The 426650-nt window shown below is 66.1% G+C and carries 387 protein-coding genes, 1 tRNA gene and 2 pseudogenes; 194 read left to right on the plus strand and 196 right to left on the minus strand.

Annotated elements, in window-relative coordinates; genetic code table 11:
• Positions 1-89: 89 nt before the first annotated feature.
• The 4 genes from FQU96_RS17695 to FQU96_RS17710 form a co-directional block, all read right to left on the minus strand.
• On the minus strand, positions 90-1343 hold the full coding sequence (locus tag FQU96_RS17695) for an ABC transporter substrate-binding protein (RefSeq protein WP_146542646.1): 1254 nt from the start codon (positions 1341-1343) through the stop codon (positions 90-92).
• Between the two features lie 88 nt (positions 1344-1431).
• Positions 1432-2229 (minus strand): ABC transporter permease, encoded by a 798-nt coding sequence (locus FQU96_RS17700; protein WP_255468397.1) that lies wholly within the window; start codon positions 2227-2229, stop codon positions 1432-1434.
• On the minus strand, positions 2222-2995 hold the full coding sequence (locus FQU96_RS17705) for an ABC transporter ATP-binding protein (protein ID WP_146542648.1): 774 nt from the start codon (positions 2993-2995) through the stop codon (positions 2222-2224). Before FQU96_RS17705 ends, FQU96_RS17700 begins: the two co-directional genes overlap by 8 nt.
• 16 nt (positions 2996-3011) lie before the next feature.
• The gene (locus tag FQU96_RS17710; RefSeq protein ID WP_146542649.1) at positions 3012-4037 is read right to left on the minus strand and encodes an ABC transporter substrate-binding protein; all 1026 of its coding nucleotides are present in this window, start codon (positions 4035-4037) and stop codon (positions 3012-3014) included.
• A gap of 123 nt (positions 4038-4160) precedes the next feature.
• Between FQU96_RS17710 and FQU96_RS17715 the strand changes: the two genes are divergently transcribed.
• Positions 4161-4823: a glutathione S-transferase family protein gene (locus FQU96_RS17715; protein WP_146542650.1), complete on the plus strand. Its 663-nt coding sequence runs from the start codon at positions 4161-4163 to the stop codon at positions 4821-4823.
• 17 nt (positions 4824-4840) lie between these two features.
• Here the strand turns inward: FQU96_RS17715 and FQU96_RS17720 are convergent, their stop codons facing one another.
• From FQU96_RS17720 to FQU96_RS17755, 8 genes are all read right to left on the minus strand, one after another.
• Positions 4841-6205, minus strand: a complete 1365-nt coding sequence (locus FQU96_RS17720; protein WP_146542651.1) for a hypothetical protein — start codon at positions 6203-6205, stop codon at positions 4841-4843.
• A 69-nt stretch (positions 6206-6274) separates the two neighbouring features.
• Complete coding sequence (locus tag FQU96_RS17725) at positions 6275-8239, minus strand: acetyl-CoA carboxylase biotin carboxylase subunit (RefSeq protein ID WP_146542652.1); 1965 nt, start codon at positions 8237-8239, stop codon at positions 6275-6277.
• 16 nt (positions 8240-8255) lie between these two features.
• Positions 8256-8723 (minus strand): cupin domain-containing protein, encoded by a 468-nt coding sequence (locus FQU96_RS17730; RefSeq protein WP_146542653.1) that lies wholly within the window; start codon positions 8721-8723, stop codon positions 8256-8258.
• Positions 8724-8739: 16 nt separating this feature from the next.
• Complete coding sequence (locus FQU96_RS17735; protein WP_146542654.1) at positions 8740-9558, minus strand: enoyl-CoA hydratase/isomerase family protein; 819 nt, start codon at positions 9556-9558, stop codon at positions 8740-8742.
• Positions 9558-10718, minus strand: a complete 1161-nt coding sequence (locus FQU96_RS17740; RefSeq protein ID WP_146542655.1) for an acyl-CoA dehydrogenase family protein — start codon at positions 10716-10718, stop codon at positions 9558-9560. Before FQU96_RS17740 ends, FQU96_RS17735 begins: the two co-directional genes overlap by 1 nt.
• Before the next feature lie 117 nt (positions 10719-10835).
• Positions 10836-11996 carry an acyl-CoA dehydrogenase family protein gene (locus tag FQU96_RS17745; protein ID WP_146542656.1) on the minus strand — a complete coding sequence of 387 codons (1161 nt, stop codon included), beginning with the start codon at positions 11994-11996 and terminating at the stop codon, positions 10836-10838.
• A 44-nt stretch (positions 11997-12040) separates the two neighbouring features.
• On the minus strand, positions 12041-13657 hold the full coding sequence (locus FQU96_RS17750; RefSeq protein ID WP_146542657.1) for an acyl-CoA carboxylase subunit beta: 1617 nt from the start codon (positions 13655-13657) through the stop codon (positions 12041-12043).
• A 3-nt stretch (positions 13658-13660) separates the two neighbouring features.
• Positions 13661-14530, minus strand: a complete 870-nt coding sequence (locus FQU96_RS17755) for an SDR family oxidoreductase (protein ID WP_146542658.1) — start codon at positions 14528-14530, stop codon at positions 13661-13663.
• A 301-nt stretch (positions 14531-14831) separates the two neighbouring features.
• On the opposite strand from FQU96_RS17755, the gene FQU96_RS17760 reads away from it, so the two are divergent.
• The 3 genes from FQU96_RS17760 (at position 14832) to FQU96_RS17770 (ending at position 16366) form a co-directional block, all read left to right on the plus strand.
• The gene (locus FQU96_RS17760; RefSeq protein ID WP_146542659.1) at positions 14832-15326 is read left to right on the plus strand and encodes a hypothetical protein; all 495 of its coding nucleotides are present in this window, start codon (positions 14832-14834) and stop codon (positions 15324-15326) included.
• Between the two features lie 90 nt (positions 15327-15416).
• Positions 15417-15851 (plus strand): hypothetical protein, encoded by a 435-nt coding sequence (locus tag FQU96_RS17765; protein ID WP_146542660.1) that lies wholly within the window; start codon positions 15417-15419, stop codon positions 15849-15851.
• 218 nt (positions 15852-16069) lie between these two features.
• On the plus strand, positions 16070-16366 hold the full coding sequence (locus FQU96_RS17770) for an SCP2 sterol-binding domain-containing protein (RefSeq protein WP_146542661.1): 297 nt from the start codon (positions 16070-16072) through the stop codon (positions 16364-16366).
• Positions 16367-16421: 55 nt separating this feature from the next.
• Here FQU96_RS17770 and corA read toward each other — a convergent pair whose 3' ends face one another.
• Positions 16422-17402, minus strand: coding sequence for a magnesium/cobalt transporter CorA (corA, locus tag FQU96_RS17775; RefSeq protein WP_146542662.1), 981 nt, complete (start codon positions 17400-17402; stop codon positions 16422-16424).
• Positions 17403-17882: 480 nt separating this feature from the next.
• Here corA and FQU96_RS17780 point away from each other — a divergent pair, with 480 nt between their 5' ends.
• From FQU96_RS17780 to FQU96_RS17795, 4 genes are all read left to right on the plus strand, one after another.
• Positions 17883-19607, plus strand: a complete 1725-nt coding sequence (locus FQU96_RS17780; protein WP_146542663.1) for a hypothetical protein — start codon at positions 17883-17885, stop codon at positions 19605-19607.
• Between the two features lie 10 nt (positions 19608-19617).
• Positions 19618-21036, plus strand: coding sequence for a hypothetical protein (locus tag FQU96_RS17785; RefSeq protein ID WP_146542664.1), 1419 nt, complete (start codon positions 19618-19620; stop codon positions 21034-21036).
• 65 nt (positions 21037-21101) lie between these two features.
• Positions 21102-21524, plus strand: a complete 423-nt coding sequence (locus FQU96_RS17790; protein WP_146542665.1) for a hypothetical protein — start codon at positions 21102-21104, stop codon at positions 21522-21524.
• 27 nt (positions 21525-21551) lie between these two features.
• On the plus strand, positions 21552-22172 hold the full coding sequence (locus FQU96_RS17795) for an AAA family ATPase (protein WP_146542666.1): 621 nt from the start codon (positions 21552-21554) through the stop codon (positions 22170-22172).
• A 5-nt stretch (positions 22173-22177) separates the two neighbouring features.
• Here the strand turns inward: FQU96_RS17795 and FQU96_RS17800 are convergent, their stop codons facing one another.
• Positions 22178-22804 carry an ABATE domain-containing protein gene (locus FQU96_RS17800; RefSeq protein WP_146542667.1) on the minus strand — a complete coding sequence of 209 codons (627 nt, stop codon included), beginning with the start codon at positions 22802-22804 and terminating at the stop codon, positions 22178-22180.
• 92 nt (positions 22805-22896) lie between these two features.
• Between FQU96_RS17800 and FQU96_RS17805 the strand changes: the two genes are divergently transcribed.
• The gene (locus FQU96_RS17805; RefSeq protein WP_146542668.1) at positions 22897-23274 is read left to right on the plus strand and encodes a VOC family protein; all 378 of its coding nucleotides are present in this window, start codon (positions 22897-22899) and stop codon (positions 23272-23274) included.
• A 5-nt stretch (positions 23275-23279) separates the two neighbouring features.
• On the opposite strand, the gene FQU96_RS17810 is transcribed toward FQU96_RS17805, so the two are convergent.
• Positions 23280-23984, minus strand: coding sequence for a phosphatase PAP2 family protein (locus FQU96_RS17810; RefSeq protein ID WP_146542669.1), 705 nt, complete (start codon positions 23982-23984; stop codon positions 23280-23282).
• A gap of 180 nt (positions 23985-24164) precedes the next feature.
• Between FQU96_RS17810 and FQU96_RS17815 the strand changes: the two genes are divergently transcribed.
• Entirely contained in the window at positions 24165-25148 is a 984-nt protein-coding gene (locus FQU96_RS17815) for an aldo/keto reductase (RefSeq protein WP_178130593.1), read from the plus strand.
• A gap of 6 nt (positions 25149-25154) precedes the next feature.
• Here FQU96_RS17815 and lpdA read toward each other — a convergent pair whose 3' ends face one another.
• The 4 genes from lpdA to FQU96_RS17835 form a co-directional block, all read right to left on the minus strand.
• Positions 25155-26549: a dihydrolipoyl dehydrogenase gene (gene lpdA / locus FQU96_RS17820; RefSeq protein WP_146542671.1), complete on the minus strand. Its 1395-nt coding sequence runs from the start codon at positions 26547-26549 to the stop codon at positions 25155-25157.
• 4 nt (positions 26550-26553) lie between these two features.
• Positions 26554-27879 carry a dihydrolipoamide acetyltransferase family protein gene (locus FQU96_RS17825; protein WP_146542672.1) on the minus strand — a complete coding sequence of 442 codons (1326 nt, stop codon included), beginning with the start codon at positions 27877-27879 and terminating at the stop codon, positions 26554-26556.
• A 150-nt stretch (positions 27880-28029) separates the two neighbouring features.
• On the minus strand, positions 28030-29043 hold the full coding sequence (locus FQU96_RS17830) for an alpha-ketoacid dehydrogenase subunit beta (RefSeq protein ID WP_146542673.1): 1014 nt from the start codon (positions 29041-29043) through the stop codon (positions 28030-28032).
• Between the two features lie 197 nt (positions 29044-29240).
• A complete protein-coding gene (locus FQU96_RS17835; protein ID WP_146542674.1) occupies positions 29241-30473 on the minus strand; it encodes a 3-methyl-2-oxobutanoate dehydrogenase (2-methylpropanoyl-transferring) subunit alpha in 1233 nt (410 codons plus the stop codon).
• Positions 30474-30917: 444 nt separating this feature from the next.
• On the opposite strand from FQU96_RS17835, the gene FQU96_RS17840 reads away from it, so the two are divergent.
• Together FQU96_RS17840 and FQU96_RS17845 are read left to right on the plus strand one after the other, a co-directional pair.
• On the plus strand, positions 30918-31316 hold the full coding sequence (locus FQU96_RS17840) for a DUF4168 domain-containing protein (RefSeq protein WP_146542675.1): 399 nt from the start codon (positions 30918-30920) through the stop codon (positions 31314-31316).
• Between the two features lie 127 nt (positions 31317-31443).
• On the plus strand, positions 31444-31728 hold the full coding sequence (locus FQU96_RS17845) for a hypothetical protein (protein ID WP_146542676.1): 285 nt from the start codon (positions 31444-31446) through the stop codon (positions 31726-31728).
• 78 nt (positions 31729-31806) lie between these two features.
• On the opposite strand, the gene FQU96_RS17850 is transcribed toward FQU96_RS17845, so the two are convergent.
• The 5 genes from FQU96_RS17850 to FQU96_RS17870 all read right to left on the minus strand — a co-directional run bounded on the left by FQU96_RS17850 (position 31807) and on the right by FQU96_RS17870 (position 36704).
• On the minus strand, positions 31807-32709 hold the full coding sequence (locus FQU96_RS17850) for a hypothetical protein (RefSeq protein ID WP_146542677.1): 903 nt from the start codon (positions 32707-32709) through the stop codon (positions 31807-31809).
• 398 nt (positions 32710-33107) lie between these two features.
• The gene (locus FQU96_RS17855) at positions 33108-33662 is read right to left on the minus strand and encodes an ester cyclase (protein WP_146542678.1); all 555 of its coding nucleotides are present in this window, start codon (positions 33660-33662) and stop codon (positions 33108-33110) included.
• An 88-nt stretch (positions 33663-33750) separates the two neighbouring features.
• Positions 33751-34872 carry a CaiB/BaiF CoA-transferase family protein gene (locus tag FQU96_RS17860; RefSeq protein ID WP_146542679.1) on the minus strand — a complete coding sequence of 374 codons (1122 nt, stop codon included), beginning with the start codon at positions 34870-34872 and terminating at the stop codon, positions 33751-33753.
• Entirely contained in the window at positions 34873-35667 is a 795-nt protein-coding gene (locus tag FQU96_RS17865) for an enoyl-CoA hydratase (protein WP_146542680.1), read from the minus strand.
• A 92-nt stretch (positions 35668-35759) separates the two neighbouring features.
• Positions 35760-36704, minus strand: coding sequence for a LysR family transcriptional regulator (locus FQU96_RS17870; protein WP_146542681.1), 945 nt, complete (start codon positions 36702-36704; stop codon positions 35760-35762).
• A gap of 94 nt (positions 36705-36798) precedes the next feature.
• Here FQU96_RS17870 and FQU96_RS17875 point away from each other — a divergent pair, with 94 nt between their 5' ends.
• Entirely contained in the window at positions 36799-37776 is a 978-nt protein-coding gene (locus FQU96_RS17875) for a tripartite tricarboxylate transporter substrate binding protein (RefSeq protein WP_146542682.1), read from the plus strand.
• A gap of 239 nt (positions 37777-38015) precedes the next feature.
• Here FQU96_RS17875 and FQU96_RS17880 read toward each other — a convergent pair whose 3' ends face one another.
• Positions 38016-38864: an SDR family NAD(P)-dependent oxidoreductase gene (locus tag FQU96_RS17880; RefSeq protein ID WP_146542683.1), complete on the minus strand. Its 849-nt coding sequence runs from the start codon at positions 38862-38864 to the stop codon at positions 38016-38018.
• 192 nt (positions 38865-39056) lie between these two features.
• Here FQU96_RS17880 and FQU96_RS42710 point away from each other — a divergent pair.
• Positions 39057-39164: pseudogene (locus tag FQU96_RS42710) on the plus strand (IS5/IS1182 family transposase); the annotation flags it as partial.
• A 125-nt stretch (positions 39165-39289) separates the two neighbouring features.
• Here FQU96_RS42710 and FQU96_RS17885 read toward each other — a convergent pair.
• The 5 genes from FQU96_RS17885 to FQU96_RS17905 all read right to left on the minus strand — a co-directional run bounded on the left by FQU96_RS17885 (position 39290) and on the right by FQU96_RS17905 (position 44833).
• Positions 39290-40120, minus strand: a complete 831-nt coding sequence (locus FQU96_RS17885; RefSeq protein ID WP_146542684.1) for a phytanoyl-CoA dioxygenase family protein — start codon at positions 40118-40120, stop codon at positions 39290-39292.
• A 175-nt stretch (positions 40121-40295) separates the two neighbouring features.
• The gene (locus FQU96_RS17890) at positions 40296-40931 is read right to left on the minus strand and encodes a phosphoribosylanthranilate isomerase (protein ID WP_146542685.1); all 636 of its coding nucleotides are present in this window, start codon (positions 40929-40931) and stop codon (positions 40296-40298) included.
• 299 nt (positions 40932-41230) lie between these two features.
• Entirely contained in the window at positions 41231-42217 is a 987-nt protein-coding gene (locus FQU96_RS17895; RefSeq protein ID WP_146542686.1) for an ABC transporter permease, read from the minus strand.
• A complete protein-coding gene (locus tag FQU96_RS17900; protein ID WP_146542687.1) occupies positions 42214-43770 on the minus strand; it encodes a sugar ABC transporter ATP-binding protein in 1557 nt (518 codons plus the stop codon). Before FQU96_RS17900 ends, FQU96_RS17895 begins: the two co-directional genes overlap by 4 nt.
• Positions 43771-43873: 103 nt before the next feature.
• Entirely contained in the window at positions 43874-44833 is a 960-nt protein-coding gene (locus FQU96_RS17905; RefSeq protein ID WP_146542688.1) for a sugar-binding protein, read from the minus strand.
• Between the two features lie 382 nt (positions 44834-45215).
• Between FQU96_RS17905 and FQU96_RS17910 the strand changes: the two genes are divergently transcribed.
• The 3 genes from FQU96_RS17910 (at position 45216) to FQU96_RS17920 (ending at position 49478) form a co-directional block, all read left to right on the plus strand.
• Positions 45216-45716, plus strand: a complete 501-nt coding sequence (locus FQU96_RS17910; protein WP_146542689.1) for an RNA polymerase sigma factor — start codon at positions 45216-45218, stop codon at positions 45714-45716.
• A 247-nt stretch (positions 45717-45963) separates the two neighbouring features.
• Complete coding sequence (locus FQU96_RS17915; protein WP_146542690.1) at positions 45964-46920, plus strand: FecR domain-containing protein; 957 nt, start codon at positions 45964-45966, stop codon at positions 46918-46920.
• 200 nt (positions 46921-47120) lie between these two features.
• On the plus strand, positions 47121-49478 hold the full coding sequence (locus FQU96_RS17920) for a TonB-dependent siderophore receptor (RefSeq protein WP_178130565.1): 2358 nt from the start codon (positions 47121-47123) through the stop codon (positions 49476-49478).
• 183 nt (positions 49479-49661) lie between these two features.
• On the opposite strand, the gene FQU96_RS17925 is transcribed toward FQU96_RS17920, so the two are convergent.
• Positions 49662-50231: a DUF4157 domain-containing protein gene (locus FQU96_RS17925; RefSeq protein WP_146542692.1), complete on the minus strand. Its 570-nt coding sequence runs from the start codon at positions 50229-50231 to the stop codon at positions 49662-49664.
• Positions 50232-50579: 348 nt separating this feature from the next.
• On the opposite strand from FQU96_RS17925, the gene FQU96_RS17930 reads away from it, so the two are divergent.
• Positions 50580-51371, plus strand: coding sequence for an SDR family NAD(P)-dependent oxidoreductase (locus FQU96_RS17930; RefSeq protein WP_146542693.1), 792 nt, complete (start codon positions 50580-50582; stop codon positions 51369-51371).
• 19 nt (positions 51372-51390) lie between these two features.
• Here FQU96_RS17930 and FQU96_RS17935 read toward each other — a convergent pair whose 3' ends face one another.
• The 4 genes from FQU96_RS17935 to FQU96_RS17950 form a co-directional block, all read right to left on the minus strand.
• Positions 51391-51645: a hypothetical protein gene (locus tag FQU96_RS17935; protein ID WP_146542694.1), complete on the minus strand. Its 255-nt coding sequence runs from the start codon at positions 51643-51645 to the stop codon at positions 51391-51393.
• Positions 51646-51653: 8 nt separating this feature from the next.
• Complete coding sequence (locus FQU96_RS17940) at positions 51654-52943, minus strand: hypothetical protein (protein WP_218574763.1); 1290 nt, start codon at positions 52941-52943, stop codon at positions 51654-51656.
• Positions 52944-53036: 93 nt separating this feature from the next.
• Entirely contained in the window at positions 53037-53465 is a 429-nt protein-coding gene (gene cueR / locus FQU96_RS17945) for a Cu(I)-responsive transcriptional regulator (protein WP_146542696.1), read from the minus strand.
• On the minus strand, positions 53462-55933 hold the full coding sequence (locus FQU96_RS17950; RefSeq protein ID WP_146542697.1) for a heavy metal translocating P-type ATPase: 2472 nt from the start codon (positions 55931-55933) through the stop codon (positions 53462-53464). Before FQU96_RS17950 ends, cueR begins: the two co-directional genes overlap by 4 nt.
• 334 nt (positions 55934-56267) lie before the next feature.
• Here FQU96_RS17950 and FQU96_RS17955 point away from each other — a divergent pair, with 334 nt between their 5' ends.
• Positions 56268-58415 carry a TonB-dependent siderophore receptor gene (locus FQU96_RS17955; RefSeq protein ID WP_178130566.1) on the plus strand — a complete coding sequence of 716 codons (2148 nt, stop codon included), beginning with the start codon at positions 56268-56270 and terminating at the stop codon, positions 58413-58415.
• An 84-nt stretch (positions 58416-58499) separates the two neighbouring features.
• Here the strand turns inward: FQU96_RS17955 and FQU96_RS17960 are convergent, their stop codons facing one another.
• Complete coding sequence (locus FQU96_RS17960; RefSeq protein ID WP_255468398.1) at positions 58500-60104, minus strand: gamma-glutamyltransferase family protein; 1605 nt, start codon at positions 60102-60104, stop codon at positions 58500-58502.
• 421 nt (positions 60105-60525) lie between these two features.
• Between FQU96_RS17960 and FQU96_RS43155 the strand changes: the two are divergent.
• A pseudogene (locus FQU96_RS43155) lies at positions 60526-60612 on the plus strand (ribosomal protein L7/L12); the annotation flags it as partial.
• A 33-nt stretch (positions 60613-60645) separates the two neighbouring features.
• Positions 60646-60984, plus strand: a complete 339-nt coding sequence (locus tag FQU96_RS43160) for a ribosomal protein L7/L12 (RefSeq protein WP_370461379.1) — start codon at positions 60646-60648, stop codon at positions 60982-60984.
• A gap of 115 nt (positions 60985-61099) precedes the next feature.
• Here FQU96_RS43160 and FQU96_RS17970 read toward each other — a convergent pair whose 3' ends face one another.
• Positions 61100-62827 carry a long-chain fatty acid--CoA ligase gene (locus tag FQU96_RS17970; protein WP_146542700.1) on the minus strand — a complete coding sequence of 576 codons (1728 nt, stop codon included), beginning with the start codon at positions 62825-62827 and terminating at the stop codon, positions 61100-61102.
• 193 nt (positions 62828-63020) lie between these two features.
• Here FQU96_RS17970 and FQU96_RS17975 point away from each other — a divergent pair, with 193 nt between their 5' ends.
• Positions 63021-63743, plus strand: a complete 723-nt coding sequence (locus FQU96_RS17975) for a DUF2272 domain-containing protein (RefSeq protein ID WP_146542701.1) — start codon at positions 63021-63023, stop codon at positions 63741-63743.
• Between the two features lie 2 nt (positions 63744-63745).
• Here FQU96_RS17975 and FQU96_RS17980 read toward each other — a convergent pair whose 3' ends face one another.
• The 3 genes from FQU96_RS17980 to FQU96_RS17990 all read right to left on the minus strand — a co-directional run bounded on the left by FQU96_RS17980 (position 63746) and on the right by FQU96_RS17990 (position 66648).
• The gene (locus FQU96_RS17980) at positions 63746-64012 is read right to left on the minus strand and encodes a hypothetical protein (RefSeq protein ID WP_146542702.1); all 267 of its coding nucleotides are present in this window, start codon (positions 64010-64012) and stop codon (positions 63746-63748) included.
• Complete coding sequence (locus FQU96_RS17985; RefSeq protein WP_146542703.1) at positions 64012-65622, minus strand: GMC family oxidoreductase; 1611 nt, start codon at positions 65620-65622, stop codon at positions 64012-64014. Before FQU96_RS17985 ends, FQU96_RS17980 begins: the two co-directional genes overlap by 1 nt.
• A gap of 69 nt (positions 65623-65691) precedes the next feature.
• On the minus strand, positions 65692-66648 hold the full coding sequence (locus tag FQU96_RS17990) for a threonine/serine dehydratase (protein WP_146542704.1): 957 nt from the start codon (positions 66646-66648) through the stop codon (positions 65692-65694).
• Positions 66649-66701: 53 nt separating this feature from the next.
• Between FQU96_RS17990 and FQU96_RS17995 the strand changes: the two genes are divergently transcribed.
• From FQU96_RS17995 to FQU96_RS18005, 3 genes are all read left to right on the plus strand, one after another.
• A complete protein-coding gene (locus FQU96_RS17995; protein WP_146542705.1) occupies positions 66702-67004 on the plus strand; it encodes a helix-turn-helix transcriptional regulator in 303 nt (100 codons plus the stop codon).
• 344 nt (positions 67005-67348) lie between these two features.
• Positions 67349-68149, plus strand: coding sequence for a response regulator (locus tag FQU96_RS18000; protein WP_178130568.1), 801 nt, complete (start codon positions 67349-67351; stop codon positions 68147-68149).
• An 18-nt stretch (positions 68150-68167) separates the two neighbouring features.
• The gene (locus tag FQU96_RS18005; RefSeq protein WP_146542707.1) at positions 68168-69040 is read left to right on the plus strand and encodes a sensor histidine kinase; all 873 of its coding nucleotides are present in this window, start codon (positions 68168-68170) and stop codon (positions 69038-69040) included.
• A gap of 14 nt (positions 69041-69054) precedes the next feature.
• Here the strand turns inward: FQU96_RS18005 and FQU96_RS18010 are convergent, their stop codons facing one another.
• Positions 69055-69402 (minus strand): hypothetical protein, encoded by a 348-nt coding sequence (locus tag FQU96_RS18010; protein ID WP_146542708.1) that lies wholly within the window; start codon positions 69400-69402, stop codon positions 69055-69057.
• A 230-nt stretch (positions 69403-69632) separates the two neighbouring features.
• Here FQU96_RS18010 and FQU96_RS18015 point away from each other — a divergent pair, with 230 nt between their 5' ends.
• Positions 69633-70073 (plus strand): MerR family DNA-binding transcriptional regulator, encoded by a 441-nt coding sequence (locus FQU96_RS18015; RefSeq protein ID WP_146542709.1) that lies wholly within the window; start codon positions 69633-69635, stop codon positions 70071-70073.
• Between the two features lie 85 nt (positions 70074-70158).
• On the plus strand, positions 70159-71946 hold the full coding sequence (locus FQU96_RS18020; RefSeq protein ID WP_146542710.1) for an acyl-CoA dehydrogenase C-terminal domain-containing protein: 1788 nt from the start codon (positions 70159-70161) through the stop codon (positions 71944-71946).
• A 91-nt stretch (positions 71947-72037) separates the two neighbouring features.
• Here the strand turns inward: FQU96_RS18020 and FQU96_RS18025 are convergent, their stop codons facing one another.
• The gene (locus tag FQU96_RS18025) at positions 72038-72640 is read right to left on the minus strand and encodes a 2-hydroxychromene-2-carboxylate isomerase (protein ID WP_146542711.1); all 603 of its coding nucleotides are present in this window, start codon (positions 72638-72640) and stop codon (positions 72038-72040) included.
• Between the two features lie 73 nt (positions 72641-72713).
• Here FQU96_RS18025 and FQU96_RS18030 point away from each other — a divergent pair, with 73 nt between their 5' ends.
• Together FQU96_RS18030 and FQU96_RS18035 are read left to right on the plus strand one after the other, a co-directional pair.
• Positions 72714-73721, plus strand: a complete 1008-nt coding sequence (locus FQU96_RS18030) for a hypothetical protein (RefSeq protein WP_146542712.1) — start codon at positions 72714-72716, stop codon at positions 73719-73721.
• Positions 73722-74687, plus strand: coding sequence for an isopenicillin N synthase family oxygenase (locus FQU96_RS18035; RefSeq protein WP_146542713.1), 966 nt, complete (start codon positions 73722-73724; stop codon positions 74685-74687).
• 166 nt (positions 74688-74853) lie between these two features.
• On the opposite strand, the gene FQU96_RS18040 is transcribed toward FQU96_RS18035, so the two are convergent.
• Complete coding sequence (locus FQU96_RS18040; protein ID WP_146542714.1) at positions 74854-75993, minus strand: cupin domain-containing protein; 1140 nt, start codon at positions 75991-75993, stop codon at positions 74854-74856.
• Between the two features lie 213 nt (positions 75994-76206).
• Here FQU96_RS18040 and FQU96_RS18045 point away from each other — a divergent pair, with 213 nt between their 5' ends.
• From FQU96_RS18045 to FQU96_RS18060, 4 genes are all read left to right on the plus strand, one after another.
• Entirely contained in the window at positions 76207-76842 is a 636-nt protein-coding gene (locus FQU96_RS18045; protein WP_146542715.1) for an NIPSNAP family protein, read from the plus strand.
• 35 nt (positions 76843-76877) lie between these two features.
• Positions 76878-77225, plus strand: coding sequence for a GFA family protein (locus FQU96_RS18050; protein WP_146542716.1), 348 nt, complete (start codon positions 76878-76880; stop codon positions 77223-77225).
• A 191-nt stretch (positions 77226-77416) separates the two neighbouring features.
• Complete coding sequence (locus FQU96_RS18055; protein ID WP_146542717.1) at positions 77417-78739, plus strand: DUF2325 domain-containing protein; 1323 nt, start codon at positions 77417-77419, stop codon at positions 78737-78739.
• 91 nt (positions 78740-78830) lie between these two features.
• Positions 78831-80330 (plus strand): aldehyde dehydrogenase family protein, encoded by a 1500-nt coding sequence (locus tag FQU96_RS18060; RefSeq protein WP_146542718.1) that lies wholly within the window; start codon positions 78831-78833, stop codon positions 80328-80330.
• A gap of 49 nt (positions 80331-80379) precedes the next feature.
• Here FQU96_RS18060 and FQU96_RS18065 read toward each other — a convergent pair whose 3' ends face one another.
• The 7 genes from FQU96_RS18065 to FQU96_RS18095 form a co-directional block, all read right to left on the minus strand.
• Positions 80380-81228, minus strand: a complete 849-nt coding sequence (locus FQU96_RS18065) for an SDR family NAD(P)-dependent oxidoreductase (RefSeq protein ID WP_146542719.1) — start codon at positions 81226-81228, stop codon at positions 80380-80382.
• 102 nt (positions 81229-81330) lie between these two features.
• Positions 81331-82821, minus strand: a complete 1491-nt coding sequence (locus FQU96_RS18070; protein WP_146542720.1) for an aldehyde dehydrogenase family protein — start codon at positions 82819-82821, stop codon at positions 81331-81333.
• A gap of 140 nt (positions 82822-82961) precedes the next feature.
• Positions 82962-83459 carry an SAM-dependent methyltransferase gene (locus FQU96_RS18075; protein ID WP_146542721.1) on the minus strand — a complete coding sequence of 166 codons (498 nt, stop codon included), beginning with the start codon at positions 83457-83459 and terminating at the stop codon, positions 82962-82964.
• Between the two features lie 5 nt (positions 83460-83464).
• Entirely contained in the window at positions 83465-83671 is a 207-nt protein-coding gene (locus tag FQU96_RS18080; protein ID WP_146542722.1) for a molybdopterin-binding protein, read from the minus strand.
• Positions 83668-84465: an ABC transporter ATP-binding protein gene (locus tag FQU96_RS18085; RefSeq protein ID WP_146542723.1), complete on the minus strand. Its 798-nt coding sequence runs from the start codon at positions 84463-84465 to the stop codon at positions 83668-83670. Before FQU96_RS18085 ends, FQU96_RS18080 begins: the two co-directional genes overlap by 4 nt.
• Positions 84462-85511 (minus strand): iron ABC transporter permease, encoded by a 1050-nt coding sequence (locus FQU96_RS18090; RefSeq protein WP_146542724.1) that lies wholly within the window; start codon positions 85509-85511, stop codon positions 84462-84464. The genes FQU96_RS18085 and FQU96_RS18090 overlap by 4 nt, the downstream gene beginning before the upstream one ends.
• On the minus strand, positions 85508-86587 hold the full coding sequence (locus FQU96_RS18095) for an iron ABC transporter substrate-binding protein (protein ID WP_370461376.1): 1080 nt from the start codon (positions 86585-86587) through the stop codon (positions 85508-85510). Before FQU96_RS18095 ends, FQU96_RS18090 begins: the two co-directional genes overlap by 4 nt.
• A gap of 275 nt (positions 86588-86862) precedes the next feature.
• On the opposite strand from FQU96_RS18095, the gene FQU96_RS18100 reads away from it, so the two are divergent.
• The 3 genes from FQU96_RS18100 (at position 86863) to FQU96_RS18110 (ending at position 89486) form a co-directional block, all read left to right on the plus strand.
• On the plus strand, positions 86863-87069 hold the full coding sequence (locus FQU96_RS18100) for a hypothetical protein (protein ID WP_146542725.1): 207 nt from the start codon (positions 86863-86865) through the stop codon (positions 87067-87069).
• Positions 87070-87215: 146 nt separating this feature from the next.
• The gene (locus tag FQU96_RS18105) at positions 87216-88160 is read left to right on the plus strand and encodes an LLM class F420-dependent oxidoreductase (protein ID WP_146542726.1); all 945 of its coding nucleotides are present in this window, start codon (positions 87216-87218) and stop codon (positions 88158-88160) included.
• A 21-nt stretch (positions 88161-88181) separates the two neighbouring features.
• Positions 88182-89486 (plus strand): sorbosone dehydrogenase family protein, encoded by a 1305-nt coding sequence (locus FQU96_RS18110; protein WP_146542727.1) that lies wholly within the window; start codon positions 88182-88184, stop codon positions 89484-89486.
• Positions 89487-89496: 10 nt separating this feature from the next.
• On the opposite strand, the gene FQU96_RS18115 is transcribed toward FQU96_RS18110, so the two are convergent.
• Together FQU96_RS18115 and FQU96_RS18120 are read right to left on the minus strand one after the other, a co-directional pair.
• On the minus strand, positions 89497-90156 hold the full coding sequence (locus tag FQU96_RS18115; RefSeq protein WP_178130569.1) for a GntR family transcriptional regulator: 660 nt from the start codon (positions 90154-90156) through the stop codon (positions 89497-89499).
• 52 nt (positions 90157-90208) lie between these two features.
• On the minus strand, positions 90209-90637 hold the full coding sequence (locus tag FQU96_RS18120; protein ID WP_146542729.1) for a hypothetical protein: 429 nt from the start codon (positions 90635-90637) through the stop codon (positions 90209-90211).
• Between the two features lie 207 nt (positions 90638-90844).
• Between FQU96_RS18120 and modA the strand changes: the two genes are divergently transcribed.
• Genes modA through modC form a run of 3 tightly spaced genes read left to right on the plus strand, consistent with a single transcriptional unit; the run spans position 90845 to position 93471 of the window.
• Entirely contained in the window at positions 90845-91645 is an 801-nt protein-coding gene (modA, locus tag FQU96_RS18125) for a molybdate ABC transporter substrate-binding protein (protein ID WP_146542730.1), read from the plus strand.
• Positions 91646-91666: 21 nt separating this feature from the next.
• Positions 91667-92380, plus strand: a complete 714-nt coding sequence (gene modB, locus FQU96_RS18130; protein WP_370461377.1) for a molybdate ABC transporter permease subunit — start codon at positions 91667-91669, stop codon at positions 92378-92380.
• Positions 92377-93471: a molybdenum ABC transporter ATP-binding protein gene (gene modC, locus FQU96_RS18135; RefSeq protein ID WP_146542731.1), complete on the plus strand. Its 1095-nt coding sequence runs from the start codon at positions 92377-92379 to the stop codon at positions 93469-93471. Before modB ends, modC begins: the two co-directional genes overlap by 4 nt.
• A 4-nt stretch (positions 93472-93475) precedes the next feature.
• Here the strand turns inward: modC and FQU96_RS18140 are convergent, their stop codons facing one another.
• The 4 genes from FQU96_RS18140 to FQU96_RS18155 form a co-directional block, all read right to left on the minus strand.
• Complete coding sequence (locus FQU96_RS18140) at positions 93476-93862, minus strand: winged helix-turn-helix domain-containing protein (protein ID WP_146542732.1); 387 nt, start codon at positions 93860-93862, stop codon at positions 93476-93478.
• An 83-nt stretch (positions 93863-93945) separates the two neighbouring features.
• Positions 93946-94272: a DUF1476 domain-containing protein gene (locus FQU96_RS18145; RefSeq protein WP_146542733.1), complete on the minus strand. Its 327-nt coding sequence runs from the start codon at positions 94270-94272 to the stop codon at positions 93946-93948.
• A gap of 25 nt (positions 94273-94297) precedes the next feature.
• Positions 94298-94990 carry a CBS domain-containing protein gene (locus FQU96_RS18150; RefSeq protein ID WP_146542734.1) on the minus strand — a complete coding sequence of 231 codons (693 nt, stop codon included), beginning with the start codon at positions 94988-94990 and terminating at the stop codon, positions 94298-94300.
• A gap of 88 nt (positions 94991-95078) precedes the next feature.
• A complete protein-coding gene (locus FQU96_RS18155) occupies positions 95079-96149 on the minus strand; it encodes a transglutaminase-like domain-containing protein (protein ID WP_146542735.1) in 1071 nt (356 codons plus the stop codon).
• 437 nt (positions 96150-96586) lie between these two features.
• Between FQU96_RS18155 and FQU96_RS18160 the strand changes: the two genes are divergently transcribed.
• Complete coding sequence (locus FQU96_RS18160) at positions 96587-97387, plus strand: enoyl-CoA hydratase/isomerase family protein (protein ID WP_146542736.1); 801 nt, start codon at positions 96587-96589, stop codon at positions 97385-97387.
• A gap of 115 nt (positions 97388-97502) precedes the next feature.
• Here the strand turns inward: FQU96_RS18160 and FQU96_RS18165 are convergent, their stop codons facing one another.
• From FQU96_RS18165 to FQU96_RS18185, 5 genes are all read right to left on the minus strand, one after another.
• A complete protein-coding gene (locus FQU96_RS18165; protein WP_178130570.1) occupies positions 97503-98249 on the minus strand; it encodes an alpha/beta fold hydrolase in 747 nt (248 codons plus the stop codon).
• 13 nt (positions 98250-98262) lie between these two features.
• Positions 98263-99117 carry an NAD(P)-dependent oxidoreductase gene (locus FQU96_RS18170; RefSeq protein WP_146542738.1) on the minus strand — a complete coding sequence of 285 codons (855 nt, stop codon included), beginning with the start codon at positions 99115-99117 and terminating at the stop codon, positions 98263-98265.
• A 138-nt stretch (positions 99118-99255) separates the two neighbouring features.
• On the minus strand, positions 99256-100191 hold the full coding sequence (locus FQU96_RS18175) for a glutathione S-transferase family protein (protein ID WP_146542739.1): 936 nt from the start codon (positions 100189-100191) through the stop codon (positions 99256-99258).
• Positions 100192-100313: 122 nt separating this feature from the next.
• Entirely contained in the window at positions 100314-101285 is a 972-nt protein-coding gene (locus tag FQU96_RS18180) for a tripartite tricarboxylate transporter substrate-binding protein (RefSeq protein WP_146542740.1), read from the minus strand.
• 39 nt (positions 101286-101324) lie between these two features.
• Positions 101325-101798, minus strand: a complete 474-nt coding sequence (locus FQU96_RS18185) for a GNAT family N-acetyltransferase (protein ID WP_146542741.1) — start codon at positions 101796-101798, stop codon at positions 101325-101327.
• Positions 101799-101966: 168 nt separating this feature from the next.
• On the opposite strand from FQU96_RS18185, the gene FQU96_RS18190 reads away from it, so the two are divergent.
• The 4 genes from FQU96_RS18190 (at position 101967) to FQU96_RS18205 (ending at position 109385) form a co-directional block, all read left to right on the plus strand.
• Entirely contained in the window at positions 101967-102752 is a 786-nt protein-coding gene (locus FQU96_RS18190) for a class II aldolase/adducin family protein (RefSeq protein ID WP_146542742.1), read from the plus strand.
• Between the two features lie 230 nt (positions 102753-102982).
• Positions 102983-106066, plus strand: coding sequence for a calcium-binding protein (locus FQU96_RS18195; RefSeq protein WP_146542743.1), 3084 nt, complete (start codon positions 102983-102985; stop codon positions 106064-106066).
• 251 nt (positions 106067-106317) lie between these two features.
• Positions 106318-108060 carry a type I secretion system permease/ATPase gene (locus FQU96_RS18200; protein WP_178130571.1) on the plus strand — a complete coding sequence of 581 codons (1743 nt, stop codon included), beginning with the start codon at positions 106318-106320 and terminating at the stop codon, positions 108058-108060.
• Positions 108060-109385 (plus strand): HlyD family type I secretion periplasmic adaptor subunit, encoded by a 1326-nt coding sequence (locus FQU96_RS18205; RefSeq protein ID WP_146542745.1) that lies wholly within the window; start codon positions 108060-108062, stop codon positions 109383-109385. The genes FQU96_RS18200 and FQU96_RS18205 overlap by 1 nt, the downstream gene beginning before the upstream one ends.
• Positions 109386-109444: 59 nt before the next feature.
• Here the strand turns inward: FQU96_RS18205 and FQU96_RS18210 are convergent, their stop codons facing one another.
• The 4 genes from FQU96_RS18210 to FQU96_RS18225 all read right to left on the minus strand — a co-directional run bounded on the left by FQU96_RS18210 (position 109445) and on the right by FQU96_RS18225 (position 114454).
• Positions 109445-110626 carry an acetyl-CoA C-acyltransferase gene (locus FQU96_RS18210; protein WP_146542746.1) on the minus strand — a complete coding sequence of 394 codons (1182 nt, stop codon included), beginning with the start codon at positions 110624-110626 and terminating at the stop codon, positions 109445-109447.
• Between the two features lie 51 nt (positions 110627-110677).
• A complete protein-coding gene (locus tag FQU96_RS18215; RefSeq protein ID WP_146542747.1) occupies positions 110678-112774 on the minus strand; it encodes a 3-hydroxyacyl-CoA dehydrogenase NAD-binding domain-containing protein in 2097 nt (698 codons plus the stop codon).
• A gap of 248 nt (positions 112775-113022) precedes the next feature.
• Entirely contained in the window at positions 113023-113826 is an 804-nt protein-coding gene (locus FQU96_RS18220) for a phytanoyl-CoA dioxygenase family protein (RefSeq protein ID WP_146542748.1), read from the minus strand.
• Positions 113756-114454 (minus strand): TetR/AcrR family transcriptional regulator, encoded by a 699-nt coding sequence (locus FQU96_RS18225; RefSeq protein ID WP_146542749.1) that lies wholly within the window; start codon positions 114452-114454, stop codon positions 113756-113758. The genes FQU96_RS18220 and FQU96_RS18225 overlap by 71 nt, the downstream gene beginning before the upstream one ends.
• A gap of 168 nt (positions 114455-114622) precedes the next feature.
• Here FQU96_RS18225 and metA point away from each other — a divergent pair, with 168 nt between their 5' ends.
• On the plus strand, positions 114623-115543 hold the full coding sequence (gene metA, locus FQU96_RS18230; RefSeq protein ID WP_146542750.1) for a homoserine O-succinyltransferase: 921 nt from the start codon (positions 114623-114625) through the stop codon (positions 115541-115543).
• Positions 115544-115550: 7 nt separating this feature from the next.
• On the opposite strand, the gene FQU96_RS18235 is transcribed toward metA, so the two are convergent.
• The gene (locus FQU96_RS18235; RefSeq protein WP_146542751.1) at positions 115551-116240 is read right to left on the minus strand and encodes a DJ-1/PfpI family protein; all 690 of its coding nucleotides are present in this window, start codon (positions 116238-116240) and stop codon (positions 115551-115553) included.
• Between the two features lie 72 nt (positions 116241-116312).
• Between FQU96_RS18235 and FQU96_RS18240 the strand changes: the two genes are divergently transcribed.
• Positions 116313-117305, plus strand: coding sequence for a GlxA family transcriptional regulator (locus tag FQU96_RS18240; RefSeq protein WP_178130572.1), 993 nt, complete (start codon positions 116313-116315; stop codon positions 117303-117305).
• On the opposite strand, the gene FQU96_RS18245 is transcribed toward FQU96_RS18240, so the two are convergent.
• From FQU96_RS18245 to FQU96_RS18260, 4 genes are all read right to left on the minus strand, one after another.
• Positions 117295-118194, minus strand: coding sequence for a hypothetical protein (locus FQU96_RS18245; RefSeq protein ID WP_146542753.1), 900 nt, complete (start codon positions 118192-118194; stop codon positions 117295-117297). The genes FQU96_RS18240 and FQU96_RS18245 overlap by 11 nt on opposite strands.
• Positions 118195-118200: 6 nt before the next feature.
• On the minus strand, positions 118201-119832 hold the full coding sequence (locus FQU96_RS18250; RefSeq protein ID WP_146542754.1) for a 3-(methylthio)propionyl-CoA ligase: 1632 nt from the start codon (positions 119830-119832) through the stop codon (positions 118201-118203).
• Positions 119833-119881: 49 nt separating this feature from the next.
• Entirely contained in the window at positions 119882-121513 is a 1632-nt protein-coding gene (locus FQU96_RS18255) for a 3-(methylthio)propionyl-CoA ligase (protein ID WP_146542755.1), read from the minus strand.
• 105 nt (positions 121514-121618) lie between these two features.
• Entirely contained in the window at positions 121619-123313 is a 1695-nt protein-coding gene (locus FQU96_RS18260; RefSeq protein ID WP_255468400.1) for an ABC transporter ATP-binding protein, read from the minus strand.
• Positions 123314-123709: 396 nt separating this feature from the next.
• On the opposite strand from FQU96_RS18260, the gene FQU96_RS18265 reads away from it, so the two are divergent.
• The gene (locus FQU96_RS18265; RefSeq protein ID WP_146542757.1) at positions 123710-124477 is read left to right on the plus strand and encodes an SDR family NAD(P)-dependent oxidoreductase; all 768 of its coding nucleotides are present in this window, start codon (positions 123710-123712) and stop codon (positions 124475-124477) included.
• Between the two features lie 882 nt (positions 124478-125359).
• Here the strand turns inward: FQU96_RS18265 and FQU96_RS18270 are convergent.
• From FQU96_RS18270 to FQU96_RS18330, 13 genes are all read right to left on the minus strand, one after another.
• Positions 125360-126124 (minus strand): glucose 1-dehydrogenase, encoded by a 765-nt coding sequence (locus FQU96_RS18270; protein WP_146542758.1) that lies wholly within the window; start codon positions 126122-126124, stop codon positions 125360-125362.
• On the minus strand, positions 126111-126926 hold the full coding sequence (locus FQU96_RS18275) for a glucose 1-dehydrogenase (protein WP_146542759.1): 816 nt from the start codon (positions 126924-126926) through the stop codon (positions 126111-126113). The genes FQU96_RS18270 and FQU96_RS18275 overlap by 14 nt, the downstream gene beginning before the upstream one ends.
• Before the next feature lie 5 nt (positions 126927-126931).
• Positions 126932-127702 carry a glucose 1-dehydrogenase gene (locus FQU96_RS18280; RefSeq protein WP_146542760.1) on the minus strand — a complete coding sequence of 257 codons (771 nt, stop codon included), beginning with the start codon at positions 127700-127702 and terminating at the stop codon, positions 126932-126934.
• Positions 127703-127811: 109 nt separating this feature from the next.
• Entirely contained in the window at positions 127812-128975 is a 1164-nt protein-coding gene (locus FQU96_RS18285) for an ABC transporter substrate-binding protein (protein ID WP_178130573.1), read from the minus strand.
• Positions 128976-129069: 94 nt separating this feature from the next.
• Positions 129070-130233, minus strand: a complete 1164-nt coding sequence (locus FQU96_RS18290) for an ABC transporter substrate-binding protein (RefSeq protein WP_146542762.1) — start codon at positions 130231-130233, stop codon at positions 129070-129072.
• A 154-nt stretch (positions 130234-130387) separates the two neighbouring features.
• Complete coding sequence (locus FQU96_RS18295; protein ID WP_146542763.1) at positions 130388-131551, minus strand: ABC transporter substrate-binding protein; 1164 nt, start codon at positions 131549-131551, stop codon at positions 130388-130390.
• Positions 131552-131710: 159 nt separating this feature from the next.
• Entirely contained in the window at positions 131711-132874 is a 1164-nt protein-coding gene (locus tag FQU96_RS18300; protein ID WP_178130574.1) for an ABC transporter substrate-binding protein, read from the minus strand.
• 62 nt (positions 132875-132936) lie between these two features.
• Entirely contained in the window at positions 132937-134787 is a 1851-nt protein-coding gene (locus tag FQU96_RS18305) for a long-chain fatty acid--CoA ligase (RefSeq protein ID WP_146542765.1), read from the minus strand.
• A 63-nt stretch (positions 134788-134850) separates the two neighbouring features.
• On the minus strand, positions 134851-135624 hold the full coding sequence (locus FQU96_RS18310; protein ID WP_146542766.1) for an ABC transporter ATP-binding protein: 774 nt from the start codon (positions 135622-135624) through the stop codon (positions 134851-134853).
• A 7-nt stretch (positions 135625-135631) separates the two neighbouring features.
• Positions 135632-136390, minus strand: coding sequence for an ABC transporter ATP-binding protein (locus tag FQU96_RS18315; RefSeq protein ID WP_146542767.1), 759 nt, complete (start codon positions 136388-136390; stop codon positions 135632-135634).
• Positions 136387-137529: a branched-chain amino acid ABC transporter permease gene (locus FQU96_RS18320; RefSeq protein WP_146542768.1), complete on the minus strand. Its 1143-nt coding sequence runs from the start codon at positions 137527-137529 to the stop codon at positions 136387-136389. The genes FQU96_RS18315 and FQU96_RS18320 overlap by 4 nt, the downstream gene beginning before the upstream one ends.
• 11 nt (positions 137530-137540) lie before the next feature.
• Positions 137541-138413 (minus strand): branched-chain amino acid ABC transporter permease, encoded by an 873-nt coding sequence (locus FQU96_RS18325; protein ID WP_146542769.1) that lies wholly within the window; start codon positions 138411-138413, stop codon positions 137541-137543.
• A gap of 52 nt (positions 138414-138465) precedes the next feature.
• Positions 138466-138720: a hypothetical protein gene (locus FQU96_RS18330; protein WP_146542770.1), complete on the minus strand. Its 255-nt coding sequence runs from the start codon at positions 138718-138720 to the stop codon at positions 138466-138468.
• Positions 138721-138813: 93 nt separating this feature from the next.
• On the opposite strand from FQU96_RS18330, the gene FQU96_RS18335 reads away from it, so the two are divergent.
• From FQU96_RS18335 to FQU96_RS18365, 7 genes are all read left to right on the plus strand, one after another.
• Positions 138814-139341, plus strand: coding sequence for a PaaI family thioesterase (locus tag FQU96_RS18335; protein ID WP_146542771.1), 528 nt, complete (start codon positions 138814-138816; stop codon positions 139339-139341).
• On the plus strand, positions 139338-139778 hold the full coding sequence (locus FQU96_RS18340) for a PaaI family thioesterase (protein WP_146542772.1): 441 nt from the start codon (positions 139338-139340) through the stop codon (positions 139776-139778). Before FQU96_RS18335 ends, FQU96_RS18340 begins: the two co-directional genes overlap by 4 nt.
• Positions 139779-139863: 85 nt before the next feature.
• Entirely contained in the window at positions 139864-140598 is a 735-nt protein-coding gene (locus FQU96_RS18345) for a transglutaminase family protein (protein WP_146542773.1), read from the plus strand.
• Positions 140599-140811: 213 nt separating this feature from the next.
• Positions 140812-142071: a multidrug effflux MFS transporter gene (locus FQU96_RS18350; protein WP_146542774.1), complete on the plus strand. Its 1260-nt coding sequence runs from the start codon at positions 140812-140814 to the stop codon at positions 142069-142071.
• Positions 142072-142215: 144 nt separating this feature from the next.
• Positions 142216-142785: a hypothetical protein gene (locus FQU96_RS18355; RefSeq protein ID WP_146542775.1), complete on the plus strand. Its 570-nt coding sequence runs from the start codon at positions 142216-142218 to the stop codon at positions 142783-142785.
• 164 nt (positions 142786-142949) lie between these two features.
• A complete protein-coding gene (locus FQU96_RS18360) occupies positions 142950-143867 on the plus strand; it encodes an SDR family NAD(P)-dependent oxidoreductase (RefSeq protein ID WP_146542776.1) in 918 nt (305 codons plus the stop codon).
• Between the two features lie 37 nt (positions 143868-143904).
• The gene (locus tag FQU96_RS18365; protein ID WP_146542777.1) at positions 143905-144822 is read left to right on the plus strand and encodes an SDR family NAD(P)-dependent oxidoreductase; all 918 of its coding nucleotides are present in this window, start codon (positions 143905-143907) and stop codon (positions 144820-144822) included.
• A 71-nt stretch (positions 144823-144893) separates the two neighbouring features.
• On the opposite strand, the gene FQU96_RS18370 is transcribed toward FQU96_RS18365, so the two are convergent.
• A complete protein-coding gene (locus tag FQU96_RS18370) occupies positions 144894-146708 on the minus strand; it encodes an AMP-binding protein (RefSeq protein WP_146542778.1) in 1815 nt (604 codons plus the stop codon).
• A 4-nt stretch (positions 146709-146712) separates the two neighbouring features.
• A complete protein-coding gene (locus FQU96_RS18375; protein WP_146542779.1) occupies positions 146713-147720 on the minus strand; it encodes a zinc-binding dehydrogenase in 1008 nt (335 codons plus the stop codon).
• A 93-nt stretch (positions 147721-147813) separates the two neighbouring features.
• Here FQU96_RS18375 and FQU96_RS18380 point away from each other — a divergent pair, with 93 nt between their 5' ends.
• From FQU96_RS18380 to FQU96_RS18410, 7 genes are all read left to right on the plus strand, one after another.
• Positions 147814-148767, plus strand: a complete 954-nt coding sequence (locus FQU96_RS18380) for an ABC transporter substrate-binding protein (protein ID WP_178130575.1) — start codon at positions 147814-147816, stop codon at positions 148765-148767.
• A 7-nt stretch (positions 148768-148774) separates the two neighbouring features.
• Complete coding sequence (locus tag FQU96_RS18385; RefSeq protein ID WP_146542781.1) at positions 148775-149566, plus strand: ABC transporter ATP-binding protein; 792 nt, start codon at positions 148775-148777, stop codon at positions 149564-149566.
• Positions 149563-150453, plus strand: a complete 891-nt coding sequence (locus FQU96_RS18390; protein ID WP_146542782.1) for an ABC transporter permease — start codon at positions 149563-149565, stop codon at positions 150451-150453. Before FQU96_RS18385 ends, FQU96_RS18390 begins: the two co-directional genes overlap by 4 nt.
• Positions 150450-151175: an aspartate/glutamate racemase family protein gene (locus tag FQU96_RS18395; RefSeq protein WP_146542783.1), complete on the plus strand. Its 726-nt coding sequence runs from the start codon at positions 150450-150452 to the stop codon at positions 151173-151175. The genes FQU96_RS18390 and FQU96_RS18395 overlap by 4 nt, the downstream gene beginning before the upstream one ends.
• Before the next feature lie 2 nt (positions 151176-151177).
• Positions 151178-152041 (plus strand): VOC family protein, encoded by an 864-nt coding sequence (locus FQU96_RS18400; RefSeq protein WP_146542784.1) that lies wholly within the window; start codon positions 151178-151180, stop codon positions 152039-152041.
• Positions 152038-152907, plus strand: a complete 870-nt coding sequence (locus tag FQU96_RS18405) for an IclR family transcriptional regulator (protein ID WP_146542785.1) — start codon at positions 152038-152040, stop codon at positions 152905-152907. Before FQU96_RS18400 ends, FQU96_RS18405 begins: the two co-directional genes overlap by 4 nt.
• 65 nt (positions 152908-152972) lie before the next feature.
• On the plus strand, positions 152973-154124 hold the full coding sequence (locus FQU96_RS18410) for a M20 family metallopeptidase (protein WP_146542786.1): 1152 nt from the start codon (positions 152973-152975) through the stop codon (positions 154122-154124).
• 159 nt (positions 154125-154283) lie between these two features.
• Here FQU96_RS18410 and FQU96_RS18415 read toward each other — a convergent pair whose 3' ends face one another.
• On the minus strand, positions 154284-155177 hold the full coding sequence (locus FQU96_RS18415; RefSeq protein ID WP_146542787.1) for an alpha/beta fold hydrolase: 894 nt from the start codon (positions 155175-155177) through the stop codon (positions 154284-154286).
• Between the two features lie 67 nt (positions 155178-155244).
• On the opposite strand from FQU96_RS18415, the gene FQU96_RS18420 reads away from it, so the two are divergent.
• The 4 genes from FQU96_RS18420 to FQU96_RS18435 all read left to right on the plus strand — a co-directional run bounded on the left by FQU96_RS18420 (position 155245) and on the right by FQU96_RS18435 (position 158030).
• Positions 155245-156216: a fatty acid desaturase family protein gene (locus FQU96_RS18420; RefSeq protein WP_146542788.1), complete on the plus strand. Its 972-nt coding sequence runs from the start codon at positions 155245-155247 to the stop codon at positions 156214-156216.
• Positions 156217-156219: 3 nt separating this feature from the next.
• Positions 156220-156645 (plus strand): GNAT family N-acetyltransferase, encoded by a 426-nt coding sequence (locus FQU96_RS18425; protein ID WP_146542789.1) that lies wholly within the window; start codon positions 156220-156222, stop codon positions 156643-156645.
• Positions 156642-157091: a VOC family protein gene (locus tag FQU96_RS18430; RefSeq protein WP_146542790.1), complete on the plus strand. Its 450-nt coding sequence runs from the start codon at positions 156642-156644 to the stop codon at positions 157089-157091. The genes FQU96_RS18425 and FQU96_RS18430 overlap by 4 nt, the downstream gene beginning before the upstream one ends.
• Before the next feature lie 81 nt (positions 157092-157172).
• Complete coding sequence (locus tag FQU96_RS18435; RefSeq protein ID WP_255468401.1) at positions 157173-158030, plus strand: CoA ester lyase; 858 nt, start codon at positions 157173-157175, stop codon at positions 158028-158030.
• 48 nt (positions 158031-158078) lie between these two features.
• On the opposite strand, the gene FQU96_RS18440 is transcribed toward FQU96_RS18435, so the two are convergent.
• The 3 genes from FQU96_RS18440 to FQU96_RS18450 all read right to left on the minus strand — a co-directional run bounded on the left by FQU96_RS18440 (position 158079) and on the right by FQU96_RS18450 (position 161349).
• The gene (locus FQU96_RS18440) at positions 158079-158852 is read right to left on the minus strand and encodes an SDR family NAD(P)-dependent oxidoreductase (RefSeq protein ID WP_146542791.1); all 774 of its coding nucleotides are present in this window, start codon (positions 158850-158852) and stop codon (positions 158079-158081) included.
• 137 nt (positions 158853-158989) lie between these two features.
• Entirely contained in the window at positions 158990-160228 is a 1239-nt protein-coding gene (locus FQU96_RS18445; RefSeq protein ID WP_146542792.1) for a thiolase family protein, read from the minus strand.
• An 11-nt stretch (positions 160229-160239) separates the two neighbouring features.
• The gene (locus FQU96_RS18450) at positions 160240-161349 is read right to left on the minus strand and encodes a CaiB/BaiF CoA-transferase family protein (RefSeq protein ID WP_146542793.1); all 1110 of its coding nucleotides are present in this window, start codon (positions 161347-161349) and stop codon (positions 160240-160242) included.
• 103 nt (positions 161350-161452) lie between these two features.
• Here FQU96_RS18450 and FQU96_RS18455 point away from each other — a divergent pair, with 103 nt between their 5' ends.
• On the plus strand, positions 161453-162235 hold the full coding sequence (locus FQU96_RS18455) for an enoyl-CoA hydratase/isomerase family protein (RefSeq protein ID WP_146542794.1): 783 nt from the start codon (positions 161453-161455) through the stop codon (positions 162233-162235).
• A gap of 163 nt (positions 162236-162398) precedes the next feature.
• Here the strand turns inward: FQU96_RS18455 and FQU96_RS18460 are convergent, their stop codons facing one another.
• From FQU96_RS18460 to FQU96_RS18500, 9 genes are all read right to left on the minus strand, one after another.
• Positions 162399-163619: an ABC transporter substrate-binding protein gene (locus tag FQU96_RS18460; RefSeq protein WP_146542795.1), complete on the minus strand. Its 1221-nt coding sequence runs from the start codon at positions 163617-163619 to the stop codon at positions 162399-162401.
• A 156-nt stretch (positions 163620-163775) separates the two neighbouring features.
• Positions 163776-164567, minus strand: a complete 792-nt coding sequence (locus FQU96_RS18465; protein WP_146542796.1) for an ABC transporter ATP-binding protein — start codon at positions 164565-164567, stop codon at positions 163776-163778.
• 125 nt (positions 164568-164692) lie between these two features.
• Positions 164693-165916 carry an ABC transporter substrate-binding protein gene (locus FQU96_RS18470; RefSeq protein ID WP_146542797.1) on the minus strand — a complete coding sequence of 408 codons (1224 nt, stop codon included), beginning with the start codon at positions 165914-165916 and terminating at the stop codon, positions 164693-164695.
• Positions 165917-165936: 20 nt separating this feature from the next.
• Positions 165937-166989: a branched-chain amino acid ABC transporter permease gene (locus tag FQU96_RS18475; RefSeq protein WP_146542798.1), complete on the minus strand. Its 1053-nt coding sequence runs from the start codon at positions 166987-166989 to the stop codon at positions 165937-165939.
• 3 nt (positions 166990-166992) lie between these two features.
• On the minus strand, positions 166993-167877 hold the full coding sequence (locus FQU96_RS18480; RefSeq protein WP_146542799.1) for a branched-chain amino acid ABC transporter permease: 885 nt from the start codon (positions 167875-167877) through the stop codon (positions 166993-166995).
• On the minus strand, positions 167874-169841 hold the full coding sequence (locus FQU96_RS18485; RefSeq protein WP_146542800.1) for a long-chain fatty acid--CoA ligase: 1968 nt from the start codon (positions 169839-169841) through the stop codon (positions 167874-167876). Before FQU96_RS18485 ends, FQU96_RS18480 begins: the two co-directional genes overlap by 4 nt.
• On the minus strand, positions 169841-170665 hold the full coding sequence (locus FQU96_RS18490; protein WP_218574764.1) for an ABC transporter ATP-binding protein: 825 nt from the start codon (positions 170663-170665) through the stop codon (positions 169841-169843). The genes FQU96_RS18485 and FQU96_RS18490 overlap by 1 nt, the downstream gene beginning before the upstream one ends.
• A gap of 231 nt (positions 170666-170896) precedes the next feature.
• Positions 170897-171562, minus strand: a complete 666-nt coding sequence (locus FQU96_RS18495; protein WP_178130576.1) for a TetR/AcrR family transcriptional regulator — start codon at positions 171560-171562, stop codon at positions 170897-170899.
• Positions 171563-171661: 99 nt separating this feature from the next.
• The gene (locus FQU96_RS18500) at positions 171662-172798 is read right to left on the minus strand and encodes an acyl-CoA dehydrogenase family protein (protein ID WP_146542802.1); all 1137 of its coding nucleotides are present in this window, start codon (positions 172796-172798) and stop codon (positions 171662-171664) included.
• 159 nt (positions 172799-172957) lie between these two features.
• Between FQU96_RS18500 and FQU96_RS18505 the strand changes: the two genes are divergently transcribed.
• Both FQU96_RS18505 and FQU96_RS18510 read left to right on the plus strand, forming a co-directional pair.
• The gene (locus FQU96_RS18505; RefSeq protein WP_218574765.1) at positions 172958-173941 is read left to right on the plus strand and encodes a tripartite tricarboxylate transporter substrate binding protein; all 984 of its coding nucleotides are present in this window, start codon (positions 172958-172960) and stop codon (positions 173939-173941) included.
• A 245-nt stretch (positions 173942-174186) separates the two neighbouring features.
• The gene (locus tag FQU96_RS18510) at positions 174187-175173 is read left to right on the plus strand and encodes a tripartite tricarboxylate transporter substrate binding protein (protein WP_146542803.1); all 987 of its coding nucleotides are present in this window, start codon (positions 174187-174189) and stop codon (positions 175171-175173) included.
• A gap of 125 nt (positions 175174-175298) precedes the next feature.
• Here the strand turns inward: FQU96_RS18510 and FQU96_RS18515 are convergent, their stop codons facing one another.
• The 7 genes from FQU96_RS18515 to FQU96_RS18545 all read right to left on the minus strand — a co-directional run bounded on the left by FQU96_RS18515 (position 175299) and on the right by FQU96_RS18545 (position 184321).
• Positions 175299-177305, minus strand: a complete 2007-nt coding sequence (locus tag FQU96_RS18515) for a pyrroloquinoline quinone-dependent dehydrogenase (RefSeq protein ID WP_178130577.1) — start codon at positions 177303-177305, stop codon at positions 175299-175301.
• A 23-nt stretch (positions 177306-177328) separates the two neighbouring features.
• Positions 177329-178516, minus strand: a complete 1188-nt coding sequence (locus FQU96_RS18520; protein WP_146542805.1) for an acyltransferase family protein — start codon at positions 178514-178516, stop codon at positions 177329-177331.
• 154 nt (positions 178517-178670) lie between these two features.
• Positions 178671-179567 carry a carbohydrate ABC transporter permease gene (locus FQU96_RS18525; RefSeq protein ID WP_146542806.1) on the minus strand — a complete coding sequence of 299 codons (897 nt, stop codon included), beginning with the start codon at positions 179565-179567 and terminating at the stop codon, positions 178671-178673.
• Entirely contained in the window at positions 179560-180516 is a 957-nt protein-coding gene (locus tag FQU96_RS18530; protein ID WP_146542807.1) for a carbohydrate ABC transporter permease, read from the minus strand. The genes FQU96_RS18525 and FQU96_RS18530 overlap by 8 nt, the downstream gene beginning before the upstream one ends.
• Before the next feature lie 155 nt (positions 180517-180671).
• Positions 180672-182003 (minus strand): ABC transporter substrate-binding protein, encoded by a 1332-nt coding sequence (locus FQU96_RS18535; RefSeq protein ID WP_146542808.1) that lies wholly within the window; start codon positions 182001-182003, stop codon positions 180672-180674.
• 156 nt (positions 182004-182159) lie between these two features.
• On the minus strand, positions 182160-183218 hold the full coding sequence (locus FQU96_RS18540; protein WP_146542809.1) for an ABC transporter ATP-binding protein: 1059 nt from the start codon (positions 183216-183218) through the stop codon (positions 182160-182162).
• Between the two features lie 173 nt (positions 183219-183391).
• Positions 183392-184321 (minus strand): LytTR family DNA-binding domain-containing protein, encoded by a 930-nt coding sequence (locus tag FQU96_RS18545; RefSeq protein ID WP_178130578.1) that lies wholly within the window; start codon positions 184319-184321, stop codon positions 183392-183394.
• 126 nt (positions 184322-184447) lie between these two features.
• Between FQU96_RS18545 and FQU96_RS18550 the strand changes: the two genes are divergently transcribed.
• The 4 genes from FQU96_RS18550 to FQU96_RS18565 all read left to right on the plus strand — a co-directional run bounded on the left by FQU96_RS18550 (position 184448) and on the right by FQU96_RS18565 (position 187786).
• Positions 184448-185074 (plus strand): glutathione S-transferase family protein, encoded by a 627-nt coding sequence (locus tag FQU96_RS18550; protein WP_146542811.1) that lies wholly within the window; start codon positions 184448-184450, stop codon positions 185072-185074.
• A gap of 151 nt (positions 185075-185225) precedes the next feature.
• Complete coding sequence (locus FQU96_RS18555; protein ID WP_146542812.1) at positions 185226-186371, plus strand: serine hydrolase; 1146 nt, start codon at positions 185226-185228, stop codon at positions 186369-186371.
• 39 nt (positions 186372-186410) lie between these two features.
• A complete protein-coding gene (locus tag FQU96_RS18560) occupies positions 186411-187040 on the plus strand; it encodes a cysteine dioxygenase (RefSeq protein WP_146542813.1) in 630 nt (209 codons plus the stop codon).
• Entirely contained in the window at positions 187037-187786 is a 750-nt protein-coding gene (locus FQU96_RS18565) for an enoyl-CoA hydratase/isomerase family protein (protein ID WP_146542814.1), read from the plus strand. The genes FQU96_RS18560 and FQU96_RS18565 overlap by 4 nt, the downstream gene beginning before the upstream one ends.
• Positions 187787-187837: 51 nt before the next feature.
• Here FQU96_RS18565 and FQU96_RS18570 read toward each other — a convergent pair whose 3' ends face one another.
• Entirely contained in the window at positions 187838-188812 is a 975-nt protein-coding gene (locus FQU96_RS18570; protein ID WP_146542815.1) for a YeiH family protein, read from the minus strand.
• Positions 188813-188953: 141 nt separating this feature from the next.
• The gene (locus FQU96_RS18575; protein WP_146542816.1) at positions 188954-189175 is read right to left on the minus strand and encodes an acetyl-CoA carboxylase biotin carboxyl carrier protein subunit; all 222 of its coding nucleotides are present in this window, start codon (positions 189173-189175) and stop codon (positions 188954-188956) included.
• Between the two features lie 167 nt (positions 189176-189342).
• Here FQU96_RS18575 and FQU96_RS18580 point away from each other — a divergent pair, with 167 nt between their 5' ends.
• Positions 189343-190026, plus strand: a complete 684-nt coding sequence (locus FQU96_RS18580) for a tRNA-uridine aminocarboxypropyltransferase (protein ID WP_178130579.1) — start codon at positions 189343-189345, stop codon at positions 190024-190026.
• Positions 190027-190065: 39 nt separating this feature from the next.
• Here the strand turns inward: FQU96_RS18580 and FQU96_RS18585 are convergent, their stop codons facing one another.
• Positions 190066-190539 (minus strand): MarR family winged helix-turn-helix transcriptional regulator, encoded by a 474-nt coding sequence (locus tag FQU96_RS18585; protein ID WP_146543017.1) that lies wholly within the window; start codon positions 190537-190539, stop codon positions 190066-190068.
• 156 nt (positions 190540-190695) lie between these two features.
• On the opposite strand from FQU96_RS18585, the gene badH reads away from it, so the two are divergent.
• The 3 genes from badH (at position 190696) to aliB (ending at position 193539) form a co-directional block, all read left to right on the plus strand.
• Entirely contained in the window at positions 190696-191475 is a 780-nt protein-coding gene (badH, locus tag FQU96_RS18590; RefSeq protein WP_146542818.1) for a 2-hydroxycyclohexanecarboxyl-CoA dehydrogenase, read from the plus strand.
• 26 nt (positions 191476-191501) lie between these two features.
• A complete protein-coding gene (badI, locus tag FQU96_RS18595) occupies positions 191502-192284 on the plus strand; it encodes a 2-ketocyclohexanecarboxyl-CoA hydrolase (RefSeq protein ID WP_146542819.1) in 783 nt (260 codons plus the stop codon).
• Between the two features lie 103 nt (positions 192285-192387).
• On the plus strand, positions 192388-193539 hold the full coding sequence (aliB, locus tag FQU96_RS18600) for a cyclohexanecarboxyl-CoA dehydrogenase (RefSeq protein WP_146542820.1): 1152 nt from the start codon (positions 192388-192390) through the stop codon (positions 193537-193539).
• On the opposite strand, the gene FQU96_RS18605 is transcribed toward aliB, so the two are convergent.
• Positions 193496-193693, minus strand: a complete 198-nt coding sequence (locus tag FQU96_RS18605) for a hypothetical protein (RefSeq protein ID WP_146542821.1) — start codon at positions 193691-193693, stop codon at positions 193496-193498. The two genes, aliB and FQU96_RS18605, sit on opposite strands and share 44 nt — an antisense overlap.
• Before the next feature lie 65 nt (positions 193694-193758).
• Between FQU96_RS18605 and FQU96_RS18610 the strand changes: the two genes are divergently transcribed.
• The 7 genes from FQU96_RS18610 (at position 193759) to FQU96_RS18640 (ending at position 200939) form a co-directional block, all read left to right on the plus strand.
• Positions 193759-194502: an alpha/beta fold hydrolase gene (locus FQU96_RS18610; protein WP_146542822.1), complete on the plus strand. Its 744-nt coding sequence runs from the start codon at positions 193759-193761 to the stop codon at positions 194500-194502.
• A gap of 178 nt (positions 194503-194680) precedes the next feature.
• Positions 194681-196861, plus strand: a complete 2181-nt coding sequence (locus FQU96_RS18615; protein WP_146542823.1) for an indolepyruvate ferredoxin oxidoreductase subunit alpha — start codon at positions 194681-194683, stop codon at positions 196859-196861.
• Positions 196862-197008: 147 nt separating this feature from the next.
• Entirely contained in the window at positions 197009-198550 is a 1542-nt protein-coding gene (locus FQU96_RS18620) for an indolepyruvate oxidoreductase subunit beta family protein (protein ID WP_146542824.1), read from the plus strand.
• Positions 198537-199031, plus strand: coding sequence for a thioesterase family protein (locus FQU96_RS18625; RefSeq protein ID WP_178130580.1), 495 nt, complete (start codon positions 198537-198539; stop codon positions 199029-199031). Before FQU96_RS18620 ends, FQU96_RS18625 begins: the two co-directional genes overlap by 14 nt.
• 83 nt (positions 199032-199114) lie before the next feature.
• Positions 199115-199825 (plus strand): RNA polymerase sigma factor, encoded by a 711-nt coding sequence (locus FQU96_RS18630; protein ID WP_146542826.1) that lies wholly within the window; start codon positions 199115-199117, stop codon positions 199823-199825.
• Between the two features lie 127 nt (positions 199826-199952).
• The gene (locus FQU96_RS18635; protein ID WP_218574766.1) at positions 199953-200540 is read left to right on the plus strand and encodes a DUF4439 domain-containing protein; all 588 of its coding nucleotides are present in this window, start codon (positions 199953-199955) and stop codon (positions 200538-200540) included.
• Between the two features lie 3 nt (positions 200541-200543).
• Positions 200544-200939, plus strand: coding sequence for a cytochrome c family protein (locus FQU96_RS18640; RefSeq protein WP_255468402.1), 396 nt, complete (start codon positions 200544-200546; stop codon positions 200937-200939).
• A 16-nt stretch (positions 200940-200955) separates the two neighbouring features.
• Here the strand turns inward: FQU96_RS18640 and FQU96_RS18645 are convergent, their stop codons facing one another.
• The gene (locus FQU96_RS18645; protein ID WP_146542827.1) at positions 200956-201321 is read right to left on the minus strand and encodes a transglycosylase family protein; all 366 of its coding nucleotides are present in this window, start codon (positions 201319-201321) and stop codon (positions 200956-200958) included.
• Positions 201322-201450: 129 nt separating this feature from the next.
• Between FQU96_RS18645 and FQU96_RS18650 the strand changes: the two genes are divergently transcribed.
• Entirely contained in the window at positions 201451-202284 is an 834-nt protein-coding gene (locus FQU96_RS18650; RefSeq protein WP_146542828.1) for a metallophosphoesterase, read from the plus strand.
• Positions 202285-202375: 91 nt separating this feature from the next.
• On the opposite strand, the gene FQU96_RS18655 is transcribed toward FQU96_RS18650, so the two are convergent.
• The 3 genes from FQU96_RS18655 to FQU96_RS18665 form a co-directional block, all read right to left on the minus strand.
• The gene (locus FQU96_RS18655) at positions 202376-203230 is read right to left on the minus strand and encodes an SDR family oxidoreductase (protein ID WP_146542829.1); all 855 of its coding nucleotides are present in this window, start codon (positions 203228-203230) and stop codon (positions 202376-202378) included.
• Positions 203231-203355: 125 nt separating this feature from the next.
• Positions 203356-204108, minus strand: a complete 753-nt coding sequence (locus tag FQU96_RS18660; protein ID WP_146542830.1) for a 2-keto-4-pentenoate hydratase — start codon at positions 204106-204108, stop codon at positions 203356-203358.
• Positions 204109-204126: 18 nt separating this feature from the next.
• Entirely contained in the window at positions 204127-205338 is a 1212-nt protein-coding gene (locus tag FQU96_RS18665) for a CaiB/BaiF CoA-transferase family protein (RefSeq protein WP_146542831.1), read from the minus strand.
• 173 nt (positions 205339-205511) lie between these two features.
• Here FQU96_RS18665 and FQU96_RS18670 point away from each other — a divergent pair, with 173 nt between their 5' ends.
• On the plus strand, positions 205512-206006 hold the full coding sequence (locus FQU96_RS18670; protein ID WP_146542832.1) for a hypothetical protein: 495 nt from the start codon (positions 205512-205514) through the stop codon (positions 206004-206006).
• 14 nt (positions 206007-206020) lie between these two features.
• Here FQU96_RS18670 and FQU96_RS18675 read toward each other — a convergent pair whose 3' ends face one another.
• On the minus strand, positions 206021-206812 hold the full coding sequence (locus tag FQU96_RS18675; RefSeq protein ID WP_146542833.1) for an enoyl-CoA hydratase-related protein: 792 nt from the start codon (positions 206810-206812) through the stop codon (positions 206021-206023).
• Positions 206813-206856: 44 nt separating this feature from the next.
• On the opposite strand from FQU96_RS18675, the gene FQU96_RS18680 reads away from it, so the two are divergent.
• From FQU96_RS18680 to FQU96_RS18690, 3 genes are all read left to right on the plus strand, one after another.
• The gene (locus tag FQU96_RS18680) at positions 206857-207357 is read left to right on the plus strand and encodes a hypothetical protein (RefSeq protein ID WP_146542834.1); all 501 of its coding nucleotides are present in this window, start codon (positions 206857-206859) and stop codon (positions 207355-207357) included.
• A 252-nt stretch (positions 207358-207609) separates the two neighbouring features.
• Positions 207610-208518, plus strand: a complete 909-nt coding sequence (locus FQU96_RS18685) for an OmpA family protein (protein WP_146542835.1) — start codon at positions 207610-207612, stop codon at positions 208516-208518.
• Between the two features lie 266 nt (positions 208519-208784).
• On the plus strand, positions 208785-209696 hold the full coding sequence (locus tag FQU96_RS18690) for an OmpA family protein (protein ID WP_146542836.1): 912 nt from the start codon (positions 208785-208787) through the stop codon (positions 209694-209696).
• 119 nt (positions 209697-209815) lie between these two features.
• Here FQU96_RS18690 and FQU96_RS18695 read toward each other — a convergent pair whose 3' ends face one another.
• Together FQU96_RS18695 and FQU96_RS18700 are read right to left on the minus strand one after the other, a co-directional pair.
• The gene (locus FQU96_RS18695; RefSeq protein WP_146542837.1) at positions 209816-210358 is read right to left on the minus strand and encodes a hypothetical protein; all 543 of its coding nucleotides are present in this window, start codon (positions 210356-210358) and stop codon (positions 209816-209818) included.
• Positions 210359-210518: 160 nt separating this feature from the next.
• On the minus strand, positions 210519-211130 hold the full coding sequence (locus FQU96_RS18700) for a 2-hydroxychromene-2-carboxylate isomerase (protein WP_146542838.1): 612 nt from the start codon (positions 211128-211130) through the stop codon (positions 210519-210521).
• 95 nt (positions 211131-211225) lie between these two features.
• On the opposite strand from FQU96_RS18700, the gene FQU96_RS18705 reads away from it, so the two are divergent.
• Positions 211226-211999 carry a gamma-glutamyl-gamma-aminobutyrate hydrolase family protein gene (locus FQU96_RS18705; protein WP_146542839.1) on the plus strand — a complete coding sequence of 258 codons (774 nt, stop codon included), beginning with the start codon at positions 211226-211228 and terminating at the stop codon, positions 211997-211999.
• A 96-nt stretch (positions 212000-212095) separates the two neighbouring features.
• Positions 212096-212530, plus strand: coding sequence for an OmpA family protein (locus FQU96_RS18710; protein WP_146542840.1), 435 nt, complete (start codon positions 212096-212098; stop codon positions 212528-212530).
• A 238-nt stretch (positions 212531-212768) separates the two neighbouring features.
• Here the strand turns inward: FQU96_RS18710 and FQU96_RS18715 are convergent, their stop codons facing one another.
• The 3 genes from FQU96_RS18715 to FQU96_RS18725 all read right to left on the minus strand — a co-directional run bounded on the left by FQU96_RS18715 (position 212769) and on the right by FQU96_RS18725 (position 215814).
• Positions 212769-213065, minus strand: a complete 297-nt coding sequence (locus FQU96_RS18715; RefSeq protein WP_146542841.1) for a hypothetical protein — start codon at positions 213063-213065, stop codon at positions 212769-212771.
• Between the two features lie 181 nt (positions 213066-213246).
• Positions 213247-213750, minus strand: a complete 504-nt coding sequence (locus tag FQU96_RS18720; RefSeq protein WP_218574767.1) for a GNAT family N-acetyltransferase — start codon at positions 213748-213750, stop codon at positions 213247-213249.
• A gap of 6 nt (positions 213751-213756) precedes the next feature.
• On the minus strand, positions 213757-215814 hold the full coding sequence (locus FQU96_RS18725) for a serine/threonine-protein kinase (RefSeq protein WP_146542842.1): 2058 nt from the start codon (positions 215812-215814) through the stop codon (positions 213757-213759).
• 254 nt (positions 215815-216068) lie between these two features.
• On the opposite strand from FQU96_RS18725, the gene FQU96_RS18730 reads away from it, so the two are divergent.
• From FQU96_RS18730 to FQU96_RS18740, 3 genes are all read left to right on the plus strand, one after another.
• Positions 216069-216791 carry a hypothetical protein gene (locus tag FQU96_RS18730; protein WP_146542843.1) on the plus strand — a complete coding sequence of 241 codons (723 nt, stop codon included), beginning with the start codon at positions 216069-216071 and terminating at the stop codon, positions 216789-216791.
• Between the two features lie 116 nt (positions 216792-216907).
• Positions 216908-217558 carry a protocatechuate 3,4-dioxygenase gene (locus tag FQU96_RS18735; protein WP_146542844.1) on the plus strand — a complete coding sequence of 217 codons (651 nt, stop codon included), beginning with the start codon at positions 216908-216910 and terminating at the stop codon, positions 217556-217558.
• A gap of 92 nt (positions 217559-217650) precedes the next feature.
• Positions 217651-218688: a C-terminal binding protein gene (locus tag FQU96_RS18740; protein WP_146542845.1), complete on the plus strand. Its 1038-nt coding sequence runs from the start codon at positions 217651-217653 to the stop codon at positions 218686-218688.
• A 97-nt stretch (positions 218689-218785) separates the two neighbouring features.
• Here the strand turns inward: FQU96_RS18740 and upp are convergent, their stop codons facing one another.
• The 3 genes from upp to FQU96_RS18755 are packed head-to-tail and all read right to left on the minus strand — an operon-like array spanning position 218786 to position 221979.
• Positions 218786-219412 carry a uracil phosphoribosyltransferase gene (gene upp, locus FQU96_RS18745; protein WP_146542846.1) on the minus strand — a complete coding sequence of 209 codons (627 nt, stop codon included), beginning with the start codon at positions 219410-219412 and terminating at the stop codon, positions 218786-218788.
• A 15-nt stretch (positions 219413-219427) separates the two neighbouring features.
• Positions 219428-220684 carry a URC4/urg3 family protein gene (locus FQU96_RS18750; RefSeq protein ID WP_146542847.1) on the minus strand — a complete coding sequence of 419 codons (1257 nt, stop codon included), beginning with the start codon at positions 220682-220684 and terminating at the stop codon, positions 219428-219430.
• Entirely contained in the window at positions 220681-221979 is a 1299-nt protein-coding gene (locus FQU96_RS18755; protein WP_146542848.1) for a GTP cyclohydrolase II, read from the minus strand. The genes FQU96_RS18750 and FQU96_RS18755 overlap by 4 nt, the downstream gene beginning before the upstream one ends.
• Positions 221980-222158: 179 nt before the next feature.
• Between FQU96_RS18755 and putA the strand changes: the two genes are divergently transcribed.
• On the plus strand, positions 222159-225254 hold the full coding sequence (gene putA, locus FQU96_RS18760; protein ID WP_146542849.1) for a bifunctional proline dehydrogenase/L-glutamate gamma-semialdehyde dehydrogenase PutA: 3096 nt from the start codon (positions 222159-222161) through the stop codon (positions 225252-225254).
• A 154-nt stretch (positions 225255-225408) separates the two neighbouring features.
• Here the strand turns inward: putA and FQU96_RS18765 are convergent, their stop codons facing one another.
• Positions 225409-226542: an FAD-binding oxidoreductase gene (locus tag FQU96_RS18765; protein ID WP_146542850.1), complete on the minus strand. Its 1134-nt coding sequence runs from the start codon at positions 226540-226542 to the stop codon at positions 225409-225411.
• A gap of 134 nt (positions 226543-226676) precedes the next feature.
• Between FQU96_RS18765 and FQU96_RS18770 the strand changes: the two genes are divergently transcribed.
• The 6 genes from FQU96_RS18770 (at position 226677) to FQU96_RS18795 (ending at position 233246) form a co-directional block, all read left to right on the plus strand.
• Complete coding sequence (locus FQU96_RS18770; protein WP_146542851.1) at positions 226677-228197, plus strand: AMP-binding protein; 1521 nt, start codon at positions 226677-226679, stop codon at positions 228195-228197.
• Between the two features lie 38 nt (positions 228198-228235).
• On the plus strand, positions 228236-228985 hold the full coding sequence (locus tag FQU96_RS18775; RefSeq protein WP_255468403.1) for an SDR family oxidoreductase: 750 nt from the start codon (positions 228236-228238) through the stop codon (positions 228983-228985).
• Between the two features lie 24 nt (positions 228986-229009).
• Complete coding sequence (locus tag FQU96_RS18780; protein ID WP_146542853.1) at positions 229010-230392, plus strand: MFS transporter; 1383 nt, start codon at positions 229010-229012, stop codon at positions 230390-230392.
• 71 nt (positions 230393-230463) lie between these two features.
• The gene (locus tag FQU96_RS18785; protein WP_146542854.1) at positions 230464-231279 is read left to right on the plus strand and encodes an SDR family NAD(P)-dependent oxidoreductase; all 816 of its coding nucleotides are present in this window, start codon (positions 230464-230466) and stop codon (positions 231277-231279) included.
• A gap of 26 nt (positions 231280-231305) precedes the next feature.
• Positions 231306-231959 (plus strand): polysaccharide deacetylase family protein, encoded by a 654-nt coding sequence (locus tag FQU96_RS18790; RefSeq protein ID WP_146542855.1) that lies wholly within the window; start codon positions 231306-231308, stop codon positions 231957-231959.
• Between the two features lie 6 nt (positions 231960-231965).
• Positions 231966-233246, plus strand: a complete 1281-nt coding sequence (locus FQU96_RS18795) for an adenylate/guanylate cyclase domain-containing protein (protein WP_146542856.1) — start codon at positions 231966-231968, stop codon at positions 233244-233246.
• Between the two features lie 13 nt (positions 233247-233259).
• On the opposite strand, the gene FQU96_RS18800 is transcribed toward FQU96_RS18795, so the two are convergent.
• From FQU96_RS18800 to FQU96_RS18820, 5 genes are all read right to left on the minus strand, one after another.
• The gene (locus tag FQU96_RS18800; protein ID WP_146542857.1) at positions 233260-234423 is read right to left on the minus strand and encodes an AbrB family transcriptional regulator; all 1164 of its coding nucleotides are present in this window, start codon (positions 234421-234423) and stop codon (positions 233260-233262) included.
• A complete protein-coding gene (locus tag FQU96_RS18805) occupies positions 234420-235187 on the minus strand; it encodes an NAD kinase (protein WP_146542858.1) in 768 nt (255 codons plus the stop codon). Before FQU96_RS18805 ends, FQU96_RS18800 begins: the two co-directional genes overlap by 4 nt.
• 126 nt (positions 235188-235313) lie before the next feature.
• The gene (locus FQU96_RS18810; protein WP_146542859.1) at positions 235314-237047 is read right to left on the minus strand and encodes a thiamine pyrophosphate-requiring protein; all 1734 of its coding nucleotides are present in this window, start codon (positions 237045-237047) and stop codon (positions 235314-235316) included.
• A gap of 20 nt (positions 237048-237067) precedes the next feature.
• Positions 237068-238456: an amidase gene (locus tag FQU96_RS18815; protein ID WP_146542860.1), complete on the minus strand. Its 1389-nt coding sequence runs from the start codon at positions 238454-238456 to the stop codon at positions 237068-237070.
• A gap of 66 nt (positions 238457-238522) precedes the next feature.
• Positions 238523-239461 (minus strand): hypothetical protein, encoded by a 939-nt coding sequence (locus FQU96_RS18820; RefSeq protein WP_146542861.1) that lies wholly within the window; start codon positions 239459-239461, stop codon positions 238523-238525.
• Between the two features lie 112 nt (positions 239462-239573).
• Here FQU96_RS18820 and FQU96_RS18825 point away from each other — a divergent pair, with 112 nt between their 5' ends.
• Both FQU96_RS18825 and FQU96_RS18830 read left to right on the plus strand, forming a co-directional pair.
• Positions 239574-241040, plus strand: coding sequence for a hypothetical protein (locus FQU96_RS18825; protein ID WP_146542862.1), 1467 nt, complete (start codon positions 239574-239576; stop codon positions 241038-241040).
• Between the two features lie 47 nt (positions 241041-241087).
• Positions 241088-241879: a creatininase family protein gene (locus tag FQU96_RS18830; protein WP_146542863.1), complete on the plus strand. Its 792-nt coding sequence runs from the start codon at positions 241088-241090 to the stop codon at positions 241877-241879.
• Positions 241880-241967: 88 nt separating this feature from the next.
• Here FQU96_RS18830 and FQU96_RS18835 read toward each other — a convergent pair whose 3' ends face one another.
• Positions 241968-242354 (minus strand): response regulator, encoded by a 387-nt coding sequence (locus FQU96_RS18835; protein ID WP_146542864.1) that lies wholly within the window; start codon positions 242352-242354, stop codon positions 241968-241970.
• A gap of 9 nt (positions 242355-242363) precedes the next feature.
• Positions 242364-242825, minus strand: a complete 462-nt coding sequence (locus tag FQU96_RS18840; RefSeq protein WP_146542865.1) for a response regulator — start codon at positions 242823-242825, stop codon at positions 242364-242366.
• A gap of 293 nt (positions 242826-243118) precedes the next feature.
• Here FQU96_RS18840 and FQU96_RS18845 point away from each other — a divergent pair, with 293 nt between their 5' ends.
• Positions 243119-245311, plus strand: a complete 2193-nt coding sequence (locus tag FQU96_RS18845; protein WP_146542866.1) for a PAS domain S-box protein — start codon at positions 243119-243121, stop codon at positions 245309-245311.
• An 8-nt stretch (positions 245312-245319) separates the two neighbouring features.
• Here the strand turns inward: FQU96_RS18845 and FQU96_RS18850 are convergent, their stop codons facing one another.
• From FQU96_RS18850 to FQU96_RS18860, 3 genes are all read right to left on the minus strand, one after another.
• A complete protein-coding gene (locus FQU96_RS18850; protein ID WP_178130581.1) occupies positions 245320-246531 on the minus strand; it encodes an adenylate/guanylate cyclase domain-containing protein in 1212 nt (403 codons plus the stop codon).
• 151 nt (positions 246532-246682) lie between these two features.
• A complete protein-coding gene (locus FQU96_RS18855) occupies positions 246683-247150 on the minus strand; it encodes a CBS domain-containing protein (protein ID WP_146542868.1) in 468 nt (155 codons plus the stop codon).
• Positions 247151-247212: 62 nt separating this feature from the next.
• Positions 247213-247422 (minus strand): hypothetical protein, encoded by a 210-nt coding sequence (locus tag FQU96_RS18860; RefSeq protein WP_146542869.1) that lies wholly within the window; start codon positions 247420-247422, stop codon positions 247213-247215.
• Positions 247423-247550: 128 nt separating this feature from the next.
• Between FQU96_RS18860 and FQU96_RS18865 the strand changes: the two genes are divergently transcribed.
• Both FQU96_RS18865 and FQU96_RS18870 read left to right on the plus strand, forming a co-directional pair.
• A complete protein-coding gene (locus FQU96_RS18865; protein WP_146542870.1) occupies positions 247551-248240 on the plus strand; it encodes a hypothetical protein in 690 nt (229 codons plus the stop codon).
• 133 nt (positions 248241-248373) lie between these two features.
• Complete coding sequence (locus FQU96_RS18870; protein ID WP_178130582.1) at positions 248374-249273, plus strand: OmpA family protein; 900 nt, start codon at positions 248374-248376, stop codon at positions 249271-249273.
• 57 nt (positions 249274-249330) lie between these two features.
• Here the strand turns inward: FQU96_RS18870 and FQU96_RS18875 are convergent, their stop codons facing one another.
• The 4 genes from FQU96_RS18875 to FQU96_RS18890 form a co-directional block, all read right to left on the minus strand.
• Positions 249331-250233 (minus strand): DNA-binding domain-containing protein, encoded by a 903-nt coding sequence (locus FQU96_RS18875; protein WP_146542872.1) that lies wholly within the window; start codon positions 250231-250233, stop codon positions 249331-249333.
• Positions 250230-251108, minus strand: coding sequence for a DUF692 domain-containing protein (locus FQU96_RS18880; RefSeq protein ID WP_255468404.1), 879 nt, complete (start codon positions 251106-251108; stop codon positions 250230-250232). The genes FQU96_RS18875 and FQU96_RS18880 overlap by 4 nt, the downstream gene beginning before the upstream one ends.
• A gap of 103 nt (positions 251109-251211) precedes the next feature.
• Positions 251212-251454, minus strand: coding sequence for a hypothetical protein (locus FQU96_RS18885; RefSeq protein ID WP_146542873.1), 243 nt, complete (start codon positions 251452-251454; stop codon positions 251212-251214).
• A gap of 149 nt (positions 251455-251603) precedes the next feature.
• Entirely contained in the window at positions 251604-252197 is a 594-nt protein-coding gene (locus tag FQU96_RS18890) for a histidine phosphatase family protein (RefSeq protein WP_146542874.1), read from the minus strand.
• Positions 252198-252986: 789 nt separating this feature from the next.
• Here FQU96_RS18890 and katG point away from each other — a divergent pair.
• From katG to FQU96_RS18920, 6 genes are all read left to right on the plus strand, one after another.
• Positions 252987-255155 (plus strand): catalase/peroxidase HPI, encoded by a 2169-nt coding sequence (katG, locus tag FQU96_RS18895; protein ID WP_146542875.1) that lies wholly within the window; start codon positions 252987-252989, stop codon positions 255153-255155.
• A gap of 231 nt (positions 255156-255386) precedes the next feature.
• Positions 255387-256529, plus strand: coding sequence for an acyl-CoA dehydrogenase family protein (locus FQU96_RS18900; protein WP_218574768.1), 1143 nt, complete (start codon positions 255387-255389; stop codon positions 256527-256529).
• An 82-nt stretch (positions 256530-256611) separates the two neighbouring features.
• On the plus strand, positions 256612-257589 hold the full coding sequence (locus tag FQU96_RS18905) for a tripartite tricarboxylate transporter substrate binding protein (RefSeq protein ID WP_146542877.1): 978 nt from the start codon (positions 256612-256614) through the stop codon (positions 257587-257589).
• Positions 257589-258377, plus strand: coding sequence for an IclR family transcriptional regulator (locus FQU96_RS18910; protein WP_146542878.1), 789 nt, complete (start codon positions 257589-257591; stop codon positions 258375-258377). The genes FQU96_RS18905 and FQU96_RS18910 overlap by 1 nt, the downstream gene beginning before the upstream one ends.
• Positions 258378-258436: 59 nt before the next feature.
• Positions 258437-259408, plus strand: a complete 972-nt coding sequence (locus FQU96_RS18915; protein ID WP_146542879.1) for a helix-turn-helix domain-containing protein — start codon at positions 258437-258439, stop codon at positions 259406-259408.
• Between the two features lie 223 nt (positions 259409-259631).
• Positions 259632-260813, plus strand: a complete 1182-nt coding sequence (locus FQU96_RS18920) for an MFS transporter (RefSeq protein WP_146542880.1) — start codon at positions 259632-259634, stop codon at positions 260811-260813.
• On the opposite strand, the gene FQU96_RS18925 is transcribed toward FQU96_RS18920, so the two are convergent.
• The gene (locus FQU96_RS18925) at positions 260810-262495 is read right to left on the minus strand and encodes an acyl-CoA dehydrogenase family protein (protein ID WP_146542881.1); all 1686 of its coding nucleotides are present in this window, start codon (positions 262493-262495) and stop codon (positions 260810-260812) included. The two genes, FQU96_RS18920 and FQU96_RS18925, sit on opposite strands and share 4 nt — an antisense overlap.
• Before the next feature lie 142 nt (positions 262496-262637).
• Between FQU96_RS18925 and FQU96_RS18930 the strand changes: the two genes are divergently transcribed.
• Both FQU96_RS18930 and FQU96_RS18935 read left to right on the plus strand, forming a co-directional pair.
• Positions 262638-263672: an SPFH domain-containing protein gene (locus tag FQU96_RS18930; RefSeq protein ID WP_146542882.1), complete on the plus strand. Its 1035-nt coding sequence runs from the start codon at positions 262638-262640 to the stop codon at positions 263670-263672.
• Between the two features lie 34 nt (positions 263673-263706).
• On the plus strand, positions 263707-264138 hold the full coding sequence (locus tag FQU96_RS18935) for an NfeD family protein (RefSeq protein WP_146542883.1): 432 nt from the start codon (positions 263707-263709) through the stop codon (positions 264136-264138).
• 45 nt (positions 264139-264183) lie between these two features.
• Here the strand turns inward: FQU96_RS18935 and FQU96_RS18940 are convergent, their stop codons facing one another.
• Positions 264184-265119, minus strand: a complete 936-nt coding sequence (locus FQU96_RS18940; RefSeq protein WP_146542884.1) for an acetamidase/formamidase family protein — start codon at positions 265117-265119, stop codon at positions 264184-264186.
• 70 nt (positions 265120-265189) lie between these two features.
• Here FQU96_RS18940 and FQU96_RS18945 point away from each other — a divergent pair, with 70 nt between their 5' ends.
• From FQU96_RS18945 to FQU96_RS18955, 3 genes are all read left to right on the plus strand, one after another.
• Positions 265190-266044, plus strand: a complete 855-nt coding sequence (locus tag FQU96_RS18945) for a 23S rRNA (adenine(2030)-N(6))-methyltransferase RlmJ (protein WP_146542885.1) — start codon at positions 265190-265192, stop codon at positions 266042-266044.
• Between the two features lie 344 nt (positions 266045-266388).
• Complete coding sequence (locus tag FQU96_RS18950; protein ID WP_146542886.1) at positions 266389-266976, plus strand: ferritin-like domain-containing protein; 588 nt, start codon at positions 266389-266391, stop codon at positions 266974-266976.
• 54 nt (positions 266977-267030) lie between these two features.
• A complete protein-coding gene (locus FQU96_RS18955) occupies positions 267031-267393 on the plus strand; it encodes a cytochrome c family protein (protein WP_146542887.1) in 363 nt (120 codons plus the stop codon).
• Between the two features lie 116 nt (positions 267394-267509).
• Here FQU96_RS18955 and FQU96_RS18960 read toward each other — a convergent pair whose 3' ends face one another.
• Together FQU96_RS18960 and FQU96_RS18965 are read right to left on the minus strand one after the other, a co-directional pair.
• Positions 267510-267857, minus strand: a complete 348-nt coding sequence (locus FQU96_RS18960) for a MauE/DoxX family redox-associated membrane protein (RefSeq protein ID WP_146542888.1) — start codon at positions 267855-267857, stop codon at positions 267510-267512.
• On the minus strand, positions 267850-269253 hold the full coding sequence (locus FQU96_RS18965; RefSeq protein WP_146542889.1) for an aspartate aminotransferase family protein: 1404 nt from the start codon (positions 269251-269253) through the stop codon (positions 267850-267852). The genes FQU96_RS18960 and FQU96_RS18965 overlap by 8 nt, the downstream gene beginning before the upstream one ends.
• A 336-nt stretch (positions 269254-269589) precedes the next feature.
• Between FQU96_RS18965 and FQU96_RS18970 the strand changes: the two genes are divergently transcribed.
• From FQU96_RS18970 to FQU96_RS18990, 5 genes are all read left to right on the plus strand, one after another.
• A complete protein-coding gene (locus FQU96_RS18970) occupies positions 269590-271203 on the plus strand; it encodes an ABC transporter substrate-binding protein (protein WP_146542890.1) in 1614 nt (537 codons plus the stop codon).
• 264 nt (positions 271204-271467) lie between these two features.
• A complete protein-coding gene (locus tag FQU96_RS18975) occupies positions 271468-272460 on the plus strand; it encodes an ABC transporter permease (RefSeq protein ID WP_146542891.1) in 993 nt (330 codons plus the stop codon).
• Positions 272460-273386, plus strand: coding sequence for an ABC transporter permease (locus FQU96_RS18980; protein WP_146542892.1), 927 nt, complete (start codon positions 272460-272462; stop codon positions 273384-273386). Before FQU96_RS18975 ends, FQU96_RS18980 begins: the two co-directional genes overlap by 1 nt.
• Before the next feature lie 138 nt (positions 273387-273524).
• Entirely contained in the window at positions 273525-274538 is a 1014-nt protein-coding gene (locus FQU96_RS18985) for an ABC transporter ATP-binding protein (protein WP_146542893.1), read from the plus strand.
• Positions 274531-275598: an ABC transporter ATP-binding protein gene (locus FQU96_RS18990; RefSeq protein WP_146542894.1), complete on the plus strand. Its 1068-nt coding sequence runs from the start codon at positions 274531-274533 to the stop codon at positions 275596-275598. The genes FQU96_RS18985 and FQU96_RS18990 overlap by 8 nt, the downstream gene beginning before the upstream one ends.
• A 78-nt stretch (positions 275599-275676) precedes the next feature.
• Here the strand turns inward: FQU96_RS18990 and FQU96_RS18995 are convergent, their stop codons facing one another.
• Positions 275677-275922: a type II toxin-antitoxin system Phd/YefM family antitoxin gene (locus FQU96_RS18995; RefSeq protein ID WP_146542895.1), complete on the minus strand. Its 246-nt coding sequence runs from the start codon at positions 275920-275922 to the stop codon at positions 275677-275679.
• Positions 275923-276082: 160 nt separating this feature from the next.
• Here FQU96_RS18995 and FQU96_RS19000 point away from each other — a divergent pair, with 160 nt between their 5' ends.
• Entirely contained in the window at positions 276083-277066 is a 984-nt protein-coding gene (locus tag FQU96_RS19000; RefSeq protein ID WP_218574769.1) for a D-2-hydroxyacid dehydrogenase, read from the plus strand.
• Entirely contained in the window at positions 277003-278067 is a 1065-nt protein-coding gene (locus tag FQU96_RS19005) for an ABC transporter substrate-binding protein (RefSeq protein WP_146542896.1), read from the plus strand. Before FQU96_RS19000 ends, FQU96_RS19005 begins: the two co-directional genes overlap by 64 nt.
• A 509-nt stretch (positions 278068-278576) precedes the next feature.
• Here FQU96_RS19005 and FQU96_RS19010 read toward each other — a convergent pair.
• From FQU96_RS19010 to FQU96_RS19035, 6 genes are all read right to left on the minus strand, one after another.
• On the minus strand, positions 278577-278915 hold the full coding sequence (locus FQU96_RS19010; protein ID WP_146542897.1) for an immunity 53 family protein: 339 nt from the start codon (positions 278913-278915) through the stop codon (positions 278577-278579).
• 179 nt (positions 278916-279094) lie between these two features.
• A complete protein-coding gene (locus FQU96_RS19015) occupies positions 279095-279724 on the minus strand; it encodes a hypothetical protein (protein ID WP_146542898.1) in 630 nt (209 codons plus the stop codon).
• A gap of 270 nt (positions 279725-279994) precedes the next feature.
• A complete protein-coding gene (locus tag FQU96_RS19020) occupies positions 279995-280540 on the minus strand; it encodes a DUF4410 domain-containing protein (RefSeq protein ID WP_146542899.1) in 546 nt (181 codons plus the stop codon).
• A 406-nt stretch (positions 280541-280946) separates the two neighbouring features.
• Positions 280947-283415 (minus strand): FAD-dependent oxidoreductase, encoded by a 2469-nt coding sequence (locus tag FQU96_RS19025; RefSeq protein ID WP_146542900.1) that lies wholly within the window; start codon positions 283413-283415, stop codon positions 280947-280949.
• Complete coding sequence (locus FQU96_RS19030; protein ID WP_146542901.1) at positions 283412-284302, minus strand: phosphotransferase family protein; 891 nt, start codon at positions 284300-284302, stop codon at positions 283412-283414. Before FQU96_RS19030 ends, FQU96_RS19025 begins: the two co-directional genes overlap by 4 nt.
• A 617-nt stretch (positions 284303-284919) precedes the next feature.
• Positions 284920-285603, minus strand: coding sequence for a hypothetical protein (locus FQU96_RS19035; RefSeq protein ID WP_146542902.1), 684 nt, complete (start codon positions 285601-285603; stop codon positions 284920-284922).
• Between the two features lie 511 nt (positions 285604-286114).
• Between FQU96_RS19035 and FQU96_RS19040 the strand changes: the two genes are divergently transcribed.
• Both FQU96_RS19040 and FQU96_RS43165 read left to right on the plus strand, forming a co-directional pair.
• Entirely contained in the window at positions 286115-288085 is a 1971-nt protein-coding gene (locus FQU96_RS19040; protein WP_146542903.1) for a DEAD/DEAH box helicase, read from the plus strand.
• A gap of 283 nt (positions 288086-288368) precedes the next feature.
• The gene (locus tag FQU96_RS43165; RefSeq protein WP_178130583.1) at positions 288369-292352 is read left to right on the plus strand and encodes an amidohydrolase; all 3984 of its coding nucleotides are present in this window, start codon (positions 288369-288371) and stop codon (positions 292350-292352) included.
• A gap of 213 nt (positions 292353-292565) precedes the next feature.
• Here the strand turns inward: FQU96_RS43165 and FQU96_RS19050 are convergent, their stop codons facing one another.
• The 13 genes from FQU96_RS19050 to FQU96_RS19110 form a co-directional block, all read right to left on the minus strand.
• Positions 292566-294209: a S41 family peptidase gene (locus FQU96_RS19050; RefSeq protein WP_178130584.1), complete on the minus strand. Its 1644-nt coding sequence runs from the start codon at positions 294207-294209 to the stop codon at positions 292566-292568.
• Between the two features lie 123 nt (positions 294210-294332).
• Positions 294333-294713, minus strand: a complete 381-nt coding sequence (locus FQU96_RS19055) for a DUF983 domain-containing protein (RefSeq protein ID WP_218574770.1) — start codon at positions 294711-294713, stop codon at positions 294333-294335.
• A gap of 5 nt (positions 294714-294718) precedes the next feature.
• Entirely contained in the window at positions 294719-296965 is a 2247-nt protein-coding gene (gene rnr / locus FQU96_RS19060) for a ribonuclease R (protein WP_146542906.1), read from the minus strand.
• 39 nt (positions 296966-297004) lie between these two features.
• Positions 297005-299674: a type I DNA topoisomerase gene (topA, locus tag FQU96_RS19065; RefSeq protein ID WP_146542907.1), complete on the minus strand. Its 2670-nt coding sequence runs from the start codon at positions 299672-299674 to the stop codon at positions 297005-297007.
• Between the two features lie 66 nt (positions 299675-299740).
• On the minus strand, positions 299741-300961 hold the full coding sequence (dprA, locus tag FQU96_RS19070) for a DNA-processing protein DprA (protein WP_370461378.1): 1221 nt from the start codon (positions 300959-300961) through the stop codon (positions 299741-299743).
• A gap of 59 nt (positions 300962-301020) precedes the next feature.
• Positions 301021-301938: an ABC transporter permease gene (locus FQU96_RS19075; RefSeq protein ID WP_146542908.1), complete on the minus strand. Its 918-nt coding sequence runs from the start codon at positions 301936-301938 to the stop codon at positions 301021-301023.
• Between the two features lie 43 nt (positions 301939-301981).
• Positions 301982-303178: an MFS transporter gene (locus FQU96_RS19080; protein ID WP_146542909.1), complete on the minus strand. Its 1197-nt coding sequence runs from the start codon at positions 303176-303178 to the stop codon at positions 301982-301984.
• Between the two features lie 110 nt (positions 303179-303288).
• Positions 303289-304275 carry a tripartite tricarboxylate transporter substrate binding protein gene (locus FQU96_RS19085; RefSeq protein WP_146542910.1) on the minus strand — a complete coding sequence of 329 codons (987 nt, stop codon included), beginning with the start codon at positions 304273-304275 and terminating at the stop codon, positions 303289-303291.
• Between the two features lie 11 nt (positions 304276-304286).
• Positions 304287-305264 carry a TauD/TfdA family dioxygenase gene (locus tag FQU96_RS19090; RefSeq protein ID WP_146542911.1) on the minus strand — a complete coding sequence of 326 codons (978 nt, stop codon included), beginning with the start codon at positions 305262-305264 and terminating at the stop codon, positions 304287-304289.
• 70 nt (positions 305265-305334) lie between these two features.
• The gene (locus FQU96_RS19095; RefSeq protein WP_146542912.1) at positions 305335-306363 is read right to left on the minus strand and encodes an ABC transporter permease; all 1029 of its coding nucleotides are present in this window, start codon (positions 306361-306363) and stop codon (positions 305335-305337) included.
• Positions 306364-306424: 61 nt separating this feature from the next.
• A complete protein-coding gene (locus tag FQU96_RS19100) occupies positions 306425-308002 on the minus strand; it encodes an ABC transporter substrate-binding protein (protein WP_146542913.1) in 1578 nt (525 codons plus the stop codon).
• A 90-nt stretch (positions 308003-308092) separates the two neighbouring features.
• Positions 308093-308749, minus strand: coding sequence for a glycerol-3-phosphate 1-O-acyltransferase PlsY (plsY, locus tag FQU96_RS19105; RefSeq protein WP_146542914.1), 657 nt, complete (start codon positions 308747-308749; stop codon positions 308093-308095).
• Positions 308750-308781: 32 nt separating this feature from the next.
• A complete protein-coding gene (locus FQU96_RS19110) occupies positions 308782-309444 on the minus strand; it encodes a dienelactone hydrolase family protein (protein ID WP_146542915.1) in 663 nt (220 codons plus the stop codon).
• Positions 309445-309613: 169 nt separating this feature from the next.
• Between FQU96_RS19110 and FQU96_RS19115 the strand changes: the two genes are divergently transcribed.
• The 7 genes from FQU96_RS19115 to FQU96_RS19145 all read left to right on the plus strand — a co-directional run bounded on the left by FQU96_RS19115 (position 309614) and on the right by FQU96_RS19145 (position 318257).
• The gene (locus tag FQU96_RS19115; protein ID WP_146542916.1) at positions 309614-310489 is read left to right on the plus strand and encodes a PhzF family phenazine biosynthesis protein; all 876 of its coding nucleotides are present in this window, start codon (positions 309614-309616) and stop codon (positions 310487-310489) included.
• A 350-nt stretch (positions 310490-310839) separates the two neighbouring features.
• On the plus strand, positions 310840-312225 hold the full coding sequence (locus tag FQU96_RS19120; protein ID WP_146542917.1) for a protein kinase: 1386 nt from the start codon (positions 310840-310842) through the stop codon (positions 312223-312225).
• 26 nt (positions 312226-312251) lie between these two features.
• Positions 312252-313106, plus strand: coding sequence for a PP2C family serine/threonine-protein phosphatase (locus tag FQU96_RS19125; RefSeq protein WP_178130585.1), 855 nt, complete (start codon positions 312252-312254; stop codon positions 313104-313106).
• A 93-nt stretch (positions 313107-313199) separates the two neighbouring features.
• Positions 313200-314834, plus strand: coding sequence for a PrsW family intramembrane metalloprotease (locus FQU96_RS43050; RefSeq protein WP_146542919.1), 1635 nt, complete (start codon positions 313200-313202; stop codon positions 314832-314834).
• Between the two features lie 20 nt (positions 314835-314854).
• Entirely contained in the window at positions 314855-315547 is a 693-nt protein-coding gene (locus FQU96_RS19135) for a VWA domain-containing protein (RefSeq protein WP_146542920.1), read from the plus strand.
• A 43-nt stretch (positions 315548-315590) separates the two neighbouring features.
• Positions 315591-316721, plus strand: a complete 1131-nt coding sequence (locus FQU96_RS19140) for a hypothetical protein (protein WP_146542921.1) — start codon at positions 315591-315593, stop codon at positions 316719-316721.
• Between the two features lie 75 nt (positions 316722-316796).
• Positions 316797-318257 (plus strand): rhodanese-like domain-containing protein, encoded by a 1461-nt coding sequence (locus FQU96_RS19145; protein WP_146542922.1) that lies wholly within the window; start codon positions 316797-316799, stop codon positions 318255-318257.
• Positions 318258-318331: 74 nt separating this feature from the next.
• Here the strand turns inward: FQU96_RS19145 and rplI are convergent, their stop codons facing one another.
• From rplI to rpsF, 3 genes are read right to left on the minus strand one after another with little or no spacing between them, the layout of a single operon-like run.
• Positions 318332-318979, minus strand: coding sequence for a 50S ribosomal protein L9 (gene rplI, locus FQU96_RS19150; protein ID WP_146543025.1), 648 nt, complete (start codon positions 318977-318979; stop codon positions 318332-318334).
• A gap of 23 nt (positions 318980-319002) precedes the next feature.
• Positions 319003-319248: a 30S ribosomal protein S18 gene (gene rpsR, locus FQU96_RS19155; RefSeq protein ID WP_146542923.1), complete on the minus strand. Its 246-nt coding sequence runs from the start codon at positions 319246-319248 to the stop codon at positions 319003-319005.
• The gene (rpsF, locus tag FQU96_RS19160) at positions 319245-319718 is read right to left on the minus strand and encodes a 30S ribosomal protein S6 (RefSeq protein ID WP_146543026.1); all 474 of its coding nucleotides are present in this window, start codon (positions 319716-319718) and stop codon (positions 319245-319247) included. The genes rpsR and rpsF overlap by 4 nt, the downstream gene beginning before the upstream one ends.
• 380 nt (positions 319719-320098) lie before the next feature.
• Between rpsF and fabD the strand changes: the two genes are divergently transcribed.
• Both fabD and fabG read left to right on the plus strand, forming a co-directional pair.
• Entirely contained in the window at positions 320099-321040 is a 942-nt protein-coding gene (gene fabD / locus FQU96_RS19165; protein WP_146542924.1) for an ACP S-malonyltransferase, read from the plus strand.
• 35 nt (positions 321041-321075) lie between these two features.
• A complete protein-coding gene (gene fabG, locus FQU96_RS19170; RefSeq protein WP_146542925.1) occupies positions 321076-321813 on the plus strand; it encodes a 3-oxoacyl-[acyl-carrier-protein] reductase in 738 nt (245 codons plus the stop codon).
• Between the two features lie 15 nt (positions 321814-321828).
• Here the strand turns inward: fabG and FQU96_RS19175 are convergent, their stop codons facing one another.
• Positions 321829-322494 carry an isoprenylcysteine carboxylmethyltransferase family protein gene (locus tag FQU96_RS19175; protein ID WP_146542926.1) on the minus strand — a complete coding sequence of 222 codons (666 nt, stop codon included), beginning with the start codon at positions 322492-322494 and terminating at the stop codon, positions 321829-321831.
• 526 nt (positions 322495-323020) lie between these two features.
• On the opposite strand from FQU96_RS19175, the gene FQU96_RS19180 reads away from it, so the two are divergent.
• From FQU96_RS19180 to FQU96_RS19250, 15 genes are all read left to right on the plus strand, one after another.
• On the plus strand, positions 323021-323254 hold the full coding sequence (locus FQU96_RS19180) for an acyl carrier protein (RefSeq protein WP_146542927.1): 234 nt from the start codon (positions 323021-323023) through the stop codon (positions 323252-323254).
• Positions 323255-323334: 80 nt separating this feature from the next.
• Positions 323335-324600, plus strand: a complete 1266-nt coding sequence (gene fabF / locus FQU96_RS19185; protein WP_146542928.1) for a beta-ketoacyl-ACP synthase II — start codon at positions 323335-323337, stop codon at positions 324598-324600.
• A 417-nt stretch (positions 324601-325017) separates the two neighbouring features.
• Positions 325018-325200: a Flp family type IVb pilin gene (locus tag FQU96_RS19190; RefSeq protein WP_218574771.1), complete on the plus strand. Its 183-nt coding sequence runs from the start codon at positions 325018-325020 to the stop codon at positions 325198-325200.
• Between the two features lie 83 nt (positions 325201-325283).
• On the plus strand, positions 325284-325835 hold the full coding sequence (locus tag FQU96_RS19195; protein ID WP_146542929.1) for a prepilin peptidase: 552 nt from the start codon (positions 325284-325286) through the stop codon (positions 325833-325835).
• Positions 325832-326764: a Flp pilus assembly protein CpaB gene (cpaB, locus tag FQU96_RS19200; RefSeq protein WP_146542930.1), complete on the plus strand. Its 933-nt coding sequence runs from the start codon at positions 325832-325834 to the stop codon at positions 326762-326764. Before FQU96_RS19195 ends, cpaB begins: the two co-directional genes overlap by 4 nt.
• Before the next feature lie 290 nt (positions 326765-327054).
• Complete coding sequence (locus FQU96_RS19205; protein WP_178130586.1) at positions 327055-328335, plus strand: type II and III secretion system protein family protein; 1281 nt, start codon at positions 327055-327057, stop codon at positions 328333-328335.
• Positions 328336-328358: 23 nt separating this feature from the next.
• Positions 328359-329030 (plus strand): CpaD family pilus assembly lipoprotein, encoded by a 672-nt coding sequence (locus tag FQU96_RS19210; protein WP_146542932.1) that lies wholly within the window; start codon positions 328359-328361, stop codon positions 329028-329030.
• A 34-nt stretch (positions 329031-329064) separates the two neighbouring features.
• Positions 329065-330429 carry a cellulose synthase operon protein YhjQ/BcsQ gene (locus tag FQU96_RS19215; RefSeq protein WP_146542933.1) on the plus strand — a complete coding sequence of 455 codons (1365 nt, stop codon included), beginning with the start codon at positions 329065-329067 and terminating at the stop codon, positions 330427-330429.
• Positions 330430-330436: 7 nt separating this feature from the next.
• Positions 330437-332248, plus strand: coding sequence for a CpaF family protein (locus FQU96_RS19220; protein WP_146542934.1), 1812 nt, complete (start codon positions 330437-330439; stop codon positions 332246-332248).
• Complete coding sequence (locus FQU96_RS19225; RefSeq protein ID WP_146542935.1) at positions 332245-333261, plus strand: type II secretion system F family protein; 1017 nt, start codon at positions 332245-332247, stop codon at positions 333259-333261. The genes FQU96_RS19220 and FQU96_RS19225 overlap by 4 nt, the downstream gene beginning before the upstream one ends.
• Positions 333262-333277: 16 nt before the next feature.
• Positions 333278-334243 (plus strand): type II secretion system F family protein, encoded by a 966-nt coding sequence (locus FQU96_RS19230; protein ID WP_146542936.1) that lies wholly within the window; start codon positions 333278-333280, stop codon positions 334241-334243.
• Between the two features lie 344 nt (positions 334244-334587).
• Positions 334588-335949 (plus strand): pilus assembly protein, encoded by a 1362-nt coding sequence (locus FQU96_RS19235; RefSeq protein WP_146542937.1) that lies wholly within the window; start codon positions 334588-334590, stop codon positions 335947-335949.
• A gap of 36 nt (positions 335950-335985) precedes the next feature.
• Positions 335986-336450 (plus strand): TadE/TadG family type IV pilus assembly protein, encoded by a 465-nt coding sequence (locus tag FQU96_RS19240; protein WP_146542938.1) that lies wholly within the window; start codon positions 335986-335988, stop codon positions 336448-336450.
• 10 nt (positions 336451-336460) lie between these two features.
• Positions 336461-336892, plus strand: a complete 432-nt coding sequence (locus tag FQU96_RS19245; RefSeq protein WP_146542939.1) for a TadE/TadG family type IV pilus assembly protein — start codon at positions 336461-336463, stop codon at positions 336890-336892.
• A gap of 180 nt (positions 336893-337072) precedes the next feature.
• On the plus strand, positions 337073-337846 hold the full coding sequence (locus FQU96_RS19250) for a lipopolysaccharide assembly protein LapB (RefSeq protein ID WP_255468413.1): 774 nt from the start codon (positions 337073-337075) through the stop codon (positions 337844-337846).
• A gap of 18 nt (positions 337847-337864) precedes the next feature.
• Here FQU96_RS19250 and FQU96_RS19255 read toward each other — a convergent pair whose 3' ends face one another.
• The 7 genes from FQU96_RS19255 to FQU96_RS19285 form a co-directional block, all read right to left on the minus strand.
• A complete protein-coding gene (locus FQU96_RS19255; protein WP_146542941.1) occupies positions 337865-338632 on the minus strand; it encodes an SDR family NAD(P)-dependent oxidoreductase in 768 nt (255 codons plus the stop codon).
• Positions 338633-338935: 303 nt separating this feature from the next.
• Positions 338936-340465 (minus strand): sensor histidine kinase KdpD, encoded by a 1530-nt coding sequence (locus tag FQU96_RS19260; RefSeq protein WP_178130587.1) that lies wholly within the window; start codon positions 340463-340465, stop codon positions 338936-338938.
• Positions 340449-341222, minus strand: a complete 774-nt coding sequence (locus tag FQU96_RS19265; RefSeq protein WP_146542943.1) for a response regulator transcription factor — start codon at positions 341220-341222, stop codon at positions 340449-340451. The genes FQU96_RS19260 and FQU96_RS19265 overlap by 17 nt, the downstream gene beginning before the upstream one ends.
• Entirely contained in the window at positions 341206-341760 is a 555-nt protein-coding gene (locus tag FQU96_RS19270; protein ID WP_146542944.1) for a hypothetical protein, read from the minus strand. The genes FQU96_RS19265 and FQU96_RS19270 overlap by 17 nt, the downstream gene beginning before the upstream one ends.
• 214 nt (positions 341761-341974) lie before the next feature.
• Positions 341975-343576 carry a GMC family oxidoreductase gene (locus FQU96_RS19275; RefSeq protein ID WP_146542945.1) on the minus strand — a complete coding sequence of 534 codons (1602 nt, stop codon included), beginning with the start codon at positions 343574-343576 and terminating at the stop codon, positions 341975-341977.
• A 72-nt stretch (positions 343577-343648) separates the two neighbouring features.
• Positions 343649-344860: an ABC transporter substrate-binding protein gene (locus tag FQU96_RS19280; RefSeq protein ID WP_146542946.1), complete on the minus strand. Its 1212-nt coding sequence runs from the start codon at positions 344858-344860 to the stop codon at positions 343649-343651.
• Positions 344861-344968: 108 nt separating this feature from the next.
• The gene (locus tag FQU96_RS19285) at positions 344969-346183 is read right to left on the minus strand and encodes an ABC transporter substrate-binding protein (RefSeq protein WP_146542947.1); all 1215 of its coding nucleotides are present in this window, start codon (positions 346181-346183) and stop codon (positions 344969-344971) included.
• 189 nt (positions 346184-346372) lie between these two features.
• On the opposite strand from FQU96_RS19285, the gene FQU96_RS19290 reads away from it, so the two are divergent.
• Positions 346373-347590 carry a Xaa-Pro peptidase family protein gene (locus FQU96_RS19290; protein ID WP_146542948.1) on the plus strand — a complete coding sequence of 406 codons (1218 nt, stop codon included), beginning with the start codon at positions 346373-346375 and terminating at the stop codon, positions 347588-347590.
• Positions 347591-347608: 18 nt separating this feature from the next.
• Here FQU96_RS19290 and FQU96_RS19295 read toward each other — a convergent pair whose 3' ends face one another.
• The gene (locus FQU96_RS19295; protein WP_146542949.1) at positions 347609-348451 is read right to left on the minus strand and encodes a transglutaminase domain-containing protein; all 843 of its coding nucleotides are present in this window, start codon (positions 348449-348451) and stop codon (positions 347609-347611) included.
• Between the two features lie 179 nt (positions 348452-348630).
• Here FQU96_RS19295 and FQU96_RS19300 point away from each other — a divergent pair, with 179 nt between their 5' ends.
• The 3 genes from FQU96_RS19300 to FQU96_RS19310 all read left to right on the plus strand — a co-directional run bounded on the left by FQU96_RS19300 (position 348631) and on the right by FQU96_RS19310 (position 351603).
• A complete protein-coding gene (locus tag FQU96_RS19300; RefSeq protein ID WP_146542950.1) occupies positions 348631-349353 on the plus strand; it encodes a ribonuclease activity regulator RraA in 723 nt (240 codons plus the stop codon).
• Positions 349354-349627: 274 nt separating this feature from the next.
• Positions 349628-350428 carry an alpha/beta fold hydrolase gene (locus tag FQU96_RS19305; RefSeq protein ID WP_146542951.1) on the plus strand — a complete coding sequence of 267 codons (801 nt, stop codon included), beginning with the start codon at positions 349628-349630 and terminating at the stop codon, positions 350426-350428.
• Positions 350428-351603, plus strand: a complete 1176-nt coding sequence (locus tag FQU96_RS19310) for an LLM class flavin-dependent oxidoreductase (RefSeq protein ID WP_146542952.1) — start codon at positions 350428-350430, stop codon at positions 351601-351603. The genes FQU96_RS19305 and FQU96_RS19310 overlap by 1 nt, the downstream gene beginning before the upstream one ends.
• Before the next feature lie 97 nt (positions 351604-351700).
• On the opposite strand, the gene FQU96_RS19315 is transcribed toward FQU96_RS19310, so the two are convergent.
• Positions 351701-352153 carry a MarR family winged helix-turn-helix transcriptional regulator gene (locus FQU96_RS19315; protein ID WP_146542953.1) on the minus strand — a complete coding sequence of 151 codons (453 nt, stop codon included), beginning with the start codon at positions 352151-352153 and terminating at the stop codon, positions 351701-351703.
• A 110-nt stretch (positions 352154-352263) separates the two neighbouring features.
• On the opposite strand from FQU96_RS19315, the gene FQU96_RS19320 reads away from it, so the two are divergent.
• From FQU96_RS19320 to FQU96_RS19375, 12 genes are all read left to right on the plus strand, one after another.
• Positions 352264-352752 (plus strand): MarR family winged helix-turn-helix transcriptional regulator, encoded by a 489-nt coding sequence (locus tag FQU96_RS19320; RefSeq protein WP_178130588.1) that lies wholly within the window; start codon positions 352264-352266, stop codon positions 352750-352752.
• Positions 352753-352929: 177 nt separating this feature from the next.
• Complete coding sequence (locus tag FQU96_RS19325; RefSeq protein WP_146542955.1) at positions 352930-354471, plus strand: ABC transporter substrate-binding protein; 1542 nt, start codon at positions 352930-352932, stop codon at positions 354469-354471.
• A gap of 193 nt (positions 354472-354664) precedes the next feature.
• Complete coding sequence (locus tag FQU96_RS19330; RefSeq protein ID WP_146542956.1) at positions 354665-355600, plus strand: ABC transporter permease; 936 nt, start codon at positions 354665-354667, stop codon at positions 355598-355600.
• A gap of 2 nt (positions 355601-355602) precedes the next feature.
• Entirely contained in the window at positions 355603-356433 is an 831-nt protein-coding gene (locus tag FQU96_RS19335; RefSeq protein ID WP_146542957.1) for an ABC transporter permease, read from the plus strand.
• 138 nt (positions 356434-356571) lie between these two features.
• Positions 356572-357546: an ABC transporter ATP-binding protein gene (locus tag FQU96_RS19340; protein WP_146542958.1), complete on the plus strand. Its 975-nt coding sequence runs from the start codon at positions 356572-356574 to the stop codon at positions 357544-357546.
• Positions 357543-358517: an ABC transporter ATP-binding protein gene (locus tag FQU96_RS19345; RefSeq protein ID WP_146542959.1), complete on the plus strand. Its 975-nt coding sequence runs from the start codon at positions 357543-357545 to the stop codon at positions 358515-358517. Before FQU96_RS19340 ends, FQU96_RS19345 begins: the two co-directional genes overlap by 4 nt.
• A gap of 152 nt (positions 358518-358669) precedes the next feature.
• Positions 358670-360037, plus strand: coding sequence for an FAD-binding oxidoreductase (locus FQU96_RS19350; RefSeq protein WP_146542960.1), 1368 nt, complete (start codon positions 358670-358672; stop codon positions 360035-360037).
• A gap of 118 nt (positions 360038-360155) precedes the next feature.
• Positions 360156-361340: a 3-hydroxybenzoate 6-monooxygenase gene (locus FQU96_RS19355; protein ID WP_146542961.1), complete on the plus strand. Its 1185-nt coding sequence runs from the start codon at positions 360156-360158 to the stop codon at positions 361338-361340.
• A gap of 244 nt (positions 361341-361584) precedes the next feature.
• Entirely contained in the window at positions 361585-362799 is a 1215-nt protein-coding gene (locus FQU96_RS19360; protein ID WP_146542962.1) for an extracellular solute-binding protein, read from the plus strand.
• Positions 362800-362818: 19 nt separating this feature from the next.
• Positions 362819-363784, plus strand: coding sequence for a carbohydrate ABC transporter permease (locus FQU96_RS19365; protein WP_146542963.1), 966 nt, complete (start codon positions 362819-362821; stop codon positions 363782-363784).
• Positions 363768-364655 carry a carbohydrate ABC transporter permease gene (locus tag FQU96_RS19370; RefSeq protein WP_255468406.1) on the plus strand — a complete coding sequence of 296 codons (888 nt, stop codon included), beginning with the start codon at positions 363768-363770 and terminating at the stop codon, positions 364653-364655. Before FQU96_RS19365 ends, FQU96_RS19370 begins: the two co-directional genes overlap by 17 nt.
• A gap of 113 nt (positions 364656-364768) precedes the next feature.
• Complete coding sequence (locus FQU96_RS19375) at positions 364769-365593, plus strand: alpha/beta fold hydrolase (RefSeq protein ID WP_146542964.1); 825 nt, start codon at positions 364769-364771, stop codon at positions 365591-365593.
• Between the two features lie 202 nt (positions 365594-365795).
• On the opposite strand, the gene FQU96_RS19380 is transcribed toward FQU96_RS19375, so the two are convergent.
• The 6 genes from FQU96_RS19380 to FQU96_RS19405 form a co-directional block, all read right to left on the minus strand.
• Positions 365796-367172 (minus strand): alginate export family protein, encoded by a 1377-nt coding sequence (locus tag FQU96_RS19380; protein ID WP_146542965.1) that lies wholly within the window; start codon positions 367170-367172, stop codon positions 365796-365798.
• A 4-nt stretch (positions 367173-367176) separates the two neighbouring features.
• A complete protein-coding gene (locus FQU96_RS19385; RefSeq protein WP_146542966.1) occupies positions 367177-367890 on the minus strand; it encodes a YoaK family protein in 714 nt (237 codons plus the stop codon).
• On the minus strand, positions 367887-368315 hold the full coding sequence (locus tag FQU96_RS19390; RefSeq protein ID WP_146542967.1) for a DoxX family protein: 429 nt from the start codon (positions 368313-368315) through the stop codon (positions 367887-367889). The genes FQU96_RS19385 and FQU96_RS19390 overlap by 4 nt, the downstream gene beginning before the upstream one ends.
• Before the next feature lie 2 nt (positions 368316-368317).
• Complete coding sequence (locus FQU96_RS19395; protein ID WP_255468414.1) at positions 368318-370258, minus strand: amidohydrolase; 1941 nt, start codon at positions 370256-370258, stop codon at positions 368318-368320.
• A gap of 76 nt (positions 370259-370334) precedes the next feature.
• Positions 370335-371021, minus strand: coding sequence for a hydrolase (locus FQU96_RS19400; protein ID WP_146542969.1), 687 nt, complete (start codon positions 371019-371021; stop codon positions 370335-370337).
• A 65-nt stretch (positions 371022-371086) separates the two neighbouring features.
• Positions 371087-371788, minus strand: a complete 702-nt coding sequence (locus tag FQU96_RS19405; protein WP_146542970.1) for a pirin family protein — start codon at positions 371786-371788, stop codon at positions 371087-371089.
• A 112-nt stretch (positions 371789-371900) separates the two neighbouring features.
• Here FQU96_RS19405 and FQU96_RS19410 point away from each other — a divergent pair, with 112 nt between their 5' ends.
• On the plus strand, positions 371901-372809 hold the full coding sequence (locus FQU96_RS19410) for a LysR family transcriptional regulator (RefSeq protein WP_146542971.1): 909 nt from the start codon (positions 371901-371903) through the stop codon (positions 372807-372809).
• A 2-nt stretch (positions 372810-372811) separates the two neighbouring features.
• On the opposite strand, the gene FQU96_RS19415 is transcribed toward FQU96_RS19410, so the two are convergent.
• From FQU96_RS19415 to FQU96_RS19425, 3 genes are all read right to left on the minus strand, one after another.
• On the minus strand, positions 372812-373315 hold the full coding sequence (locus tag FQU96_RS19415) for a DUF3455 domain-containing protein (protein WP_146542972.1): 504 nt from the start codon (positions 373313-373315) through the stop codon (positions 372812-372814).
• Positions 373316-373382: 67 nt separating this feature from the next.
• Positions 373383-374600: an MFS transporter gene (locus FQU96_RS19420; protein WP_146542973.1), complete on the minus strand. Its 1218-nt coding sequence runs from the start codon at positions 374598-374600 to the stop codon at positions 373383-373385.
• Positions 374601-374720: 120 nt separating this feature from the next.
• Positions 374721-375578 (minus strand): TauD/TfdA family dioxygenase, encoded by an 858-nt coding sequence (locus tag FQU96_RS19425; protein WP_146542974.1) that lies wholly within the window; start codon positions 375576-375578, stop codon positions 374721-374723.
• A 122-nt stretch (positions 375579-375700) separates the two neighbouring features.
• Between FQU96_RS19425 and FQU96_RS19430 the strand changes: the two genes are divergently transcribed.
• Positions 375701-377023, plus strand: coding sequence for a type VI secretion system contractile sheath domain-containing protein (locus FQU96_RS19430; RefSeq protein ID WP_146542975.1), 1323 nt, complete (start codon positions 375701-375703; stop codon positions 377021-377023).
• Positions 377024-377036: 13 nt separating this feature from the next.
• Here the strand turns inward: FQU96_RS19430 and FQU96_RS19435 are convergent, their stop codons facing one another.
• The 10 genes from FQU96_RS19435 to FQU96_RS19480 form a co-directional block, all read right to left on the minus strand.
• Positions 377037-378011: an aldo/keto reductase gene (locus tag FQU96_RS19435; RefSeq protein ID WP_146542976.1), complete on the minus strand. Its 975-nt coding sequence runs from the start codon at positions 378009-378011 to the stop codon at positions 377037-377039.
• A gap of 168 nt (positions 378012-378179) precedes the next feature.
• On the minus strand, positions 378180-378857 hold the full coding sequence (locus FQU96_RS19440) for an RraA family protein (protein WP_146542977.1): 678 nt from the start codon (positions 378855-378857) through the stop codon (positions 378180-378182).
• A 4-nt stretch (positions 378858-378861) separates the two neighbouring features.
• Positions 378862-379833 carry a sugar ABC transporter substrate-binding protein gene (locus tag FQU96_RS19445; RefSeq protein ID WP_146542978.1) on the minus strand — a complete coding sequence of 324 codons (972 nt, stop codon included), beginning with the start codon at positions 379831-379833 and terminating at the stop codon, positions 378862-378864.
• 24 nt (positions 379834-379857) lie between these two features.
• On the minus strand, positions 379858-380718 hold the full coding sequence (locus tag FQU96_RS19450) for an ABC transporter permease (RefSeq protein WP_255468407.1): 861 nt from the start codon (positions 380716-380718) through the stop codon (positions 379858-379860).
• A gap of 101 nt (positions 380719-380819) precedes the next feature.
• A complete protein-coding gene (locus tag FQU96_RS19455) occupies positions 380820-381710 on the minus strand; it encodes an ABC transporter permease (protein WP_255468408.1) in 891 nt (296 codons plus the stop codon).
• A gap of 49 nt (positions 381711-381759) precedes the next feature.
• Positions 381760-383298 carry a sugar ABC transporter ATP-binding protein gene (locus tag FQU96_RS19460; protein ID WP_255468409.1) on the minus strand — a complete coding sequence of 513 codons (1539 nt, stop codon included), beginning with the start codon at positions 383296-383298 and terminating at the stop codon, positions 381760-381762.
• Positions 383299-383511: 213 nt separating this feature from the next.
• Positions 383512-384411, minus strand: coding sequence for a polysaccharide deacetylase family protein (locus FQU96_RS19465; protein WP_146542981.1), 900 nt, complete (start codon positions 384409-384411; stop codon positions 383512-383514).
• 302 nt (positions 384412-384713) lie between these two features.
• Positions 384714-386105, minus strand: coding sequence for an amidase (locus FQU96_RS19470; protein ID WP_178130589.1), 1392 nt, complete (start codon positions 386103-386105; stop codon positions 384714-384716).
• Complete coding sequence (locus tag FQU96_RS19475; protein ID WP_146542983.1) at positions 386105-386296, minus strand: hypothetical protein; 192 nt, start codon at positions 386294-386296, stop codon at positions 386105-386107. Before FQU96_RS19475 ends, FQU96_RS19470 begins: the two co-directional genes overlap by 1 nt.
• A gap of 80 nt (positions 386297-386376) precedes the next feature.
• Positions 386377-387114, minus strand: coding sequence for an SDR family NAD(P)-dependent oxidoreductase (locus tag FQU96_RS19480; protein ID WP_146542984.1), 738 nt, complete (start codon positions 387112-387114; stop codon positions 386377-386379).
• Positions 387115-387227: 113 nt separating this feature from the next.
• Between FQU96_RS19480 and FQU96_RS19485 the strand changes: the two genes are divergently transcribed.
• On the plus strand, positions 387228-388133 hold the full coding sequence (locus FQU96_RS19485) for a LysR family transcriptional regulator (protein WP_146542985.1): 906 nt from the start codon (positions 387228-387230) through the stop codon (positions 388131-388133).
• A 74-nt stretch (positions 388134-388207) separates the two neighbouring features.
• Here the strand turns inward: FQU96_RS19485 and FQU96_RS19490 are convergent, their stop codons facing one another.
• Positions 388208-389926, minus strand: coding sequence for a dihydroxy-acid dehydratase (locus FQU96_RS19490; protein ID WP_146542986.1), 1719 nt, complete (start codon positions 389924-389926; stop codon positions 388208-388210).
• A gap of 392 nt (positions 389927-390318) precedes the next feature.
• On the opposite strand from FQU96_RS19490, the gene FQU96_RS19495 reads away from it, so the two are divergent.
• Positions 390319-390993 (plus strand): hypothetical protein, encoded by a 675-nt coding sequence (locus FQU96_RS19495; RefSeq protein ID WP_146542987.1) that lies wholly within the window; start codon positions 390319-390321, stop codon positions 390991-390993.
• A gap of 123 nt (positions 390994-391116) precedes the next feature.
• Here FQU96_RS19495 and FQU96_RS19500 read toward each other — a convergent pair.
• A tRNA-Gln gene (locus FQU96_RS19500) sits at positions 391117-391190 on the minus strand.
• Between the two features lie 142 nt (positions 391191-391332).
• Between FQU96_RS19500 and FQU96_RS19505 the strand changes: the two genes are divergently transcribed.
• From FQU96_RS19505 to guaA, 16 genes are all read left to right on the plus strand, one after another.
• The gene (locus FQU96_RS19505) at positions 391333-392421 is read left to right on the plus strand and encodes a Ppx/GppA phosphatase family protein (RefSeq protein WP_146542988.1); all 1089 of its coding nucleotides are present in this window, start codon (positions 391333-391335) and stop codon (positions 392419-392421) included.
• A gap of 12 nt (positions 392422-392433) precedes the next feature.
• On the plus strand, positions 392434-393150 hold the full coding sequence (locus FQU96_RS19510) for an RlmE family RNA methyltransferase (RefSeq protein ID WP_146542989.1): 717 nt from the start codon (positions 392434-392436) through the stop codon (positions 393148-393150).
• A gap of 78 nt (positions 393151-393228) precedes the next feature.
• The gene (locus tag FQU96_RS19515; protein ID WP_146542990.1) at positions 393229-393735 is read left to right on the plus strand and encodes a DUF1993 family protein; all 507 of its coding nucleotides are present in this window, start codon (positions 393229-393231) and stop codon (positions 393733-393735) included.
• A gap of 20 nt (positions 393736-393755) precedes the next feature.
• Entirely contained in the window at positions 393756-394583 is an 828-nt protein-coding gene (locus tag FQU96_RS19520) for a class I SAM-dependent methyltransferase (RefSeq protein ID WP_146542991.1), read from the plus strand.
• Between the two features lie 203 nt (positions 394584-394786).
• Positions 394787-396109: a Rieske 2Fe-2S domain-containing protein gene (locus FQU96_RS19525; protein ID WP_146542992.1), complete on the plus strand. Its 1323-nt coding sequence runs from the start codon at positions 394787-394789 to the stop codon at positions 396107-396109.
• Positions 396110-396191: 82 nt separating this feature from the next.
• Positions 396192-397958 carry an iron ABC transporter permease gene (locus FQU96_RS19530; RefSeq protein WP_255468410.1) on the plus strand — a complete coding sequence of 589 codons (1767 nt, stop codon included), beginning with the start codon at positions 396192-396194 and terminating at the stop codon, positions 397956-397958.
• 130 nt (positions 397959-398088) lie between these two features.
• Complete coding sequence (locus tag FQU96_RS19535; protein WP_178130590.1) at positions 398089-399099, plus strand: ABC transporter substrate-binding protein; 1011 nt, start codon at positions 398089-398091, stop codon at positions 399097-399099.
• A gap of 16 nt (positions 399100-399115) precedes the next feature.
• Positions 399116-400129, plus strand: a complete 1014-nt coding sequence (locus FQU96_RS19540; protein WP_146542994.1) for an ABC transporter substrate-binding protein — start codon at positions 399116-399118, stop codon at positions 400127-400129.
• Positions 400130-400140: 11 nt separating this feature from the next.
• A complete protein-coding gene (locus FQU96_RS19545; RefSeq protein WP_146542995.1) occupies positions 400141-401241 on the plus strand; it encodes an ABC transporter ATP-binding protein in 1101 nt (366 codons plus the stop codon).
• 135 nt (positions 401242-401376) lie between these two features.
• On the plus strand, positions 401377-401700 hold the full coding sequence (locus tag FQU96_RS19550) for a 2Fe-2S iron-sulfur cluster-binding protein (RefSeq protein WP_146542996.1): 324 nt from the start codon (positions 401377-401379) through the stop codon (positions 401698-401700).
• Entirely contained in the window at positions 401700-402947 is a 1248-nt protein-coding gene (locus tag FQU96_RS19555) for an NAD(P)/FAD-dependent oxidoreductase (RefSeq protein WP_146542997.1), read from the plus strand. The genes FQU96_RS19550 and FQU96_RS19555 overlap by 1 nt, the downstream gene beginning before the upstream one ends.
• A 59-nt stretch (positions 402948-403006) precedes the next feature.
• Positions 403007-403807: an IclR family transcriptional regulator C-terminal domain-containing protein gene (locus FQU96_RS19560; protein ID WP_146542998.1), complete on the plus strand. Its 801-nt coding sequence runs from the start codon at positions 403007-403009 to the stop codon at positions 403805-403807.
• A 974-nt stretch (positions 403808-404781) separates the two neighbouring features.
• On the plus strand, positions 404782-406239 hold the full coding sequence (guaB, locus tag FQU96_RS19565) for an IMP dehydrogenase (protein WP_146542999.1): 1458 nt from the start codon (positions 404782-404784) through the stop codon (positions 406237-406239).
• A 53-nt stretch (positions 406240-406292) separates the two neighbouring features.
• A complete protein-coding gene (locus FQU96_RS19570; RefSeq protein ID WP_146543000.1) occupies positions 406293-407615 on the plus strand; it encodes an RsmB/NOP family class I SAM-dependent RNA methyltransferase in 1323 nt (440 codons plus the stop codon).
• Positions 407616-407617: 2 nt separating this feature from the next.
• Positions 407618-408157: a GNAT family N-acetyltransferase gene (locus FQU96_RS19575; protein ID WP_146543001.1), complete on the plus strand. Its 540-nt coding sequence runs from the start codon at positions 407618-407620 to the stop codon at positions 408155-408157.
• 160 nt (positions 408158-408317) lie between these two features.
• Positions 408318-409868, plus strand: a complete 1551-nt coding sequence (guaA, locus tag FQU96_RS19580) for a glutamine-hydrolyzing GMP synthase (RefSeq protein ID WP_146543002.1) — start codon at positions 408318-408320, stop codon at positions 409866-409868.
• Between the two features lie 84 nt (positions 409869-409952).
• Here the strand turns inward: guaA and FQU96_RS19585 are convergent, their stop codons facing one another.
• Complete coding sequence (locus FQU96_RS19585) at positions 409953-410702, minus strand: helix-turn-helix transcriptional regulator (RefSeq protein WP_146543003.1); 750 nt, start codon at positions 410700-410702, stop codon at positions 409953-409955.
• Positions 410703-410808: 106 nt separating this feature from the next.
• On the opposite strand from FQU96_RS19585, the gene FQU96_RS19590 reads away from it, so the two are divergent.
• From FQU96_RS19590 to FQU96_RS19630, 9 genes are all read left to right on the plus strand, one after another.
• A complete protein-coding gene (locus FQU96_RS19590) occupies positions 410809-412239 on the plus strand; it encodes an MFS transporter (RefSeq protein ID WP_146543004.1) in 1431 nt (476 codons plus the stop codon).
• Positions 412240-412806: 567 nt separating this feature from the next.
• Entirely contained in the window at positions 412807-413334 is a 528-nt protein-coding gene (locus tag FQU96_RS19595) for a sigma-70 family RNA polymerase sigma factor (protein WP_146543005.1), read from the plus strand.
• A gap of 100 nt (positions 413335-413434) precedes the next feature.
• Positions 413435-414433 carry a FecR domain-containing protein gene (locus FQU96_RS19600; RefSeq protein ID WP_178130591.1) on the plus strand — a complete coding sequence of 333 codons (999 nt, stop codon included), beginning with the start codon at positions 413435-413437 and terminating at the stop codon, positions 414431-414433.
• A gap of 256 nt (positions 414434-414689) precedes the next feature.
• A complete protein-coding gene (locus FQU96_RS19605) occupies positions 414690-414920 on the plus strand; it encodes an MbtH family NRPS accessory protein (protein WP_146543007.1) in 231 nt (76 codons plus the stop codon).
• A gap of 18 nt (positions 414921-414938) precedes the next feature.
• Positions 414939-415670 carry a thioesterase II family protein gene (locus FQU96_RS19610; RefSeq protein WP_146543008.1) on the plus strand — a complete coding sequence of 244 codons (732 nt, stop codon included), beginning with the start codon at positions 414939-414941 and terminating at the stop codon, positions 415668-415670.
• Positions 415671-415926: 256 nt separating this feature from the next.
• On the plus strand, positions 415927-416532 hold the full coding sequence (locus tag FQU96_RS19615) for a 4'-phosphopantetheinyl transferase superfamily protein (protein WP_178130592.1): 606 nt from the start codon (positions 415927-415929) through the stop codon (positions 416530-416532).
• Positions 416520-417524 (plus strand): TauD/TfdA family dioxygenase, encoded by a 1005-nt coding sequence (locus FQU96_RS19620; RefSeq protein WP_146543010.1) that lies wholly within the window; start codon positions 416520-416522, stop codon positions 417522-417524. The genes FQU96_RS19615 and FQU96_RS19620 overlap by 13 nt, the downstream gene beginning before the upstream one ends.
• A 64-nt stretch (positions 417525-417588) precedes the next feature.
• Positions 417589-419028, plus strand: a complete 1440-nt coding sequence (locus tag FQU96_RS19625) for a hypothetical protein (protein WP_218574773.1) — start codon at positions 417589-417591, stop codon at positions 419026-419028.
• A gap of 82 nt (positions 419029-419110) precedes the next feature.
• Positions 419111-426650: non-ribosomal peptide synthetase (locus tag FQU96_RS19630; RefSeq protein WP_146543011.1), on the plus strand; the 7540-nt coding region annotated here is incomplete at its 3' end.

The raw sequence follows: 426650 nt of genomic DNA on the forward strand, positions 1-426650 counted from the left end.
CCCCTACCTCTTTGAATCTCAACTCGTTCCCGCTGTCCAATGCTAAGTTAGCGCCTATGGGTGGGACGCCCGCGCTCCCGGGTCAAGCCCTAGCCGCGTTCCTTTGCGCGCCAGCCCGGCATCGGGAACACGGGCTTGGTGACGGCGAACTCGGCCGGCAGCACGACCGTGGGCTTGTTCTTCAGGTTCTGTACGGCGGCAGCCTTGATGTTGACGTTCTGGCCTTTGGCGTCGAACTGGATGGCGCCGCCGGTCATCACGTGGTCCTTGATGTCGGTCTTGCGCAGTGCCTCCATCAAGGCGCTGCCGGCGTGCGACTGGGCCCGCTTCCAGGCATCGGCGGCGATCAGCAGCGCCTCGAACGTGTAGCCGACATTGAGGTCGACCTGGCCGTCCTTGTACTTGGCGGCAAAGCGCTTCTCCAGCGCCTGGGTCATCACCGACTTCGGGTTCATCCAGGGGACGTTCGATACGTGGAAGTTCGCGAACTTGCCCATGGTCTTGAGGAAGTCGACCTCGTAGAGGCCTGGCGCACCGGGATTGACGATGCCCATCGGCTCGTACTGCTGCTTGACCATCTCCTGGATCAGCAGCTTGGCGTCGTTGAGGCGGCTGACCGGCATCACCAGCTCGGCCTTGGTGGCCTTCGCCTTGGCGATCTCGGCCGAAAGATCCTTGGCGCGCGGGTCGTAGGAGATGACGTCGACAATCTCGTAGGGCATCTCCAGCTTCTTGGCCAAGCCCGGGATCGCCTTCATCATCGATTCGCCGAACGTATCGTTGACCGACATCAGCACGGCGGTCTTGGGCGTCTTGCCTGCGGCGGCGAACAGGTCCTTCTGCAAGGTCAGCGCGCCCGTGACCAACATCGGCGCCGTCGGGAAATTGCGGACCACGTACTTGAAGCCGGACTCGGTGAGCGCCGGCGCGGCCGCGATGTTGACGATGAACGGCACCTGCTTCTGTTCGGCAACCTGTGCGATCGCCATCGAGTGGCCGGAGTCGAATGCCCCGATGAGGACGTGGGCGCCTGAAGCGATCGCCTTCTCGGCCTGGGTGCGCGCAACGTCGGCGTTCGTCTCGGTGTCATAGCGCAACAGATCGATCTTCACGCCGATCTTCATGTCCGCCAGCACGTCGTTGGCGAGGTCGGCGCCGCGCATGCAGATCTGCCCGATCTGGGCCTGAACGCCGGACATCGGCAGCAGGATGCCGACGCGCAGGTCGGACTTCTCCTGGGCCAGCGCATGGCGCAACGGCAACGGCGCGGCGATGAGCGCAGAACCGGCAGCGGCGGCGCGCGCAAGGGCACGGCGGGTCAAGCCGGTACGGGTGTCGGACATGGTACCTCCCTGGACAGCGAGACAAAACGCACTGAATTGCAGATTTGATGGCGTATCAAACAATGCCGGCGCCCGCCACAGGGATCTGTCAGCGCCAGCGCAGGACCGTCCGTTCGACAATACCCAGCACGACGCTGACCACCAGACCGAGCAGGGACAGCAGGGTGACGCCAGCCAGAAGCTGATCGGTCTGCATCAGATTGCCGGCGCTCAGGATGAAGGCGCCGATGCCGTACTGGGCGCCGATCATTTCGGCCGCCACCACCAGGATCAGGGCGATCGAGGCGGTGATGCGGAAGCCGGACAGGATGCCGGGCATGGCGCCCGGCACGAGGATCTTCCAGACGATGTGGGATGCCGGCAGGCCAAAACTCTGGGCCATCCGGATCAGATTGCGTGGCACCGAATCGCAGGCGGTGTAGGCCGCGATCACGGTGGGGAAGAACACGCCGAAGCCGATCGTGGCGACCTTCGAGGGCTCGCCGATGCCGAACCACAGGATGAACAGCGGCAGCAGCGCGATCTTGGGGATCGGGAAGAGGGCCGACACGACCGGCAGCCCAGCGGCGCGCGCCACCGAAAAGATGCCCATGGCCAGGCCGATGGCCAGCCCGGCGATCGTGCCCAGCAGCCAGCCCAGCGCGATGCGCGACAGCGAGGCGCCGATATGCTGCCCCAAGGTGCCGTTGTCGATCATGTCGCCGAAGGCGCCGACGATCTGCCACGGGCTGGGCATGAACAGCGCCGGCAGCCAGCCGCGCGAGGACGCGATCTGCCACAGCCCGATGACGGCGATGAACACGGCGATCGGCACCAGTCGTCGCGGTTGCGGCTGGAAGCCGCCGCCGCGAAACGGCACCGTCCTGGCGGTTGCACTGTCAGGCATGCTGAACCTCGCGTTCGGCATCGCGGGCCTCATCCCGGATCAGCATCCACAGGCGATCGCGCACGCCGGCGATCACCGCCTGTGCCGACGGCCCGGTGCGCTCGGCGACGGGCACGTCGATCGTCACGATCTCGCGCAGGCGGCCGGGGCGCCGCGATAGCACCACCACGCGATCAGCCAGCCGCGCCGCTTCGTCGAGATTGTGCGTCACGTAAAGCCGCGTCGAGCGTTCGCGTGCCCAGATCGCCAGCAGGTCCTCCATGAGCAGCTCACGTGTCTGCGCATCGAGCGCCGACAGCGGCTCGTCGAGCAGCAGGACTGCTGGCCGCACGACCAGGGCGCGCGCGATGCCCACCCGCTGGCGCATGCCGCCGGAAAGCTGTTTGGGCAAAGCCGTCGCGAAATCGCTCAGGCCGGTGAGGTCGAGGGCCGCCTGCACGCGATCATGCCGTTCGGCGCGCGGCAATTTGTGATGTTCCAGTGCCAGTGCCACGTTGGCTGCCACTGAACGCCACGGCAGCAGGGCGAAGTCCTGGAAGATGTAGGTGAACGGATTGAGGGAATCCGCGCGCGGTGCGCCGATGGTCTCGACCCGGCCCGACGTCGGTTTCAACAAGCCTCCCACGATTCCCAGCAACGTCGACTTGCCGCAGCCCGACGGGCCGATGATCGCCACGGTCTCGCCGTCGCGCACGGCAAGGTCAATGCTGTCAAGGGCGAGCAGGCCGTCGTAGTGGTGAGTGATACCGTCGAGGCGCAGATCCATGGAGGCGGGCTTCGCACTACCGCTTCGGCGGGTCGAGGTGGTCCTTCACGAAGCTGAGGTCGAGGAACTTGCCGGCGTCAACATCGCGGGCGACCATGCCCTGCGCCTGGTACCAGGTGACCTGGTCGTAGATGTTCTTCACCAGCAACCGGCCTTGTGGATCGATATAGGAAGCGCTGGCCTTGACCTGGTCGGGCGACGGCTTGGGCTCGACATATTTCTGGATCATGGGAATGAGGGCGTCGGCCTTCTCGCCAAACACCCGCTTGCCGGCGGCGTCGCGCTGGAGGAAGGCCTCGGCGTAGTCGGCGCAGGCCATCACATAGGCGGCCATGAATTTCTCGACCGTCGCGCGCCGCTGATCGACGACACGGCTGCCGGCGAACAGCGCTCCCAGCTGCCACGGCGTTTCCTGGTGCACCCAGCCGATGATCTTGCCAAACCCTTCCTTCTCCGCGGCGTAGGCGTTGTTGGCGGGCAGCAGGGCGCCGTCGACCTGTTCGCCCTTGAGGGCTGCCGTCACGTTGGCGATCGACTGCAGCGGCTTGAGGGTCACGTCGGTCAGCTTGAAGCCACGCTTCTCGGACAACATGCCCAGCATGTAGTGGAAGGTCGAGCCGGTCTGGGTGATGGCGATGGTTTTGCCGGGGAATTTGCCGGGATCATTGAACCCGGCGTCGAACGCCTTCTTGCTCGCCACGTAGGCGACGAAATCGTAGCCCGGTTCCTCGCGCGATTGAGCCGCGATGATCTTGATGGCGCCCTTGCCGGCAAGATTGAAGAAGCCGCCGGTAAGGCCGGTGATACCGAGATCGGCGTCACCGGCGGCGACAGCCACGGCGATCGGCTGCGCGGCGTCGAAAAACTTGAACTCGATGTCCAGGCCCTTGTCCTTGAAGTAGCCCTTCTCCATGGCGATGAAGATCGGCGCCGAGGACACGAAACGCAGAGCGGCGATCGATACTTTTTCCTGTGCTGAAGCCGCCAGACCGCAGCAGAGGGCCACCAGCACGACAAGCGATCCGATGAGCCGATTGAGCATGAAACCCCCCGTTCCATAGCGGCATTGATTTATCGTGAAACTAACGGCCGTGATGGGACGGGTCAACGCACGGCGGAATGGCGTATCATCGCATATCAGGGACAACGCCCATGCGAGAGCGATATGGCGAATACTGCTGGTTCACCTGTTCTTTTCGGTGCCCGTTACAGCGTCTACACCCGCATCCCACGGTTGGCGCTGGAAGAGAAAGGCGTTGCCTACCACCTGGAGGAGGTTGACGTGTTTGCCCCAGGCGGCCCGCCGGCGGCCTACGTCGAACGTCAGCCATTCGGTCGCATCCCGGCGTTCGAGCACGACGGGTTGCGCCTGTACGAAAGCGGTGCCATCAGCCGCTACATCGACGAAGCCTTCCCGGGCCCGGCCTTGCAGCCGTCGGATCCCAGGGGCCGGGCCCACGTCAACCAGATCATCAGCATCTGCGACAGCTACGCCTATCGCACGCTGGTGTGGGACATCTTCGTTGAGCGCGTCAGTGTGCCGACCGAGGGCCGGCCGTCTGACGAAGCGCGCATTGCCGCAGCATTACCGCGCGCTGAAACATGCCTGCGGGTGCTCGATGCCGGCCTGGCAGACCATCCGTACCTTGCTGGTCAAACGTTGAGCCTGGCCGACCTGCATGCCCAGCCCATGTTTGCGCTGTTCCGTCTGGCTCCCGAGGGGGAGCAGATGTTGTCGAGGTATTCGGCCCTCAGCCGATGGTGGCAGGCCATGGCCAGTCGGCCCAGTGTCCAGGTGACCCGTTCGCCGCGCGAACTATCCCGCTGAGCACGATGGGGGCGTGTCTAATTGCAGGACGCCACGCCGGTCGGTACCGAGGGCCGCGCCATGAAATCGCGCAGGCAGGTGGAGAAGCGTTGCGCCATCGGCAATTCGGTTCCGGCGATATGGCCGCTCAGCTCCGACGGATGGTTGATCAGCAGGAGAGGAATGCCGGGCGCCTGCGCTCGATCGCGGGAGATCCGCACGCGTTCAGCCGGGTCAGGGTCATAGTCGTCGTTGTCGAACAGGGCGATCACGACGCGTGTTTCCGGTGATCGACGGCGGTTCAACAACTCTTCGAATTCGCGCAGGGCGTTGGCCTTCTGTGTGGTGCGCACGGTGCGATTGCCGTGTGTCGCCGGCGATAGCGCGACAACGGCATAGAGACCATCGACACGGTCCATGGCCATCAGCGAGATCCACGCGCCCGCCGACTGCCCCGCGACAATGATCTTGCTGTAACCCAGCGCCCGCAATTTCTCGATGCCCAGGGTCAATGCCGCGGTACCCCAGGTATTGGTGTCGTTCGCGGGTGCCCGATCGGCGCGGTAGACGTCCCACCCGGCATTGCCCAGGGTTCGCATGATGGTTGCCGCCGGCGCCGAGCGCCGGTCGGCGCGACGACCGTCCGATGTCGCGCCGCGGCCGTGGCTCCAGATGATGGCGCCGGTCGCACGAGTCGGGCCATGCAGGCGGAAGAGCGGATCCAGCGTCAGGGGCTGTACGGCGGTGAGCAGGCCGTCCGGCGCGGCCGCCGGCTCGGCTGCCGCGGTGATCTCGCAGGTCGTGCGGGCAAGCTTGCCGCACTGGTCGATGGCCGCCTTGCGCGCCTCGCCGATGGTCCGGTGGCCGGTGGCATATCCACAGCGCCCGTCGCTGCTGCGCGCAAAGGCCCGATTGGGCGCGCCCAGCAGATAGGTGTCGTAGAGTTCGCGGCAGACGCCCGTCAATCCGGCTGCATTGGCATCAGGCGGCTCGTCGCTGGGGACGTCGGGCGGCCAGGCAATGCGACCGGGCGCCTCGCTGCCCGAGCGGTTGATCTCGGCGGTCCCGGCGAATGTGGCAACCACTGTACAGCCCCCAACATTACCGCGCTGGCAGAAGCCGATGGCGGCGATCTGGGCGGCTTCGGGTGTACGGTAGTTGGCCGCATAGCCGCATTGGCCGCGGCGGTTGGTGGCGAAAGCGCGGATTTCGCCGCCTTTCAGGTACTTTTCATAGGTCCGGCGGCAGGTTGCGCCGAGATTGAACTGCTTTACTGCGTCCGCGACGCTGGGGTCGACCGATTGCGCCTCGGCCGGCTGTCCGCCCGCGGCAACCAGCAGCAGCGCGAGCGACAATGCCGCCTGGGTGCGGCCGAAAATGACGTACGTGAACGCTGAGACCATGGGTCCAAAGTCCGCACGAAGGCCCCGATTGTCAATGGTGATGACCCGGCTGCAATGTGGCAATTGTCCCTAGGGTGCAATTGTCACAGTCGCCAGAATGGCCCGGGCGGGAACCTGCTCCCCTTCCTTGACCGGCACCGATGCGATGGTGCCGTCGGCAGTCGCGCGGATCTGGTGCTGCATTTTCATGGCTTCCAGGACGACCAGTGTCTGGCCGCGCACCACCGCGTCGCCGGCAGCGACCTTCACGGCCACGATCCGGCCGTCCATTGGTGCCCGCAATGTGCCGTCGCCGGCAGCATCGGCGCTTTGCGGCGCCTCGTGCGTGACGTCGGCGAACGCCAACGACAGGCCATCGAGCTCGATCAGCCAGCCATCGCCGATCGCGTGGACATGGGCTTGCCGCCAGACGCCGTCGATGGCGAAACGCACCTGTGCATCCCGAGGCGTGCCGATCTGCAGGATGAACGTCGTGTCACCAGCGACCGCTGCCAGGGTGCCGTCGGCGCGGCGGTCCAATTGAATCTCCTGGCGCGTGCTGCCGACTCTCAAGCGCAGCAGGGTCGCAACCGGGTTGGAGTTGCGCCAGCCGCCCAGCAATGCGCCGGTCTGCACCCGGGCGGTTTCGTAAACGAGGCCGCCCGCCAGCGCCCAGTGCGCTGCGGTTGGTGTCGGAGCGGTCAGGGCCGCGGGTGGAAAGTGATCGCCGATGAAGGCGGTCGTGGCATCACCGGCGACGAAGACAGGGTGGCGCAGCATCGTGACCAGCAGGTGCTTGTTGGTCGTCGGGCCCAGCACGACCGTGTCCTCCAGGGCACGCGCCAGCTTGCGGGCGGCGTCGGCACGAGTGGCGCCGTGCGCGATCACCTTGGCGATCATGGGATCGTAGTAGGGCGAGATCACCTGGCCATTGCGCACGCCATGGTCCACGCGCAAGCCGGTGCCCTCGGCAGGGCGCCAGACCGATACCGTACCGGTCTGCGGCAGGAAGCCGTTGTACGGATCCTCGGCATACAGCCGAACCTCGATGGCATGTCCGGTGAAGCGGATCTCGTCCTGCTGCAGGGGCAGTGCGTCGCCGGCAGCCACAGCCAGCTGCCAGGCGACGAGGTCTTGTCCGGTGATCATTTCAGTCACCGGATGCTCGACCTGCAGGCGCGTATTCATTTCCAGGAAGTAGAAGCTGCCGTCCTTGCCCAGCAGGAACTCCACGGTACCGGCGCCGCGATAGCCGATCGCGCGTGCCGCGGCGACGGCGGCCGTTCCCATGCGATGCCGCAGCGCGGCGTCGACGACCGGCGAGGGTGCCTCCTCGATGACCTTCTGATGGCGGCGTTGGACCGAACAGTCACGCTCGCCGAGATGGACGACATTGCCATGCGCATCGGCGAAGACCTGGATCTCGACATGGCGCGCATCGACGATCGCTTTTTCCAGGATCAGCTCGCCCGAACCGAACGCGTTGGTGGCTTCGTCGCGCGCGGTGCGGATCGCTTCGGCCAGATCGGACTCGGTGTTCACCAGTCGCATTCCACGGCCGCCACCGCCGGCAGCGGCCTTCACCATGATCGGCAGGCCGATCTTCTTTGCCTCGGCGATCAGGAGAGCATCGCTCTGGTCGTTTCCTTGATAGCCCGGCACACAAGGAACATCGGCGTCGATCATACGCCGCTTGGCTGCGGCCTTGTTGCCCATCGCGTCGATGGCGGCAGGGGGCGGGCCGATGAACACAAGCCCGGCGTCGGAACAAGCCTGTGCGAAAGCTGCGTTCTCCGACAGAAAGCCGTAGCCGGGGTGAACGGCGTCGGCACCGGCTGCTTGCGCGGCCGCCAGTACCTTGGCGATATCCAGGTAGGTTTCCCCCGCCAGATTACCGCCCAGCCCGACCGCTTCGTCGCAGGCGGCAACGTGTAGCGCGTCTTGATCGGCGTCAGAGAAGACGGCAACGGTGCGATAGCCCAGCATGCGCGCCGTACGGGCGATGCGACAGGCGATCTCACCGCGGTTGGCAATCAGGATCTTTGAGAAAGTCATCGTGCGTGTCTGCCGATCACGTGAGGGGACGACCGTCACTGGTGAAATAGGTACCGCCGGTATCGTCGTCGCGGACCTGCATGCCGATGTCGGGATAGTGTGCGACATCGGTATTGGTACGCGTGCCGACCTCCAGGACGCGTGCCACCTGGCCGGAGCGGTTCACGAGATGATGGCCGTTGGGCTCACCGGCACGGAAGCCGGCGACGGTTCCGACAGTAAGGGTGGTGGCGCCGGTGTCGGTCACCAGTTCCACCTCGCCCTCAAGGACATAGACGAACTCGTCCTCGCGCTCGTGCCAATGACGTTGCGATGACCAGCTGCCCGGCGGCAGTTCCAGCAGGTTGACGCCGAACTGGCCGAGGCCGAACGCGTCGGCCAGTCGCCGCCGGCTGCGCTGTCGGCAGGGCACATCGTGCGGTGCCGGATAGTCCGTGCCGATCCTTTCAGGCAGATCGGCAGCCTTCACGCTGACTGGCCACATCGGGTTGCCTCCAACGTCAATCGACGGCCCACCGCGGTGGGCGTTTCTCGGCGAAAGCACGCAGACCTTCCGCCGCCTCGGGGCTGCGCCGCGCCTGGGCGAAGCAATCGGCCGCGAAATCCAGAACCTGCGACAAGGGCTGCGTGCCGACCCGCATGATCACTTGCTTGGTGAGTGCGTTGGCCAGTGGCGCACAGCGGTCGATTTGTTTCAGAACTTCCTCCAGCTTGGTTTCGAGCGCGGCGGAGTCCTTGACCAGGTGGTGACCGATACCCAGGCGCACGGCGTCGGCGCCCTTGAAGCGGGCCGCCGTCAGCGCCAGATGCCTTGTCTGCGGTACGCCGATGCGCGCCGCCACGAAAGGTGCGATCTGCGCCGGGACGATACCGATGGCGGTCTCGGACATGGAGAACCCGCAATCTTCCGTCACGATGGCGATGTCCGAGACGCAGACCAGCCCGAAGCCGCCGGCGATGGCGTAACCCTCGACGGCCGCGACCACAACCTGTGGCAGGTTGCCCAGCGCCTCGAGGAAAGTGCCGTACTCGCGATTGTTGGCGGCAATCGGGTCCTTCTCACCCGGCTTGGGTGCGCCGCCGAAGCTCTTCTCCATGTTGCGCAGGTCGGCGCCGGCGCAGAACGTGCCGCCGGCGCCACGCAGCACCACGGCCTTGATATCGCTGCGATCGCGCAGCAGGGCGATGACCTCCCGCAGCTCACCGAGCAGGGTCGGGTTCAGCGCGTTCTTCACCTCGGGCCGGTTGAGCGTCACGTAAAGCCGCGCCCGGTCGCGGCGCAGGATCAGTGTTTCGTACGTGGGGCGGAAGTCGGCCATCAACGATTCTCCAGGCGGGGCAGGGTGCCCATGTGCTTGCAGATGATCTGGAGCATGACCTCGTCGGCGCCGCCGCCGATCGAGGCCAGGCGCGTGTCGCGGAAGGCGCGCGCGGTGGGGCTTTCCCAGAGATAGCCGGCGCCGCCCCAGTATTGCAGGCAACCGTCGGCGACCTGACGCACGACGCGTCCCGCTTTCAGCTTGGCCATCGAGGCCAGCATGGTGACGTCGTTGCCGGCCAGGTACTCCTCGCAGGCGCGGTAGCAGAGCGAGCGCAAGATTTCGACCTCCGTCTTCAGCTCCGCCAGCTTGAAGTGGATGATCTGGTTGTCGAGCAGCGACCGTCCGAACGCTTTGCGGTCGCGCGTATACTCAATGGTCTGGTCGATCAGGCGGTCCATGCCGACCACGGCGCTGATCGCGCCCCACAGCCGCTCCTCCTGGAACTGCTGCATCTGGTAGGTGAACCCCATGCCCTCCTGGCCGATGAGGTTGCGCACCGGCACCTTCACCTCGTCGAAAAAGATCTGCGCCGTGTCGGACGAACGCATGCCGAGCTTGTCGAGCTTCTTCACGACCTGCACGCCCTTGGTCTTCATCGGCAGGCAGATCAGCGACTTGTTGCGGTGGACCGACCCATCGCCGGTGTTGGCCAGCAGGCACATCCAGTCAGCCTGGGTGCCGTTGGTGGTCCACATCTTGCCGCCGTTGATGACGTAGTCGCCGCCAACACGACGCGCCGTCGTCTTGATGCTGGCGACATCCGAGCCGGCGCCGACCTCGGAGACGCCCAGGCAGGCAACGTAGTCACCGCTAATGGAGGGCACCAGGAACTCCTGGCGCAGCGCATCGCTGCCGAAGCGCGCCAAGGCCGGTGTCGCCATGTCGGTCTGCACGCCGATCGCCATCGGCACCGAGCCGCAGTTGATGTGGCCCAGCTCCTCGGCCATCACCATGGCATAGGAGTAGTCCAGTCCGGCGCCGCCGTACTCGACCGGCTTGTTGATGCCCAGCAGTCCGGCGTCACCGAGTTTCTTGAAGACCTCGTGCGCCGGGAAGATGCCGGCCTGCTCCCAGTCGTCGACGTGCGGATTGATGTCGCGATCAATGATGGTGCGCAGCGTGCGGCGGATCTGCTCGTGCTCGGGCGTAAGCTGCATGGTGTTTCCTCGCGCTCCGTTGTCATCCCGAGCGCAGCGAGGGATCTTCGGAAGGTGGCGCACGGTGCGCTTGCATCAGAAGATCCCTCGCTACGCTCGGGATGACAGTGTTTGATCTCATTTCCCGGCCGGCTTGGGCAGGGTGCCCATCAGCTTGGCGATGATCTGCAGCATGATCTCGTCGGCGCCGCCGCCGATCGAGCCCAGGCGGCCGTCGCGGAACGAGCGGCCGACCGGGTTGTCCCAGAGATAGCCGGCGCCGCCCCAGTACTGCAGGCAGGCATCGGAGACCTCGCGCCGCAGGCGCCCGGCCTTCAGCTTGGCCATCGAGGCCAGCATGGTGACGTCCTCGCCGGCCAGATATTCCTCGCAGGCGCGATAGACCAGGGCGCGCAGCCCTTCGACTTCACTCTTCAGCTCGGCCAGCCGGAAATGGATCACCTGGTTGTCGAGCAGCGGCCTGCCGAACACCTTGCGCTCGCGCGTGTAGTCGATGGTGGCGTTGATGATGCGATCGCACCCTTGCAGGGTGCCGGCACCGGCCCACAGCCTTTCCTCCTGGAACTGCTTCATCTGGTAGACGAAGCCCATGCCCTCCTGGCCGATGAGGTTGCGCACCGGCACCTTCACCTCGTCAAAGAAGATCTGGGCTGTATCCGAGGCGCGCATGCCAAGCTTGTCGAGTTTCTTGACGACCTGAACGCCCTTGGTCTTCATCGGCACGCAGATCAGCGACTTGTTGCGATGCGTGTCGCCCTCGCCGGTGTTGGCCAGCAGGCACATCCAGTCAGCCTGGGTGCCGTTCGTGGTCCACATCTTGCCGCCGTTGATGACGTAGTCGCCGCCGACACGCCGGGCTGTCGTCTTGATGCTGGCAACGTCGGAGCCGGCGCCGACCTCGGAGACTCCGAGGCAGGCGACATAGTCGCCGCGGATCGAGGGGGCGAGGAACTCCTGGCGCAGATCGTCGCTGCCGAAGCGCGCCAGGGCCGGCGTCGCCATGGAGATCTGGACGCCCACGGCCATCGGGACCGAGCCGCCGTTCACGTGACCCAACGACTCGGAGCAGATCATGGCGTAGGAGAAATCCAGGCCGGCGCCACCGAACGCGACCGGTTTGTCGACACCCAGCAGGCCGGCATCGCCCAGCTTCTTGAACACCGCATGCGCCGGGAAGATGCCTTCCTGTTCCCACGCGTCGACGTAGGGGTTGATCTCGCGGTCGATGACCGTGCGCCAGGTGCGGCGCAGCTCTTCATGCTCGGCGGTGAATTGCATGGGGATTCTCTTTCATCAGTCCATCATGTCGAGCCATGAGACCATCACATCCGGGCGACGCCGAATGTGCTGGAACGCAGCTTACGCGCCATCGACTCGCGCACGACCGATAGTGTGAAGGCCAGCACTCGGCGGGTGTCGCGCGGATCGATCAGGCCGTCATCCCACAAGTGGCCCGTGCTGTAGAGTGCCGTCGACTCGCGATCGAACTGCTCGACGATACCCTTGTACATCTTCTCGACCATGCCGGCCGGCGGCTCACCGCCCTCGCGGGCATATTTCTGCTCGGTGACAATCTTCATCACCGTGGCGGCCTGCTCGCCGCCCATGACGGCGGTGCGGCTGTTGGGCCACGCGAAGATGAAGCGCGGATCGTAGGCGCGGCCGCACATGCCGTAGTTGCCGGCGCCGAAGCTGCCGCCGATCACGATGGTGATCTGCGGTACCGTAGCGTTGGCCACGGCCTGGATCATCTTCGAGCCGTGCTTGACGATGCCGCCTTTCTCCGCCTCGGTGCCGACCATGTAGCCGGTCGTGTTCTGCAGGTAGACAATGGGCGTGCCGGACTGGCAGCAGAGCTGGATGAATTGCGCCGCTTTCACGGCACCCTTGGTGGTGATCGGCCCGTTGTTGCCGATGAAGGCCACGGGCTGTGCCTCGATCTCGGCCCAGCCGCAGATCGTCTGCTGGTCGTACAGCGCCTTGAACTCGAGGAAGTCAGAACCATCGACAACCCGGGCAATCACCTCGCGCACATCATAGGGCTGGCGATAGTCGGGCGGCACCACGCCGCACAGTTCCTCGATGTCGTAGAGCGGCTCGGCATAAGCCCGCTGCGGCGGCGTCGGCGCATGGTCGTTCCAGCGCCACTTGCGCACCACCTCGCGCGCCAACCGGATGCCGTCGGCGTCGTTCTCCGCCAGCCATTCCGACACGCCCGAGATCGTGCTGTGCATCTCGGCTCCACCGAGGTCCTCGTCCGTCGCGACTTCGCCGGTGGCCGCCTTCAACAGCGGCGGGCCGGCCAGGAACACCTTGGCCTGGTTGCGCACCATGATGACGTAGTCGGAAAGCCCCGGCAGATAGGCGCCGCCCGCAGTGGACGAGCCGTGCACCACCGTGACCTGTGGGATGCCCATCGCCGACATGCGCGCCTGGTTGGCAAAGCCGCGGCCGCCGGGCACGAAGATCTCGGATTGGTACAGCAGATTGGCGCCGCCCGACTCGACCAGGTAGATCAGCGGCAGCTTGTTCTCCATCACCACCTGCTGCATGCGCTGGCCCTTGCGCTGGCCGGCCGGCGCCACGGTGCCGCCCTTCACGGCGCTGTTGGACGCCGAGATCACGCAGCGCACGCCCTCGACATAGCCGATGCCGACGATGCCGCCGCCGCCGGCGCCGCTGCCGTCGCGATCGTCGTGCATGCGGTAGCCGGCCAGTCCCATCAGCTCGAGGAACGGCGCACCGGGGTCGACCAGCAGCGCGATGCGTTCGCGTGGCATCAGCTGCTTGCGCTTGCGAAAACGCGGTCGCGCCTTGTCCGCGATCGCCTGCACGACCTGCTCGGCGGCGCGAAATTCCTCGATCGCGGCCAGCATGCCCTCGCGATTGCGCTTGTAGTCGTCCGACCGCGTATCGATCTGGCTTTCAAAAACGGGCATGACTCAGCCGCCCTCCTGCAGGACCTTGGGCGTCACGGCCAAATGAAACCCGTTATAGGGTTGCGAGCGGTTGCCCTTGGGCAGGACGATGTTGCGGGTCCCCAGGGGCACGCCGCCATCAATGCAGACATTGATGCCGGTCATGAACGCAGCGCCTTCGCTCAACAGGAAACAGACCGCTGACGACACCTCGCTCTCGGTGCCGATGCGGCCCAGCGGCACATGGTTCTTGAGGAAGGGGATGTCGCGTTTGAAATCACCCTCGTAGGTGTCCATGCCGCTGGAGGCGATCCAGCCCGGCGACACCGTATTCACGCGCACGCCGGCGTGCCCCCACTCGAAGGCCATGGTCATCGCCAGGTTGACGGTGCCGGCGCGTGCGGCGCCGGAGTGGCCCATGTTGGGCATGCCGTTGCGCATGTCGGCGGCCATGAACACGATCGAACCGCCATGATCCTTCATCGACTGGTTGTAAACCTCACGCGCTACCAGAAAACCGCCGGTCAGATTGTTGCGCACCACGGCATCGAAGCCGCGCTGGCTGATCGCGGCGATGTCGGCGGGGAACTGGCCGCCGGCGTTGTTGAACAGTCCGTGGATGCGGCCGTTCCTGGCCACGATCGTGGCGATGGCATCCTTGACCGGTTGTTCCTCGCGGATATCGAAAGTGTGGCACTCGCAGCTGCCGCCTGATGCCTCGATTTCCGCCTTCACCGCCTCGAGTTTCTCGAGCTTGCGGCCGGTGATCACGACGTGCGCCCCCAGCGCCGCCAGTTCATGGGCCGTGCAACGACCGATGCCGCTGCCGCCACCGGTTACAACAATGATCTGGCCGGCGAACAGCCCGGGGCGCAGCACGGAGCGATAAGGCATCGGCACCTCTCGACGTTTCCCGAAGAGGGCGCGTGAGTCGCGCCTCTGTCTTGCATTGGACGGTAACCGCCGATCGGTGGCGCGTAAACGCCCGTTCATAAGCGGTGGCCGTTGGTAGGTGACGTTTACGTCAACGTCAAGCGTACGACCCTGAGGGCATTCCGCCGGGCGATTGTCATCCTTCGCTTCGTTGCAGTTTTATGCTGTGAATATTCACTCATCTTTTCGTGGAAAGGCGCCGGTGCCGTTACCAACTCTCGTCCTGGTGTGAAGTGTCCCAAGAGGACCGAGGGAGAGTGGAATGGCTGTTGATTACCTGGTCGCGCAAAGCCACGTCGATCGTGCGCTCAGCCGACACCTGAACGAACCGAACTTTCTGGTACGGCTGTCAAAGGCTTTCCGCATGCTGCAGGAGGAGCGCCGGAGGCCGGGCGCGTCGGCGGACGAGGATCTGGCCGCAGCGGAACACTACCTGTTCGCGCGCCAGTCGGTGGCCAACAACTTTTGTAACCAGGGCCAGATGCGAGCGCTGGTCATCGGCTACGGCAGCCTCAAGTTCACGCTGCAGCGCGTCGGGTTGGGCAAGTTGATGCAGACGACCGACAACCCCACGTCGCGGGCATCCAAAGACAGTATCGAATGGGGCCTCATGGGTGTCAGGGACGGCGAGCTCGATCGCTTGAAACATTTGCCCGGCTCTCTGCCGGCACCTTTCAATCCGGATTTCGTGAAGACCGGTTCATCGCTCGACGACAAGATCAAATGGCTGGCCGAGAAGGGAAGCGGTTACATGTGAAAAAGAAGTGTGTAATCACTTTTTAGATAGTACCTGGCGATCCCATGCGGTATTCTGCTCTGCGACAGGCCGAATGCAGGGTGGGATGCGATGGCCGACGACACGATCGTGAGAGCGCACATTAGGCGGGCGCTGGCCGCACAGGCGACGGAACAGGATGTTTTGCGCCGACTGACCAAGGCGTTCCGCCTGCTGCAGGCGGAACGCTGCGCGCCCGGCGGTGCTCGGGACGAGGATCTGACAGCGGCAGAGTATTATTTCTTTGCGCGCCAGGCCGTGGCCAGCAACGCCGTCAGTCTCAAGCAGATGCTGCTCATGGTTGCCGAGAACGACACGCTGCAGCACGCGTCGCAACGTATCGGCCCCGGTGGCACGCCATTGGCGTCCTGCGACGATGCACCGTCGCAGGACAGCATCGGCTGGGGTGTCGCAGGTGCCATGCTCGGGGAGACCGACCGCCAGATCTATCTGCCGGGCTCGACCCCGCCGCCGTTCAAGCCGGCGTTCATGGGGGCCAGATTATAGCCAATCCTAAATGACCGTTCACAGGTAGTGCCTGGTGTCGGTTGACGTTGACGTAAACGTCAAGCAAGGTGCCGCCGACGTTGCCGAGCGGGGCGTTGCCGGGCAGTCTGCGTTTTGTACGCGGCTTGCCGGTGGGCGGAACCGGGAGGAAGCGGCAGCGCTTGCGCCGATTTTGCGGCGCCGACGCTAGATAGACCATCGCCCACAGGGAGCATGCGATGACACTCGCGGAATTGACCGAGAAGATGCAGGCGGGCGCCGGCGACAAGCAGGGTTTCGGCAACACGGTGAAGTTCACCACGCCCGACGGCGCGATCTTCATCGATGGCAACCAGAGCCCGCCGGTGATCTCCAACAACGACAATGCAGCTGATTGCACCATCAAGATGTCGCTGTCCGACCTCGTGGACCTGGTGGGCGGCAAGCTTGACGGCATGACCGCGTTCATGACCGGCAAGCTGAAGATCGAGGGCGACATGGGCGTCGCCATGAAGCTGCAGAGCATTCTGCGCTAGAAAGCGGTTCAAACGGGCGGGGCGCGGGTCGGCCAGACTCGCGCCCCGCTGCTTTTCACAGCCACTTGCGGCGGCGGAAATAGAGGAACGGCACGACGGCCGACAGCACCATCAGGGCCAGCGCCAGCGGATATCCCAGCGACCATTTCAGTTCGGGCATGAATTCGAAGTTCATGCCGTAGATGCTGGCGACCAGGGTCGGCGGCAGGAACGCGACGGCGGCCACCGAGAAGATCTTGATGATCTGGTTCTGCTCGATGTTGATCATGCCCAGCGTCGCATCGAGCAAGAAGTTGATGTTGGTGACGATGAACGCGGCGTGGTCGGTGAGCGATCGCGCGTCGCGCGACAGCGTCTTGAGGTGCTCGCGACCGGCCTTGTCGAGCGGCGGTTGGCGCGAGATCGTCAGGAACCCGACCACCCGCCCCAGCCCGACCAGGCTTTCGCGCGCCTTGTTGACGATGTCCTGTTGCCGGCCGATGCGTTGGAGGGTGTCGGTATAGGCATGCGTCGGCGTGTGGATGCGGCCGTTGGGCGTGGCGCGGCCGAAGACATCCTTGGAGATGCGGTCGACCTCGATGCCGCAGCGCTCCAGGATGTCGGCCAGCCGGTCGATCACGGCATCGAGCAGGCCCAGCAGCACGGTGGCGCTCGACTGGCAGACGACACCCTGTTTTTCGGCCAGGACCTGGAACATGGAAAACGATTTCGGCTCGCCGTAGCGGATGGTCACCAGCACGCGTTCGCCTAGCACGAATGTGACCGGCGACATCTCGGGCGTTTCAGAATCGCTGTGCCACAGCAGGCTCGCGGTGGCGAAGGTGGCGCCGCCGTCCTGGTAGAGCCGGCTCGACGGCTCGATCTCCAGCATCTCTTCGTGGGTGGGCAGTTCGAGCCCCAGCGCCTTCTCGACCGACTGCACTTCCGATCGCGTCGGCGACAGCAGGTCGATCCACACGGCATCGGCCGGTAGCGTCGCGGCGCCGGCGGCGACATCGACCATTTTGCGTTCGCCGCTGGTGAGGATCCTGATCATGCTGGCCTCCGGTCCGACGCCTCAAGCCGGCGCGCCGGAGGCGGCGACGTCACTCGCGAGCCATCCGATCGGGCGCGCCGGCAGCAAGGCGCCGGGTACTACTGTGACTGTCCATCGTTTCCCTGTGATAACGATCGTCCGCCGCGGGCGGGCGTCCGGCCTTAGCGCCGCCGCCGGTCGAATGTCAACCCGAGCTCGGCACGATCTCTGCGACATTGTGCCGGCGATCGGTTGAGCGCAGGCATACTTGGGAGTACTCTTAGGAGATAGTGGGGTCCGAACCTGCGGTAGCGCGTCGCGAAAGAAGCCAATCGTTTCTGGCCCGTCCAGTCGACGCACAACCGCAAGCGCGTTGTTTGGGGATATTTCAAAGACAGTTATTTGGCCGTCGGCGCGAAGGCGTCGGCGTGGAGCGAACTCGCAACCAGAGAGCAGTCCATGTCACAGCGCAGCGCACGCAGTCGCGGTCGCCGGGGCATCATGCAACTCTTGCTCGGCCTCTGCGCGTTCAAACTGAGCCGTTCGAGCTGGGCGCAGGCCATCGGTGTGGCGCAAGCAGGTCGCGTCTACGTGCAGCCGGATTCGCTCAACAGCGGCCTGGTGAGCACACCGATGCTGGACGGCGAACTGCCGGCGCTGCGCGTAAGCTGGATACGCTGGTACAGCGCCTTTCGCGATACCAGCCTGCAGGTCGGCGACGAAGTGATCGCAATCAATGGCGAGCCGCTGGCCAAGCTGACGGCCAACGAGGCCGACCGCAAGCGCATGCTCCAAGGTCAGGGTGTGGGGCTCTACGGCGAGAGCCAGGTCTGGAAGGCGAAAGGACTGACCGAAGGCGCGCCCCTGAGGCTGACGGTGCGCCGGCGTGCGTCAAAGCAGGGCTGGCAGACGCTCGATCTGACGGCGCCGCTGCGCCTGCAGCGTGTCTACGAGAATGCCAATCGTCGTCGCACACTGGGGGCTGATGGGCCTGAGGAGATGAGCTCCGACGGTCTCGGCGAGTCGTGGTCCGGCTGGCTCGAGAAGTGGGAGCGTTTCGGCAGCCAGTTGCGTGATGGCGGCTGGCGACGCGGCTCTTTCGGCACCGAAGGGTCGCGCAGTGAACTGGTCCAGGTCGAGCCTCGCCTGCAATGGCTGTTGAAGCAGCATCCCAACAGCGCCTTCACCAAGGCGATCCAGCAGGATTTCGACGCCCTGCGCGCGCTCATCGATGGCGGCGTCTACCAGTTGACCGCTGATGACCTCGCCTACCGCAAGGCCGACGAGATCCGTGCGGCCGAGGTCGCCGAGGTCGGCAAGCGGGCCCGTGAGACGTTTCTCGGCGCGCTGGCCGCTGCGCGCCTCGACTCCTTGCCCAAGGTCGACCTGATGGGTCCCGAACTGGAGCAACTCGCCGGCAAGGTGTTGGCCCTGCCGTCGATCCCGCCCCGCAACTGGGTGAGCGAGGCGGCGCACAACTGGTTCGCGGCGCAGGTTGGCGGTACCTACTGCTTCGTCGATACCGAGAGTCCGGAAGCGCAGCGCATGCAGCGGGCAGCACGCCGCTACAGTCAGCGTGTGACGCCCAATCTGCGTGAAGACTACGCCATCATCGGCCGCATCAAGGCGCAGCCGCGGCTGGTGGTGGTCAATGGGCGGGCGCTGGTCGGGCTGGAGCTGGAAGCGCTCGCCGCCACGGTCGGTGACGCACTGTTCGTCGATCTGACCATCCATGAGAAAGGGCAGTCGCTGTTCGCCGGCGAAGCTGAGCTGGCGCGGGCCCAGACTCCGCCACCCCCCGACGACGCGCCGCCGCAGGTCGTGCTCGAGGCCAGTTTCAAGGCGCTGAAGGCCGCCGACCAGACCACCTGGCAGAGCCTGTTCGTCGGCTGGCGCGCGGTCGGCGGTGCGCCGCCGATCTATTACGCCTATCGGCCGCGCGCCTTCGACAACGCCTGGGTACGGGCACGGTACGAACTGCAGGAACGCATCTGCGACATCCGCGTGCTGTGGGCTGACGATCCCCAGATCCTGATCCGCGGCGATGAATACCCCGGCCTGCCCAGGGTGCGCGAGGTACAGATCGAGGTCGAACATGTACGTGAGATGAAGACGCCTGCCGGCGTTACGTATCGTGGCTACATCGCGCCGGCCTGGACCCGGACTTGGCGGCTACAGCAGGTCGACAATGGGCCATGGCGCATTGCCGGCGAGAGCGGCATCTAGGGAGGGCGCCATGGTCGACTATCTGCGCCGTCCGGCTGAGCTGAACGCACGCCTCGACGAGCTGGGGCCACAGATCCCCGAGGCCGAGCGCGACACCATGCGCAAAGCGCTGGTCGAGTATGTGGCAGCGCGCAAGTCGGCGCTCGACGACCTCGGCCGCATCCTCGACGACATGAGTCCGGGTGACAAGGAGAGTGCCTGGCGTGATCGCGTGCGGCGCGCCCGTGATGATACCGGCCGCTTCTTCGACAACAGCCTGAGCGGCGCCAGCACACCCAGCATCGCGGCGCTGGGGTTCCGCACGCTGATGACCAACGTCGAGTTGGCATTCTGGGGTGGCCTGGAGGAGATCAGCGTTGCCAAGAAGCGCGACGAGATCGCTGCGACGCGGGCCAAGATCGAAAAGATGGCGGGCGAGCTCGACGAAAAATGGAAGACCATCGATGGGATCGGCGATGGGTTGTGGACCGAACAGAAAAATGTGCTGGGTGACGTCAAGCGCCTGATGCAGGAGGCGGCCGAAGAAGCGTCCAAGGGGCGCCGCACGGCGCAGGAGAAGATCGCCAAGAGCCTGGTGATGGCCACCGACTGGGCCAAGTCGCTGCCGGCCCCGACTCCGGTCAAGATCGGCGCGGAGATCATCCGCAAATTGCTGCAGCAGTTCGGCCCGGAGTGGCTCAGGATGACGCTCTATGCCCTGGGCGAACTGAAGGACGCGATCAAGCCCTGGGAGAAGCTGCAGATCGACCAGCGCGCGGCCCTGTACCAGAGCCAGCTCGGCCGTGAGGCCTCGGTGCACGTGCTGTTCACCCAGAGCTGGCAGGATACGCAGGAGTTCGTGAAGACCAATGGCTTCGAGGCGGCCAAGGCGCTCTACGGCCTGGCGCGCGAGTCGCTGGATCGCTGGGCCGGCAACATGCAGGCAGGCGGCACCCGCGACGACGCCGAGGCGTTCGGCAAATACTGCCTGGAGCAGTTGTCGGCGAACCTGGCGCGCACCGAGGCCAGCTTCAACGACTTCGTCAATCGCCATAAAGGCAAGTTCTTCGGGGCCATGAGCGATGAGATCAAGGAGGATCTCGGCGAGTTCAAGTCCTGGGAGACCGAATTCGAAGGGATTCGCGGCATCGACCTGGAAACAAAGCTGCGGCTGTTCCGCGACGATGCCAACGTGTTTTTTCTGGTCGACCTCGAAGGCCCCCTGTCGTGGCCGGAGCAGGTTCTGCGTGGCCGCGAGGACCTGAGCAGCGCCGACAAGGACGAACTGGTCGGCATGTACCGCGCCTATGCCGACGAGGTCCGCCGCCAGATCAAGGCCGAGTGCAATCGCATCGCTGACGGCATCCAGCGGGCGCAGCGTGGCATGAGCCGCGCCGAGCTCGAAGAGGCTTTCAACCGCGCCATCCTGATCCGCAACCTGCCCAGATAGGCCCCTTGATCGGGTTGGGCTGACACCGCATATTAAGAGGTAGCATTTTACTACCGGAGCAGATCATGGGCCTGCCGGTGAAGCTGTCGAATACGCTGGTGACGGCGGCGCGCGAAGAGGCCGAGGCCGGGTCGCGGTCGCTGACGGCGCAGATCGAGCATTGGGCCATCCTCGGCCGCGCCGTCGAGAAGCTGCTGCCGCACGGCCAGGTCGCGGCGCTGAAGCGGCTGGGCGGCGGCGCCGCGGCAACGCCGGCGCTGGCCAACCGTGAGGCCGTCGGCCGCCTGTTGCGGCGGCTGGTGGCGAGCGATGCGCGCGCGGCCGAGCAGGCGCATCTGGGTGCCCTGGGTGGCCCGCGCTACGGCGTCGATCCCAAGCATCCCGGGCTGCTGCTGCGCATCGAAGCCGACGGCACGCGCACCCTTGGCCGCCTCGAGGGCCGCACCTTCGTGCCGGCCAAGCCGGTGCGCAACCACAAGTCGGCGTGATCGTTCGCGCCGCATCGCGGCCGCCCCATGATCGATGACATCCTGCAGGCGCTGGCGGGACAGATCGCCGGCGACGGGCGTTTCATCCTGGTGCTGGCTGGGCCCAACGGTGCCGGCAAGTCGACGTTCTACGATCTGCACGTGCGGCCGCTGGGCCTGCCGTTCGTCAACGCCGACCTGATCGCGGGCGAACTCGATACGCCGGACGGCGAGGCGCGGGCACGCGCCGCCGCCACGTTGGCCGACGAAGAACGCCGGCAGCTGGTGGCGCGCGGCGAGGCGTTCTGCATGGAGACGGTGTTCTCCGATCCGGTCGGCGCCAAGCTCGACTTCCTGCGCGAGGCCCAGCGTCAGGGCTACGAAATCATCCTCGTCTTCATCGGCCTGGAGAGCCCGGCGCTGTCATTGGCGCGTGTCGTCCAGCGGGTCGGGCAGGGTGGCCACGACGTGCCCGAGGCGCGGCTGGCGGCGCGCTATCCCCGTACGCTCGCCAATCTGGCGGCGGCAGTGGCCGTCGTCGATATCGCCTTGCTGCTCGACAACAGCGACGTCGACGTGCCGTTCCGCTTCGTGGCGCTTTACGAGCGTGGACGGCGTCGCAAGAAGGCGCGGCGCGTGCCGCCCTGGGCCCGCAAGATCGTGGGCTGACGCCGCTAGCCCTGCTTGCTCTTGGCGTAGTGGCGGTGTGCCTTGGCCCGGTTGCCGCACATGCTCATCGAGCACCAGCGTCGCGTGCCGTTGCGGCTGTCGTCGACGAACAGGTAGAGACATTTGTCGTTGGCGCAGCGCCGCACGCGGGCCAGCCGGGCGTTGGTCAGCAGGTCGGCGGCCGACCACAGCACCGGTGCCAGCAGGTCGTTCACTGCCGGCCGCAGCTTGGCGACCTGCCAGGCGTAACCGGTGTCGGTGTGGCGCAACTGGGTACGCGGCGGGGTATGGGCGAGCGCCTGGTTCAAGGCCTCGATGTCGGCCACTGCCGGTGTCGCGCCGACCGCCGTGGCGCTGAAGATCCGGTAGAGCGCCTCGCGCAACGACCGGGCTTCGGCGAAGGCGCCGTCGGCCTGGCGCGGCCGTTCGTCCCACCACGCCTTCATGGCGGCGACGATATCGGCCGGCATCACCTGCTTCGTCTCCTGCCAGGCCAGCACGTCGTCCAACCCGTGCAGTTCCTCGGTCGTCTGCTCGGTGCCGCGCCAATAGAGGGTGTTGGCGTAGTCGATGCAGAGATCGGCACGGGCAGGGAGCAGGGTCGGCCGGGCCAGGGCTGAGGCGGAGGACATACTGTCCAGATACTAACCGGTCAGAGGGTTGACAAGGGTTTGCCGTTTTTATAACTCTATAACCGGTTTGATAGTTAGAAAAGGAGGCTCCCATGATCGACCACATCTCCATTGGCGTGCGCGACATCGCCAAGACCCGAACGTTCTACGACGCGGCATTGGCGCCGCTGGGTTACAAGTGCCTGAGCGCCAGCGACAGCTCGCTGGGCTATGGCGGCGACGGTGTCGTGCTGTGGATCAGCGCCACCGACCATCCCGTAGCGGCCGATGACCGCTCCGGCCTGCACATCTGCTTCACCGCCGGCGATCGCAAAGGTGTCGATGCCTTCCACACCGCGGCCCTGAAGAAGGGCGGTCGCGACAACGGCAAGCCCGGTCTGCGCAAGGACTACGGCGACTCCTACTATGCCGCCTTCGTCGTCGATCCCGACGGTTATCGGATCGAGGCCTACTGCGGCAAACCGGCCTGAGCGCTTCAGCTGGCCACGCGATGGACGAGCTTGATCATTTGCGAGCCCAGTTGCCGCACGTCGCCCATCAGGATGCTGATCTCGTACGTCAGGACGAAACCGGCGGCATAGAATGGGCCGGGTGATTGCTTGGCGAGGCGAACCATCGCGTGGCTGAACCGCTGCAAGGACAGCTTGAGATAGATGAACGCGACCGCGGTGCCGACCAGCGCGCCGCCGATCAGGTCGCCGGCATAGTGGAAGCCCAGATAGAGCCGGGGCAGGCAGATGACGACCGCGGCCCAGGCCGCCGCGGCCCAGGCGAGGCGCCGGGAGATCGGCGCCAAGGCAGCGGCCATGGCGAAGAAGAGCGTCGCGTGATCGCTCGGGAACGAACTCCAGCCGCGCAGCACGGCGGGTGTCACGTGGGCCGGCAGTGTCAGCCCCAGTGACGGATCGTCCAGCGGCCGCAGCCGGGGAGGCAGGCCACTCTGGAGCAGGCGGCCCACCACGACAGCCAGCAAAGCAATCACCACCATGTTCACGACATGGGCGCGCACGCCGCTGTCGCCGCGGAACCAGAAGTACCAGGCTACGGCCATGAACAGCACGCCCTTCAGCAGGTCCATGTCGGCCAGGTAGAAGACGAGCAGATCGACGATCGGCGAGAGGCCGACCAGCTGGTTGATGTCCTGGGTGAGGGCGCGGTCGATGTCGCTGATGATGGTCATGTAACCATCATAAGAATGTAACAGTGCCTGTTGACGGCTGCGTTCAAGCAGCCACGGATTGGTCACAAAAGAGCTTCGGCGTGCGATCGCTGCCTTGTCGTGCGGGCGCGACGGCCCGATGATCGCATCGATGCGAAATGATCGGAGGCCGTGCGCATGACGGGCACGACGACAGGCAAGATCGAACAGCGCGCCCTGGGTCGGGGCGGATTGACGGCGGCGGCGGTCGGACTGGGCTGCATGCCGCTGTCCGGTGTCTACGGCGAGGCCGATGATGCGGCATCGGAAGATCTGATCCGCCATGCCCTCGACCTCGGTGTCAGCCACCTTGACAGCGCCGACATGTATGGCTGGGGCCACAACGAGACGCTGGTCGGTCGCGCCATCAAGGGCCGGCGCGATCAGGTCGTGCTTGCCACCAAGTTCGGCCAGACCAGGCCGCAGCGCCAGGGCGGGCCCAACGGCGTCAACGGCCGCCCCGACTATGTGGTCGAGGCCTGCGAGGCCAGCCTCCAGCGGCTGGGGGTCGACGTCATCGATCTCTACTACCAGCATCGGGTCGATCCTTCGGTGCCGATCGAGGACACGGTCGGCGCCATGGCGCGCCTGGTGACACAGGGCAAGGTGCGCTATCTCGGCCTGTCGGAGGCGCGGCCGCAGACGATCCGACGCGCGCACGCAACCCATCCGATCGCCGCCGTGCAGACCGAATACTCGCTGCTCTACCGCACCGAGGCCGAGGAGACGCGCGCCACCACGCGTGAACTGGGCATCGGTTTCGTGGCCTACTCACCCCTGGGTCGCGGCTTTCTCACCGGTACCATCACCGACCTCGCCCAGGTCGACGGTCGCCGCGCCGCGCATCCGCGGTTCCAGGCCGAGAACTTCGCGCAGAACCGCGCCCTGGTGGCGCGCTTCGAGGCGCTGGCGGCCGACAAGCGCTGCACGCCGGCGCAACTGGCGCTGGCCTGGGTGCTGGCCCAGGGCGACGATGTCGTCGCCATCCCCGGTACGCGCGCGCGTCAGCGGCTGGAAGAGAATCTCGGTGCGCTGCGCGTATCGCTCTCGACCGACGACGTGGCGTGCATTGCCGAGGCCATCCCCAACGGCGCCATCGCCGGCGCCCGCTATCCCGCCGCCGCGATGCAGGCGGTGTACCTCTAGTTTTTGTTACACGTGCAGCGCCTCGCCCAGCCCGCGCAGGCTGGCCTCGTGGAAGGCTTCGCCGAGAGTGGGATGGGCGTGGATGGTGCCGGCGATGTCCTCCAGCCGTGCGCCCATCTCCAGCGCCAGGCCGAATGCCGCGGACAGCTCCGACACGCCGGCGCCGACTGCGGCGATGCCCAGCACGAGATGATTGTCGCTGCGTGCCGTCACGCGCACGAAGCCGTCGTCGGCGCCGAGCGTCAGCGCGCGGCCGTTGGCCTGGAACGGAAACAGCGACGTCTGTACGGTATGGCCCGCCGCGCGCGCCTCGTCGGGTGACAGGCCGACGGTCACCACTTCCGGATCGGTGAAGCACACCGCCGGGATCGCCACCTTGTCGAACACGCGGCGCTGGCCGGCGATGATCTCGGCCACCATCGCACCCTGCGCCATGGCGCGGTGCGCCAGCATGGGCTCGCCGGTGACATCGCCGATCGCCCACACGTTGCGCATCGAGGTGGCGCAGCGTTCGTCGATGCGCACGGCGGCGCCGTTCATGGTGAGGTCGAGCTGATCGAGGCCGACGCCCGCGATGCGCGGCCGCCGCCCGACAGCGATCAGGAAATAGTCGGCCGCGATGTTGCGTGCCGCGGCGCCCGATTGCTCGACACGCAACGCATCGCCGTCGGCCGACAGGCCACCGGCGCGGGCGCCGGTGATGACGTCGATGCCCAATGCCTTCAATCGCCGCGCCACCGGGCGGGCGAGCTCGGCGTCATAGGCCGGCAGGATGCGGTCCTCGGCTTCGATCACCGTTACCTGGGTGCCGAGCTTGGCGTAGGCGGTGCCAAGCTCGAGTCCGATATAGCCGGCGCCGACGACGGCAAGGCGCTGCGGCACCGACGGCAGCGACAGCGCCTCGGTCGAGGAAATCACGCGGCCGCCGAACGGCAGCGACGGCAGCGCCACCGGCTGCGAGCCGGTGGCCAGCACGACGTGTTCGGCCCGGATCACCTGCGGGCCGGTGTCGGACTCGACGCGGCAGGTCTTGCCGTCGAGCATGGCGGCGCGGCCGCGCACGGTCTTGACGTTATGGCGTTTCAGCAGCGCCGTGACGCCGCCCTTGAGCTTGCCGACGATGCCGTCCTTCCACTCGATGGTGCGGGTGAAGTCGAGAGTCGGCCGCTCGACGCGCAGGCCGAAGGGCGCCGAGGTCGCCTGCGCCATGGCATGGCCGTAGGCATCGGCGGCGTGGATCAGTGCCTTGGAGGGAATGCAGCCGACATTGAGGCACGTGCCGCCCAGCACGTTTTCCTCGACCAGCATCACGTCGAGCCCGAGCTGGCCGGCGCGGATGGCGGTGACATAGCCGCCCGGCCCGCCGCCGATGACCAGCACCTTGACGCTTATCTCGCGCATATGATCACCCGTCGATGAAGATGGTGGCGGGGGCTTCGAGCAGGGCCTTGATGCGCTGGATGAAGCGTGCGGCGTCGTAGCCGTCGACGATGCGGTGATCGAACGACGACGACAGGTTCATCATCTTGCGCGGCACGAACTGGCCGCCCTGCCACATCGGCCGCACAGCGAGCTTGTTGATGCCGATGATCGCCACCTCCGGCCGGTTCAGCACCGGCGTCGAGACGATGCCGCCCAGCGCGCCCAGGCTGGTGATGGTGATGGTCGAGCCGGTCAGCTCCTCGCGCGTGGCACGGCCCTCGCGCGCCGCCTGCGCCAGCCGTTGTGCTTCGGCGGCGCCATCGAAGAGACCGCGCGCTTCGCAGTGGCGCGCCACCGGCACCATCAGTCCGTTGGGGGTTTGCGTGGCGATGCCGATATGCACGCCGCCGAAGCGTTCGACGACATCGGCTTCATCGTCATAGAGCGCGTTCATCTGCGGGAACTCGACCACCGCCTTGACGACAGCCTGCATCAGGAACGGCAGCAGGGTGAGCCGCGGCCGGTCCGGCTGTGCCTCGGCATTGAGTGCCGCGCGCAGATCCTCCAGGGCCGTGGCGTCAACTTCCTCGACATAGGCAAAGTGCGCGGCGCGGCGCTTGGCCTCGGCCATCCGCTGCGCAATGCGCCGGCGCAGGCCGACGACCTTGATGGTCTCGACGGCCGTGTTGGCTGTACGCGCGGCCGGGCCCGCGGCGGCGGGGCCGCCGCGCATGAAGATGTCGAGGTCGTCGTGGCTGATGCGCCCGGCCGGCCCGCTGCCGCGCACCTGGCGCAGGTCGATACCGGCATCGCGGGCGCGCTTGCGCACGGCCGGCGACGCCAGCGGCTTCTCGCCAGCCGCACGTGGCGGTCCCAGCGATATGCCCGGTACCGCCCGCGGCAGCGCGGGGCGGGTAGGTGCGGATGAGTCCGCTGCCGGTGCTGCCGCTGCGGTGCGCATCGCCACGACGTTGTCGGCGGCCGGTGCGGGCGCTGCGGCGGGTGGGCTGGCAGCGGCCTGGCGTGGCGTGGCGGCGACTTCCGCTGCGGCCGGTTCGTCGGCGGCGCCGGCAACTTCCAGCCGTACCAGTTCGGCGCCGACGGCGAGCGTGGCGCCCACCTCGGCGCCCAGCGCGATCACCGTGCCGGCGACGGGTGAGGGGACTTCCACCGTCGCCTTGTCGGTCATGACCGCGGCCAGCACCTGGTCTTCCAGCACCGCATCGCCGACCTTGACGTGCCACTCGACCACCTCGGCCTCGGCCACGCCTTCGCCGACATCCGGCAACTTGATGATGCGGATCGCCATCAGATCCTCCCCACGTCGTGGGGAGGTGCCCCGAAGGGGCGGAGGGGATCGGACGTGGTTTTGGTAACAGAGATCACGTGGGCTCCCCCTCCGGTCTTCGGCCATCTCCCCCACGCTGTGCGTGGGGGAGGGAAGGATGTGCAAATCATCTCAAGCCTCCATCACGGCTTTGAGCGTGCGGCCGATGCGGTCGGGGCCGGGGAAGTAGTCCCATTCCTGGGCGTGCGGGTAGGGCGTGTCCCAGCCGGTCACGCGCATGACCGGCGCCTCGAGATGATAGAAGCAATGCTCCTGCACCAGCGATGCCAGCTCGGCGCCGAAACCGGACGTCAAGGTCGCCTCGTGCACGACCACGCAGCGGCCGGTCTTGCGCACCGAAGTGGTGATGGCCTCGAGATCGAGCGGCAGCAGGGTGCGCAGGTCGATGATCTCGGCATCGACGCCGGCCTCTTCCGCCGCCGCCTGCGCCACGAACACCATGGTGCCGTAAGCCAGCACGGTCACGGCACTGCCCTCGCGGCGGATCACGGCCTTGCCCAGCGGCACGGTGTAGTGGCCGTCCGGTACCTCGCCCTGCGGGTGCTTCGACCACGGCGTGACCGGCCGGTCGTGATGGCCGTCGAACGGCCCGTTATAGAGCCGCTTGGGCTCGAGGAAGATCACGGGATCATCATCCTCGATGGCGGTGATCAGCAGGCCCTTGGCGTCGTAGGGGTTGGACGGCACCACGGTCTTCAGGCCGCAGACATGCGTGAACAGCGCCTCCGGACTCTGGCTGTGCGTCTGGCCGCCGAAAATGCCGCCGCCGGTGGGCATGCGCACCACCATCGGCGCCGTGAACTGGCCGTTGGAGCGATAGCGCAGGCGCGCCGCCTCCGAGACGATCTGGTCGTAGGCCGGATAGACGTAGTCGGCGAACTGGATCTCCACGCACGGCCGCAGGCCGTAGGCGGCCATGCCGACGGCGGCGCCGACGATTCCCGACTCGTTGATCGGCGCGTCGAAACAGCGGCTGCTGCCGTATTTCTGCTGCAGGCCCGCGGTGGCGCGGAACACGCCGCCGAAGTAGCCGACATCCTCACCGAACACGACGACGTTGTCGTCGCGCGCCATCGCGACGTCCATCGCATCGCGGATCGCCTCGACCATGGTACGGCGCGGCATGAATCTAGATCCTCCGGTCTGACCTTCTCCCCGCGCAGGCGGGGAGAAGGTGGCGCGAAGCGCCGGATGAGGGGCTTTTCGGTGCTTGGGCGGAGGTGCGGCATTTGTTGGCGAAGTATCGTGCGTTTCGAAACATCGTGAAGCCCCTCATCCGCCCTTCGGGCACCTTCTCCCCGCCTGCGCGGGGAGAAGGACGTTCAATACCCCGCCTGCTGGCGTTGGCGGCGCAGGTGCGGGGGCATCTCGGCGTAGACGCCTTCGAACATGTCGCGGGCCGAGGGGTGCGGGCCCGAGTGCAGGGTGCCGTGGCTCTCGGCTTCCTTCTGCGCGGCGATCACCTCGGCCATGACCTCGGCCTCGCGCTGCTTGTGGCGGTCCTCCGACCAGGCGCCGCGCGCGATCAGGTGATCCTTCAGGCGGATCACCGGATCGCCCAACGGCCACACGTCGGATTCCGTCTTCGGCCGGTACGCCGACGGATCGTCCGACGTCGAGTGCGCACCGACGCGGTAGGTGACGTACTCGATCAATGTCGGGCCCAGGCCGCGATGGGCGCGCTCGACCGCCCACTTCGCCACGGCATGGACGGCGAGATAGTCGTTGCCGTCGACGCGCAGCGCTGGAATGCCGAAGCCCAGGCCGCGGGCGGCGAAAGTGCCGGAGCCGCCGCGGGCGATACCCTGGAAGGTCGAGATCGCCCACTGGTTGTTGACGATGTTCAGCACCACCGGTGCCTTGTAGGTCGAGGCGAACACCAGCCCGGCATGGAAATCGGACTCGGCCGTCGAGCCGTCGCCGATCCAGGCCGCGGCGATCTTGGTGTCGCGCTTGATCGCCGACGCCATGGCCCAGCCCACCGCCTGGATGAACTGGGTCGCGAGATTGCCCGACACGGTGAAGAAGCCGTGGTCGCGCACCGAGTAGAGCACCGGCAGCTGGCGGCCCTTCAGCGGGTCGTTCTCGTTGGAGTAGATCTGGTTCATCATCTCGACCATCGGATAGCCGCCGGCGATCAGCAGGCCGGCCTGGCGGTAGGTCGGGAAATTCATGTCGCCGGGCTCGAGCGCCTTGCGGAAAGCGCAGCTCACGGCCTCCTCGCCCATGTGCTGCATGTAGAACGACGTCTTTCCCTGGCGCTGGCCCATCACCATGCGCGCATCGAAGGCGCGCAAGCTCATCATGTGGCGCAGGCCCTCCAGCAGTTCGCTGTCGGTCAGCAGGCCAGCCCATTCACCCACGGCTTCGCTCTCGCGGTTGAGCACGCGGATGATCGAATAGGCGAGGTCGCGGATATCCTCGGCCTTCACATCGACCGGTGGTCGGCGCACCGAGCCGGCGCGGGGAATGCTCACATGGCTGAAGTCTGGCGTGCCGCCGGGCCGCACCGCCGGCTCCGGAACATGGAAGGAGAGGGGCTGGCGGTCGGACATGACGCACTCCGTTGCGGCACGATACGGCCGCCACCAAGCCTAGGGCGGCGGCGGGGCGGAATGAAGGGGTGAAATCGGGCTGCGGTCGTCTTGGGGCTGGCAGAAAGGGCAGATACGGCCAGAAAGTCAGGTTGGTATTTGATCCCAAGGTCTTGCACGACGTTGTTTATCGTGGCCAACGGGCGGCAGAAAGCGGCCAGATACGGCCAGAAAGTCGGTCGCTCATCAGCGGGACCTCCGATAGGCGCATGTTCGGCGCCTCCTTGAAGGAACGGGTGCCCGGGCCAAACGCGCGAGCCGCTTCCCATATGGGTATTCTCGATTGGAGAACAAGACCTTTTGGGTCACAGCCGTCGGGGAACCCAACGCCACGCCCGCGGTTGTCATCCGAACGCGGTTTTATCGGGTGGCCATCGTGCTGCCGACCTTCGCAAGGAGTGTCCCATGGCGTTGAATCGAAACTTGCTTTTCGTTGTCGCAACCAGCGTCGGCCTGGGCAGCCTCGTCGTGGTGCCGTCCGTGGTGGCGCAGTCCACCGCGCCGCCGCCGGGGCAGACGCAACCGCAGCCCACCAACGTCAGCGACAAGGAAATCGACACCTTCGCCGCTGCGGCCACGGAGGTGCGGCAGCTGAACAAGCAATGGTCGCCCAAGGTCCAGGAAGCGGCCAAGCAGAGTCCCGAGGCCGCCGAAAAGACGCGGCAGCAGGCGCTGACCGAAATGGCACAGGCGGTCGAGCGCAAGGGCATGTCGGTCGATCGCTACCAGCAGATCTTCGAGATCGCCCAGGCCGACCGCGAGGTGCAGCGCAAGATCGTCGACCGCATGCCGAAGGACCAGTAGGTCAGGCCGTCGTCGATACACACGACACGCGAACTTCCGCTTGCGACATCGGGCCGATACGCCGGCCCGATAGGGTGCTCCTACAGACGGAGGGCAAGGCGCTCTCCTGAAATCCAGGGAGACACCCATGTTTCGCACGATCATGATCACCGTAACCCTTGTGGTCGCCGCCTTCGGGGCCACCCAGCCGGCCCGCGCCGATGCCGAACTCAACGGCACGCTGTGGAACGGCGTCGAGGTGAACGGAATCTTTTTCAACGGCGCCGCGTGGAACGGTGGCGGCGGCAACGGCATTGCCTACAATGGCTATGCCTGGAACGGATACGTGTGGAACGGCGGCTGGTACAACGGCGTGGCCAGCGACGCGCAGCCCGCGACGGTGATCGCGATCGAACTGCCGCCGGCACGCTAGGCCGCGGCGACACCTGCGGTCGTGCGGTCATCCCCCAGCACAGCGAGGGATCTGGAGAGTTCAGTCTTTGGCTGAGCCTCAGGGCACCGCGTAAACTCGAGCGGTTAGGTTCGACGGACCTTGGGACTCGGCTGAAATTGATCGCACGACTGCCAATGTGCGGCCATCCAAGGACCAAGCTAAACGATGGTAGACCAAGCCATCCATGGCGAATGTGGCGACGACGCCGGCATCGTGACCCACGCTACGCTCGCTTGGCGAGCGCTGGGAGGTATTCCGGATCTCGATCAATGTTCCGTTCCGGCCATCTGCACCGACGGCATCGTAGACCAACGCCAGGCGATCATCATTCGGAGCAAAGACGGCCACCGGGATTTTTGACACCGAAGCCCCAGGCGGCGGCGACAGTGTCAGCAGACCTTTGCTGCACAGGATCTGTTGGGTGATGGATTGCACGGGCTCGATGCGTCCATTGCGAAGGTTCAGCGAATCCCGCGTTGTGACGATTGCTGTAAGCAAGTTGTCTCGACTCGTCACCACACCGATATTGCTGCGTCCCACTGGACCGATGCACTTCGTGTTGTCGAAACCGGGCACGATACTCTCGGTTCCGTCTGCTAGCCGATACATATGTCGGAAATGTCGATCGCCCAGGACGATGGCGGCCCCATCATCGACAAAGGACACGTCATCGCCTGGCAGCCCGCTACGCACCTCTGCGACCGGCCTTCCATCCGGAATTGCGAAGACGCGCACCGATGACGTGCCCGGATTCCAGATGGCTGCCAGGTCGTTGCCCATCGAAATGGCGACCGACGGTTTCGGGGTTACGACCGGAAGCCGCCACAACTCCCGTCCATCCCCTAGGCTGTAGGCGACCAACGCCTGCTTGCCAGGGTCGTCAGGAAAGGGGCCAGCCGCCATAAGAGCCGTGCGCGACAGGGCGATCTTTGTCGACGGCCAAACGTCGATACCCGTCACAGGAAAGCTCGCGATACAGCCAGCGGCGACATCTGGGAGCAGCGGGCCACAGGACGGTTCCGCCGGCTGGGTCCTCCCGCCCCAGCGCTGCCAGCTTAGGTAGCCGGCTGTTGCAACAAGGAGAACCGCAGCGGCGGCAACGCCTACCAGCCTTAATCTCATAGCACCCCGCGTCGAAACACCTGGCGCAGGTCTTTGCGCGTCGGCGCCAAAATCTTCGCCAGCGGCGTATTGTAGCTCAGCATGTACACAACGAAGGAGGAATTGGCCAAGCTGCCGAAATTCTCGCTCACCCCTAGCGCAGCGAGGGATCCAGGCATCGACCCTCGATCCTCGCTGCGCCCGGGATGACAGCGGAGATCGAGCGATCGCGTGCGTCTATTCGAACAAGTCAGACGCTAGCCGCTCAGCGGCTTGCCGGCGCTGGTGGCCCAGGCCTTGGCCATCAGCGTGTTGCTGGGCGCGGCCTTGTCCTGCAGCTTGCGCGCGGTCTCGGCGCCGGCGACGGGCAGGCCGGTGGGATCGAGCCTGCCGATCTGCACCAGCACCGAGGCCTGGTCCCAATAGATGTGTTCGTGCGCCACCTTGTCACCCACGAAGTGCACGATGGCGATCAGCGGGATCTCGACGGTGCAGCCGGTCGGCGCGACGCCGGGCAGCATCCAGTCGATCTCGCGCGTGTGGGTGAAGCAGAACAGCATCTCGTCGACCAAGGTGTCGTTGCCGATGGTGCGGCTGATCGGGACGAGGCGCGTGTCCTCGGGATTGGCGCCGACGAAATGATATTTGTAGAAGCGCTTCAACTCGTCATGGCCGACGCCGCCGGTCATCGTCGGGATGTGATTGACGTAGGGCTGCGGCACCATCGTGGCCATGGTCGCATCGACATCGCGGGTCTCGAACTCGTGACGGCAATGCGCCTCCCACAGGGCGGCGAGGTCGTGCTGGGACATGGCTTCCTCCGTATCGCGGAGGCCATGGTAGCCGGCACCACGGGGCTCGCGTCAATCAGCGCGTGAGCGAAGACGGCGCCGTGCACGTTCAATCCGTTGCAAATCCAACGGCACCACCCAGAGCCGGAGACGGCAACCGTGCCTGCGGCCGCTCCCCATCGAAGGAGAGCGGCATCGCGATCAGTTGTACGCCTGATGTTCCCGTTACCGCCTGCACCATGCCCAGAGCGCCGGTCTGTTCATGGGACAGCACCTCGGGAATGGTCTGGATGGAGGCGCACGGAACGCCGGCCGCCTGCAGCATTTCGGCCCATGCCGCGCGCGGGCGGGTTCGCAGCCGCTCCGTGACGAGGGCCTCCAGCGCGCCACGGTTGAGCACGCGGTCGCTGTTGTTGAGAAAGCGCGGGTCGGTGGCCCATTCCGGATGGCCCAGTACGTCGCTGAGCGTGCGGAACAGCCGGTCGCTGCCGGCGCCGATGATCAGCGGGCCGTCTGCCGTCTCAAACGCACCATAGGGCACGACGGACGGATGCTTCGAGCCCTCGCGGCGGGGCGGCGTGCCGGAGGCCAGGAAGTTCGATGCCGCGATGCTGGTCCAGCACACCGCGGTCTCGAACAGCGAGGTCTGTACCAGGCAGCCTTCGCCGGTGCGCGCACGTCGCAGCAGCGCGCCGAGCACGCCGATGGCGGTCCACATGCCAGAGCCGAGATCGTTGATCGACGGCCCGCAGCGGACCGGCGTGCCGCCGGACTCGCCGGTGATGCTCATCGGGCCGCCGAACGCCTGTACCAGCAGTTCGTAGCCCGGCTGCCGGTTCATCGGGCCGAGATGCCCGAAGGCACCGATATCGGCATAGATCAGCCGCGGGAAGCGCGCGCGCATGGCTTGTGCGCCGATGCCGAGCTTCTCGGGCACGCCGGGGCGGAGGTTGTGGATGAAGACATCGGCCTCCGCCATCAGCGCCAGCATGCACGCCAGCCCATCGGGCGATTTCATATCCAGCGCCACGCTGCGCTTGTTTCGGTTCATCTGATGGAACAGCGCGGCATCGCCATTCCAGAACGGAGGACCCCAGCCGCGCGCGTCGTCGCCGCCATCAGGCCGCTCGACCTTGAGGACGTCGGCGCCCATGTCAGCCAGGATCTCCGCCGCGTAGGGCGCGGCGAGGATCTGCCCGAGCTCCAGGACCTTGATGCCGGCCAACAACATCTACTTCTTCCTTGCCGCCTGGTGATCGAGGAAGCGCTGCAGCAGCTCGCGCGGCTCGGCGATCTCGTGAGTCTCGGCGAAGATGTCGATGCCGCGCTGGACGGCCTGCTCCATCGGCAGGGTCTCCCAGGCGCGAATGAGCTTCTTCTGCAGCCGCACGCCGCGCACGCTGTTGGCCGCCAGCGACGTCAGCCAGGCGTCCACGGCGGCGTCCAGTTCGGCGGCGGGGACGACGCGCTCGACGAGACCCCATTGCAGGGCTTCCTCGGCCGGGATCATGTCGCCCAGCAACAGCATCTGCCGCGTCCGGCCCCAGCCGATCAGTCCCGGGAAGAGGGCAGCCTCGACGACCGAGGGCATGCCGAAGCGCACCTCGGGCATGCCGAGCTTGGCCCCTTCGACCGCGACACGCATGTCGCAGGCCGCCATCAGCTCAAGCCCGGCGCCCAAGGTGAAGCCGTTGACCCGGCCGATGACCGGGGCGGGACAGTCGCGCAGGCAGCGGCAGGCCTCGTGGACGCCGGTGATGAAGGCGCGGGCGGCGCCCGGCTGGTGCAGGGTCGACAGCTCCTGAATGTCGGCGCCACCGACGAAGGCCTTGTCGCCCCAGCCGGTGACGACGATGGCGCGCAACGCGGCGTCTGTCCCGAGCTGCTCGACGGCGGCGACGAACGCGCGGATGACGCTGGAGTTCAGTGCGTTCAGTTTGGCGCGGTTGTCGATGGTGACATACGCGACACCCGCAAACGCGGGGCGCTCGTCATGACGCACATGGACAAAAGGACCGGAAGACATCGGGTGGTTCACTCCTGCGGGTTCGGGCGGAGAGAACCGGGTTCGCCATCGATAATCCAAGACTAAGATAGGCTGACAGCCATAGGTTCAGCTTATGCCAGTGCCAATCGTGCCTTCCAGCGTCCGCGTTCAACCAACCGCGTCGCCACGGTCAGGATGGCTTGTTCGACGGCGCGCACCGCGCGCGTCTGCGGCACGTCGGCCTGGCCGCAGAGGAAGACCGAGCGCTGGAGCGCCGGCGAAACGATGCGTGCGGCCGAGAGCCGGCCCGCCGCCACATCCTCGCGCACCGTGTTGCTTGACAGGACCGAATGGCCGGTGCCGGCGGCGACCAGCTCCTTGATCTGTGGGATGGCGTCCACCTCGACCCTCACGCGCAACTCGACGCGCGCCCGCCGGGCGTAGTCGTTCAGCAGTTCGCGCAGGCTGTGCGGGCGGCCGGGGATGACGAGCGTCAGCTGCGCCAGCCGGGAGAAGCGCAACGGCTTGGGGGCGATGCCGTCGGGGCCGCGGTCGAAAGCACCGGGCGGGCCGATGGCGAGCAGATCCTCGTCCAGCAGGCGTCGCGCCTTCAGTCCCACCGTGTCCGCCTTGCGGAAGACGAAGCCGACGTCCGTCCGTCCGGTGCGCAGCAGGTCGGGGATGTAGCCCGTGTTGCTCTCGCGCACGCTCAGCGCGACGCGCGGGAGGCTGTGCAGCACCTCTTCCACCAGCGGCCGCGTCAGGACCATCGCCACCGATTGCGGGAAGCTGACGGTGACGGTGCCGATGGTCGTCGCCGCGTCACCCAGCAGATCGTCGCGCGCCAACGCCAGCGCTTGCCCGATGTGCCGCGCATGGCCCAGCAGCTTGGTCCCCGCCTCGGTCAGCGCCACGCCGCGCGGCATGCGGTGCAGCAACTGCGAGCCCAGCTCGCCCTCCAGGTTGCGGATCTGTGCGCTGAGCGCCGGCTGGGATACGTGCAGCCGCTCGGCCGCGCGGGAGATCGAGCCTTCTTCGGCGATGGCGACGAAATAGCGAAGAATGCGGGCATCCATCACTCATAATGCCAGGCTATGGCAGCGATCATCAATATGACTTTGTATTCTGGATCGGGGACGGGCAGCTTCCGTGGCAATACGGAGGAATGACATGAACGCCACGAGGCGCAGCCTGCTCGCCGCTGCGCTCGCCCTGTCCGCCATCGGCCCCGCCCGCGCCCAGGACTGGCCGGCGGGCCAGACCATCCGCATCGTCGTCGGCTACCCGGCGGGAGGGCCTACCGATCTCGTGGCGCGCCTCGTCGCCGCCGGACTGCGCGATGCAATCGGCGCGCCCGTGATCGTCGAGAATCGCGGCGGCGCCAGCGGCAGCATCGGCGCCGTGGTTGCGGCGCGCGCCAAGCCTGATGGCACCACCCTCTGGCTCGGCCCGGTCCAGACGCAGGTGCTCAACCCGCTGCTCATGCGCAACGTCCGCTACGATCCGTTGAAAGACTTCGTGGGCATCGGAACCGTCGCGGCACTGCCCAACGCGCTGGTGGTGAACCCGCGTACGCTCGACGTGCGTTCGGTGCAGGAGCTTGTCGCGCGCGGCAAGCGCGAGCCCGGCGGGCTGAGCTACGGGACTTACGGGGCGGGCAGCTCGCCCCACATGTTTTCCGTGCTGCTGCAGAAGATCGCCGGCTTCGAGGCACTGCAGGTGCCTTACCAGGGCAGCGCGCCAGCCGCGACGGCGCTGCTGTCCGGCGAGATCAGCTTCCTGTTCGACAACATCACGTCGACCATCGCGCGGGTGCAGGGGGGACAGGCGCGCGCCTTGGCGGTGACGTCGCGGGCACGGTCCCCGGCCTTGCCGGATGTGCCGACGATGGCGGAAGCCGGCGTGACCGACTTCAATCTCAATTTCTGGTTCGCGCTTTACGCCCCCGTCGACACGCCCGAACCGATCGTGATGCGTCTGCGCCAGGCGCTGGGTCACGCTGTCGCGGCGCCTGAATTCGCGCAGCAACTTGCCGCACGCGGGGCCGAGCCGTTCGTCATGCCGGCGGCCGATCTCCAGGGCTTCTTCGAGGCCGAGGCACGGCACTGGGCCGCGCTGGTGCGTGACGCAGGTCTTCAGCCGGAATGACCTGGGAGCGCTGGCGTCTCGCCCGCTCATGGCGGGTGCAGTCCTTGATGCGGGCCAGAGGCCCGCGCTCCCAGGAGCATTCCCTCGCTAGTACCGACTATCGCTCGAGTGTGACTCAGGATCGTCATCCCGAGCGCAGCGAGGGATCTTCTGAAAGTGACGCACGGGTGCGCCTGCATTGAAAGATCCCTCGCTGTGCTCGGGATGACAACTGTATCAGGGACGCGTGATTCCGGGTACTAGCGCCGCGGCGTCCTTCCGCGTATGCGGTCAAAGCCCTGCTTGATCGCGGCGAAGCGCGCGTCGATCATGGGCTCGCGTTCGGTGTCGGTGAAGATGTAGGGCCAGTCATTTTCGATTGCCTCGCGAACCAGTTCGCCGACATAGAGCGGATCGATGCCATTGTTGGTCCGCTCCTGGAATGCCTTGATGAAATCGGCGACCGGTCCTTCCATCGGCGGACTGTCGATCTTCCCAACGAACCGCTGCGGCACGTTGCGACGAAAATTCATGATCTGAGTGCGGACAACGCCCGGACACAGGACGGATACCCCGATTTTCCGCGGCGCGAGCGCCTGACGCAGTCCTTCGGACAGAGCCACCACGCCATATTTGCTCACATCATACTCCGGACTTCCTCCAGCAATCAGCCCGAAGACGGACGCCGTGGAAACAACTTGCCCTCCTTCGCCGTGCGCCTCGATCAGCGGACCGAAAATCTCGATGCCCCAAATCACCGACATCAGATTGACGTCGAGAACCCAATGCCAACCCGCATCTGTCCAATGACCATAACCCCGGCCGCCGGGGACCCCCGCATTGTTGACCAGAATATGGACTTTTCCGTAGCGCGACATGGTGGCATCCGCTGCGGCTTGGAGTTCTGCTTTAAGCGATACATCCGCTCTCACGCCGTCAACGTTGGCGTTGGTAAGTTTCAATTTCGCTACCGCCGTTGCCAACGCCTCTCCCTCGATGTCGCATAACATGACATTCACCCCCGCGTGCGACAGCGCCGTGGCGATCCCTAATCCGATGCCTGATGCTGCTCCAGTGACGAAGGCTGTCCGTCCGGTAAGGTCTTGCATGTGCGTGTTTCCGTTGCTTTTGCAATTGGCCTTGGCAGGATACTATCTGGATCGCTGAGGTTTCTTACTTAAGCTCAGAGGCGCGCCGCGCGCCATGTCCGGTTTGGGTCGTTCGCGACCGAGTCGAGCCAGTAGTAAGTCCGGCCATGTCCGCCGAAAGCGGAAGTAACTTCAGACCAGCGAGACAGCGACGGCGTCTGGGATCGGATCATGAATGGCTTGGCGACGGCTCACGATGCGACCATCCAAATGATCGATACGTCCGTTATACGCGTGCACCAGCCTGGAACGCGGGTCACTGATACAGCTGTCATCCCGAGCGCAGCGAAGATCTTCTGAAGTGACGCACGGGTGCGCCTGCATCGAAAGATCCCTCGCTGCGCTCGGGATGACGATCCTGAGTCACATGCCAACGAGAGCCGGTCCTAGGCTTGAGACGACTGTCGCAACGTCCCGTCTTCAGGGACCAACGTCAGCCCACACGCCCGACGGATGGCGATCTGAACCGGCGAGGGTGGCAATGCCGGATCGAATGCGCCCGCTGGCAGCAGCGGCGGCTGCGCCATGAAGCGCGGCTGCTGGCCTCGGTGCGATTGCGCGGCGTGAACGAGGAACGGGTGGCACAGGTAGACGGTGCCTGCCGAACCCGTTGCCAGTTCAACCGCACAATCTTCCGTCGACGCATAGCCATCGGCGGAGATCTGCCTGAGCGTCGCGCCGGCATCGCCGTAGGGCATCAACTGACGCGCAATGGCGCCGTGCGAGCCTTTGCGGATCCGCGTGGGCGCATCATCAGGGCCGACATCCGAGAACAGGAAGAGCATCAGCAAGGCGCGTCCGCGGCTCGTCACATTGGCGCGCCATTCCATGAAGTCCGGATTGTCGGAGCCGAAGCTCACGTCGATGTGCCAGCCGTCGTCACCAGGGGCCTGTGGTGAAGGAAAGCGGATCGGAAAGGTCCCAAGGCCTTTGGGCGCAAGCCAGCGACCACTGCCGACGAGTTGATCATAGGCTTGGTGCAGGCGCGGCGTGTTGGCGGCTTCGATGAAGGGGCGCGACGCCTTGGATGCCACCCGAACGACGGGATGAATCCAGTTTTCGGGTTCGTCCGGCGACAGGCCAATGTCGGCCCACAACGCGTCCCGGCATTGCTCCGCAAGCTGCGTGCTGAAAGCCGTCTCGACTTTGACGAATCCGTCGTCGATGAAGCTCTGGACCTGACGCGAAGTCAGGCCGGTGTGCTCGATTTCGGGCATTGCACAGTCTCCGCTCGGCCGCCGTGTCAGCGCAGCCGTTGTGATCAGGGGGCGCGGATGCGCCGGAACGACCTGGGTCGTTCAGATCAGCGCGAAGACTGTGGACATGAACATCATGGCGGGAGCGTATACGGAAGCAGAAAGGCGGAATCAAGATGGGCACGACAGCGCGTGGTCAGAGCCCGCGCAACAGTTCCTCGATCATGGCTGGATCCTTCTCCCCCGGCGCGCGTTCGACGGCCGAAGAGAGGTCCACGCGCACGGCGCCGGACAGCGTGATGGCTTGCCTCACGTTCGTCGCGTTCAGACCACCCGCCAGAAACCAGGGCGTGGCAACGCTTTGTCCCGGCAAGAGCGTCCAGTCGAAGGTGGCCGCATTGCCGCCGGGAAGCGCGGCGCCTGTGGGCGGGGCGGCATCGAACAAGAAATAGTCCGCGACACCCTCGTGCGCTCTCACAGTGTCGAAATCCTCCGCCGTGGCAATGGGAACGGCGCGGATGATGGGCGTTTTCCATCTGGCTTTCAGATCCGCCGCCCGTCGGGGTGGTTCCTTGCCGTGCAACTGGATGAGGTCGGGCACAAAGAGCCGGAAGATTTCTTCGAACAAGGCGTCATCGGCGTCGACCGTCACCACGGCGCTCTTCATGCCGAGTGGTACGTGCTGGGAGAGTGCGGCCGCCTGCTCGGGTGACACATAGCGCGGGGAGGGCCGGTAAACGTTGAAGCCCACATAGGCGGCACCGCCCCTGGCGGCGGCTTCCAGTGCCTCCGTCGTCTTCACCCCGCAGATTTTGACTTCGACTTTCGCCATGTTCCCATCCTAGTCCCTGCTATCGCTTGAGCGTGACTCGGAACTGTCTTCCCGAGCGCCCCTTCGACAGGCTCAGGAGAGGGATCTTTCGATGCAGACGCACCCGTGCGTCACTTGCAGAAGATCCCTCGCTGCGCTCGGGATGACGGCTGTATCCGTGACCCAAACGGCGGGCCCACAGCGGATTCCGTCGATTGGCCCCATGCCCCCGGGAGCGCGGGCGTCCCGCCCGCTCACGTCAAGCGAAAGCAGAGCTTTCGCCTTGATGCGGGCCAGAGGCCCGCGCTCCCAGGGTGGCTCTAGGTTGCGGCGTCGGGTGTCGTGCGGGCGGCTTCGCGGATGCGCCGCCGCTCGCGGAACGAGTCCCATTGCTGATCGACCAGGACGCCGACCAGGATGACCGTGCCCATCACGGCGAAGTTGAGCGAGGACGGGATGCCCAGCAGGTTGACGAGGTTCTGGAGCACCTGGAGCAGGATCGTGCCGAGAATGACGCCGACGATCGAGCCCTCGCCGCCGCGCAGCGAGAAGCCGCCGAGAACCGCGGCGGCGATCGCATAGAGCTCGTAGAAGTTCGCATGCGAGGAGGGCGATACCGATCGCGTGTACATCGCGAAGAAGATGGCCGCGATGGTCGTCAGTGCGGCGCAGATCACGTAGGCCGCGATGGTCACCGCACCCGTGCGGATGCCCGAGAACTTGGCGGCTTCCTCGTTCTTGCCGACGGCGAAGAGGTAACGGCCGAACACCGAACGATGCAGCACGATCCAGGCGATCACGGCCACCACCGCCAGGACGAACACCGACGTCGGGATGCCCCAGGGCCGCGCGACGAAGAAATCGAGACCGGGATAGGTGGTGCCGAACGGAAAGCCCGCGGTGGCGTCGGCCGTATAACCCCGCGACGCACCGCGGTAGATGAGCAGGCCGCAGAGCGTCACCACGAAGGGCTGGATATGCAGCTTGGCGATCAGCAGCCCGTGGGCGAGACCCAGCAGCAGGCCGATGCCCATGACGATCGCCGCGGCCAGCGGCCAGGGCACGCCCAGCCGGCCGACCATGTCGACGAAGAGCACACCCAGCAGCGCGATCATCGAACCGACGGAGAGTTCGATGCCGCCGGTGATGATGACGAAGCCCTGGGCGATCGAAAACAGGCCGAACAGGGCAATGAGATTGGCCGTGTTGGCGAGGTTGTTGGGCGACAGGAACAGCGGGTTGAGGAGATAGACGCCAAGACCGACGACGAGGATCAGGATCAGCAGGCCCAGGTCTTTCTTGGTCACGCCTTTGCTCCCTCATCGTCGATGCCGCGGCCCACCGCGAGCATGAGCACGTTTTCCTCGCTGAACTGATCGCGCCTCAGCATCCCGGAAATGCATCCCTCGTGCATGACCGCAATGCGGTCGGAAACGCCGATCACCTCCTCCATATCGGAAGAGATCATCAGCACCGCCACGCCGGCGTCCGCCAGTCCGCGCATGAGCCGGTAGATTTCGAACTTCGCCCCGATGTCGATGCCGCGGGTCGGCTCGTCGAGAATGATCACCCGCGGATTCATCGCCAGCCACTTGGCCAGCGCCACCTTCTGCTGGTTGCCGCCCGACAGGGCGCCGGTGCGCACCGTCACGTCGGGCGTGCGGATATCGAGGTCGATCTTGCTCTGCTCGGCGCGCCGCACCTCGGCGGCCGGCGAGACGAGGCCGCCGCGCGCGTAGGCCTCGAGATTGGGCAAAGTGATGTTCTGGGCGATCGACATGTCGAGCAGGATGCCCGCCTCCTTGCGGTTCTCCGGCACGAGGAAGATGCCGTGTCCGGTGGCGCTGCGGGTGCTCGTGATGGCAAGCGGGGTGCCGTCGAGGGCGACTGACCCGCCATAGATCGGATCGATGCCGAAGATTGCCCGGGCCAGTTCGCTGCGGCCGGAGCCGACGAGCCCGGCGAGGCCCAGGATCTCGCCGCGGTGCAGATCCAGGTCGACCGGATGGTGCGGATAGGCGGCTGTGCGCAGCGCGCGCACCGACAGCGCGACCTCGCCGCGTGGCGCGCCGGGCGCGGTGTAGACCACCTTGAGGTCGCGGCCGATCATCAGCCGGACAAGCTTCTGGTAGGTGGTTTCCGCGCGCTCCAGTTCACCCGCGAGCTGACCATCGCGCAGCACGATCACGCGATCGCAGGCACGTTCTATTTCGTGAAGCCGGTGCGAGATGAAGATGGTGGCGATACCGTCGGCCTTGAGGCCGTTGATGACCTCGAGCAGCTTCTCGGTCTCGCGCAACGGCAGGCTGGATGTCGGCTCGTCGAGGATGATCAGGCGCGCATCGTAGCTCAGGGCCTTGGCGATTTCGACGATCTGCTGTTGCGCCAGCGACAGCCGGCGCACGGGGACCTCGGGGCCGAAATTCGCGCCCAGCCGCTTGAGCAGCGGCGCCACCGCCGCCCGCTGCCGTTCCGTGTCGACGAGATTGAGGATGCCGTACCGGCGCGGTTCGCGGCCGATGAAGACGTTGGCGGCTACATCGAGGTTGTCGAAGAGATTGAGTTCCTGGTGGACGAAGGCGATGCCGGCGCCGATCGACTGGCCGACCGTCAAGGCTGCGCGCGGTTCACCGTCCACGTCGATCGTGCCGCGATCGGGCGCAATGACACCGCCCAGGATCTTCATCAAGGTCGACTTGCCGGCGCCGTTTTCGCCGACCAGGCCGATGACTTCGCCGCGACGGACCTCGAGGTCCAGCCCAGCCAGCGCGACGACGCCGGGATAGGATTTCCGCACGCCGCGAAGCCGCAGGAACGGCTGCTCGGCCAGCGGTGACGGCGAGGGCGTGGTGGCGGACATGGCTTTACCTGGGAGCGCGGGCCTGTGGCCCGCATCAGGCGAAAGCGATCCTTTCGCCTGACATGAGCGGGCGGGACGCCCGCGCTCCCAGGAGTGCCTTAGCTTAGCGGGCGCTGGCGATCTTTGCCTTCAGGTCGGCCTCGAACGCCTCGACATTGGCTTTGTTGATCACTTTGGTCGGCACGATGATCAGCTTGTCCTGCGGCACGCCGGATTTGTCGCCCTCGAGATACTTCGCCATCAGCTTCATGCCCTGATAGCCCCACTCGAAAGGCTGCTGCACGACGGTCGAAGCGAACGAGCCTTGCTTTACGGCGCCCAGGGTGACCGGATCCTCGTCGAACGCCACCACGGTGATCTTGCCGAGCTTGCCGGCGGCCTGCAGGGCCTCGTAGATCTTGGGCGGGTTGTAGGAATAGAACCCGACCATGCAGTTGATTTCGGGCTTGGCCACCAGGACGTCATCGACATTGGTGCGCGCCTTGGTGAAATCCACGTCATCGCCGCGCACGTCGACCAGCTCGATGCCTTTGCCGGCGATGGCCTTCCTGAAGCCGGCGATGCGCTCCTTGGCGTTGTCGGCGCCGAGGAAGCCCACGAAGCCCATGCACTTGCCGGGCTTGCCGGCCATCGCCTTGACCATCTCTTCGCCGGCCTGCACGCCGGCATCCGTGTTGGACGAGCCGAGATAGGCGATGCGCTTGGAGTCAGGCGCGTCCGAATCCGTCGTGAAGAGCGGGATCTGGGCGGCGATGCGGTTGAAGGCGTCGATGGAGTTCTTCGGGTCGGCGGACGAGATCATGATGGCGGCGACACCTGATGTGACGAGGTCATCCATCAGCGAATTCTGCGCCGCAGCGGTGCCCTGGGCGGGGTAGCGGAACTGCAACTGGTACTTCGGCAGTTCGCCCTGCGCCTTCTTCACGCCGGCCTCGGCCAGTTTCCAGAAGTCGGAAGACGCATTCACGACAAAGGCCAGCTTCTTCTTGTCCTGGGCCAGCGCCGGTCCGCCGAGGGCCAGGCTGGCTGCAGCCGCAGCGGCCAGCAGAAATTTATAGTGCATGTTTCCTCCAGTTGTTTTCTGACAAAGCCCATCAGGTTTGATCGCGTCGCGTGATGCACTTTCAGGATGAAACGATAGCCGAGCGGGCAATGCCGGTGAAGGGATGTTGTGCCCCCGTGCGTGATCCCTGGCAGCGTCCGATGCACTGCGCATCGCCAAGATCCGTCGCGCACGATGCGAGACGCTTCAGGGTTCGACCCGGTGAATGCAGAGCATTCGCCTGTGCTCATCATGAAGTATTCAGCAGCACGCATTTTCCCGACAGGTCGCTGCTTGCGGGCGGCATCCGGCGGCGCTAATTGCTATTGCGAATGAGTTGCAAATTCTCTAAGAGCGCGGTATCGACGATCACCGGACGGTGACTGCGCGCCGGGGGTCATCGGTGTGGGATCTCCAGAAGCTTTTCATCAGACACGCACGGGAGATCGACCGCTTCCTGCGCCGCCGTGGTCATACGCCGCAGACCGCGGCTGACCTGACGCAAGACACCTTCGTCCGTGTGCTGAGCGCGGTGCCGCAGGGCACCGACGACAACCCCAGAGCTTACCTGCATCGCGTGGCGCGCAATCTGTCGGTAGACTGGCAACGGCGCGAGCGGGTGGTGGCGTATGTCGACCCCGACGCGAACGACCTCCAGCAGTTCGTCGATCCGGCGCCGTCGGCGTTCGCCGTCGTCTATGACCGCCAGCGCCTCGCGATTGTCGAGAAGGCGATGCGGGAACTGCCGGACAAGACCCGGCAGGCGTTCGAACTGCATCGGCTGGGCGACAAGACCCTGAAAGAGGTGGGGGCCGAACTGGGGCTGTCGACGTCGCGCACCTGGGCTCTGATCCGGCAGGCCTATCTGCATCTGCGCGCCCGGCTGAACGAGGACGGGGTGTAGGGATGTCTTCCTCACCACGCAGTGGGGAGGTGCCCGAAGGGCGGAGGGGAGCCGACGTGGTCCACATTACCGAGACCACGTGAGGTCCCCCTCCGGCTCAGGTACTTCGACGCAAAGCGTCGAAGTACCGAATCGGGCACCTCCCCCAGCGAAGCTGGGGGAGGAAAAACGGGGGGCTTGTTCGTTGCAGAGGGTGTAGGGCGCGTACTGTCGGGCGGCAGGCAGTGGCGTCGCCGGGCGGGAGCGGATGACCCAGGAAGAAACGCCAGACGGCGAGCGTCTGTTCGAGGAAGCGCTCGACCTTGTCATTCGGCTGCAGGACGATCCTGCCAGCCCCGTCGCGCGCGAACTGGTGCAGCGCTGGCGCGCCCGCAGTCTCGCGCATGAGGCCGCGTGGGCCGAGGTCGCCGAGATCCACGGCATGGCCGGCAAGGTCCTGGGCGACCGCACACGAGCGGCGCGGAGCCGGCGCGGCGTCTCGCGGCGGCGCGCGATCCTGGGCGGCACGTTGGCGCTGGCGGCCGTCGGTGCCGGCGCGCTCTACGGGCCGGCGCTGTTGCTACGCGCCCGGGCCGATCGCGTGACGGCAACGGCGGAACTGCAGCGCATGACACTGCCCGACGGTAGCGTGGTGACCCTGGGGCCCGAGAGCGCCCTGCGGCTGGGCTTTTCGGCGACGGTGCGGCGGGTCGAACTGCTGGCCGGCATGGCGTTCTTCGAGGTGGTGAACGATCCTGCGCGTCCGTTTCAAACGGTGCTCGACGATCTCGTCGGCAGTGCACAGGCCGCAGCCTTCGATGTCTCCCGCGACGCCGGTTACGTGACCGTCGCGGTCGACCGTGGTGTCGTCGAGGTCGCCGCATCGGCGCCGGCCCGCCGCGAGCGGCTGGCCGCCGGCGAGTGGCTGACGCTTGACGAAAGTGGGCGGACCATCGTTCGCGGCAAGCGCGATGCAGGCCAGATCGGCGCCTGGCGCGAGGGCATGATCGTGGCGGAACGCGAGACCATCGATGCCGTCGTCGCCCGCATCAGCCGCTGGCAGTCCGGGCGTGTCGTGATGGCCGATCCGCGGTTCGGTCACCGTCGCATCAGCGGCGTGTTCGACGTGAAGGACCCGGTCGCGGCGCTGGCCGCCGTCGTCGATCCGCACGGCGGCAAGGTGCGCCAGCTTTCGCCGTGGCTCACGGTGATCTCGCCAATCTGAAAAAACATCAACACGGCGGAGAAAATCCGGCAGCGCCGTTCGTTTCACGGAACAAGGGGTGGCCGTCGCGACGGGTGCGCCCACCACAAGACGAACGGGAATGGTCGGCAATGGGGCAAGCAAACGGGGCTCGCGCGCTGCGACGGGTCCGCAACGGGGTGTTCATCGCTTTGGGGGTCGTGTCAGCGAGCGTCGCATCGATGGCGGTCACGACGCGCGCGGCCCACGCCCAGTCGCAGCAGCACGTCGCCTTTGATATCCCGGCCGGGCCGCTATCGGGAGCGCTGGCCGCCTTCGGCCGCCAAGCCGGTCTTCAGGTCACCTATCTGCCCGAGATCGTCAGCGACAAGCGCACCGGCGGTGTGTCCGGCAATGCCGCGCCCAGGGATGCGCTCGATCGCCTGCTGCAGGGATCAGGATTGTCCTATCGCTTCTCCGGCGCGCGTACCATCACGATCGAACGGCTGCCGTCAGCGGCGGGTGGCCCGCAGGGAGCCATTCCGCTCGACCGCATCGATGTGCGCGGGCTCGGCGAGAGCGCCTGGGGGCCGGTCAGCGGCGTGGTGGCCAAGCGCAGTGCCTCGGCGACCAAGACCGACACGCCGCTGCTGGAGGTGCCGCAGTCGGTGACGGTGATCACCGCCGACCAGGTCGCGCGGCAAGCCGCCGAGAGCGTCGGTGAGACATTGCACTATGCCGCCGGCACGCGTGGCGACATCTACGGGTATTCGACACAGCGCGACTACGTCCGCGTCCGCGGCTTCTCGCCCAACTACTACCTGGACGGCCTGATCCTGCCGTACGGCATCACGGCCCAGGGTGGAAAGTCGGAGCCGTACGGCCTGGAGCGCATCGAGGTGTTGCGCGGGCCCTCGTCGGTGATGTTCGGGCAGAACCCGCCGGGTGGCATCATCAACATGGTCAGCAAGCGGCCCATCGACGAGGCCCGCCGGGAGGTTTTCATCCGCGGCGGCAGCCACGGCCGCGTCCAGGGCGGCTTCGACCTCACGGGTCCGATCACGGCCGACAAGACCTTGCAGTACCGCGTGGTGGGCATGGCGCGAAACGGCGGCACCGATACCCGCCACGCCGACGACGACCGCTATTACTTCGCGCCGAGCCTGTCGTGGCGGCCCAGCGAGTCGACGTCGCTCACCGTGCTGGCGCAGGTGCAGCGCGATCGGGCCGGGATCAACGAGAACTACTTTCCGGCCCTGGGCACGCTGTACCGCAACCCGCTGGGCAAAGTGTCGACCCGCCTCCATCTGGGCGAGCCGGGGTCCGACAAGCTGAAGCGGGATCAGTTTTTCATCGGCTACGAGTTCTCGCATCGCTTCGACAACGGCGTGACGTTCAAGCAGAACGCCCGTTACGCCTATGTCGATGTCTATACCGCGACGACCTTCACGCTGGGGATACAGCCGGATAATCGCACGCTCAACCGCTCCTTCAGCGTCATCAATCGCAAGCTGAAGTATCTCACGGTCGACAGCCAGGTGCTGGCCGATGTCGAGATGGGGCCCTTGACCCATCGCGTGATCGCCGGCCTGGACTGGCGTCGCGGCAGCGAGCGGGCGCTGAACGGCGGCGCCACGGCGCCCGACCTGGATATCTTCAACCCGGTCTACGGGCGGCCGTTCGGGCCGTTCGTCTATGACCAGAAGTATGTGGAGCGGGCCTGGCAGGTCGGCTTCTACGCCCAGGACCAGATTCGCTTCGACCGGTGGCTGCTGACCTTGGGCGGCCGCTTCGACTGGGCCGATACCACCAGGAAGGACTACCTGGCGTCGAGCGCCAGCACGGTGAAGGACCACGCCTTCACCGGCCGCGTCGGGCTGACCTATCTGTTCGACAACGGGCTTGCGCCGTATGTGAGCTATTCGACGTCGTTCGAGCCGGTGCTGGCCTCGGCGTCACCCGCGCGCGGCGGCACGCTGTTCAAGCCGACCACGGGCCGGCAGTTCGAGGTCGGCCTGAAATATCAGCCGACCTGGTTCAACGGCCTGTTCACGGCCGCCTATTTCGACCTGGCGCAGCGCAACGTCTCGACGACGGATCCGCAGGATGTGCGCTACAGCGTGCAGACCGGCGCCGTGCGGGTGCGCGGCATCGAGCTGGAAGCGCATGCCAACATCACGGCCGGCCTGAGCCTCATCGGCGCCTATACCTATATCGATACCGAGATCACCAAGACCAACAACCCGGCCGAGCGCGGCCGCCGGCTGCCGTCCATTCCCAAGCACCAGGCCAGTCTGTGGGCACAGTACGCCTTCCAGGAAGGCCCGCTGAGCAGCCTGACATTGGGTGGCGGGGTTCGCTATGTCGGCGCCAGCTACGGCGATGCCGCCAATCTCTGGCGTGCGCCGTCCTATACGCTCTTCGATGCCTCGCTGGGCATCGACCTCGGCAGGATCTGGCCCGAAGTGACCGGCGCCTCGTTCCAGTTGAACGCCAACAACCTGTTCGACAAGAAGACGGTCAACATCTGCTTCTATGACGCAGCCTGCGTGCTGGGCCAGCGCCGCACCGTGTCGGCGACGCTGAAGTACCGCTGGTAGGGCGCCGGAAGCGGACGTCGTCCTGACAGGCTGTGATTTTGTGAGCCCGCGCTGTCATCCCGAGCGCAGCGAGGGACCTTGCCGACCTTGGACGGCCGAGAAACCGCCGAAAGATTCCTCGCTACGCTCGGAATGACAGCTGAGCGCAGCGAAGGACGTCGGCGTTGGCGTCACTCTAGACCTTTACCGGGCCGAGGCGACCAGTTGGGGGCGGAAGGTGGTGCGCGGCGGCGGGGCGTCCTGCACGACGGCATCGGCGCTCGACACGCGCCGCGTGCCGCGGATGGCGCCGCTATGGTCCGCCGTGACCGGCGACCGCAGGCCGCCGTCGATTACTTCCGCCGCCAGGCGGTCGGCTTCCGCCTCGCAATCGTCGTCGTCATCGCCCAGCGCCACGACCTCGGCCGAGGACAGGTCCCACGAGGCGCGCCAGGAGAGCGCGGCGCCGCCGGCAGCGCGCTGCTGCAGGACGTGCACCAGTTCGTGTGCCAGCAGCCAGCGGCCCTCGGGCGCGTAGGGCTCGTACTCGCCATCGGCGAACAGGATGTCGTTGCCCAGGGTCAGTGCGCGCGCTTTCAGCGTGTTGCACAGGTGGGCGGCCACCGCTCCGGTGTGGATGCGGACGTCCTGCAGGCTGGTGCCGAACCGCGCTTCCATGTAGCGGCGCAGGGACGGCGGCATCGGCGTTTCCTCACCGAAAGCCAGCCAGAGTTTCAGCAGATCACGGGGTATCAGAACTTCGGCGTCGCTCATCGTATGCTCCCCACCACCCTCAAGGGGGTGTGCAAGGTCCGCGCCGCCCGTGCTTCGTCCTGTGACCCGCTTTGGCTTCCGCTGCAGGGCTGCTATCCTGAGGCGGTGGCCTTTGAGGGCCGGTCCGGTTGTGCCGGCGTCGCGCTCACTTCTCGAAGTGAGTGTTCGCTCATATAGATGAGTGTCCGCTCACCGTCAATCCTCCACCTGGAGGAAAGGCCTGTGGATAACTCTTCCCGGACACCGCCACCGCACACCGAAAAGGCGGGCTTTTCTCATCCCTGGGCGCGGGTACAACCGATGCGGCGCCGGCAGATGATGGCCTGCGGCCGGTAAGGGGAGCGTGCGATGGCAGGACGTCTGGAGGGCAAGGTGGCGGTGGTGACCGGTGCGGCGCCGCGCGGCGAGGGCGTGGGCAACGGCATGGCGACCGCCATCCTGTTCGCGCGCGAGGGCGCCCGGGTGGTGCTGGTCAACCGCAATGCCGAGCGCGCCGAGACACTGGCGCGGCAGATCAGGGACGAAGGCGGCGCGGCCGCGGTGTTTGCGGGCGATGTCGCCAAGCCCGAGGTCGCCGAGGCGATGGCGGCGTTCGCCGTCGACACCTACGGCCGCCTGGACATCCTGCACAACAACGTGGGCATCGGCGGCGGGGTGGGCACGCCGGAGGGCGTGGCCCTGGAGACCTGGAACAAGGTGCTGGAGGTCAACCTCACCACCACCATGCTGTGCACCAAGTATTGCCTGCCGCGGATGAAGGCCAGTGGCGGCGGCTCGGTCATCATGGTGTCGTCGATCGCCGGCGCGCTGGGCTTGATGGGCAGCGCCGGGGCTGTCGCGTACAGCACGGCGAAGGCCGGCCTGCACGGTTTCACGCTGTCGGTGGCGGCCGACTACGCCACCCAGAACATCCGCGCCAATTGCATCATCGTGGGCTCGGTGCACACGCCGATGGTGGCGGGCATGGGCGACGAAGCCCGCGAGCGGCGCAAGAACATGGTGCCGATGAAGACCGAGGGTACGGCCTGGGACGTCGCGCACGGCGCGGTGTACCTGGCATCGGACGAATCGCGCTGGGTGACGGGGATCCTGCTGCCCATCGACGGCGGCCTCGTGGCGCTGCGGCAGTGGCCGCGGTAGACGCTGCGCCGTTCAAGGACTACAGGCGCCAGACGTCGCCGACGGCCAGGCCCAGGCGGTCGATGGTTCGCCGGCTCAGGCTGCCCACAAGCCTGACATCGTGGATCGTCGGCGCGCGATGCTGCAGCGCGGCGCGCGGTTGGACGACGTCCGGTGCCTGCCGTGCCGCCGCCATGGCCTCGCGATGGTCTTCGACCGCGACGGCAAAGAGCAGCGGCTCCAGTTCACCCCGTCCGGCCTCGAGCTCGATCAGGATGACCCAGCCTGCCGCCATGCGTCGCTCTAACGAAGGCTCGTCGCGGTCACGAACTGGTGGCCAATCCACCATACCGGTTCGCGCGGAGTCCGCCCCTCACGCAGCATGGCGTAGCCGCAGGCCTTGATCACCACCTCGCTGAGCGTCGCCGTCAGAAGATCGCGGCGGTCCTTGTGCATGTCGACAAGTCTCTTGGACGTCGCCTGCATCAATTCCATCTGCTCGGAGCCGCTGTGCTGGGGCCATTGGTCGAATTGCGTCCAGCGCTGAATGATGTCCGAGCGGAAATAGCTGTCGGTGAGCTCGATCAGTGCGTCAACGGTATGTTCGGGTTTCAGCAGATGGGCGCACTGCTCGATCAGTTTCCGGGTGACCGGATGATCGGGCGCTTCTTTCCTGAAAGCGCCCAGCAGCGGGTAGAGGGCGATCTCAACGCCTTGGAATATCGAACTCGAGTTGGTCAAAATCTCCGGCGCATTGAAGACACACACCTTCACGCCATCGCTGGTCGCGCGGCGGGCGACATTCTCCAGTTCAATCTTGGCGAAGCCTTGCAGGTAGGGTGAATAGCTCTGCCAGTGATAGGCGCCCGCGACGTAGATCTCGGCACCATGATAGCCGTAGGCTACGTAGGAAACCTGGCCGCCCTTGTTGGCGACGCGATCGCGCAGGCCGGCGCTCAATTCGATCAGGTCACCGAGACTGTTCGCGGTGACGTCCATGAAGCTCATCTCGCAAAAGCGGCCGACGTCACCGCTCCAGAACTCTTGCGAAGGGACGTCGCTGCCTTTGAAGACCCGACCCATGATGGGCGCGATGATTTTCGCGCGCGGAACACCGCCGGCCATGGTGTGGGCGATCAGGACGTTGGCGCCATCGGGAATCTGTTTTTCCAGCTCGGCCAGATACTGCGTCACGCGCGCCCGAAAACTCTGACGGCCGGCGGCGCGCGCCTCTGCGACCTGCGCGAAATCGAGCGTGGCCTTGTTCCACTCGCTCAGCTTCAGGCCCTTGAGCTGGTCGCTTGGGCTCAAGCCCTGGTTCGACTTTGCCAGATCAAATCCGCACTCGAGTGGAACATTCACCACGGGCTGGTCTTTCGCAGCCAGCTCGTCGGCCGTCAGGGGGCGCAGCTGATCGTTCTCATCGCGGCGTCCCACCGTGCCGTAGATGACTTTCATCCCGGCTTTCCTGGCTTCGTCGATCAGCCCGTTGACGTAGCCGCGCGCAAACACTTCACCGAAAACGACCAGGACATCCTTCTGGCCATAGCCTGACACGGCATTGACGTCACGAAGCGGCTTGACCTGATGCACGCGCATATCCTCGATTGGAGGCGACTGGGTTGCTTCCGATTGAAGGGGAGATGCGATGAAAAGACAAGCCTGCGGGTATTCTCTCGGACTCGATCAGGTTCGGCGTTTTCGCGCGGTGATCGGCATGTCCCTGCGGCCATCGGCCAGGTCATCCAGGATCGGACACTCGGGCCGTCGATCGCCGTGACAGTGCTCGGCGAGATGCCGCAGCGTGCGGCTCATGGCCATCAGCTGGGCCGCGCGCTCTTCCAGTTCGGCGATGTGCGTGCGCGCCAGCGTCTTGACGTCGGCGCTGGCGCGGCCGTGGTCGCGCCACAGGGTCAGCAGTTCGGTGATCTGTTCCATGGAGAAGCCCAGATCGCGGGCGCGGCGGATGAAGCGCAGGGTGTGCACGTCGGCGTCGCGGTAGACGCGGTAGCCCGCTCCGGTGCGCTCGGCGCGCGGCAGCAGGCCGACGCTTTCGTAATAGCGGATCATCTTGGCCGACACGCCGGAGTCGCGGGCGGCTTCACCGATGTTCATGGCTGCTTCTTTCCTTCCGGGCGCCAGCGGCGCAGGAGCAGGGCGTTGGAGACGACGCTGACGCTGCTGGCGGCCATGGCGGCGCCGGCGATCATCGGGCTCAGCAGGCCGAAGGCGGCCAGCGGGATGCCCAGCAGGTTGTAGACGAAGGCCCAGAACAGGTTCTGGCGGATCTTGGATCGGGTGCGCCGCGCCACGGCGATGGCGTCGGCCACCAGGGCCGGGTCGCCGCGCATCAGCGTGATGCCGGCGGCGTGCATGGCAACGTCGGTGCCGGATGACATCGCGATGCCGACATCGGCGGCAGCCAGCGCCGGGGCGTCGTTCACGCCGTCGCCGACCATCGCGACGGCAACGCCATCTTCCTTCAGGTTCGTGACCAGCGACGCCTTGTCCTGCGGCAGGACCTCGGCCACGTACACGTCGATGTCGGCCCGCGCGGCGGCGATCCGGGCGCTGCCTTCGTTGTCGCCGGTCAGCATCACGGTGCGGATGCCCATGGCGCGCAGGCGCTGGACGGCGGCGCGCGTCGACGGCTTCAGCGTGTCGCCGAAGGCGATCAGGGCGAGGAGGCGGGAGCGCGGGCCTTCGGTCTGCCCAGGAGCGGGCGGGACGCCCGCGGTCCCGGGGACCTCGGCCAGGTACGAGACCGTGCGGCCTTCATCGCGCAGTTGCGCGGCGCGGGCGGCAAGCGGTGCGAGGTCGATGCCCAACTCCTGCATCAGGCGCTCGCTGCCGAGCTGCAGGGCACGGCCGTCGACGGTGGCGGCGATGCCGCGGCCGGGCAGGGCGGTGATGTCGCTCGCCGGCGATGGTGTCAGCTGTTCGGCCGCGGCCGCGGTAACCACGGCACGCGCCAGCGGGTGTTCGCTGCCGGCCTGGATGGCGGCGGCCAGCCGAAGCGCGTCGGCGCGGTCGACACCGGGCGCGGGTTCGAAAGCGACAACCGCGGGCTTGCCCTCGGTCAGGGTGCCGGTCTTGTCGAAGGCTACGACGCCGACGCCATGCGCGTGCTCCAGCGCCTCGGCGTCCTTGATCAGGATGCCGTGCCGGGCGGCGACGCCGGTGCCGGCCATGATCGCGGTCGGGGTCGCCAGACCCAGCGCGCACGGGCAGGCGATCACCAGCACCGCGACGGCGGAGATCACCGCGCGTTCGATATCGCCGGTCACGAACCACCAGCCCGCGAACGTCAGCAGCGCGATGCCGATCACGACCGGCACGAACACGGCGCTGACGCGATCGACCAGGCGCTGGATCGGCGCCTTCGCCGCCTGCGCGCTTTCAACCAGGCGCACGATGCGGGCCAGGGTCGACTCGGCACCGACCGCCGTGGTGCGCACCACGATCAGGCCGTCGCCGTTGATGGCGCCGCCGGTGACCGGGTCGCCGGCCTGCTTGGCCACCGGCACGCTCTCGCCCGTGATCAGCGATTCGTCGGCATGGGTGGCGCCCTCGGCGATGATGCCGTCGACGGCGATGCGTTCGCCCGGCCGCACGACCACGAGGTCGCCGACCGTTACGTTGCCCACCGGCACCTCGACCTCGCCGCCGTCGCGGCGCACGCGCGCCGTTTCCGGCCGCAGCGCCATCAGGGCGCGGATCGCCGCCGAGGTCTGGCGCTTGGCGCGGGCCTCGAAATACTTGCCCAGCAGCACCAGCGCGATCACCACGGCCGATGCTTCGTAGTAGAGATGCGGCATCGCCTCTGCCGGCGTGGTCAGCAGCATCCAGGTGCTGAGGCCCCAGCCGGCCGACGTGCCCAGCGCCACCAGCAGGTCCATGTTGCCGACGCCGGCGCGCAGCGCCTTGAAGGCGCCGACATAGAAGCGCCAGCCGAGGATGAACTGCACCGGCGTTGCCAGCGCGAGCTGCCACCAGCCCGGCAGCATGGCGTGGATACCCAGCGGTTCCAGCACCATGGGCACCACCAGCGGCAGCGACAGCAGGATCGCGGCGGCGGCCTGCAGCCGCGCGTGGCGGTCGGCGCGCGCCTTGGCGTCGTCGCCGGTATCGGCCGCCGGTGTCAGCGGCTTGGCGTGGTAGCCGGCGGCGTCGACGGCCTTGATCAGCGCCGGCAACGTCCGGTCGGCCGGCCCGGCGATCTCCACGCGCGCCTGCTCGGAGGCCAGGTTCACGCTGGCGCGGGTCACGCCGGGAACCGCCTGCAAGGCGCGCTCGACGCGGCCGACGCAGGAGGCGCAGGTCATGCCCTCGATCGCGAGATCGACGCTGGATGTGCCGACCTTGTAGCCCGCCGTCTCGACGGCGTGGGTCAGTTGCGCCGGCGGCAGCGTGGCGGGCGCCGTGACGGTCGCGGTTTCCGACGCGAGGTTGACGCTGACGCGCGCGACGCCGGGCACGGCTTCCAGCGCCCGCTCGACCCGCCGTACGCAGCCGGCGCAGGTCATCCCGACGATCGGCAGCTGGAGGTCGCGCAGGTCCTGGGGGGTAAGGCTCTTGTTCATGTCCCCCTAGATGGGCCTTCCCATGATGGGAAGGTCAAGGGGCATAAAGTCCGGCGTAGATGAGGGGTTTTGCGGCTGCGCTCAGACGCGCGGCGGGGCAGCACGACGCGATCCGGAGCGAGACCGAAAACCCCTCATCCGGCCGCCACGATGCGGCGCCCATCGTCTCCCGGCCCCGGGAGAGAGGAAGAAATTGTATTGAGAATGAGTATCAGTATCAATACTGTCGCGACCTCTTTCAACAAGGACCGGGGACTTTGGGGTGATGCGTTGTGGTGATGGGCGTGGTCGTCAGGTAGTTGCCAACAAAGGTCGAATTTACACAGCAGGGGCATTGAGTACGGCGCTGGCGCTGGCCGCCGCGGTCGGGGCGGGCCCTGCGGCGCGGGCCCAGCAGCAGGGCGATGGGCCGGCACCCGGCAGCACCACGCTTGATCCGGTCACGGTGCACGGCACCCGGACCGACCCGGCGCGTGGGCCGGTGCGGGGCTTCGTGGCGCCGCAGAGCGCCGCCGGCACCAAGACCAATACGAAAGTGCTGGAGACGCCGCAGTCGATCTCGGTCATCACGCGCGACCAGCTCGACGCCCAGGGCGCGCAGACCATCACCCAGGCGATGCGCTACAGCGCCGGCGTCGGCGCCGATCTCTACGGTACCGACGGGCGCTCGGACTGGTTCGTGATCCGCGGCTTCGGCGCCGACGTCTATGTCGATGGCCTGCGCCTGCCCAAGGTCAACAACACGTCGGCCAGCGGCGGCTTCGCCAATTTCCGCGTCGAGCCCTATGCGCTGGAGCGCATCGAGGTGCTGCGCGGGCCCAGCTCGGTGCTCTACGGCCGCGCCAATCCCGGCGGCGTCGTGAACCTGGTCAGCAAGGATCCGCCGTCGGAGCCGTTCTACGAGGCCAACGCCCAGGTCGGCACGCGCAGCCGGTTCCAGGGATCGTTCGATGTCGGCGGGCCGGTGACGGCCGACAAGACGCTGCTCTACCGCCTGACGGCGCTGGTGCGCGATGCCGATCTGCAGGTCAAGGGCGGTACCGACGATCGCATCGCGATCAATCCGGCGTTCACCTGGCGGCCCGACGCGCAGACCAGCCTGACGGTTCACGCGATGTACCTGCACGACAGCAACCGGCACACGGTGTCGTTCCTGCCGGCGTCGGGCACTTTGTTGTCCAACCCGTTTCGCAAGCTGCCGACCAACTTCAACGACGGCCAGCCGGGCTTCGACCGCTACAAGAAGAACGAGGCGATGCTGGGCTATCGCTTCTCGCATCAGCTCGACGATGTGTGGACGTTCCGCCAGAACCTGCGCTACGCCCACCTCGATCTCGACTATCGCACGATGTACGGCACCGGATTGCGCGCTGACCAGCGCACGCTCACGCGCTTCGGCTATCAGGCGCGGCCGTCGCTCGACAGCATCGCGGTCGACAACCAGGCGCAGGCCGCGTTCAGCACCGGCCCGGTGCGCCACACCGTGCTGATGGGGGTCGACTACCAGTGGCAGCATCTGAAGACGCGGACCTGGGGCACGGCCAGCGTGCCGACGCTGGATATCGTCAACCCGGACTACAATCAGGTGATTCCCAACCTGCCGGTGACGGGCCGCGGCACCGAAACCCAGCGGCAGCTCGGCATCTATGCCCAGGACCAGATCCGCTGGGATCGCTGGGCGCTCACCATCGGCGGGCGGCAGGACTGGACGCAGCAGGTCAACCGCAACCGGCTCAACGGCTCGGTGGTGCGCCAGGATCCCGATCACTTCAGCTGGCGCGCCGGCCTGGTCTATCTGTCGGCGATCGGGCTTGCGCCCTACATCAGCTATTCGACATCGTTCCAGCCGACATCGGGTACGACGTTCTCGGGCACGCCGTTCAAGCCCACGACCGGTCGGCAGTATGAAGCCGGCGTCAAGTTCCAGCCCACCGGCTTCAACAGCGCCGTCACGGTGTCGTTCTTTCACACCACGCAGCAGAACGTGCTGACCGCCGATCCCGATCCGACGCATCGCGGCTTCAGCGTGCAGACCGGCGCGATCCGTTCCAAGGGCATCGAGGTCGAGGGCACGCTGAGTCTCACCAACAACCTGCGCATGATCGGCTCGCTGACGCTGCAGGACGTCAAGGTGACCAAGAGCAACGGCGCCGATCTCGGCAAGCGGCCCTACGCCATCCCCCACACCATGGCATCACTGTGGGCCGACTACGCGCATCCGGTCAGCGACCGGGTGACGGTGGGCGTGGGCGGCGGCGTGCGCTATCTCGGCCGCACCGCCGGCAGCGTCGACAACAGCCTGATGGTGCCGGGGGTGACGCTGTTCGACGCCATGGCCTATGTGGATGTCGAGCGCTGGCGGCTCTCGATCAACGCCGCCAACCTGTTCGACAAGGCCTATGTCGCCTACTGCTCGGGCGGCACCGGCTGCAACTACGGCGCGCGGCGCACCGTGATCGCCAACCTGCGTTACCGGTGGTGACGTTTTCCTGGGAGCGCGGGCGTCTCGCCCGCATCGGCGTGCAGCGCCGGCATGAGCGGGCGAGACGCCCGCGCTCCCAGGAAACTAGAATCCAACCGCGGCGCCGTCACGGCGGCTCTCCGAGGCGCCGAGATAGGGGCCGCCGTCGGGGTAGCGCCAGATGATCTGGCTGGAGCCGAAATCGAAGCTGGGCCACGACGTCTTCACCACGGTGTGGCCCAGCGCCTGCAGCGCCTCGGCGGTGGTGCTGGGCATGGTGGGCTCCAGCCACAAATCGCCCGACTCGTGGATGCGCCAGCGCGGCGCGTCGATGGCAGCCTGCGGGTTCTGGCCGAAGTCGACGATGCGGGAGAGCACCTGCATGTGGCCTTGCGGCTGCATGCCGCCGCCCATCAGGCCGAAGGTCGCCAGCGGCTTGCCGTCCTTGGTGACGAAGCCGGGGATGATGGTGTGGAACGGCCGCTTGCCCGGCGCCACCACGTTGGGATGGCCGGGCTGTAGCGTGAAGCCGGCGGCGCGATTCTGCAACGCAATGCCGGTGCCGGGCACCACGACGCCGGAACCGAAACCGGCGTAGTTGGACTGGATCAGCGAGACCATCATGCCGTGCTCGTCGGCGGTGCCGAGATAGACCGTGCCGCTGAGCTTGGGGATGGTGCCGGGACCGAACTGGCCGGCCTTGCGGGTGTTGATCAGCTTGGCGCGCGACTTCAGGTACGCCTTGTCGAGCAGCTGCGCCGACGTCACGTCCATGTGCTTGGGGTCGGCGACGTAGCGGTGCACGTCGGCGAACGCCAGCTTCATCGCTTCGATGCGCAGATGCGCCACCTCCGGCCCGTCGGGCGCGAAGCCGGTGATGTCGAAGTTCTCCAGGATGCCCAGTGCCATGCAGGCGGCGATGCCCTGACCGTTGGGCGGGATCTCGTGCAGGGTCGTGCCGTGATATGAAAGACCGATGGGATCGACCCAGTCGGCCTGGTGCGCGGCCAGGTCCGATGCGCGCAGGGCGCCGCCGCCTTCGACGGCGAAGGCTTCCATCTTGGCGGCGAGCGCACCGCGGTAAAACGCTTCGCCCCCGCTTTCGGCGATCTGGCGCAAGGTCTCGGCCTGGGCCGGGAATTTCCACAGCTCACCCGGCTGCGGTGCGCGGCCGTTGGGGATGAAGGCGGCCGCCCAGCCCGGCTGGTCCTTCAGGCGCGCGACGGCGCGGTCCCATTGCTGGGCCACCATGAACGACACGCGGAAGCCGTCGGCGGCATGGCGGATCGCCGGCTCGAACAGGTCGGCGAACGGCAGCTTGCCGTACTGGCGGTGCAGCTCGACCCACAGCGAGACGCAACCCGGCACGCTCACCGAGCCCCAGCCTTCGCCGGGCATCTCGTCGAGGCCCTGGTAGCGATCGGCTGTCATCAGGGCCGGGGCACGGCCCGAGGCGTTGAGGCCGACCAGCTTGCTGCCGTCCCACAGGATGCAGAAGGCATCGCCGCCGATGCCGTTCATGGTCGGCTCGACCACGGTGAGCGTGATGGCGGTGGCAATGGCGGCGTCGGCGGCGCTGCCGCCCTTGGCCAGCATGCGCAGGCCGGCGGTGGCCGCCAGGTGCTGCGACGTGGCCACGACATTGCGGGCGAAAATCGGCAGGCGCGGCGAGGCGTAGGGGAATTGGAAACTGAACGGGGGTGTATCCACAGGACGGGATCCTTGCGCTCCAGAGGCGGCGAGACTACCGGCGGCTGTGGCCCAGGGGAAGGGATGGCCGATGCAGGGCCGGACCAGCAGATGTGAGCCCGCGGCACACCCCAGGAGGCGCGGGCCTGGGGACGACGGCGGGGCGCTGGTCCCTTGCATGTGCTATGACGATCCCGGGGCGCAGCGGGTGGGAGCGTAGCTGATGAGTAACACGGTCTTGATGGCAATCGCCGGCGTCGTCGTGCTGGTGGCGATCGTGTTGCTGGTCGTCCTGCTGCTGCGCGGCCGTTCGCGCGCCAAGGTGATCGACAGCCCGGTCCAGGCGGTACCGGCCGGACCGGCGCCTGCGCCGTCGCCCGGCGCCAGCATGACCATGGCCGCCGCCGACTCCGTCGTGCGGGCGATGGTGGCGCGCGGCGAGAAGATCGAAGCCATCAAGATGGTGCGCGAGATGACGGGCCTGGGGCTGAAGGAGGCCAAGGACTATGTCGAGGCGCTGCCCAACGCGCCCTCGATGATGACGGTGGCGCGCCAGATGGTGATGGCGTCCAGCGCCGCCGCCGGCGGCAGCGCCAGCGTGCGCACCGAGGCCGCCACCCTGGTGGCGCGCGGCCAGGCGCTGGAGGCGATCAAGCTGGTGCGCGAGCGCACCGGCATGGGCCTGAAGGAGGCCAAGGATTATGTCGATGCGCTGGCCGAGGGCCAGCGCGCCGGCGCCGCCGACCCGCGCCGGCCGCTGGAGGACCCGCGCCTGCGCCCGGCCGTGGCCGCGATGCTGGCCCAGGGCCAGCACGACGAGGCGATGCGGCTGATCCAACGCGTCAGCGGCTGCAGCATCGAAGCCGCCCGCCACTACATCGACCAGGTCCGGCGGGGGTAGACTCCCTTCATTTTTTGGACCGCGGGCGTTCACGCCCGCCCGGCGCGTAAGCGCCGACTTCGCTCTGCGCTTCGCTTCGAGCGAGTGCGCGCATGGACGCGCGCGGTCCAAAAGGCTACTGCGCCGCCACCTGCTTGGCGGCTTCGCGCTTGGCGGCTTCTTCGGCCTTGAGTTCCTTCTTCGACAGCTTGCCCACGGGAGTCTTGGGCAGTTCGCTGCGGATTTCGAAGGCGACCGGGAACTCGTGCTTGCCGATCTTGCCGTCCAGGTGCTTCTTCAGCTCCTCGAACGTGAGCGTCATGCCGGGCTTCAGCTTCACGAACACCTTGGGCGCCTCGCCGCGGTATTCGTCGTGGATGCCGATCACGATGCACTCGTCGACCGCGGGGTGCTCGTAGGTCGCTTCCTCGATCACGCGCGGATAGACGTTGTAGCCCGACGAGATGATCAGGTCCTTGGAGCGGTCGACCAGGTAGACCCAGCCGTCGGCATCCATGTAGCCCATGTCGCCGGTGCGCAGCCCCTTCCAGTTGCTGGTCGGGTGGGTGAACAGGACCTTGTCGGTCTCGTCCGGCTTCTTCCAGTAACCCTTCATCACCTGCGGGCCGATGATGCAGACCTCGCCGACATTCTCCTTGCCTGATGGCAGGACTTTGGTGACGTCCTCCAGGTCGCGGATCTCGACGATGGTGCCGGGCATCGGCACGCCGCACGAGCCGACGCGGCGTACCGTCTTGTCGACCGGGCAGATGCAGCCGGTGGGCGACGTCTCGGTGAGCCCGTAGCCTTCGATCAGGGTGGCGCCGGTCAGCTTCTCGAACTCGTTCTGTACCTCGACCGGCAGCGGCGCGCCGCCCGACATGCAGATCTTCAGCGACTTCAGATCGAGCGTCTTGGCCAGCGGATGCTTGTTGATCGCGGTGTAGAGCGTCGGCACGCCGGGCAGGAAGGTCGGCTTCTTGGTGCCGAGGTCCTTGACGATCATGTCGATGTCGGGCCGCGGATAGAGGATCAGCTGGTTGCCGTTGCGCAGGGCGCCCAGCATGATTCCCGACAGCGCGTAGATGTGGAACAGCGGCAGCACGCACACGACTTTCTCGGTGCCGGCCGTCGTGTAGGGCGTGGTCCACGCCTGGCCCTGGCTCATCGCCGCCATGATGCAGCCGTGCGTCAGCATCGCCGCCTTGGGCAGGCCGGTGGTGCCGCCGGTGTATTGCAGCAGTGCGACCTCGTCCCAGATGTCGTCGCTGATCTTGTGCTTCTGGTAGTTGCCGTCGTTGTTCAGCAGGTCCTTGAACGACATGTGCCAGTCATCGCGCGGCCACTTGTCGATGTCGGCCTTCTTGGCGAAGGGATAGAGCCAGTTCTTGGGCCACGGCAGGAAGTCGGCGATGCTGCCGACGATCAGCTTCTTCAGCCGCGTCTTGCCGCGCATGCCGGCCATTTTGGGATAGAGCGCCTTGACGTCGAGCGTGACCAGGATGTCGGTCTCGCTGTCGCTGATCTTGTGCTCCAGCTCGCGCGCGGCATCGAGCGGGCTGTAGTTCACCACCCGGCCACCGGCCTTGAGAATGCCGAAGAAGGCGATGAGGTAGTGCGGCGTGTTGGGGAGATACAGGCCGACATGCACACCGGGCTTCACGCCCAGCTTCTGGAAGCCGGCGGCAGCGCGGTCGGTGGCCTCCTTGTAGTCGCGGAAGGTCATCACCTTGTCGAGGAAGTCGGTGAACGGCTTGTCGCCGAACTTGGCGCAGCTTTCCTCAAACGCCTCGTGGATGCCCTTGCGCGGCACCTCGAGCTCCCAGCTCACACCCGGCGGGTAGCTCTTCTCCCAGACGTGCATTGATTTCCTCCCATCACCCCTTATGCGCGCCACTATGTGACGCGCCGTTGGCATATACAACTGCGGCGCGCCCTTGCGCGTTTGCTGCAATCGCTCATGCAGAACATCGTCTTTTTGCCATAAACCCATGGCAAATAACATAAAATCGTAGTACTTAGATATCTGATCGGTCCCCTCCCGATCGAAGAGGACGATGAACGACCAACGACGACCGGCCATGGTCGCGATGCTGCGCTGGGCCTGCCTGGCGCTCGCAGCAACGCTCACGCTTTCCGCCTGCGGCACCACCTCCAGTGTGCAGGAGCCACGCCCCAGCGATCCGGTGGCCGCCGTGGCCTGGAACGAATGGCGGCGCGCCGGCGGCGAGGTGCTGGTCTATGGCGGACCGGGCAGCCACAACGGCGGCGTGAACGAAACGCGCAATCCGCTGGCGTCACGCATCGGCGACTATTGGCGGTTGATCGGCCGGTCGGAGTGGAACGGCCGCAGCGACAAGCCGTGGTCCGGCATCTTCGTCTCTTGGGTCGTGCACGAGGCCGGTTTTTCCGGGCGCGACTTCCCGGTCAGCGGCCGGCATGCCGGCTACCTGATGCCGCTGCTGGATGCGCAGCTGGGCGGCCGGCCACGAGGCTACGTGGTGCACGACTGGCGCAGCTACCGGCCCAAGCCGGGCGACCTGGTGTGCGCCGGCACGCGCTGGTCCGGCCCGCGCGATGCCGCCGCGCTGCGCACCGCCGTCGATCGCGAGGTGGCGCATTGCGACGTGGTCATCGCCGTACGCGGCAACCAGGTGCGCGCCATCGGTGGCAATGTGCGCGACACCATCACGCTGAGCGTCTATCCGCTGAACGGCGGCGGCACCCTGGGCGAGGTGCGCGGCCGGCCATGGTTCGCCGTCGCCGAGAAGCGCGGGTAACCTCAGTCGCGGCGCACGACGTCGCTGCCGCTGGTGTCCGTGGTGCGCCGGCGATCCAGCGCGACGGTGTACACCAGCAGGCCGACGCCGCTCAGCGCCAGCGCCGCACCCACGACCCACCACAGCCGGATGCCGGGGACGATGTCGCCCAGCGGCGCGACGGCTTCACCGGCCAGCGCCATGCCGATGCCCAGGGCCATGTCGATGACGGCGGCGAGGCGCAGCACCATGCGCTTGGCGCCGTCCGACAGCGGCAGCTCGCGGGCCATCACGCGGCCTCTCGCGCCGGTGCCGCGGCGCCCAGCATCAGGTCGGCGGCCCGCTCGGCGATCATGATGGTGGGCGCGTTGGTGTTGCCGCCCACCAGCGTGGGCATGATCGAGGCGTCGACCACGCGCAGCCGCTCGACACCGCGCACCCGCAATTCGCTGTCGACGACGGCCGTCGCATCCGATGAAGGGCCCATCTTGCAGCTGCCCACCGGGTGATAGATCGTCTCGCAGCGCGCCCGTACCCAGGTGGCGAGGTCGGCATCGGAGACCTTGCCGGCACCGGGTTCGAGCTCGGCGCCGCGATAGGGCGTCATCGCCGCCTGGGCGAAGATCTCGCGCGCCAGGCGGGTGCCCTTCACCAGCACGTCGAGGTCCTTCGGTTCGGCGAGGTAGTTGGCGTCGATGGCGGCGTCGGCCAGCGGATCGGCGCTCTTCAGCCGAATGGTGCCGCGACTCTCCGGGCGCAGCTGGCAGACATGCAGGGTCATGCCGTTGGTCGTCATCTTGGTGCGGCCATGGTCGATGACGAAGGCGGGGATGAAGTGCAGCTGGACGTCGGGCGCCGCAAGGCCCTCGCCGGTGCGCAGGAAACCGCCGCTTTCGGCGATGCAGGAGGTGCCGGGGCCCGACTTCGAGAACACATACTTGGCCAGCGTCATCAGCTTGTTGGATGTGTCGTAGGTGTCGCGCGTGGTGCAGTGGTAGAGCGTCGCGGCATCGAGATGGTCCTGCAGGTTGCCGCCGACGCCCGGCACATCGGCGGCCACCGCAATGCCGTGCTGGCGCAGATGATCGGCGGGACCGACGCCCGACAGCATCAGGAGCTGCGGCGAGTTGACGGCGCCGCCCGACAGCACCACCTCGCGCGTGGCGTGGGCGATGTGGTCCTGGCCGTCCTTGCGGTAGGCGACGCCGGTGGCGCGCCCGTTCTCGATCACGACCCGCGCGGTGCGGGCTTCGGTGAGCACGGTGACGTTGCCGCGCGCCATCGCCGGCCGCAGATAGGCCTGTGCCGCGCTCCAGCGTTTGCCGCCTTTCTGCGTCACCTGATAGAAGCCGATGCCGTCCTGCATCAGCCCGTTGAAGTCGGTGGCGCGCTTGTGGCCGGCCTGCAGGCTGGCCTCGACGAAGGCGGTGTTGATGCGCGCCGGCGACACCTGGTCGGCGACGTTCAGCGGTCCGTCGACGCCGTGGAATTCGGAGGCGCCGCGCTCGTTGTGCTGGGCCTTGATGAAGTAGGGCAGCACGTCGGCGTAGCTCCAGCCGGCGTTACCGAGCTGGCGCCAGTGGTCGTAGTCCCAGGCGTGGCCGCGGATGTAGAGCATGGCGTTGATCGAGGACGAGCCGCCCAGTGTCTTGCCGCGCGGCCAGTACATCTTGCGGCCATTGCAATGGGCCTGCGGCTCGGTCCAATAGCCCCAGTTGAACAGTCCCTTGCCCGCCATGTTGACCACGCCGGCGGGCATGTGGATGAAGAAGTGCGTGTCGGGCTTGCCGGCTTCCAGCACCAGCACCGTCACCGACGGATCGGCGCCCAGTCGGTAGGCGAGCGTACAGCCGGCCGAGCCGGCGCCGATGATGATGTAGTCGTAGTCGGTCCCGGCCATGATTTCCCGCCCGTTTGTCTTGGCCGGATGGTGACGCTTCGTTCATATTTTCGCAAGGGGGCCTCGCGCTCACGCCGCGCGCGGCAGGGCGAAGGTGACCGCATCCGAATTGGCGCCGCACAGCAGGACACCGACGCGCTCGTCGGGCGCAGGCACATAGGCACCTGACTCGAGTGCGGCGAAGGCCGCCGCGCCGCCGGGCTCGGTGACGATGCGCAGGGCACGCCACAGCGTGTCCTGGGCGCGCACGATTGCATCGTCCGCGACCAGGACAGTTTGCGCGACGTAGTGGGCGGCCAGCGGATAGACCAGTTGGCCGACGCGCCGCGGCGCCAGCGAATCGGCGGCGACACCGCCGGCCTCGGCATCGACCGGACCGCCATGCGCCAGCGCGCGGGTGAGGGTCGGGGCGGCGCTGGGCTCGACGCCGACCAGCTTGACCCGGCCGCGATACCAGGCCGCGATGCCGCCGATCAGCCCACCGCCACCCACCGCCACCAGCAGGGTGTCGATGTCGGCCGCCTGGCGATCGAGTTCCAGGCCGACGGTTCCCTGGCCTTTCAGGGTGGCGACATGATCGAAAGCGTGGATGGCCAGTGCGCCGGTCTGCTCGATCCAGCGCTCGCTGGCGGCCAGCGCATCGGCATAGCGCTCCCCGCTGATGGTCAGTTGGGCGCCGTAGCTGCGGATCTGCTCGACCTTGGCCGCGGCGGCGACGGTCGGCACGAAGATCCGGGCCGGAATGCCGAGTTTCATCGCGGCGTAGGCGACCGCGGCGCCGTGGTTGCCGCCCGAGGCAGCAACCACGCCCGCCGCCGGAACACTGCGGCCGAGCAGATGCGTGAAGGCGCCGCGTGACTTGAACGAGCCGGCGTGCTGCAGGAACTCGAGCTTCAGCAGCAGCCTGGCGGCGGCCACGCCGACATCAGCCCCGGCGACGCCGATCAATGGCGTCTGGCGGATATAGGGTCGGATCAGCCGTTCGGTTTCCTCGATATCGGACGCGGTGGGCGCATCGGCAATCATCGCCAACTCCTGTCGCCATTGCATTGGCGATAGGAATATAGGAAAATTCCAATATGTCTATGGTAACCCTGATGCGAGCACTGGCCAGCGAGAAGCGGCTTCAGATCCTGGAATGGCTGAAGGCGCCGCAGGCGCATTTCCCGCCGCAGGTCGATGGCGACCTGGTGCGGGACGGCGTTTGTGTGGTGTTGATCGCGCGCAAGCTGGAAGTGGCGCAGCCGACGGCCACCGGCCACCTGCAGGTCCTGGCCCAGGCCGACCTGGTGGTCTCCAAGCGGATCAAGCAGTGGACCTTCTATCGGCGTAACGAAGCCGCCATACGCCGCGTGCGCGGCCAGATCGCGCGTTCGCTTTGAAGGCATGAAGATTTTTACCCGGAGAGCGGGAACCAGCGACTTTGACCGGCGTTATAACGCCTCAAGTGACTCCGCGTGTCGGACAACAGACGGCAAGATGTTCCGGGTAATCCATCAAGTACGCCATTTGGCATTGAAGCTGCGGGCACACAGACGCTGCGTTGCGCAGGCGACGACGCGGGACTGCACCGGACCACCGGCAGCGATGTTGACAGGAAGACTCCGGCGCCGGTACGAAATCGTGTGGATGTAACGCCGCAAGGGGCATCCGGTTTGACGCCGACCGGGTCAAGCAACCTGGCAGCCTCGCTGTCGAATCGTCTGTTCCATCCTGGGGGATACAGGTGTCCAACACCACCAAGGGTCTATCCGAGCAGCTGCTGGCCACGCTGCCGTTCCTGCGGCGCTATGCCCGCGCGCTGACGGGCAGCCAGAACCAGGGCGACCAGTGGGTCCGCCTTTGCGTCGAGGTGCTGCTGCAGCAACCCGAACTGATGCAGGACAGCGCCAGTTCGAAGGTCGATATCTTCGCGCTCTTCCACCGACTGCAGCGGCCTTTCGGCGCCCTCGTCCGCACGGGCGACGACACCGATACCGGCACGGCACCTCAGCGCCTGCAGGTGCAGATCGGTGAAATACCGGACCGGCAGCGCAAGGTGCTGCTGCTGACGGTGCTGGAGGGCTTCGCGGTCGAGGAGTCGGCCCACATCCTGGGCATCACCGACGACGAGGCCGAGCAGGCGCTGCGGGCGGCGCGTGACGAATTGCGCCGCGTCGCTTCGGTCAAGGTGCTGGTGATCGAGGACGAAGCGGTGATCGCGCTCGACGTCGCCAAGATCGTGCGTGACGCCGGGCATCAGGTCGTGGGCATCGCGGCGACCGAGAGCACCGCCGTCGCCCTGGCCGAGAAGCATGCGCCCGACCTGGTGATCGCCGACATCCAGCTCAAGGGCCACGACAACGGCATGGCGGCGGTACGCCAGATCCTGAAGTCCATGTCGGTGCCGATCATCTTCGTCACCGGATTCCCCGAGCGCCTGCTGACGGGCGAGGGGATTGAGCCAGCCTTCGTCCTCACCAAGCCGTTCGATCCGGACCTGCTGAAAACGGCGATGGCCCAGGCGCTCAACATCGCGGCGATCTAGGGCGCGGGCGGGGGTGCGATGAAGCTGCTGCCCCTGCACGTCAGGCTGTTCCTGTTGGCTGCCGGCGCGCTCACGCCGGCTTCGGTGCTGGCGCTGCTGGGTGTGCCTGCGATCATCGTCATCGCCGTCCACCTCGCCGCGCTGGCAGTCGTCTGGCTGGTCACCCGCCGCTGGTGCCGGGGGCAAGACACCGACGATGCCGTAACGCAGCAGGCCCGCGAACAGGCACTGCAAGCCGATGTCGAACAGCGCAACCACCTGCTGCGCGAGCTGCACCACCGGGTGAAGAACAATCTGCAGATGATTTCGAGCCTGCTCAGCCTGCAGGCCGACCGGATCCGCAGCCCGCGCATCCGGCGCGTCTTCGCCGGCGCACAGAATCGCGTGCTGACCATGTCGATCCTGCACCGCCATCTGTACGAGCGGACCGACTGGGCCCAGGTCGACTTCCAGGCCTTCCTGAACGACCTGGTGCGGCACCTGACGGTCGGCAATGCGCCCCGAGCCGGAACCAACGTACGCTTCAGCGTCAGTGCGCCTGTCATGGCCGTGGGGCCCGATATCGCCATTCCGATCGGCCTGATCGTGACGGAAGCGGTCTCCAACGCTTTGGTGCACGCATTCGCCGCGACCGCCGAACCGCGGATCACGATCGCGGCGACCGAGTCCGATGGGCACATCGTGTTGTCCATCGACGATAATGGCAGCGGCATCGAGCAGGACGCCGACGGACTGGCCGAACGCGGCGGGTTGGGCCTGACGCTCTTGCAGGGTTTGTCGGCGCAGCTCGGTGGGGAACTTGCGATGTCCCGCCGCCCCGAGGGCGGCACGCGGGTGCTGGTCCGTTTTCCCAGCCCGACAGTAGCAGATACAGCGTCGAACGCTGCGTAACGGCAGGCCGCAGGCTATCGTCGTTGCGGATTCGTCAGGTCGTCGAATTCCTGCAGGTGTCGCGGGGCCCAGCGGTGATTGCGCGCCCGCGTGATCCAGTCCGACATCCAGGGCCAGCGTCGGCGTGCCGCCGTGACCCAGCGCCGCCCGGTCTTGAACTCCGTGGCCAGCAGATAGAGGCCCAGCACGAAGAAGATCCAGCCTGGCAGGATCGGCAGCAGCCCGCCCAGCAGCGACAGCGCCATGCAGCCCACGACCGCCAGCGCCATGCCGACCTTGCGCCAGGGCCGTCGGGGCGGGGGGGTGGACTGCATCCAGTATGGGACGGGCAGCGTGCTGTTGCGGCCGGGCTCGTCAGTCATCCGCCGTCAGATGGGAAGGCCACACGGCAAAACCAAGGCAAATCGCCATTTTGGGCGGCGCGCAAAAAAAGCCCCGCCAGTCGGCGGGGCCCAGTGTGTCGTCATGGGGAACAATCGGCGGAAAAATACCGCCATCCTCACAACGCGGCGTACGGTCCAAGGGTTGCAGGCAGCAGCGAAGATTTTTCGCATTCATTGACGTTTACGTAAACGTCAACTATACAGTGGATATGACGCAGGCTTCCTTCGACGCCGACCGCGGCGCAGCGAAGACGGCGGTACGCACCTGGACCATCGCGGAACTCGCGAAGGAATTCGGTGTCACGCCGCGTGCCATTCGCTTTTACGAGGACGAAGACTTGATTGCGCCGGCGCGCCAGGGCACCAGCCGCATCTACAGCGCCGGCGATCGGGCCCGGCTGGGCTGGATCCTGCGCGGCAAGCGGCTGGGCTTCAGCCTGGGCGAAATCAAGGAGCTGCTCAACCTCTACCACTCGGACCGCTCCGGTGTGCAGCAGATCAGGGGCGTGCTGCGCAAGAGCCGGGAGCATATCGCCGAACTGGAGAAGCGGCTGCGGGACCTGCGCACGCAACTCGCCGAATTCCGCGAGGTCGAGGCCCACGCCATGGAATTCCTGCATGATAAAGGGGTAGATTCAGAAGACGGATGACAAAAGCCAGGAGACAGGCTGGATTCGTTGCTCTTTTCGTCTCCTGACTTCTGCTTTTCGTCGTCTGGAAAATGGGGGACCCGCCATGGCCACCTATAAAGCGCCGCTGAAAGACATGCAGTTCGTGCTGCGCGAAGTGATCGACTTCAAGGAGATCTCGACCCTGCCGCCGTTCGGCGAGGTCACGCCTGATCTGGTCGACGCCATCCTCGAGGAGGCGGCCAAGCTGTGCGAGAACGTGCTGTTCCCGCTCAACCGGTCCGGCGACGAGGAAGGCTGCACTTACGAGAACGGCGTGGTGCGCACGCCCAAAGGCTTCCAGGAGGCCTATAAGCAGTTCATCGACGGCGGTTGGACCAACATCACGACCGACCCCAAGTTCGGCGGCCAGGGACTGCCGGCAACCGTGGGCTTCGTGGTGCAGGAGATGATCACCTCGGCCAACCTGTCGTTCGGCATGTATCCCGGCCTCTCGCACGGCGCCTACGAGGCGTTGCGCGCGCACGGCAAGCCGGAGTTGCAGCAGCTCTACCTGCCCAAGCTGGGCGACGGCACGTGGTCGGGCACGATGTGTCTCACCGAGCCTCACTGCGGCACCGACCTCGGCATGCTGCGCACGCGCGCCGAGCCGCAGGCCGACGGCAGCTACGCCATCACCGGCACCAAGATCTTCATCTCGGCGGGCGAGCATGACCTGACCGAGAACATCATCCATCTCTGCCTGGCCCGTCTGCCGGACGCGCCCGGCGGCACCAAGGGCATCTCGCTGTTCATTGTTCCGAAGTTCCTGCCCACGGCCGACGGCAAACCCGGCACGGCCAATGGCGTGCGTTGCGGTGCCATCGAGCACAAGATGGGCATCAAGGCCTCGGCGACCTGCGTCATGAACTTCGACGGTGCCAAGGGCTGGCTGGTGGGCGAGCCCAACAAGGGCCTGAACGCCATGTTCGTGATGATGAATGCCGCGCGCCTGGGCGTGGGCATGCAGGGCCTGGGCATCGCCGAGACCGCCTACCAGAGCGCCGCGGCCTACGCCAAGGACCGCCTGCAGGGCCGCTCGCTGACCGGCCCGAAGAACGACAAGGGGCCGGCCGATCCGATCATCGTGCATCCCGACGTACGGCGCATGCTGCTGATTCAGAAGTCGTTTGCCGAAGGGGCGCGGGCGCTCGCCTACTGGGTGGGCTCGCTGATCGACAAGGCGCATCACAGCGACAATGCCGAGGCGCGCGAGGCGGCCGACGACCTGCTGCAGCTGCTGACGCCGATCGTGAAGGCGTACTTCACCGACATGGGTTCCGAGAGCGCCAACCTCGCGGTGCAGACTTTTGGCGGCCACGGCTTCATCCGCGAGCATGGCGTTGAGCAGCTGGTGCGCGACGCGCGCATCACCCAGCTCTACGAAGGCGCCAACGGCATCCAGGCGCTCGACCTGGTGGGCCGCAAGCTGATGATGAAGGGCGGCAGGCCAGCGCAGCGCCTGCTGGGCGAGATCAACGGCTTCATCGCCGCCAACAAGGCCGACCCCAAGCTGGCCGAGTTCGTCGAGCCGCTGGAGAAGGCGATCGGCCGGGTGCAGGAAAGCGTGATGTACCTGATGCAGAACGCGATGAAGAACCCGGACGAGGCGGGTGCCGCCGCCACCGACCTGCTGCGGCTGATGGCGCTGACGGCGATGGCCTACATGTGGGGTCGTATCGCCAAGGCGGCGCACGCCGGCCTGGCGGCCGGCAACGACAACGACTTCTACGAGGCCAAGCTCGCCACCGGCCGGTTCTTCGCCAAGCGCGTACTGCCGCAGACCACGGCGCTGGCGCACCAGATCAAGGCCGGCAGCGAAACGCTGATGGCGCTGAAGGCCGAGGCGTTCTGATAGCCTGGGAGCGCGGGCCTCGGGCCCGCATCAAGGTGAAGGCTTTGCTTTCGTCTGATATGAGCGGGCGGGACGCCCGCGCTCCCAGCAACTAAGAAACGACCTTGCCGTGGCGGTGCCAGCTGATGGCGTCGTCGAGGCGGTCGTCGCCCCAGAAGCGCTCGCCCTGCACGACGAATGTCGGTGCGCCGAACACGTTCAATTGTCGCGCTTCGGCCGTGGCGGCGTCGTAGGCCTGCCCGATCGCGTCACCCTGGGCCGCGGCGATCACGCGTGCCGGGTCCTGGCCGATCTCGCGCAGGGTTGCCGACAGGTTCGGTTCGCTGCCGGCTTCCTGTCCTTCCTGGAACCAGCGCCGATAGGTGCCCCGCACATAATCGGCACACCAGCCCTCGCGCTCGCCCAGCACCGCGACACGATTGGCAAGGTCGAAGTCTTTCAGCGGATAGGGCGCCGGCACCCGCACCGGCAAACCATGCAGCGCCGCGCGGCGCTCCACGTCCCGCCACATGTAGGCCATCTTGATGGGCTTGGTGGCGAAGGGAACATTGTCCATCTCGCGCATGATGGTGCGCACCGAGAACGGCCGCCAGCGGAAGCGGACGTCCGTCCTCCGCGCGACATCAGGCAGTCGCATCACCGTCAGGTACGTGTAGGTGCTGCCGACGGAGAACCAGAAATCGATATCGGCCATGACGCTCCCCGAAATGTGCGCCGCAGTATTGGGATGCACGCGGGGCGGTACAAGCCTGCCGATGCGGGGATACTTGCTTTCGATTGGTGATCGCGCCGACTATCACCGGATGCCGGACGCCTCGACCACCGTGCAGATCGCCACTGCATTGACCCGTCGGTTGATGGACAGCCCGACCGACGGCACTGGCCCGATGCCGGAGATGGCGTTCGTGCAGCACATTGCGACGCGTGCCGCCTGGCGCGCCGGCGGTGGCGATCGCCGGTTCGAACCGCTCGCGGCGCGGGTAGGCGCCTGGCCGAATGACGGTTGCCGCTACGACGCGGCCGTCCGGCTGGCGCGGGATTATGTGATGCTGGTCGATGCGGCTCATGTGCCGGGACCCTATGCAGCGCGCGTCGCGGCGGAGTTCGACGATGCCCTGGCGTTGGCGCCTGTTGTGATCATGCTGCCAAGTTTCGAGACACTGGATATGGTCGACCTGTTGCGCGTGCGTGCGACGGCAGTGCGCGTGATCGGGCTGCGCGAGCGCGCCACTGACGCCGACGGCGCATTGTGCACGCCGGCCGAGTTCTTATGGCACGATCTTGACCATGTGCGCTTCATGGTGCGCGAGGATCTTGCCGCGTTGGGTGTTACTATTGCCGATGCCTACGGCGCGCCGGATGCGACCGGCGGGCGCAGCACGCTTGACGATGCGACCGGTACGCACCGCTGCATCTTGGCGGCAGCCATCACCGCGCTGGCAGTGCGGCGCGCGGCTCATGCGCGGTTGATGCTCCGGGCCACGCACACCGTCGATCGTCTGCTCGCCGGCTTGATCCGGTTTGAACGCGATCGAGGCCAGGTCGCCGCCGCCGCGCGCCTGACGTTGTTCGAAGTCTGCCACGAGAAGTCGTTCACGCCTGTGCCCGAGATCCTGCGCAGGGAACTGGTGAACGATGCACACGCAGCCAAGATCCGCCATAAGCTGGCACGGCGATTCTGGGGCGATGCCGTCGATCCGTCGCTGGCCGCCCATCTCGATGCGGCGCGTACGATGCTGATGGACCTGCTGGACGATCGGGTAAGGGGGACGTGAATGGTGGACCTGCCGCTCGTCGATTTCGGGGCGTTGGCGGCTGGCGACCCGCAAGCGCGGCGGGCGCTGCTGGACGCCAGTCGCGATGTCGGCACGTTCCTGCTCACGGGTGCGGCTGACCTGCATCGCAAGGCGCTGGCGTCGGCGCATCGCTTCTTCGCGCTCGATCCCGCGATCCAGCATGATCTGGATATCGCACGCTCGCCGCATTTCCGCGGCTTCAGCGTCATGCACAACAAACGTGACTGGCGCGAGCAGATTCATTTCGGTCACGAACGGCCGGCGCGCACCATCAGGCACCCGTGGGACCGCTTGGACGGCCCCAACCAGTGGCCTCCCGAGGCGGCGCTGCGCGCCGGCATTCAGGCGGTGATCATGGATGCCGAGAGCATCGGTCAGGTGCTGTTGGGCGCTCTGGTCGAGGAGATCGGGGCGGTGCCCGGCGCGTTCGGCGCTGTGCCGGACGATGCGTATACGTTGATGAAGTTCATCCGCTACCACGTGCAGCCTGGCGATGGCGTTGCCCGCCGCGGCGTGGCGCAGCACTGCGATTTCTCATGGCTGACCCTGCTGGTGCAGGATTCTGTCGGCGGGTTGCAGGTGATGGACCGCCGGGGACGCTGGATCGATGTGCCGCCAACGCCGGAGACTGTTGTGGTCAATATCGGTGAGCTGCTGCAGTTCGCGACATGGGGTGATCTGTTCGCCGCGCCGCATCGTGTGGTCAACCCCTCGCGCTCACGGGACCGGCTGTCGGTGCCGATGTTCATCAACCCGTCACTGGCGCAGACGGTCCACCGGCATGGGCCGCGGCCCGCGGCGCTGTCGTGGCCGGACTCAGCGCATGTTCACCGTGTGCTGCCGCTATCGATGATTGTCGATGCCGGCGTCGAGCACGTGCATTTCGGCGCCGCGGAATGGCGCCGCAAGGGCGAGAACATCTGGTGCGCCGAGTGTTGTGCGTAGATCGATCGCCGCGGTCATCCCGAGCGCCGCGAGGGACTTTGAGTGGGTTCGATCAATCGAAAAGCTGGGAGCGCGGGCGTCTCGCCCGCTCATGTCAGATGACTGCTTCGCCTTGATGCGGGCGGGACGCCCGCGCTCCCAGGATAATCGCTGTGCGCGATCGATCCTACGCGCGACTGACCACGGTCTGGTGGCCGCCATTGTCGGGGTAGGCCTGCTCGGCATAGAGGCCCAGCGCCTGCATCACGGGCAGGTCGTTGAAAGTGAACAGGCAGGCATCGTCGCGGTCGGCGAGGTTGGCGTGCTCGTGCACCGACCACGACGGCACCACGAAGATGTCGCGCTCCCGCCAGTCCAGGCGCTGGCCGTCGATGACGCTGTAACCCTGGCCCTTGGCGACGCGATAGACGAAGGAGCCGGTATGGCGGTGGGCCTTGGTGTGTTCGCCGGGTCGCAGCAGCTGCATGGATGCGCCGATGGTCTGCATCACCGGCCCGCCGGTGATCGGGTTGACGTATTCCATGATGATGCCGTCATAGGGTGAGCCGTCCGATACCCGGGCGGCCTGGACCAGGGCATCGTAGGTCGGCGCCCATTCGAATTTGAGCAGCGGCGAATAAGGCTTCGTCCAGGCGTGGCGCAGATAGGCCGGCTGCACAAAGCCGGCGCCGTAGAGGCGAACCGACGAGTCCGTCGGCTGGTTGGTCTTCTGCTGCAGGTCCGGATGGACCGTGTAGAAGTTCGCATCCAGCGCATTCATCAGCGGGATGTCCAACCCATCCTGCCAGATGCAGGTCGAACCCGACGCATCGACGCCGTGCTCGTGCCAGGTACCGTTGGGCGTGAGGACGAAGTCGTTGATGCCCAGCGTCATGCGCTCGCCATCGACGATGGTGTAGGCGCCGGTACCCTCCATGATGAAGCGCAGGGCGCTTGCCATGTGCTTGTGGCTGGTCGCGACTTCACCCGGTGCCATGATCTGGATGCCGCTGTACAACAATCCGACGGCGGCCGAGACCTCGCGGCGGCCGGGATTGACCAGCATGATGACGCGGCGGCCGGCCTCTTCGGGGCTGACCAGCTCCGGCGCCCGCAGGATCGCCGGCCGTACATCCGACCAGCGCCAGATCATGGGCACCGATTGCGGCACCGGGTGCCAGGGCTCGATCTTGTTGGCGACGGTCCACAGCGCGCCCATCTCCTTGCGCTCCAGCGCATCGTAGTAGGCGTCGCGTTCCGGTGTGTCGGCGACATTGGCGCGGCCGGGCACCGCCTCGCGGTAGTTCTTTCTGGGCGACGCAGTCATGACCGATCTCCGGACCGAGGATGGACCAGTTCACCGGGGACAACCCGTGAAGTCAATCACGGCGCGCTCAGGATGACACCCCGGTCGCATTCCAGCGCCACGTGCACGCTGCGCATCGCCGGCATGCACCACGCGGCGGCGGTGCGGGATTGTCTGGTGCGTTCGCCAGGGCACGGCGTAACGTTCCCCGACCCAGAATGAGGACTGACAGACATGATCTATGAGCTTCGCACCTACACGCTGCAGCCCGGCCTGATGCCCAAGTACCTGGAGTTGGCGGAGAAGGTGGGGTGGCCGGCCCGCGGCAACAACTACGGCCAATGCTATGGCTACTGGACGTCGGAATTCGGCACGCTCAACCAGGTCTGGCACCTGTGGAGCTTCGACAGCTACGAGGAGCGCACCCGGCTGCGCGGCGAACTGGCGAAGAACGAGACCTGGACCAAGGAATACGTCGCCAAGATCCGACCGCTGGTTCAACGCCAGGATCTGCGGCTGCTCAACGCCGTGGTCGACGTCAAGCCGCCGGGTGCGGGATCGCACATCTACGAAGTCCGCATTTATCGCACCCTGGTCGGTCAGGCCAAGCCGTGGGCCGAGCTGATCAAATCCTATCTGCCGGTGCGCGAGAAGTATTCGCCGCTGGTCGGCCTGTGGACCGGAGAGTTTCCGCAGCCCAACGAGGCTGTCCATCTGTGGGCCTACAGCGACGTCAACGCCCGCATGGCGGCGCGGGCGGCGGCCAGCAAGGATCCGGGCTGGCAGGAATTCCTCGGCAAGTCGGGCGCGCACCTGGCCGAGCTGCAATCGGTGCTGCTGATCCCGACCGCGTATTCGACGATGAAGTGACGTCGTTCGCGGGTCCCGGCTGAAGGAGGCCATTCATGGTCGAGTCGTCATGCCATTGCGGTGCCGTGCGTTTGCAGATTGACGAGGCTCCCACCGAGGTGACGGATTGCAACTGCTCCATTTGCCGGCGTTATGGCACGCTGTGGGCTTACTACGCGCCCAGGCAGGTTCGGCGAGCAGGGGCAACCGACATTTATCTGTGTCACGACAAGATGCTGGAGTTTCACCGCTGCACCGTTTGTGGTTGCGTGACGCACTGGTCCGCAATCGATCCCTCCCTGGAGCGGATGGGCGTGAACGCACGGCTCATGGAACCGCAAGTCCTGGCCGGCGCCAAGGTGCGCCGTCTCGACGGTGCGGACACCTGGAAATATCTCGATTGAACGGCAATGTTCAGTCGGCGGTTCCAGCCGGTGGACCGCGTGGATTTCTGACGATTCACGAGGCGCTCTAGACGCATATTGTCCGGGCGGGACGGGGCTGCAGCGGCAGCGTCGACCAGCCCCTTGCCCGGCCTGGTCGATTCTGGCACCATCGATATATACGAGTGGATATTACGCTGGAAAGCGATCGCATGAAGACGGCCGCTGCTTTCGATCCGATTTTGCCCGGTCCCCGACGCCGCGCGGGTGATCATGGGCACGTACTGCACATCGCGCCGTTTCCGCCGGTTCTCGTCACCAAACAGCCGGAGGCGGTGCATACACCGCAGCGACGGACGAAGATCTGGGACCTGTCCCGGAACCTGCATTGCTCGATCGTGGGTACATGCCTGTCAAGCGGCGACCTGCGGCAGGTCCTGACCAAGGCGAGCATCGTTTGCTACGGCCTTTCCGAACATGATTTGCATGGCCAAGGGGTCTTGCTGGCGGCTCGCCATGACAATGCCGCCAAACTCCTGCACAAGGCCCTCGATAAGCGGCATCGGCTGGTCATCAGCCAGTTCGATGCGGCGAAGACCGTCGAGCAGGTGCGCAGCCTGTGGCATGACGCCGTCAAGCGCGGCGAGATCCCCGGTGCGTACTGGGCTGCGCTCACCCATCCGGCGACGAACGATGCCCTGATCCGCGACGTCTTCGGCGAAGTTCATATGCTGTCCCACCTGGTGGGTGCCGCCAATCGCGCCGATATCCGCCGCCTGAGCGTGCTGGAAGCGGAGAATGCCGAGCTGCGGGAGAAATTGCAGCGCCAGCAGGACCTGTTGCGTGAGGGTCTCACGTCGCGCGACGCCAAGATCCGCGACCTGAGCGACCTGCTGACCCGTCAGATTGCGGATCATGCCGGGCGCCAGAGTGTGAACACGGACAGCACCGGACAATCGACACTGACCAGGCTGGTGAGTGATCTCGAGCGGCGCCTGACGTCGGAGGTGAACAGGCGGACGCTTCTCGAAAAACGCCTGGCGAGCGCCCTGGAGGAACTGCGTCGAGAGCGTGCGTTGCGTGAAGCTGCGACGAACAGCGAGGCGGTGCTGCGTGAGGAACTCACTACCGTCGAGAGGAGCTTGTTGCCCGTCGCAGCGGATGGCGAGGATCTGCCGACGACGCCGGTCTCGTGCCAAGGGCTGTCGCTGCTCTATGTCGGCGGCCGCCCCAATCAGGTCGGCCATCTGCGCGCATTGAGCGAGAGATTGGGCGCGACCTTTTTGCAGCACGATGGTGGTGTCGAGGATCGCACCGGCCTTCTGGCCGGTCTGGTCAGTCGTGCCGATATCGTCATGTTTCCGGTGGATTGCGTCAGCCACGAAGCGGTCACCATGGTGAAGCGCCTCTGCCGCCAGGCGGCGAAGCCCTATATGCCGCTGCGCAGTGCAGGTATGGGTTCGTTCGTTGCGGCATTGGGTCGAACCGACATGATGGGCGCGCGTTCCGACCACAGCATCCGCGCATCCGTCTAAGACTTGCGCCGCCGGTATCGTGGCCGGCCGCAGATTGCCTATCGATATATTTATTAGAATATATCGATAGCTCATGACGAGGAGGGAACGCATGGACACGATTGCACTCGATCCACGGCTCAGCACGCCCGTGCGGACATTCGTGGAAAATCGCCTGAAGCTGTTGATTGACGGCAAGCTGGTTGCCGCTGCGTCAGGCAAGACGTTTCCGGTCTACAACCCGGCCACCGGGACGGTGATCGCGAGCGTGCCTGAGGCCGATCGTCAGGATGTCGACCTGGCGGTCAAGGCCGCGCGCCGGGCCTTCGATGATGGATCATGGGCGAAGGTGAAGCCGTCGGAGCGTGGCCGCCTGCTGTGGAAGCTGGCGGACCTGCTCGAACGGCATCTCGATGAGTTCGCCGAACTGGAGTCGCTGGACAACGGCAAGCCGGCGGCGGTGGCCCGGGTTGCGGACGTTCCGCTGGCGGTCGACATGTTCCGCTACATGGGCGGCTGGGCGACGAAGATCACGGGCTCGACCATCCCGATCAACATGCCCGGCGAATACCTGTCCTATACGCTGCGCGAGCCGGTCGGCGTCGTCGGGCAGATCATTCCGTGGAACTTCCCTTTACTGATGGCGGCGTGGAAGCTGGGGCCGGCGCTGGCAGCGGGGTGCACGATCGTTCTCAAGGCGGCGGAACAGACGCCGTTGTCGGCGCTGCGCCTGGGCGAACTGATACTCGAGGCGGGCTTCCCGGCCGGCGTCGTCAACGTCCTGGCCGGCTATGGCGAGACCGCGGGTGCCGCCCTCGCCGAGCATGAGCTGGTCGACAAGGTGGCGTTCACGGGATCAACCGAGGTGGGCAAGCTGATCGTCAAGGCGGCGGCCGGCAATCTCAAGAAGGTGACGCTTGAACTTGGCGGCAAGTCGCCGGCAATCGTCTTCCCCGACGCCGACCTGGATCTCGCCATCCCGGGCACGGCAAACGCCATCTTCTTCAATCATGGTCAATGCTGCTGCGCCGGCTCGCGCCTCTACGCGCACAAGAAGGTGTTCGACAAGGTCGTCGAGGGCGTTGCCGCCATCGCCGAGAGGATCAAGGTCGGACCGGGCCTTGACCCCACGACCGAGATGGGGCCCCTGGTGTCAGACGAGCAATTCTCGCGGGTCAGCGGCTACATCGATGCCGGTCGCGCGGAGGGTGCGAAGGTTGTCGTCGGCGGCAACCGGGTCGGCAACAGCGGCTACTTCGTGGCACCGACCGTGCTGACCGACACCACGCCGCAGATGAAGATCGTGCGCGAGGAAATCTTCGGGCCGGTGGTCTGCGCCCAGCCCTTCGATGACGCCGACATCGACCGTATCGCCAAGCAGGCGAACGACACGATCTACGGCCTCGCCGCCAGCGTGTGGACCCGCGACGGCGGCCTGGCGCACAAGATGGCGCATCGTATCCGTTCGGGCACGGTGTGGATCAATTGCCACAACGTGTTCGACGCGGCGCTGCCGTTCGGCGGCTACAAGCAGTCAGGCTGGGGCCGCGAGATGGGCGAAGAGGTCCTGCACAACTACACGGAAGTGAAGGCCATCACCGCGGCGCTGTAGCGGCACGTGCTGGCAGCTAACCCCTCTCCCCCCGGGCGGAGAGGGGTTTCTAGCGCGCCGGTGCCTTCATGAAGGCGTCGAAGGCGTCCTTGTGGTCGGCGTGCCAGCGCGACAGCGCCGGCCGGTTGTGGATGATGTCCTCCATCGCCCACTGCATGCGCCGGTGATCCATGTCGGTGGTGACGTCGTTGTCCGGGCAGATGATGTAGAAGTCGCCGGCACTCATCCGCTCGACCATCATGTCGATGACCTGTTCCGGCAGCCACGCCGCCGGCGGTTTCTCGCTGCGCCGCGGCCGGGTGATACCGGTGAACGTGAAGCCCGGCACCAGCAGGTGCGCCGTGATGCGGCAGCCGGGAACGTTGCGCAGCTCGTGCGCCAGCCCCTCGGTCAGCACTTTGATGCCGGCCTTGCTCACATTGTACGCGGTGTCGCCCGGCGGGCAGGTGATGCCTTGCTTCGATCCGGTGGTGACGATGGCGCACGGCGTGCCCTGGTCGATCATCGCCTGGGTGAACGTCTGCACGCCGTTGATGACGCCCCACAGGTTGACGTCCAGCACGCGGCGCCAGCGGTCGTAATGGTCCCATGGCCCGCCGCCGGGCGCCGTCCCGGCATTGTTCATCAGGACAGCGACCTCGCCAAAGGCGCGGTAGGCCTCTGCCTTCAGGTGCTCGACATCGGCCAGCCGTGACACATCCGTCGGCACCGTCAGAACGGTTTCCTTCGGCGCGCCAATGTCGGCAACCGCCGACGCGAGAGCCTCCGCACTGAGATCGGCAAGGCAAAGTTTCATACCCTGGGCGGCGAAGCGTTTCGCGGCGGCCAGACCGATGCCGCTCGCCGCGCCGGTGATGACGGCAACGCGCCCGCTGGAGAGGGCAGGATGGATGGTCATGATCAATCGCTCCGGGCTTGTTGCTGGCGATATCGTCCCGAGTGCGGCGAAGGTCTTCCGCGCGGCGCTCAGGACGATACAGGCATCAGAACCCTAGCGTTTTCAGGCCGTGCGAATCCAGACGGCCTTTACGTTCAGATATTCCTCCAGGTGCTGCAGGCCGCTCTCGCGGCCGTAACCGCTCATCTTGTAGCCGCCGAAGGGCACGGCCGGGTCCATGGCCTGGTAGCAGTTGACCCAGACGGAGCCGGCGCGGATCGCCTTGGCAAGCTTGTGCGCCTTGCTGACATCCTTGGTCCAGACGCCGCTGCCCAGGCCGAAGGTGGTGGCGTTGCCGCGCTCGATGACCTCCTCGATATCCGTGAACGGAATGGCGGAGATCACGGGGCCGAAGATCTCCTCCTGTGCGATCCGCATGTCATCACGCACGCCGGCGAAGACGGTCGGCGGCACGAAGTAGCCCTGCGCCAGCTTACCGTCGATGAGTCGGGTGCCGCCAGCCAGCGGCCGGGCGCCCTCCTGTTTGCCGATCGCGAGATAGCCCGTCACGCGTTCGAGCTGTTCGGCCGAGACCAGCGGGCCGACCTGCACGTCCGGATCGCGGCCGTCGCCGACGCGCAGGTTGCTGCCGTACTTGGCGACGCGATCGGTGAACTCGTCGTAGATTTTCTGTTCGACGAACAGGCGGGTGCCGGCGCTGCAGATCTGGCCGGAGTTGGCGAATACCGCCATGCCGGCACCGGGAACGGCGGCTTCCAGGTCGGCGTCGGCGAAGACGATATCCGGCGACTTGCCGCCCAGCTCCAGCGACACGCGCTTGAGGTTGCCGGCGGAGGCCTGGACGATCTTCTGGCCCGTGACGTGCGAGCCGGTGAAGGCGACCTTGTCGACGTCGGGATGGGCTGCCAGCGCCGCGCCGGCGGTCTCGCCGAAGCCGGGCACGATGTTGACGACGCCCGGCGGCACGCCGGCCTCCAGGCACAGCTCGCCCAGGCGCAGTGGTGTCAACGGCGCCTCTTCGGCAGGCTTCAAGATCACCGTGCAGCCGGTGGCCAGCGCCGGGCCGATCTTCCAGACCGACGCGCTCAGGGGGCCGTTCCAGGGAATGATGGCGCCGACGACGCCGACCGGTTCCTTGAGGGTGTACGAGAAGATGTCGCCCGGCAGCGAGTTCTCGATGGTCTCGCCGTGCAGGGCTGTCGCCATGCCGGCGTAGTAGCGCAGCATGCCCAGCACGCGTTGGCGGCCGGCGCGCGTGCGGCTGAGCGGGGCACCCATGTCGAGCGTATCGAGCAGCGCCAGATCGTCGAAGTGCCGCTCGACCAGATCGGCCAACCGCAGCAGGATCATTTGCCGTTCGTTGGGCTTGACCCGGCTCCAGGATCCCTTGAACGCCCGGCGTGCGGCGGCGACCGCGCGGTTGACGTCCTCGGCATCACCCTCGGCCACGTCGGCCAGGATTTCGCCGGTGGCGGGATTGCGGGTCTCGAATGTCTTGCCCGAGGCGGCGTTGACCCATTGGCCGTCGATCAGCAGGCGCGTCGGGCCGGACACGAGGCCGGATCCCCCGCTGACGGTCGTCACAGTATCCATGGCATCCTCCGTGAGGAAACGGCCGCGGCTCGTGCGGGTTGCCGCGGCAGGGTTGGCATCACGGTGATCTTAGATACGATATATATGTGTGTATATAACGCGCGGCACGCATCGACGCACAGCGGATATGTCGTCCGTTATCAGGAGTCGCCGACCTCGAAGTCGCCCGGCTGTGGCGGTGCTATGGGCGTGAACAACGTGCGGTCCGGCTTGATGTCCAGCAGCGGCGTATCGTCGAGGCAATCTAGGCCGCGCACCAGCAGGGTGGCGCCTTCCTGCGCGACAAGGGTCGCGATCGACGTTCCGATGGGATTGGGCCGCACCGGCGTGCGCAGCGAGAAGGTGCCGCGGGCGTTACCGTCGTTGGCTGGGCTTTGGCGGACCAGGTCGCGCCGCGACAGGTGCAGCCAGTACAGAACCTCGAGCCGTTCGTAGGCGGTGATGCCGTCGAGTGCGCGCACCCAGGGCTCGAACAGCTCGATGCGGCAGATCGGCCCGTCGGCGCGGCCCTGGCGCGGGCAGACCAGCCGCGACTGCCAGGGCGTCCGGATACGGCCGATAAAGACGAGACCGGCGTCGGTCGTCGCCGGCATCTCGACGGCGAGTTCCGACGCACGGATTTCGTTCTCCCGGACCATGGCGTTCAGTCGACCGCGACCATGACGTCGGACGCCTTGATGACCGCGTAGGCCTGCTGCCCGACGGCCAGTTTCAGGTCTTCGACCGCCTGGTTGGTGATCGAGGCTGTCACGATTGTGCCACCGACATCCAGGCGGACATGCGCCGTGGTGGCGCCCTTGGTGACCTCGACCACTTTGCCCTTCAGCAGGTTGCGGGCGCTGATCTTCATGTCGTCTCTCCTCGTGGTGAACGGTTGAAGGAAGGGGTGCAAACATAGCGGCCGACGTCGGTCAGATAGGTGACAGCGACGTCGACACCATAGAGACGCCGCAACATGTCTGATGTGAGCGTCTCTTGCGGTGAGCCCAGGGCGATCAAGTCGCCGCCCCGGAGCAACGCGACCTGGTCGGCACAGGCAAAGGCATGATCAGGGTCGTGTGTCGATAGAAGGATTCCCAGGCCTTGAGCCGCGAGTTTGGCGATCTGCTCGATCACCCGGGTCTGGTTGCCGAAATCGAGATTCGCCGTGGGCTCGTCCATGACGAGAATGGCGGGCTCCTGGGCGAGCGCCCGGGCGATCAGGGTCATCTGCCGCTCGCCACCGCTGATCGTCGTATAGGTGCGATCGGCGAGGTGATCGATGCCTAGCGCGTGCAGCGCCTGGCGTGCCGCGTCGCGGTCCTGTGCCGACGGCGCCGAGAACAGGCCGACCCGCGCCGCGCGTCCCATCAGCACCACCTCGCGCACGGTGAAGGGGAAGAGCGCGTTGTGTGCCTGCGGCACATAGCCGAGGCGGCGGGCCAGTTCCGGCCGCGCGAAGTCCGCCAGCGCGCGACCGTCGATCGTGATCGCACCGCCCTGTGCCGGGATCAGGCCCAGCAAGGTCTTCAGCAGTGTGGTCTTGCCGCCGCCGTTGGGGCCGAGGAGGCACAGCACCTCGCCGGCATCCACGGCACAACTGACGCCGCGGCCGACCGGTGCGCCGCGATAACCGAAAGCGACGTTGACGGCCGCCAGCGTCATTCCCATCCCTTTCGCGTGGTGGCGAGCAGGTAGAGGAAGAACGGCGCGCCCAGCGCCGCCGTCAGGATGCCCAGTGGCGTTTCCATGGCGGCGATGCTGCGCGCCAGCGCATCGATGCCCACAAGGTAGCCAGCGCCCAGCATCACGGAGGCCAGCAGCAGCCGGCCGAAATCGGGGCCGACCAGCATGCGGGCGATGTGCGGGATCAGCAGGCCGATCCAGCCGATCACGCCGGTAATCGACACCGATGCCGCCGTGATCAACGTCGCGCCGGCAATGAGGAGGGCGCGCAGCCGGGTCGTATCGATGCCCAGCGCGCGTGCCTCCTCGTCGCCCAGCGTCATCAGGTTCATGCGCCAGCGCAGGAGGACCAGCGGCACGAAGCCGATCGCCAACGCCGGCAGGATGGATACCAGATCGCCGCGCGTCACGGCGGCCAGGCTGCCGAGCAGCCAGTAGGTGATGGCGGGCAGCTGGTTGTAGGGATCGGCCAGCACCTTCAAGAGCGAGAGGCAGGCGCCGAGCAGGGCACCGACGGCGACGCCGGCCAGCACCAGCACCAGGATGGGATCGCGCGTGCGGATGGCGGCGCCGACGGCATAGACCAGGGCCACGGCGGCAAGCCCGCCGATGAAGGCCAGCAGCTGGATCATCAGGACCGGCAGCGACAGGAAAATGCCCAGCACGGCACCCAGGCTGGCGCCGGCGGAAACGCCCAGGATGTCAGGCGAGACCAGCGGATTGCGAAACAGGCCCTGGTAGGTGGCGCCGGCGGCCGCCAGCGCCGCACCCACGGCGAGGCCGGCCAGCACGCGCGGCAGGCGCACCTGCCACAGCACCGTCTCGATCGTCGGATCAACAGTCGAGGGCTGGCCGGTCAGTCGGCCGATCACGGCGGCGATGACGTCACCGGCCGCGATCGGATATTTGCCGACTCCGAAGGAGAGCACCACGACGGCGATCAATGCCAATGGCGCCACCCAGACACCGGTACGGCCCCACCATCCGGTGTCCTGTCCCGCGGCAAGCCTGTCGCGGACGCTCATGGCGGCGGTGAGACCGCATCGCGCAGGAGCGCGTCGAGCAACGGATCGGACAGTTGGACGTGATAGAACTGGCTGTAGTAGTCGCGCGTCGCCTGGCGAAGATCGGCCGTGAAGATGTCGGGATGGAGCAGCGTGGCCAGCCAGCGCATGCCGATGAGGCGATTGGCGCCCGGTGGCGAGTCGAACCAGCCGTATGGCAGCGCCGGCGTGCGATAGATGCGCCGCTCGCGGACGGCCTTGATCCCCGACCACAGCGGATTGTGGGCGACGTCGCGGTAGAACGCGGGCTCGAGCGCCAGAATGACATCCGGATTCCACCCCAGGACCTGTTCGACCGACACGGTGGTCAGGCTGCCACGGCCGGCCGCGGCGGCGACGTTGCGGGCGCCGATGGCCTCCAGCACTTCAAGATTGATCGAGCCTGCCAGCCCGGTCTCCAGGCCGCGCGGGCCGCGGCCGTAGTAGACGCCGGGGCGGCGTTCGACGGGGATCGCCTCAATGCGCCGACGGATGTCCTGCACGGTCGACTCGGCATAGCGGGCCAGTGTTTCGGCGCGCTCCTCGCGGCCCACGATCTTGCCGAACACACGATAGGTGTCAGCCGTCTTGCCGATCGTACCGTCCAGCAGCAGGTAGGGAATGCCGGTCTGCTGCTGGATACGGTCGGCCAGCGACACATAGGTGGCATCGGTGCTGCCGACATCGATGATCAGATCGGGCTTGAGCGCGAGGATGGACTCGATGTTCGCCGTGTTGCCACGCCCGGTGAGGCGCCCATGCGCCGGCAGGTCGCGGTAGGGGGCAGCGAGGTAGGCTTTCTCTTCAGGCGACGGCTCGCGCACCCAGCCGACCATCAGCTCCGGCGCCAGCGTGTAGAGCAACACGGATGCCGGTGGTCCCGCCGCGATCACGCGCGTGATTCGCTGGGGCACCTGCACGGTCCGGCCGGCCCCATCGACGATCGCGCGCGTCTGGGCAGTGGCAGCCACGTTGGCGCCGTCGAATGCGCACAGGCCTGCCAGCATCGAAACCAGGCAGAACCACCAGATCCTGCGCCGACTGGAACGCATCAACATCACCGATCCGATCGCGATAGGCGGAAACATAGCGAAAGCAATGAACGCTCGTAAACCGATGCGGTGGGCGAACACCTATTTGTGCAGAGCGACCTCCATTTGACACGAACCAGCCTCGTTATATACTGTTGGATACAGCGATGGAATTCTGTTCATCGGCATGTGCCGTTTTTTGCTGGTTGGGTTCACAAGGCGGCAAGGAACGGTGCGGCGTACGGCGGGTGTGCGTGAACGCACGGGCAATCCGCGATCGGTGAAGACGCAGCGAGAGCAGCATGATGGCGACCGACGCAGATGTCTGGCGCGTGGCGGGCATCCTGATCGATGCCTACGGGGACGATGCGCCGCGCTATGCGCTGGCCTCCGTCGACCTCCTTCTCGAGCGCGGCGACCTGCGCCTGGCCTCGCAATGGCGTTCGGTTTCAACCGCAGCCACCGTGCTTCTGCGCGAGAGGGACACGTCGCGCGACGTGGTCCACTGACGCCACAGGGCCGTCGGATTCCGATATCTGGACCGTCATTCTCGATACAGGATCCTCTTCGACATGAGGCCGTGCCGCGCGGTAGGCTCGGGGCTGAAGCCGCGATTGCGGTGCCGTGACATCGGCCATTTCCCACGGTGACGCTCATGAAGTTCGGTATCCACAATCCGTCATGGCTGTTCGGATCCGACCCCGCCGATATCTTCGAGGCCGTCAAGACCAAGGCGCTGTGGGCCGAGGACAACGGCTTCGCGTGGTTCTCGGTGATGGACCACCTGATCCAGATCGCCAATGTTGGTGCGCCTGACGAGCCGTTCATGGAGGGCTGGACGGTCCTGTCGGCGCTCGCGGCGGTGACCCGGCGCATCCGTCTGGCCACGCTGGTCTCGTCGGTCCACTACCGTAATCCGGCGCACCTTGCCAAGATCGCCGCCGGCGTCGACCAGATCAGCCGTGGCCGGCTTACCTTCGGCATCGGCGCCGGCTGGTTCGAGACGGAATACCGGCAGTACGGATGGGAGTTCCCGCCGCGGCCGGCGGTGCGCATCCGACAAATGGAAGAAGCCGTCCGGCTTATCCTCGCCATGTGGACGCAGAAGCGCACGACCTTCCACGGCAAGTACTTCCACGCTGAGGACGCGATCCTGGAACCGAAGCCGCTGCAGAAGCCGCACCCGCCTGTCATGATCGGCGGCGGTGGCGAACAACTGACATTGCGTGCGGTTGCCCGCCTGGCCGACGCCTGCAACGTCGGCGGCACGCCCGATGTGGTCCGGCACAAGTTCGAGGTCCTGCGTCGGCACTGCGACGCCGTGCAGCGCGACTATGAAACGATCGAACGCACCAACGTCACCAGCCTGGTTATCGCACGCGATGCCGCCGCGTTTGCCGCCAAGCGCCAGCGATTGGCGGTGCCGGAATCGTTCTACGGCTTTGCCGGCACCGTGTCCGACGTCATCGACCTGGTTGGCCGATATCGCGATGCCGGCGCGCAGCTTTTCATCTGCAGCGCCTATAAGAACGACGTCGAAACGTTGGAATTGCTCGCCGCCGACGTCATGCCGCACTTTACGGCTGGTACGACGGCCTGAGCGACACGGGAGAACACAACAGTGCGTTTCTCGGATCTTTTCGCCCGCGGGGTCGCCCTGATCGGCGGAACGGCGTTACAGGTGCGGCGGCTGACCGGCGGCTCACCTGAGCCGGCGTGGGGTGGTGCCCCGGCCATACCGCCGGCGAAACCGCAAGGTCTTGTGCCGACGCTGCAGATGCCGACGGCGCGCGGATGGAATCCCGGGCAGACGCCGACCGCGGCGCCGGGTCTCAAGGTCAATGCGTTTGCGGCCAACCTCGATCATCCGCGCTGGATCGAAGTGCTGCCCAACGGCGACGTGCTGGTGGCCGAGTCGACCAGCCAGGACCGCGCGCCGCGGTCGGTCTTCGATTACGCCATGGTCAGCACGATGCGACGTGCCGCCGCCATGGGCGTCAGCGCCAACCGCATCACGCTGCTGCGCGATACGGATGGCGATGGCGTCGCTGAAACGCGCGAGGTGTTTCTCAAGGATCAACGCCAGCCCTTCGGCATGGCGCTGGCGGGCGACACGTTCTATGTCGGCAATACCGACGGCGTCGTGGCCTTCACCTACAGTCCGGGCGCCAGCAGCATCACCGGGCCGGGGCGAAAGATCGTCACGTTCAAGCCGGACGGGCATTGGACGCGAAGCCTGCTGCTGAGTCCGGACCGGCAGAAGCTCTATGCCGGTGTCGGTTCGCTCAGCAACATCGCCGAGTACGGCATGGCGGTCGAGGAAGGCCGCGCGGCCATCTACGAGATCGACGTGGCCACCGGTTCGAGCCGCATCTTCGCCGCCGGCTTGCGCAATGCGGTCGGTATGGCGTGGGAGCCGCACACCGGCGCGCTGTGGACCGTGGTCAACGAGCGCGATGGCCTGGGCGATGAGACGCCACCCGACTATCTGACCTCGGTGCGGGCCGGCGGCTTCTACGGCTGGCCCTACTGCTATTGGGGCCAGACCGTGGACGACCGCGTGCCACAGGATCATGCGATGGTCGCCAAGGCGATCACGCCGGATTACGCGCTGGGTGGACACACCGCATCGCTGGGGCTGTGCTGGGTGCCGGCAGGCACGCTGCCGGGTTTTCCCGACGGCATGGCCATCGGCCAGCACGGCTCGTGGAACCGCAGCACGCTCAGCGGCTACAAGCTGGTGTTCGTGCCGTTCGAGAACGGGCGGCCCGCCGGACCGCCGCGCGATATTCTGTCTGGCTTTCTCGCCGCGGACGAACGGGAGTCCTACGGCAGGCCGGTGGGGGTGACGCTGGGTGCCGATCGTCGTTCCCTGCTGATGGCCGACGATGTCGGCGATGTCATCTGGCGGGTGACGGGCGCGTGATGCGGGACATTCATGCTCCCGCCTCGTCCGCGGGGGACGGATCACACTGAGCGAGCCGCTCCATGGCCGAGGCGATGTCCCGGTCCAGCACGGCATGCGTGACGGCCTGGTACCGGTCGCCAATCTCGGCGCGCTGCACCGCCGTGCGTATGCCGGCGCGTCGGTGGGCCGCGAGGGCGTCGTACAGGGAGCGCCATAGTTCCAGCAGGCAGGGACTGTCGCAGGCGCCCAGCAAGGCGGTGTGGTAGGCCGCCTGCATGTCGGCAAACGCCTGTTCAGGGTCAGCCGGCGCCTGCGCCGATGTCCGGACGAGGGTGTGGCCGGCGGCCAGGACCCGAGCCTCCCAGGCGACATCACCGCAGGCAAAGGCACGCCGCACAGCCATCCGTTCGATACGCCGGTATATGGCGATCATGTCGCGCAGCCCGGCCGGCGAGGGGGCGTGAACGCGGAAGCCGAGCTGTGGCGTTGCCTGGACCAGCCGTTCGCCCGCCAGCCGCGAGAGCGCTTCACGAACGACGCCGAAGCTGGCCGCGTGCCGTTCGCGCAACGCCGACAGCGCGAGGCGCTGACCGGGCGCCAGCAGCCCCGACAGGATATCGCGCCGGATCTGTCGGTAGACCGCTTCCGACAAGGTCTCGGGTTTCCCGGCCCCCGTCGAGGAGCGCACGACAAGCTTCAGGCGGGCAGGTTTCAGAGGGGGCGTCGACCCGCCGCTTGGTTCAGGCATCCGCTGCGGGCGGCATACCGGCCAGCATCAACGAACGGCCCAAGGTCGTCGCGGCCGTGGCGGGAAGCGAGAAACCCAGCATCGATGGTCCGACCTCGACGGCCAGCAATGTCTCCCCGTTGGGGAGCTCGCCGACGCTGAGCGACGTCGTGGGCACGACGGAGAGGTCAGCGACGTGACGGCCCTCGGCGCCGCTCTCATTGTCGCCAAGGGACTGGGCCAGCAGCAACAGCAGGGCGACAAGCCGCTGTACGTCCGCCACGGGAACGATAAGGCGACCGGCACCGGTGGGCATCGACACTTCCAGGGTCACTGTCTCGCGATCGATAGGCCAGATGCCGCGCACATCGGTCGCGCTGCGCAGATCGATGGCAACGGGTGCCTGGCTCGAGCCGCCGGTTTCGCCGCCGGGGATATCCATGGCGAGCCCTCTCCATCACTCTTTCGATATATTCAATAAAATATAACGACAGGAAACGACCAGTGGCCAGCGCTTTTGTTGGTTGCGTCACAACCCTTCCTTCGATCGCATCCGCAGATCCGGCGGGCTATGTCCTGCCAAACATAACGGTTGGTTCTCTGGTGTGAAACGATATAGTCGAACCAACATATCGTGTGGAGGGGTGTGATGATCTGGGGCAAACGGGGCGTGTTGCGCGGGCTGGCCGTCGTTCTGGCCGTCGCGGTGGGATGGGCGCCGCTCGCGAGCACGCCGGCGTCGGCGCAGTCCGCGCCGGTGCTGGTCTTCGCCGCCGCCAGCCTGAAGAATGCGCTGGACGAGATCGCAGCCCAGTGGAGCAAGGAGACCGGCAAGCAGACCAAGATCTCCTATGCCGCGAGCTCGGCGCTGGCCAAGCAGATCGAGGGCGCGGCGCCGGCCGACATCTTCATCTCGGCCGATCTCGACTGGATGGACTATGTCGCGCAGCGCAAGCTGATCAAGCCGGAGAGCCGGGTGAACCTGCTGGGCAATCGCATCGTGCTGGTCGCCGGCAAGGACTCCAAGGCAGCGACCAAGATCGAGTCGGGTTTCGCCCTGCGCACCCTGCTGGGCGACGGCCGCCTGGCGATGGCCAACATCGATTCCGTGCCGGCCGGCAAGTACGGCAAGGCCGCACTCGAGAAGCTGGGCGTCTGGTCTTCGGTGCAGGACCGCCTCGCGCAGGCCGAGAACGTGCGCGCCGCGCTGCTGCTGGTCTCGCGCGGCGAGGCGCCGCTGGGGATCGTCTACCAGACCGATGCGGCCGCCGATCCCAACGTCAAGATCGTCGGCGTGTTTCCAGAGGACACGCATCCCGCTATCGTCTATCCCGTTGCGGTGACCGCCAATTCGGCCAATCCCGATGCGGCCGCGTTCGCGGCCTACCTCGGGGCGCCGGCGGCGCGGCCATTGTTCGAGAAGCAGGGCTTCACGGTCCTGTCGAAATAGGGGCCTGTCGAAGTAGGGGCCTTGTCGAAGCAGGGGATCGTGCTGGGACTGACCGAGGAAGAACTCACTGCCGTCCGTCTCAGCCTCCGGGTCGCGCTGTGGGCCACGGCCGCCAGCCTGCCGCTGGGCGTGCTGGTGGCGCTGGTGCTGGCGCGCGGCCGGTTCTGGGGCAAGTCGGTGCTGAACGGCATCGTGCACCTGCCGCTGATCCTGCCGCCCGTGGTGACCGGCTATGTCCTGCTGCTGCTGTTCGGCCGCAAGGGTCCGGTCGGTGCCTTCCTGGCCGAGCAGTTCGACATCGTCTTTGCCTTCCGCTGGACCGGGGCGGCGCTGGCCTGTGCCGTGATGGGCTTCCCGCTGATGGTGCGTGCCATGCGGCTGTCGATCGAGGCGGTCGACCAGCGGCTGGAGCAGGCCGCCGGCACCCTGGGCGCCAACCCGGTCTGGGTCTTCCTCACCGTGACGCTGCCGTTGTCGATCCCCGGCATCATTGCCGGCATGGTGCTGAGCTTCGCCAAGGCGATGGGCGAGTTCGGGGCCACCATCACCTTCGTCTCCAACATCCCGGGCGAGACGCAGACCCTGCCGTCAGCGATCTATACGTTCACGCAGGTGCCCGGCGGCGATGCCGGGGCCATGCGGCTGACCTTGATTTCCGTCGTGGTGTCGATGGGCGCGCTGCTGCTCTCCGAACTGATGGCGCGCCAGGCCGAGCGCAAGCTGGCGGCGGCATGACGCTGGTGGTCGATGTCCGTCACCGGCTGGGCACGTTCTCTCTCGATGTGTCGTTCGAGAGCGAGGGGCGGCTGACGGCGCTGTTCGGCCGCTCCGGTTCGGGCAAGACCTCGATCGTCAACCTGGTGGCCGGGCTGATGCGGCCGGACGCTGGGCGCATCGCCGTCGACGGTACCGTGCTGGTCGATACCGGCCGCGGCATCGCCGTGCCGCGCCATCGCCGCCGCGTCGGCTACGTGTTCCAGGAGGGGCGGCTGTTTCCGCACCTCTCGGTGCGGCGCAACCTGCTGTACGGCCGCTGGTTCTCGACCAGTCGCGACAAGCGCATCGCCGTCGATCAGGTGGTCGAGCTGCTAGGGTTAGGTCATCTGCTGGCGCGGGGCCCGGCGGCGCTCTCCGGCGGCGAAAAGCAACGGGTGGCGATCGGACGCGCCTTGCTGAGCGAGCCCCGCCTGCTGCTGATGGACGAGCCGCTGGCATCGCTCGACGAGCAGCGCAAGGCCGAGATCCTGCCGTACATCGAGCGCCTGCGGGACGAGATGGGGATCCCGGTACTGTATGTCAGCCACGCCCTGGCCGAGGTGGCGCGGCTTGCCAGCACGGTGGTGCTGCTGGCCGAGGGCCGCGTGCTGGCCGTCGGCGCGCCGGCCGACGTGCTGGGCAGCAGCGAGATCGTGCCGATCGTCGGGCCGGGCGAGGTGGGGACGGTGCTCGAGGCGCGGGTGGCGGCGCTGGATGTGAGCTTCGGCCTGTCGTCGCTGGAGACGCGGGCCGGACCGCTCATCGTGCCGCGCGTCGCCGCCGGCATCGGCAGCCCGGTGCGCGTCTTCATCCGCGCCTCCGACGTCATGCTGGCCAACCAGCGCCCGCAGGGTATCAGCGCGCTCAACGTGCTGGCCGGCCGCGTCGTGGCGCTGACCGACGAGAGCCGCACCGTTGTCGACGTGGTGCTGGATTGCAACGGGCAGCGCGTGCTGGCCCGCATCACGCGCCGGTCGGCGGCAGCCATGAAGCTGGCGCCCGACGTGCCGGTCTTCGCCATCATCAAGAGCGTGGCGCTGGAGGATGGCGGCCGGCCGCAGCGGGGTTGAAAGGCTACCGCCCCGGGGCGCGCATGCGCTGCAGGCTCTGCAGGTGGCCCAGCGTCGCCTGGGTCGCATCGGCGCCAATGGCGCGGTAGAGCCGGATGACCTCGTTGCCGAACGGCGTGAGCTGGGCGCCGCCGCCGCCGCCACCACCCTTCTGGGTTTCGACCAGCGGCTTGCGGAAGGTGCGGTTGAGCTCGTCGACCAGCAGCCAGGCGCGGCGGTACGACATGTCCATGGCGCGCCCTGCCGACGAGATCGAGCCGTGCTCGCGCACCAGTTCCAGCAACCTGACCTTGCCCGGGCCCAACGCGTCCTCTTCGTCGAGGTCGATGCGGATGCTGAGTTCAGGTTCCGCCGAGCGGGGCGGTTTGGATCGGGACGGGACGCGCGCCATGGCCACACTATGAACGTGGTCACGCGGGGACGCCAGACTGTCGTTGGCTTCATGGTTCGACAAGCTCACCATGAAGGCTGTGACTATCGCAGTTCGGTCATGATCTGTTTCTTGGCGGTGTCGAGGAACTCGAGCATGCGGGCGCGCACGGTGTGGTCGGCGATGGGCTTGCCGGCGGCGCGCAGGTCGGTGCCGACCTTTTCCAGCACCTCGCCGTCGCCCGGCTTGTCGACATCGATGGCGACCAGGTCCCGGGCATAGGCTTCGGCGTCGGCGCCGCTCTTGCCCAACTGCTGGGCCGCCCACAGGCCCAACAGGCGGTCGCGGCGCGCGGCGACCTTGAAGCGCAGCTCCTCGTCGTTCTTGAACTTGTTTTCGAAGTTCCGTTCGCGTTCGTCGAAGGTTGTCATGTCTGCCCCCTGTGCGGCAGCGCGCCTACATGCTGAGCGTTATCAGGCGCGGCACGTGGATGTGGTTCTCGACCGCCTTCACATCCGGTACGCCTTCGGCCGCCACGCGGCAGGCATCGCGCACAGCCTCGCTGGATGCCCAGCCCCACAGGTGCACGATGCCGTCGTGCACGATCACGTTGCTGGACCACAGTCCCGCCCAGGGCTGCGAGCGGAACTCATCGACCACGCGCTGGCGGATCGCCGCGTCATCGCGATGCTGCGGCTTGACGCTCGATGCCCGGCCGATGAAGAGCTGCAGCAGGGTGGCACGGTTGATCAGCCCGACCGGCCGGTCGTCGCGCACCACCGGGATGGTCCAGGCACTGCGCTCGTCCATCCTGTCGACGACGGTGGCGAGGTCGGCATCTTCGCCGACATGCACGACGTCGAGCGACATCACGTCCTTGACCTGGTGCGCGTGGGTTTTCACGTATTCGCGGGCCAGGACCTCGCCCGGCGTGATGGCGCGCAGCCACCACGAGCGCTCGTGCGCCGTCCCGGTTTCGGCCCGGTGCAACAGGTCAGCCTCGCTGACAAGTCCTGCCAGCTTGCCATCCGCGTCTACGACGGGAACAGCGCCGATGCGGTGCGACAAGAGCAATTTGGCCGCGTCTATGACCGACGTCTCGGGCCCGACAGTCGGCACATCGCGGGACATCACATCCCTGGCCTTCATGGCCGTCCTCCATGCCAACGCTCAAGACTGACATGGGGGTTTACGGAAGCGGTTCAAGATGCCGCAAGCGGCGTGAGTGGTCAGTCGTTCAGGTCGCCGACACCGGACGCACGACGATCTTGTAGCCGGCCGCCTCCGGATCCATGCCGTCGAGCGGCCCCTGGGCGGTACTGCCTTCGGGATACATGAAATAGTTCACCACGGTGTCGCTGGGGGCGAGGCGTACGTCACGGCTGTGGTTGAACGCAATCCAGTTGCCCTCCCAGGCACCGAACAGGAAACGCCGCAGTTCGGGCATCTTGGGATCATTGAGCGCCAGCTTGTCGTCGAGCACGACCTTGCGGATGTCGGCCGGATCGGCCGGGATCCAGCCGATACCGGCAACCCAGAACTCGGCGCGGCAATGCTGGGCCTTGCTGATGTCGGCGTTGCGCGTGCCCATGGCGCCGTAGAAGGCCGACGGCGCCACGCGCACGCCGTAGACACCACGGGCAGGAACGCCGGCGGCGCGCGCCAGGCCGACGAAGAGGGCGTTGAGGTCGGCGCACTTGCCGCCGAGATTGCCGCTCACCAGCATGGCGCGGATATCGCCGATGCCGCAGCCTTTCACCTTGGGATCGCGAAACGTGTTCTCCACGATCCAGTCGTAGATCGCCTGCGCTTTCTGAAGCGGGTCGCGCTTGCCGGCCACGATCTTGTCGGCCGTCTCCTTGACGATGCCGTCGGTCGTGATCATGGCATTGGGCTTGAGGAACTTCGCGATGTCATCCGGGATCGGGCCGGTCGACGCCGCCCGCAGGTCGCTGCGACGATCGAGCGTGGCGACACGCGTCGTGAGGGTGACCGTGCGCGGCTCGCCATCGCTCCAGGCGGCATGGAAGGCGCGCACGCCGGACGCGATGTCGGTGTAGATCCCCAGTTGGGCCGCATTGCCGTTCCAGGTGACGTGCTCCACGCGCTGGTAGGCGCTGTCATGCGGCAACGGCAGCCACACGCGCGTGGCGCCGGCGTTGGCCGGGATATTCACCGCGGTGGCCAACTCGAACGTGCGCCAACTGCCCGTGGTTCCGCTGTCGGGTGCGGCGCCGGCGGTGGCCAGTGGCACGGTCGACAGCAGCGGCGAGGCCGCGGCAGCTGCCATGAACGAACGACGCTTCATGTCTCCTCCAACGCGCAAAAGCGCGGGCCGGCAAGATCTGTCGGATGGGGAGCGGAGGTCGTCCTGGCCCGGGTTGTCCCGGATTGCTTGTGACCCTGAAGGCCCGTCGGCGCCCGGACCGGGCAGCGCTCGAAGCCGACCTCGACTGCGCGGGCGGTATCTAAGGATGGCGCCGAGACAGTGTCAATCAAGGTTACTTCTCCCGCCGGCGGGAGAGGTCGACGAGCGCATTTAGCGCTCGGCGGGTGAGGGCCTAAGGACTCGGTATCTCGTGCTTAATCCCTCACCCTCCCACGCTGCGCGTGGGCCCCTCCCTCTCCCGCATGCGGGAGAGGGGGTATCGTTCCGAAGCGCGAACAGGAAATGTGTCGCCGCTGGCCTCGGGTGGCGGCCCATGCTGGATTGAGCCGAGATCGCCGGACCGACAGGAGAGCATGATGGCCGAGGCGCATGTATTGACCGACGTGAAGGACGGTATCGGCTGGATCACGCTGAACCGGCCCGAGGTGTTGAACGCGCTGTCGGCACAGATGACGGACGGCCTGATCGCGGCGACGCGCGATTTCGAGCGCGATCCGGCGGTGCGCTGCGTGGTGGTTCGCGGCGCCGGCACGCATTTCATGGCCGGCGGCGACATCAAGGGTTTTCACAAGTCGCTGACCGAGGACCGCGCCGCGCACCTCGCCAACTTCGAGATGCGGGTGGTGCGGGCGCACCAGCTGATCTACCACCTGCGGCGCATGCCCAAGCCGGTGGTGGCATCGGTGCAGGGCGCCGCGGCCGGCTTCGGTCTCAGCCTGATCCTGGCCTGCGACATGGCGATGGCGACCGACGATTCCTTCTTCACCCTGGCCTATCGCCATATCGGCCTGTCGGCCGACGGCGGTGCAACGTACTTCCTGCCGCGCATCGTGGGCGAGCGCCGGGCGCTGGAGATCGCCCTGCTGGGCGAGCGCTTCACCGCGCAGAAGGCACATGAGATCGGCATCCTGAACTGGCTGGTGCCCAAGGATCAGCTTGCCGACGAAACCCTGAAGCTGGCGCGCAAGCTCGCCGACGGTCCGACCTTCGCGCTGAGCAAGGCCAAGCAGCTGATCCGCACGTCGCTCGACAATTCCTGGGACGAGCATTCGCACCGCGAGGCCGAGTTCCTCGCCGCCTGCGCCGCAACCGAGGATCACCCCGAGGGCCTCAAGGCCTTCCTCGAAAAGCGCAAGCCGGCCTTCAAGGGACGGTAGACCGATTGGATTGTCATCCCGAGCGTAGCGAGGGATCTTCTGAAGATGGCGTGCGGTGCATCAAAAGATCCCTCGCTACGCTCGGGATGACACGTGTGAGGAGCGACTGCGGATCCTAGGCGATCGTCTCGCGCTCGACGGAGTCGCGGGCCACCGTTTCCAGCCGTTCGACCAACGTGTCAGGCATCGACAGGAAGGGCGAGTGGCCGCTGTCCAGGGTCAGCACCTTGCACGGCGTCTGTTGCAGCATCCAGCGCTGCATGGAAAGCGTGATGGCGTTGTCGCGCAGGCATTCGATGTACCAGCGCGGCACCGAGCCGAAACGCTCCTCGGTGTAGACCATCGGCGTGGCGGAGATGGCGGCGGCCTGCGGTCGCAGGCGGGCCATGGCCTTGTAGACGTCGTCGGGATCGCAGTCGTTGTAGAACAGCGCCGGCACGTTGCTGCGCTTGAAGCTGTACGTGCGCCCGTCGCCGCCATACTCGCGCGAGCGGCGCATCAGCGCATCGGCTTCGCGCGCCGTGACGTCGCGGCCCGACATGCCGGGCGGCGGCAGCAGCGCCGAGAGATAGACCAGCGCCCGCACCTTGCGGCGCCGCGCCTCGGCGGCGTGGGTGATGGTGAGCCCGCCCAGGCTGTGGCCGACCAGGATCGCGGGCTCGGCTTCCTTGTCGAGGATCTTGGAGACGAAATCGACATAGCCCGCCAGGCTGACGGCCGACAGTGGCGTGTCGTGATCCTCGCCGCTGCCGGGCAGGTCGGGCGCCAGAGCGCGATGGCCGCGCGCTTCCAGCAGCGGCACGACTTTTTCCCAGCACCATCCGCCGTGGCTGGCACCATGAATCAACAGGAACGTCGCCATGCGCCGCTCCTCGCTACGACCGGCCGACCAACGTCTTCGATCCCGGTGCGGGCACGAAGAAGTCGGGCGCCAGCTCGGCACCGGGGGTGACGGCATACACCGACAGATCCTTGACGCCGGCGGCGGTCAGCACGTCGTCGTCGATGAAGAAGTTGCCGGAGCAGCTGCGGCTGAGCTGCGTCAGGATCCAGTGCGCCGCGTCGGCCATGATCTCGGGCTTGCGGCTGCGCTTCATCAGCTCGTTGCCGCCCAGCAGGTTGTTGACGGCCGCGGTGGCGATGGTGGTGCGCGGCCACAGGCTGTTGAACGCGATACCGTCATCCTTGAATTCCGCCGCCATCGCCCAGCCGTAGATGCTCATGCTGAACTTGGCCAGCGTGTAGGCCGGATGACCTTTGAACCACTTCACGTCGAAGTCGAGCGGTGGCGACAGGGTCAGCACATGCGGGTTGGCTGCCTTCTTGAGGTGCGGAATGCACTTCTGCGATACCAGGAAGGTGCCGCGACCGTTGATCTGGTGCATCAGATCGTAGCGCTTCATCGGCGTATCGAGCGTGCCGGCCAGGTGGATGGCGCTGGCGTTGTTGACCAGGATATCCAGCCCACCGAAGGTCTCGACCGTCTTGGCCACGGCGGCCTCGACACCTTGTTCGTCGCGGATGTCGACGGCGATGGGCAGCGCCTTGCCGCCGGCCTTCTCGATTTCCTCGGCGGCGGAAAAGATGGTGCCGGGCAGGCGCGGATCGGGCGCCGCCGTCTTGGCCGCCACAGTGACATTGGCGCCGTCACGCGCGGCGCGCAGCGCAATCGCCAGGCCGATACCACGGCTGGCACCGGTGATGAACAGCGTCTTGCCTTTGAGGCTCATGCGCACTCCCGTCACTGACCGGGCTGGGCGCCCATTGCGCTCCTTAGCCTCGCGTTGATCAACCGGCAAGACTGCTGCCATGCGACAAGGACGCAGGTGCCGTGCGCCAGGGGCGCCTGTCGTGGTCCCACGATCGAATCACCCGGGACGGGCGACGGTCGGTCGCAGGTCGTACCCCAGCCTGGGAAAGTGCACGACAACGGTTCCGACCTGCGGGTCGTCGCGACGCAGAGCGATCTCCGTGGTATCAATGAACACCAGCGTGCCCTCGACCGGATCGCGACCGTAGTCGTCGGCACGGATGCGGACGGTTGTGCCCAGCGGCGGGTCCTCGGCGAACGGCTGTGAGGCCCTGGGCGCGTCCGGCGTTGCGTTGGCAGCGATCCGGAGCGCAGCGGCGGCCGTGGTGGGTGTCGACGTGCCATGACCGAAGGCGCGCACCCGCGTCATCCAGGCGTTGATGCGCGGGAAGGGAGCCAGTTCGTGTGCCAGCAGCGCTGTGCGCGCGGTGATGAACCACAAGGCGTGGTAGACCGCGAGGTCGGCGACGGTGGGCGCCGCACCCGCAATCCAGGGCCGGCCGTCGGCCAGCATGGCCTCGATGGCGGGGATCTGAACGCGCACCAGCGGCGCGTTGCGGGCGGCGGCGCGACGCACCGTGTCGGCATCGGGCGGCGGCAGATCGCGCATCCGTGAACGATCCGCCTGCAGGCCGGCCGGCAGGTGCTCCAGGTTCGAGCCCGAAACGTAGAGCGACATCGGCCGGAACAACCGGTTCTCGGCCCAATAGAGGATGGCGTCGGCCACGGCGGCCAGTGCGGCGGGAAACAGCGTGGGCTGCGGATAGCGCCGTTCGAGCTCGCGCACGATCAGATTGGTATCGCAATAGATGTCGGCACCGATCTGCAGCACCGGCGTGCGCCGATAGCCACCGGTCAGCGGCGTGAGGTCCGGCTTGGGCGCGATCGGCGGGATGATCACCGACTGCCACGCCAGGCCCTTGTAGCCCAGGGCCAGGCGTACTTTTTCCGAGTAGTTCGAGAAATCGTAGTGATGCAGGATCAGGTCGGTCACGCTGGCATCCCGTCATTCCGAGCGAAGCGAGGAATCTTTCAGGCATGGGCGCGGTCTTGCAGAGAAAAGATCCCTCGCTGTGCTCGGGATGACGGCATCGCTGCAGCGCACGCTCACGACTCTCATTCCACCTTGATGCCGGCTGCCTTGATCAGCGGCCACCACAGGTCGATCTCGGCTTTGTGATAGGCGAACAGCGCTTCGGGCGTCTGCTGCGCCGGTGGCGGGATTTCCTGGCCCAGGGTGGCGAACTTCTCGCGCACGGTGGAATCGGCCAACGCCTCGACCACGGCGGCGTTGAGCTTGGCAACGATGTCGTTGGGCGTCCCCTTGGGCAGCCAGAGCCCATGCCAGACCGAGATATAGAGGCCAGGTAGACCGGCTTCGTCCACCGTCGGGATCTCCGGCGCCGCTGCGAGCCGCGTCTTGGCCGTGACGGCATAGGCCTTGATCTTGTCGGCGCGGACCTGGGGCAGGGAGTTGGCGGCCTGGTCGAACATGATGTCGATCTGGCCGGCCACGAGATCCTGCATGGCCGGCGCCGCGCCGCGATAAGGAATGAACTGCACCTTGCCGCTGATCTTCTGCGCGAAGTAGACGCCGCTGACATGCGAGGCGGCACCGACCCCGGCGGTGCCCACGGTCACCTTGTCGGGATTGTCCTTGATCCAGCTCACCAGTTCCTTGAGGTCCTTGGCGGCGACGGCCTTCTTGGCGACCAGCAGCTGCGGGTTGCTGGCGAACAGGGCGACCGGCGCGAAATCGTTGAGCAGGTCGTAGTTCAGCTTGTACACCGCGCCGTTGACGACATGTGTGCTCCAGTGGCCGATGCCGATGGTGTAGCCGTCGGCCGGGGCACGCGCGACGCGGCCGACGCCCACGGTGCCGGCAGCACCGGTGGTGTTGTCGACGAGCACAGTCTGGCCCAGCGTGCGGCTCATGCGGTCGGCCATGATGCGCGCCAGGGTGTCTGTCGGCCCGCCGGCCGAGAACGGCACGACGATGGTGATGGGCTTCGACGGGTAGGGCTGGGCATGGGCGCCGGCGGCGGCCAGGACGACCATCGCGGCCACGAAACACAACAGACGACGCATGCTCTTGCCTCCCTTCGTTGGACGCGCACGAAGCGCTCGTCAGGTCTTTCCGGCCAGAACCCGCATGTCTTCACCGCCCAGGCGGTAGAACACCTTGTTGGCGCGCGGGATGCCGAGTTTGTCATAGAGCGCCTGGGCGCCGTGATTGGTGCTGTCCGTGGTCCAGTCGACGCGCTCATAGCCGCCCGCGATGGCCTCGCGGGCGATGCCGCGCATCAGCACGCGTCCCACCCCCAGGAAGCGCGCATCGTCGGCGACGTAGATGTCCTTGAGGAACAGCATCCACTGGTAGGCCCCGCCGTAGAAAATCGGATTGAGGTTGGCGAAGCCCAGCAGCTTGTCGTCGCGCTCGGCAACCAGCGCGAAGGCCGCGCGGCCTTGCGATGCCACGATCTCGCGCGCCGCGCGCTCGGCGCCGCCAGGCGGATCCGCCGAACCGTAGTGCTGCTGCATCTTCGAGTACAGGGCCGCAAGCTGGCCTTCATCGCCGATTCCGGCGCGACGAACGATCATGCCAATGCACTCTTTTCCGGTAGCGGTTCAGGCGACATCGCCCGTCGATCGTAAGGCGGCGAACGGTTCGGCGGCAAGCGACGATGCCTGGCGATCCGGAAACCGCTGGTGCGCAGCGGCGAGCAGGATCAGATTTCCTGCCCCTGGGCAACGCACAGGAGGCAGTCCATGCGCCCGGTCACGTGCTCCGTCGTTCTCCTCGTCGCCATGTTGGCGGGACCGTCCAGCGGCATCGCGCAGAGCGGCGCGCCCGATGCCAAGCTGATCGAGGATCTGGTCGCCGCCAACCGTATCCTGTTCGACCAGGGTGTGGTCGACGGCTTCGGCCACATCAGCGTGCGCCACGACAAGGATCCCAACCGCTACCTGCTGGCGCGCAACGTGGCTCCGGCCCTGGTCAAGGCCGAGGACATCATGGAGTTCGATCTCGACAGCAACGCGATCGATCTGCGCGACCGACGCATCTATCTCGAGCGCTTCATTCACGGCGAAATCTATAAGCTGCGACCCGATGTGAAGGCCGTGATCCACAGCCACTCGCCATCGGTGATCCCCTTCGGTGCTGCACGCGCCAAGCTGCAGCCGATCTATCACATGAGTGCGTTTCTCGGCACCGACGTGCCGGTGTTCGAGATCCGCGACGTGGCCGGCAGTGCCACCGATCTGCTGGTGCGTGACAAGGCGTTGGGCCAGGCGTTGGCCAAGACACTGGGCCATCACCCGGTGGCCCTGATGCGCGGCCACGGCTCGGTAACCGTGGGCAATTCGATTCCTCAGGTCGTCTTTCGTGCCGTCTATGCCGAGATGAACGCCAAGCTGCAGGCCGACGCCATGCGGCTGGGCAGCGTGACCTTCCTGACGCCGGAGGAAGCAGCCAAGGCAGCCGAAACCATCGACGGCCAGGTCATGCGGCCGTGGGAGTTATGGAAGCGCAAGGCGATGAAGGCGGAGTAGGCCGGCCTTCCATCAGCACCGACAGATGCGCGCCCTGCGGTTCGAAGCCGTGGGTGAAATCGCGACGCGCCATGGAATGCGACGGCACGTGCAGGCGTTTGTGAAGACATCGCGTCATGGACCATCGGCAGGAGCGATGACCATCGCTCTCCTTTTTCCACCTGGTCGCGATCACAAACTCCAGAGGGCACGTCGCTATGAACTTGTTCGTCGATAACGACACGGACGATATGACAGCTGTCGGTGCGCAAGTGCGGCGCCCGATCGATTCCGGTTCGGGTCGCACCGAGCCGCGCCATGATTCGCCGGTTGCCGCGCGCAGTGTCGATCATCTCGCGGAGAGCGACGCATTTTCGATCCAGGCGATCAACGCCACGTTCACCCAGGGCGTGCTCTCGGTGTTCGGCGATGCCGGCGCCAACGCGGTGACGATCAGCCGTAACGCCGCGGGCACGATTCTCATCAACGGCGGTTCGGTCCCCATCCTGGGTGGCACCGCCACGGTGGCCAACACGAACCTGATCCAGGTCTTCGGGCAGGGCGGCAATGACACGATCGTGCTCGACGAGAGCAATGGTGCGCTGCCGCGCGCGAACCTGTTCGGAGGCACCGGCAATGATGTGCTGACCGGCGGTTCGGGTGCCGATCAACTGTTCGGGCAGGCTGACAACGACGTCCTCAACGGCAGGGGCGGCAGCGACCTGCTGTTCGGCGGCGCCGGCAACGACACGCTGACCGGCGGCGACGGCGACGACCGGGTGTTCGGCGAAGCTGGTGACGACCGGATGATCTGGAATCCGGGCGATGATACCGACCTGTTCGAGGGTGGCGCCGGCAATGACACGGCCGAGGTCAATGGTGGCAACGGTGCCGAGACGTTCACCATCACCGCCAACGGCACGCGGGTCCGCTTTGATCGCCTCAATCCGGCACCGTTCGCGCTCGATCTCGGCACCACGGAAAATCTCGTCATCAATGCCAATGGCGGCGATGACTTCGTGTCGGCGACCGGCAACCTGGCATCCCTGATCAGCATCACGATCGATGGTGGAGCGGGCAACGATACGATCCTGGGCAGCAATGGCGCCGACATGCTGGTGGGCGGCGCGGACAACGATTTCATCGACGGCCAGCAGGGCAACGACACCGCATTCCTGGGCATCGGTGACGACGTGTTCCAGTGGGATCCGGGCGACGGTAACGACCTCATCGAGGGCCAGGCCGGCACCGATACGATGCTGTTCAATGGCAGCGCCGCCAACGAGATCATGACGGCCTCGGCCAACGGCGGGCGCGTCCTGTTCACCCGCAACGTCGCCAACATCGTGATGGACCTCAACGACGTGGAGGTCATCGACGTCAACGCGTTGGGCGGCACCGACAGCATCGCCGTCAACGACCTCAGTGGTACCGACGTCACGAAGATGAACATCAACCTGTCCGGCGTCCTGGGGGGTACCACGGGCGACGCATCGGCCGACACCGTGACGGTCAACGCAACCAACGGCAACGACAGCATCACCGTCACGGGCAGCGGAACGTCGGTGGCCGTCGCCGGTCTCAGCGCGTTGGTGAGCGTGACCAATGCCGAGGGTGCGAACGACACGCTGGTGATCAATGCGCTCGGTGGTAACGACAGCATCGTCGCTACGACGCTGCCGGCCGGCGTCATCAAGCTGACGATCGACGCCGGCGCCGGCAATGACACCGTGTTCGGCAGCCAGGGCGCCGACGTGATTTTCGGCGGTGACGGCAACGACTTCGTTTTCGGTGACAATGGCAACGACGTTGCGTTCCTCGGCGCCGGCGACGACGTGTTCCAGTGGGACCCGGGCGACGGCAACGATACGATCGAAGGCCAGGATGGCATCGACGCGATGCTTTTCAACGGCGCGAACGTCAGCGAGAACGTCGACGTCGTGGCCAATGGCGGGCGCGTCCTCTTCGTCCGCAACGTCGCCAACGTGACGATGGATCTCAATGACGTCGAGCGTATCGAATTCAATGCGCTGGGCGGTGTGGACAACATCGTTGTCGGCGATCTCAGCGGCACGGACACGACGAGCATCGCCATCGACCTCGCCGGTGCGTCTGGCGGCGGTGACGGCCAGGCCGACACGGTGAGCGTCAGTGGCACACAAGGCAACGACCTGATCGCCATCGCGGCAAGCGGCAGCACGGTGACCGTGACGGGCTTGCCCGCCCAGGTGACGATCGAGAACGCCGAGGCGGCCAATGACAGGCTCGTCGTCAACGGTCTCGGCGGAAACGATATTTTCGATGCCACCAAGCTCGGTGCAGGCGTGATCGGCCTCACCATGAACGGCGGCCTGGGAGCCGACGTCTTCTTCGGCAGCGAGGGCAACGACCTGGTGAACGGCGGTGACGGCAACGATGTGGCTTTCCTCGGTGCCGGCGACGATCGCTTCTTCTGGGCGCCGGGCGACGACAACGACCTCGTCGAGGGGCAGGCGGGCACGGATACGCTCGACTTCCGCGGAGCCAATGTCGCCGAGGCCATCGACATTTCCGCCAACGGCGGACGGGCGCTGTTCTTCCGCAACGTCGCCAATGTCACGATGGATCTCAACGACGTCGAACACATCGAGTTCGATGCCTTGGGCGGCACGGACAGCGTCACCGTCAACGACCTCAGCGGCACCGATGTCACGCAGGTCGATGTCGACCTGGCGGGCGGCCTCGGCGGTAGCGATCTCGAGGCGGACACGGTCACCGCCAACGCCACCGGCGGCGATGACGCGATCTCGGTGGTTAGCGATGCCAACGGGGTGCATGTCGGCGGACTCTCCGCACAGATCAATATCGCCAACGTCGACGCAACGCTCGACAGGCTGGTGATCAACGGCTTCGCCGGCAACGACATCATCGATGCCTCGGCGATGCCGGCGGCGATGCTGCTGACCTTGAGCGGCGGTGACGGCGATGACGTCCTCATCGGGGGCGCCGGCAACAATGTCCTGGTCGGCGGTGCCGGTGACGACATCCTGATCGGCGGCGCCGGCGACGATATGCTTGACGGCGGTGCCGGCGATGACGTCCTGATCGGCGGCGGCGGCAACGACACCTTCACGGGCGGCGAGATCGTCATCGAGGGCTTCCAAGCCGGTGCCGGCGCGGGTGACAGGGTTGATTTGACCCGGGTTGCGGGTGTCACCGACTTCAACTCGGTCTTGGCGCATGCCCAGGACGTCAACGGCGATGTCGTGATCGACTTTGGTCATGGCGACACGATCACCCTGGCCAGCCTCAGGGTCGCGCAGCTGGCGGCTGACGACTTCGTCCTGGCGGCCTAGTACCGGGAATCACTCGTCACTGATACAGCCGTCATCCCGAGCGGAGCGAGGGATCTTCTGCAAGCGACGCACGGGTGCGTCTGCATCGAAAGATCCCTCGCTGCGCTCGGGATGACAGTCCCCAGTCATACTCGAGCGCTAGCGGGTACTAGGCAGCCGCGGCGTGCGATGCCGGGCGGCTCCAATCGCCGCTCGGCATCAGACCTGGTTTAGCGCCCGCGCTGTGGCGCATTCCCATTGGAGCCTTTGCAGTGCCGCAGTCATCCGAGCAGGTTACGGGACGGGTCCGGCGGGCAACACGGGTCGTCCTGTTTTGGGTCTTCGTGGTCAGCGCCGGCATCAACCTGCTGATGCTGACCAGTCCGCTCTATATGTTGCAGGTTTACGACCGGGTCATCGCCGCGCGTCATGTCGATACGCTGGTCTACCTGACAGTGATGGCCGCCGGCGCCCTGGCGGTGCTGGCGCTGCTGGAGCATGTGCGCACGGTGGTCGGATTGCGGCTCGGTGCCTGGTACGAGCGCCAACTCGCCGGCACCCTGATCGAGGCCACCGTCGATGCGTCGGCGGCGGCGGGCGGTGGTCGTGGTGTGCCGGCGCTGCGCGATCTCGCCGCGGTGCGGGCGCTGTTCACCGGCGGCGGCATCTGGCCGCTGTTGGACGCGCCGTGGAGCATCCTGTTCTACGCGGTTGTCTTCCTGATCCACCCCTGGTTGGGCTGGTGCGGTATCGCCGGCGGCGCGCTGCTGATCATGATCGCCGCCATCAACGAATGGGCGACCCGGGTCCCGATGAGGGACGCCGGCCAGCAGACGATTCGGGCCGTGGCCGAGGCTGACGCCGTCGTGCGCAACACCGATGCGCTGTTGGCGATGGGTATGCTGCCGGGCTTCCTGCGCCGCTGGCAGCGCCTGAGCGACGCTGCGCTGGTCCCGCATGCCCTGGCCGGCAGTCGCACGGCCGTGCTGTCGGCACTGGCGAAGTTCGTGCGCTTCAGCCTGCAGGTCGCGACACTGGCACTGGGCGCCTATCTCACCATTCACGCGGAAATGACCGGCGGCGCCATGGTGGCGGCATCGATCATCATCGCACGCGCTGTGGCGCCGCCGGAGCAAGCCATCGGTGCGTGGCGCTCGATTGTCGCGGCCCAGACGGCGTGGCAGCGCCTGACAACGCTCCTGCACAACGCCCGTGGCAAGTCCGACCTCATGCGCCTGCCGCGGCCGTCCGGCGTGCTGGCCGTGAAACGCGCCGTCTACACCGCCGGCAACGCCCCGGAGCCGATCATCCGCCAGGTTTCGTTCGCGCTGGCTGGCGGAGAGAGCCTGGCCATCATCGGTCCGTCCGGAGCCGGCAAGACCACCTTGTTGCGGCTGCTGGTCGGCAGCCTGGCGCCGCAGACCGGCGCCGTGCGCCTGGATGCAGCCGCGATCGACAGCTGGGTCCCGGCCGACAAAGCCGATTATGTCGGCTACCTCCCACAGGATGTCGAGCTGTTCAACGCCACGGCGCGTGACAACATCGCCCGCTTCAGCGAAGCGTCCGACGAGGACGTGATCGCGGCGGCGACGCTGGCCGGCGCGCACGAGATCATCCTGAAGCTGCCCCAGGGCTACGCTACGATGCTGGGTCCGGGTGGCGTGACACTGTCCGGCGGGCAGCGGCAACGCATCGGCCTGGCGCGCGCCCTGTTCGGTGATCCGCGTCTGGTCGTGCTCGACGAACCCAATGCCAACCTTGACCCCGACGGCGAGCGGGCGCTGCTCGACGCGCTGCGCGCGCTCAAACAGCGCAAGGTGACGGTCGTGCTGGTGACGCATCGGCTGGCGATCACAGCCGATATCGACAAGGTGTTGAAGCTGCGTGATGGCCAGGTGGAAGCCTTCGGTCCCCGCGCCGAGCTGCTGGCGCCCGTGGCCACCACCACGGTGGCGGCCATCGCCGCAGTGCGCAGCCGACCCGCCAATGTACCGGCGGCGGCAGGGAGTGACTGATGTCAGGTGCCGAAACCCATATCGAGGTCCAGGGTGTCGCGCCGGCGATCGGCGTGCGCCGACCGCTGCTTTTCGCCATGGCCTTGTTCATCGCGTTCGCCGGCGGGTTCGGCGCGTGGTCGTCGCTGGCGCCGTTGGAAAGTGCCGCGATCGCACCGGGCGTCGTGGTCGTCGACACCAATCGCAAGGCTGTCCAGCACCTTGAAGGTGGTGTCGTCTCACAACTGCTGGCGCGCGAAGGTGAGACAGTCAGCACCGGCCAGCTGCTGGTACTGCTCGATCAGACCCAGGCGCGATCCACGGTCGACCGGCTGCGCGCACAGCTGCTGGCATCCCTGGCGCTGCAGGCGCGGCTCAGGACAGAGCGGGATCAGGTGGCGGACATCGTTTTTCCGCCCGAGCTGATAGCGACGAGCGGCGACTCCACGGTCGCTGATCTGATCAGGGCCGAGCGTCACGTCTTTGAGACCCGCCGCGGGCAGATCGAAGGCCAGATCCGCATCCTGCGCCAGCGCAACGCGCAGGTGGACGAGGAGATCCGCGGTCTTGTCGACGAGATCAGGGCCGAGGATGTGCAGCTCAAGCTGATCCGTGAAGAGATGGCCGATGTCGAGGCATTGGTCACGAGGGGACTGGAGCGCAAGCCGCGGCTGCTGGCGTTGCAGCGCCAGGCGGCCAGCATCGAGGGCCTGCGGGCCCAGAACGTGGCGCGCATCGCGCGTAACCGACAGGCCATCGGCGAAAACGACATGCGGGTGCTCGATCTGCAAGCCCAGTATCTGTCGGAGTCCGTCCAAAAGCTGCGTGACGAGGAGGCGCGGATCGTCGAGACGCGCGAAAAGCTTCGCGCCGCCGAAGATGTCCTGCAGCGCACCGAGATCCGGGCACCGGTTGCCGGTCGCGTTCAAAGCCTCAAGGTGTTCACCGTCGGCGGCGTCGTGCCGCCACGTGAGACGATCATGGAGATCGTGCCGGCCGACGAAAGACTGATCGTCGAGGCGCGGATGTCGACGGCGGACATCGACAAGATGCAGGCCGGGTTGCCGGTGCAGCTGCGCTTCACGGCCTTCAACCAGCGCAGCACGCCGTCGCTCGACGGAAAGGTGCTCAGCGTCTCGGCCGACCGCATGAACGAGCCGCAGTCCGGCGTGGCCTTCTACCTGCTGCGCATCACCGTCGAGCAGGGTGCATCATCGCCGGGCGGTCTGAACCTCTATCCCGGCATGCCGGTGGAAGTCACCGTGAAGACGGGATCGCAGACCGTGCTGGCCTACCTGACGAAGCCGTTGCGCGACTCCATGCACCGTGCGCTGCGCGAACACTGAAGCAGAAGGGGCGGGATCTTGCGATCCCGCCCCTTCGCATTTAGCACCGATGCCGTGTCTTACTGCACGATCTCGAACAGGCCGGCGGCACCCATGCCGCCACCGATGCACATGGTGACGACGACGTTCTTGGCCTTCCGCCGGCGGCCCTCGATCAGGGCGTGGCCGACGCAACGGGCGCCCGTCATGCCAAAGGGATGGCCGATCGAGATCGAGCCGCCGTTGACGTTGAGCTTGTCATTGGGGATCCCGAGCTTGTCACGGCAGTAGAGGACCTGCACCGCGAACGCCTCGTTGAGCTCCCACAGATCGATGTCGTCCATCTTGAGCCCGAACCGCTTCAGCAGCGGCGGTACGGCGTAGACCGGGCCGATGCCCATCTCGTCCGGCTCGCAGCCGGCGACGACCAGGCCCTTGTAGATGCCCAGCGGCTTCAGGCCACGCTTGGCGGCTTCGGCGTCGCTCATGACCACGGCAGCCGAGGCGCCGTCGGACAACTGGCTGGCATTGCCGGCGGTGATCCACTTGTCCGGTCCCATCACCGGCTGCAGCTTGCTGAGGCCTTCCAGGTTGGTGTCGGGCCGGTTGCCCTCGTCCTTGGCCAGCTTCACCGTCTTCTTCGAGGTTTCACCGGTGTTCTTGTCGGTGACGACCATGACCGATTCCATCGGTACGATCTCGTCATCGAACTTGCCGGCCTGCTGGGCGGCGGCGGTGCGCATCTGGCTCTGCAGCCCGTACTCGTCCTGCGCTTCGCGGCTGATCTTGTAGCGGCCGGCCACGGTGTCGGCGGTCTGGATCATCGAGTGATAGATGCCCGGCCGCTTCTCCATCACCCAGTCGTTGACCAGGCGGTGGCGGTTGCTCTGGCCCTGCGTCAACGAAATCGACTCCAGCCCGCCGGCGAGCATCACCGGTACCTTGTCGACCAGCACGCGCTGGGCGGCCATCGAGATGGTCTGCAAGCCCGATGAGCAGAACCGGTTGACGGTGACGCCCGAGACGCTGACCGGTGCGCCGGCCCGCATCGCCGCAACGCGGGCCACGTTCATGCCCGTGGTGCCTTCCGGTGCGCCACAGCCCAGGATCACGTCCTCAATCTCACCCAGCTCGACCTTGGCGCGCTCAGCGGCATGCTTGATGACGTGGGCGCCAAGATCGGCACCGTGGGTGTCATTGAAAGCGCCGCGAAAGGCCCTGCCGATCGGCGTGCGTGCGGTCGATACGATAACGGCGTCCATATGATTCCTCCTGATGGCGATGGCGGACTGTAGCCTATTTGGCGGGAAGGGCTAGAGACTCGAAAACTTGCGGTTTTCCTGCACCAGCTTCTTCAGCAGCGGCGCCGGCTCCCAGAACGGGTCGCCCGACATGTCGCGATACTTCAGCAGCGCATCGTGCACCGCCTTCAGGCCGACGACGTTGTCGGCCCACCACATCGGGCCACCGCGATAGACCGGCCAGCCGTAGCCGTTGACCCAGATCACGTCGATGTCGAGCGCGCGCTGGGCCATGCCTTCCTCGAGGATCTTGGCGCCCTCGTTGACCATCGGATAGAGGCAGCGCTCCAGGATCTCCTGGTCGGAAATCGTACGCCGCGTGACGCCAAGCTTCTTCGAGGTCTCCTCGATGATCTTCTCGACCTCGGGATCGGGAATCGGCGTGCGGTCGGGCAGGTTGTAGCGGTAGTAGCCGGCGCCGGTCTTTTGGCCGAAACGGCCCAGCTCGCAGATCGCATCGGCAACATAGCCGGTATAGCGGATGTTGCGCTGCTCCTTCTCCTTCTTGCCCTGGCGGATGCGCCAGCCGACATCGTTGCCCGCCAGGTCGCTCATCTGGAACGGCCCCATCGGAAAGCCGAGGTCGAAGATCACCTTGTCGATCTGCTGGGGCAGCGCGCCTTCCTCCAGCATGAAGGCCGCCTGAATGCCGCGCTGGCGCAGCATGCGGTTGCCGACGAAGCCCTCGCAGACGCCGACCAGGGTCGGGATCTTGCCGATCTTCTTGCTGAGCGACATCACCGTGGCGATGACGTCCTTGGACGTCGCCTTGCCACGTACGTTCTCCAGCAGCTTCATCACGTTGGCCGGCGAGAAGAAATGCATGCCGATCACATCGCCGGGCCGCTGGGTGTAGTTGGCGATCTGATTGACGTCGAGGCCCGAGGTGTTCGTCGCGAGGATGGCGCCGGGCTTGGCGACCGCGTCGAGCTTCTTGAACACCGCCTCCTTGACTTCCATCGTCTCGAACACCGCCTCGATGATGACGTCGGCGGCCTTGAGGTCCTCATAGGCGAGCGTCGGCGTGATCAGCGCCATGCGCTGCTCGACCTGATCCGCGGTCAGCCCGCCGCGCTTGGCGGTGTTCTCGTAGTTGGTGCGGATCACCTTCATGCCGCGATCCAGCGCCTCCTGGCTGGTCTCCAGCACGGTGACGGGAATGCCGGCGTTGGCGAAGTTCATGGCGATGCCACCGCCCATGGTGCCGCAGCCGATGATGCCGCCGCTCTTGATCTCGCGCTGCGGCGTGTCGGCCGGCACGTCGAGCACCTTGGCCGCCTCGCGCTCGGCGAAGAAATAGTAGCGTTGCGCCGCCGACTCGCTCGACGTCAGCAGTTCGCTGAACAGCTCGCGCTCACGCTTCATGCCCTCGTCGAACGGCAGGTCGACGGCGGCCTGCACGGTCTTGATGATGTTCCACGGCGCCTTGAAGCCGCGCGCCTTGCGGGCGATCGACTTGGCGAAATCCTCGATGGCGGTCGGCGTGCCGAGTTTCACCGGCAGGTCGCGGATGCGGCGCAGCGGGGCGCCTTGGGCCACCAGCTCGCGCGCATAGGCGACGGCGCCGGCCAGCAGGTCGCCGTCGGCGATCTTGTCGACGATGTTCTTGCTGAGCGCTTCCTTGGCCGGAATATGCCGGCCCGATATCATCGCCTCGAGCGCGAACTCGGCACCGGCCAGACGCGGCAGGCGCTGCGTGCCGCCGGCACCCGGCAGCAGGCCCAGATGCACCTCCGGCAGGCCGACGCGTGCCTGCGGCACGGCGATGCGGTAGTGGGCGCCGAACGCCGTTTCCAGGCCGCCGCCCAAGGCGGTGCCGTGCAAGGCCGCGACAACCGGCTTGGGGCAATCTTCCATTGCCTTGATGACGTCCAGCAGCGATGCGCCGGATGGCGGCTTGCCGAACTCGCGGATGTCGGCGCCGGCGATGAAGGTGCGGCCGCCGCCGATCACCACGATGGCCTTGATGGCCGGATCGGCCGCGAACGCCGCGATGCCTTCACCCAGGCCGGTGCGCACGGCGGCGCTGAGCGCGTTCACCGGCGGGTTGTTGACCGTCAGGATACCGATCTCGCCGTCAGTCGACCGCAGAATGGCCGCGTCGCTCATCGCATTCCCTCGCATGGTTTCGCGCCGCGAAAGCGCTTATGTGCATATGCTCGCGGCTTAGCACGAGTCTGCAGGGGGCGCGATAGGGAGAGTATCAAAACCCTCTCCCGCGCGCGGGAGAGGGAGGGGCCCGTCGCGCGCACCGCGATGGGGGGGTGAGGGCAAGCGATGTCGAGTCTTCGGCCCCTCACCCGCCGCGCGCTTACGCGCGCGTCGACCTCTCCCGCTGGCGGGAGAGGTGAAGAGACTCAGGCGTCGAGTACGCGCTTGGGATGCATGGAGTCGACCATGCCCATGAAGGGCGGATAGATCGAATAGCCGATCAGGCTTTGCAGGGTGGGCCGCAGGATCCGTACCGTCTCGCGTGGCACTTCGAGGAAAAAGTTCTCCTGCTGTCGCAGCCATGGCGCGCAGTATTGCGCCGTGAAGGCGAGGCGGTTGCTGTTCGTGTGGTTGCCGCCGCCGCCATGCCAGAGCGTGCCGACGAAGAACACGGCGGATCCTGCCGGCATGACGCAGGGAATTGTCTGCGCCGGTGTTGGCACCGGGCTCTGCCCCCAGTCGTGGCTGCGCGGCACGATCGCCGTGGCGCCGTTGTCTTCGGTGAAGGCATCGATGGCCCAGATCGTGGCGGCGCCCAGGGCCGGACGCGGGCGCGGCACCTTGTAGAAGCCGTCGTCATAATGCAGCGCCTGCGCGGCTTCTCCAGGGCGGATGTTGATCAGCTGGGCCTGGCTCAACAGGTAGTTGGGTTCGAACAGCTGATCGAGCAGGGCCAGCACGCGTGGGTGGTCGATCAGATCGTCCAACAGCCGCGTCTTGGTCAGCACGTTATAGACACGTTGCGTGTTGAAGCCCTCGAAGGCATTGCGTCCGGCACCTTTCAGCAGACGCGCGGTCTCCTCTCGGATGGCGTCACAGTGCGCCGGCGTGATCAGGCGCTCCAGGACAACGAAGCCGTCGCGGCGCACGGCCTCGATGTCAGCCGCGGTTTCCGGTAGTGGCGGTCTTTGCGCGATCTCGAATCCGTAGCGTTGCGGATGGGGTTGCATGGCGTTCCTCCTCGGTCCGCGGTCGGGCCTCAAGGTGCGTGGCCGACTCCACGAAGTTCCAGATCTCGCGCGTGAGCATGGCGGCGTCCGGACGGGGCTTGCGGGCCAGCGCCGTCATCACGCCGGCACGCACGCCGCCCAGCACCATCGCCACCAGAAGGCTCGGATCGTGGCGGCTGGGGATGGCACCCCTTTCCTGGCCCTGCGCGATGTTGCGCGCACCGCGCCGGACCTGCCGTTCGAAGTGCGCCTTCTCGACCGCCGCAACCTCCGGCTCGGCGGACAAGCGGCCCAGCATCAGCGGCGCCAGTGGCTCGCGATAATGGAACGACACCGCCAGGCGCACGCGCTCGTGCTCGCGGATCGCCCAATCGGCGACATCGCCGATCGCGGCATTGCCGGCCGCCTCATCAAGGCGCGCGTAGAAGTCCTCGGCCACCGCAGCCAGCAGGCCGCCCTTGGAGCCGAAATGGTGATAGGCCAAGCCCACCGACACGTCAGCCCGGCGCGCCACCGCCAGCATTTCCAGCGATCCGTTGCCGGCGACCAATTCGGCCGCCGCGGCATCCAGGATGCGCTGAGCCGCATCGCCGGCGGTGCGGGGTTGGGTGTTTCTGGTTCTGGGCATGATATTGAATTGAATTCAATTCAAACCTTAGTGCGCAATCCGGGCGGGGTCAAGAGTGCCCGAGGGCTGATGCGCAATGCCGCGCATGCTTTGACGTCGGTTCTGGGATAAAAACGGCCGCGCCGACCGGCCGAGTGCCCGGTAACCCGGTAGAGTGAGATTGAGTCGATGCCGATCAAGATACCCGATGACCTGCCCGCCCGCGCCACGCTCGATGCGGAAGGGGTCATGGTCATGCGCGAGGCGGACGCAGTGCGCCAGGATATCCGGCCCATGCGCATCGGCCTACTCAATCTGATGCCCAACAAGATCAAGACCGAAACGCAGATCGCGCGGCTGCTGGGCGCGACGCCGCTGCAGGTGGAGCTGACGTTGGTCAAGATGACCAATCATGTCGCGCGCAACACGCCCAGCGAGCACATCATATCGTTCTATCGCGACTGGGAAGACGTGCGGTCCGAGAAGTTCGACGGCTTCATCGTCACTGGTGCTCCGGTGGAGACGATGCCGTTCGAGCAGGTGACCTACTGGGACGAACTGCGCCGCGTCTTCGACTGGACGCAGACCCATGTCCATGGCTGCTTCAACATCTGCTGGGGCGCGCAGGCGGCGATCAACCACTTCCACGGCATTCCCAAGCATCAGCTGGCAGAGAAGGCGTTCGGCGTCTTCCGCCACCGCAACCTGGCGCCGACGTCGCCTTACCTGCGCGGCTTCTCCGACGACTTCTCTATCCCGGTGTCGCGCTGGACCGAGGTTCGCCGCGAGGACATCCCGGCCGGCACCGGGATGACCGTGCTGATGGAGTCGGACGAGGCGGGCCTCTGCCTGCTGGACGACCCTGCGCACGGGTCGCTGCACATGTTCAATCACATCGAGTACGACTCCAACTCGCTCAGCGAGGAGTACTTCCGCGACGTCGGTGCGAACAAGGCGATCGCCACGCCGCGCAACTACTTTCCCAAGGACGATCCCGGCCGCCAACCCGAGAACCGCTGGCGCAGCCAGGCCCATCTGCTGTTCGGCAACTGGATCAATCAACTCTATCAGACGACACCGTTCGACGTAGCGGCGATCGGCAAACGATAGGGACGGCCTACGCGCTCAGGCGCGCCGCGGCTCGCGTGAGCGCGGTGGCCAGCATCTGGTCGCGGCCGTTGGACTGAAAGCGCTCCCTGACCTGAGTGACGGTCTGCGGCTGCGCCTCGGCCGGCGTGCCGGACTGGAACGGCGGCTGCGGTGAATACTGCATGCCCAACTGTACCGCGCGCGCGTGAGGCTCGCCGAGAATCTCCGCCGCCAGCGCCAGGCCGAAGTCGATCCCGGCCGTGACACCGCCGCCGGTCGCGCGATTGCGGTCGATCACATAGCGCTCCGCCGATGGCGTGGCACCGAACAGCGCCAGTTCGTCGAGCAGATACCAGTGCGTTGCCGCCCGGTATCCCTTGAGCAGGCCGGCGGCGCCCAGCAGATGAGCACCGGTGCAGACGCTCGTCACCCAGGCCGCACGCTCGCCACGTGACGCCAGGAAGTCGATGGTCTCGTTATCCGTGATCAATGCAAACGTGCCGTCCAGGCCGCCGGGCGCAAACAGGATATCGGGGTCGGGCCACGCGTCGGCAAAGGTGGTGGTGGCCACGACCGACAGTCCGGCATCGGTAGGAACGGGCCCCGGCGTCTTCCAGACGAACTGCAGTTCACCATCGGGCCAGCGCGCCCATGTCTGCAGCGGCCCGACAAGGTCGAGCAGTGTCATGCCGGGATAGACGAGCATCTGGATTTTCATCGTAGTCCCTCCGCGGTGGTCATCGACACTGGCAGCATGGACGGTGGCGGTGTTGGCGGGTATGACAAAGATATGGGTAAAACTGCCAACCCCAGACGTGTTGCCATCCTGCTCTACGGCAACATGCAGCTGCTGGATGCCGCGGGACCTGCCGACGTGTTCGGGCAAGCCAACCGTCGTGCCGGCGGCGGCGCCTACGACGTGATGTTCGTGGGACCGCGGCGGACAGTGCCCACGATCGCCGGTTTGACGCTGGCCGCCATGCCGCTGCCCGGCGCACGGCGTCCCGTGCACACGCTGATCGTGCCCGGCGGTCGGCGCCGCGGCCTGCGCGCGGTGCTCGACGACAAGCGGCTGATGCGCTGGATGGAACGATCGGTCGATACCGCGCAACGCGTCGTATCGATCTGCACCGGCGCTTTCATCCTCGCCGCGATGGGCGCGCTGAACGGCAGGCGGGCCACCACGCATTGGGGCTGGCTCGACGTCCTCGCGACACGCTTTCCCGACATCCGGGTCGAACGCGAAGCGCTCTTCGTCGAGGACGGTCGCATCTGGACCTCAGCCGGTGTCGCCTCCGGCGTGGATCTGGCGTTGGCGCTGGTAGCACGCGACCTCGGTCACGACGTGGCGCTGCAGGTAGCGCGGGATCTCGTGCTGCATCTCGTACGGCCCGGGGGGCAGTCGCAGTTCGCCGAACCGCTGGCCCTGCAGTCACGCGGACCGGACCTGGGGCGGCTCATCGCCTGGCTCACCCCGCGGCTGGATCACGCCGTCTCGGTCGCCCACATGGCATCCGCGATGGGCATGAGCGAGCGCAGCTTCCACCGGCGGTGCATGACCGCGTTCGGTCTGGCGCCCGGCAGGCTGCTGGCCGCGCTTCGGCTGGATCATGCCCGGGCACTGCTGTGCGATCGCACCGTCTCCGTCCAGGCCGTGGCGGCCCGATGCGGTTTCAACGATCCGGCGGCGTTCTCGACGGCCTTCGCGCGCCGTTTCGGAGCGTCTCCGACGTCGTTCCGGCGTGCCTTCGCCGGCGGCAACCCGGCGATCCCTATCGGATGATCTTGTGGACGACCCCGGCGTCGACCAGGTCGGTTGCCGGCGGAATCCAGAGGGACTCGGCTGGCGTACTCACGGCGCGTCGGGCGAAGGCAACGTCGACGCCGGCGGCGACGAGAAAACGCAGCATCGCCCGATTGGTCTTGTCCAACTCCGATTGCGCCAGGCCGGGAAAAGCGGAGCCGTGAAACCCGAGTTTGGCATCCTCGCGGAGCTGGCGTTCTTTGCCGCCGAGATAGGCGATGGTGCAGGCGGAAAAACAGAAATCATCGACCACCGTGTCAAGCCGACGGGCACGGATGGTGTCGTGGATCTCGACGGCTTCGCCGAGCCGGCCCCCCGGGCTTTGCAAATGGATCGTCGTGACGTTGGGGGCGGACTGCAGCAGGCGTTTGAATTCCTCGGCTGTTCCCAGCGAAAAGGTGCGGGCGAAAAACAGCTGCGTGCCGTCGTCGGACACGGCCATGGAACCGTCACGCAACGCGGCGTCGCCGTGCGCGATGTTCCAAAGTTCCGTGATCGACGGCACGGTCTTGGCGTAGGTCACGAAGCCGCTTGCGACCAGCATGACGACGCCGAGCCCGGCGCTGAGCCATCGGTTTGACGGGGTGTCCCAGTGCCTGTTGCGGGCGATGGCCAGCCAGACGAGGCCGGCCTGCATGACGCTGAACGCAAGCGCGGCAGCGACCAGCAGCGCGATGATGACGACTTCGATCGCCGACGTGTCGCGATGGTACGTGACACTGAGCCAGATGGCGCCCAATGCCACCAGCTGGGCCACCAGCACCCAGGTCGCCCGCGCGTAGGCCTGGTCCAGCAGGGGCGCGGTGCCGATCCGCCACAACCCCACATCCGCCCAGGCCGGGACATGGATGTGGGGCCGGTCGTCCATCTTGGCTTACGCGGTCGGCAGCGTGTAGTCCTTGAACGTGCGGCGCAGTTCGGTCTTGAGGACCTTGCCGGTGGCGCCGTGCGGGATGGCGTCGACGAAGGCCACGTCGTCGGGCAACCACCACTTGGCGACCCTGTCCTTCACGAAATCCAGGATGTCCTGCTTGCCGGCATTGGCGCCGGCCTTCAGCTGCACGATCAGCAGCGGCCGTTCGTCCCACTTGGGATGCTGGATGCCGATCACGGCAGCCTCGGCCACCGCCGGATGACCCATGGCGGCATTCTCCAGGTCGATCGTGCTGATCCACTCGCCGCCCGACTTGATCACGTCCTTGGAGCGGTCGGTGATCACCATCGAGCCGTCCGGCTCCAGCTTCGAGACGTCGCCGGTGTGGAACCAGCCGTCCTTGGTGAACCCGGCGGTGCCTTCGCCTTTCATATAGCCGTTCACGATCCACGGACCGCGCACCAGCAGGTTGCCGCTGGCCTTGCCATCCTTGGGCAGATCGTTGCCCGCGTCGTCGACGATCTTCATCTCGACGCCGAACACGGGACGGCCCTGCTTGGCCTGGATCTCGAAGCGCTGCTCGTCAGGCAGCGCGCGCTCGCCGCGGTTGAAGCGGGTGATCGTGCCGACCGGGCTCATCTCGGTCATGCCCCAGCCGTGCACCACGTCGGTGCCATGCTCCTTCCAGAAGCGGGAGATCATCGCATGCGGTACGGCCGAGCCGCCGATCAGCGTGCGCTTCATCTTCGACAGTTTCTTGCCGTTCTGCTCGCAGTAGTTCAGCAGGGCGAGCCACACGGTCGGCACGCCGGCACTGACGTCGACATCCTCCGAGTCGAGCAGCTCATACACGCTGGCACCGTCAAGGCGAAAGCCGGGGAACACCAGTTTGCAGCCGCTCATCGGCGCGCCGTACACCAGGCCCCAGGCGTTGGCGTGGAACATGGGCACGACCGGCAGGATCGTGTTGTCGGGGTTGAGCGCCAGCACCGGCCCGCTGGTCATCATGATGGAATGCAGCACGGTCGAGCGATGGCTGTAGAGCACGCCCTTCGGGTTGCCCGTCGTGCCCGACGTGTAGCAGAGCGACGACGCGGTGCGTTCATCGAAGGTCGGCCACGCCAGCGTGCCGGGCTTGTCCGCGATCAGCTCCTCGTAGCACAGCAGGTTGGCGATCTTGCTGTCCTTGGGCATATGGGCGCGATCGGTCATCACGATGACATGGCGCACGGTCTTGAGCTGGCCGATCACGGCCTCGACCACCGGTACCAGGTTCAGGTCGACGAAGATCACCTGGTCTTCGGCGTGGTTGGCGATGTAGGCCACATGCTCGGGCGACAACCGCGGATTGAGCGTATGCAGAACGGCGCCGATGCCCGACACGGCGTAGTAAAGCTCGAAGTGACGGTAGCCGTTCCAGGCCACGGTACCGACCCGGTCGCCCAGCTTGATGCCGAGGCTCTGCAGCGCCTCGGCCAGCTTCTTGGCGCGGTGATGGGCGTCGCGATACGTGTAGCGATGGACCGGCCCTTCAACGGCGCGCGATACGATCTCGACGTCGCCATAGTACTCGGCTGCGAAGTCGATGATCTGAGAAATCAGGAGTGGACGATCCTGCATCAGCCCCAGCATGGGTGGCTCCCTGTGGTTATTCCGTTGAACGTCATGGTTCGCTTGGCCATCACGCCGTCGGCAGCTTGTGGCCCTTGAAATCCTCGCGCAGCTTGGTCTTGAGAATCTTGCCGGTGGCGGTGTGCGGGATCGATGCGACGAAGGCGACATCGTCGGGCAGCCACCACTTGGCGACCTTGTCCTTGAGGAAGTCGATCAGCGTGTCCTTGTCGACATCAGCACCGGGCTTTTTCTGGATGATCAGCAGCGGCCGCTCGTCCCACTTGGGGTGGTGTATGCCGATCACCGCGGCTTCGGCGACCGCGGGGTGTGCCATGGCGGCGTTTTCGAGATCGATCGAACTGATCCACTCGCCACCTGACTTGATGACATCCTTGGAGCGGTCGGTGATCTGCATGTAGCCGTCGGCGTCGAGCGTGGCGACGTCGCCGGTGGGGAACCAGCCGCCGTCGCGCAACGGGCTGCCGCCCTCGCCGCGGAAATAGCCCGACGTAATCCACGGCCCGCGCACCAGCAGATCGCCGAACGCCTTGCCGTCGCGCGGCAATGCCGTGCCGTTGTCGTCGATAATCTTCATCTCGACACCGAACAGTATGCGCCCTTGCTTGGCGCGCACTGCGTCCTGTTCTTCCTTGGGCAGCGACGGGTGCTTGGTCTTGGGTGTGTTGACCGTGCCCAGGGGGCTCATCTCGGTCATGCCCCAGGCGTGCAGCACGTCCACGCCGTAGTCGCGCTTGAAGGTCTCGATCATCGCCGGCGGGCAGGCCGAGCCGCCGATCACCGATTTGCGCAAGGTCGACAGCTTGAGGTTCTTGGCCTGCAGATGCTGCAGCAGGAGCAGCCACACCGTCGGCACGCCGGCGGTGATGGTGATGCCCTCGCTCTCGAACAGCTCATACAGGCTGGCGCCGTCCAGCGCCGCACCGGGGAACACCAGCTTGGCGCCGGACAGGCAGCCGGAATAGGGCAGGCCCCAGGCATTGACGTGGAACATCGGCACCACCGGCAGGACCGTATCGCGGGCCGAGATGCCGATGCCGTCCGGCAGCGCACTGGCGTAGGCGTGCAGGAGGGTCGAGCGGTGATGGTAAAGCACGCCCTTGGGATTGCCCGTGGTGCCTGAGGTGTAGCAGAGCGAGGAGGCCGTGCGTTCGTCGAACTGGGGCCACTCGAACGTCCCGGGCTTGTCGGCGATCAGTTCCTCGTAGACCAGCAGGTTGGGAATGTTCAGGTCGGCCGGCAGATGGGCACGATCGGTCATCGCCACGATGTGGCGCACTGACTTCATCTGTGGTGCGAGAGTCTCGACCAGCGGCAGGATGTTGATGTCGGCGAAGAGGATCTGATCTTCGGCGTGATTGACGATATAGGCGATCTGCTCCGGAAACAGGCGCGGGTTGATGGTGTGGCACACGGCGCCCATGCCCGAGATGCCGTAATAGAGCTCGAAATGCCGGTAGCCGTTCCAGGCCAGGGTCCCGATCCGATCGCCCGGCTTGATGCCGAGCCCCGTCAGCGCCTCGGCCATCTGCTTGGCCCGCTTGTGCGCGTCCTTGTAGGTGTAGCGGTGGATCGGCCCTTCGACCGTCCGCGAGACGATTTCGGTGTCGCCGTGATAGTCGGCCGCGAAGTCGATGAGCTGCGAGATCAGAAGCGGGCGATCCTGCATCAAGCCCAGCATGCGGCGTTCTCCTCAGGTGACGTGTGGGTCATGTCAGTCGGCCGCAATTAAGCTGTGGCCGGCGGGCCGTCAATGGCCGGACCGGCCACAACCCGTTCACGCGTGCTAAAGACTGGCCTGTACCCTGTAGAGGCCGGCATAGGTGCCGCCGGCGGCAAGCAGGGTCTCGTGGCTGCCCTGCTCGACGATCCCCTGGTCGGTCAGGACCAGAATCCGGTCGGCATTACGGACCGTCGACAGTCGGTGGGCGATGACCAGGGTGGTGCGGCCCTGCGCCAGTTTCAGCAAGGCCAGCTGGACCGCCCGCTCGCTCTCGTTGTCCAGCGCACTGGTGGCCTCGTCGAAGATCAGGATCGCGGGGTCTTTCAGGAAAGCCCGGGCGATGGTCAGCCGCTGCTTCTGGCCGCCGGACAGCTTCACCCCACGTTGCCCAATATCGGTGTCATATCCTTTCGGCAGGGCCATGATGAAATCGTGGGCATGGGCAGCCTTGGCCGCCTCGATCAACGCTGTATCGCCGGCCTCCGGCCGCCCATAGCGCAGGTTCTCGGCAACGGTGCCCGAGAACAGGTAGACGTCCTGCTGGACGACGCCGATGTTCCGCCGCAACGACGACAGGGTGACATCGCGGATGTCGACGCCATCGACCAGAATGGCGCCCCGCGTTACCTCGTAGAAGCGGGGGATCAGGGAGCACAGCGTGCTTTTGCCGACCCCCGACGCGCCGACCAGGGCGACGAACTCCCCGGGCCGGATATCCAGCGACAGGTTGTTCAAGACGTGCGGGCCGTCCTCGTCGTAGCGGAAGGCGACGTCGCGGAAGGTGAGCGCCCCGCGGGGCTCCGACAGGACCTGGGCGCCGAGCCGGTCCGTGACGTCCGGCGCCACCTCGAGGATTTCCATCACCCGGACGAAGCCGGTGAAGCCCTGCTGCCAGAGGCGCACGAAGTTGGCCAGGCGCTGGACCGGGTCGACGAGCACCGCGACGCACAGCAGGAAGGTCAGCATGTCCGCCACGCTGAGTTCGGCGTGCAACACCCGCACGGCGCCGATCACGATGACGCCGACCGTGATGATCTGGGCGAAGGTGATGGTGCCCACCGAGAAGAAGGCCTCGCTTCTGTAACCCTCCTTGCGGCTTTCCAGGAACCTGACGTTCTCGGCGTCGAAACGCCGGTTCTCGAGATCCTCGTTGGCGAACGACTTCACGACGCGAATGCCGGCCAGCGAGTCTTCGACGCGCTCGTTGATGGTCCCGATCTGCTGTCGGCTGCGCGTCAGCGCCCGGTTCATCCGGCCGTTGAAGTGCAGGGCGTAAAGAACGGCAAACGGCATGACGCCAAGGATCAGCAGGGTGAGCGGCACGTCGAGGTGGGCCAGGATGATCATCACGCCGACGAACTTCAGGACGGCGATCGCGATATCCTCTGGCCCGTGATGATAGAGCTCGCCCAGGGCCAGCAGGTCGTTGGTGATGCGGCTCATGAGCTGACCGACCCGCTGGCGGTCATAGAAGCTGAACGACAGCTTCTGGCAGTGCTCGAACACCTCCTTGCGCAGGGCGCTTTCCATTTTCGCGCCCATGACGTGGCCCTGGTAGTCCACGAACAGGGTGCTCAGCACCTGGATCGCCAGCAGGGCGAGCATGATGGCGCCCATGCCGTAGATCTGGTTCAGCGCATCGGGCACGTCGTTGAGCGCGACGAGGCGCTTGGTGATGTGATTGGCGCACAGGGGCAGGAAAAGCGCCGTCAGCGACACGACGAGCGCGCAGGCCACGTCCGCCAGCAACAGCGGCATGTGAGGCCTGTAGTAGGAGAGGAACTTCTTCAGCCGATGGCGGAAGCGAACGGCTTCGGACGCCGGCGTGGCGTCTGCAGGGCTGTATGCTGAAGAGGTCCGGTCGCTAAGAGCGGCGTCTGGGCGCGCCTGATCCTTCTGGATTCGCGTAAGCATGGAACATCATGTCCTGTCGGTGGGTGGCAGCTCCTTTCTGGTTGGACATGAAGGCTCTCATCGTACTCTCGCTTGGCTCTGTCGCGGACGGGCGCGGACCATATGTGAAGCGCCGCCGATGCGCAATGCCGTTGGCTGCCCGCGCGCGAGCCGCCAGTCGAACGATGGCCACCGCCAAGCTTGCGCCGGATAGCCGTGCGGGCCACGGTGCGCACAACAACGCAGGACGGAGCACCATCCATGGCATCGCCGCTTTTCGACCTGACCGGCAAGGTCGCCATCGTCACGGGCTCGAGCAAGGGCATCGGCAAGTCGATCGCCGAGCAACTGGCGCTGCAGGGCGCCAAGGTGGTGATCTCCAGCCGCAAGGTGCCCAATTGCGAAGAGGTGGCGGAAGGCATCCGCAAGCAGGGTGGTCAGGCGATCGCGGTGGGCTGCAACATTTCCGAGAAAGCACAGCTCGAAAAGCTGGTGGCCGAGACCCGCAAGGCGTTCGGGGCGATCGATATCGTCGTCTGCAACGCCGCGTCGAACCCGTACTACGGACCGACCGAGAAGATGCCGGACGAGGCCTTCACCAAGATCATGCAGAACAACATCCTGTCCAACATCTGGCTGATCAACCTGTGCCTGCCGGACATGCGCGCCAAGAAGGACGGTGCCGTGATCATCGTATCCTCGATCGGCGGCCTGCGCGGCACGGCGGTGCTGGGTGCCTACGGCATCTCCAAGGCGGCGGACATGGCGCTCACGCGCAACCTCGCCATCGAGTTGGGCCCCGACAACATCCGGGTCAACGCGATCGCCCCGGGGCTGGTGAAGACAGATTTTGCACGAGCGCTGTGGGAAAATCCGGAGTACCTCGGCAAGCGCCTGCGGTCGGCGCCGCTGCGCCGGATCGGCGAGCCGGATGACATCGGTGGCATCGCCGTGATGCTGGCGTCGAAGGCCGGCGCCTTCATCACCGGGCAAACGATTGTCGCCGACGCGGGCGTCACCATCGCCTGATGTCGCCACGAGCGCAAATTGCACCCGGCCGTCAATGGTCGAGTTTTTGTTATATATATTAATGTGTTAATAGAGAAATCTGAGGTGACTTATAAGATTAAGATTTATGGCGCTAAAAATTGTCCGTGAAGGGGTATTGATGAGTCCGTCAAAGAGGCGTTAATTTATGGCTGATGCAAGGCTTAGTTGTTAGGGCGTTGCTAAAAATAGCGCCCTGAAAGGAGCCGGAACGCGATTCCATTTGAGAGATCAGGTGAGGGCGATTAGCCTTCATCCTGTCGAGGGAGCGGTCAGACCGGTTTGGTCATTTGACCGGAGGATCGATAGACGGGCGCCCACCCATATTCCCTTTCCCCCATACTCGGGCGTTTGTTGATCGGTTTTCAGCCGCGAAGTCTTCTCCCTCTACGTCATTTTGAGAAGTCATAGTCACGAGGATGGTTGATGGCGGACTGGGTGGTCCGCGGCGATAGCGCCGAATATCCTGCCACTCTCTGGGTGCCGTTTCCCGCCGATTTGCGGTTGTTGGTACCTATCTGACTTCTCCTGATATGCGTAGCGTTGTGTAAAAACCAGTGAGCGTACCCTCTCTAGGCAAACCAGCGCGCCGTACGCACGCGGCGCGCCGGCGAGGCAGTCTGGATCCGGTCCCCCGGCTGGATCTGGCGCCGGTTGGTCCCCCTGGGACCCCAGTAAGGTATTCTGCGGTGCACCGAACGCACGCGGTGCGCGCAATGGGTGGTTGGTCCGGTTCCCCGGCTGGGTCGGCCGCCTGCAGCCTCTTCCCGGAGGCTCGCAGCGAGTAGCGCCACCGCGCTGGCGGCGCTCCTGTAGAGGCGGCGCACCCGTTCCCCGGCGGGTGGCCGCCTCATCTTTTTGAGGTCAGGCTGTCAGGCCACCATCGGCAACGAACTCGGCGCCGGTCGAGAACGACGACTCATCCGACAGCAGGAACAGGACCAGCCGCGCGATCTCCTCCGGGCGGCCGAGCCGACCCATCGGGTGCAGGCTCTCCAGGTACTGGCGCCCCGACAGATTGTCGACCGACCGCTCCAGCCGCGGCGCGATCATCGGTGTATCGATGTAGCCGGGGTGTACCGAATTGCAGCGGATGTTGTAGCCGTTCTGAGCACAATGAACCGCGACGTTCTTGGTCAGCAGGCGAACGCCGCCCTTGCTGGCCGCATAGGCTGGTGCGCCGCCGGTGCCGCGCAGGCCCAGAACCGATGAGATGTTCACGATCGATCCACCGCGGCCGGTGCGCATGGCCGTCACGGCATGCTGGCAGCCGAGGAAAACACCCAATCCATTGACGCGGTAGACGCGCCGGAAATCGTCGAGCGAGCAGGCCTCGATATCCTGGGCGACGCCGATGCCGGCACCGTTGACCAGGCCGTCGAGGCGGCCGAAGCGCGCCAGGGTGTCGGCCATCAGGCGGCGCCAGTCGTCCTCGCGGGTGACGTCGATCGGCATGAACACCGCCCGGGCACCAAGCTCGGCGATCAGCGCAGGGGCGTGATCGGCTTGCGATGGCAGGTCGGCGACCACCACGCTGGCACCCTCGGCCACCGCCAGCCGGCAGGTGGCGGCGCCGATGCCGGACGCGCCGCCGGTGACGATCACCGTCCTGGCTTCAAAGCGCGCCACCGAACGTCCTCCTCTGGATGCCTGAGGTGATGCCGCCGTCGGCGATCAACTCGGCGCCGGTGACAAACCGGGCGCGATCGGTGGCGAGGTAAAGCACCGCCTGGGCGATATCGTCAGGTTCGCCCATGTGGCCGATCGGATGGATGGCATCGATCAGGGCTTTGCCCGGCGCGCGTCCGACACGCTGCCAGAGCGGATTGAAGATCGGCGTGTCGATGCCGCCCGGGTGGATCGAGTTGCAGCGGATGCCGTAGCGCTTGTCGGCGCAATGCTGGGCGACGCTCTTGGTCAGCAGACGCACCGCACCCTTGCTGGCCGTATACGCGCAGGGACCGGCGGCGCCGACGATGCCGGCGATCGAGGAGATGTTGACGATGGCGCCCTTGGGCGCCGGTTTGCCGGGGCCGGTGCGTTTCATCGCCGCGATGGCGAATTTGCAGCCCAGGAACACGCCGTCGAGATTGATCGCGTGGGTGCGTTCCCACATCTGGATCGTGGTGTCCTCGATCGTTCCCGACCCGGCGATGCCGGCGTTGTTCACCAGGATGTCGAGCCGGCCGAAGCGGGCGAGCGTGTCGTCCATCACGGTGGTCCACGACGGCTCGCGGGCGACGTCGAGCGTGCGGAAGGAACACGGCGCGCCGATCTCGGCGGCGACCGCGGTGCCGAGGTCGTCTTGGACGTCTCCGATCACCACGGTCGCGCCGTGTGCCGCGAGCAGGCGGGCGCAGGCGGCGCCGATACCCGACGCGCCGCCGGTGACAAGGGCGACCTGGCCGGTCAGTTCGTTCGATGCCGACATGGCGATCACATCGCGGTGCAGCCGCCGTCGACGATCATCTCGGCGCCGGTGGTGAACTTCGATTCGTCGGAGGCAAGATAGAGGATCATGTAGCCGATATCGTTGGGCTCGCCGATGCGGCCCATCGGCACCATGCGGGTCAGCCGTTTGCGCGCCTTGTCGGGATCGGGATCGCCCTCGATGCCGCCCTGGACCATCGGCGTATCGATGAAGGCGGGATGCACCGAGTTGCAGCGGATGTCGTAGCCGGCGCGGGCGCAATGCAGGGCCACGCTCTTGGTCAGCAGCCGCACGGCTGCCTTCGACGGGCTGTAGCACACCATCTGCCAGCCGCTGACCACGCCGGCCACCGACGAGATGTTGACGATGGAATTCTTCTCGCCGTTGCCCTTCATGACGCGCACGGCATTCTGGCAGCCCAGGAACGTGCCCTCGGCGTTGACCGCCATCATGCGCTGAAACTGCCGCAGCGACGCCGTCTCGATCGAGCCGTCGGGGCCGGCGATGCCGGCCGAGTTCACCAGCACGTTGATCTTGCCGAAACGCTCCAGCGTGCGGTCGATGGCGACCGTCCAGCTCGATTCGCTGGCCACGTCATGCTCGAGAAACAGCGTGTCGCCGCCGATGTCGCGCGCCGCCGCCGGGCCCTTGTCCTTCTGGATGTCGGTGATCACCACCGTGGCGCCCTCGGCCGCCATCAGCCTGGCCGCAGCGAAACCGAGACCCGATGCTCCGCCCGTGATCAACGCTACCTTGCCCGCGACCCGTCCGGCCATCGCGCCCCTCCGTCAACTGTCGGGGCAGCTTAGTCATGGGGACAGTGCCGTCGCCACCCTGCATTTCCGTCTCTCCCGCCAGGCGGGAGAGGCGAGTGCTCGGACCAAATCAGAACCCCAGCGGCTTGGTCACCGCGACCCAGCGGCCGCCCTTGACCTGGGCCAGGAACGACGAACTGGCACCCTGGTGGACCTGGGCGCTGAAATTCACTTCCGGGCCGTTGAAGATGTCCTTGTGGCCCTTGATCGCCTCCAGGCCCTTGATGAGGCTGTCGAGCGTCAGGTCGGCGCCGGCGTTCTTCAGGCCGGCGATGGTGAGGTCGGCGGCGATGTAGCCGTAGACGGCGCCGATGTTGGGATCGATAGTGAACCTCTTCTTGTACGTCTCGACGAAGGCGCGGATCGTCGGCGTGGCGCTGTCGGCGTAGGGGATATCGGTCAGGCCCATGGCGTAGAAGCCTTCCATGCCCTGCGCGGCGCCGACGACGATGTCGAAGGATGCGCTCGATCCGACGAAGTCGACGTCGTTCCACCCCATCTTGCGCGCCGTCGTGTAGGGAACGATCGCGTCGCGCACGATGGTGCCCATCACGATCAGGTCGCAGCCGGCCTGGCGCAGTTTGGTGATCGGCGCCGTGAAGTCCTGGTCGGTCGGCTTGTGTGCCGTCATCTCGACGATCTTGATCCCCAGCTTCTTGGCCTGCGTCTCGACTCCCTCGATGATCTCCTTGCCGTAGTCGGTGTCCTGATACATCACGCACAGGGCTTTCTTGCCCTTTTCCTTGACGAGGTAGTTCACCGCCGAACGCACCTGGTCGACGTACGACGCGCCGGCCTGGAACTTCAGCCGATGCAGCGGCTCGTACATCGAGCGCGCGGCCGTCAGCGGAAAGAGGTTGGGCACTTCGGCGGCGAGCTGCTCCTTGAAGCAGGCATTGTTCATCGGCGTGCCGCCGGCCTGCACGAACGCGAATACCTTGTCGCGATTGATGAGCTTGTTGCACGCCTGTACCGCCTTGGGCACCTGGTAGGCGCTGTCCTCGACGACGAGGCGGATCTTGCGGCCGTGGATGCCGCCGGCATCGTTGGCGTCGTCGAACCGCATCTTCATGCCGTTCGACGAGGAGATGCCGTAGGTCGCGCCGACACCCGACAGATCGGTATGCGTGCCCAGCAGGATTTCGGTCTTGGTGACGCCCCGCGTTTGAGCCGCCGCGTTGGTGGCCAGGGCCGCTAAAGCCGTGGCCGCAAGCATCGCTACCCGTCGCATCATCGTCTCCTCCATGTGTGTGCGGCTCTCTCGACGCTGAGAGACTGACGGATCTCCTCTCCCGCGGAGCGGGAGAGGAGGGAGAGGCGAAAAGTGCTCAGAATCCGAGCGGCTGGGTGACGCGGGTCCAGCGTCCGCCCTTGACCTCGGCCAGGAACGAGGAGTTGGCGCCCTGGCGGGTCTGCGGTCCGAAGCTCACCGGCGGGCCATCGAAGATGTCCTTGTGGTTCTTGATCGCTTCCATGCCCTTGATGAAGCTGTCGAGCGTCAGATCGGCGCCGGCATTCTTGATTCCGGTCACCGTGAGGTCGGCACCGACATAGCCGTAGACCGCGCCGATGTTGGGATCGATGTTGAACTTCTTCTTGTAGCGATCGACGAAGTCGCGGACGGTCGGCACGGGGCTGTCGGGGTACGGCATCTCGGTGAGGCCCATGGCGTAGAAGCCGTCCATGCCCTGGGCGGCACCCACGACCGAGTCGTAGGCCGCGGCCGAGCCGACGAACACCACGTCGTTCCATCCCATCTTGCGTGCCGTGACGTAGGGCACGATCGTGTCGCGCACGATCGTGCCCATCGCAATGAGATCACAACCGGCCTGGCGCAGCTTGGTGATCGGCGCCGTGAAGTCCTGGTCGGTGGGCTTGTGGGCTGCGGTTTCGAGCAGCTTGATGTTGAGCTTCTTGGCCTGCAGCTCGGCGCCTTCCAGGACCTCCTTGCCGAAGTCGGTATCCTGATACATCACGCAGATGGCTTTCTTGCCTTTCTCCTTCACGAAATGGTTGATGCCCGCCCGGATCTGATCGACGTAGGTCGCGGCGTTATAGAATTTCAGGCGGTTGAAGGGCTCGAACATCGAGCGTGCCGCCGTCAGCGGAAACAGGTTGGGCACCTCGGCCGCAAACTGATCCTTGAAGCAGGCGTTGTTCATCGGCGTGCCCAGCGCCGAGACGAACGCAAAGACCTTGTCGCGGTTGATCAGCTTGTTGCAGGCCTGCACCGCCTTGGGCACCTGGTAGCCGTTGTCCTCGACGATGAAACGAATCTTGCGGCCGAACAGGCCGCCGGTGTCGTTGATCTCGTCGAAGCGCATCTTGGCGGCGTTGGTCGATGACACGCCGTAGGTGGCGGCCACGCCCGACAGGTCGCTGTGCGAGCCCAGCAGGATCTCGGTCTTGGTCACACCACGCGTCTCGGCCGACGCGCCGGTCGCGACGGCCATCAAGCCGGCAGCCGCGACCATTACCAGTCTCGGTTTCATATCGCTTATCCTCCCGTTCAACGCAGCCCTTGGCGGGTCTTGCCAACCCTTTCGTGGGCTGATGCGGGCATCATAGCGCGCCTTTGCGTCCAGCGCCTCGCCATTCCGCCGGGCGGTCCGTGGTCCGCACAGCGGAAGAGGCGATGGGCTGGCGTCAGAAACCCAGGGGAGGGGTGACGCGAGTCCAGCGTCCGCCCTTGACCTCGGCCAGGAACGAGGAGTTGGCGCCCTGGCGGACCTGCGGACCGAAGCTCACCGGCGGGCCGTCGAAGATGTCCTTGTGGTTCTTGATCGCTTCCATGCCCTTGATGAAGCTGTCGAGCGTGAGGTCGACACCGGCGTTCTTCAGGCCGGCAACGGTCAGATCGGCACCGACGTAGCCGTAAACGGCGCCGATGTTGGGATCGATGTTGAACTTCTTCCTATAGCGATCGACGAAGTCGCGGACGCTCGCGACCGTGCTGTCGGCGTAGGGCATCTCGGTGAGACCCATGGCGTGGAAGCCGTCCATGCCCTGGGCCGCGCCGACCACCAGATCGTAGGCCGCGGCCGAGCCGACGAACACCACGTCGTTCCAGCCCATCTTGCGCGCCGTGACATAGGGGACGATCGAATCGCGCACGATGGTGCCCATCGCGATGAGATCGCACCCGGCCTGGCGCAGCTTGGTGATCGGCGCGGTGAAGTCCTGGTCGGTCGGCTTGTGTGTCGTGCGTTCGACCAGTTCGATGCCCAGCTTCTTGGCCTGCAGTTCGACGCCTTCCAGGAACTCCTTACCGGCATCGGTGTCCTGGTACATGATGCAAACCGCCTTCTTGCCCTTCTCCTTCACGAAGTAGTTCACGGCCGAGCGCAGCTGATCGACGTAGGTCGCGGCGTTGTAGAACTTCAGGCGGTGGAACGGCTCGAACATCGAGCGCGCGGCGCTGAGCGGGAAGAGGTTGGGGACTTCGGCAGCGAGCTGGTCCTTGAAGCAGGCGTTGTTCATCGGCGTGCCCAGCGCGCCCACGAAGGCGAAGACCTTGTCGCGGTTGATCAGCTTGTTGCAGGCCTGCACCGCCTTGGGCACCTGGTAGCCCTGGTCCTCGACCACCACGCGGATCTTGCGGCCGTGGATGCCGCCGGCATCGTTGATCTCGTCGAAGCGCATCTTGATCGCATTGGACGACGAGACGCCGTGCGTTGCGGCCACGCCCGACAAATCGGTCGGCAGGCCCAGGGTGACGTCGGTCTTGGTCACGCCGCGCGTCTGGGCTGCGGCGCCGGTCGCGGCCACCGCCATCACGGCGATGGCCAGCATCGCCAGTCTATGGTGCATGTTCTTTCCTCCCGCCCCATCCTGAAGGGCCGACACAGCGTAGACGGAGCCGCGGCGCACCGTCTCGGCAGCGCAACGGCGGATCGTTCGCACACCGGAAAAAGAAGACGGCCCGGGCGGTCGCCCGCCCGGGCCGTGATCGTTGCGATGACGCAGGGCTCAGAAGCCGAGCGGTTCGGTGACGCGGGTCCAGCGGCCACCCTTCACGACGGCGAGGAACGAGGAGTTCGCGCCCTGGCGAATCTGCGGACCGAAGCTCACCTGCGGGCCGTTGAAGATGTCCTTATAGCCCTTGATCGCTTCCATGCCCTTGACGAAGCTGTCGAGCGTCAAATCGGCGCCGGCGTTCTTCAGGCCCGTCACCGTCAGGTCGGCGGCGACGTAGCCGTAGACCGCGCCGATGTTCGGGTCGGCGTTGAACTTCTTCTTGTACCGTTCGACGAAGTCGCGGACGGTCGCCACGCTGCTGTCGGCATAGGGCATTTCGGTCAGGCCCATGCCGTAGAAGCCGTCCATGCCCTGCGCCGCGCCGACGACCGAATCGTAAGCCGCCGCCGAGCCCACGAACGTCACGTCGGCCCAGCCCATCTTGCGCGCCGTCACGTACGGGATGATCGAGTCGCGCACGATGGTGCCCATCAGGATCAGATCACAGCCGGCCTGGCGCAGCTTGGTGATCGGCGCTGTGAAGTCCTGGTCGGTCGGCTTGTGGGCGACCGTCTCGACCAGCTTGATGCCAAGCTTCTTGGCCTGCAGCTCGGCGCCTTCCAGGATCTCCTTGCCGAAATCGGTGTCCTGGTACATCACGCACACGGCCTTGCGGCCGTTGTTCTTCACGAAGTAGTTCATGCCGGAACGGATCTGATCGACGTAGGACGCCGCGCCGTAGAACTTCAGCCGCTGGAACGGCTCGTACATCGAGCGTGCCGCCGTGAGCGGGAACAGGTTCGGCACCTCGGCCGCGAACTGGTCCTTGAAGCAGGCGTTGTTCATCGGCGTGCCCAGCGGCGCCACGAACGCGAACACCTTGTCGCGGTTGATCAGCTTGTTGCAGGCCTGCACGGCCTTGGGCACCTGGTAGCCGTTGTCCTCGACGATGAAGCGGATCTTGCGGCCGTTGAGGCCGCCGGCCTCGTTGAGTTCGTCGAACCGCATCTTGACGGCGTTCGACGAGGAGACGCCGTAGGTCGCGGCGACGCCGGACAAGTCGGTGTGCATCCCCAACGTGATCTCGGTCTTGGTCACGCCCCGTGTCTGCGCGTACGCTCCCGTCGCGACAGCCGCCAGGGCGGCAGCCACGACCGCTACTACTTTTCGACCCATCACCCGTTCCTCCTTTGGGCCCACCAGGGCCATTGCCACGCAAAAATTCCGGCCGGTGCGCTCTACGCGGCCTCGGCGTACATGCCGTCGATCATGATCTTGTACTTCTCGTTCACGAACTTGCGCTTGAGCTTCATGGTCGGGGTGACTTCGTCGTCCTCGGCCGTCAGCTGCTGCTCGATCAGGCGGAACTTCTTGATGGTCTCGACCCGCGCGAAGTTCCGGTTGACCTTCTCGATCTCGGCCCAGATCAGGTCCTGCACCTCGCGCGAGCGGCAGAGCGAGGCGAAGTCCGTGAACGGCACGTTGTTGTCCTGCGCATGCTTGGCGACGTTGTCGTAGTCGATCATCACCAGGCAGGTCAGGAACTTGCGGCGGTCGCCCACCACGACGGCATCGGATATGTAGGGTGAGAACTTGAGCTGGTTCTCGATCTCCGACGGCGTGATGTTCTTGCCGCCAGCCGTGATGATGATGTCCTTCATCCGGTCGGTGATCTTCAGGTAGCCCGAGTTGTCGAGGAAGCCGACATCGCCGGTATGCAGCCAGCCGTCGCGCAATGTCTCGGCCGTCTTGTCCGGCTGGTTGAGGTAGCCCATGAAGACGTGCGGCCCGCGCAGGAGGATCTCGCCCTCCGGCGAGATCTTGACCTCCGTATTGGGTGCCGCGGTGCCGACGGTACCCAGCTTGATCTGGTCGGGCATGCCGGTGGCCAGGCCGCAATTCTCGGTCTGGCCGTAGCCCTCGCGCATGTCGATGCCCAGCGCCCGGTACCACTTGATCAGATCAGGTGCGATCGGTGCCGCGCCGGTGACGGCGAAGGCCACGCGATGCATGCCCATGCTGCGCTTGATGTTGTCGAGTACCAGGAAATCGGCGAGACGGAGCAGCAGCTTCTGGCCGGCCGATGGCTTGCGACCATCGAGTTCCTGTTCGGCCACCTTCAGGCCGACACCGATCGCCCATCGATAGGCCTGGCGCCCGATCCACGTCGCTTCGCGCATGCGGATCGTGATGCCGGAATAGAACCGCTCCCACAGGCGCGGCACGGCGAAGAACGTGGTCGGCGCCACCTCACGCAGGTTTTCCGGCACCGTGTCCGGGCTCTCGGCGAAGTTCGCGATCGCCCCCGTCCGCAGCGGCAGGAACGCCGTGAAGGTGCGTTCCGCGACATGGCACAGCGGCAGGAAGGCCAGCGTTTCCTCGTTGTCGCCCACCGGGAAGAACGCGTCGGCATTGCCGAGCTGGAAGATCACGTTGCGATGCGACAGCATCGCGCCCTTGGACGGCCCGGTCGTGCCGGACGTGTAGACCAGCAGGGCGAGCGACTCGGCCTGCGAGGCGGCGATGCGCTCTTCCCACAGGCTGGGATTTGCCGCGTCATGCTCGCGGCCCAGCGCCAGCAGGTCGTCGAACGACATCACGTCCGGGTCGCTGAACGTCGACAGGCCTTCCATGTCGAAGATGATCGCCTTGCGCACCAGCGGACAGCGCTCGCGCACCTCAAGCCACTTGTCGAGCTGTTCCTCGTTCTCGACGAACATGAAGCGGGAGCGGCTGTCGTTGCAGATGTATTCGACCTGCTTGGCGGCGTCGGTAGGGTAGATCCCGTTGGAGATGCCGCCGGCGCCCATGGTGCCCATGTCGGCGTAGAGCCATTCCGGAATCGTGTCGGCCAGGATCGACACGACCTCGCCGGCCTCCAGGCCGAGCTTGACGAGGCCCATGCCGGTCAAGCGGGCGCGTTGCCCATACTCCCGCCATGTCGTGGAGCGCCAGATGCCGAGCTCCTTCTCGCGGAAGGCGATGCGTCCGTCCCGCGCCTTCACCTGGTGCCAGAACAGCTTCGGGATGGTATCGCAGCCCTCGACCTCAAAGCGCTCGCTCGAACCCGCTTTGACCTCCGCATCCATGTTCTGCGGCCTCCCTGCCCGGTTCGTTTGTTATCCTACCCATGGGCGCCTGATCCGTCGCGGTCAGCGCCACGTCTTGCGTTTCTTCCAGCGCCGCTGGCCACGGGCGCCCTGGTCCTTGATGCCGAGATAGAATTCCTTGATGTCTTCCTTTTCCAGCAACCGGGCGCAGGTGTCGGCCATCACGATGCGGCCAACCTCCAGGACGTAACCGTAGTCGGCGACCTTCAGCGCCATATTGGCGTTCTGTTCGACCAACAGGATGGTCACGCCGCGCTCGCGGTTGATGCGGGTGACGATGTCGAAAATCTCCAGCACCAGCTTGGGCGACAGGCCCAGCGACGGTTCGTCCAGCAGGATCACCTTGGGGCGCGCCATCAGCGCCCGGCTGATGGCCAGCATCTGTTGCTCGCCGCCCGACAGCGATCCGGCGCGCTGGTCGGCGCGTTCCTTGAGAACCGGGAAATAGCCGAAGACCGTCTCGAGGTCCTGCGCCACGCCGTCGGCATCGCGGCGCGTGTAGGCGCCCATGCGCAGGTTCTCGCGCACGGTCAGGAACGGGAAGACCTCGCGTCCTTCGGGCACGTGGCTGACGCCCAGCCGCATCACCTTGTCGGGGTCCATGCGCTGGATGTCGCGACCCTCGAAAGCGATGCTGCCCTTCTGCGGGTCCATGACCCCGCAGATGGTCTTCAGCACGGTCGTCTTGCCGGCGCCGTTGGCGCCCAGGATGGTCACGATGCCACCCTGCGGCACGTCGAAGGAGACGCCGCGAATGGCCATGATCGGCCCGTAGAAGGTCTCGACGTTGCTGACTTTCAGGATCGGTTCGGCCATGGCGCTGTCAGCCTCCGAGATAGGCGCGAACGACCTCGGGATGCGACTGGACCTCCTGCGGCGAGCCCTGGGCCAACGGCCGGCCGTAGTTCAGTGCCAGCACCCGGTCGGACACCGCCGAGACCAATTTCATGTCATGCTCGACCATCAGCACGGTGATGCCCAACAGGTTCCTGATATCCTGGATCCAGAACGCCATGTCCTCGGTTTCCTCGACATTGAGGCCCGAGGACGGCTCGTCCAGCAGCAGCAGCTTGGGGTCGGTGCAGAGCGCGCGGGCGAGTTCCGTCACCTTGCGCACGCCGTAGGGCAGGTTGACGATCAGGCTGTCGCGATACTGCTGCAGGTCGAGAAAATCGATGACCTTTTCGACGGCCTCGCGGTGCTCGACTTCCATGCGGCGCACCGACGGCAGGAACAGCAGCTCGGAGAAGATGTTCGACTGCTTGTGCGCGTGCCGCGCCAGCAGCAGGTTCTGCAGCAGGGTCGCATGCTCGAACAGCTCGATGTTCTGGAACGTGCGCGCGATGCCCAGCGCGGCGATGCGGTGCGGCGCCACGTTGGTGATGTCGTTGCCTTCGAACACCAGGCGCCCGCCGCTCGGCTCGTAGATGCGGCTGACCAGGTTGAAGATCGTGGTCTTGCCGGCGCCGTTGGGGCCGATGATGGTGAAGACGGTGCCCTTGTCGACGGCGAAGGTCACGCCGTCGACGGCCTTGATGCCGCCGAAGTTGATCGAGAGCTGGTCGGCCTGGAAGAAGCTCACCGCAGCCGCTCCGATCGCATGTAGGTCTTCTGCCGCTTGAAGGTGGCGCGCTTGTACATGGGGAAGGTCGAGAAGAAGACCTTGATCTTCATCCAGCGCCCGTACATGCCCAGCGGCTCCAGCAGGATCACCAGCACCAGGATCAGGCCGAAGATGCCCGCCTCGACGCCGGGTTTGCGCAGGAAGGCACCGATCGCCTCGCCGATGGCGCCGAACAGTGTCACGCCGGTGCCGGCCGCGAGGTCGGCGAAGCTGGCCGGGATCGAGTCGCGCAGGATGGCGATCAGGGGCGGCAGCAGGGCGACGAAGATGGCCCCGAAGATGGCGCCGTGCAGCGAGCCGAGGCCGCCCACGATCACCAGCAGCAACAACTGGATCGACAGCAGGATGGTGAAGATGTCGGGCGCCAGATAGGCGATCTTGTGGGCGAACAGGGCGCCGGCTAGGCCCATCAGGCCGGCCGAGTAGGCGAACGCCATCGACTTGTAGATCGCGAGGTTCACGCCCATCGACTGGGCGGCGATCTCGCTGTCGCGGATGGCCACCCAGGCGCGCCCGGTCGGCGCCCGCAACAGGTTGCGGGTCAGCCACAGGCTGAGCGCCAGGAAGAACAGACAGAGATAGTAGAATGCGGTGTCGTCGGCAAAGGGGACGCCGAAGATCACCGGCTTCTCCACCGGCATGCCGGCAAAGCCGTGGGTGACCGACTCCCAGCGGCTGAACACTTCCTGGATGATGGTGGCGAAGGCCAGGGTCGCGATCGCCAGGTAGATGCCCGACATCCGCAGCGCCGGTAGCCCGACGATGACGCCGCACACCGTCGTGATGATGACCGCCATGGCAAGCGCGCCAACCCAGGGCACGCCGTGTTTGATGAAGAAAGCATGGGCGTAGGCGCCGATGCCGAGGAATGCCGCGTGCCCCAGCGAGACCTGGCCGGTGTAGCCGACCAGCACCATCAGCGACACGCCGCAGATGGCGTAGATGAAGACCCAGGTGGTCTCGCCGATGTAGTAGTCCGACATGACCGCGGGCAGCAGCACCACGGCAGCGGCCAGCAAGACGTACCAGAAGGCGTCCGTGCGATCGCGGAAGATCTGGATGTCTTGGGCGTAGGACGTCTTGAATACGAACCGCATCGCCCGCGCCTCTACACTTTCTTACGGCCGAGCGTGCCGAACAGGCCCTGCGGCCGCACCGCCAGCATCAGCAGCAGCACGATGTAGGGGGCCGTGTCCTTGAAGCCCTCCGGCAGGGTGGCACCGGCATAGAGTTCGATCAGGCCGATGATGATACCGCCGACCAGAGCGCCGGGGATCGAGCCGAAGCCGCCCAGCACCGCGGCGGCAAAGGCCTTGAGCGCAACGGCCAGCCCCATGTTGATGTCGATCAGCGTCACCGGCGCCAGCAGGATGCCGGCGACCGTCGCCACGCCCGCCGAGATTGCCCAGATCAGCGAGAAGATCAGCTTGACCGGGATGCCCATGTAATAGGCAGCCAGCTGATTCTGGGACGTCGCCTGCATGGCGACGCCGATCCGGGTATGCGTGAAGAACCCGTACAGAACCCCGCACAGCAACAGGGTGCCGGCAACGATCGACAGATACTGGTGGCTCAGCGTCACACCGCCCACCGTCCACACACCGGAGAACGGTGTCGGCAGGGTGTAGATTTCCGAGCCCCAGGTGACGCTGGCGAAGGTGCGGAACATGGCGCCCAGGCCGATCGTCAGCATGACCACGGCGAACTGCGGCTGGCCCATCACGCGGCGCAGCACCGTGGCATCGAGGAAGGCACCGAAAGCGGCGACCACCACGACAGCGATCAGGAAGCCGACCCAGTAGTCGAGGCCCCACCACACGACGGCCATGTAGGCGACAAAGGCGCCCAGCATCAGCAGGTCGCCCTGGGCGAAGTTCACCAGCTCGGTGGCTTTGTAGATCAGGACGAACCCGAGTGCGACCAGGCCATAAATACAGCCGACCGCGAGGCCGTTCAGCGTTAATTGCAGGAAGGTAGCCAGTGTACGCCCCCCGTTTCCATCCCTGGTTCACGGGTCTGACGCCCGCTGCGCTCTACATGAACGTAGATTCATAAACCAAGAAGGCCGCCACGCTGTCAATACGAATCACGACGCTATGTTCATCATTTCTCCGCTTCCTGCGGTTGTTATCGCAATGCGCGATCAGCCCGCGCATATGCACGGGATTCTCGTGTCGGTTCTCGCGATGGCGCTCATGATCGACGGCAGTGTGCGGCGGATCATCGAAGGCTTGCAGCTCCGCCGGTAGGCCTATAAAGGCCGTGCGTTGATGACGGGCCGGCTGCACGCCGGCCCGTCGTGTTTTGTCAGGACCGGCAGGAGGACTCCACGCTGGTCTTGTCGTACAGTGGCCGCGGCGCGGCGGGTCGGGATCAGGATCATGGGTGACGAGGCCAGACCGAAAACCGTGTTCGAGGCGGTACCGGGCGACAAGCTCGAGCTGTTCCAGAAATGGTTCTCGGACACCATCCCGCACAACAAGGCGCTGGGCCTTGTGGTCACCGCGGTGCGCAAGGGCGGCGCGTCGATGCGGCTCAACTGGCAGCCGCACCTCGTCGGCAATCCTGAGACCGGTGTGCTGCACGGCGGTGCCATCACCGCGATGCTGGATGCCTGCAGCGGCATGGCGGTGGCGACGATGCTCACCAAGGCACAGCCGTTCGCTACGTTGGACCTGCGCATCGACTATGTGCATCCGGCGACACCCGAGCAGCCGGTCCTGGCCGATGCCGAATGCTTTCGCCTGACCAGCAATGTCGCCTTTACCCGCGCCGTGGCGCACCACGGCGATCCGCGCGACCCCATCGCCTCGTCAGCCGGCACGTTCATGCTGGGCACCAAGGGCAAGGCCGCTGTCGGCCAGCACGCCGCCCGGATCGCCGCGACCGAGACCGGGAAAGCGACATGACCCTGCTGGAACGTCTGCACGCGGCGCGCAAGGCCAATGACCTGTCGCGCCTGAGCGAGGCCATTCCCTACGCGCGCTGGATGAACATGGCGCCCGAGAACAGCACCGGCGAGCTGCTGACGCGCATGCGTTATAACCCGCAGCTAATCGGCAACTCGCATCTGCCGGCGCTGCACGGCGGTACCATCGGCGCGCTGCTGGAAACGGCGGCGATCTTTCACCTGCTGTGGGAGACGGAAAACGCCGCCTTGCCGCGCATCATCAACATCACGGTCGACTATTTGCGGTCCGGCCGGCCCGTCGATACGCTGGCGCGCGCCACCTTCACCAAACTGGGGCGCCGGGTCGCCAGCGTCGCGGTCGAGGCCTGGCAGGACGATCGATCCAAGCTGGTCAGCGCCGCCCAGCTTCATTTCCTGGTAACACCTGTGAAGTAATCGCCGGGAGAGCGCCGCGAAAACGCAACGCGGCCGTGAGTGGGGCTTGCTTGACGGCCGCGGTGCGGCTTGCCATGTGCAGGCGATGACCGCTCCTGATCTGCGCACCTTTGAGACCGACGACACCGTCATGGACGGTGCTACCTTCACGGACTATCAGCGCCCGGGCGCGCTGATAGACAGCGACCATCCCGCCATCGTCACGTTTGCCCGGCAGGCGGTCGGGGCGGCGACCGATCCCGTCGACGTCGCGGTGCGGCTCTATTTCGCGGTGCGCGACGGGTTGCGCTACGACCCCTACGGCACGCCGTTGCGGCGCGACGCCTATGTGGCCAGCACCTGCCTGCAGGCGCGCCATGGTTATTGCATCAACAAGGCCGGCGTGATGGCCGCCGGCTGCCGTGCGCTGGGCATTCCCGCGCGGGTGGGTTACGCCGACGTGCGCAACCACATGACCACTAAGCGCCTGTCGGAGTGGATGGGCAGCGACATCTTCTATTTCCACGGCTACACCGACGTGTGGCTGGAGGGGCGCTGGCTGAAGGCGACGCCGGCCTTCAACAAGGAGCTGACCGACAAGTTTCGGCTCAAGCCGCTCGACTGGGATGGGCGCACCGATTCGATCTACCATCCCTTCGATCTCGAAGGTCGTCGTCACATGGAGTACTTGGCGTATCGCGGTGTCTATGCCGACATCCCGTTCGATACGCTGGCGGCGGCATTCCGGCAGTACTACCCCAAGATGTATCGCGCCGACGGCGGCGCAGCGCTGCGGGGCGACTTCGCCGCAGAAGGTGCGGCCGAATCAGCGAGCCATTAGACGCGGTCGAGTCTATAACCCTTCTCCCCGCGCCGGCGGGGGAAGGTGGCGCGAAGGCGTCCAACGACAATCGACCGCGAACCATCGTGCCAGCCTTGACATCGAAACGCTCGTCATCCGCCTCAGGTACGTCGACGCAAAGCGTCGAAGTACCGAAACGGGCGCTGTCTTCCCGCCCGCGCGGGAAGGCGATGATCTGACGGGGCCAATCGCGTGCAGATCACGCAACGCTCGGCCGGCTACGTCGCGCTGCTGGTGGCGCTGAGTTCGTTCGGCCCGCTCACCATGAGCATCTACACGCCGGTGATGCCGATGATCAGCGGCGCGCTGGGGGCAGGGCCGGACGAGGTCAAGGTCACCCTGACCACGTACATGCTCGGTTTCGCGCTCGGCCAGCTGTTCTACGGGCCGCTCAGCGATCGCTTCGGCCGTCGGCCCGTGCTGCTCGGCGGGCTGCTGTTCTTCACCGCCACCACGATCGGCTGCATCTACGCCCACAGCATCACCAGCCTGATCACGCAGCGCTTCTTCCAGGGCGTTGGCGCCTGTGCCGGCGTTGTCATCGGTCGCGCGCTGGCCCGCGATGCCTACGAGGCCCGCGACATGCCCCGTGTGATGGGCTGGATCTCGCTGGCGCTTAACATCTCGCCGGCCATTGCGCCCACCATCGGTGGTTATCTCGGTGAGCGTTTCGGCTGGAGCGCCACGTTCTGGGTGCTGGCAGCGTTCTCCACGATCCTGTTCGTCGTCACGGCGCTGGCCTTGCCGGAGACCAATCGGCACCGCAGCGCCAATATCGATGCTGCGTCCCTGCTTCGCGGCAGCGGCCAGATGCTGCGCGACCCGGTGTTCCTGGGCTACGTGCTGACCATGGGCTTCTCGTTCGCGCTCAACTTCGGGATGATCGCCGGCACGCCCTTCATCCTGCAGGACAGCCTGGGCTTCACGCCGCGCGAATTCGGCCTGCTGGTGCTGGTGTCGGTCAGCGGCTTCACGTCAGGCGGCATCTGCAACCAGATGATGATCGGGCGCGTGCCGCCGCCGCGCATCCTGCAGGGCGCAACCTGCTTCCAGCTGCTGGCGCTGGCCATCATGGCCGTGCCGGCCTATTTCAACACATTGGCATGGTGGTCGATCGTCGTGCCCCATGCGCTGCTGTCGTTCGGCTCGGGCATGATCGTGCCGACTGCCAGCGCCGGAGCGGTTGGCCTGCATCCACGCCTGGCAGGCACAGCCTCGTCGCTGTTCGGCCTGGCGCAAATGGGCATCGGTGCGCTGGGGACCGTGATGGTCGCGGTGTTGACCGGATGGGGCGGGCAGATCGCGGGCGTTCCGCAGGTCGGGGAGTGGGTCGGTTGCCGAACGGTGGCGTGTGGCGTGCCGATGCCGCTGGTGATCGGTCTGGTGCCGTTTGCCGCCGCCGGCGCGCTGAGCGCCTGGATGCTGCGCCGGGTATCGCGTCGCCTGACATAGACCGGTTCGCCGATCCTCAGCGTCTGTTCACTGAGGGCATGGCTGATGTCCCGGGAGTCCTAGACGGTTCATCCCGGGCGATATCACTGTCGCGCGAGTAGCGCATGCTCGCCTCGCGTGCGCGCTGATCGACGGATATCGCGCATGAAAGAAAAACTCTTCATCTATGACACGGTCGCCGCCGACAACAGGAAGCAGGCGGAGGTGCGGTTCAGCGCCATCGAGCATGCCTTCAGCGTGCATGCGCTGCCCGTCGCCAGCAAGGCGGAACTCCAGAGTGGATTGGACAAGCTGGTAGCGGACGGCCGGACCTTCGAAAGGGTTCTCTTTCAGACTCACGGCAATACCGGGCGCATTTGGATTGGAGAGGATGTCGTCCGCCATACGGACTGGCAAACCACTTTCGCCGGCCGGAACTATCATCGCCTGTTTCCGGCATTCACCCGCGTTTACTTTGACGGTTGCCTGGTCGCTGATGGTGACATGGGGACCGCGTTCCTGACGGCGGCGGGCGCGACCCTCTTGCGTCAGGCCGGCGGAGTCGTCTTTGCCTCGACGGAGCTCGGAGAAGGCATCGCCGTCGGCGTGCCGTTCGTCGGCGGTCACACCCTCTACTCGCGCGACAGCTTCGAATACATCTACTTCAAGCCAGGGGGCATCGTGGATGCGAAGCCGTCGGCGGCGCGAGTCGCCATGACAAAGCTCGGCTGGTAAGGCCGACCGCGCGCAGGCGCATCTGCAGGACCGGCTTTGCGGTATCTGCACCCGTTGTCCGCTGTTCGCGGAGCGGAGCCCTATGCCGAAAAGGCAATGCGCCCGGTCCGGGCCTTGGGCTAGAACGCCATGGACATCCACCGCTTGCCGCAGGGAGGACTGATATGGCGGGTATGCTGAAGGACAAGGTGGTGCTGGTGACCGGCGCCGGCGGCGGTATCGGCCGTGAGATGGCACTCCTGTGCGCCGAGGAAGGCGCCAAGGTCGTGGTCAACGACCTCGGTGGTGCGGTCGACGGCGAGGGCACGGGGAGCCAGACTCCGGCGGCAAAGGTCTGCGATGAGATCAAGGCCGCAGGCGGCGTGGCCGTCCCCAACTACGGCAGCGTCTCCGATCCGGCGGCGGCCGAGGCGATGATCAAGCAGGCGGTCGAGAATTTCGGCAAGATCGACGGCGTCATCAACAACGCCGGCATCCTGCGCGACCGCATTTTCCATCGCATGAGCCACCTCGACTGGAAGCAGGTGATCGACGTGCATCTGCACGGCGCTTTCAACACCTCGCGTGCCGCGGCGAACTACTTCAAGGAACAGAAGTCGGGTGCCTTCGTGCACTTCACGTCGACGTCGGGACTGGTCGGCAACTTCGGGCAGGCCAACTACGCGGCGGCCAAGATGGGCATCATCGGCCTGTCGCGGTCGATCGCGCTCGACATGAAGGCGTTCAACGTGCGCTCCAACTGCATCTCGCCGTTCGCCTGGACGCGCATGATCGGGACGATCCCCTCGGATACGCCCGAGCAGGTCGCGCGCCTCGACAAGATCAAGCGGATGACGCCGGCCAAGATCGCGCCGCTGGCGGCCTACCTGCTGTCGGACGCGGCCGATGGCGTGACCTCGCAGATCTTCGGCGTGCGCATGAACGAGATCATGCTGTTCAGCGCCAACCGGCCGGTGCGCTCGGTGCATATGTCCGAGGGCTGGACGCCACAGAGCATCGCCGAGACGGCAATGCCGGCGATGAAGCCGCACTTCATCGACCTCAATCGCTCGGGTGAGTATTTCAGCTGGGATCCGGTCTGATACCATTCCCGGCTATTACGGCAGACAGGAGGATCGCATGGCAGGCATCCTGAAGGACAAAGTGGTGCTGGTGACGGGCGCCGGCGGCGGCATCGGCCGCGAGATGGCGATCCTGTGCGCCAAGGAGGGCGCCAAGGTCGTTGTCAATGACCTCGGCGGTGCCGTCGACGGTGAAGGCGAGGGCAGCCAGACGCCGGCAGCGAAGGTCTGTGAGGAGATCAAGGCCGCGGGCGGCATCGGCATCCCGAACTACGGCAGTGTCTCCGATCCGGCGGCGGCCGAAGCGATGATCAAGCAGGCGGTCGAGAATTTCGGCCGGATCGACGGCGTTATCAACAACGCCGGCATCCTGCGCGACCGCATCTTCCACCGCATGAGCCATCTCGACTGGAAGCAGGTGATCGACGTGCACCTCAACGGTGCCTTCAACACCTCGCGCGCCGCGGCGAATTACTTCAAGGAGCAGAAGTCGGGCGCCTTCGTGCACTTCACGTCGACGTCGGGCCTGGTCGGCAATTTCGGCCAAGCCAACTACTCGGCGGCCAAGATGGGGATCATCGGGCTGTCGCGATCGATCGCGCTCGACATGAAGGCGTTCAACGTGCGCTCCAACTGCATCTCGCCGTTCGCCTGGACCCGCATGATCGGCACCATTCCCGCCGACACGCCGCAGCAGAAGGCCCGCGTGGAGCGCTCCAAGCGGATGACGCCGGCCAAGATTGCGCCGATGGCAGCGTTCCTGCTGTCGGACGCAGCCGAAGGCGTGACGTCGCAGATCTTCGGCGTGCGCATGAACGAGATCATGCTGTTCAACGCCAACCGGCCGGTGCGCTCCGTGCACATGTCCGAGGGTTGGACACCGCAGAGCATCGCCGAGACGGCGATTCCGGCGATGAAGCCGCACTTCATCAGCCTCGATCGCTCGCCGGAGTACTTCACCTGGGATCCGATCTGAGGTCTGTCATGTCGAGCGCAGCGAGGCATCCAGGATTTGCCCCAGATCCCCCGCTTCGCTCGGGATGACGGTCAGTCGATCGCTTCCACTTCGGCGTGGAAGGTGAAGGCGGCGAGTGCTTGGCGCACCGCCGCTTTTTTCTTGCCCGGCACCCGCAGGCGGACGTGCAGGCCATGCAGCGGATGCGGCGTGACGTCGACCTGCAATGCGGCGTCGGGGCCGACGACGTCACGGGCGTGGGCCTCGGCGACGCGGTGCGTCAGGTCGAGCTTGAGCGCCTGCTTGTGCACCTTGCCGACCGGCGTGACCGGCAGTCTCGCCAGCACCATGATGTCCTTGGGCACGGCGGCGCGTTCGGGAATGCGGGCCTGGGCGAAGGCCAGCAGGTCAGCCGCGGTGACAGCGGCGCCGGGATGGCACTGCACGTAGGCGACCGGGATCTCGCCGGCGTAGGCGTCGGGCCGGCCGATGGCTGCCGCCAGCGCCACCGCGTCGTGCGCCATCAACGCGTCCTCGATCATGCCGGGATCGATGCCATGGCCGCCGCGCTTGATCAGCTCCTTGGCCCGGCCGGTGACCCAGACGAAGCCGTCGGCATCAACGCGACCGAGATCGCCGGTGTCGAGCCAGCCGTCGGGGAAGAACGGCTGCTGCGCCGACGGCCGGTCGAGATAGCCCTCGAACACCATCGGACCGCGGATGGCCAGCACACCGATCTCGTCGGTGTCGCAGTCGCCCGATGCGCCGCCGCTTGCATCCGTGCGCACGGCCTTCACGGCGCAGTAAGGCAGCGGCAGGCCGACCGATCCACGCTTGCCGGCGCCGTCGCGCGGCCCGCTGGTCACCGCCAGCGTTGCTTCCGTCAGTCCCCAGGGCTCGACCACGGGCACACCAGCCGCATCGCTCAGGCGCGTGCCCAGGGCGCGGGGCAGGGCGGCGGCGCCGTTGACGATCAACCGCAGCGTGCCGCGGCCAGGTGGATCGGTGGCCAGTTGCGCCATCACGGTCGGTGGTCCGACCAGCACGGTCGCTGCGCACGCCGCGATCGTCTGCTTCAACGTGCCGACGATGCCCTCGCCCCGATAACCCAGTGGCCCCAGCATGACGACGGTGGCGCCCGATGCCAGCGGATAGAGCGTGCAGGCGAGCAGTCCGCCGACATGAAACATCGGCATGCCGCAGATGACGCGATCGCCATCGCTATAGCCATAGGCAAACCGCGAGATCAGGGCACCGGCGGCAAGATTGAAGGCCGTCAACGGTACGAACTTCGGCAGGCCGGTCGTTCCGCCGGTGTGGAAGAGGGCGACGCGATCGCTGCGCGCCCGTCCGGCCAGCGGCACTGCGGCGGGATCGGGCACGGGCAGCGATGCGGTGTCGATGTCGAGACAGATCGTCTCCGCCGGCAGGCGGCTGCGCACGGCATCGAGCGTCGCGGCGATGGCGGCCGGCGGGTCGCGCGGCAGCAGCACCAGTCGCGCGCGGCTTTCGATGAGCAGCACGCCGATCTGTGAGACGTCGAGGTAGATATTGACCGGCGCCAGGATGGCCGTCGACAGGGTGGCGATCATCGCTGCCACGGTGCCGGGCCCGTTCGGCAGCAGCGATGCGACGACGTCACCAGGGCCGATGCCGTGCTGCCGCAGTTGCGCGGCAATGGCGGTCGCACCGTCGCTGAGTGCCTGGCGCGAAAAGCGCACGGCGTCGTCGCCCGCCATGCCTCGCGGCAGATAGTCTACGGCCGGCGCTGTCGGTTCGACGGCTGCGGTCTGCGCGAACAGGGCAACGAGATCACGCCCGGCGAGCCGCGCGTCCAAGGACGTGGCGGCGAAGGCTGCGATGTCCGCGGCATTCCGGAAGGGCGGCATGGCGCTCATCTCGGCCATCAAGTCACGGTTTCACGATAACCTTGCCGAAGACTTGGCGCTCCTCAAGGGCGCGGACCGCGGCGATGCCGTCCGACAGCGGAACGATGCGATCGATCGGCGGATCGAAGTCGCCGCCTGCAACCAGATCGAGGCAGGCCTGCTGATCCTCGCGCGTCCAGCCGGTTGATCCGATGATGCTCATCTCCGACGTGAAGAGGTAGGGAATATCGGTCGGCGCCGCATAGCCGCCGGTGCCGCCGCAGCAGAGCAGGCGCCCGAAGCGCTTGACGCAACGGATCGAGGGCGTCCAGGTGTCGCCCGCCGTGAAATTGATCACGACGTCGACGCCACCGCCGCGCAGCAGCGAGCCGGTCTTGTCGCGGATGTAGCTGTCGATCGCGGTCGTCGCGTAGTTGATCGTGGCATCGGCGCCCAGTGCGGTAAGTTTGGCGCACTTCTCGTCGCTGCCGGCAGCGGCGATGACGGTGCAGCCGGCGCGCTTGGCCAGCAGCACGCATGCCGTGCCGACGCCGCCTGAGGCACCCAGCACCAGCACCGACTCGCCGGCCCGGATCTGGCCACGCGTATGGAGCATGCGATGCGCGGTGCCGTAAGCGCAGGGCAATGCCGCCGCCTTCTCGTCGCTGACGTTGTCGGGAATGCGCATCAGCTGGCTGGCGCGCACCGTGCAGTATTGCGCCAGGGCGCCGCGTCGCGTCTCGCCCAGCAGCTCGAACCGGCCACCCGTCCAGTCGACATGGTGCGGTATCGGCAAAACCCGATCGCCGACCTGCCAGTCCTCGACGCCCTGGCCCAGCTTGTCGATCACGCCGGCGCAGTCGCCGCCGGTGATGCCGGGCAGTTCGACCTTGATGCCCGGCATGCCACGCCGCGAAAAGATGTCGAGATAGTTCAGACCGCAGGCTGCAACCTTGATGCGCACCCAGCCGGCGGCAGGTTCGGGCGTCGGCACGTCACCGTAACGCAGCACCGACAGATCACCGTGCGTGTCGAAGTAGACAGCCTTCATCCGCATTCTCCGTCCAGGGGTCTTGCATATAATGGAGTTTGCTTGCAGATTATGCAAGACACTCGATTGACGGGGGAACGGATGATCAGGGCCATGGCCGCCGTACTTGTCGTTTCGCTTGCGTTGGCGCCAGCGGCGCTGGCGCAAGCCAAGCGCGTCGCGATCGCGGGATGGGGACCGCATCCGACGCTCAACGAATCGATCGAAGGCTTCAAGAAAGGCCTGTCGGAGGAGGGCTTCAGCGGCGCCGCTGTCGTCTTCGACGAGACCAACGTGAACTTCGACGCGGCGCTCATCCCGCAGATGCTGACGCGGCTGTCCGGCGCGCAGCCCGACCTGATGGCGACGGTGGCGACGCCGGTATCGGCGGCCGCGCGCCAGCAGCTGCGCGCCCGCACGTTTCCCGTTGTCGCCTTTCCGATTGCCGATCCGGTGCACGCCAAGCTGGTGCCGTCATGGTCGGCCGGCGACAAGCTGATGACAGCATCGTCGGTGGCGCTCGACTATCCGGCGGTGCTGGACTTCTTCAAGACACTGCTGCCAGGCGTGCGCCGCCTGGGTGTGCTGTTTGATACCGGCGATGACAGTTCGAAGGCGGCACTCGACGGTCTTCAAGCGGCAGCGGCCAAGGCCGGCATCACGATCACCGCCATTGGCGTCGACAATCCCAACGAATTGCCGCAGCGGGTGCAATCGGCCGTCGGTCGCGTCGATGCGCTGTTCACCGTGGCGTCCGGGCGCATCCAGCAGGGCATGGCGGCGATCGCCGCGACCGCCGATCGCGCCCGCCTGCCGGTGATCACGTCCATCCCGCAGGCCGTGCAGCAGCACTACGCGCTGGCAGCCTTCGCCGTATCGTTCGGCCAGTCCGGCCTGGCGGCAGGCAGGATTGCCGGCCGCATTCTGAGAGGCGCCGACGCCGCCAGCATTGCGCCCTATCGCGCCAATGCCGCCGAACACAAGCCGATCATCAGCAGCCGCAAGCTCGACGCGCTGGGCCTGACGCTGCCGCCGGCGCTGGCCGCCTGCAACTGCGTGGTCAACTGACGTCGTCATGATCACCGCTTCTCGGCTGCGCAAGATCTTCAACCGCGGCGCCGCGACGGAGCTGACCGCCATTGCCGGCATCGATCTGGCTGTGGCGGCGGGCGAGTTCGTGGCTGTGATCGGTGGCAATGGTGCCGGCAAGAGCACGCTGCTGAACCTGCTGGCCGGTGCTTACGCCTGTGACGAGGGGACGATCGCCATCGACGGCGCCGACGTCACGCGCACGCCCGAGCACGCGCGCGCGGCCTGGGTGGCACGCATCTTCCAGGATCCGATGCTGGGCACCGCCGCCGCGCTGACGGTGGAGGAGAACCTGACTCTGGCCCTGATGCGGGCGCAGGGTCGCGGGCTGAAACCGGCACTGACGACGGCGCGGCGAACGCGGTTTCGCGAGGCGCTGAGCGGTCTGCGCCTGGGACTGGAGGAACGGCTGGGGGTTGTCGTCAGCACGTTGTCGGGTGGCCAGCGCCAGGCTCTGGCCCTGGCCATGGCGACGTTGACGCCACCCAAGCTGCTGCTGCTCGACGAGCACACCGCGGCGCTCGATCCGCGGACGTCTGAGCTGGTGATGGAAGCAACCGTCGGGATCGTGGCGAAGGCGAAACTGACGACGCTGATGGTCACGCACAACATGGAGCATGCGCTGCGCTACGCGTCGCGCATCGTCATGATGGACGCCGGCCGTATCGTGGCCGATCTCGGCAGCACCGAGAAAGCCGGACTGGGCGTGAGCGATCTCATCGAGCGGTTCCGCATCCGGGACGACCGCATCGTTCTGCGGCAGGCGGGGGGCGCATGATCGACACCTTCATCAATCTGATACCCGTGACGCTGGTGCAGAGCCTGATCTACGCCTTCGTTGCCCTGGCGATCATGATTCCCTTCCGGACCCTGGCGCTGCCGGATCTGACGGTCGAGGGCAGCCTGCCGCTGGGCGGGTGCATCGCGGCGGCGCTGCTGACGGCAGGCGTCGATCCATGGAGCGGCACCGGCATCGCCGTCCTGGCTGGCGCCGCGGCCGGCATGGTGACGGCGCTGATCCATCTGTACTTCCAGGTGCCGTCGCTGTTGGCGGGCATCCTCGTGGCCACCATGGCGTGGAGCGTCGACCTGCGAGTCATGGCAATGCCCAACAAGGCCGTGCCGGCCGAGCTGTCGTTGTTCGACTGGCTGTCGCCGGCGATCCTGCTCGACATCCGCCTGCAGATGGCGCTGTTGGGCGTGCTTGTCTGTGCGACGCTCCTTGGACTGATCGCGTTCTACCGCACGGAAGTCGGCCTCACGTTGCGTTGCGTCGGGGCGAATGCGCGGTTGGCGCCGGCCCTGGGCATCAGCCGGCGACGATATGTGGTGGCGGGCTTCGGCCTGGCCAATGCGCTCGCCGCACTCGGCGGTGCGCTGGTGGTGCAGACCCAGGGCTACGCCGACGTCACGATGGGGTTCGGCGTCCTGGTCAACGGGCTGGCCGCCCTCATCATCGGCGAAGCGATCATCGGCCGCGCCACCATCGGGCGGCAGCTCGTGGCCCCCGTCGTCGGCTCGGTGATCTACTACCAGCTCGTGTCGCTGGGCCTGGCGACCGGGCTCAATCCGTCTGACCTGAAGTTCCTGACGGGTGCCTTCGTCCTGGTGACTCTCGCCGTGCCATTGATCACCGGCCGGTCCCGGTCGATTGTCGGGACATGACGAACACAGCAACATCGGCGCCGCGACAGCAGCGTCGCCCCGGCCTGATCGGCGGCATGAGCTGGCGATCGACCGAACTCTACTACCGGCGCCTCAACCAGGCCGTGGAAGAGCGGCTGGGGCCGCATCGCAGTTTTCGCGGCATGGTCTGGAACATGGACTATGCCGACCTGATCGGGCCGGCGTCCGCCGGACGGTGGGACGAGGTCGAGGCGCAGCTCGTGCAGGCGGCGCGCGGACTGGTCGCGGGCGGCTGCGATCTGGTCGTGCTCACCGCGGTGACGGCGCACCGTTTTCACGAGCCGGTCTTGACGGCCGCCGGGTGTCCCGTGCCGCATGTGCTTGCCGGTGCGGCGCGTGAGCTCGATAGCCTCGGCGTGACCTGCGCCGGCATCCTTGGGACAGCGACGACCTGCGCCACCGGCTTCGCCGATCACCATCTCGCCCGCAACGGCCGGACCCTCTTGCGGCTCGACGGGGATGCGCAGGCAGCGCTCGACACGCTGATCCAGGGCGCGCTGACGGTCGGTGACGTCACGGCCGACGGACGCGCCCAACTCGATGGCGCTGTCCGTGCGCTGGTGGACCGGGGCGCCGAGGCGGTCGTGCTGGCGTGTACGGAACTGCCCTTGCTGTTGCCGCTGGCCACCGCACCCGTGCCGCTGCTCGATTGCGTGGCGCTCCATGTTGATGAGATCTGTCGTCTGATCGTGAGTTCCTGAACATGCAGACCCAACCGGTTATCGAAATTGATCACCTGCTGACCTATGTGCGCGACCTGGATCACGCCGCCACGTTGTTCCGGCGCATGGGTTTCACCCTGTCGCCGATCAGTCGCATCGAGGGCATGGGGATCTCGAACCACCTCGTGCTGATGCATCCGGGCGTGCCGGGCGCCGGCAACTACATCGAACTGATGGCGGCGCATGACCGGGCCCGGCTGCCGTCGGTGATGGCGCAGACACTGTCGGGCGGCGAGGGCATCAAGTCGATGGTGCTGTCGGCTGCCGACGCACATGCGGCGCAGGCCGCCTTCGTGGCCCAGGGTTTCAACGCCGATCCGCCGGTCCATGTGAAGCGCGAATGGCCGATCGGGCCGGACGAGTCAGTCTTTCCCGAGTTCGATGTGCTGCTGCCGGTCGACGCCCCATTGGTCTTCAACTGCTGCCGCTACTTCAACGTCGAGCTCTACCTGCGCCCCGACTGGATGGAGCATGCCAACAGCGCACGGTGCTTGCGCTCGGTCCTGGCGGTTGCCGCCGAGCCGCAGCGCATCGTCGCAACTTTCGCCAGCGTTTTCGGGCGTCCGCCGATCGGTGGACCGGACGTCGTGCGCGTCTCGCCGGGTGCGGTCGATCTGGTCCTGATGACCCCGGCGGCGCTGCGCGAGCGCTATGGCCTCGACGTGTCGGCGCCGGACCAGGGGGCACGCTACATCGGCTATGTGATCGAGGTGGCGTCGCTGGAGCGGCTGACGGCTTGTCTTGCCCAGGGACACGTGGAACAACGCTCCCTCGGTGCGGCGGTGTGTGTCGGACCCGATGTCGGGTTGGGCAATCTCATCGTCTTTGAAGCAGGAACGTCGTGACGGCAGGGGCAGACGGGGGGAGCGGCAAGGATACGGCAGCATCGCGTGACAAGCGTCGACGGGGCGCCGTCGTTGCGCTGGAACCGGCCAAGGACATTCAGGGAATCCAGTCCGTCGAAACCGGCTTCTCCGTGCTCGACGTACTGGTCGACGCCGAGGGACCGCTGACGCTGGGCGATGTCGCCCGCGGCACCGGCCTGTCGCTCAGCCAGGCGCGGCGCTACCTCGTCAGCCTCACGCGCTATGGCATCGCGGTTCAGGATGCCGAGTCCGGCCGCTACGACCTGGGGCCGCGCGCCTTGCGCGTCGGGCTGGCGGCGTTGGGCCGCGTCGATGCCGTCGACCTCGCCGCCGTGGCGCTCAAGGAGCTGGCCGCCAATATCCACGAAGGTGGCACCTTGGCGGTGTGGGGCGATCAGGGACCGACCATCGTGCGCTGGTTCCGCGGCGGCGGCATCGGCGTGACGTCCCTGGGTTTGGGCACCATCTTTCCGCTGTTCACATCGGCGACCGGGCGCGTGTTCCTCACCTATCTGCCGCCCGAGAACACCCGGGCACAGCTTGGCCGCGAGCTGGGGGTCGAGGCGCTGGCCTCGCCGCAGACCCGCAAGGCCATCGAAGAGGTGCGGGCCGACGTGCGCGCCAAGGGATTTGCCTGGCTGAAAGGCCACTTCGTCAAGGACGTGCGCGGTGCCGGCGCGCCGATCTTCGATTCCCAGGGTGAGCTGGTGGCTGTCGTGGGCATCGCGGGGCCGGACCGCGATGCCTCGGTGCAGGCCCTGGTCGAAGCCGCCGCCAGTGTCTCGCGGCAACTCGGTTACGAGAGTGAACCGCGCAAACCGCAACCGGCAGCCAAGCGCCGCTAGCATTTGACGCCTCAGCAGGCGGGTCGTACTGCTTCACCTCCCGGGAACGCCCGCTTGAGGATCACATGTCGACCGCGCCCTTGAAGAACGAACCCAAGATCGATGCCGATGAAGTGCTCGACGGCATCCTGGAGTGGGTGACGATCGAAAGCCCGACGCATGATGCGACGGCGGTGAATGGTGTGGTCAGCAAGGTCGAAGGTCAGTTCCGCGATCTCGGTCTGAAGGTCGACCGCACGCCCGGTCGCGACGGCTTCGGCGATATCCTGGAATGCCGCACGCCGTGGGGCGGCGAGGGACCGGGCATCCTGGTGCTGGCGCATCTCGACACGGTGCATCCGATCGGCACTATCGGCCGCGAGCTGAAGATCCGTCGCGAGGGCGACAGCGTCTTCGGCCCCGGCATCTACGACATGAAGGCCGGCGGCTACATCGCCTATTACGCGCTGCGCCACCTGATCCGGCAGGGCAAGAAGAGCAAGCTGCCGGTGACGTTCCTGTTCATTCCGGAAGAGGAGGTCGGCAGCCCGACGTCGCGCGATCGCATCGAGCAGGCCGCCAAGGGCCACAAATACTGCCTGGTGATGGAGCCGGGCCGTGACGGCGATCGCGTCGTGACATCGCGCAAGGGCGTCGGCCGCTTCGTGCTGACGGTCAAGGGCAAGGCGGCACATGCCGGCGCCAAGCACGAGGATGGCCGTAGCGCCGTTCTCGAGATGGCGCGCCAGATCGTGCGTATCGAGGCGATGACGGACTATGGTCGCGGCATCACCGTCAATGTCGGGTTGGTGCAGGGCGGCACCGGTGTGAACGTCGTGCCGGCCGAAGCCACTGCCGAGATCGATCTGCGCGTGCCCGACGCCGCCCTGGCCGACGAGATGACGGCGACCATCCTGGGCCTGAAGCCGATCGGCGAGGACGTCGAGGTTGCGGTCGAGGGCGGCATGAACCGGCCACCGTATCGCAAGGATGCCGGCATCAGCGCTCTGTTCGAGAAGGCGCAGGCGATCTATCGCGAGATCGGCAAGGACCTGAAGGATGTGCCGCTGACCGGCGGCGGCAGCGACGGCAATTTCACCGCCGCGCTCGGCATTCCCACGCTCGACGGCCTGGGTGCCGACGGCAAGGGCGCCCATGCGGCCTACGAGCAGATCTACTACTCCTCGCTGATGCCCCGCACCTACCTCTGCGCCCGCCTGCTGGAAACGCTGGAGTGAGGATCTCCTCTCCCGCCAAGCGGGAGAGGAAGGGGCCCATCGTGCGCAGCACGATGGGAAGGTGAGGGGCCAAGCAGGCGGTGCCTCGTGTGGAAGCCCTCACCCGTCGGGCGCTTTCGCGCCCGCCGACCTCTCCCGCTTGCGGGAGAGGTGAAGACATCACTCCCCGCCCAGCAACTCGCGCAGCGACACCACGAACGCCGCCGGTGCTTCCTGCGGCACGTTGTGGCCGATGCGCGGCAGGACGCGGCGCTGATACGGGCCGGTGAAGTGCTTGTTGTGGTGCTCCGACTGCTCGGCCGGTCCGACGCCGTCGTGGCCGCCGTGCAGCACGATGGTCGGCACGCCGATCTTCGGCTGTCGCGCCAATTGGGCCTCGATGTCCTCCAGCGCCGGATCACCCGGCGCGTAGCCGTAGCGGTGGCGGTAGGACTGGATCACCACATCGACGAAATCGGGATTGTCGAACGACGCGGCGCTCTTCTCGAACGTCGCCTCGTCGAAGCGCCATTCCGGTGACCACAGGCGCCACAACAGCCGGCACACGTCGCGCCGGTTCTTTGTCAGGCCGGCGCGGCCACGCTCGGTGTGGAAATAGTACTGGTACCAGTACCGGTGCTCCTGCTCGGCTGGTGCCGGCGCGGCCGAGGCCGCGATATTCTGGATGTTGTAGCCGGTGCAGCTCAGCAGGCCCTGCGCGCGCTCGGGCCATAGCGCCGCCACGATGCAGGCGGCGCGGCCGCCCCAGTCGTAGCCCGCCAGCACCGCGCTCTTGATGTCGAGTGCATCCATGAAGCGCAACAGGTCGTGGCCCAGCGCCGCCTGCTGGCCCGACCGTGGCGTATCGGCGGACAGGAACCGCGTGGCGCCATAGCCGCGCAACGAGGGTATCAGCACGCGCCGTCCGTCGGCGGCCAGCGGCGGTGCGATGTCGTCGTAGGCATGCACGTCATAGGGAAAGCCGTGCAGCAGAATCACCGGGGCGCCGTCGGGCGGGCCGTGTTCTTCGTAGGCGATGTCCAGGACATCGGTACGGATGGTGCGTTGGATCATGCGTGCAGCATAGCGCTGCGCCGGGCGCGTTGACAGGCTTCAGCCGTGCGCCCACGCTAGGAGGGCCATGCTCGCCAAACCGACCGACTACCTGACTGCTGACGAGATCCGCGTCCTGCGCCGCAAATCGGATCTCGTGGGCGCTTTGCTTGTTCTGCACGCCTGGGGACTGATCTTCGGCGCCATGGCGCTGTTCGTCTGGTGGCCCAACCCGCTGACGTTCGTGCTGGCGGTGATGGTGATCGGCACGCGCCAGCTGGGCATTGCGATCCTGATGCATGATGCGGCCCACGGACTGCTGTTCGACAGTCGTCGACTCAACGATTGGGCCGGTGTCTGGCTGTGCGGCGCGCCGGTCGGCGCCAGCATGGCGCTCTACCGGCCCTATCATTTGACGCATCACCGCCGCACCCAGCAGGACGACGATCCCGACCTTGGCCTGTCGGCGCCGTTTCCCATCACGCGCGCCAGCCTGCGCCGCAAGGTCGTGCGCGACCTGCTCGGGCAGACCGCCTACCAGCGTCGCGGCGAGCAGATCCGCCGGGCGTTGGGACCGCGGACCCAGCCGCTCGTGGTCCGGCTTGCCGGCCTCCTGCGCGGCGAGCGCGATTTCTTCATCACCAATGCCGTGCTGTTCGCCGGCCTGGCGCTCGTCGGCTACTGGTGGCTCTATCCGGCGCTGTGGCTGCTGCCGCTGGCGACCTGGTACCAGCTGGTGAGTCGCATCCGTAACATCGCCGAGCACGCCGTCGTGCCCGACAACGACGATCCGCTGCGCAACACGCGCACGACCTACGCCAACCCGATCGAGCGGCTGTTCGTGGCGCCCTACTGGGTGAACTACCACCTCGAGCACCACATGTTTCTGTTCGTGCCGTGCTGGCGCCTGCCCGCTGCCCATCGCCTGCTGCTGGCCAAGGGTTACGGTCCGCAGATGGAGTTGCGCCGCGGCTATCACGACGTGCTGCGTCGCGCCACGTCCAAGCTGATCGACGGTCCGCGTGATGCCGCGCGCCCGCGCGGCACCCAGCACATCTGAGTCATGCATCACGCGATCCGCAAGGCGCGGACGAGCGACATCCCGGCGTTGGCCCGTATCCGGGCGGCTGTCCGGGAGAACGTCCTGTCCGACCCGTCCAAGGTGCCGACGACGGCCTATCAGACATTCATTGACCGCTCTGCCATCTGGGTTTGGGAAGAAGATGGCCGCGTTTTGGGCTTCTGCGCGGCCGACCCTGGCGATGGCACCATCTGGGCGTTGTTCGTCGACCCGGCCGAGGAGGGGCGTGGCATCGCACGTCACCTTCTTCCCTGCGCGCTGGAAGATCTCAAACGCGCGGGCTGGACCGAGGCGCACCTGATGACGGATGTGGGTTCGCGGGCGGAACGCTTTTACGCGACGGGCGGCTGGACCGCGGTGGGACTGTCGCAACCCGGCGTGTGCCTCTTTCGCAAGGCATTGCGATGAACGGATCCGGCGCGCCGCCCCGATCGGGGTGGGCGAACATGGTTTCCGAACTGCATGTCGCTGACCTCGACGCGAGCCTGTCGTTCTGGTGCGGCATACTCGGTTTCGCGATCGCCTATCAGCGCTCGGCGGAGCGCTTCGCGTATCTCGAGCATCCCGAAGGCCACCAGATCATGCTGTGTCAGCGCCACGGCCGGTTCGAGACGGGTCCGATGACCTATCCCCTCGGTCAGGGCGTGATGTTCCAGATCTACCTGGCCAGTATCGAGGCACCGCTTGCTGCGATCGCCGACCGCGCGTGGCCGCTCTACCAGCAGCCAGGAGAGGTCTGGCGCCGCACCGGCGATTGCGAGAGCGGGCAGCGCGAGTTCTTCGTGCAGGATCCCGACGGCTACCTGATCATGGTCGCGGAGAAGATCGGCGAACGTCCCCTGGCCGCAGGCTGAGGCGGCGCCGCGGTACAGGCTTGGGTCGACGATATCGCCGCGCTACAGTCGCACTCTTCTCATCATCAGGACTCTCGACCCATGATCCGTTCGTATCTCTTCGTACCCGGCGACGATCACCGCAAGCTTGACCGGTCGACGCAGTCGCCGGCCGACGCGCTGATCTACGACCTGGAGGATGCGGTCGGGCCGGACAAGAAGGAGGCGGCGCGCGGCATCGTGCGCGATCACCTCAAAGCGCACGGCGCGGCCGCACATTTCAAGGTCGTACGGGTCAACAGCTTCGCGACCGGACTCACGGCGGGCGACCTCGCGGTGGTGATGCAGGCGGCGCCGGACGCGATCCTGCTGCCCAAATGCGAAGGGCAGGGCGAGCTCGATCGGCTGGGAACGATGCTGGAGGTGATGGAGGCGCGCGAGGGCATTGCGGCCGGCGGCACGAAGATCCTGGCGCTGGTCACCGAGACGGCGTCGGCCGTGCTCGCGGCATCGTCGGCGCGCGTGTCGCATCTGCGCCTGATGGCGCTGACCTGGGGCGGCGAGGACCTGTCGGCCGATGTCGGCGCCACGGCCAAGTATGGGCCCGATGGCTCACTGGACGATACATTCCGCTACGCGCGCGCCGTCTGCCTGCTGGCCGCCAGCGCCGCCGGCGTCACGCCGCTGGACACCGTCTATCCCGATTTCCGCGATGCCCAGGGGTTCGAGGCCGAGTGTGTCACGGCCAAGCGCATGGGCTTTCTCGCCAAGGCCGCCATCCATCCCAGCCAGGTCGACATCATCAACCGCGTCTTCAGCCCCTCGGACGCCGAACTCGACTGGGCGCGCAAGGTCGTGGCTGCGTTCGCGGCGTCGGGCAACAGCGGCGTCACGCAGATGAATGGCAAGATGCTCGACAAGCCGCACCTTCGTCTGGCGCAACGCCTGCTGGGGAGCTGAGTCTCTTGCCGGGAGCGCGCCACTGGAGTGGCGCGCTCCCGGCTAAAGCTACCGCGCCTGCATGCGGGCGCCGGCGTCGACGCTGATGGTCGTCGCGTTGAGGTAGGTGTTCTCGGCGATGTGCCGTACCAGCGCCGCGAACTCGTCGGGCCGGCCCATGCGGTTGGGATAGAGGATCATGCGGTCGACGATGGACTGCGAGACCTTGGGCGGCAGGCCGGCCACCATTGCCGTGTCGAACAGCCCGGGTGCGATCGACACCACGCGGATGCCGTGCTCGGCCAGATCGCGCGCTACCGGCAGGGTCAATCCCATTACGCCGGCCTTGCTGGCGGCATAGGCGGCCTGGCCGACCTGACCCTGCCAGGCGGCGCCCGACGAGGTGTTGATGATCACGCCGCGCTCGCCGGTCTCGTCGTCGGGCGCATTGGCCAGCATCGCCAGCGCCGCGAAGCGGATGACGTTGAAGGTGCCGGTCAGATTGACGCCGATGACCTTGTTCCAGATCGCCATTGGGAAGGGCTCGCCCTTGGACACGGTCTTTGCCGAATCGGGGACGCCGGCGCAGTTGACCGCGACATGCACGGCGCCGAAGGCGGCGAGTGCCTGCTCGATACCGGCCTTCACGCTCGCCTCGTCGGCAACGTCGACAACGCAGGTCACCGCGCGCTCGCCCAGCGCCTTGCGCAGGTCCGCCAGGCGCGCCGCATCGCGGTCGAAGCCGACAATCCGGGCCCCGGCGTCGGCCAATGCCCGGCACGATCCGAAACCCAGTCCCGAAGCGGCGCCCGTGACGACCGCGACCTTGTCTTTCAGCTGCATTGAAGCCCTCTCAATCAGACAACGTCATCCCGAGCGGCAGCGAGGGATCTCCTGCGCGTGAGCTATGGTGCGCCACTCACAGGAGATCCCTCGCTACGCTCGGGATGACAGGGATACGCTCGGAACGACAGAGAAGGTCACCGGCCCAGAATGGTGACGCACGCCACGGCTTCCTCGATGCCGTGCAGGCCGCCGCCGTTCTCGGCCAGCGCGATGCGCGCACCCTCGACCTGGCGCGCGCCGGCTTCGCCGCGCAGCTGCGTCACCAGCTCGTGGATCTGGCCGATGCCCGTGGCGCCGACGGGATGGCCCTTCGATTCGAGGCCGCCGGAGGGGTTCACCGGGATGCGACCGCCGATCGTCGTCTCGCCACGCTCGGAAATCGCGCCGCCGTCGCCGAAGGCGCAGAAACCGAGATTCTCGATCTGGATGACCTCGCCCATGGCGGTGGCGTCGTGCACCTCGGCGACCGAGATGTCGGTGGGTCCCACGCCGGCCTTGTCGTAGGCGCGCCGGGCGGCGCGCGCCGTGCAGTGCTTCTCGACCTCCGACGGATCGCGGTCGCTGCCGGTCTGCACGACGCAGGCCATGACGCGAATGGCGCGGCGCTCGTCGATGCCGAGCTTCTTCAGCCCGCTCCGGGTGGCGACGACGGCGGCCGCGGCGCCATCGGAGATCGGCGAGCACATCGGCAGGGTCAGCGGGTAGGTGATCGGCGGCGCCTTGAGAACATCCTCGACGCTGTAGGCGTCGCGGAACTGCGACAGCGGATTCTCGACCGAGTGCCGGTGGTTCTTGGCCGCGACGGCGGCGAGCTGGCGCTGGGTGGTGCCGAAACGCTTCATGTGCTGGCGCGAAAAGGCGGCGTAGACGTCCATGAACACGCTGTAGGGCTTGTCCGACGTGGTGCCGGCCGGCACGTCGACACCTTCGCCGAGCTTCAGCAGGCGTTCGCGGATCTCGCCCTCGCGGCTCACGTCCCAGGCGCTGTCGAAGGATGCGAACATCAGCTTGCGGTCGGTGGAGAACATCTTCTCGGCGCCGAGCGCCAGGGCCACGTCGCCTTCACCGGCCTTGAGGAAGGTGACGGCGAGGCTGAAGGCCGTGGAACCGCTGGCGCAGGCGTTCTCGACGTTCACCACCGGGATGCCGCCGATGCCCATCGAGCGCAGCGCGATTTCGCCGCGGATCATGTGCTGGCGCTCCATGTGGCCCTGCGAGGCATTGCCGAAGAAGGCGGCCTCGACCGCCGACCTGTCGACGCCGGCATCGGTCAGTGCCGCATCGACGGCGTTCTTCGACAGGGTCTTCATGTCGCTGTCGAGCATGCGACCGAACGGCGTCATGCCGACGCCGACCACGTAGATGTCTTCCATCATATCCTCCCTCAGCCCTTCGTCCCGGCGCGGGATGTCAGGATTTCCTCGGTGTGCTCGCCCAACCCCGGCACGTCGCGGCGCGGGCCGGGACGCTCGCCGGAGAACACCAGCGGCTGGGCGACATGCCAGCGCGGCGCGGCGCCGCTACCCGCAACGTTGTGGAACATGCCGCGCTCGCGGAAATGCGGATCGGCCGCGGTCTCGGCCAGCGTGTTCACCGGCCCCCATGGAATGCCGGCTGCGTCGAGCCCGGCGCCCCAGGCGTCGCGATCGCGCGTCGCCATGATGCCGGCGATGCGCCGGGATAGCGTTGCCGTCTGCGCGACCCGCTCGTGTCGCGTCAACGCTGCGACGTCGTCCATGCCGACCAGCGCGCAGAACGGCCGCCAGAACCAGTCCTCATGCGCGATCGAGAGCGATAGCAGCTTGCCGTCGGCGCAGCGGAACAGACCGTAGGCCGGCTCGGCACCGATGTCGGCGATCGGCGCGCCGTTCAGCACCGGTCCGATCATCACCGACATCCAGGAGACCAGCCCGTCGGTCATCGAGACGTCGACATGCTTGCCGCGACCGGTGCGGGTGCGCTCGAACAGGGCGGCCAGGGTCCCCAGCGCCGCGAACATGCCGGACGACAGATCGCCGACGGCGACATCGCCCGGATGCGTCGTCGTGCTGGTCTCGGCTTGGCGGAACAGGAAGCCGGCAACGGCCTGGTAGGAGATGTCGTGCGCCGGCCGGTCACGATAGGGGCCGGTCTGCCCGAAGCCCGAGATCGAGACATAGACCAGCCGCGGGTTCAGCGCCGCCGTCGCCTCGTAGCCGAAGCCGAGGCGATCCATGGTGCCGGGACGAAAGCCCTCCATCAGCACGTCGGCGCTATTCACAAGGTCGCGCAGGGCCTGCCGGCCGGCATCGGTCTTCAGGTCCAGGGCCACCGAGCGCTTGTTGCGGTTCAGTGCTGCGTGAAAGGCGGGAAACTGCCGCGCCGGATCGCCGCCGCCCGGCCGCTCGACCAGGATCACGTCGGCACCGAGGTCGGCCAGCAGCAACGTGGCGTAGGGGCCAGGATACTGCTCCGCGAGACTGACGATCCTGATGCCGTCGAGGGACAGGCTCATCCCCGATACTCCTTGCACGACTTTCCAGACAGTCTAGGATATGACTCATAGAACAATCAGTTTACTCAAAAGTCAAATCTTGTGGAACCAAGGAGAACGCACGATGGCGGGAGCCGTTCTGTCTGAAGTCCGCGGCGGGGCGATGTGGATCACACTCAACCGCCCCGATGCCCTGAACGCCATCACCCCCGAGGTGGTGACCGGCATCAACGCGGCCCTGGAGCGCGCCGCCGCCGACAACACGGTGAAGGCCGTGGTGCTGACCGGCACCGGCCGTGCCTTCTGCGCCGGCGCCGACCTGAAATTCGTGCGCGGCCAGGTCGGCGGCGAGGGGGCAGTGGGCGGTTTCCTCAACAGCGTCCTTGCCATGATGGAGCGGCTGGAGACCTGCCCGCGGCCGGTGGTGGCGGCGCTGAACGGCATGGCGCTGGCCGGCGGGCTGGAACTGGTGCTGTGCTGCGACCTGGTGATCGCCGCCCGCTCGGCCAAGATCGGCGACGCGCACGCCAACTACGGCCTGCTGCCCGGCGGCGGCAGTTCGGTGCGCCTGCCGCGCAAGATCGGCCCGACCCGCGCCAAGTACCTGCTCTATACCGGCGAGTTCGTACCGGCCGCCGATCTGGTGGCGGCCGGCCTGGTCAACGAGGTGGTCGACGATGCCGATCTGGTGCCGGCGGTCGAACGCCTGGTCGCCAAGCTGGCGCCCAAGAGCCCGCTGGTGCTGCAGCGCATGAAGGCGCTGGTCGACGACGGCCTGCAGCAGCCCAGTGTCACGGCGCTGCGGCTGGAGATCCTGGCCAGCGAAGTCCACGCCCACAGCCACGACATGAAGGAAGGGCTGGCGGCGTTCGAGGAAAAGCGCAAGCCGAAGTTCATCGGACGTTAGCGCCCTACCTTCCCCCGCTTGCGGGGGAAGGTGCCCGAAGGGCGGATTGGGGGGGTGCTTTGGACACATCGGATGTTCAAATGTCACACCGACCATGGTGCAACAGCCCCCATCCGGCGCTGCGCGCCACCTTCCCCCGCAAGCGGGGGAAGGTATTCAGCCATCACCACTTGTTCAGCACCGGCACCGGTGCGTTCCGGGCGGCGGCGACGTACTTGCCGTCCTTGATCGTGCCGATGCCCGCCGACAGGCCGGCAATCGGGAACGGCGCCTCCTTGGTGAAGGTCAGGTCCGAGAAGGTGCCGAAGATCTGCTCGGACGGGATCGGCATGGTGAGCATCGTCTCGCGGATGGCCTCGCCGGTGACCTTGCCGGCGCCGACCCGCTTGGCCGTCGCCTCGACGGCGCGCAGCGCCACCAGCACCTGGCCCATGCCCTGAATGGTCGTCACCGACCACTGCACCTTCATATTGTGCTTGCTGCTGAGCATCTCGAAGAAGGTGCGGGCGGGCGTCTTCTCGTCGGTTGGCACCGACATGGCGTAGACCTCGAAGTCGCCTTCCATCTGCTTGATGTCGCCCACGGCGCGGCCCGAATCGAACATGCCGTTGTGCGAGCTCATCAGGATGGGCACTTTCTTGCCCAGCGCCTGCATGGCCCGCTTGGCGGCGACCACGGCGGCGGTGTTGGTCTGGATCGAGATCACCTCGGCGCCCTTGCGCAGGACGCGGCTGACCTGGGTCGTGAGGTCGGTGGGTTGCACCTCGGTGAACACCGACTCGACCACCTCGAGCTTATCGGGGTGGTCCTTGGCGTACTTCTCGATGCCCTTCTGCTGGTCGATGTAGGCGGGCGAGGCTTCCGAGGAGATGATGGCAACCTTCAGCGGTCCGCTGCCGCCGCGTTTGTCACGGAACCAGTTGAAGAAGGCGACGGCCTCGTGGGAGTAGGACGGGCGTGGGTTGAAGATCCAGGGATCGGGCTTCCAGGCAAAGCCGTAGCCTGCCGTCGACATGATCATCGGCGTCTTGTCGCCGGGCAGGCGGCCTTGCAGCGCCGCGACGTCCGGCCCACCCAGCCCCAGCACCAGCACGGGATTGAGCTCGGCCTTGATGCCGGGCCACAGGCTCGCGACCTGGGCGGCGTCGTAACGATGGTCGTAATCCTTGAAGGCCAGCTTGACGCCGAGCTTCTGGCCGACCTCGGCATTCCACCATTCCACGATGGGACGGCGCGAGCCGATGATGTCCTTCATCACGTCGGCGTAGGGGCCGGTGAAATCGGCCATCGAGGCCATGTTGTAGGTGGTCTGGGCGCTGGCCGGGGACAACGCAGTCGCGGCCACGACCGCCGCGGCGATTGCGGCGCGTCTCACGATACGCATGATTTCCTCCCATTCGCTTTGTTTGTGCGGGAACGCTACGCCGTTCGTTCACAAGACAAACACAGAGATGCAGAGGCAATCCATAGTCGGTTATGAGATCTGCCATCCCGAGCGCAGGATGACGGAGAGCCCATGCGCGACGCTTCCGTCCTTGTTCTAGCCCAGCCAGCGCTTGCGGCGGCGGTAGTGCTTGATGTCGCGGTAGCTCTTGCGCTCGCCCTCGAGGTTGAGGCCGAGATAGAATTCGCGCACGTCCTCGTTGGAGCGCAGGTCGCCGGCGGCGCCCTCCAGCACGATGCGGCCGTTCTCCATGACATAGCCGTAGTCGGCGATGTCGAGCGCCACGCGCGTGTTCTGCTCGACGATCAGCAGGGTCACGCCCGACGCCTTGAGGCTGCTCAGCAGGGCGAAGACCTCGTCGACCATCAGCGGCGCCAGGCCCAGCGACGGTTCGTCGATCATGATCAGCTTGGGCTTGGCCATCATGGCGCGGCCGATCACCAGCAGCTGCTGCTCGCCGCCGGAGAGGTAGCCCGACGTGCGGTCCTTCAGCGCCGCCAGCCGGCCGATGCGGCTGTAGACGTTGTCCAACCGCTCGCGCACGTCGCGCAGCGATGACGCCATGTGGCCGCCGACCACCAGATTCTGCTCGACCGTGAGGTGGCGCAGCACACGGCGGCCTTCCATGACGTGGATGATGCCGCACTTGACCACGGCAGCGGGATCCTCGTTGTCGATCCGCCTGCCGCCGAAGGTGATCGTGCCCGATGTGACACGGCCGTCCTCGGTCTTCACGACGTTGGAGATCGCCTTCAACGTGGTCGACTTGCCGGCGCCGTTGCCGCCCAGCAGGGTGACGCACTTGCCGTCGGGCACGTTGAGCGAGATGCCCTTCACGGCCAGGATCACATCGCTGTAGATCACTTCGACGTTGGTCAGTTCGAGCACGATGGTCTCCGGGATGGCTTCATGATCTTGCCTGGGAGCGCGGGCCTCTGGCCCGCATCACGGCGAATGCTACGCTTCGCCTGACATGAGCGGGCGGGACGCCCGCGCTCCCAGGCAGTTTCAGCTCACCACTTGTTGACGGTCGGAACCGGCACGTCCTTGGCCGCGGCGGCATATTTGCCGTCCTTGATCGTGCCGATGCTGACCGTGAGGCCCGACACCGGGAACGGTGCATCCTTGGTGAAGGTCAGGCCGGGCAGGATGGTGAACATCTGGTCGGCCGGGATCGGCGTGGCCAGCACCGTCTCGCGGATGGCCTCGCCGGTGATCTTGTCGGCACCGACGCGCTTGGCCGTCGCCTCGATCGCGCGCAGCGCCACCACGGTCTGGCCCAGGCCCTGCACGGCCGTCACGGTCCACTGCGCCTTCATGCCGTGCTTGGCGGCCAGCATGTCGAAGAAGGCGCGCGCCGGGGTCTTCTCGTCGGTCGGCACCGACATGGCGTAGACCTCGAAATCGCCTTCCATCTGCTTGATGTCGCCCAGCGCGCGGCCCGAATCGAGCACGCCGTTGTGCGAGCTCATCAGCACCGGCACGTTCTTGCCCAGTGCCTGCAGCGCCCGCTTGACGGCGACCACGGCTGCGGTGTTGGTCTGGATCGAGATCACCTCGGCGCCCTTGCGCACGAGGCGGTTGACCTGGGTGGTGAGATCGGTGGGTTGCACCTCGGTGAACACCGACTCGACCACCTCGAGCTTGTCGGGATTCTCCTTGGCGTACTTCTCGATGCCCTTCTGCTGGTCGATGTAGGCCGGCGAGGCTTCCGAGGAGATGATGGCGATCTTCAGCGGTCCGCTGCCGCCGCGCTTGGCGCGGAACCAGTTGAAGAAGGCGACGGCCTCGTGCGAGTAGGTCGGCCGCTGGTTGAAGATCCAGGGATCGGGTTTCCAGGCGAAGCCGTAGCCGGCGGTCGCCATGAACATCGGGACCTTGTCGCCGGGCAGGCGGCCCTGCAGCGCCGCGACGTCGGGGCCGCCCAGGCCCAGCACGGCGACGGGATTGAGCTCGGCCTTGATGCCGGGCCACAGGCTTGCGACCTGGGCGGCGTCGTAGCGGTGATCGTAGTCCTTGAAGGCAACCTTGACGCCGAGCTTCTGGCCGACCTCGGCATTCCACCACTCGATGGTGGGGCGGCGCGAGCCCAGCAGGTCCTTCATCACGTCGGCGTAGGGGCCGGTGAAATCGGCCATCGAGGCGATGTTGTAGGTGGTCTGGGCGCCGGCCGGGGCCGACAGGAGACCCAGCGCCACCGCCGCCGCGGCAATCGGGGCACACTTGAAGACGGACATGCGTACACTCTCTCCGATTTTCAGTAAGGGAAAGGCCAGAGGCGATAGGATCGCTTCATGATGGTCCAGCGGTGCATCAGGCCGCGCGGCTCGAAGATCAGGAAGGCCGCGATGATGCCGCCCAGGAACACATTCATCGTCGCGAACACGACGTCGCCGCCGAGGGTCGGGAACTGGTGCACCAGGCTGGGCCCCAGGGTCACGAAGCCCTCGCGGATCGCCGTGATGATGAACACGCCGATCAGGGCGCCGGTCACCGAGCCCATGCCGCCGACGATGATCATGGCGATGAACCAGATCGAGTGGAACAGCGTGAACTGGTCGACGGCGACGAAGCGCACGTAATAGGCCCACAGGCCGCCGCCGATGCCGGCGTAGAAGGCGCCGATCAGGAACGCCGTCGCCTTGGTGCGCACCACGTTGATGCCCATCATGCCCGAGGCGACGTCGTCATCGCGCACGGCAATGAAGGCGCGGCCGTGGTTGCTGCGCACGATGCCGTAGGCACCGAAGGCCATGATGATGGCGACGACCAGGCACAGATAGTAGATCGACCGGTCGGTGGCGAAGGCGAAGCCGAACAGCGATGCCGGTTCCAGCGTCAAGCCGTTGGAGGCGCCGAACCACGACGACGGCAGGTTCAGGATCAGGAAATGGAAGAGGGCCTGTGCCGCGATCGTGGTCAGCGCCAGATAGAAGCCCTTGATGCGCACCGCCGACAGGCCGAAGACGAACCCGAACACGGCCGCCGCCGCCCCGCCCAGCGGGATGCTGAGCCAGAACGGCAGGCCAGCCTTGGTGGCCAGCACGCCGGTGGCATAGGCGCCGACGCCCATGAACGCCGCCTGGCCCAGGTTGACCTGCCCGGCATAGCCGGTGTTGATCTGCAGGCCGATCACGACCACGGCCGAGATCAGCATGGCGGTGGAGATCGCGACCAGCCGCGGTCCGACGACATAGGGCAGCAGGAACAGCAGGGCGATGAAGATCGCGAACGCGATCCACTGCTTCTGCGTGCGGATCAGCGCCTGGTCGCGGGCGAAGCTGGTGGCGAAGACGCCGGCGGGATCCATGCCTCAGACCCTCTCGATGGTCTTCCAGCCGAACATGCCCGTCGGTCGCACGAACAGGATGAACAGCATGATGACGAAGGGAAAAACGGTGCCGACGGCGCCGCCCACGGCCGGATCGACGTAGGCGGTGACCAGGCCCTGGATGATGCCCACGATCAGGCCGGCCAGCAGCACGCCCGCGATCGACTCGAAGCCGGCCAGCAGTGCCACCGGCAGGGCGGCCAGCCCGATGTCGGAGGCGAGGAAGCTGAGCGACTTGCCGCTGAGATAGATAATGGCACCCAGGGTCGACAGCAGCGAACCCAGGATCCAGGCAAACGCGATCGAGCGCTTCACCGAGATGCCCAGCGACATTGCCACCTGGTGGTCTTCGGCCACCGCCGTCATGCGCAGGCCGGGGCGGGTGCGGTTGAAGAACCACGACAGGCCCAGTCCGACGATGATGGTGAGGATGGCGCCGAACAGCAGTGAGCGCGGGATCAGGATGTCGCCGAAGATCACCGGCTTCAGCGGGAAGATGATGGGGAACGGCCGCACCTGGGCGCCGAACAGCACCAGGATCAGGCCGCGGATCAGGATCAGCAGGCCGATGGTCACCATCACCATGGCGAACACCGACTCGCCCACCAGGCGCGAGAAGAAGATGCGCTCGATCAGCAGGCCGAACAGGGCGGCGGCCGCGAAGGCGAGCGGCAGGCCGATCACCAGCGGCAGGCCCATCGCCAGCACCATCCACCAGACGATGAAGCCGCCGAACACGACCAGTTCGCCCTGCGCGAAGTTGAACACCTTCGAGGCGCGGTAGATGACGACGAAGCCCATCGCCACCAGGGCATAGAGCAGCCCGACCAGGGCGCCGTTGATCAGGTAGTTCAGGAAATCGATCATCCGACTGCTCGCAGTTTCTCGGCCGCGGGTTGCGATCGTGCCGCGCCCGGGTCGACATCGTGGATGTCGACCCGGGCCACCAGCGCGCCGCGCCTGCCGTCCTGGTAGGTGACAGGGATCTCGACGGTGACCTTGTCGCCACCGCCGTACAGTCCATCGATCAGCGCCGCGTAGCGCTCGATCAGGAATTCGCGCCGCAGCTTGCGCGTGCGCGTGAGCTCCCCTTCGTCGGGGTCGAGCTCCTTGGGGAAATTGGCGAAGCGGCGCACGCGCGCCGGTTCGGGCAGGAATCGGTTGACCCGCGCGATCTCCTCGCGGATCAGCGCCGCCACCTCGGGCTTCTGCGACAGGTCGGTGAAGGTCGAGAAGGCGATGTTGCGGTCCTCGGCCCAGCGCGAGACGACGCTCATGTCGATGTTGATCAGGGCGCCGATATAGTCCCGCGACTCATCGCCCAGGGTCATGATGTCCTTGATGAACGGGCTGAAGCGCAGGCGCGTCTCGATGAACTGCGGCGGGAAGCGCTCGCCCGAACGCAGGGTGCGCAGATCGTCGATGCGCTCGAGGAAGACAAGTTCGCCGCTTTGCGTGATCGAGACGGCATCGCCGGTATGGTACCAGCCGTCGCTGATGCGCTCGGCGCTCTTGTCCGGCTTCTTGTAGTAGCCCTGGAAGAAGCTGCCGCCGCGCACCAGCAGTTCGCCGGCGTCGGAGAGCTTCCATTCCAGCTTGGCGCCCGCCTCGGGATGTACATCGAGCCAGTGGCCCACGGTCTCCAGGTCGTAGCGCTCGCCCTGGTGGATGGTGACGATGCCGATCTCGGTGGCGCCGTAGAGGTTGCGCAGCGGCACGCCGATGGCGTGGAACAGCCGGAACACGTCAGGCGCCATGGTCGAGCCGCCCGACAGCGCCACCTTGGCGCGCGTCAGCCCCAGCTTGTCGCGCAGCGGCTTCAGCACCAGCGCCTCGGCAAGCGGATAGGCGAGCTGCGCCGACAATGGCACCGGCTTGCCGTCCAGCCGGGCGACGTTGACCTTGCGGCCGATCTCGACGCCCCAGTTGTAGATGCGCTGGCGCAGTTTGCCGGCGTCGAGCATGCGCGCCTGGATCGTCGCCGCCAGGCTCTCCCACTGGCGCGGCGCGAACAGCAGCATCTCGACGGCGAGTTCCCGCAGGTTGCTCAGCACCTCTTCCGGGCCCTCGGGGAAGTTCACCACCAATGGCATGGTCATGCCGATGGTGATGCCGAACAGCTGTTCGGTGCCCCAGGCCGGCGCGATGTAGGTGAGGTACTCCATGCCGGGTTTGGCGCCCGTGGCGGTGATCAGGCGATGGGCGTTGTCGATGAGATAGCGGTGCGTGATCACCACGCCCTTGGGCCGCCCGGTGGTGCCCGAGGTGTAGGAGAGCACCGCGATGTCGTCGGGCTTGCCGGCCGCGACCAGGGTGGCGAACAGCCCGGGCTCGGCCGCGTGCCGCTGGCGCCCGTCGGCCTGGATCGCCTCGAACGTCGCCAGCATGTCCTGCCGGTACGACCACATGCCGGTGTCGTCCCAGTAGATGAGCCGACGCAGGGCCGGCACGCGCGGCAGCACGGCCAATCCCTTGTCGACCTGCTCCTGGTCCTGCGCCAGCAGGTACACGGCCTCGCTGTCGGTCAGCAGGTATTCGATCTCGTCCGCCGTGAGGTCGGGGTAGAGCGACACGGCCTTGCCGCCCAGGGCCAGGGCCGCGAACTCGGCCCAGAAATGCTCGGGCTCGTTCTCGCCGATGATGGCGACGGTCTCGCCCGGCTTCAGTCCGAGCGCGTGCAGGCCGAGCGCAAAGGCCCGCACGTTGTCCAGCACATCGGCGTAGGTGTATTCGCGCCAGATGCCGCGGTACTTGTGGCGTTGGACCAGACGGTCGGGGCTCTCGCCGGCACGCTCCAGCAGGAGCTGCGGCAGGGTGCGCATCGGCAGCATCAGCGGTCGCCCTCGCCGAGATAGGCTTTCAGTACGGCCGGATCGACCTGGATCTCCTTGGGTGTGCCTTCGGCGATCTTGCGCCCGAAGTCGAGCACCACGATACGGTCGGCCAGGTCCATCACCACGCCCATGTCGTGTTCGACCAGCACGACGGGGATGCCGCGCGCCTCGCGCACGTCGAGCACGAAGCGGGCGAGGTCTTCCTTCTCCTCGGTGTTCATGCCCGCCATCGGCTCGTCCATCAGCAGGATCTTGGGTTCCTGCGCCAGCGCCCGGCCGAGATCGACACGCTTGCGCAGGCCGTAGCCCAGGCTGCCCACCGGCTGGTGACGGATCGACTCGATCTCCAGCAGCTCGATGATTTCCTCGACAACCTCGCGGTGGCGAAACTCCTCGCGCCGGGCCGGGCCGAAGTGCAGGAAGGCGGCGGGAATCGAGCTCTTCATGTGGATGTGGCGGCCAACCATGATGTTCTCGATCACGGTCATGCCCGAGAAGATGTGCGTGCCCTGGAAGGTGCGTGTGAGGCCCAGGCGGGCGATGTCGTGCACGCTCTTGCCGGAGATCGTGGTGCCGTTGAAGCGCACCTCGCCCTTCTGCGGTCGGTAGAAGCCGCTGAGGCAGTTCATCAATGATGTCTTGCCAGCGCCGTTGGGACCGATGACCGCGACCAGCTCGTCGGCCCCGACGGTGACGGAGACGTCGTCGAGCGCGACCACGCCGCCGAAGGCCAGGCGGATCCCTTGCGCGGTGAGGACAGGTGCCGTCGCCCGCGCCGTGCCGGGCGTGGCGGCGGGACTCGTTGGCGCCACGGCGCTCACGATCCTTCCATCCTGCGGGAAGCAGTGTGCTTCATCGAACCCTCCCTTCCGCCGGCCGTCATGGCAGCTCGACGGCCTGTCACCCGGCGCGCCGTTGTCGACGTCGATTTTTTTACTAGTTGGCAGTATCCATTACTGATCGGTCAAATCCGGTCAAGTCGATTCCACGACGTTTTACCGTCGTTGCGCCGGCCGGAATTTCGATGTTCGAACGCGGACGCCGCGGCGTGCCTAGGCTCGTGCGCGCGCGCGTGCCGCCGGTCTGGCCGCCTGGGCCGACGAGATCGCCTTGTCGAGCAGATCGGCGAAGTGCTGCGCGATCTCCGCGCCCGGCTGCGGACCATCGGGTCTGAACCAGCGCGTCATCCAGTTGATGGCGCCCATGAAGAAGAACACCGTGAGCTTGGGATCGACGGACCTGATGCTGCCGTCGGCGATACCGTCGCTGACCAGGCGCCGGAAATGCCGGTCGAACTTGTCGCGGCGACGGGCGATGATCGTGCGGTTCTCCGCATCCAGCGCATCGAACTCGCCCAGCACCGCGAAGGAACCCATCTCGCCGGTGATCAACTCGATGTACTTCTGGGCCAGCAGCAGGATTTTCTCGCGACCGTTGCGGCCGTTCTGCTCGCTGTATTGCAGCGCCGTCTCGCCGAGATCCTGCGCCTGCATGTGGCACTCGAACAGGATTTCCTGCTTGTTCTTGACGTAGTAGTAGAGGGCGGCCTTGGTGACGCCGAGTGTCTTGGCGACGTCGTCGAGCGAGGTGTCGTGGTAGCCCTGGGCGCTGAAGGCGCGCCCCGCTTCGCGCAGCAACGCAGCCCGTTTCAGGGCAAACTGCTGATCGCGGCTGAGGACGACGTTTTTCCAGGCTGCTGAATGACGGCCACGCTGCACGGAAGACCTCTCGAATGCCGGCAACTAGGTATCGTCTTTTGACGATACGGTCAAATTTACCCATGTCTTCGTCGCTTTTCTAACCGTGAGTCAATTACGTCACAGGTTACGGGAGATGATCAGCTTCTGGATGTCGCTGGTGCCTTCGTAGATCTTGCAGACGCGCACATCACGGCAGTAGCGCTCGGCCGGGAAGTCACGCAGGTAGCCGTAGCCGCCATGCACCTGCAGCGCCTCCGAACACACGCGCTCGGCCATTTCGCTGGCATAGAGCTTGGCGATGGCGGCCTCCTTGAAGCAGGGGACGCCGGCCTCCTGCAACCGGGCGGCGTGCAGGGTATATTGCCGCGCGACATCGACCTGCATGGCCATCTCGGCCAGTCGGAAGGCCACGGCCTGCAATTCAATGATCGGACGGCCATAGGCCTCGCGTTCGCGGGCGTAACGCGTGGCGGCTTCCAGTGCGGCGCGTGCGATGCCCACGGCCTGGGCCGCGATCGCGATGCGGCCCTCGGACAGGGCGGACATCACGGTGCCGTAGCCGCCGCCGACGCCGCCCAGCACGTTCTCTTCCGGTACCCGCAGATCCTCGAGCGCGATCTGCGCCACGTGCGCGGTGCGCTGGCCCATCTTGTCCTCGACCCGCGCCACCCGGTAGCCGGGAGCCTTGGGGTCGAGGATGAAGATCGTGAAACCACGCTTGTCGGCACCCTTGTCGGTCTGGGCGAGGACCAGGGCGGTGCCGGCCTCGCTGCCGTTGGAGATGAACTGCTTGGTGCCGCTGAGGACGAAGTCGCTGCCCTCGCGTCGGGCGCTGGCGCGGAAGGCGGCGGTGTCGGAACCGGCCTGCGGTTCGGTGAGCAGGAAGGCGCCGATGTTCTCGCCGCGCGCCATGGCCGGCAGGCAGCGCTGTCGCTGCGCCGTATTGCCGTGGCGTGCGATGCACAGCGCGCTGGTGTTGTGCACATGGGCGATGGTGCCGACGCCGCCGTCGGCCGCCGAGATCTCCTCCAGCACCAGGCAGTAGCCGACAAAGCCGATGTCGGCGCCGCCGTAGGTTTCGGGCAACAGCATGCCCATGAAGCCCAGGTCGGCCAGCGCCTTGAGCTCGGCTGTCGGCCAGGCCGCGTCGCGGTCGCGGTCGGCGGCCGTGGGCGCGATCACCTCGGTCGCCACCTGGCGGGCAAGGTCGCGTACCGCCACCTGCTGGTCGGTCAGCCCGAGTACCGTCGACATGCGCCCCTCCGATGTTAACCAGTGAATTTATTAATTGACGCTGAAGTTAAATACAGCAACCGGTCATGCTGTCAACCGCCGGCAATCGGAAATCCTTGGGATTTGCGGCCGGCCGTGCCACACCCCAGGGCGAGATCGAGACGTCGAAGGAGAGGGGGCATGATGCGATCTTCCGTAAGCCGGCGCCGGGCCATTGCAACAGCCGCGGCGGTGGCCCTGTCCCTGCCGGCGCGGGCGCAAGGCGCCTATCCCGATCGTCCTGTGAAATTCATCGTGCCGTTTCCGCCGGGTCAGGCTGCCGACACGTTCGGGCGGCTGATGGCCGAACGGCTGTCGGTGTTGTGGAAGCAGCAGGTGGTGGTTGAGAACAAGGGCGGCGGTGCCGGCATCCCGGCGTTGGAAGGCGCCAAGAATGCACCACCCGACGGCTACACGCTGCTGGTCGGCACCAGCGGTACGCTCGGCATCAATCCCGGCCTCTATGCCGGCAAGCTGCCTTACGATGCGGTCAACGATTTCGCGCCGTGTTCCAACATCTTCCTGGTGCCGCTGATGATCACGGCGCACCCGTCGCTGCCGGTCAGCACCCTGGCCGAGTTGATCGCGCTGGCCAAGAAGGAACCGGGCCAGCTTGGCTATGGCTCGCCCGGTGTCGGCAGCTCGCAGCACCTGTCGATGGAGCTGTTCAAGTACAAGGCCGCCGTCGATATCCGGAACATTCCGTACAAGGGCAGCGGCCCGGCCGTGTCGGACCTGCTGGGGGGTCACATCAAGCTGATGATGGACAGCGTCACCTCGGCGTTGCCGCATGTGCGGGACGGTCGCATCAAGGCGATCGCCGTGACGACGGCCAAGCGTGTGCCGCAGCTGCCCGACGTGCCGGCGATCGGCGAAGTCGTCCCGGGCTTCGATGCCGCCGGCTGGTCCGGGATCGTGGCGCCCGCCAAGACGCCCCGCGCCATTGTCGAGAAGATCAGCGCCGACATGCGGGCGCAGATCGCCCTGCCTGAGGTGTCACAGCGCATCATCGAGCTGGGCGGCATCCCGGATTCCAATACGCCCGAGCAGTATCACGCCTTCATCAAGGCCGAGGTCGCCAAGTGGACCGAGGTCGTGCGCATCTCGGGCGCCAAGGTGGACTAGCGGCCGCAATCAATGCTCCTGGGAGCGCGGGCGTCCCGCCCGCTCATGTCATATCGGGGCGAAAGCTTTTGCTTTCACCTTGATGCGGGCCGGAGGCCTGCGCTCCCAGGTTCCGATTAAGCGGAATCCGCCGTAGATATCACTCTTGTGATGCCTGTCCGTTCAACGTCTCTCACGGTTTCACTGCCGCCATCCGCTATGCGATAGCCTGCGATTCCGTTGGAGCCATAAGGGAGAAACCGTCGATGATGTGGAGGCAAGGTGTTGGTCGGCGTGGCGTGCTGGCCGGCGGGGCGTCGCTGCTGCTGCCGGGGGCGTTGCGTGCGCAGGGTGCATACCCGGAGCGACCAGTGAAGTTCATCGTGCCCTATCCGCCGGGCCAGGCCACGGACACCTTCGCGCGCCTGGCGGCCGAGTTGCTGTCGCCGCTGTGGAAGCAGCCCGTCGTGGTCGAGAACAAGGGCGGCGGCGCCGGTATCCCGGTGATGGAGAGCGCCAAGAACGCGCCGGCCGACGGCTACACGATCGTGGTGGCGGCCAGCGGCCAGCTCGGCATCAATCCGGGTCTCTATGCCGGCAAGCTGCCATATGATCCGCTGATCGATTTTGCGCCGTGCACGAACCTCGTGCAGGCGCCGCTGGTGATCACGGCGCACCCGTCGCTGCCGGTCAACACGCTGGCCGAGCTGATCGCGCTGGCGAAAAAGGAACCGGGCCAGCTGGGCTACGGCTCGCCCGGCGTGGGCTCCTCGCAGCACCTGTCGATGGAGCTGTTCAAGCACAAGGCCGCGGTCGACATCCGCAACATTCCCTACAAGGGCAGCGGACCGGCGCTGAGCGATCTACTGGGTGGTCACATCAGGCTGATGATGGACAGCGTCACCTCGGCGCTCTCGAATGTGCGCGAGGGCCGCATCAAGGCGATTGCCGTCACGACCGCCAAGCGCGCGCCGCAGATGCCGGACGTGCCTGCCATCGGCGAGACCATCGCCGGGTTCGACGCCGCCGGCTGGGCCGGCATCGTGGCGCCGGCCAAGACGCCGGCCGCCATCGTCGAGAAGATCAGTGCGGACGTACGCGCGCAGCTCGCCCGGCCCGAGGTGACGAAACGCATCATCGAGCTTGGCGCGGTGGCCGATGCCGGTACGCCCGACGAATACCGCGCCTTCATCAAGGCCGAGGTCGCCAAGTGGACCGAGGTCGTGCGCCTCTCAGGCGCGAAGGTGGAATAGTCTTTCCTCCCCACGCAGTGGGGAGGTGCCCGGAGGACGGAGGGACCCGACGCGGTCTCTACTATCAAGACCACGTCGGGTCCCTCCGCCCTTCGGCCACCTCCCCCAACTGCGTTGAGGGAGGGTTAGCGCGGCAGCGCGAACGCCATGACGGTGTCGCCGATCCTGGTGCCCAGCGCCGAGTGGCCGCCGGCGGCGATGACCACGTATTGCCGGCCGCCGGCGGCGTAGGTCATCGGTGTGGCCTGTCCGCCGGCCGGCAGTTCTCCCGTCCACAGTTCGGTACCGGTCTGCAGGTCGAACGCACGCAGCATGTTGTCGGTGGTGGCACCGATGAATACCAGACCGCCAGCTGTGATGATCGGGCCGCCGAAATTGGGCGTGCCCCAGCGGAACGACAGTCCCAGCGGCACCAGCCCTTTCGTGGTACCCAGCGTCTGCTCCCAGGCCAGCTTGCCGCTCTGCAGGTCGATCGCCGTCAGTGCACCCCACGGCGGTGGATTGCATGGCATGCCCAGCGGCGAGAGCAGGACCTCGCGGCGGATGCCGTAAGGCGCGCCGCGCTGGCGGGTGATCTCCACGCCGGGGTTGGCGCGCCGTGCCGCTTCGACCTGGTCGGCTGGTACCAGGGTCAGCAGCTGTACGACCCGGTTGGTGTTCACCACCATGCGGTTGGAGCGCGGGTCGACCGCGACGCCGCCCCAGTTGGCGCCGCCGCCGCTCATCGGAAACTGGACCGAACCCCGCAGGCTGGGCGGCGTGAACGGGCCTTCGTTGCGCGATCGCTCCAGAACGCGCCGGCAGGCGCGGCGGTCGAAGAAGAGGATGCCGAAGGCGTCATCGCTCGCCAGCGTGTGCGGCACGATCGTGGGCAATCCAGTCGAGTAAGGTTGCGTCGGATGCGTGCGTTCGCCCGGTACATCGGAGGCTGGCACCGGCAGCTCTTCGACCGCGAACAGCGGCGCGCCGGTCTCGCGGTTCAGCACGAAGACGAAGCCCTTCTTGGTGGCAAACACCAGCGCCGGCACTGACTGCCCCTCACGCGTGAGCGTGATGAGGGTGGGGGCCGCTGCCACGTCGGCGTCCCACAGATCGTGATGTACGGTCTGGAAACGCCAGACGACCTCGCCGGTGCGGCCGCGCACGGCGACCACGCTGTTGGCATCGCGGTTCGCGCCCAGCCGCAGGCCACCGTAAAAATCCGGGCTGGGGCTGGAGGTGGGCAGGAACACCAGGTCGCGCTCGACATCGACCGAGATCGGACCCCAGACATTGGCCTGGCCAGTGCGGGCTGCCGACTCGCCTTCCCAGGTCGGGCTGGCGATGAGATCGAACCGGCGCGGTACTGGATCGAACGTCCAGAGCAAGGCGCCGCTGCGCGCGTCGAAGGCGCGCACCATGCCGGACGGCGCATCGATCCGCCGGTTGTCGGCACTGGCCGAGCCCACCACCACGACGTCGCCGATCACGGCGGGCGCCGACGTGATGTGCAACTCCTCGGCGTCCATCAGCGGCTTGTCCGGCACGATGGTGACGATGCCGCCGTTGCCGAATCCGGGGCACAGGCGCCCCGTGCGCGCGTCGAGCGCGATCAGCCGCAGATCGTTGGTCGCCGTCACGATACGCACGGCGCAAGGGGCATCGGCGGCGAGCTGCCGGTCGGTCCATTGCGCCACGCCGCGGCAGGCGATCGCCTTGCCGATCTGCGCGATCGTGGTGTCGGACAGTTGCGGGTCGTACACCCAGCGTTCGGCACCGGTGATCGGATCCAGCGCGATGACGCGATTGAACGGCGTGCAGAACACCAGATGGCCGGCGGCCAGGATCGGCGTCGCCTGGAACTTGCCGCGCCGCGCCGCTGGACCGCGCCGTTCCAGCTCACCGGTGCGATATGTCCAGGCCGGCGCCAGGTGCGCCACGTTGGCTGATGTGATCTGGGCCAGCGCCGAATAGCGCCCATGGCCAGGATCGCTGCCGGTATTGGTCCACGACAAGTCGTCGTCGACCGGCGCCCAAGGCGTGGGCTTGCCGCTGACGGTGCCTTGCGGCGGGCGATACTGGAAGGCGTACACGAAGGCGCCGCCGCCCAGCAGCACAAGGCCCACGATGGCGGCGACAACCCATAGCCACATCCGCCACCTCCCCATGCGACGGGTCATGATCCGGCCTGCGTTGCAAGTGGGCGGCGTGACCGCGCCGCGCCACGTATCTTCAAACCGAACAGCGGGCGCAGGAAGTCGATGCGACGGACTATGCCCTCGTAGATCAGCCACGTGCCGAGGAACGTGGCGCCGGCGGTGAGGACGAATTTCAGGCTGACGGGCAGATCGGCGGAGGCCAGATGGTAGGCGACGATGACCGTCACTGTCTGGTGCAGGATGTAGAACGGGTAGACGGCTTCAGTGGCGTAAGCGAGTCCCGCCGGCCGTGTCCGGAGGTGGCGGGTCACAAAGCCGGTGATGGCGAACAGCCAGGCCAAGCCGTTGATGTTCTCCAGCAGGATGTGGTCCAGCCTGCTGGCCAGCGCCGGGCTGGGCCAGGCCGGGTTCGAGAAGAAGGCAATGTAGAGGGCGGCGTACGAGACGATGCCGACGGCCAATGCCAGCCAGCGCTGGCGCGCCATGAGGTCGAGCAGGAGCGGACCGCGCAGCAGCAGGGCACCGTAGAGCAGCAGCAGTGCCGCGCTGGCCAGCCCGACCCAGTCACCGACCAGCCCGTTGCGGTTGGATGACAGCGGCGCCAGCCAGACCTGGATCGCGGTCGGCGGCAGCACCAGCAGCCAGAGCAAGCCGCCCTGGGCTGCGACGCGCTGGGACAGGCGGTCGAGCGTGGCGGCCCCGGCCGGCGACCGCATCCACAGGAACACCGGCAGCAGCACCAGAGTCAGGATCAGGACATAGGCCAGGAACCAGAGGTGATGCCAACTCATGTTGCCGGCGGGGTAGACGCCGGTGAGGGCCTGCGGCAGGAATTCCAGGAACGAACCGGAAAACTGGCCGCGCTGCAGACGCTCCAGGTAGACCTGCGGCGGCACGATCACCAGCATGCCGAACGCCAAGGGCAGCAGCAGGCGCTGCAGGCGGTCGCGCACGAAGGCACCCGGCGTGCGCCGGCCCAGGGCCAGCAGGATGGCGGCGCCGGACACCAGGAACACCAGCGGCATGCGCCAGCGGTTCATGAACCGCATGACCGCCTCCAGCCACAGCGCGTGCTGGGGATCCTTCACGTGCCAACCCCATGACGTGTAGGCCATGCCGGCGTGGTAGAGGATCAGCAGGCTGAAGGCGCCGACCCTCAGCCAGTCGATGTCGGCGCGACGGTCGGCGGAAGAAGTGGCGATCATGTGAAGGCTCTGGCGGCAGTGGGAACTGCCGCTGTTTGTCGATCACAAGCCCCTGATTCCAGGGCAAAATGTGACGACCGGCACCGGGGCTGTGACGACCGGCGATGAGTTTGGGACGAACGGTTTTCTGCCTCCCCAACCCCGCTCGGGAGGGTTACTCCTTTACGGCGCCGGTCAGGGACGAGACGTAATAGTCGACAAAGAACGAATAGAAGATCGCTACCGGCAGCGAGCCCAGCAGGGAGCCCGCCATCAGGGCACCCCATTGGTAGACGTCGCCCGAGATCAGTTCGGTGATGATGGCCACCGGCACGGTCTTCTTCTCGCTGCTCTGGATGAAGGCCAGCGAGTAGATGAATTCGTTCCATGACAGCGTGAATGAAAAAATCCCGGCGCTGATCAAACCGGGAACGGCCAGCGGCAGGGTGATGCGGCGCAAGATCTGCAGGCGGGTGGCGCCGTCGATCAGGGCGCATTCCTCGAGTTCGTAAGGGATCGACTTGAAGTAGCCGATCAGCAGCCAGGTGCAGAACGGCACCAGGAACGTCGGGAAGGTCAGGATCAGCGCCAGCGGCGAATCGAACAGGCCGAGCTGGAACACCACCGTCGCCAGCGGAATGAACAGGATCGAGGGCGGCACCAGGTAGGCCAGATAGATCGCCAGCCCGACATACTGGCTGCCCCGGAAGCGCAGGCGTTGGATCGCGTAGGCGGCCAGCACGCTGCTGAACAGGGACAGGAAAGTCGAGCAGACCGCGATCAGCATCGTGGTCAGCAGCCACTTGGGATAGGCGGTCTGGAACAGCAGCTTGTAGATGTGGTCCAGCGTCGGGCTGCCGATCAGGAACGGATTGTAGGTCTTGTAGTCGTAGAGCTCGGCATTGGGTTTGAACGACGTCACCGCCATCCAGTAAAACGGAAACAGCAGGATCAGCACGAAGCAGGCGAGCGGCACGTAGAGCAGCACGACCCGGCGCGCGCGGTTGTCCCACGCCATCGCCTCGGGGACGGCAGTGGCGCTGCCCTTGGTTTCGGCAGGAACGTCAGTCATTGCCTTCTCCCTGCTGCCACTTGCGCCGCGCCAGCGCGAAGTAGCTGAAGAGGGTGGCGAATACGAGGAACGGGATCATGGCCACCGCGATCGCGGCGCCTTCTCCCAGCTCGCCGCCGGAGATGCCGCGCTGGAACGCCAGCGTCGCCATCAGATGGGTCGAGTTCACCGGCCCGCCGCGGGTGATGGCGTAGACCAACTGGAAGTCGGTGAAGGTGAAGATGATCGAGAACGTCATCACGATCGCCAGGATCGGCAGCAGCAGCGGGAAGGTGATGTAGCGGAACCGCTGCCATCCGGTGGAGCCGTCGAGCAGGGCCGCCTCATAGAGCGACGGCGAGATCGTCTGCAGGCCGGCCAGCAGCGAGATCGCCACGAACGGAATGCCGCGCCAGATGTTGGCCGCGATCAGCGACCAGCGCGCCGGCCATGTCGTGCCCAGGAAGTCGAAGTAGGTGGTGCGCACGCCCAGCACGTCGACGAACACGTAGGAGATGATCGAGAACTGCGGATCGTAGATCCACCAGAAGGCGATCGCCGACAGGACGGTCGGTACGATCCACGGCAGCAGGATGATGGCGCGCAGCAGGCTCTTGAACGGCAGGTGGTTGTTCAGCAGCAGCGCCAGCCACAGGCCCAGGGCGAACTTCCCGAACGTCGCCACCGCCGTGTAGAAGATGCTGTAGAACACCGCGCTCCAGAACTGCGGGTCTTCCATCAGGTATTCGAAGTTCTCCAGGCCGATCCACTGGCCGCTGCGGCCGATCTTGGTGTCGGTGAAGGCGAGCCAAATGCCCAACCCGAGCGGGTAGGTGAGGAACACCGTCAGCAGACCGACCGCCGGCAGCAGGCAGGCGATGACCAGGAACGGCTTCCAGTCGAACAGGCGCACCAGCCAGTTCGGCTGCGTCCGCTTGGGCGTCCAATCCGATACGGCAGCGACGGCCATGGAACCTCCTGTAAGAGAAGATTCACCACTGAGACACGGAGGACACGGAGATCACAGAGGATGACGTTTAGCGCCGCAGGCGCCCGGATCTCTTCTCTCTGTGTCCTCTGTGCACTCTGTGCCTCTGTGGTGAAGGTTTTCTCTTATCTGCCTCTCTACCCGCGATAATACCGGCGCGTGCGGCGCTCGGCTTCCTTGGCGGCGTCCTCGGGCGTGGCCTGGCCTGACGCGACCGAGGCACACATCTGCACCTGGATGTACTCGGCCGCAACCGTGCCGGAGGCCTGAGTGATCGGCCCTTTATAGCCGGTCCAGAACTGGTTGTTCATGCCCTCGCGGTAGATCGCCAGTTTGGGATCGCTCTCCCACACCTTGCTGGCATTGTACGCCTTCAGCGGATGCGCCCAGTAGCCCAGGCAGCCGGTCAGCCAGGCATCGTACTGTTCGGCCTCCATCATGTAGGTCAGGTACGCCTTGGCCGCGTTCTGGAACTTGGAGTGCTTGAACACCATGGCGTTCAGGACCAGTGCCGACTGCGGTTGCCTGCCGATCACGCCGCTGGGCAGCGGTGCGTGGTTGGTGTCGTCGGCGATCGCCTTGGTGGCGGGGTCGTTCTTGAGCGCGAAGTAGAGCGACACGCCGTTGGCCGTCAGCCAGACTTCGCTGGCGGCAAAGGCGCGGTTGTTGCTGGGATCGCCCCAGCTCATCGTGCCGGCGACGAAATTGGGATAGAGCTCCTTGAGATACTTCAGCGCCGCCACTGTCTCCTTGCTGTTGATGGATACCTTGCCGTCCTCGTCGACCAAATAGGCGCCGTGCGACCACAGCAGCCAGTTGGCGAAGCCGTTGCCGTCGCCGACGGCGTTGCCCAACGCGAAGCCCGCCGGCTTGTTGGCCTTCTTCAACGCCTGGGCGAGCTTCAGGAAGTCTTCATGGGAGCTGGGCACCTTGTCGAAGCCGGCTTCCTTCAGCGCCGACATGCGATAGACGATCGGTCCGGTCGAGCCGCCGAACGGCAGGCCGATCCAGTTGTTGGTCTTGGCGCGCTTGCCGTACTTCTCGCCCAGGAACATCCAGCCGCCATACTTCTTGCCCAGGTACTCGGCGACGTCGGAAAGCTCGATCAGCTTGTCAGTATAGACGTGCGGATCCTCGGCCCATCCCAGCACGATGTCAGGGCCGGCGCCGGTGTTGGCCGACACCGCGGTCTGCTGGCGGATGTCTTCCCAGCCGACGAAGTCGACGCGCACGTTGACACCGGTTTCCTTGGCGAATTTCTCGGTGTTGGCGCGGAAGATCACTTCGTCCGGCTCGACGAAGCGCGCCGGCCGCAGCACGCGCAGGGTGGCGCCGCTCTCGATCGAGAACTTGGGCGCCGTCGCCTCCGCCTTGGGAATCTGTGCCGAGGCGCGCCCGGCGAATGCGAGCGCGGCCGCTGCACCTGCACCCAGCCGGATGCTGTCACGACGCCTGATGATGTAGACCACGGTTTCCTCCTTTGTGAATTTTCTCCCCCACGCAGTGGGGGAGGTGGCCGAAGGCCGGAGGGGGAACACTCGTGGTGCTGATAACAAAGACCACGTCGGCTCCCCTCCGCCCCTTCGGGGCACCTCCCCACTGGCGTGGGGAGGATACGTTCTCCCTCACAGCCGCCGTCCCGTCCCGGGATCGAACAGATGCACCAGCGCGGTGTCCGGACGTACCGGCAGTATTTCGCCCGGCCGCGCCGTGACGCGCTCACGGAAAGCGCCGACGACCGGCGTGTCGCCGACGCGCATGATGACCTGTGTTTCCGATCCCGTCGGCTCGACCACCTGCACGGTGGCGGGAACGCCCGTGGCGCTGTCGATGACGAGATGCTCGGGGCGTACGCCGTAAACCGCCGGGAGGCCGTCGTGCGGTGCCGCGCCGTTGCTGGGCAGAGGCCACTGCGAGCCGTCCTCGGCCCGCAGTGCGCCGTCGGCGATGGTGCCCTTGATGAAGTTCATCGCCGGCGAGCCGATGAAGCCGGCAACGAATAGATTGGCCGGTCGATCGTAGAGTTCCAGGGGCGGGCCGGTCTGCTCGATGTTGCCGTTGTTCATCACCACGATCTTGTCGGCCATGGTCATGGCCTCGATCTGGTCGTGGGTGACATAGACCGTCGTGACCTTCAGCCGCTGGTGCAGTTCCTTGATCTCAGAGCGCATCTGCACGCGCAGCTTGGCGTCGAGGTTGCTGAGCGGCTCGTCGAACAGGAAGACCTGCGGGTTGCGCACGATGGCACGACCCATCGCCACGCGCTGGCGCTGGCCGCCCGAGAGCTGGCGCGGATAGCGGTGCAGCAGCTGCTCCAGGCCCAGGATCTTGGCGGCGCGCCCGACATGCTCCTCCATGACGCCACGCGGCGCGTTCGCCAGCTTCAGCGAGAAGCCCATGTTGTCGAACACGGTCATGTGCGGATAGAGCGCGTAGTTCTGGAACACCATGGCGATGTCCCGGTCCTTGGGCGGCACTGTGTTGACCACCCGGCCGCCGATGGCGATCTCGCCGCCGGTGATGTTCTCCAGACCGGCCAGCATGCGCAGCAGGGTGGACTTGCCGCAGCCGGATGGTCCCACGAGGACCACGAACTCGCCGTCGGCAATATCGACGCTGACGCCATGCAGGACTTCGACCGACCCGAAGGTCTTGGTTGCGTTACGGATGTCGACCGTCGCCATCAATCCTCCCAACGGAACGCCTGCCGGTCATGCTTCTTGGGGCATGATCTGAATTCAGCAGGCTAACACGATGACCCGGGGCACAATCCAGCACCGATGCGACCCATCCCCGCCGATTTAGGCCATTGAACTCCGCCGCCAGATGTTGCAGCCGCCCGTCGCAGGAAGTGTCATCACGTCCGGACCGGCACAACTTTCTCGAAGCGCGGGCGATAGCGGCGGCTGAGGCTGACGACGGCGCCGTCGTCAAGCTTCAGGCGCGAGTCGCCGCTGATCCACGGCTCGACCTCGCGCACGCGCTCGACATTGACGATGTAGGATTTGTGCACCCGCACGAACCGGCTGGGATCGAGCTCGGCCTCCAGCCGCGACAGTGACGAGCGGATGTCGTAGGTCTCGCCGCCGACATGGAGGATGGCGTAGTTGCCGGCAGCCTCGATCCAGGCGATGTCCTGCGCCGACACCAGGATCTCCTTGTCCTTGCGGCGCACCGCGAAGCGCTCCAGCCGACCGGCTGGGCTCCCGGGCGGCGGATCATCAGCCGGCGGTTCGGCGGCTGGCACGTCGGCTATCGTCGCGTCGGTTGCCGCGGCCGCGGGCTTCTCGGCAAAGACATAACGCAGCGCCACCAGCACCGTGCTCAGGATCAGGTAGGTGATGGCGTCCTTGCGGTATTCATAAAACAGCGTGTCGAGGTCGAGCTGGATCGAATAGGTGCGGCCCAGCAGCGGCGCGATCGCCCAGCGCAAGGCGAACATGCCCAGCACATGCACCAGGCTGAACGGCACGGTGATCGCGGCATGAGCCAGCAGGTTGCGGCCCAGCGGCACCGGCGGAAAGCGCCGGTGGAACCAGTAGAGAGCCGGCACCATGGCGCCGATCATCAGGTGACTGGATCCTTCGAGCAGGATGGCCCAGGCCAAGGTCATGGACCGTCCGTGGCGCAGGGCATCGGCGTGCACCGTGGCGACGGCGATCACGGTGATGGCGACCAGGACGATGACCCAGGCCGCCGCGATGCGCTGCCGGTACAGCCACGCGCCGAACCGCTGCCGCCAGGTTGGCGGCACTGCGGGTGGCGGGGTGGGCGCGTCGTCGGGCATGCGTGTCTGAAAGCCTGGGGCCTTCCATAGCGTCTCACCCGGCATTCGTCACGATCCGCCGTAGGAGGGCGATCGCATTCAAACGCAATCCGCTCTACGGTGCGCGCCACACCATCGGAGACCGCCATGAAACTCTACCTGTTGAAGAACGGCGTGAACCCGCGCCGCGTGCGCATCTTTCTCGCCGAGAAGCGGGTACGGCTGGGGACGGACCTGCCGTTCGAGGAATTCGACATGGAGGAGAACAAGGGCCACAAGCAGCTGGCGTATCTCGCCAAGAACCCGATGGGGACGTTGCCGGCGCTGGAGCTGGATGATGGCACGGTGATTGCCGAGTCGGTGGCGATCTGCCGCTACGTCGAGGAGATGATCACCGAGCCGGTGCTGATGGGCCGCGGCGCGCTGGGCGCCGCCACCGTCGAGATGTGGAACCGGCGCATGGAGCTGGAGCTGTTGCTGCCCACCATCGATGTCTTCGTCCACACCCATCCGTTCTGGGTCGGCCGGCGGCCGCAGATCGCGGACTGGGGCGCCGCGCGCCGGACCCACCTGGTCGACCGCATGAAGTGGCTCGATGGCGAGCTCCAGGCGCATCCTTTCATTGCCGGCGACACCTACAGCATCGCCGACATTACGGCGCAGGTCGCGCTGCTGACGGCACGTGGCGCATTGAAGCTCGCGATCCCCGACGACCACGTCCATCTCGCACGCTGGTACGCTGCCGTATCGAGCCGCCCCTCGGCGCGGGCGTAGTGTGACGAGCGCTCACCACGGCGTTCCTTACCGATCGACCATAAGAACGTCTTAGCCGGGAGCGCGCCACTCTCGGGTTTGACAATTGTCAAAGCCGGTCAATAGTCTCCACCAGCACCAGCGTGATGCATCAAACGATCGGGAGGAAAACATGAGCGCCAAGGACCAGGTGATCGCCACCGCGGTCGCCAACCAGGACGTGCCCTTCGCTGTCGCCATGGCGGGCAATGCCAAGGGTGTCACCTACGCGGGCGCGGCGGGCGACGCTGCGCCCGGCCGCAAGGCGGCGCTCGACACCGTGTTTCGCATCTTCTCGATGACCAAGGCGGTCGGCACGACGGCGGCGATGATCCTGGTCGACCGCGGCAAGCTCGATGTCGACACGCCGGTCGAAGACATCCTGCCGGAATTCGCCAAGATCCAGGTGATCGACCGGTTCGACGGCGACAAGCCGGTGATGCGCGCGCCCAGGCGCAAGGCGACGGTGCGCCACCTCGCTACCCACACCTCGGGACTCGCCTACGAATTCTGGAACGCCGACGTCGGCAAGTACATGGCTGCCACCGGCCATCCCTCGATCCTCGCCGGCACCAAGGCGGCGATGTTCTATCCCATGGCGTGCGATCCCGGCACGCGGTGGGAGTACGGCATCGGCATCGACTGGCTGGGGCAGGTCGTCGAGAAAATCGATGGCCGGCGCATCGACCGCTTCCTGCAGGACGAGATCTTCGGGCCGCTCGGCATGAAGGACACCGCCTGCGAGGTGCTCGATCACATGAGGGACAGGCTGGCTGCCGTGTCGATCCGCGGCGAGGACGGCACGTTCGGGCCGTTCGAGATCGCCCCGCCGGCGCAGCCGGAATTCTACGGCATGGGCCATACGCTCTATTCGACGGCACCCGACTATCTGACGTTCCTGCGCCTGTTCCTGAACAAGGGCGCGCTGAACGACCACCGCGTGCTGTCCGAGAAGGGTGTCGAGCGCATGCTGACCGATCACATGAACGGGCTGGCGTTCGACAAGATGATCACCGTGGCGCCGGCGATCACGGCCGACGTCGATCTCTTTCCCGGCACGCGCAAGACGCACAGCTTCGGTTTCCTGCGCAACGAAGCTGACATTCCCGGCATGCGGTCGGCCGGTTCGCAGAGCTGGGCCGGCGTCTGCAACACGCACTACTGGTTCGATCCCCAGAAGGATGTCGCGGCTGTCATCATGACGCAGTCGCTGCCCTTCGTTGAACCGCCGTTGGTGAAGACGTATGAAGCGTACGAGCGGGCGGTGTACGCCGGTTGATCCGGCAATCCCCGCAATGCGCGGGAGACGAACGACGGCATGACAGCACCGAACTACGCCCGGCTGCGGCGGTTCCTGTCCGACATGACATCGCTGGTCGGTGGCGCGAAGCAGGACCAGGACGAGGCGGTGCTGATCGAGGTCGGCGGCAAGCTGGTCGCTGACCTCGTGGCGCACGATGATTGGCTGCCGGAGGAGATGGCCGCGGGCGTTGCCGACGGCTACCGGCAGCATCTGCTCTACTGCGATCCGCAGGAGCGCTTTTCGTTGGTGAGCTTCGTGTGGGGGCCGGGGGCGCTCACGCCCGTGCACGACCATACGGTGTGGGGCCTGATCGGCATGCTGCGCGGATCCGAGGTCGACCAGCGCTACCAGCGCGATCCGGCAACCGGCCAGCTGTGTCCAGGCCCGACGATGACGATGGTGGCCGGCGACGTCGCGGCGTTGTCGCCCACGCTGGGCGACATCCACCAGGTGCGCAACGCCTTCACCGACCGCACGTCGATCAGCGTGCACGTCTATGGCGGCAACATCGGCTCGCTGGCGCGTCACCGGTTCGATCTCGCCAACAACCGGGAACACGCCTTCGTCTCCGGGTACAGCAACGCGGCACTGCCCAACATCTGGGACCGCTCGCGGGAGTCCGCTGCCGGGCGTTCCGGCCGATGAGTGCGCCGCTGCGCGTGGTGCGCGATGGCGACGTCGTCCGCCTGATGCTCGATCGCCCCGACAAGGGCAACGCGCTGGCGCCGGATCTGGTCGAAGCCCTGATCGCGGCCATCAGTGCCGCCGCGCACGATGGCACGCGCCTGCTGGTGATTGCGGGCGCCGGCAAGCATCTGTGTACCGGCTTCGATCTTGGCGGCCTGGAGTCGCTGAGTGACGGCGATCTGCTGCTGCGCATGGTGCGCATCGAGACCTTGCTGCAGGCGCTCTATGACGCGCCGTGCGTGACCGTGGCGATCGGCACCGGTCGGGTCACCGGTGCCGGCGCCGATATCTTCACCGCCTGCGACCGGCGCCTGGCCGTCGACGGCAGCGCCTACACGTTTCCCGGTGCCGGCTTCGGCATCCTGCTGGGCACGGGACGACTGGCGGCGCGGGTCGGCGCCGACGCGGCGCGCGACATCCTGCGCAGCGGGCAGGTTCTGTCGGCGGATGCCGCCGTGCGTGCGGGACTCGCGACCGAGGCCGTATCCTCCGCCGACGTCGAGACCCGGATCGCGATCCACGCCGAGTCGGCACGGCGGCTCGATGGCGAGACGGTAGGCGCGATCCATGCGGTGACCCGGCGCGCCGCCGCCGACACGGATCTTGCGGCCCTGGTCCGCTCGGCGAGCCGGCCCGGCCTGAAGGATCGCATCCTCGCCTACCGCGCCCGCACGCTGGGTGAGCGGCAGAAGGGCACAGCGTAAATCTCCAGGAAATCCCTTCTCCCGCGCAGGTAGGGAGAAGGGATGAACCGGTCAGAACGCGCGCGCGGCGTAGATCGTGGCGATCACCACCAGCGCGACGAAGAGGGTCTGCACGAACAGCAGTGCCACCGGCCGTGGCCCGATGGCGGCCAGCGATGCCAGCGACGTCTTGATGCCCAGCGCCGCAATCGCGATGGTGATCAGGATGCCGGACGCCATCGACACCGCCTGCTGTACGGCGGGCGGGAACAGGCCGAACGAGTTCAGCGCCGCCAGCGTCAGAAAGCCGAACAGGAACAGCGGCGGCTTGGGCCGGGCATCGCCCGCCGCTTCGCCGCTGCGCGTCACCCACCAGACGATGAACAGCACGGCCGGCAGCAGCATCGCCACGCGCATCAGCTTGGTCATGATGGCGTCGGCCAGGATCTTGGCGTCGCCCATCATCTGGCCGGCGCCGGCGACCTGCGCCACGTCGTGGATGGCGCCGCCGAGGAAGACGCTCATCTCGAACGCGGAATAGTGCAGCGTGCTCTGCAGGTAGGGGTAGGCGACCATCGCCAGGGTGCTGATGGCGTTGACGCCCATGACCGTGAAGGCGATGTCTCGATCGCTCGAGGGATGGCGCGGCAGCGCGGCACCGGCGGCCATGGCCGCCGCCGCGCCGCAGACACCCACCGAGCAGCCAGTGAGCAGCCCCAGGTCGCGCGGCAGGCCGAACCAGCGCGCCGCCAGTGCGCCGAAGGCGATGGTGCCGAACACCGCCAGGGCCGCGACGACGACAGGAGTCAGGCCGCCGGCGATCATGTCACCGAAGGTAAGTCGCACACCGAGCAGTGCGACACCCAGGCGCAACAGCGTGCGCCCGGCAATATCGACCCCCGGCATGAAGATAGGCGCCGTGGCGACCGGCCGCAGCGCCATGCCCACGAACAGCGCGACGATCAGCGGCGGCACCCACCAGCTGCCGATCCGGGTCCAGCCCTCGCGATCCATGATGAACGCCGCCACGCCGATGACGGCGGTCAAGGCCAGGCCGGGCAGGGCACGGACGATGGTGGCCGCGTCGAACAGTCGGCCGGCCGCGCCGGTCTTCGTTGCGTTCGTTTTTTGCGGGGAGAGGGTAATGACAGCTACCTTGAAACGGGCATCGTGAATGCCAGGGCGGCCTCAGGCTTCCAGCGTGGCGACCGCCTGTCCCTCGGCGACGGAATCGCCCTCGGCAACCAGGATTTCCTTGAGCGTGCCACCGCGCGGCGCCAGCACCGGGATCTCCATCTTCATCGACTCCAGGATCATGATCTGACCTTCTTCATCGATCTGGTCGCCGACTTTCGAGTCGATCTTCCACACCTTGCCGGCAATTTCCGACTTCACCACGACTTTCGCCATATCTCCTCCGCACGCGTCAGCGCAGCGCTTTGTCCAACAGGTGAGGCGTCAGTTCAAGCCACCTTGGCCGGCCCTCGCACATGGCAGCCGTGCGATCGACAGACGAAATGGAATCTCGCGACCGCCGGGCTCGCGGCGGCGCGCGAAAGCTTGTATCGGGAGCATCCATGAGCGTTGAGACACCCCCCGAAACCGCCGACTGTCCGGGCTGCGGCAAACCCCGCACGCTGTGCGTCTGCGATGCGCTGGGGCGTATCGACAATGCCGTCGAGGTTCTGGTGCTGCGCCACCCGCAGGAGCAGGACAAGGAGCTGGGAACCGCGGGATTGCTCTGCCGCCAGCTCGCGCACGCGACGCTGCGCACCGGTCTGTCGTGGCCCAACCTGGCCAAGGCGGCGGGTCGCGATGCCGACACAAGGCGCTGGGCCGTGCTTTATCTCGGCACGGCCAAGCAGGCGCCGGCGCCCGAGCTCGGGCCGCTGGTCGCAGTCGATCGTGACGGCACGCCGCTCACCGATCAGGCGGCTGGCTTGCAAGCCATCGGCGGCCTGATCCTGCTCGACGGCAACTGGTCGCAGGTCAAGGCGCTGTGGTGGCGCAATCCCTGGCTGCTGAAATGCCGACGGCTGGTGCTCAACCCGCGGGCGCCATCGCTCTACGGCAATCTGCGCCGCGAGCCGCGCCGCGAAAGCGTTTCGACCCTGGAAGCCGCCGGGCTGGCGCTGGCGCATCTCGAAGGCCGGCCCGAACTCGCCGACACCCTGGCCGCGCCGATGCGCCTGCTGCTGAAGAAGGTTCGCGCCCTGGCACCGCAACGACCGCGCCTCGATCGCCGCCGCTTTCGCCGGTAACGTGGTTGGGCCGGATGGTGGGGCCGCGCTCTGCCGCGCTTACGCCGTCTCGTCCTGGCCGTTGAGCTGTTCGGCATCCAGGCGCTTCATGTTCTCCAGGATCTTGATCATGTAGTGCAGCGCGTGCGCGGTGTCGGTGATCGAGAAATCCGTCAGGATGGCCTGGTAATAGGCGCGGATCTTGGGCAAAGCCTGGATCTGCCAGACATGACGGCCGGACCGGGTCATGGTCACGATCCGCGCGCGCCGGTCGCGGGCATCCGATGAGACACTGAGGTGTCCATCGCGCTCCATGCGGCTGATCAGCCCAGCCAGATTCTGCCGGCTCACCATGAGATACCGGGCGAGTTCGCCGATACTCATGCCAGCCTGCGCCGTGTCCCGCGACAGTGCCCCCAGCACCGCCCATTGCTGCGTGGTGAGACCCTCGGCCTCGACCGCCCGGCTGCCAGTTTTATGCAACATATTGGCACATTGATAGAGCCGGAAAAACAGCCGGTTGGCCATTTCCATCTTGGTGACGTGCTTGTCTGACGGATCCTGTTTGATGTCCCGCACGGTGGGCCCTTGTGCCAGCAACCTTGATATGACAATATATTGCTATATTCGAAGCTGCAACTGGTTTCACGCTGCGAACCTGCGATCGCGGCAACCGTACGGGAGGTGAACATGTCAGGCGTTACGAAGCGTTTCGACGGCAAGACGGTCATCGTCACCGGCGGTGGCGGCGGCATCGGCGGCGCGACCAGCATCAGGTTCGCCCAGGAGGGCGCGCGCGTCGCCGTGCTCGACCTCAACCTCGAGGCGGCCGAGAAAGTCGCCGCGGCCATCCGCGGCAACGGCGGCGTGGCGGAAGCGATTCGCTGCGACATCGCGGACAGATCGAGTGTCGATGCCGCGATCGCCGCGACCGAGGCTAAGCTCGGGCCGATCGACGTCCTGGTGAACAACGCGGGCTGGGACATCTTCCGGCCCTTCGTCAAAACCGAACCGGCACAGTGGGACAAGCTGATCGCCATCAACCTCACCGGCGCGTTGCACATGCATCACGCGGTGCTGCCCGGCATGGTGGAGCGCCGGGCCGGCCGCATCGTCAACGTCGCCTCCGATGCCGGCCGGGTCGGGTCGTCCGGCGAGGCGGTGTATGCCGCCTGCAAGGGCGGGCTGGTGGCTTTCTCCAAGACCATCGCGCGCGAGCACGCCCGCCAGGGCATCACCGTCAATGTCGTGTGCCCGGGGCCGACCGACACCGCGCTGTTCGCCGTCTTCAAGGAAGGCGCCGGCAATCCGGAGAAGCTGGAGGAAGCGTTCCGGCGCTCGATTCCGCTGGGCCGCATCGGCCAGCCCGACGACCTGCCGGGCGCCATCCTGTTCTTCGCCAGCGACGATGCCCGCTATGTGACAGGCCAGGTGCTGAGCGTGTCCGGCGGACTGACCATGAGTGGCTGACAACCCGCACCGTGAGGACATCATCCATGCAATTCGAAGACCTGATCTACGAGATCCGCAACGGCGTGGCCTGGATCACCATCAACCGGCCGGAGAAGCTGAACGCGTTTCGCGCCCGGACCTGCGACGAGCTGATCAAGGCGCTGTACCAGGCGGGCTATGACAAGGACGTCGGCGCCATCGTGCTGGCGGGTGCCGGGGACCGTGCCTTCTGCACCGGCGGCGACCAGTCGGCGCATGACGGCAACTATGATGGCCGCGGCACGGTCGGCCTGCCGGTGGAGGAACTGCACACGGCGATCCGCGACGTGCCCAAGCCGGTGATCGCGCGCGTGCAGGGCTACGCGATCGGCGGCGGCAACGTGCTGTGCACGATCTGCGACCTGACGATCTGTTCGGACAAGGCCATCTTCGGCCAGGTCGGACCCAAGATGGGGTCGGTCGATCCCGGTTACGGCACCGCGTTCCTGGCCCGCGTCGTGGGCGAGAAGAAGGCGCGCGAGATGTGGTACATGTGCCGTCGCTACAGCGGCCAGGAGGCGGTGGCGATGGGGCTCGCCAATGCCTGCGTGCCGCACGATCAGCTCGACGCCGAGGTCCAGAAATGGGGCGAGGAACTGTGCGAGCGCAGTCCGACGGCGATCGCCATCGCCAAGCGCAGCTTCAACATGGACACCGCCCATCAGGCCGGCATCGCCGGCATGGGCATGTACGCGCTGAAGCTCTACTACGACACCGAGGAATCGCGCGAAGGCGTCAAGGCGCTGCAGGAGAAACGCAAGCCCGACTTCCGCAAGTTCGCGCGGTAGTTCCTGGGAGCGCGGGCCTCCGGCCCGCTCATGTCTTGGCGCTTTGCGCCAAAGCGGGCGAGACGCCCGCGCTCCCAGCGAGGAGAACGCGAGAGGCGCCCCGATGAATCCGTATCTCGATGAAGACCTCGTTGCGCTCGCCGATCAGGCCAGACGGTTTGCCACCGATCGCATCGCGCCCGGCTTCCAGGATCGCGACAGGACCCGCGTCCTTGATCGCGGGCTGATGAAGGCGATGGGCGAGATGGGCTTCATCGCGCCGGAGTTGCCGGAGCAGTATGGCGGCCTGGGCATGGGTTGCCTCGCCGCCGGCGTCATCCACGAAGAGATCGCACGCGCCGACCTCAGCATGTCCTACATCAACCTGCTGGGATCGCTGAATGGCCAGATCCTCTCGCAGCATGGCCAGCCCGATGTCGTGGGCCCCTGGCTGGCGCGCCTGACACGGGGCGAAGCGCTTCTGTCGATCGCGCTGACCGAGCCGCGCGGCGGTTCGGACGCCGCCAATCTGGGCCTGCGGGTCGAGCGGGTGGGCGACACCTATGTCGTCAACGGCGAGAAGACCTCGATCTCGGCCGCCGATCAGGCCGATGCGTCGGTGGTGTTCGGTCGCACCGGATCACCGGAAGCGGGCGCCCGCGGCATCACCGCGCTGCTGGTGCCGATGGACCTGCCCGGCGTGACGCGCAGTCGTTTCGATTGCCACGGCCAGCGCGCCATCGGGCGCGGCTCCATCTTCTTCGAGAACGTTCGGGTTCCCGTCTCGCATCGCCTGGGCGACGAGAACAAGGGCTTCGTGCAGGTGATGCAGGGCTTCGATTTCTCGCGCGCCCTGATCGGCCTGCAGGTGCTGGGCGTGGCGCGCGTCGCGCTGGCGGAGACCTGGGCCTACGTCGTGGAGCGCCAGGCCTTCGGTCAACCGCTGTCGGCGTTTCAGGGCGTGTCGCATCCGCTGGCGGCGCTCGAGACCCAGGTCGAGGCGGCACGCCTGCTGTGCCTGCAGGCGCTGTGGCTGAAGGACAGGGGCGCGCCGCACAGCGCCGAGGCGGCGATGTGCAAGTGGTGGGCGCCGCAGCTCGCCTACGACGCCGTTCACCAGTGCCTGCTGATGTTCGGCCACGGCGGCTATGACCGCGGGCTGATGGAGCAGCGCCTGCGTGACGTCCTGGGCTTCCAGATCGGTGACGGCACCGCCCAGATCATGAAGACCATCATCGCCCGCACCCGCGCCGGCCGCGCCGCGGTGCCGGCCTGACATCGTACTGGCGCAGTGCCATGTAGGTCTGGCCGCGGCCGACCAGGGCATTGAGCGAGTCGGGCTGCAGGCGCAGGGCAGCATCGAGGTCCAGCAGAGCCTGATGGACGCACAGTTTCCGGCTGTGGGCGCCGGCACGCCAGTCGTTATACATTGGTCGCGACAGGGCTGAGCGCTTTGATGGCCGGTCGCGTGGCGGCGCGGCCGGGGGAGCGGGTGATGAAAGATGTTGTGGTCGGGCCGGATGAGGCCCGGATGCGATACGTCGATCTTCCCGGGCACGAGCCGGCGCGCGTCTTCCTGCATGGGCTCGGATCGTCATCGCCGGCGTATTTTGCGCGCATCGCCGCCGATCCTGGGCTGGGCGCGCATCGCTCGCTGCTGCTGGACTTCCTGGGTTTCGGCATGAGCGACCGGCCGGCCTGCTTTGGCTACGGGCTGCGCGATCACGCGTTGTCGGTTGCGCGCGCGCTCGATGCGCTCGGCGTGCGCCATGCCGACATCGTGGCGCACAGCATGGGCGGATCGATCGCGATCATTCTGGCGAGCGAGCGACCGGATCTCGTGCGGCGGCTGGTGGTTGCCGAGCCGAATCTCGTCCCGACACGGCGGCCGCGTCTCGAAGGCCATACCGAGCAGACTTTTGTCGCCGAGGGTTTTGCACGGGCCCTGGCCGCCGTCGGTCCTCACTGGGCCGCCACCATGCGCCTCGCCGATCCGTTGGCGCTCTATCGCAGCGAACGGAGCCTGGGCGAGGTCAATGATCCGATGATGAAGGATCTGCTGCGCGCGCTGAACGTTCCTTGTACCTATATCAAAGGCAGCCTCACCGGGGTGACGGCGCATGAGCGCGCGGTGCAGTCAGCCGGCATTCCCGTCATCGAGGTCGCCGATGCGGGTCACAACATGATGCTGGATAGTCCAGCGGGATTCTTGCGCGCATTGCGGTCAGCGTTGGCCTGAGCTGGGATCTGGCGGGACGTGGGCGTGTGGCCCAAAATAGGATTCCACTTCGCTTGTTTGAGAAACAAGAACAATATGGCATCCGCCATCGCCGCCCAGGGAAACTGTTTGACATCCAACGGTTCGGCGTCCTTAGCTCACAGGCGTTGCGGACAGGCAGGACACACGGGAAGCCATCATGTTTGACCAGCCACCAGCGGCAGCACGCACCAATCCCGAACGCTCGTTCACCGACGAGGTTCGCTCGTTGCGTCTGGGCGACGGCGAGATCTTCCGCGGCGAGGGCGTGCTAGCGGTCACCAAGGCGCTGCTGCAGTCGGGCGTCGCTTATGTCGGCGGCTACCAAGGCGCACCGATGTCGCATCTCGTCGACGTGCTGGTCGAGTCGCAGGACCTGCTCGACGAGCTGGGCGTGCACCTGGAGACCTGCACCAGCGAGGCGTCGGCGGCGGCGCTGCTGGGCGCGTCGATCAACTATCCGCTGCGCGGCTGCGTCACCTGGAAATCGATCGTCGGCACCAACGTGGCGGCCGATGCGCTTTCCAACCTGGCGTCGCCCGGCGTCGTGGGCGGGGCGCTGATCGTGGTCGGCGAGGACTACGGCGAAGGCGCCTCGATCATTCAGGAGCGCTCGCATGCGTTCGCGCTGAAATCGTCGGTCTGGCTGATGGACCCCAGGCCCAACCTGCCCACCATCGTACACTGCGTCGAGAAAGGCTTCGAACTCTCCGAGGCGTCCAACACGCCGGTCATGATCGAACTGCGCATCCGCGCCTGCCATGTCAGCGGCGAGTTCGTCGCCAAGAACAACGTGGCGCCGGCGATCTCGCGCAACGCGCGGCTGGCCGAGCCGATCCCGCAGGACTACGCGCGCATCTCGCATCCGCCGTCGACCTACCTGCAGGAGAAGCTGAAGGTCGACGTGCGTCTGCCGGCGGCGCAGCGCTTCATCGTCGAGCAGGGCCTGAACGAACTGCTGCCGGGCGAGCGCGAGGATCTCGGCATCATCGTGCAGGGCGGCATCGCCAACGTAACCCTGCGCGGGCTCGATCGCCTGGGGCTGGGCGATGCCTTCGGCGCCGTGAAGGTGCCGACCCTGGTGCTGAACGTCACCTATCCGCTGGTGCCCGACCAGATCGCCGACTTCTGCAAGGGCAAGCGCGCGGTGCTGGTGGTCGAGGAGGGCGCGCCCGATTATCTCGAGCAGGAGATCGGCGCCCTGTTGCGCAAGCGCGACATCGGTGCGCGCCTGCACGGCAAGGACGTGCTGCCGATGGCCGGCGAATACACGGCCGAGGTGGTGACCGAAGGGCTGCTGAAGTTCTTCGCCCAGACCGCCAACGACATCGACCTGTCCAAGCCGATGCAGGCGCTGGAGACGGCGCGCGCCGGCCGCGCCGAGGCGCAGCGCCTGATCGGCGCGCCGCTGCCATTGCGGCCGCCGGGCTTCTGCACCGGCTGCCCCGAGCGGCCGGTGTTCTCGGCCATCAAGCTGCTGGAGCGCGAGGTCGGCAAGGTCCACATCTCCGCCGACATCGGCTGCCATGCCTTCGCGACCCTGGCGCCGTTCAATCTCGGCAACACGATCCTGGGCTACGGCATGTCGCTGGCCGCCGCGGCGGGCGTGGCGCCGGTGCTGCAGAAGCGCACCATCTCCGTGATGGGCGATGGCGGATTCTGGCACAACGGCCTGCTCTCGGGCGTGTCGTCGGCGATGTTCAATCGCGGCGATCGCGTGCTGGTGGTGATGCAGAACGGCTACACCTCGGCCACCGGCGCGCAGTTCCTGCCCTCGAGCGCCGGCAACCGGCGCGACGGCGAGAACACGTCCGATATCGCCACTACCTTGCGCGCGATGGGCGTGCGCTGGCTGCGCACCATCCGCACCTACAACGTCAGCACCATGCTGGCCACCCTGCGCGAGGCGGTGACGACCAAGGAGCAGGGCCTGAAGGTGATCATCGCCGACGGCGAATGCCAGCTGGCGCGCCAGCGTCGCATCCGCCCGCAGCTGGCGGCGGCACTGAAGCGCGGCGAACGCGTGATACGCACACGCTATGGCATCGACGATGCAGTGTGCACCGGCGATCATTCCTGCATCCGCCTGTCGGGCTGCCCGTCGCTCACCATCAAGCCCAGCCCCGATCCGCTGCGCGACGATCCGATCGCGTCGGTCGTCAACAGCTGCGTCGGTTGCGGCCTGTGCGGCGAGGTCGCCGACGCCGCCGTGCTGTGCCCGTCGTTCTACAAGGCCGAGATCGTGCAGAACCCGAGCCGGTGGGACCGCGCCCTGACGCGGGTGCGCACGGCCGTGATCGGCTGGCTGCAGGGCAAGGAGTCAGTGGCCCATGCGCGTTGATCGCTGCCTTACCTTCCCCCGCTTGCGGGGGAAGGTGCCCGAAGGGCGGATGGGGGTGGCTTCCACGCACCACGTCTGCTGTGGCGCACCCCCATCCGGCGCTGCGCGCCACCTTCCCCCGCGAGCGGGGGAAGGTAGAGGTGCGTCATGACCAGCCCCGACAAACCCATCACCATCCTAATCGCGGCGCTGGGCGGCGACGGCGGTGGCGTGCTGTGCGACTGGATTGTCGAGGCAGCGCATCATGCGGGCCTGCCGGCGCAGGCGACACAGATTCCCGGCGTGGCGCAGCGTACCGGCGCCACGACCTATTATGTCGAGGTGCTGCCCGTGCCGCATACGCGGCTGGGCGAACGGGCACCGGTGCTGGCGCTGAATCCGGCGATGGGCGAGGTCGACGTATTGCTGGCCAGCGAGCTGGTCGAAGCCGGCCGCATGATCTTCAACGGCTGGGTGACACCCGATCGCACGACCTTGATTTCGTCCAGCCATCGTGTCTTCGCCATCGGCGAGCGCATGGCGATGGGTGACGGCCGCTTCGATGTCGGCCGCCTGCTGCGCGCCGTGAAGGAGCGCTCCAAGGCCCAGATCCTGTTCGACATGGACCAGGCGGCCGAGGAGGCCGGCAGCGTGCTCAACGCCGTGCTGCTGGGCGCGTTCGCCGGCTGCGGCCGTGCGCCGATCCCCGACCAGGCGTTCGAGGCCGCGATCCGCGGCGCCGGCAAGTCTGTCGATGCCAACCTGGCCGGTTTCGCCTTCGGCCGCGCTCATGCGCGCGGCGAACTGGAACAGACCGTCCGTGCGCATCAGAAGCGGCTGACCGAAGCGCGCGGCGTCGAGGATCTGATCGAGCAGGCCCGTCAGCTCTTCCCGGTCGCCACGCACGACATTGTCGAGGAGGGCGTGCGCCGGCTCACCGGCTATCAGGACCGCACCTACGCCGCGCTCTACCTCGATCGCCTCGACAAGGTTTGGTCGGCCGAAAAGGACGCCGGCGGCGATGGCGCACTGCTGCGCGAGACGGCGCGGCATCTGGCCGTGCGCATGTCGTTCGAGGATGTGATCCGCGTGGCGCAGGTCAAGACCGGTGCCGATCGCTTCGCGCGCGTGCGCGCCGAGGTGCGCGCCAAGGACGGCGAGCCCCTGGTGATCACCGAGCATTTCAAGCCCGGCATCGAAGAGATGTGCGCCCTGCTGCCACCGGGCTTGGCGCGTCGTGTCCTTGCCTGGGCCGAGCGCACCGGGCGGTTGGGCAAATGGTACTGGTCCATGCACGTGCGCACGACCACGGTGTCGGGCTTCTTCCGCCTGTGGCTGCTGTCGAAGCTGCGCTGGTGGCGCCCGCGCACCTGGCGCTACGTCGAAGAACAGGCGCAGATCGAGCGCTGGCTGGACGCGATCCGCCGCGCCGCGCCGCTGGGCCGTGAGCTGGCGCGCGAGATCGCCGAGTGCGCCCGCCTGGTGAAGGGCTATGGCGATACGCACAAGCGTGGCTCCGACAACTTCGCGCGCATCGAGACCGCCGTGATCGCGCCGGCGCTGGCGGGTGCGATGGCGCCGTCTGTCGCCGCCGATGCCATCGCCAGCGCCCGAGTCGCGGCGCTGGCCGACCCCGAGGGCGACTCGCTCGCCAAGACCCTGGTCGAGATCGCCCACCGCACACAGGAGGTGCCGCGTGCCGCGGAATGAGACAGGCAACGTGACGCTGCCGGCCGATACGCAAGCGGTGTCGACGAACGAGGGCGTGGTGGTGCGCCATGCTGTCACCCTGGAGTGGGGTGACTGCGATCCGGCGGGCATCATCTACTACCCGACCTACTTCAAATGGTGGGATCAGGGCACGTGGCGCCTGTTCTGGGCCGCCGGCATCGATCGGCGCCTCATGCTCGAAGAGATGGACGGTGTCGACACGCCGATCCTCAATGCCACCGGTACATTCGAGAGCACCGTGACGCCGGGCGAGATACTGGTGGTCGAGAGCCGGGTCGAGCGCTGGGGCAACAGCTCGTTCAAGGTCGTGCATCGCGCCCTGACGCCGGATGGCAAGACGGTGGCGCACGGACACGAGACTCGATGCTGGACCAAGAATTCGCCGTCGTCGCCGGGCAAGCTCAAGGCCGAACGGATCCCCGACGACATCATCGCCCGGATGGGCGGCAAGCGGGCGTGACGACGTTTATGGTGACTGCCGGCTGAAACCTTTCTCCTCGTCATTCCGTCTCATGGGTACGATACTGCCCACGGGGACGGCCGATGGCATCAGGCAGACAAGCGGTCCATGACGTCGCGACGCTGAGCGACAGCGATCTGCACGGCCTTGCGCTGCAGCGCGACGAAGGCGCCATCCGCGCCCTGACGCGGCGCTACAACCAGCGGCTCTACCGCGTCGCCTGGGGCATCCTGAAGAATTCGGCCGACTGCGAGGAGGCGGTCCAGGACGCCTACGTCAAGGCGTTCACGACAAGCGCCGCGTTCGATGGCCATGCGTCCTACGCGACGTGGCTGACGCGCATCGTCATCAACGAAGCGCTCGAGCGCCGGCGCGCGGCCGAGCGACGGGTGCGTCTGCTCGAACGCCAGGGGATCACCGAGATGGCCGAATATCGCGCGCGCCTCGCCGATGCGCCCATCAGCCACGGCTCGCCCGAGGAAATCGCCGCGCGGGCCGAGTTCGCCCATCGCCTGCAAGGCGCCGTTGCGCGGCTGCCCGAGGCGTATCGCACCGTGTTCGTGCTGCGCGACGTCGAAGGCGTGAGCGTCGAGGAGACGGCGAGCGCCCTGGGCGTGCCGGTGCAGATCGTCAAGACCCGTCTGTTCCGCGCCCGGCGGCGGTTACGCGAGATCTTGGAGCCGGAATTGCGCGCCGCATTGCAGGAGGCCTTCCCGTTCGGCGGCCAGCGCTGCGCGGCGTTGACCGAGCGGGTTCTCGCACGCCTGACGCAGCACAGCGCTCTGCCGCCCTAAGCGCGGCCAGGGCCGCCCGGCTCGCAACATCACAGCGCGATTCCACCGCTGCGCGCGGTGCGCCACGAGCATGGCGCGCGCCCGATACCGCTCGCTTGGTTTTAGGGCAGCACGAGGGAGAAAGTCGATGAACGATGCACACCATGGTCTGCGTATGCGGCGCCACCTGCTGCGCGGCGGTGCCGCGACGCTCACCGTGGCCGGAATCACGGCCCTGCTGGGGTCGCGCGGCGCGGCGCTGGCGCAGAAGCGCAACGCCAACGCGGCGCAGGATGTCGGCCTGCTCAACGCCGCCATCGCGCTCGAGCACGAAGGCATCGCGGCCTACACCATCGCCGCGGGCAGCGGCCTGCTGCAGCCCGCCGTGGTGAAGATCGGCGTCACGTTTCGTGGTCATCACCAGCGCCATCGCGATGAACTGGTGCGCGCCGTGACCGCGCTCGGCGGCCGTCCGGCCGCGGCGCGCAGCGACGCCGAGTACGCAACGGCACTCAACGCCGGCGCGCTGAAGAACCAGACCGACGTGCTGCGCCTGGCGCTGCGGCTGGAGCGCGGCGCGGCCAACGCCTATCTCGGCCTCATCCCATCGCTCAGCACGGCGGAACAGCATCAGCTCGCCGCCCGCATGGCCGGCGACGAGGCGTTCCATGCCGCGATCCTCGGCAACGCGGTGGGCGATCCGATCCCGGCCGACGGCTTGATGTTCGGAGCGTAGTCGGTGCACCTGCTTGCATACGGCACTGCCGCGGTCGGGTTGGCCGCGGCGGTGCTGGCATCCAGTGCCGGCGCCCAGTCACCGGTCGTTGGTGACGCCAGGCGCGGCGAGCAGCTCTACCAGAGCCGGTGCGGCGCCTGCCATTCGCTGGACGCCAATCGGGTCGGACCGCGCCACCGTGGCGTTGTCGGCCGGCGCGTTGCATCGGTGTCCGGCTATCGCTACAGCGCGGCGCTGCAAGCGCGTGCGTTTGTGTGGGACGAGCCGAGGCTCGATCAGTGGCTCGAGAATCCCACGGCGCTGGTACCAGGAACGGCCATGGGCATGCGTGTCCCCAAGGCACAGGATCGCGCCGACATCATCGCCTATCTTCGCGACCAGCGTCTGGCTTCGCCCTGACGTTGGTATTCGGTCGTCACATGGATTTGATCACCTCGACCTGCTGACGCAGACCGAGCTTGCGATTGCACAGCGGCCAGTGGCTGATGGCGTCGCGCTCGAAGATCGCGAACTTCGCGAGTGCCGCAGCCTGCTCATAGTCATGCGCCAGCGCGATGGCCTCCGGCACGCTGAGATTGCGGCCATCCATGTCGCGCACGAAACCGATGACCGTGCGGGGCATGAACTGGAAGCGGCCGACGAACGCACCGCGACCACCATAGATCGGCCGATCGGAATCGCCGGTGCCACCGCTCTCGCATTGGGCAAGTTGACGCAGGACGTCATCCTTGCGCGCCTCGATCTCGAGCGTACGCGGATCGGCGGCGAATGAAGAAACCACAGGGGCCTGAGGTTGTGTGGTGCAGCCGGTGGCGAGAAGGAGCACCAACGGCAACGCACGCAAAATGTTTTCCTTTCGGATAAGGTGGCACAGATCCATTTCTTTTGGTCCCTCTTACCGAGCCAGATCATGTCGGACGCGCGCATTGCTTTGCTGTCGGATTTGCATCTCGACATCAAAAAACGCCTGTTACTACGCGAAGGGGCAGACGACGCAGCCTGTAACTTAGCCATGGCACGACTCGGCGAGGAAGTGCAAGAGGCGGCGTCGAAGGCCGATCTCGTCGTCGTGGCCGGCGACGTTGATGTCGGCACGGCTGGCGTGACGTGGGCCGCGGCGGCGTTCCGCTCTATGCCGGTTGTGTATGTCGCGGGCAACCACGAGTTCTATCGCTACGAACTCAACAGCTTGATCGATCAGATGCGTGCAACCGCGGCGGCGACGGACAACGTTCACTTCCTCGATGCGGACGAACTCGTCCTCACGTTGAAGGGGCGCACGATGCGCGTGCTGGGGTGCACGGCGTGGACCGATTATCAGCTCTATGGACCCGGGGTCGCTGACGAAGCCATGCAGCGCGCCGAGGCGCTGATGTATGACCACAAGCGCATCACGTTCGGTGATGCGCTTTTCCGTCCGCAGGATGCGCTGCAGCTGCACACCGCAGCGACGGCGTGGCTCGACGAACGCCTGTCGACGCAGACCGACGCCACGACGATCGTCGTCACGCATCATGCACCGACAGCACAGTCGATCGAGCCACGCTTTCGCGGTGACAGCCTGTCACCGGCGTTCGGTTCCGATCTGACAGCGCTGATGCACCGTCACGCGCCGCCGCTATGGCTGCACGGCCATACGCACTACAACGTCGACTACACGGTCGGGTCGACGCGCGTGGTCAGCCACCAGTGGGGCTACCCCAACGAAGACGTCGCAAGGGGCGCGAAGGTCATCGAAGTGTAGGAGGACGTGTCATCCCGAGCGCAGCGAGGGATGTCGTGGAAATGAAGTCCCTGGTCGCGGAAGATCCCTCGCTGCGCTCGGGTTGACCGACTCACTTCTTCTGCCGGATCGCGTCCCACTGCTCATCGGTCCAGTCGAGCATGGCCGCGGTGCTGGCGCCGCCACCGCCGGACTGCAGCATCTTGCCACCGTCGATCACGATCGCATCGCCGTTGATGTAGGCGGCACCGTCGGAGACGAGGAACGCCGCGAGATTGGCAAGCTCGCTGTGCTCGCCGACGCGGCGCAGCGGGATGGTCTTCGCCAGCTGGTCATTGCCGCCACGCTCCTTGGGCATCAAGCGTTCCCAGGCACCTGGCGTCGGGAAGGGACCCGGCACGATGGCGCAGGTGCGAATGCCCTTGGGCCCCCACTCGACGGCGAGACTCTTGGTCATCGCCAGCACACCGGCCTTGGCCATCGCCGAGGGCACCGTGAAGGGCGCACCCATCAGCGACGACACGGTGAGGATCGACAACACCACCTTGTCGCGCTGGCCAGCGTCGATCCAGCGACGTCCGGCGGCGACGGTGCAGTAGGCCGAGCCGTGCAGGACGATGTTCAGCACCGAGTCGATGGCGCGCGTCGAGAGGCGATGCGTCTGGGCCAGGATCTGGCCGGCAGCGTTGTTCACCAGGACGTCGAGCGGCCGCGTCTGCCAGATGCGGTCCATCATCTCCTCGACCGCCGAGGCGACGCGAATATCGAGGCTGTGCGTCTCCACGGAAGCGCCCGGAACCTGCTCGCGGAATTCGGCGGCTGTCTTCTCGAGCACATCGCCACGGCGGCCGCAGATCACCAAGTCGGCGCCCAACTCGAGGAAACGCCGCCCCATGCTCTGCCCCAGCCCGGTGCCGCCGCCGGTGACCAGGATGCGTTTGCCCTTCAGCAGATCGGCTTGGAACATGAGGTCTCCTCTTCAGTTTTGGACCGCGGGCGTCCACGCCCGCATCGGTGCGTAAGCACCGACTGCGTTCGCTCTTCGCGTCGCTGCGAGCGAATGCGGGCGTGGACGCCCGCGGTCCTAAACGCCTACGCAAACACCACGCGTGTTTCGCCGAGACCGGGGAACGTCGTCACCACCTCGGCACCGGGTTCGACGAAATGCAGGCCGCCCCAGGAGCCGGTGGTGATGACCTGTCCGGCGCGCAGGCCGCCCCGCGCCGTCACGACGTGGCCTGCCAGCCAGGTCAGCAGGCGCAGTGGCGAGCCACCGGTGTTGCCGCCGATGCGGTCGACCAGCGCCTTGCCGTTGGCGAGCATGGTCACCGGCTGGCGATCGTAGTCGAGGTCGCGCCAGCCCTCGAATGCAGGCCCGACGACCAGTGCCTTGTTCATGCCGTTGTCGGTCAGGGTCCACAGTGGATCGAGGCTCTTCCAATCCGCCAGTCGCGTGTCGACCACTTCCATCACGACGTGGGCACTCGCGATCGCGTCCAGTACCGCCGCGGCGTCAGGCACCGTCGCCGCGGCCGGCAGGTCGCGGCCGAAGCGAAAGGCTACCTCGGCCTCGACACCCAGCATGTGCATGCTGCCGGCGGTGAAGCGGGCTGGCCCGCTGATGACGTGATCCTTCAGCAGCGGCGCGCAGGTCGGCGTATCGGTGGGTGTCTTGGCACCGACTTTCCATCCGTCCGGCGCGCCAAGCTCGGCCGCGACCGCGTCCTGGATGGCATAGACCTCGGCCGTGCTGGCCGGTGCGGGGCCTGGCGCTGCAATCTGCGCCCCGCGGCGACGGGCATCGAGCAGGGCGGCCGCCGCACGTTCGATCTCGGTCGGAGTCATGGCGTGGTCCTTTCGCCGTCAGGCCTTCTTGATCTCGACCAGCGCGATGCCGTCCTTGATCAGGCCCTCGATGTCGCTGTCGCTGAAGCCGTGCTCTTTCAGAACGTCGCGCGTGTCGTGGCCGAAGGTCTTGGGCTTGGTGCGCACCGCGGGCGGCGTGCGCGACAGCTTCACCGGGTTGCCGACGTTGCGATAGCCGTCCTTGGACCACACCATGTCGCGATGCTTGGTGTGCGGATGCTCCATCACGTCGGGCACTTCGAACACCGCACCCGATGGCACGCCATTCTCCATCAGCTCCGTGGCGAAAGCCTCGCCATCGCGCTCGGCCGTGAGCGCGCGCAACTCGGCTTCCAGCGCCGGCTTGTTGGCGATGCGCTCCTTGTTGGTCTTGAAACGCGGATCGTCGGCCAGCTCAGGCTTGCCCAGCAGTTGGGTGAGCTTGCGGAACTGCGCATCGTTGCCGGCGCCGATCACGATGTTGCGGCCCTTGGTCGGGAAGTTGGCGTAGGGCGCCAGGTTGCCGTGGCTGTTGCCGAACAGCTTGGGCTTCAGCCCGCCCATGAAGTAGTTGGGCGCGTGCGGCTGATGCAGCGCCACGGCGCTGTCGTAGAGCGTGGCGTCGACGAACTGGCCCTTGCCGGAGCGTTGCCGGTCATAGAGCGCCATCAGGATGCCCATGCAGGCGTTCATGCCCGTGGCGAGATCGACCAGGGGGACGCCGATGCGCACCGGGCCGCTGTCGGGGGCGCCGTTGACCGACACCAGGCCGGCCCAGGCCTGCACCATGGCATCGTAGCCCGGATAGCCGCCCATCGGCCCATCGGCGCCAAAGCCGGTGACGCGGGCATGGATCAGCGCGGGAAATTTTTGCGACAAGGTCTCGGCATAGCCCAGGCCCCACTTTTCCATGGTGCCCGTCTTGAAGTTCTCGATCAGCACGTCGGCGCCCTCGAGCAGCTTCAAGAGCACGGCGCGGCCCTGCGGCTTGGCGAGGTCGAGCGCGATCTTGCGCTTGTTGCGGTTGATGCCGGCGAAGTAGGCCGAGATGCCGTCGGCGTCGAACGGAGGACCCCAGCCGCGCGTCTCGTCACCCTGCGGCGGCTCGACCTTGATCACGTGGGCGCCATGGTCGGCCAGCATCTGGGCACAGTAGGGGCCGCCCAGCACGCGCGACAGATCGATCACCTTGAGACCGGCAAGCGCGCCGGCCGACTCTGTGGAAGACATCTCTTTCGTTACTCCATCGCCAGGCCGGTGCGACCTTGTTCCGTGATTCCGCCCCATTGGCTGGGTAGCATCCATACCTCGTCGGAGGCCGGTGGGCGGTCATACACAGACCGTCCACCACGGGATACGTCGAGGCGCGCAAGGGCGCCATGAACAAAGACGGGAGGGGAGCCATGAGACAGCAGCGCGTCGCAGCCTGGCTATGGGCCGCATTGATCGTCCTGCCGGCCGATGCGGTCAGCCAGCAGCGCGACCCGCGCGCTGAACGATTGGCCAGCGTGGAGCGATGGATCGGCGTCAGCGCCGCCGACACGGTCGAGGATGGCCCCGGGCGCCTGTGGGACCTGCCCGCCTTGCGGCAGGCGGCCAGCGAGGCCATGGGGCCCGCACTGGCCCGCGAGGCCTTGAAGCCGGCAGGCCCCGAGACGCCCGTCGTCCGCGAGGGGCGCATGCTGCGCTGGAGCTGGTGCCGCCGCGGCGATTGCGGCGGGCTGGGCTACGTGTTCGTCGTCGATCCCCGCCGCGGCGATCTGTACGCCTGCCGCAGCGCCGAGCAAGGCCGGCAGGGATGGATGGGCAACGATCCGCGCATGCACATCCCCATCCGAGGCAGGACCTGTGACGCTGCCAACGTCAGCGAGTTCATCCGCCTCAATACCCGGCCCTGACCGGCGGGGGCCGCTCAGCGGCCCTTCCAGTTGGGCTTGCGCTTCTCGGCGAAAGCCTTGGGCCCCTCGACGGTGTCCTCGCTGTGCGCCATGGCAACAAAGGCCGGGAAATGCGAATTGTGCATGGCGGTCTCGATGGCCGGCGTATCGAGCGAGCGCATGACGACCTGCTTGGTGGCGCGCACGCTCATGGGTGAGCAGTCCAGGATCTGGCCGGCCCAGCGACGGGCCTCGCTCATCAGCTGGGCATGCGGCACCACCGCCGTCACGAAGCCCAGCTCATAGCCCTCCTGCGCCGGCACGTGACGGCCGGTCAGCATCATGCCCATCGCCTTCTTGAGCGGGATCATGCGGCTCAGCCGCTGCATGCCGCCGGCGCCGGCGGCCAGCCCAACCTTCGGCTCGGGCAGGGCAAAGGTCGCCTTGTCTGATGCGATAATGATATCGCATGCTAGTGCAATTTCAAATCCGCCACCCATCGCCACACCGTTCACGGCCGCGATCACCGGCTTGTCGAGGTCGAAGCGGGCGGTGAGGCCACCGAAGCCTTTGGCCGGATGGACCGGTCGCTTGCCCGTCTTGGCCTGCGTTTCAGCGTGGTACTTCAGGTCGTTGCCAGCACAGAATGCCTTGTCGCCGGCGCCGGTGATGATGGCGACCCACAGTTCCGGATCGGCGGTGAAGGTGTCGAAAGCGTCCACCAGCTCCTGGTTCGCCATGGGATGGCAGGCATTGTAGACCTCGGGACGGTTGATCGTGACGATCATCAGACGGCCTTCGGTCTGGACGGTGCTGTACTGGCCCATGGGTGGTTTCCTCTGTGCTGGTGGCGGTGCGCCGGACGATACGCTTGAGCGGCATGGTCTGGAACTGTATTGGTAGCCCAATGCGTCCATGGCTTCTATCGGCCGTCGTGCCGTTGTACATGCTCAGCGTCGGCAACCCTGCCGTCGCGCAGGAGCGTGGCGGCGTCCGGTTTGACGGCGTTGGCTCGGGCATCACCCACGCGCCGGGGGACAAACCATCGACTTTCCTGGCTGAGGCCGGCAACCGGGACCGATCGGTTCGTCCTGGTGCAACAACGGACCAGCCCCGGCAGCAACAAGCGCCAGGGCATCGCGGATCAGGCAGCTTTGACTATCGTGGGTTGCGCATGACGCCGCCCGGCCTCGAGCCCATAGGGCGCGATAGCGTGCCGACCGGCGGCGCCAATATTCTGCCGCGCGATCTCAGTTCAATGCCTCAATATACTGAAAAATCAAATCTTTCTGGCCGTCCTTCGCCGAAAATCTCAATTCGAGACGGTGGGGGCGTCCTGGGGCTGTCCTATAAGATCCAGCCCGCTCCGTAGGCAGACGAAACAGCCTAAAACTCAGGCAGTTCATCAACATAAATTATGCACGCTAATTAATTGAAAAGACTGCATATTGACGATGAATGGTGTGGTGTTGCTTAGAAGTCACAGGGTTTGAATATCGACGCCCGAATCGGGCCGGATCCATTGCCACCCGGACACCCTCTTATATAGTCGATGGCGAAGTCGGTGCCGTCCAGCCCGCTGCTTCGTTGCTCAGGGTAATTTCAACCTAGAGAGGGGATCCAGATGAAAGCGAAACTTGGAGCCATTGCGGCTGCAACGCTCGTAGCGGCCCCCCTGGCTGCGAACGCGCAAACGGTCAATATGCCCGGCTTCTACGTCGGCCTGGCAGGCGGCGCCAACTTTATGAACTTCTCGACTCTCGGTAAGACGAAAGAGAAAGTCGGTTTCGCCGCCGGTGGCGTGGTCGGGTACGATCTCGTCGGCCCGCGCGTCGAGCTCGAATTCCTCTACCGGCAGAACAAGAACAAGGGCGTCGGCAAGAACATGTACCAGTACACGCCGATGGTGAATGTACTGTACGACTTCATCCCCGATTCCATGATCACGCCGTACCTCGGTGTCGGCGCCGGCGTCAACTTCTGGGAATACTCTCACGTCAGCACCCAGGACTTGGCCGTGCAAGGCATTGCCGGTATTGGCTTGCGATTGGCCGACGGCTTCTTCGCGAACCTCGATTATCGGTTCATGAATACCTTCGCCAAGGGCAAGGACTTCCGGAACCACACGGCGCTGGTGACCCTGGGCTACAAGTTCGGCGCGCCGGCGCCCGCCGCGGCGCCACCACCGGTTCCGTCAACGCCAACAACACAGTACATCGTGTTCTTCGACTTCGACCGCGCGACGCTGACGGCGCAGGCCCAGGCGACCATCAAGCAGGCCGCTGACGCCGCGAAGTCCGGCAACAGGACGCGCGTCGGTGTCACCGGCCATGCCGATCGCGCCGGCGGTGATGCCTACAACATGGCGCTGTCGCTGCGCCGTGCCAACGCTGTGAAGGACGCGCTGGTGCGTGAAGGCATCCCGGCCACCGGCATCACCGTGGTGGGCCGTGGCGAGAGCCAGCCGCTGGTCCCGACGGCCGACGGCGTGCGCGAGCCGCAGAACCGCCGCGTCGAGATCGTGCTGCAATAGACACGGCAAAGAGCAAATATCGAAGCGGCCGGGCAATCCCGGCCGCTTCTTTTTTTTGAAGCAATTTCAAATAATTAGAGGAGTGATCTGTATTTCGCTGAGAAGCGTGTTGCGCGAAAGCCACAGCCGCGGAATATCGACACCGTTGCCCCGTCCGCCCATTGCCGCCAGAACTTGTTTGTATATAGTCCAGAGCGAAGTTGGTGCCGATTCCAACCCCGCCACTTCGTCGCGTAAGTATTTGACCTAGAGAGGGGATACCCCAAATGAAGACCAAACTTGGAGCCGTTGTCGCGGCGGCTCTCATCGCGGCGCCCCTGGCTGCGAACGCACAGTCGGCCACCAACTTGCCGGGCTTCTACGTTGGAGCGGAAGGCGGCTTGAACTGGCTGAACCTGCGTACCTTTGGCAATGCCAAGGAGAAGCTCGGCTTCGCCGCCGGTGCCGTTGTCGGTTACGACTTCGTCGGCCCGCGCGTGGAGTTGGAGCCGGTCTACCGCTACAACAAGGTCAGCGGCTTCAAGATGCATCAGTACAGTGCGTTCGTGAACGTGCTGTATGATTTCATGACCGACTCCGTGATCTCGCCGCACCTTGGTATCGGTGCCGGTATCAACTACTGGAAGATCAAGGGCACGGGAATCAGCACCACCGACTTCGCGATGCAGGGCATTGCCGGTGTGGCGCTGAAGATCAGCGACGGCTTCTACGGCAGCCTCGACTATAAGTTCATGAACACCTTTGCCAAGGGCAAGGACTTCCAGAACCACACCGCGATGCTGACGCTGGGCTACAAGTTCGGCGCCCCGGCTCCGGCCGCCCCGCCGCCGCCGGTGGTGGGTCCGACGCCGGCCCAGTACATCGTGTTCTTTGACTTCGACCGCGCGACGCTGACGGCGCAGGCCCAGGCGACCATCAAGCAGGCCGCTGACGCCGCGAAGTCCGGCAACAGGACGCGCGTCGGTGTCACCGGCCATGCCGATCGCGCCGGCGGTGATGCCTACAACATGGCGCTGTCGCTGCGCCGTGCCAACGCTGTGAAGGACGCGCTGGTGCGTGAAGGCATCCCGGCCACCGGCATCACCGTGGTGGGCCGTGGCGAGAGCCAGCCGCTGGTCCCGACGGCCGACGGCGTGCGCGAGCCGCAGAACCGCCGCGTCGAGATCGTGCTGCAGTAAGCGCGACCGACAGCGAGACCATCGCGAGACGGCCGGGGCAACCCGGCCGTTTCTTTTTGAGCCGGACATGAAAAAGGCGCGGCTGGCAGCCGCGCCTTTTTCATTGAGCCGGTCTTGTTTTACTTGCGGGCAGGTTTGGCTGCGGGCTTGGCTGCCGGGGTGCCTGCGGTGCAGACGCGCAATCCCATGTCGCCGGAAAAGTCCAGCATCGGAGGTACTTGCGACAGGCTGTTGACCTGCTGAGACAAGGCCCAGCGGAAGCCGTCATAGGCGTTGGCGCAGTACTTCGGGTTGCCGCCGGCGCTGGCGCCATCGCGGTTGGCAACTTCGGTCTTGAAGGCGTTGACGTTCATCCGGTGCTTTGTGATGGCACGCTGCAGCGGTGCCGAGTTTACTTCGTTGTCTGTCCGGAACTTGTTGCGGAAGGCGCCGTAGTCGGGCCTGAACGATGGTGTGTTTTTCTCGCACTGGATGGCGGCATTGTAGAATTGCTGCCAGGCGATCTCGTTGCGCACGGCCTGGATCTCGTCGTCCGTCAGGCAGGTGCCTTTGGCTGGCGCCGGATTTGTCGACGTCTTGGCATAGGCATTCGACGGCGGCGGCAGTGTCGTCCGTGCTTGCTGATCACAGGCTGCTGCAATAACCAAAGTCGCCGCCGCCACGGCTGTGGCACGGAAGAGAGAAGCGGGCATTTTATTGGACCTCGTTGGATACAGGGGGCTTGGAAAACGAGCAGTTATAACAGTTTGTGCGGATGACGGAAGAGTCCATGTTCCGCGGCGTCAGGCGTGTCATCAGCTTTCGCGTGCCACAGCAAGTCACTCAGGCCGCACGCTTGAGTGCCTCCCGCAGCAGCGGCAGACGATCATTGCCGAAGTACATGTCGCTTCCATTAACAAACATCGTGGGGGAACCGAAGCCACCGCGCGCGATGACGTCGTCGGTATTGGCCCTCAGCCGGTCCTTGTATGACGGGTCGGCGATCTTGGCGAAGAACGCGCTGCGGTCGAGCCCGACCTTGTCGACGACCTCGGCCATGACATCGTCCTTGGAGATGTCCTTGTCGTCACCCCAGTAGGCATCGAAGGCGGCATAGGCATAGGGCACCAGTTTGCCCTTCTCCAAAGCGACGAAGGCGCCGCGCATGCATTTGACGCTGTTCACCGGAAACACTGTCGGCCGCATCTTGATGCGAAGTCCGTAGAGACGAGCCCAATCCGCCATGTCCTTGGCCGTGTAGGCAAGCTTGCGCGGGTTCGGTGTCTCGCGGCTCTTGTAGACGGTATCGTTGACCGTATTGAAGATGCCGCCGACCAGGATCGGCTTCCAGTCGATCTCGGCGCCGGTCTCCGCCGCGATGGGCTGGACGGCGTGGAACGCCAGATACGTCCAGGGACTGGAGCAGTCGAAAAAGAACTCGATTCTAGCGACCATGACAGGCTCCGGGACAAGCTATGCGCCCAATGCGCCGCGACCTTGACACTGTGTCGCCTTGCTGTCGACTCACCGCATCTGTACTTTGCAAGCCCATGACCGCATCGGTTGTTCCCCTCGGGGCCGTGTCATCGGGGCCCCGCAAGATTGCCATCATCGTCCATCAGGAACACTCAAGGCCTGGTCGCGTAGGCACCCTGCTGGAAGCCAAAGGCTATACGCTCCAGAGGCTCTGCCCCAATCTTGGATGCCAGCTTCCGGAAGATCCGTCGCAGTTCGCCGGCGTCGTGATTTTCGGCGGACCGATGAGCGCCAACGACTGCTCGACCTTGGCCGGCATACGGTGCGAGTTGGAATGGATTCCCAAGGTCGTCGAGGCCGGGGTGCCTTACCTCGGGATCTGCTTGGGCGGACAATTGCTGACCCGGGCCCTGGGCGGTTCGGTGGGACCACACCCCGATGGCCTGATCGAAGCCGGCTACTACGGCATTACGCCCACGGCCGCCGGCACCGAATGGTTCCCCGACGGGCCCATGCAGGTCTATCAGTTTCATCGCGAAGGCATGCGGGTACCGGCATGCTGCGAACTGCTGGCAACCGGTGAGCAGTATCCCGTGCAGGCGTTTCGCTACGGTACGAACGCCTTCGGTATCCAGTTCCATCCTGAAGTCACGCTCGACATGAAGGATGTGTGGACGACGGAAGCGGCCGAGCGCTTGAAGTCACCGGGCGCCCAGCCGCGCGGTGTCCACCTGGGCGAGCATGATCGGCATGATCCGATGATCGGCCGCTGGATCGACGGCTTCCTCGACCGGTGGCTCGCCACCGCCCGCGTCGCGGCAACGGCGCCGCTGACGGCGGCCGGATAGTCTCTTCAAGGCCAAGGCCAAGCCAGCGACCAACACGACAGGGTGATTCCGTCCGCGTCGTGATATGCCTTAGCGTCACGAGCCTGGGAGATCCGCATGCGCTGTCGATCCCTCATGGCGGTGCTGCCGCTATTGCTGTTGTTGGCGGGTCCGACACTGGCGCAACGGCCGGAGCCGCCGCTGCAACCGCGCGCCGATGAGCCGCCGAGCTATGTCGTGTTCTTCGACATGGGCAAGGCGACAGTCGCGGCGCGGGGCGTGGCAACCATCCGCGAAGCCGCCGCGGCAGCCCGCCGGCCAGGCGTCAAATCTGTCGAGGTGAACGGCTACACCGACCGCGCGGGCACCGACCGATCGAATGAAGCGTTGGCGTTGCGGCGAGCCCGCGCCGTGCGTGACCTGCTGGTCAAGCAGGGCGTATCGCAGGCGATCATTTCGATACAGGGGCTGGGTGAAACCAAACCCTTCATGGCGACGGAAGACGGTGCGAATGCCCCCGAGAACAGACGGGCGGAGATCATCGTGAAGTAGCGGGGCGGGGCTGTCGCAGATGGCCACGCACAACCTCATTCTGAGGCGGCCGCGCAGCGGCCGTCTCGAAGGATGGGCTGCAACCTCGTCCAATGCTTCCAGTCGTTGCCGCGGCAGATGTGCGGTAGCCTACCCTTCGAGAACCCTTCGGCAGGCCCAGGGCAGGTTGCTCGCTGCGCTCGCTCCTCGGGGCGAAGGTGATGCCACAAGCAGGAATGATCAGTCCTGAGGCCCTGGTCTAGGGGCCGGGAGCAATGGCCGCGAAGCGCACGCGTGCCGCCACGGTCTCACCCGTCATCGTGCCGCAGTAGTGGCATTCGCACAGCAGGTGGTGGGCTTCCTGTTCCGTCAATTCAAAGAACACCGTGCCGTCGCCGAGGCGGTCGCTCGCCAACCCTTCGGCCCGCAGGATTGGATCTTTGTACGCGACGGACAACGGAGAGTCGTCGCCGCGCAACGCCTTGCGAGCCTGTTCGGACAGGTACTCCACCCGCATGAGCGGCAGCAGCCGGCCACGGTGGCGGTCGAGCAGCATCGCCCACCGCTCCAACTTCTCCCGCCGCGACATGATCGGGGCCGACGTCGCCAGAGGGATGGTCAGAGCCGTACGTCTGACCGCGTTCAAGGTCCTGTGCTCCATGGCATCCTCCGATGCATCTGCAGCCAGCCGATGTCCATATTATACCGATTGCCTGCCCATCGCCATGGCAACCGAGTCAGTCCAGGCCAAAGGCGCTGGGATAGTGAACCGCACCGCTGGCGCCGCTGAGAGATCCGGGCGTCAGCTCCAGAGCCATGAATGCGTCACCACTGAACGGCGCCGCGAGCTTGCGCGCCAACAGGCTTGAGAAGCCGAAGCGCGGATAGTAGTCCGGGTGTCCGACGACAATAACGGCTTCGTACCGTCGGTCCCGCGCGAGCGATAAGCCTGCGTGCACTAGGCGCGAACCGATTCCCCGGCGCTGGTGATCGGGATGTACGGCCAGCGGTGCCAGCGCTGCGGCCTTCACGGCTCGCTCGTCGACGCTGATGGCGAGATCGCTGAACAGGATGTGCCCAATGACATCGGCATCGTCGCATGCGACGAGGGAAACGGCGATCAGGCCATCGCGGCGCAGCTTGTCGACAATCTCGGACTCTGAATCGCCGCCAAAGGCGACACGATGGATGGCAGCGATCTGCTCCCGCTGCGACGCATTCTCTTCAACGATCACCATCATCGGTCATTATCGTGTGGCGGAGAATTGCACCAGCACGTCGTTGTTGGCGTACCCCTGGCCCTGCAGGGTGCTGCCGTCGAAGCGAATCGGCAGCGTGACCTTGCCACCCAGCGATGCGCCGCGGCCGGCGGGCGGCATGTCGAGCGTGAACCTGCCGGCGCCCCCCTGGATCGTGCCGGCGATTCCATAGGTGACCGTATTGATCACCCAACTGCCGTTGGCGCTGCCGCCGGCAATCGACAGCGAGAGGGGGCCGCACGTCTCATTGCCTGCGGTCAACCCGATGCGGCGGAAGCAGACCCGACCACGCCACGCGCCGTCGGTGCCGACGATCGCCGGCGGTGGTGCCGGTGCCGGACGAGCCGCCTGCTGCGGTGGCCGGTTCGGCTGCGGTGCGGGCGGCACAACTGGCGCCGGCTGCGCCGACTCGCGCCGGCGCTCGTCATCGGCCTTGCGCTGGGCTTCCGCAGCACGCTTGTCGTCGTCGGCCTTGCGCTGGGCTTCCGCAGCACGCTTGTCGTCGTCGGCCTTGCGCTGGGCTTCCGCAGCACGCTTGTCGTCGTCGGCCTTGCGCTGAGCCTCCGCAGCGGCGCGTCGTTCTTCATCAGCCTTGCGCTGCGCCTCGAGTTGTCGCTCGTCGTCAGCCTTGCGCTGGGCTTCTTCCGCGCGCCGTCGCTCGTCGTCGGCGCGTTGCTGCTCTGCGGCCTGACGCTTGGCGTCTTCGTCGGCGCGGCGCTGGGCCTCCTCGGCGGCTTGTCGTTGCTCGGCAGCCGCGCGCTCGGCTTCCTGGCGCCTGGCTTGCTCTTCGGCCAGGCGCCTGGCTTCGCCGTCGCGTTGAGCGTCATCAGCCTTGGTTGGCGCATCGGCCACCGGACGTTGCTCCGGTGGAGGCTGCTCCGTGCGATCGACGGACTTGTCCGCGGTGGGCGGTGGCCCGCTGGTCAGGGCGATCAACCGCGGCCCGACAAACGCACCGATCCCCAGAAGGACCAGGATGACCCCGACACCGCCCGCCAGCCAGCCCAGGCGCTTCAACAGGCCGGCATTTTGGGCAGGCGGGGCAGGGGGCGGCGCGTCGTGGCTCAGCAGGGTCGCCACCTCGTGCATGCTTTGCGCGCGGCGCAGCGGATCGGGTTCCAGCAGGCGGCCGAGATCGCGGCGCAAATCCTCCGGGACGTTGGACAGATCGGGTGTGCTCTCGCGTGCCTTCACGGCCCGGGCCAGGGACGAGCCCATCGGCAATGGCCGACCGACCGCGGCCGCGGCCAGCACCAGGCCGAGACTGTAGATGTCCGAGCGATGGTCGACCGCCGCGTCGTACAGGCCGCACTGTTCCGGTGAGCAATAGTCGAGCTTGCCGGCGAAACCGCTGCCGATCAGGGTGCTGGCGCCGTCCAGCCGCTTGGCGACGCCGAAATCGATCAGCACGGCGTGATCCAGGCTGCCGCCGCGCAGGACGACGTTGTCCGGCGACAGGTCGCGGTGCACCACGCCGCGCGAGTGGGCTGCCGCGAGGCCCTGGGCGACCTGGGCGCCCACCCTGCGCACGTCGGCCGGCGCCAGCGGGCCGCGCGCGATGAGCGAGGCCAGCGACGGTCCGTCGACGAAATCCATGACCAGGAACAGCCGGCCGGAGTCGTCTCCGAAGACACCCTCGTAGGAAACGACCGACGGGTGCCGGACCTTGCGCAGCGCGCCCGCTTCGCGACGGAACAGTTCTCGCACCTGGGGGTCACTGGCGAGATCGGGGCGGATCACCTTGATCGCGTCGTGATCCCCGGTGTGAATATTGGTTGCGCGGTAGACCTCGCCCATGCCGCCGCGACCGATCAGCGCCTCGATACGCTGGGTGTTGTTGAGCAGCGTGCCTGGCCGCAGCAGGCTGTCGCCGCTCGGCAAGGGACCGATGACCGTCGCCCCGGCAGCCGTCATTCCGGGGGCCGCGATCGACGCGGTGGTCGGCACTTGGCCAGCCAGCGGTCGGTTGCCCATCACGCGCGTCTGGTCGCCGTCTGCCGCCGCGGCGTTACGCAATGGTCCGAAGGGATCGGCCTGGTTGGTCACCCTGTCCTCATGTCGCGTGACGTCTGCGGGCAGTCACGACGCAGGCGGATCGCCCGGTCATCCTATACCAATCGCGGTCGATATCGACGGTGAGAACACCCCGAAGCCGGAGGCTATTCCCCATCCACCTGCGTTGAGCACCGGTCCTGCCGGAGACTTGACGCGCGAAAACCATTTTTCTGACACCGAGCAACGGCAGTCTGCAGTGCCGGTGCGGGGTGGCGAACGATGGTGGGTGGGCTACGGAGGAACGCATGCAATGGCGAGGGTGTGTGGCTGTGGCGCTGGTCGCGGTACCGCTGACCGGGTGTTTCGACTTTACCGCCGACAGCACCTTTCAGTCCGATGGTACGGCCCAGGTCACGGCCGAGGTTGGCGTGTCCATGCAGCTTACGACCCTGATGACCAGTCAGATGCCGGGGCAGAGAGATTTCCTTGCCGACTGCGAGAAGGAACGGCCGCGCGAGACCCTGCCCGCCGGCGTGACATCCATCAAAGGCAAGCGCAGCCAGCGCGGCGACATGGCTCTTTGCACCTATGTGATCGACGTGGCCGATCCGGTTGCGGCCGCGGCTGCGCAACACGATACGCGGGTTCAGGGCGCCCCCGGCATGGGCGGCCTCGACAAGCCTGAATTCAAGATCGAGCGGTTGCGCGAGGGTGTCTATCGGCTGTCGGGGCAGTTCAAGCCCATTGAGTTGTCTCTCCCCAAGCCGGAGCAGCGCGGGGATGCCTTGGCAACCAGCGCCATGCTGCTGGCCATGACGACCAACCGCTATGTGACGTTGACGGTATCGGCGCGGCGCATCGAGAATGCGACCGGCGAAGTGCAGGCCGATGGCCGCAAAGTCGTGTGGAAGCTGCCGCTGATGGCGTTGGTCAAGGCCATGCCCGGTACGACCTATGACATCAAGGCCGATATCGTCTACGCCGAGAGCTGGACGACCCGGACGAAGCGCTGGCTGGGGCTTGATTGACGCACGCAGACGCCAGGCACGGGAAGTTGACCAGCAGACCGTGCTGCCGCGTTGGTCCAAGGCCGACCGAGGGCTAGACTGGCGAACGTGCGATTCGTGATGCACCGAGGTCCGGCATGATCATTCCCCCGCGTGGCATGGTTCGTCGGCGGTTGTTGCAGACGGGCGTCGGGACTTCGGCGTTTCTTGCGGCGCCGGCGCTGGTGCGCGCCCAGGCTCTCGTGCCGACGCCGGCGCAGACCGAAGGCCCGTTCTATCCGGTGATGCTGCCGCAGGACGTGGACAACGATCTGGTTCAGGTCCACGGTGCGGCAACCCCGGCCAAGGGCGCCGTGACTCATATCTCGGGCCGTGTGCGCGATGCGGCCGGCCAGCCGATCGTCGGTGCCCAGGTGGAAATCTGGCAGTGTGATGCGCAGGGGCTCTACGACCATCCGGGGCAGAGCGATCTTGCGCGCCGCGACAAGGGGTTTCAGGGCTTCGGTCGGGCGACGACTCTGGTCGATGGCGCCTACCGCTTCCGCACCATCCGGCCGGTGGCCTATAGCGGGCGCACGCCGCACATTCATTTCCGCGTCATTACCGCCGACGGTCGACGACTGACCACGCAGATGTATGTCGCGGGTGATCCGGGTAATGATCGCGATGGCGTCCTGCGGGCCATCCGGGATCCCCGACAGCGTCAGCAGGTGTTGGTCAGCCTGGCACCTGCCGATGGCCTGGAGGGCGGCGCCTTGGCTGGTGTGTTCGATATCGTCCTGGCCTAGCTGTACTGCGCATTTGCCGGCGGCTTGTGCATTGACAGCGCGGTCACGCGCCGATTTGCTCCCGGTCTCAGCTTGAATCGGGAGGAAAGCGCGTGGCCAAGTTCAAGATCGTGACACTGCCCGGCGGGATCAGCGGCACCGGCTACGCTTACGAGATGGAGGCGCTGTCGCATCTGGACGCCCAGATCGTCGAGATCGACGCGCCGTCGGACAACGAATTCATCGCCGCCGCGCACGACGCCGACGCGCTCTATGCCAAGGGCCGGCGTATCTCGGCGCGGATGATCGACGGGCTGCAGCGCTGCAAGGTGATTTCGCTGGGCAGCGTCGGCGTCGACTCGGTTGACGTCGCGGCGGCAACGGCGCGTGGCATCCCCGTCACCAACGTGCCGGACACGTTCATCGAGGAAGTGGCCGACCACGCGATGATGCTGATGCTGGCGACATTCCGCCGGCTGGTGGTGCAGGATCGCATGGTCCGCGACGGACGCTGGCGCGAAGGGCGCCCCATGCTCTACGAGTTCCCGCGCCTGATGGGACAGACGCTCGGCTTCATCGCCTTCGGCCACGTGGCGCGCGCGGTGGCCAAGCGTGCCGCCCCGTTCGGGGTGCGCATGATGGCGTACGATCCCTTCGTCGAAGAGCTGGTGATGAGCGAATACGGCGTCGAGCCTGTGAGTCTCGACGAACTGCTGGCGCAGTCCGACATCATTTCGATGCATGCGCCGGCCACGGTCGAGGCACAGCACATGCTGCGCGAAGCGCATTTCCGCGCCATGAAGCGCACGGCGCTCTTCATCAACACCGGCCGCGGGCCGACGGTCGACGAAAGCGCCCTGATCAAGGCACTGCAGGAAGGCTGGATCGCCGCCGCCGGTCTCGACGTTCTGGAAGTCGAGCCGGTGAAACCCGACAACCCGCTGCTCAAGATGGACAACGTGATCCTGACCGCGCACGTCGCCTCGGCATCGGCGCGCTTCGATCCGGCGCGGCGCCGGCGGGTCGGTCAGGAGATCGCCTCCGTGCTGACCGGCCGCTGGCCGCGCAGCTGCGTCAATCCATCGGTGCTGGAGAAATCGCCGCTGGCCCGCTGGCAGCCCTATTCGATGGAACGCGGCCCGGGGAATTGAGACTTGTCATCCCGAGCGTAGCGAGGGATCTCGCGCGAGTGGAGACTCCGTTTCAAGGAGATGTCTCGCTGCGCTCGACATGACGGTCGATTCCAAACTACTTCGTGCCGAACAGGCGGTCGCCGGCGTCACCCAGTCCGGGCACGATGTAGGCGTGGTCGTCGAGGTGGCTGTCGATGGCGGCGGTCCACACCGGCACGTCGGGATGGGCATCGGTGAAGGCCTTGACGCCTTCCGGCGCCGCCAGCAGGCACATGAACTTGATGCGCGGCGCGCCGGTGCGCTTGAGCAGGTCGACGGCGGCGATGGCCGAGTTCGCGGTGGCCAGCATGGGGTCGCACACGATCACGAGCCGGTCGGCGATGTCCTCGGGCAGCTTGCAGTAGTACTCGACGGCAGCCTTGGTCTCGGGGTCGCGATAGAGCCCGACATGGCCGACGCGCGCCTGCGGCATCAGCTCGAGCAACCCGTCGGCCAGTCCCAGCCCGGCGCGCAGGATGGGCACGACCACCAGCTTCTTGCCTTCGATGAACGGTGCTTCCATGCCGGTCAGCGGCGTGTCGATGCGCTGCGGGGCCAGCGGCAGGTCCCGCGTCACCTCGTAGCCCACGAGCATCGCGATCTCGCGCAGCAGCCGGCGAAAGTTGGCGCTCGACGTGCCCTTGTCGCGCATCAGCGACAGCTTGTGCTGGACCAGTGGATGGTCGACGACGGTAACGTTCATGATTGTTCTTGCCCCTCAAAAGACGGTGCCATCGCTCTCGATCGCAATTGGCGGTGCACCGCCGGGTCGCCGTTCGGCGGCCAGCCTGCGGCCCGCAAGCCACGTGCCCCCTTCGAGGACCTTGGCCAGTGGTAGCGTATCCGCATCGAGACCGAGATGGACACGTACGTGCTGCGCGATCTGATCCAGCAGCAGCACCGTCATCGCCCGCCACTCGACGATGACCTCGTCGCCCGGCGTCCAGGCACGATCGATGATGTCGCGGCGCTTGACGCGCAGCGCGCCGCTGTCGACGAGCAGACCGCCGTTGCGATACTCCGGCAGTCCGGTAAGCGCATCGAGGTTCGTCACGGCGATGCCGGCTTCCTCGAGCGGCTCGACCAGCGAGTAGGCGAGCCACTGCGAGAGCTTGTGGAACGGCACCAGACCGTCCGTCAGGTCGCGCGTGCGAACGGCGGGATGACGCCAGACGTCGCCCAGGGGCTGGCCGGCGATGTCCAGCCGCGACGGCCAGATCGGCGTGAAAGCCTCCAGCAAGGCCGCCAGGATCGCCGCGGCCGGAAGCGCGCCGGCGGTCGCCTGTCCGGCGAGGTGATCGAACAGATGTCCCGGCCGCGGGTCCCGCGTGCCGAAAAGGTCGGGCCGCGCCAGGACCGCATCGCCCAGGCGGCGCAGCAGGGAGACACGACCATCGAGCCCGATCAGCGGATTATGGGCGGCGACCTGAAAGCCGGCGACCAATGCCATCGTCTCGATCCTGCCGAGCGCGTCGGCGTCAACGCGCAGCGGATCCCGCGGATCGTGGCTGAAGGCGCCGGCGGCGAACATGTCGATCGAAGCGACCGCCAGACCTTCGGAGCGCGCGTAGATGTCGCCGGTTGCCGGTTCGCGGTAGCGCCAGTCGGGGCCGGCGCCGGCGTCCAGCAGCACCGAAACGATCGTGAGGTCGAACCGCCGCCGCGCCCGCTCCTCGCGGGACACGCCCGCCGGCAGGCATTGTGCGAGCGCACCCCAGCGATCACGCCCGTTGACTTCGAGGTGCCGCCAGCGGGCATGGAATGGCACGCCACGCACGTCGGGGAAGCGCTCGCGGGTGACGTCGAGCGTGGCGCGAACCGCCGCTTCCAGCCCATCGTAGTCGAGCGCGAAGTGCGGCGATGCGCCGTTCTCGACGTGGCGCCATATCGCCTCGGCCCGTTCGCGGATGGCCGTGGGCGTGCGCAGATAAGCAATCGCGGCGGAAGGGGTTGTGCAAAGCGGCGCCGGCGTCACTCGCTCAGCCCTCGGCCCTTGGCCTTGGTCAGTTCGGCAGTGTCAGGTTTGCTGGGCGTGAAATAGCCGGCCGCCTTCTTGGCGTCCATCTCGACCTGCGCATCCGGCGGGATCAGGTCGTCCGGGATCGGCACCTGCTCGACAATCTCGATGCCCTGCGCGCGCAACGCATCCGATTTCATGTTGCTCATCGATGCGAAGCGATCGATGCGCGCGATTCCCAGCCAGTGGAACACGTCGGGCATCAACTGCTGGAAGCGCATGTCCTGCACGCCCGCCACGCACTCGGTCCGGGCGAAGTACTGCGCCGCGTTGTCGCCGCCCTGCTGGCGCTTGCGCGCATTGTAGACCAGGAACTTGGTCACTTCGCCCAGCGCCCGGCCTTCCTTGCGGTTATAGACGACGAGCCCGACGCCGCCCTGTTGCGCCGTCTCGATGCACATCTCCATGCCGTGCGCCAGGTACGGGCGGCAGGTGCAGATATCGGAGCCGAAGACGTCGGAGCCATTGCACTCGTCATGGACGCGGCAGGCAATCTTGGTTTCGCTCCGGCCCAGCTGCGCGACGTCGCCGAAGAAATAGAGCGACATGCCGCCGATCGGCGGCAGGAACGCCTTGAGATCGGATCGGGTCACCAGCTCCGGGTACATGCCGGCGGTCTGCTCGAAGAGCGTGCGGCGCAGCACCGTTTCGGCAACGCCGAAACGCTCGGCCACGCCGGGCAGCCACCAGACGGGTTCGATGGCGGCCTTGGTGACCCGCACGTCGCCGTTGGGCAGCAGGATCTGGTTGTCCGGTTTCAGGCGGCCCGCTTCCACCGCATCCTTCACCTCCGGCATCGAGACGCGGGCCTTGGTCACGGCGATGGTTGGACGGATGTCCAGCCCGGCGGCCAGCCGGTCCGCGAAGGCCTCGGTGATGAGGTGGCCCCAGGGATCGAACGACACGATCTTCTGGGGATCGCTCCACTGGGGAAACGGTCCGATCGACGCGGCAGGCGATGTGTCGGTCAGATCCGGCCGGTGATCCGCCGCCAGGGTTCGCGCCGCGATGGCGAGCGCGCGATAGACCCCGTAGCCGCCGGCATGCACACCGATCGCATTGCGATGCTCGGGATGCGTCACCGTGGCCACGATGGGGCCACGCTCGCTCGGGGTGGCAGCACCCCAGTGGATCTCGGATGGTTGGATCGAGCCGCGCGACGGGTGCGATGTCAGCCTGATGTGGCGATGGGCACGCGGGGCGTTGGAAACCGGAGCGGGAGGCTTGGCGGACGGCGGCAGGGCCGTGGTCATGGGCTTTCCAGTACGACTACCTCGGAAAGCGACGCATACTAGCACCCTGTGGACAAATTATGAAGGCGCTTTACCGGTGGCCTGGGGGGCTGGCCATGATGGGCTCGGCAACGATGAAAACACGACCTGTTGCGGTTCGGCTCGCCATGAACCCCAAGGGAATGGTCTGAGGAGGGACAATGGCTGACGGACCAGCGCCCGCCACCGAGGCGGCCGCGATCGAGGGGCTGCTCGGCGCCTATCCGCTCGACCCGACGGCCAAGGCCAGGGTCCGCGACCGGGCCGTGGCCCTGACGCGGGGCATGCGCGTGGCGCGGCGGCGCTTCGGCGGCATCGATGAATTCCTGCAGGAATTCGGCCTGACCACCAAGGAGGGCGTGGCGCTGATGTGCCTGGCCGAGGCCCTGCTGCGCATCCCGGACGCCGCCACGGCCGACGCCCTGATCGAGGACAAGATCGGCAGCGCCGATTGGGATCGGCATCTGGGACACGCCGAGTCCGTCTTCGTCAATGCCGCGACGTGGGGGCTGATGCTGACCGGCCGGGTCGTGGCGCTCGACGATCCCGGCAAGCCCTCGACGTTGCTGCGCCGGCTGGTGGCGCGGGCCGGGGAACCGGCGATCCGCCTCGCCATGCGCCAGGCCGTGCGCATCCTGGGCCGCCAGTTCGTCATGGGCGAGACCATCGAGGATGCGCTCGACCGTGCGCGCGATCCCGAAAGTGTCGGCTACCGGCATTCGTTCGACATGCTGGGCGAGGGCGCCCGCACCTTGCGCGATGCCGACGGCTACATGGCGGCTTATGAACAGGCCATCGATGCGATCGGTGCCGCCATGCGCGGGCGCGATCCGATCGACGGGCCCGGCATCTCGGTGAAGCTGTCGGCGCTGCATCCGCGCTACGAGGAGGCGCAGCGTCACCGCGTGATGCGCGAACTGGTGCCACGCATCGCCGCGCTGGCCCGTCGTGCTGCGGCCGTCAACATGTCGCTGACCATCGATGCCGAAGAAGCCGAGCGGCTCGATCTGTCGCTGGATGTGATCGAGGCCGTGCTGGACGATCGGGCGTTCGGCGGCTGGCAGGGTTTTGGCCTTGCCGTGCAGGCCTACCAGATGCGGGCGCCTGCCGTGATCGACCGTGTCATCGCCATCGCGCGCACGCGCCGGCGCCGGCTGATGGTACGGCTGGTCAAGGGCGCCTACTGGGACAGCGAAATCAAGAAAGCCCAGGAACGCGGCTTTGCCGCCTATCCGGTGTTCACGCGCAAGGCCGGTACGGACCTGTCCTATATCGTCTGCGCCGCCAAGCTGCTCGCGGCCCGCGACGTGCTGTATCCATGCTTCGCGACCCACAACGCGCACACCGTGGCCGCTGTCATCGAACTCGCCGCCGGCAAGGGCAACTACGAATTCCAGCGCCTGCACGGCATGGGCGAGCCGCTCTATCACCAGCTGGTCGGCCGCGGCAGCCCCGACAACGTGCCGTGCCGCGTCTATGCGCCGGTCGGCACGCACCGCGATCTGCTGGCCTATCTGGTGCGGCGTCTGCTGGAGAACGGCGCCAACACATCGTTCGTCAACCGGATCGTCGACGAGCATGTCGCCGCCGAGGACCTGGTGCGCGATCCGGCGGAAGTCATGGCGCGCCACGCCGCCAAGCCGCATCCGCGTATCCCGCTGCCGATCGACATGTTCCGCCCCGCGCGCGCCAACTCTGCCGGCCTCGATCTCTCGGACCGCGGCGTGACGGACACCATGCTGGCCGCGATGCAGACAGCGGCGCGTGCATCCTGGCGCGCGGCACCCCTCGTTCAGGGCGCGGCCGCCGGCGGCCGTGCACGTGAGGTCCATGATCCGGCCAATCTCGATCGGGTGATCGGCACGGTGATCGATGCCGATGCCAGTACCGTCGATGCGGCGCATCGGGCCGCGGCGGCCGGTTTCCGCGATTGGGTGCGCGTGCCGGTGGCAGAGCGCGCGGCGGCCCTGGATCGTGCCGCCGACCTGATCGAGGCCGAGCGTACCGACCTGATGACGCTGATCGCGCGCGAGGCCGGCAGGACGGTTCCCGATGCGCTGTCCGAGGTGCGCGAGGCCGCCGATTTCTGCCGCTACTATGCCGCCGAAGCGCGCCGCCTGTTCGCGGCGCCGGCCGAATTGCCGGGGCCGACCGGCGAACGCAACACGCTGGCGCTGCACGGACGCGGCGCGTTCGCCTGCATCAGCCCGTGGAATTTTCCGCTCGCCATCTTCACCGGACAGATCGCCGCGGCGCTGGTCGCCGGCAATGCCGTTCTCGCCAAGCCGGCCGAGCAGACACCGCTGATCGCGGCGCGTGCCGTGGCGCTGCTGCATCGCGCCGGCGTGCCGACCGCGGCCCTGCACCTGCTGCCGGGCGACGGTACCGTGGGCGCCGCGATCTGCGATGACGCGCGAACGGCCGGCGTTGCTTTCACCGGTTCGGTCGAGACCGCGTGGGCCATCAACCGCGGGCTGGCGGCCCGGCGCGCGGCGATCGTGCCGCTGATCGCCGAGACCGGCGGCCAGAACGCGATGCTGGTCGATTCGTCGGCGCTGCCGGAGCAGGTGGTAGACGATGCGATCACCAGCGCCTTCCGCTCGGCCGGGCAACGCTGCTCGGCCTTGCGCGTGCTGTTCGTGCAGGAAGACGTGGCCGACCGCGTCATCGAAATGATCGCCGGCGCCGCGCGCGAACTCGTCGTCGGCGATCCGATGGACCTCGCCACCGATGTCGGGCCCGTGATCGACGCCGAGAGCAGGACGGCATTGGAGGCGCATGTGGCGCGCATGGCGCGCGAGGCCAGGCTTGTTGCCGAAACGCCGTTGCCGTCAAACCTGCCGCGCGGGCATTGGTTCGCGCCGCGCGCCTACGAGATCGATTCGCTGTCGCGCCTGACCGGCGAGGTGTTCGGACCGGTGCTGCACATCGTGCGCTATGCCGCCGGGCGGCTCGATGCCGTGCTGGAGACCATCGAGGCGACAGGCTTCGGCCTGACCCTGGGGGTGCACAGCCGCATCGATCGCACGGTCGAGACCATCGTCAACCGCCTGCCGGTCGGCAACGCCTACGTCAACCGCAACATGATCGGCGCCGTCGTCGGCGTGCAGCCGTTCGGCGGCCAGGGACTGAGCGGCACCGGCCCCAAGGCCGGCGGCCCGCACTACCTGCCGCGCTTCGCGACCGAGCGCACGCTCTCGATCAACACCGCCGCGGCCGGCGGCAACGCCACGCTGGTGTCCTTGGGCGAGGGGTAGTACCGACTATCGCTAGAGTGTGACTCAGGATCGTCATCCCGAGCGCAGCGAGGGATCTTCTGAAAGTGACGCACGGATGCGCCTGCGTCGAAAGATCCCTCGCTGCGCTCGGGATGACAGCTGTATCAGGGACGCGTGATTCCGGGTACTAGGCCTACCGCAATCGTGCCGGGCTCAACGTCGCCTCGGTGACATCCAAGGCCTTGATGTCGTCGGGCATGCCTTTGCCGGCGGCCAGCGCCGCCGAGATGCGGCCCATCGCGGGGGCGCTCTGGATACCGTAGCCGCCCTGGCCGGCGAGCCAGAAGAAGCCCTCGGCGTCGCTGTCGTAGCCGACGACGAAGGTCTTGTCGGCGACGAAGCTGCGCAGGCCCGCCCACTTGTTTTTGATGCGGGTGATGCGCAGCGTCGATGCGGCTTCGATGCGCTCGACCGCGATGGCGATATCGATTTCTTCCGGTTGCGCATCGCAGGGCGGGCTCGGGGTTTCGTCCGCCGGCGAGCCGAGGAACTGGCCCACTTCAGGCTTGAAGTAGAACGTCTCGCCGATGTCGACCACGGCCGGCAATCCATGAATGTCGACGCCCTGCGGCGCGTCGAACGTGAACGCCGTGCGCCGCTTGGGCACCAGGCCGACCGGCCTGACGCCGGCCAATGCCGCCAACTCGTCGCACCAGGCGCCGGCAGCGTTGATCACGCTGGTCGCGATGACCTGGTCGCCGCCGCGCAGGTCCAGCTGCCACTTGCCGCCCTTGCGGGCGACGCCGACGATCTCGGCCTTCAGTCGCAGGACGGCCCCCTTGGCGCGCGCCCCCTTCAGGAACCCGCCGTGGATGGCGGCGACGTCCATGTCCTCGGCGTCGGGTTCATAGACGCCGCTGTCGACCATGTCAGGATTGAGCAGGGGCAGCAGACCCAGGGCCTCGGTCTTGTCGGCGCGGCGCACGGTCGAGACCAGGCTGTGGAATTCCCGATAGGCCTGGTCCAGGGCGTCGTTCTCGGCTGCCGTGCCGATGAACAGGACGCCGCGCGGGCTGAGCAGCGGGACGTCGGCGAAGCCGGCCGGCGGCTGGCGGTAGAAGCTGCCGCTGGCCACCGTGATGGCACGGATGGCATCGTTGCCGTAGGTCTCGCTGTAGAGCGCTGCAGATCGGCCGGTCGTGTGGTAGGCCGCGACGTGCTCGCGCTCGAGAATCGCCACGGTTCCGGCGCCGGCCAGGAAATAGGCACACGACACGCCGGCGATGCCGGCGCCGACGATGGCGAACTCGACTTCCGTAATGCTCATTCTGGCTCCCACAGCGCGCCGCGTGGTGCGCACTATGGCAAGTGCCATGCCAGCGGCGCAACGGCGGATGGAAGCCGACGAGGGTTTTCTCCGGACGTTGCCCGTGCCATCGTCGGACCCGACGGAGTCATGGCATGAATATCGCGAATCTGTTGATCAAGTCGGCGCAGGCGTTTCCGGACTACGTGGCGTTGGCCAAAGGGGAAACGCCGCACCTGACCTATCGCAACCTGCTGCGCAAGGTGTCGGTGATGGCCACGCACCTGCGGCACAGGCTGACACTACAGCCCGGCGACCGCGTCGCTTTTGCCATGACCAACGGCGTCGAGGCGATCGAGATCATGTACGCGATCTGGCACGCGGGCCTGGTGGCCGTGCCGATGAACGCCAAGCTGCACCCGCGCGAGTTCGCGTTCATCCTGCAGAACGCGGGCGCGCGCGTCTGTGTCGTCACGCCCGATCTTGCCGAGAGCATCGCCGCCATCAAGGCCGATTGTCCGGCGCTGGAACGCATCATCGACGTCACGACGCGCGACTATTCGTTCATGGCCGTGGGTGATCCGCTGCCGGCCGCCATGACGGCGCCGACCGATCCGGCCTGGCTGTTCTACACTTCTGGCACGACGGGCCGGCCCAAGGGGGCGACGCTGTCGCACCGCAATCTGTTGGCCATGACGCTGAACTACTACGCCGACATCGATCGGCCGGAACCCGGCGGATCGATCCTGCATGTGGCGCCGATCAGCCACGGTTCCGGCTTGTGGAATTTTCCCGTGCTGGCGCGCGGCGGCGTGCAGGTGTTTCCCGACAGCGGCCGCTACGACGTGCCGGAAACGGTCGGCCTCCTGCGGCGCTGGCCCGATGCCACGATCTTCCTGGCACCCACCATGGTGAAGCGGCTGATCGATCATCCCGCGGCCGCCGACATCACGCCGGGACAGATCCGCACGATCACGTACGGCGGCGCGCCGATGTATGTCAGCGATCTCAAGACGTCGCTGGACATGCTGGGCAACGTGATGGTGCAGCTCTACGGCCAGGGCGAGAGCCCGATGACCATCACCCATCTCAGCCGGGCCGAGCATGCCAACCGCGACCATCCACGGTGGGAGCCGCGGCTGGCATCGGCCGGGCTGCCCGACTCCTGTGTCGAGGTGCGCGTGGTCGACGAGGCCGGCACGCCCATGCCCACGGGCGAGGTTGGCGAGATCATCGTGCGCGGCGAGACGGTGATGTCGGGCTACTGGCAGAACGACGCGGCCACGGCCAAATCCCTGCGCGACGGCTGGTTGTGGACCGGCGATGTCGGCTGCTTCGACGAGGACGGGTTCCTCACATTGAAGGACCGTTCCAAGGACATGATCATCTCGGGCGGATCCAACATCTATCCGCGCGAGATCGAGGATGTCCTGAACACGCATCCCGCCGTGCAGGAATGTTCGGTCATCGGCCGTCCGCATGCCGAGTGGGGCGAGGAGGCGGTGGCCTTCGTGGTGGTGCGCGAGGGCCAACGGATCACCGGAGCCGAGCTGGACACGCTCTGCCTGGAGAACATCGCCCGCTACAAGCGGCCCAAGGACTACAAGTTCGTCGCGGCGCTGCCCAAGAACAACTACGGGAAAATATTGAAGACCGAGTTGCGGAAGCTGGTATAGCTGGCCCAACCCCAATTCAACGATGTGAGGAGATGCCCATGCCCAGGATTGCGCTCATCACCGGTGCCGGCACCGGTGTCGGCAAGGCGGCTGCGCTGGCGCTGGCCAAGGAAGACTATTCCCTCGTGCTGACCGGTCGTCGCAAGGAGCCGCTGGAGGAGGTCGCGGCGGCAGCCCAGGCATCCGGCGCCAAGACCCTGGTGATCCCGGCCGACGTCGGTGATCCGGCGCAGGTCAAGGCGCTGTTCGCCAAGACCAAGGAAGCCTTCGGTCGGCTGGACCTGCTGTTCAACAATGCCGGCATGGGCGCGCCGGCCGTGCCGATGGATCAGCTCCCCGTCGAGCAGTGGAAGGCCGTGGTCGACGTCAACCTCACCGGCTCGTTCCTGTGCGCGCAGGAGGCGATGCGCCTGATGAAGGAGCAGACGCCGCAGGGCGGGCGCATCATCAACAACGGCTCGATCTCGGCCCATGCGCCGCGGCCCAACTCGGTCGCCTACACCGCCACCAAGCACGCCATCACCGGGCTGACCAAGTGCATCGCGCTCGATGGCCGTCCGTTCGACATCGCCTGCGGTCAGATCGATATCGGCAACGCCTTGACGCCGCTGGCGGCGCGCATGACGCAGGGCGTGCCGCAGGCTGACGGCTCGGTGCGGGCGGAGCCGGTCATGGACGTCGAGTCCGTCGGCCGCACCATCGTCTACATGGCGACGTTGCCGCCCGATGCCAACGCGTTGTTCGTGACCGTGATGGCGACCAAGATGCCGTTCGTCGGCCGGGGCTGAGCGCCGCGAACCCCGCGGCGCGCCATGCAGACGCTGCGTCAGGCACCGTTCGGTCTGTTCATCGTCGGTGTCGGTGTCGCCGGAGTGCCGCTGGACACGGCGGTCAATATCGCGTTCCCCGCCATCACGGCTGCCTTCGGCCTGGAGGTCCGCACGATCCAGTGGATCGTGATCTGCTACGTGCTCACCTACACCAGCCTCATGCTGGTGTTCGGCAAGCTGGGCGACCTGCTGGGCTACCGGCGCATCTTTCAGCTCGGCCTGCTGGTCAGCGTCGTTGCGTTCGTCCTGTGCGCCCTGGCGCCGAGCTTCGGCTGGCTGCTGATCTTCCGCGCCGTGCAGGGTATCGGTGCGGCACTGACGCTCAGCTGTGCGCCGGCGCTGGCGACCTTGCTCTATGACGAGAAAGACCGTGCCCGCGCGCTGGGCCTCTATGCCGGCCTGTTTGCTGTCGCCTGGGCGCTGGGGCCGCTGCTGGGCGGCGCGCTGATCGACCGCTGGGGCTGGGGCGCCGTGTTCTGGTTCCGCGCGCCGGTGGCGGTGGTGGCGCTGGCTCTGTCGTGGATGCTGCCGGCATCGACGCCGGATGCGCAGCGCCGGTTCGACTGGTTGGGCTCGGGCCTGCTCGCCTTCTGGATCAGTGCGCTGCTGTTGGCCCTGGCGCTGGCGCAGATGCCGGGCGGCGGCACATGGCTGCCGCTGGGGCTGGCGCTGGCCGGCGCCAATGCCCTCGTCGTTTTCGTGCTGCACCAGGCCAGGTTCGACGAGCCGATCCTGCGGCCATCGCTGTTCCGCGATCTCGACTTCAGTGTGCTCAACCTGATGAGCCTGGCCGTGAACCTGGTCGGCTTCGCCATTCTGCTGCTGGTGCCGTATCACCTGTCCGGCATCGCGAAATTGTCGGCAACCGCGGGCGGCGCGGTGCTGGCGGTCAGCGCCGTCGGCATGATGCTGGGTTCGGCCTTGGCCGGCCGCCTGGCGGGCGGCACGCGGCAGCGGCGCAACGCGCTGGCGGGGGTCGTACTGGTGATCGCCGGCACGGGTGCCATCGGCGCCAGCGCCGATCCATCGGCGCTGGGCGCGATGACGGCGGCACTTCTGTGTCAGGGCATCGGCCTGGGCCTGTTCCAGGTCGCCTACACCGATATCGTGACGGCGGTCCTGCCGCTGCGCGATCGCGGCGTGGCCGGGAGTCTGGCGATGGTCACCCGCACGTTGGGCACCGTCGCCAGCGCCACGATTCTGAGTGCCCTCTTTCAGTCCACGCGACAGGCGGGCATTGCCGACGGCCTGACGGCGGATGCGGCGTTCCTGGCTGCCTTCAAGATCACGTTCTGGGCGACGGCGGCTTTCCTGCTGGCCGCCCTGGTCATGACGTTCATGCGCCGGCGGGTGTGGTTGGACTGAACCTCGTAGCAGCGAACCACCGGTTCGCGTGCTAGCGTCGGCATATACCAACGACCAGGAGATGAGGGACGATGGCGGGCAGGTTGCAGGATCGTGTAGCGATCGTGGTGGGCGCCGGATCGAGCGGCCCGGGCTGGGGCAACGGCAAGTGCACGGCCGTCACGTTCGCACGCGAGGGCGCCAAGGTGTTCTGCGTCGACCGCAGCCTCGCCGCGGCCCGCGAGACGGTCGACATCATCACCAAGGAAGGCGGCGAGGCGGCGGCTCACGAAGCCGACGTGACGTCCGATCGCCAGGTCCAGGCGATGGCGGCGGCCTGCCTGGAGCGCTGGCAGCGGATCGATGTGCTCGACAACAACGTCGGCATCGGCTCCAGCGGCGGACCGGTGGAACTGGCGGAGAAGGATTGGGACCTGACCTTCGACGTCAACGTGAAGAGCTTCTTCCTGACCCTCAAGCATGTGCTGCCCGTCATGGAACGACAGGGCAATGGCTCGATCATCAACGTCTCGTCGATCGCCTCGATCCGCGTGCCCAAGGGCATCAGCTACGTGGCCTACAACGCCAGCAAGGGGGCGGTGAACGCGCTCACCCAGGCGGTGGCGTCGCAGTACGCCGACAAGGGCATCCGCTGCAATGCCATCCTGCCCGGCCTGATGCACACGCCGATGATCGATTTCCTGGCCGAGCAGTACGCCCGGAACGAAAAGGATCACAATTCGGCGTACGACAAGATGATCGCCATTCGCAACAAGGCGTCGCCGACGGGGAAGATGGGCACCGGCTGGGATACCGCCAACGCCGCGTTGTTCCTGGCCAGCGACGAGTCGGCCTACGTCAACGGCCACCTGCTGGTCGTCGATGGCGGCATTACACTGCGGGCGTGATACGCGAAGATACGGAGGTCGTTGCCATGGCCACCATCACGTTGACGTTCGACAATGGCCCCGAGCCCGACGTCACGCCTGGCGTCCTCGATACGCTGGCGCGTCACGACCTGAAGGCGACGTTCTTCGTCATCGGCGAAAAGCTCGCCATGCCGGGTCGCCGCGCACTCAGCGAGCGGGCCGCGGCCGAAGGCCACTGGATCGGCAACCACACCTGGACACATTCGGTGCCGCTGGGTCAGCGCGAGGACGGTGACGGCGCCGAGGCGGAGGTCGGCCGCACACAGGCCGAACTCGGTGCACTCGCGCATCCGGACCGCTTCTTCCGGCCCTTCGGTGGCGGCGGCCATATCGGGCCGCTGCTGCTCAACCAGCCTGTCGTCGCGCATCTGACGCAGGGCGCCTACAGCTGCGTCCTGTGGAATGCGATCCCGCGCGATTTCGCCGATCCCGACGGCTGGGTCGAGACGGCGCTCGGCCAGTGCGCGGCGCAGGACTGGACGCTGATCGTCCTGCACGATCTGCCCAAGGGCGCCGGCCGTCATCTCGATACGTTCCTGCACCGGGCCAAGGATGCCGGTCACGGTTTCCGCCAGGAATTTCCCGACGCCTGCGTGCCGATCCGGCGTGGCGATATCCAGGTACCGCTCGACGGCATCGTCTCACACCGCGAGGCCTGAGCGGCGATGACCGAGGCGGCGCGGCTCTTCGCCGAAGCGGAGGTGAAGGCCGAGCGCACAGTGGCGGCGCTGCGAATCGGCATCGCGCTGCTCCTGGGCGGCAGTTTTCTGGCGACGGTGGTCGGCACGGCGCCGACAGGCGCCACCGCCATCGCACGTCAGTTCGACATCGCGATCGGGACGATGGTGGCGTACCTGACGCTCGGCGTCCTGTCGCGCTGGCTGGCGGGTACCGATCATTTCCGCCCCTGGATGTCGTGGGCATTCGTGACCCTGGATGTCGCCTTCATCGTCAGCAGCCTTGCCCTGGGCCTCGCCAACACGACGCTGTCCGGAAACTACCTCGCCGCCTTGCCGTCGGCGTGGCTGGCGCCGCTGGTGCTGGCCTTCGGCGCACTGCGCTACAACCCGGCACTGCAGATCTATGTCACCGCGATCCTGGGCATCGGCCTGGCGGCGACAGCCGTGGGCACATGGACGCCGCTGGCGGATCGTGCGGGACCACCGGTGCTGGATTTCTTCTTCGGCGGGCCGCCCAACGCCATGCGGCTGGTCATGCTCGTGGCCGCCGGCCTGGTTCTCGTCGTCGCCGCGTTTCGCGCCCGGGCCTTGCTGGCGCGCGCCATCGACGAGGCGCGGCGACGGGCAAACCTGACGCGCTACCTGCCACCGCAGATCGCCGCGTCCCTGTCGGACTCCGGTGTCGAGGCGGCGCGCGCCGGTCGGCGACAGATGGTGGCGGTGCTGTTCGCCGATATCCGCGGCTTCACGACGATGGCCGAAACCATGGATCCGACCGAACTCGGTCGCTTCGTCGGTGAATTCCGCCAGCGTGTGGCGCGGGCCGTCGACGCCCATGGCGGTGTCATCGACAAGTTCATCGGCGATGCGGCCCTGGTTGTCTTCGGCGTGCCGGCAGCCCAACCCGACGATGCCCGCCGGGCCGTCGACTGTGCGCGCGCCCTTCTGACCGATCTCGCCGCGTGGAATGCCGTGCGGGAGCAGGCCCGGCGGAAACCGATCGCCATCGGCATCGGCGCGCATTGGGGCGAAGCCTTCTGCGGCGCAGTCGGCGATGATTCGCGACTGGAATTCACCGTGCTGGGCGACACGGTGAACGTGGCGGCGCGGGTGGAGGAGGCGGCAAAAACGGCTGATTGCCCGCTGCTGGTTTCAGAGGATCTGCTGGTGGCATCGGGTGATGACGCCGGCGCATGGCGGCGTCTTCCGCCCCAGCCTCTGCGCGGCCGCAGTCAGCCGGTCACGCTCTTTGCCCTGAACGCTTGATCGCGCGGCGGCCTCAGGATGTCGGCCGACTGCCGCGATCCTTCAGCCGTGGCGCGATCACCCGGCGGAACAGCAGTCCGCCGCCCATGACCACGACGAAAATGCGGAACAGGTGGTGCGTCGCCACCATGGCGATGTCCGCGTGCAGGGCGAGGCCGACCAGGCTCATCTCGGCGAAGCCGCCGGGCGCATAGCTCAGGATGATGTCATCGGTCGGCAGGCCGGTCAGCGCATGGCCCAGCCAGGCGAATGCGACGGCAAGCAGGATCAGGAGCAGTGCCGCCAGCAGGCCGTAGCCGATGTCGCGTAGCACCTCGCGCAGGATCGCGCCGACGAAACGGCAGCCGATGGCCGAGCCGATCACGACCTGGGCCAGGGCCACCAGCTCACCCGGCGGCCGCGACGAGGTGATGCCGCTGAGATGAATGGCGCCGCTCAGCAGCATGGGCCCGAACATCATCGCTGCCGGCATCCGCGCGCGCCGCGCCGTGAAGGCGCCGATCACGCCGCAAGCCACCAGGATCGCCACGTCGCGCAGGGTGAGGTCCGAGACGCGACCGGCAGCCTGGAACACCGAGGTCATGGTGCCGTACATCAGGCGGTACCAGACCGGGATCGTCAGCACGACGGTGAGGATGCGCACCGCGTGCATCAGCGCGATCACCCGTTCATTGCCGCCGAAGGCGGTGCCCAGGGTGATCATCTCGTTGAGGCCGCCGGGCATGGCACAGAAGTAGGCGGTGTTGGCTTCGTAGCGGCCGACGCGGCGCAGGATGAAAAAGATCAGCCCGCAGCTGACCAGCGTGGCCACGATCAGAATGCCCATGGTGATCAGCCAGCGCGGCATCTGGCTCAGCATGTCGGGCGAGAAGCCGCTGCCCAGCAGCACGCCCAGCACCACCAGCATCACCTGGCGCAGCTTGTTGGGCACGCCGATATGGGCGCCCGACATCGCCGCGACCGTGCAGGCGACGCCGGCACCCATCATCCAGGCCAGCGGCATGTGCAGGAAATTGAAGGTCAGGCCGCCCGCGGCGCCCAGCGCCAGGGCCAGCAGAAGCGGCCGCCAGCCGGCATAGCCGATGAAGCCGCGCGTGCCGCCCGTGGCTGCCGGCCGGTCCGGCGGCGGATCCGATGCTGCCGTCGCGGACGGGGAACCGCGGTCGGCCCCGCTCACGGCTGGAACTGCTCCTTGAGGATGCGCTCCTCGAGGTGGTGTTCGGGGTCGAACAGCAGCGTCAGCGCCTGATGGCTGTCCTCGGTCACGATCACCTGGGCAACGTCCTGAACCTCGGTGAAGTCGGCGACGGCGCTGACCGGCCGCCGGGTCGGCTCCATCACGTCGAACGTCACCTGCACGCTGCGCGGCAGGATGGCGCCGCGCCAGCGCCGGGGGCGGAACGGACTGATCGGCGTCAACGCCAGCAGGCCGGCGCCCAGCGGCAGGATCGGGCCGTGGGCCGACAGGTTGTAGGCCGTCGAGCCGGCAGGTGTGGCGACCAGAACGCCATCGCAGGCGAGCTCGTCGAGCCGCCGTTGTCCGTCGATCGAGATCGCGATCTTGGCGGTCTGGCGGGTCTGGCGCAGCAGCGACACCTCGTTGATGGCGCGGGCCTGCGTGGTTCGGCCGCGCACCGTGGTCACCTGCATGATCAGCGGATTGAGCGTGACCTGCTTGGCATTGCGCAGGCGCTGCAGCAGGCCGGTCTCACGATAGGTGTTGAGCAGGAACCCGACGGTGCCACGGTTCATGCCGAAGATCGGCGTGCTGGATGACATCAGCCGATGCAGTGTGTGCAGCATCAACCCGTCGCCGCCCAGCGCCACGACGATGTCGGCACGCGGCACTGTGACGGATGCGTAGCGCTGCTTCAGGCGCGCCAGCGCCGCGCGTGCATCCGGCGTCGGTCCGGCCACGAAGGCGATCCGTGGCGCACTCATGGTACGGTGGCGGGGAATGGAAGAGCGTGGGGCCTGATCATGACGCGGCGAGTATAGTCACCGACTACCGCGACGCTAGCCTGCCGTATCCTCTCTCCCCCCACTGCGTGGACGGAGAGGGGGATTTCACAGGCGGGTAACACGTGCGTGCAGGATAGCCATGCGGCCGCCGCGCACCTGCTCGATGCATCGTTGTACGGCGCCCTCGACGGCGGCGGGGTCCTCGACGCGCTCGCCATACGCTCCGGCAGCTTCGGCGATCTTGGCGAAGTCCATCACCGGTGCCAGTTCGGCCTCAAAGGCGTCCGCGGCGCGGGCTTCACCGTCGGGGTAGACCCGCAGGGTCGCGCCCTTGACGGCGCCCCAGCCGCCGTTGTCGAGCACGACCGTGAAGATCGGCAGATCGTAGCGGCGCGACACGGCCAGCATCGACTGCGGGTTACTGAAGTAGAATGTGCCGTCGCCGACGAACTGGACGATCATACGGTCCGGCAATCCCAGCTTCAGGCCCAACGCGATTCCGCCGGAATAGCCCAGGCCGCCGCCGGGCAGGCCGAGCAAGGTTCCGCCGCGTGTGCGGGGCACCTGGTTGAAGACCGCTTGCGAATTGGTGATCGCCTCGTTCAGCACGATGTCGTCGGGACCGACGGCGCGTCCGATCGCGGCACAGAGGTAGTGGGGATTGATCCGCCCGACGTCGCCGGGATTGCTCGCCAGAGCGGCGGCCTGGGCGAGGCGGGCATCGCGCTCGCCCGCCAGGCGTTTGACGCGCGCATCGGCGGCGGCACGGAACGCATGCGTCGCCCGCGATTTCAGCACATCCAGCAGCTGGGTCAGAATGCGGTGGCTGTCACCCTGGACGCGCAGATGACCGGGAAAACTCCACATCGGGAAGCCGCGCTTCTCGGCATCAACGTCGATATGCGCCCACCATGTGGCCGGGTTTTCCGGCGTATCACGCGGGATCCAGGGGACATCCACGTCCACCAGCAGGCCGACATCCGCCTCGGCCACGTGTTTTCCGGGCATGACGCCGGCGAAGCAGGGCGAGTCGTACGGAATGTTGAGGTGGACCGGATTGAACGTCACGACCCGGATGCCGGCGAAACGCGCCAGGGCATCGATGACATCCACGGTCGCCGGGTTGCGGCCGGCATAGGCGGTCATCAGCAGCGGGTTTCGTGCGCCGAGCAGGCGATCGGCAATCGCTTCAACCGTCTGCGGGTCGACACCGCGCGCGGCGACCGGTCCGCCGCGGTTCGTCGTATCGGTCGCCGCGGCGCTGTCGGGCCAGGTGTCCGTCAGCGTCTCGCGCGCGAACATCAGGTACACCGGCCCCTTGGGGTCGGAGTGCATGACGTTGTAGGCGCGGCGCAAGGCTTCCTTGGCGACGACGCCGGACTGCAGGTTGTACTCCCACTTGACGTAGGGACGAACGATGCTGGCCTGGTCGAACGGCTCCTGGACGAAATGGACGTAGGTATCGCGCGAGCCCGGCAGTTCGCCGCGCGTCGTGAACGGCGCGCGGCCGGCCATCAGCATCACCGGCAGCCGGGCGCGGAACAGGTTGTGCAGGCCCATCGCGGCGTTGGCCGTGCCGGCATCGACATGCACCAGAACGCCCTGGCCGCGGCCAGTGGCGATGGCGTAGCCGGCGGCCATGTGCACGGCCGTGTTCTCGTGCGGGCAGAGCACCGTCTTGGGCATCGGCCAGTTGAGCTTGCGGCGGCGCGCCATCTCCTCGATCAGGGGCGCATGGTCGGTACCGAGATTGCAGAACAGGTACTCGAGCCCGAGCTCGTTCAGGCCCTCCAGGAAGTAGTGGGCCGTCGACTGTCGCGTCTCGTTGGTGGCGGTCATGGCTGCAATCGCTCTGCGTCTCAATGAGGGGCCGGCCACGGCCGCTGCGCCGGCCGTCGGCTTTCGTACCAGTAGGACAGCTGCAGCACGCCAAGATCATCGAAACGCTGGCCCACGATCTGCAGGCCGATCGGCAGGCCAGCCGTGGTGTAGCCGCAGTTGATCGAGGCGGCCGGCTGCTCGGACATGTTCCACAGCACCGTGAAGCCGACATGCTCCAGCGGCCGTGACGAATCGTTGGTCGGGCAGGGCAGTTCGGCCGGAAAGGCCGCGATCGGAGCGGTCGGCGACAGCACATAGTCGAACGGCGCACAGGCCGCCGCTGCCAGCTTGCGCATTTCCATGATGCGGTTGAAGCCGCGGATCACGTCGACCGACGACAGACCCAGTGCCTTGCGCGCCCAGTTCGTGATGAAGGGCAGGATCTTCGCGCGCGTCTCAGGCGACAGCCGCACGATGTCGTCCCACGCCCGCGTGCGCCAGAAATCGTCGAGTCCGTCGAAGATGTCGCGCGTCAGGATCGGCTTCATCGGCGCTATCTTGGCGCCGGCCTTCGCGAACAGCTTGGCGGCAGCTTCGACGGCGGCCTGGACCTCGGGATCGACCGGCAGGCCGTAGCCGGCATCGAGCTGCAGGCCGATCTTCAAGCCTTTCACGTCGCCGTCGAGCTTGGTCCATTTGATCTTCGCCGGCGGCAGGCTCATGTGATCGCGACCGTCGGGCTGCGCCAGCACGCTCATCAGCAGGGCCGAGTCCTGCACCGTGCGCGTCATCGGTCCGGCGACGCGGCCGACATAGGGCGGATCGATCGGGATGCGGCCCAGCGACGGCTTCAGGCCAAAGAGCCCGCACCAGCTCGCCGGCAGGCGGATCGAGCCGCCGATGTCGGTACCGATATGCAGCGGTCCATAGCCCGCCGCCGCGGCGGCGCCGGCACCGGCGCTCGAGCCTCCGGGATTCTTTGTCAGGTCCCAGGGGTTGCGCGTCAGCGGATGGAAACTCGACAGGCCCGACGACAGCATGCCGAAGTCCGGCATCGTGGTCTTGGCCAGGATGATGGCGCCGGCGTCGCGTACCCGTGCCGTCGGCGGCGCGTCGGCAGCGGCCGGCACCAGGGCCGTGGCCGCCGTGCCCAGCGGCACCGGCACGCCCTTGCTGGCGATATTCTCCTTGATGGTGATCGGCACGCCATCAAGCGGCCCCACCGGCTTGCCTTTCTTCCACCGGGTGGCTGCAGCCTTGGCAGCGGTGCGCGCGGCGTCGAAGTCCGGCGCGTACAGCGCCTTCAACTTCGGTTCCCACGCGGCGATGTGGGCGACGACGTCGTCCACGACGTCGACGGGCGACAGCTTTTTCGACTTGTAGGCCTTGAGCAATTCGAGGGCGGTAAGATCGTGCGGTGCGGGCATTTCAGGTTTTGTTGGTATGTGTGGGCGCGCAACTGTGGACCGCGTATCGCATGCGGTCCAGCGCAATTACCCGCGTGCCTGCAGGTGCCGATAGACCGGCTGCAACAGTGTCGGCATCACGTAGATCGGGAACTGGATGGCGGCGATGAACAGGAAATAGTCGGGATCGACGGTCGCCGGCAGCACCGCCAGCATGAGCGCCGCGTTGCGGCTGCCGGCGCCGTATCCGGCGGTGCAGGCGCGTTGCGCACCCAGAGGCCAGAACAGCAGGGTGGCGATCGCGATATAGACGACGGTCGCGATGAAACCCCAGAGCACGAAGCTGCCCGTGCGCCACGGCTCGTTCAGCAGGCGGGGAAGGACGCCATCCATGATCGGGATGGCGAAGAGCATCAGGACCACGACGGCGATGCCGTCGACACGCTGTGCGGCGTGTGGCGTCCGCTCGAGGACCGCCTTGCGCACGACGACGGCGAAGATTGCGCCGCCCAGCACCAGCCCGGCCAGCCGCAGCACGAACGCCAGCACGCCGATCTTGAGGTCGAGTCCGAACAGCAGCAGCGCCAGCGGCGGCGCCGTGAGCGGCATCAGGGCCGTGCCGGCGAGCATCAGGAACAGGGCAAGCGCACGATCGAGCCCGAGCAGCCCGGCGACGGCCGGCATGGACGTCAGGGGCGGCAGGCACGCCATCAGCGACAAGGAGAGCGCCAGGCCGGGTGCGATCGGCAGATGCCAAAGCACCGGCGTGATGAGGATCGGCACCAGCACCATGCCGACGGCCAGCATGGCGAGCGGCAACCACGGGCGACGCAGCACGGCGACGAACGCAGGCCAGTCGGTGCGCGTCATGGCGAGGCCGAGCAGCGCGATGACCAAGGGCGTCACCAGCGGTTTCATCGCGGCGGCGAGATCGGGAAAGACCAGCCCCAACGCCAGGGACCACGGCAGGAACAGCGTGGCCCGGCGCGACAGCATCAACAGGCAGCGGTCAAGGAGGGCCAGCAACGCGATCACCGGCGCAGGCTAGCATGCCCGAGCACTTTCGCGTGAGAAGGATGGAACGGTCGCGGGCACCACACCCGGCGCGCTACAGTGCGGCATGCTTGGCCGCCGCGGAATGCCCCTTGCTGCCATCGTCGTGCTCATCCTGGACGCGGCTGCTGCGGTCCGCGCGCAGGATGCCGCGCCCGACTGCACCGCCCAGGTCGATGTCGAGATGATCGCGGCGCGCGACGACGTGCCGGCCGGGCCGGTGTTGGCCGTCGCCATGGCCTGTCGGTCATCGGTGCCCGTGCAGTTCTTCGGTGACGGATCGGGCGCCGCAGCAGCCCTGAAATCGGTACGCGATGGCGCCGATCGTCCGATCGAGCGCGATGGCGGCACATGGCGCGTGCCGCCCGAGGCTGGCGTGGCGACACTGCGCTATCGCCTGGATCTCGGTGCCTTGGCGCGCGCGATCAGCAGCGTCAGCGTCGCGGTGTCGCGCGGCGAGGCCGTGCTGTCGGTTGCCTCCACGTGGCTTGTCGAGCCGCGGTGGCAGGGCACGGCGGAACCGTCGATCGACATTACGGTGAAGACGCCGCCGGACACGGTCTTCCTGGCCGGCCTCCCGGAAAGCAACGGTGTCTGGCGCCTGCGGGGCACCACCGTTCGGTTCATGGGATATACGGTGTTTGGCCGCGCGCAGGCCGAGCGCCTCGCGGTGCCACCACCGGCCGGCATGTCCGACGGCGATCAGGCCTATATCGATCTTGCGATCCTCAATGGCGATTTCGATGTCGCGCGCGGCGATCTCGTCGAATGGGTTCGCCGCACCGCGTTGATGACGGCGGGCTACTGGGACGGTTTCACCAACCGGCGGATGCTGGTGGCGCTGTTGCCCTCGCCGGGGCGGCGCGGCGTCGGCTACGGGCGCACGGTGCCGGGCGGTGGCTCGACGGTGATGGTGCAGGTCGGCGAGCGGTCGAGCCGGGCCGATCTGCAGAACGACTGGGTGCTGCCGCACGAGTTCGTGCATACCGGCATGCCGTTCCTGCGCGGCAATGGCACGTGGTTCATGGAAGGTGCCGCGACCTACGTCGAGCCCATCGTGCGGGCACGGGCCGGCTGGAAGACAGAGGCCGAGGTCTGGCGTGAGTGGATCGAGAACATGCCGCGCGGGCTTTCGGCACTCGACTCCGGCCTGGAGGGCGGTAGCGCCTACTGGGGCGGTGCGTTGTTCTTCCTGATGGCCGATATCGAGATCCGCCGCGCCACGGCAGGCGCCAAGGGCGTCGAGGACTGCTTCCGCGGCGCCCGGCACGAGGGCGGCGTCATGACGCCGACCCAGCGCTGGACGGTGGGCGAGTATGTCGGGCGCTGCGACAAGGCGCTGGGCGCGCCGTTGATGGCCGGCATGGTGGCGCGCTATGTCGGAACATCGCACCGTATCGATCTGGATGCGCTGTGGCGCGACCTTGGCGTGCGCCTGGACGGCACGACGATCACGACGGACGACGCAGCACCCCTGGCCGCGATCCGCAAGATCATTGTCGCCGGTCCACCCGGGCGGATGCAGCAGAAGGTGCCGCCGCTGGCGAACTGACATACGTTCCCGTTGCGTGTCGGTGCGCTGCCGCCTAGCGTGAGGCCATGCTGGGTCGGATGCTTGAAGAGTTGACCTGGGTCGAGGCGCGCACCGCGATCGATTCGGGCATGCCCGTGGTGATTCCTATCGGCGCTGCGGCCAAGGAGCACGGCCCGCATCTGCCGTTGCGGACCGATGCGACTGTCGCGATGGCGTTGGCGCGCCGCGTTGCCGAGCGTTTGCCGGTCCTCGTCGCGCCGGTCGTGCCGTTTGGCTACTACCCGGCGTTCGTGCGCTTCGCCGGCAGCCAAAGCCTGTCGGCCGCCACCTTCACCGCCGTCCTGCGCGACCTGTGCGAGGGCTTCGTCGCCCAGGGTGCAGGGCGCATCGCGCTGATCAACACGGGCCATTCGACGGAAGCGCCCATCAATGCGCTGCTGAGCGACCTCCACAGCCGCGGTGTCGCGCGTGTCGTCGCGGCGCATCTGCGGTTCCTGGGCCGCGCGGCGGACACGGTCCTCGACGACCCGCGCGGCGGCCATGCCGATGAACGCGAAACCTCGGTGATGCTGGCCCTGGATGCGCGTGCCGTGCGCATGGACCGGCTACCCGATCGCGCGACCAACCATGATACTGCCTCGGACGCTCTGCCTGCCGGCATCGCGCGGCCGCTCGTCCTGTCGTGGACGCATGACGTCGGTGCTGCCGACGAGTTCAGCCCGACCGGTGCCTTCGGTGATGCAACGCGCGCCACCGCGTACAAGGGTCAAAAAATCGTCGACGCTGTGGTTGGCGACCTCGTCCACGGCCTGCGCGCCGCCTTCGCCGATGCGCCGGGGTTCGCGCCGGCGAGGTAGTACACCTGTCATCCCGAGCACAGCGAGGGATCTAGGCGTCGCCCCTGGATCCCTCGCTGTGCTCGGGATGACAACGGTGATTCAGGCCCTAGCAGGCGGCGCGGTAGCGCTCGACCACATCAAGTGCTTCGAGGATCCGGCGCAGCGACAGCGGCTTCCAGAGGACCGACAGCACGCCTTCGGCCGTGGCGCGCTCGACATCGCCGTCGTCGGACTGACCGGTCATCAACAGCGTCGTCGGCCGTGGCGGGCGCGCCCGGTTGCAGGCACGCAGGACGTCCAGGCCGCTGCCCTGCGGCATCTTCATATCGGTCAGCACGACGTCGAAGGGCGGCGCGTTTTCCAGCGTGCGTGACGCTTCCTCGACGCTGCCCGCCGCCACCGCTTCATGACCACGACGGCGCAGGAAGTCACAGACTTCGTCAACGATGCAGAACTCGTCGTCAACGATCAGGATCCGCATGGCGCTGCTCATGGTCGGCAATCAGGCGGTATTCGACCGCTCCGGGTCGGACACGACACGCTCAACGAAGCTTGCCAGCATCTTGAGCGGCACCGGTTTGTGGATGACTGCGAAGGCCCCCGAGTGCTGGACGTTGGCAGCCCGCACCATGTCGCTGTCACCGGACATCAGGATGATCTTCATCGCCGCACCCTGGGCGAGCGCCTTCTGGGTCATCCAGATGCCGTTGATCTCCGGCATCGAGATGTCGGAGATGACAACCCTTGGCATGCGGGTCTCGATGATCCGAAGGGCGGTGGCGGCGTCGTTCGCTTCCACGACGTCAAAGCCCCGCCGATGCAAGTACTCGGCGATTTCCAAGCACTGGGTGGGATCGTCATCGACCACCAAGACATCGGGCCTTGAACTCATGGTAATATAGCTCCCGGCCACCTGAAATAACTGCATGGCGGCGAAAAAATCAATGAATTCTACCCTGTACATCTATAATATGAAGTCGTTTGTCAGAGCAATTCGCTCCGTATCGGATTGGTCAACACAGGCTGGGGATATTTGCATTGTGGATGACTATTATTTTGGGTTAGATTTTTCAGATGTGGTTGGCTCGTGGTGAAGGTCCTACCGCAGGTCCTCGGTTTTTCCAGCGCGGCTGGTTGGTCCGCGAACTGCCCGATTGGCGTTGGGGTGGGTAGCGTCGTCGCCGGCAATGAGCGCCGGCAGGTCGCGCGGATCGCTCCGGTCTGGGTGCCGGCACAGTCGGCGGGAGAGTGACGCATATGTCGACGGACACCGGCATGGATGCATTGCGCCGTCGGCTGCCTTCGCCGCGCGCCATGCGCCGTTTCGGTCGGAGCCTCTGCATCGGGTTCGCTGTGGCCTGCGGTGTCGCCGGGCTGCTCGCGGCGGCCGGCCACCTGCCTCTGGTTCCGGTCGAGGCGACCACCTCCTACGTGACGGTTCTGCTGTCGCTCACGATTGCGTGTCTGCTGGTGATGCTGTGGTGGAGCGACCGCCAGGGCCACCGCATGACGGAGCGGGTGATCGAGATTGAAAAGGCGCGCCGGTGGTCCGACCGTCGCCTGTCGGAGATCATCGAGGCGTCGTCGGAAGGCATTGTCGTCTATGACGCCAACGATCGCCTGGTGCTGTGCAACGCCAAGTTTCGTGACACGCTGACCACCAACGGCGGCGCCTTGCGCTACGGGGCGGTCTATGAGGACAACCTGCGTCAGAGCGTTCGGCTGGGGGTGTATACCGGCATCGACGACCCCGACGCCTGGATCGCCGCGCGCAAGGCCGCGCTGAGGACGACCAGTCCGCCCGAAACCGTGCGGATGGCGACCGGGACCTGGATGCGCATCTCCAACCGGGTCCTGTCGGACGGCAGCGTCGTTGGCATGCGCACCGACGTCACCGATCTCAAACGCCGCGAGCTCGAGCTCACCAACCGCGAGACCCGGTTGAGCCGCCTGTTCAGCACGCTGGCCGACGTCGTTCTCGAACTGGGCGCCAACGGCATCATCACCCACGCCAGCCCGGCGGCACGCCAGGTGCTGGGCTTCGAGCCGGCGGACCTCGAGGGCATGCGGCTGGACGATCTGTTTCCGTCGGAAAACCGCGAGCGGGTCTATGAGTTGCGTCGCCGCCTGCATGAAGGCGCCGTGCAGTCCGAAGCGGTCGCTCTCTATTCGAAGCCGTCGGGCGAAACGATCCATGTCGAGGTGCGGCTCTGGCTTTCCGATCGGTCGACCGGCGAGCAGATCGTGACCGGAACCATCCGCGACGTTGATGATCGTGAGAAGGCGGCCGCTCTGGCTGCCCGCGAGGCGGCGCTGGTCGGCTCCCTCGCCAATGCCTCTGGTGCGTACATGATCGTGCTGGACAGCGCCGGGCACTTCATCCGGGGCAACACGGCATTCGGCGAGCTTGTCGGAATCGACAATGACGACATGAGCGGTCGGCTGCTGTCGGCCAACCAGAAGACCCGCGCGCTGGCGAGCATCGTCGAGCCGGCGGTTCGCGACGGCGGTGTCGACGATTTTCCGTTCGAGTTCGACGTCATCCTGCTCGACCGGCGGGACACCAAGCATACCATCCGGTTTGCCGCCAGTGCCGTGCCGGATCCCGACGGCGGGTTGCGCTATGCCGTGCTGGTCGGCATCGACGACACGGCGCGCCGCAATGCCGAGACCGCGTTGTTCGAGGCATCCAAGCTGTCGAAGCTTGGCGAAATGGCGGCGGCGATGGCGCACGAGCTGAACCAGCCGCTGGCCGTGATCCGCATGGCGGCCGAAAATGCCATCGACGAGCTGGATCTGGAACCGTTGCCCGATGCCGGCATGGCTGATTTTCTGCGCGGCAAGCTCAAGCGCATCGCCGATCAAACGGATCGTGCCTCGAAAGTCATCAGCCAGCTGCGCGCGCATGCGCGCAAGGGCGATGATCATCCGGCGCCGTTCGATGTGCCGGAAGCCGTGCAGAGCGCACTGGATCTGGTGAGCGAGCAGCTCAAGCTCGATGGCGTGCAGATCGTCGTCGCCAGCGAACCGTGTCCGTCGGCGATCGGGCATCGCTCGCGTTTCGAGCAGGTGGTCATCAACCTGATGACCAATGCCCGCGATGCCATCAAGATGGTGCCGGCGGCGCATCGCGAGCAGCGGCCCGGCCGGATCGAACTGCGTATCCGGCCCAGCGAGGATCGCAAGCGGGTACAAATGTCGGTGCACGACAATGGGCCGGGCATTCCGGACTACGCGCTGGACCGGCTGTTCGAGCCCTTCTTCACCACGAAACCAAAAGGCCAGGGAACCGGCCTGGGGCTGTCGATCTGCCACGGCATCGTGTCGGAAATGTCGGGCACCTTGTCGGCGCACAATCACGCCGAGGGCGGCGCCGTATTCGATATCGACCTGCCGGCGTCTTCGGCGCGCCAGCCAACCGTCGGGCGGGAGATCGCGCCGGCAGCGTGAGGGGCGGCCTATGTGGCTGTCGATCCGTTTCCTGTTCGCGGCAGGCGCCAGCACTGAATAAGGCCGATGTTGCGGCCGTCGACCGGAGCGATCGGTTCGAAGGACTTCCTGCTGTCCGCCGAAAGTGCCTGATGGAAGCCGTTGCTGACCAGCACCTCACTGGGGCCGGCCGCCGCCATCAGGCGCGCCGTCATGTTCAGGGCATCGCCGATGAAGCCATGATGTGCTGCCGAGAAGGCGCGCAACGGCATCAGGCTGACATCGCCGATGGCGATTCCAATGTGGACGCCGCGCGATTTCTGTACCCGGTCGATCCGGCTCTGCCAGTGTTCCGATACCGAGTTGCCGATGTCGATCAGCCGCCGGGCGCAGCGCAGTGCGTCGTCGGCGTAGCCGGGCCGCCGGTCGGGGAAGCCGAACAGGCCGATGGCTTCGTCCCCGACGAACTTGTCGAGCATGCCGCCGGTTTCGACGATGGCCTGGCGCGCCTGCGAATAGAACGCGGTCAACGACTGGCGCACCAGCGCCTCGTCACGCGTGTCGCGGACGTAGCTTGAGAACGCGCAGATATCGGCCATGACGACGGCGACGTCCCGATAGATGCCGGCACGCAGTACGTTTTCAGGTGCCAGGCCGCCATCGCGTCCCAGTCGGCGCAGCGTCCACGAGCTGAAATGCCAGAGCAGTGTCGGTGCGAGGAAATCGTCGGCGCCGGCGAAGGCGGTGCGCCATTCGGCCCGGATGATCGAATCGCGGATGGCGCGGATATTGCCGCGGCTCAGCGTTTCGATGCGCAGGCCGAACGATTGCTCGATGCGGCGTCGAATCTCGCCGTCGCCCCAGATCTCGATCGCCAAGGTCGGGCACAAACGCTGCCGCAGGGTCGCTTCGAGAGCCGGCCGCGCCGTGCCATCGGCGTGGTCGGTCACGACCACCAGACGCTGGCACGTGCGATCGGGATTCGTGGCGTATTTGCGCGCCAGGCGCTCGATGGTCTCGTCGACGCCATAGCCCCATTTCACCTCGACGAAGTAGGGCGCCCCGGCTGGCGGCGCGACGCGGATATCCGCGAACGAGCCCGGGGCGCCCAACCGCACTTCGCGGATCGTCTCGATACTCTCCGGCGCCGATCCATCGTTCTCGACGTGGTGCGCGCGCACCAACTCGCAACAGATCTCTTCGAGGAACAGCCGCAACTCGCCGTCCGCAGCGTTGGCCAACGCTGCGGACGGTCGTTGGTCTGCGGACCCGGTGTCAGCATCATCAACATGCGCTGTATCGCGCCTGGCGGACATCCGGCTCCCCCATCAATCGTCCTGCGCACGACGACGATGGCACGGATGGCATGCCGTGAGTATCGCTAACCTGCAGTCAGACGCTTTTCTTGCGGGCGCGCGTCTTGCGCGCCGGTCGATCGGGCTTGGCTGGTGTCGAGATCTCCTCGAGCGCGGTGGCCGAATCGGCCTTGTTCGGTGCCTTGGTCGCGAGGTCACCCAGCGACACCACGCCGACCAGCTGTTTGTCGCCGTCGATGATCATCAGGCGCCGGACCTGAGCGGCCCGCATGCGATCGAGCGCATGTTCCACGGAGTCGTCTTCACGGGCGTAGAGCGGCTCGGCGCTCATGCAGTCGGCGACCACATCGTCGCCCGGCGAGGCGCCCACGGAGACGCCGCGAACGGTGATGTCGCGGTCGGTGACGACGCCGATCAGTCGCGCGCCGTCGCACACAGGCAGGGCACCCACATTCAATTCTTCCATGCGTTGTGCAGCGGCCTGCAGCGAGGTATCGGGCGCGATGGTTTCGACGTCACGCGTCATGACTTCGGCAAGCTTCATGGGGTTCTCCATCCGTTTGGGGTGAGTGCTGAACGACAAGTCCAGTCGCCAGGCTATGCAGGCTATGACTGGTTCTTGTCGGGCGGTTCGGCATGGGGCTTGTCGTGTCCATGCGGATCGCGCTGTGGTTTGAGACTCGGATGCGGTTTCGAATCATCGACAATCGGAGGAACGTCCTTCAAAGGCTCTGATCGGACGCCACCGTAAGGATGATGATCGTCGACCTTCTTGATCTGGGCATCACGTGCGTGGCGGTGCTTCGGATCGGCCATGAATTCTCCCTCGCGATTTCCTGAATCCAACGCCGCGCACAGCGCTTCGCTCCCGGTCGTTGGAAGATTTTGGCGCATCGTCGTATTGACCATGGCGCGGGCAGCACGATCACCGAAAGGCCACGGGCATGATGATGGGACTGCAAGTTCGAGTGCCCGATCCTATATGCGAGGAAGCAACCACGTCTGATATCGCGACGCTGACGGTCGCGACTGGTGGGGAGCAGGTTATGGTCAGGTGTCGCAGTGAGAATGGCACTGGCAGCAGGCGTGTGGTGTGCGGCGGCGCCATGGTGGCCGTCCTATGCGCCATGCTGCCGTCCACGGTGGCGCAAGCTCAGGTGTGGGCTGATGTCGCTTGCAGTGAATCGCCGCTGGCCGCGACCGAAGGCCTTCACTGTCGCGCGAGTGAACCCTACCATCCGGGCGGCGGTTCACGCGCCACGTATCGGTTCTATACGGCTGCAACGACAACAGCGGCAGGGGCCTCTTTTCTGTATCTGATGGAGGGCCTCGACGAACAGTCGTGGATTCGCTTCAGCGTGGCTCTGCCCGAACAACTGAGTCAGTCCATTCCACTGGCGCGCGGCGGACGCAACTGGTCGGCGGTACGCCTCAACGCCGGCAGCGGCTATGCGCTGTTCACGGCGGAAGATGGCGCCAGTTGCGTGGGTTTTCGAAAGCCAGGTCCTGACCGCGGCGCAGGCCATGCCTGGGCGATTCTCGGCATTCGTTGTGCGCAAAAAGGCGAGACGTTGAGTGACACCGATATTGTCGATGCCATCGACGCAGCGCGGATGAAAGAACGCGCACGGTAACACTCTGTCGCATTTTGGGACCGCGCGTCACTGTGACGTCTTCGAGATGCCCGGAACACGCCGCAATTGCCGCCCATTGAATCACTGTCGGGACAAGCCACTGGCTGTCCGGCGGCAACAACGGAGTAGGTATATGAAAAGAGTTCTCGCGATCCCCCTGATCGTGGCTGCGGCAGCTGTCGCGCCGGCGTTCGCCCACGCGCAGAGCCCGAACAACACACCTGGTTTCTATGTCGGCCTCGAAGGCGGCGTGAACTGGCTCGATCTTCCCAGGACGTCGGACGAGAAGATTGGCTTCGGTCTAGGCGGCGTGGTGGGTTACGACTTCGTCGGTCCCCGCGTCGAACTCGAAGGTGTCTGGCGCAGCAACAAGTACCGTGGCTCGCGGATCGATCAGTTCGGCGGGTTCGTGAACGCGTTGTATGACTTTACGTTCGACGATTTCCCGCTGTCGCCGCACGTCGGTATCGGTATCGGCGGCAATCACATCGAGAGCCGTGGCTTGAAGTTCGCGATGCAGGGCATCGTGGGCGTGCGCTACCAGTTCGACGGCGGCCTGTTCACCAGCGTCGACTATAAGGTGGTCGACACCTTCGTGAAGGGCCGTGACATCTACGACCACAGCGCCATGCTGACCATCGGCTACAAGTTCGGTCAGCCGGCGCGTGCGGCCGAACCGCCGCCGCCGCCGATCGCCACCACGCGTCAGAGCTACGTCGTGTTCTTTGACTTCGATCGCGCGACGTTGACGCAGCAGGCTCTGCAGACCGTCCAGCAGGCGGCAGCGGCAGCCAAGAGCGGCAACAAGACGAGCGTGAGCGTCACGGGTCACGCCGATCGTTCGGGCAGCGACGCCTACAACATGGCGCTGTCGATGCGGCGCGCCAACGCAGTGAAGGATGCACTGGTTCGCGAAGGCATCCCGGCTTCCAGCATGCAGGTGGTGGCCCGCGGCGAGGGTGAGCCCCTGGTGCCGACGGCCGATGGCGTGCGCGAGCCGCAGAACCGTCGCGTCGAGATCGTGATCAACTAGTCTGACGCACAGACTTCCTGACATGCGAATGCGGCCGCTGCGAAGCGGCCGCATTTTTTATGCGACGGCGGCTTCAGTGACGCAGCCGGTGTCGATCCAGGCACGCAGCAGGCCGGCAGCACGCTGCGCTGCCCACTGGGCGGCATTGTCCTCGGCGGCGGCCACGCCGTCGGCGGCTGGCGCAAAGGCGGCCAGTTCGTCGCATAAGTCGGGGAAGATCACGCCCTCGCGCGCTTGATCGAGCATCCAGGCCTCATCCGGATCCATCGACCGGAACTGGGTCTCAGCGTCCGGCGCCGTGCGCCAGATCAGCCAGTCGACCCCGGGCCAGTCCACGGTTGACTCCGGGCTTACGGCCGGCGGCACCTCCAACGCACCGGCGGCGGCACGACGCAGCCAGGCCTGCGGGACCTGATAGCGCAGCGTGACGCATCGCAGCGAGGGGACGAAGGTGAAGCGCAGGCTGTTCCATGCATCTGCCGGCAAGGCGACCATGTCGTCGAAGGTGGCGGGGACGGCATCGGCGGCATCGAAAGCCTCGCCCAGCAGCCATTCGAAGCGCGCCATCTCGGCGGCGGCCGGCGTGGCGTTGAAGGGCGGTGTCGCGCCGAGGAAGTCGGCAAGGCTGCGGCCGAACCAGCGCACCGACGGGTGTCGCGATGGATGTGCCTTGATATAGGCCCGCGCCATGGCGTCGAAATCTGCCGTGCCTGCCATGGCATGCAGGCCAGGGTAGTCGGTCTGCAACGCCTCGATCAGGCGCAGCGCATAGGCATCGCGATAGACATCGAGCAGGACGTCTCGCGTCGTTTTCCGGGTGTCCGATACGCGGGCGCGAATGGCGTCGGGTGCGGCGACGGCGTCAGGCGCGTTGTCGTGAGTCCGCAGACCGTGCGGTGTCACCGGTGTCTGCTGCATCCAGGCGCGGAATTCGGCCTGCAGCCTCGCCAGTGCCGTCATGGTGATGACCCGCGGCTCGCCAGCGCCTGTGCGGCGACAGCGCGTGCCTGATCAAGCTCGGCAACCAGATCGGCGTAGGGGGGAATATCGTCGTCGCGCTCGATCATGGTGGGGATCATGCCGAAGCGGCGGATCGCATCGGCATACAGCGCCCATACGTCGTCGATGATGGGATGATCGTGCGTGTCGATGATGTGCGTGCCGCAGTGCAGATGGCCGGCGAGATGGATCTGCCTGACGCGCGCGGCGGGGATGGCGGCGAGGTAGGCGCGCGGATCGAACTCGTGGTTGAAGGCAGAGACGTGGATGTTGTTGACGTCGAGCAGGATGTCGCAGTCGGCCCGCTCGGCGACGGCGGCCAGGAAGTCCCATTCGCTCAATTGCGACTCGGCGTATTGCACGTAGCTTGAGACGTTCTCCAGCAGGATGCGGCGGCCCAGCACGTCCTGCACGCGCTCAACGCGCTGCACGACATGTGCCAGTGCCTCCTCCGTGTAGGGCAGCGGCAACAGGTCGTGCAGGTTGACGCCGGCGTGGCCCGTGAAACACAGATGGTCGGAGATCCAGCACGGTTCGACCCGCTGCGCCAGCGTCGTCAGAGCATGGAGGTAGTCGATGTCCAGGGGATCGACGGCGCCGATGCTCAATGACACGCCGTGCAGGACCATCGGGTGGTCGCGGCGCAACCGGTCGAGCCAATGTAACGGGCGGCCACCGGCCACCATGTAGTTCTCGCTGAGGGCCTCGAACCAGTCCACCTTGCCGGGCGTGTCGGCGATCTCCTGGTAGTGCTGATGGCGCAGGCCCAGCCCAAAACCCAACGTCCCGGCAATCGCCGTCACGGGCTCGCTGGATTGGATGCGGGTGTCGGGCACGGCTGCGTCGGTGATCGGGCGGCCACTGTAGCGGATGTGAAAGAGTCAGGCGATCAGGGCGCCACGGGTCTCCCGTGGCGCCCGACCATCCGTCGCGACAAGCCTACATCACCTTGCCGCCCTTGCTGGTGCACTCGGCGGCGTCCTTGACCTCCGTCCAGCCCTGGCCTTTGCAGGCATTCATGCCCTTGCAGGCGGAGGTGGCTGTCTTGCAGGCCGACGTGCCTTTGCACGAATTGATGCCCGAGCATCTCACGCCGCTCTGCGCGTGCGCCACGGAAGCGATCGCGCCGGCGGCAAACATGGCGGCAGCGGCGGCGGCGACCAGCGCGGTCTTTTTCGACATGCGTATACTCCCTCGATTGTTGTGACGCCGGTCGACGGAACCGTCCGACGCGTCCAAAGCATGGCGCGTTGATCCGTTCACCGGGAAGTAACAGCTTGGCGACTGTCGGCTCGCGCAGGATCACGTCCACGCGAGCCACGCGCCGACGATCAACCGTCGTCTCGGCTGCGCACGCCCTTCGCGTCGAGGAAGCCCGCGATGTCGAAATCCTTGGTCTGGCGCGGCAGGATGATGGCGGCCTGGCCCTCGGCCAGTTCGATTCCGGTGAGAGCCTTGAACGGCGGCGCATGTCCCACCAGCAGCGTGCAGCGGCCGCCCGGTTCGTGGTTTGACAGCAGCACGCGTAGTCGCTCGATGCCAGCGGCTTGCTCATTGGGGCTTTGGGTAACGTGGTACAGCAGTTCGGGCAGGACCTGGGCCGGGCGAACGGCCACCAGTTGTGCGGTGTCGCGACAACGACAGAACGGGCTGCTCGCGACCTGGCCGTAGCGAACGCCGAGTTCCTTCAGGATCTGCCCGATGGTCGTCGCCTGGGTCTTGCCGGCGGGGGTCAGGTTGCGCTGCCACAGGCAGTCCTTGATATCGCCCAGCGTTGGTTCGGGCTTGGTGTCGGTCTCGGCGTGCCTCAGGTAGATCACATAACCGCCGCGCCGCAGGTCGGCCGACAATTCGCGCGCCCAGGCGCGGTTGGCCACGAAGGGAACGGGCAGAAGCGTCAGGAGCGTGCGGCGGTGCAGGGTCATGGCAAGTGTGTGAAGAGCCGCGATGCGGCGAGGGAACGATCAATACGCCAAGCGGCACGCCAGCGACAGCGGCTTGATGAACGCCCGGGTGCACCACTGTGGGGATGGACTGCAAACGGGCATCTTTCAGCTGTGGCGACCCTCTACCTTCGATCGATTTCCCTATAAGAACAAGGATTTGGAGGAAGGGTGCCAGCCAGGAGCCATCGGGTTTCAGCAGCCTATGTCGTCTTCGCGCTTGCATGACGGTCTTCGCTACGGCACCAGAGGAGAACCAAGGCGAACGCGGACGTGGCGAAATCGGTAGACGCAGCAGACTTTAATTGGAGTGCCCACGGGGAAACCTGTGGCGTAGAACCGCTCAAAGTCGGGGAAAGCTAAGGGATCAACCTAAGCCAATCCCGAGCCAAGCTCCTTCGGGGGAAGGTGTAGAGACTAGACGGGCGGCGCCTACGGCCGGAAGGCTATGGCGAAGGGATAGTCCAGACCACGAACGCCGGTGAGGCGGCGGCGAAAGCCGAGGTGGTACGAAAATCTGCTTCTCGCAAGGGAATGCGGGTTCGAGCCCCGCCGTCCGCACCATCCTTCGGACTCGCCATGCGTGGGGATTGTTCACCGCCAGCGGCGAGCCTGTTACGATCCGGGCTATGATGGTCAAGATCGCTGTGATGTTGTCGCAGCGCGCCAATGCACCATGTTTGCGCGTTAGTCTCTCGGATGCGCCGTTGTCTTGAAGTGCCGCATCGCTGAACGATGCGGGGACGAACCGGATCACGACTGGAGGACAGCATGACAACCGACAGCAAATGCCCGTTCAACGGCGGCCAGCCCCGTGGCCATGCCAACCGTGACTGGTGGCCCAACCAGTTGAACCTCTCGCTGCTCAACCAGTATTCGAACTTCTCCAATCCGATGGGCGAGGCGTTCGACTACGCCAAGGCGTTCAAGAGCCTCGACCTCGATGCCGTGATCAAGGACCTGCACGCCCTGATGACGAATTCACAGGACTGGTGGCCGGCCGACTTCGGCCACTATGGCGGCCTGTTCATCCGCATGGCATGGCACAGCGCCGGCACCTATCGCATCGCCGACGGCCGTGGCGGCGCCGGCGGCGGCCAACAGCGCTTCGCGCCGCTCAACAGCTGGCCGGATAACGCCAACCTCGACAAGGCACGCCGTCTCCTGTGGCCGATCAAGCAGAAGTACGGCCGCAAGCTTTCCTGGGCGGACCTGTACATCCTCGCCGGCAACGTCGCGCTCGAATCGATGGGCTTCAAGACCTTCGGTTTCGCCGGCGGCCGCGCCGACACCTGGGAGCCGGAAGAGCTTTACTGGGGTCCGGAAGGAACGTGGCTGGGCGACGAGCGCTACAGCGGTGAACGTGAGCTGCGGAACCCGCTCGGCGCGGTGCAGATGGGCCTGATCTACGTCAATCCGGAGGGACCGAACGGCAAACCCGATCCGGTCGCGGCGGCCAAGGATATCCGCGAGACGTTCGCCCGCATGGCGATGAATGACGAGGAGACCGTTGCGCTGATCGCCGGCGGCCACAGCTTCGGCAAGACCCACGGCGCCGGCGATCCGTCGCTGATCGGGCCGGAGCCGGAAGGCGGGGCGATCGAGGACCAGGGCCTCGGCTGGAAGAGCACGTATGGCACCGGTGTCGGCGCCGATGCCATCACCGGCGGTCCCGAGGTCACCTGGACCCGGACTCCAACCCGGTGGAGCGGCGACTTCTTCGAGCACCTGTTCAAGTACGAATGGGAGTTGACCAAGAGTCCGGCCGGGGCCCAGCAGTGGAAAGCGAAGAACGCCGAGGCGACGATTCCCGATGCCTTCGACAAGTCGAAGAAGCATGTGCCGACCATGCTGACCACCGACCTGTCGCTGCGCTTCGATCCGGCCTACGAGAAGATCTCGCGGCGCTTCCACGATCATCCCGAGCAGTTCGCCGACGCCTTCGCGCGGGCGTGGTACAAGCTCACCCACCGCGACATGGGACCGATCCAGCGCTACCTCGGCCCGCTCGTGCCAAAGGAGACGCTGATCTGGCAGGACCCGATCCCGGAAGTCGATCATCCGCTGATCGGTGATGCCGAGGTCCAATCGCTCAAGCAGAAGATCCTGGCGTCGGGCCTTTCGGTTCCCGACCTGGTGTCGGCCGCCTGGGCATCGGCCTCGACCTTCCGCGGTTCCGACAAGCGCGGCGGCGCCAACGGCGCGCGCGTCCGGCTCGCGCCGCAGAAGGACTGGGAGGTCAATCGGCCGGCTGCGCTCAAGACCGTCCTCGAGAAGCTCGCGGCGATCCAGAAGGAGTTCAATGCCGCGGCTGGCGGCAAGAAGGTGTCGCTGGCCGACCTGATCGTGCTGGGCGGCAGCGCCGCGGTCGAGAAGGCCGCCAAGGACGCCGGGATCGATGTGAAGGTCCCCTTCATGGCCGGCCGGATGGACGCCTCGCAGGAGCAGACCGACTCCCACTCCTTCGAGCCACTCGAGCCGCGCGCCGATGGCTTCCGCAACTATCTCAGCGGCAGGCAGTTCATGGCGCCGGAGGAGGCGCTGGTCGATCGCGCGCAGCTTCTCACGCTCTCGTCGCCCGAGCTGACGGTGCTGGTGGGTGGCCTGCGCGTGCTCGGCGCCAATGCCGGCAATGCCAAGCATGGCGTCTTCACCGACAAGCCGGGAACGCTCAGCAACGACTTCTTCGTCAACCTGCTCTCCATGGCCACCGAGTGGCAGCCGCTTGCCGGCCAGGAGGGCGTGTACGAAGGGCGCGACCGCAAGACCAGGCAGGTCAAGTGGACGGGCACGCGTGTCGATCTGATCTTCGGCTCGCACGCCCAGCTGCGCGCACTGGCGGAGGTCTATGCCACGGCCGATTCGAAGGAGAAGTTCGCGAAGGACTTCGTGGCGGCATGGACCAAGGTGATGAATCTCGATCGCTTCGACAACGCCTGATCTCGCCGCAGCGGGACGGTATGCGCAATGACCTCCGTCGCGATAGACGGAGGTGGTTGATCGCGCAAAGGCGCATGTTCAACGTCACTCCGCGCGCGGCGCGGACGAACGGCTGACGGCGTGCACCCTCTGTCTGCGCAGGGGCGATCGCACATGCGTTGACCTTGCCGTCGGGTGGAGGCATCATTCTATCTCAAGAATAATATTTTCTATAGAGAATGATGGCTGGTCATGGATTTCACCTTCTCGGAACAGCATGCCGCCGTGCGGGACACCGTCAGGCGCTTGTGCCAAACGGAGCATCAGTCGCTGGTCGCGGCGGCCGAGGAAAACGAAGTCCTGCCGCGCCAGGTGTTCGCCCGCTGGGGTGAACTCGGCCTGCTCGGCGTGCGCTACCCCGAGGACGACGGCGGCAGCGGGCTGGACAAGATCAGCGACTGCATCGTGCGCGAGGAACTGAGCTACATGAGCCAGGGCTTCGCCTCGAGCTGGTCGGCGCACAGCCATCTCGGGATCTGGCCGATCTGGAAAGCCGGCACGGACGCACAGCGCCAGCGTTTCTTCCGGCCAGCGGTGCAGGGCCGCAAGATTGCCGGCTTCGCGCTCAGCGAGCCCGACGGCGGCTCCAACATCCGCGCGCTCAAGACGCGCGCCGAGCGGACCGTCGGCGGCTGGCGGCTCAATGGCAGCAAGCTCTACATCACCAACGCGCCGATCGCCGATTTCCTGCTCGTCGCGGCCCGCACCGCGCCCGAGCTCACGGGTGACGCCGTGAGCCTGTTCATTGTCGAATTGCCGGCCAAGGGCATGGTCATCCACAAGCTGAAGAAGGAGGGCATCCGCGCCTCCGAGACCGGCCTGATCCACATCGAGGACGTTTTCGTGCCCGACGACTGCGTGCTGGGCGAACGGCTCGGCACCTACCCGGTGATCCTGGAGTCGCTGAGTGAAAACCGCGTCGGCGTCGCGGCCAATGCGCTGGGCATGGCGCGCGCGGCGTTCGATGCGGCCACGGCCTATGCGCGCGACCGCCTGGTCGCGGGCCGGCGTATCGGCGACTTCCAGGCGATCGGCCACAAGCTCGCGGAAATGTCGGCGCAGATCGAGGCAGCCAAGTGGCTCGTCTACTATGGTGCTTGGCGTGTCGATCAGAACACGCTCGACGCGGCGACCGCGGCGCGGGTGAAGCTGATCGCCAGCGAAACCGCGGTGGCGGTGAGCGAACAGGCGATCCGCATTCACGGCGGCGCCGGGATCATGCGCGAATATCCGGTGGGCCGTATCCATCGCGATGCACTGGTTTACGTGATCGGCGAAGGCACCAGCGAGATCCAGAAGAACATCATCCTGCGCGAGCTCGGCTTCAAGCCGTGAACTCGCGTCGTCCTGCGATCGCCGTGCGCTTGATGAGGCAGGTAAACCAGCGCCGGCTCACGACACATCAAGGAGGAACGCCATGAAGATCATCCGCTGGTTCGCCGGCCTCGCGGCCGTCGCGAGCCTCTGGACCGTCGCCGGGGCCGCCGCGGGGCAGACCTGGCCGAACAAGCCGATCCGGCTCGTCGTGCCCTATGGGGCCGGCTCCGGCAGCGACATCGTTGCGCGCATCGTCGCCGACCCGTTGTCCCGCGCCCTGGGCCAGCCGATCGTCGTCGACAACAAGCCCGGCAACAACTCGACCGTGGGCACCGAGGCCGTCGTCACGTCGACGCCCGACGGTTACACCTTGGGGCTGATGACCAATGCCGGGCTCGTCGCCAGCCCGGGCGGGCTGACCGGCGGCGTGCGCTACGATCCGGCCAAGGACCTGAGCTACGCCACGATGGTCGCGTCGGTCACCTATGTCTGGGTCGTCAACACCGATGTCGCGGCCAGGACAGCGCCCGAGCTGATCCAGCTGATCAAGGCCAGCCCCGGCAAGTTCAACTATGCCAGCGGCAACACCGGCGGCATCGCCTACGGCGGCACGATCAAGAACACCTACCAGCTCGACATGACGCACGTGCCCTACAAATCGGTACCGCCGGCGCTGGTCGACGTGATTTCCGGCAACGTGCAGACCATGGTCGCCGACGTGGCCGCATCGCTGGCCATGATCAGGTCCGGCAAGGTGCGTGCGGTCGGCGTGCCCACGGCGCAGCGCAATCCGCTGCTGCCCGACGTGCCGACCTTTGCCGAGAGTGGGCTCGCGACACCGCCCGACATGTCGGGCTGGTGGGTGCTGGTGGCGCCCGCCGCCACGCCCGAGCCCATCCTGGACCGCCTGAACCAGGAGGTGGTCCGCATCCTCAATACCGACACGGTGCGATCGGCGCTGCTCCAGGCCGGCGTCGTGCCGATACCCTCGACGCGCCAGCGCGCGGTGCAGTACCAGAAGGACCAGCTCAAGGTCTGGACGGCCATCATCAAGGACCTCAACCTCAAGGCCGACTGATGCCCGCGGACGATCCCGTAACCGAGAAGCGGGTCGGCGCACTGAGCAGCGGCCTCGCCGTGCTGCGGTACGTGGCGGCGGCGCAGACACCCGTCGGGGTGACGCGGATCGCGCGGGATCTCGAAATCAACCCGAGCACCTGCTTCAACCTGCTCAGGACGCTGGTGCACGAAGGGCTTGCGGTGTTCGACGAGGCCACCAAGACCTACGCGGTCGGCCTCGGCGTGCTCGCGCTGGCCAAGGGCACCCTGGAGCAGGTGAGCTATATCGCGATGGTGCGGCCCCATCTGCGCGAGGTGGCGATGAACCATCACGTGACCTGCACCCTGTGGCACGTGATGCGGGGAGAGCGTGTGGTGCTGGTCGACCGCGCCGACAACGATGCCGCGATCCGGGTCCACATGAGCATCGGCCAGCGCCTGCCGATGTATATCGCGGCGCTGGGTCGCTGCATGGCGGCGCATTCCGGGTTGACCACGCCGGCGCTGCGCGCGCGCTTTGCGGCGCTGCGCTGGGAGGGCGACCTCAGCTTCGATGTGTACCTGGCCGAGGTCGACGAGGCGCGCAGGCGCGGCTACGCGGTCGACCAAAGTCACTACGTGAAGGGCGTAACCACGGTGTCGTCCGCGGTGCTCGACGCTCTCGCCCGGCCGTTGATGGCGATCAGCGCCGTCGGCTTCGGCGCGCAGATGAGCAAGGCCGACGTCAAGGCGCTGGGCGAGGACCTGCGCGACCGCGCCGCCGAGATCTCGGCGGCCATGGCGGGCCAGCGCTGGTCCCGCGGCTGATTACCGATCTTAATTGCGAATGAGTTGCAATTGCGATGACGCGACGATAGGGTCGTGTCATGGAGTCCTCGACGCCGCTCCCGGTGCCGCTGCGGCCCGGTGACTATCATGCCGTGGCCGAACGGTTCGGCTACCGCTACCGGCGTATCGTGTCGGCGCCGCAGGCATGCGAGGCGAACGACGACTGCGTGCTGTCGGCGGGTTTGCTCGATATCGACGAAGTCCAGCCGGGCCTGGTGATCACGCGATCGGACGTGGTGCAGATCCACGACGTCAACGCCGAGGCGGAGATGATGCCGGGCCTGATGGTCGGCGTGGTCCTGGCGGGGCGTTCTGAAGGATGGCTGGACGGCAGCGGCCTGGTGTCGGTGCAATCGGGGCAGGCGCTGGCGATGCGCATCGACCGGCCGCTGACCTTCAATGGCAACACGCCGTTGCCCGGCATGCGCCAGCGCATGTTCTTCGTCTTCGCGCGTCCGGAGTGGCTGGCCATCCACGACCTGCACGACAGGCCGCCGCCCAACATGCAGGCCGGCGCGTCGCTCAAGCAATGGATGCCGTCCTTGCGCCTGGGCAGTCTCGTCGAGGAGGCGATGCGGGCCGACCGCGCCGATCCGTTGAAGCGCCTGCGCCAGGAGGCCGTTGCGCTTGAACTGCTGGCGGAGGCGATCCGCCAGTTCACACCGGCACTGACGCGCGACAGCGGGCTGCGCCCGCACGAACACATGCGCATGCAGAGGGTTCGCGAGCGCCTGATGGCGGCGCCCGAAGCCGATTACACCCTGGCCTCGCTGGCGCGCGATGCGGGCGTCAGCACCTCGGTGCTCAAGGACCATTTCCAGCGCGCGTTCGGGCAGTCGGTTTTCGAATGCCTGCGGCACCTGCGGCTGGATCGGGCCCGCCAGGGCCTGCTCGACGAAGGGTGGACGGTCGCCCAGGCGGCGTATCATGCCGGCTATCGTCATCCGACGAATTTCGCCACGGCGTTTCGCCGCCGCTTCGGTGCCGCACCGAACACGATCCGCCGTTAGACTGCGCCAGGTGCGCCGGCCGGCTGCATAGCTGTTACGGCCGCCCCCATAGCTGCGCACAATCGTGTCGGTCCGGCGCCTTCTCTAGATTGCGACAGGTTCGTGAGCACAGGGGCGGGGACGGATTCTCCGGGATACGTATGACGTTCAATGCAGGAGCGCGGCGGGCAGCACCGTCGGCGCGCGGCCGGGTGATCGGCATCGGTGGATCGGTGCGCTTGTGATGGCCCGGGTCCGGCTCGCGATCCTGTTTGCCGGCATGCTGCTGGTCACCGCCGGCCAGTCGATCCTGTTCACCGTCCTGCCGCCGGCCGGACGCGGCATCGGCCTCGCCGAATGGCAGGTCGGGCTGATCATCACGATCTCCGGCATCGCCTTCGCCGTCGCCAGTCCGTACTGGGGGCGGGTCAGCGACCAGCGCGGCCGGCGCGGCTTCATCGCCGCCGGCCTGTTCGGCTACGCGCTGTTCACGGCGGCTTTTGCCTGGGCGCTCGGCATCGGCATGGCGGGTGCGGTGGCGCCGACGATGAGCCTCGTCCTGCTGGTGTTCGTCCGCGTCGGTTTTGGCCTGACGGTCGCCGCCGCGATGCCGGCGACCCAGGCCTATGTCGTCGACACGACCTTGGCGGCGGGCCGCACCGGCGGGCTGGCGCAGCTCTCGGCGGCGTTCGGCCTGGGTACGGTCGTGGGTCCCCTGATCGCCGCCGCCTTGAGCGGCTTCGGCTTGCTGGTGCCGCTTTATGCCGTGGCCGCGCTTGCCCTGATGGTCGCCACCCTCGTCCTCGTCCTGCTCGATCGGCCACCGCGCGCGATGGCCGCGACGGTGATGCTCAAGCCCACCGACCCGCGGATACGGTTCTGGGTCCTGGCCGCGCTGGGCTTCTTCATGACGATGGCGATCGTGCTGCAGACACTGGGTTTTCTGGTGCCCGATCGCCTGGGGCTGGATCGCGAGGCGGCCGGGTCGGCGGTCGGCACGTGCCTGCTGGTCAGCGGCCTGGCCAGCGTCGCCTGCCAGATCGTCCTGGCGCGCCGGCGCACGATGCGCCCGGGCCGTCTCATGATGCTGGGACTGCCGATGGGCATCGTTGGCTTGGTCGTCCTGATGCTGGCAACGACCCTGCCGTTGCTGGCGGCAGGCATGATCGGCTTCGGCATCGCGGTGGGTTTGTGTGTGCCGGGATTTGCCGCCGCCGCCTCGCTGGAGGTCGAGCCCAACGAGCAGGGCGCCGTCGCCGGGATCATCGGCGCCGCCCAGGCCGGCGGCTTCATCCTGGGGCCGGTGCTGGCGGGCGCGCTGTATCAGGTCAACGGCGTCTTGCCCTATCTCGGCGCGACGCTGATCCTGGGGAGCCTGATGGCGGCGCAGTGGCGCCGCCGCGGCGTGGTGGCGCCCGGAACCTAGGCAGCCAGCGGATCGGCGCGGCTGACGATCGCATCCGTGTCGATGCCGGGCGGCAGCGTGCCGAAGGCCTGGCCGTGATCGCCATCGAGGCGCGATGCCAGGAACGCCTCGGCGACGAACGCCGGCGCATGCCGGACCATCAGCGCGCCCTGCAGCGCCAGCGCCAGCCGCTCCACCAGCCGCCGCGCACGGGTCTCGATATTGCTCAGGTCGGACAGTTCCTTCCCCAGGGCGCCGACATAGCGGTCGAGACGCGAGTCCGTGCCTTTGGCCGTCTCGATCTCCGCGAAATAGCTGGTGAGCGTGGCGGGATCGCGGCCGACGGCGCGCAGCAGATCGAGGCATTGCACATTGCCGGAGCCTTCCCACACCGAGTTCACCGGCGAATCGCGGAACAGGCGCGGCATGATGCTCTCTTCGACGAAGCCGTTGCCGCCATGGCATTCCAGGGCCTCATAGGCCACCGCTGGCGTGCGCTTGCAGATCCAGTACTTGGCCACCGGCGTCACGATGCGCGCGAAGCGCGCTGCCGCCTCGTCGCGGTCCTGCTCGTCGAAGGCGCGCGCCACGCGCAGCGACAGCATGGTGGCGGCCTCGGACTCGATGGCGAGATCGGCCAGCACGTTGGTCATCAGCGGTTGCGCGATCAGCTTGCGGCCGAAGGCGGCGCGATCGCGGCAATGGTTGATGGCCTGCGCCACGGCATGGCGCGTCACCGCGGTGGAACCCAGGGCGCAGTCGAGCCGCGTGTGGCGCACCATCTCGATGATGGTGGGCACGCCGCGGCCTTCCTCGCCCAGCAGCCAGCCGAAAGCGCCGTGCAATTCCACCTCGGACGAGGCGTTGGCATGGTTGCCCAGCTTGTTCTTCAGCCGCTGCAGGTGGACGGCATTGCGGGTGCCGTCGGGCCGCCAGCGCGGCACCAGGAAACACGACAGGCCGCCCGGCGCCTGCGCCAGCACCAGGAAGCCGTCGCTCATCGGCGCCGAGCAGAACCATTTGTGGCCGACGATCGCGTAGGCGCCGCCGGGGCCGCGATTGCCCAGCGCCGTGGCGCGGCTGGCGTTGGCGCGCACGTCGGAGCCGCCCTGTTTCTCGGTCATCGCCATGCCGATGGTGGCGGCCCGCTTCTGCTCGACCGGCAGCGCCGCCGGATCGTAGGCGCTGGCCAGGATGCGCGGCTCCCAGGCCTGGGCGATCTCCGGCGTGCTGCGCAACGCCGGGATCGACGCGAACGTCATGGTGAGCGGGCAGGCCGGCCCGTCGTTGGTCTGGTTGAACGGGATGTAGAGCGCCGCGCGCGCGACATGGGCGCCGGGCCGCCGCTCCGTCCAGGGCAGGGCATGAATGCCGGCCTCGAACGCCAGCCGCATCAGGGTGTGGTAGCTGGGATGGAACTCGACCTCGTCGATGCGCCGGCCAAAGCGGTCATGCGTCCTGAGCTGCGGGGTGAAGCGTTCGGCCAGTTCAGCGTCGCGGACGGTGGCGGCGGCACCGCACGCAGCCCCGAAGGCGGCCGCGCGATCCTGGACCCAGCCGCCGCCGTCGCGCACCACGGCCTCGACCAGCGCCTTGTCGCCGAGGAAGACGTTGTAGTCCTCCAACGGCCGCGCCTGGTTCTCGACGGTGTGCGTCTCGAACGGCGTGGCGGCATCGATCGGCGCGGTGCTGGGGGTGCTCATGGACAGGCTCCGGACAGGCAGACCCGCGAGCCTACGCTACTGCGGCTTCGACCGGGAGTGTGCTTTGAGTATGCGCTCAAGTCTGCTAGCTTAGGCCCTGGGCCCGTTCGGGCAATGGTTCAACGACAGGGGGAGGCCCGCGATGACCGCAGGCGGTATTGTTCTACTGGTGTTCGCAGTGCTCGCGGTCGTCGTTGCCATCGTGCTGCTGTTCCAGGGCGTGCGGACCGTGCCGCAAGGCTGGGAGTGGACCGTCGAGAAGTTCGGCCAGTACACCCGTGTCCTGAAGCCTGGCCTGAATTTCATGTTTCCGATCGTCGAGCGTGTCGGTGCCCGCATCAACATGCAGGAGTCGGTCCTCGACATCCCGCAACAGCAGGTCATCACCAAGGACAACGCCATCGTGTCGGTCGACGGCGTGGCGTTCTACCAGGTCGTCGACGCACGCGCCGCCGCCTACGAGGTGCGCAACCTCGTGCAGGCGATCACCAACCTGGCGTTGACCAACATCCGCAACGTCATGGGCAGCCTGGCGCTGGATGACGTGCTCTCCAAGCGCAACGAGATCAACGATCGCCTGCTGTCGGTCATCGATCACGCCACCAACGCCTGGGGCATCAAGGTGCTGCGCATCGAGTTGAAGGACATCATCCCGCCGCAGGACATGGTTCAGGCGATGGCCCGGCAGATGAAGGCTGAGCGTGACAAGCGGGCGCAGATCCTCGAAGCGGAAGGTTTCCGGGCAGCCGAAATCACCAAGGCTGAGGGCGCCAAGCAGTCCCAGATCCTGCAGGCCGAAGGGCGGCGCGAGGCGGCCTTCCGGGACGCCGAGGCGCGCGAGCGCGCCGCCGAGGCCGAAGCCAAGGCGACCCAGGTGGTCACCGCCGCGATCGGCAGCGGCGGGGCGCAGGCGATCAACTACTTCCTGGGCCAGAAGTATGTCGAGGCGCTGCACGCCATGGGCTCGTCGAACAACAGCAAGGTGTTCTTCCTGCCCGTGGAATCGGCCGGCATCATGGGCACGCTCGGCGGCCTGGCCGAGCTGACGAAGGAATCGAGCCTGTTGCGCGGCGGCGGAACCGGTGGCTCGGGCGCACCGGCGCGCCTGCCCGTGACACCGCCATCGCCCGCATTGCCGCCATCTGCGCCGCCGAGCGGGCCGTGGGATCGCAGCTGAGCGCGGCGCGCGGAAAGACTGTCGGGGGAGTGTCATGACGGTTGCATTCTGGTGGTGGTGGGCTGCAGCGGCCGTCTTGCTGGTCTGTGAGATGGCGCTGCCCGGCGTCATCTTCCTGTTCCTGGCCATCGGCGCCGCGGTGGTCGGCCTGGTGATGCTGATCTGGCCCAGCGCCGGGCTCGAGATTCAGCTCATCATCCTCGCCGTCAGCAGCGTCATCTCGGCGCTTCTGCTGCGGCCAATCCTGGCTGCGCGCCTGCAGACCAAGTCGCATGCCACGCTCAACGCACGCGCCGCATCGCTGATCGGACAGGTCGTGACGCTCGACGAGCCGATCGTCAACGGCCGCGGCCGTGCCAGTGTCGGCGACACGAGCTGGAGCGTGCGGGGCCCCAACATGGTGGCCGGAGCCGAGGTGCGGATCGTGTCCGTCGAGGGCGCCGAACTGCTCGTTGAGCCACGGTAGCTGGGAGTGCGCCACTGGGAGTGGCGCGCTCCCGGGAAAAGAACCTCAGCCGCCGATCAGCGACTTGTCGATCATGCAGTGGATGCCTTTGTTGCCGTCGACCGTCTGCGTCACGTGCAGGTCGGCCGCGAGGCTGCACAGCATGTAGGCGTCCTCGGCCGACAGCCCGGTCTTGCCGCGGATCAGGCGGATCATGTCGCGCAGCGCCTCCTTGGCGGCATCGTCAAGATCGACGTCGAAGCCGTGCGTGATCCAGTGCGTCTTGGTCTCACCGCGCGGGTTGTTGAGCTTCATGTCCTTGCGCACGGTGAAGCGGAAGGTGCCGGTGAGACAGGTTTCCAGCGCCGTCAGGTTGACCTCGCCGTCGCCCTGCACGCCATGGCCGTCGCCGGTGGAGAACAGCGCGCCCGGCGCGAACACCGGCAGGTAGATCGTGCTGCCGACACCCAGTTCCTTGTTGTCGATGTTGCCGCCGAAGGCGCGCGGCTCGACCGAGCTGCACTGGCCCCATTCCGTCGGCGGCGCCACGCCCATGATGCCGAAGAACGGCTTCAGCGGGATCTCGGTGCCCCACGGCATGGTGCAGACGTTGCGATTGGCGGAAATCGGGATGTGGGTCAGGCGATAGGACGGAAAGTCTTCCGGCAGGGTGCCCATCAGCGGCCGCTGGACGTTCCAGCCCCAGTCGGTACGGAACTGGATGTCGAGCACATCGACCTGCAGGGCATCACCGCGCTCGGCGCCCTCGACATGGACCGGGCCGGTGAGGATGTGCCGGCCGATATGCGGCTTGCACTTGGCGTGGACATCGCGGTGTTCGGGCAGCACCGTGAAGGGCGGTGCGGGCAGGATTTCGGCGGCACCCGAGACGCATTCGATGGTGACGATCGCGCCGGATTTGACCGTCATCGCGGGCTTGAGGTTGGCGTCGAAGTAGCCCCAATGCACGGTCTCGGGGGTCGTCTTCAGCAGCACGGACATGGAGAAGGCCTTCAGGTGGAAGCGCGGCGCGATCCAAGCACGAACCGGGGCGCCGTGATATAGGCGTGCGATGAATTACCGTCACGGGTTTCATGCCGGCAACTTCGCCGACGTGCTGAAGCATGTCGCGTGGATGGAACTGCTGCGGCTGATGACGGCCAAGGACAAGCCGCTGCTGGTGGCCGACACCCACGCCGGCCGCGGCGGCTACGACCTCGGCGGCGAGCAGGCCGGGCGGACTGGCGAGTGGCAGGACGGGATCGGCCGGCTGGCGGATGCGCCGGCGCCGCCGCCCGTCGTGCGGCGCTACATGGACGCCGTGCGCGCCTACGATCGCAAGTTCGGCCGCCACGCCGGGCCGTTGCAGCACTATCCGGGCTCGCCACGCCTGACCCGGCCGCTGCTGCGCGCCGACGACCGCTGCGTGCTGTGCGAAGCGCACTCGGACGAAGCGGCGTTGTTGAAGCGCGAATTCGCCGGCGACAAGGCGATCGAGCTGCGCCCGACCGACGGCTATGCGGCCCTGAAGGCCCTGCTGCCGCCGCCGGAACGGCGCGGGCTGGTGCTGATCGATCCGCCGTTCGAGAAGACCGACGAATTCGCGCGGGCGGCGCGGGCGGTCGCGCAGGCCATGAAGCGCTTCGCCACCGGCGTCTATGCGCTGTGGTATCCGATCAAGGAAGAGGCCGCCGTGATCGCCCTGCGCGCCGCCGTGGCCGACATCGCGCCGCGCGCCATCGATATCGAACTGGCGCTGGCCTGGCCGCTGCCGGCCGAGGGCCTGCACGCCTGCGGCGTGATCATCGTCAATCCACCCTGGACTCTCGACGAGGCACTGCGGCCGGCGCTGCCCTGGCTGGCGCGAACCCTGGGCCGCGGCACCGGCGCGCGCGGCACCTTGCGGTGGTTGTCAGGCACGCCGTGATAGGGTGGGACTTCAGTGAAGAGCAGCGCTGGTGACGGCTGGGACCGCGCCGCTCCAGCGGCGCTCATGATCATGCGCCGGTGCTGCGCGCAAAGCGAAAGGGAAGCTTTCGCCGGATGAGCGCCGCTGGAGCGGCGCGGTCCCAGCCGTCACCAGCAGCATTCAGGGCAAACCGATACGCGCCACACGCCGGTTCGGATGCATGCCGGTCTTCACACTGCAATCACTTTTCTCCCGCGCGCTCGTGATGGTCGCCGGTCATCCCCTCGCGGCGGCGCCGCGTAGAGGATGCAGAGGTCGCACGGACCGGCCTCTTCTGCATCCACGCAAGGGAGACCCCATTCATGTCGTCCACCATCGATACCGGCCGTCGTTCGCTGCTGCGCGTCTCGGGCACGGCACTGCTTTCCGCGAGTGCCGTGGCGCTGCTGGCGGGCTGCGAACGCATGGCAGCACAAGCACAGGCCCAGGGCGGCTCATCGGCCGGTGATGTGCAGACCCTCAACGTCGCGTTGGGCCTGGAGCACGAAGCGATCAGCGCCTACTCGATCGCGGCGGGCAGCGGCCTGGTCAGCAAGGCGGTGCTGCCGGTGGCGGTGCAGTTCCAGGGCCACCACAAGGAGCATCGCGACGCCCTCATCGCGACGATCCGCAAGATGGGCGGAACGCCCGTCGCCGCCAAGCCCGACGCCGAGGTCGCCAAGGCGCTCAATGCCGCATCGCTGAAGAACCAGACCGACGTGCTGCGCCTGGCGCAGCGCCTGGAGCGGGGTGCCGCGAATGCCTATATCGGCGTCATCCCCTCGTTCGGCGACCGCGCGCTGGCGCAGGTCTCGGCGCGACTTGCGGCCGACGAGACCATGCACTGGGTGGTGCTGAGTCAGGCGCTGAGCGACTCCCTGCCGGCCAAGGCGTTGAGCTTCGGCGCCTGACTTTTCCCTGGGAGCGCGGACGAGACGCCCGCGCTCCCAGGAGAGGATCACACCATGGATACGCTGCTTGCCTGCGCCATCGTGGCGGTCTGTATCGGGCCGCAGGTGGCGGCCATCGACCCCAACCGGGGCAAGGACCTGTGGGAAGCCAAGTGCATCGGCTGCCATTCGCTCGATGCCAACCGTGTCGGGCCGCTGCATCGTGGCGTGTTCGGTCGCAAGGCGGGTACGGCGCCGGGCTTCAGCTATTCCGCCGCGGTCCGCAATGCCGGGTTCGTCTGGGATGAAGCCAGGCTCGAACAGTGGCTGGCCGGTCCGGCCAGGTTCCTGCCGGGCAGTCGCATGGGCTTCTCGGTGGCCGATCCCGCCGACCGGGCCGACATCATCGCCTATCTCAAGAGCGTGCCGGCCCGTTGACGGCCGGCACCGCGTTGTCGTCCGTCCACCTTCTCTTCGCAGGACGGATGGCGGCGCCGGGCGGCGAGCGAACGCCCCCAGTCCGCGGCTCGTCGCCCGGCGTTCCGGCCGGCAACTCAGATCATCGCGACGACCAGTACGCTGGCCGCGATGAGCAGGAAAACGACCAGCAGGGGCAGGCACGCCAGCCAGCGCGTGCCGAGCGGCAGCGTGTCCCAGTGGCGGAAGCCCAGGACGAAGGCCCACACGGCCGTCGCGAAGCCGCAGAGCCAGAAGAGCAGTGCCAATGCGCTGCCGGCCTGACCCTCGGCGCCGGTGCCGAGGCTGGCGCTGATGATCGCGACGGGAACCGACGCGACAAAGAGGGCGACCGACCAGACCGCGACATTGCGGACCCGTCGCGCGCGGCCGCCCGTGGTGCCGCGGAACGCGCCGCCCGAAGGCGGCGCGCCGGCATCAGCCACTGAATTTGCCGGCCGTCCGCAGGTCGTCGAGGCCGGCGTCCAGCGCGCGGCGCAGGCGGCTGAACAGCTCGTCGATCTCGCCCGGCTGGATGATCAGCGGCGGGCAGATCGCGATGCGGTCGCCCATGTTGCGCACGATCAGGCCGAAATCCTGCGCCTTCTTGGCGACGACCGTGCCGGCGCTGCCGACCGGTTCGATGATGGCCTTGGTCTTCTTGTCGCCGACCAGTTCGACGGCACCGACCATGCCGACGCCCATTGTCTCGCCGACCAGGGGATGCTCGCCCAGGGCCTTGAGATGACGCTGGAACGGTTCGGACATGCGCTGCGCGTGGCCGAACAGGTCCATTTCGTCGTAGATCTTCTGCGTTTCCAGCGCCACGGCGGCGGCCACGGGATGGCCGGAGTAGGTGAAGCCGTGGCCGAAGGTGCCGATCTTGTCGCTCTCGGTCATCAGCGCCTGGTAGACGCGGTCGTTCACCATCACGGCCGAGATCGGCAGGAACGATGCCGACAGCGCCTTGGCGCAGCTCAGGATGTCGGGCTGCAGGCCCAAGGTCTGGCAGCCCCAGACGTTGCCGGTGCGGCCGAAACCGCAGATCACCTCGTCGGCGACGAACAGCACGTCGTATTTCTTCAGCACCGCCTGGATCTTGGCGTAGTAGGTGCGCGGCGGCACGATGACGCCGCCGGCGCCCATCACCGGCTCGCAGATCATGGCCGCGACGGTGTCGGGGCCTTCCTTGAGGATGAGCTGCTCCAGTTCCTCGGCGCAACGCGTCGCGAACTGCTCTTCGGTCTCGCCGTCCTTGGCGAACCGATAATGGTGCGGGCAGCTCGTGTGCAGGATGCCGGCGATCGGCAGGTCGAACGAGCGATGGTTGTAGGGCAGGCCGGTGAGGCTGGCCGAGGCGACCGTGACGCCGTGATAGCCCTTGATGCGGCTGATGATCTTCTTCTTCGTCGGCCGGCCCAGGGCATTGTTCATGTACCACACCATCTTGACGACGGTGTCGTTGGCTTCGGAGCCGGAGTTGGCGAAGAACACCTTCGACATCGGCACCGGCGCCATCTGCAGCAGCTTCTCGGCCAGGTTGATCGCCGGCTCGTGACTGCGATGGTTGAAGGAGTGATAGAACGGCAACTGCTTCATCTGCTCGTAGGCGACGCGCGCCAGCCGCTCGTTGTCGAAGCCGAGCGCCGCCGACCACAGGCCGGCCAGACCCTCGATGTACTCCTTGCCGTCGTCGTCGGTCACATACACGCCCTTGCCGCGCACGATCGTCAGCGGTCCTTCGGACTCGTGCTTCTTCATGTTGGTGTAGGGGTGCAGGTGATAGGCGATATCGCGGGCTGCGTTGGAATTGCCGCGCAGCGAGCGGGTGATCTCGTTCATGGCGCCTGGTCCTTTCTGGCGAGGGCGTGCCGCATGCATCTGAAATGACGCGCCGATGCTACCGTCGCGCGCTTCACCGTGTCCACCAGAGCCCGTTCATGTGTGCTGCGCGTTCGCCTCCTGCTGGGCGTGAACGGCATCGTTGTCCAGGTGTCCAACGGACGGGAATGGTTGTTCACTAATTGTACGCGACGTTTCCGCCGCGATTCCAACAGCTTGTCTTCGTTCAAAGGTTGCGACCGCGCCGGTGTCAATGATTGACGTCTGCGGTGGCTCGGTGCTCTTATGATCAAAATGCGTGTCGACGCAGGGAGTCGACGTTGGGAGGAGATCGGGATGAAGGTTGATATTCGTCGCTGGGCACTGGCCGGTACGGCGGCGCTGGCGCTGAGCCTGGGTACGGTCGCGGCCGATGCCAAGACGTTCAAGTGGGCCAATTCGGGCGACGTCAGCTCGATGGACCCGTACTATCGCAACGAAACCTTTCTGACGACATTCCTGGAGAACATCTACGAGCCGCTGGTTCGGCGCGATAAGAAGCTGGCGCTGGAACCGGGCCTGGCGGTGAAGTGGGGGCAGACGGCGCCGACGACCTGGTTCTTCGACCTGCGCCCGGGCGTGAAGTTCCATGACGGTACGCCCTTTACCGCCGACGACGTCATCTTCTCGTTGCACCGCGCCAGCACCGGCGGCTCCAACATGAAGGGCTACTTCACGTCGGTGAAGACGGTGCGCAAGGTCAGCGACATGCGGGTCGAGATCGACACGTCAGTGCCCGATCCGCTGCTCGCCATCAAGCTGGCCACCATCGCGATCATGTCCAAGACGTGGGCTGAAAAGAACAACGCCACCGTGGCGGCGGACGCGACCAAGAACGAGGAAAACTTTGCCACCCGCAATGCGATGGGCACGGGCCCCTTCATCCTGAAGGACCGCCGGGCGGGTGAAAAGACGATCCTGGTCAACAATCCCAACTGGTGGGACAAGCCGGCCCACAATCTCACCGAGGTGATCTTCACGCCCGTGGTCAACCCGGCTACCCGCGTGGCGGCACTGAAGGCCGGCGACATCGACATGATGTACGAGGTGCCGCCGCAGGACACCGAGGGCCTCAAGAAGGACGCCAACATCAAGGTGATCGAGGGGCCCGAGACCCGTATCGTCTACCTGGGCTTCGACCAGGAGCGCAACGAGCTGCTGGAGTCCAATATCAAGGGCAAGAACCCGTTCAAGGACCGCCGGGTGCGCGAGGCGTTCTACCGCTCGATCGACGTCGAGGCGATCAAGCGCACCGTGATGCGTGGCCAGTCATACCCGACCGCCCTGATGGTGGCGCCGGGCATCAACGGTCATGTCGGCGAACTCGACAAGCGTCCGCCGATGCTGAAGACCGAAGAGGCCAAGAAGCTGCTGGCCGACGCCGGCTATCCCAACGGCTTCGAGACCGGCATGGACTGCCCGAACGATCGCTACGTCAACGACGAGAAGATCTGCCAGGCGGTCGTGGCCATGCTGGCCCGTATCGGCATCAAGGTGAACCTGCTGGCGCAGACGCGCAGCAAGTACTTCACCAAGATCCTGCGCAAGGCCGATTTCGGCCCCGGCGATACCAGCTTCTACATGCTGGGCTGGTCGCCGGCGGCGACGTATGACGTGCACAACGTGTTCGAGTCGCTGCTGCAGACGCCCAGCAAGGAGACCAAGAAGGGGGCGTTCAACGCCAGCGGCTACTCCAACAAGAAGCTCGACGAACTGGCCGACAAGATCGAGGTCGAGACCGACAAGGCCAAGCGCGATGCCATGATCCTGGAGGCGACGCGCCTCTACACCCAGGACTACGCCTACATCCCGCTGCACCAGCAGGCGGTGATCTGGGCCTCGCGCAAGAACATCGAGCTGCATCAACCCGCCGATAATCGCTTCCCGCTGCGTTTTGTACAGGTGAAGTGAACGTGCTCCGGGCCTGTTGCCCGGGCCCGACGCGTGGCATGCTGATTGCTCCTCTCCGCCCACGCAGTGGGGGGAGAGGGAGGGGCCCATCGCGTCAGCGATGGGAGGGTGAGGTGGGCGTTGAAGACGAACGTGATCTCGTCAGAGAAACGGCGCCTGTCCTGACGACCCACCTCACCCTCCCACGCTGCGCGTGGGCCCCTCCCTCTCCCCCCGCGGCGCGGGCGGAGAGGGGATCTCATCCTCGCTAAGTCCGTCGTTCGCATGCTCGCATTCATCCTTCGCCGCCTGGCCCAATCGATCGCCGTGCTGCTCGCGGTGGGTTTGGTGGCGTTCGCGCTGTTCCACTATATCGGCGACCCGATCAACGCCATGGTCGGTCAGGACACCTCGATGCAGGAGCGCGAGGAGCTGCGCGAGAAACTGGGTCTCAATGATCCGGCACCGCTGCAGTTCGCCCGCTTCATCGTCAACAGCGTCCAGGGCAAGTTCGGTCTCAGCTACCGCACGTCCGAGCCGGTCGGCCGCATGATCCTGGAACGCCTGCCGGCAACCCTGGAGCTGGCCTTCTGCGCGGCCGTGTTCGCGATGGGCGTCGGCGTGCCGATGGGGGTGTGGACCGGCCTCTATCCCAGGCATTGGACCAGCCGCTTCCTGCAGGCGGCATCGCTGATCGGCGTATCGCTGCCCACCTTCCTGATCGGCATCCTGCTGATTATGATCTTTGCCGTCATCCTGGGCCTGCTGCCCTCGTTCGGGCGCGGCAACACCGTGCAACTGGGCTGGTGGACCTCGGGCTTCTTCACCTTCTCGGGCCTGAAGGCGCTGATCCTGCCGTCGATCACGCTGGGACTGTTCCAGCTCACCCTGATCATGCGGCTGGTGCGCTCGGAGATGCTCGAGGTGATGCGCACCGACTACATCAAGTTCGCGCGCGCCCGCGGGCTCTCCAACCGCGCCGTCAATTTCGGTCACGCGCTGAAGAACACGCTGGTGCCGGTGATCACCATCGCCGGCCTGCAGCTGGGGGCGATCATCGCCTTCTCCATCGTCACCGAGACGGTGTTCAGCTGGCCGGGCATGGGCCAGCTGTTCGTACAGTCCGTGCAGTTCGCCGACATTCCGGTCATGGCGGCCTACCTGTTGCTGGTGGCGTTCTTCTTCGTCGTGATCAACCTGGTGGTCGATCTGCTGTACTACGCCGTCGACCCGCGGTTGCGTGGCGGCATGACAACCGCGTCGGCTCGGGGACACTGATGGCCTTCGTCGACCTCATGCGGCGTGCCGCCGACAGCGACATCTGGTACAGCTTCAAGTCGTCGCACGTCGTGGTGGTGGCCACGGTCGTGACCCTGTTCATCTTCGCCATGGCATTCCTGGCGCCGATCCTGGCGCCGCACACGCCGTTCGATCCGGCGACGCTCAGCCTGTCGGATGCGCTGAAACCGCCGGTGCTGACAGGCGAGGACGGCGCCGACTGGGCCTTCCCCCTGGGCACCGACGAGCAGGGCCGTGACGTGCTGTCCTCGATCATGTACGGCACGCGCCTGTCGCTGGTGGTGGGTATCCTGGCGACGATCTTCTCCATGGTGCTGGGCATCGCGCTGGGCCTGATCAGCGGCTATGTCGGCGGCGGCGTCGATGCCTTCATCATGCGGCTGGCCGACGTGCAGCTGACCTTTCCGGCGCTGCTGGTGGCGCTGCTGATCGATGGCGTCGTGCGGGGCCTGATCTCGGTGCAGCGCCACGACGAGATCGCGCTCTATGTCATCATCGGTGCCATCGGGCTCAGTTTCTGGGTGCAGTATGCGCGCACGGTGCGCGGCTCGGTGCTGGTGGAGAAGAGCAAGGAATACGTGCAGGCAGCGCGCGTGATCGGCCTGTCGCCGGTGCTGATCATGATCCGCCACGTGCTGCCCAACGTGATGGGTCCGGTCCTGGTGATCGCCACCATCAATATCGGACTGGCCGTGCTGACCGAGGCGACCCTGTCGTTCCTGGGCGTCGGCCTGCCGTCGACGCAGCCGTCGCTGGGCACGCTGATCCGGCTGGGCCAGGAGGTGCTGCTGTCCGGCACGTGGTGGATCGTGATCTTCCCCGGCGTCACGCTCGCCATCCTGGTGGTTGCCGTGAACCTGATGGGCGACTGGCTGCGCGACGCGCTGAATCCCAAGCTGCGATGAGGATGAGTGGCGCATGACATGCGTTTTCCTGGGAGCGCGGGCGTCCCGCCCGCTCATGTCGGGCGAAAGCGAGGCTTTCACCTTGATGCGGGCGGGACGCCCGCGCTCCCAGGACGCCTCGACACGAGAAGGTGAGGCATGACAGGCGCCAATGCACCGCTGCTGGAAGTGAGGCACTTGAGGGTCGAGTTCCCGACCCGCCGCGGTACCCTGGTCGCCGTCGATGATGTCTCTTTTGATCTGGCGCCCGGCGAGGTCCTGGGCGTGGTGGGCGAGTCGGGCGCCGGCAAGTCGCTGACCGGCGCCGCCATCATCGGGCTGCTCGAGCCGCCGGGGCGGATCGCCGCGGGCGAGATCCGCCTGGAAGGCGAGCGCATCGACAACCTGCCGTACGAGAAGATGCGGCGCATCCGCGGCGCCAAGATCGGCGCCATCTTCCAGGACCCGTTGACCAGTCTCAACCCGCTCTACGGCATCGGCCGCCAGCTGATCGAGACCATCCAGACCCACCTGCCGCTGTCGGCGCAGGCGGCGCGGGCACGCGCCATCGAGCTCCTCAAGGAGGTCGGTATCCCGGGCGCCGAGACGCGCATCGACCACTACCCGCACCAGTTCTCCGGCGGCATGCGCCAGCGGGTCGTGATCGCGCTGGCGCTGTGCGCCAACCCGCGGCTGATCGTGGCCGACGAGCCGACCACGGCGCTCGATGTGTCGATCCAGGCCCAGATCATCGCCTTGCTGAAGAAGCTCTGCCGCGAGCACCGCACCGCGGTGATGCTGGTGACGCACGACATGGGCGTGATCGCCGAGACCGCCGACCGCGTGGCGGTGATGTATGCCGGCCGCCTGGCCGAGATCGGCCCGGTGCGCGACGTGGTGAAGAACGCCGCCCATCCCTACACACGCGGCCTGATGGGCTCGATTCCCTCGATCGGCGAGCGCGGCCACCGGTTGACCCAGATCGAGGGCTCGATGCCGCGGCTGACCGAGATCCCCAAGGGCTGCGCGTTCAACCCGCGCTGCCCTGATAGGGGCGACCGCTGTACCCGCGAGCGGCCGGAGTTGATGCCGGCGCCCACCACGCAAGCGGCGTGCTGGCAGTACGACCCTGCCGGCGTCGGCACCAAGGCACGGGAGACCGTCGATGCCTGAAGCCGTTCCCGTGACGCGCCCGGTGCCGCAGGCCGCATCAGGGCCGCTGGTGCGCCTGAACAGCCTCAAGCGCTACTTCGACGTCTCGCCGCCGTGGCTGGCGCGGGTGCTGGAGGGCAAGCCGCGCGCCATCGTGCAGGCCGTCGACGGCGTCGACATCGAGATCGCCAGGGGCGAGACGTTCTCGCTGGTGGGCGAGTCCGGCTGCGGCAAGTCGACCGTCGCGCGCCTGGTGGTCGGCCTCTATCCGGCGACGCAGGGCGGCATCGAGTTCGACGGCATGGACATGTCGGTGCGCCGCGGCTCGGCCGACAATTCGGCGATCCGCCGCCGCATGCAGATGATCTTCCAGGACCCCTATGCCAGCCTCAATCCGCGCTGGCGGGTGTTCGACATCATCGCCGAGCCGATCCGCGCCTTCGGGCTGGCAGCCTCGAAAGACGAGATCAAGCAGCGCGTTGATGGCCTGCTGCGCCAGGTGCGGCTGACGCCGGCCGACGGTGCCAAGTTTCCGCACGAGTTCTCCGGCGGCCAGCGCCAGCGCATCTCGATCGCGCGCGCGCTGGCCAGCCGGCCGGAGTTCCTGGTGTGCGACGAGCCGACCTCGGCGCTCGACGTGTCGGTGCAGGCGCAGATCCTGAACCTGATGATGGAACTGCAGCGCGACTACGGGCTGACGTACCTCTTCATCTCGCACAATCTGGCGGTGGTCTATCACATCAGCACGCGCGTGGGCGTGATGTACCTCGGCCGCCTGGTCGAGGTGGCGGCCACCGACACCCTGTTCCGCCGGCCGCGGCATCCCTATACGCGCATGCTGCTGGACACCATCCCCGACCTGGAGATGACGGGCCGCCGCCGCATGCCCGTGGCGGGCGAGGTGCCGAGCCCGATCAACCCGCCCACCGGCTGCGCCTTCCACCCGCGCTGCCCCTTCGCCAACGACCGTTGCAAGAAGGAACGCCCGGAACTGCTCGCCGCCGAGGGCACCCGCGTGGCCTGCCACGCGGTGGAAGAGGGACGGCTGCCGGCCGAGGAGCGCAGCTACGCAGGCCACTGAACCCCTGGGAGCGCGGGCGTCCCGCCCGCATCATCTGTGTGTCGCGCCGAGTAGCCACAAACAAAAAATAAGTCTCGTTCAGCTGGGGCTGGGCGTCTTGGCGCGCGTGTTGACGGCTTCGACGAACGCATCGTCCCATGGCGGTCCGGTGAGGAGGTCGTCAACCAGGGTCGGCCGGCCGGCGCGCAGGGCGTCGTAGTCCTCCGCTGAGAGAACGACAGCGGCGCGTTCGCCGCGCACGGTGACGGTCTGCGGGCCATTGGCGCGCGCTTGTTGGACGACCTTGGAGAAGCGATTCTTGGCGTCCTGAATTTGCCATTTCATGGGTTACGTCCTAGCGAAACAGCCTGGCTAGATATGCGGTCCGAGTGTGTGTCACCGGGCGGGAGCCGAGGCGACATCAGGGGCCACGCCGCGCCGCGTCTCTGCCGATCGATGTCGAAACGATCTACACTCGGCCTGCTGCCGTGAGGAGGAAACCACCGTGGTCAGCAATAATTCCTTCAAGTTCGTGATGCTCCCGCCGCAGACCGACACGACCCGCGGGTGGGCCGAGCGCCTGGCCGCAACGGTACCGGAGGTGCGTGTGGTCGTTGCCGAGGACGCGGATGCTGCCGCGCGCGAGATCGTCGACGCGGAGGCCGCATTCGGCTGGCTCGGCAAGGAGCTCCTGTCAAAGGCCACGAAATTGCGCTGGCTGCAGGCGCCTCAGGCAGCGCCGGCGGTTGGCTACTACTATCCCGAGCTGATCGACCATCCCGTGAGCGTGACGAACTTCCGCGAGATCTTCAACGACCACATCGGTGCCCATATCCTGGCATTCGTCCTGGCTTTTGCCCGCGGGCTGCATGTGTTCATTCCGCAACAGCTGCGTCGCGAGTGGAAGAAGAGCCCGATGGAGACGGGTGATGTCGTGCATTTGCCCGAGGCAACGGCCCTCGTCGTCGGCGTGGGCGGCATCGGTGCCGAGGCTGCGCGACTGCTCGCGGCTTTCGGTGTGACCGTACTGGCGACCGATGCACGCCGCGCGGCGGCGCCCGACGGTGTGGCCGAGCTCTATCCGCCGAATGCGCTGGACGACTTGCTGCCACGCGCGGACTTCGTGATCCTGACGGTGCCGCATACGCCGGCGACCGAAGGTTTCTTCGACCGCGCCCGCTTCCAGCGCATGAAACGGACGGGGTTCTTCATCAATATCGGTCGTGGCATGACGACCAGACTGGATGACCTGGTCGCGGCGCTGCAGGCCGGTGAGATCGCCGGCGCTGCGCTCGACGTCTACGAGCAGGAGCCGCTGCCGAGCGATCATCCGCTGTGGGGGCTGCCCAACGTGTTGCTCACGCCGCACATGGCAGGACACGGGCCCTACCTCGACGAGCGTCGGTTCGAGATCATGGCAGACAATTGCCGCGCCTTCGCCGCCGGGCACCCACTGCGCAACCAGGTCGACAAGGCATCCTGGTTCTGAAGGCTAACGGACCCCGGCAACCCTCCCATGCGGATGCGGCCGCTTGCGCCGTGCCGGGATCGTTATGTTCAATGGACGATATCGACAGCGTCACGCACGAGGCACCCGCCATGGAGCGCATCAACATCGAGTTCACGCTGTTTTCGGCCTTCTACTCGCCGCTCATCTCGGTGATGTCCGGTGGCTTCCTGAAGGCAGAAGGCATCGAGGCCGAGTGGACGGTCTCGCCGCCCGGCGTTTCCGCGATCAAGGCCCTGGAGGAAGGCCGAGCCCACGTCATCCAGTCGGCGCCAAGCCAGGGCTTCGCGTCCCTGGCCGCGGGTGAGACGCCAACGGCGGTCCATTTTGCGCAGATCAATGAGATGGACGGGTTCTTCATCACCGGCCGGACTCCCGATTCGAGCTTTGACTGGAACAGGCTCGAAGGGTCTGACGTGATCCTCTTTGGCGGCGGCCAGCCGCTGGCGATGTTCAAATATGCCTGCCACAAGGCAGGCATCGACTTTGGCAAGCTCAGGGTCATCAACGTTGGCGGCGCCGAGGACATGGACAAGGCGTTTCGAGCCGGCAAAGGCCAGTACGTCCAGCAGCAGGGACCCTTCCCGCAGCAGCTCGAGGCCGATGGGGTTGGCCACGTCGTTGCGCAATGCGGCCCCAAGATCGGGCCTGTCGCGTTCTCGAGCCTTGCGGCAAGGCGGGAGTGGCTGCAATCCGATGTCGCCAAGGCGTTCATGCGCGCCTACACGAAAACGCGGGCCTATATGGTGGCGACGCCGGCGAGCGAGATCGCGAAGGCGCAGAAGCCCTTCTTTCCGTCGATCGATGTCGATGTCCTGGCTCGGTGCATCGCGAGCTATCAGCAGCTGGGCTGCTGGACGGCGCATGTCGAGATTACGCGGCGGGCGTTCGAGGTGGCGCTCGATGTCTTCGCGCACTTCGGCACGCTCAAGGAGCGATACGCCTACGATCAGGTCTGCGCGCCGCCGCCATCCACAAGGTGAGGTGCATGGAACCCTTCTCGGCGCCCATCTGCCGTTGAAGTCGGGGAGCCGTGCAGAGTTTGCCCGGCCCTTTGTCCGCCAGACAAACAAATCAGCTCTACAGCCCCGTGGACAAACCACTCAAACGCTTTGGTCGTTGAGTCCGTTACAGACTCCGTTTCTTCCACCACTCCGACGTCTGCATTTCCTCAGGTACTCTTTTATCCCACAGAGCCTCAAGTGGCTCCTCTATACCCATTGAATCGGCTAGGTCGAACCATTCGGCTCGTAGCGGTGGTGGTAGTTTAGTACCACACCACGGACAATACTCGATTGTCTGAAGTGAATCAGACGTCGTTGCAATGTAGTAGGTACGAAACACATCGCTGAAGCTGACTCTAATTCTGCCCTCCCGAAGGAAGAGTTCCATTATTGAACAGCAGTGCGTCACTTCATCGGTCCTTCAATGTACGACCCCGCACAGCATCCTTGGTCTGTGCTCTGGCGAGGGGCTCCCGCGAACGGAGACGCTATGGCTCAAGCCCCGTTACTTTATTCGCTTCTGCCCAATCGAGAAAAATTCCGATCACAGTGCTTAGATGATTTGGTCCGCATGCGGCATCGAATAGTGCAGGGCTAGATTTGCGCTTGCACTGAAACCAATCATCCACGTGCTCACCATTGAAGACAACAGAGTCAAATTCAGTTTCGTACAAATAAGTATCAGTCAGCTCGACAGTAAGGCACCAGCCTGGATTATCCAGCGTGTCTATTGTTATTCCATACGTGTGCTCCCAGTCACCATTACACTGAGCATGGTACCAGGCCTGTAATTTCAGGAGAGTGTCGGAAGGAGGAGAACGGGTCATGGCAGCCTCGATGACAGCGAGGATAGGTTTCGTAATCTAAGACGCCGGTCCTGTCGCTTCGCCCCCGCATGGCAGGCGCACGCGCGATCGACATGCGCTGACGCCTGCGCTGGAGAACGCATTCGCGATGCGTGGCGCCGTCGCCCTTGCGTGAACCCAGATCTCCCACGCATTGCGCCTCAGCGTGACGGCACTGCTTCGGCAACCTTGGCTGCCGATCGCTTCTGCTCGACGCCGGCGATTGCCTTGTCCCGCGTTTCCTCAATCCGCTGAATGTCGAGTTGGCACATTTCGCGCTGACTGCTGCTGCAACGGTCCTGAATCGTCTTGATCTCCTTGGCCGAGGTCTCCCTGATGCGATTGGCGAGCTTGGTGAAGTGCTCGTCCCGAAAAGCGGCAGTCGGGAAGGAGGCTGGCGTCATGATGACCAGCACACTGTCGGGGTAGTCGTTGTTGGCGCCGGAGGCCGCGTCGACGGCGACACCAAGCAGGCCGCCCAACAGGATGATGTTGCCGATCGTGGCACCCCGCAGCTTTGAATCGACGATCTCGGCCGTCTGATCATAGCCGGCACGCGTGCAGGTCACCTGCAGCGCTTCCTTGCGCCGCTTGACCGTCAGCTTGCCGGGCGTCGACGCCACCGACCCGATGGCCCCCTCGGTGCCGCGTGCGACGGTGCACGCCGCTCCCGGCGGATCGGTCTCGACCACGATGTCCTGACTGGTACCGCCGGCCACGGTGGCGCAGGATGCCAGCAGCACAGACAGCGTCGCCACGGCACCCATGGTCCACAAGCGCTTATCGAACATGTAACGAATCTCCCCTAGCCCTTCTTTGCCGATCGTCATTGTCGCGGAGCTCGATCTCGAGGTGGTGATCGCGGAACCGCAGTCCACGCGCGTTTCAAGTGGAGCTCGGCATTTTCGGAGGACGTCCGGCGGGGATGTCTGCGGGCTGAGCCCGGAGCGCCACCGCGCGGCGCAGGCGCAGGTTCGCTGGCGGCACATGGCGTCGTTTCGCTGCGACGCGGCATCACGTCCGCGGTCATCGCATAGCCGGCCGTCGCGGGTTCCCGCCCCTTACTTTGGTGCCGGCTTGGCGACTTCGGCCACCGATTTGGCAAAGCCCGCCTCGACGTCCTCCACGCGCGTGCTGGCGCCATAGATGCCGCCGAAGGCGAACTGCTTGGAGACGCGGTACTGCCCGATCGTCTGTCCCGTGGCGTCGTCGAACAGGAACACGTCGGCGCCGATCTTGATCTGCCCAAGCCCGATCAGCATGGCGCGCGCGAACGCATTGCCCTTGTCGTACTCGGTAAAGACCAGCTTGATGCTGGTCGTGCCCGGCGGCGACGTCGCGGCCGTGCTGGCCAGCGTAACGCCCGACGTCGGCGGCTGAACGAAAGTCGTCGTCTTCGACAGCTCCAATTTGATCTGCTGCATCAGGCGGTCGATCTCGTAGGGCAGCAGCTCGACGCCGGCCTGCGCCTCGCCCGTGACGTTGGAAATCCTGAGCGATGCCTGCTGCTCGGGCGTGAGCGCCTGCACCGCCACCGGCTTGGCGACGTCCCCTGCACAGGCCGCCAGCAACAACCAGGCGCACAGCGAGACAGCCCGCAAAGACATGCGAGTAAATGACACGGTGATTCCTTCCGGAGATTTTGCCCCAATTCCTATGCGACGACCTTTGCCGGCCGTGAGTTTCTCAGCGGCGCGCAGCAGCCCCTTTGCTTTGTGGCAGATCGCTGGACATCCGACATTATGGCTTGTCCATCAGCCTGCAACCATGCGAGGAGTATTCAAGCATTGTTGCAAACCATATAGCACGTGAAAAATGAGTCAAAATCTCGCGCCATTGTCCGGCACCGGGTGACGTCCACGCTTCGCCTATCGATGGACTATTCCGGCGTTTGGCGCGCCGGCGTGGATGCCGGTGTCTGCCAATGCCCATCAGGCCGGCCAGGGCGGGCGTTTGCCGCCACGTATCGCTGCGAACAGGACGGTATTGATTATGTCGGCCGCGACGCCGACCTCAGGATCTGACCTTCTTGCCGGCCGGATCATACAGCGGCTCGAGGTGAATCCGCACCGGCGTCCGTTCCATGGCGACAACCAGCTCATAGTCGCCGCTGGCCAGAAAATCGTCGCTGACGCCGCCGGCGTTGCGCACATAGCCGTAGCCGATCGGCGTGCCCAGCGTATAGCCGTAGCCGCCGCTGGTGAGATAGCCGACCGGCTCGCCGTTGCGCAGGATCGTCTCGCGACCGACCAGGACAACGTCCGGATCGGCCGTGGTGAAGGCGGCGAAACGCTTGGGCAGCGGCGCGTCCTTGATCTTCTCGAGCGCCTGGCGGCCGATGAAATCGGTATTCTTCTTGAGCTTCACCGCCCAGCCGAGGCCGGCCTCGAACGGCGTGTCGTTGGGCGTGATGTCGGCACCCCAGGCGCGATAGCCTTTTTCGAGACGAAGCGAGTCCAGGGCGCGATAGCCGATGGGGCGGATGCCATGCGGGCGGCCGGCCGCCATCAGCGCATCGAAGACCTTGCCGGTCGCGTCGATCGGCACATGCAATTCCCAGCCGAGTTCGCCGACATAGGTGACCCGCAAAGCTCGAACCGTGTGGCCCGCGACCGCGATCTCGCGCACATGACCGAAGGGAAGCGAACCGTTCGACACATCGGCATCGGTCACCGCCGCCAGCACGTCCCGCGCGCTGGGCCCCATCAGCGACAGCGTGCCGAACGCTTCGGTGACGTCCGTCAGGCGCGCGTCGAGGCCGTCGCCGATATGGTCGCGGATCCAGCCGAAATCATGCGTGCGGAAGCCGGTACCGGTGACGATGTAGAATCTGTCCGCCGCCAGCCGTGCCACGGTGAGATCCGCCTCGATGCCGCCGCGCGTGTTGAGCAGCTGGGTATAGGTCAGCCGCCCGGCCGGCTTGGCGATATCGTTGGCGCAGATCCAATCGAGCGCCTTGAGCGCGTCGGGGCCGACGAACTCGTACTTGGCGAACGAAGACTGGTCGAAGATGCCCACGGCCTCGCGCACATGCCGGTGTTCCGCGCCGACCGCGTCGAACCAGTTCTGTCGGCCCATCGAATAGACATCGACCGGACTGGCGCCCGGCGGCGCGAACCAGTTCGGACGCTCCCAGCCGAGCTTGGACCCGAACACGGCATTGTGCGCCTTCAGCCGCTCGTACAGCGGCGAGACGATGCGCGGCCGCCCGGAGGTGTATTCCTCGTGCGGAAAGCCGATCGTGTAGTGCTTGCCGTACGCTTCAAGCGTGCGTTCGCACACCCATCGGCGGTCGCGGTGCAGGTCGGAGAAGCGACGCAGATCGACACCCCACAGGTCCAGGGGTGCCTCGCCGTCGATGACCCACTGCGCCAGCGCCCAGCCGGCGCCGCCGCCTGAGGCGATGCCGAAGGCGTTGAAGCCGGCGCCGACGAACATGTTGGCGCATTCCGGCGCCGTGCCGAGGATGAAGTTGCCGTCGGGCGTGAAACTCTCCGACCCGTTGATCATCTGCTTGACGCCGGCATCCGCCAGCGCCGGCACCCGCGCGATGGCCTGCACCATATGCTGCTCGAAATGGTCGAAATCATCGTCGAACAGCCGAAACGCCCAATCGTCAGGCACGTCGCCATCCGGCATATCGCTGCCGGGCGCATCGGGAATCCAGGCCTGCGGATTCGGCTCGTAGCCGCCCATCACCAGCCCGCCGACCTCCTCCTTGAAGTAGGTGCGACGGTCGGGATCGCGGATCGTGGGGGCGTCAGTGGCGAGTCCGGCGAGCTTTTCGGTGATGATGTACTGGTGCTTCACGGGCTGCAGCGGCACGGTGACGCCGGCCAGTGCGCCGACCTGGCGTGCCCACTGTCCGGCACAGTTGACCACTTTCTCGCACACGATCGGACCCTGGCTCGTCTTCACGGCGGTGATGCGGCCGTCCTTCATCGCGAAGCCGGTGACGCGAACGTCCTCGTAGAGCTTGGCGCCGTGCATCCGCGCGCCCCGGGCGAGCGACTGCGTGATGTCGGACGGGCTTGCCTGGCCATCGGTCGGCAGCCAGCTGGCGCCGACGAGGTCGGCGGTTTCCATCAGCGGCCACAGCTTCTTGACCTCGTCCGGCGAGATCAGATGCATGTCCATGCCAAAGCTTTTCGCCGTCGTCGCCAGCCGCTTGAACTCGGTCCAGCGGTCCGGGTTGGTGGCGAGCCGCAGGCAGCCGGTCATCTTCCAGCCGGTCGCAAGCCCGGTCTCGGCTTCCAATGTCTTGTAGAGCTCGACCGAGTATTTCAGGACGCGCGTGATCGAGGCCGACGCGCGCAATTGGCCGACCAGGCCCGCTGCATGCCATGTCGACCCGGAGGTCAGCTTGCCTTGCTCCAGCAGCACGACATCGGCCTCGTGGTCGCGCGCCAGGTGGTAGGCCGTCGAACAGCCGATGATGCCGCCGCCGATGACGACGATCCGGGCATGCGTGGGCAGGGTCATGGGCGTGTCGTTCCATATCGTGTTCTGTAGTCTTCCAGCGCGGCGTCGAGCCGCGCGAGGTTCTCGTCGGTATAGGCGACGTAGTCGACGCCGGGCGCATGGAGATGGAGTTCCGACACCATGCTCCACATCGCCTCACGCAGCAGCGAGGCGCATTGCATCGCCAGGTGGGAGCGGCGAACGTCCGGCCCGGGTTGTTCGCCGAAATAGGTCGCCAGCAGGACGTCAGAGTCCGCCGCGGTCATCCCGGCATTCGACGCGATGCCAGCGAGGTCGAACATCGCGGTCGAGAACCCGGCATATTCGAAATCGATGAGCCACAGCCGCGTGCCATCATCGAGGAAATTGGCCGGCAACAGATCGTTGTGGCCGAAGATGATCGGCAGCGGCGATTGTACCGCCTCGAGTTCGTCGGCCAGTGCCAGGTAGCCGGGCAGGGCGGCCATCATCCGGCTGTTGCCGGCAGCGAGCGTGCGCGCGTAGTCGCGGATGACATGGAATGCCCAGAACATGAAGCCGGCGCCGGACACATGCCGCGGCATTTCCGTGTGGAAGCGCCGCACCAGCGCCGCGATACGGCCCTGGTCGGAGCGCACATCGGCGGCATTGCAGGTCCTGGCCGAGAGATAGGCGCTCACCATGACCCCGGGCTGCGCGTATCGTACCGCCGGTGCAAAACCGGCCGCATGCGCCGCCGTCGCCACCATGATCTCGCGTTCGCGCACGACATGATGAAAGGGAAAGTCGCGGCCGAAGCGCACGACATGCTGGCCGCCGGCGTCGGTGACCACCCAGTTCTCGTTGGAGAGCCCGCCCTGCAGCGGCGCGATCTCGATGCGGCCGTTCCAGCAGGGCAGCGCCCGAATGCGGTCATCGACGGAGGTCATCGGAATCCCTCCCTCTATGGCGGTGGCAGCTTGAGCGGGATCCTGGCAAGCAATGGCATGCGTGCTCGGCTCTGGAGTACCGTCGTAGACGCCCATGTAGCGCCGATGCGCGCGCCACGCCGCACCCGTCACGCGCAGGAAACCGTCTCATCGCGATGCTGTGGCCTTTTATGTGTTTTGTCCATATTTGTGGCGATCGAAGCAATGGGAAGCACCGCGAGGGCGAGAACGGGGTGAACCTTCATCGCGTCGTGTCTACACCGAGCGGCGGCTGAGCACGCCGTAGGCTTGCGTCGCGCGTGCAGGAATCTGTCGGTCGGCAGACGACAGGGCGACGCATTTGCGGCGATCTGTGCTCGCTAGTGCCTACAGGTTGCTGATACAGCTGTCATCCCGAGCGTAGCGAGGGATCTTTTGAAAGTGACGCACAGGTGCGCCTGTATCGGAAGATCCCTCTCCTGAGCCTGCCGAAGGGGCGCTCGGGATGACGATCCTGAGTCACGCTCCAGCGATATCGGTACTGGCGGCGCTGGCGAAATAGGAACGGCGGATCGTATTCGTCATGTTCATCCAGCGTGGCGCGCCATGTCACAATCGAAGATTCGAACGGTCCTCGCTCAGCGTGCAGGACCACTTAGTATGTGATCCGCCAGGCTGTAGCAGTGGCTCGCCTGATAGGCGTTCCGGCCCCGGTTCATATGCGTCAGGTTAAACGCCCGGATGGCTCGCAACGCACGGCGCGTCGCGAGGAATTTGCCGATCGAGGAGAAGCCGCGGACCCTAATGCCGAAAATGTCGGCGCCGCGGGGGAAGAAATAGCCGACGTCCTCGGGCGTCTTGACACAGCGCTCTAGGAAAGCGTCGTCCACCTGGCCCTGATCGCGTGAACGGTCGGTGGTGCAATCGGAAAGATGCACCAGGAATAGCGCGCGGATGCCCTCGCCGTCCGCATAGAGCGAGAAAAGCTCCATCCAGCTTGCATTGACACGAACGAGAGCCTTGCCCGGAGTCGACGGCAGACAGGAAACCGACCAGTAATGCCGCTCGGTTCGGCGCGGGATCGGGATGCAGTCGCGGCCGTAGCGTCGGAGAGTCTCCAGGACCTCTTGCGCCTGCGGCCGGCGCAGCAGTTTCTCAAACCGCGCGACGTATTTGAGACGCAGTTCCAGGGACTCCGAGCGCTCGTCGGCGTCGCGCAGAATCGTCTTGCCTTGCATCCAATCGCGTTGCCGCTGGAGATCCAGGAATCGGCGCAGACCGGGGGTGTTTGGGCGGCGAGGCGCGCTCACTTCAGGTAGCATGTCGGCCCACTTAGTTCGGATGGGGTGTCGGCAAATCGATCAACCTCAGATACCGCCCTGACTCGGTTGACGTGTGGCCGAGATACCAGTTCTCGACGGGAAACTTGTCGGGACTCCTTGCTGCTCGACAGTCATTTCCGAGCCGGTCGCGGCGCTTAAGTCCCCGGTGCGGCAAGCAGGCGAAGCGGCGCTCTCGACATTGTCGGGTGGCGCCGCGGCTCGCCGTCTCATAGCAGCATGATCGGCAGGCGGTCGTATTAGCTTCGGCGGGTCTGGGATGCTCACGGCTGGCTCTGCAAACAGACGGCTAGAATATCATGGCGCCCCATCGGAAACGCAGTTATCAGTTCATCTGCGCTGGGGCGCCAGTATCGCATCCGGGAAGGGTCGACGCTGTTGCTTGTAACACCGTAAGGCGTTCCCGCATCACTCTGTTCGCCGGTCGAATCGCACCGGCAATTCTTCGGTCGATTCGCCGTCGCTACGGCAACCCATCAAGGTCTGACATCTCGTGACATTCTTGCCGACAAGTCCGCAGTTCGCCCAAGCCCTGGCTGAGCGCAGCTACACTGAGCCGACGCCCGTGCAGACGGCGGTGCTCGCCGAAGCAGCCGTCGACCGTGATCTGCTGGTATCAGCGCAAACCGGCTCGGGCAAGACGGTTGCGTATGGACTGTCGATTGCCAAGAATCTTCTTGGCGAAACGGATCGTTTCGGAAGAAGCGCCACCAGGCCTCTGGCATTGATCGTCGCGCCGACGCGAGAGCTTGCCTTGCAAGTGCAGCGCGAGCTCGCCTGGCTCTATCAATATACCGGCGCGCGCATTGTTTCCTGCGTCGGTGGCATGGACCCGCGCCGCGAACAGCGCGAGCTTGCCAATGGCTCCCATATCGTTGTCGGAACGCCGGGGCGGCTGTGCGACCACTTGCGGCGCGGCCATCTCGATGTTTCGGAATTGAAAGCCGTCGTGCTCGACGAGGCCGATGAAATGCTCGATCTGGGCTTTCGCGAGGATCTGGAATTCATCCTGAAGACCACGCCGGACACGCGCCGCACATTGCTGTTCTCGGCGACGTTGCCGCGCGGAATCGTGGCGCTGGCCAGGCAATATCAGAAAGATGCATTCCGCATCGAGGTCGCAGGCGGCGAAGGCGGGCACGCCGACATTGAGTACCGCGCTATCAGAATAGTTGCGCGCGATGTCGAGCACGCGGTCGTCAATGTGTTGCGGTATTTTGAATCGCCCGGCGCCATCGTCTTCTGCAATACGCGAAATGCCGTCCGGCATTTGCAGGCCGCACTCCTGGAGCGCGGATTTTCCGTGGTCGCCTTGTCGGGAGAGTTGACCCAGAACGAGCGAACGCACGCGCTGCAGTCTCTGCGGGACGGACGCGCGCGCGTCTGTGTCGCCACCGACGTTGCGGCGCGCGGCATCGATCTGCCGAATGTCGGCCTCGTCATTCATGCGGATTTACCGAATGATCCGGAAACCATGCAGCATCGTTCCGGCCGCACCGGTCGCGCGGGCCGAAAGGGCGTGAGCGTGTTGCTGGTGCCTCCGGCGCGCCGCCGGCGCGCAGAAGTGATGCTCGTCCAGGCCGGTATCGACGCCATGTGGGGCACGGCTCCGCAGTCGGAAGACATCCGCAAACTCGATCAGCAGCGCATGCTGCAGGGTGCGCTGTTCACAGAGGAGTCGACCGAGGATGATCTGATACTGGCGCGCGCGATGCTCGCCGAGCGGTCGCCCGAGGAAATCGCTGCTGCGCTGGCACGGCTTTGTCGCTCGCGGCTGCCTTCGCCCGAAGATATCGTCGATCCTGGCCCAGGCAGCGGCCGGTCGCGTGACGATCGCGGCGAAAAGCGACAGGGTCGCAGCGTGCGCGGCGAGGATGGCCAAGCTGGGTCGGAATCGCGCAGGACAAGGCCGGGATATCGCAACAGCATGGCGGAGGGCAGCGTATGGTTTCGCTTGAGCGTTGGACGCAGGCAGAATGCCGAGGCCCGCTGGCTGCTGCCAATGATCTGCCGCCGAGGCGGTATCGGCAAACCTGACATCGGCGCGATCAGAATTTACGAGACCCACACCGAATGCGAGATCTCAGGGCAGGCTGCGGAGCGGTTTTCAGTCAACCTGAAACGCCCCGACGAGGAAGAGAACATCCGCATCGAGGCGCTGCCGGCCGGCCCGCAAGGCGAAGCGCCATCCGAAAGGCCTGCCGATAGAAAAGCGGGCCACGGCAAAGCCCACAAGGGCAAGGCACGTCAGAACGACAGGCTCCGTCATGAGCGGCGCCAGAAGCCTCATGGCGAGGCCCTCCGCGACGGCGTTCCCACGTCAGAGACCATGCCGGGAGTGGGTAAAAAACAGCGGCACGGACACAAGCCTGCCGATGCCGGGCGGCCGCGGCGCGACCACGCTTCCCCGTTTGCCAAGCCTGCATTCGGCAAGAAACCAAAGAAAAACAAGCATCGTGGCTGAGGCCGCGAAGGTCAGCTTTCGCCGGCGACCTTCTTCACGTGGAGGTATGATCCATTTTTCTTGCTTTTAGAATTATAATACAGTACAGACTGTAGTGATACCCGCCGCCGGGGCTAACGGGCGTTCCGCCGGCCGGGCGTAAAGCGGCCAGGCCGCCGCCGGGCCGACAAAGCGGGCGCCACGCCGGTTGCCGTCGTCAGGCAACGCCGTTTTCACCAGCACCAGGTGCGCTCATGGCGACCCTGATCCTTGCGCGCGCCAGCGCCGCGTCATGGTGGATGCCATGAACGCGCGCGATTTCAAGAGCCTCACGCATGCCGGATACGGTGAGCCGCTGCAATGGTGGCACTACACCGACAGCTTCGCGACCGCGCTCTTCATCACGCACAAGAGTCGCCGGATCAAGGTGGCGGCGGTGCATAGCGGCCACGAGTGCTACTGGCACACGCCGCCGGGCAACCTGCCGCTCTACGGTCTTGCCTTCCTGCATGCACGGCCCGACGCGCCCGTGCTGGTGGTCCAGAGCGAGGAAGCAGCCGACGCCACGCGCGCGCTGTTTGCCGATCATGTCTGCATGACCTGGGCCGGCGGTCCCAGCGCCGTCAACCAGGCCGACACGGCGCCGCTCGCCGGCCGCGACGTCGTCCTGTGGCGCGACAACGATCCGGAGAGCGAGACCGCGATGGCGCGCTTCGCGGTGCGGTTGCGCGGCTTGGTGCGGTCGGTGACGATCATCGACGTGCCGCGGACGTGGCCGCAGAAATGGCATCTGGCGCGCGATCTGCCGCCGGAGGTCACGGTCGCGATGCTGCGGCGGATGCTGCCGGCAGCGGCGTCGCCGGAACCGCCGCCGCACGACACGGCGACATCCAGTACCGGTGATGAGGAGGATTCGGTGTCAGGCCACGCGCTGGGGGCGCGCCACTCTGTGGCGCGTCATGCGATGCTTGAAGCAGAGACGTGCGACGGAGCCGTGCGCTCCCAGCGTGTGACGGCGGCGTTGGGGTCCAGTGAACCGGCGCATCGCGAGAGAGCTGCAAGTAGCGCCGGTAATGGGGAGGACCGGTCGTCGTATGACACGCCGGTCGCGCGCGATGAGGCCCGGGAGCGCGGGCAGCCTGGCCTGAGCTTGCCGAAAGGGCCCGTCCGCATCGACGCGCCAGCGCCGACCGTTGAACGTTCGCCCCCCGCTGACGCTGCGGGCGAATGCGGACGAGACGTCCATGCTCCCATCGAACCACCCGCATTTCCCGTCGACGTCCTGCCGCCGTTATGGGGCGACTGGTGCAAGACTGCAGCGCGCACCGCCGGTGCGCCGATCGACTACGTGGCCATGTCGCTGCTGACCGCGGCTGCCAGCCTGATCGGTGGCGCGCGGCGCGTCAGCCCGGTGCCGGCGTGGCGCGAGCCGTGCGTGCTGTGGACCGCCCTGGTGGGTACGCCGTCGTCGGGCAAGTCGCGCGACATGCAGGCGGCGCTGGGCCTGGTGCGTCAGTTGCAGCTCGATCTGGGCACGACAGGCGAGAACGCGTATCGCCGCCACGCCGCCGCGCGCGAGGTGGCGCGGGTGCATGCGCGCCTGTGGCGCCAGGACGTGCGCAACCTGGTGATCGCCGGCGCCGACCCCGATCCGCTGCCGGATGACGCGATCGAACCGCCGCTGCCGCGCCGGCTGCTCACCGATGACCCGCGCCCGCGGTTGCTCGCCGATGCCGTGCGTGGCAACCCGCACGGCCTCCTGCTGGCGCCGGGCGATCTCGACGGCTGGCTGGCGCGTACCGCGCGGGCAACCGGCGCCGATCAGCGCCTGTGGAAGAACGCGTGGTCGGCCGTACCCTGGACGATCACGCGTGCACATCAACCGCCCGCCGACATCCCCAGCGCGGTCTCGATCCTGGGCACGCTGCAAGCGTCGCTGCCGCCGGCCCGTGGCGGCAGCGATGACAGCGTACTGGCGCGCTGCCTGTTCGTCAGCCCGGTGCGCACGCCGATCCAGCCGTTGTCGCCGACGGCAGAAGACCCAAGCCCCGAAGCGCTCGCGGCATTGGCCCGGCTGCGTGATCTGCGGTCGGCACCGTACGACGTGCCGCTGGCGGACGATGCGCTCAGCGCATTCGAGGCCTTCCGGCATGCGCTCGATGAGCAGGCGCAGGATCTGGACGGGCGCGCGGCGGCATGGTGGCGCAAGGGCCCGTCCCTGGTGCTGCGACTGGCCGGCGTGCTGACGTTCCTCGCCTGGTCAGCCGAGGCTGACGGTGCGCCGGAGCCGGCGTGTGTGTCGCGCGGCGCCGTCGGCGCCGCCACCGGCCTGTGGCAGGATTACCTGTGGCCGCATGCGCGCGTGGTGTTCGACAGCGCCGGCACTTTGCATCAGCGCCGCATCGAGCGCGTGATGGAATGGCTCGCCGCGCGGCGCCTGACCGAGGTGTCGCGCGAGCAGATCCGCCGCGAGGCGCTGTCGCAGGACGTCGATGCCAAGGGCGCCGATGCGATCATCGTGGCGCTGGTCCAGGAGGGCGTCCTGCAGCCGATCGACCAGCCCAGAACCGGCCCCGGCCGTCCGCCGCTGCGCTGGCGGGTCAATCTCACCCTCTCCCCGCGCAGGCGGGGAGAGGAGGGGCCCATCGCGCGTAGCGCGATGGGAGGTGAGGGGCTGAGTGGCCTAGTAACAAGCGACGCCTCACACGCCCGAACACCACGTCCCGCAACGACTGTCGCGGAGCCCCTCATCCGCCCTGCGGGCACCTTCTCCCCGCCTGCGCGGGGAGAAGGGCTGGCGGTTTCGGCAATTTCCGCAACCGACTCTGAATCAGAGAGTCCGCGCCGCCGTCATCCCAAGCGCAGCGAGGGATCTCCTGCGCAAGACGCAGAGGACGCCATTCGCGGGAGATCGCTCGCGGCGCTCGAGATGACGCCAAGCCCAGGCCCAGGGAGGAAGGTTCCGGCAATTTCCGCAACCACGTGTGAATCGGGGTCCGGGAGCGAGCCTGGTTTGCATGTGCTTCGCTTGACGCCGGCCCGTGGCCGGCCCCACGATCCGGCCGCGCCTGTTTTCATCGCTCCGGAGACGCCGTTCATGCCTGTCATCAATCGTATTGCCGACTTCCACGACGAGATGACCGCGTGGCGGCATGACATCCACAAGCATCCGGAGACGGCGTTCGAGGAGGTCCGTACCGCCGATATCGTCGCCAAGAAGCTGGAATCGTTCGGCATCGAGGTGCATCGCGGGCTGGCCAAGACCGGTGTCGTCGGCGTGCTGCGTGCCGGCAGCGGCAGCCGCGCCATCGGCCTGCGCGCCGACATGGACGCGCTCGACGTGCACGAGACCAACACGTTCGCACATGCCTCGACGCACCACGGCAAGATGCATGCCTGCGGCCATGACGGCCACACCTGCATGCTGCTGGGGGCCGCCAAGCACCTGGCCGAGACGCGCAACTTCGACGGCACGGTCTATTTCATCTTCCAGCCGGCCGAGGAGAACGAGGGCGGCGGCCGCGTGATGGTCGAGGAGGGACTGTTCGACAAGTTCCCCTGCTCGGACGTCTATGGCATGCACAACATCCCGGGCATCCCGGTGGGCAAGTTCGCCATCCGGTCGGGACCGATGATGGCCGCCTACGACGTGTTCGAGGTGCTCATCGAGGGCAAGGGCGCGCATGGCGCCATGCCGCATCACGGCATCGATCCCGTGGTGGTGGCCTCGCACATCGTGACGGCGCTGCAGTCGATCGTGGCGCGCAACGTCGATCCGATGGACACCGCCGTGGTGTCGACCACGCAGATCCACTCCGGCGACACCTGGAACGTGATCCCGCAGAGCGCGATGCTGCGCGGCACGGTGCGCACCTTCAAGGCGCACGTGCAGGACTTCATCGAGAAGCGCATCCAGGAGATCGCGCGCAACGTCGCGGCGGCGTTCGGTGCCTCGATCAGCTTCCGCTACGAGCGGCGCTATCCTGCCACCGTGAACACCGAGGCCGAGACCGAGAATGCGGCGCGCGCCGCTGCTGCGCTGGTGGGCGACGCCAACATCAACCGCAACCCGACGCCGGCCATGGGTTCGGAGGACTTCGCCTGGATGCTGAAAGCCAAGCCGGGCGCCTACATCTGGATCGGCAACGGCGACGGCGAAGGCAGCTGCATGGTCCACAACCCGGGCTACGACTTCAACGACGCCGTCCTGCCGCTGGGTGCCTCCTACTGGGTCACCCTGGTCGAGCAGCAGCTGGTGCGTCAGCCCGTGCGCCAGGCAGCGGAGTAGAATCCCCTCTCCGCCCGCGCAGCGGGGGGAGAGGGAGGGGCCCGTCGCGTCAGCGATGGGAGGGTGAGGTGGGTGTTGAACCCGGCCTCGTTCTCACAAGATCAATCGCCTGCGTTGGGGCGCCCACCTCACCCTCCCGCGCTGCGCGCGGGCCCCTCCCTCTCCCCCCACTACGTGGGCGGAGAGGGGCTCGTGGCGGGACGCCCGCTGCGACTACCGCGTCCCCGTCGACTGCGGCGGCCAGGGGCGCGGTGGGTCCGGGCGTTCGGCGATGGCGCTGGTGGCGTAGCCGATGGCGCGCGCGTAGAGCGTGTGATCGTGCAGCACGCGCTCGGCAAGCTCGATGTCCTTGGCCGGCGACTGATCCGATGGCGGGCAGAGCGCGCGCAGTGCGCTCACGCGCTCGGGCGTTGGATCGCGCACGGTGTGCCATTCCGCCATCGTGCGCCGCACCTCCTGGGCGCGCTGCTCGAGTTCGCCAGGCAGCGTGCCGGAGTCGCTGAACTTGGCGGTGCACACGGTCGGCAAGACGCCGATCTCGGCCCAGGCGTAGCCTGACGGCGCCAGCATGCGCGACCACGTCAGGGTCAGCTCGCCGTCGTTGGGCATGGGCACCACGGTCTGCACCGTGCCCTTGCCGTAGGACGTGCTGCCGACCACCACGGCGCGGCCGCGATCCTGCAGCGCGGCGGCCACGATCTCGGCGGCCGAGGCCGAGCGGCCGTTCATCAGTGCCACCATCGGCACGCGGGCCAGCAAAGCCGTCCCGCTGGAGCGGAAGGTCATGCGGCTGTCGGGGTGGCGGCCCTCGGTGGTCAGCACCGTGCCGCTGTCCAGCAGCAGGCTCGCCGTCGTGATGGAGCGATCGAGCAGCCCGCCGGGGTTGTCGCGCATGTCGAGGATGATGCCGGCCATCCCCGAACCGATCTCGACAGCCGCCGTCTCCAGCGCCGTCTTCAGGGCCTCCGGCGTGCCCTTGTTGAAGCCGGTCAGCTTGATATGGGCGATGTCGCCGCGGCGCTCATAGGTCACCGTGGTGGGAATGATGTAGGCGCGGCGGATGCTGAAGACGATCTCGCGGCTCTCCGACGGGCGGAACACGCCCATCGACACGGTGGTGCCGACGCGGCCGCGCAGCAGGCGCACGATATCGCGCATCGGCTTGCCGTCGACCCGGTTTCCCTCGACCGACACGATGCGGTCGCCGGGCTTGATGCCGGCGCCGTCGGCCGGGGCGCCGGACTGGACCATCCGTACGATGGTCTGGTCGTTCTCGGCCTCGACGGTGACGCCGATGCCGCCGTCGCCTTCGCGGTTGAAGCGGTTGTCGCGCGACTCGACCGGGTCCGAGTAGCGCGAGTTGCGATCGAGCTTGCGCGCCGTTCCGTCCATCGCGGCGCGCAGCACGCGGTCGCGGCCGGCCGCGCGCAGCGGCTGCGAGGCGTCCATGGCGGCCCGCACCAGGCCGGCGGTGGCCTCGCCCCAGGCCGGACCGTCGTCGCGCTCGGCCGGTATCGGGCGCTGGGCGATGATCTTGTCGCCCTGGTACAGCACCAGGGCACCACCGCGCTCCTCGAGGCGGATCTGGCTGTCGAGTGCCGAGACGTTCTTGATGGCTTCGGCGGTCAGGGGGCCGTAGTCCTTGATCGCCGTGATGTAGCGGTCGGCGATGGCGGAATAGCCACGGACCAGAACCCGGTCGATCGAACTGTCGCGCAGGGTTGATGTCGGGGGCGGGCCATCGGCGGCGGCGAGGCAGGAGGCCACACCCATCGCGGCGGCCAGGACCGACACCGTGCGCCAAATCGTGGCCTTGGCGGACGTCCCGCGACGGCCGCGAACAGTCAGAAAGCCCATGCGATCCTGCATATCTGTGCACCAACCGGACCGGCCGGCGCATCCCGAACCCGTAACACGCACTTTACCATAGCCCCGACCGCCGGACAGAGCGGATCGCCCCCGAAGTGGAACAAAAACCGGTTAACCCGGCTGACGCGACCGTACCCGCAGGGCCCACAGCACGCCGATGACCGCGCCTTTGACGCGTGGCAGCAGCCACAGGCAGAGCCCGATGGTCAGCGGCAGGAACAGCGCCGCGTGAACCCAGAGCGCCGGCTCGTACAGCTTCTCGACCAGCAGCACCAGGGGGACGACGATATGGCCGACGATGAAGATCACGAAGTAAGCCGGCGCATCGTCGGCCCGGTACGCCTCCAGGTCCGCGCCGCACGCGGTGCAGGCCGGCGCCATCTTCAGGTAGCCTGTAAAGAGACTGCGCGCGCCGCAGGCCGGGCAACGGCCGGCCCAGCCGCGCCACATCGCCGGCACCCAGTCACGCGCCTGCTTGTCGTCGTTGCTCATGTCGCTCAACGCCGGCGCGTGGTCGGGCGCCGTGCCGCCGTCTTGCCCGGTGCCCGCACGCGGCGCGCGGCAGGGCCGGGGCGGCTGGCAGCGGCTTCGACCCGCTCCAGCATCTCGAACAGCAGGCCGCCGGTGGCGACATCGGCTTCGCGCAGGCGCACCCGGACGCGGTCGCCCAGCCGCCAGGTCGCGCCGGTGCGGCGGCCGACCAGCGCCTGGCCCGGCTCGTCATGATCGAAGTACTCCTCGCCCAGGGTCTTGATCGGGATCAGGCCGTTGGCGCCGCTGTCGTCCAGTTCGACGAACAGGCCGAAGCGGGTGACTCCGGCGATGCGGGCGCCGAACTCGGCGCCGACCCGGTCGGCCATGTAGGCCGCCATGTAGCGGTCCATCGCCGCGCGTTCGGCCGCGACCGCGCGGCGCTCGCATTGCGAGATGCTCTCGCCCAGTTCGGCGAAGCCGGCGCCGGCATCCGGCGGCAGGCCACCTGCCCCCAGGCCGAGGCCCGTGATCAGGGCGCGGTGCACCAGCAGATCGGCGTAGCGGCGGATGGGCGACGTGAAGTGCGCATAGCGGCGCAACGCCAGGCCGAAATGGCCGACATTCTCTGGGCTGTACACGGCCTGGCTCTGGCTGCGCAGGATCGTCTCGTGCACCAGCCGTTCGTAGGGCTGGCCGGCGGCCTTGCGCAGCACGCCTTCGAAATCGCGTGGTTGCAGGTTCAAGCCCGGCGGCAGGCCGATACCCAGGGTGGCAAGGAACTCGCGCAGCGCCTGGACCTTGGCGGCATCGGGTGGCGCGTGCACACGATACATGCAGGGCTGGTGACGCCGCTCCAACGTCTCGGCCGCCGCCACGTTGGCGAGGATCATGAACTCCTCGATCAGGCGGTGGCTGTCGAAGCGCTCGCGCAGGCGGATCGAGGCGATGCGGCCGGTCTCGTCGAGGCTGACCAGGCGCTCGGGCAGGTCGAGGTCGATGGTGCCGCGCGCCTGGCGTGCCTGCAGCAGGGTGGCGTAGGCGCCGTACAAAGGAGCCACCACGTCGTTCATCAGCGGCAGCAGCTCGCCATCGGGATGGCCATCGCGCGCCTGCTGCATGCGGGTATACGTGAGCCGCGCCGCCGAGCGGATCAGCGCGCGGTGGAAGCGGTGGCGCTTCAGGTGTCCGGCGGCGTCGATCCACATCTCGGCCACCAGGGTCGGCCGGTCCTCGTGCGGGCGCAGCGAGCACCAGCCGTTGCTGAGTTCCTCGGGCAGCATCGGTACGACGCGATCGGGGAAGTATACCGAGTTGCCGCGGCGCACGGCGGCGCGGTCGAGCGCATCGTCGGGGCGCACATACCAGGCGACGTCGGCGATGGCGACGCTGAGATGCCAGCCACCCGGATTGGCCGGGTCGGAATCCGGCTCGGCCCAGACGGCGTCATCGAAGTCGCGCGCATCCTCGCCGTCGATGGTGACGAACGGCACGCCGCGCATGTCGACGCGATCACCCAGCGGCGCCGCCACGGCTTCGCGGGCCTGCACCAGCGCCGCCTCGGGGAACTCGACCGGGATGTCGTTGGCGGCAATCGCGATCAGGCTCACCGCGCGCGGATCGCGCAGGGTGCCGACCTTTTCGAGCACACGGCCGCGGCGGGCGAGGTGTCCGCCCATCGGTTCGACCCAAACGACATCGCCGTCGACGGCGTCGTTCAGATCGCGCGGCGCGACCTCGATCTCGTAGCGCAGCTTGCGGTCGGTGGGACGCACGAAGGCGTTGCGCGCACCACGCGGCATTTCCACCACGCCCAGGATGCGGCGCGGGCCATGGCCTACCTTGCGCACGATCTGTGCATCGTAGCGGCGCTGGCCGCGCTTGCGCAGGCGCGCCAGCAGACGGTCGCCGGCGCCGGGCGCGGCGTGCTCACGCGTCGGCTGCACGATGATCTCGGGCGGGGCGGCGCCGTCGTCGGGATTCCAGTGTACGGGGCGCGCCAGCAGATCGCCGTCGGCGTCGGGACCGATCACCTCGATCACGAGGTACTCGGGCAAGGCGCCCGGATCCATGAGCTCGCGCCGGGTGCCGCGCGCGACGGCGCCGTCGGCGCGCAGGTCACGCAGCAGTTCCTTCAGGCCGACGCGGTCGGCACCCTTGATGTTGAAGGCTTTGGCGATTTCACGTTTGCCGACCGGCACCGGACTCTCGCGGATGAAGGCGAGGATCTGGTCGCGGGTGGGAAGGGGAGTTGTCTGTTTCTTTGGTTTCATCAAATGTTGGCGGGTCGCGCGTTCAGGCGCGACGCATGCCTATGCAGCCGCTTTCTTGCCGGCCGCTTTCTTCTTCGCGGCGGGTTTCTTGGCGGCAGGTTTCTTGTCTGTGGTTTTGGTCGCAGCCTTGGGTGCTGCGGCTTTCTTCGATGCCGTCCGGCGATTGCCGCGCCGTCCGCCGCCGCCGTTGGCCGCGCGTGCGGCCAGCAGGGGCAGGGCCTGCTCCAGGGTCACGGCTTCGGGCGTCAGGCCGTTGGTGAGCGTGGCGTTGACCTTGCCATGCTTGACGTAGGGTCCGTAACGGCCGCTGTAGACCTCGACGGGTTGGCCGTCGTCGGGATGTTCGCCGAGCGTGCGCAGTGCCTTGACCGGCGCGCGCGCACCACGACCGGCTTTGGGCTCGGCCAGCAGCGCAACGGCGCGGTTCATGCCGATGCTCAGCACGTCCTCGTCGGCCGGGATCGAACGATAATTCGAGCCGTGCCGTACATAGGGGCCGAAGCGGCCGATGCCGGCGAGGATCGGTTCGCCATCCTCGGGATGTTTGCCCAGTTCGCGCGGCAGCGACAGGATCGCCAGTGCCTGCTCGAGCGTGACTTCGGTGGCGCTGTAGCCCTTGGGCAGCGAGGCGCGCTTGGGCTTCTCCTTGCCCTCGGCCTCGCCCAGCTGGGCGTAGGCCCCGTAGGGGCCCTGGCGCACCGTCACCGTCTTGCCGGTCTCGGGGTCGATACCCAGCTCGCGCGGGCCGTCCAGCGCGCCATTGCCATTGCCGTCACCATTGTCGTTGGCCGGCGGTACCGCGAGCTTGCGGGTGTAGCGGCACTCCGGGTAGTTCGAGCAGCCGATGAAGCCGCCGAACTTGCCGAGCTTCAACGACAGCCGACCCTTCTCGCACGCCGGACAGCCGCGCGGATCCTTGCCGTCGGTGCGTTCGGGGAAGAAGTGCGGTCCCAGTTCGGCATCGATGGCGTCGAGCACGTCCTTGACGCGCAGTTCCGACGTGCCGTCGACTGCGCCCTTGAAGTCGCGCCAGAAGGCGCGCAGCACGGCGCGCCAGTCGACGCGACCGCCGGAGATGTCGTCGAGCTGCTCCTCCAGGCCGGCCGTGAAGTCGTACTCGACGTAGCGCGGGAAGTACGTCACCAGGAACGAGGTGACGATGCGGCCGCGGTCCTCGGGTACGAAGCGCTTGCGATCGAGCACCACGTAGCCACGATTCTGAAGCACCTCGATGATGCTGGCGTAGGTCGAGGGCCGGCCGATGCCGAGCTCCTCCAGCTTCTTCACCAGCGTCGCCTCGGAGTACCGCGGCGGCGGCTCGGTGAAATGCTGCTCGGGCTTCACGTCGCCGCGCTGCAGGGGATCCTGCGGCTGTACGTCGGGGAGGCGGGCGCCGTTCTCGCTCTCCTCGTCGTCCTTGCCTTCCTCGTAGAGCGTGAGGAAGCCATCGAACCTCACCACCGAACCGGTGGCGCGCAGGCGTACATTGTGATCGCCCGACTCGATGTCGACCGTGACCTGATCGAGCACGGCGCTTTCCATCTGGCAGGCCACCGTGCGCTTCCAGATCAGCTCGTAGAGCCGCAGCTGGTCGCGATCGAGATAGCGCGCCACGCTCTCGGGCGTGCGGAACAAATCGGTGGGGCGGATCGCCTCGTGGGCTTCCTGCGCGTTCTTCTGCTTGGACGTATAGAAGCGCGGCTGCTCGGGAACGTAGTCCTTGCCGTACTTGCTTTCGATCAGGTTACGCGTCTGCGCGCGCGCCTCGGGCGCCATGTCGACGCCGTCGGTGCGCATGTATGTGATCAGGCCGACGGTCTCACCGTCGACGTCGACGCCCTCGTAGAGCCGCTGCGCCACGCGCATCGTGTGCGCGGCACCCAGGCCGAGCTTGCGCGAGGCCTCCATCTGCAGGGTCGAGGTGATGAACGGCGGCGGCGGATTGCGCCTGACCTGCCGGCGATCGACGCTGGCTACGGAAAAGGCGCGGCTCTCGATCTGTGCCTTGGCCGCCATCGCCTCGGCCTCGGTCGGCAGGTCGAACTTGTCGAGCTTCTGGCCGTTGAGGTGCGTGAGGCGGGCGCTGAAGACCTGCCCGCGCGGCGTCGTGAACAGCGTATCGATGGTCCAGTATTCGCGCGCCCGGAAGGCCTCGATCTCGGCCTCGCGCTCGCAGATCAGGCGCAGCGCGACCGACTGCACGCGACCGGCCGACTTGCTGCCGGGCAGCTTGCGCCACAGCACCGGCGAGAGCGTGAAGCCGACGAGATAGTCGAGCGCGCGGCGCGCCAGATAGGCCTCGACCAGCGGCTGGTCGATGTCGCGCGGATGCGCTACGGCGTCCTGCACCGCCTTCTTGGTGATGGCGTTGAAGGCGACCCGTTTGACCTGGACGCCCTTGAGCGCATTCTTGTGCGCCAGGATGTCCATGACGTGCCAGGAGATGGCTTCGCCCTCGCGATCAGGGTCAGTCGCGAGATAAAGAGTCTTGGCGCCCTTCACGGCGCGGGCGATGTCGTTCACCCGCTGCTGGGAGCGGGCGTCGATCTCCCAGTCCATGGCGAAATCTTCATCCGGACGCACCGAGCCATCCTTGGCCGGCAGGTCGCGCACATGGCCGAAGCTGGCCAGCACGGTGTAACCGGGACCCAGGTATTTGCCGATGGTCTTGGCCTTGGCCGGCGACTCGACGACGAGGACGTTGGACATTTAAATCGTTCGCCGGCGCAGGCGCCGCTCCGCGATTGCACCCCAATCGCCAGCGATAACAACGCCTTAGATCAGGGCGACCATGTTTCCTTGCAGCCGCTCCACCCTCCCCAAAAGCTCCAGATCGAGTAGGGCGGCCGTGACGAGGGCGGCCGAGACATGGCACTCACGGATCAGTTCGTCAACCGGGGTAGGACTGGGACCGAGGCATGCGAGGATGCGGTCATCCAAAGAATCATTCGTTTTTTCAATGACTTGAGGTGCGGCATCAAATGTCCCCGCCAACTGTGCGCTCGTGCCGGTCGACGGGGATTTCTTGAGGTTACTTTTTGTGACGACAAGATTCTGGGGTGTCGCAGGGTTCATGTGGGCGAGCACGTCGGTGGCGCCCTCGACCAGGTGAGCGCCATCACGGATGAGCTGATTGCTGCCGCGACAGCGCGGGTCAAGCGGCGAGCCCGGCACGGCGAAGACCTCGCGTCCCTGATCGGCTGCTTGACGGGCGGTGATGAGCGAGCCCGACTGCAGCGCCGCTTCCACCACCAGCACGCCCAGCGACAAGCCGGACACGATGCGGTTGCGCCGGGGAAAATGCCGGGCCTGGGGCACTGCGCCCAGCGGCGCCTCCGACAGGATCAGGCCGCGTTCGGCCATCGCGCGGTAGAGATCCGCGTTCTCTGGCGGGTAGATGACGTCGATGCCACCCGCCAGGACGGCGACGGTGCCGGTCTCGAGCGCCGCGCGGTGTGCCGCGGTGTCGATCCCGCGCGCCAGGCCGGACGCGACCACAAAGCCCGCAGCACCCAGGTCCGTCGTCAGGGCAATCGTCACCCGCCGGCCGTTGGTCGACGCATTGCGTGCGCCCACCACGGCAATCATGGGCCGCGCCAGCAGGGTGCTGTCGCCGATGGCCGACAAGACCGGGGGCGCATCCGGGATCTGCGCCAGGGCCACCGGATAGTCGGCATCGCCATGAATGATGAAGCGGCCGCCCAGCGCGGCAAGGCCCTCGGCCTCGCGCTGGATCGCTGCCGCTGGCGGCGACACGGGTGCCTGCGCAAAGCCGGCACGACGCGCCAACGACGGCAACGCCTCCAGCGCTGCCGTGGCGGAGCCGTAGTGGCCCAGCATCTCGTGAAACGTCACCGGTCCCACGCGCGGCGTGCGCGCCAGTCGCACACAGGCCAGGCGTTCGCCGTCAAGCCGCAGACCATCGTGCGATCGTCGCGAGGGGACGATGGCGCTTGCGGCTCGGGACAACAGGGAGAGGGGAGCCATTGCGTTCATGAGGTGTTCTCATAACGCGAATCGGCTGGACTGTAAATCGCGTGAAAGTTGTATACGCGTTATCGCAGTTTCGGGTTCAGCGCATCGCGCAGCCAGTCGCCCAGCAGATTGACGGCCAATGACAGCACCATCAATGCCAGGGCCGGGAAGATCACGATCCACCATTCGCCCGAGAACAGGAAAGCGTTGCCGATGCGGATCAGGGTGCCCAGCGACGGCTGGGTTGGCGGCATGCCGACACCCAAGAAGGAGAGCGACGCCTCGGCGATGATGGCCAGCGCCAGCCCGATGGTGGCGATCACCAGCACCGGCCCCAGGGCGTTGGGAAGCACGTGCTTGATCGCGATTTTGGTGCCGGAGATGCCGATGATGCGCGCAGCGTTGACGTAGTCCTTGCTCCGCTCCGCCAGGGTCGTGGCGCGCGTGACGCGCGCGAACTGTGGCCAGTTGGCAAAGCCGATCGACAGCACCAGCACCCACACCGCGAACTGATCGTGCATCTTGGGAAAGGCCACGCGCGCCACGCCGTCCAGGGTGAGTGCGATCAGGATCGCCGGCACGGTGAGCTGGATGTCGGCAATCCGCATGATCAGGGTGTCGACCCAGCCGCCGCGGAAGCCGGCGGCCAGCCCCAGCCCGACGCCGAACGTTACCGAAAACGCGATGGCCGCTAGACTCACCAGCAGCGAGATACGGCCGCCATACATGATCGCGGACAACACGTCGCGGCCCTGGTTGTCGGTACCCAGCAGGTAGTCCGGCTTGCCGTCGGCGGTCCAGACCGGTGGGGTGAAAGCGTCAAGCAGCTTCAGGGTGCGCGGATTGAACGGATCATGCGGCGCCAGCCACGGTGCGAACAGGGCGCCGACCACGAACAGCACCGTGATGAGCGCCGCGGCCACGGTGAGCGGCGAGCGGCTGAAGCTCCACCACAGGTCAGAATCGCGCAGGCGCGCAGCGAAGGAGGCGTCCGACATCGCCCGCGATCATGCCGGGTGTCGGCCAGCGGGGGAAGGGATGTCAGCGTCGCCAGGTAAAAGCCAGGACAGCGCCCAGCAGGGCCAGCGCGGCCGACAGCGGACCGAAGCCGACGAACCCCCAGGTGGCGATCATCCAGCCACCCAGCGCCGCCGCCGCAACCCACCCGACACTGGCGCTGGTGCCGTTGAGGCCCATGACCGTGCCGCGCACATCCTCGGGCACGTCGGCCAGCGCCGCCATCAGCGCCGGCCGGCCGAACGCGTTGATGAAGACATAGGCGAAGCCCAGCACGACGGAGACGGTGATGTCAGGTTTCCAGACGAACAAGGCCAGCCCGGCGACCGCGGTGGCCGCCATGCAGGCGCCGAAGAGACCGAGCCGGTTGCGCACGCGATCGGCCAGCTGGCCGCCGATGGCAGTGCCGACGATGTTGCCGACGGCAACCAGGGCCAGCGGCAACGCGACCGCTTCGAGCCCGACCTGGTATTGCTCCAGCAGGAAGGTGGCGAAGTAGACGACAACCAGGCCGTAGCACACGCGTTCGGTGACGCTGATGACGAGCAGCATGATCACCGGCCACGAGAGCCGGCCGCGCGGGCCGTCATTGGCGCGCCGTGTGGCGCGCTCTGCCGGACCCTGCGCCGTGGCGGCCCACAGGCTGAGCGCCCCGGCCAGGGCGAACACCGCCAGCGCGATATGCCAGCCGCGCCAGCCGATCCTCGCGCCGGCCCAGGCCGCTACAGGCACGCCGACAACCAGGGTCAGGGACTGGCCGCTCATCACCCAGCTGAGCGCGCGGCCACGGTGGCTGGCGGCGACACGCGACGCGACCTCGGCAAAGATGGGGCCCGTGAAGATGCCGCAGCAGGCGCCGCCCAACGTCGCCCAGATCGCGACACCGGTGAAATCGCCGGCCTGCACCACACCGGCCATGCAGATCGCCAGTCCGATGGGGCCGCCGACAAGGAACGGTCGTCGTCCCCAACGATCCGACGCCATGCCGGCCACCAGCGACATGACACCCCAGGCAGTAGCTGTCATCGACACCAGGTTGGCGACCAGGACCAGGTTGACCGACAGATCGCGCGCCATGTCGAGCAGGAACGGCGAGCGTGTCGTGCCGCTGGCCGACGCTGCGAAGGAACCCAGGCATGCTGCACTCAACAGCAACCATGGCATTGCCGGCGACGGTTGGCTTGTGCGTGCCGCTGCGGCAGCTTCGGATTCGACGGACATGCGGGCCACTTGTAGCCGCCGACAGCGAGGGCCACGACTCCCATTGCCGCAACGCCGCCGTGCATGCACGCGCCCGCGATCACAGGCCCAGTCATGGAAAAGTAACAGCGTCAGTCGACCTTGGCGCCCGATTGCTTGACGGCCTCGGCCCAGCGTCCGGCATCGCGCTGGATCAGCGCATTGAAGGCCGCGATGCTCATGGGATTGGCCTCGACACCCATGTCCGCCAGGCGGCCGCGGAAAGCGGGTTCATTGAGCAGGGCATTGATCTCGCCATTGAGCCGACCGATGACCGCTGCGGGCGTGCCGGCGGGCGCGGCGATCGATTGCCAGGCGACGAGGTCGATGTCGGGATGCGACTCGGTCAGTGCAGGCACATCGGGAAACGCTGGCGTACGCCGCGATCCCGTGACTGCCAGCGGCCGCACGCGACGGGCGCGGATGTGCTGCGTTACAACCGTGGCGTCGATCCACATGAAATCGACACGGCCTGACATCACGTCGGTGATGGCCGGGCCGCTGCCCTGATACGGCACGTGCTGGGCGCGGGCGTTCTCCTGGCGGCACAGCATCTCCATCACCAGGTGATGGATCGTGCCGTTGCCCGGCGAGGCATAGGTATAGCCGTCGGGCTTGGCGCGCAGCGCCGCCATCAACGTCGGTATGTCGGTTGCCGGCACCGCCGGATGCGTGACCAGGAACAGGGTCACGGCACCGATCATGGCGACGCCGGTCAGGTCACTGACCTTGATCGGCGGATTGGTGAACAACGCCGGCGCAATGCCCAGAGTCGTGCTGGTCGCCACCATCAGGGTGTAGCCGTCGGGTGCCGCCTTGGCGACCTGGCTGGCGCCAAGCAAGGTGCTGGCGCCAGGTTTGTTCTCGACCACGACGGGTTGCTTGAAGCTGTCCCGCAGGCGATCGGCGACCACGCGGCCGATGGCGTCGGTGAGTGCGCCCGGCGGGAACGGCACCACGATGCGGATCGGCTTGTCGGGGTAGGTATCCTGAGCTGTCGCATCATGGGCGGCGAACGCAGCGACCGACGCACCGGCGAACTGGACCAACCGCCGGCGGCGCAACGGAGCGAGAGTCATCCAGCGCCTCGTCAGTAGAGGCCGCGCTCGAACTCGCGGATCGGGCGCTTGCCCGGCGGCGCGATCTTGGCGCCCTTGCCATCCGGCAGCGGACCGACGCCTTCCTCGGGCGTGTAGGCGCCCTCGACGCCGACGACCGGGTCGCCCGCGACAGTGACTCGCTCCATGGTGCGGCGCTGCGGATAATAGTCGTGCGGCGCGTAGTGCTGCACCGCGCGGTTGTCCCACATGACGATCGTGTGCGGCTGCCACTTCACGCGCAGCTGATACTCGGGGATCGCCGCGCGACTGTAGAGGTACTGCAGGATCATGCTGCTTTCGTCGTCCTTCAGTCCCTTGATGCGCACGCAGAACTGCGCGTTGACATTGAGGATGCGGCGGCCCGACACCGGATGCACCCGCACCACCGGATGCCATGGATTGGGGAACTGCGCCTCGATCTCGCGCAGCTTCTTCTGATGCGCCTCGGCACTGGTGAACAGCGGTCGCCACGGCTTGAAGTCATGCAATGCCTCCAGCCCATGGATGTAGGCCTTCATGCGTTCCGACAGGCCCGTGTAGGCGGCGGTCATGCTGGAGAACAGCGTGTCGCCGCCGACCTCGGGCACGACGCGGGCACGCAGGATAGTGCCCAGCGGCGGCGCTCCGCGGAACGTCTCGTCGGCGTGCCACTGGTCGGTGAGGTGAGGCGGATTGTCTTTGCCGTAGTCGAGCACGATCACTTCGCGCTTATCGTCGAGATTGGGCGAGAAGGGATGGATCGAGAGATCGCCGAACAGGCGGCCGAATTCCATCTGCTGATCGAGCGTGATGTCCTGATCGCGCAGCACGATTACCTCGTGCTTCACGAGTGCGGCGCGCATCGCGGCGGCTTCAGCTGGACTCAATGCCCGGCGCAGATCAACGCCGCTGATCTCGGCCCCGATATTGCCATTGATCGGTGTGACCTTGATGTGTGCGGCCGCTTCCGATGAGACGTGGGTGTCCATGGTGTTTCCTCCGGTGCGGCGGATTTTCCGCCCGGCGGCCGGGCAAGTCACGCGGAAAGCGGCGGCGAGGTCAATGGGCGTTGCCGACGGCGCGGGCCCGGTCGACGCGCAGGCGCGGGTCGATGACGGCGTAGGTCAAATCGACGATCAAGTTGATGGTGACGAAGAAGAACGAGATCATCACCAGGTAGGCTGCCATCACGGGTATGTCGGCGAACTGCACGGACTGGATGAAGAGCTGGCCCATGCCCGGCCATTGGAACACTGTCTCGGTGATGATCGAGAAGGCGATCAGGCCACCGATCTGCAGGCCGATCACGGTGATCACCGGCAGCAAGGTGTTCTTGAGCGCATGGTGGAAATGGACGGCGCGGTTGGTGAGCCCGCGGGCGCGCGCGAACTTGATGTAGTCGGTACGCAGCACCTCGAGCATCTCCGAGCGCACCAGCCGCAGCACCAACGTCATCTGAAACAGCGCCAGGGTCGCCGACGGCAGGATGAGGGCTTTCAAGCCGGTACCCGTGAACAGCCCGGAGCTCCACCATCCGATCTTCACGGTATCGCCGCGGCCGAACGACGGCAGGCAGAGCCCGGTGGGCAGGCCCAGCCAGGCCACCCAGCCCGTACATTCGACGGAGAAGACGTAGATCAGCAGGATACCGCTGACGAAGGTCGGCATGGCGACGCCGGCCAGCGAGAAGGTCATGACCGCACGCGTATCCCAGGTGTCGCGTCGCAGTGCGGTCAGCACGCCCAGCGGGATGCCCAGCAGCAGCGCCAGCAGGGCACCACAGAACACCAGTTCAAGCGTGGCCGGCAGCCGCTCCACGATGAGCTGCTCGACGGGCCGGGCCATGCGGTAGCTCTTGCCAAAGTTGCCTATCGCGGCGTTACCGAGGAACCGCACGAACTGGATCGGCACCGGATCGTCGAGGCCGAGCTGATGGCGCAACTCGGCGCGCTCCGACTGCGTGGCCTCCTGGCCGACCATGTTGTTGATCGGATCGCCGACGAAGTTGAACAGCACGAAACAGAGGAAGGAGACGGCTGTCATCACTGCAGCCGCCTGCAGCAGTCGGGAGACCAGGAAAGAGAGCATGTGCGAACCTGGTGCGCGCGCCGTCCCCCGCGATCTGGCGCAGGAGACGGCGCGCTGGACCTCACTTCATCTTGGCGTATCGGAAGTACGGCGAGTCGGTGGCGAAGATCGGCATGTCGACCTTGTCGCTCATCGACCAGACGATCACCTGATCGTGCAGCGGCAGGTAGGCGTTGGTCTCGCGTGCGACCTTCCAGGCGTCGGCGATCAGCCCGTCGCGTTTCTCGATGTCCGTTTCCTGCGCCATCTTCTCGATCATGCCGTCGAGCTTCGGATCGCTGTAACCGGTGAAGTTCCAGGAGCCGTTCTTCTTGCCGTCGTTGGTCTGATACATGAACGAGAACACGTAGTGGGAGTCGAGCGTCGGCACGCCCCATCCCAGCAGGAAGAAGCTGCTGTCCTTCTTCTGCAGCTTGGGAAAGTGCAGCGTCTTGGAACGTGCCTGCAGGTCGATCTGGATGCCGATCTGCGACAGCATGCCGACAACGGCCTGGCAGATCGCCTCGTCGTTGTTGTAGCGGTCGTTGGGGCAGTCGAGCGTGACCTTGAAGCCGTTCGGGTAGCCGGCTTCCGCCATCAGTTTTTTGGCGCCGGCGATGTCATAGGGTGGGCGGGCGCCAAGTTCCTTGGTCCAGCCGTTGACGCCCTGGGACGTGATGATGCCGGCCGGGGATGCGAAGTTGCGCATCACCTTGGTCTTGATGGCATTGATGTCGATCGCCTTGTACATCGCCTCGCGCACGCGCTTGTCGGCGAACGGGTTCTTGCCCTTGACGTCGCTGTACTTCAGCTCCGGCGAGCCGACATCCAGGCCGAAGAAGATGGCACGGATCTGTGCCGACTCCAGCGTCTTGAGTCCCGGCGTCTGCTTGACGCGCGCCACGTCCTGCAGCTGAACGTCGAGGACGAAATCGAGCTGGCCCGAGATCAATGCCGCCACGCGCGTAGCGGGTTCCTTGATCGGCGTGTAGACCAGTTCGTCGGGGTAGTCCTTGAATTCGTCCTTGCCCCAGTAGGTGGGGTTCTTGACCAGGACGGTCTTGATGTCGGGGTCACGCTGCTTGACCATGAAGGGGCCGGTGCCCATGGCATTGCGGACCGCGAAAGTCTCTTCCTTGTCCTTGTAGCTCTGCGGCTTGGTGACGTTGTGCTTCTCGGCCCACGCCTTGGACATAATGAAGATGTTGGTGAGCTGGTCGGGCAGGATCGGGTTCGGACCGTCGGTGATCATGTGCACCGTCAGCGGATCGATCGCCTTGGCCTCCTTGACCGATGCCAGGTAGGTCTTGAAGTCCGATGTCGGCGACAGCACGCGCGTGATGCTGAACACGACGTCGTCGGCCGTAAACGGCGTGCCGTCGGAGAACTTCACGTTGGGCCGCAGCTTGAATTCCCAGACGTTCGGGGAGATCGGCTTCCACGACAGCGCCAGGTTGGGAATCTTCTTCAGGCTCGGGTCGCGTTGAATCAGCGGATCGTAGATGTGCTGGTTCATGGCCGCCGTCGGCCCTTCGTTCTGCGCGTGCGGATCGAGCGTCAGCGCGTCGCCGACGCTGGCCCAGCGCAGGGTTTTGGCGGATAGCGGCGATGCCAGCGACAGAGCCACGGTCGTGGCGATGAGCAGGCGTGAGAAACGCATGGCAGACACCCCTCTGCTTCGTTGCTGCGCGGATTAGGCGACGCCCGAACCGGCAAGTCAACTGATGCGCGTCCCCGTCGTGGTCTGGGGCTAGGCCTTCTTCGACTGCCCGATCTTGGGTTCCGTGCCAGCCAGCAGGCGGGCGATGTTTTCGTGGTGCATGGCCCACACCAGGGCGATGGTCAGCGTCACGACAATGGCCATGGGGACGGACGACACGGCGTAACCCCAGGGCGGCGCGAGGCCGAACAACCAGGCCAGGACGGCCGTCAAGGCCAGGCCCAGCAGGGCCGACAGCGACGAGATGCGAAACAACACCGCCAGCAGCAGCCATAGCAGGCAGGCGGCGATCCCCAGCGGCCACGACCAGGCCAACAGACAGCCCAGGGTCGTCGCGACGCCCTTGCCGCCCTTGAACTTCAGCCACACCGGAAAGCAGTGGCCCAGCACGGCGCCCAGGCCGGCAGCCAACGACGCCGGCTCGCCCGCCAGGGCGGCGGCGATCAACACCGCCGCCGCGCCCTTGCCGGCGTCAGCCACCAGGGTGGCGGCAGCGATGCCCTTGCGACCGGTGCGCAGCACGTTGGTGGCGCCGATGTTGCCGGAGCCGACTTGCCGGATGTCCCCGGCGCCGGCCAGGCGCGTGAAGATCAGCCCGAACGGGATCGAGCCCATGACATAGCCGAACGCCAGCGCGGCCAGCAACCAGGGCCAAATCATCGCGATGGCGTAGGGGGAGGCGGGCATCGACCGTCGGACCTCTCGTTGTCCTGCCGTGCTTACTTCAACGCCGTGGCGAGGAAGGGCAGCATGCGCTCCCAGGCCTGGTTGGCGCATGTCACGTCATAGGCCGCGCTGCGTTCGTTGGCGAAGGCGTGCGCTGCGTCATAGCGATGGATATCCGGCTTCAGGCCAGCGGCTTTCATGGCGGCTTCCAGCACATTGACGTTGGCCGGCGTACACCAGTCGTCCCTGTTGGCGAAGTGGCCCTGGAACGGCACGCGGATCTTGGCCGGATCGGCAAACTCGGCGGGCGGGATGCCGTAGAAGCAGACGCCGGCGTCGGCTTCCGGGATATGGACGCCAGCCGCCACCGTCAGGGCGCCGCCCATGCAGAAGCCCATCACCGCGACCTTGCCGCCCAGCCCTTTGAGGTGCTGGGTGGTGCCGCGGATGTCCTGGTGCGTGGCGCCGGGGAAATCGAGACCTTCCATCAGGTGGTTTGCCTCATCCGGCGTCGTCGTCACGCGCCCCTTATAGAGATCAGGGGCGATGGCGTTGTAACCGGCGCGCGCGAAGCGGTCGGCAACGCCCATGATCTGGTCGTTCAGGCCCCACCACTCCTGGATCACCACGATCCCGGGCTTGCCGCGGCCGGCCTCCGCGAAATAGCCGCGCACCGTGCCGCCGTCCGGCCGCTTGATGTCGATCATCGAGCCCATGGATTCCCTCCATTCGCTGTGTGTGTATCGTTGCAATGGTAGACGACGCTATACCATGCGTCACGATTGAACACGCCGGCGCAGATTTCGTGGTTGTGCCCTGACAACTCTGGTGTTGCTGGCTGGAAGCGACGACCCTATGTCGTGGCTACAACCGCCGGAGGTCGCCATGTCGCTACGCTTCAAGCAGGTCGATGTTTTCACGGACAAGCCGTTCGCCGGCAACCCGGTGGCCGTCGTCCTCGACGCCGACGGACTTGACGGCGAGACGATGCAGCGCATCGCCAACTGGACCAACCTGTCGGAGACCACCTTCGTCCTGAAACCGACGCAGGCGGGCGCGGATTACCGCGTGCGCATCTTCACGCCGCGCAGCGAACTGCCGTTCGCCGGCCACCCGACCCTGGGCACGGCGCACGCGGTTCTGGACGCGGGGGTGGCGACACCGCGTGACGGACGGCTGGTGCAGGAGTGCAATGTCGGGCTGGTGAACCTGTCATTGAGCGGCTCCGGGCCCGATCGTGTGGTCACGCTGGAGCTGCCGCCGGCAACCGTGCGCGAACTGGCGCCCGCCGATGTCGATGATCTGGCGTCGGTACTGGACGCCCCGGTCGGGCGCGCGCCGTCGCCGCGCATCATCGACGTCGGACCGCGGTGGATCGTGACGCGGCTACATGACGCCGCCGCCGTCGCTGGCCTGCGCCCGGACATGGCGCGGATGGCGGCACTCTCGACGCGATTGGAGGCCACCGGCGTTACGGTGTTTGGCCTTTACCCGCCGGGCGGGCCGGCCGCGATCGAGGTGCGTGCCTTCGCCCCCGCCGACGGCGTCAACGAAGATCCCGTCTGTGGCAGCGGCAATGGCTGCGTCGCGGTCTTCGCGCGCGATGGTGGGCTGCTCGAGGCCCTCGGGCACCGCTACGTCGCCTCGCAAGGCGGCCAGGTCGGTCGGGCTGGGCGCGTGCAGGTCGAAATCGATGGACACGGCATCGTCCGCCTGGGCGGACAATGCGTGACATGCGTCGAGGGCACGCTGGCAACGTGATTTGCACGAAATCTGCGGATTTCTGCCTAAGCGGTTGTTTTCGTTTCGCTTGCAGACTTTGGCGCGGCGCCTATATAGCGGCGTGCGCGGGGTGACGGACACCTGCCTTTGACTGCGAATGCCTAGGCAGGCCCGGACCGGTAATGTATTATTGAGGGCTCACCGGCCGTCCGCGCGGTTCGGGCGTGTACCGCCGGCGGCATCGCGCCACCGCCGGCGCGGAGGAGGTGTGCAGTCATGGTCGAGCCTCTGTCCCGGCGACGTCCGGTCCGGTGCCCGGTGCCGTGCGCGCCGGGTGCGGCCGTGCCCGCCGGTACGCGCAGAACGGGGCCGGCGCCGGAGGTGGCCCGATGAGCGGGCGAGCCGAAGACCTGCCCCTGGGAACACCGTTCCTGACGGTACGCGGTCGTCGCCATGGTCGCGTCATCGACCTGCTGGGTGCCGGCGGTCAGGGCGCGGTCTACACCGTCGACATCGACGGCTCGCGCTTTGCGTTGAAATGGTACCACGACAGCATTGCTCGGGTAGACAAGACGCTGCGGGCGCGGCTGTCGCGCGCCATCGGTGTCGGTCCGCCCACCGACCGCTTCCTGTGGCCGATCGATCTGGTCGAAGTGGCCCATAGCGGCAGCTTCGGCTACGTCATGCCCCTGCGGCAGGCGGAGTACGCCGGCATGCGCGGCCTGATCGCGCGGCCGCCCAACCGGTTGGAATTGCCGCTCGCCAAGCGCGTCATGGTCTGCCACAGCGTGGCGCACAATTTCCTGGAATTGCATGCACGCGGCTTCTGCTACCAGGACATCAACTTCGGCAACATTTTCCTCAGCCCCGACAGCGGCGACGTGGTCATTTGCGACAACGACAACGTCGATGTCGACGGCATGGATGCATCGGTCTTCGGCACCCGCAAGTTCATGGCGCCCGAAGTGGTGATGCGCCGCGCGCTGCCCAGCACCAAGACCGACCTGTTCTCGATGGCCGTGTTGTTCTTCTACATCCTGCACGGCTGGCACCCGCTGGATGGTCGGCGTGAGGCCGAAATCCAGATCATGGACTCATCGGCCGAGGTCGGTCTTTACGGCAGCCACCCGGTCTTCCTGTTCGATCCCGCCGATGGCTCGAACGGTCCGGTCCAGGGCTTCCATGAGCCGATCGTGGCGCGCTGGAATTCGCTGACGCCGGCGATCCGGACACTGTTCGTGCGTTCGTTCACCATTGGCTTGCGCCAACCCGGCGATCGCATTCTCGAGCCGGAGTGGCGCAATGCCTTCGCGCGCATGGTCGATGCGATCGTGGCCTGCAGGGCCTGCGGCTTTGAGCAGGCGTTGCACCTCGAGGCCGGCGGGCAGGGCTTGGCGCCACATGCCTGTGTCGGCTGCGGCGCGCCGCTGGCCAAGCCGCCGGTGCTGATGTTCGGCCGCGAGATCGTCACGCTGTCGCCGGGCGGGCGCATCGCCTTGCGCCATCTCGATCCCGACCGGGCACTGGATTTCACCAGCCCCGGCGGGGTGATCGAGGCGCATCCAGATCGGCCCAACGTTTGGGGGCTGCGCAACCTCACCGCGACACCCTGGCGGGCGACGCTGCCCGACGCCGGCGCGGTGATCGTGGAGCCGGGGCGTGCGGTGCGCATCATGCACGGCGCCGTCATCGATTTCGGCCGGCGCACCGGGCGGCTGGTTGCCGGTGCTGCGGCACCTGCAGCACCGCGGCAGCCGCAGTGGCAAACGCAATGATGGTCGACAGTGTGATGACGAGTCGAATGGCGTGGACACTGGGCGGCGCCTCGGTGCGCGGCGCATCGCATGTCCGACGGGGTCAGCCCAACCAGGATGCCATCGGCTGGGTGCCGCCGGCGGCGACCCAGGCGACGGAAGGCTTTGTCGCCGCCATCTCCGATGGGCATGGCGGCGCGGCCTACTATCGCTCCGAGGTGGGCTCCCGGTTGGCGGTCGAGGTGGCGAAGGCGACGCTGGGGCGCTACCTCGAGGCACCCGATCCATCCGACGATGCCGCGGCGATCGTGGCCGAGGTGCTGGTGTCCTGGCGGCAGGCGGTGGCGGAGGATCTTGCCCGTCATCCGGTCGACAGCGAGTGGGTCGAGTCCGAGCAGGAAAAGCTGTTGCCCTACGGCGCCACGCTGGCCGCCGTCGCGGTCCGGCCCGATCGCTTGATCGTGCTGCAGATCGGCGATGGTGACATCCTCTTCGGCTACCCCGACGGCAGGGTCGATCGCCCACTGCCGAATGATGAGGGGCTGGTCGGCGAGCAGACTTATTCTCTGTGCCTGGACAACGCCGCGCAGCGCTTTCGCGCCCATGTGCGCCGGCGCCTCGATGGACAGCCGTGGCCCGATTTCGTCATGCTGTCGACCGACGGCGTATCGAAGTCGTTCGCCGACGAGAAGACCTTCCTGTCGATCGGCCGCGACTATCGGACGTCGGTACGCAAGATGGGATTGCGCAGCGTGCTGGACAAGCTCGACAAGTGGCTGGGCGACGTCTCGCAGCGTGGCAGCGGTGATGACGTGACGCTATGTTTGGCGATCGGTTCGCCGGCCCAGGCGCCGGCCGATACGGCACCGGCAGTGGAGTACGCGCCCGAAACGTCGGTATGAGCCTCGGCGACGTGGCCAGCGCGGGCATGGTGCGTGCAGCCCGTGAGCACGGCGGGGCGCCGGCCATGGGCTGAGGGGAGATGGGGAGACAGAATGGCCAACAACATGCCGCCGATTCCGCGAGATCACGACGAAGCGTCGTTCTCCGAAATCGTGCCGATCCGGTCGGGCAAGATCAGCCTGTTCAAGAGCCCGCTGTTCATCGTCGGGATCGCGACCGCGCTCGCCACCGTGCTGTTGTTCGGCCTGATGCAGGCATTGATGAATGCGCCGACGCCGCAAGCGCGCTATGGCGTGTTCCGCTCGCTGACGATGGTCATCACGGCGTACCTGCTGCTGCTCACGCTGTTCTCGGTCTTCCTGTACTCGCGCACCGATCGCAAGATCTGGTACTTCGTGTTTCCGATCGTGGTGATCAGCATCCTGCTGACACCGCCGTTCCTGCGCCTGTTCTTCTTCATTTTCCGCGAGATCCTGCCCGGCAATTCCAATCTCACGGGCTCGCGCATATTCTTCAACGCCTTCATCGGCATGTTCTTCGGCGCTGGCCTGATGGAAGAGCTGATGAAAGCCATCGCCGTGCTGTTCGGCGCCGGCCTGACGCTGTTTGCCGCCCGCCTGCGGATGGGCATGCCGGCATCGCTGTTCGACCTGTTGCGGGTCCGCGGACCGCTCGACGGCATCCTGATGGGGGTCGCCGCCGGCGCCGGCTTCATCTTCATCGAGACGTGGGACCAGTACGTCCCCAACATCGTTGCCCAGGTCTTCAAGGCGACAAAAGGCAATGACCTCGGCGCCTTCGGCCTGGGCTTGATGCTGCTGTTCCCGCGCGTCATCAACGGCCTGGCCGGCCACATGGCCTATGCCGGCATCTTCGGCTACTTCATCGGCCTTGCCGTCATCCGGCCTAAGAAAGCACCACAGCTGCTGCTGATCGGCTGGCTGACGGCGTCGATCCTGCACGCGCTGTGGAATTCAGTCGGCACGATCTGGGACGGCCTCAACTATCTCGTCGCGGCCGCGACGGTCATGGTGCTGATCGCCTGCCTGCTGAAGGCCCGGCAGCTCGAGGCCACCATCTTCGGTCGCAGCGCCGAGACGTCGGGTTCCATCATCGTGGGCGCACCGGGATCCGCAAACGTGCCGGGGATGGCGCCTGTGCCCCAGTGGGGCGGCGGTGCTGCGCCGCCGCCATCTGCTCAATGGGGCGGAGCCGCCGCGCCGCCGCCAGCGCAATGGGGAGGCGCTGCAGCGTCATCGCCGCCGCCACAGGCACAATGGGGCGCTCCGGCAGGCGGTTTTCCGGGCGCCGCCCCCGGTGGCCCGCCGGTCGCTTTCCCGGGCGGCCCGCCGCCGGGGCCGCCGCGCTATCCCTATCCGGCATCGCAACCGGTGGCCGCCACCACGCCCATGCAGCCTACTGTCCCCGTGCAGGGTGCGATGGCGCTGGCGATCGCCGGGACCAACATTCCCCTGACGCCGGGCGTGCGTATCGATCTGGCGATGATCCCGGCCGTGGGCGAGCGTGGCAGAGGGTTGGTCGGTGAAATCACGGCGCATCCGCGCAATCCGGGTGTCATCGGATTGAAGAACCTGGGCAGCGTGACGTGGTATGCTCGTCTGCGCGACGGATCCGTCCAGCCCGTCGAGCCACAACGCAATGTCAGGTTGGCCGGCGGCATCAGCATCGAGTTCGGCGGCGGTATCCAGGGCGTCGTCGTTGGTTGAACGAGGGGGCGGAGCATTCCATGGCGGCGGATCTTCCCAATATCAACGCGACGCGGCTGGTGCGGCGGCAGCTTCACGTGATCCTGGCGCTGGATTGCTCGGGCTCCATGACGGGCGACAAGATCGCGTCGCTGAACTACGCCATGCGCGCCGCCATCCCGGAAATGCGGGCTGCGGCCGAGGAGAATCCGGAAACCGACGTGCTGATCCGCGTGCTGCGCTTTTCCTCGACGGCCGAATGGCATGTGGCGATGCCGACGCCGGTCGCGCAGTTCGAGTGGCAGGACGTTGTTGCCGGCGGCGAGACCAACATGGGCGAGGCGCTGAGCATGGTTGCCGACGTGCTGGGACCCGAGCGCATGCCGGGCCGCCAGCTGCCGCCGGTCCTCGTGCTGGTGTCGGACGGACAGCCGTCAGATGATTTCGAGGTGGGACTGAAGCGGTTGTTCGACTCGCCCTACGGCAGCCGGTCGCTGCGGGTGGCGATCGCCATCGGCAGTGACGCCGACAACGAGATCCTGGAGCGTTTCATCGCGCATCCAGACTTCAAGCCACTGCGCGCCAACAACGCGCAGGATCTGGTGAACCGCATCAAGTGGGCGACCACGGCGCCGGTGAAGTCGGTATCGTCATCCAGCAACGCGCCCGATCCGGTGACGCAGCTGGCAATGGACGCCGACCGTCAGCGCCGTTCGAGCGACATGGTGTGGTGACCGTGGCTGAAGGCGCAGGATGTGACCGGCAAGGGCAGATCTGATGTTTCCTGATGACGACCGCGTCGTGGCGATGTTTGCCGAGGCGCGGCGGCGGTTCGGCGACGATATCCTGCGCGATCCGCGCCGCACTGTGCCGCTGCTGGCGGACCAGGCACCCGAGCTGCGCGACACCATCAAGGCAACGGCTGGCGCCATCGGTATCGGCGTGGCCCAGCGCCTGGGTGCCACCCGCGATCAGGCGTCCGAATTTCATCGCCTGGCGTCCGAGGTTGCCGCCCGCGAAGGCGTGGCGATCGGCGACGCCATGGCGGGCGTCCGGATCGCAGCGCGAATGGGTGGTGTGTCGCCGGCAGCCATCCCCCCGCAAGACCGAAGCTGGGTGGGCGGCTCCAACGTTGTCGGCGGTCCTGGTCAGCAGGGTATGCCGCCGACGCCTGGAACCGGTCCAGCCTACGGTGGGCCTGCGTACGGTTCTGGCGCCGCGCCATCCAGCGCTCCGCCCAGCGGCCCATCAGAACTCCTGAAAGGCAAGTGGGGTATCGCCGCGCTCATCGGCGTCGGACTCCTGGTGGTCGTCGGTTTTTCGATGAGCACGGATCAAAGAGGACCCGGCCCGCAGCCCCCGCCGTCGCGACCTGAGGCAGCACCGCGGCCCGAGCAACCGCCACCGCAGAGACCGCCATCACGACCGGAGGCCGCACCGCAGCCGCAGGCGCCGCCGCAGCAGGGCGGACGCCGCCCGCCGCAGCAATCGAGCGGGCTGCCGATCATCGTACCGCCCGGCGGCAATCAGCAGCCGCCGGCGATCCCGCTGCGCGATACGCAGCAGGCGTACATCCTTGAATTCGGGGCGTCGGCCGGCGGCCAACTGTATCGGGTGATCGTCGGCGTTTCCAAGCAGGGGTGGAATGCCGGTTTCGTGGCCGTGGCCAGCCAGGGGGCGAACGAGCCCGAAAGCGTTTCGCAGACCGGACAATTCCAGCTGACGCGCCAGAACAATACGGCCATCCGGATCTTGCAGCCGCAGTGGCAGCGCGACGGCCTGGACATCGGTACCATGTGCGTGGCTTTCGTCCAGCCGCAGGCGCAGGACGTGCAGCTGCGCGGCAGCAACGTGTGCGTGCTGGCCGACAACTGCAATCAGATGATCGGCTGCGGGGCGGTTCAATGAATCCGTTGCCAGCAACAGCCATGGCGTTGATTATGCTGAGATATAGGCTGAGCCTCGCCGATATCAGAGGGGTAGATGGCGGCTGACAGTTACGATGCGCTCGCGAAGGTTTTGCGCGAGCTGCCGGGCCGGTTTGGTCCGACGATATTTTCCGACCGGCGGCGCGTCGTGTCGGTGCTGTCCGACCGCGTCCCCGAAGCCCGACGCGAGATCAAGGTGCTGGGCAGCGCCATCGACGACGGTGTCATGGACGCTCTGTCCAACGCGCGTCCCGAGCAGATCGGCCTCGAGATCGACCGGCTGGCGGCCCGTATCGAAACCAATCTCGGGATCCGCAGCGACATCGCGCTGCCCGTCGTTCGCGCTTGCGCTCACGGCCTGGGGCGGGGACCGCTGCCGTCGGAGTATGGACCATCGGCCGGCGTTTCGCCGACGGTGATCCCACGCTCGCAGCCTGCGGACGGCTCGTGGGTCGGTGGTGTTTCGGCGCCGATTCCGCGGCAGCCGGACGGCTCGTGGGTCGGTGGTGTGTCGACACCGGTCGGTGCGCCCGCGGGTGCGCAATACGGCGCCCCGCCGCACAGCGCGCCGATGCCGCACTACCCGCAGCAGCAGGGCGGTTGGGCTTCGACCGGGCCGGGCATGGCCCCACCCGGCGCCATGTATCCCGGTGCGCCGGCGGCGGCCAAGAGCGGCGGCGGCTGGGTGAAATGGGTGTTGGTCATCGTCGGCGTCGTCATCGCCACTGTGGTCGTCCTGGGGATCATCGGCTCGCAGATGTCGACGGATACGCCAGATCCGAAAACGGACCCGAAAACGACAGTTCCGAAAACAACGGATCCAAAAACGACGGATCCAAAGACAACAGACCCGAAAACGTCGGACCCCAGGCCGAAGGGGACCACGCCCAGTACCGGTGATTCCGATGGTCCTGTAACCAAGCCGGAACGGGAGCCCGGCGGCAAGCCGCCCGGCTCGACGGCCCAGCCTGGTGGAACAACGCAGCCGGGCGGAACGACCCAACCGGGCGGGACGACCCAGCCGGGAACGACGGCGCCAACCGGCCCCTCTCCATCGGGATCGTACGCAGACGAGAACACCGATTTCGGCGTGCCACCGCAACGCACGCTGCAAAGCAATGTCGGCAGCGCGACCCCGACGTCCATTCCCGTGGGTCGGATCCTGTCGACCCAGGCGCTCGAAAACGAAATGCGCAAGGGAACGGATTTCCTGCTGGTCGATGTCCTGGAGAACCCGCATCCGCGCACGATCACCAAGGCGCGATACATCCCCTATGGTGGAAGGCCGGGCAGTTTCTCGGACCTGGTCCAACAACAGCTGACCAGCGAGCTTGCGGCGCTGACCAACAACCGCACCAACTTCCCGATCGTGTTCTTCTGCGGGGGCGTGCGGTGCTGGGAGTCCTACAACGCGGTCCTGCGCGCCAATGAGGCCGGTTACACGAACGTCTATTGGTACCGAGGTGGTATCGCGTCCTGGATCGCCGCGGGCTTGCCGACACAGCCGCTGAGGTAGACTGCAGGCAAAGAAAAAGCCCCCGGCGATGGGCCGGGGGCTTTGACTTTGCGATGCCGGCGGGTGCCGGGCGATCACTTCTTCTTGTCGGCCTTTTCGGCTGCGGCGGGCTCGCCTTCTGCGGGCGTCGCTTCAGCAGCTTCGGCCGGTGGGGCGGTGGGCTCCAGCAGCGCCGCTGCCTGTTGCTCGGCGGCCTGTGCCGCGGCGGCAAGCTCCTGCGCCCGACGCTCGGTCTCGGCGACCAGGGTGCCGCCGCCGGAAAGGAACTCGGCCTCCTCGGTCGAGCGCGCCACCAGCACACCGATGTTCACCACCACTTCCGGATGGAGGTGGACTTCGACGATGTGCTTGCCCAGGGTCTTGATCGGCTTGGGCAGTTCGATCTGCCGGCGTTCGATCTTGGTGCCGGCGGCAATCACTGCCTCGGCGATGTCACGCGCCGAAACCGAACCGTAGAGGTGCAGACTCTCCGACGCCTGGCGGATCAGGGTCACGGAGAAACCCTTCATCTGCTCGGCAACGGCGTCGGCTTCCTGCTTGCGCTGCAGGTTGGTCGCCTCGAGTTCCTTGCGCTTGCCCTCGAAGAACTTCTTGTTCGCCTCGGTGGCGCGCAAGGCTTTCTTCTGCGGCAGCAGGAAATTGCGGGCGAAACCCGGTTTCACCTTCACCACGTCGCCCATCTGGCCGACATGGGCCACACGCTCGAGCAGGATTACTTCCATGTTGGCCATGGCTGGTCCTCCGCTCAGCGCAGCACGTAGGGCAGCAGGCCCAGGAAGCGGGCGCGCTTGATGGCGTTGGCCAGTTCACGCTGCTTCTTGGTCGAGACTGCCGAAATGCGGCTGGGGACGATCTTGCCACGCTCGGAGATGAAGCGCCCGAGCAGGCGGATGTCCTTGTAATCGATCTTCGGTGCATTCGCGCCCGAGAACGGGCACGACTTGCGGCGCCGTACGAACGGCCGGCGTGGACCGCCGCCACCCATGCTCATGTGGCTTCTCCTTCACCGCCTTCTGCCTCACCGGCGGGCGCCCCGCCGCCCTCGCGGGCAAAGCGCGGCCGCTCGCCGCGGTCACCCCGGTCGCCGCGCGGCTCGCGATCCCGGCGCCGCTCGCCGCGGTCACCGCGATCGTCACGGTCGCTCTTGCGCATCATCGCCGAGGGGCCAGCCTCGAGTTCATCGACGCGAATGGTCAGATAGCGCAGGACGTCTTCGTTGATCGACATCGTGCGCTCCATCTCCTTCACCGCGTCCGGCGGCGATTCGATGTTCATGAGCATGTAGTGGGCCTTGCGGTTCTTTTTCATCCGGTAGGCCAGCTGGCGCAGGCCCCAGTACTCCTTCTTCGGCACCTGGCCGCCCATCGTGGCGATCAGGTCGGAGAACTGGGTGCCGAGCGCCTCTACCTGTGTCTGCGCCACGTCCTGGCGCACGACGAACACGGTTTCATACAGAGGCATGGTGCTCCTTACGGCTTGTGATGACCCGGAGTCCGCCGGCCGCAGTGGCCAGCCGTCGACCGGCCGGATCGAGCCGGCCCCGGCGCCCGCAAAGCGGGCAAGGGAACCGGCAAGGAGCCGCCAGGGCTTTCGTCCCTGGCGGAAGGCGGGGGTTATACAGGTTTTTACCGGGCAGGCAACCGTAGGCGGCCAATCGGGCAATCAGGCCTCTAAGATCCTGTTTTTTCAATATTTCTTGTCCTGAGATTGTTGCGGATGTCGATCTTGTTTACATACAACAACGGGATGGTCGACCGGCGCGAAGGCTCGCGGGGTGTGGTGGACGGAAACCAGGGTGGTCGTTATGACAACCAGGGTTGCAATCAGGGGGTAACGTCGAGATGGGTAGGGCGTTCGTTTTTCCCGGCCAGGGATCGCAGGCGGTGGGAATGGGCGGCGAGTTGGCCGCGGCGTTTCCAGTGGCGCGGGAGGTGTTCCAGGAGATCGACGAGGCGCTCAAGCAGAACCTGTTCCGGCTGATGCAGGAAGGGCCCGAAAGCGACCTGACGCTGACGGAGAACGCGCAGCCGGCGCTGATGGCGATGAGCCTGGCCGCCGTCCGCGTGATCGAGAAGGAGGGCGGCAAGACGCTGCCCGAGGTCTGCGCCTATGTTGCCGGCCATTCGCTGGGCGAGTATTCGGCGCTGGCGGCTGCCGGGGCGCTGGGGCTGGCCGATGCCGCTCGCCTGCTGAAGCTGCGCGGCCAGGCGATGCAGAAAGCCGTGCCGGTCGGGACTGGCGCCATGGCGGCTTTGCTGGGCGCTGAGGTCGAGCAGGCTGTGGCGGTCTGTAGTGAGGCGGCGCAGGGCGAGGTGGTCGAGGTGGCGAACGACAATGGCGGCGGCCAGGTCGTGATCTCGGGTCACAAGGATGCCGTGACGCGCGCGGTCGAGGTCGCCAAGGGCAAAGGCATCAAGCGGGCGATGATGCTGACGGTCAGCGCGCCGTTCCATTGCGCGCTGATGCGGCCGGCGGCCGATGCCATGGCGGAGGCGCTGGACCGCGTGAGCCTGGTGCCGCCGCGGGTACCGGTGATCGCCAACGTGACCGCCGACGAAACCAGCGATCCGGCACAGATCAAGACGCTGTTGATCCAGCAGGTGACCGGCCGCGTGCGCTGGCGCGAGTGCGTGCTGGCCATGAAGGCCAAGGGCGTCGAGACGGAGGTCGAGATCGGCGCCGGCAAGGTGCTGACCGGCATGCTCAAGCGCATCGACAAGGATATCGCGGGCATCACCGTCGGAACGCCGGCGGACATCGAGGCGTTCCTGAAGACGGTGTGATGCCGGATCGCCAGACCCATGGTTGGGAGCAGTTCATGTTCGATCTGACAGGCAAGGCGGCGCTGGTTACCGGCGCATCGGGCGGAATCGGTGGTGCCATTGCGCGTGCACTGCACGGACAGGGCGCGACGGTGACGTTGTCGGGCACCCGCGTCGACGCGCTGACGGCGCTGAAGGACGAACTGGGCGAACGCACGCATGTCGTAGCCGCCAGGATGGATGACGGGGCCGACATCGATCGCCTGGCGAGGGATGCCGAGGCGGCGATGGGCAAGGTCGATATCCTGGTGAACAACGCCGGCATCACGCGCGACAACATCTCGATGCGGATGAAGGACGAGGAGTGGGACAAGGTCCTGCAGGTCAATCTCAGCGGCACGTTCCGCCTGACCCGCGCCGTGATGCGCGGCATGATGCGCCGCCGCCATGGCCGCATCATCAGCATCACGTCGGTGGTGGGCGTGACGGGCAACCCCGGCCAGGCCAACTATGCGGCGGCCAAGGCGGGGCTGATCGGCATGTCCAAGTCGCTCGCCCAGGAGCTGGCGTCCCGCAATGTCACCGTGAACTGCCTGGCACCCGGCTTCATCTCAACGCCGATGACCGACGTGCTGAACGAGGAGCAGAAGAAGGCCATTCTGACCCGGGTGCCGGCCGACCGCCTGGGTACACCGCCGGAAATCGCCGCCGGTGTCGTCTACCTGGCTTCCGACGAGGCGGCCTACGTGACGGGGCAGACGCTGCATATCAATGGTGGCATGGCGATGATCTGAGGCGTCGTTCCGGCGTCAGGCCCGGCGCCAGAGGGCGGCGTGCGGAATGATCATGGGCACCCGACGCGCATAGTCGTCGTATTCGGCAAACGTCTTGCGCAGCACGCGCTCTTCGTTCTGCATGCGCCTGAACTGAAGCGCGAACTGCGCGATACCGACGATGACGGCTACCAGGGACCAGTTGGCGATCAGGATACCCACCACCGTCACCGCCTCGGCAATGTAGAGGGGGTGGCGTACGAACGCGTACGGACCATGAGTGATCAGTCGTCGGGAAGACGCCATGATCGAGAACGATTGCCCGAGCCACCACAGGCAATAGATCGACAGAGTCGTTCCCACGATGATGAGAACTGTCGCCAGCAGCCGGAGCTCCTGAGGAACATTGCCCGGCGGCAGAACAATCAGAACCATCAAAATAAACGTTCCGGCAATTGCGGTCAGGCGAGGTTCGATTCCGCTTGCACTGCCCTTTGGCGGCAGGCGCGTCACGGTGAAAAAGACGACCATTGCCATGAAAATGAGACTGACCACCCTGGATACAAGAGTGAGCTCCCACGCCGGGGTGGCATGGCGGAAGTGAAACGCCGCTGCGATCGAGACCACCTGCTCCATGGCCAGGTAGGCGAAAACCGCCGTCATCAGGAATTTTCCGAGGAGATCTTCAATACGAATCATCATGACGATGGGTTCTCCGTGCCGCTGGCGGCGTGCCTCGTTGCGGCTCGATTCAGAATCTCTTTAAGATCAATGAAATCGAAAAATATCTTCGAAGCTTGCGTACGCCTGAACCTTACGTGCGCTCTACACGCATTCCTAGCGAATCTCCGTCCAGGATGGAGTGATGTGACTTGGTGCCTGCATCCCAGCGGGCCGACGAGATGAACGGAGACTACGAAACGCCCAGGTGGAATCTTCCCCGCCCCCTGAGATGCCTAGGCTCGGGTATTGGAGTCGCCCAAACGAGTGGAAGAGGCGGCCTAGCACTCAGACCACCAGGTCAGTATGTGGCATGGCCGCGCCTTGAGCGCAGCCGTTCGCGGGGCGGACCGATCTCAAGCGGCACAGGCTTGTTCCACTTGGCTTTTCGCCGGTCGGCCTTGAAATCGGCCGATATGTCAGATAAGCGGACCCAGCCGGTTCCTCCGGCGATAGAGGCCGGCCGCCCGGCAGAGACGGCGGATAACCAACGACCCTGAGGACCGACATGAGCGACGTCGCGGACCGTGTAAAAAAGATCGTCATCGAACATCTGGGCGTGGAAGACGCGCAGGTGAAGGCTGAGGCGAAGTTCATCGACGACCTCGGGGCCGACAGCCTTGATACCGTTGAACTCGTCATGGCGTTCGAAGAGGAGTTCGGCGTCGAGATCCCGGATGACGCGGCTGAGAAGATTCAGACCGTCGGCGACGCGATCAAGTTCATCGAAGCTAATTCCTGAACCTGGGATGCCGGCCGGCGATTGCGCCAGGCCGGCGACCTTCTCGACCGGGAACTGGACTGCGACCGATAGGGTGGCCGATGCGACGCGTGGTCGTGACAGGCATGGGTATGGTGACCCCGCTGGGTGACGGCGTGGATGTCACGTGGAAACGCCTGATTGCAGGCGAATCAGGTATCCGCGCCATCCAGGCGTTCGACACGTCGGACCTGCCGACCAAGATCGCAGGCGAAGTTCCGGTTGGCGACAAGGCGAACGGCCATTTCAATGCCGACCTCTACCTGCCGCCCAAGGACCAGCGGAAGGTCGACAAGTTCATCGTGTTTGCGATTTCCGCCGCCAGCCAGGCGATCGAGGACTCAGGCTGGCCTGTGACGGCAGCCTCCGAGGAGGAGCGCCAGCGCGCCGGCGTGATGATCGGCTCCGGTATCGGCGGGTTGCAGACGATTTACGAAGGCTCGCTGACGGTCAAGGAGAAGGGACCGCGGCGCCTGTCGCCCTTCTTCATCCCGTCAGCCTTGATCAACCTGGCGTCGGGCCAGGTCTCCATCAAATATGGCCTCAAGGGCCCCAACCATGCCGTGGTCACAGCGTGCTCGACCGGTGCCCATGCCATCGGTGATGCTGCCCGGCTGATCGCATTGGACGACGCCGACATGATGGTGGCCGGCGGTGCCGAGGCTGCGGTGTGCCGGCTCGGGTTCGCCGGCTTCAATGCCTGTCGTGCGATGTCCACGGCCTACAACGATACGCCCGCCAAGGCGTCGCGGCCGTGGGACAAGGGCCGCGACGGCTTCGTCATGGGCGAGGGCGCCGGCGCTGTGGTGCTCGAGGAATATGAGCACGCGCGCAAGCGTGGCGCTCGCATTTATGGCGAGGTTCTTGGCTACGGCCTTTCCGGCGATGCCTATCACATCACGGCACCCGCCGAGGACGGCGACGGTGGTTTCCGTTCTATGCGGGCAGCGCTGAAGCGCGCCGGCTTGACGACCGACCAGATCGACTACGTCAACGCCCATGGCACCTCGACGCCGCTGGGCGATGAGATCGAGCTGGGTGCCGTCAAGCGCCTGTTCGGCGCCGATGCCTACAAGCTCTCGATGTCCTCGACCAAGTCGGCGACTGGCCATCTGCTGGGCGCGGCGGGGGCCATCGAAGCGGTCTTCGCGCTGAAGACGCTGACCGACCAGATCGTGCCGCCGACCATCAATCTCGATGACCCCTCCGAAGGCTGCGATATCGACCTCGTTCCGCACAAGGCGAAGGAACGCAAGGTGCGGTATGCGTTGTCGAACTCCTTCGGTTTCGGCGGCACCAACGCGTCGGTGATTTTCGGGTCCGTGTAGCCCGCCACCGTTCGACAATTACATCCGCCTCAAATTGGACTGTTCGGTCGTTGCGTCGGCATTGCCGACCAGCGATTGATACGGCGCGCAAGAAAATAACGGGTAGGGCCTCGCCTCATCTGCGCGCTGGCGTGCGTTGCGAGGGCAACTTCCCTTCGTTTTGGATCAAATCAGTCAAAATCAAGGCTATATTTTGTTTCAATGATGGAACTTTTATGGTTTTATCTTCATGTAACGTTTTACTTTAAGTTGCGTTCGTAACGTCGCACCACAAAAGGAGCCTTGGGGCGACCAGGCAACGGATAGGTCCGAGTGCCTGTATTCGGCTCCCGCTGAGCGAAGGTCCGATAACCGCAAAATCCTCCAACGTATTGCTCAAGCGGAATCGGAACCCGATAGATTAATGGAGATAAATCAATGCTGTCCAAGATTCGCAAATTTCTGAAGAACGAGCAGGGCGCGACGATGATCGAGTACGCTCTCCTCGCGGCGCTGATTTCCATCGCGGCTATCGCGGTGTTGCCGGACGTCAGGGACGGGGTCTCCCGTACCTTCACCTCTGTGAAGGGCGGCATGGATCAGGCTGCACCGGCGCCCTAAAGCTCGCGAGGGAAGTTGGATCGCACGGGTGGCCGTTCGCCATCCGTGCCCACCATGCCAAGCACGGAGGTTAAGGAGAGCCGATGTCGATGGCGCTCCCCGTCCTCACCCAAGGGTGCGTGCTACTCTTCGTAGCCTTGGCGATTCAGGCAGCTCGTAGCGACTGGGCCTGCTTTATCATCCCCAATCACCTGCCTCTCGCTATCGTTGGTCTTTGGGCCGTGTACTCCTTGCTTCAGTGGCTGCAAGGATATGCGCCAACTGCCATCGCCGTGTCAGCGGGTATGGCCGTGATTGTTTTTTCTGTTGGGTTCGGCCTATTCGCCGCAAACCTTTTTGGTGGCGGTGACGTCAAGTTGTTGGCGGCGGCAAGCCTGTGGGCCGCACCGGATTGGATCCCTCAATTTGTGATGATCGTTGCAATGTCAGGCGCTGTCCTTGGGATCGCATTTATGATGCCGGCATTTGGCAATCTCCCTCGTGACGGCCACCATTCAGCTGTTGCTACTGTGGAGACGGACGCGAAGGAGCCACGGCTTAAACGCAAGATACCCTATGGAACAGCTATTGCGGTGGGCTGCGCCGCGATTGCACTCAGACTACTCAACCTGTTTCCGTTCGGAGCTCAGTCGTGAACCCACAGCGTATCATCATGCTTATCGTAGCGTTGATGATTGCGGGTGGCACCGTGTTGTTTCTTCGCTCGTATTTGGACGCCGAGCGGAGGGCGGCGAAGCAAGTCACCCAACCGGCCAGGGAGCCCATAAGGCCCGCCCTGCAGGTCCTCGTAGCACGATCCGAGGTTCGAACGGGCCAGATCGTCAAACCTGATGACCTGCGCTGGCAAGCTTGGCCCGAAGGCTCGCTTTCACCCGCTTATGCCGTGGAAGGTCTTCGTCCGCTCACAGACTTCGTCGGTGCTGTCGCGCGGTCCCCCATTTCTCCGGGAGAGCCGATCACAGAAGGCAAGCTGGTGCTGCCGGGCTCGCGGGGCTTCATGGCTGCGGTGCTGCAGCCCGGTATGCGCGCCGTTTCCGTACCGGTGACTGTCACATCGGGGATCTCAGGCTTCGTGTTCGCCGGCGACAAGGTCGATCTGATCCTGACCCATTCACTTCAACCTGCGGCCCAGGGTGAGAAAGAGCCGCACGCCAGTGAGACCATCCTGCGCGATATTCGCGTCATCGCCATGGACCAGCGATCAGATGCGAAGCCAGGCGAGCAGGCACAGATCGCCAAGACAGCAACGTTTGAGGTGACTCCCAAGCAAAGCGAGATCATCACGCTCGCGCTGGAAATGGGAAAGTTATCGCTGACTCTGCGCAGCTTGCAAGAAACCACCGATACACCTTTACCCGAAGGTCCCAGCTATACTCGTGATACGGACGTCAGCGTCTTGTTGTCGTCCCGCCCTTCAAGCCGCCCGGTGGAACCCTCTCCATCGGTGCCAACAGCCGCGCCGCCGCCTTCAGCATCAGTCACGATTATCCGCGGCAGTGTCGTTGCGGAGAGCGGACCTGCCGCCGACGGTAGAAATGGTAGCGGGGGAGGTACCAAACCATGACTGCTCTTGTCTTGCCGACCGACCGCCGACCCTCGATACTGTACTGGTTCCAGCTCTTAGCCTGCGCCACAGTTGCTACTCTGCTGGTTGGCTTGGCGGACACCGCGCAAGCGCAGACTCCCCCGTCGCGTCAACCGGTGCCGATTCAGCCGGGACAACCAACATTGATCACGCCGCCTGCGCCGCCATCCGGCGTCGTGCCGCCACCTATACCGGTACAAGCGCCCGCGGAGGAAGCTCGGCCGCGCCCGTTCGGCCGCAGTGCAGTCGTACCGACCGAGTCGCCAAGCTTGGCGATCGATGCCGGTAAGGGCACGATCATCAAGCTCAAATCGGCTGCGTCGACGGTCTTTGTCGCCAATCCCGATGTCGCTGACGTACAGGTCAAGACGGGCAACACCATCTACATCTTTGGTAAGAAACCCGGTGAGACGGTTTTGTATGCCGTCGATGAGCAGGATCGCGTGTTGCTTAACACGGTTGTGGTAGTTGGTCATCCCGTCGGCCGGGTAGTCAGTAATGTTGCCTCGATGCGCGGCGGCTCAGGCATTCAGGCGACGACGGTCGGTGGTGCCGTAGTGCTCCAGGGTCGGTCCGATAACCCGGCCGCTATCGAGCAGGCACGCCGCATGGCCATCGGCGTTACAGGCGATCCCACTAAGGTCATCAACAATGTCGCGCTCGACGGATCCAATCAGGTGCTGCTACGCGTGAAGATCGTGGAGGCCCAGCGCGAAACCCTGAAACGGCTCGGATTTAATTGGGAGGCCATCTTCAAACTGGGTGGGGGGCTCACGGCCGGATTGGCGAGCCCGGCGGATCTTGTGGCAAGTCCTTTCACGCGTATCGGTGATCCGGTAGGGGGGGCGATCGTAGGTCGTTATACCAAGGGTGGTACTGACATCTTCGGCCTTATAGACCTGCTGGCAACGGAGAACATGCTGACGGTGCTTGCGGAGCCCAATCTGACCGCCATGTCAGGCGAAACGGCGAGTTTCCTGGCCGGCGGCGAATTCCCGATTGTGGTACCGCAACAAAACGGTTTGGCGACAATACTGTTCAAGCAGTTTGGCGTCAGCCTTGCTTTCACGCCAACCATTCACGGCAACGGGCGCATTACCCTGCGAGCAAAGCCCGAGGTTAGCCAGCTTACCACCAATGGCCAGATCACGTTCCAGGGATTTGTGATCCCTGCGCTCACAGTACGGCGTGTTGATACGACCGTTGAGTTGGCGAGCGGTCAGAGTTTCGCGATCGCTGGTCTGATCCAGAACAATTCCACTCAAAACGTCAGCAAGCTGCCCGGACTTGGTGAGATTCCGATTCTGGGCGCCTTGTTCCGGTCGGATGCCTTCCAGCGCAGCGAAACCGAACTGGTGGTGATCGTGACGCCCTATCTGGTGCGGGCGTCAAACGGTCGGCTCTCGACGCCCGTGGATGGATTTGTGCCTCCCACGGATGCCGACCGCTATCTCTTTGATCGCACTTACCGCCCGCAGAGTGCCGGGTCCGGGCGACAGGCGGTGCGCCCGGGAGCCACGGCTCGCACCGGCGGTTTCATGTTGGACTAGGCAGCAGCCACGGGGGTCGTGACATGCTTTCCGTTCGTGTCTTTGCCGTGATGGCGGCTGCGCTGGGTGTGTCGCTGGCCGCCTGCGAAAATCCGGAAACGGCTGTGCACTACGCCCCCAAGCAGGCCCGCGCCGATCGGGCCGCGGCCCTGCATGGTGTGTCCTTTTCGCCGCTTCGCGACGACCTCTCGGCCAGCGAGCGGCAGCGGCTTATGGCGTTTGTGCGGGAGCTTCCAACCGATCGCGCGACTGTTGTGCTATTTACAGCGTCCGATAGTCCATCGTTGCAAGCGCAGCGTGCGGCTGCGGTTCGCTCTCAACTCGAGGCCTGGGGCGTCCCCGTCGCGACCGTAGCGCGTGCGCAAGGCTTCGCGGTTGGTCCGGACACGGTTGTCGTTTCGGCTGAGAGCTACTCCGCACGGGCGCTGAATTGTCCCGACTTCAGCAAATCCGCTGGCTACGATCCGCTCAACCTGCCGCAGAGCAATCTCGGTTGTGCCACGGCCCGTAACTTGGCCGACATGGTTGCCGACCCACGCGATCTTGAGAGGGGGCGTTCACCAGGGCCTGCGAGCGGTCATCTGGGCGCGTCAGCTGTCGATCGCCTTTATAATGGCAAGGTGAAAGATCCAGCTGCAACGCAGTTGGGTATCGGTGCGAGCGGTGGCAGCAGCAGCGGTGGGGCGGGCAACTGACGTGTCATGAGCGCATTTCCAAGGACTTGAAGTCATGGCTGTACCGGCCGCGATCGAAACCGACAATATTAATACACCATTGAGCTTGCCGCCGCTGCCGGTGGGCGCGTTCGCGGTGTTCGTTAAGGACCCGGCAACACGCAGTCGCGTCGAGGCCGAGTTGCCGCTTGCTCTGACGGAGCGGGCGCCGATCCACGTCGTTGCCGGCGGCTTGGCAGCTGCGATGCATGTAACAGGATGGCCAGCGGGCTTGAGCGGTCTTATCCTGGACATTGACGATTCCTCATCTCCTGTCGCGGACATGGCGGCCTTGATCGGGTCTTTGTCTGGGGATTGCGTCGTCATCGCCATTGGCCAAGCCAACGACGTCGGCCTGTTCCGAGACCTGTCAGGCACGGGTGTCGCCGACTATCTCATTCGTCCGCTCACCGAAGGTCTTCTGCACAAAGCGCTTGAAAAAGCTCTGATTGCCAAGTCGCGAGAGATCGAATTGCGTAGCGCTAGAGCGGCTTTAAAGGCAGCCGCAGCTAGCGATCCTTCGGCTCGACGGTCTGGGACAGAGGTCGAGCCACTGGTCGTTGCGTGTTGCGGTACACGTGGTGGTGTGGGGGTGACCACGCTTGCCATTGCACTTGCGTCGATGCTCGGCCAGGCGCGCAATCGCGAAGCGCTAATCCTCGATCTCGATATGCACTGCGGATCGGTGATGCTAGCGCTCGATCTGGACGCAACGGAAGCCCTGCGCGAAGCGTTATCGGTACCCGCGCGCGTCGATAATCTTTTCGTCGACCAATCTGTTCAGCGGAAAAGCGACCTTCTCTATGCTTTGGGTGCCGAAGAGGCACTGCAGACGATTGCTCCTCCCGAGCTTGGCGCAATTCTCAGGATAGTGTCGGCTTACAAGGGACGATTTCGGCAGATCGTGCTCGATCTGCCTCGCGGTGATCCTTTGATTCAACGTCAAGCGCTCGAGGCAGCAACCGATTTCGTTCTGGTTTGTGATTTGACGCTTGCGGGCACGCGGGATGCTATGCGGCTGCTTAATTTCGCTGCCGATGCAGCACCGCACCTTCGTATCCACCTGGTTGCCAGCGGTGCGACGGATCCACGAAGGGCGTCAATCAAGCTGGCTGATCTCGAGCGTAGCGTGAAGCACAAAGCAGTCTGCCAGATTGCCTTTGATGACAAAAGCGTTGCAGCGGCGATCAATGCCGGTAAGCCGCTCAATGAAGCGATGCCCCGCAGCGCTATGGTCAAATCGCTGCGTCCGCTTGTGGAAGTGATACGGGCCACTGTCGACCATGGTGATCCTGCGGTCGGACGTGGCAGACCTTTCTGGTCAAAGCTGCTGAGATCCAAGAGCAGGATCCCCACATCGACAGCCGGGGTGGGGGCCTGAGCCGACTATGTTCCGTCGCAGCGGACGCCAAGAGATCGCAGCGGTATCTCGCGACGACGGTACCACGGGCAATCTTCTTGCAGAGCGCGTAGTGCGCCGAGCTCGTCTCGACGAAACAGACGCTGACGATCGTGCTGCCCGCCTGGGGCAGCTGACGGTGACGCTGGATGTGCCCCTGACGAACCGGCTGGAGACAGAACGTGTATCCGGCCGCACGCCAGGTGAAATTGCCCGTATCGCCGGTGAAACGATCCAAGCGCATTTTCGCGCCGGAGGCATTGCGCTGAGCGTGCTGGAGCTGCGCGACTTCGTCAATCGCGTGCTGTTACAATGGTCCCCGACGACTGAACCGGACGCCGAAAATGGAAAAGCGGCTACGCTATCGACGGCGTATCAGACGCCACAGCCAACTCGAATTGCACCTCCAGTGTTGGTCGCTCAGCATAAGCCCAAGCTGGAACCACGGCCGGCGGCAGGTGTAGCAACGCTGATTGCCCCGGCGTCGGCAGTGGAAACAGCCCGCGAAGTTCGGCCCGACGATGCGGCCAGCAGGATGATCCGAAGCCGGCTGGAGCAGGCGCGCAAGACCGTGCAGGCGATGTTGCTCAAGCGCATGGACGTCGCTGCGGCAGCCGAATTGCCTCGGGATGAACTGCAACATCAGCTCGACGATCTCGTGCGGGAGATCTTGATCGAGTCAAAAATTCAACTCAATCGCGCCGAGCAGAACGAACTGCTTGCCATGCTGCTCGACGAGATGCTCGGTCTGGGACCGGTCGAGCCTTTGCTGCGCGATGAGACCGTGACTGACATCCTGGTCAACGGACCTAAGCAGGTCTACATTGAGCGACGCGGTAAGTTGGAACTAACCGACGTTACTTTCGACGACAACGCACACGTGTTCAATATCTGCAATCGCATTGTCAGCCGGATCGGCCGTCGTGTCGACGAATCCAGCCCGATTGCCGATGCGCGATTGGCAGATGGCAGCCGCGTCAACATCATCATTCCGCCACTGGCGCTAGATGGGCCCAGCATCTCAATCCGCAAATTTGGCAAGAAGGCGATTGGGTTCGATCAGATGGCGACGCAAGGCAACATGTCGCCGCAGATGGCAACCGTGCTGCGCATTGCGTCGCGTTGCCGGCTCAATATCTTGATCTCGGGCGGTACGGGTTCGGGCAAGACGACGCTACTCAACGCGCTCTCCGGGATGATCGCTCTGGATGAGCGTGTCGTTACCATAGAGGACGCGGCCGAACTGCGGCTGCAGCAGCCGCACGTGGTGCGCCTCGAGACGCGTCCTCCAAATCTTGAGGGCAATGGTGAGATCACAATGCGTGATCTGGTGAAGAACGCGCTGCGCATGCGGCCCGAGCGTATCATTCTGGGTGAGGTCCGCGGCCCCGAGGCGGTTGATCTGTTGCAGGCGATGAACACTGGACACGATGGTTCGATGGGCACGTTGCACGCGAACCGGCCGCGCGAAGCACTGATTCGCCTGGAAAACATGCTGGCGATGGCCAACCTGAACATTCCGAACAAGGCGATGCGAACGCAGATTGCTGGCTCGCTCAACTTGATCGTGCAAATTCAGCGCATGCGCGATGGCATGCGGCGGATCACGCATATCACCGAGATCACCGGTATGGAAGGCGATGTCATCACGACTCAGGACCTGTTCACGTTTGAATTCAAGGGCGAGGGGGCCGATGGCCGATTGACCGGCTTGTTCAAGAGTACCGGGCTGCGACCCAACTTTCTTCCCAAGGCGGCCTATTTCGGCCTCGAGAAAGCGCTGATGGAGGCGATGGGGTGACTGCGCTGGAAGAATTCTTCGGGACGACTGACCCCACTGTTCTCATGGCGATGGTGACGCTTGCCTTCGGTCTTTTTTGTGCCATCTACTTTGGCCTGTTTGCGGGCCGGGAAGAGCGACGTGCGCGCGACCGTTTGGATCTAATGAACCGCCGCATGCGCGGCATGGATTCACGGCAGGCCGAACAGGCACGCATGCGCCTCAAGAAAGTCGAAGTCGATAGCCACCATCCGGTGCTCGACCAACTTCTCAAGCGCTTTCTGCCCAATCGCGACGAACTCCGCGCTCGGCTTGAACGGACCGGCCGCAGGTGGACCGTTGGTGACTATGTTCTCGTCTGCTTGGTCATCAGCGGTTCTTGCGCCGCGATGTTCTATTTTCTTGGCGTGGATTTGCCTATGGCCCTGATCGGAGGGTTGGTGCTCGGGGCAAGCGTACCCCACGCCTTTGTAGGCTTTGTCGGGCGGCGACGGATTGATCGGTTCAATTCGATGTTTCCCGATGCCCTCGACCTGATCGTTCGGGCGCTGCGCTCGGGCATTCCAATACAAGAGGCAGTTGCCACCGTTGGGCGCGAGATGCAGGAGCCGATTGGCCCATTATTCGCTCGGGTAACCAACGAGGTGAGGCTCGGCGGTTCGATCGAGGACGCATTCTGGAATGCGGCGAACACGATTCGCGCTCCGGAATTTAACTTTCTGATCATCAGCATGTCGATCCAGCGCGAGACCGGTGGTAATCTTGGCGAGACGCTTGCCAACCTGAGTAAACTGCTGCGCGACAGGCGTCAAATGAAGCTCAAGATCAGAGCTTTTAGTTCGGAGGCTCGTGCCGGTGCAGCTATTGTCGGCGCCCTGCCCTTCGTCGTGTGTGGTGCGATCTTTGTGCTCTCACCCGACTACATCATGCCTCTGTTCACCGATCCGCGTGGTGTAATGATGCTCATCATCGGGGTGTGCATGATGGCGACGGGGCTTTTTATCATGAAGCGCATGGCGACTTTCGAAATCTAGTGTAACGGGCACCGCCATGATGGATCATATATTTATCCTCGGCCTAACCGGTTCGGACATTCTCTCGCTCGTTGGAGGGGCGGCGGCACTGATCGTTACTGTCATTGTGTGGAGCGCCTTGCTGCCCGCCGAAAGCTATGCCGGTCGTCTGCGCGCGCTTGAGGAGCGGCGTACTACGCTGAAGCACGAACTGTTGCGGCGGGACCGTCGTTCGCGTCGGATTGTTGCGACGGGAGTGCTGCGTGATCTGCTGACCAGGTTCGATGCCTTGAAGGGAGAAACGTCAGCGAAGGCGCAGCGGCAGTTGATGATGGCGGGTTTTCGCGGCAAGGACGCCATCGTCATCTTTCTGTTCCTGAAGATGTGCTTGCCGATGGCGTTCGGTTTGGTGGCCTCTTTCCTAATCTACGTTTTGAAGGTTTGGGAATTGTCCGATTTGATGAAACCGACCTCTGCCATTGGCAGTGTGCTTCTAGGGTGGGCGGCTCCGGACCTTTTCTTGAAAAACATGGCTCAGCGTCGCCGAGTGGTGATAGCGCGGGCACTACCAGAAGGGTTGGACTTGCTGACGATATGTGTCGAGGCTGGGTTGGGCCTGGATGCGGCGCTCACGCGCGTGGCCAAGGAACTGCGGAACCTATGTGCTGAGCTCTCCTTCGAGTTGCAGCTCACCGCCATCGAGCTGACATTTCTGCCTGATCGACAAGCGGCGCTCGAAAACTTGGCAACGCGCAACGATGTTCCTGGTATTCGGGGGCTGGTCAATGCCTTTCGTCAGACGGAGAAATTTGGCACACCACTTGCCCAGTCGCTGAAGGTACTGGCTGCTGAATTCCGCAGCGAGCGGATGATGAAGGCCGAGGAGAAGGGCGCGCGTCTGCCGGCGCTGCTGACGGTTCCGCTGATGGTTTTCATCCTGCCAACTCTTTTTATTGTTATCCTCGGACCTTCGATTATCAGTGTCATTGACACGATGAAGTAGGGTGTTGGAACAAAATCTTGTCGTTTCGCTTTGACTTCAAATATTACCTAATGTATGTCAGAAAATAGTGCGATCTTTACGGTAGAAAATGGTCGCACAAATAAAAAAGCGTAAGCGTACCGGGCTAATTCCTCCACCCGGATGTATTTCAACTAGTCATAATCAGGCGTTGCTGTCCGATCATCGTTGGTTTCAGGCGTCAAGCTATCCGGAAGCCCGTAGGGCAACCGTAATCGTGGATTGAGGCGGCCCGTCCGATCGGGCTGGCGTCGAGACGCGTGTCGAAACCGGAAGCTGTGTCGTCCCAGCCTCGTCGAACAGTCTCGCCGTATTGTGGGGCTGTCATGGTGCTTTGGGCTGTCACCAAACTGCGGTCGACAATCCGCGGACTGAGGCACGCGCGAGAAGGCACGACTCTGATCATTGTCGCGGTTGCGGCGCCGGTCGTCATCGGTGGCGTCGCTTTGGCCGTGGACACCGGCATCTGGTACATGGAAAAGCGCAAGACGCAGCAGATGGCCGATGCCGCCACCATCGGCGCCGTTCGCATTATCAAGGACGGTGGGTCGGTAGCGACGGCGCGGCAGGTTGCGCTCAACGACGCCAAGCGCAACGGCTACGCGGAAGCGACCGGCAATTCTTTCGTTCTCAATTCTCCGGTGCTGAGCGGGCCGTATGCCGGCCAGGCGAATACTGTCGAAGTCATCATTTCACGGAAGTTGCCTCGGTTTTTCCATCCGGCCGCTGCGACCGTCGGCGCGCGCTCCGTGGCCTACAAGCCCGTCGTGCTGGGCAAGAATCTCGAAGTCGCGCTGATGCTCGACGTCAGCGGCTCGATGAACGGCGATACCGAGGTTCCCAATGTCACCAAGCTGAAGGCCATGCAGGACGCGGCCAAGGCATTGGTGGACACTGTGGTGCAGAACCAACAGACACCATATACGTCGCGCGTTGCGTTGGTGCCCTATTCATCTGCTGTGAACGTGGGCAGCGATTCAGTAGGGAACACCACCCTGTTCAAAGCAGTTACCAACAAGGACATTCCGACGACCACCAGTGGCTGGTGGCCTTGGACGACCACGATCCAGTGGACAAGTGTGGTGGAGCGAAGCGGTACGGCGCAGTACACGGATGATTTGCCGACAACGGGAAAATGGCTGGGCGACTTCTACAGTCATAGAAATTGGAATGTGAATACCAACCAGCCATCGTCGAGTTCGAGGATCCGGTCTCTGTCGACCGACAAGGAGTCGCTGAAGGCGACGATCGGCGGCTTGACTGCCGGTGGCTCTACGGCCGGCCATCTCGGGACAGCCTGGACGTGGTATTTGCTGTCACCGAAATGGTCGAGTGTGTGGACCGGTGGCAGCGCGCCGAACGCCTACAATCCGGCTAACACCAACAAGGCGGTGGTGTTGCTGTCGGATTTCGACATGAATACCTACTATGCCGGCAGCGACAGCTCCGCTGTGCAGACGAGAAAGCTCTGCACCGCGATGAAGAATGCCGGGATCGTGATCTTTACGGTCGGCTACAAGGTTCCCGCGAACAATTCGACGGCCAACGATCTTTGGAACAATTGCGCCTCTGATGCGAACAAGGTCTTCTCGGCCGATACAGTCAGCGAGCTCCTCGCGGCCTTCAAAGCCATCGCTCAGGCGACGCTCAATGGTGCGTTGAACGATGACATCAGCTTGGGTGAGTGAGTGGGCGGCGCAGTTGCTGTAAGGCCAGGGGGCGAAATGTCATCATTGCTTCGTTGGATGCGACGCCTAAGCGCCGATTGCCGCGGCGTCTCCGCCATCGAGACGGCGCTCGTGCTGCCGATGCTGGTGCTCCTTCTCTGCGGGGGACTCGAGTTCGGCCTCAATGTCTACAATCGCCAGCAGCTGCAGGGGGCCGTGCAGGCCGGCATGCAATACGCGCTGCGCAATCCGAACGACACCAGCGGTATCATGAGCGCCGTCAGCATGGCGTTGCCGAGTAATGCAGGGGTCGTTGTCAGCTCACCGACCTATGCCTGCGAATGCAACAACGGAACCCAGATCTCATGTGCGCCGCTCGGCACCTGTCAGTCCGGAACGCCGCGGCGGATCATGACGGTGTCAGTCTCGCGCCCGGCGACGGCGCTGCCCCTTCCAATCCTTGAGGGGCTGCGGCCGTCTGTTTTACAGGCCCGCGGCGCCGTTACCGTGCCGCCGATCTGAGGGCGCTGCGATGTCACATCTGCTGCAGCGCTTGACTCGGGATCGGTCTGGCACGGCCATGATCGAATTTGCCTTCGCCCTGCCCGTTATTCTCCTGATCGTGTTGGGCTGTCTCGAGTTTGGCCGGTACTACTGGATCCGCAACACGTTGGAACTCGCGGTCGAGGAGGCCGCTCGTTTCGCCACGCTCAACAAAAACGCGACGCAGGCCGATATCCAGACGAGGGTGCGTGACGTTCTTGATAGAACCGTGAGGATCCAGAGTTTCAACGAGTCCGATGTGACCGTCACGGTCGTCGCAACGGCCGGGAGCAACGTCACCTTCAAGACTATCACGGCGACGATGAGCACAAACGGCGGCAATCTCCGGTTCATGACCAACATTTTGCCGGTACAGATGCTGCGACTGGAAGCACGGACGCGTGCTGTGGTGCCCAACTGAATTCAGCTCTCCGGCCCCCAAACAATCCAACGGCGACCGATTTTCGATTGTTGACCCATCCCAATAGCTAGTATCACAGTGCCAAGCCTGAACAACGGGCGGTGGATCAGGGGTGGGGCGGTGCGTCCAGCAACAGGGCTCGGCATAGTGCGACAAGGGCGCCGGTGGCTGGCGGTGGCCATGCTTGTTGCGGCGGCGGGCTGCTCCGCTGGCGGTGAGAGCGGCGGTGGTCTCAACAACTACGACTCGCTGATGCGCCTGGGCGATCGGGCGCGCGAAAGCGGTGATCCGTCGAATGCCGTGCCGATCTATCAGCGCGCGCACGAGGTTAATCCGCAAGCGCCCGAGCCGCTGATTCGCATCGGCCAGGCCATGCTGCAGACCGGCAACACGGCGGAGGCGGCGGCCTCGTTCCAGGATGCGCTGAAGCTGCGGCCGGCCGACCCCGAGGCGCTGCGCGGCCTGGGGGCGGCGCTGATCGCCATGAACCAGCCGCAACTGGCGCTCGAGCAGTACGAGGCGGCGATCCGCGGCGAGCCCAACGATCCGCGCGCGCTCAACGGCGCCGGTGTCGCGCTCGACCTGCTGGATCGGGCCAGCGAGGCGCAGGCCCGCTACGATGCGGCGTTGAAGGCCGATCCCAACTACCTCGCGGCGCGCAACAACTTCGGGCTGTCGCTGGTGTCGACCGGGCGTTATCCCGAGGCGATCCAGCTTCTGCAGGGAGCTGCGCAGCAGCCCGACGCGACCAGCCGCACGCGCGGCAATCTCGCGCTGGCGTACGGCCTGCAAGGCGACGTGCCGCAGGCCACGCGCTGGTTGCGCGCCGATATGGATGAGCCCAGCGCCCAGCGTTACCTGGCCTATTTCGGTCAGCTGCGCGGCGCCACGCCCGAGGTCAGGTCGGCCTCGATCCGCGCCAACCCGGAATACTATCCGCGCCGCAACCGCTGACGGCGGTGCAGGGCAGCGCTATCCCTGTACCGAGTAGCCGCCGTCGACAGGGATCGCGGTGCCGGTCACGAAGTCCGAGGCGCGGCTGCACAGGAACACGGCGATACCGGCATGGTCATCGGGCGTGCCCCAGCGGCCGGCCGGTGTGCGCGCCAGCACCCGATCGTGCAGGCCGGCGACTTCCTTGCGGGCGCGGGTCGTGAGGTCGGTGTCGATCCAGCCCGGCAGCACGGCGTTCACCTGGATGTTGTCGGTGGCCCAGGCGGTGGCGCAGACCTTGGTGAACTGCACGATGCCGCCCTTGCTGGCGGCGTAGGCCGGCGTGAACGAGGCGCCGAAGATCGACATCATCGAGCCGATATTCACGATCTTGCCGCCGCCGGCAGCCTTCATGTGCGCATAGGCGGCGTGGCTGCACAGATAGGCGCTGGTGAGGTTGGTCTCGATCACCTGCGTCCATTCCGATAACGCAATCTCGTGCGGCGGCTTGCGCACGTTGATGCCGGCGTTGTTGACCAGGATGTCGAGATGCCCATGCCGCTCGACCGTTCGCGCCACGAGGGAGCGCACCGAGGCCTCGTTGCAGACGTCGACCTCGACCTGATCGGCGCTGGCGCCCAGCGCCTGCAGGTTCTGGACGGCGGCCGCCGACTTCGCGGCGTTGCGACCAGCCACCACGACCGTCGCGCCAGCCGAGGCCAGTCCGCGCGCCATGCCGAGACCGATACCGCCATTGCCGCCGGTGACGATGGCCACCTTGCCGCCAAGATCGAACATGGTCTTCATGCTGCCCCCAGAGTCGTCGGCACCCACGGTGCCATCGGAAGGGCGCCGGTGGAAAGGGCGGGGTTGATCTGTGCTGAGGGCAAAAAATTTGCCCGAGAGGGGAAGTGGTGCGGCGGTTGGGCCGCGATCTCAACTTCCGTATCCGGCGACGGGTGATGGCTGTCCTACATCACCGCTCGGCGGAACCCCTCGGGCTATAGTGTGATGTCCGCAAAATTTGCGAACCATCCTCCGCCGCCTATATGCCGTCATCAGCAGTGGCGGCGGCGTATCAATGCTGTGATAGAGCTGTGATAGGCTCGATCACCGGTCCAGCGGCAGGCTGACAATGACACGCAGGCCACCGGTGGCGACATTTTCGGCCCGGACCGAGCCGCCCATGGCTTCGGTGTTCCGCCGCACGAACCACAAACCCATGCCAAAATGGTGCATGCCAGGTGCGGAAAGCGCCTGGTGATGGCGGCCCGGCGGCGGGTCGGTGCGGCGGCTGAAGTTCTGCTCGAAGATCCGCTCCAGATCCTCGGCCGGCACGCCAGGCCCGCTGTCCTCGATCACGATGTCGGCGCTCGAGCCGGTGCGGCGGACCGCGAGCCGGATGCGCCCCTGATCGGGCGAGAAGCTGATGGCGTTTTCGATCAGGTTGCCCATGATCGCGTCGAACAGGCGCTCGGCGCCGCGCACATGCACGCCGGGCGTGATGTCGCGCTCCAGGGTGATACCGGCCAACTCGAGTTCGTCCTCGTAGTCGACCACCGAGTCGCTCACCACGTCCGACACGTTGATGCGCTGGCGCGTCGGGTCGAGCAGGTCGGCGATCATCCAGTCCATCCGCCGCCCGGCGGCGATGATGCGATCGATCTTGTCGAGCGAGCGGCTGATGCCGTCGAGCGCGTCGCGGCTGCGCGCATCGCTCTCGGGCACCGTCTGGCGCAACGGCACGACCAGCTGGCCGATGGTCGCCACCGGCGTCTTGAGCGCGTGGATGTTCTCCTCGGCAACATGGCGGATCAGCTCGGACGAGGAGCGCAAGCCGCCGATCAGGCGGTCGAACTCGCGCGCCACGCCGGCGAGTTCGGGCATGCGGTTGAGCGTCTCGAACGATTCGCTGCTGCGTCCGGCCCGCAAGTCATAGGCCAGGCGCTGGAAGCGGCGCAGATGCAGCCAGACGCTGAGGAACAGGCCGATGACCAGAACCGTCAGGCCGCCATAGACCAGCGCTGCCAGGCGCATTTCGCCCGACTGCCAGTACGGCCGCCCGATCGAGGTCTCGAGATAGGACAGTTCCGTCCAGCTCGTCAGCACCGACCAGCATCCGGCCGCGGTGCGCGTCGAGGCGATGGCAAACAGCAGCTCGTTGGAGCCGGTTTCGGTGCCGATGCGGGCTTCGATCGGCGAGCTGCCGTCGCAGGTCTTGGGGGCCTGGGTCAACAGGCCCAGCTGGTTCAGCTTCTGCCGCACGGGCTCGAAGGCAACCTGCGTCTCGTCGGGGGCGGCGGCCACCATGAACACGCTTTCGCCTTCGGGCTCGGCCGCGTGCAGCAGCAACCGGATGGTCAGGCCGTCATTGGCCATCGCCTTGATTGCCTCGGCGACCAGCCCGATCGAGCGCGGGTTGAACTCATCGATCAATGGTCGCAGGCCGTTCATGATCAGTGCCGCCTGCTGCTGGGCGGCCCGCAAGACGATGGTTTTCTTGTCTTCGTCGGCCTTGCGAAACTGGACGTAGAGAATGAGCGGCACGGCGCTGCAGGCGATCAGCAGGATCAGCAGGCTGGCGCTGATCGAGCGGCCCGGCGACAGGTAGCGCCCGAACAGGTCAGTGAGGCGGGCCATTGCCGCTCCAGCGATAGCCGAAGCCCGGATAGTTCTCGATGCACTCGAACGTGTCGTCCAGGTCCCGGAACTTCTGGCGGATACGCTTGACGAAGGAGCGGACATTGGCTCGGTATCCTTCGCTGCCGAAGCCGGCGGCGAAGCCGGGGCCGCGCACGGCGTTGTAGAGATCGCGATAGCGGACATCCTGGCCGGCATTGCGCGCCAGGTGCTCGACGACGGCAAACTCGGCGACCGTGAGGTCGACCTGGCGGCCTTTCCATACGGCGCGGCACGAGATCGGATTGAGCTCCAGGTGACCGATGGTCACCGGCTCGCCCTCGGCCTCGCTGCCGGTCGCGGCGCCGGTACCGTCGCGGCTGCGCGCCAGGATCATCTCGATCCGCTTCTGGATGATGGTGAACGTGCGCGACTTGTCGATGAAGTCGACGGCACCATCGGCCAGCGCCGTCTCCTCGTAGAAGGGTTCGCCCAGGACGGTGAGGAAGACCACCGGCACGTCGATCTCCGACTGCCGCATCTTGCGCAGCAGCTCGATGCCGCTCATCACCGGCATCTTCCAGTCGAGCAGGGCCAAGGTTGCCGAACGGTCGACCTTCAGGTGCTCCAGCGCAACCCGGCTGTCGCCGAAGGCGAGCACATCAAGACCGGCATCCTTCAGGTTGTTGCGCAGCGCTTCGCGGAACATGTCGTCGTCATCGACGAGAATGACCCGCAGAGGGCCGCCTTCCTTCGGTTGGTTAGCCGCTCTTACCATTGTGTCCCAGCCGATCCAGACAGCCGCGCTCACCCATGGTTTCGCGCCCGCTGCCGCCGAACTGATAGGTGAGAACCTTCTGCGCGCCGGTCCGCATGTCGGTGAACAGGAACAGATCCAGCGTGCAGGCCTGGTCCTGGTAGGTCCAGATGTTGGCCGACGACGTCTTGCGGATGTTGGCCGGCCGGCCGAACCGGCGTGTGACGTCCTCTTCGCTGAGGCCCGTCAGCGACGGTACCTGCTGCGGCGTCGGCGCGGTCGCCTCCTGGGATTCGGGCACTTTCACCGTGCCGTTGGTGGTGGGCTTGGTGGGGCTGGTCGGTCCTTCGCTGGCTGAAAACGATATCTCCGTGGCGGCCGCCTGGGCTGTCGGCGCCGGCTTGGGTGCTGGAGGTTTAGGCGCCGGTTTGGGCACGACCGCGACCGGCGGTGGCGGTGGCGGCGGTTCCGGGTGACTGCAGGCGGCTGCACCCAGCAGCAACGCCGCGACGAACAAGCCGCCGCAGACTCTCCGGGAGACGTTGTCTATCCTGGTCATGACCTGCCTCTGCAGCCTGCGTCACCGCTGGAATACGCCCCTCGCGTACCCACAACGGTCTCCACCGGCGTCGGCACTAAAATTGCACTCAAATGAAAATATCTTTATGAACAGCGGGGTCAAGATATCAGATCAAACCGCTGGAAACGAACCGTTTTTTGATCCAAAAGACGGTGAGCGACCGCGCAGAAACAACCATTTGTCATGGCCGGTTTCATGCAGCGGTGCGAAGCAGATCTGCCGCTTTCTCGCCAATCATGATGCAGGCGGCATTGGTGTTGCCCGACGGCATGGTCGGCATGATCGATGCGTCGGCGATCCGCAGCCCGTCGATGCCGTACACCTTCAACTGATCGTTCACGACGGCGTTCGGGCCCGGCGCCATGCGACAGGTGCCGATCGGATGGTAGGCCGTCTCGGAATGGTGGCGGATCCAGTCGAGGATCTGGTCGTCGGTGGCGACGCTCGTACCCGGTGAATGCTCCTCGCCGCGGAACGCATCCATGGGTGCGGCCGCCACGATGCGGCGCATCATGTGAAACCCATCGACCATGGCGCGCTGGTCGATGGGGTCGGCCAGGAAGTTGAAGCGGATCGCGGGATCGGCGTGCGGGTTGGCCGATCTGATGTGGATCGAGCCCAGGCTTTCCGGTCGCAGCTGGTAACAGGCTACAGTCATACCGGGAAAGGGCTGCAGCTTGCGGCGCTTGGGATCCTTGATGGCGTAGGGCACCAGGTGCATCTGCACGTCGGGCGTCTCCAGCTCCGGCCGGGTCTTGAGGAAGGCCAGCAGCGGGGCCGAGGGCAGGCTGAAGAAACCGCCACCAGCGGTCAGATACTTCCACGCCTGTCCGACGAGCCCCAGGCCGCGCGCCATCTCGTTGTAGGAGACACCGGCGGCTTTCACGCGCCACTGGATGCGCGCGTTGATGTGGTCGCGAAAATTCTCGCCGACGGCCGGCAACGCGTGGCGCACGGCGATACCGTGCGGTTGCAGCACCTCGGGCCGTCCGATCCCCGAGAGCTCCAGGATCTGTGGCGTCTTGACGGCGCCGGCCGACAGGATCACCTCGCGACCAGCCCGGACCTCGGTGACCTTGCCTTGTTGCTCGTAGGCGACACCGGTGCAGCGTGTGCCGTCGAACAGCAGGCGCAACACGGGCGCCTGGGTCATGATCCGCAGGTTGCTGCGCCGCAGTGCCGGCGCCAGATAGCAATAGGCCGTGCTCATGCGCCGGCCGCGGCTGATCGTGGCCTGGGTCTTGACGATGCCTTCCTGGTCCTCGCCGTTGTAGTCCGGATTGCGCTTGTAGCCGGCGGCGACGGCAGCCGAGAACAGCGCGTCGTAGAGCGGGTTCTGGTCCGGTACTTCCGACACCCGCAGCGGGCCGCTGGCGCCGCGCATCTCGCCGCTGCCGTTCTCGTAGGTTTCCATGCGACGGAAGATCGGCAGCACGTCCTGCCAGCCCCAGCCGCGATTACCGAACTGCGCCCATGTGTTGTAGTCCAGCGGCTGGCCGCGCACGAAGACCAGGCCGTTGATGGCGCTGGAGCCGCCCAGCAGTTTGCCGCGCGGCACCGGGATCGCGCGGTTGGCCGTGCCCGGCTCGGGCTCCGAGAAGAAGCGCCAGTTGGCGGCCGGGTTGTCGATCAGCAAGCCGAAGCTCACGGGCACGCGCGACCAGACGTGACCGACCCTGCCGGCCTCCAGCAGCAACACGCGCGTGCGGCCATCCTCCGTCAGCCGCGCCGCCAGCGCCGCCCCGGCCGAACCGCCGCCCACGATGATGTAGTCGTACTGGATGTCGGTGTTCATGACGCGTCTGACTCCGCTGATGGTATGCGCCCCGGGAGCGCGGGCCCGCCCACGCTCCCGGGCATGTCGACTTTACTTCTTTGTCACCAACGGGCAGTCGCCCTTGTCCATCGGACGGAACGCCTGGTCGCCGGGGATGGTCGCGATCGGCTTATAGTAGTCGTAGGGTCCTTTCGACTCCGACGGCTTCTTGACCTCGAACAGGTACATGTCGTGCACCTTGCGGCCGTCGGCGCGGATCACGCTCTTGCCGAAGATCTCGTCGTCGGCCGGCGATGACTTCATCTTCGCCATGACCTTGTCGGCGTCATCGGTGCCGATGTCCTTGATCGTCTTCAGATAGAGCTTGGTCGCCGAATAATAGCCGGCCTGCAGGCTGGTCGGCATCTTGCCGCCCATCTTGGCCGCGAAGCGCTTGGCAAAGGCTCGGGTATCGTCGTTGCGGTCCCAATAGAATGCTTCCGTCAGCTGCAGTCCCTGGGCCCGCTCGAGGCCCAGGCTGTGGATGTCGCTGATGAAGACCACGAGGCCGGCCAGCTTCTGTCCGCCCTTGGCGATGCCGAACTCGGCCGCCTGCTTGATGGCGTTGATGGTGTCACCGCCGGCGTTGGCAAGTCCGATGATCTGGGCCTTGGACGCCTGCGCCTGCAGCAGGAAGGACGAGAAGTCAGCGGTGTTGATCGGATGGCGCACGCTGCCCAGCACGGTGCCGCCATTGGCCGTCACGACCGCTGAAACGTCGCGCTCCAGCGCGTGGCCGAAGGCGTAGTCGGCGGTAATGAAGTACCATGATTTGCCGCCCGCCTTCACGACCGCCGAGCCCGTCCCGTTGGCCTGCGATACGGTGTCGTAGACCCACTGGACCGTGTAGGCATTGCACAGCTTGCCGGTGATGTCCGACGACGCCGGGTCGATGGCGAGGAAGATCCGCTTCCGGTCGGCGCCAACCCGCGAGCCCGCGATCGATGATGCCGAGCCGCCGGCGCCGAGGATGACGTCGACTTTCTCGGAATCGTACCAGCGGCCGGCGATCGTGGCCGCCACGTCAGGCTTGTTCTGCACGTCGCCGGTGACAATCTCGATCTTCTTGCCGAGGACCGTGCCGCCGGCGTCATCGATCGCCATTTGCGTGGCGGCGACGGCGCCAGGGCCGTTGATGTCGGCGTAGAGGCTCGACAAGTCGGTCAACACGCCGACCTTCACCACATCGTCCGTAATTTGTGCCATCACCGGCGTTGCGGCTGTTGCCAGCAGCAGCGCCCCGACCGTCGCCATCTTGTTCATGCCGTCATTCCTCTCCGTGCGGGGGCCTCGTCTCGGGCCCATCCTGTTGCGCGCCGGAGCCTAGGCGACGGCGGGCAGCAACGCCAGCCGTCGCCTCGGTCGGAAAGACTATTTCTTTGCGACCAGCGGGCAGTCACCCTTGTCCAGCGGTCGGAAGGCCTGGTCGCCGGGGATGGTGCCCACCATCTTGTAGAAGTCCCACGGCCCCTTGGACTCGGCCGGGGTCTTGACCTCGAACAGATAGGTGTCGTGAACCTTGCGGCCATCGGGGCGAATGACGCTCTTGCCGAAGATGTCGTCGTCGGCCGGTGATGACTTTAACTTCGCCATGACCTTGTCGGCGTCGTCCGTGCCGAGTTCCTGAACCGTCTTCAGATAGAGCCTGGCGGCGGAGTAGTTGCCGGCCTGGACGCTGGTGGGCATCCGGCCGCCCATCTTGGCCGCGAAGCGCTTGGCGAATGCGCGGGTTCCGTCGGTGCGATCCCAGTAGAAGGCTTCGGTGAGCTGCAGTCCCTGGGCCAGCGACAACCCCACGCTGTTGACGTCGGTCACGAAGATCACCATGGCAGCCAGCTTCTGGCCGCCCTTGGTGATGCCGAACTCGGCCGCCTGCTTGATGGCGTTGATGGTGTCGCCGCCGCCGTTGGCCAGCGCGACGATCTGTGCCTTCGACGCCTGTGCCTGCAGCAGGAACGATGAGAAATCGGACGTGTTGAGCGGGTGCTTCACGCTGCCGACCACCGTGCCGCCGTTGGCGGTCACGATGGCGGAGATGTCCCGTTCCAGCGCGTGGCCGAAGGCGTAGTCGGCCGTCAGGAAGAACCACGACTTGCCGCCCGCCTTGACGATGGCGGCGCCGATTCCGTTGGCGACGGAGGCCGTGTCGTATGTCCAGTGAACCGTGTAGGCATTGCAGTGTTTGCCGGTGACGTCGGAGGAGGCCGGGTCGGTGGCGAGGAAGACACGTTTTTTGTCGGCGGCAACGCGCGAGGCCGAGATCGACGACGCCGAGCCGCCGGCGCCCAGAATGACGTCGACCTTCTCGGTGTCGTACCACCGGCCGGCGGTCGTCGCCGCGACGTCCGCCTTGTTCAGCACATCGGCATGGATCAGTTCGACCTTTTTGCCGGCAACCTTGCCGGCAAAATCGTCGATCGCCAGCTGCGTGGCAGCCACCGAACCGGGACCAAGGATATCCGCATAGACGCTGGACATGTCGGTGAGGACGCCGAGCTTCACCGTGTCATCGGAGATCTGGGCGCTTGCGGGTGGCGGCATCAGTGCGCCCACCACCAGCGCACTCAAAGCCAACGTCCTATGCATTGTTCCCTCCTGTACTACGATAGAAAGCCATCTTGTCGTTGTGCGCAGCGTAGGAGAGGACCGGATACGCGACCAGTGTCACCAGCCGCAGCGCGAATTCCGGGGACGAAAAAGTATGGCGGGTGTGGGTTGACCGCACTGCGGACGTTGGCGACATTGATCTGTCGAGCAGCATCCGGAGAATGCGCGATGACAGTCGGTGTTGGTGGATCCACGACCGCGACGGAACTCGCCGCGTTGCGTTCCATGCGTGGTGATGCGCCGCCGATCGATGTCGGTGAACGCGCGCAGCGGATCGAACGGGCGCAGGCCTTGATGCGCGCGGCGGGTATCGATGCCCTCTGGCTCGATGTGTCGACTAGCCTGACGTACTTCACCGGCTTGCGCCTGCGCCGGTCTGAGCGGTTGCACGGGGCCGTGCTGCCGGCGCGCGGCGAACTCATCTATGTCTGTCCCGCCTTCGAGGAGGCCAAGCTGCGCACGATGCTGACCTTGGGCGACAAGGTCGTCGTGTGGGAAGAGCACGAGGATCCGACGGCCCTGGTCACCGATACGTTGCGCTCGCTGGGGCTCGCACGCGGTACCGTCGGCGTCGACGAAGCAACGCAGTTCGCTGCATTCGACGGGCTGCGCCGGGCCGGCAATTCCTACGACTTCGTCAACGCTGCCCGCATCACCGGCGCCTGTCGCGCAGCCAAATCCGAGCGGGAGCTGGCGCTGATGCAGACCGCCAAGAACATCACCCTGCAGGCGCACAAGGCGGTTGCGCGCGTCCTGCACGAGGGGATCACGACCACCGAGGTGCAGGCCTTCCTGGTCGCAGCCCATCGGGCACTCGGTGCCGAGGCTGACCCGTCGTTCAACATCGTGCTGTTCGGCGAGGCCACGGCCTATCCGCACGGCGTGCCCTATCCGCAGACCCTGAAGAGGGGCGACATGGTGCTGATCGATGTCGGCGCACCGATCGATGGCTACACGTCCGACATCACGCGCTCCTACGTGTTTGGCGATCCCAGTGCGCGCCAGCGGCAGGTCTGGAATCTGGAGAAGGCAGCCCAGGCGGCCGGTTTCGCCGCGGCGCGTCTGGGCGCACCGTGCGAAGCCGTCGACGCCGCCGCGCGTGCCGTCATCGAAGCCGGCGGGTTCGGTCCGGGTTACGCGACGCCCGGGCTGCCGCATCGGACCGGCCATGGCATCGGGCTCGATGTGCATGAAGGGCCTTACCTGGTGAAAGGCGACAAGACTCCGCTGGCGCCCGGCATGACGTTCTCCAACGAGCCGACGATCTGCATCTATGGCGAGTTCGGCGTGCGCCTGGAGGATCATTTCTACATGACCGAGCAGGGCCCGCGCTGGTTCACGCAGCCCGCCCACAGTGTCGATGACCCGTTCGGCTACGAGGCGTGATGGTGTGGAGAGGGCGCGTCAGCTGCGCCAGAACGGCCTGAGATAGGGGGCCCAGCCCGCCGGCAGCTGACGGATTGTCGCCAGGCTTCCGTCGACATCCGCCAGGACGGCAGCGACGGTATCGCACCAGGCGCCGGCTGCCGGATCGATCGCGTGGCTGTCAACCGAGGCCTCTCGCCACGTATCCCAGTCCGACACCTCCTGCTTGCCCAGCGACAGCAGGTCACGCACCAAGTCGACTCGCATGAACCAGGGGCCGGTCGCCGTGCCGTGGCCGTATGAAGCGGCGTCCGCGCCACCGGCGCGGCAGCGCTGCCATGCCTGACCGGCAAAGATGAACTGGTCCTCGGGGATGTCGATCGGCTCAAACCCGATCGACAGGTGGGCGCAATGGGCATCATCCAGCTGCGCGTCAGCCAATGCCCAGCGACCGTCCCGCCAATACTGGCAAACCCAGTGGTCTTCGTTGTGGTCGGCCTTGAAGTACCGGGCATAGCCGCAGCGCACCCGCGCCGGCACCGCTTTCTGTCGCAGAAAGGCGCACAGCATCAGGGCATAGTCGCGGCACGTGCCCACCGCCCGCGCTCGGGCCGGGCGCGCCTGGGAGAGCGGGGCGGCTTGGAGCGTCAGGATCGCATCCAGCCTCTGCGCGACCGGCAGCGTCTCGCGCGACATCGTCACGTCATCTGCCACGAGGCCGTACAGATGCAGCCAGCCGCTGTGGATGAGGAGTCCGCGCACGACATTGGCCAGCGCGCCGACGTTGTCGGGCAATGCGTTGATGGCATCGGCATGGCGGCCGGGAGCGGACATGGCGCCGTGCGTTCGATAGAAGGTCAGCGCCGGAAGAAGGTCCATCATGGCCTCGGTCTCATCACCACCCCTGGATAACAAGCTCCACGGCGATACACCAGATCACCAGGGGCGATCGGCGACTTTGATCTTTGCAGAGATGCCATTCCCGGCGCGCGTCGGCCTGGGCGAACGCTATCGTGCCGTGCCAGTATCAACCGACAATACTGGAGGGAGAATTTAGACAGATGACCGAACTCACCCCTGAACTGCGCGACGTTCTGGCGCGCGTGGGCACGTCGACCCTGACCGGCGTGCTGAACCGGCGCGGACTGCGCAGCATGACCCTGTATGACGTCTGGCCGATCCGACCTGACACGCCACGGATGGTCGGGCTGGCGTTCACCATGCGCTTCATCCCCTCGCGCGAGGACAAGGACGGCCCGACCTCGACCAACCGCAGCATGGTGCAGCCGCAGGCGATGGAGGAGTGCCCGCCGGGCCACGTGTTGATGGTCGATTCACGCGGTGACTCGCGTGCGGCATCTGCGGGTGATCTCTATGTCGGCCGGCTCAAGGCGCGCGGCTGTTCGGGCATCGTCACGGACGGCGGCCTGCGCGACACCGACGGCATCGCCAAGACCGGCCTGCCGGCCTATTGCCGCCGTCCGTCGTCACCGCCCAGCCCGATCATCCACCGGCCGATTGATCTCAACCTGCCCATCGCCTGCGGCGGCGTGGCGGTCTATCCCGGCGACGTCATCGTCGGCGACCGCGATGCCGTGGTGGTGATCCCGCCCGACATCGTCGTGGCCGTCGCCGAGGAGGCGTTGGCCAATTACGAGTACGAGGAATTCGCCGAAGCCGAAGTGGCCCGCGGCCGTTCGCTCAAGGGCCTGTTCCCGGTCGCCGGCGACGAGGCGAAGCGCGACTACGACGCGTGGAAGAAGGCGCGCGGCGGCAAGGCGTAGTCGCTGTTTCGTTAGCCCGTTCTTGAAGACGCTGGAAGCGCGCCACTCCGTGGCGCATCGGCGCGCAGCGCTGAAATCATGACGCGCCACAGAGTGGCGCGTCCCCAGCGACTGTTCCAAGGCATCGACTGATCCCGACATCCGTCTGCGCGCCTGTCGTCAGAGCGCACGCCTGCGCACGTCCAAATTAGTAATAGTACGAATCATTCTTGCCAGATATGTTCAATACATACTAATGTCCGCACCGTCATCGAAGACAATGCGGAGAACGACCATGGCTGTGGCCAGCGCCGAGACTGCCCGGCGCGAGCAAACCATCACCGTCGCCGGCTGCAGGACCCATCTGTTGCGCAGCGGCAAGGGCGCGCCCTTGCTGTACCTCCATGGTGCCGGGGGCGGCGGCAAGTGGCTGCCGTTCATGGAGCAACTGGCCACCCGCCACGAGATCATCGCGCCCGAGCATCCGGGCTATGGCCGGAGCGACACGCCCGACTGGTTCGATAACATCCACGATGTGGCGTACTTCTACCTCGACCTGCTGAAGGCGCTGGACCTCGACGGCGTGCACCTGGTCGGCTCCTCGCTGGGCGGATGGCTCGCCTGCGAGATGGCGGTGCGCAGCACAGCCCGGTTGGCGAGCCTGACGCTGATCGGCTCGGCCGGGCTGCACGTCAAGGGCGTGGCGCGGCCCGATACCTTCATGTGGACTCCGGAGGAGGCCGTGCGCGGCCTGTTCCATGATCAGGCGCTGGCCGACAAGATGCTGGCGGCGCCGGTATCCGATGACGAGCTGGAATGGCAGATGAAGAACCGGTTCGCCACCGCGCGGCTGGCCTGGGCGCCGCGGTTTTACGATCCGCATCTGCACAAGTGGCTGCACCGCATCGATGTGCCGACCGCCGTGTTCTGGGGTGCCCAGGACCAGCTGATCCCACCCGTCTATGCCGAGCGGTTCGGCGAACTGATTCCGGGCGCGACAGTGCGCACGTTCGAGGCTTGCGGGCACCTGCCGCAGGTCGAGCAGCCGCAAGCTTTTGTCGCGGCATTCACCGCGTTCATCGGAGGGGCAGCGTAATGCGTTTCTTCTTCTTCCACCTGATGCCCTATGCGCCGCTGGATCTCGACTACGACAAGACGCACAAGTCGGCGTGGGTGACGCTGCCCAACAGCTACTATGACGCCAAGCTGGGCGCCGATCTCTACAACCGCTACCTCGACGAGCTGGAGTATGCCGACGAGCTCGGCTTCGAGGGCATCAGCGTCAACGAGCATCATCAGACCGCCTATGGCCTGATGCCGGCGCCGAATGTTTTCGCCGGCATGCTGGCGCGGCGCGTCAAGCAGGCCAAGATCTGCATCCTGGGCCGCGCCCTGCCGGTGCTCTCCAACCCGCTGTCGATTGCCGAGGAATTCGCGGTCCTCGACAACGTCACCAAGGGCCGCATCATCACCGGCTTCGTGCGCGGCATCGGCGCCGAGTACCATTCGATGGCGGTGAATCCGGCGGAAAGCCACGCCCGGTTCCACGAGGCGCATGACCTGATCGTGCAGGCCTGGACCCGGCCGGGGCCGTTCGCCTACGAGGGCAAGTACTATCACTTTCCCTACGTGAACATCTGGCCGCGTCCTTACCAGACGCCGCATCCGCCGATCTGGGTACCATCGCAGGGGTCGCGCGAGACCATCCAGTTCGCTGCCGCGCGCGAGCACAAGTATGTCTACCTGCAGACCGCGACACCGGCGGAAATGCTGTTCAAGTACATGCGCGCCTATCGCGAGGAGGCGCTGCGTCAGAACTACGAGGCGAGCGCCGATCAGCTTGGCTGGTCGGTCAAGATCTATGTCGCCGAGACTGATGAGATCGCCAAGCGCGAGGCCAAGCCGCATATCGAGGCCTTCGTGAACAAGTTCCTGCGCATGCCGGTGGAGATGCTGCTACCGCCCGGCTACAGCTCGATCGAGTCGATGAAGGGCGTGATGGCCGCCAAGAAGACGATCACCGGCGGCGCGCGGACCATCGATCAGCTGCTGGAGCAGGGCACCTTCATCTGTGGCAGCCCGGCCACGGTGCGCGCCAAGCTGGAGGAGTACCAGCACAAAGGCGGCTTCAACATCGTGATGGCCGGCCTGCATTTCGGCACGCTGCCGGCCGAGCTGACCCGCAAGAACATGGAGATCTTCGCCCGCGAGGTGATGCCGCACCTGAAGGACCGGGTACCCGAAGGCTACCGCCCGATCGCGGCGGAGTAGCTATCCCCGGGAGCGCGGGCGTCCCGCCCGCTCATCTCAGGCGAAGCAACGCCTTCGCCTTGATGCGGGCCAGAGGCCCGCGCTCCCAGGAGGTCAGTTAATCCTCCAACCCCACGATCCGGCGCAGGAAGGTGATGAACTGCGCCTGCTCGGCCGGATCGAGCGTCGCCAGGAAGCGCTGCTGCGTGCGGCGCACGGCGTCGTCCATCGCGGCGACCAGCTTGCGCCCTTTGGCGGTGAGCGACAGGAGGCGGCCGCGGTGGTCGGCCGGATTGACCGCACGCACGATCAGGCCGCGCCGTTCCAAGCGCACGATGACGTTGCCCGCCGTGGATCGGTCGAGCGCCACCAGGCTGGCGACGGTGTTCTGGTCGACGCCGGCATGATGCGCCAGTGCAACCAGCACCACGTGCTGCGGGCCGGTGATGCGGAATTTCCGGGTCTCTTCGCTGAAGATGGTGACCGAGAGCTGATGCGCTCGCCGCACCAGGTGGCCTGGCTTTTCGTCCAGCTGGTGCAGGCCACCGGTTGTTGTCGGGCGCGTCTTCATGAACGTACGAACAAAGGCATGATCGGTCGAGTATGCGCGGGCGCGCCTTGCTGGGATAGATGATTTCCTTTAGCTTCATAGCATCAACAAGTGGTGGGCGAGCAGGATTGATGAAGAAGGAAAGGCCGGCAGTCATTGCCGATCTGCTCGAAAAACCCGGCCATTTGATCCGACGCGCGCACCAGTTCTCCGTGGCAGTGTTCGAGGGACTGGCCGCGCGCGACCGTATCACGGCACCACAGCACGTCGTGATGACGGCGCTCTTCAAGCACCCGGGAATCGACCAGGTCACGCTGGCCAAGCTCGTCGCCCTGGACAAGGTAACGACCGGCACCATCGTGTCGCGGCTGGAGCGGCGCGGCCTGCTGCGGCGCGAACAGTCGAGCCAGGACCGGCGTGCCCGCGTGTTGCTGCTCAGCGAGACGGGCCGCGAGCTGCTGTTGCGGATGCAGGACACGGTGCGCCAGTCGCAGACGAACCTGCTGGCCAACCTGACCCAGTCGGAAGGCAAGGATCTGGTGCGCTTGCTGCGCAAGCTGATCGGCGCCGAGCCCGCTGCTGGTGCTCGCAAGGCGAAGCGGCGTCAGCCGCGGAAGTAGTAGGCACTGTCCCTTCGCCCTCGTTCATCAGCAGGCAGGGAACTTGCTTGACGGCGCGGATATCCCACGGCATTTTCAAATAGTAACAATACTAACTAAACAGACGAAGGTCGTGCGGGCCGGCGCCTGCCGCCAGCGACTGTTCAAGCGCCATCCGGGGAACGAGGAAGGAAACCGATGACCGAGATCAATCGCCGCGGCCTGTTGCGCGGTTCCGCCACAGCCGGCGTGCTGACCTTGGCGGGTCTGCCGCTGGACGCCGTGGCCGCCGACGCCAAACAGCTTGTCGTCCAGAGCGGCGCGCTCAATTCGTTGGATCCGGCGCATCAGATTTCGGCCGGCGATGAAGGCCGCGTCGCCATCCTGATCAGCAATGCGCTGCTGCGCTATGCGGCGGGCGAGAAGTTCGACCTCGTGCCCGATCTCGCCACCGGTTACGAGGTCGGCGACGGTGGCAAGACCTATACTTTCAAGCTGCGCCAGGACGTGACGTGGCACGGCGGCTTCGGCAAGTTCACGGCGCGCGACGTGAAATTCTCGATCGAGCGCGTGCTGGATCCGGCGACCAAGTCGCGCAATGCTGGCCAGTTCAAGGACGTGGCTGCGGTCGAAGTCGTCGACGACGACACCGTGCGCTTTCGCCTCAAGGAGCCGTCGGCGGTGTTCCCGCATGCGGTCGCCACGTTCCGCGGCGGCTTCATGATGTGCGAGGCGGCGGCCAAGGCGCAGGGCGCTGACTACGGCAAGCTCGTGATCGGTACCGGGCCCTACATGCTGGAAAAGGCGGTGCTGGACCAGGAAATCGTGCTCAAGCGCAACGATGCCTATTTCGGCGACAAGCCGAAGCTGGAGAAGATTGTCTTCCGCGTCATCCGCGAGTCGAGCACGGCGTCACTGGCTTTCGAGCGCGGCCAGCTTGACCTGATCGACGTCAACGACCGCGAGGCGACGGACCGCTACGCCAAGGATCCCAAGTCCACGCTGATGATCTCCAGCGTGACGACCGGGCTCTACCTGCTGACCTTCAACACCGGCAAGGCGCCCTTCGACAAGAAGGAGGTACGCCAGGCCTTCCAGCACGCCATCAACAAGAAGGCGATCGTGGATGCCGTCTACGCGCAGCGCGGCCGCGTGGTGGACTCGGTCGTGCCGCCGGGTATCGAGGGCTATGCGCAGGTCAAGGCCTATCCGCACAATCCGGATCTGGCGCGCAAGATGCTGGCGGACGCCGGCGTGAAGGACCTGAAGTGCAGCCTCACCGTGCCGACGAGTTATCAGCGCGAGGCGGTGATGATCCAGGCCCAGCTGAAGCAGGTCGGTGTTACCCTGGATATCAAGCTCATCGACCGGCCGACCTGGTTCCGCGCGCTGGGCCAGTCGGATCACGACATCATCTGGAACGCGCATTTCCGCGCGCCGGCGGCCGATGCGTTCCTGTATCCCAGCTATCATTCCTCGAACCAGCCGCCCAAGGGTACCAACTGCGCCTTCTACGCCGGCGTCGACGACCTGATCGACAAGGCGCGCGTGACGTTCGACGACAAGGCGCGCGCCGAACTCTACGCGCAGGCGCTGCAGCGCATCGCCGAGGACAGCCCGGCAATCCCGCTGACCCTGGAGCTCAATACCTACGTCACCCGCAAGACTGTGAAGGACATCAACGTCTATCGCGTGCCGGAGAATGCACCGGTGCTTGAACGGGCGTATATCGAGAAGTAGTTCATCGTCGTCTTGCGTCCACGATGGTGGCGGCGAGCGAGGAAGGTTTCACCATAGAGACATGGAGCACAGAGACACAGCGTCGCGTAACCATAGGCGCTCAGAATTCTCTTTCTCTGTGTCCCTCTGTGACCTCTGTGGTTCATCTTTTTCCATAGTGGCTCTGCATGGGTAGCGAAAGTCACCTGCGTTCATGGGCATCCTGATCCGCTTCCTGTCCCAGGCGTTGCCGACCCTGCTCGGGGCCGTCACCATCCTGTTCCTGCTGTTGCGCATGATCCCCGGCGATCCGGCGCAGGCGATGCTGGGCGCGGACGCCACGGCGGCGGACCTCGCGCGCCTGCGCCAGGATCTCGGATTGGATCAGCCGCTGTGGGTGCAGTACGGCGTGTTCCTGCACAACTTCGTGGTCGGCGACTGGGGTAATTCCATCGTCACCAAGACGTCGGCGCTGGAGCGGGTGATCGAGGCGCTGCCCAGCACCTTGATGCTGTGCGCGGCGGCGATCGTGGTCATCATCGGCATCAGTCTGCCGGCCGGCGTGATCAGTGCGGTGAAGCGTGACAGCTGGATCGACTACGGCGTTTCGCTGGCCGTCTTCCTGCTGATGTCGATGCCGCAGTTCTGGCTCGGCCTGCTGCTGTTGCTGGTGCTGTCCTATTGGCTCGACTGGTTTCCGATCTTCGGCGCCGGCGAGGCCGGCGATATGCTTTCGCAGTTGCATCACCTGGTCCTGCCGGCACTCACCCTGGCGGCCGGCTTCCTCGGCCTGGTCACCCGGCTCACGCGCTCGAGCATGCTCGAGGTGCTGGGGCGCGACTATGTGCGCACGGCACGCGCCAAGGGCGTGCGCGAGCCCGTGGTGATCGTGAAGCATGCGCTGCGCAATGCCCTGCTGTCGGTGGTGACGGTGATCGGCCTGACGATGGGCCAGCTGCTGGGCGGCGCCGTGATCGTCGAGGTCGTGTTTGCGCGGCCCGGTGTCGGCACGATGATCTGGGATGCCATCCTGCAGCGCGACTATCCGCAAGTACAGGCGGCGGTGGCGGTGTTCGCCGCGCTCTTCATTTTCACGAACTTCCTCACCGACCTGCTGTACGGGCTGCTCAACCCGCGGATCCGGGTCTGATCATGCTGGCGCTCATCCTCAAGAAACCCAAGGCGGTGGCGGGCCTGAGCCTGGTCGGGTTGATGCTGTTGCTGGCCCTGCTGGCACCGTGGATCGCACCCTACGATCCGCTGGCACTCGATCCCGCCGTCAGCAACCAGGCGCCATCCGGACAGTTCTGGCTGGGCACGGACTTCTTCGGCCGCGACGTGCTGTCCCGCATGATCTGGGGCGCCCGGCCGTCGCTGCTGATCGGCTTCGCCAGTGTCGCGGTCGGCTGTCTGATCGGCTCGGCCATCGGTCTGGCGGCAGGTTATTTTCGCGGTTGGGTCGACGCGGTCCTGATGCGACCCGTCGACGTGCTGCTGAGCTTTCCGATCGTCGTGTTGGCTCTGGCCCTGGTCGCCGCGCTGGGACCCAGCCTGTTCAACCTGATCATCACCATCAGCCTGCTGTTCGTGCCGCGGTTCGCGCGGGTGGTACGGGCCGAGGCGATGGCGCTGCGCGAGCTGGATTACATCGATGCGGCGCGCGTCGCCGGGCAGCGGCCTGTGGCGATCATCACGCGGCACGTGCTGCCCAATGCGATGGCGCAGATCATCGTTACGTGCACCGTGTTCATGGCCAACGCCATCCTGGTCGAGGCCGGCCTGTCCTTTCTCGGCGTCGGCGTCACGCCGCCCGAGCCGTCGTGGGGCAACATGCTGGCCGAGGGCCGGAACAATATCCTGGGCGCGCCGTGGCTCACGACATTCCCCGGCGTGATGCTGACCCTGACCTTGATCGGCTTCAACCTGCTGGGCGACGCATTGCGCGACATTCTCGATCCGCGCCTGCGCGGCCTGCACAGCTGAGGGACGCGCGCATGACGCTGGTGAGCCCGCACCTCTGTCATCCCGAGCGCAGCGAGGGATCTCGTCTGCTCCCTGGATCCCTCGCTGCGCTCGGGATGACAGCATGCGTTGCGACGACCGATGCCACCGGGACCTGACATGACACTGCTGTCCGTCAACAACCTCGCCACCGAGTTCAACACCCAGGCCGGGCCGCGGCGGGCGATCGACGGCGTGAGCTTCAGTGTCGAGCGCGGCGAGGTGCTGGGCATCGTCGGCGAGAGCGGTTCGGGCAAGAGCGTGACGGCGCTCTCCATCATGGGTCTGATCGACCCGCAGGTCGGGCGCATTTCAGGCGGTTCGATCACGTTCGACGGTCGCGACCTTGTCGGCCTGAAACTGGCTGAACTGCAGGCGTTGCGCGGCAAGCGCATCTCGATGGTCTTCCAGGAACCGCTGTCGGCGCTCAATCCCTGCTTCACGATCGGTGATCAGATCGGCGAGGTGTTCGTGGCGCATGGCGATGGGGCCGGCGCCGCGACGCGTGCGCGCGTGCTCGAGCTTCTGAAGCTGGTGCACATTCCCGATCCAGAAGGCATCCTGCGGCGCTACCCGCATGAGATCAGCGGCGGCATGCGCCAGCGCGCCATGATCGCCATGGCGCTGGCCTATACGCCCGACCTGCTGATCGCCGACGAGCCCACGACGGCGCTGGATGTCACGATCCAGGCCCAGGTGTTGAACCTGATCGATCGCCTGCGCCAGGAATTGAAGCTCGCGGTGATCCTGATCACGCACGACATCGGCATCGTGGCGCAATACACCGATCGGGTGGCGGTGATGTACGGCGGCCGCATCGTCGAAACCGGTCCGGCCGAGACCCTGCTGTCGGCACCGCGACATCCCTATACGATCGGGCTGTTGGCCTCTGTGCCGCGACTGGGCGCGCGCCGACCGGGCGAGCGGCTGCAGGAGATCCCCGGCACCGTGCCCTCCATCACCGAGATCCTGCCCGGCTGTCGCTTTGCATCGCGCTGCGCGCACCGCATGAGCCGGTGTGACGAGCAGGCACCTGCGCTGGTGGAGCGCGCGCCGGGGCAGGCGGCGGCGTGCTGGTGGACGGAGGCGGCATGAGCGCGCCGGACGGCTTATTGCTCGAGGTCAACGACCTCGCGATGCGCTACGCCGTGCGCCGGCGCTCGCCGTTCGAGGCACGGCGTTACGTGCATGCCGTCAACGGCATCGATATCCGCCTGCGCCATGGCGAGACGTTGGGCATTGTCGGCGAAAGCGGTTGCGGCAAGACCACGCTGGCGCGGTGCATCCTGCGCCTGCTGGAGCCGACCCGCGGTCGCATCGTACTGAACGGACGCGACATCACTCATGCCAAGGGTGGTGAATTGCGCGCGGCGCGGCGTGACATGCAGTTCGTGTTCCAGGACCCGTACGCGTCACTCGATCCAAGGCTGCGGGCGGTCGATCTGGTGCGCGAACCGCTCGACGCCCTCTCGACCCTCTCACGCGCCGAGGCCAACGAGCGGGCGATCGGGCTGCTGGAAAAGGTCGGCCTGACACGGGCGCAGGCGCAACGCTATCCGCACCAGTTCTCCGGCGGCCAGCGCCAGCGCATCGGGATCGCGCGTGCGCTGGCGTTGAACCCCAAGCTGGTGCTGGCCGATGAGCCGGTCAGCGCGCTGGACGTATCGATCCGGGCCCAGATCCTCAACCTGATGGCGGCGCTGCGCGAGGAACTGGGGCTCAGCTACATCGTGATCTCGCACGACCTCGCGATCATCGACCATGTCTGCGACCGCGTGGCCATCATCTATCTCGGCCGCATCGTGGAGCAGGGCGAGGTCGCCGACGTCTTCAACCGGCCGCGGCATCCTTACACGCAGGCGCTGCTGGCCGCAGTACCGCATCATGATCCGCGCCAGCGCCGGCGCGCGGCCGAGATCGTGGGTGACCTGCCTAATCCGACAGCGCCGCCGCCCGGTTGTACCTTCCACCCGCGCTGCCCCAAGGCCACCGACCTCTGCAAGCGCGTGGCCCCGCAGACGACCACGACCGACGGCCACGACGTTGCCTGCCATCATCCGGATTAACCGTCATCTTTGGACCGCGCGCGTCCACGCGCGCATTCGCTCGGAGCGAAGCGGAGTGCGAACGTCGGCGCTAACGCGCACAGGCGAAAGCAAAGCTTTCGCCGAAGATGCGCGCGTGGACGCGCGCGGTCCAAAAAAATGGAGAACACCTGATGCATCCCGTCGTTGATGTGATCCGCGCCGAGCTCGGCGATGTGGCGGTGCTGACCGGCGAGGACGTGGCGGCGCGACCGGTGTCGCGCATCATCAAGAGCGGTTGCGCGGCCATGGCGATCGTCAGGCCCAAGAGTACGCAGGAAGTCGCGCTGGTGATGCGGCTGTGCCACGAGGCCGGCATTGCCGTGGTGCCACGCGGCGGCATGACGGGGCTGGTCGGCGGCAGTCTGGTGGGGCCGGACGAGATCGCGCTGTCGCTGGAACGCATGACACGCATCGAGGAGGTCGATCTGCTGACCCAGACCATGACGGTCGAGGCCGGCGTGCCGCTGCAGGCGATCCAGGACGCGGCCGAGGCGCATGACCTGCTGTTCCCGCTCGATCTCGGTGCGCGCGGGTCGGCCACCATCGGCGGCAACATCGCCACCAACGCCGGCGGCAACAAGGTGCTGCGCTACGGCATGGTGCGCGACATGGTGCTGGGGCTGGAGGCCGTGCTGCCCGACGGCGAGATCGTGTCCTCGATGTTCAAGATCCTGAAGAACAACACCGGGATCGACCTCAAGCAGCTCTTCATCGGCAGCGAGGGTACGCTGGGGATTGTCACCCGCGCCGTCCTGCGCTTGCAGCCGGCGCCGCGCTCGCGCCAGACCATGCTGGGTGCCTTCCGCGATTTCGATGCCGTGACCCGGACCTTGGCTCATATGCGCGCGGCGTCGGGCGGCAACCTCAGTTCTTACGAGGTGATGTGGCGCGACTACTACCTGCTGCTCACGGCGCCGGACCGCCACGCACCGCCGCTGGATCAGGCCTATCCGTTCTATGCCCTGATCGAGTGCGAGGGTGCCGATCCGGCCGGCGACGATGCGGCGTTCCAGTCACATCTCGAGACGGCGATGGAGCGCGGCTGGCTGGCCGACGCGGTGATCGCACGCTCGGAAGCCGAGCGGCAACAGTTGTGGCGCATCCGTGACGACGTCCACTACCTGCTGACCCTCTCGCCGCTGTTCGTGTTCGACATCAGCCTGCCGATCGCCGAGATGGACAGCTATGTGGCCAATCTGCGTGTGGCGCTGGAACAGCGATGGACGGCGCCGACGCTGATTTCCTACGGCCACCTCGGCGACGGCAACCTGCACCTGGCGTTGTCCTGCGGCACTGTCGCCGACAAGGAGGCGGTGGAGCGGCTGGTCTACGAGCCGTTGCAGGCGTTCCGCGGCTCGATCTCGGCCGAACACGGTATCGGCGTCGACAAGAAGAAGTATCTCGGCATCACGCGCACGCCGGCCGAAATCAAGCTGATGAGGGCGCTGAAGATGGCCATCGATCCCGCCGGACGCCTGAACCCCGGTAAGATCGTTTGAGCGTCTCTCTGTCATGTCGAGTGTAGCGAGACATCCAGGCGCTGCCCTGGATCCCTCGCTACGCTCGGGATGACAGCTTCAGCGAATTGTCCTATGTCGCGTCAACGTGAGAGCGAGCATGACTGACCTTCCCATCCTGATCTCGGGCGGCGGCATCGGCGGACTGGCAGCGGCGCTGGGCCTGGCCAACAAAGGCCATGCCGTGACGGTGCTGGAGCAGGCGTCATCCCTGGGCGAGATCGGCGCCGGCATCCAGATCGGCCCCAACGCGTTTCATGCGCTCGACCGCCTGGGCGTTGGTCCGGCGGCACGCGCCAAGGCCGTCTATGTCGATGCGTTGGTGCTGATGGATGCGCTCTCCGACGAACAGGTTTGCGCCATCCCGCTGGACGAGCCGTTCCGTCAGCGCTTCGGCAATCCCTATGCCGTGATCCATCGCGCCGATCTGCACGGCGTGCTGGTTGACGGCTGCCGCGCCCATGAACGGGTCACACTGCGCACCGGAGCCCGGGTTGCGGGTTACGATCAGGACGGCGCTGGCGTGGCAGCGCGATTGGCCGATGGCGAGCGTGTGAAAGGCCAGGCGCTGATCGGCGCCGATGGCCTGCATTCGCCGGTGCGTGCGCAAGTGGTGGGCGATGGTGCGCCGGTGGTCTCGGGCCACACGACGTATCGGTCGGTGATCCCCACTGCGATGATGCCGGAGGCCCTGCGGTGGAACGGCGCCACGCTGTGGGCGGGGCCGAAGTGCCATATCGTGCACTATCCGTTGCAGGGCTGGAAGGTGTTCAACCTGGTGGCCACGGTGCAGAACAACGCGACAGAGGCGGTGGCGGGCGAACCGGTGCCGACCGAACTGGTGCGGCAGAGCTTTGCGCACCTGGCGCCGCGGCCGCAGAGCATCATCCATGCCGCCGAGAGCTGGAAGCGTTGGGTTCTGTGCGATCGCGAGCCGCAAGAGCGCTGGATCGACGGCCGAGTGGCGTTGCTGGGCGATGCCGCGCACCCGATGTTGCAGTACATGGCGCAAGGCGCCTGCATGGCCATGGAAGACGCAGTATGCCTGGCCGAAACCGTGGCCACCGCGGCCGGCGACATCGACGCCGGCCTGGAGGCTTACCGCGAGCGGCGGTTGCCACGCACCACGCGCCTGCAGCTCTCCTCGCGGGCCATGGGTGAATACGTCTATCACCCCGACGGCGCCCGCCGCCTGGCGCGCAACGCCTGGCTCAAGGCGAAGAGCGCGACGGACTTCTTCGACAGCGTCGAATGGCTCTACGGCGTGCGTGGCATGGCGGTGTAATCGCAGGGTTGTTCAAATCGTCATCCCGAGCGCAGCGAGGGATCTCCCGGGAACGGAGACTCTGTTTCTTCGAGATGTCTCGCTGCGCTCGACATGACGGATCGGCCATAGAACCGACCAGCACAGGACAAGTGCACGCTTGTCTGTGGATGATCGCGCCCGGCGTCATCTAAACGTCACCAGCGCGCAAAGGGAGCGCAACGCGCGCGGGGTACGCGGCAGGACCGCCAGCATCGGAGGTCCCATGCGCCTTTCCCGCCGCACTGCGCTTGCCATGCCTGCCATTCTCATTGCCGGCCCGGCGCGCTCCGCCGACGCGCGCATCGATCTGGTGCATCTCTTCTCGGGCGCCGATCATCCGGCCCAGAAGGTGATCGCGGCGTTCAACGACCGCAAGCTCGGTGTCACCGTCGTGTCGCGCCAGGAGGGCACGACCTACGAGGCGATCACCACCAAGGCGATGGCCGGCATCGCCGCCGGCCGGCCGCCGGCGATCATGACCACGGGCTGGAAGCTCGCTGATTTTGCCAAGAAGACGCTGGGCGCGCAGGACTTCAACGCCATCTACGGTGCCGACCGGACGGCGGCGTTGATGGCCAACTTCCGGCCCGGGCTGAAGGAGATCTGCACCGTCGGCGGCAGCCTGATCGGACTGCCGTGGGCGATGTCGACGCCGGTGCTCTACGTCAACATGACCCTGTGGAAGCAGGCGGGCCTCGATCCGGCGCAGGTGCCGGCCACCGTCGAGGCGCTCTATCCGCTGGCCAAGCAGCTGCAGGAGCGCACCGGCAAACAGGGCCTGATCTTCGAGGTCAACGAGTGGCTGCCGCAGGCATTCATCCAGAATGCCGGCGGCGACGTGATCACGCGCGAGGGCCAGCCGGCGATGGACAGCGCTGCGGCGGTGCACGCCATCGAGCGTTTCGTGGAGCCGCGGCGCATGGGTATGTGGAACGTGCTGTCCATCGGCGAGATGGTGACGGCGTTCCAATCCGGCGCCATCGGCGTCATGGCGTCGTCCTCGGCGCGCCAGTCGGTGATCCGCGCGCAGGCGCAGTTCGAGTTGGCGCTGTTCCAGTTGCCGGGCTTGGAAGGCCGGCCGCGGCGCATGAACTCGGGCGGTAATTTCCTCGCCGTCTACGCTACCAACCGCGAGCAGCGCGAGGCGGCGCTGACGTTCTTCCAGCACATCGCTTCGGCCGAGGGTTTCCGGCCTTGGCTCGCGACCGGTTACATGAACACCACCGTTCATGACCTGCCGGCACCGGGCAACGAGGCGGCACATGCCCAGCTCGCCGGCGGCCTGACGTCGGAGACGATCTGGCCGGGCGCGCGCGGGCTCGAGGCACTGCAGGCGCATATCGAGTGGATCAGCCGTATCGTGAACGGGGCGGTCAGCGTGCCCGAGGGACTGCGCGGCTCGCGCCAGGCTGTCGAGCGCCTGATCTCCAACGCATGATGGGCATGGAGCGGCCTTCATGGTGAGCTTGTCGAACCATGAAGGCATCGCACGAGCGTCGGTGCAGACCGCTTCATGGTTCGACAGGCTCACCATGAAGCGATTTTCGAGCCGACGTTCCCCGCTCATCTGGTGGCTGATGGCGGCACCGGCGGTGCTGCTGTGCCTCGGCTTCGTGTGGCTGCCGATGGCGGCGACGTTCGGCCTGTCGGTGGTCGATGTGAATGTGCTGCGCGGCATGGCGGTGTGGCGCGGCCTGGCGCACTACGGGGATACCCTGGCCAACCCCGATTTTCATCTCGCGCTCAAGAATACCGCGATCTACCTCGCCGTCCTGCTGCCGCTGCAGATCCTCGTGCCGCTGCTGCTGGCCTATGCGCTGATGCACCTCGCCGGCCGCGTCGTGTCGCTCTATCGCGGTGCGCTGTTCCTGCCGGCGGTGTTGTCGTTTCCGATCGCCGCCGTCGTCTGGCTGTGGCTGTTCAACCCGGTTGTGGGCGTGCTGAACGCGGTGCTGACCGCGCTCGGCGGCATGCCGCAGCGCTGGCTGAACGATCCCGATATGGCGATCTACGCGGTGTGCGCCGTATCGTTCTGGAAATGCTTCGGGTTGAACCTGCCGATCTTCGCCGCGGCACTGGCCAACGTGCCGCCCGAGCTGCGGCAGGCGGCGGCGCTCGATGGCGCTGGTCCGTGGCGGCGCGCCTGGCATGTCGAGCTGCCGATGATCTCGCCGACCCTGTTCTTTGCCGGCGTCACCACCTTGCTGCTGGTGCTGGACGAGATCGTGGGCGCCGTCGACGTGCTGACCGAGGGTGGGCCGTTCAAGACCAGCACCAACCTGCTGTACTTTCTCTACGAGCGCGCGTTTCGCCATTTCCAGTTCGGCGAAGCGGCGGCGGTTGCGACCCTGATCATGGGACTGGTGGCCGCCGCAACCTGGCTGCAGTTCCGGATGTTCGAACGCCGTGTCCACTACGCTTGACGCCCTGCCTCAGGCAGCGCCGCTGCCGCGCGTACGCCTGAAACTGCGCTGGCGCCTGCGCCTGCCGCTGCTGCACGTCGCGCTGGCGGTGCTGTCGCTGCTGACGGTGATGCCGCTGCTGTGGATGGTGCGCACTGCCTTCACGCCGCACGCCGAGGTGTTCCGCTCGACCCTGGCGCTGGTGCCGGCCAATCCCACCGTGGCCAACTTCCCGGCCGCCTTCGGGCTGTTTCCGGTGGGTGACTGGTTCCTGAACTCGCTGGGGGTGGCGACGGCCTGTGCGCTGGGCAAGCTGATCGTTGCAGCGCCAGCGGCGTTCGCCTTCGCGCGCGGCCGCTTTGCCGGCCGCGACGCGGGTTTCGCGCTGGTCGTGGGCACGATGACGGTGCCCTATGTCATCACTTTGATCCCGACCTACATGGCCGTGGTCCAGGCCGGCCTCTACGATACGCACCTTGCCGTCATCATCCCCACGGTAGCGCATTGCGGCTTTGCCTGCTTCTTCCTGCGCCAAGCGTTCCGGCAACTGCCGGGTGAGATCTTCGAGGCCGCCGCCATCGACGGCGCCGGCCCCTGGCGACAGTTCCTGCTGGTGGCGCTGCCCAACGTGCGCGCCGCCCTGGCGGCGCTGTTCGTGCTGGGCTTCCTGTCGGCGTGGAACCTCTATCTGTGGCCGCTGCTGGTGCTGGAGAGCCCGGAGCACAAGACGCTGGCGATCGGCCTGAAGCTGTTCGCCACCACCGGCGAGCAGGGCGGTCAGTGGGGACCGCTGATGGCCACCGCCATGCTGGGCGTGGCGCCGGTGCTGATCCTGTTCCTGCTGGCGCAGAAGCAGATCGTGTCGGCGTTCGTCACCTCAGGGATACGGTGATCATGGTGGGTCAATGAGTCCACCCGCACCGCCGGTTTAACGGTTCGCATCTTGAGCCGGGCAGGGCATGATCCCGTCAGGGTCGGTTTCTCGTCAGCGAAAGGATCGGACACATGCCCACGGTGACCACCAAGGACGGCGTCGAGATTTTCTACAAGGATTGGGGCACGGGTCAGCCCATCGTGTTCAGTCACGGCTGGCCGCTGTCGGCGGACGACTGGGATGCCCAGATGCTCTTTTTCCTCGGCAAGGGGTTCCGCGTGATCGCCCATGATCGTCGCGGCCATGGGCGCTCGACACAGGTCGGCAGCGGTCACGATATGGATCACTACGCCGACGACCTCGCGGCGCTGACCGCACACCTGGATCTGAAGAACGCAGTGCATGTCGGTCATTCCACCGGCGGCGGCGAGGTGGTCCACTACCTGGCGCGCCATGGCGAGAGCCGCGCATCGAAAGCGGCGATCATCGCCGCCGTGCCGCCGTTGATGGTCAAGACGGATGCCAACCCGGGCGGATTGCCCAAGGAGGTGTTCGACGGCTTCCAGGCGCAGGTCGCCACCAACCGGGCGCAATTCTACTACGACGTTCCGGCCGGACCGTTCTACGGCTACAACCGGCCGGGTGCCAAAGCCGCGCCCGGCGTGATCTGGAACTGGTGGCGCCAGGGCATGATGGGCGGCGCCAAGGCGCACTACGACGGCATTGTCGCCTTCTCCCAGACCGACTTCACCGAGGACCTGAAGAAGATCACCGTACCGGTCCTGGTCATGCATGGCGATGACGATCAGATCGTGCCTTACGCCGATTCGGCGCCGTTGTCGGCGAAGCTGCTGAAGAACGGCATCCTGAAGACGTACAAGGGCTTTCCGCACGGCATGCCCACGACCGAAGCGGAGACCATCAACAACGATCTGCTGGCCTTCATCAAAGGCTAGGGAAACGGCGGTGCCGGGACTCCGGTCCCGGCACCCATTGCGTGGGACTTTGTCATCCTGAGCGAAGCGAAGGATCTGTTGTGCAGTCGGTTCGCACGGAACGATCGATGACGCACGTGCGTCAGTTTCCATATTCCGTGCGTGTCGACGGCTCAACAGATCCTTCGCTTCGCTCAGGATGACAAGACGCGATGACCAACCGTCAGAACTTATAGGCGGCTGAGACGAACACGAAGTCGGTGCGCCGGCCGCCGATGCGTTGAAGAGCGCTGCCCGGTTGAAAGTGCACGTACTGGCTGGCGAGTGTGATGTTGGGGGTCGCCTGCCATTCCAGTCCGACGATGGCCTGGTGGCCGATGAAGCGGCCGCGCTGGCCGGCGGTGCCGGCGATCGGCACCAGCGGTGGGCCGTAGATGGCGTCCGCTGTCGTCTGCCGCCACAGCGGGTTCCAGGCGAGTTCGGCCGATAATGCGGGGGTGAGTTCAAGCTGTAGCGAGGGCTGGACGTCGATGATGTTGGCCGGTGAGACCAGGTTGGCGTCCGAGAAATAGGGTAGGCGCGGATAGAGCGCGTTGAACGTGCCCAGGCGGCCGTCGTTGCCGTTGCGGTCGCCGCTCGCGATGTCGGCCTTGAGCCCGAGACGCGGTTTCAGCGGCAGTGTCTCGAATGTCACGCCGACATTGCTGGCGATGGTCCAGGCGCGGATATCGCCGCCGCCGAAACGGCCGAACTGGAAAGCACCTTCCACATCCCAGTCGAAGGTGCCGGCCTTGCCGAACAGGCGCATGCCCAGCGTGTGGCGCTGCTCGCGCGCGGCACCGGCGGCGAAGCGGCCGCGGTCGCGCTTATAGCCGAGATAGTAGAGATCGGCCTTCAGCGGCCCGATGATCGGCCCGGTGCCGTAGACACCCCACAGCTGCTCGGCCTTGTTGGCCTTGTCGTCGAGCCCCTTCGGGGAGATCGCGACCGGCCGCGCGTAGAGGGCATCGACGCGATAGTTGCCGCTGGCGAGAAACACCCGGCCACCATCGAAGGCGCGGCGGATGTTCGGGCTGTCGCGCACCGAGACCAGGCGCGAAGAGCCGAAGCTCATCTCCTGCCGGCCGCCGCGCAAGGTCAGGCGACTGACACCCAGCGGCAGCGCAATGTCGAGGAAACCCTGCATGAGGTCGAACCGGTCGATATCGGTCAGCGCCGGCCCGCCCTTGCGGCCTGACTGCATCAGGCTGCCGACCTGCAGGAACAGGCGGGCGGTGTCCTGTATCCGAAGGTCGGCGTGCAGCAGGGCGCGATGCAGGAAGACACGATCGCGCGGCTTCTCCAGACCGAAGCCGGGATTGCGAAAGGCTTCGAACCGCTCGCGCAGTTCACCGCCCAGTGTGAGCGTCGTGCCGTTGCCCAGCGGGATGCATTTGATGCCGTCGAGGAATTCGGTCCGCCGAGACGGATCGCACAGCGCGCGCCAATCCTCGTCGAAGCGGTGCATCTTGAACGCCGGGCGATTATCCTCCTGCGCCGATGCCGCGATCGGCTGCAGGAAGAGAGCGGCCACTGCGACCGCAAGGGCGTAACGGACCATGCGGTCACGACCCTCCGGCCGGCGCCGGCGTCGTGACGACCAGGACGGCGAGCGCGGCGATCGGCACCAGCAGGCACCAGAACGACGCGGCGGCGTAGCCCAGCGCGCCCAGCAGGGCGCCACCGGCGAAAATGGCGAGCGCCGGGGCCATGCGGACCAGGCGTGCGCGTACGGCGTCACGGTCGACCGTATCTGAGCGCAACAGGTCGACGATATCGATGACCACCTGCGTGGTGTTGCCGGTCATGATCGTCGTGGGTGCGTGATTGGCGAGAATGAGCCGTCCCTTGGCATTCTGAATTGCCATTGCCGCGACCCCGAGCAGACCCGCGATCACGGCCATCGGCGCATCGGCCGAGACGATCGGACGTGCCGCAAGCCCCAGCGCCATGAACAAGGCGAGAAACACCAATTCGGCGACAATCAGTGGGCGCAGGGCGCTGCGCCCGTCGCGCTCCAGGGCCAACACCGTTAGCCGGGTCGCGGCGACGGCGATCACGAACATGGGCAGTGCCAGCAGCTTGCCGATCACGCCCGCGGTCGATTGCGCGGCGAGTTCGGCGCCGATCAGCACAAAGTTGCCGGTGACATGGGCGGTGAACAGTCCCGCCAGGGCCACGAAGCCCACCACGTCGACGTAGCCCGCCACGAATGCCAGCAGGCCGTTCATCAGCAGGGCGCGGCTGATGGGGACGGTTGGAACCGCGGGCGCGCTCATCGTGTTGGCTCCTCCGATCGGGCGACGAGGATCGACACCAGCAGGAAGCCGCCGACCAGCCCCACATGCTCGAAGAACGTCGCCATGTCGCGGGCCTGCTCGATACCGGTCTTGGTCCAGAAGGCGTGGGCGAGCAGGGTGGCCACGACCGTGAAGCCGGCCAGCAGGCCGGCGCCGATCCAGACCGCGCGGCCGCCGACGATCACCAACGCGGCGCCGCCGAGTTGCGTTGCGATGACAAGGACGGCCAGCACTGCGGCCGGCTCAATGCCGGCCAGGGCGCGCACTTCAGCGATCGCGCCGGAAAAGTCGAGCGTCTTCGTGACGCCGCTCACTACGAAAGCCGATACCAGCGCGATGCGCGCCAGCAGCGCCATGCCCGGGCGGGAGAGCCAGTCGGAAAGCGTCTGGGTTAGGGTGGTCATGGCTAGACCGCCCAGCACGCGCAGCCGAGCACACCCCAGAACGATCGCGCGTCGCGGGTGGGAACGGCGGTGCTCCAGCCGGTGGCATGGGCATGGCCGTGCACCCCGCACGGTGAGCCACAGCCGCACGACGCGGCGGCGACACGCTGCACGGCGTTCTGGTTGGTCGCCTGCTTGTGATAGCCGCCGAAGGTGCGCACCGGCGACCACTCGGGCATGGCGGGTGGTGGCGGCGGCGCCTGGCCCGCGAAGTCGCCGGCGCCGTAGACCGGCTTGCCGTCGACAATGGTCAACACCGACTGCAGGTGCTGGATCGTGTCGGCCGGCACCGTGAAATAGTCGCGGTCGAGCACCGCAAGGTCGGCGAGCTGGCCGACCTCGATACGTCCCTTCTTGCCCTCTTCGTTGGAGAACCAGGTCGTGTTCTCCGTCCACAGGCGCAGTGCCGTCTCGCGGTCCAGGCAGTTGCGCTCGGGATAGAGACGCAGTCCGCCCAGGGTCTTGCCGGTGACGAGCCAGGCCAGCGACACCCAAGGGTCATAGGAGGCGACGCGGGTGGCGTCAGTGCCGGCCGAGATCTTCACGCCGGCGTCCATGATACGCTTGATCGGCGGTGTACTCTCGGCCGCGTTGTGACCGTAGCGCTCGACGAAGTACTCGCCCTGATAGGCCATGCGGTGCTGTACGGCGATGCCGCCACCGAGCTTGGCGACCCGATCGATGTTCTTGGCGCTGATGGTCTCGGCATGATCAAAGAACCAGTTCAGGCCCCGCAGCGGAACGTCGGCGTTCACCTTCTCGAAGACATCGAGCGCCCGGCCGATGGTCTCGTCGTAGGTGGCGTGCAGGCGCCACGGCCAGCGGTTCTGGGCCAGGATGCGCACGACGGCCTCGAGCTCGCCCTCCATCTCGGGCGGCATGTCGGGCCGCGCCACCCGGAAATCCTCGAAGTCGGCGGCCGAGAACACCAGCATCTCGCCGGCGCCGTTGAGCCGGAAGTAGTCGTCGCCCTGGTGGTACTTGGCCTGGCTGGTCCAGCGCAGGAAGTCGTCCTTTTCCGCCTGCGCTTTCTGGGTGAAGAGGTTGTAGGCGATGCGCAGGGTGAGCTGGCCATCGGCGTGCAGGCGCTCGACGACGGCGTAGTCGTCGGGGTAATTCTGGAAGCCGCCGCCGGCATCGATCACCGACGTGACGCCCAGCCGATTGAGGTCGCGCATGAAATGGCGCGTCGAGTTCAGCTGGTAGTCGAATGGCAGCTTGGGCCCCTTGGCCAGGGTGGCATAGAGGATGCCGGCGTTGGGCTGTGCCAGCAGCAGGCCGGTCGGGTTGCCGGCAGCATCACGCTGGATCTCGCCGCCCGGCGGGTTCGGCGTGTCCTTGGTGTAGCCCACAGCCCGCAGCGCCGCGGCGTTCAACAGCGCGCGGTCGTAGAGATGCAGGATGAACACCGGTGTGTCGGGCGCGGCGGCGTTGATCTCGTCGAGCGTGGGGAGGCGCTTTTCGGCGAACTGGTGTTCGGTGAAGCCGCCCACCACGCGCACCCATTGCGGCGGCGGCGTGTTGGCGACCTGGCGCTTCAGCATGGCCATGGCGTCGGCGAGGCTGGGCACGCCGTCCCAGCGCAGCTCCATGTTGAAGTTCAGCCCACCGCGGATGACGTGGATGTGGTTGTCCTGCAGTCCGGGGATGGCACGCCGGCCGCCGAGATCGATGACGCGCGTGTTCGCGCCACGGGTCGGCAAGACCCCGGCGATGGTGCCGACGGCGGAGAAGCGGCCGGCGGTGATGGCGACGGCTTCCGCGGCGGGGTTGGCGCGGTCCAGCGTCGTGAATTTGCCGTTGGTGAGGATCAGATCGGGAGTGGCTTGAGCCATGGCAGGAGTCCTGACGAGGCTGGCGGCGCTGAACGCCGCTGCACCGGCGACCGTTTGCCTGCGGGTAATACGCGTCATGTTCTGCCCCAGAGTTCCGCAGTAAGCTCAGCCGGCGGCAGGGCGCCGCCGGCTGCCCGGCTTCGCCTCAGGACGAGGCGGGATTGGGGCCGATCCTCTGGCCGTGCTTGACCCGCTCCGCTAGCTTGTGGACGTGGGTCACCGCGTAGTCGATGCCCATGCCGTAGGCGCCGGAGTGCTCCTTTACGATCGAGGTCACGGCGTCATAGGTTTCCTTGCGCGCCCAGTCGCGCTGCCATTCCAGCAGCACCTGCTGCCAGGTCATGGGAACGACGCCGGCCTGCACCATGCGGTCCATGGCATATTTATGCGCATCGAGCGACGTGCCGCCGGATGCATCCGCCACCATGTAGATTTCGTAGCCACCGTCTTTCATGGCGCACAGGGCGAATGTCGTGTTGCACACCTCGGTCCACAGGCCCGAGACGATCACCTTCTTGCGCTTGTTGGCGGCGAGCGCATCGCGGACGTTCTGGTCGTCCCACGAATTCATCGAGGTACGCTCGAGGATCTTGTTCTCCGGGAACACCGCCAGCAGTTCCGGATAGGTGTTGCCGGAGAAGGACTCGGTTTCGACCGTGGTGATCGTGGTCGGAATGTCGAACACCTTCGCGGCCTTCGCGAGGGCGACCACGTTGTTCTTGAGCAGCTGGCGGTCAATCGATTGGACGCCAAACGCCATCTGCGGCTGCTGATCGATGAAGATCATTTGTGAGTTCTGTGGCGTCAGCACGTCGAGCTTGGGATCGGTCATTTTTGTCTCCTTTCGGATCTGCTTTCGGATTCGACAACGGGTCTTCAGCGGGTTTGCTGGGTAGGTCAGGGCAGGTCGAACAGCAGGACTTCCGTGCCCGCTGTCGTGGCCGCGATCGCGATAGACGTTTCGCCGCTCACCGCAGCGCCATCACCGGTGCGCAGCGCCGTGCCGTTGACCGCGACGGCACCACGCGCGACCTGCACCCAGGCGCGGCGTCCGGCAGGCAGCTCGAGCACCGCCTGCTCGCCGGTATCGAGGACCGAGGCGTAGAGGCGTGCGTCCTGGTGGATCACGACCGAGCCGTCAGCGCCGTCCGGCGAGGCAACCAGGCGCAGGCGGCCGCGCTTCTCATCGGCGGGGAATGCCTTCTGGTCGTAGCGCGGCTTCAACCCGTCGCGATCCGGGATGATCCAGATCTGCAGGAAATGGACGGGATCGTCCTTGGAGTGATTGAACTCGCTGTGGCGGATACCGGTGCCGGCCGACATCACCTGCACGTCGCCGGGCCGGATCACCGAGCCGGTGCCCAGGCTGTCCTTGTGCTCCAGCGCGCCCTCCAGGACGTAGGAGATGATCTCCATGTCGCGGTGGCCATGGGTGTCGAAGCCGGCGCCGGCGCGCACGCGATCCTCGTTGATCACGCGCAGGGGGCCGAAGCCCATGTGCTGCGGGTCATGATAATGACCGAACGAGAAGGTGTGCTGGCTGTTGAGCCAGCCAAAATTGGCAATCCCGCGGTCTTCGGCCTGTCTGACGGAGATCATGGCGTCCTCCTGCATTTGGTGGTGCCACTATCCATCCGTATCGATTTGCAGACAATTATGTAAATTGTGGTATCAGTGTCTCTGATTTGTCGACAATAGGCCAGCGCAACCCATGGATAAACTCACGTCGATCCGGGCCTTCACCAAGGTCATCCAGCACGGCGGCTTCGCCACTGCAGCGCGCGATATGCGGCTGTCGCGCTCGGCGGTCAGCAAGTATGTGATCGAGCTCGAACAGTCGTTGGGCGTTCAGCTGCTCAGCCGCACGACACGCACGGTGAGTCCCACCGTGAACGGCCTGGCCTACTACGAGCGCTGCCTCGCCATCCTGGCCGATCTCGACGAGGCCGACCAGGCGGTCAGCAGCGCCCAGGCGGCGCCGGTCGGCCTGCTGCATGTCAACGCGCCGATGTCGTTCGGAACGCTGCATCTCGCCGGCTGCATCGCGGCGTTCATGGCCGAGCACCCCAAGCTGCAGATCCAGCTGATCCTCAGCGACGAGCAGGTCGATCCGGTGCAAGGCGGTTTCGATGTGACGCTGCGGATTGCCGACCTGCCGTCATCGAGCCTGGTCGGCCGCAAGCTCGCGCCGGCGCGTCGCGTGGTTTGCGCTTCACCTGACTATCTCAAGCAGCACGGCGCGCCGGTGCGGCCGGAGGATCTGCGCCAGCATGCCTGCCTGAGCTACGGCCACCTCGCCACCGGCAACCAATGGAAGCTGACGGGCGCCGACGGCGATCACTGGATCGCCGTGCCGTGGACGCTGTGTACCAACAATGCCGAGGTGCTGCGGGATGCGGCGGTGGCTGGACAGGGCGTGGCGTTGCTGCCGACCTTCATCGCCGGTGCGGAGCTGCAGAACGGGCGGCTCGTCAGCGTGCTGGCAGACTACGCGGCGCCGGAGCTTTTTCTCTATGCGCTCTATCCGCCGACGCGGCACCTGTCGGCCAAGGTCAGAGTCTTCATCGATTTCCTGGCCTCACGCTTCGGCGGACGGCCGTACTGGGATCTGGTCGAGTAGCCTCAGCCGCCCTTCCTGAGAAACACATAGTCGGCCGCGTAGGGCACGCTTTGAAAGGCGCCGGCTGAGTCACAGGCGCCCTCGAGGGCGCCGCCCTTGGTGTTGATCCGCTGGATTGTCGTGATGCCGGTGAGCCCGCCGGACCCGCGCTGCGCGGTCACCTCGAGCCGCAGCAGCGGGATGTCCCTGGCGGTGGCCCCGGGTGCACGGCCGGCGGCCTTGGCGGTGACGATGCTGCCGTCGGCCAGCTCCCAGCTCGGGCCGGCATAGTGGCGCCCGACGGTCTTGCCATCGAGAAGCAGCGTCGCGATCGGTTCACGGAACTGCCAGACCAGCTTGCCGCCGGCGTCTGCCTTGCAGTCGTAGATCTGCGCGCCTTCGGCATGGATCGTGGTCACCGGCGACTCGCCCGGTGCGGCGATCGCTTCAGGTATCTGCGCGCGTACAGCCGACCCGGGGACGAGAAGCACGACGACAGCAGCAAGCCATGGCAGGTTCGTTCTCATCGGTGCCTCCCTCGCATAGAAGGGAACACGACGGGGCACCGTTCATTCCACATCCAACGCTTGCGCGTCACGCAAGCGCTGCGGTGCGCCGGCTCTGCCGTGCCAGCAGCCACCAGCCGATGGCGGCGTTGAGGATGTTCCAGGCGATGCCGTTGAGAAAGGCGAGGCGGTACGAGCCGGTCATGTCGAACAGCACGCCGCCCATCCAGCCGCCCAGCGCCATGCCGACGATGGTCGATGACATGGCGATGCCGACCCGCAACCCCGCTTCCTTGGGTGGAAAATACTCGCGCACGATCATGGCGTAGCTCGGCACCAGCCCGCCCTGGAACAGGCCGAAGAGCGCCGAGACGATGTAGAGCGAGGTGAGCGAGTCCGACACCGTGTAGAACACCAGTGCCACGGTCTGCAGCACCGAGCCCAGCAGCATGGTCACGACACCGCCGAAGCGATCGGAGATCCAGCCCGAGGCGATGCGGCTGATGATGCCGAAGCCCAGCATCAGCGACAGCATCTCGGCGCCGCGCGCCACGCCGTAGCCGAGGTCGGCGCAGTAGGCCACGATGTGGACCTGCGGCATCGACATCGCCACGCAGCAGGCCAGCCCGGCGACGGCGATCAGCCCCTGCAGGGCGTTGGGCGACAGCCCGACCGAGCGTTGCGGCACGGGCGCGATGCTGCCGGCGTTGTCATCGGCATGGAACGGCGGCGGGCGACGCAGCGCCAGCGCCAGCGGCAGCATGGTCACCAGGCAGATAACGGCGGCGCCGAAATAGGTGGTGCGCCAGCCATGATCACGGATGGCCCATTCGATCAGCGGCGGCCAGATCGTGCCGGCGAGATAGTTGCCCGAGGCGCAGATCGCGACGGCAACCCCGCGACGCTTCTCGAACCAGTGCGAGGTGTCGGCGACCAGCGGCGCGAACGTTGCGGCGGCACCGAAGCCGATCAGCAGTCCTTGCGCTGCGGCGAACCAGCCGACAGAGGGCGCCAGTCCGGCGGCGCCGAAACCCAGGACCAGCAACAAGGTGCTGATGGCCACGGTGGGCGAGATGCCCTTGGTGTCGGCGAGCCAGCCCATCGCGATGCCGCCGGCGCAGAAACCGAGCATGGTCGTCGTATAGGCGAAGGACACCTCGGCGCGCGAGACACCGAAGTCGGTCTGCACCACGGGCAGCGCGACCACGATGCACCACATGCCGATGCCGCCGAAGGTACTGAGCATCAGGCTGGCGAACAGCCGGCCCCACGCATACCCGGAATCAACGCCACCCGTTTGTTGCATTTCCTTCCCCGGTCACCGGCCGCGACTCGACGGCGCGGACCGAGCCTACCTAGACGGCAGAACCGGCACCGAAACCAGAGCCAAATTGTCTCCATATTGTCCCGAAATGGTCGGCGAGGCTCAGCCCAGTGACGCTTCGCTTACCGGATCGCCCGCGATGCGGCTGTGCCACATCACGCGCGGTTTGGTCATGTCCCACGGTGTGGCACGGTGCAGCAGGCATCGGTTGTCCCAGACCACGGCGTCACCCGCGGTCCACTGATGGTGGTAGATGCGCGGCGGCTGGCAGGCGAAATCCACGAGCGACTCGAGGAACTGCGTCGACTCCGCGACATCCATGCCCGGTATGTTGTGGGCGTGGCGCCCGATCAGCAGCGACTTGCGACCGGTCTCGGGATGCACCTTCACCAGCGGGCGCCGCGGCACCGGGCCGTCATGGAAGCCGTAGCCGCTGTAATCGCTGCCCCGCTTGGGCTGGTGGCCGAGCTTGGCCTGGCTGTAGTAGAGCGAATGATACGCCGTCAGGCTTTCGACCCGGACGCGACGCGCCGCATCGAGCGCATCATAGGCGGCGCGCATGTCGGCCCAACCGGTCCGACCGCCCTCGCCGGGCACGACTTCAGCACTGAAGACGGCGCCCTTGGCCTGCACCGGCATGTACGTGCTGTCGGCGTGCCAGCCCATGTTGCCCTTCAGCACCTTCACGACGTCATCGTTGTCGGCCTCGATGCGGATGGTGCCGTCGGCCTTGACGTTGCTGATCGGCGCCATCTCGAATTCGAGCGGACCGAAGCGCTTGGCGAACGCGATCTGTTCGGCGCGGCTCAGGAACTGGCCGGGAAAGATCAGCAGGGCATATTCCAGCCACGCGGCGTGCAGATCGCGCCATGTCGCATCGTCGATCCGGGTTACCTTCACGCCGGTGACGACGGCGCCGAACGTGGCGTCGAGTGGCGCGATATCGAACATGCGGGCCATGCCGTTCCTCCCGTGAGCGAGCGATGCATCCAAGGAGCCAGGGTTCAGTATAGCGTACCATCCACTGCTTGCCCTGGCGCGATCGTGAATGGCACGGTTGCGTTCTCTTGGGGGAGTACCTGATGGCGTCGCCCTACCGGATGACCTACGGCGCAGCCGCCGGCGAGCGCGTGCTGCCTTTCGTTGTCGGCGTGATCGGTGACCTCGCGGGACAGGGCCAGCGCACCGGCGGTGACACGGGCGGTTTCGTCGATATCGATCGCGCGCGCTTCGACGCGGTAATGGCGACGCTGGCGCCACGGCTTCAGCTCAGTCTGCCTGACGCGGCGGGCGCTGCCGTCGACGTGTCGCTGATGTTCACCTGCCTGGATGATTTTACGGCGGAGCGCCTCCAGCGGAACGTGCCGCAGTCCCTGTCGGCTGCGGTCCTGACGCATCCGGACGTCGTGCGTCTGGCGCGAACCTGGCGTGGCCTGCATCATCTCGTTTCGATCGCCGGCTCCCATCCGCTGATGCGGATTCGCGTGCTGGATTGCTCAAGGTCGGCGCTCGACCACCTTCTGGACGCCGACGCCGGGGTCGAAGGCGCGGCGTTGTTCAGGCACGTGTTCGACGAACCATACGGCCGCGCGGACGGCGAGCCGTTTGCGCTTCTTGTCGTCGATATCGACGTCGCCGCAGAAGACACCGCGCTAATCAAGCGGCTGGGCGCCGTCGCGGCGGATTGCTTTGCGCCGGTGCTGTTGCCCGCGGCGCCGGCGCTGCCGGCAAGGCTCGGGGGAACAGACGATCACGCGGCGTGGCAAGCGCTGCGCGATGGCCATGCCGCGAATTTCACCGTGGTGATCGACGACAGGACGGATGGTCCCGTCGCGGGCCCCTATATTGTGGCCGGGCGGCTCGCTGCTGCGTTCGCGCGCGATGAATGGGCGGCATCGTTCATGGATCCAGCGTGGGACGGCGCCGGCGGCGAGAAAGGCGCCGTGCTGGCATCGCACGGGATACTACCGATCATCCATCGCGATGGTGACGCTGTCCTGGCCAATGCAACGACCCTGCGACGGTCGCGGGAGGTGCCGCCGCCGTTTGCCGCCTTTGAGCGGACCCGTTCAACGCTGCCACCGGTGCTGGGTGGCTCGCGGATCATGCACTACCTGCTGATGCAGCATCGCGTGGCGGTGGCCGGTGCTTCCGGCGGCGCCGTCGACCCCGCGGCGTGGTACGGCGATCTCGAACGCCGCCTGCTCGCGTGGCTGATGGCCTATGTCAAGCAACGGCCGGCGCGCGTACCGTTGCATGATGCGCTGGTTCGACTGACGCGGGACCGCGAGCACCCTGACCGTTGGTGGCTTGCGGCCTTCCTGACGCCGGCCTGGGACGGCGGCGGTGCACTCACGACCTCGGAGCGTTTCGAGATCCGGTTGCCGCCGCTGCCGCGCGCATGAACGGCGTGGGCGATCAGCCCTTGGCCGCCTTCTGCTCTTCCAGCCGGTCGGTGGCCGGTGGCGGGGTGCGCGAGAGAGCCGTGATCTCGGCGTACAGTTCGGGCGTCATGCCCACCGTCACGGCGGCCAGGGAGTCGGCAAGCTGCGTGACGTTGCGGGCGCCGATGATCGGCGCCGTCACGGCCGGGTGTGCACTGACCCAGGCGATCGCGGTGCTGACGGGGTGCAGGCCGCGCTGTCGGCAGAACGCCACATACTTTTCCGCGACGTCAAACGCCCACGCCTCGCCATAACGCGCTTCGTACATCTTGTTGGTGTTCAGCCGGCCCGACGCCTGGCCGAGATACTTGCCGGACAGCAATCCGGCCGCCGCCGGGCTGTAGGGAATGACGCCGACGCCGTTGGCCGTGGCCATGGGCAGGATCTCGACCTCGGCCTGGCGTTTGACCAAGTTGTACATGGGCTGGATGACCTGCAGGCGCGCCCAGGCGTGATGCTCCTGGATGTCGAGCGCCCGCTGCGTCTGCCATGCCGACCAGTTGCTGACAGCGGGGTAGAGCACCTTGCCGGCGCGCACCACGTCCTCCAGGGCGCGCATGGACTCCTCGATCGGCGTCTGGCGGTCGAACTGATGCAGGAACAGCACGTCGATGCGGTCGGTCTGCAGTCGCCGCAGGCTGGCCTCGACGGCGCGCACTACATGGCGCCGCGAACTGCCGCGGGCATTCACATCGCCGCTGGTCGGACCGAAGCACTTCGTGGTCAACACCAGGTCGTCGCGGTGATCCTTGGCCAGCCGGCCGAGAATCTCTTCGGACTTGCCGCTGTTGTACACATCAGCGCAGTCGAAGAAATTGATGCCGGCATCGCGGCAGGCCGCGTACATCGCCGCTGACGTGGGCTCATCGGCATCGCCGCCGAACGACATGGTGCCGAAGCAAAGCTCGGAGACGGAAATGCCGGTGCGGCCAAGCAGCTTGGTCTTCATCGATGCGCTCCAACGCTTCATCCCGGCCCATCACCATACGGTGCCGCAACGCGCTCGCCGGGGGCCGCTCACATGATGGGTGTCCGTGGAGTATGAGACCTGGCCGAACTTTTGGGAAGCTTCTCGACCCTGCTGTCTGGTCTGGCGCCTGGTGGTTGCCGCTCCCTGTCAGGCTTCGATCTTGCATCCCTTCGCTACCAGAGCGGCGTCGACCCAACGCCTGTCGATGGTTCCGGCATGGATGGCCGCAATCTCCTTCTCCTCCGCCGACTGTTTCATCTCGGCCGCCGCCAGGACCGCCTCGGCGTCGGCTGCCGGCACCGCCAGTACGCCATCCGCGTCGCCGATGATCAGGTCGCCCGGTTCGATCACCATGCCGGAAATGGCGATCGGCACGTTGATCTCGCCCGGTCCATCCTTGTAGGGGCCGCGATGGGTGATGCCCGCCGCGTAGAGCGGCAGGTTGATGCGGCGGATCTCGTCGAGGTCGCGGACCGCGCCGTTGATCACGAAGCCGGCGACCCCGCGCGCCACGGCGAGGTAGAGCATGATCTCGCCCATCAGCGCCGTCGTCAGATCACCGCCGCCGTCGACGACGATGACATCGCCCGGTTCCGCCAGATCGATCGCCTTGTGCAGGAGAAGATTGTCGCCGGGTCGCGTCTTCACTGTCAGGGCAACACCGGCGAGCTTGCCGTTTCTGTGCAGCGGGCGCAGGGCGGGCCCGGCAGCCGCCATCCGCGACATGCAGTCACTGACATTGGCGACCGGCAAGGCGTGGAAGCGCTCCACCAGCGCCGCCTGGACCTTGCGGCGGCGCTTCATGATCCTGAAACCGATTGTCATCGGATCACTTCCCGGCCGCGCTCGTCACGACCTTCTCCCAGTCGGGGCATTGCCGCTGGTCGAGCGGCACGTCGTAGGGCTGGTAACTGGTCTTGTCGATGATCGGCGTGCCGAGCACGATCTCCTTCGGCACCGGCTGGCGTTGGAGATGGCGGATGGCCGACATCACGCCCAGGCATCCCATCAGGAAGCCGTCATAGGCTGCCGTGGCCAGCATCTGCCCGCTCTTGACCGCCGCGATGCCCTCGGGATCGCCGTTCAGCCCGACGACCAGCGCCTTGCGGTTGGCGGCCCCCAGCGCCTCGATCACGCCGGTCGCCATCCCGTCATTCGCCACCATGATGCCGTCGATAACGGGATGCGCTTGCAGCAAATTCTCGGTCACCTGCAGGGCTTCCAGCCGCTGATAGTTGGCGGCCTGCGCGGCGATCAGCTTCACCTGGGGAAATTCCTTGATCGCATCCTTGAAGCCGCGCACCCGCTCGACGCTCGTCACGGCGCCTTTCACGCCCTCGATGATGACCACGTTGCCCTTGCCACCCATGGCGCGAAGCAGATAGCGTCCGGTCTCCAGCGCGATCTCATAGCTCGAGGCGCCGACATAGGTCACGAAGTCGCCTTCGGGGCTGCGGTCGTCGACATTGACGATGGGGATACCGGCCTTGTTGACCTTGCGCACGCCGGGGATCATGGCCTGGTAGTCTACCGGCGTGAAGAGGATCGCGTCCGGCCGCTTGATGATGGCGCTCTCGATCAACGACATCTGTTCGATGATGCTGTCGGGCCTGTTGGGAATGTAGTGGGTGATGGCGGCGTTCATCTTCCTGGCCGCGGCGTTGGTGCCGGCGCGCACGACCTGATGGAAAGGCGCGACCTGGTTCTTGGTGAAGACCGCGATCTGCTCGCCGTCGGCCAGCGCCTGCGTTGTTGCGCTGGTGGCGGCAACGATCGCAAAAAGCTGCAGTATCCTTCTCATGTCGTCTCGTCTCCCTGGATTGGGTTATTGGGGTTCTCGCCGCACAATCCTGTCGAAGAAGACTGCGGCGACGATGATCACCCCTGCGATCAGCGGGTGCCAATTCGAGTTGATGGCGAGAATGTTCGTCCCGTTGAGGATGAGGGTGAGCAGCACGGCGCCGATGAAGGTGCCGGCAACGGAGCCGACGCCGCCGAACAGCGACGTGCCTCCGATCAGGACTGCGGCGAGACTGGGCAGGAGCAGCGTCGAGCCCATGTCCGCATCGGCAGAATTCAGGCGGGCGAGGAAGACGACGGCAGCGAGTCCGGCTGTCGCCCCCGAGACCGTATAGACGACAAGCTGCAACCGCCGGACCGGAATGCCGGAAAGCTCGGCGGCCGTGGCGTTGGCGCCGATCGCATAGATTTGCTTGCCGTAGACCGTGTAGCGCATCAGCGCTACGCCGGCGGCAAGTACCGCCGCCATCAAATAGACCGGCACGGGGATGCCGAAGACGTAGCCGCTGCCAAGATGGCGGAACGCGGCGGGAAAACCACCGATCGTGCGGCCGGCCATGAAGTAATAGGTCAGGCCGTTGATGACCCACATCATGCCGTAGGTGGCGATGAAGGCGGGCAGCCGGAGCCGCGTGATGAGCAGGCCGTTGAGGACGCCGATGAAGGCGCCGACACCGACGCCCGCCGCGGCGCCCAGCCAGGGCGAGCCGGTCGCCTCGATCACCGATCCGGCGAGGCACCCCGAGAGCGCGATGTTGGCGCCGACCGACAGGTCGAGACCGCCGGTCAGGATCACCAGTGTCAATCCCGAGGACAGGAGGAACAGCAGGCTCGCCTGGCGCAGGACGTTGAGCATGTTGTTCGCGGTGAAGAACGCCTCGGACACCACGGTGAGGGCGATCGCGATCGCGCCGATGGCGAGAAGCCGAAAGGCGAGTTGCCTGGTGTTGTCGGACCAGAGCGACATGGATTGGACACTCTCGAGGCTCATCGTGCTTCGCTCCGGCGCCGATCGATGATCATGGCTGCGATGACCATCAACCCGACGCTGGCGACCTGGGCGGCGGCGGGGATCGACAGCAGCGTGATGCCGCTGCGCAGCACGCTGATGGTGAGCACGCCGAGCAGCGAGCCCACGAGCCAGCCTTGGCCGCGCTCGAACCGTGTTCCGCCAAGCGCCACCGCGGCGATGGCGTCGAATTCGAGCCCCAGCCCTGCGATCGGATGGCCGGCGCTCATCCGCCCGGCCATCAGCAGCGCAGTGAAACCGGCCATCGTGCCGCTCAGCGCATAGACCGCGATCAGGCCAGCCTGGATGCTGCGTCCGCCGAGCAGCAGCGCCTCGCGATTACCGCCCAGCGCGCGCACCGCCACGCCGAAACGCGAACGATAGAGCAGCCAATGAAAGACCGCATAGAGCAGGCCGGCATAGACGAGCGGCAGCGGCAGCGGGCCGATCGCTCCGTAGTACAGGTCGCTCAGGCTGGCCGGGATGCCCGTGACGCTCTGGCCGTCGCTCATCACCAGCGAGAGCCCTTGCGCAACGCCAAAGGCGCCGAGCGTGGCGACGAAAGGCGGGATGCCGAGGAAGGCGATCATGGTCCCGTTCGCCGCGCCGAAGATAAATCCGACGAACAGGCCGGTGCCGATGGCAGCGCCGAGCGAGCCTGTCGCCAGGGCGACCATGGCAATCGCCATCGATGCCAGGGAGGCGACCGCGCCGACCGAGAGGTCGAGCCCCTCGGTCAGGATCACCATCGTCATCGGCAGGGCGACGACGAGCAGGAACGCGGACTGGATGAGGATGTTGGTGAGGTTGCCGAGCGTCGAGAAGCCGGGACTCACCAGGGCGAACACGACCAGCAGGACGAGAAGCATGACGGCGACGCCAGGCACGGCGCGACGCCGTCTTGTCACGACGAGACCGTCAGACATGGTGTATCCCCAACCGAACGATGGCTTCTTCGCTGAGCTCCGTGCGCTTCAGCTCTCCGGCGATGCCGCCGTCCTTCATGACGTAGGCGCGGTCGCAGACATTCACGATTTCCGACTGCTCGGAGCTGATCATCAGGACGGCGGCACCAGCGACGACAAGTTCGTGGAGCAGGGCGAAGATCTCCGATTTGGCACCGATATCGATGCCGCGGGTCGGCTCGTCGAAGATGAAAAGCCGCGCACCGGTGGCAATCCACTTGCCGATGACGATCTTCTGCTGATTGCCGCCGGAGAGGCGGCTGACGCGCTGGGCGACGGATGGCGTCGCGATGCGCAGCCGCTCGACGAGGTCGTCGACGACGCGGTTGGCGGCGGCTGCGTTGATCAGACGGCTGGGGAAGAGCTTCTCCAGCGCGGCCACGAGCAGGTTGTCCTTGACGCTGTGGATCAGCGACAGGCCTTCGGTCTTGCGGCTCTCGGGGATGAAGGCGACGCCCATGCGGCTCGACGATTGCGGGTCGCCGGGCTTCCTCTTGCCGGCGATGCGGATGCTGCCCGCGGTAACGGGATCGACGCCGAATACCGCGCGCGCGACCTCGGTGCGGCCGGAGCCGACGAGCCCGCACAGGCCAACGATCTCGCCGGCATGCACGACGAGGTTGATGTCGTGGATCCCGTTCGAGGACGACAGGTTCTCCACTTCGAGGATCGGCGCGCCGGGTGTCGTGGACACATGGCGTGTGTAGCTCTGGTCGACGAGCCGCCCGACCATCAGGCGCACGAGCTCGTCCGCTGACACGGCGCTGACCGGCATTGTCGCGACATTTTTGCCATCGCGCAGCACCGTCACCCGGTCGCCCAGCTCGAAGACCTCGGCCATCCGGTGGGAAATGTAGACGATGGCGACACCGCGCTGCTTGAGCTGGCGCATGATGGCGAAGAGCTGCTCGGACTCGCGGTCCGACAACGCCGCCGTCGGCTCGTCCATCACAAGGATGCGCGCGTCTTGCGACAGCGCCTTGGCGATCTCCACCATCTGCTGTTGGGCGATGCCGAGCCGGTGCACCGGCGTACGCGGATCGATATCGAAGCCGATCCGCTCGAGGACGCGCCGGGCCGTCGCATATAGTTGAGCGTTATCGATCGAGCCCGGCAGGCGGCCTCTCGGCTCGCGGCCGAACAGGATATTGTGGGCGATGCTGAGGCACGGAACGAGCGAGAACTCCTGGAAGATGACGGCGACGCCGAGCCGGCGCGCATCGGCGACCGATCGCAGGTCGACGGGCTGGCCCGCGCTCAGGATCTCGCCGGAATCGCGCGGATGGGCGCCGCACAGCACCTTCATCAGCGAGGATTTGCCGGCGCCGTTCTCGCCGAGCAGCATGTGCACCTCGCCCGGCCAGAGTGTCAGGCTGACATGGTCGAGCGCCTTGACACCGGGAAAGCTCTTGCAGATGTCGCGAAGCTCGAGCAGCGGGCGGCCTGGTCCCTGGTCCGAGGCCATCACAGCGGCCGTTTGAGGCGCGGTCATGCGCGGCCCTCCCTAAGGCTCGATAGGCGTTCCGTCCGCGCTGGTCGGACGTCGTGTATTGGCTGTACCGACTATCGCTGGAGTGTGACTCAGGATCGTCATCCCGAGCGCAGCGAGGGATCTTCTGTAAGTGACGCACGGGTACGCCTGCATCGAAAGATCCCTCGCTGCGCTCGGGATGACAGCTGTATCTGGGACGCGTGATTCCGGGTGCTAGCCGGGCCGGGCATCACTCGGCGGCGGCACGACGGACGCATAGTGGTCGGCGATCGCACCGGCCGTCGTGAACCAGACGGCGTCGCGATGCCGGGTGATGTGCTCGAGAAGCCGGCGGAACTGCTTCAGCCGGAAAGGCTGGCCGGCGATGAAGTTGTGAACGGTGATGCCGAAGACGAGCGGCTGTTGTTCCGACTGGCGCAGCATCTCGTCGAAATTGTCGATCGAGGTATCGGTGAAGTCGCGCGCCGTGCTGTCGTGGAAGATCATCGCCGGGATATCGTTGAGCTCGTGCGGGTAGGGGACGCTGAGCAGCGGGCCGGCCTCGGTCTTCATCCACACGGGCTGGTCGTCCATCGGCCAGTCGAGCGTGTAGCGATAGCCTTCCTGCGCCAGCAGGTCCTCCGTGCAGACGTTCGCGTTGGCGCCCGGGCTCATCCAGCCGCGCGGCGCCTTGCCCTCGTGCCGGCGAAACGCGTCCGTCGCCTCGCGGAGCAGGCGCCGCTCGTCTTCGCGCGACAAGCCGTTCTGATTCTCCGAATTGGTGCGGCCGTGGCCGACGATCTCGTCGCCGCGGGCGCGATGTGCCGCGACGAGCTCCGGGCAGTGTTCGTAGCAGGCGCTGTTGAGCAGCACCGTCATCGGCAGCTGGAACGCATCGAAGAGCTCGATCAGCCGCCAGCTGCCGACCCGGTTTCCATATTCGCGCCATGACCAGTTGAAGTTGTTGGGATGGCTGTGGCCGGGTGTGAGCGGCGTACCCAGGCCGGCGGCGTTGTACGCGAAGCTCTCGACGCAGACCGCGACGTAAAAAGCGAGTCCGCGGCCCTCCGGCCAGGAGAATGTCGGACGGCTGACGATGGCCGAGTAGGGAAAGCGGTCATGGCTTGGCAGCATGGAGCGTCTCTGGACAATGGCTTGATGTTGATGCCGGTGATCGTGCCGGGATCGCCTGGGCCGAAAAAGCGCCGCGCTCTAAAGGGATTTGTTAGCCGTGCTTTCAAATGCGCCGCTACCCATCACCGCACAAAGCCTTCATGGTGAGCTTGTCGAACCATGAAGGCAGCGCACGGCATTGGTGCGAGACGCTTCATGGTTCGACAAGCTCACCATGAAGCGTTGCTGCAGTGAAGAGTGCTCGATTTTGCCGGACAGCCTTGCGTCGCGGGCGGATGAGGGGCTGCACTGCAGCCTGGCGCCTACGAAACCGGCGGAAGTCGCCTGTGCCAATCCGTTTCGGTCTGGAGCGCTCGACCGGCCTTCAGGATTCCTGCCTCGTCGAAGGGACGGCCGACCAACTGTATGCTGATCGGCAGGCCCGACGCGTGAAAGCCCACGGGGATCGACAGCGAGGGCAGGCCGAGGTAGCTGATCGGTCTCAGATACGTCACGAGTGCCGCGATCATGCTGTCGATCCGAGGCGAGCCGCCGACATCCGTCTCTGCGATCGTCGGCGTCGGCAGCGTGAGGCACGGCAGCGCCAGCACGTCGACAGACTCGAAGACACGCGCGCGGAATTCCCGCAGCGCGACGCCGCGATAGCGCAAGGCGTCGATGTAGGTCGTGGCGGGGATCGCCAGGCCGCGTGCGAGCCGCGCCTGCATCTGCTCCGAGAATGTCTCAGGTGCGCGGATGAGCCGCGTGCGGTATGCCGCCGAGATCTCGGCGGCCATGACGTGGAAGCCGGCGGCGTCATACGATGCCAGGTCCGGCATCGCCACCGGGATGATCTTGTATCCGAGCGCGCCCAGTATGCCGAGGCTCTCGTCGATGGCGGCCGCGATGGCCGGGCTCACGTCGTGGGTGTCGAGGATTGGCGCGCCGATGCGAAGGGCCGACAGGTCGCCATTCGTGCCGCTGTGCACAGCGGGCTCGCCCGCATCCGCCAGGATGTCGAGCAGCAAGGCGCAGTCGGCGGCGCTGCGCGCGATGATGCCGACCGTATCCATGGAGAAGGAGCCGGGAATGGCGCCGGCCCGATCGATGCGATCCTGCGTGACCTTGAGGCCGGTCACCCCGCAGGCGGCGGCCGGAAGCCGAATGGAGCCTGCCGTATCCGAGCCGAGTGCGGCGAAGGACAACCTGGCGGCGACCGCGGCCGCCGGTCCGCTCGACGAGCCGCCGCTGATATGATCCGTGCGCCACGGATTGCGGCAGTGGCCGAGATGGTAGTTGTGACCGGTGGGGCCGTAGGCCAGCTCCGCCAGATGGAGCGTGCCGAACTGGATCGCGCCGGCGCTGTCGAGCCTGTGAAGCGCCGTGGCCGTTTCGGCCGGTGGTGCGAACGGCTCGGAAAGACCCGCCGAGCAGGGGGTGCCGGTACGGAAGAACATGTCTTTGTGGGCGAGCGGCACGCCGTGCAAAGGGCCGCGCAGCGCGCCGTGCGCGCGCTCCCTGTCGGCCGTCTTCGCCGCCGCCAGCGCACGCTCGCCATAGAGCGAGACGAAGGCGTTGAGCGCCGTGCCGAGCGTCGTTGCCCGCTCCAGCGTCGTCTCCATCAAGGCCGTCGCGGACACGTCGCCGTTGCGCAGCGCCGCGGCAATCTCGCCGAGGTCGAGCCGGCTCCATTCCGCCGTCAGCGCCGACGCCATCATCGCCCCCGCTTCAGTTCGGCAGCGAACCATGCGGGCTCGGCCGCTGCCGGGAGGTCGTCATAGGCCTTCTGTACGGCGGCCCGCTGGGCGGTCATGCCGGCCGCGAGCGCCGGTGCAGCCGCATCGGCCCGCGCGCCGAGACCGTTCCATCGGAGCAGCGCCCGGGCGAGGGCTTCCGCATCGTTCATTCCTTACCTCCCGACGGGCGCATTGCGCGGGTGCGTTTCGACCCCGCGCGGCGCGATCCGGTGTCGAGACAGGGCGTCGATCAGGTCAGGCCGCCGTCGGCCAGGACCGTCCGTCCGGTAATCCAGCGCGCGTCGTCGGAGGCGAGAAAGGCGATGATGTCGGCGATGTCCTGCGGCTCGCCCAGGCGCTTCAAGGGCGTGAGTGCCGCGAAGGCTGCCTTCTTCTCGGCTGGCATCTTGGCTGTCATGTCGGTGTGGGTGACAGCCGGTGCGACCGCATTGACGGTGATGTTCTTGGGGCCCAGCTCGATCGCCAGGGCCTGCGTCAACGTCGAGATGGCCGCCTTGCTCGCGGCATAGACGCCGGTGCCGTCGCGTGGCGCGAAGGCGCGCTGCGACGACAGGTTGACGATCCGGCCGCCCGATTCCGGAAAATGCGGCACCGCAGCCTGTGTGACCTGGAGGGTGCCCCAGACGTTGCTGTGGAATTGCTGCGCGAAGAACGAAAAGTCGATCTCGCCGAACGCCCGGGTGCCGGCCACGCCGGCATTGTTGACCAGGATGTCGATGCGCCCAAAAGCCTGCACGACATCACCGATCAGCCGCTGCACGGAAGCGTCGTCCTCGACCGCGACCTGGAAGGCGGCAGCCGTCCCCCGGCTATCGCGAATGGCGGCGACCACTTTCTCCGCACCGCCGCGGTTCTCCTTGTAGGCCACCGCCACGGCGGCACCGCGCGCGGCAAGTGTCCGTGCGGTGGCCGCGCCGATCCCGCGGGAGGCTCCCGTGACGAGCGCGACTTTCCCTTGATCACTCATGTCCAATCTCCGACTGCCCGATGTCTCTTGGTGTCGGACGTTGCATCTTTCTCCGTTGCTACATAATCCCGTGAAAACTAACGTGACTTGTGAGCATCGCTAAAAGGTGGCGCATGGATCGGCTGGTCAGCATGGGGGTGTTCGCCCGTGTCGTCGAAAGCGGCAGCCTGTCTGCCGTGGGCCGCGACCTCACCCTGTCGCCCGCCGCGGTGGGAAACCACATCCGCTCGCTCGAAGACTGGCTAGGCGCCCGGCTCCTGCATCGCACGACGCGCCGTCTCGCCTTGACCGAGGCGGGCGAGATCTTCCTCGAACGGGTGCATCGGATTCTCGACGAGACGGAGGAGGCGAAGCGCGCCGCGATCGAGCTGCAGGGAACGCCGCGCGGCGTGCTGCGCATCACCGTGCCCATCACCTTCGGCATGCACAAGCTCGGCCCGGTGATCGCGGACTATCTCGTCGCGAACCCCCAGATGCAGATCGATCTGACACTCAGCGACCGCACCGTCGACCTGCTCGAGGAGGGCTACGACGTGGCGATCAGGATCGGCAACCTCGTCGACTCCAGCCTGATCGCGCGGCGGCTCGCCGACATGCCGCTGATCCTGTGCGCCTCGCCGGACTATATCGAGCGGCATGGCGAGCCGACGCTCCCCGAGGATCTCACCCGCCACCAGTGCCTCGTCTACACGCTGCGCCTGCCGAAGGGGCGCTGGACGTTCATCTCGCAAAGTGGCGAACGGAAGGCCGTCGACGTATCCGGGCGCATGCGGGCCTCGAACGGCGAGTTCCTGCGCGTGGCGGCCACCAAGGGCCTCGGCCTGACGCTGGCGCCCTGGTACGTCGTCGATGACGACATCCGTGCCGGCAGACTGATCCGCGTGCTGAGGGACTATCACACCGAGGGACCAGGGCTCTTCGCCGTCCATCCTTCGCGGCAGCGCGTGACGCTGAAAGTTCGCTCGTTCATCGACTATCTCGCGCAGCACATTCCGCCTCTTCTCCAGAAGAAGGCATAGGCTGCGCACGCGGGTCGCCGGGGGCGTCCGCTTCCGGAACGCTCCCACGCGCATGATGCCATCGCGGCAGAATGCTACAGCACGCAGCCGTGGTGCGCCGATGATACCAGTCGGACGTACTTGTCGTGCACCGAGCCCGGACGCACGCGCGACGCCAGGTCGGGTTGGCGCCACGCGGCCATGCGGCGGGTGATCTCGGCGTCCGGCACGTCGAGGTTCAAGGTGCGGGCCGCAGGGTCGATGACGATGGTATCGCCGTCGCGCACCGCGGCGATCGGACCGCCGCGCGCCGCCTCGGGCGAGATGTGCCCGATCAGGATGCCATGCGAGACGCCGGAGAAGCGGCCGTCGGTGATCAGGGCGACATCCTCGCCCAGCCCGCGGCCCTGCAGCTGGATCGTCAGCATCACCATCTCGGGCATGCCGGGCCCGCCCACCGGGCCGACATTGCGCACCACGATCACGGTGCCGGGCACGATCTGGCCGGCGCGGATAGCGGCCATGGTATCGGCCTCGGACTCGAACACGCGCGCGGTGCCGCGAAACTGTCCTTTCTCCAGCGTCTTGCCGGACAGCTTCAAGAGACAGCTCTGCGGCGCAAGGTTGCCGGTCAGAACGCTGATGTGGTTGTTGGGCGGTGCGATGGGCTTGGCCACGGGCCGCACGATGTCCTGCGGCGCGATCTGCTCCAGGGTCGGCACCGCCGCGAGGTTTTCCGCCAGCGTCTTGCCCGTCACGGTCATGACGTCGCCGTGCAGCAGGCCGTTGCGCAGCAGCTCCTTCATCACGATGGGCACGCCGCCGATCCCATGCAGGCTGGTCATGGCGTAGGGGCCGTGCGGCTGCAGGTTGGCCAGCAGGGGGACGCGCTCGCCAACGGCCTGGATGCGATCGATGGTGACCGGCACCTGGGCCTCGCGCGCGATGGCCAGCAGGTGCAGGTACATGTTGGTCGAGCCGCCCATGGCATAGACCGTGGTGATGGCATTCTCGAAGGCGCGCTCGGTCATGATGTCGCGCGGCCGGATGCCGGCGGCCATCAGCCGGTAGAGGGCCTCGACCGAGGCGCGCGCCTGAGCGCGGACGTCGTCGTGGATGTCGCTGCTGGCGTCGTAGTCGGCCGGATGCGAGGCGCCGCGCGGCAGCATCATGCCGATCGACTCGGCGATGGTGCTCATGGTGTTGGCGGTGAACATCGCGCCGCAGGTGCCGCTGCCGGGCATCACGTTGCGTTCCAGTTCCAGGAGCTCCGTCGCCGAGATCCGGTTGGCCTCGTGGGCCGCCCGGCCTTCGGCGTAATCCATGATCGTGAGGTTGGTGCCCTTGCTGGCCCACGGCTCGAAGGCGACGCGCCCGGGTGAACTCGTTCCCGGGTAGACCACTAGCCCGAAGGCGTTGGTGCGCGCCAGCGGCATCAGGGCGGCGGCGCCGGTCTTGTCGCAGCCGGAAATCACGATCATCGCATCGCCATGGTGGGCGTAGTGGCCGATCTCGAAGCAGTCGGCCACGACATCGCGCGATACCAGGCTGTAGCCGGCCGTAGGTGTCCCCTGGGTCAGGGCATCCGACACCGCCGGCGCGCCGACGATCAGTCCCTGGCCGCCGTGTTCGGCCAGCATCTCGACCAGCAGGTCGCCGATGCGCCGCACCCGGTTGTTGCAGCGATGGGCGTTGGTGTAGGCGCTGGCGATGGTGACCACGGCGCTGGTGTTCGCAGTGCGGTCCGGGTCGAACCCGGCGGCCCGCAGTTCCACCCGCGACTTCTTCCAGTACGTGCTGCTGTCCTGTGTCATGAGGCGTCCGCTGCTCCCTCGTACGCTCGCCGCGGCTCGCGCGCCTGCGACAGGCAGACGCGCCAAGCCTCGGAAAACGTGCCCATTTCCGGCCACACCAAATGAAGGGTTTGGGTGTGATGTCCGATTGGCTGCTGCCGATTCTGAACACTTATCGAACCATGTGCGTCGCGCCCAGCCCTGAATTTCGTCGCGTTCGCCAAGAACTCGACATGTCGGCCAGCAACGTCAACGGCCTTCAACGGCGAAGCACACCGCAGATGACGACGTGAGGGAATTTGTATATATAAATCAATTATTTATAGAGTAGAAATCCGGTTCGGAAAACGTGTTTTCCCATGCGTCTATGCGCCAGAAATGCTAAGTTTCAGCATTAACCTCGAGGGCGAAAGATGGCTTCTTTGGCTCGCCGGAGTCTGCTGACTTTCGGTCTCACGGCCGGCGTTTGTGCACTGGGCGACGTTGGTCGGCGCGGACCGGCGCCCGAGCCGATGTTTGTCCTGAAGCCGTTCGCGCGCTACCGCACCGTTCGCAGCTTCGCCGGATGCTTGTTGTTCTACGACGAAGAAATGCCGCTCCCGTTGCGTCGAGCCATCGATGCCGAGCTTGACCGAGCGGATGCGGTGCCGGCGACACCCGCGCAGGAGCGGCAATGCGCCGAGTTTTTCGCATGGCTTGCGGTCCGCAGCATTGCGCCGCGCGCGCTCCGCCGCGCCGGGTATGACGCACTAGCTGCGGATTGCGAGAAGCAGCTGATCCCTGGGAACGGAGGGGGCGCATGCTCGGTCGCGCAACACACGATCGGCACACAATATGCCTATTCCTCTTCAGAACCGCCGCTCGCGGTCCTCGCCTATGAGGCGAGCGCCCGCGCCTCGACGGCCGCGTTCTATGCTGGCCATGAAGATATTGCGGTTGTCACCCAGACTGGGCGCTGTTGCGCCGAAGCATTGCTCGGTGGCTCCTTCTACGACAATGACATTGATACAGCGGAAGCCTCCTGGCTTTGGGGTTTTGCCGCGACAGCGATCAACACGGCAGCGCGCCCGCCGAAATCGCCAGGCTGAAGCTGTACATGCATGACCTGTGCGCTGTGCCTTACGTGGACGAGCAGGCAACGGCGACCCGATGAGCTCAGCCGGGCGGCGAAGCCACGACACGTGGTGGCGAGATGTCGTTGTGCGAAAGGTTGGCTGGGGGACTAGGATTCGAACCTAGACTAACGGGGTCAGAACCCGTCGTTCTACCGTTAAACTATCCCCCAACGGGATGGCGGCCCGGCCGCAGGCGATCATGTAGCGGCGCCCGGCCGCCTTGGCAAGCACCGCGCTGCGGCTTCCACGCCACTGTTTTTGCTCGCCGATCGGCACATGCTTCGGTACCATCGGAACCGGAGAGGCTTGAATATGTCGGAGGCGGGTACCGGAGTCGGCGGCTGGCGGTGTGGGCGGTTTGCGCACACCTTTGCGTCCATCGACCTCGGCACGAATAACTGCCGTTTGCTGGTGGCACGCGCGTCGGCCACCGGTTTCGACGTGCTGGACTCCTATTCCCGGCCGGTCCGCCTGGGCGAGGGGGTCGCTTCCCAGCAGGTGCTGTGCAGCGGCGCGATCGAGCGCACCATGGAAGCGCTGGACGCCTGCGCCAACAAGATCCAGAAGGCGGGTGTCACACGGTCGCGGCATATCGCCACCGAGGCCTGCCGGCGGGCGCTGAACAGTGCCGATTTCCTGGCCCGCGTGCAGCAACGCACCGGCCTTGCGTTCCAGATCATTAGCCCGCGCGAGGAGGCCCGCCTGGCCCTGGCCAGCTGCGAGTCGCTGATCGACCGGCAGTCCACCCATGTACTGCTGGTCGATATCGGCGGCGGCTCGACGGAGGTGGTGTGGGTCTCGGTGCGGCCGCGCGAGGCGGGCGCCTGCGGGCTCGACCTGTCGATCCTGGATACGATCTCGATACCCTGGGGCGTCGTCACCCTGACCGAGGCGCGGCTCGCCGGCCAATCCAAGTGCCAGCCGTTGGCGGCCGGCATCTACGAGCAGATGGTGGCGCAGATCAAGGACGCGCTGGCGCCGTTCTGCCGCGGCAACGGGGTCGGCGGCCGGGTGGCCGCCGGCGGGGTGCAGATGATCGGTGCCTCGGGCACGGTCACCACCATGGCGGCCTACGGCATGGGCCTGAAGCGCTATCACCGGGCGACGGTCGACGGCACCAGTATCGATCGCGATACCATCCTGCGCATCGGCGGCCACCTGGCGCGGATGTCGGTGGAGGAGCTGTCGGGGCTGCCGTGCATCGGCTGGGAGCGGGCCGAACTGGCCCTGGCCGGCGGCGCCATCCTGGAGGCGGTCTGCCGGCAATGGCCGGTCCAGCGCGTCGTCGTTGCCGACCGCGGCCTGCGCGAAGGGGTTCTGGTCGACCTCATGCGCGAGGCGGATCGCGAGTGCGATCCGCTGACACGGCGCGTAGAAGAGACGACGCCATTCACCGTGTGAGCTGCTGACGATATGGCAAAGGACAAAGGCGGAAGCCGCTCCACGCGGGGCGGCGGCGTTGGCGGGCGCCGCGAGGCGGTGCGCGTCAAGACGGCACGCGGGCGTACGGTATCGTCGGCGCGCTGGCTGGAGCGGCAGCTCAACGATCCTTACGTGCATGAGGCCAAGCGCCTGGGCTTCCGCTCGCGCGCCGCCTTCAAGTTGCGTGAAATCGACGATCAGTTCCGGTTCCTGCGGCCCGGTATCGCGGTCGTCGATCTCGGCTGCGCGCCCGGCGGCTGGTGCCAGGTGGCGGTGCAGCGGGTGCGTCCGCTCGAGACCGGTGGCACGATCGTCGGTATCGACGTGACCGAGGTCGAGCCGATCGCCGGCACCACGATCCTGCATCAGGACTTCATGGCCGACGACGCGCCCGAGCGTTTGAAGGCCGCCTTGGGCGGGCAGGCCGATGTCGTGCTCAGCGACATGGCGGCACCCGCCACCGGCCATCCGCAGACCGACCATCTGCGGATCATGGCGCTGGCCGAAACCGCGCATGCCTTCGCGCGCGAGGTGCTGAAGCCCGACGGGGTCTTCGTCGCCAAGGTGTTGCGCGGCGGTACCGAGCGGGCGCTGCTGGAACAGCTGAAGCGCGATTTCAAGGTCGTGAAGCACGTCAAGCCACCCTCCAGCCGGGCCGACTCGGCGGAGATGTTCGTCGTCGCCACCGGTTTCCGCGGCGGCAATTGACGGCGGCGACGTTTCGTCGTTGGCTGCGCGCCACTAAAAGCGGCGGCATGCCGCGCGATAGCCAAACGAGGAAACGTCATGACGATTTCGATGTATTCGGCCAGCGTGCCGGTGTTCCAGCGCCAGCTCGGCGCCTTGGGCAAGGTGATCGACAAGGCCGCGGCCTACGCCGCGGCGAAGAAGATCCAGGATGCTGCGCTGCTGCAGACCCGGCTTTTCCCCGACATGCTGCCGTTGGTGCGCCAGGTGCAGATCGCGGCCGATTTCGCCAAGAGCACGCCGGGGCGCCTGACGGGCAGCGAGTTCCCCAAATACGACGACGGCGAGACCACGCTGGCTGAATTGAAGGCGCGCATCGATAAGACGCTGGCCTACGTCGCGACCTACACGCCGGCCCAGTTCGAAGGCAGCGAAGGACGCGAGATCACCATACCGATTCCCAACAATCCGCTGACGTTCAAGGGCGAGGTCTTCCTCCTGCACTTCGCCATGCCCAATTTTTATTTCCACGTCACCACGGCCTACGACATCCTGCGCCACTGCGGCGTGGAGATCGGCAAGCGCGACTTCATCGGCGGTTTGTGATCGGGCCGGGTGGCAATCGCATGGCCGACGCGCACGTCGTTACCTTCTACGATCGCCACCCGATCAGCGCCCAGCAGATCCTCGACAAGCTGCGCGATGCGGGCCAGCCGATCGACGGTCTGACGGCGGCCGACCTGTGGCCGCATGATCAGGATCACTACGGTGGTCTCGATGCCAATGACGCGCTGGCGGCGCGCGCCGGCATTGGCGCCGACACACGCGTGCTGGATCTGTGCGCCGGGTTGTGCGGCCCGGCGCGGCATAACGTAGCCGTGCGCGGCTGCACTGTCGTGGCGCTGGAACTGAACGCGCACCGCGCCGCCGGTGCCAGCGGGCTCAACGAACTCGTGGAGCTCGACGATCGCATTGCCGTGGTGCAGGGCGACGCCACCATGCCGCCGTTCGGCGACAGCGTGTTCGACGTCGCGTGGAGCCAGGAAGCGTTCCTGCATATCGCCGACAAGCCGCCTCTCCTGGCGGGTGCCCGGCGGGTACTCAAGCCGGGTGGCCGGCTGGCATTCACCGACTGGGTCGCGGGGCTGGCGCTGACGGCAGCGGACCGCCGCATGATGGACGAGGGTATCGCCGCCAAGGCGATCCATAGCCCCGGCGAGTACGAGCAGCTTCTGCAGGACGCCGGCTTCGCCAGCATCAGCCGCGATGATCTGTCGGCGGCGTGGCGGCCCATTCTCGAGGCGCGCCTGCAGACGTACCGGCATCTGCGCGAGGATGCACAGCGCGCCACCGGTGGCGATCCGCACGCCGACTATGTGCGCTTCTATGAGCGCTTCGTTGCGCTGGTCGCCAGCGGCGCCTTGGGCGGCGCACGCTTCGTCGCGATCGCCTGATCGTCCCCGGCTGAACCACGGAACACGATCACTCCTGGGAGGGAGGGCGGGACGCCCGCGCTCCCAGGGGCTCGCTTTGCTCGCGATCACAGTGTGCGTTCGCGTGCTGGAGCCCAGCAATGCGTGGGCGTCATTTGCTCGTTGTGCGCCGTTTTGATAAAATCGAACAAATGTCCGATCAACGGACGAAATCGGAGGAAACCATGCTATCTGCGCGTGATAACGATGCGCTGACGCGCGTTGGCCCCGGTACGCCGATGGGCGAGTTGATGCGGCAATATTGGATTCCGGCCTGCCTGTCCTCGGAACTCGAGCCCGATGGCGAGCCGATGCGCCTGCTGCTGCTGGGCGAGCAGTTGATTGCGTTTCGTGACAGCGCCGGTCGCATCGGCATCATGGAGCACCGCTGCCCGCATCGCTGCGCCTCGCTCTTCTTCGGACGCAATGAACAGAACGGCCTGCGCTGTGTTTACCACGGCTGGAAGTTCGACGTGGAGGGCAATTGCCTCGAGATGCCCAACGTGCCGGCGTCGCAGGACTTCAAGAGCAAGGTCAAGACCAAGGCCTACAAGGTCGTCGAACGCGCCGGCCTGGTGTGGACCTACATGGGACCGCGCGCCGAGGCGCCGCCACTACCCGAGATCGAAGCGCTGATGTTGCCGGAAGACGAGCGCAGCCTGCGCGTCCACCAGCGCGAGTGCAACTGGCTGCAGTCGCTGGAAGGCGACATCGATACCTCGCATTTCGGCTTCCTGCATATCGGCAGCGTCGATGCCGACGATGTCGATCCCGCCACCATGCACCGCTGGAGCATTGTCGATCGGGCGCCGGACTATCATACGCGCGAGACCGAGTGGGGAACGATGTACACGGCCTATCGCGAAGCCGAACCGGGCACGTACTACTACCGGTTCGCGCACTTCCTGCTGCCGTTCTTCACCCACACGCCCAACGGCTCGTTCCACGATCAGATCCAGTGCACCATCAACGTGCCGATGGATGACACGCACACCATGACCTACAACGTCGGCTGGACCAAGCGCACGCCGCCGTTGCAGACGCTGAAGACGGGCGAGCCGATTCCCGGTCTGCCGCCCGACATGACGTACCTGCCGCGCACCAACGACTGGTATGGCCGCTGGCGCCTCGCTGCCAACCGCGACAACGACTATTTCATCGATCGCGAGATGCAGCGCCGGTCGAACTACTCGGGCATCCAGGGCATCGGCCGGCAGGATCAGGCCATGATCGAGTGCATGGGCGAGATCGTCGACCGCTCGCTGGAGCACCTGGCGCCGAGCGATCGCATGATCATGGTGACACGCCGGCGGCTGTTGAATGCAGCCCGCGACCTGCAGAACGACAAGAAAGTGCCAGCCACCGTCGATGGCGCGCACATCTATCGCGGGGCACGCGGCGGGGCGTTCCTTGCGCCGATGGACCTCGACTGGGGCGAGGCCTACACCCGCAACCTGCGGAACGCCTTCAGCCCGCTGGGCATGCTGATGGCACAAGCGGCGGAGTAATAACCGACAGCCCCGGATCATCGACGCGCTCGGCTAAAGCACGCCCGCGGATCGCACAATCGGGCGGCATCAGGGAGGGAGCATGGAGTCGGCTGCACTGCAGCGGCGCTCCGATGTGGCCGTCGACGCGGGTGGTCTGCCGCGCCGGCTGGCCGTGGCTTTCGCTGGCCTGTTTCGCGGCGGGTGCCCGCTGGGCATGGTTTTGCTCATCGCCGCGCTCGGCTTCCTGTCGCTCTATCCGATGGGGATGCTGCTCTACGGCAGCCTGCACTCGGCGCCGCCGGGTCTGGCGGGCGAGTACAATCTCGATGGATACGCGGCGCTCGCGACCACCGAGAACCTGATCGTGCTGGCCAACACGGTCGGCATCTCGTTCGTCAAGACGGCACTGTCGCTGGCGCTCGCGATCCTGCTGGCCTGGATCGTGGCGCGGACCGACACGCCCGCCCGCGGCACCTTGGAGGTGCTGATCACGTTGCCGTTCTTCATCCCGCCGATCCTGACCGCCACCGCCTGGGGCATGCTGGGCAATGCCCAGGTCGGCACGATCAATCTGGTCTGGCGCTGGCTGACCGGAGTCGAGTGGCCGATCATCGACGTGTTTTCCTACGGCGGCGTCATCTGGCACATGATGCAGTATTCGACGCCGTTCATCTTCCTGTTCGTGGTCGATGCGTTCCGTGCCATGGATCCGGCGCTCGAGGAGTCGAGCCGCATGTCGCGCGCGACCCGTGGTCAGACGTTCTGGCGCATCACCTTCGCGCTGATGCTGCCGGTCACCACCAGCGCTTTCATCCTGAGCTTCATCCGCGGCATCGAGGCGTTCGAATCGCCGGTCTTTTTCGGCACGCCCGTCGGCATCGAGGTGCTGACCACCAAGATTTACGCCCTGATCAACCACCAGTCGCAGCCGCAGTACCAGTCGGCGACGGCGATGGGTTTCGCCGTGATGGTCCTGATGTTCCTGCTCGTCGCCTGGCAGTGGCGCATGCTGGGCGGCCGCAGCTTCACGACCGTCACGGGCAAAGGCTACGCGCCCAACGTGACGCAGCTCGGCTGGAAGCGGTGGATCACGTTCGCGATCTGCATCGCCTTCTTCGTCGCCACCGTCGCGTTGCCGGTCGGCCAATTGCTGCTGAGCTCGTTCTTCCAGTTCTTCGGTTTCTACCAGCTCGACATGCTGACGCTGGAGCACTACCGCGGCGTCTGGAACAACCGCGATTTCTGGGCCGCGTTCGCCAACACGATGCTACTGGGCGTATGCGGCGCCACCGCGACCATGGCGCTGGGCGCCATCGTTGCCTATGTCACCACGCGCACGCGCTGGCACGGCCGTCGCCTGATCGACGTCCTGGCCTGGCTGCCCTGGATGATGCCCGGCATGGTGCTGGGCATCGGGTTCCTGTGGGGCTTCGCCATGCTGCCGGGCGGCATTCCCATCTATGGCACGCTGTGGGCGCTGCTGCTGGCCTATATCGCGCTCGGCACGCCGGTCGCCGTGCGGGTCACGTCGAGCGCCTATGCGCAGATTTCCAACGACATCGAGGAATGCTCGCGGGTCCACGGTGCCAGCTGGTGGCAGACGCTGTGGCGCATCCTGGTCGCGCTGGCGTGGCCTGCCTTCGCGGTCGGCTGGGTGCTGACGTTTTTCGGGATCATGCGCGAGCTCAGTGCATCGATCCTGCTCTACGCGCCCGGTTCGGAAGTGCTGTCCGTGGTGATGCTGAAGATGTGGACCGGCGGCAAACCCGAGGAGGTGAGCGTCATCGGGTTGTTCATGCTGGTCCTGGTGCTGCTGTTCCGCTGGGTGCAGCTGCGCCTGATCAAGAAACGGATCAGCACGCTGTGAGCGTCTCTGCCTGGGAGCGCGGGCGTCCCGCCCGCTCATGTCGGTGTTGCATGAGCGAGAGCAGGCTTTCGCCGAAGAGGCGGGCGAGACGTCCGCGCTCCCAGGAAGCAACAAGATGGGGAGGGTGGCGATGCTGAGGAGAGTGCTGGTCGCGGTCGCGATGGTCATGGCCATGGCTGCGCCGGCAGCGGGGCAGACCGATGCCGAATGGCAGAAGGTCATCGCGGCCGCCAGGAAGGAAGGCAGGCTGGTTCTCTATACGGCGTCGATCGGCTCGCCCTTCTACAAGGAAGTCGCGCGTACGTTCGAAGCCAAATACGGCATCCGTGTCGAGGCGCTGGAGGCGCGCGCCAGCGAAATCCGCGAGCGCGTGCGCATCGAGCAGGCGGCCGGCCGGTTCATCGCCGACGTGCATCATAATGGCGCTACGACCACCTGGCTGATGCAGCAGGAGGGCGCCCTGCAGCCCCATGGGGGCGTGCCCAATGCCCGCAACGTGATGCCGCCCTACGAAGCCGATGATGTCCGCCTGCCATCCGATGTGACCAGCTTCGTGATCCTGATCAACCGCACCATGGTCAAGGAAGCCGACGAACCCAAAAGCTGGAAGGATATGCTCGATCCGAAATGGACCGGCAAGATCCTGGCCGACGACATGCGGGCGCTGGGCGGCGGAGCCGTGTTCTTCGCCGTGACGCATGATCTGTTCGGCAAGGCCTTCCACGAGAAATTGGCGGCGCAGAAGCTGGTGTTCTCGCGCGATCTGCGCAACAACGAACGCCGCACCGCCCGCGGCGAATATCCGCTCTATTTCCCGTTCGTGCTGGCCTACTACACGCAGATCAAGAACCTGCCGGTGAAGGTCGTCATCCCGGACGAGGGGCGGCTCTACGTTCGTTTCGACCTCGCCATGCTCAAGAACGCACCGCACCCCAACGCGGCGCGGCTGTTCATGCACCATTTCCTCGAGGTCGAGTCGCAGCTTGTCTACGCCAATGCCGGCTACAGCCCCGTCGTCAAAGGCGTGCTCGAGCGCAGCAGCCCCGACATGCGCCCGTTTCTCGCCACCAAGGCGATGGGCACCACGGTGCCGGAGCGTCAGACCGAGATGCTCGAACTGGCCAAGCAACTCTACAAGTAGCGATGCGGAGGCGATGATGCTGAGGTTGCTGGTCACGATCGTTGCCGCCCTCGCGCTTGCAGGGCCTGCGCCCGTCGCGGCGCAGACCGATGCCGAATGGCAGAAAGTCATCGAAGCCGCCAAGAAGGAGGGCAAGCTCGCGCTCTATACAGCCGCGATCGGCGCGACCTTTCACAAGGACGTCGTGCGTTCGTTCGAAGCGAAATACGGCATCCGCGTCGAGGCGTTCGAGGCCCGTGCCAGCGAGGTGCGCGAGCGGATCCGCATCGAGCAGGCGGCGGGGCGCTTCCTGGGCGACGTCCACCACAACGGCGCCACCACCACCTGGCTCATGCTGCAGGACGGCGCCCTGCAGCCGCACGGCGGTATTCCCAACATCCGCAACCTGATGCCGCTGTACCAGGCCGACGCCCATCGCGTGCCGTCCGATGTCACCAGCTACGCGCTTCTGGTCAATCGCACCATGGTGAAGGAGGCCGACGAACCCCGCAGCTGGCAGGATCTGCTCGATCCCAAATGGAGCGGCAAGATGCTGGCCGACGACATGCGGGCACTGGGCGGCGGTGCCGTGTTCTTCTTCGTCACGCACGATCTGTTCGGCAAGGCGTACCACGAGAAGCTGGCGGCGCAGAAGCTGGTGTTCTCGCGCGACCTTCGCAACAACGAGCGTCGCACGGCGCGTGGTGAATATCCGATCTACTTTCCGTTCTCGCTGGCGTTCTACACGCAGATCAAGAGCCTGCCGGTGAAGCTGGTTGTACCTGTCGAAGGGCGCCCGTTTGTTCGGTTCGAACTGTCGGTGTTGAAGAACGCGCCGCACCCCAACGCGGCGCGGTTGTTCATCAACCATTTCCTCGAGATCGAGTCCCAGCTGATCTATGCCAACGCCGGCAGCAGTCCGGTGGTCAAGGGTGTGATCGAGCGCGCCAGCCCGGACATGCGCCCGTTCCTTGCCACCAAGGCGATGGGCACCACGACGCCGGAGCGGCAGAACGAGATGCTGGATCTCGCCAAGCAATACTACAAGTAGCGGAGCGGGCCATGCCGAGCGTCACCCTGGAAGAGATCGGCCGTCACTTCGGCGACGTCAAGGCGGTCGACCGGGTGAACCTGTCGGTCGCGCATGGCGAGTTCGTCACCTTGCTGGGGCCGTCCGGCTGCGGCAAGACGACGACCTTGCGCATGGTGGCCGGCCTGGAGCGCAACGATACCGGCCGCGTCAGCATCGGTGGCCGCGTCGTGAGCGACGCGCGCGTGGGCCTGTTCGTGCCGCCCGACCTGCGCCAGCTCGGCATGGTCTTCCAGTCCTACGCGATCTGGCCGCACATGACCGTCTTCGACAATGTCGCCTACCCGTTGCGCGTGCGCCGGGCGACCAAGGCGGAGATCCGGGACAAGGTGACGGCGGCACTGCGGCTGGTGGAGATGGAACGATTCGCCGACCGGCCGGCGCCGGCGCTGTCCGGCGGCCAGCAGCAGCGCGTGGCGATTGCCCGGGCGCTGGTGTTCGAGCCCGAGGTCCTGCTGTTGGACGAGCCGCTGTCCAATCTCGATGCCCGCCTGCGGGCGCAGATGGGTGATGAGTTCCGCGCCCTGCAGCGCCGCTTGAAGATCACCACCCTTTACGTGACGCATGACCAGGAGGAGGCCATGGCGCTCTCCGACCGGATCGTCGTGATGCAGCAGGGGCGGATCCTGCAGATCGGCGCGCCCGAGACGGTCTATCACCGGCCGGCCAGTCGTGCGGTGGCGGCGTTCTTCGGCACGCCCAACATGATCGCGGCCAAAGTGGCCGCGTGCCAGCCGACGGATGACGGCGACTATATGCTGGCCGTCGAGGGTGCGGCCTGGCAGGGCCGTTGCCGGGCCGCCGAGCGCTTCGGGCGTGACGAGGCCGTGCTTGTGGTGGTGCGGCCGGAGAACGTGATCCTGGCGGCGCCCGACACGCCGGCACGCGACGGCCACATCGCCTGGTCGGGCCATATTGTCGATGGCATCTTTCGCGGTCCGCATCGTTCGATCGCGGCGGAAGCGGGTGGTATGCGCTTCCATATCGAGGCACCCGCCACACGGCCGGTCAGCATCGGCGAGGCGGTCACCCTGTCCGTTGCGACCGACAACGTCTGGGCCGTGCGTGCATGATACCGCGGGCGCGCGGGCGCGACACCCGTGCTGCCGGGAAATGAGAAATCGCCGCGAAAAGGAGACTCCATTTCCAGGTCATCTCTCGCTACGCTCGGCACGATTTGTGTCGCTTGCAACAGGATCAGTAGAACGATGCCGCGTATCGTCTTCATCCAACCCGACGGCCAGCAGGTCGAGGTTACCGCTTCGGTCGGCACCAGCGTCATGCAGGCCGCCGTCCATAACAATGTGCGCGGCATCGATGCCGATTGCGGCGGGTGCTGTTCGTGCGCCACGTGCCACATCTATGTCGAGGACGCTTTCGTGGCACGCCTGCCGGCGCCCGACGGCATGGAAGACGAGATGCTGACCGGCACAGCGGCCGAGCGTTTGCCGACCAGCCGGTTGGGCTGCCAGATCAGCATTACCGATGACATGGACGGCCTGACCGTCCGCGTGCCTGACCGCCAGGTCTGATGGATCAGGATCTGGTCATCGTCGGCGGATCCTACGCCGCGGCGCAGGTGGCCGCCTCGGCGCGGTCGGCGGGCTTTGCCGCCCCGATCCGTATGATCAGTGCCGAGCTGGACTTGCCTTATCAGCGCCCGCCGCTGTCCAAGGGATTCCTGCTCGGCAAGGTCGACGCCAAGGCGCTGCCCATTCGTCATGAAGCGTTCTATCGCGACAACGGTATCGACATGATCCTGGGTACGGCGGTGGCGTCGATCGACCGCGCCGGTCGATCGGTGACGACGGCGGCCGGCAACCGGATCGGCTATGGCCAGCTGGTGCTGGCCGTCGGCGCACGGCCGCGCCTGCCGCCCGTTCCCGGCATCGACCTGGATGGCGTGCTGGTGCTGCGCACGCTGGCCGATGCCGTGCATCTGCGTGACCGCCTGCCGGCGGTGACGACCGCGGTCGTGATCGGTGGCGGCTTTATCGGCCTGGAAGTCGCGTCCGTGCTGGCGATGCTGGGCAAGACCGTCACCGTCCTGGAGGCGGAGGATCGCCTGTTGGGCCGCGGTGCCGGTGCGTCGCTGGCGGATTATGTCATGGCCGTGCATCGCGCCCGTGGCGTCGACATCCGGCTGCGGACCATGGCGAGCCGGCTCGAGGGGGAGGGTGGCCGTGTGCGGTCGGTCGTCACCAGCGACGGCAGCACCATCCCGGCCGACCTGGTGGTTGTCGGAATCGGCGTGGTACCGCAGACCGCGCTGGCCGAGGCGTCGGGCCTTGCCTGCAGCGGCGGCATCGATGTCGACCGGTTCGCGCGCACCGCCGATCCGACGGTCTTCGCGATCGGCGACTGCAGCTGGCATCCCGGTGCCTTCGCCCGGCGGTCGCTGAGGCTGGAATCGGTTCAGCATGCGCAGGACCAGGCCAAGGCGGCCGGCGCCACCATCGCCGGCCGGCCGACGCCGTATGACGCCGTGCCCTGGTTCTGGTCCGACCAGTACGATGTGAAGTTGCAGATGGTCGGACTGATTCACGGGGCCACCCACCATGCGGTACGTGGTGCCGCAGCGGGTGGGCGGTTCTCCGTCTTCTACTGGCACGATGATCGCCTGGTGGCGATCGAGTCGGTGAACCGGCCGGCCGAACACATGATGGGGCGGCGCCTGCTGGCGAGCGGCACCACCGTATCGCCGGCCGAAGCCGCCGACGAGGGCTTCGATCTTGCCGCCCGGATCGCACCCAAATCAGGCGCGCCACCGCCGGCGTGAAGGTGGTTGGCTTTCCATCGCGGCCATCTATACTTAGATACCAAAGGGAGATCGAGTGGATGGCGCGACTGAGAGCGGCGGACGCCGAGAGGCGGGCAGCGAGTGGTTACGGGCCGGACTTTCTCGAGGCGCTGGCGCGGGGATTGCGGGTCATCGGCGCCTTCGGACGTGAACGCAGCCACATGACCCTGAGCGACGTCGCGCGGGCGACCGACCTGCCCAAGCCCAGTGTACGCCGCGCTCTCTACACGCTCTCCTGCCTGGGCCTGGTGGCCAGCGACGGGCGCGCCTTCCATTTGACGCCGCGGGTGATGTCGTTGGCCTCGGCCTATCTCGGGTCGAACAAGATCTCGACCATCGTGCAGCCCGCCTGCGAGCGGGTCAGCGACCAGATCGAGCAGGCCTGCTTTGCCGCCGTGCTGGACGGCTACGACATCGTGATGATCGCCCACTCCTTCCATGGCGATCCCGTCGTTCTGGCGCCGACCATCGGCCTGCGGCGGCCGGCATTCTGCACCGCCGCCGGTCGTGCCATCCTGAGCGGGATGTCCGACGAGGCGCTCGATTCCTGGCTCGACAAGCTCGAGCCCAAGGCGCTGACCGCCTACACCATGACCGACAAGCTGGAGTTGCGTCAGGAGGTCATGCGGGTTCGTGAGCAGGGCTACTGCGTCACCGAACAGGAGATGCGTCGGGGGTATCGCGCCGTCGCCGTGCCGCTGAAGCGCTATGACGGCAAGACGGTCGCTACCCTGTGCGTCGCGGCCTGGATCGAGGACGCCTCGGTCGGCTTCGTCACCGAGAAGTACGTCACCGCCCTGCGGGCGGAGACCGAAGCGCTTCAGGGACAACTGGTCTGATCCCCCCCAGCTTCGCTCTGTCGGATTCACACATCTTGAACGTCGATGGGCGGAAGGGGGATATCCGAAACAGAGCCCGCCTCTCTTCAGCACCATCGAAGCGGCTGCAACATCCCCCTTCCGGCGCTGCGCGCCACCTTCGCTGTACGGGAAAGGTTGCGGAAATTGCCGAAACCCGTGGCCGCGACAGCGGTGACAGAAACGACAGAATCGCTCCATGACAGTGATTCCAAGGCGTGAGCGGGTTTTCCTGACCTGACAGAAAAGCGACAGAAAGCGACAGAAAATTCCCGGCGTTCTGCCGCGCCGGCGGCCGTGCACGACGCAGAAGAGGTTGCGGAAATTGCCGAAACCCGTGCGTCGAAACCGGAAGGACGGGGAACCGACTCTGGCTCATCGAACGCTCCTGCCACGACAAAGGCCTGCCGGATCAGGGATACGGCAGCGGATCATCCTGTGTGCCTGTAACGGCGGCGACCGAAACGCCCGTGCAGCCCGGCGGCGGCTTGCCCCATGACGCGGGGCCCACGAAACGCCCGATGTCTCCGGCGGCGAGTACGCGAACCTGTGGCCACTTACAGTGCAGGGTGCGGCGCCGACAAGAGTCCAAAGATCGACATCGACAATAAATCTTCGGGATGTCTCGCGCGGATCGTCGATCCCGTTCCACGCCGGCACACCCGGCCGCGGATCCCCGGCGCAGCGCGCCGCCTGTCCAGCCCGCGTTTGCGTTCCCGATAACGAGCACGATGTGTGAATACGGGAGCCAGCTTTGCTGGGGAGGAAGTTTGTTGCGGCGGGATGGCTGGCGGCGCAACAAAGCGCTGGGGCCAAGGGGTTCCTGCCATGCCATGCGACGCATAGCCTCTATATCTTGTCGCCGCTTGGCATCAGGGCCGCGATGTGTATGATGACGCGCCATCCAAAGGAAGCCCGGGATGGCGCCAGCCGCCATCCGTGATGCGGAGGTGGCCATGTTCCAAGAAGCACTGACCTTTGACGACGTGCTTCTGAAGCCCGCCGCCTCATCGGTTCTCCCCGGACAAGTCGATACGCGCTCGCGGCTCACGCGCACCATAGACCTTCGCATCCCCCTGATGTCGGCGGCCATGGACACTGTCACCGAAGCGCCCATGGCGATCGCCATGGCGCAGGCCGGCGGCATTGGCGTGATCCACAAGAATCTCGACGCGTCCGCGCAGGCCGATGAGGTGCGCAAGGTCAAGAAGTTCGAGAGCGGCATGGTGGTCAACCCGTTGACCGTCGCGCCCGAGGCGCCGTTGGCCGACGCGCTGAAGCTGATGGCCGATCACCAGATTTCCGGCATTCCCGTCGTCGAGCGGGGCAGCGGCAAGCTGGTCGGCATCCTCACCAACCGCGACGTGCGCTTTGCCACCGACGTGATGGCGCCGGTCCACACCCTGATGACCCAAAAAGTCGTGACGGTGCGCGAGGGCGTCGGCCCGGACGAAGCCAAGCGCCTGCTGCACCAGCATCGCATCGAAAAGCTGATCGTCGTTGACGACGCGCACAAGTGCATCGGCCTGATCACGGTCAAGGATATCGAGAAGGCCAACAAGTTCCCCGGCGCCAGCAAGGACGAGAAGGGCCGGCTGCGGGTCGCGGCCGCCACCGGCGTCGGCGACGACGGCTATCGCCGCGCCGAGGCGCTGCTGGCGGCCGATGTCGACGTGATCGTGGTCGACACCGCCCATGGCCACTCCCGTGGCGTGCTCGACTCGGTGAGCCGCATCAAGAAGCTCAGCAACTACGCCCAGGTCATCGCCGGCAACATCGCCACGGGCGAGGGCGCCAAGGCGCTGATCGACGCCGGCGCCGACGCGGTGAAGATCGGCATCGGTCCCGGCTCCATCTGCACCACGCGCGTGGTGGCCGGTGTTGGCATGCCGCAGCTGACCGCCATCCTCGAGGCCGCCGCGGCGTGCCACGCGGCCGGCGTGCCGGCGATCGCCGACGGCGGCATCAAGTACTCCGGCGATCTCGCCAAGGCGATCGCCGCCGGTGCCGATTGCGCCATGATCGGCTCGCTGCTGGCCGGCACCGACGAGGCGCCGGGCGAGGTGCTGCTCTACCAGGGCCGCTCTTACAAATCCTACCGCGGCATGGGCTCGATCGGCGCCATGGCGCGCGGTTCGGCCGACCGCTATTTCCAGCAGGAAGTGGCGAGTTCCCTGAAGCTGGTGCCCGAGGGCATCGAGGGCCGCGTGCCCTACAAGGGACCGGTGGGCAACATCCTGCACCAGCTGGTGGGTGGCCTGCGCGCCGCGATGGGCTATACCGGCAACGGCACGCTGGCCGAGATGCAGAAGGGCTGTACCTTCGTGCGCATCAGTGGTGCGGGCCTGCGCGAGAGCCACGTGCACGATGTCGAGATCATGCGTGAAGCGCCAAACTACAGGCAGAACGGCTAGGACAAGGTGATAACGGCTCAACCGGACCGCGCGCCTTCGGGCGCGCTCGTGACATGACCCCCGGCGCACGACTCGCGACCGCCATCGAGATCCTGGGTGAAGTGCTGGCGCACGCGAACCGACCGGCCGATGCGGTGGTCGGCGACTATCTGCGGCAGCGCAAGTTCATCGGCGGCGGCGATCGGCGCGCGATCACCGAGCGCGTCTACGGCGTGCTGCGCCGCCGCGCCCAGATCGAATGGTGGCTCGACCATGCCCGCCACAGCGGCGAGGTCTCGCCCCGCATGCGGGTGTTCGCCGACGGCGTGCTGACCGACGGGCTGATCGTCGATCGCATGGAAAAGACCATCGATGCCGGCCGTTACCGGCCGGCGTCGCTGACCGAGGCCGAGCGCGCCACCTTGCGGCGGCTGGAAGGCCATACGCTTGACCATCCCGACCAGTCGCGGGCGACCCGGCTGAACATCCCGGCCTGGGTCGAGCCGCATCTCGATACCGCCTTCGGCACTGCGTTCGAGCCCGAGGTGGCGGCGCTGGCCGAGCCGGCGCCGGTCGACCTGCGCGTCAATCCGCTGAAAGGCGAACGCGCGGCGGCGCGCGTGGCACTGGCCGAGGACGGCATCGAGGTCCATAACACCAAGCTGTCGCCGCTGGGCCTGCGGCTGAAGGCGCGGGCGTCGGTCGTGTCGACGCAGGCCTTCCGCGACGGCCTGGTCGAGGTGCAAGACGAGGGCTCGCAGCTGGTCGGCCTGTTGGTGGGCGCACGGCCGGGCATGCAGGTGGTCGATTTCTGCGCCGGCGCCGGCGGCAAGACGCTCGCCATTGCCGCCAGCATGGAAAACAAGGGCCGCATCGTGGCCTGTGACGTGTCGGCGTTCCGCCTGGAGCGCTCGGCCCAGCGGCTGCGCCGGGCCGGCGTGCATAACGTCGAGCGTCGGACGCTGGACGCCGAGGGCCGCAAGTGGCTGAAGCGCCATGCCGGCAAGTTCGACCGCGTGCTGGTCGATGCGCCGTGCACCGGCATCGGCACCTGGCGCCGCAATCCCGACGCGCGCTGGACGCTCTCGCCGGATGACATCGCCGAGTTGCCGCCCAAGCAGGCCGAGATCCTGGCGACGGCGTCCAGGCTGGTAAAGCCAGGTGGGCGCCTGGTCTACGCCACGTGCTCGCTGCTGCCGGTGGAGAACGAGGAACGCGTGGCCGCCTTCCTGGCCGAGAACGCCGATTTCGCCGCCGTGCCGATCGCCGATGCGTGGCAGGAGACGATCGGCACGCCGTTCCCCGCCGACGCAGCATCGGGCACCAGCCTGCGGCTGAGCCCGGCGCGCCACCGCACGGACGGCTTCTTTGTCGCCGTGCTCGAACGCCAGGCCTGACCATGCGCATCCGCCCGGCCCGCCTCGATGATGCCGCGGTGCTGGCGCGCATCTACGTCGCCGCCTGGCGCGATACCTACGCCGGCATCCTGCCCGATGCCTTGCTGGTGAGCATGTCCGACGTCCGCCATGCCGCGGCCTGGCAGCAGGAGCTGTCGACGCGCGACAGCCACAGCGACACCCTGGTGGCCGAGGACGACGACGGCGTGCTGGGCCTGCTCACGCTCGGGCCGGCCCGGCGCGTGTCGCGCGCGCAGCTCGAAGGCGGCGAGATCTATCGCCTCTATGTCGCACCCGATCGGCAGGGCGAGGGTGCCGGCAAGGCCCTGCTGATGGCGGGCTTCGATTGGTTGATCTCGCGCGATGTCGATGCCGTGATCATCTGGGTGCTGGCCGACAACCCGTCGCGGTTCTTCTACGAGGCGATGGGCGGCACCCGGCTGGGCGAGAAGACCGACTCCGTGGGCGGCACCAAGGTCCGCGAGGTCGCCTACGGCTGGACCGACCTCGTGGCCGCGCTCGACCGGCTGGCGGCGCGATGATGCCGCTGATGATTTCCTCCCCACGAAGTGGGGAGGTGCCCCGAAGGGGCGGAGGGGAGCCGACGTGGTCTCAGTTTTATAGACCACGAGCGGTCCCCATCCGGCCTTCGGCCACCTTCCCCACTTCGCGGGGAAGGAGAAGAACAAGGAGCCCCTCTCGATGACCGACCGCATCCTGATCGTTGATTTCGGTTCGCAGGTGACCCAGCTCATCGCGCGCCGGGTGCGCGAGGCGGGCGTCTACTGCGAGATCCATCCCTTCAACGCGCTCGACGACGCCAAGCTCAAGGCCTTCGACCCCAAGGGCATCATTCTGTCGGGCGGGCCGGCCTCGGTCACCGAGATCGGCACGCCGCGGGTGCCGCAGATCGCCTTCACCCAGGACGTGCCGGTGCTGGGCATCTGTTACGGCGAGCAGGCGATGGCGGCACAGCTGGGCGGTGCCGTGGAAAGCGGCCACCACCGCGAATTCGGCCGGGCCGAGATCGAGGTCAAGGAGCCCAGCGCGCTGTTCGACGGCGTGTGGAAGCCGGGTGATCGCAAGCCGGTGTGGATGAGCCACGGCGATCGCGTCACCAAGCTGCCGCCGGGCTTCAGGGTGGTGGCGACCAGCGAGAACGCGCCGTTCGCCGCCGTCGCCGACGAGGCGCGCCGGTTCTATGGCGTGCAGTTCCACCCCGAGGTGATGCACACGCCCGACGGCGCCAAGCTGCTGCGCAACTTCGCGCTCAACATCGCCGGCTGCTCCGGCGACTGGACGATGGGTGCCTTCAAGCAGCGCGCCATCGCCGAGATCCGCCGACAGGTGGGCAAGGGGCGCGTGATCTGCGGCCTGTCGGGCGGCGTCGATTCATCGGTGGTCGCCGTGCTGCTGCATGAGGCGATCGGCGATCAGCTGCAGTGCGTGTTCGTCGACCATGGGCTGTTGCGGCTGGGCGAGGCCGAGCAGGTGGTGCGGATGTTCCGCGACCACTACAACATCCCGCTGATCCATCGCGACGCCTCGGACCTGTTCCTCAAGGAGCTGGCCGGCGTCATCGACCCCGAGCAGAAGCGCAAGACCATCGGCCGCCTGTTCATCGACGTCTTCGAGGAAGAGGCCAAGAAGGTCGGCGATGCCGCGTTCCTCGCCCAGGGCACGCTCTACCCCGACGTGATCGAATCGGTGTCCTTCACCGGCGGGCCGTCGGTCACCATCAAGAGTCACCACAATGTCGGCGGCCTGCCGGCACGCATGAGCCTGAAGCTGGTCGAGCCGCTGCGCGAGCTGTTCAAGGACGAGGTGCGCGTGCTCGGCCGCGAACTCGGCATGCCGGCCGACATGGTGAACCGCCACCCGTTCCCCGGCCCGGGCCTGGCGATCCGCATCCCTGGCGACATCACCCGGGAGAAGCTCGACCTCTTGCGCCAGATCGACGCCGTCTATCTCGACGAGATCCGCAAATCAGGCCTGTACGACGAGGTCTGGCAGGCCTTCGCCGTGCTGCTGCCGGTGCGCACCGTAGGCGTGATGGGCGATGGCCGCACCTACGACCAGGCCTGCGCCCTGCGCGCCGTGACCTCGACCGACGGCATGACGGCGGATTACTACCCATTCCCGCACGAGTTCCTGGGCCGGGTGGCGACGCGCATCATCAACGAGGTGCGCGGCATCAACCGGGTGACGTACGACATTACGTCCAAGCCGCCGGGTACGATCGAGTGGGAGTAAGGGGAGTACCGTGGGTTGTCAGCCAGCCGGATCGTCAACCGACACTATACGCGGCGGCCGGAACCTTCGGACATCTTCGCGATCTCAGACAAGCAACGAGTTCGACACGGCGCGTGATGCAACCTGTCCTTCGCGTCCGTCCGTCGGGAATGCGCCCTCGATGCCGAACGTTGTGGCGAGTCCTGTAACACCAACAGGAGTCACGACGAGTGCGCGGCTATCCCGGATATGCTCGACCCAATCGTGCTCGAGAGCGTGACGAAAAATAGCAGCGCCGATCGCCCCGGCCAGATGCGGCCGGCGCTCGCTCCAATCGAGACAGGGGCGACAGAACACTCGGCGCTTGGAGGTGAGGCGAAGATCGACGCCGGACTCATCGAAAAATGACCGACCGGTATCGGTTAGTTGTCCCCCATCCTCATCGAGCAGAATAAACGACTGTTCGACCAGGCGTTCGGTGATCGCGACGGCGATGCGGCCGGCCATGTGATCATAGCACGTGCGCGCGTGTCGGAGTGTTTCTCCGCCGCGCCAGAGATTGCGCTGCCGGGCGGGGCCTTCCTGAGCCACGACCATGAGACCTTCCAGCATGCGCGCGACGAGCGGAGAGGCCAGGCGGAAATATCGTCGTCGGCCGTGCTTTTCGAGTGTGAACAGTCCAGCGTCGCTGAGTTTCGCGAGATGGCCACTCGCTGTCTGCGGCGCCACGCCAGACACATAGGCGAGCTCCGAGGCGGTCAATGTTCGGCCATCCATCAGCGCGCTAAGCATGTTGGCACGCGCCGGATCGCCGACGAGTGCCGCGACCTGAGCGATTTTGGGTCCCGTGTCCATGTCGTTCTCCTACGCCGGCGAGGACGCAGCGCCAAGGACAAGTACTTCGGCCAAGACCGTAGCGGTTCCGCGAGACTGGTGCGATCACGGGACATAAGTATGATCAATGCAAACAACTTCGCCCAACACGAGGCGGCCGGAACAGGCCCCGTCCGACAACACGTCACCGCGTTCGCACCGCGCGAGGACGCTGGCGCTTGCGGCCATGAGCCTCGGCCTTGGCGTGGTGCAGCTCGACATTACCATCGTCAATACCGCTCTGAGCAGCATTGGCACCTCGCTCGGCGGTAGCGTCGCCGAGCTGCAGTGGATGGTGACCGCCTATACCATCACGTTCGCCGCGTTCATTTTGACCGCCGGCGCGCTCGGTGACCGCCTCGGCGCCAAACGGATTTTCATAGCGGGCTTTGCAATCTTCACGTTGGCTTCGCTCGCCTGTGTGCTGGCGCCGTCGGCGATGTTCCTGATCGCCGCGCGCGCTGTGCAGGGTCTGGGCGCGGCTATCCTGGTGCCGAATTCGCTCACGCTGCTCAATCACGCCTATGCCGATCCGAAGGCGCGCAGCCGCGCGGTCGGCATCTGGGCCGCAGGCGCCGCCGTCGCGCTGACCGCGGGGCCGTTCGTCGGCGGCGTGCTGATCGCGCTGGTCAGCTGGCGCTCGATCTTTCTGGTCAACCTGCCGATCGGCGCTGCCGGCCTCTGGCTCGCCTGGCGTTATGCTGGGGAGACGCCGCGGCTCGCGCAGCGCGAGATCGATCTGCCGGGCCAGCTCGCGGCGATCACGGCGCTCGGCGCGCTGGCCGGTGCCCTGATCGAGGGCGGCGCGCTCGGTTGGAGCCATCCGCTCGTCATCGGGGGCTTCGCGGCAGCAGCCGTGGCCGGACTCCTGTTCGTGTGGCGCGAGGCCCGCGCGCCGCAACCGATGCTACCGCTCTCGCTGTTTGGCCATCGTCTGTTCGCGCTGAGCGCGCTGGTCGGGTTTCTCTTCAACATCGCCTTCTACGGCCTGATCTTCGTGCTCAGTCTCTACTTCCAGGAGGTGAACGCCTGGTCGCCGTTCGCTACGGGTCTTGCCTTCGTACCCATGATGGCGATGGTGCTGCCCGCCAACCTCGTCACCGCATCGGTCAGCGAGCGCCTCGGCGCCCCACAAACCATCACGCTGGCTTCGGTGATCACCGCCGCGGGCTGCGTTGCGCTGCTGCCCATGACGCCGGGCATGAGTTACTGGGCGATCGGCGCGCAGCTCGTCGTCCTCGGGGGCGGGCTCGGCCTGCTCGTGCCGTCTTTGACCTCAACACTGCTCGGTAGTGTCGAGAAGTCGCGATCCGGCATCGCCGCGGGCGTGCTGAACGTGATGCGGCAAACAGGCAGCGTGGTTGGGGTTGCCCTGTTCGGCTCGTTGGTCGGAAGAGACAACGCGTTCATCGCGGGAGCACATGCTTCGCTCGTGATATCGGCCGCTGTGCTGCTCGCAGGTGCGGTCGCGATCTGGCATGGCCGAGGAGGGACGATGAAGGGGAGGCGCAGGCCCTAAAATTCCCGCGAGGCGTCGCGCGTCAAGCAGTGTCTTGAGCCGGAATGACCAATTCGGCTGCCGTGGTTTCCGCGCGCGGGGACGAATCGGAGAGTCGGTTCTTCGGCGTGAAGAGAAAAGTTTCACGCTTGGGATTCAACGCGTTATCATCGCTCCGAACAATCGAGTGGGAATGATCTGAGCGAACAGCCCGGTGCGAATACGTCCGGCATTTCCAGAGTCTGATCGACGTCACGGCTGAGAAGCTTCAGCGCCGCGCATCACCCGTTGGCGGCGCACGGCTTCTATGCCTTCAATCGCAGTTCTCGTGGGTCCCGGCACTCGCGATCGGCCGATCTGATGCGTCGCCATTCGTGAAGACGGCGAACGATTCGTCAGCGTAGTGCTGTTTTCGCAAAATTGCACTCGAACGATCTTAGTCGCCGGCAGGTCGACATCATCATGTCGACTCCTTAGTTATTTTTGTATGCGAATGACTCGCAGTTGCACTAAGGTGGCTGCGTCGAAAGACGCATGGCAGGCACAAGGACAACCGTCGACCCAACTCGATCTGGAGAAGGTGATTGCATGCCAGTACAGATCGACCAAAGGCTGCGGCTCTATCTTACGCATCGCGCCGCCCTCGTTGACTACGCGGCGCCCATCGTGGGGTGTCGTGCAACAGCTGAGGACGTCGTTCAAGAAGCTTTTGTGCGTTTCGCCGGCGAGCCGACGGTCGTCGAGGTCAATCACGTCAGTCAGCCTGTTGGATATCTGTATCGGATCGTCCGCAATCTTGCCGTCGATTGGGCGCGCCGCCTGTCCTCCCAGGCCTATAGCAATCAAGCGGCGCCGGATTCCGTCGTGTCGGCCGTTCCTGCCGGCACGCCGACTCCCGAGGAGCACGCGGCGTATCGCGAGGAACTGGCGATCGTGGCCACGGCGCTCGACGAATTGCCGGAGCGCACGCGGCTGGTCTTTGAAATGCATCGGCTGGAAGGCCTGACCTTGAAGGAAGTCGCCCAGCAGATGGGCATATCGATCACGCTGACGCACCAGTTGGTCCGCAGGGCCATGACCCACTGCGCCGACCGGCTGGACAGCCATATGGTTTGATTTTCCTGTAAATTTTTCTGAAAGGAGGTCTAGACTGGACGTCTAGATAACAAGCCGTGACGGAGGCAAGGCCCTTCCGAGGTTCCATATGGATGCAAGGATGGCGCCCAGCACCCCCGACAACAGCAATGATCCCGCCTGGGACGAGGCGCTGGACTGGTTGCTGAAGGTGAAGGCCGCGCCTGGCGATGCGGGATTGCAGGCCGACCTTGCGCGGTGGCTATCGCAGCGCGAGACCCACGCGACGGCCTACCGGCGCGCCGAGCGCATATGGGGCTTGATGGGCGAGGTGCCGCCCCACACCGCGAGACGCCGCCATCAAAGTCCGACTGAAGCCAAGCCCGACAGCAAGGCGATGGCGCGGCGTTCAAGGTGGAGCGGGGTCGTCAGTCTGGCCGCCAGCATCGTGCTGGTGTGCATATTGGCGTTTTATGCCCCGACGTTGTGGCAGTCGTTTCAGGCTGACTACAGCACGGCCGTCGCGGAAACCCGGCAAGTGACGCTGAGCGATGGTTCCGTGGTCAGCCTGAACGCCAATAGCGCCATCGCGCTCCATTATTCCAAGCATCGCCGTGACGTCACGCTCCTGAGGGGCGAGGCTTTTTTTGTCGTCGCCGATCGCGATCCGCGCCAGTTTTCGGTTCAGGCCGACGGCATGACCGTCGTGGATCTGGGCACATCGTTCAATGTCAACCTGGGTTCGACGTCGCTCGACGTTGCCGTCCATTCCGGCGTGGTCGAAGTTCACTACAAGGGCGGTGCCGGGCCGGGGAGCACGCGCCTGACCACGGGTGAGCAGCTCATGGTCGACCGTGCGACAGGGCAAACGACTCGCGGCGTTTCGTCCCCATCGTCCATGGCGGCTTGGCGCACGGGCAGCATCATCGTGCGCGGCGCGACGATCGCCCAGGTGGTCGACCAGGTGCGGCGTCACTATCGCGGAATCGTCCTGGTGACAGACGATCGCTTCGCTGCGCGCAAGATCACCGGCATTTATGACCTTGCGGATCCCGTGGCGGCATTGCGCGCCGCCGTCGAACCGCACGCTGGCAAAGTCACACGCATCACGCCGTTCCTCGTCGTTGTTTCCGGCCCGTGACATTGCCGGCTGAAAAAGCCGAACGCCTCACCTGAAAAAAGCACACCGGGACTCGTCTTTTCAGCGAACCGGAAATGAATGTGCCGGAGATCAGCGAAGAGAGCGCTGACACTCAAGCACAACCCATTCCTGTTGGTTCCATCGTTGTCGGCGGGATGGTCGTAGACCGATCTCGCTTCTGCTGATCGCTGTCCCGCATTGGCTTGCGCCAAGGCGAAGGGATGCCTGTGAGTTGCTGAGAAGGGGAGAGGCACGGATGAGCTGGGGAGATGACAAGACCGAGTTCCTCGTGGTGCTCAACGATGAGGAACAGTATTCGATCTGGCCGAGCTACAAAGCAGTGCCGGCGGGGTGGCGCGTCGAGGGCAAGCGCGGATTGAAGGCCGAGTGCCTGGCGTACATCGACGAGACGTGGACCGACATGAGGCCACTCAGCCTGCGCAAGATCATGGAGCGCGATGCTGCCGCCGGTGGCAGCAACGACTAGCGCACGCGGATCCGGGCGATGGCAAGCGTCACGCTGTTCTGCCTGCCATATGCGGGAGCAGGGGCGGCCGTCTATCGCGACTGGCAAGGCCGGCTGCCCGGGTGGATCAAGCTTGTTCCGTTGCACCTGCCGGGGCGTGGCGTGCGGTATGGGCAGCCTGCCGTCACGCAGTGGCCCGCGCTGATGGATCTGTTGGTCAGCGACATGCGGCCTCATCTCGCGAGTCCCTTCGCCATCTTCGGCCACAGCATGGGTGCCCTGATCGGTTATGAACTGGCGCACACGCTTCGCGATCGCCTGCGCTGCCAGCCGGTTTGGCTGGGCGCATCCGCGTGCACCGCGCCGTCTCGACGCGAAATCGACTTGAAGTGGCTGTCATGCTCCGAAAGCGAGCTGATCGAGGAACTGCAGTCCCTGCAGGGCACGCCGCCCGAACTGCTGGAAAATCGTGAACTGATGGATCTGGTGTTGCCCGTCGTGCGGGCGGACTTCCATCTCTGCGGCAGTTATCGGCCGGAACGCCGTCCGCCCTTGACCTGTCCGATGCTTGTCCTGGGCGGGACCGAAGACGAGCTCTCGCAGGAGCCGTTGAACCTGCGGGCCTGGTCGAAGGAGACAAGCGCGGCGTTTCGGCTGGAGATGTTCGACGGCGATCATTTCTTCATCCATAGCCACCAGAACGCCGTGCTCGACGTGATCGCGGGTTCTCTGGCGACTGTCGTGCCACAGGCGGCGACGATCGATGCTTAGCGCGGCTGCCACAGGCGATAGCGCATGGACCCATCCATCATCGTGGCTGGATCCCGGGTATCGCCTGGCTGACGGCTGTCAGGATTGGTCGCGTATCCGTGACTCGCTCACGGCAGTCGATCTTCACGTCTGGGTCTTCCAGTCCGCGCACAGCGACGTGATGTCGGACTGGAGCGTTCTGGGCACCGGGGAACGCGGGCGCGCTGAACGCTTGGCTCAGGCCGAGGACCGCGTCCGTTTCGTCCGTGGACGGGCCATGGTGAGGCGCATCCTGGCCGCGTATGAGGGCATCGAGGCTCGCACGATCACGTTCACGGCAGGAGAGTACGGCAAGCCGGCACTGTCGGCCGCCGGGGCAGTGCAATGCAGCTGGAGCCATGCCGGCTCGGTCTGGTTGCTGGCGGTCGCGCGCAGCGGCGCTGTCGGGATCGACGTCGAACGGGTGGATGCCGACTTCGCATGGCGTGGTCCTGCCGAGATCGCGTTCCACCCGCACGAACGGCAGTTCGTGGAACGGTCGGTGGATGGCTGCAACGGACGCTTCTACGCCGTGTGGACGCGCAAGGAAGCCCTGCTGAAAGGGCTGGGCACGGGCCTCCACGACGATATGGCGGCGCTCTCTATCGTCAACACATCAGGCGTGATGTGCGATGCGGTACTGACGCCAGGCGGTACCCGCTGGCAGGTCATCGGCCTGGATATGCCGCCGGGTTTTGCCGGCGCCGTCACCGCCGGCTTTACCGTCACCCGGATCACGGCGTTCGCCCCCGTCGGGGCCGATCTCTCTCATCCGCTTCAACGATCCCATGCCGTGGCCGAGCCGGTTTCCTCCATCGCGGCAGAGCGGCCATGGATCAAGTGACTCCCGACAGGCCGGCAAGGGGCGGCCACCTGGCGTTCTTCGAGACCGATGTCCGCGAGTGCGGCGGCACCCGGCTGCTGGTTGCCACCGGCGCGAGACGGGATGCCGTCACCGATCATCTCGACGCGACACATCAGATGGCGCACGCCCATCTGCACGACCACGGCGCCATCCTCTTCCGCGGCCTGGCGCGAGGGGACGCCGGCCAGTTCGATGACTTCGCCGGCAGCTTCGGTCATGAGCTCCTGTCCTATGATTTCGGCTCGACGCCACGCAGTCGGATCGCGCGCGGTGTGTACTCGTCCACCGAGTATCCGGCACACCAATGGATTCCGCAGCACAACGAACAATCGTACACCAGCCGGTGGCCGATGAAGATCTGGTTCTACTGCGATGTCGTGCCGTCCGCCGGCGGCGATACGCCGATAGCCGACAGTCGGATTCTCTATCGGCGACTGGATCCTGCCGCACGGCTGCGGTTCGCCGCCAAGCAGCTCATGTATGTGCGCAACTACGGCAATGGCCTCGATCTGCCGTGGGAGCGCGTATTCCACACCGACGATCGGTCACAGGTGGAGGCGTTCTGCGCCACCCATCGGATCGAATGCGAATGGCGCCCCGATGGCGCGCTGCGAACACGCCAGGTCTGTCAGTCGGAGGCGCGCCATCCGGTGACCGGTGACATGGTCTGGTTCAATCAGGCGCACCTGTTCCATGTCTCGGCGCTGGATTCGGACATTCGCGAGGCATTGCTGTCGGTGGTCGATGAGCCGGACCTGCCGCGCAATGTCTTCTACGGCGACGGCTCTCCGATCGAGACGAGCATCCTCGAGGAGATCCGCGGCTGCTATCGCGACGTGATGTTGCGTTTCCCGTGGCAGGAAGGCGACGTCCTCATGCTCGACAACATGCTGATGTCGCACGGTCGCGCTCCCTACAAAGGAGACCGCCGCATCCTCGTCGCCATGGCCGAAGCTGCGTCACTCACCTGACGAACCGCGCGGACGGCACATCGCATTGGAGCGCTTGCTCTTGCTTGAAAGGAGCCTTCAGATCATGGGTGGAGATCCTCAGCAACTCTTTGACTTCGGGCGTCGTACGGCTGCGGCTCAGCAGAGCATCGCGCTCGTTCGGCAGTTTGCGGCCCACACCGCCTTTCGCAGCGCCATGGTCGAGGAACTCGAACTCGATGAGGATTTCCATCGCCGACCACTGCGACCCGAGGACTTGTCCTTCATCGATTTCACGACGCCGGTCGTAACGGAGTCGGCCTTTCGCTTGCCGTTTCTCGCCGCGCAGCGGTTGCTTCTATGTGCCAATGAACTCGAAATGGCCCGCCCACCACGTGATGGCAGCAGCGCCGCATTCGAGAAGTACCTGAACTTCCACAGCGAGGAGAATCGGACGCTCGCGGCTCAGATCAAGCCGTTTCTCGAGGACTTCGCCTTTGATTTCCTGTGCGGCGAGGACGCGGCTGTGCCCAGTGTCGAGAGCTGTGTCGCGCAGCTGGCCGTACTGCTGCAGACGGAGATGGCATTCTGGGGTGACGTTTTCGATCACCTCGTGAGCACGCGGTATGTGGAAGGCGGCCTGGGTTATATCCTGATCCAGAAGCAGAGCCTGGCTGGGTCCAAGCGCGTTGCGTTTGGCAAGGCCGGGGCGATGGGCTACTTCGACCACCTGTCGCCTCAGGACTGGCCGAAACTGGCGCAGGACGAGACCGACCAGCAGATCGTGCGGCGGCTGGCGGAACTGTGCGGAATCGCCAAAGGCGAACATTCCTACTGGCAGTTCTATCTCTCGACCAGCCTGGCGGAATGCAATCTCCTGCATGCCCTGGCCGCCCGGCCAGGAGCGGCCTTGGCCTTGAGCGGTGCCGCGTTTGCTGCGGAAGCGACATGGCTGGCGTTTCGGGGCCTGATTGCTCAAGCCGGTCCGTGTCTGCGAATCACGAATCGCGATGATCTCGCCGGGCGCCGATCCGATGCGGCCAATGAGCTGCTGGCACGCTTTGCGCGCGTCCTCGGTCGCATCGAGCACCAATACGGTTTGCCCGGCTTGCGTCTGGTCCGGCAGGGCCTGACGGCGGCATCTGCCCTCGCGGGCCATGCCAGGCGCAATCTGGAGGAGCAGCTGAACTGGCTGGCGTCCGTCGAATCGTATCGGGATATCGCACGCCAGATCAGTGCCCGGATCGAGGTGGAGCGCCCTGATATCGACCGCGAGACGTTCGTCGAGCCGCGCGAGATGTGCTCGACGACGCATGTGCATGACGATCATCGGCTGGTCGTGATCGAGACCGGCAACATGGTGTTCTGGGGCAACGTCGGCATGAAGCTGCGCCTGGCGCCAGGGGAAATGGTCCTGGTGCCCGAGGGCCGGCTGCACGGCTCGTCCATCGAGTCGGACGAGTGCGTCTACCACCAGCCGATCATTCCCGACGAATGGGTGCGCCCGCTCGTGCGCGATCGCGCGACAGCGTCAGCTGCCGCCTGAGCCACGGGTCCGAAAGCCACTCACGGCCCGAGCAGCTGTCGAGCCGACCATCGATAAGAACGAGCGAGCGAGGATCGGGTCCATGACGCCGGAGACGGGCAAGAGGCGACGTCGCGTGCCCACCAAGTGGACGTCGCGCATCATCAGCGGAGATGCCGTCGGCACCATCGAACCGCCGGATTGGTTCGTGGAGTCCTATAAGACATTCCGACATCATGTGACGGATCCGGAGTATCCGTGTTTCTTCGGTACGCAGGCTGAACGTCGCGGTGAGATGTTCTATGCCTTTGCGTCGACCGGGGATCTGACACACCTGCCGTCGACCATGGCGAAGTTTCTCGCGTTGTCCGCGGCGCGCGAGCACGAGAAGAACAACTTCGCCTTGTTCTTCGAGCCTCAGAGTCCGGCATTCGATCATGATGATGCACGGTCGTTCTTCTGGCGGACACTGCAGCATCTGCATGACCATGACGACCATACCGCTCCCGACGCCACGGCACCTGATCCGTCCGACCCGATGTGGGAATTCACCTTCGGCGGCGTGCAGATGTTCGTCGTGGGTTGCAGTCCGTCATACCGGCGGCGCCATAGCCGCAATCTCGGCCCAGGCTTGATCCTGCTTTTTCAGCCCCGCAGTGTCTTCATCGACGCCATCACGCAGCACGCGATCGGACCGGAGGTGCGCGAACGCATACGCGATCGTCTCGTCCGCTGGGATGAGGTGTCGCCACATGGCAGCCTGGGTGTCTACGGCGACTCCGACAATCGTGAATGGAAGCAGTACTTCCTTCCCGACGATGAATCAGCCGGTTTGGAGAAGTGCCCGTTCCTGCAACGGCGGGGGCGGACCGCGGAAGTGTCGCGCGCCGAGGGCGCAGTGACCCACGGCGAACGTGCAAATCTGAAAAAGCCGGCTGACTTGCTGGAGGCGCTGCGCCGGCACGTTGAGCTGCAGCCGGAGCGTCCAGCCGTGCGCTTCTTGCGCGATGGCGAGAGCGATGAGGCGGTTCTGACCTATGGCGATCTCGACCGCCAGGCGAGGCAACTGGCGGTGGACCTCCGGCGCCACGCCGACGCGGGAGCACGCGCGCTGTTGCTGCTGCCCAACGGCCTGGACTACGTCGTCGCGTTTTTTGCCTGCTTGCACGCCGGGATCATCGCGGTCCCGGCCTATCCGGCCGAGACCGCGCACGCCCATCACTTCGATCGCCTGCGATCGATGCTTCGTGACTGCACGCCGCGGCTGCTGCTGACCGATGCCGTCCATGCGCCGCTGCTCGACAATTTTGCCGCGGATGATCTCCCGGTCGACCACCTGCGCCTCATCATTGAACGCGATAGTGCGACGCGCTCTGTGGACGCGAGCATCGATCGGGGTCCGGGGTGCGACATCGCTTTCCTGCAGTATACCTCGGGCTCGACCACCGCTCCCAAGGGCGTCGTGGTCGGCCATGACAACCTGGTCGCCAACCTGGATGTCATCAGGCATGCCTTTGCGATCGGGCGCTCGGATGTCGTGGTGACCTGGCTGCCGCTCTACCACGACATGGGACTGATCGGCGCACTTCTGACGCCGCTGTTTGCGGGCGCCACCGTCGTGCTCATGACAAGCGAGCACTTCCTGGCGAGCCCGGCGCGCTGGCTGCGGGCCATCTCCCGACATCGCGGTACGATCGGCGTGGCTCCAGACTTTGCCTACCAGCTCTGCGTCGATCGTTGCCGTGACAGCCAGACAGAGGGGCTCGACCTCAGCGCCTGGCGTTTGGCCGGGTGCGGTGCGGAGCCGATACGCCCGACGACGATGCGGGCGTTCATGGAGCGGTTCTCTCGGCTGGGCTTGCGGCCTGGTGCTTTGGCGCCGTGCTACGGGCTGGCCGAAGCGACGTTGATGGTGTCGGCGGACTGTGACGGTACCGGGGCGCGCGTACAGCACTTCGCCGCGGATGGCCTGGCGCGCGGACTGGCGCGTCATGACGAATCGGGCACCGGGTTGATCGATTGCGGTCGACCGCAGGAGAACCACTCGATCCGTATCGTCGATCCGGCGTCGCTGGAAGAGTGTTCGGCGGGGCAGATCGGTGAAATCTGGTTCGCCGGCCCCAGTGTGGCGAGGGGCTACTGGTCCAATACGCGGGCCACGAAGGAAACGTTCCAGGCTGTGTTGCCGAACGTGCCTGGCCAGCGTTTTCTGCGTACCGGCGACGTTGGCTTCCTGCACGGCGGCCGGTTGTTTGTCAGCGGTCGCCTGAAGGACCTCATCATCATCCGCGGGCAGAACGTCTATCCGCAGGATATCGAGTGGACGATTGCCGAGCAGGTCGAGGACATCCGAAAGGGGCGTATTGCTGCGTTCGCCGTGTCAGTCGATGGCCGCGAAGGCATCGGTGTTGCGATGGAAGTATCCCGCGGCCGACTGCGGACGATGCGGATCGACGCGATCTTTCGGGCTGTCAATGCCGCGGTGTCCGAAGTGTATCAGGAGCCGGTCAGCGTCATTCTCCTGTTGAAGGGCGGTGACCTGCCGCGCACCTCCAGCGGCAAGCTCCGGCGCGGTGCCTGCCTGACAGGGTGGCAGGATGGCACACTTGGGCCGATCGCCGTGCATCAGCGCGGGGATGAGCTGGCCGCATCCGCTGCAGTGCCAGTTGCCGCGCCACGCACGGATACCGAGATCCTGGTGTCGCAGATCTGGCAGGAGGCGTTCGGCCGGCCGTCGATTGGCGTCGATCGGGATTTCTTCGAACTGGGCGGCCAGTCCCTGACGGCAGCGCAGATCCTGGCGCGGATCGGCGAGACGTTCCGTGTCGATCTGCCGCTCCAGTTCGTCTTCGAGGCGCGAACGATCGCGGCACAAGCCCAGCGGCTGGCACAGCGGAAGAAGGGTGATCGACATCGTGCGCCGCCACGCCCCCGCGCCGACGGCCCGCAGGACAAGCGCTTTGCCCTGACGCATGCCCAGGAACGTCTGTGGTTCGAGTGGAGACTGGCACCGGAAAGCGCTGCCTACACCGTGGCCGGCGCCCTGCATCTGGTCGGTGCGCTTGATGTGGCGGCGTTGCGCGCCGCGCTGGCCGCCGTGGTCGGCCGGCATGAAGCGCTGCGCGCGCGCTTCCACGAGACCGACGGGGTTGCGTGTCAGGTCATTGATGACGCGCCCGTGTTCGCGTGGCGCGACGTTGACGTGCAAACCTGGTCCGAAGCCGATCATGAGCAGCAGGTGGCGGTCCATTTGCGCCGGCTCGCGGCTGAGCCGTTCGACCTCGAACACGGACCTCTGCTGCGGGCGACCTTGCTGCGAGGGCAGGATCGCGCACACATCCTCCTGCTGGCCGTGCACCACATTGCCTGTGACGGCTGGTCGATCGCCATATTGCTGCGGGAGCTGAGCGCTTTCTACGAGGCGCTCCATCTTGGGACAGATGCTGATCTGCCGTCCCTTGAACTTGGGCTTGCCGACTATGTGCGATGGCAGCGGGATGAGCAGTCCGACGAAGACCTGGCACTGCAGCGGACTTACTGGCAGGCGCAGCTGGCCGGTGCGTCTCGAAGCCTTGAGCTGCCGACCGATCGGCCGCGCCTGCCGGGCGAGCGGTACGCAGGGGAAACGCTACGGTTTGACCTGCCGCCCGAGCTGCAGGCAGCCCTGAAAGACCTCGCGCTGAAGGAAGGCGTGACGCCGTTCATGGTGGTCCTCGCCGCGTTCAAGGCATTGCTCGCACAATACTGCGGCCAGACCGATATCGTGGTCGGCACGCCCGTCTCGACCCGAAGCTGGTCGAGCATCGAGGGCCTCATCGGGTTCTTCGTCAATACACTGGCGCTGCGCAGCGACCTGTCCGGTGACCCGACTGTCCGCGAACTGCTGCAACACGTCAAACAGACGACACTCGAGGGGATCGCGCACCAGGATGTGCCTTTCGACCAGGTGGTGGCGGACCTGCAGCTTGATCGGGACCGATCGCTGCACCCGGTCTTCCAGGTGCTGTTCGCGTGGCAGACGCTACCCCTGGCGCACTGGGAACTGCCGGACCTGCACGCTCGCTGGGTCGACGTCGATACCGGAACCGCGAAATTTGATCTTTCGCTGTCGATCGTCGAGACACCATCAGGATGGCGCGGTGCCTTCGAGTATGCGGCAGCACTTTTTGACAGCCGCACGATCGGCCAGCTGAGAGAGCATTTCCTGACGGTGCTGCGCGCGTTCGCAGCCGAACCGGAAGGTCGGCTCTCGTCATTGCGGCTGCTGGGGAACACCGAAGAGCAAGCCATCCTGGCCGCCGGGACCGGTGCTGCAGACCCGGCGACACCCGATCGCGGTGTTCACGAACTCGTCGCGGAACAGGCCCGGCGGACGCCGCAGGCCGTGGCTCTGGTGCACGCAGGCGCATCGCTGACCTATGGTGAGCTTGAGCAGCGTGCGGACCGCCGCGCTCACCACCTGATCCGCAGTGGTGTCGGCGACGGCATGATCGTCGGCTTGTGCGTCGAGCGGTCCTTGGACCTCGTGATCAACCTGTTGGCCATCCTCAAGGCCGGCGCGACGTGCCTGCCGCTCGACCGCGGGTATCCGCAGGAGCGGCTGGCCTTCATGCTGATGGATGCGCGGCCACCCGTTGTCATCGTCGACTCCGCGGCGCAGCCGGTGCTGCCGATTGCATCAGGGACCAGAACGATTCTCGTCGATGCTGAAGCATGGGACGGCGAAACCGGCGCGACCGGTCTGGCGCCCTGCCGGCCAGATAGTCTCGCCTACGTTCTCTATACGTCGGGGTCGACAGGCCAGCCCAAGGCCATCGCGATGCCCCATCGGGCGCTCAGCAATCTCGTCAGTTGGCACCTTGCCCGGCATCACGATCCGCTGTCGCGGCGCGTCGCCCAGCTCACGCCCATCAGTTTCGACGTTTCGTTCCAGGAGATCTTCACCGCGCTGGTCGGCGGCAAGACCTTGTGCCTGGCCGATCATGAGGCCCGCCTTGACCGCAAGCTGCTTCTCGACTTCGTGCTGAAGCACGAGATTCATGAAGTCTTCGCGCCTCAGGTTCTCCTCGATCAGCTCGCGGACGAGGCCGCGGCGCGAGACGCGACGGAATTGCCGCTGCGGCATGTGTTCCAGGCAGGAGAGGCGCTGCGCCTGTCGCCCAACATTGTCTCGTTGTTCGGCCAACGGTCGGCGGCGGTGTTGCACAATCACTATGGACCGACGGAGACCCACGTGGCGACAGCGACGACGCTGCCGCCATCGCAAGGGGACCATACGGTTTCTGTCGGCGCACCGATTGCCAATGCGCGAGCCTATGTCCTGGACGAAGCGCTGCGGATCGTGCCCGTCGGTGTGGCCGGCGAGCTCTACCTGGGCGGCGCTTGCCTGGCGCAGGGATATCTGAACCGGCCGGGGCTCACCGCAGACCGCTTTCTGCCAGATCCGTTCGGGGTCGGCGGGCGGCTCTATCGCACCGGAGACCGCGCGCGCTGGCGTCGCAACGGCGACCTCGAGCTTCTCGGGCGGCTCGACGATCAGGTCAAGATTCGCGGCTTCCGCGTCGAGCTCGGTGACGTTGAGGCCGCAGTGCGGGCTTGTACCGGCGTTCGCGAAGCCGTTGTCACCGTGGCGGACGCCGGCGTGGCCGGTCGGCTGATCGCTCATCTCACCATCGATTCGTCGGTCGACGTGACGGCGACCACGCTGCGCCGCGAACTCGGTGGCAAGTTGCCAGCGTTCATGCTGCCGGCAGCCTTCGTGGTGTTGGAGGCTTTGCCGCGGCTGCCCAACGGCAAGGTGGATCGACGATCGCTGCCGGCGCCCATCGTGGCGTCGGACGTTGAACATGTCGCGGCGCGCACGGCGACGGAAGCGGCACTCTGTGAGATCTGGGCCGACGTTCTCGGTGTGCCGAAGGTGGGCACGCGGGACGACTTCTTTCTCCTGGGTGGGCATTCCCTGCTGGCCGTCCGGATCGTGTCGCGCCTGCGCCAGAAGCTCGGCCGGGACGTGCCGTTGCGGACTGTCTTCGCCCACCCGGTTCTTGCCGACCTGGCAACGGAAGTTGACCGCGCAGCGTCGACGACGGAGCGTGCGATCCAGCCGCGGGCATCGAAGGCCGATCGGATACCGCTGTCGCCGGCGCAGGAAAGCCTGTGGTTCCTGTGGAAGCTGGAACCGCACAGTGCTGCCTACAATCTGCCGGGCCTGGTGCGGCTGAAGGGGAGTCTGGACGTAAACGCCCTGCGCGGTGCGCTGCGGGCACTTGTGGAACGACATGAGAGCTTGCGGACGCGCTTCGCCGAGGCGGACGGCGTTGCCTTCCAGGTCGTGTCCGACGAGCCGGCTTATGGCTGGTCCGAGGTGGATCTGCGGGAGCTTGAGCCCGCCGTGCGCGAAGCGTTGCTGCAGGAACGCGTGCACGTCATGGGGACGGCGCCGTTCGACCTGGAGGCAGATCCGCTGCTGCGTGTCGAATGGGTTCGGCTGACGGATGCGGAGCACGTGCTGCTGGTGACGATGCACCACATTGTCGCCGACGGCTGGTCGATCGGCATTTGCCTGCGCGAGCTGGAAGTTTTGTACGGCGCCGCGCGAGAAGGTCTCGCTGCCGCGTTGCCGGCGCTGCCGATCCAGTACGCCGACTATGCACTCTGGCGGCGGGAGAGTCTGGCCGGCGATGCCATGGCCACGCAGCTTGCGTACTGGCGGCAGCGTCTGGGTGATGAGCACCCGGTGATGGAGTTGCCGGCGGACCGGCGCCGCGGTGCCGGGCGCGATGCGGTGGGTGGCCGCATCAGCCGGCACGTGCCGGCCGATGTCGCGGCCGCTCTCGGACGCAGCGCCCGGACCAGAGGCACGACGCTGTTCGTGACGTTGCTGGCGGCACTGAACGTACTGCTGCACCGCTATGGCGGTCAGACGGACTTGCGGGTGGGTATTCCCGTGTCGGGGCGCCAGCGCCTGGAAACCGAAGGCCTGATCGGCTTCTTCGTGAACATGCTCGTCATCCGCACCGAACTGACAGGGAGCACGCGGGTCGAGGCGCTGTTGGAGCAAGTCCGCACGCATGTTCTGGAAGCGCAGGCACACCAGGATCTTCCGTTTGCACGCCTGGTGGAAGCACTGCAGGCGGAGCGCAGCCTGAGCCGTACGCCGTTGTTCCAGGTGACCTTCAATCTGGAGCAGGAGCAAGGTCAGCCTTTTGCCGGCCTGCCGGGACTGGAAGCCGGTGCCATGGAAGCCGGCAGTGTGCCGGCGCCTTTTGACCTGATGGTCAGCGTGAAGGAAGGCCACGACGGTCTTCATGTTTCTTTCACCTACGCCCGGGATCTGTTCGGCGAGGCGACGATCGAGAGGCTGTGCGGTCATTACGTATCCGTCCTGGAGGGGTTGTCGTCGGGATTGGAGCAGCGGGTAGGGGAGATCGCGCTGTCGGAGGTGTCGGCGCCGTCGCGGGCGCTGGTGCGGTACGGGTTTGAGCCGGTGACGCGGTCGATCACGGCGCAGGCGAGTGCGCGCGCCGAAGCGGAGGCGGTGAGCTGCGGAGACGATCGTCTGAGCTATGGCGGACTGGAGGCATGGTCGAACCGGATCGGCCGTCGGCTGAAGACGCTGGGTGTGGGCCGTGAGGTGCGGGTCG

The sequence above is a fragment of the Reyranella sp. CPCC 100927 genome (genome assembly GCF_007859315.1).
Classification (GTDB): Bacteria; Pseudomonadota; Alphaproteobacteria; order Reyranellales; family Reyranellaceae; genus Vineibacter.

Bases quoted from the DNA above. Each gene is read 5' to 3' on its own strand.
- FQU96_RS17695 (WP_146542646.1), bottom strand. From the start codon at position 1,343: ATGTCCGACACCCGTACCGGCTTGACCCGCCGTGCCCTTGCGCGCGCC.
- FQU96_RS17700 (WP_255468397.1), bottom strand. From the start codon at position 2,229: ATGCCTGACAGTGCAACCGCCAGGACGGTGCCGTTTCGCGGCGGCGGC.
- FQU96_RS17705 (WP_146542648.1), bottom strand. From the start codon at position 2,995: ATGGATCTGCGCCTCGACGGTATCACTCACCACTACGACGGCCTGCTC.
- FQU96_RS17710 (WP_146542649.1), bottom strand. From the start codon at position 4,037: ATGCTCAATCGGCTCATCGGATCGCTTGTCGTGCTGGTGGCCCTCTGC.
- FQU96_RS17715 (WP_146542650.1), top strand. From the start codon at position 4,161: ATGGCGAATACTGCTGGTTCACCTGTTCTTTTCGGTGCCCGTTACAGC.
- FQU96_RS17720 (WP_146542651.1), bottom strand. From the start codon at position 6,205: ATGGTCTCAGCGTTCACGTACGTCATTTTCGGCCGCACCCAGGCGGCA.
- FQU96_RS17725 (WP_146542652.1), bottom strand. From the start codon at position 8,239: ATGACTTTCTCAAAGATCCTGATTGCCAACCGCGGTGAGATCGCCTGT.
- FQU96_RS17730 (WP_146542653.1), bottom strand. From the start codon at position 8,723: ATGTGGCCAGTCAGCGTGAAGGCTGCCGATCTGCCTGAAAGGATCGGC.
- FQU96_RS17735 (WP_146542654.1), bottom strand. From the start codon at position 9,558: ATGGCCGACTTCCGCCCCACGTACGAAACACTGATCCTGCGCCGCGAC.
- FQU96_RS17740 (WP_146542655.1), bottom strand. From the start codon at position 10,718: ATGCAGCTTACGCCCGAGCACGAGCAGATCCGCCGCACGCTGCGCACC.
- FQU96_RS17745 (WP_146542656.1), bottom strand. From the start codon at position 11,996: ATGCAATTCACCGCCGAGCATGAAGAGCTGCGCCGCACCTGGCGCACG.
- FQU96_RS17750 (WP_146542657.1), bottom strand. From the start codon at position 13,657: ATGCCCGTTTTTGAAAGCCAGATCGATACGCGGTCGGACGACTACAAG.
- FQU96_RS17755 (WP_146542658.1), bottom strand. From the start codon at position 14,530: ATGCCTTATCGCTCCGTGCTGCGCCCCGGGCTGTTCGCCGGCCAGATC.
- FQU96_RS17760 (WP_146542659.1), top strand. From the start codon at position 14,832: ATGGCTGTTGATTACCTGGTCGCGCAAAGCCACGTCGATCGTGCGCTC.
- FQU96_RS17765 (WP_146542660.1), top strand. From the start codon at position 15,417: ATGGCCGACGACACGATCGTGAGAGCGCACATTAGGCGGGCGCTGGCC.
- FQU96_RS17770 (WP_146542661.1), top strand. From the start codon at position 16,070: ATGACACTCGCGGAATTGACCGAGAAGATGCAGGCGGGCGCCGGCGAC.
- corA (WP_146542662.1), bottom strand. From the start codon at position 17,402: ATGATCAGGATCCTCACCAGCGGCGAACGCAAAATGGTCGATGTCGCC.
- FQU96_RS17780 (WP_146542663.1), top strand. From the start codon at position 17,883: ATGCAACTCTTGCTCGGCCTCTGCGCGTTCAAACTGAGCCGTTCGAGC.
- FQU96_RS17785 (WP_146542664.1), top strand. From the start codon at position 19,618: ATGGTCGACTATCTGCGCCGTCCGGCTGAGCTGAACGCACGCCTCGAC.
- FQU96_RS17790 (WP_146542665.1), top strand. From the start codon at position 21,102: ATGGGCCTGCCGGTGAAGCTGTCGAATACGCTGGTGACGGCGGCGCGC.
- FQU96_RS17795 (WP_146542666.1), top strand. From the start codon at position 21,552: ATGATCGATGACATCCTGCAGGCGCTGGCGGGACAGATCGCCGGCGAC.
- FQU96_RS17800 (WP_146542667.1), bottom strand. From the start codon at position 22,804: ATGTCCTCCGCCTCAGCCCTGGCCCGGCCGACCCTGCTCCCTGCCCGT.
- FQU96_RS17805 (WP_146542668.1), top strand. From the start codon at position 22,897: ATGATCGACCACATCTCCATTGGCGTGCGCGACATCGCCAAGACCCGA.
- FQU96_RS17810 (WP_146542669.1), bottom strand. From the start codon at position 23,984: ATGACCATCATCAGCGACATCGACCGCGCCCTCACCCAGGACATCAAC.
- lpdA (WP_146542671.1), bottom strand. From the start codon at position 26,549: ATGCGCGAGATAAGCGTCAAGGTGCTGGTCATCGGCGGCGGGCCGGGC.
- FQU96_RS17825 (WP_146542672.1), bottom strand. From the start codon at position 27,879: ATGGCGATCCGCATCATCAAGTTGCCGGATGTCGGCGAAGGCGTGGCC.
- FQU96_RS17830 (WP_146542673.1), bottom strand. From the start codon at position 29,043: ATGCCGCGCCGTACCATGGTCGAGGCGATCCGCGATGCGATGGACGTC.
- FQU96_RS17835 (WP_146542674.1), bottom strand. From the start codon at position 30,473: ATGTCCGACCGCCAGCCCCTCTCCTTCCATGTTCCGGAGCCGGCGGTG.
- FQU96_RS17840 (WP_146542675.1), top strand. From the start codon at position 30,918: ATGGCGTTGAATCGAAACTTGCTTTTCGTTGTCGCAACCAGCGTCGGC.
- FQU96_RS17845 (WP_146542676.1), top strand. From the start codon at position 31,444: ATGTTTCGCACGATCATGATCACCGTAACCCTTGTGGTCGCCGCCTTC.
- FQU96_RS17855 (WP_146542678.1), bottom strand. From the start codon at position 33,662: ATGTCCCAGCACGACCTCGCCGCCCTGTGGGAGGCGCATTGCCGTCAC.
- FQU96_RS17860 (WP_146542679.1), bottom strand. From the start codon at position 34,872: ATGTTGTTGGCCGGCATCAAGGTCCTGGAGCTCGGGCAGATCCTCGCC.
- FQU96_RS17865 (WP_146542680.1), bottom strand. From the start codon at position 35,667: ATGTCTTCCGGTCCTTTTGTCCATGTGCGTCATGACGAGCGCCCCGCG.
- FQU96_RS17870 (WP_146542681.1), bottom strand. From the start codon at position 36,704: ATGGATGCCCGCATTCTTCGCTATTTCGTCGCCATCGCCGAAGAAGGC.
- FQU96_RS17875 (WP_146542682.1), top strand. From the start codon at position 36,799: ATGAACGCCACGAGGCGCAGCCTGCTCGCCGCTGCGCTCGCCCTGTCC.
- FQU96_RS17880 (WP_146542683.1), bottom strand. From the start codon at position 38,864: ATGCAAGACCTTACCGGACGGACAGCCTTCGTCACTGGAGCAGCATCA.
- FQU96_RS17885 (WP_146542684.1), bottom strand. From the start codon at position 40,120: ATGCCCGAAATCGAGCACACCGGCCTGACTTCGCGTCAGGTCCAGAGC.
- FQU96_RS17890 (WP_146542685.1), bottom strand. From the start codon at position 40,931: ATGGCGAAAGTCGAAGTCAAAATCTGCGGGGTGAAGACGACGGAGGCA.
- FQU96_RS17900 (WP_146542687.1), bottom strand. From the start codon at position 43,770: ATGTCCGCCACCACGCCCTCGCCGTCACCGCTGGCCGAGCAGCCGTTC.
- FQU96_RS17905 (WP_146542688.1), bottom strand. From the start codon at position 44,833: ATGCACTATAAATTTCTGCTGGCCGCTGCGGCTGCAGCCAGCCTGGCC.
- FQU96_RS17915 (WP_146542690.1), top strand. From the start codon at position 45,964: ATGACCCAGGAAGAAACGCCAGACGGCGAGCGTCTGTTCGAGGAAGCG.
- FQU96_RS17920 (WP_178130565.1), top strand. From the start codon at position 47,121: ATGGCGGTCACGACGCGCGCGGCCCACGCCCAGTCGCAGCAGCACGTC.
- FQU96_RS17925 (WP_146542692.1), bottom strand. From the start codon at position 50,231: ATGAGCGACGCCGAAGTTCTGATACCCCGTGATCTGCTGAAACTCTGG.
- FQU96_RS17930 (WP_146542693.1), top strand. From the start codon at position 50,580: ATGGCAGGACGTCTGGAGGGCAAGGTGGCGGTGGTGACCGGTGCGGCG.
- FQU96_RS17935 (WP_146542694.1), bottom strand. From the start codon at position 51,645: ATGGCGGCAGGCTGGGTCATCCTGATCGAGCTCGAGGCCGGACGGGGT.
- cueR (WP_146542696.1), bottom strand. From the start codon at position 53,465: ATGAACATCGGTGAAGCCGCCCGCGACTCCGGCGTGTCGGCCAAGATG.
- FQU96_RS17950 (WP_146542697.1), bottom strand. From the start codon at position 55,933: ATGAACAAGAGCCTTACCCCCCAGGACCTGCGCGACCTCCAGCTGCCG.
- FQU96_RS43160 (WP_370461379.1), top strand. From the start codon at position 60,646: ATGGCGTCCAGCGCCGCCGCCGGCGGCAGCGCCAGCGTGCGCACCGAG.
- FQU96_RS17970 (WP_146542700.1), bottom strand. From the start codon at position 62,827: ATGCACGTCTGGGAGAAGAGCTACCCGCCGGGTGTGAGCTGGGAGCTC.
- FQU96_RS17975 (WP_146542701.1), top strand. From the start codon at position 63,021: ATGAACGACCAACGACGACCGGCCATGGTCGCGATGCTGCGCTGGGCC.
- FQU96_RS17980 (WP_146542702.1), bottom strand. From the start codon at position 64,012: ATGGCCCGCGAGCTGCCGCTGTCGGACGGCGCCAAGCGCATGGTGCTG.
- FQU96_RS17985 (WP_146542703.1), bottom strand. From the start codon at position 65,622: ATGGCCGGGACCGACTACGACTACATCATCATCGGCGCCGGCTCGGCC.
- FQU96_RS17990 (WP_146542704.1), bottom strand. From the start codon at position 66,648: ATGATTGCCGATGCGCCCACCGCGTCCGATATCGAGGAAACCGAACGG.
- FQU96_RS17995 (WP_146542705.1), top strand. From the start codon at position 66,702: ATGTCTATGGTAACCCTGATGCGAGCACTGGCCAGCGAGAAGCGGCTT.
- FQU96_RS18005 (WP_146542707.1), top strand. From the start codon at position 68,168: ATGAAGCTGCTGCCCCTGCACGTCAGGCTGTTCCTGTTGGCTGCCGGC.
- FQU96_RS18010 (WP_146542708.1), bottom strand. From the start codon at position 69,402: ATGACTGACGAGCCCGGCCGCAACAGCACGCTGCCCGTCCCATACTGG.
- FQU96_RS18015 (WP_146542709.1), top strand. From the start codon at position 69,633: ATGACGCAGGCTTCCTTCGACGCCGACCGCGGCGCAGCGAAGACGGCG.
- FQU96_RS18020 (WP_146542710.1), top strand. From the start codon at position 70,159: ATGGCCACCTATAAAGCGCCGCTGAAAGACATGCAGTTCGTGCTGCGC.
- FQU96_RS18025 (WP_146542711.1), bottom strand. From the start codon at position 72,640: ATGGCCGATATCGATTTCTGGTTCTCCGTCGGCAGCACCTACACGTAC.
- FQU96_RS18035 (WP_146542713.1), top strand. From the start codon at position 73,722: ATGGTGGACCTGCCGCTCGTCGATTTCGGGGCGTTGGCGGCTGGCGAC.
- FQU96_RS18040 (WP_146542714.1), bottom strand. From the start codon at position 75,993: ATGACTGCGTCGCCCAGAAAGAACTACCGCGAGGCGGTGCCCGGCCGC.
- FQU96_RS18045 (WP_146542715.1), top strand. From the start codon at position 76,207: ATGATCTATGAGCTTCGCACCTACACGCTGCAGCCCGGCCTGATGCCC.
- FQU96_RS18050 (WP_146542716.1), top strand. From the start codon at position 76,878: ATGGTCGAGTCGTCATGCCATTGCGGTGCCGTGCGTTTGCAGATTGAC.
- FQU96_RS18055 (WP_146542717.1), top strand. From the start codon at position 77,417: ATGAAGACGGCCGCTGCTTTCGATCCGATTTTGCCCGGTCCCCGACGC.
- FQU96_RS18060 (WP_146542718.1), top strand. From the start codon at position 78,831: ATGGACACGATTGCACTCGATCCACGGCTCAGCACGCCCGTGCGGACA.
- FQU96_RS18065 (WP_146542719.1), bottom strand. From the start codon at position 81,228: ATGACCATCCATCCTGCCCTCTCCAGCGGGCGCGTTGCCGTCATCACC.
- FQU96_RS18070 (WP_146542720.1), bottom strand. From the start codon at position 82,821: ATGGATACTGTGACGACCGTCAGCGGGGGATCCGGCCTCGTGTCCGGC.
- FQU96_RS18075 (WP_146542721.1), bottom strand. From the start codon at position 83,459: ATGGTCCGGGAGAACGAAATCCGTGCGTCGGAACTCGCCGTCGAGATG.
- FQU96_RS18080 (WP_146542722.1), bottom strand. From the start codon at position 83,671: ATGAAGATCAGCGCCCGCAACCTGCTGAAGGGCAAAGTGGTCGAGGTC.
- FQU96_RS18085 (WP_146542723.1), bottom strand. From the start codon at position 84,465: ATGACGCTGGCGGCCGTCAACGTCGCTTTCGGTTATCGCGGCGCACCG.
- FQU96_RS18090 (WP_146542724.1), bottom strand. From the start codon at position 85,511: ATGAGCGTCCGCGACAGGCTTGCCGCGGGACAGGACACCGGATGGTGG.
- FQU96_RS18095 (WP_370461376.1), bottom strand. From the start codon at position 86,587: ATGTTGATGCGTTCCAGTCGGCGCAGGATCTGGTGGTTCTGCCTGGTT.
- FQU96_RS18100 (WP_146542725.1), top strand. From the start codon at position 86,863: ATGATGGCGACCGACGCAGATGTCTGGCGCGTGGCGGGCATCCTGATC.
- FQU96_RS18105 (WP_146542726.1), top strand. From the start codon at position 87,216: ATGAAGTTCGGTATCCACAATCCGTCATGGCTGTTCGGATCCGACCCC.
- FQU96_RS18120 (WP_146542729.1), bottom strand. From the start codon at position 90,637: ATGGATATCCCCGGCGGCGAAACCGGCGGCTCGAGCCAGGCACCCGTT.
- modA (WP_146542730.1), top strand. From the start codon at position 90,845: ATGATCTGGGGCAAACGGGGCGTGTTGCGCGGGCTGGCCGTCGTTCTG.
- modC (WP_146542731.1), top strand. From the start codon at position 92,377: ATGACGCTGGTGGTCGATGTCCGTCACCGGCTGGGCACGTTCTCTCTC.
- FQU96_RS18140 (WP_146542732.1), bottom strand. From the start codon at position 93,862: ATGGCGCGCGTCCCGTCCCGATCCAAACCGCCCCGCTCGGCGGAACCT.
- FQU96_RS18145 (WP_146542733.1), bottom strand. From the start codon at position 94,272: ATGACAACCTTCGACGAACGCGAACGGAACTTCGAAAACAAGTTCAAG.
- FQU96_RS18150 (WP_146542734.1), bottom strand. From the start codon at position 94,990: ATGAAGGCCAGGGATGTGATGTCCCGCGATGTGCCGACTGTCGGGCCC.
- FQU96_RS18155 (WP_146542735.1), bottom strand. From the start codon at position 96,149: ATGAAGCGTCGTTCGTTCATGGCAGCTGCCGCGGCCTCGCCGCTGCTG.
- FQU96_RS18160 (WP_146542736.1), top strand. From the start codon at position 96,587: ATGGCCGAGGCGCATGTATTGACCGACGTGAAGGACGGTATCGGCTGG.
- FQU96_RS18165 (WP_178130570.1), bottom strand. From the start codon at position 98,249: ATGGCGACGTTCCTGTTGATTCATGGTGCCAGCCACGGCGGATGGTGC.
- FQU96_RS18170 (WP_146542738.1), bottom strand. From the start codon at position 99,117: ATGAGCCTCAAAGGCAAGACGCTGTTCATCACCGGTGCCAGCCGTGGT.
- FQU96_RS18180 (WP_146542740.1), bottom strand. From the start codon at position 101,285: ATGCGTCGTCTGTTGTGTTTCGTGGCCGCGATGGTCGTCCTGGCCGCC.
- FQU96_RS18185 (WP_146542741.1), bottom strand. From the start codon at position 101,798: ATGATCGTTCGTCGCGCCGGAATCGGCGATGAAGGCCAGCTTGCGGCC.
- FQU96_RS18190 (WP_146542742.1), top strand. From the start codon at position 101,967: ATGCGCCCGGTCACGTGCTCCGTCGTTCTCCTCGTCGCCATGTTGGCG.
- FQU96_RS18195 (WP_146542743.1), top strand. From the start codon at position 102,983: ATGACAGCTGTCGGTGCGCAAGTGCGGCGCCCGATCGATTCCGGTTCG.
- FQU96_RS18205 (WP_146542745.1), top strand. From the start codon at position 108,060: ATGTCAGGTGCCGAAACCCATATCGAGGTCCAGGGTGTCGCGCCGGCG.
- FQU96_RS18210 (WP_146542746.1), bottom strand. From the start codon at position 110,626: ATGGACGCCGTTATCGTATCGACCGCACGCACGCCGATCGGCAGGGCC.
- FQU96_RS18215 (WP_146542747.1), bottom strand. From the start codon at position 112,774: ATGAGCGACGCGGCCATTCTGCGGTCGACTGACGGCGAGATCGGTATC.
- FQU96_RS18220 (WP_146542748.1), bottom strand. From the start codon at position 113,826: ATGCAACCCCATCCGCAACGCTACGGATTCGAGATCGCGCAAAGACCG.
- FQU96_RS18225 (WP_146542749.1), bottom strand. From the start codon at position 114,454: ATGCCCAGAACCAGAAACACCCAACCCCGCACCGCCGGCGATGCGGCT.
- metA (WP_146542750.1), top strand. From the start codon at position 114,623: ATGCCGATCAAGATACCCGATGACCTGCCCGCCCGCGCCACGCTCGAT.
- FQU96_RS18235 (WP_146542751.1), bottom strand. From the start codon at position 116,240: ATGAAAATCCAGATGCTCGTCTATCCCGGCATGACACTGCTCGACCTT.
- FQU96_RS18240 (WP_178130572.1), top strand. From the start codon at position 116,313: ATGGGTAAAACTGCCAACCCCAGACGTGTTGCCATCCTGCTCTACGGC.
- FQU96_RS18245 (WP_146542753.1), bottom strand. From the start codon at position 118,194: ATGGACGACCGGCCCCACATCCATGTCCCGGCCTGGGCGGATGTGGGG.
- FQU96_RS18250 (WP_146542754.1), bottom strand. From the start codon at position 119,832: ATGCTGGGGCTGATGCAGGATCGTCCACTCCTGATTTCTCAGATCATC.
- FQU96_RS18255 (WP_146542755.1), bottom strand. From the start codon at position 121,513: ATGCTGGGCTTGATGCAGGATCGCCCGCTTCTGATCTCGCAGCTCATC.
- FQU96_RS18260 (WP_255468400.1), bottom strand. From the start codon at position 123,313: ATGCCGCTGTTGCTGGCGGACGTGGCCTGCGCGCTCGTCGTGTCGCTG.
- FQU96_RS18265 (WP_146542757.1), top strand. From the start codon at position 123,710: ATGGCATCGCCGCTTTTCGACCTGACCGGCAAGGTCGCCATCGTCACG.
- FQU96_RS18275 (WP_146542759.1), bottom strand. From the start codon at position 126,926: ATGTCGGCATCGAACGAACTGACCGGCCAGGTCGCCCTTGTCACCGGC.
- FQU96_RS18280 (WP_146542760.1), bottom strand. From the start codon at position 127,702: ATGGCCGGACGGGTCGCGGGCAAGGTAGCGTTGATCACGGGCGGAGCA.
- FQU96_RS18285 (WP_178130573.1), bottom strand. From the start codon at position 128,975: ATGATGCGACGGGTAGCGATGCTTGCGGCCACGGCTTTAGCGGCCCTG.
- FQU96_RS18290 (WP_146542762.1), bottom strand. From the start codon at position 130,233: ATGAAACCGAGACTGGTAATGGTCGCGGCTGCCGGCTTGATGGCCGTC.
- FQU96_RS18295 (WP_146542763.1), bottom strand. From the start codon at position 131,551: ATGCACCATAGACTGGCGATGCTGGCCATCGCCGTGATGGCGGTGGCC.
- FQU96_RS18300 (WP_178130574.1), bottom strand. From the start codon at position 132,874: ATGGGTCGAAAAGTAGTAGCGGTCGTGGCTGCCGCCCTGGCGGCTGTC.
- FQU96_RS18305 (WP_146542765.1), bottom strand. From the start codon at position 134,787: ATGGATGCGGAGGTCAAAGCGGGTTCGAGCGAGCGCTTTGAGGTCGAG.
- FQU96_RS18310 (WP_146542766.1), bottom strand. From the start codon at position 135,624: ATGGCCGAACCGATCCTGAAAGTCAGCAACGTCGAGACCTTCTACGGG.
- FQU96_RS18320 (WP_146542768.1), bottom strand. From the start codon at position 137,529: ATGCGGTTCGTATTCAAGACGTCCTACGCCCAAGACATCCAGATCTTC.
- FQU96_RS18335 (WP_146542771.1), top strand. From the start codon at position 138,814: ATGGGTGACGAGGCCAGACCGAAAACCGTGTTCGAGGCGGTACCGGGC.
- FQU96_RS18340 (WP_146542772.1), top strand. From the start codon at position 139,338: ATGACCCTGCTGGAACGTCTGCACGCGGCGCGCAAGGCCAATGACCTG.
- FQU96_RS18345 (WP_146542773.1), top strand. From the start codon at position 139,864: ATGACCGCTCCTGATCTGCGCACCTTTGAGACCGACGACACCGTCATG.
- FQU96_RS18355 (WP_146542775.1), top strand. From the start codon at position 142,216: ATGAAAGAAAAACTCTTCATCTATGACACGGTCGCCGCCGACAACAGG.
- FQU96_RS18360 (WP_146542776.1), top strand. From the start codon at position 142,950: ATGGCGGGTATGCTGAAGGACAAGGTGGTGCTGGTGACCGGCGCCGGC.
- FQU96_RS18365 (WP_146542777.1), top strand. From the start codon at position 143,905: ATGGCAGGCATCCTGAAGGACAAAGTGGTGCTGGTGACGGGCGCCGGC.
- FQU96_RS18370 (WP_146542778.1), bottom strand. From the start codon at position 146,708: ATGGCCGAGATGAGCGCCATGCCGCCCTTCCGGAATGCCGCGGACATC.
- FQU96_RS18375 (WP_146542779.1), bottom strand. From the start codon at position 147,720: ATGAAGGCTGTCTACTTCGACACGCACGGTGATCTGTCGGTGCTGCGT.
- FQU96_RS18380 (WP_178130575.1), top strand. From the start codon at position 147,814: ATGGCCGCCGTACTTGTCGTTTCGCTTGCGTTGGCGCCAGCGGCGCTG.
- FQU96_RS18385 (WP_146542781.1), top strand. From the start codon at position 148,775: ATGATCACCGCTTCTCGGCTGCGCAAGATCTTCAACCGCGGCGCCGCG.
- FQU96_RS18390 (WP_146542782.1), top strand. From the start codon at position 149,563: ATGATCGACACCTTCATCAATCTGATACCCGTGACGCTGGTGCAGAGC.
- FQU96_RS18395 (WP_146542783.1), top strand. From the start codon at position 150,450: ATGACGAACACAGCAACATCGGCGCCGCGACAGCAGCGTCGCCCCGGC.
- FQU96_RS18400 (WP_146542784.1), top strand. From the start codon at position 151,178: ATGCAGACCCAACCGGTTATCGAAATTGATCACCTGCTGACCTATGTG.
- FQU96_RS18410 (WP_146542786.1), top strand. From the start codon at position 152,973: ATGTCGACCGCGCCCTTGAAGAACGAACCCAAGATCGATGCCGATGAA.
- FQU96_RS18415 (WP_146542787.1), bottom strand. From the start codon at position 155,177: ATGATCCAACGCACCATCCGTACCGATGTCCTGGACATCGCCTACGAA.
- FQU96_RS18420 (WP_146542788.1), top strand. From the start codon at position 155,245: ATGCTCGCCAAACCGACCGACTACCTGACTGCTGACGAGATCCGCGTC.
- FQU96_RS18425 (WP_146542789.1), top strand. From the start codon at position 156,220: ATGCATCACGCGATCCGCAAGGCGCGGACGAGCGACATCCCGGCGTTG.
- FQU96_RS18430 (WP_146542790.1), top strand. From the start codon at position 156,642: ATGAACGGATCCGGCGCGCCGCCCCGATCGGGGTGGGCGAACATGGTT.
- FQU96_RS18435 (WP_255468401.1), top strand. From the start codon at position 157,173: ATGATCCGTTCGTATCTCTTCGTACCCGGCGACGATCACCGCAAGCTT.
- FQU96_RS18440 (WP_146542791.1), bottom strand. From the start codon at position 158,852: ATGCAGCTGAAAGACAAGGTCGCGGTCGTCACGGGCGCCGCTTCGGGA.
- FQU96_RS18445 (WP_146542792.1), bottom strand. From the start codon at position 160,228: ATGGAAGACATCTACGTGGTCGGCGTCGGCATGACGCCGTTCGGTCGC.
- FQU96_RS18450 (WP_146542793.1), bottom strand. From the start codon at position 161,349: ATGAGCCTGTCCCTCGACGGCATCAGGATCGTCAGTCTCGCGGAGCAG.
- FQU96_RS18455 (WP_146542794.1), top strand. From the start codon at position 161,453: ATGGCGGGAGCCGTTCTGTCTGAAGTCCGCGGCGGGGCGATGTGGATC.
- FQU96_RS18460 (WP_146542795.1), bottom strand. From the start codon at position 163,619: ATGCGTATCGTGAGACGCGCCGCAATCGCCGCGGCGGTCGTGGCCGCG.
- FQU96_RS18470 (WP_146542797.1), bottom strand. From the start codon at position 165,916: ATGTCCGTCTTCAAGTGTGCCCCGATTGCCGCGGCGGCGGTGGCGCTG.
- FQU96_RS18475 (WP_146542798.1), bottom strand. From the start codon at position 166,989: ATGGATCCCGCCGGCGTCTTCGCCACCAGCTTCGCCCGCGACCAGGCG.
- FQU96_RS18480 (WP_146542799.1), bottom strand. From the start codon at position 167,877: ATGATCGATTTCCTGAACTACCTGATCAACGGCGCCCTGGTCGGGCTG.
- FQU96_RS18485 (WP_146542800.1), bottom strand. From the start codon at position 169,841: ATGCTGCCGATGCGCACCCTGCCGCAGCTCCTGCTGGAGCGTGCCGGC.
- FQU96_RS18500 (WP_146542802.1), bottom strand. From the start codon at position 172,798: ATGTCGACGGTACTCGGGCTGACCGACCAGCAGGTGGCGGTACGCGAC.
- FQU96_RS18505 (WP_218574765.1), top strand. From the start codon at position 172,958: ATGATGCGATCTTCCGTAAGCCGGCGCCGGGCCATTGCAACAGCCGCG.
- FQU96_RS18510 (WP_146542803.1), top strand. From the start codon at position 174,187: ATGATGTGGAGGCAAGGTGTTGGTCGGCGTGGCGTGCTGGCCGGCGGG.
- FQU96_RS18515 (WP_178130577.1), bottom strand. From the start codon at position 177,305: ATGTGGCTATGGGTTGTCGCCGCCATCGTGGGCCTTGTGCTGCTGGGC.
- FQU96_RS18520 (WP_146542805.1), bottom strand. From the start codon at position 178,516: ATGATCGCCACTTCTTCCGCCGACCGTCGCGCCGACATCGACTGGCTG.
- FQU96_RS18525 (WP_146542806.1), bottom strand. From the start codon at position 179,567: ATGACTGACGTTCCTGCCGAAACCAAGGGCAGCGCCACTGCCGTCCCC.
- FQU96_RS18530 (WP_146542807.1), bottom strand. From the start codon at position 180,516: ATGGCCGTCGCTGCCGTATCGGATTGGACGCCCAAGCGGACGCAGCCG.
- FQU96_RS18540 (WP_146542809.1), bottom strand. From the start codon at position 183,218: ATGGCGACGGTCGACATCCGTAACGCAACCAAGACCTTCGGGTCGGTC.
- FQU96_RS18545 (WP_178130578.1), bottom strand. From the start codon at position 184,321: ATGCCCGACGACGCGCCCACCCCGCCACCCGCAGTGCCGCCAACCTGG.
- FQU96_RS18550 (WP_146542811.1), top strand. From the start codon at position 184,448: ATGAAACTCTACCTGTTGAAGAACGGCGTGAACCCGCGCCGCGTGCGC.
- FQU96_RS18555 (WP_146542812.1), top strand. From the start codon at position 185,226: ATGAGCGCCAAGGACCAGGTGATCGCCACCGCGGTCGCCAACCAGGAC.
- FQU96_RS18560 (WP_146542813.1), top strand. From the start codon at position 186,411: ATGACAGCACCGAACTACGCCCGGCTGCGGCGGTTCCTGTCCGACATG.
- FQU96_RS18565 (WP_146542814.1), top strand. From the start codon at position 187,037: ATGAGTGCGCCGCTGCGCGTGGTGCGCGATGGCGACGTCGTCCGCCTG.
- FQU96_RS18575 (WP_146542816.1), bottom strand. From the start codon at position 189,175: ATGGCGAAAGTCGTGGTGAAGTCGGAAATTGCCGGCAAGGTGTGGAAG.
- FQU96_RS18580 (WP_178130579.1), top strand. From the start codon at position 189,343: ATGAGCGTTGAGACACCCCCCGAAACCGCCGACTGTCCGGGCTGCGGC.
- FQU96_RS18585 (WP_146543017.1), bottom strand. From the start codon at position 190,539: ATGGAAATGGCCAACCGGCTGTTTTTCCGGCTCTATCAATGTGCCAAT.
- badH (WP_146542818.1), top strand. From the start codon at position 190,696: ATGTCAGGCGTTACGAAGCGTTTCGACGGCAAGACGGTCATCGTCACC.
- badI (WP_146542819.1), top strand. From the start codon at position 191,502: ATGCAATTCGAAGACCTGATCTACGAGATCCGCAACGGCGTGGCCTGG.
- aliB (WP_146542820.1), top strand. From the start codon at position 192,388: ATGAATCCGTATCTCGATGAAGACCTCGTTGCGCTCGCCGATCAGGCC.
- FQU96_RS18605 (WP_146542821.1), bottom strand. From the start codon at position 193,693: ATGTATAACGACTGGCGTGCCGGCGCCCACAGCCGGAAACTGTGCGTC.
- FQU96_RS18610 (WP_146542822.1), top strand. From the start codon at position 193,759: ATGAAAGATGTTGTGGTCGGGCCGGATGAGGCCCGGATGCGATACGTC.
- FQU96_RS18615 (WP_146542823.1), top strand. From the start codon at position 194,681: ATGTTTGACCAGCCACCAGCGGCAGCACGCACCAATCCCGAACGCTCG.
- FQU96_RS18620 (WP_146542824.1), top strand. From the start codon at position 197,009: ATGACCAGCCCCGACAAACCCATCACCATCCTAATCGCGGCGCTGGGC.
- FQU96_RS18630 (WP_146542826.1), top strand. From the start codon at position 199,115: ATGGCATCAGGCAGACAAGCGGTCCATGACGTCGCGACGCTGAGCGAC.
- FQU96_RS18635 (WP_218574766.1), top strand. From the start codon at position 199,953: ATGAACGATGCACACCATGGTCTGCGTATGCGGCGCCACCTGCTGCGC.
- FQU96_RS18650 (WP_146542828.1), top strand. From the start codon at position 201,451: ATGTCGGACGCGCGCATTGCTTTGCTGTCGGATTTGCATCTCGACATC.
- FQU96_RS18655 (WP_146542829.1), bottom strand. From the start codon at position 203,230: ATGTTCCAAGCCGATCTGCTGAAGGGCAAACGCATCCTGGTCACCGGC.
- FQU96_RS18660 (WP_146542830.1), bottom strand. From the start codon at position 204,108: ATGACTCCGACCGAGATCGAACGTGCGGCGGCCGCCCTGCTCGATGCC.
- FQU96_RS18665 (WP_146542831.1), bottom strand. From the start codon at position 205,338: ATGTCTTCCACAGAGTCGGCCGGCGCGCTTGCCGGTCTCAAGGTGATC.
- FQU96_RS18670 (WP_146542832.1), top strand. From the start codon at position 205,512: ATGAGACAGCAGCGCGTCGCAGCCTGGCTATGGGCCGCATTGATCGTC.
- FQU96_RS18675 (WP_146542833.1), bottom strand. From the start codon at position 206,812: ATGGGCCAGTACAGCACCGTCCAGACCGAAGGCCGTCTGATGATCGTC.
- FQU96_RS18685 (WP_146542835.1), top strand. From the start codon at position 207,610: ATGAAAGCGAAACTTGGAGCCATTGCGGCTGCAACGCTCGTAGCGGCC.
- FQU96_RS18690 (WP_146542836.1), top strand. From the start codon at position 208,785: ATGAAGACCAAACTTGGAGCCGTTGTCGCGGCGGCTCTCATCGCGGCG.
- FQU96_RS18700 (WP_146542838.1), bottom strand. From the start codon at position 211,130: ATGGTCGCTAGAATCGAGTTCTTTTTCGACTGCTCCAGTCCCTGGACG.
- FQU96_RS18705 (WP_146542839.1), top strand. From the start codon at position 211,226: ATGACCGCATCGGTTGTTCCCCTCGGGGCCGTGTCATCGGGGCCCCGC.
- FQU96_RS18710 (WP_146542840.1), top strand. From the start codon at position 212,096: ATGCGCTGTCGATCCCTCATGGCGGTGCTGCCGCTATTGCTGTTGTTG.
- FQU96_RS18715 (WP_146542841.1), bottom strand. From the start codon at position 213,065: ATGCTGCTCGACCGCCACCGTGGCCGGCTGCTGCCGCTCATGCGGGTG.
- FQU96_RS18720 (WP_218574767.1), bottom strand. From the start codon at position 213,750: ATGATGGTGATCGTTGAAGAGAATGCGTCGCAGCGGGAGCAGATCGCT.
- FQU96_RS18730 (WP_146542843.1), top strand. From the start codon at position 216,069: ATGCAATGGCGAGGGTGTGTGGCTGTGGCGCTGGTCGCGGTACCGCTG.
- FQU96_RS18735 (WP_146542844.1), top strand. From the start codon at position 216,908: ATGATCATTCCCCCGCGTGGCATGGTTCGTCGGCGGTTGTTGCAGACG.
- upp (WP_146542846.1), bottom strand. From the start codon at position 219,412: ATGAACGTTACCGTCGTCGACCATCCACTGGTCCAGCACAAGCTGTCG.
- FQU96_RS18755 (WP_146542848.1), bottom strand. From the start codon at position 221,979: ATGACCACGGCCCTGCCGCCGTCCGCCAAGCCTCCCGCTCCGGTTTCC.
- putA (WP_146542849.1), top strand. From the start codon at position 222,159: ATGGCTGACGGACCAGCGCCCGCCACCGAGGCGGCCGCGATCGAGGGG.
- FQU96_RS18765 (WP_146542850.1), bottom strand. From the start codon at position 226,542: ATGAGCATTACGGAAGTCGAGTTCGCCATCGTCGGCGCCGGCATCGCC.
- FQU96_RS18770 (WP_146542851.1), top strand. From the start codon at position 226,677: ATGAATATCGCGAATCTGTTGATCAAGTCGGCGCAGGCGTTTCCGGAC.
- FQU96_RS18775 (WP_255468403.1), top strand. From the start codon at position 228,236: ATGCCCAGGATTGCGCTCATCACCGGTGCCGGCACCGGTGTCGGCAAG.
- FQU96_RS18780 (WP_146542853.1), top strand. From the start codon at position 229,010: ATGCAGACGCTGCGTCAGGCACCGTTCGGTCTGTTCATCGTCGGTGTC.
- FQU96_RS18785 (WP_146542854.1), top strand. From the start codon at position 230,464: ATGGCGGGCAGGTTGCAGGATCGTGTAGCGATCGTGGTGGGCGCCGGA.
- FQU96_RS18790 (WP_146542855.1), top strand. From the start codon at position 231,306: ATGGCCACCATCACGTTGACGTTCGACAATGGCCCCGAGCCCGACGTC.
- FQU96_RS18795 (WP_146542856.1), top strand. From the start codon at position 231,966: ATGACCGAGGCGGCGCGGCTCTTCGCCGAAGCGGAGGTGAAGGCCGAG.
- FQU96_RS18805 (WP_146542858.1), bottom strand. From the start codon at position 235,187: ATGAGTGCGCCACGGATCGCCTTCGTGGCCGGACCGACGCCGGATGCA.
- FQU96_RS18810 (WP_146542859.1), bottom strand. From the start codon at position 237,047: ATGACCGCCACCAACGAGACGCGACAGTCGACGGCCCACTACTTCCTG.
- FQU96_RS18815 (WP_146542860.1), bottom strand. From the start codon at position 238,456: ATGCCCGCACCGCACGATCTTACCGCCCTCGAATTGCTCAAGGCCTAC.
- FQU96_RS18825 (WP_146542862.1), top strand. From the start codon at position 239,574: ATGCCCCTTGCTGCCATCGTCGTGCTCATCCTGGACGCGGCTGCTGCG.
- FQU96_RS18830 (WP_146542863.1), top strand. From the start codon at position 241,088: ATGCTGGGTCGGATGCTTGAAGAGTTGACCTGGGTCGAGGCGCGCACC.
- FQU96_RS18835 (WP_146542864.1), bottom strand. From the start codon at position 242,354: ATGAGCAGCGCCATGCGGATCCTGATCGTTGACGACGAGTTCTGCATC.
- FQU96_RS18840 (WP_146542865.1), bottom strand. From the start codon at position 242,825: ATGTACAGGGTAGAATTCATTGATTTTTTCGCCGCCATGCAGTTATTT.
- FQU96_RS18845 (WP_146542866.1), top strand. From the start codon at position 243,119: ATGTCGACGGACACCGGCATGGATGCATTGCGCCGTCGGCTGCCTTCG.
- FQU96_RS18855 (WP_146542868.1), bottom strand. From the start codon at position 247,150: ATGAAGCTTGCCGAAGTCATGACGCGTGACGTCGAAACCATCGCGCCC.
- FQU96_RS18860 (WP_146542869.1), bottom strand. From the start codon at position 247,422: ATGGCCGATCCGAAGCACCGCCACGCACGTGATGCCCAGATCAAGAAG.
- FQU96_RS18865 (WP_146542870.1), top strand. From the start codon at position 247,551: ATGATGATGGGACTGCAAGTTCGAGTGCCCGATCCTATATGCGAGGAA.
- FQU96_RS18870 (WP_178130582.1), top strand. From the start codon at position 248,374: ATGAAAAGAGTTCTCGCGATCCCCCTGATCGTGGCTGCGGCAGCTGTC.
- FQU96_RS18875 (WP_146542872.1), bottom strand. From the start codon at position 250,233: ATGACGGCACTGGCGAGGCTGCAGGCCGAATTCCGCGCCTGGATGCAG.
- FQU96_RS18885 (WP_146542873.1), bottom strand. From the start codon at position 251,454: ATGTCGAAAAAGACCGCGCTGGTCGCCGCCGCCGCTGCCGCCATGTTT.
- FQU96_RS18890 (WP_146542874.1), bottom strand. From the start codon at position 252,197: ATGACCCTGCACCGCCGCACGCTCCTGACGCTTCTGCCCGTTCCCTTC.
- katG (WP_146542875.1), top strand. From the start codon at position 252,987: ATGACAACCGACAGCAAATGCCCGTTCAACGGCGGCCAGCCCCGTGGC.
- FQU96_RS18900 (WP_218574768.1), top strand. From the start codon at position 255,387: ATGGATTTCACCTTCTCGGAACAGCATGCCGCCGTGCGGGACACCGTC.
- FQU96_RS18905 (WP_146542877.1), top strand. From the start codon at position 256,612: ATGAAGATCATCCGCTGGTTCGCCGGCCTCGCGGCCGTCGCGAGCCTC.
- FQU96_RS18910 (WP_146542878.1), top strand. From the start codon at position 257,589: ATGCCCGCGGACGATCCCGTAACCGAGAAGCGGGTCGGCGCACTGAGC.
- FQU96_RS18915 (WP_146542879.1), top strand. From the start codon at position 258,437: ATGGAGTCCTCGACGCCGCTCCCGGTGCCGCTGCGGCCCGGTGACTAT.
- FQU96_RS18920 (WP_146542880.1), top strand. From the start codon at position 259,632: ATGGCCCGGGTCCGGCTCGCGATCCTGTTTGCCGGCATGCTGCTGGTC.
- FQU96_RS18925 (WP_146542881.1), bottom strand. From the start codon at position 262,495: ATGAGCACCCCCAGCACCGCGCCGATCGATGCCGCCACGCCGTTCGAG.
- FQU96_RS18930 (WP_146542882.1), top strand. From the start codon at position 262,638: ATGACCGCAGGCGGTATTGTTCTACTGGTGTTCGCAGTGCTCGCGGTC.
- FQU96_RS18935 (WP_146542883.1), top strand. From the start codon at position 263,707: ATGACGGTTGCATTCTGGTGGTGGTGGGCTGCAGCGGCCGTCTTGCTG.
- FQU96_RS18940 (WP_146542884.1), bottom strand. From the start codon at position 265,119: ATGTCCGTGCTGCTGAAGACGACCCCCGAGACCGTGCATTGGGGCTAC.
- FQU96_RS18945 (WP_146542885.1), top strand. From the start codon at position 265,190: ATGAATTACCGTCACGGGTTTCATGCCGGCAACTTCGCCGACGTGCTG.
- FQU96_RS18950 (WP_146542886.1), top strand. From the start codon at position 266,389: ATGTCGTCCACCATCGATACCGGCCGTCGTTCGCTGCTGCGCGTCTCG.
- FQU96_RS18955 (WP_146542887.1), top strand. From the start codon at position 267,031: ATGGATACGCTGCTTGCCTGCGCCATCGTGGCGGTCTGTATCGGGCCG.
- FQU96_RS18965 (WP_146542889.1), bottom strand. From the start codon at position 269,253: ATGAACGAGATCACCCGCTCGCTGCGCGGCAATTCCAACGCAGCCCGC.
- FQU96_RS18970 (WP_146542890.1), top strand. From the start codon at position 269,590: ATGAAGGTTGATATTCGTCGCTGGGCACTGGCCGGTACGGCGGCGCTG.
- FQU96_RS18975 (WP_146542891.1), top strand. From the start codon at position 271,468: ATGCTCGCATTCATCCTTCGCCGCCTGGCCCAATCGATCGCCGTGCTG.
- FQU96_RS18980 (WP_146542892.1), top strand. From the start codon at position 272,460: ATGGCCTTCGTCGACCTCATGCGGCGTGCCGCCGACAGCGACATCTGG.
- FQU96_RS18985 (WP_146542893.1), top strand. From the start codon at position 273,525: ATGACAGGCGCCAATGCACCGCTGCTGGAAGTGAGGCACTTGAGGGTC.
- FQU96_RS18990 (WP_146542894.1), top strand. From the start codon at position 274,531: ATGCCTGAAGCCGTTCCCGTGACGCGCCCGGTGCCGCAGGCCGCATCA.
- FQU96_RS18995 (WP_146542895.1), bottom strand. From the start codon at position 275,922: ATGAAATGGCAAATTCAGGACGCCAAGAATCGCTTCTCCAAGGTCGTC.
- FQU96_RS19010 (WP_146542897.1), bottom strand. From the start codon at position 278,915: ATGACCCGTTCTCCTCCTTCCGACACTCTCCTGAAATTACAGGCCTGG.
- FQU96_RS19015 (WP_146542898.1), bottom strand. From the start codon at position 279,724: ATGTTCGATAAGCGCTTGTGGACCATGGGTGCCGTGGCGACGCTGTCT.
- FQU96_RS19020 (WP_146542899.1), bottom strand. From the start codon at position 280,540: ATGTCTTTGCGGGCTGTCTCGCTGTGCGCCTGGTTGTTGCTGGCGGCC.
- FQU96_RS19025 (WP_146542900.1), bottom strand. From the start codon at position 283,415: ATGACCCTGCCCACGCATGCCCGGATCGTCGTCATCGGCGGCGGCATC.
- FQU96_RS19030 (WP_146542901.1), bottom strand. From the start codon at position 284,302: ATGACCTCCGTCGATGACCGCATTCGGGCGCTGCCCTGCTGGAACGGC.
- FQU96_RS19035 (WP_146542902.1), bottom strand. From the start codon at position 285,603: ATGCTACCTGAAGTGAGCGCGCCTCGCCGCCCAAACACCCCCGGTCTG.
- FQU96_RS43165 (WP_178130583.1), top strand. From the start codon at position 288,369: ATGAACGCGCGCGATTTCAAGAGCCTCACGCATGCCGGATACGGTGAG.
- FQU96_RS19050 (WP_178130584.1), bottom strand. From the start codon at position 294,209: ATGGGCTTTCTGACTGTTCGCGGCCGTCGCGGGACGTCCGCCAAGGCC.
- FQU96_RS19055 (WP_218574770.1), bottom strand. From the start codon at position 294,713: ATGAGCAACGACGACAAGCAGGCGCGTGACTGGGTGCCGGCGATGTGG.
- rnr (WP_146542906.1), bottom strand. From the start codon at position 296,965: ATGAAACCAAAGAAACAGACAACTCCCCTTCCCACCCGCGACCAGATC.
- topA (WP_146542907.1), bottom strand. From the start codon at position 299,674: ATGTCCAACGTCCTCGTCGTCGAGTCGCCGGCCAAGGCCAAGACCATC.
- dprA (WP_370461378.1), bottom strand. From the start codon at position 300,961: ATGAACGCAATGGCTCCCCTCTCCCTGTTGTCCCGAGCCGCAAGCGCC.
- FQU96_RS19075 (WP_146542908.1), bottom strand. From the start codon at position 301,938: ATGTCGGACGCCTCCTTCGCTGCGCGCCTGCGCGATTCTGACCTGTGG.
- FQU96_RS19080 (WP_146542909.1), bottom strand. From the start codon at position 303,178: ATGTCCGTCGAATCCGAAGCTGCCGCAGCGGCACGCACAAGCCAACCG.
- FQU96_RS19085 (WP_146542910.1), bottom strand. From the start codon at position 304,275: ATGACTCTCGCTCCGTTGCGCCGCCGGCGGTTGGTCCAGTTCGCCGGT.
- FQU96_RS19090 (WP_146542911.1), bottom strand. From the start codon at position 305,264: ATGGACACCCACGTCTCATCGGAAGCGGCCGCACACATCAAGGTCACA.
- FQU96_RS19095 (WP_146542912.1), bottom strand. From the start codon at position 306,363: ATGCTCTCTTTCCTGGTCTCCCGACTGCTGCAGGCGGCTGCAGTGATG.
- FQU96_RS19100 (WP_146542913.1), bottom strand. From the start codon at position 308,002: ATGCGTTTCTCACGCCTGCTCATCGCCACGACCGTGGCTCTGTCGCTG.
- plsY (WP_146542914.1), bottom strand. From the start codon at position 308,749: ATGCCCGCCTCCCCCTACGCCATCGCGATGATTTGGCCCTGGTTGCTG.
- FQU96_RS19110 (WP_146542915.1), bottom strand. From the start codon at position 309,444: ATGGGCTCGATGATCGACATCAAGCGGCCGGACGGCGGCACGGTGCGC.
- FQU96_RS19115 (WP_146542916.1), top strand. From the start codon at position 309,614: ATGTCGCTACGCTTCAAGCAGGTCGATGTTTTCACGGACAAGCCGTTC.
- FQU96_RS19120 (WP_146542917.1), top strand. From the start codon at position 310,840: ATGAGCGGGCGAGCCGAAGACCTGCCCCTGGGAACACCGTTCCTGACG.
- FQU96_RS19125 (WP_178130585.1), top strand. From the start codon at position 312,252: ATGGCGTGGACACTGGGCGGCGCCTCGGTGCGCGGCGCATCGCATGTC.
- FQU96_RS43050 (WP_146542919.1), top strand. From the start codon at position 313,200: ATGGCCAACAACATGCCGCCGATTCCGCGAGATCACGACGAAGCGTCG.
- FQU96_RS19135 (WP_146542920.1), top strand. From the start codon at position 314,855: ATGGCGGCGGATCTTCCCAATATCAACGCGACGCGGCTGGTGCGGCGG.
- FQU96_RS19140 (WP_146542921.1), top strand. From the start codon at position 315,591: ATGTTTCCTGATGACGACCGCGTCGTGGCGATGTTTGCCGAGGCGCGG.
- FQU96_RS19145 (WP_146542922.1), top strand. From the start codon at position 316,797: ATGGCGGCTGACAGTTACGATGCGCTCGCGAAGGTTTTGCGCGAGCTG.
- rplI (WP_146543025.1), bottom strand. From the start codon at position 318,979: ATGGAAGTAATCCTGCTCGAGCGTGTGGCCCATGTCGGCCAGATGGGC.
- rpsR (WP_146542923.1), bottom strand. From the start codon at position 319,248: ATGAGCATGGGTGGCGGCGGTCCACGCCGGCCGTTCGTACGGCGCCGC.
- rpsF (WP_146543026.1), bottom strand. From the start codon at position 319,718: ATGCCTCTGTATGAAACCGTGTTCGTCGTGCGCCAGGACGTGGCGCAG.
- fabD (WP_146542924.1), top strand. From the start codon at position 320,099: ATGGGTAGGGCGTTCGTTTTTCCCGGCCAGGGATCGCAGGCGGTGGGA.
- fabG (WP_146542925.1), top strand. From the start codon at position 321,076: ATGTTCGATCTGACAGGCAAGGCGGCGCTGGTTACCGGCGCATCGGGC.
- FQU96_RS19175 (WP_146542926.1), bottom strand. From the start codon at position 322,494: ATGATGATTCGTATTGAAGATCTCCTCGGAAAATTCCTGATGACGGCG.
- FQU96_RS19180 (WP_146542927.1), top strand. From the start codon at position 323,021: ATGAGCGACGTCGCGGACCGTGTAAAAAAGATCGTCATCGAACATCTG.
- fabF (WP_146542928.1), top strand. From the start codon at position 323,335: ATGCGACGCGTGGTCGTGACAGGCATGGGTATGGTGACCCCGCTGGGT.
- FQU96_RS19190 (WP_218574771.1), top strand. From the start codon at position 325,018: ATGCTGTCCAAGATTCGCAAATTTCTGAAGAACGAGCAGGGCGCGACG.
- FQU96_RS19195 (WP_146542929.1), top strand. From the start codon at position 325,284: ATGTCGATGGCGCTCCCCGTCCTCACCCAAGGGTGCGTGCTACTCTTC.
- FQU96_RS19210 (WP_146542932.1), top strand. From the start codon at position 328,359: ATGCTTTCCGTTCGTGTCTTTGCCGTGATGGCGGCTGCGCTGGGTGTG.
- FQU96_RS19215 (WP_146542933.1), top strand. From the start codon at position 329,065: ATGGCTGTACCGGCCGCGATCGAAACCGACAATATTAATACACCATTG.
- FQU96_RS19220 (WP_146542934.1), top strand. From the start codon at position 330,437: ATGTTCCGTCGCAGCGGACGCCAAGAGATCGCAGCGGTATCTCGCGAC.
- FQU96_RS19230 (WP_146542936.1), top strand. From the start codon at position 333,278: ATGATGGATCATATATTTATCCTCGGCCTAACCGGTTCGGACATTCTC.
- FQU96_RS19235 (WP_146542937.1), top strand. From the start codon at position 334,588: ATGGTGCTTTGGGCTGTCACCAAACTGCGGTCGACAATCCGCGGACTG.
- FQU96_RS19240 (WP_146542938.1), top strand. From the start codon at position 335,986: ATGTCATCATTGCTTCGTTGGATGCGACGCCTAAGCGCCGATTGCCGC.
- FQU96_RS19245 (WP_146542939.1), top strand. From the start codon at position 336,461: ATGTCACATCTGCTGCAGCGCTTGACTCGGGATCGGTCTGGCACGGCC.
- FQU96_RS19250 (WP_255468413.1), top strand. From the start codon at position 337,073: ATGCTTGTTGCGGCGGCGGGCTGCTCCGCTGGCGGTGAGAGCGGCGGT.
- FQU96_RS19255 (WP_146542941.1), bottom strand. From the start codon at position 338,632: ATGAAGACCATGTTCGATCTTGGCGGCAAGGTGGCCATCGTCACCGGC.
- FQU96_RS19260 (WP_178130587.1), bottom strand. From the start codon at position 340,465: ATGGCCCGCCTCACTGACCTGTTCGGGCGCTACCTGTCGCCGGGCCGC.
- FQU96_RS19265 (WP_146542943.1), bottom strand. From the start codon at position 341,222: ATGGTAAGAGCGGCTAACCAACCGAAGGAAGGCGGCCCTCTGCGGGTC.
- FQU96_RS19270 (WP_146542944.1), bottom strand. From the start codon at position 341,760: ATGACCAGGATAGACAACGTCTCCCGGAGAGTCTGCGGCGGCTTGTTC.
- FQU96_RS19275 (WP_146542945.1), bottom strand. From the start codon at position 343,576: ATGAACACCGACATCCAGTACGACTACATCATCGTGGGCGGCGGTTCG.
- FQU96_RS19280 (WP_146542946.1), bottom strand. From the start codon at position 344,860: ATGAACAAGATGGCGACGGTCGGGGCGCTGCTGCTGGCAACAGCCGCA.
- FQU96_RS19285 (WP_146542947.1), bottom strand. From the start codon at position 346,183: ATGCATAGGACGTTGGCTTTGAGTGCGCTGGTGGTGGGCGCACTGATG.
- FQU96_RS19290 (WP_146542948.1), top strand. From the start codon at position 346,373: ATGACAGTCGGTGTTGGTGGATCCACGACCGCGACGGAACTCGCCGCG.
- FQU96_RS19295 (WP_146542949.1), bottom strand. From the start codon at position 348,451: ATGATGGACCTTCTTCCGGCGCTGACCTTCTATCGAACGCACGGCGCC.
- FQU96_RS19300 (WP_146542950.1), top strand. From the start codon at position 348,631: ATGACCGAACTCACCCCTGAACTGCGCGACGTTCTGGCGCGCGTGGGC.
- FQU96_RS19305 (WP_146542951.1), top strand. From the start codon at position 349,628: ATGGCTGTGGCCAGCGCCGAGACTGCCCGGCGCGAGCAAACCATCACC.
- FQU96_RS19310 (WP_146542952.1), top strand. From the start codon at position 350,428: ATGCGTTTCTTCTTCTTCCACCTGATGCCCTATGCGCCGCTGGATCTC.
- FQU96_RS19315 (WP_146542953.1), bottom strand. From the start codon at position 352,153: ATGAAGACGCGCCCGACAACAACCGGTGGCCTGCACCAGCTGGACGAA.
- FQU96_RS19320 (WP_178130588.1), top strand. From the start codon at position 352,264: ATGAAGAAGGAAAGGCCGGCAGTCATTGCCGATCTGCTCGAAAAACCC.
- FQU96_RS19325 (WP_146542955.1), top strand. From the start codon at position 352,930: ATGACCGAGATCAATCGCCGCGGCCTGTTGCGCGGTTCCGCCACAGCC.
- FQU96_RS19330 (WP_146542956.1), top strand. From the start codon at position 354,665: ATGGGCATCCTGATCCGCTTCCTGTCCCAGGCGTTGCCGACCCTGCTC.
- FQU96_RS19335 (WP_146542957.1), top strand. From the start codon at position 355,603: ATGCTGGCGCTCATCCTCAAGAAACCCAAGGCGGTGGCGGGCCTGAGC.
- FQU96_RS19340 (WP_146542958.1), top strand. From the start codon at position 356,572: ATGACACTGCTGTCCGTCAACAACCTCGCCACCGAGTTCAACACCCAG.
- FQU96_RS19345 (WP_146542959.1), top strand. From the start codon at position 357,543: ATGAGCGCGCCGGACGGCTTATTGCTCGAGGTCAACGACCTCGCGATG.
- FQU96_RS19350 (WP_146542960.1), top strand. From the start codon at position 358,670: ATGCATCCCGTCGTTGATGTGATCCGCGCCGAGCTCGGCGATGTGGCG.
- FQU96_RS19355 (WP_146542961.1), top strand. From the start codon at position 360,156: ATGACTGACCTTCCCATCCTGATCTCGGGCGGCGGCATCGGCGGACTG.
- FQU96_RS19360 (WP_146542962.1), top strand. From the start codon at position 361,585: ATGCGCCTTTCCCGCCGCACTGCGCTTGCCATGCCTGCCATTCTCATT.
- FQU96_RS19365 (WP_146542963.1), top strand. From the start codon at position 362,819: ATGGTGAGCTTGTCGAACCATGAAGGCATCGCACGAGCGTCGGTGCAG.
- FQU96_RS19375 (WP_146542964.1), top strand. From the start codon at position 364,769: ATGCCCACGGTGACCACCAAGGACGGCGTCGAGATTTTCTACAAGGAT.
- FQU96_RS19380 (WP_146542965.1), bottom strand. From the start codon at position 367,172: ATGGTCCGTTACGCCCTTGCGGTCGCAGTGGCCGCTCTCTTCCTGCAG.
- FQU96_RS19385 (WP_146542966.1), bottom strand. From the start codon at position 367,890: ATGAGCGCGCCCGCGGTTCCAACCGTCCCCATCAGCCGCGCCCTGCTG.
- FQU96_RS19390 (WP_146542967.1), bottom strand. From the start codon at position 368,315: ATGACCACCCTAACCCAGACGCTTTCCGACTGGCTCTCCCGCCCGGGC.
- FQU96_RS19400 (WP_146542969.1), bottom strand. From the start codon at position 371,021: ATGACCGATCCCAAGCTCGACGTGCTGACGCCACAGAACTCACAAATG.
- FQU96_RS19405 (WP_146542970.1), bottom strand. From the start codon at position 371,788: ATGATCTCCGTCAGACAGGCCGAAGACCGCGGGATTGCCAATTTTGGC.
- FQU96_RS19410 (WP_146542971.1), top strand. From the start codon at position 371,901: ATGGATAAACTCACGTCGATCCGGGCCTTCACCAAGGTCATCCAGCAC.
- FQU96_RS19415 (WP_146542972.1), bottom strand. From the start codon at position 373,315: ATGAGAACGAACCTGCCATGGCTTGCTGCTGTCGTCGTGCTTCTCGTC.
- FQU96_RS19420 (WP_146542973.1), bottom strand. From the start codon at position 374,600: ATGCAACAAACGGGTGGCGTTGATTCCGGGTATGCGTGGGGCCGGCTG.
- FQU96_RS19425 (WP_146542974.1), bottom strand. From the start codon at position 375,578: ATGGCCCGCATGTTCGATATCGCGCCACTCGACGCCACGTTCGGCGCC.
- FQU96_RS19430 (WP_146542975.1), top strand. From the start codon at position 375,701: ATGGCGTCGCCCTACCGGATGACCTACGGCGCAGCCGCCGGCGAGCGC.
- FQU96_RS19435 (WP_146542976.1), bottom strand. From the start codon at position 378,011: ATGAAGACCAAGCTGCTTGGCCGCACCGGCATTTCCGTCTCCGAGCTT.
- FQU96_RS19440 (WP_146542977.1), bottom strand. From the start codon at position 378,857: ATGACAATCGGTTTCAGGATCATGAAGCGCCGCCGCAAGGTCCAGGCG.
- FQU96_RS19445 (WP_146542978.1), bottom strand. From the start codon at position 379,833: ATGAGAAGGATACTGCAGCTTTTTGCGATCGTTGCCGCCACCAGCGCA.
- FQU96_RS19455 (WP_255468408.1), bottom strand. From the start codon at position 381,710: ATGCTTCTCGTCCTGCTGGTCGTGTTCGCCCTGGTGAGTCCCGGCTTC.
- FQU96_RS19460 (WP_255468409.1), bottom strand. From the start codon at position 383,298: ATGACCGCGCCTCAAACGGCCGCTGTGATGGCCTCGGACCAGGGACCA.
- FQU96_RS19465 (WP_146542981.1), bottom strand. From the start codon at position 384,411: ATGCTGCCAAGCCATGACCGCTTTCCCTACTCGGCCATCGTCAGCCGT.
- FQU96_RS19470 (WP_178130589.1), bottom strand. From the start codon at position 386,105: ATGGCGTCGGCGCTGACGGCGGAATGGAGCCGGCTCGACCTCGGCGAG.
- FQU96_RS19475 (WP_146542983.1), bottom strand. From the start codon at position 386,296: ATGAACGATGCGGAAGCCCTCGCCCGGGCGCTGCTCCGATGGAACGGT.
- FQU96_RS19480 (WP_146542984.1), bottom strand. From the start codon at position 387,114: ATGAGTGATCAAGGGAAAGTCGCGCTCGTCACGGGAGCCTCCCGCGGG.
- FQU96_RS19485 (WP_146542985.1), top strand. From the start codon at position 387,228: ATGGATCGGCTGGTCAGCATGGGGGTGTTCGCCCGTGTCGTCGAAAGC.
- FQU96_RS19490 (WP_146542986.1), bottom strand. From the start codon at position 389,926: ATGACACAGGACAGCAGCACGTACTGGAAGAAGTCGCGGGTGGAACTG.
- FQU96_RS19495 (WP_146542987.1), top strand. From the start codon at position 390,319: ATGGCTTCTTTGGCTCGCCGGAGTCTGCTGACTTTCGGTCTCACGGCC.
- FQU96_RS19505 (WP_146542988.1), top strand. From the start codon at position 391,333: ATGTCGGAGGCGGGTACCGGAGTCGGCGGCTGGCGGTGTGGGCGGTTT.
- FQU96_RS19510 (WP_146542989.1), top strand. From the start codon at position 392,434: ATGGCAAAGGACAAAGGCGGAAGCCGCTCCACGCGGGGCGGCGGCGTT.
- FQU96_RS19515 (WP_146542990.1), top strand. From the start codon at position 393,229: ATGACGATTTCGATGTATTCGGCCAGCGTGCCGGTGTTCCAGCGCCAG.
- FQU96_RS19520 (WP_146542991.1), top strand. From the start codon at position 393,756: ATGGCCGACGCGCACGTCGTTACCTTCTACGATCGCCACCCGATCAGC.
- FQU96_RS19525 (WP_146542992.1), top strand. From the start codon at position 394,787: ATGCTATCTGCGCGTGATAACGATGCGCTGACGCGCGTTGGCCCCGGT.
- FQU96_RS19530 (WP_255468410.1), top strand. From the start codon at position 396,192: ATGGAGTCGGCTGCACTGCAGCGGCGCTCCGATGTGGCCGTCGACGCG.
- FQU96_RS19535 (WP_178130590.1), top strand. From the start codon at position 398,089: ATGCTGAGGAGAGTGCTGGTCGCGGTCGCGATGGTCATGGCCATGGCT.
- FQU96_RS19540 (WP_146542994.1), top strand. From the start codon at position 399,116: ATGCTGAGGTTGCTGGTCACGATCGTTGCCGCCCTCGCGCTTGCAGGG.
- FQU96_RS19545 (WP_146542995.1), top strand. From the start codon at position 400,141: ATGCCGAGCGTCACCCTGGAAGAGATCGGCCGTCACTTCGGCGACGTC.
- FQU96_RS19550 (WP_146542996.1), top strand. From the start codon at position 401,377: ATGCCGCGTATCGTCTTCATCCAACCCGACGGCCAGCAGGTCGAGGTT.
- FQU96_RS19555 (WP_146542997.1), top strand. From the start codon at position 401,700: ATGGATCAGGATCTGGTCATCGTCGGCGGATCCTACGCCGCGGCGCAG.
- FQU96_RS19560 (WP_146542998.1), top strand. From the start codon at position 403,007: ATGGCGCGACTGAGAGCGGCGGACGCCGAGAGGCGGGCAGCGAGTGGT.
- guaB (WP_146542999.1), top strand. From the start codon at position 404,782: ATGTTCCAAGAAGCACTGACCTTTGACGACGTGCTTCTGAAGCCCGCC.
- FQU96_RS19570 (WP_146543000.1), top strand. From the start codon at position 406,293: ATGACCCCCGGCGCACGACTCGCGACCGCCATCGAGATCCTGGGTGAA.
- FQU96_RS19575 (WP_146543001.1), top strand. From the start codon at position 407,618: ATGCGCATCCGCCCGGCCCGCCTCGATGATGCCGCGGTGCTGGCGCGC.
- guaA (WP_146543002.1), top strand. From the start codon at position 408,318: ATGACCGACCGCATCCTGATCGTTGATTTCGGTTCGCAGGTGACCCAG.
- FQU96_RS19585 (WP_146543003.1), bottom strand. From the start codon at position 410,702: ATGGACACGGGACCCAAAATCGCTCAGGTCGCGGCACTCGTCGGCGAT.
- FQU96_RS19590 (WP_146543004.1), top strand. From the start codon at position 410,809: ATGCAAACAACTTCGCCCAACACGAGGCGGCCGGAACAGGCCCCGTCC.
- FQU96_RS19595 (WP_146543005.1), top strand. From the start codon at position 412,807: ATGCCAGTACAGATCGACCAAAGGCTGCGGCTCTATCTTACGCATCGC.
- FQU96_RS19600 (WP_178130591.1), top strand. From the start codon at position 413,435: ATGGCGCCCAGCACCCCCGACAACAGCAATGATCCCGCCTGGGACGAG.
- FQU96_RS19605 (WP_146543007.1), top strand. From the start codon at position 414,690: ATGAGCTGGGGAGATGACAAGACCGAGTTCCTCGTGGTGCTCAACGAT.
- FQU96_RS19610 (WP_146543008.1), top strand. From the start codon at position 414,939: ATGGCAAGCGTCACGCTGTTCTGCCTGCCATATGCGGGAGCAGGGGCG.
- FQU96_RS19615 (WP_178130592.1), top strand. From the start codon at position 415,927: ATGGTGAGGCGCATCCTGGCCGCGTATGAGGGCATCGAGGCTCGCACG.
- FQU96_RS19620 (WP_146543010.1), top strand. From the start codon at position 416,520: ATGGATCAAGTGACTCCCGACAGGCCGGCAAGGGGCGGCCACCTGGCG.
- FQU96_RS19625 (WP_218574773.1), top strand. From the start codon at position 417,589: ATGGGTGGAGATCCTCAGCAACTCTTTGACTTCGGGCGTCGTACGGCT.